Source organism: Streptomyces parvus, from assembly GCF_032121415.1.
Taxonomy (GTDB): domain Bacteria; phylum Actinomycetota; class Actinomycetes; order Streptomycetales; family Streptomycetaceae; genus Streptomyces; species Streptomyces globisporus_A.
On record NZ_CP135079.1, the window covers coordinates 6,607,016 to 7,064,146 of the forward strand.

Annotated in this window: 393 protein-coding genes, 1 tRNA gene, 17 pseudogenes and 2 riboswitches (2 of these 413 only partly in view); of the genes and pseudogenes, 196 read left to right on the forward strand and 215 right to left on the reverse strand. The window is 71.8% G+C overall.

Annotated elements, in window-relative coordinates; genetic code table 11:
* The 3 genes from RNL97_RS30630 to glgC form a co-directional block, all read left to right on the forward strand.
* Window positions 1-890: the 3' portion of a dihydrolipoyl dehydrogenase family protein gene (locus RNL97_RS30630; protein WP_030584488.1), read on the forward strand. It extends 556 nt beyond the left edge of the window; 890 of the gene's 1,446 nt are visible here — the last part of the coding sequence; its start codon lies beyond the left edge, outside the window; the stop codon is at window positions 888-890.
* A gap of 145 nt (window positions 891-1,035) precedes the next feature.
* Entirely contained in the window at window positions 1,036-2,193 is a 1,158-nt protein-coding gene (gene glgA / locus RNL97_RS30635) for a glycogen synthase (RefSeq protein ID WP_030584485.1), read from the forward strand.
* Between the two features lie 43 nt (window positions 2,194-2,236).
* Entirely contained in the window at window positions 2,237-3,454 is a 1,218-nt protein-coding gene (gene glgC / locus RNL97_RS30640) for a glucose-1-phosphate adenylyltransferase (RefSeq protein ID WP_030584482.1), read from the forward strand.
* A 13-nt stretch (window positions 3,455-3,467) separates the two neighbouring features.
* Here the strand turns inward: glgC and RNL97_RS30645 are convergent, their stop codons facing one another.
* Window positions 3,468-4,940: an MFS transporter gene (locus tag RNL97_RS30645; RefSeq protein WP_313751449.1), complete on the reverse strand. Its 1,473-nt coding sequence runs from the start codon at window positions 4,938-4,940 to the stop codon at window positions 3,468-3,470.
* A 159-nt stretch (window positions 4,941-5,099) separates the two neighbouring features.
* On the opposite strand from RNL97_RS30645, the gene RNL97_RS30650 reads away from it, so the two are divergent.
* From RNL97_RS30650 to RNL97_RS30680, 7 genes are all read left to right on the forward strand, one after another.
* Complete coding sequence (locus RNL97_RS30650; RefSeq protein ID WP_030584475.1) at window positions 5,100-5,747, forward strand: TetR/AcrR family transcriptional regulator; 648 nt, start codon at window positions 5,100-5,102, stop codon at window positions 5,745-5,747.
* Between the two features lie 155 nt (window positions 5,748-5,902).
* The gene (locus RNL97_RS30655; RefSeq protein WP_030584471.1) at window positions 5,903-6,682 is read left to right on the forward strand and encodes a S1 family peptidase; all 780 of its coding nucleotides are present in this window, start codon (window positions 5,903-5,905) and stop codon (window positions 6,680-6,682) included.
* Window positions 6,683-6,930: 248 nt separating this feature from the next.
* A complete protein-coding gene (locus RNL97_RS30660) occupies window positions 6,931-7,791 on the forward strand; it encodes a DUF4132 domain-containing protein (protein WP_030584468.1) in 861 nt (286 codons plus the stop codon).
* Window positions 7,788-12,962: a hypothetical protein gene (locus RNL97_RS30665; protein WP_313751451.1), complete on the forward strand. Its 5,175-nt coding sequence runs from the start codon at window positions 7,788-7,790 to the stop codon at window positions 12,960-12,962. Before RNL97_RS30660 ends, RNL97_RS30665 begins: the two co-directional genes overlap by 4 nt.
* On the forward strand, window positions 12,962-14,185 hold the full coding sequence (locus tag RNL97_RS30670; RefSeq protein WP_313751453.1) for an ATP-binding protein: 1,224 nt from the start codon (window positions 12,962-12,964) through the stop codon (window positions 14,183-14,185). The genes RNL97_RS30665 and RNL97_RS30670 overlap by 1 nt, the downstream gene beginning before the upstream one ends.
* Before the next feature lie 3 nt (window positions 14,186-14,188).
* On the forward strand, window positions 14,189-18,307 hold the full coding sequence (locus RNL97_RS30675) for a vWA domain-containing protein (protein WP_313751454.1): 4,119 nt from the start codon (window positions 14,189-14,191) through the stop codon (window positions 18,305-18,307).
* Window positions 18,304-20,259, forward strand: a complete 1,956-nt coding sequence (locus tag RNL97_RS30680; RefSeq protein WP_313751455.1) for a hypothetical protein — start codon at window positions 18,304-18,306, stop codon at window positions 20,257-20,259. The genes RNL97_RS30675 and RNL97_RS30680 overlap by 4 nt, the downstream gene beginning before the upstream one ends.
* Window positions 20,260-20,431: 172 nt before the next feature.
* Here the strand turns inward: RNL97_RS30680 and RNL97_RS30685 are convergent, their stop codons facing one another.
* On the reverse strand, window positions 20,432-20,602 hold the full coding sequence (locus RNL97_RS30685) for a hypothetical protein (RefSeq protein WP_243316003.1): 171 nt from the start codon (window positions 20,600-20,602) through the stop codon (window positions 20,432-20,434).
* A 53-nt stretch (window positions 20,603-20,655) separates the two neighbouring features.
* Between RNL97_RS30685 and RNL97_RS30690 the strand changes: the two genes are divergently transcribed.
* Window positions 20,656-20,886 carry a hypothetical protein gene (locus RNL97_RS30690; RefSeq protein ID WP_243316004.1) on the forward strand — a complete coding sequence of 77 codons (231 nt, stop codon included), beginning with the start codon at window positions 20,656-20,658 and terminating at the stop codon, window positions 20,884-20,886.
* A 366-nt stretch (window positions 20,887-21,252) separates the two neighbouring features.
* On the forward strand, window positions 21,253-21,897 hold the full coding sequence (locus tag RNL97_RS30695) for a ScbR family autoregulator-binding transcription factor (RefSeq protein ID WP_030584449.1): 645 nt from the start codon (window positions 21,253-21,255) through the stop codon (window positions 21,895-21,897).
* Between the two features lie 20 nt (window positions 21,898-21,917).
* Here the strand turns inward: RNL97_RS30695 and RNL97_RS30700 are convergent, their stop codons facing one another.
* The 3 genes from RNL97_RS30700 to RNL97_RS30710 all read right to left on the reverse strand — a co-directional run bounded on the left by RNL97_RS30700 (window position 21,918) and on the right by RNL97_RS30710 (window position 23,844).
* Window positions 21,918-22,745, reverse strand: coding sequence for a pentapeptide repeat-containing protein (locus RNL97_RS30700; RefSeq protein WP_243316005.1), 828 nt, complete (start codon window positions 22,743-22,745; stop codon window positions 21,918-21,920).
* Window positions 22,746-22,846: 101 nt separating this feature from the next.
* Window positions 22,847-23,017, reverse strand: coding sequence for a 50S ribosomal protein L32 (rpmF, locus tag RNL97_RS30705; RefSeq protein ID WP_030584444.1), 171 nt, complete (start codon window positions 23,015-23,017; stop codon window positions 22,847-22,849).
* A gap of 125 nt (window positions 23,018-23,142) precedes the next feature.
* Window positions 23,143-23,844: a 2-phosphosulfolactate phosphatase gene (locus RNL97_RS30710; RefSeq protein ID WP_313751456.1), complete on the reverse strand. Its 702-nt coding sequence runs from the start codon at window positions 23,842-23,844 to the stop codon at window positions 23,143-23,145.
* A 274-nt stretch (window positions 23,845-24,118) separates the two neighbouring features.
* On the opposite strand from RNL97_RS30710, the gene RNL97_RS30715 reads away from it, so the two are divergent.
* Entirely contained in the window at window positions 24,119-24,325 is a 207-nt protein-coding gene (locus tag RNL97_RS30715; RefSeq protein ID WP_234313417.1) for a hypothetical protein, read from the forward strand.
* On the opposite strand, the gene ddaH is transcribed toward RNL97_RS30715, so the two are convergent.
* Both ddaH and RNL97_RS30725 read right to left on the reverse strand, forming a co-directional pair.
* The gene (gene ddaH / locus RNL97_RS30720) at window positions 24,270-25,082 is read right to left on the reverse strand and encodes a dimethylargininase (protein ID WP_030584437.1); all 813 of its coding nucleotides are present in this window, start codon (window positions 25,080-25,082) and stop codon (window positions 24,270-24,272) included. The genes RNL97_RS30715 and ddaH overlap by 56 nt on opposite strands.
* A gap of 19 nt (window positions 25,083-25,101) precedes the next feature.
* On the reverse strand, window positions 25,102-26,046 hold the full coding sequence (locus RNL97_RS30725) for a methionyl-tRNA formyltransferase (RefSeq protein WP_030584434.1): 945 nt from the start codon (window positions 26,044-26,046) through the stop codon (window positions 25,102-25,104).
* A gap of 210 nt (window positions 26,047-26,256) precedes the next feature.
* Here RNL97_RS30725 and RNL97_RS30730 point away from each other — a divergent pair, with 210 nt between their 5' ends.
* From RNL97_RS30730 to RNL97_RS30740, 3 genes are all read left to right on the forward strand, one after another.
* Window positions 26,257-27,834, forward strand: coding sequence for an amidohydrolase (locus RNL97_RS30730; protein ID WP_313751457.1), 1,578 nt, complete (start codon window positions 26,257-26,259; stop codon window positions 27,832-27,834).
* Window positions 27,831-27,995, forward strand: coding sequence for a hypothetical protein (locus RNL97_RS30735; RefSeq protein WP_243316007.1), 165 nt, complete (start codon window positions 27,831-27,833; stop codon window positions 27,993-27,995). The genes RNL97_RS30730 and RNL97_RS30735 overlap by 4 nt, the downstream gene beginning before the upstream one ends.
* Window positions 27,996-28,247: 252 nt before the next feature.
* Entirely contained in the window at window positions 28,248-29,528 is a 1,281-nt protein-coding gene (locus RNL97_RS30740) for an MraY family glycosyltransferase (RefSeq protein WP_313751458.1), read from the forward strand.
* Between the two features lie 17 nt (window positions 29,529-29,545).
* On the opposite strand, the gene RNL97_RS30745 is transcribed toward RNL97_RS30740, so the two are convergent.
* Window positions 29,546-30,433 carry a glycosyltransferase family 2 protein gene (locus RNL97_RS30745; RefSeq protein WP_030584425.1) on the reverse strand — a complete coding sequence of 296 codons (888 nt, stop codon included), beginning with the start codon at window positions 30,431-30,433 and terminating at the stop codon, window positions 29,546-29,548.
* A 69-nt stretch (window positions 30,434-30,502) separates the two neighbouring features.
* Between RNL97_RS30745 and RNL97_RS30750 the strand changes: the two genes are divergently transcribed.
* The 3 genes from RNL97_RS30750 to RNL97_RS30760 all read left to right on the forward strand — a co-directional run bounded on the left by RNL97_RS30750 (window position 30,503) and on the right by RNL97_RS30760 (window position 34,577).
* Window positions 30,503-32,722, forward strand: coding sequence for a hypothetical protein (locus tag RNL97_RS30750; RefSeq protein WP_313751460.1), 2,220 nt, complete (start codon window positions 30,503-30,505; stop codon window positions 32,720-32,722).
* Window positions 32,723-32,880: 158 nt separating this feature from the next.
* Window positions 32,881-33,861 carry a metallophosphoesterase family protein gene (locus tag RNL97_RS30755; RefSeq protein WP_313751461.1) on the forward strand — a complete coding sequence of 327 codons (981 nt, stop codon included), beginning with the start codon at window positions 32,881-32,883 and terminating at the stop codon, window positions 33,859-33,861.
* Window positions 33,858-34,577 carry a 4'-phosphopantetheinyl transferase family protein gene (locus RNL97_RS30760; RefSeq protein WP_313751462.1) on the forward strand — a complete coding sequence of 240 codons (720 nt, stop codon included), beginning with the start codon at window positions 33,858-33,860 and terminating at the stop codon, window positions 34,575-34,577. The genes RNL97_RS30755 and RNL97_RS30760 overlap by 4 nt, the downstream gene beginning before the upstream one ends.
* A gap of 69 nt (window positions 34,578-34,646) precedes the next feature.
* Here RNL97_RS30760 and RNL97_RS30765 read toward each other — a convergent pair whose 3' ends face one another.
* On the reverse strand, window positions 34,647-35,237 hold the full coding sequence (locus RNL97_RS30765) for a histidine phosphatase family protein (RefSeq protein WP_243316011.1): 591 nt from the start codon (window positions 35,235-35,237) through the stop codon (window positions 34,647-34,649).
* 126 nt (window positions 35,238-35,363) lie between these two features.
* A riboswitch (adenosylcobalamin (AdoCbl) riboswitch) is annotated at window positions 35,364-35,457 on the forward strand.
* 44 nt (window positions 35,458-35,501) lie between these two features.
* On the opposite strand from RNL97_RS30765, the gene RNL97_RS30770 reads away from it, so the two are divergent.
* From RNL97_RS30770 to RNL97_RS30785, 4 genes are all read left to right on the forward strand, one after another.
* Window positions 35,502-35,717, forward strand: coding sequence for a CbtB domain-containing protein (locus RNL97_RS30770; protein ID WP_030584408.1), 216 nt, complete (start codon window positions 35,502-35,504; stop codon window positions 35,715-35,717).
* Window positions 35,718-35,815: 98 nt separating this feature from the next.
* Window positions 35,816-36,571, forward strand: coding sequence for a CbtA family protein (locus tag RNL97_RS30775; protein WP_308381907.1), 756 nt, complete (start codon window positions 35,816-35,818; stop codon window positions 36,569-36,571).
* 212 nt (window positions 36,572-36,783) lie between these two features.
* Window positions 36,784-37,545 (forward strand): SDR family oxidoreductase, encoded by a 762-nt coding sequence (locus tag RNL97_RS30780; protein ID WP_313751463.1) that lies wholly within the window; start codon window positions 36,784-36,786, stop codon window positions 37,543-37,545.
* Between the two features lie 32 nt (window positions 37,546-37,577).
* Window positions 37,578-38,297: a TetR/AcrR family transcriptional regulator gene (locus RNL97_RS30785; RefSeq protein WP_243316013.1), complete on the forward strand. Its 720-nt coding sequence runs from the start codon at window positions 37,578-37,580 to the stop codon at window positions 38,295-38,297.
* A 97-nt stretch (window positions 38,298-38,394) separates the two neighbouring features.
* Here the strand turns inward: RNL97_RS30785 and RNL97_RS30790 are convergent, their stop codons facing one another.
* A complete protein-coding gene (locus RNL97_RS30790) occupies window positions 38,395-39,060 on the reverse strand; it encodes a hypothetical protein (RefSeq protein WP_243316014.1) in 666 nt (221 codons plus the stop codon).
* Window positions 39,061-39,172: 112 nt separating this feature from the next.
* The gene (locus RNL97_RS30795) at window positions 39,173-39,538 is read right to left on the reverse strand and encodes a tetratricopeptide repeat protein (protein ID WP_030584394.1); all 366 of its coding nucleotides are present in this window, start codon (window positions 39,536-39,538) and stop codon (window positions 39,173-39,175) included.
* A 147-nt stretch (window positions 39,539-39,685) separates the two neighbouring features.
* Here RNL97_RS30795 and RNL97_RS30800 point away from each other — a divergent pair, with 147 nt between their 5' ends.
* Entirely contained in the window at window positions 39,686-40,651 is a 966-nt protein-coding gene (locus RNL97_RS30800; protein WP_030584391.1) for a pirin family protein, read from the forward strand.
* An 89-nt stretch (window positions 40,652-40,740) separates the two neighbouring features.
* On the opposite strand, the gene RNL97_RS30805 is transcribed toward RNL97_RS30800, so the two are convergent.
* The 4 genes from RNL97_RS30805 to manD all read right to left on the reverse strand — a co-directional run bounded on the left by RNL97_RS30805 (window position 40,741) and on the right by manD (window position 46,024).
* The gene (locus RNL97_RS30805; RefSeq protein ID WP_234313410.1) at window positions 40,741-41,817 is read right to left on the reverse strand and encodes an L-idonate 5-dehydrogenase; all 1,077 of its coding nucleotides are present in this window, start codon (window positions 41,815-41,817) and stop codon (window positions 40,741-40,743) included.
* Between the two features lie 56 nt (window positions 41,818-41,873).
* Window positions 41,874-43,268, reverse strand: coding sequence for an MFS transporter (locus RNL97_RS30810; protein ID WP_313751464.1), 1,395 nt, complete (start codon window positions 43,266-43,268; stop codon window positions 41,874-41,876).
* 96 nt (window positions 43,269-43,364) lie between these two features.
* Complete coding sequence (locus tag RNL97_RS30815) at window positions 43,365-44,819, reverse strand: mannitol dehydrogenase family protein (RefSeq protein ID WP_030584382.1); 1,455 nt, start codon at window positions 44,817-44,819, stop codon at window positions 43,365-43,367.
* Entirely contained in the window at window positions 44,816-46,024 is a 1,209-nt protein-coding gene (gene manD / locus RNL97_RS30820; protein ID WP_030584379.1) for a D-mannonate dehydratase ManD, read from the reverse strand. Before manD ends, RNL97_RS30815 begins: the two co-directional genes overlap by 4 nt.
* 89 nt (window positions 46,025-46,113) lie before the next feature.
* Here manD and RNL97_RS30825 point away from each other — a divergent pair, with 89 nt between their 5' ends.
* Window positions 46,114-46,824, forward strand: coding sequence for a GntR family transcriptional regulator (locus RNL97_RS30825; protein ID WP_313751465.1), 711 nt, complete (start codon window positions 46,114-46,116; stop codon window positions 46,822-46,824).
* 223 nt (window positions 46,825-47,047) lie between these two features.
* On the opposite strand, the gene RNL97_RS30830 is transcribed toward RNL97_RS30825, so the two are convergent.
* Window positions 47,048-47,950 carry a LysR family transcriptional regulator gene (locus tag RNL97_RS30830; RefSeq protein ID WP_313751466.1) on the reverse strand — a complete coding sequence of 301 codons (903 nt, stop codon included), beginning with the start codon at window positions 47,948-47,950 and terminating at the stop codon, window positions 47,048-47,050.
* A gap of 110 nt (window positions 47,951-48,060) precedes the next feature.
* Here RNL97_RS30830 and kdgD point away from each other — a divergent pair, with 110 nt between their 5' ends.
* The 7 genes from kdgD to RNL97_RS30865 all read left to right on the forward strand — a co-directional run bounded on the left by kdgD (window position 48,061) and on the right by RNL97_RS30865 (window position 55,794).
* On the forward strand, window positions 48,061-48,984 hold the full coding sequence (gene kdgD / locus RNL97_RS30835; RefSeq protein ID WP_243316018.1) for a 5-dehydro-4-deoxyglucarate dehydratase: 924 nt from the start codon (window positions 48,061-48,063) through the stop codon (window positions 48,982-48,984).
* A 33-nt stretch (window positions 48,985-49,017) separates the two neighbouring features.
* Window positions 49,018-50,634, forward strand: coding sequence for an aldehyde dehydrogenase (NADP(+)) (locus RNL97_RS30840; RefSeq protein ID WP_243316019.1), 1,617 nt, complete (start codon window positions 49,018-49,020; stop codon window positions 50,632-50,634).
* Window positions 50,635-50,872: 238 nt separating this feature from the next.
* Window positions 50,873-51,730: an ABC transporter permease gene (locus RNL97_RS30845; RefSeq protein WP_030584365.1), complete on the forward strand. Its 858-nt coding sequence runs from the start codon at window positions 50,873-50,875 to the stop codon at window positions 51,728-51,730.
* Between the two features lie 21 nt (window positions 51,731-51,751).
* Window positions 51,752-52,777: an ABC transporter substrate-binding protein gene (locus RNL97_RS30850; protein ID WP_313751467.1), complete on the forward strand. Its 1,026-nt coding sequence runs from the start codon at window positions 51,752-51,754 to the stop codon at window positions 52,775-52,777.
* Between the two features lie 19 nt (window positions 52,778-52,796).
* On the forward strand, window positions 52,797-53,576 hold the full coding sequence (locus RNL97_RS30855; protein ID WP_030584360.1) for an ABC transporter ATP-binding protein: 780 nt from the start codon (window positions 52,797-52,799) through the stop codon (window positions 53,574-53,576).
* Between the two features lie 48 nt (window positions 53,577-53,624).
* Window positions 53,625-55,274: a M24 family metallopeptidase gene (locus tag RNL97_RS30860; RefSeq protein ID WP_313751468.1), complete on the forward strand. Its 1,650-nt coding sequence runs from the start codon at window positions 53,625-53,627 to the stop codon at window positions 55,272-55,274.
* 61 nt (window positions 55,275-55,335) lie between these two features.
* Window positions 55,336-55,794 (forward strand): RidA family protein, encoded by a 459-nt coding sequence (locus RNL97_RS30865; protein ID WP_030584354.1) that lies wholly within the window; start codon window positions 55,336-55,338, stop codon window positions 55,792-55,794.
* Between the two features lie 349 nt (window positions 55,795-56,143).
* Here the strand turns inward: RNL97_RS30865 and RNL97_RS30870 are convergent, their stop codons facing one another.
* Together RNL97_RS30870 and RNL97_RS30875 are read right to left on the reverse strand one after the other, a co-directional pair.
* On the reverse strand, window positions 56,144-56,746 hold the full coding sequence (locus RNL97_RS30870; RefSeq protein ID WP_313751469.1) for a gamma carbonic anhydrase family protein: 603 nt from the start codon (window positions 56,744-56,746) through the stop codon (window positions 56,144-56,146).
* A 52-nt stretch (window positions 56,747-56,798) separates the two neighbouring features.
* A complete protein-coding gene (locus RNL97_RS30875; protein ID WP_313751470.1) occupies window positions 56,799-57,536 on the reverse strand; it encodes an SCO6745 family protein in 738 nt (245 codons plus the stop codon).
* 79 nt (window positions 57,537-57,615) lie between these two features.
* On the opposite strand from RNL97_RS30875, the gene RNL97_RS30880 reads away from it, so the two are divergent.
* Window positions 57,616-58,545 carry a LysR family transcriptional regulator gene (locus RNL97_RS30880; protein WP_313751471.1) on the forward strand — a complete coding sequence of 310 codons (930 nt, stop codon included), beginning with the start codon at window positions 57,616-57,618 and terminating at the stop codon, window positions 58,543-58,545.
* 265 nt (window positions 58,546-58,810) lie between these two features.
* Window positions 58,811-59,296: pseudogene (locus RNL97_RS30885) on the forward strand (IS630 family transposase); the annotation flags it as partial.
* Between the two features lie 2 nt (window positions 59,297-59,298).
* Here RNL97_RS30885 and RNL97_RS30890 read toward each other — a convergent pair.
* Window positions 59,299-59,733 carry a MarR family winged helix-turn-helix transcriptional regulator gene (locus tag RNL97_RS30890; protein WP_313751684.1) on the reverse strand — a complete coding sequence of 145 codons (435 nt, stop codon included), beginning with the start codon at window positions 59,731-59,733 and terminating at the stop codon, window positions 59,299-59,301.
* Window positions 59,734-59,760: 27 nt separating this feature from the next.
* Between RNL97_RS30890 and RNL97_RS30895 the strand changes: the two are divergent.
* Window positions 59,761-60,617, forward strand: a pseudogene (locus RNL97_RS30895) (alpha/beta hydrolase).
* A gap of 123 nt (window positions 60,618-60,740) precedes the next feature.
* On the opposite strand, the gene RNL97_RS30900 reads toward RNL97_RS30895, so the two are convergent.
* Entirely contained in the window at window positions 60,741-61,982 is a 1,242-nt protein-coding gene (locus RNL97_RS30900; protein ID WP_032765689.1) for an MFS transporter, read from the reverse strand.
* Between the two features lie 68 nt (window positions 61,983-62,050).
* Here RNL97_RS30900 and RNL97_RS30905 point away from each other — a divergent pair, with 68 nt between their 5' ends.
* Together RNL97_RS30905 and RNL97_RS30910 are read left to right on the forward strand one after the other, a co-directional pair.
* Window positions 62,051-63,061, forward strand: coding sequence for an AraC family transcriptional regulator (locus RNL97_RS30905; protein WP_243316025.1), 1,011 nt, complete (start codon window positions 62,051-62,053; stop codon window positions 63,059-63,061).
* A gap of 421 nt (window positions 63,062-63,482) precedes the next feature.
* Window positions 63,483-63,695 carry a hypothetical protein gene (locus tag RNL97_RS30910; protein WP_243316026.1) on the forward strand — a complete coding sequence of 71 codons (213 nt, stop codon included), beginning with the start codon at window positions 63,483-63,485 and terminating at the stop codon, window positions 63,693-63,695.
* A gap of 26 nt (window positions 63,696-63,721) precedes the next feature.
* Here RNL97_RS30910 and RNL97_RS30915 read toward each other — a convergent pair whose 3' ends face one another.
* A complete protein-coding gene (locus RNL97_RS30915) occupies window positions 63,722-65,008 on the reverse strand; it encodes a CynX/NimT family MFS transporter (RefSeq protein ID WP_243316027.1) in 1,287 nt (428 codons plus the stop codon).
* A gap of 55 nt (window positions 65,009-65,063) precedes the next feature.
* On the opposite strand from RNL97_RS30915, the gene RNL97_RS30920 reads away from it, so the two are divergent.
* Window positions 65,064-65,840 (forward strand): AraC family transcriptional regulator, encoded by a 777-nt coding sequence (locus RNL97_RS30920; RefSeq protein WP_313751472.1) that lies wholly within the window; start codon window positions 65,064-65,066, stop codon window positions 65,838-65,840.
* A gap of 244 nt (window positions 65,841-66,084) precedes the next feature.
* Here the strand turns inward: RNL97_RS30920 and RNL97_RS30925 are convergent.
* Window positions 66,085-66,992: pseudogene (locus RNL97_RS30925) on the reverse strand (helix-turn-helix domain-containing protein).
* 319 nt (window positions 66,993-67,311) lie between these two features.
* Here RNL97_RS30925 and RNL97_RS30930 point away from each other — a divergent pair.
* Window positions 67,312-68,466: a glycoside hydrolase family 43 protein gene (locus RNL97_RS30930; RefSeq protein ID WP_313751473.1), complete on the forward strand. Its 1,155-nt coding sequence runs from the start codon at window positions 67,312-67,314 to the stop codon at window positions 68,464-68,466.
* Between the two features lie 170 nt (window positions 68,467-68,636).
* Here RNL97_RS30930 and RNL97_RS30935 read toward each other — a convergent pair whose 3' ends face one another.
* The 21 genes from RNL97_RS30935 to RNL97_RS31035 all read right to left on the reverse strand — a co-directional run bounded on the left by RNL97_RS30935 (window position 68,637) and on the right by RNL97_RS31035 (window position 91,199).
* Window positions 68,637-69,680, reverse strand: a complete 1,044-nt coding sequence (locus RNL97_RS30935; protein ID WP_313751474.1) for an amidohydrolase family protein — start codon at window positions 69,678-69,680, stop codon at window positions 68,637-68,639.
* Between the two features lie 125 nt (window positions 69,681-69,805).
* The gene (locus tag RNL97_RS30940; protein ID WP_030584323.1) at window positions 69,806-70,333 is read right to left on the reverse strand and encodes a GbsR/MarR family transcriptional regulator; all 528 of its coding nucleotides are present in this window, start codon (window positions 70,331-70,333) and stop codon (window positions 69,806-69,808) included.
* Window positions 70,334-70,347: 14 nt separating this feature from the next.
* Window positions 70,348-71,187, reverse strand: coding sequence for an alpha/beta fold hydrolase (locus RNL97_RS30945; RefSeq protein WP_030584321.1), 840 nt, complete (start codon window positions 71,185-71,187; stop codon window positions 70,348-70,350).
* Window positions 71,184-71,315 carry a hypothetical protein gene (locus tag RNL97_RS30950; protein WP_267882058.1) on the reverse strand — a complete coding sequence of 44 codons (132 nt, stop codon included), beginning with the start codon at window positions 71,313-71,315 and terminating at the stop codon, window positions 71,184-71,186. Before RNL97_RS30950 ends, RNL97_RS30945 begins: the two co-directional genes overlap by 4 nt.
* An 89-nt stretch (window positions 71,316-71,404) precedes the next feature.
* Window positions 71,405-72,289: an enoyl-CoA hydratase/isomerase family protein gene (locus RNL97_RS30955; protein ID WP_030584319.1), complete on the reverse strand. Its 885-nt coding sequence runs from the start codon at window positions 72,287-72,289 to the stop codon at window positions 71,405-71,407.
* Window positions 72,286-73,953, reverse strand: a complete 1,668-nt coding sequence (locus RNL97_RS30960) for an ATP-dependent acyl-CoA ligase (RefSeq protein ID WP_313751477.1) — start codon at window positions 73,951-73,953, stop codon at window positions 72,286-72,288. The genes RNL97_RS30955 and RNL97_RS30960 overlap by 4 nt, the downstream gene beginning before the upstream one ends.
* The gene (locus tag RNL97_RS30965) at window positions 73,950-75,659 is read right to left on the reverse strand and encodes a CocE/NonD family hydrolase (protein WP_030584313.1); all 1,710 of its coding nucleotides are present in this window, start codon (window positions 75,657-75,659) and stop codon (window positions 73,950-73,952) included. Before RNL97_RS30965 ends, RNL97_RS30960 begins: the two co-directional genes overlap by 4 nt.
* Window positions 75,659-76,474: an SDR family oxidoreductase gene (locus RNL97_RS30970; protein ID WP_313751478.1), complete on the reverse strand. Its 816-nt coding sequence runs from the start codon at window positions 76,472-76,474 to the stop codon at window positions 75,659-75,661. Before RNL97_RS30970 ends, RNL97_RS30965 begins: the two co-directional genes overlap by 1 nt.
* The gene (locus tag RNL97_RS30975) at window positions 76,471-78,033 is read right to left on the reverse strand and encodes an SDR family NAD(P)-dependent oxidoreductase (RefSeq protein WP_313751479.1); all 1,563 of its coding nucleotides are present in this window, start codon (window positions 78,031-78,033) and stop codon (window positions 76,471-76,473) included. The genes RNL97_RS30970 and RNL97_RS30975 overlap by 4 nt, the downstream gene beginning before the upstream one ends.
* The gene (locus RNL97_RS30980) at window positions 78,030-79,310 is read right to left on the reverse strand and encodes a beta-ketoacyl synthase (RefSeq protein WP_030584305.1); all 1,281 of its coding nucleotides are present in this window, start codon (window positions 79,308-79,310) and stop codon (window positions 78,030-78,032) included. The genes RNL97_RS30975 and RNL97_RS30980 overlap by 4 nt, the downstream gene beginning before the upstream one ends.
* Window positions 79,300-80,688, reverse strand: coding sequence for a beta-ketoacyl synthase N-terminal-like domain-containing protein (locus RNL97_RS30985; RefSeq protein WP_243316037.1), 1,389 nt, complete (start codon window positions 80,686-80,688; stop codon window positions 79,300-79,302). The genes RNL97_RS30980 and RNL97_RS30985 overlap by 11 nt, the downstream gene beginning before the upstream one ends.
* The gene (locus tag RNL97_RS30990; RefSeq protein ID WP_030584299.1) at window positions 80,685-81,509 is read right to left on the reverse strand and encodes an SDR family NAD(P)-dependent oxidoreductase; all 825 of its coding nucleotides are present in this window, start codon (window positions 81,507-81,509) and stop codon (window positions 80,685-80,687) included. The genes RNL97_RS30985 and RNL97_RS30990 overlap by 4 nt, the downstream gene beginning before the upstream one ends.
* Window positions 81,506-82,411, reverse strand: coding sequence for an SDR family NAD(P)-dependent oxidoreductase (locus RNL97_RS30995; protein ID WP_243316038.1), 906 nt, complete (start codon window positions 82,409-82,411; stop codon window positions 81,506-81,508). Before RNL97_RS30995 ends, RNL97_RS30990 begins: the two co-directional genes overlap by 4 nt.
* Entirely contained in the window at window positions 82,404-83,372 is a 969-nt protein-coding gene (locus RNL97_RS31000; RefSeq protein ID WP_030584293.1) for a ketoacyl-ACP synthase III, read from the reverse strand. Before RNL97_RS31000 ends, RNL97_RS30995 begins: the two co-directional genes overlap by 8 nt.
* Before the next feature lie 65 nt (window positions 83,373-83,437).
* Window positions 83,438-84,481 (reverse strand): ketoacyl-ACP synthase III, encoded by a 1,044-nt coding sequence (locus RNL97_RS31005; RefSeq protein WP_030584290.1) that lies wholly within the window; start codon window positions 84,479-84,481, stop codon window positions 83,438-83,440.
* A complete protein-coding gene (locus RNL97_RS31010) occupies window positions 84,478-86,253 on the reverse strand; it encodes a CoA-transferase (RefSeq protein WP_313751480.1) in 1,776 nt (591 codons plus the stop codon). The genes RNL97_RS31005 and RNL97_RS31010 overlap by 4 nt, the downstream gene beginning before the upstream one ends.
* Window positions 86,250-87,542 (reverse strand): beta-ketoacyl-[acyl-carrier-protein] synthase family protein, encoded by a 1,293-nt coding sequence (locus tag RNL97_RS31015; RefSeq protein ID WP_030584284.1) that lies wholly within the window; start codon window positions 87,540-87,542, stop codon window positions 86,250-86,252. The genes RNL97_RS31010 and RNL97_RS31015 overlap by 4 nt, the downstream gene beginning before the upstream one ends.
* A 199-nt stretch (window positions 87,543-87,741) precedes the next feature.
* Window positions 87,742-88,548, reverse strand: a complete 807-nt coding sequence (locus RNL97_RS31020; RefSeq protein WP_030584281.1) for an ABC transporter permease subunit — start codon at window positions 88,546-88,548, stop codon at window positions 87,742-87,744.
* A gap of 76 nt (window positions 88,549-88,624) precedes the next feature.
* Window positions 88,625-89,581 carry an ABC transporter ATP-binding protein gene (locus tag RNL97_RS31025; RefSeq protein ID WP_030584278.1) on the reverse strand — a complete coding sequence of 319 codons (957 nt, stop codon included), beginning with the start codon at window positions 89,579-89,581 and terminating at the stop codon, window positions 88,625-88,627.
* Window positions 89,582-89,796: 215 nt separating this feature from the next.
* The gene (locus RNL97_RS31030; protein ID WP_030584275.1) at window positions 89,797-90,588 is read right to left on the reverse strand and encodes an enoyl-CoA hydratase/isomerase family protein; all 792 of its coding nucleotides are present in this window, start codon (window positions 90,586-90,588) and stop codon (window positions 89,797-89,799) included.
* Entirely contained in the window at window positions 90,585-91,199 is a 615-nt protein-coding gene (locus RNL97_RS31035) for a response regulator transcription factor (RefSeq protein WP_030584272.1), read from the reverse strand. The genes RNL97_RS31030 and RNL97_RS31035 overlap by 4 nt, the downstream gene beginning before the upstream one ends.
* A 1,035-nt stretch (window positions 91,200-92,234) precedes the next feature.
* Here RNL97_RS31035 and RNL97_RS31040 point away from each other — a divergent pair.
* On the forward strand, window positions 92,235-92,726 hold the full coding sequence (locus tag RNL97_RS31040; protein ID WP_313751482.1) for an ATP-binding protein: 492 nt from the start codon (window positions 92,235-92,237) through the stop codon (window positions 92,724-92,726).
* A gap of 69 nt (window positions 92,727-92,795) precedes the next feature.
* On the opposite strand, the gene RNL97_RS31045 is transcribed toward RNL97_RS31040, so the two are convergent.
* The 7 genes from RNL97_RS31045 to RNL97_RS31075 form a co-directional block, all read right to left on the reverse strand.
* A complete protein-coding gene (locus RNL97_RS31045) occupies window positions 92,796-93,797 on the reverse strand; it encodes an alpha/beta hydrolase (RefSeq protein WP_313751483.1) in 1,002 nt (333 codons plus the stop codon).
* Window positions 93,798-93,906: 109 nt separating this feature from the next.
* Window positions 93,907-94,944, reverse strand: coding sequence for a glycoside hydrolase family protein (locus RNL97_RS31050; RefSeq protein WP_030584263.1), 1,038 nt, complete (start codon window positions 94,942-94,944; stop codon window positions 93,907-93,909).
* 28 nt (window positions 94,945-94,972) lie between these two features.
* Entirely contained in the window at window positions 94,973-96,253 is a 1,281-nt protein-coding gene (locus RNL97_RS31055; protein WP_030584260.1) for a TRAP transporter large permease subunit, read from the reverse strand.
* A gap of 4 nt (window positions 96,254-96,257) precedes the next feature.
* Window positions 96,258-96,890, reverse strand: a complete 633-nt coding sequence (locus tag RNL97_RS31060) for a hypothetical protein (protein ID WP_030584256.1) — start codon at window positions 96,888-96,890, stop codon at window positions 96,258-96,260.
* Window positions 96,887-99,016 (reverse strand): hydantoinase/oxoprolinase family protein, encoded by a 2,130-nt coding sequence (locus tag RNL97_RS31065; protein ID WP_030584253.1) that lies wholly within the window; start codon window positions 99,014-99,016, stop codon window positions 96,887-96,889. The genes RNL97_RS31060 and RNL97_RS31065 overlap by 4 nt, the downstream gene beginning before the upstream one ends.
* Window positions 99,017-99,208: 192 nt before the next feature.
* Window positions 99,209-100,822, reverse strand: a complete 1,614-nt coding sequence (locus RNL97_RS31070) for an FAD-dependent oxidoreductase (RefSeq protein WP_030584250.1) — start codon at window positions 100,820-100,822, stop codon at window positions 99,209-99,211.
* Window positions 100,823-100,889: 67 nt separating this feature from the next.
* On the reverse strand, window positions 100,890-101,990 hold the full coding sequence (locus RNL97_RS31075; RefSeq protein ID WP_030584247.1) for a LacI family DNA-binding transcriptional regulator: 1,101 nt from the start codon (window positions 101,988-101,990) through the stop codon (window positions 100,890-100,892).
* A gap of 203 nt (window positions 101,991-102,193) precedes the next feature.
* Between RNL97_RS31075 and RNL97_RS31080 the strand changes: the two genes are divergently transcribed.
* The 3 genes from RNL97_RS31080 to RNL97_RS31090 all read left to right on the forward strand — a co-directional run bounded on the left by RNL97_RS31080 (window position 102,194) and on the right by RNL97_RS31090 (window position 104,586).
* A complete protein-coding gene (locus RNL97_RS31080) occupies window positions 102,194-102,634 on the forward strand; it encodes a nuclear transport factor 2 family protein (protein WP_243316044.1) in 441 nt (146 codons plus the stop codon).
* Window positions 102,631-103,827, forward strand: a complete 1,197-nt coding sequence (locus tag RNL97_RS31085) for an MFS transporter (protein ID WP_243316046.1) — start codon at window positions 102,631-102,633, stop codon at window positions 103,825-103,827. Before RNL97_RS31080 ends, RNL97_RS31085 begins: the two co-directional genes overlap by 4 nt.
* Before the next feature lie 93 nt (window positions 103,828-103,920).
* Window positions 103,921-104,586, forward strand: coding sequence for an ATP-dependent endonuclease (locus RNL97_RS31090; protein ID WP_243316047.1), 666 nt, complete (start codon window positions 103,921-103,923; stop codon window positions 104,584-104,586).
* On the opposite strand, the pseudogene RNL97_RS31095 reads toward RNL97_RS31090, so the two are convergent.
* A pseudogene (locus RNL97_RS31095) lies at window positions 104,573-104,728 on the reverse strand (LacI family transcriptional regulator); the annotation flags it as partial. The gene RNL97_RS31090 and the pseudogene RNL97_RS31095 sit on opposite strands and share 14 nt — an antisense overlap.
* On the opposite strand from RNL97_RS31095, the gene RNL97_RS31100 reads away from it, so the two are divergent.
* Complete coding sequence (locus tag RNL97_RS31100; protein WP_234313407.1) at window positions 104,718-104,960, forward strand: alpha-L-rhamnosidase C-terminal domain-containing protein; 243 nt, start codon at window positions 104,718-104,720, stop codon at window positions 104,958-104,960. The pseudogene RNL97_RS31095 and the gene RNL97_RS31100 overlap by 11 nt on opposite strands.
* A 167-nt stretch (window positions 104,961-105,127) precedes the next feature.
* Here the strand turns inward: RNL97_RS31100 and RNL97_RS31105 are convergent, their stop codons facing one another.
* Genes RNL97_RS31105 through RNL97_RS31115 form a run of 3 tightly spaced genes read right to left on the reverse strand, consistent with a single transcriptional unit; the run spans window position 105,128 to window position 109,064 of the window.
* A complete protein-coding gene (locus RNL97_RS31105) occupies window positions 105,128-107,278 on the reverse strand; it encodes an iron ABC transporter permease (protein WP_030584232.1) in 2,151 nt (716 codons plus the stop codon).
* 2 nt (window positions 107,279-107,280) lie between these two features.
* On the reverse strand, window positions 107,281-108,255 hold the full coding sequence (locus RNL97_RS31110) for an ABC transporter substrate-binding protein (RefSeq protein WP_243316049.1): 975 nt from the start codon (window positions 108,253-108,255) through the stop codon (window positions 107,281-107,283).
* A gap of 8 nt (window positions 108,256-108,263) precedes the next feature.
* Complete coding sequence (locus RNL97_RS31115; protein ID WP_243316492.1) at window positions 108,264-109,064, reverse strand: ABC transporter ATP-binding protein; 801 nt, start codon at window positions 109,062-109,064, stop codon at window positions 108,264-108,266.
* A gap of 524 nt (window positions 109,065-109,588) precedes the next feature.
* On the opposite strand from RNL97_RS31115, the gene RNL97_RS31120 reads away from it, so the two are divergent.
* A complete protein-coding gene (locus RNL97_RS31120; RefSeq protein WP_030584222.1) occupies window positions 109,589-110,032 on the forward strand; it encodes a subtilase-type protease inhibitor in 444 nt (147 codons plus the stop codon).
* Window positions 110,033-110,248: 216 nt separating this feature from the next.
* Here RNL97_RS31120 and RNL97_RS31125 read toward each other — a convergent pair whose 3' ends face one another.
* The 5 genes from RNL97_RS31125 to rpmG all read right to left on the reverse strand — a co-directional run bounded on the left by RNL97_RS31125 (window position 110,249) and on the right by rpmG (window position 113,915).
* On the reverse strand, window positions 110,249-111,868 hold the full coding sequence (locus tag RNL97_RS31125; RefSeq protein WP_030584218.1) for an MFS transporter: 1,620 nt from the start codon (window positions 111,866-111,868) through the stop codon (window positions 110,249-110,251).
* 82 nt (window positions 111,869-111,950) lie between these two features.
* Window positions 111,951-112,196: a 30S ribosomal protein S18 gene (gene rpsR, locus RNL97_RS31130; protein WP_030584215.1), complete on the reverse strand. Its 246-nt coding sequence runs from the start codon at window positions 112,194-112,196 to the stop codon at window positions 111,951-111,953.
* Window positions 112,197-112,285: 89 nt separating this feature from the next.
* Window positions 112,286-113,440, reverse strand: a complete 1,155-nt coding sequence (locus tag RNL97_RS31135) for a CobW family GTP-binding protein (RefSeq protein ID WP_030584212.1) — start codon at window positions 113,438-113,440, stop codon at window positions 112,286-112,288.
* Entirely contained in the window at window positions 113,437-113,691 is a 255-nt protein-coding gene (locus tag RNL97_RS31140; RefSeq protein ID WP_030584208.1) for a type B 50S ribosomal protein L31, read from the reverse strand. The genes RNL97_RS31135 and RNL97_RS31140 overlap by 4 nt, the downstream gene beginning before the upstream one ends.
* 59 nt (window positions 113,692-113,750) lie before the next feature.
* Complete coding sequence (gene rpmG, locus RNL97_RS31145; RefSeq protein ID WP_006129270.1) at window positions 113,751-113,915, reverse strand: 50S ribosomal protein L33; 165 nt, start codon at window positions 113,913-113,915, stop codon at window positions 113,751-113,753.
* A gap of 70 nt (window positions 113,916-113,985) precedes the next feature.
* Between rpmG and rpmB the strand changes: the two genes are divergently transcribed.
* Window positions 113,986-114,222, forward strand: a complete 237-nt coding sequence (gene rpmB, locus RNL97_RS31150) for a 50S ribosomal protein L28 (protein ID WP_030584204.1) — start codon at window positions 113,986-113,988, stop codon at window positions 114,220-114,222.
* Window positions 114,222-114,527, forward strand: a complete 306-nt coding sequence (gene rpsN / locus RNL97_RS31155) for a 30S ribosomal protein S14 (protein ID WP_030584201.1) — start codon at window positions 114,222-114,224, stop codon at window positions 114,525-114,527. Before rpmB ends, rpsN begins: the two co-directional genes overlap by 1 nt.
* A gap of 75 nt (window positions 114,528-114,602) precedes the next feature.
* Here the strand turns inward: rpsN and RNL97_RS31160 are convergent, their stop codons facing one another.
* Window positions 114,603-115,880, reverse strand: a complete 1,278-nt coding sequence (locus RNL97_RS31160) for a hypothetical protein (protein WP_030584199.1) — start codon at window positions 115,878-115,880, stop codon at window positions 114,603-114,605.
* 208 nt (window positions 115,881-116,088) lie between these two features.
* On the opposite strand from RNL97_RS31160, the gene RNL97_RS31165 reads away from it, so the two are divergent.
* The 11 genes from RNL97_RS31165 to RNL97_RS31215 all read left to right on the forward strand — a co-directional run bounded on the left by RNL97_RS31165 (window position 116,089) and on the right by RNL97_RS31215 (window position 129,583).
* Complete coding sequence (locus tag RNL97_RS31165; protein WP_030584196.1) at window positions 116,089-117,075, forward strand: ABC transporter substrate-binding protein; 987 nt, start codon at window positions 116,089-116,091, stop codon at window positions 117,073-117,075.
* The gene (locus RNL97_RS31170) at window positions 117,072-118,133 is read left to right on the forward strand and encodes a FecCD family ABC transporter permease (RefSeq protein ID WP_030584193.1); all 1,062 of its coding nucleotides are present in this window, start codon (window positions 117,072-117,074) and stop codon (window positions 118,131-118,133) included. The genes RNL97_RS31165 and RNL97_RS31170 overlap by 4 nt, the downstream gene beginning before the upstream one ends.
* The gene (locus tag RNL97_RS31175) at window positions 118,130-119,188 is read left to right on the forward strand and encodes a FecCD family ABC transporter permease (protein WP_243316051.1); all 1,059 of its coding nucleotides are present in this window, start codon (window positions 118,130-118,132) and stop codon (window positions 119,186-119,188) included. The genes RNL97_RS31170 and RNL97_RS31175 overlap by 4 nt, the downstream gene beginning before the upstream one ends.
* Complete coding sequence (locus RNL97_RS31180) at window positions 119,185-120,072, forward strand: ABC transporter ATP-binding protein (RefSeq protein ID WP_050500070.1); 888 nt, start codon at window positions 119,185-119,187, stop codon at window positions 120,070-120,072. The genes RNL97_RS31175 and RNL97_RS31180 overlap by 4 nt, the downstream gene beginning before the upstream one ends.
* A 68-nt stretch (window positions 120,073-120,140) precedes the next feature.
* Entirely contained in the window at window positions 120,141-120,275 is a 135-nt protein-coding gene (gene amiA, locus RNL97_RS31185) for a streptamidine family RiPP (protein WP_243316052.1), read from the forward strand.
* A gap of 136 nt (window positions 120,276-120,411) precedes the next feature.
* The gene (locus RNL97_RS31190) at window positions 120,412-121,407 is read left to right on the forward strand and encodes a hypothetical protein (RefSeq protein ID WP_243316054.1); all 996 of its coding nucleotides are present in this window, start codon (window positions 120,412-120,414) and stop codon (window positions 121,405-121,407) included.
* Complete coding sequence (locus RNL97_RS31195; protein WP_243316056.1) at window positions 121,404-122,975, forward strand: CocE/NonD family hydrolase; 1,572 nt, start codon at window positions 121,404-121,406, stop codon at window positions 122,973-122,975. The genes RNL97_RS31190 and RNL97_RS31195 overlap by 4 nt, the downstream gene beginning before the upstream one ends.
* Window positions 122,972-124,339, forward strand: a complete 1,368-nt coding sequence (locus tag RNL97_RS31200) for a YcaO-like family protein (RefSeq protein WP_030584181.1) — start codon at window positions 122,972-122,974, stop codon at window positions 124,337-124,339. Before RNL97_RS31195 ends, RNL97_RS31200 begins: the two co-directional genes overlap by 4 nt.
* A gap of 14 nt (window positions 124,340-124,353) precedes the next feature.
* A complete protein-coding gene (locus RNL97_RS31205; protein ID WP_243316058.1) occupies window positions 124,354-125,841 on the forward strand; it encodes a nitroreductase family protein in 1,488 nt (495 codons plus the stop codon).
* Window positions 125,838-127,577, forward strand: coding sequence for an ABC transporter ATP-binding protein/permease (locus RNL97_RS31210; protein ID WP_243316060.1), 1,740 nt, complete (start codon window positions 125,838-125,840; stop codon window positions 127,575-127,577). The genes RNL97_RS31205 and RNL97_RS31210 overlap by 4 nt, the downstream gene beginning before the upstream one ends.
* Before the next feature lie 122 nt (window positions 127,578-127,699).
* Window positions 127,700-129,583, forward strand: coding sequence for an ABC transporter ATP-binding protein (locus tag RNL97_RS31215; protein WP_313751685.1), 1,884 nt, complete (start codon window positions 127,700-127,702; stop codon window positions 129,581-129,583).
* A gap of 19 nt (window positions 129,584-129,602) precedes the next feature.
* Here the strand turns inward: RNL97_RS31215 and RNL97_RS31220 are convergent, their stop codons facing one another.
* The 3 genes from RNL97_RS31220 to RNL97_RS31230 all read right to left on the reverse strand — a co-directional run bounded on the left by RNL97_RS31220 (window position 129,603) and on the right by RNL97_RS31230 (window position 134,962).
* Window positions 129,603-132,068, reverse strand: coding sequence for a SpoIIE family protein phosphatase (locus tag RNL97_RS31220; protein ID WP_030586268.1), 2,466 nt, complete (start codon window positions 132,066-132,068; stop codon window positions 129,603-129,605).
* A gap of 230 nt (window positions 132,069-132,298) precedes the next feature.
* Window positions 132,299-133,549 carry a glycoside hydrolase family 26 protein gene (locus tag RNL97_RS31225; protein ID WP_313751485.1) on the reverse strand — a complete coding sequence of 417 codons (1,251 nt, stop codon included), beginning with the start codon at window positions 133,547-133,549 and terminating at the stop codon, window positions 132,299-132,301.
* A 123-nt stretch (window positions 133,550-133,672) separates the two neighbouring features.
* Window positions 133,673-134,962 (reverse strand): cytochrome P450, encoded by a 1,290-nt coding sequence (locus RNL97_RS31230; RefSeq protein ID WP_243316495.1) that lies wholly within the window; start codon window positions 134,960-134,962, stop codon window positions 133,673-133,675.
* A gap of 232 nt (window positions 134,963-135,194) precedes the next feature.
* Here RNL97_RS31230 and RNL97_RS31235 point away from each other — a divergent pair, with 232 nt between their 5' ends.
* Both RNL97_RS31235 and RNL97_RS31240 read left to right on the forward strand, forming a co-directional pair.
* On the forward strand, window positions 135,195-135,677 hold the full coding sequence (locus RNL97_RS31235) for a tyrosinase family oxidase copper chaperone (RefSeq protein ID WP_313751486.1): 483 nt from the start codon (window positions 135,195-135,197) through the stop codon (window positions 135,675-135,677).
* 19 nt (window positions 135,678-135,696) lie between these two features.
* Window positions 135,697-136,560 carry a tyrosinase family protein gene (locus RNL97_RS31240; protein WP_243316063.1) on the forward strand — a complete coding sequence of 288 codons (864 nt, stop codon included), beginning with the start codon at window positions 135,697-135,699 and terminating at the stop codon, window positions 136,558-136,560.
* Window positions 136,561-136,627: 67 nt separating this feature from the next.
* Here RNL97_RS31240 and RNL97_RS31245 read toward each other — a convergent pair whose 3' ends face one another.
* From RNL97_RS31245 to RNL97_RS31315, 15 genes are all read right to left on the reverse strand, one after another.
* Window positions 136,628-136,909 carry a chaplin gene (locus RNL97_RS31245; RefSeq protein WP_030586257.1) on the reverse strand — a complete coding sequence of 94 codons (282 nt, stop codon included), beginning with the start codon at window positions 136,907-136,909 and terminating at the stop codon, window positions 136,628-136,630.
* A gap of 140 nt (window positions 136,910-137,049) precedes the next feature.
* Window positions 137,050-138,198 (reverse strand): GNAT family N-acetyltransferase, encoded by a 1,149-nt coding sequence (locus RNL97_RS31250; protein WP_030586256.1) that lies wholly within the window; start codon window positions 138,196-138,198, stop codon window positions 137,050-137,052.
* Window positions 138,195-138,869, reverse strand: a complete 675-nt coding sequence (locus RNL97_RS31255; RefSeq protein ID WP_030586255.1) for a YveK family protein — start codon at window positions 138,867-138,869, stop codon at window positions 138,195-138,197. The genes RNL97_RS31250 and RNL97_RS31255 overlap by 4 nt, the downstream gene beginning before the upstream one ends.
* On the reverse strand, window positions 138,866-140,002 hold the full coding sequence (locus RNL97_RS31260; protein WP_243316064.1) for a glycosyltransferase: 1,137 nt from the start codon (window positions 140,000-140,002) through the stop codon (window positions 138,866-138,868). Before RNL97_RS31260 ends, RNL97_RS31255 begins: the two co-directional genes overlap by 4 nt.
* The gene (locus RNL97_RS31265) at window positions 139,999-140,811 is read right to left on the reverse strand and encodes a polysaccharide deacetylase family protein (protein ID WP_030586253.1); all 813 of its coding nucleotides are present in this window, start codon (window positions 140,809-140,811) and stop codon (window positions 139,999-140,001) included. Before RNL97_RS31265 ends, RNL97_RS31260 begins: the two co-directional genes overlap by 4 nt.
* The gene (murJ, locus tag RNL97_RS31270) at window positions 140,801-142,537 is read right to left on the reverse strand and encodes a murein biosynthesis integral membrane protein MurJ (protein WP_030586252.1); all 1,737 of its coding nucleotides are present in this window, start codon (window positions 142,535-142,537) and stop codon (window positions 140,801-140,803) included. Before murJ ends, RNL97_RS31265 begins: the two co-directional genes overlap by 11 nt.
* The gene (locus tag RNL97_RS31275; protein ID WP_030586251.1) at window positions 142,534-143,889 is read right to left on the reverse strand and encodes an O-antigen ligase family protein; all 1,356 of its coding nucleotides are present in this window, start codon (window positions 143,887-143,889) and stop codon (window positions 142,534-142,536) included. Before RNL97_RS31275 ends, murJ begins: the two co-directional genes overlap by 4 nt.
* A 2-nt stretch (window positions 143,890-143,891) precedes the next feature.
* Complete coding sequence (locus RNL97_RS31280; RefSeq protein WP_313751488.1) at window positions 143,892-145,217, reverse strand: sugar transferase; 1,326 nt, start codon at window positions 145,215-145,217, stop codon at window positions 143,892-143,894.
* 152 nt (window positions 145,218-145,369) lie between these two features.
* The gene (locus tag RNL97_RS31285) at window positions 145,370-146,545 is read right to left on the reverse strand and encodes a glycosyltransferase (RefSeq protein ID WP_078652082.1); all 1,176 of its coding nucleotides are present in this window, start codon (window positions 146,543-146,545) and stop codon (window positions 145,370-145,372) included.
* A 403-nt stretch (window positions 146,546-146,948) separates the two neighbouring features.
* Entirely contained in the window at window positions 146,949-147,998 is a 1,050-nt protein-coding gene (locus RNL97_RS31290) for a polyprenyl synthetase family protein (RefSeq protein ID WP_030586248.1), read from the reverse strand.
* Window positions 147,995-149,053 (reverse strand): tetratricopeptide repeat protein, encoded by a 1,059-nt coding sequence (locus RNL97_RS31295; RefSeq protein WP_243316066.1) that lies wholly within the window; start codon window positions 149,051-149,053, stop codon window positions 147,995-147,997. Before RNL97_RS31295 ends, RNL97_RS31290 begins: the two co-directional genes overlap by 4 nt.
* A gap of 221 nt (window positions 149,054-149,274) precedes the next feature.
* Entirely contained in the window at window positions 149,275-149,934 is a 660-nt protein-coding gene (locus RNL97_RS31300; RefSeq protein ID WP_030586244.1) for a TetR/AcrR family transcriptional regulator, read from the reverse strand.
* The gene (locus RNL97_RS31305) at window positions 149,931-150,611 is read right to left on the reverse strand and encodes a DUF4166 domain-containing protein (protein ID WP_243316067.1); all 681 of its coding nucleotides are present in this window, start codon (window positions 150,609-150,611) and stop codon (window positions 149,931-149,933) included. Before RNL97_RS31305 ends, RNL97_RS31300 begins: the two co-directional genes overlap by 4 nt.
* Window positions 150,608-151,300 carry a hypothetical protein gene (locus RNL97_RS31310; protein WP_030586240.1) on the reverse strand — a complete coding sequence of 231 codons (693 nt, stop codon included), beginning with the start codon at window positions 151,298-151,300 and terminating at the stop codon, window positions 150,608-150,610. Before RNL97_RS31310 ends, RNL97_RS31305 begins: the two co-directional genes overlap by 4 nt.
* Window positions 151,301-151,412: 112 nt before the next feature.
* Window positions 151,413-152,327, reverse strand: a complete 915-nt coding sequence (locus tag RNL97_RS31315; RefSeq protein WP_030586238.1) for a nitroreductase/quinone reductase family protein — start codon at window positions 152,325-152,327, stop codon at window positions 151,413-151,415.
* Window positions 152,328-152,686: 359 nt separating this feature from the next.
* Between RNL97_RS31315 and RNL97_RS31320 the strand changes: the two genes are divergently transcribed.
* Window positions 152,687-152,986, forward strand: coding sequence for a DUF2087 domain-containing protein (locus RNL97_RS31320; RefSeq protein ID WP_050500111.1), 300 nt, complete (start codon window positions 152,687-152,689; stop codon window positions 152,984-152,986).
* 39 nt (window positions 152,987-153,025) lie between these two features.
* Here the strand turns inward: RNL97_RS31320 and RNL97_RS31325 are convergent, their stop codons facing one another.
* The gene (locus RNL97_RS31325; RefSeq protein WP_030586234.1) at window positions 153,026-153,859 is read right to left on the reverse strand and encodes an aldo/keto reductase; all 834 of its coding nucleotides are present in this window, start codon (window positions 153,857-153,859) and stop codon (window positions 153,026-153,028) included.
* A 227-nt stretch (window positions 153,860-154,086) separates the two neighbouring features.
* Here RNL97_RS31325 and RNL97_RS31330 point away from each other — a divergent pair, with 227 nt between their 5' ends.
* The gene (locus RNL97_RS31330) at window positions 154,087-155,382 is read left to right on the forward strand and encodes an alpha/beta fold hydrolase (RefSeq protein WP_030586232.1); all 1,296 of its coding nucleotides are present in this window, start codon (window positions 154,087-154,089) and stop codon (window positions 155,380-155,382) included.
* Window positions 155,383-155,430: 48 nt separating this feature from the next.
* Here the strand turns inward: RNL97_RS31330 and RNL97_RS31335 are convergent, their stop codons facing one another.
* Window positions 155,431-156,003 carry a rhodanese-like domain-containing protein gene (locus tag RNL97_RS31335; RefSeq protein ID WP_030586230.1) on the reverse strand — a complete coding sequence of 191 codons (573 nt, stop codon included), beginning with the start codon at window positions 156,001-156,003 and terminating at the stop codon, window positions 155,431-155,433.
* Window positions 156,004-156,141: 138 nt separating this feature from the next.
* On the opposite strand from RNL97_RS31335, the pseudogene RNL97_RS31340 reads away from it, so the two are divergent.
* The 10 genes and pseudogenes from RNL97_RS31340 to RNL97_RS31385 all read left to right on the forward strand — a co-directional run.
* Window positions 156,142-156,529: pseudogene (locus RNL97_RS31340) on the forward strand (PIG-L deacetylase family protein); the annotation flags it as partial.
* A 60-nt stretch (window positions 156,530-156,589) separates the two neighbouring features.
* The gene (locus RNL97_RS31345) at window positions 156,590-157,186 is read left to right on the forward strand and encodes a helix-turn-helix domain-containing protein (protein ID WP_030586228.1); all 597 of its coding nucleotides are present in this window, start codon (window positions 156,590-156,592) and stop codon (window positions 157,184-157,186) included.
* A gap of 129 nt (window positions 157,187-157,315) precedes the next feature.
* On the forward strand, window positions 157,316-158,281 hold the full coding sequence (locus tag RNL97_RS31350) for an NADPH:quinone oxidoreductase family protein (protein ID WP_030586226.1): 966 nt from the start codon (window positions 157,316-157,318) through the stop codon (window positions 158,279-158,281).
* On the forward strand, window positions 158,278-159,471 hold the full coding sequence (locus RNL97_RS31355; RefSeq protein WP_030586224.1) for an acyl-CoA dehydrogenase family protein: 1,194 nt from the start codon (window positions 158,278-158,280) through the stop codon (window positions 159,469-159,471). The genes RNL97_RS31350 and RNL97_RS31355 overlap by 4 nt, the downstream gene beginning before the upstream one ends.
* Window positions 159,468-160,586, forward strand: a complete 1,119-nt coding sequence (locus RNL97_RS31360) for an acyl-CoA dehydrogenase family protein (RefSeq protein WP_030586222.1) — start codon at window positions 159,468-159,470, stop codon at window positions 160,584-160,586. Before RNL97_RS31355 ends, RNL97_RS31360 begins: the two co-directional genes overlap by 4 nt.
* 137 nt (window positions 160,587-160,723) lie before the next feature.
* The gene (locus RNL97_RS31365) at window positions 160,724-162,340 is read left to right on the forward strand and encodes an ABC transporter substrate-binding protein (RefSeq protein WP_030586220.1); all 1,617 of its coding nucleotides are present in this window, start codon (window positions 160,724-160,726) and stop codon (window positions 162,338-162,340) included.
* A gap of 23 nt (window positions 162,341-162,363) precedes the next feature.
* Window positions 162,364-163,329, forward strand: a complete 966-nt coding sequence (locus tag RNL97_RS31370) for an ABC transporter permease (RefSeq protein WP_030586218.1) — start codon at window positions 162,364-162,366, stop codon at window positions 163,327-163,329.
* Window positions 163,322-164,179 (forward strand): ABC transporter permease, encoded by an 858-nt coding sequence (locus tag RNL97_RS31375; protein ID WP_030586216.1) that lies wholly within the window; start codon window positions 163,322-163,324, stop codon window positions 164,177-164,179. The genes RNL97_RS31370 and RNL97_RS31375 overlap by 8 nt, the downstream gene beginning before the upstream one ends.
* The gene (locus RNL97_RS31380) at window positions 164,176-165,177 is read left to right on the forward strand and encodes an ABC transporter ATP-binding protein (protein ID WP_030586214.1); all 1,002 of its coding nucleotides are present in this window, start codon (window positions 164,176-164,178) and stop codon (window positions 165,175-165,177) included. Before RNL97_RS31375 ends, RNL97_RS31380 begins: the two co-directional genes overlap by 4 nt.
* Window positions 165,170-165,844 (forward strand): ABC transporter ATP-binding protein, encoded by a 675-nt coding sequence (locus RNL97_RS31385; protein ID WP_030586213.1) that lies wholly within the window; start codon window positions 165,170-165,172, stop codon window positions 165,842-165,844. Before RNL97_RS31380 ends, RNL97_RS31385 begins: the two co-directional genes overlap by 8 nt.
* 309 nt (window positions 165,845-166,153) lie before the next feature.
* On the opposite strand, the gene RNL97_RS31390 is transcribed toward RNL97_RS31385, so the two are convergent.
* Together RNL97_RS31390 and bla are read right to left on the reverse strand one after the other, a co-directional pair.
* Window positions 166,154-166,804, reverse strand: coding sequence for a GPR1/FUN34/YaaH family transporter (locus RNL97_RS31390; RefSeq protein WP_374115209.1), 651 nt, complete (start codon window positions 166,802-166,804; stop codon window positions 166,154-166,156).
* A 173-nt stretch (window positions 166,805-166,977) separates the two neighbouring features.
* Window positions 166,978-167,913, reverse strand: coding sequence for a class A beta-lactamase (gene bla / locus RNL97_RS31395; protein WP_030586211.1), 936 nt, complete (start codon window positions 167,911-167,913; stop codon window positions 166,978-166,980).
* 165 nt (window positions 167,914-168,078) lie between these two features.
* On the opposite strand from bla, the gene RNL97_RS31400 reads away from it, so the two are divergent.
* The 5 genes from RNL97_RS31400 to RNL97_RS31420 all read left to right on the forward strand — a co-directional run bounded on the left by RNL97_RS31400 (window position 168,079) and on the right by RNL97_RS31420 (window position 172,049).
* Complete coding sequence (locus RNL97_RS31400; protein WP_030586210.1) at window positions 168,079-168,981, forward strand: LysR family transcriptional regulator; 903 nt, start codon at window positions 168,079-168,081, stop codon at window positions 168,979-168,981.
* Window positions 168,978-169,880: a serine hydrolase gene (locus tag RNL97_RS31405; RefSeq protein WP_030586208.1), complete on the forward strand. Its 903-nt coding sequence runs from the start codon at window positions 168,978-168,980 to the stop codon at window positions 169,878-169,880. The genes RNL97_RS31400 and RNL97_RS31405 overlap by 4 nt, the downstream gene beginning before the upstream one ends.
* Window positions 169,881-170,027: 147 nt before the next feature.
* Window positions 170,028-170,906 (forward strand): phosphatidylinositol-specific phospholipase C/glycerophosphodiester phosphodiesterase family protein, encoded by an 879-nt coding sequence (locus RNL97_RS31410; RefSeq protein ID WP_313751490.1) that lies wholly within the window; start codon window positions 170,028-170,030, stop codon window positions 170,904-170,906.
* Between the two features lie 117 nt (window positions 170,907-171,023).
* Complete coding sequence (locus RNL97_RS31415) at window positions 171,024-171,218, forward strand: hypothetical protein (protein ID WP_006129323.1); 195 nt, start codon at window positions 171,024-171,026, stop codon at window positions 171,216-171,218.
* Between the two features lie 90 nt (window positions 171,219-171,308).
* The gene (locus RNL97_RS31420; RefSeq protein ID WP_030586203.1) at window positions 171,309-172,049 is read left to right on the forward strand and encodes a hypothetical protein; all 741 of its coding nucleotides are present in this window, start codon (window positions 171,309-171,311) and stop codon (window positions 172,047-172,049) included.
* 38 nt (window positions 172,050-172,087) lie between these two features.
* On the opposite strand, the gene RNL97_RS31425 is transcribed toward RNL97_RS31420, so the two are convergent.
* Window positions 172,088-172,459 carry a DUF779 domain-containing protein gene (locus RNL97_RS31425; protein ID WP_030586201.1) on the reverse strand — a complete coding sequence of 124 codons (372 nt, stop codon included), beginning with the start codon at window positions 172,457-172,459 and terminating at the stop codon, window positions 172,088-172,090.
* An 87-nt stretch (window positions 172,460-172,546) separates the two neighbouring features.
* On the opposite strand from RNL97_RS31425, the gene RNL97_RS31430 reads away from it, so the two are divergent.
* Both RNL97_RS31430 and RNL97_RS31435 read left to right on the forward strand, forming a co-directional pair.
* Window positions 172,547-172,936, forward strand: coding sequence for a hypothetical protein (locus RNL97_RS31430; protein WP_030586199.1), 390 nt, complete (start codon window positions 172,547-172,549; stop codon window positions 172,934-172,936).
* Between the two features lie 76 nt (window positions 172,937-173,012).
* A complete protein-coding gene (locus tag RNL97_RS31435; RefSeq protein ID WP_030586198.1) occupies window positions 173,013-173,192 on the forward strand; it encodes a hypothetical protein in 180 nt (59 codons plus the stop codon).
* A 64-nt stretch (window positions 173,193-173,256) separates the two neighbouring features.
* Here RNL97_RS31435 and RNL97_RS31440 read toward each other — a convergent pair.
* Both RNL97_RS31440 and RNL97_RS31445 read right to left on the reverse strand, forming a co-directional pair.
* A pseudogene (locus RNL97_RS31440) lies at window positions 173,257-173,957 on the reverse strand (endonuclease).
* The gene (locus RNL97_RS31445) at window positions 173,954-174,136 is read right to left on the reverse strand and encodes a DUF6480 family protein (protein ID WP_030586194.1); all 183 of its coding nucleotides are present in this window, start codon (window positions 174,134-174,136) and stop codon (window positions 173,954-173,956) included. The pseudogene RNL97_RS31440 and the gene RNL97_RS31445 overlap by 4 nt, the downstream one beginning before the upstream one ends.
* A gap of 130 nt (window positions 174,137-174,266) precedes the next feature.
* Between RNL97_RS31445 and RNL97_RS31450 the strand changes: the two genes are divergently transcribed.
* Together RNL97_RS31450 and RNL97_RS31455 are read left to right on the forward strand one after the other, a co-directional pair.
* Window positions 174,267-175,472 (forward strand): FUSC family protein, encoded by a 1,206-nt coding sequence (locus tag RNL97_RS31450; protein ID WP_030586192.1) that lies wholly within the window; start codon window positions 174,267-174,269, stop codon window positions 175,470-175,472.
* 125 nt (window positions 175,473-175,597) lie between these two features.
* Window positions 175,598-175,789, forward strand: coding sequence for a DUF6381 family protein (locus tag RNL97_RS31455; RefSeq protein WP_030586190.1), 192 nt, complete (start codon window positions 175,598-175,600; stop codon window positions 175,787-175,789).
* Window positions 175,790-175,908: 119 nt separating this feature from the next.
* On the opposite strand, the gene RNL97_RS31460 is transcribed toward RNL97_RS31455, so the two are convergent.
* A complete protein-coding gene (locus tag RNL97_RS31460) occupies window positions 175,909-176,916 on the reverse strand; it encodes a PHP domain-containing protein (RefSeq protein ID WP_243316071.1) in 1,008 nt (335 codons plus the stop codon).
* 111 nt (window positions 176,917-177,027) lie between these two features.
* Window positions 177,028-178,560: a transcriptional regulator gene (locus tag RNL97_RS31465; RefSeq protein WP_313751492.1), complete on the reverse strand. Its 1,533-nt coding sequence runs from the start codon at window positions 178,558-178,560 to the stop codon at window positions 177,028-177,030.
* Window positions 178,561-178,822: 262 nt separating this feature from the next.
* On the opposite strand from RNL97_RS31465, the gene RNL97_RS31470 reads away from it, so the two are divergent.
* Window positions 178,823-179,440, forward strand: coding sequence for a hypothetical protein (locus RNL97_RS31470; protein WP_030586184.1), 618 nt, complete (start codon window positions 178,823-178,825; stop codon window positions 179,438-179,440).
* Between the two features lie 205 nt (window positions 179,441-179,645).
* A complete protein-coding gene (locus RNL97_RS31475; RefSeq protein ID WP_030586183.1) occupies window positions 179,646-182,183 on the forward strand; it encodes a SpoIIE family protein phosphatase in 2,538 nt (845 codons plus the stop codon).
* Window positions 182,184-182,209: 26 nt separating this feature from the next.
* Here the strand turns inward: RNL97_RS31475 and RNL97_RS31480 are convergent, their stop codons facing one another.
* A complete protein-coding gene (locus tag RNL97_RS31480) occupies window positions 182,210-183,571 on the reverse strand; it encodes an FAD-dependent oxidoreductase (RefSeq protein ID WP_030586181.1) in 1,362 nt (453 codons plus the stop codon).
* 483 nt (window positions 183,572-184,054) lie between these two features.
* Window positions 184,055-184,213: riboswitch (cyclic di-AMP (ydaO/yuaA leader) on the forward strand.
* Between the two features lie 3 nt (window positions 184,214-184,216).
* Between RNL97_RS31480 and RNL97_RS31485 the strand changes: the two genes are divergently transcribed.
* Window positions 184,217-185,053, forward strand: coding sequence for a transglycosylase SLT domain-containing protein (locus RNL97_RS31485; protein WP_030586179.1), 837 nt, complete (start codon window positions 184,217-184,219; stop codon window positions 185,051-185,053).
* A 276-nt stretch (window positions 185,054-185,329) separates the two neighbouring features.
* Here the strand turns inward: RNL97_RS31485 and RNL97_RS31490 are convergent.
* The 3 genes and pseudogenes from RNL97_RS31490 to RNL97_RS31500 all read right to left on the reverse strand — a co-directional run.
* A pseudogene (locus RNL97_RS31490) lies at window positions 185,330-185,638 on the reverse strand (dihydrodipicolinate reductase); the annotation flags it as partial.
* A 120-nt stretch (window positions 185,639-185,758) separates the two neighbouring features.
* Window positions 185,759-188,710 carry a CARDB domain-containing protein gene (locus RNL97_RS31495; protein WP_313751494.1) on the reverse strand — a complete coding sequence of 984 codons (2,952 nt, stop codon included), beginning with the start codon at window positions 188,708-188,710 and terminating at the stop codon, window positions 185,759-185,761.
* A gap of 164 nt (window positions 188,711-188,874) precedes the next feature.
* Entirely contained in the window at window positions 188,875-189,771 is an 897-nt protein-coding gene (locus RNL97_RS31500) for a UbiA family prenyltransferase (protein WP_030586172.1), read from the reverse strand.
* Between the two features lie 118 nt (window positions 189,772-189,889).
* Between RNL97_RS31500 and RNL97_RS31505 the strand changes: the two genes are divergently transcribed.
* The 7 genes from RNL97_RS31505 (at window position 189,890) to RNL97_RS31535 (ending at window position 195,713) form a co-directional block, all read left to right on the forward strand.
* Window positions 189,890-190,942 carry a type III polyketide synthase gene (locus tag RNL97_RS31505; protein ID WP_030586170.1) on the forward strand — a complete coding sequence of 351 codons (1,053 nt, stop codon included), beginning with the start codon at window positions 189,890-189,892 and terminating at the stop codon, window positions 190,940-190,942.
* 13 nt (window positions 190,943-190,955) lie between these two features.
* A complete protein-coding gene (locus tag RNL97_RS31510) occupies window positions 190,956-191,483 on the forward strand; it encodes an isoprenylcysteine carboxyl methyltransferase family protein (protein WP_313751496.1) in 528 nt (175 codons plus the stop codon).
* Entirely contained in the window at window positions 191,480-192,496 is a 1,017-nt protein-coding gene (locus tag RNL97_RS31515) for an NAD(P)/FAD-dependent oxidoreductase (protein ID WP_243316075.1), read from the forward strand. The genes RNL97_RS31510 and RNL97_RS31515 overlap by 4 nt, the downstream gene beginning before the upstream one ends.
* A gap of 130 nt (window positions 192,497-192,626) precedes the next feature.
* A complete protein-coding gene (locus tag RNL97_RS31520) occupies window positions 192,627-194,300 on the forward strand; it encodes an MFS transporter (RefSeq protein ID WP_030586164.1) in 1,674 nt (557 codons plus the stop codon).
* 3 nt (window positions 194,301-194,303) lie between these two features.
* Window positions 194,304-194,768 (forward strand): VOC family protein, encoded by a 465-nt coding sequence (locus RNL97_RS31525; RefSeq protein WP_030586162.1) that lies wholly within the window; start codon window positions 194,304-194,306, stop codon window positions 194,766-194,768.
* Between the two features lie 95 nt (window positions 194,769-194,863).
* A complete protein-coding gene (locus RNL97_RS31530; RefSeq protein WP_010072992.1) occupies window positions 194,864-195,262 on the forward strand; it encodes a DUF6221 family protein in 399 nt (132 codons plus the stop codon).
* Between the two features lie 247 nt (window positions 195,263-195,509).
* The gene (locus RNL97_RS31535) at window positions 195,510-195,713 is read left to right on the forward strand and encodes a cold-shock protein (RefSeq protein ID WP_003964323.1); all 204 of its coding nucleotides are present in this window, start codon (window positions 195,510-195,512) and stop codon (window positions 195,711-195,713) included.
* Between the two features lie 71 nt (window positions 195,714-195,784).
* On the opposite strand, the gene RNL97_RS31540 is transcribed toward RNL97_RS31535, so the two are convergent.
* Window positions 195,785-197,260 (reverse strand): MFS transporter, encoded by a 1,476-nt coding sequence (locus RNL97_RS31540; RefSeq protein ID WP_313751500.1) that lies wholly within the window; start codon window positions 197,258-197,260, stop codon window positions 195,785-195,787.
* Window positions 197,261-197,511: 251 nt separating this feature from the next.
* Here RNL97_RS31540 and RNL97_RS31545 point away from each other — a divergent pair, with 251 nt between their 5' ends.
* Window positions 197,512-197,640, forward strand: coding sequence for an LPFR motif small protein (locus tag RNL97_RS31545; protein WP_003964321.1), 129 nt, complete (start codon window positions 197,512-197,514; stop codon window positions 197,638-197,640).
* Window positions 197,641-197,713: 73 nt separating this feature from the next.
* On the opposite strand, the gene RNL97_RS31550 is transcribed toward RNL97_RS31545, so the two are convergent.
* Window positions 197,714-197,962 carry a hypothetical protein gene (locus tag RNL97_RS31550; RefSeq protein ID WP_243316077.1) on the reverse strand — a complete coding sequence of 83 codons (249 nt, stop codon included), beginning with the start codon at window positions 197,960-197,962 and terminating at the stop codon, window positions 197,714-197,716.
* Between the two features lie 361 nt (window positions 197,963-198,323).
* Here RNL97_RS31550 and RNL97_RS31555 point away from each other — a divergent pair, with 361 nt between their 5' ends.
* The 3 genes from RNL97_RS31555 (at window position 198,324) to RNL97_RS31565 (ending at window position 200,304) form a co-directional block, all read left to right on the forward strand.
* A complete protein-coding gene (locus RNL97_RS31555) occupies window positions 198,324-198,551 on the forward strand; it encodes a DUF5133 domain-containing protein (protein WP_313751503.1) in 228 nt (75 codons plus the stop codon).
* Window positions 198,552-198,581: 30 nt separating this feature from the next.
* A complete protein-coding gene (locus RNL97_RS31560) occupies window positions 198,582-199,673 on the forward strand; it encodes a glutamate--cysteine ligase 2 (protein WP_030586152.1) in 1,092 nt (363 codons plus the stop codon).
* Between the two features lie 67 nt (window positions 199,674-199,740).
* Complete coding sequence (locus tag RNL97_RS31565; protein ID WP_030586151.1) at window positions 199,741-200,304, forward strand: type 1 glutamine amidotransferase domain-containing protein; 564 nt, start codon at window positions 199,741-199,743, stop codon at window positions 200,302-200,304.
* A 62-nt stretch (window positions 200,305-200,366) separates the two neighbouring features.
* Here the strand turns inward: RNL97_RS31565 and RNL97_RS31570 are convergent, their stop codons facing one another.
* Window positions 200,367-201,395 (reverse strand): S66 family peptidase, encoded by a 1,029-nt coding sequence (locus RNL97_RS31570; protein ID WP_243316078.1) that lies wholly within the window; start codon window positions 201,393-201,395, stop codon window positions 200,367-200,369.
* A 170-nt stretch (window positions 201,396-201,565) separates the two neighbouring features.
* Between RNL97_RS31570 and RNL97_RS31575 the strand changes: the two genes are divergently transcribed.
* The 5 genes from RNL97_RS31575 (at window position 201,566) to RNL97_RS31595 (ending at window position 204,487) form a co-directional block, all read left to right on the forward strand.
* Window positions 201,566-202,459, forward strand: coding sequence for a siderophore-interacting protein (locus RNL97_RS31575; RefSeq protein WP_243316079.1), 894 nt, complete (start codon window positions 201,566-201,568; stop codon window positions 202,457-202,459).
* A 138-nt stretch (window positions 202,460-202,597) separates the two neighbouring features.
* Complete coding sequence (locus RNL97_RS31580) at window positions 202,598-202,816, forward strand: MbtH family protein (RefSeq protein ID WP_030586148.1); 219 nt, start codon at window positions 202,598-202,600, stop codon at window positions 202,814-202,816.
* 150 nt (window positions 202,817-202,966) lie between these two features.
* Window positions 202,967-203,524 (forward strand): heme-binding beta-barrel domain-containing protein, encoded by a 558-nt coding sequence (locus RNL97_RS31585; protein WP_243316080.1) that lies wholly within the window; start codon window positions 202,967-202,969, stop codon window positions 203,522-203,524.
* Window positions 203,525-203,611: 87 nt separating this feature from the next.
* On the forward strand, window positions 203,612-204,040 hold the full coding sequence (locus RNL97_RS31590; protein WP_030586146.1) for a DUF4190 domain-containing protein: 429 nt from the start codon (window positions 203,612-203,614) through the stop codon (window positions 204,038-204,040).
* Window positions 204,041-204,100: 60 nt separating this feature from the next.
* Entirely contained in the window at window positions 204,101-204,487 is a 387-nt protein-coding gene (locus RNL97_RS31595) for a VOC family protein (RefSeq protein ID WP_030586145.1), read from the forward strand.
* Between the two features lie 363 nt (window positions 204,488-204,850).
* On the opposite strand, the gene RNL97_RS31600 is transcribed toward RNL97_RS31595, so the two are convergent.
* The 9 genes from RNL97_RS31600 to RNL97_RS31640 form a co-directional block, all read right to left on the reverse strand.
* Window positions 204,851-205,786, reverse strand: a complete 936-nt coding sequence (locus RNL97_RS31600; RefSeq protein WP_030586144.1) for a carbohydrate kinase family protein — start codon at window positions 205,784-205,786, stop codon at window positions 204,851-204,853.
* Complete coding sequence (locus RNL97_RS31605; RefSeq protein ID WP_030586143.1) at window positions 205,783-206,772, reverse strand: zinc-dependent alcohol dehydrogenase family protein; 990 nt, start codon at window positions 206,770-206,772, stop codon at window positions 205,783-205,785. Before RNL97_RS31605 ends, RNL97_RS31600 begins: the two co-directional genes overlap by 4 nt.
* Window positions 206,769-207,653: a carbohydrate ABC transporter permease gene (locus RNL97_RS31610; protein WP_030586140.1), complete on the reverse strand. Its 885-nt coding sequence runs from the start codon at window positions 207,651-207,653 to the stop codon at window positions 206,769-206,771. The genes RNL97_RS31605 and RNL97_RS31610 overlap by 4 nt, the downstream gene beginning before the upstream one ends.
* Window positions 207,650-208,615: a carbohydrate ABC transporter permease gene (locus RNL97_RS31615; protein WP_030586138.1), complete on the reverse strand. Its 966-nt coding sequence runs from the start codon at window positions 208,613-208,615 to the stop codon at window positions 207,650-207,652. Before RNL97_RS31615 ends, RNL97_RS31610 begins: the two co-directional genes overlap by 4 nt.
* Complete coding sequence (locus tag RNL97_RS31620) at window positions 208,612-209,979, reverse strand: ABC transporter substrate-binding protein (protein ID WP_243316081.1); 1,368 nt, start codon at window positions 209,977-209,979, stop codon at window positions 208,612-208,614. Before RNL97_RS31620 ends, RNL97_RS31615 begins: the two co-directional genes overlap by 4 nt.
* A gap of 123 nt (window positions 209,980-210,102) precedes the next feature.
* The gene (locus tag RNL97_RS31625) at window positions 210,103-210,864 is read right to left on the reverse strand and encodes a DeoR/GlpR family DNA-binding transcription regulator (protein ID WP_030586134.1); all 762 of its coding nucleotides are present in this window, start codon (window positions 210,862-210,864) and stop codon (window positions 210,103-210,105) included.
* A gap of 353 nt (window positions 210,865-211,217) precedes the next feature.
* On the reverse strand, window positions 211,218-212,312 hold the full coding sequence (locus RNL97_RS31630) for a Rieske 2Fe-2S domain-containing protein (RefSeq protein ID WP_243316082.1): 1,095 nt from the start codon (window positions 212,310-212,312) through the stop codon (window positions 211,218-211,220).
* A 184-nt stretch (window positions 212,313-212,496) separates the two neighbouring features.
* Complete coding sequence (locus RNL97_RS31635) at window positions 212,497-213,396, reverse strand: LLM class F420-dependent oxidoreductase (RefSeq protein WP_030586129.1); 900 nt, start codon at window positions 213,394-213,396, stop codon at window positions 212,497-212,499.
* A 99-nt stretch (window positions 213,397-213,495) separates the two neighbouring features.
* Window positions 213,496-214,695 (reverse strand): erythromycin esterase family protein, encoded by a 1,200-nt coding sequence (locus RNL97_RS31640; RefSeq protein WP_030586127.1) that lies wholly within the window; start codon window positions 214,693-214,695, stop codon window positions 213,496-213,498.
* Window positions 214,696-214,753: 58 nt separating this feature from the next.
* Here RNL97_RS31640 and RNL97_RS31645 point away from each other — a divergent pair, with 58 nt between their 5' ends.
* Window positions 214,754-215,527 (forward strand): TioE family transcriptional regulator, encoded by a 774-nt coding sequence (locus RNL97_RS31645; RefSeq protein WP_030586125.1) that lies wholly within the window; start codon window positions 214,754-214,756, stop codon window positions 215,525-215,527.
* Between the two features lie 9 nt (window positions 215,528-215,536).
* Here RNL97_RS31645 and RNL97_RS31650 read toward each other — a convergent pair whose 3' ends face one another.
* The 3 genes from RNL97_RS31650 to RNL97_RS31660 all read right to left on the reverse strand — a co-directional run bounded on the left by RNL97_RS31650 (window position 215,537) and on the right by RNL97_RS31660 (window position 219,154).
* Window positions 215,537-217,195 carry an acyl-CoA dehydrogenase family protein gene (locus tag RNL97_RS31650; RefSeq protein WP_313751506.1) on the reverse strand — a complete coding sequence of 553 codons (1,659 nt, stop codon included), beginning with the start codon at window positions 217,193-217,195 and terminating at the stop codon, window positions 215,537-215,539.
* Window positions 217,196-217,267: 72 nt separating this feature from the next.
* Window positions 217,268-217,873: a TetR/AcrR family transcriptional regulator gene (locus RNL97_RS31655; RefSeq protein WP_030586121.1), complete on the reverse strand. Its 606-nt coding sequence runs from the start codon at window positions 217,871-217,873 to the stop codon at window positions 217,268-217,270.
* A gap of 54 nt (window positions 217,874-217,927) precedes the next feature.
* Window positions 217,928-219,154: a metallophosphoesterase gene (locus RNL97_RS31660; protein WP_313751507.1), complete on the reverse strand. Its 1,227-nt coding sequence runs from the start codon at window positions 219,152-219,154 to the stop codon at window positions 217,928-217,930.
* Window positions 219,155-219,358: 204 nt separating this feature from the next.
* On the opposite strand from RNL97_RS31660, the gene RNL97_RS31665 reads away from it, so the two are divergent.
* The 4 genes from RNL97_RS31665 to RNL97_RS31680 all read left to right on the forward strand — a co-directional run bounded on the left by RNL97_RS31665 (window position 219,359) and on the right by RNL97_RS31680 (window position 226,027).
* On the forward strand, window positions 219,359-219,652 hold the full coding sequence (locus RNL97_RS31665; protein ID WP_313751509.1) for a hypothetical protein: 294 nt from the start codon (window positions 219,359-219,361) through the stop codon (window positions 219,650-219,652).
* Between the two features lie 358 nt (window positions 219,653-220,010).
* Window positions 220,011-221,624: a S8 family peptidase gene (locus RNL97_RS31670; protein WP_313751510.1), complete on the forward strand. Its 1,614-nt coding sequence runs from the start codon at window positions 220,011-220,013 to the stop codon at window positions 221,622-221,624.
* 211 nt (window positions 221,625-221,835) lie between these two features.
* Window positions 221,836-224,862, forward strand: a complete 3,027-nt coding sequence (locus RNL97_RS31675) for an ATP-binding protein (protein ID WP_313751511.1) — start codon at window positions 221,836-221,838, stop codon at window positions 224,860-224,862.
* A gap of 274 nt (window positions 224,863-225,136) precedes the next feature.
* On the forward strand, window positions 225,137-226,027 hold the full coding sequence (locus RNL97_RS31680) for a S1 family peptidase (protein WP_030586112.1): 891 nt from the start codon (window positions 225,137-225,139) through the stop codon (window positions 226,025-226,027).
* Window positions 226,028-226,138: 111 nt separating this feature from the next.
* On the opposite strand, the gene RNL97_RS31685 is transcribed toward RNL97_RS31680, so the two are convergent.
* Together RNL97_RS31685 and RNL97_RS31690 are read right to left on the reverse strand one after the other, a co-directional pair.
* Window positions 226,139-226,492, reverse strand: a complete 354-nt coding sequence (locus RNL97_RS31685; protein ID WP_032765930.1) for a hypothetical protein — start codon at window positions 226,490-226,492, stop codon at window positions 226,139-226,141.
* Window positions 226,493-226,688: 196 nt separating this feature from the next.
* Window positions 226,689-227,720 (reverse strand): LacI family DNA-binding transcriptional regulator, encoded by a 1,032-nt coding sequence (locus RNL97_RS31690; protein WP_243316088.1) that lies wholly within the window; start codon window positions 227,718-227,720, stop codon window positions 226,689-226,691.
* Between the two features lie 137 nt (window positions 227,721-227,857).
* Between RNL97_RS31690 and RNL97_RS31695 the strand changes: the two genes are divergently transcribed.
* Genes RNL97_RS31695 through RNL97_RS31710 form a run of 4 tightly spaced genes read left to right on the forward strand, consistent with a single transcriptional unit; the run spans window position 227,858 to window position 233,422 of the window.
* A complete protein-coding gene (locus RNL97_RS31695) occupies window positions 227,858-229,156 on the forward strand; it encodes an ABC transporter substrate-binding protein (protein ID WP_243316089.1) in 1,299 nt (432 codons plus the stop codon).
* A 32-nt stretch (window positions 229,157-229,188) separates the two neighbouring features.
* Complete coding sequence (locus tag RNL97_RS31700) at window positions 229,189-230,124, forward strand: carbohydrate ABC transporter permease (protein WP_243316090.1); 936 nt, start codon at window positions 229,189-229,191, stop codon at window positions 230,122-230,124.
* Window positions 230,121-230,942: a carbohydrate ABC transporter permease gene (locus RNL97_RS31705; RefSeq protein ID WP_030586100.1), complete on the forward strand. Its 822-nt coding sequence runs from the start codon at window positions 230,121-230,123 to the stop codon at window positions 230,940-230,942. The genes RNL97_RS31700 and RNL97_RS31705 overlap by 4 nt, the downstream gene beginning before the upstream one ends.
* Complete coding sequence (locus tag RNL97_RS31710; protein ID WP_398867038.1) at window positions 230,939-233,422, forward strand: beta-xylosidase/alpha-l-arabinosidase; 2,484 nt, start codon at window positions 230,939-230,941, stop codon at window positions 233,420-233,422. Before RNL97_RS31705 ends, RNL97_RS31710 begins: the two co-directional genes overlap by 4 nt.
* A 143-nt stretch (window positions 233,423-233,565) precedes the next feature.
* Here RNL97_RS31710 and RNL97_RS31715 read toward each other — a convergent pair whose 3' ends face one another.
* The 5 genes from RNL97_RS31715 to RNL97_RS31735 all read right to left on the reverse strand — a co-directional run bounded on the left by RNL97_RS31715 (window position 233,566) and on the right by RNL97_RS31735 (window position 241,441).
* On the reverse strand, window positions 233,566-234,891 hold the full coding sequence (locus tag RNL97_RS31715) for a phytase (RefSeq protein ID WP_243316091.1): 1,326 nt from the start codon (window positions 234,889-234,891) through the stop codon (window positions 233,566-233,568).
* Window positions 234,892-234,979: 88 nt separating this feature from the next.
* Window positions 234,980-235,318 carry an alpha-amylase gene (locus RNL97_RS31720; protein WP_243316092.1) on the reverse strand — a complete coding sequence of 113 codons (339 nt, stop codon included), beginning with the start codon at window positions 235,316-235,318 and terminating at the stop codon, window positions 234,980-234,982.
* Between the two features lie 547 nt (window positions 235,319-235,865).
* Complete coding sequence (locus RNL97_RS31725; RefSeq protein ID WP_243316093.1) at window positions 235,866-239,000, reverse strand: discoidin domain-containing protein; 3,135 nt, start codon at window positions 238,998-239,000, stop codon at window positions 235,866-235,868.
* A 376-nt stretch (window positions 239,001-239,376) separates the two neighbouring features.
* Window positions 239,377-240,273: a dihydrodipicolinate synthase family protein gene (locus tag RNL97_RS31730; protein WP_030586094.1), complete on the reverse strand. Its 897-nt coding sequence runs from the start codon at window positions 240,271-240,273 to the stop codon at window positions 239,377-239,379.
* A 7-nt stretch (window positions 240,274-240,280) separates the two neighbouring features.
* Window positions 240,281-241,441 (reverse strand): mandelate racemase/muconate lactonizing enzyme family protein, encoded by a 1,161-nt coding sequence (locus RNL97_RS31735; protein ID WP_030586093.1) that lies wholly within the window; start codon window positions 241,439-241,441, stop codon window positions 240,281-240,283.
* A gap of 98 nt (window positions 241,442-241,539) precedes the next feature.
* Here RNL97_RS31735 and RNL97_RS31740 point away from each other — a divergent pair, with 98 nt between their 5' ends.
* From RNL97_RS31740 to RNL97_RS31765, 6 genes are read left to right on the forward strand one after another with little or no spacing between them, the layout of a single operon-like run.
* Window positions 241,540-242,367: an IclR family transcriptional regulator gene (locus RNL97_RS31740; protein ID WP_313751516.1), complete on the forward strand. Its 828-nt coding sequence runs from the start codon at window positions 241,540-241,542 to the stop codon at window positions 242,365-242,367.
* Window positions 242,367-243,668: an ABC transporter substrate-binding protein gene (locus RNL97_RS31745; RefSeq protein ID WP_030586091.1), complete on the forward strand. Its 1,302-nt coding sequence runs from the start codon at window positions 242,367-242,369 to the stop codon at window positions 243,666-243,668. Before RNL97_RS31740 ends, RNL97_RS31745 begins: the two co-directional genes overlap by 1 nt.
* Window positions 243,665-244,642 (forward strand): carbohydrate ABC transporter permease, encoded by a 978-nt coding sequence (locus tag RNL97_RS31750; RefSeq protein ID WP_050500110.1) that lies wholly within the window; start codon window positions 243,665-243,667, stop codon window positions 244,640-244,642. Before RNL97_RS31745 ends, RNL97_RS31750 begins: the two co-directional genes overlap by 4 nt.
* A 25-nt stretch (window positions 244,643-244,667) precedes the next feature.
* Window positions 244,668-245,510: a carbohydrate ABC transporter permease gene (locus tag RNL97_RS31755; protein WP_313751518.1), complete on the forward strand. Its 843-nt coding sequence runs from the start codon at window positions 244,668-244,670 to the stop codon at window positions 245,508-245,510.
* A complete protein-coding gene (locus RNL97_RS31760) occupies window positions 245,507-246,175 on the forward strand; it encodes a bifunctional 4-hydroxy-2-oxoglutarate aldolase/2-dehydro-3-deoxy-phosphogluconate aldolase (RefSeq protein ID WP_313751519.1) in 669 nt (222 codons plus the stop codon). Before RNL97_RS31755 ends, RNL97_RS31760 begins: the two co-directional genes overlap by 4 nt.
* Window positions 246,172-247,194, forward strand: coding sequence for a sugar kinase (locus RNL97_RS31765; protein ID WP_243316105.1), 1,023 nt, complete (start codon window positions 246,172-246,174; stop codon window positions 247,192-247,194). Before RNL97_RS31760 ends, RNL97_RS31765 begins: the two co-directional genes overlap by 4 nt.
* Here RNL97_RS31765 and RNL97_RS31770 read toward each other — a convergent pair whose 3' ends face one another.
* Complete coding sequence (locus RNL97_RS31770; protein WP_243316108.1) at window positions 247,195-247,782, reverse strand: TetR/AcrR family transcriptional regulator; 588 nt, start codon at window positions 247,780-247,782, stop codon at window positions 247,195-247,197. It abuts the gene before it with no gap.
* A gap of 87 nt (window positions 247,783-247,869) precedes the next feature.
* On the opposite strand from RNL97_RS31770, the gene RNL97_RS31775 reads away from it, so the two are divergent.
* The gene (locus RNL97_RS31775) at window positions 247,870-248,763 is read left to right on the forward strand and encodes an EamA family transporter (RefSeq protein ID WP_313751520.1); all 894 of its coding nucleotides are present in this window, start codon (window positions 247,870-247,872) and stop codon (window positions 248,761-248,763) included.
* A 506-nt stretch (window positions 248,764-249,269) separates the two neighbouring features.
* Here RNL97_RS31775 and RNL97_RS31780 read toward each other — a convergent pair.
* Complete coding sequence (locus tag RNL97_RS31780; protein ID WP_313751521.1) at window positions 249,270-249,893, reverse strand: TetR/AcrR family transcriptional regulator; 624 nt, start codon at window positions 249,891-249,893, stop codon at window positions 249,270-249,272.
* 119 nt (window positions 249,894-250,012) lie between these two features.
* Here RNL97_RS31780 and RNL97_RS31785 point away from each other — a divergent pair, with 119 nt between their 5' ends.
* On the forward strand, window positions 250,013-251,005 hold the full coding sequence (locus RNL97_RS31785; RefSeq protein ID WP_030586074.1) for an aldo/keto reductase: 993 nt from the start codon (window positions 250,013-250,015) through the stop codon (window positions 251,003-251,005).
* A gap of 58 nt (window positions 251,006-251,063) precedes the next feature.
* Here RNL97_RS31785 and RNL97_RS31790 read toward each other — a convergent pair whose 3' ends face one another.
* Window positions 251,064-251,873, reverse strand: a complete 810-nt coding sequence (locus RNL97_RS31790) for an IS5 family transposase (protein ID WP_390332835.1) — start codon at window positions 251,871-251,873, stop codon at window positions 251,064-251,066.
* 158 nt (window positions 251,874-252,031) lie between these two features.
* On the opposite strand from RNL97_RS31790, the gene RNL97_RS31795 reads away from it, so the two are divergent.
* Window positions 252,032-252,412 (forward strand): hypothetical protein, encoded by a 381-nt coding sequence (locus tag RNL97_RS31795; RefSeq protein ID WP_313751524.1) that lies wholly within the window; start codon window positions 252,032-252,034, stop codon window positions 252,410-252,412.
* Between the two features lie 321 nt (window positions 252,413-252,733).
* Here RNL97_RS31795 and RNL97_RS31800 read toward each other — a convergent pair whose 3' ends face one another.
* The 5 genes from RNL97_RS31800 to RNL97_RS33200 form a co-directional block, all read right to left on the reverse strand.
* Complete coding sequence (locus RNL97_RS31800) at window positions 252,734-253,645, reverse strand: phosphatase PAP2 family protein (protein WP_030586070.1); 912 nt, start codon at window positions 253,643-253,645, stop codon at window positions 252,734-252,736.
* 92 nt (window positions 253,646-253,737) lie between these two features.
* The gene (locus RNL97_RS31805) at window positions 253,738-254,694 is read right to left on the reverse strand and encodes a hypothetical protein (protein ID WP_243316118.1); all 957 of its coding nucleotides are present in this window, start codon (window positions 254,692-254,694) and stop codon (window positions 253,738-253,740) included.
* Window positions 254,691-255,032: a PadR family transcriptional regulator gene (locus RNL97_RS31810; protein WP_313751525.1), complete on the reverse strand. Its 342-nt coding sequence runs from the start codon at window positions 255,030-255,032 to the stop codon at window positions 254,691-254,693. Before RNL97_RS31810 ends, RNL97_RS31805 begins: the two co-directional genes overlap by 4 nt.
* Before the next feature lie 156 nt (window positions 255,033-255,188).
* A complete protein-coding gene (locus RNL97_RS31815) occupies window positions 255,189-255,380 on the reverse strand; it encodes a PfkB family carbohydrate kinase (protein ID WP_050500106.1) in 192 nt (63 codons plus the stop codon).
* Between the two features lie 114 nt (window positions 255,381-255,494).
* Window positions 255,495-256,181 carry a recombinase family protein gene (locus RNL97_RS33200; protein ID WP_463674044.1) on the reverse strand — a complete coding sequence of 229 codons (687 nt, stop codon included), beginning with the start codon at window positions 256,179-256,181 and terminating at the stop codon, window positions 255,495-255,497.
* Window positions 256,182-256,616: 435 nt separating this feature from the next.
* Here RNL97_RS33200 and RNL97_RS31825 point away from each other — a divergent pair, with 435 nt between their 5' ends.
* The gene (locus RNL97_RS31825) at window positions 256,617-257,288 is read left to right on the forward strand and encodes an outer membrane protein assembly factor BamB family protein (protein WP_398867039.1); all 672 of its coding nucleotides are present in this window, start codon (window positions 256,617-256,619) and stop codon (window positions 257,286-257,288) included.
* Window positions 257,289-257,466: 178 nt separating this feature from the next.
* Here the strand turns inward: RNL97_RS31825 and RNL97_RS31830 are convergent.
* From RNL97_RS31830 to RNL97_RS31880, 12 genes and pseudogenes are all read right to left on the reverse strand, one after another.
* A pseudogene (locus RNL97_RS31830) lies at window positions 257,467-257,570 on the reverse strand (IS5/IS1182 family transposase); the annotation flags it as partial.
* Window positions 257,571-257,629: 59 nt separating this feature from the next.
* The gene (locus tag RNL97_RS31835; protein WP_313751527.1) at window positions 257,630-259,063 is read right to left on the reverse strand and encodes a hypothetical protein; all 1,434 of its coding nucleotides are present in this window, start codon (window positions 259,061-259,063) and stop codon (window positions 257,630-257,632) included.
* Window positions 259,060-259,401: a hypothetical protein gene (locus tag RNL97_RS31840; RefSeq protein WP_313751528.1), complete on the reverse strand. Its 342-nt coding sequence runs from the start codon at window positions 259,399-259,401 to the stop codon at window positions 259,060-259,062. The genes RNL97_RS31835 and RNL97_RS31840 overlap by 4 nt, the downstream gene beginning before the upstream one ends.
* A 6-nt stretch (window positions 259,402-259,407) precedes the next feature.
* A pseudogene (locus RNL97_RS33170) lies at window positions 259,408-259,662 on the reverse strand (hypothetical protein); the annotation flags it as partial.
* Window positions 259,663-260,029: 367 nt separating this feature from the next.
* Window positions 260,030-261,844: a glycoside hydrolase family 2 protein gene (locus RNL97_RS31845; protein ID WP_313751529.1), complete on the reverse strand. Its 1,815-nt coding sequence runs from the start codon at window positions 261,842-261,844 to the stop codon at window positions 260,030-260,032.
* Between the two features lie 54 nt (window positions 261,845-261,898).
* Complete coding sequence (locus RNL97_RS31850; RefSeq protein WP_030586059.1) at window positions 261,899-262,525, reverse strand: hypothetical protein; 627 nt, start codon at window positions 262,523-262,525, stop codon at window positions 261,899-261,901.
* 5 nt (window positions 262,526-262,530) lie between these two features.
* Window positions 262,531-263,367: a carbohydrate ABC transporter permease gene (locus tag RNL97_RS31855; RefSeq protein WP_030586058.1), complete on the reverse strand. Its 837-nt coding sequence runs from the start codon at window positions 263,365-263,367 to the stop codon at window positions 262,531-262,533.
* Window positions 263,364-264,338, reverse strand: a complete 975-nt coding sequence (locus RNL97_RS31860; RefSeq protein WP_243316124.1) for a carbohydrate ABC transporter permease — start codon at window positions 264,336-264,338, stop codon at window positions 263,364-263,366. The genes RNL97_RS31855 and RNL97_RS31860 overlap by 4 nt, the downstream gene beginning before the upstream one ends.
* Window positions 264,335-265,672, reverse strand: a complete 1,338-nt coding sequence (locus RNL97_RS31865) for an ABC transporter substrate-binding protein (protein ID WP_313751532.1) — start codon at window positions 265,670-265,672, stop codon at window positions 264,335-264,337. The genes RNL97_RS31860 and RNL97_RS31865 overlap by 4 nt, the downstream gene beginning before the upstream one ends.
* Window positions 265,673-265,822: 150 nt before the next feature.
* Window positions 265,823-266,551, reverse strand: coding sequence for a cupin domain-containing protein (locus RNL97_RS31870; protein ID WP_030586047.1), 729 nt, complete (start codon window positions 266,549-266,551; stop codon window positions 265,823-265,825).
* Window positions 266,545-267,468, reverse strand: coding sequence for a DUF6807 domain-containing protein (locus RNL97_RS31875; RefSeq protein ID WP_030586045.1), 924 nt, complete (start codon window positions 267,466-267,468; stop codon window positions 266,545-266,547). The genes RNL97_RS31870 and RNL97_RS31875 overlap by 7 nt, the downstream gene beginning before the upstream one ends.
* A complete protein-coding gene (locus RNL97_RS31880) occupies window positions 267,465-268,610 on the reverse strand; it encodes a Gfo/Idh/MocA family protein (protein ID WP_030586043.1) in 1,146 nt (381 codons plus the stop codon). The genes RNL97_RS31875 and RNL97_RS31880 overlap by 4 nt, the downstream gene beginning before the upstream one ends.
* Window positions 268,611-268,878: 268 nt before the next feature.
* Between RNL97_RS31880 and RNL97_RS31885 the strand changes: the two genes are divergently transcribed.
* The 3 genes from RNL97_RS31885 to RNL97_RS31895 all read left to right on the forward strand — a co-directional run bounded on the left by RNL97_RS31885 (window position 268,879) and on the right by RNL97_RS31895 (window position 272,678).
* Window positions 268,879-269,922, forward strand: coding sequence for a LacI family DNA-binding transcriptional regulator (locus RNL97_RS31885; protein ID WP_243316500.1), 1,044 nt, complete (start codon window positions 268,879-268,881; stop codon window positions 269,920-269,922).
* A gap of 894 nt (window positions 269,923-270,816) precedes the next feature.
* Window positions 270,817-271,518: a response regulator transcription factor gene (locus tag RNL97_RS31890; RefSeq protein WP_050500105.1), complete on the forward strand. Its 702-nt coding sequence runs from the start codon at window positions 270,817-270,819 to the stop codon at window positions 271,516-271,518.
* Window positions 271,515-272,678, forward strand: a complete 1,164-nt coding sequence (locus RNL97_RS31895; RefSeq protein WP_243316127.1) for a sensor histidine kinase — start codon at window positions 271,515-271,517, stop codon at window positions 272,676-272,678. The genes RNL97_RS31890 and RNL97_RS31895 overlap by 4 nt, the downstream gene beginning before the upstream one ends.
* A 509-nt stretch (window positions 272,679-273,187) precedes the next feature.
* Here the strand turns inward: RNL97_RS31895 and RNL97_RS31900 are convergent.
* The gene (locus RNL97_RS31900) at window positions 273,188-273,976 is read right to left on the reverse strand and encodes an SDR family oxidoreductase (RefSeq protein ID WP_030586033.1); all 789 of its coding nucleotides are present in this window, start codon (window positions 273,974-273,976) and stop codon (window positions 273,188-273,190) included.
* Window positions 273,977-274,014: 38 nt separating this feature from the next.
* A complete protein-coding gene (locus RNL97_RS31905; RefSeq protein ID WP_243316128.1) occupies window positions 274,015-274,377 on the reverse strand; it encodes a nuclear transport factor 2 family protein in 363 nt (120 codons plus the stop codon).
* A 78-nt stretch (window positions 274,378-274,455) separates the two neighbouring features.
* Here RNL97_RS31905 and RNL97_RS31910 point away from each other — a divergent pair, with 78 nt between their 5' ends.
* Window positions 274,456-275,250 (forward strand): MerR family transcriptional regulator, encoded by a 795-nt coding sequence (locus RNL97_RS31910; RefSeq protein WP_243316130.1) that lies wholly within the window; start codon window positions 274,456-274,458, stop codon window positions 275,248-275,250.
* A gap of 403 nt (window positions 275,251-275,653) precedes the next feature.
* Here RNL97_RS31910 and yicI read toward each other — a convergent pair whose 3' ends face one another.
* Genes yicI through RNL97_RS31940 form a run of 6 tightly spaced genes read right to left on the reverse strand, consistent with a single transcriptional unit; the run spans window position 275,654 to window position 283,577 of the window.
* Window positions 275,654-277,939, reverse strand: coding sequence for an alpha-xylosidase (gene yicI / locus RNL97_RS31915; RefSeq protein ID WP_313751534.1), 2,286 nt, complete (start codon window positions 277,937-277,939; stop codon window positions 275,654-275,656).
* Window positions 277,936-279,426 (reverse strand): GH1 family beta-glucosidase, encoded by a 1,491-nt coding sequence (locus tag RNL97_RS31920; RefSeq protein WP_078652080.1) that lies wholly within the window; start codon window positions 279,424-279,426, stop codon window positions 277,936-277,938. The genes yicI and RNL97_RS31920 overlap by 4 nt, the downstream gene beginning before the upstream one ends.
* A gap of 15 nt (window positions 279,427-279,441) precedes the next feature.
* Window positions 279,442-280,260 carry a carbohydrate ABC transporter permease gene (locus tag RNL97_RS31925; RefSeq protein WP_313751686.1) on the reverse strand — a complete coding sequence of 273 codons (819 nt, stop codon included), beginning with the start codon at window positions 280,258-280,260 and terminating at the stop codon, window positions 279,442-279,444.
* Between the two features lie 14 nt (window positions 280,261-280,274).
* Window positions 280,275-281,288, reverse strand: coding sequence for a carbohydrate ABC transporter permease (locus RNL97_RS31930; protein ID WP_313751535.1), 1,014 nt, complete (start codon window positions 281,286-281,288; stop codon window positions 280,275-280,277).
* Between the two features lie 7 nt (window positions 281,289-281,295).
* Complete coding sequence (locus RNL97_RS31935; RefSeq protein ID WP_030586019.1) at window positions 281,296-282,528, reverse strand: sugar ABC transporter substrate-binding protein; 1,233 nt, start codon at window positions 282,526-282,528, stop codon at window positions 281,296-281,298.
* A 17-nt stretch (window positions 282,529-282,545) separates the two neighbouring features.
* Window positions 282,546-283,577, reverse strand: a complete 1,032-nt coding sequence (locus RNL97_RS31940; protein WP_313751536.1) for a LacI family DNA-binding transcriptional regulator — start codon at window positions 283,575-283,577, stop codon at window positions 282,546-282,548.
* A 533-nt stretch (window positions 283,578-284,110) separates the two neighbouring features.
* Between RNL97_RS31940 and RNL97_RS31945 the strand changes: the two genes are divergently transcribed.
* The 3 genes from RNL97_RS31945 (at window position 284,111) to RNL97_RS31955 (ending at window position 286,019) form a co-directional block, all read left to right on the forward strand.
* Window positions 284,111-284,971, forward strand: a complete 861-nt coding sequence (locus tag RNL97_RS31945) for a hypothetical protein (RefSeq protein WP_078652078.1) — start codon at window positions 284,111-284,113, stop codon at window positions 284,969-284,971.
* Window positions 284,972-285,245: 274 nt separating this feature from the next.
* Window positions 285,246-285,548 carry a polysaccharide lyase gene (locus RNL97_RS31950; RefSeq protein WP_243316139.1) on the forward strand — a complete coding sequence of 101 codons (303 nt, stop codon included), beginning with the start codon at window positions 285,246-285,248 and terminating at the stop codon, window positions 285,546-285,548.
* A 78-nt stretch (window positions 285,549-285,626) separates the two neighbouring features.
* Complete coding sequence (locus tag RNL97_RS31955; protein WP_030586011.1) at window positions 285,627-286,019, forward strand: hypothetical protein; 393 nt, start codon at window positions 285,627-285,629, stop codon at window positions 286,017-286,019.
* 5 nt (window positions 286,020-286,024) lie between these two features.
* Here RNL97_RS31955 and RNL97_RS31960 read toward each other — a convergent pair whose 3' ends face one another.
* The 3 genes from RNL97_RS31960 to RNL97_RS31975 all read right to left on the reverse strand — a co-directional run bounded on the left by RNL97_RS31960 (window position 286,025) and on the right by RNL97_RS31975 (window position 289,516).
* Complete coding sequence (locus tag RNL97_RS31960) at window positions 286,025-287,215, reverse strand: alpha/beta hydrolase (protein ID WP_313751539.1); 1,191 nt, start codon at window positions 287,213-287,215, stop codon at window positions 286,025-286,027.
* Window positions 287,196-287,657, reverse strand: coding sequence for a hypothetical protein (locus RNL97_RS31965; RefSeq protein WP_313751541.1), 462 nt, complete (start codon window positions 287,655-287,657; stop codon window positions 287,196-287,198). Before RNL97_RS31965 ends, RNL97_RS31960 begins: the two co-directional genes overlap by 20 nt.
* Before the next feature lie 1,433 nt (window positions 287,658-289,090).
* Entirely contained in the window at window positions 289,091-289,516 is a 426-nt protein-coding gene (locus RNL97_RS31975; RefSeq protein ID WP_030586009.1) for a hypothetical protein, read from the reverse strand.
* A 113-nt stretch (window positions 289,517-289,629) separates the two neighbouring features.
* Here RNL97_RS31975 and RNL97_RS31980 point away from each other — a divergent pair, with 113 nt between their 5' ends.
* From RNL97_RS31980 to RNL97_RS31995, 4 genes are all read left to right on the forward strand, one after another.
* Window positions 289,630-290,991 carry a hypothetical protein gene (locus tag RNL97_RS31980; RefSeq protein ID WP_313751543.1) on the forward strand — a complete coding sequence of 454 codons (1,362 nt, stop codon included), beginning with the start codon at window positions 289,630-289,632 and terminating at the stop codon, window positions 290,989-290,991.
* Window positions 290,991-292,199, forward strand: a complete 1,209-nt coding sequence (locus RNL97_RS31985; RefSeq protein ID WP_313751544.1) for a hypothetical protein — start codon at window positions 290,991-290,993, stop codon at window positions 292,197-292,199. Before RNL97_RS31980 ends, RNL97_RS31985 begins: the two co-directional genes overlap by 1 nt.
* Window positions 292,200-292,292: 93 nt before the next feature.
* Window positions 292,293-293,882 (forward strand): hypothetical protein, encoded by a 1,590-nt coding sequence (locus RNL97_RS31990; protein ID WP_313751545.1) that lies wholly within the window; start codon window positions 292,293-292,295, stop codon window positions 293,880-293,882.
* A gap of 17 nt (window positions 293,883-293,899) precedes the next feature.
* Window positions 293,900-295,144, forward strand: coding sequence for a CHAT domain-containing protein (locus RNL97_RS31995; RefSeq protein ID WP_234313430.1), 1,245 nt, complete (start codon window positions 293,900-293,902; stop codon window positions 295,142-295,144).
* Here RNL97_RS31995 and RNL97_RS32000 read toward each other — a convergent pair.
* Together RNL97_RS32000 and RNL97_RS32005 are read right to left on the reverse strand one after the other, a co-directional pair.
* The gene (locus tag RNL97_RS32000; protein WP_313751546.1) at window positions 295,137-296,012 is read right to left on the reverse strand and encodes a DUF3592 domain-containing protein; all 876 of its coding nucleotides are present in this window, start codon (window positions 296,010-296,012) and stop codon (window positions 295,137-295,139) included. The two genes, RNL97_RS31995 and RNL97_RS32000, sit on opposite strands and share 8 nt — an antisense overlap.
* 143 nt (window positions 296,013-296,155) lie before the next feature.
* Window positions 296,156-296,545: a hypothetical protein gene (locus RNL97_RS32005; protein ID WP_374115192.1), complete on the reverse strand. Its 390-nt coding sequence runs from the start codon at window positions 296,543-296,545 to the stop codon at window positions 296,156-296,158.
* A gap of 1,585 nt (window positions 296,546-298,130) precedes the next feature.
* On the opposite strand from RNL97_RS32005, the gene RNL97_RS32015 reads away from it, so the two are divergent.
* The 3 genes from RNL97_RS32015 to RNL97_RS32025 all read left to right on the forward strand — a co-directional run bounded on the left by RNL97_RS32015 (window position 298,131) and on the right by RNL97_RS32025 (window position 302,469).
* Window positions 298,131-298,550, forward strand: coding sequence for a hypothetical protein (locus RNL97_RS32015; protein ID WP_313751547.1), 420 nt, complete (start codon window positions 298,131-298,133; stop codon window positions 298,548-298,550).
* Window positions 298,551-298,674: 124 nt separating this feature from the next.
* Window positions 298,675-299,328: a S1 RNA-binding domain-containing protein gene (locus tag RNL97_RS32020; protein ID WP_078652083.1), complete on the forward strand. Its 654-nt coding sequence runs from the start codon at window positions 298,675-298,677 to the stop codon at window positions 299,326-299,328.
* 288 nt (window positions 299,329-299,616) lie between these two features.
* Entirely contained in the window at window positions 299,617-302,469 is a 2,853-nt protein-coding gene (locus RNL97_RS32025) for an AfsR/SARP family transcriptional regulator (protein ID WP_243316144.1), read from the forward strand.
* 207 nt (window positions 302,470-302,676) lie between these two features.
* Here the strand turns inward: RNL97_RS32025 and RNL97_RS32030 are convergent, their stop codons facing one another.
* Both RNL97_RS32030 and RNL97_RS32035 read right to left on the reverse strand, forming a co-directional pair.
* Window positions 302,677-303,249, reverse strand: coding sequence for a hypothetical protein (locus RNL97_RS32030; RefSeq protein ID WP_243316145.1), 573 nt, complete (start codon window positions 303,247-303,249; stop codon window positions 302,677-302,679).
* Window positions 303,246-304,097: a hypothetical protein gene (locus RNL97_RS32035; RefSeq protein WP_030585986.1), complete on the reverse strand. Its 852-nt coding sequence runs from the start codon at window positions 304,095-304,097 to the stop codon at window positions 303,246-303,248. The genes RNL97_RS32030 and RNL97_RS32035 overlap by 4 nt, the downstream gene beginning before the upstream one ends.
* Window positions 304,098-304,453: 356 nt before the next feature.
* On the opposite strand from RNL97_RS32035, the gene RNL97_RS32040 reads away from it, so the two are divergent.
* Window positions 304,454-304,642, forward strand: coding sequence for a hypothetical protein (locus RNL97_RS32040; protein ID WP_030585983.1), 189 nt, complete (start codon window positions 304,454-304,456; stop codon window positions 304,640-304,642).
* A gap of 587 nt (window positions 304,643-305,229) precedes the next feature.
* Here the strand turns inward: RNL97_RS32040 and RNL97_RS32045 are convergent.
* The 10 genes from RNL97_RS32045 to yhfZ all read right to left on the reverse strand — a co-directional run bounded on the left by RNL97_RS32045 (window position 305,230) and on the right by yhfZ (window position 316,345).
* Window positions 305,230-305,811 carry a uridine kinase family protein gene (locus RNL97_RS32045; protein WP_313751548.1) on the reverse strand — a complete coding sequence of 194 codons (582 nt, stop codon included), beginning with the start codon at window positions 305,809-305,811 and terminating at the stop codon, window positions 305,230-305,232.
* 1,578 nt (window positions 305,812-307,389) lie between these two features.
* Window positions 307,390-307,857: a GNAT family N-acetyltransferase gene (locus tag RNL97_RS32050; RefSeq protein ID WP_030585979.1), complete on the reverse strand. Its 468-nt coding sequence runs from the start codon at window positions 307,855-307,857 to the stop codon at window positions 307,390-307,392.
* A gap of 706 nt (window positions 307,858-308,563) precedes the next feature.
* On the reverse strand, window positions 308,564-309,817 hold the full coding sequence (locus RNL97_RS32055) for a phosphopentomutase (RefSeq protein WP_030585977.1): 1,254 nt from the start codon (window positions 309,815-309,817) through the stop codon (window positions 308,564-308,566).
* A 10-nt stretch (window positions 309,818-309,827) separates the two neighbouring features.
* Entirely contained in the window at window positions 309,828-310,991 is a 1,164-nt protein-coding gene (locus RNL97_RS32060; protein ID WP_313751549.1) for an alanine racemase, read from the reverse strand.
* A gap of 2 nt (window positions 310,992-310,993) precedes the next feature.
* A complete protein-coding gene (locus RNL97_RS32065) occupies window positions 310,994-312,112 on the reverse strand; it encodes an aminotransferase class V-fold PLP-dependent enzyme (protein ID WP_313751550.1) in 1,119 nt (372 codons plus the stop codon).
* 1 nt (window position 312,113) lies between these two features.
* Window positions 312,114-313,070, reverse strand: coding sequence for a phosphotriesterase family protein (locus tag RNL97_RS32070; protein ID WP_313751551.1), 957 nt, complete (start codon window positions 313,068-313,070; stop codon window positions 312,114-312,116).
* Between the two features lie 37 nt (window positions 313,071-313,107).
* The gene (locus RNL97_RS32075; protein WP_313751552.1) at window positions 313,108-314,442 is read right to left on the reverse strand and encodes a YhfT family protein; all 1,335 of its coding nucleotides are present in this window, start codon (window positions 314,440-314,442) and stop codon (window positions 313,108-313,110) included.
* A gap of 41 nt (window positions 314,443-314,483) precedes the next feature.
* The gene (locus tag RNL97_RS32080; protein WP_030585968.1) at window positions 314,484-314,840 is read right to left on the reverse strand and encodes a DUF2620 domain-containing protein; all 357 of its coding nucleotides are present in this window, start codon (window positions 314,838-314,840) and stop codon (window positions 314,484-314,486) included.
* Window positions 314,841-314,908: 68 nt separating this feature from the next.
* The gene (locus tag RNL97_RS32085) at window positions 314,909-315,298 is read right to left on the reverse strand and encodes a PRD domain-containing protein (RefSeq protein WP_030585966.1); all 390 of its coding nucleotides are present in this window, start codon (window positions 315,296-315,298) and stop codon (window positions 314,909-314,911) included.
* A gap of 108 nt (window positions 315,299-315,406) precedes the next feature.
* Window positions 315,407-316,345 carry a GntR family transcriptional regulator YhfZ gene (gene yhfZ, locus RNL97_RS32090; protein ID WP_243316153.1) on the reverse strand — a complete coding sequence of 313 codons (939 nt, stop codon included), beginning with the start codon at window positions 316,343-316,345 and terminating at the stop codon, window positions 315,407-315,409.
* 722 nt (window positions 316,346-317,067) lie between these two features.
* Here yhfZ and RNL97_RS32095 point away from each other — a divergent pair.
* The 4 genes and pseudogenes from RNL97_RS32095 (at window position 317,068) to RNL97_RS32110 (ending at window position 323,362) form a co-directional block, all read left to right on the forward strand.
* Entirely contained in the window at window positions 317,068-319,332 is a 2,265-nt protein-coding gene (locus RNL97_RS32095; RefSeq protein WP_313751553.1) for a transglycosylase domain-containing protein, read from the forward strand.
* A 72-nt stretch (window positions 319,333-319,404) separates the two neighbouring features.
* Window positions 319,405-320,691 carry a polysaccharide deacetylase family protein gene (locus RNL97_RS32100; protein WP_030585958.1) on the forward strand — a complete coding sequence of 429 codons (1,287 nt, stop codon included), beginning with the start codon at window positions 319,405-319,407 and terminating at the stop codon, window positions 320,689-320,691.
* A gap of 36 nt (window positions 320,692-320,727) precedes the next feature.
* A pseudogene (locus tag RNL97_RS32105) lies at window positions 320,728-321,502 on the forward strand (transposase family protein); the annotation flags it as partial.
* Between the two features lie 1,305 nt (window positions 321,503-322,807).
* Window positions 322,808-323,362, forward strand: coding sequence for a M23 family metallopeptidase (locus tag RNL97_RS32110; RefSeq protein WP_030585956.1), 555 nt, complete (start codon window positions 322,808-322,810; stop codon window positions 323,360-323,362).
* Here the strand turns inward: RNL97_RS32110 and RNL97_RS32115 are convergent.
* Window positions 323,353-323,724 (reverse strand): hotdog family protein, encoded by a 372-nt coding sequence (locus tag RNL97_RS32115; protein WP_030585955.1) that lies wholly within the window; start codon window positions 323,722-323,724, stop codon window positions 323,353-323,355. The genes RNL97_RS32110 and RNL97_RS32115 overlap by 10 nt on opposite strands.
* 436 nt (window positions 323,725-324,160) lie before the next feature.
* Here RNL97_RS32115 and RNL97_RS32125 point away from each other — a divergent pair, with 436 nt between their 5' ends.
* The 6 genes and pseudogenes from RNL97_RS32125 to RNL97_RS32150 all read left to right on the forward strand — a co-directional run bounded on the left by RNL97_RS32125 (window position 324,161) and on the right by RNL97_RS32150 (window position 330,685).
* Window positions 324,161-324,826 carry an alpha/beta hydrolase gene (locus RNL97_RS32125; RefSeq protein WP_313751554.1) on the forward strand — a complete coding sequence of 222 codons (666 nt, stop codon included), beginning with the start codon at window positions 324,161-324,163 and terminating at the stop codon, window positions 324,824-324,826.
* Between the two features lie 9 nt (window positions 324,827-324,835).
* Window positions 324,836-325,420 (forward strand): annotated as a pseudogene (locus RNL97_RS32130) (SDR family NAD(P)-dependent oxidoreductase); the annotation flags it as partial.
* Window positions 325,421-325,751: 331 nt separating this feature from the next.
* Window positions 325,752-327,257: a Y4yA family PLP-dependent enzyme gene (locus RNL97_RS32135; RefSeq protein ID WP_030593046.1), complete on the forward strand. Its 1,506-nt coding sequence runs from the start codon at window positions 325,752-325,754 to the stop codon at window positions 327,255-327,257.
* A complete protein-coding gene (locus RNL97_RS32140) occupies window positions 327,247-328,584 on the forward strand; it encodes a pyridoxal-phosphate dependent enzyme (protein WP_030593049.1) in 1,338 nt (445 codons plus the stop codon). The genes RNL97_RS32135 and RNL97_RS32140 overlap by 11 nt, the downstream gene beginning before the upstream one ends.
* On the forward strand, window positions 328,581-329,804 hold the full coding sequence (locus RNL97_RS32145) for an aminotransferase class V-fold PLP-dependent enzyme (protein WP_030593050.1): 1,224 nt from the start codon (window positions 328,581-328,583) through the stop codon (window positions 329,802-329,804). Before RNL97_RS32140 ends, RNL97_RS32145 begins: the two co-directional genes overlap by 4 nt.
* Window positions 329,805-329,884: 80 nt before the next feature.
* Window positions 329,885-330,685 carry a class I SAM-dependent methyltransferase gene (locus RNL97_RS32150; RefSeq protein ID WP_050500241.1) on the forward strand — a complete coding sequence of 267 codons (801 nt, stop codon included), beginning with the start codon at window positions 329,885-329,887 and terminating at the stop codon, window positions 330,683-330,685.
* 60 nt (window positions 330,686-330,745) lie between these two features.
* On the opposite strand, the gene RNL97_RS32155 is transcribed toward RNL97_RS32150, so the two are convergent.
* Entirely contained in the window at window positions 330,746-331,306 is a 561-nt protein-coding gene (locus tag RNL97_RS32155; RefSeq protein WP_030593053.1) for a GNAT family N-acetyltransferase, read from the reverse strand.
* Window positions 331,307-331,391: 85 nt separating this feature from the next.
* Entirely contained in the window at window positions 331,392-331,853 is a 462-nt protein-coding gene (locus tag RNL97_RS32160) for a Fur family transcriptional regulator (protein WP_308381911.1), read from the reverse strand.
* A gap of 209 nt (window positions 331,854-332,062) precedes the next feature.
* Here RNL97_RS32160 and RNL97_RS32165 point away from each other — a divergent pair, with 209 nt between their 5' ends.
* The 5 genes from RNL97_RS32165 to RNL97_RS32185 all read left to right on the forward strand — a co-directional run bounded on the left by RNL97_RS32165 (window position 332,063) and on the right by RNL97_RS32185 (window position 337,393).
* Entirely contained in the window at window positions 332,063-332,284 is a 222-nt protein-coding gene (locus RNL97_RS32165) for a ferredoxin (protein ID WP_030593057.1), read from the forward strand.
* 150 nt (window positions 332,285-332,434) lie between these two features.
* Complete coding sequence (locus tag RNL97_RS32170) at window positions 332,435-334,021, forward strand: ABC transporter substrate-binding protein (protein ID WP_030593059.1); 1,587 nt, start codon at window positions 332,435-332,437, stop codon at window positions 334,019-334,021.
* Complete coding sequence (locus RNL97_RS32175; protein ID WP_030593062.1) at window positions 334,018-334,968, forward strand: ABC transporter permease; 951 nt, start codon at window positions 334,018-334,020, stop codon at window positions 334,966-334,968. Before RNL97_RS32170 ends, RNL97_RS32175 begins: the two co-directional genes overlap by 4 nt.
* Entirely contained in the window at window positions 334,965-335,825 is an 861-nt protein-coding gene (locus tag RNL97_RS32180) for an ABC transporter permease subunit (protein ID WP_030593065.1), read from the forward strand. The genes RNL97_RS32175 and RNL97_RS32180 overlap by 4 nt, the downstream gene beginning before the upstream one ends.
* Window positions 335,822-337,393 carry an ABC transporter ATP-binding protein gene (locus RNL97_RS32185; protein ID WP_374115193.1) on the forward strand — a complete coding sequence of 524 codons (1,572 nt, stop codon included), beginning with the start codon at window positions 335,822-335,824 and terminating at the stop codon, window positions 337,391-337,393. The genes RNL97_RS32180 and RNL97_RS32185 overlap by 4 nt, the downstream gene beginning before the upstream one ends.
* 72 nt (window positions 337,394-337,465) lie before the next feature.
* On the opposite strand, the gene RNL97_RS32190 is transcribed toward RNL97_RS32185, so the two are convergent.
* Window positions 337,466-339,103, reverse strand: a complete 1,638-nt coding sequence (locus RNL97_RS32190; RefSeq protein ID WP_030593068.1) for a (2,3-dihydroxybenzoyl)adenylate synthase — start codon at window positions 339,101-339,103, stop codon at window positions 337,466-337,468.
* A gap of 260 nt (window positions 339,104-339,363) precedes the next feature.
* Here RNL97_RS32190 and RNL97_RS32195 point away from each other — a divergent pair, with 260 nt between their 5' ends.
* From RNL97_RS32195 to RNL97_RS32245, 11 genes are all read left to right on the forward strand, one after another.
* On the forward strand, window positions 339,364-346,014 hold the full coding sequence (locus tag RNL97_RS32195) for a non-ribosomal peptide synthetase (RefSeq protein ID WP_050500244.1): 6,651 nt from the start codon (window positions 339,364-339,366) through the stop codon (window positions 346,012-346,014).
* On the forward strand, window positions 346,011-351,584 hold the full coding sequence (locus tag RNL97_RS32200) for a non-ribosomal peptide synthetase (RefSeq protein ID WP_313751555.1): 5,574 nt from the start codon (window positions 346,011-346,013) through the stop codon (window positions 351,582-351,584). Before RNL97_RS32195 ends, RNL97_RS32200 begins: the two co-directional genes overlap by 4 nt.
* Window positions 351,581-352,732 carry a saccharopine dehydrogenase NADP-binding domain-containing protein gene (locus tag RNL97_RS32205; RefSeq protein WP_313751556.1) on the forward strand — a complete coding sequence of 384 codons (1,152 nt, stop codon included), beginning with the start codon at window positions 351,581-351,583 and terminating at the stop codon, window positions 352,730-352,732. The genes RNL97_RS32200 and RNL97_RS32205 overlap by 4 nt, the downstream gene beginning before the upstream one ends.
* Window positions 352,729-354,774 carry a Gfo/Idh/MocA family oxidoreductase gene (locus RNL97_RS32210; RefSeq protein WP_313751557.1) on the forward strand — a complete coding sequence of 682 codons (2,046 nt, stop codon included), beginning with the start codon at window positions 352,729-352,731 and terminating at the stop codon, window positions 354,772-354,774. Before RNL97_RS32205 ends, RNL97_RS32210 begins: the two co-directional genes overlap by 4 nt.
* Before the next feature lie 8 nt (window positions 354,775-354,782).
* On the forward strand, window positions 354,783-356,048 hold the full coding sequence (locus RNL97_RS32215) for a cytochrome P450 (RefSeq protein WP_313751558.1): 1,266 nt from the start codon (window positions 354,783-354,785) through the stop codon (window positions 356,046-356,048).
* Window positions 356,045-356,914: a thioesterase II family protein gene (locus RNL97_RS32220; RefSeq protein WP_398867040.1), complete on the forward strand. Its 870-nt coding sequence runs from the start codon at window positions 356,045-356,047 to the stop codon at window positions 356,912-356,914. Before RNL97_RS32215 ends, RNL97_RS32220 begins: the two co-directional genes overlap by 4 nt.
* A 61-nt stretch (window positions 356,915-356,975) precedes the next feature.
* Entirely contained in the window at window positions 356,976-357,704 is a 729-nt protein-coding gene (locus tag RNL97_RS32225; protein ID WP_030593088.1) for a class I SAM-dependent methyltransferase, read from the forward strand.
* Complete coding sequence (locus RNL97_RS32230; protein WP_313751559.1) at window positions 357,701-359,572, forward strand: ABC transporter ATP-binding protein; 1,872 nt, start codon at window positions 357,701-357,703, stop codon at window positions 359,570-359,572. Before RNL97_RS32225 ends, RNL97_RS32230 begins: the two co-directional genes overlap by 4 nt.
* Window positions 359,569-361,326: an ABC transporter ATP-binding protein gene (locus RNL97_RS32235; protein ID WP_313751560.1), complete on the forward strand. Its 1,758-nt coding sequence runs from the start codon at window positions 359,569-359,571 to the stop codon at window positions 361,324-361,326. Before RNL97_RS32230 ends, RNL97_RS32235 begins: the two co-directional genes overlap by 4 nt.
* Before the next feature lie 62 nt (window positions 361,327-361,388).
* The gene (locus RNL97_RS32240) at window positions 361,389-362,792 is read left to right on the forward strand and encodes a salicylate synthase (protein WP_313751561.1); all 1,404 of its coding nucleotides are present in this window, start codon (window positions 361,389-361,391) and stop codon (window positions 362,790-362,792) included.
* Window positions 362,793-362,997: 205 nt separating this feature from the next.
* On the forward strand, window positions 362,998-363,309 hold the full coding sequence (locus RNL97_RS32245) for a hypothetical protein (protein WP_078652205.1): 312 nt from the start codon (window positions 362,998-363,000) through the stop codon (window positions 363,307-363,309).
* 439 nt (window positions 363,310-363,748) lie between these two features.
* Here RNL97_RS32245 and RNL97_RS32250 read toward each other — a convergent pair whose 3' ends face one another.
* Window positions 363,749-364,255 (reverse strand): metallophosphoesterase family protein, encoded by a 507-nt coding sequence (locus RNL97_RS32250; RefSeq protein ID WP_030593103.1) that lies wholly within the window; start codon window positions 364,253-364,255, stop codon window positions 363,749-363,751.
* 304 nt (window positions 364,256-364,559) lie between these two features.
* Between RNL97_RS32250 and RNL97_RS32255 the strand changes: the two genes are divergently transcribed.
* Window positions 364,560-365,123 (forward strand): DUF2243 domain-containing protein, encoded by a 564-nt coding sequence (locus RNL97_RS32255; RefSeq protein WP_243316176.1) that lies wholly within the window; start codon window positions 364,560-364,562, stop codon window positions 365,121-365,123.
* An 11-nt stretch (window positions 365,124-365,134) separates the two neighbouring features.
* Window positions 365,135-365,959 carry a cytochrome c oxidase assembly protein gene (locus RNL97_RS32260; protein WP_243316178.1) on the forward strand — a complete coding sequence of 275 codons (825 nt, stop codon included), beginning with the start codon at window positions 365,135-365,137 and terminating at the stop codon, window positions 365,957-365,959.
* Window positions 365,960-366,035: 76 nt separating this feature from the next.
* Here RNL97_RS32260 and RNL97_RS32265 read toward each other — a convergent pair.
* Window positions 366,036-366,887: pseudogene (locus RNL97_RS32265) on the reverse strand (tyrosine-type recombinase/integrase); the annotation flags it as partial.
* A gap of 1,399 nt (window positions 366,888-368,286) precedes the next feature.
* On the opposite strand from RNL97_RS32265, the gene RNL97_RS32270 reads away from it, so the two are divergent.
* The 3 genes from RNL97_RS32270 to RNL97_RS32280 all read left to right on the forward strand — a co-directional run bounded on the left by RNL97_RS32270 (window position 368,287) and on the right by RNL97_RS32280 (window position 371,830).
* Window positions 368,287-368,691, forward strand: coding sequence for a hypothetical protein (locus RNL97_RS32270; protein ID WP_243316182.1), 405 nt, complete (start codon window positions 368,287-368,289; stop codon window positions 368,689-368,691).
* A gap of 564 nt (window positions 368,692-369,255) precedes the next feature.
* Window positions 369,256-369,459 carry a hypothetical protein gene (locus tag RNL97_RS32275; protein WP_243316183.1) on the forward strand — a complete coding sequence of 68 codons (204 nt, stop codon included), beginning with the start codon at window positions 369,256-369,258 and terminating at the stop codon, window positions 369,457-369,459.
* Between the two features lie 376 nt (window positions 369,460-369,835).
* Window positions 369,836-371,830, forward strand: coding sequence for a polyprenyl synthetase family protein (locus tag RNL97_RS32280; RefSeq protein WP_313751563.1), 1,995 nt, complete (start codon window positions 369,836-369,838; stop codon window positions 371,828-371,830).
* Between the two features lie 63 nt (window positions 371,831-371,893).
* Here the strand turns inward: RNL97_RS32280 and RNL97_RS32285 are convergent, their stop codons facing one another.
* Both RNL97_RS32285 and RNL97_RS32290 read right to left on the reverse strand, forming a co-directional pair.
* Window positions 371,894-372,709 (reverse strand): ABC transporter permease, encoded by an 816-nt coding sequence (locus RNL97_RS32285; protein WP_199814251.1) that lies wholly within the window; start codon window positions 372,707-372,709, stop codon window positions 371,894-371,896.
* Between the two features lie 8 nt (window positions 372,710-372,717).
* On the reverse strand, window positions 372,718-373,323 hold the full coding sequence (locus tag RNL97_RS32290) for an ABC transporter ATP-binding protein (RefSeq protein WP_313751565.1): 606 nt from the start codon (window positions 373,321-373,323) through the stop codon (window positions 372,718-372,720).
* A 771-nt stretch (window positions 373,324-374,094) separates the two neighbouring features.
* On the opposite strand from RNL97_RS32290, the gene RNL97_RS32295 reads away from it, so the two are divergent.
* Window positions 374,095-374,994: a hypothetical protein gene (locus tag RNL97_RS32295; protein WP_158709158.1), complete on the forward strand. Its 900-nt coding sequence runs from the start codon at window positions 374,095-374,097 to the stop codon at window positions 374,992-374,994.
* Window positions 374,995-375,241: 247 nt separating this feature from the next.
* On the opposite strand, the gene RNL97_RS32300 is transcribed toward RNL97_RS32295, so the two are convergent.
* From RNL97_RS32300 to RNL97_RS32315, 3 genes are all read right to left on the reverse strand, one after another.
* Entirely contained in the window at window positions 375,242-375,946 is a 705-nt protein-coding gene (locus RNL97_RS32300; RefSeq protein ID WP_243316186.1) for a PxKF domain-containing protein, read from the reverse strand.
* 879 nt (window positions 375,947-376,825) lie between these two features.
* Window positions 376,826-379,870: a hypothetical protein gene (locus tag RNL97_RS32310; RefSeq protein ID WP_199814250.1), complete on the reverse strand. Its 3,045-nt coding sequence runs from the start codon at window positions 379,868-379,870 to the stop codon at window positions 376,826-376,828.
* A gap of 217 nt (window positions 379,871-380,087) precedes the next feature.
* Window positions 380,088-381,026 (reverse strand): LysR family transcriptional regulator, encoded by a 939-nt coding sequence (locus RNL97_RS32315; protein ID WP_030590865.1) that lies wholly within the window; start codon window positions 381,024-381,026, stop codon window positions 380,088-380,090.
* 331 nt (window positions 381,027-381,357) lie between these two features.
* Here RNL97_RS32315 and RNL97_RS32320 point away from each other — a divergent pair, with 331 nt between their 5' ends.
* The gene (locus tag RNL97_RS32320; protein ID WP_158709156.1) at window positions 381,358-381,843 is read left to right on the forward strand and encodes a hypothetical protein; all 486 of its coding nucleotides are present in this window, start codon (window positions 381,358-381,360) and stop codon (window positions 381,841-381,843) included.
* A 122-nt stretch (window positions 381,844-381,965) separates the two neighbouring features.
* Here RNL97_RS32320 and RNL97_RS32325 read toward each other — a convergent pair whose 3' ends face one another.
* From RNL97_RS32325 to RNL97_RS32345, 5 genes are all read right to left on the reverse strand, one after another.
* Window positions 381,966-382,511 (reverse strand): EF-hand domain-containing protein, encoded by a 546-nt coding sequence (locus RNL97_RS32325; protein ID WP_279344059.1) that lies wholly within the window; start codon window positions 382,509-382,511, stop codon window positions 381,966-381,968.
* Between the two features lie 70 nt (window positions 382,512-382,581).
* Window positions 382,582-384,027, reverse strand: a complete 1,446-nt coding sequence (locus RNL97_RS32330; RefSeq protein ID WP_050500165.1) for a cytochrome P450 — start codon at window positions 384,025-384,027, stop codon at window positions 382,582-382,584.
* A 20-nt stretch (window positions 384,028-384,047) separates the two neighbouring features.
* Window positions 384,048-385,466 carry a cytochrome P450 gene (locus RNL97_RS32335; RefSeq protein ID WP_243316191.1) on the reverse strand — a complete coding sequence of 473 codons (1,419 nt, stop codon included), beginning with the start codon at window positions 385,464-385,466 and terminating at the stop codon, window positions 384,048-384,050.
* Between the two features lie 16 nt (window positions 385,467-385,482).
* Entirely contained in the window at window positions 385,483-386,520 is a 1,038-nt protein-coding gene (locus RNL97_RS32340; RefSeq protein ID WP_158709155.1) for a terpene synthase family protein, read from the reverse strand.
* 486 nt (window positions 386,521-387,006) lie between these two features.
* Window positions 387,007-387,411 (reverse strand): phosphotransferase, encoded by a 405-nt coding sequence (locus RNL97_RS32345; RefSeq protein WP_050500163.1) that lies wholly within the window; start codon window positions 387,409-387,411, stop codon window positions 387,007-387,009.
* Between RNL97_RS32345 and RNL97_RS32350 the strand changes: the two are divergent.
* A pseudogene (locus RNL97_RS32350) lies at window positions 387,405-387,590 on the forward strand (transposase); the annotation flags it as partial. The gene RNL97_RS32345 and the pseudogene RNL97_RS32350 overlap by 7 nt on opposite strands.
* Before the next feature lie 53 nt (window positions 387,591-387,643).
* On the opposite strand, the gene exaC reads toward RNL97_RS32350, so the two are convergent.
* The 5 genes from exaC to RNL97_RS32375 form a co-directional block, all read right to left on the reverse strand.
* Window positions 387,644-389,167: an acetaldehyde dehydrogenase ExaC gene (gene exaC / locus RNL97_RS32355; RefSeq protein ID WP_313751566.1), complete on the reverse strand. Its 1,524-nt coding sequence runs from the start codon at window positions 389,165-389,167 to the stop codon at window positions 387,644-387,646.
* Between the two features lie 101 nt (window positions 389,168-389,268).
* Window positions 389,269-390,519: a GAF domain-containing protein gene (locus RNL97_RS32360; protein ID WP_032766467.1), complete on the reverse strand. Its 1,251-nt coding sequence runs from the start codon at window positions 390,517-390,519 to the stop codon at window positions 389,269-389,271.
* Window positions 390,520-390,626: 107 nt separating this feature from the next.
* The gene (locus tag RNL97_RS32365; RefSeq protein WP_030590839.1) at window positions 390,627-391,214 is read right to left on the reverse strand and encodes an N-acetylmuramoyl-L-alanine amidase; all 588 of its coding nucleotides are present in this window, start codon (window positions 391,212-391,214) and stop codon (window positions 390,627-390,629) included.
* A 270-nt stretch (window positions 391,215-391,484) separates the two neighbouring features.
* The gene (locus tag RNL97_RS32370) at window positions 391,485-392,882 is read right to left on the reverse strand and encodes an SWF or SNF family helicase (protein WP_030590837.1); all 1,398 of its coding nucleotides are present in this window, start codon (window positions 392,880-392,882) and stop codon (window positions 391,485-391,487) included.
* Window positions 392,879-395,854 (reverse strand): DEAD/DEAH box helicase, encoded by a 2,976-nt coding sequence (locus RNL97_RS32375; RefSeq protein ID WP_030590835.1) that lies wholly within the window; start codon window positions 395,852-395,854, stop codon window positions 392,879-392,881. Before RNL97_RS32375 ends, RNL97_RS32370 begins: the two co-directional genes overlap by 4 nt.
* A 260-nt stretch (window positions 395,855-396,114) precedes the next feature.
* Here RNL97_RS32375 and RNL97_RS32380 point away from each other — a divergent pair, with 260 nt between their 5' ends.
* Window positions 396,115-397,185 (forward strand): acyl-CoA desaturase, encoded by a 1,071-nt coding sequence (locus RNL97_RS32380; RefSeq protein WP_030590833.1) that lies wholly within the window; start codon window positions 396,115-396,117, stop codon window positions 397,183-397,185.
* An 81-nt stretch (window positions 397,186-397,266) separates the two neighbouring features.
* On the forward strand, window positions 397,267-397,449 hold the full coding sequence (locus tag RNL97_RS32385; protein ID WP_030590831.1) for a hypothetical protein: 183 nt from the start codon (window positions 397,267-397,269) through the stop codon (window positions 397,447-397,449).
* Window positions 397,450-397,473: 24 nt separating this feature from the next.
* On the opposite strand, the gene RNL97_RS32390 is transcribed toward RNL97_RS32385, so the two are convergent.
* Entirely contained in the window at window positions 397,474-398,379 is a 906-nt protein-coding gene (locus RNL97_RS32390; protein ID WP_313751568.1) for a hypothetical protein, read from the reverse strand.
* A gap of 245 nt (window positions 398,380-398,624) precedes the next feature.
* Here RNL97_RS32390 and RNL97_RS32395 point away from each other — a divergent pair, with 245 nt between their 5' ends.
* Window positions 398,625-399,530: an oxygenase MpaB family protein gene (locus RNL97_RS32395; RefSeq protein ID WP_243316202.1), complete on the forward strand. Its 906-nt coding sequence runs from the start codon at window positions 398,625-398,627 to the stop codon at window positions 399,528-399,530.
* Window positions 399,531-399,636: 106 nt separating this feature from the next.
* On the opposite strand, the gene RNL97_RS32400 is transcribed toward RNL97_RS32395, so the two are convergent.
* The 5 genes and pseudogenes from RNL97_RS32400 to RNL97_RS32420 all read right to left on the reverse strand — a co-directional run bounded on the left by RNL97_RS32400 (window position 399,637) and on the right by RNL97_RS32420 (window position 402,879).
* Window positions 399,637-400,242: a class I SAM-dependent methyltransferase gene (locus RNL97_RS32400; protein WP_030590824.1), complete on the reverse strand. Its 606-nt coding sequence runs from the start codon at window positions 400,240-400,242 to the stop codon at window positions 399,637-399,639.
* A gap of 57 nt (window positions 400,243-400,299) precedes the next feature.
* Entirely contained in the window at window positions 400,300-400,875 is a 576-nt protein-coding gene (locus RNL97_RS32405) for a TerD family protein (RefSeq protein ID WP_030590822.1), read from the reverse strand.
* A gap of 161 nt (window positions 400,876-401,036) precedes the next feature.
* Entirely contained in the window at window positions 401,037-401,201 is a 165-nt protein-coding gene (gene tatA, locus RNL97_RS32410; protein WP_313751569.1) for a Sec-independent protein translocase subunit TatA, read from the reverse strand.
* Window positions 401,202-401,273: 72 nt separating this feature from the next.
* Window positions 401,274-402,436, reverse strand: a pseudogene (locus RNL97_RS32415) (HAD-IC family P-type ATPase); the annotation flags it as partial.
* A 78-nt stretch (window positions 402,437-402,514) separates the two neighbouring features.
* Window positions 402,515-402,879, reverse strand: a pseudogene (locus RNL97_RS32420) (ArsR/SmtB family transcription factor).
* A 262-nt stretch (window positions 402,880-403,141) separates the two neighbouring features.
* Here RNL97_RS32420 and RNL97_RS32425 point away from each other — a divergent pair.
* Window positions 403,142-403,810, forward strand: a complete 669-nt coding sequence (locus RNL97_RS32425; RefSeq protein ID WP_030590800.1) for a GTP-binding protein — start codon at window positions 403,142-403,144, stop codon at window positions 403,808-403,810.
* A gap of 24 nt (window positions 403,811-403,834) precedes the next feature.
* On the opposite strand, the gene RNL97_RS32430 is transcribed toward RNL97_RS32425, so the two are convergent.
* The gene (locus RNL97_RS32430; RefSeq protein WP_030590797.1) at window positions 403,835-404,263 is read right to left on the reverse strand and encodes a PPOX class F420-dependent oxidoreductase; all 429 of its coding nucleotides are present in this window, start codon (window positions 404,261-404,263) and stop codon (window positions 403,835-403,837) included.
* Window positions 404,264-404,403: 140 nt separating this feature from the next.
* On the opposite strand from RNL97_RS32430, the gene RNL97_RS32435 reads away from it, so the two are divergent.
* The 3 genes from RNL97_RS32435 to RNL97_RS32445 all read left to right on the forward strand — a co-directional run bounded on the left by RNL97_RS32435 (window position 404,404) and on the right by RNL97_RS32445 (window position 406,492).
* Window positions 404,404-404,817 carry a roadblock/LC7 domain-containing protein gene (locus RNL97_RS32435; protein WP_030590794.1) on the forward strand — a complete coding sequence of 138 codons (414 nt, stop codon included), beginning with the start codon at window positions 404,404-404,406 and terminating at the stop codon, window positions 404,815-404,817.
* A gap of 109 nt (window positions 404,818-404,926) precedes the next feature.
* Window positions 404,927-405,964 carry a DUF6397 family protein gene (locus tag RNL97_RS32440; protein ID WP_313751571.1) on the forward strand — a complete coding sequence of 346 codons (1,038 nt, stop codon included), beginning with the start codon at window positions 404,927-404,929 and terminating at the stop codon, window positions 405,962-405,964.
* Window positions 405,965-406,003: 39 nt separating this feature from the next.
* A complete protein-coding gene (locus tag RNL97_RS32445) occupies window positions 406,004-406,492 on the forward strand; it encodes a GNAT family N-acetyltransferase (protein ID WP_313751572.1) in 489 nt (162 codons plus the stop codon).
* 82 nt (window positions 406,493-406,574) lie between these two features.
* On the opposite strand, the gene RNL97_RS32450 is transcribed toward RNL97_RS32445, so the two are convergent.
* Window positions 406,575-407,276: a histidine phosphatase family protein gene (locus RNL97_RS32450; RefSeq protein ID WP_313751688.1), complete on the reverse strand. Its 702-nt coding sequence runs from the start codon at window positions 407,274-407,276 to the stop codon at window positions 406,575-406,577.
* A gap of 247 nt (window positions 407,277-407,523) precedes the next feature.
* Here RNL97_RS32450 and RNL97_RS32455 point away from each other — a divergent pair, with 247 nt between their 5' ends.
* Window positions 407,524-408,141: an LAETG motif-containing sortase-dependent surface protein gene (locus RNL97_RS32455; protein ID WP_313751573.1), complete on the forward strand. Its 618-nt coding sequence runs from the start codon at window positions 407,524-407,526 to the stop codon at window positions 408,139-408,141.
* 126 nt (window positions 408,142-408,267) lie between these two features.
* On the opposite strand, the gene RNL97_RS32460 is transcribed toward RNL97_RS32455, so the two are convergent.
* A complete protein-coding gene (locus RNL97_RS32460) occupies window positions 408,268-410,400 on the reverse strand; it encodes a SpoIIE family protein phosphatase (RefSeq protein WP_313751574.1) in 2,133 nt (710 codons plus the stop codon).
* A 184-nt stretch (window positions 410,401-410,584) separates the two neighbouring features.
* On the opposite strand from RNL97_RS32460, the gene RNL97_RS32465 reads away from it, so the two are divergent.
* Window positions 410,585-411,688: an enoyl-CoA hydratase/isomerase family protein gene (locus RNL97_RS32465; protein ID WP_313751575.1), complete on the forward strand. Its 1,104-nt coding sequence runs from the start codon at window positions 410,585-410,587 to the stop codon at window positions 411,686-411,688.
* A 47-nt stretch (window positions 411,689-411,735) separates the two neighbouring features.
* Here RNL97_RS32465 and RNL97_RS32470 read toward each other — a convergent pair whose 3' ends face one another.
* From RNL97_RS32470 to RNL97_RS32485, 4 genes are all read right to left on the reverse strand, one after another.
* A complete protein-coding gene (locus RNL97_RS32470; RefSeq protein ID WP_006129422.1) occupies window positions 411,736-411,963 on the reverse strand; it encodes a hypothetical protein in 228 nt (75 codons plus the stop codon).
* Window positions 411,964-412,028: 65 nt separating this feature from the next.
* A complete protein-coding gene (locus RNL97_RS32475; protein WP_030590773.1) occupies window positions 412,029-412,523 on the reverse strand; it encodes a hypothetical protein in 495 nt (164 codons plus the stop codon).
* Window positions 412,524-412,654: 131 nt separating this feature from the next.
* Window positions 412,655-413,173 carry an SRPBCC family protein gene (locus RNL97_RS32480; protein WP_030590770.1) on the reverse strand — a complete coding sequence of 173 codons (519 nt, stop codon included), beginning with the start codon at window positions 413,171-413,173 and terminating at the stop codon, window positions 412,655-412,657.
* Window positions 413,174-413,407: 234 nt separating this feature from the next.
* On the reverse strand, window positions 413,408-414,067 hold the full coding sequence (locus tag RNL97_RS32485) for an NADPH-dependent F420 reductase (protein WP_243316205.1): 660 nt from the start codon (window positions 414,065-414,067) through the stop codon (window positions 413,408-413,410).
* A gap of 350 nt (window positions 414,068-414,417) precedes the next feature.
* Here RNL97_RS32485 and ctaD point away from each other — a divergent pair, with 350 nt between their 5' ends.
* Both ctaD and RNL97_RS32495 read left to right on the forward strand, forming a co-directional pair.
* On the forward strand, window positions 414,418-416,094 hold the full coding sequence (gene ctaD, locus RNL97_RS32490) for an aa3-type cytochrome oxidase subunit I (protein ID WP_243316504.1): 1,677 nt from the start codon (window positions 414,418-414,420) through the stop codon (window positions 416,092-416,094).
* 41 nt (window positions 416,095-416,135) lie between these two features.
* Window positions 416,136-416,477, forward strand: coding sequence for a hypothetical protein (locus RNL97_RS32495; protein ID WP_030590764.1), 342 nt, complete (start codon window positions 416,136-416,138; stop codon window positions 416,475-416,477).
* Between the two features lie 96 nt (window positions 416,478-416,573).
* Here RNL97_RS32495 and RNL97_RS32500 read toward each other — a convergent pair whose 3' ends face one another.
* The 6 genes from RNL97_RS32500 to RNL97_RS32525 form a co-directional block, all read right to left on the reverse strand.
* The gene (locus tag RNL97_RS32500; RefSeq protein ID WP_313751576.1) at window positions 416,574-416,951 is read right to left on the reverse strand and encodes a VOC family protein; all 378 of its coding nucleotides are present in this window, start codon (window positions 416,949-416,951) and stop codon (window positions 416,574-416,576) included.
* 47 nt (window positions 416,952-416,998) lie between these two features.
* A complete protein-coding gene (locus RNL97_RS32505; protein WP_030590759.1) occupies window positions 416,999-418,603 on the reverse strand; it encodes a sigma-70 family RNA polymerase sigma factor in 1,605 nt (534 codons plus the stop codon).
* A 277-nt stretch (window positions 418,604-418,880) separates the two neighbouring features.
* Entirely contained in the window at window positions 418,881-419,075 is a 195-nt protein-coding gene (locus RNL97_RS32510) for an antitoxin (RefSeq protein WP_030590756.1), read from the reverse strand.
* A 362-nt stretch (window positions 419,076-419,437) separates the two neighbouring features.
* Window positions 419,438-420,463, reverse strand: coding sequence for an MASE1 domain-containing protein (locus RNL97_RS32515; protein ID WP_243316209.1), 1,026 nt, complete (start codon window positions 420,461-420,463; stop codon window positions 419,438-419,440).
* 63 nt (window positions 420,464-420,526) lie between these two features.
* Window positions 420,527-421,360: a PP2C family protein-serine/threonine phosphatase gene (locus RNL97_RS32520; protein ID WP_030590750.1), complete on the reverse strand. Its 834-nt coding sequence runs from the start codon at window positions 421,358-421,360 to the stop codon at window positions 420,527-420,529.
* A gap of 111 nt (window positions 421,361-421,471) precedes the next feature.
* Entirely contained in the window at window positions 421,472-422,092 is a 621-nt protein-coding gene (locus RNL97_RS32525; protein WP_313751577.1) for a DinB family protein, read from the reverse strand.
* A 162-nt stretch (window positions 422,093-422,254) separates the two neighbouring features.
* Between RNL97_RS32525 and RNL97_RS32530 the strand changes: the two genes are divergently transcribed.
* On the forward strand, window positions 422,255-422,524 hold the full coding sequence (locus tag RNL97_RS32530) for a hypothetical protein (RefSeq protein ID WP_003964175.1): 270 nt from the start codon (window positions 422,255-422,257) through the stop codon (window positions 422,522-422,524).
* Between the two features lie 20 nt (window positions 422,525-422,544).
* Here RNL97_RS32530 and RNL97_RS32535 read toward each other — a convergent pair.
* Window positions 422,545-422,617, reverse strand: a tRNA-Trp gene (locus RNL97_RS32535).
* Between the two features lie 314 nt (window positions 422,618-422,931).
* On the opposite strand from RNL97_RS32535, the gene mptB reads away from it, so the two are divergent.
* From mptB to RNL97_RS32550, 3 genes are all read left to right on the forward strand, one after another.
* Complete coding sequence (mptB, locus tag RNL97_RS32540) at window positions 422,932-424,443, forward strand: polyprenol phosphomannose-dependent alpha 1,6 mannosyltransferase MptB (protein WP_243316211.1); 1,512 nt, start codon at window positions 422,932-422,934, stop codon at window positions 424,441-424,443.
* 310 nt (window positions 424,444-424,753) lie between these two features.
* A complete protein-coding gene (locus tag RNL97_RS32545; protein ID WP_030590740.1) occupies window positions 424,754-426,430 on the forward strand; it encodes an ABC-F family ATP-binding cassette domain-containing protein in 1,677 nt (558 codons plus the stop codon).
* A complete protein-coding gene (locus tag RNL97_RS32550) occupies window positions 426,427-426,960 on the forward strand; it encodes a P-loop nucleotide/nucleoside kinase family protein (protein WP_030590737.1) in 534 nt (177 codons plus the stop codon). Before RNL97_RS32545 ends, RNL97_RS32550 begins: the two co-directional genes overlap by 4 nt.
* 63 nt (window positions 426,961-427,023) lie before the next feature.
* Here RNL97_RS32550 and RNL97_RS32555 read toward each other — a convergent pair whose 3' ends face one another.
* From RNL97_RS32555 to RNL97_RS32575, 5 genes are all read right to left on the reverse strand, one after another.
* The gene (locus RNL97_RS32555) at window positions 427,024-427,248 is read right to left on the reverse strand and encodes a hypothetical protein (protein ID WP_030590734.1); all 225 of its coding nucleotides are present in this window, start codon (window positions 427,246-427,248) and stop codon (window positions 427,024-427,026) included.
* A 116-nt stretch (window positions 427,249-427,364) separates the two neighbouring features.
* Complete coding sequence (locus tag RNL97_RS32560; RefSeq protein WP_243316213.1) at window positions 427,365-427,997, reverse strand: hypothetical protein; 633 nt, start codon at window positions 427,995-427,997, stop codon at window positions 427,365-427,367.
* A gap of 31 nt (window positions 427,998-428,028) precedes the next feature.
* On the reverse strand, window positions 428,029-428,649 hold the full coding sequence (locus RNL97_RS32565) for an L-threonylcarbamoyladenylate synthase (protein WP_030590729.1): 621 nt from the start codon (window positions 428,647-428,649) through the stop codon (window positions 428,029-428,031).
* Window positions 428,650-428,764: 115 nt separating this feature from the next.
* Entirely contained in the window at window positions 428,765-429,781 is a 1,017-nt protein-coding gene (locus RNL97_RS32570) for a hemolysin family protein (RefSeq protein ID WP_030590726.1), read from the reverse strand.
* Complete coding sequence (locus RNL97_RS32575; protein WP_030590723.1) at window positions 429,778-431,115, reverse strand: hemolysin family protein; 1,338 nt, start codon at window positions 431,113-431,115, stop codon at window positions 429,778-429,780. Before RNL97_RS32575 ends, RNL97_RS32570 begins: the two co-directional genes overlap by 4 nt.
* A gap of 386 nt (window positions 431,116-431,501) precedes the next feature.
* Here RNL97_RS32575 and RNL97_RS32580 point away from each other — a divergent pair, with 386 nt between their 5' ends.
* The 5 genes from RNL97_RS32580 (at window position 431,502) to RNL97_RS32600 (ending at window position 434,258) form a co-directional block, all read left to right on the forward strand.
* Window positions 431,502-432,476, forward strand: a complete 975-nt coding sequence (locus tag RNL97_RS32580) for a sporulation protein (protein ID WP_243316215.1) — start codon at window positions 431,502-431,504, stop codon at window positions 432,474-432,476.
* A gap of 158 nt (window positions 432,477-432,634) precedes the next feature.
* On the forward strand, window positions 432,635-433,069 hold the full coding sequence (locus RNL97_RS32585) for a hypothetical protein (protein WP_030590717.1): 435 nt from the start codon (window positions 432,635-432,637) through the stop codon (window positions 433,067-433,069).
* Window positions 433,070-433,159: 90 nt separating this feature from the next.
* Window positions 433,160-433,339 carry a hypothetical protein gene (locus RNL97_RS32590; protein WP_030590714.1) on the forward strand — a complete coding sequence of 60 codons (180 nt, stop codon included), beginning with the start codon at window positions 433,160-433,162 and terminating at the stop codon, window positions 433,337-433,339.
* A 188-nt stretch (window positions 433,340-433,527) separates the two neighbouring features.
* Entirely contained in the window at window positions 433,528-433,695 is a 168-nt protein-coding gene (locus tag RNL97_RS32595) for a DUF6381 family protein (protein ID WP_199814248.1), read from the forward strand.
* Window positions 433,696-433,757: 62 nt separating this feature from the next.
* Window positions 433,758-434,258 (forward strand): GNAT family N-acetyltransferase, encoded by a 501-nt coding sequence (locus RNL97_RS32600; protein WP_030590712.1) that lies wholly within the window; start codon window positions 433,758-433,760, stop codon window positions 434,256-434,258.
* Window positions 434,259-434,561: 303 nt separating this feature from the next.
* On the opposite strand, the pseudogene RNL97_RS32605 reads toward RNL97_RS32600, so the two are convergent.
* Together RNL97_RS32605 and RNL97_RS32610 are read right to left on the reverse strand one after the other, a co-directional pair.
* Window positions 434,562-434,814, reverse strand: a pseudogene (locus tag RNL97_RS32605) (ABC transporter substrate-binding protein); the annotation flags it as partial.
* Between the two features lie 144 nt (window positions 434,815-434,958).
* Complete coding sequence (locus RNL97_RS32610; RefSeq protein ID WP_030590708.1) at window positions 434,959-435,471, reverse strand: DinB family protein; 513 nt, start codon at window positions 435,469-435,471, stop codon at window positions 434,959-434,961.
* A 221-nt stretch (window positions 435,472-435,692) separates the two neighbouring features.
* Between RNL97_RS32610 and RNL97_RS32620 the strand changes: the two are divergent.
* Window positions 435,693-435,869, forward strand: a pseudogene (locus RNL97_RS32620) (aminoglycoside 3-N-acetyltransferase); the annotation flags it as partial.
* A gap of 16 nt (window positions 435,870-435,885) precedes the next feature.
* Here RNL97_RS32620 and RNL97_RS32625 read toward each other — a convergent pair.
* Window positions 435,886-438,300: a polysaccharide lyase 8 family protein gene (locus tag RNL97_RS32625; RefSeq protein WP_313751578.1), complete on the reverse strand. Its 2,415-nt coding sequence runs from the start codon at window positions 438,298-438,300 to the stop codon at window positions 435,886-435,888.
* A gap of 378 nt (window positions 438,301-438,678) precedes the next feature.
* On the opposite strand from RNL97_RS32625, the gene RNL97_RS32630 reads away from it, so the two are divergent.
* The 6 genes from RNL97_RS32630 to RNL97_RS32655 all read left to right on the forward strand — a co-directional run bounded on the left by RNL97_RS32630 (window position 438,679) and on the right by RNL97_RS32655 (window position 445,909).
* Window positions 438,679-439,791 (forward strand): substrate-binding domain-containing protein, encoded by a 1,113-nt coding sequence (locus RNL97_RS32630; RefSeq protein ID WP_243316218.1) that lies wholly within the window; start codon window positions 438,679-438,681, stop codon window positions 439,789-439,791.
* A gap of 245 nt (window positions 439,792-440,036) precedes the next feature.
* Entirely contained in the window at window positions 440,037-441,341 is a 1,305-nt protein-coding gene (locus RNL97_RS32635) for an ABC transporter substrate-binding protein (RefSeq protein ID WP_243316219.1), read from the forward strand.
* Between the two features lie 74 nt (window positions 441,342-441,415).
* On the forward strand, window positions 441,416-442,408 hold the full coding sequence (locus RNL97_RS32640) for a carbohydrate ABC transporter permease (protein ID WP_243316222.1): 993 nt from the start codon (window positions 441,416-441,418) through the stop codon (window positions 442,406-442,408).
* Entirely contained in the window at window positions 442,405-443,343 is a 939-nt protein-coding gene (locus tag RNL97_RS32645) for a carbohydrate ABC transporter permease (RefSeq protein WP_243316224.1), read from the forward strand. The genes RNL97_RS32640 and RNL97_RS32645 overlap by 4 nt, the downstream gene beginning before the upstream one ends.
* Window positions 443,340-444,377: a hydroxyacid dehydrogenase gene (locus RNL97_RS32650; protein ID WP_030590694.1), complete on the forward strand. Its 1,038-nt coding sequence runs from the start codon at window positions 443,340-443,342 to the stop codon at window positions 444,375-444,377. Before RNL97_RS32645 ends, RNL97_RS32650 begins: the two co-directional genes overlap by 4 nt.
* 44 nt (window positions 444,378-444,421) lie before the next feature.
* Window positions 444,422-445,909, forward strand: coding sequence for an HAD-IA family hydrolase (locus RNL97_RS32655; RefSeq protein ID WP_313751579.1), 1,488 nt, complete (start codon window positions 444,422-444,424; stop codon window positions 445,907-445,909).
* A gap of 57 nt (window positions 445,910-445,966) precedes the next feature.
* Here RNL97_RS32655 and RNL97_RS32660 read toward each other — a convergent pair whose 3' ends face one another.
* Both RNL97_RS32660 and RNL97_RS32665 read right to left on the reverse strand, forming a co-directional pair.
* On the reverse strand, window positions 445,967-446,836 hold the full coding sequence (locus tag RNL97_RS32660; protein WP_030590689.1) for a class II fructose-bisphosphate aldolase: 870 nt from the start codon (window positions 446,834-446,836) through the stop codon (window positions 445,967-445,969).
* Window positions 446,837-446,900: 64 nt separating this feature from the next.
* Window positions 446,901-447,788, reverse strand: coding sequence for an SIS domain-containing protein (locus tag RNL97_RS32665; protein ID WP_030590678.1), 888 nt, complete (start codon window positions 447,786-447,788; stop codon window positions 446,901-446,903).
* A gap of 273 nt (window positions 447,789-448,061) precedes the next feature.
* On the opposite strand from RNL97_RS32665, the gene RNL97_RS32670 reads away from it, so the two are divergent.
* A complete protein-coding gene (locus RNL97_RS32670; RefSeq protein WP_030590675.1) occupies window positions 448,062-448,826 on the forward strand; it encodes an SDR family oxidoreductase in 765 nt (254 codons plus the stop codon).
* A gap of 112 nt (window positions 448,827-448,938) precedes the next feature.
* On the opposite strand, the gene RNL97_RS32675 is transcribed toward RNL97_RS32670, so the two are convergent.
* From RNL97_RS32675 to RNL97_RS32700, 6 genes are all read right to left on the reverse strand, one after another.
* Window positions 448,939-451,833 (reverse strand): DUF5682 family protein, encoded by a 2,895-nt coding sequence (locus tag RNL97_RS32675; RefSeq protein ID WP_313751580.1) that lies wholly within the window; start codon window positions 451,831-451,833, stop codon window positions 448,939-448,941.
* Entirely contained in the window at window positions 451,830-452,960 is a 1,131-nt protein-coding gene (locus tag RNL97_RS32680; RefSeq protein WP_313751581.1) for an ATP-binding protein, read from the reverse strand. The genes RNL97_RS32675 and RNL97_RS32680 overlap by 4 nt, the downstream gene beginning before the upstream one ends.
* A gap of 99 nt (window positions 452,961-453,059) precedes the next feature.
* Window positions 453,060-454,448 (reverse strand): VWA domain-containing protein, encoded by a 1,389-nt coding sequence (locus tag RNL97_RS32685; RefSeq protein WP_313751582.1) that lies wholly within the window; start codon window positions 454,446-454,448, stop codon window positions 453,060-453,062.
* Entirely contained in the window at window positions 454,445-455,893 is a 1,449-nt protein-coding gene (locus tag RNL97_RS32690; RefSeq protein WP_313751583.1) for a hypothetical protein, read from the reverse strand. The genes RNL97_RS32685 and RNL97_RS32690 overlap by 4 nt, the downstream gene beginning before the upstream one ends.
* Window positions 455,863-456,381: a hypothetical protein gene (locus tag RNL97_RS32695; protein WP_030590659.1), complete on the reverse strand. Its 519-nt coding sequence runs from the start codon at window positions 456,379-456,381 to the stop codon at window positions 455,863-455,865. Before RNL97_RS32695 ends, RNL97_RS32690 begins: the two co-directional genes overlap by 31 nt.
* Before the next feature lie 48 nt (window positions 456,382-456,429).
* On the reverse strand, window positions 456,430-457,131 hold the end of the coding sequence (locus tag RNL97_RS32700) for a non-ribosomal peptide synthetase/type I polyketide synthase (protein WP_313751584.1). Its footprint extends 11,544 nt past the window's final position; 702 of the gene's 12,246 nt are visible here — the last part of the coding sequence; the start codon falls outside the window, past its right edge; the stop codon is at window positions 456,430-456,432.

Here is a 457,131-nt window from a genome sequence, read left to right on the forward strand (position 1 = left end):
TGGTCGTCGGCGGGGGAGTCGTGGGCGTGGAGATGGCCACCGTCTGGCAGGCCCTGGGCTCCGAGGTGACCCTGCTGATCCGGGGCGGCGGTCTGCTCCCGAAGATGGAGCCCTTCGCGGGCGAGCTGGTCGCCGACGCGCTCACGGAGGCCGGGGCCACGATCCGTACGGGCGTCTCCGTCACAGCCGTGCACCGCCCCGCACCCGACGGACCGGTCACCGTCGAGCTGGACGCCGGCGACCGCGTCGAGGCCGACGAGATCCTCTTCGCCACCGGCAGGGCCCCGCGCACGGACGACCTGGGCCTGGAGACCGTCGGCCTCGAACCCGGCTCCTGGCTCACCGTGGACGACAGCTGCCTCGTCGAGGGCACGGACTGGCTGTACGCGGTCGGGGACGTCAACCGCCGCGCCCTGCTGACCCACCAGGGCAAGTACCAGGCCCGGATCGCGGGCGCGGCGATCGCGGCCCGCGCCGGGGGGACCGCCCTGGACACCGCCCCCTGGGGCGCCCACGCGGCCACCGCCGACCACACGGCCGTCCCCCAGGTCGTCTTCACCGACCCCGAGGCCGCCTCCGTCGGCCTGACCCTCGCCGAGGCCGAACGCGCCGGCCACCGGGTCCGCGCCGTCGACTACGACCTCGCCTCCGTCGCGGGCTCCGGCCTCTACGCCGACGGCTACCGGGGCCGCGCCCGGATGATCGTGGACCTGGACCGCGAGATCCTGCTGGGCGTCACCTTCGTCGGCCCGGGCATCGGCGAACTCCTCCACTCGGCGACGGTCGCGGTCGCGGGGGAGGTCCCCATCGCCCGCCTGTGGCACGCGGTTCCGGCGTACCCGACGATCAGCGAGGTGTGGCTGCGGCTGCTGGAGACGTTCAGGGGGTAGTGACCGCTGTCACGGGCGCTTGCGCCGTCGGCGTGCCGCCGACGGCGCAAGCCTGTCCCCGACGTGCCGCCGTGTTCTTCCCCCGCAGGGGCATGTGAGTGACCATCAGGGGCAGGAACTCATCGACGACACGAGGGGGCCGGACGTGAAGGTGGGACTGCTGAGTCGTGAGTACCCGCCGGACGTCTACGGTGGCGCGGGTGTCCATGTCGAGTTCCTGGCAAAGGAGTTACGCGCGCTCACCGATCTGCAGGTCCACTCCTGGGGTGAAGGCTCCTCGGACGGGCTGATCAGGCACCGGCCCGGCCGGGAGCTGGACGGTGCCAACGACGCGCTGCGCGCCTTCTCCGTGGACCTGTCCATCGCCGCCGCGCTCGAAGGCCGCGACCTCGTGCACTCGCACACCTGGTACGCCAACCTCGCGGGCCACCTCGCCGGACTGCTCCACGGCATCCCGCATGTGATGACCGCCCACTCGCTGGAGCCTCTGCGGCCCTGGAAGGCCGAACAGCTCGGCGGCGGCTATGCGTTGTCCAGCTGGGCCGAGCGCACCGCCGTGGAGTCCGCCGACGCGGTGATCGCCGTCTCGCACGGCATGCGTGCCGATATCCTCGGCTGCTACCCGCAGTTGGACCCCGACCGGGTCAGGGTCGTCCACAACGGCATCGACACCCGTCTGTACCGGCCCGTTCCCGGAGTCGATGTACTGCGCCGGCTGGGTGTCGACCCGGACCGCCCCTTCGTCCTGTTCGTCGGCCGCATCACGCGCCAGAAGGGCGTTCCGCACCTGCTGCGCGCCGCCCACCGGCTCGACCCCTCGGCGCAGCTGGTGCTCTGCGCGGGCGCGCCCGACACTCCGGAGATCGAAGCCGAGTTCCGTGAACTCGTCGGCGAGCTGAAGCGGTCGCGGGACGGGGTCCACTGGATCCCGGACATGCTTCCGCGGCCCGACGTCATCCAACTCCTCAGCAGAGCTGCCCTGTTCGTCTGTCCTTCCGTGTACGAGCCGCTGGGCATCGTCAATCTCGAAGCGATGGCCTGCGGCACCCCGGTGGTCGCCTCCGCGGTCGGCGGCATTCCCGAGGTCGTCTCCGACGGCGGTACGGGACTGCTCGTACCGTACGAGGCCGAGGAGCCGGGCCGGTTCGAGGCGGATCTCGCCGAAGCGATCGGCCAACTGCTCGCCGACCGGCCGGCGGCGCAACGGATGGGGGAAGCGGGCCGCGAACGCGCGGTGCGCGAGTTCGGCTGGGACAGGGTCGCCCGGCGGACTCTCGACGTGTACGAGGAGATCGTCACATAGGTGTAGCCGGAAACGGTTCGGTGTTTCAGGAGGGGGAGTGGCCATGCGCGCTGGACCTTCGGTGCTCGGGATCGTCCTTGCGGGAGGCGAGGGGAAACGGCTGATGCCGCTGACGGCCGACCGGGCGAAGCCCGCGGTGACCTTCGGCGGAACGTACCGGCTGGTCGACTTCGTCCTGTCGAACCTCGTCAACGCCGACATCCTGAGGATCTGCGTCCTCACCCAGTACAAGTCCCACTCGCTCGACCGCCATGTGACCACCACCTGGCGGATGTCGAGCCTGCTCGGCAACTACGTCACACCGGTCCCCGCCCAGCAGCGCCTCGGCCCGCGCTGGTACCTCGGCAGCGCGGACGCCATCCTGCAGTCCCTCAACCTCGTCCACGACGAACAGCCGGACTACATAGCCGTGTTCGGAGCCGACCACGTCTACCGCATGGACGCACGCCAGATGCTGGAGCGGCACATCGAGAGCGGCGCGGGCGTCACCGTCGCCGGTATCAAGGTGCCGCGTGCGGAAGCCTCCGCCTTCGGTGTCATCACCCCGGCCTCCGACGGCTCACGCGTGAAACGCTTCCTGGAGAAGCCCTCCGACCCGCCCGGCCTGCCCGACGACCCGACCAAGGTCTTCGCCTCGATGGGCAACTACCTCTTCTCCACGAAGGTCCTTGTCGACGCCCTCCACCAGGACGCCGAGGACGAGGACTCCGTCCACGACATGGGCGGCTCCATCCTGCCGATGCTCACCGGGCGCGGGGCCGCGCACGTCTACGACTTCGACGACAACCACGTACCGGGCGAGACCCAGCGCGAGCACGGGTACTGGCGGGACGTGGGTTCTCTGGACAGCTACTACGAGGCCCACATGGACCTCATCTCCGAGCAGCCGCTGTTCAGCCTCTACAACCAGCGCTGGCCCGTGTACACCCACGCGGGCCACCAGGCCCCGGCCCGCTTCGTCTCCGGAGGCATCGCCGGCGAGTCGATCGTCAGCCCGGGCTGTGTGATCCGCGGCCAGGTCACCGGGTCCGTGCTCTCGCCCGGTGTGATCGTCGAGCAGGGGGCGGTGGTCCAGGGCTCCGTGCTGCACCACGGTGTGCGCGTCGGCAGGGGAGCGGTGGTGCGCAACGCGATCCTCGACAAGAACGTCGACGTCCCGCCCGGGGCGACGATAGGCGTCAACCCCGAACGGGACCAGGAGCTTTACACCGTCTCGCGCAACGGCGTGATCGCCCTCGGCAAGGGTCGGGCGGTGTCGTAGCGTCCCTGCCCGGTCAGGCGGCCGCCGAGGGCGCAGGCTCCTCCACGCTGCGGGAGTCCGTGAGGCTCAGCGCGCCGACCGTCGCGATCAGGCCGACGGCGACGGCGAGTACGGCGTAGGCGATCCGCTCGCCGTGGAAGAAGGAGGCGACGAGGCCGCTGCTCCACACGCCGGCCGGAAGCCGGGTGGTGACCAGCGCGGCGATCAGTGTGCCGACCGCGGCGGTGCCGACGCTGGTGCCGACCTCCTGCGCGGTGTCGTTGAGCGCCGTGCCCATCGAGGTGCGGTTGGCCGGCATCGCGTCGACGAGCGCGACCGCGCAGATCGTCATGACGGTCCGCAGCCCGATCGTCATGAGCACCATGCAGAGCGCGATGACGAGGTAGCCGTGTTCGACACCCCAGGACAGTCCCGCCAGGGCGACAGCCAGGCAGCCCGCGCCCACCAGGCAGGCGACGCGGTGGCCGTAGCGGCGGGCCAGCCCTTCGGAGAGGGGCGTCGCGAGCAGCATGGTCACGATCAGGGGCAGGTTGGCGAGGCCGGCCCGGACGGGGCTCCAGCCGTACGCGTACTGGAAGTGGAGGATGAGCCCGAACATCACGCCGGCCATCGCGATGGACGTCCCGATCTGTGCCAATGCGGCTCCGCGGACCGTGCCGTTGGAGAACAGGCCCAGGTCCAGCATGGGGGCCGGGCTGCGGCGCTCGTGGAGGACGAAGACGATCGCGGCGAGGGCCGCGCTCGCGACCGAGCCGAGGGTGGAGGCGGAGAGCCAGCCGTTCTCGACGCCGCTGGTCAGCGCGTAGCAGGCGAGCCCGATGACGGCGACGCTGAGCGCGGCGCCCGGCACGTCGAGCCGGTCGCGGGTCAGGTCCTCGGGCCGGTCGGCCGAGACGCCCAGGCGGACTCCGATCCAGGCGATCACCGCGATCGGTGCGTTGACGACGAGCAGCCACTCCCAGCGCACGTGGGCCAGGGCCGTGCCGCCGATCAGCGGCCCGAGGATGAATCCGGACATGCCGACGACGATCATCACCGTCATGGCGCGCATCCGCAGCGCCTTGTCGTCGAAGAGGCGGAAGACCAGCGAGTTGGTGATCGGGGCCATCGCCGCGGCGGCGATGCCGAGCAGGGCGCGGAGAGCGATGAGCTCACCCGCGGTGGTGACCCAGACGGCGCACAGGCTCAGCGCGCCGAACACGGCAAGCCCGACGAGCAGGACCCGGCGGCGACCGAGCCGGTCGGCCATGGAGCCGGCGGTGAGCAGCAGGCCGCCGAAGGTCAGGGAGTACGCGCCGGTGACCCACTGCAGCGCGGTGGTGGTGCCGCCGAGGTCCCGCCCGATGGTGGGCAGCGCGATCGACAGCAGGGTGTTGTCGACCATCTCCACGAAGAAGGCCAGGCAGAGCGCGGCCATCGGGATCCACGCGGCGCGCAGGGAGGGATAGGCACGGGAAGTGGGGGGTTTCAGCATCGCGGTCGTCATGGCGGCGCTCCTTTCAGTCGAACGCCGCTCGGTTATCGAACGGTGTTCCATGAGGTACGATAGAACAGCGTTCGATAGAGATGCAAACGAAAGGCAGAGGTCATGCCGCGCCACCAGAACCGGGCCGCCGCGGGCGGTCGCCGCCGGGCTTCGCACTCGATGGAGTCCGTACTCACCGAGGCGGTGGCGCTCCTCGATGAGGCAGGTCCTTCGGCGCTGACCTTCCGGGCGCTCGCGCAGCGCCTCGGTGGTGGCGTGGCCAGCATCTACTGGTATGTCGCGAGCAAGGACGAACTGCTCGACCGCGCCACCGATCACGTCATCGGCGGCGTCCTCGCCGAGATCGAGGCGATCGAGCCCGGTGGCGACCCGATCGACGACCTGCGCGCGATGTCACTGGCCTTGTTCGACGCGGTCCTGGTGCGGCCCTGGCTCGGGAACTACTTCATGCGCAACACCGACGTCCAGGGCAACGCCCTGCGCCTGTACGAGAAGCTGGGGCAGCCGACTCTGCGGCTGAGTCTCACCCCGCGCCAGCGGTTCCACGCCGTCTCGGCGATCACGACGGTCGTCGTCGGCTCCGCGGTCGACCTGGGTCAGGAGCCGCCTCAGGAGGTTCTCGACGGTGCTGTCGGCCGCGACGAGTTCCTCGGCCGATTCGCCGCGACCTGGCGGGAGCTCGACGTCCGGGAATTCCCCTTCGTGCGCGAGATCGTCGACGAGTTCGACGGGCATGACGACATCGAGCAGTTCCGTGCCGCGCTGGATCTGACCCTGGCGGGGCTCCGCCTCCAGGCCGACGCCTGAACGGATCGCTTGCGTGACCCCTTGGCCGAAAACTGTGCCTTGTGGCAGAGGTGGCCCGTTCCCGACAATCGGATCGCTTTGACGGGTGCATGACCAAAGTGTCATCGCGCCCGTGTCGTGGTTCCCCCGTAGCCCCCCACGAAAGAAGGCGGTCCGTGAAGCAACTCCTGCGTGCCCTCAAGAGATGTTCCGTCGTCGTCGCCACCGTCGCCATCGCGGTCGTCGGCCTCCAGCCCGTTACGGCCTCGGCCGCCCCCAACCCCGTCGTCGGCGGAACCCGCGCCGCCCAGGGTGAGTTCCCGTTCATGGTCCGGCTCTCCATGGGCTGCGGCGGCGCCCTGTACGCGAAGGACATCGTCCTCACCGCCGCCCACTGCGTGAGCGGATCGGGCAACAACACCTCGATCACCGCCACCGGCGGCGTCGTCGACCTCCAGTCGTCCAGTGCGGTCAAGGTCCGCTCCACCAAGGTCCTCCAGGCCCCCGGCTACAACGGCACCGGCAAGGACTGGGCTCTCATCAAGCTCGCCCAGCCCATCAACCAGCCCACGCTGAAGATCGCCACCACCACCGCGTACAACCAGGGCACGTTCACCGTCGCCGGCTGGGGCGCCAACCGCGAGGGCGGCAGCCAGCAGCGCTACCTGCTCAAGGCCAATGTTCCCTTCGTCTCCGACGCCGACTGCCGCTCCGCCTACGGCAACGAGCTCGTGGCCGACGAGGAGATCTGCGCCGGGTACCCCGACACCGGTGGCGTCGACACCTGCCAGGGTGACTCCGGTGGCCCGATGTTCCGCAGGGACAACGTCGGCGAGTGGGTCCAGGTCGGCATTGTCAGCTGGGGCTACGGCTGTGCCCGGCCCGGTTACCCGGGCGTCTACGCCGAGGTCTCGACCTTCGCTTCCGCCATCGCCTCCGCGGCGCGCACGCTCTGACGCCGCGCACCACCACCGTTCGATCGCCCTCGGGTGATCACGGCTGAACCACCCCCGGGGGGTGCCCGTACGGACGGGCGCCCCCCGGACCCGTCTCCCCGGACGGCTGCGCAGATCCCAGGGCTCCGGACGCGTTGTCACTGGGGCCGCCTAGAGTCTCTCCCAACCGTCACGGTGCGTTGCCGTCGACGGGATTCATCAGCATGCCGCCATGGCGGCGGCTGCCGGCACGACGGGGAGAACAGCGCATGGGGTGGGTTCCGGCGGGCGACTACGAAGTCGCTCTGGAGGCGGGCAAGGTGGTCTGCCGCAACGGGAAGGGCCGACGGCTCAAGTCCGTTCCGGCGAAATTGAAGGACGATCCGGCGGTCATCGGTCTCCGGCAGCTGACCGAGTGGCTGGATCGGCACGAGCACCGGTGCCTGAGCGACGTCGAGCAGTGGATGGTGCGTTCGCTGCCCGTTCCCACCGCCGTGCTCGCCCGGGTCTGGCCCGACCCGGCGTGGCAGGCGGCCCTGCGGGACGTCGTGGTCACCGGCGCGGACGGCGGGGTCGCCGGGTTCCTGCGCGACGTCGATCCCGAGCGCGGCCTCGGTCTCGTCGACCTGGACGGCGACACGGTCCGCATCACCCCGGACACTGTCCATGTGCCCCACCCCGTCCTGCTGGCGGACCTCGACGAACTGCGGGAGTTCGCGGTCGAACTGGAAGTCCGCCAGAACGTGGAGCAGCTGTTCCGCGAGGTCTGGCACCGCCCGGCCGGCCTCGCCCCGGACACCACCTCCGTGGACACCTACGCCGGCGGCGTGTTCAAGGAACTGCGCTTCCTGCACGGCCGCGTCACCCAGCTCGGTTACCGGTCGCGCGGCGGATACGCCGTCTGCCCGGTCGTCGAGGACGGCGTCGGAGTCGAGGCTCGCATCTGGATCGGCGAGCACGACGGATACGACGCGTACGACACCGAGACGGGCCCCCTGGGCTGGACAGACGCCTCGGGGCGCGCGCTGACGGCGGCCGAGGTCGGCCCCGTGGCGTGGTCCGAGGGCATGCGCATGGCGGCGGCGCTCTACGCCGGACGCGACGTGGAGGACGAGGAGCGGGCGGCATGAGCATCACGACGAACACCGAAGCGAACACGGCGGCGACGGGCTCGACGGCCCTTCCCGCCCAGAACCGGGGCCGCGGGGCCGCCCTCGCCGCCGAGGCCCGCGCGGCGAGCCTGCTGGACGCGGGCGCGATCCTCCCGGCCGGGACCACCGAACGGGACGACGCCGACACGCTGACCGCCCGCACCTACACGCACACCGCCCTCGGGGACCGCCCGGTGGTCCGGCTCGTCCCGGGCACGCTCGGCGAGGCCGAGGACCTGGCCCTGGAGTTCCTGGGGCTGGCCCGGACCGCGGAGGCCCCCGTCGTCGGGCAGGTCCGCCGCGAGACGCTGGGCTTCCCCGCCTGGGCCCTGGTCAACGACCCGGCCAACGGGCACCACGCCCTGGCCCTGGTCAAGGACATCGAGCGGCTGGGCAGGCAGGCCAAGACCCGCGCCGGTGCGGCCAAGGAGGGCTTCGACGAGCTCGGTACCCGGCTCGGCCGGGCCGTGCCGCACTTCCTCCCCACCTACTACGAGCAGGTGGCCCGTCTCTTCCTCCAGGCCGAGAACGCCACCTACGCAGCCTCCTTCTTCGGCAAGGCCCGCGAGGCCGAGCGGGTCCACGGCCTCATCGTGGACGAGGACCGGCAGCGCGCCGTCTTCCTGGAGTTCGCCCTCGCCGGCGCACTGACCGTCAAGGCGCTGCGCCAGTACGTGCGCGACCTGGTGGCCCGGCTCGCCCCGGCCGACGCCTGGGCGCAGTTCCGCCGCCTTCTGGTCGAGCGCTGCGCCGCCGGCATGCCGCCGTACGCCGCGCTGCCGCAGGACGTACGCACGCTGGTCAAGGCCGCCGGGCTGGACCGCGAGAGTGCCGAACGCGAGCTGGTGGCCGATCTGATCGGCTCTCCCGGAGTCGTCCGCGCTCCCGCGTCCTTCTGGGCGGCCTACGGCTCCGCGCTCACCGCCCTCGCCCGGGCGGACGCGTCCGTACGGGCCCGGCTCCTCGGGTTCTTCCCCGAGACCTTCAGCGAGAACGGCCGCGACACGGACGGCGAATCGGGCTGGCTCGCCCTGTTGGCCGAGTCCGGCGCCGAGGAACTGCTGACCGCCCTCCCGGCCTCCTCCGACTCCGCGGACGCGGCCGTCTCCCCGGCGGACTGGCTCGCCCGCTGGGAGGCGTACCGGCGTAGCAACCGGGCCACCTCGGGCCGCAGCCCCCGCACCCTGGACCTCGCCGCCCGGATGACGGACCGGCTGCGCGCCGACGGACGCCCCGTCGAGGTGTTCCAGGGCCGCTGGCAGCGCACCGCCGACCTGGACCTTCTCGACCTCTGCCTGGCCGCCGGAGTCCCCGTGGCCGAGCCCGGCGACGAGGAGGGGGGCCGTGGTCACGGGCGGTCGAACGGCTTCGCGCTGGGCCAGTGGCTCGCCGACGACGAGCCCGGGCAGCGGGATCTCGCCGCCGTCGCCGAACACCCGGGCTTCCGTGACCTCCTGCGCCGGAACGTCGGCGGCCTCGGCGACGGGCGCGGCCAACGCCTGAGCGACACCGGGATGGCGAAGGTGGCCGCGCACCCGGTGCTCTCCGTCCTCCTGCGTGAGTGGCTGACCGGCTGCGCCGAGGAGTACACCGCCGCGCGAGGACTCCCCGGGCTGCGCATCGCCCTCAACAAACTCTCGCCGTTCCGCGCCGTCGTCGCGGACGTCGCCCCGGAGGCCGCGCGCCTTCTGGAGCAGCACGACGTCGTCCCGCTGCTCGTCTCCACCCTGCGCACGGGCGTCTTCGACGAACTGGGCTGGCCCGCGCTCGACGAGACCTACGCCGAACTGGCCGCCGAGGCCGCCACCGCATCGCGGCGGGGGAACAACCGGTCGCAGAACGTCGGCGTCACCGGCGCCTGGCCCGCGCTGATCCTGAGCACGCCGGAACGGGCCGTCGTCGTCGGCCCGGAAGGCGTTCTCCTGCGGCACACCCTGCGGCTGCCCCCCACCACCGACCAGTGGCGGACCCCTGCCTTCCGTTTCGTCGACGGCGAGTTGCTGGTGATCTGGTGGGAGGACGGCAAGCAGCACGGCTACTGGTCGCACCGCCCTGCCGAGGTCTTCACCGTCGGCGGTGAGCAGGTCCCCCGCTGGGGTCGCCCCACTCTCACGGACGAGGTCTCCGTACCGCTGCCCGGCGGCGGCAGTGCCACCGGCGGCAAGGCCCTGCACGCGGGCGACACCACCCTCCCGCCGCAGCGCGCCGTTCTCGCCGACGGCACCGGCCACTGGCGGGAGGGCCACCAGGGCACCCAGCAGGTCTGGCTGGAGTACGACCCGGTCAGCGGCGCCCACGGCCGCGCTTCCCTCCCCGCCCTCCTCCGCTCCGGCGTGCAGGACGGCACCCGGCTGCTCGCCGAGCACTGCCAGGTGCTGCCCCTCCAGCCCGGCCTGGAGACCACTCCGTTCGGCACGGACGGCGCGGTCCTCGGCCGCTGGGTCCGCCGCACCGCCACCGAGCCCGGCACGGCCGCCCCCGCCGACGGGGGGCGGATCGTCGCCGGCACCCCCGACGGCCACACGGTCGCCCTGCCGCACCCGCTGCCCGACGGCACCATCGCGGTGCCGCTCGGCGCCCTCGCCCTGCCCGGCGGGTCGCGGCCCGCCGTGGTCCTGCGCCACCGCTCCGTCGAGGCGCACCCGGCGGACACCGACGGCACCGGCGGCGGCCTGTGGTCCGTCGGCACCGACTCCTCCGGCGGGAACGACGCGGCGGGCACCCCCTATGTGCCTCCCGCCGTCTACTGGCACGCCCTGCGCCCGAGGGACGAGCAAGGCTCCGCCGCCCTGCGGACGCTGACGGACGCCCGGGCCCACGAGTTGTTCGACGAGGTCGCCGCCGCCGTCGTCCGGCACCTGAACGCGTTCCGGGCGGTCGAGGAGTACACCGGACCCTCGTCGCGGGAGATGAGCCAGGAGGCCGTCGCCAGGGTCCTGCCCGAGGTGTCCGACGTACGCCTCCTCGCGGGCGTCACCGCGATCGTGCGGAACGCCGTGGACCGGGCCGTCGCGGTCGCCCAGTACCTGGAACCGCCCGCACCCGCGCAGCCGGCCACGCCCCGGAACACCGCACGCACCCAGGGCATGTTCTTCGACCACGAGCCCGAGCACGGCGACGACACGACCCTGCGGGCCGCCACCGCCTGGGGCCCCGAGCAGATGCGCGGCACCTGGTGGGGGGCCGGACGCCGATGGACGGCGATCCGGCAGATCCTCGCCGTCAACCACGTCCTCGGCGGTGAGCCGGCGTTCGGGCCGCCCACGCCGTCGAAGGTCCCCTTCACCCCCGTGGACGGCTGGCAGCGCGACGAGTACACGGTGCCCGGCGAATCCCTCGTCTGGACCTCCCTCCTCGACAAGCTGCCCGAACTGGCCTACCGGGCCGCCTCGGAAGCCACCTCCGCCGAGCACCGCGCCGGGCTCCTCGTCCTGCTGGAAGCACTCGCCGCGGGCCCGCTGGCCGACCCGGCGGGCACGGTCCGGCGGGTGGAGCTCATCGAACCGCTCGACGCGGCGGCCCCCGGGCGGACGGGGCGCCCCGAGGCCGTGCACCGCCTCGGCCAGGTGCTGCGCAAGGGCCCCCGCACCGTCGTGATCCTGGCCAACCACGGCCGCAGCTCCCGGGACGACGCGGCCCGCTGGCTCGCCCTGGACCACGACCCTGCCGGAGACTTCGGACCCGTCCCCGGCTTCACCCTCGACCGCGAGCACGTCTACCGGCAGGGCATCGCCCGCGACCGGCTCACCCGGCTGACCGCCCTGGTACGGGACAAGGGACCGGCGCCCTGGCGTCCGGAAGCGGCCGAGGCGTTCCACACGGCCACCGGAATCGGCCCCCTCCAGGCCACCGCGCTGCTGTCGGCGGCCGTCGAGGAGCCCGGCGCCGAGGCGCTGGCCCTCCTCGGTGCGAAGACCCGCGCCTTCGAGACGGCCCAGGACCGGCTGGACGCCCTGCCCCGCGACGCACGGCACACCGTGGTCCGGGCACTGCTGCCCGCGGACCCGGCCGAGCTGTGGTCGACGGGCCCTGACGTCCGGGCCGCCGCCGAGGCGTGGGGGGAGCTCCTGGGCTCCCTCGTCCGCGTCCCCGAGGAACTGGACCTCGACCTCAGCGGTGCCACGGCCGCGTCCGTCGACCTGATCCTCAACGCGGGCACCCGCAGCTGGCTCGCCCACGGCACCCCTGTACCGGACGGCAGCGCGCGCCCGGCGCTCCACCGGGTGAGCGCACGGGGCGCGGTCGCGAACGCCCTGACCGCGCTGCGCACCCTCGCGTACACGCTGCCGTACGGGCACCCCCTGCGGGCCCATCTGCCCGTCGGCCTCGCGGCCCTGCGCAGCCGCCTCGCCGACCCCGGATTGGTGCTGGACCTCGGTCTGGACTGGACCGAGTCGGGTACCTCCCTCGGCTCCGCGATCCGCGCCGCCCACGCCCTCCCGGAGTCCGGCGGCGCCGAGGCGGACGGACTGGTCCGGGCCGGTACGGCGCTGCTCCTCGCTCCCGGGTACGGCGACAGCGAGAAGCTGCTGATCCGCCCGGCGGGCCTGGCGGGCCCCGACGATCCGGCGTTCGGCCTGGTCGAGGGCACCGTCGGCCCCCACCGCACCGGGGACCTCCTCGCCCTGCGCGCCCTGCTGGGCCCGGAGACCGACGCACTGGCCTCGGTGGGCGCCCCCGACGGCTCCACGCACCACCCGGCCCAGGACCCGACGCGTACGGTGCCGGACCTGGTGGCCGAGGCGGCCGCCGCCCTCACCCTGAGCCCGGACGCCGCCGCCCTCTACCTGATGCTGCTCGCCCTGCCCGACCCCACGGACCGCAACTGCGTCCGATGGACCGAGTGGAAGCCGGCCCGGATCAAGAAGGCCCGCGCGGAACTCGCCGCCACCGACCTCGTCGTGGAGGCGAAGCGCTCACGCGCCGGCCGCACCCTGTTCCTTCCCTGCGGCTGGCTGGAACGCGGCGCCCCCGGGCTGCCGCTGGAGACCTGGAAGGAAGGCCTCTACCCCGTGGCGGGGTCCGCCCGGACCCTGCCCCACCTCCCCTTGCCCACGCTGTACGAAGCCGCCTGGGCACGGGTCCGCGGCGGCGACGCCCCCGCCTTCGAAGAACTGAACACCCGCGCCACCCGGAAGGGCCGCCGCTGATGACGAACGACACCACGACCATCCCGGACAGCACCACCACGGGGGGCATCCCCGGCCAGCCGACGGCGGCCGGCCAGGAGCCACGGCAGATCACCCTGCCCGAGGACCGGTTCGCCACCGAGCTGGCCTTCCTCGCCGCGCACGACTCCGGCCCCCGCCCGCCCGGCTGGCTGCTCACCCCCCGTGCCGTCGTCACCTTCGTGATGGGCAGCGCGGGTGAGGCCCTGAGTCTGCCGAAGGGGGCCCGGCCCGGAGCCGGAGTGCCGCGCCGTCTGGTGATCGAGCAGAAGTTCGTCGGCGAACGCGCCCTGGTCGAACGGTGTGTGGTCACCCTCGCCGGAGAACGCGGGCTCCTCCTCGTCGGCGAACCCGGCACCGCCAAGTCCATGCTCTCCGAGCTGCTGTCGGCGGCCGTCTGCGGGACCAGCGCGCTCACCGTGCAGGGCACCGCCGGCACCACCGAGGACCAGCTCAAGTACGGCTGGAACTACGCGCTGCTGCTCGCCCAGGGACCCACCGAGCAGGCCCTGGTGCCGTCCCCGGTCCTCACCGCCATGACCCGGGGCGCCGTCGCGCGCGTCGAGGAGGTCACCCGCTGTCTGCCGGAGGTCCAGGACGCCCTCGTGTCCCTGCTCTCCGAGCGGCGGATCGCGGTGCCCGAACTGGCGGGCGGCGACGGCGCCCAGGTGCACGCGGCCCCCGGCTTCACCCTCATCGCCACCGCCAACCTCCGCGACAAGGGCGTCTCGGAGATGTCCGCCGCGCTGAAGCGGCGCTTCAACTTCGAGACCGTGGGCCCCATCGGCGACGTGGACGCCGAGACCGCGCTCGTCCGGCGCCAGTCGCGGGCCGCCGTCGAACGCGTGGGCGCCGAATACCAGGTGGACGACGCGGTCCTCGAAGCCCTCGTCACCGCCTTCCGGGACCTGCGCGAGGGCCGCTCCGTGGAGGGCTGGGAGGTCGAACGCCCCTCCACGGTGATGAGCACGGCGGAGGCCGTCTCCGTCGCGGGGTCCCTGGGCCTGGCCGCCGCCTATTTCCCCGGCGACCGGGACGTCCTCTCCCTGCTGCCCGGCCATCTGCTCGGTGTCGTCCGCAAGGACGACCCCGCCGACGCGGCACGGCTGCTGGGGTACTGGGACGGGCCGGTGCGCCGGCGCGCGGAGCAGGGTTCGGCCACCTGGCGTGCGCTGTGGGACCTGCGCTCGGTGCTGGAGAGCTGACGGATGAACGAGTCGACCATGGCCGGCGCGGGGACGGGGGCCGACGCCTCCGTCGAGGCGCCGCCCGCCGCTGCTCCCCTGTCTCCCGTGGCGTCCGGGAGGGGGCCGACGGGCGGACCGGCCCCCGCGGAAGCAGCGGTGGAGGCCCTCGCGGCGGCCGGCCCCGGGGCGCCGTTCCTGATCGGGGTGCGCCACCACGCGCCCTCGCTGGCGGCGGCCCTGCCCGCGCTGCTGGACGCGGCGGACCCCGACGTCCTCCTCGTCGAACTGCCCGCCGAGTTCCAGCCCTGGCTGGGCTGGCTCGCCCACGAGGAGACCGAGGCCCCGGTGGCGCTGGCCGCCGTGCCCGCCGCAGGGCCCGGAGCCGGCCCGGCGGATGGACGCGGCCCGGCCTTCTATCCGTTCGCGGACTTCTCGCCCGAACTGGTCGCGCTGCGCTGGGCGGCGAGGAGCGGCGTCCCGGCCGTGGCCTGCGATCTGCCCCTGGCCGACCGGGCGTGGGCGGAGGGCCACGACGGGGCCCCCGCCCCTGTTCCCGGCGCCGCGTCCGCGCCCGTGCCGGGGGAGGGGCACGGGCTGTCCGCCGCGCTCCGGTCCCGGCTCACCGGCCGGGACGGCGACGACCTGTGGGACCGCCTGGTGGAGGCCCGGGCGCCCGGTTCGACACCCGAGGCGCTCCGCCGTGCCGCTCTGCTCACCGGTTGGGCGCTGCGTTACGAGGCCGAGGCGCGGGGCGGGGTGCACGGCACGGACCTGGTACGTGAGGCGTGCATGCGCGCACATGTCGCGGAGGCCCTGGCGAACGGTAAGCGGCCCGCTGTGGTGGTGGGAGCCTTCCACACCCCGGCGCTGTCGCGATCAGCGATGGGGGCCGGCGGGACCGTTGGTACGGCAGGTACCGCCGGGCGCCCGGAGCCGGTAGCGCCGGGTCCGGTCACCGCGCCGGGACCTGAAGCATCGGACCTGGCCGCTGTGCCGGGGCGTGGAGCGCCGGGCCCCGCCGGTGCGCCGAAGCCGGTCACCCCGGGCTCGCCCGCCGCGCCGGAGCCGGGCGCGGGCGGGCACGCCGACGGCACTGCCGGGGTGGCCGCGTGCACGGTCTCCCTGATCCCGTACACGTACCCGCTGCTCGACTCCCGCTCCGGCTACCCGGCCGGCATCCGGGACCCGGAGTGGCAGCACACCGTCCTGGAGGCCGCCGGGGACCCGGCGGCGGTGCACGAGGCGCTGGTGCGCACAGCCGTACGCCTCTGCGCCGCCCTGCGCGAACAGGGCCACCCCTACGGCCCGGCCGAGGGCCGGGAGATCGTCCGCGTCGCCGGTGACCTGGCCCGGCTGCGTGATCTGCCCGCGCCGGGCCGGGGCGAACTCCTGGAAGCCGTGCAGACGGTGCTGGGGCGCGGCGAGACCTACGGCACGGGCCGTGCCGTCGCCCAGGCCCTCGAACGCGTGCTCGTCGGAGCCCGCACCGGACGGCCCGCGCCCGCCGCTCCCCGCAGCGGGCTGAGCCCCGCCGTCGAGGCCGAGACCGCGGCGCTCGCGCTCCCCGGCCCGCAGGACGCGCACGAGAAGACACCGCGCGACCTCCGGCTCGATCCGGCACGCTCCGCCCTGGACCGCCGCCGCGAACTGCTCCTGCGCAGGCTGACGGTGTGCGGCATTCCCTACGCACAGGAACAGGAGGTGACGGGCGCGGCGGGCGGTGAAGGGCTGACGACACGCTGGCGGGTGCGGTGGACCCCCGCGACGGCCGCGATGCTCACCGCGGCCGGGGCCCGTGGGGTCACCCCGGCCCAGGCAGCCGAAGGCGTGCTGCGGCAGCGCCACGCCGCCGAGCGGGCGGAGGGCGGTCCGACGGCCGCCCAGGTCGTCCGCGGCCTCGCGGAGGCCGCGGCGTGCGGGCTGCCTGCTCCGGCCGACGAACGGCTGACCGAACTGGCGGCCGTGCTCCCCGCGAGCGGCACCCTTCCCGAACTCCTCGCCGGGCTCGACCTGCTGGACCGCATCGACGCGGGCCATCTGCCGGGCCTGACCGCGCCCGACGGCCCCGACAACCGGCCCGACGGTCCCGAAGTGCCGTCCGACGCTTCCGGAGCGCCGCCAGGCGTCCCCGACAACCCCTCCCGCGATCTCGACGAGTCGTCAGACAGCCCTGCGGCGGCCCCGCACGCCGCCGACACCACCACGGCCGCCCGTACCGCGCACGCGGCGGAACTGCTGACCGCTGCCGCGGTGCGTCAGGTGGAGGGACTGACCGGCTCCGAGAAGCCGGAGGATGCCCGCGCCCTGCTCGAACTGGCGCAGCGGGCCGACCGGTTGGGCGGCATTCGGCTCGCCGACGCCCTCGCCCGGCTGGCCGCCGACGGCGCCCCGCTGATCGCCGCGGCCGCTGGAGCGGTCAGGGTGCTCACCGGCCACGAAGAGGCCGAGGCCTTCGGGGAGCGCGTCGCTTCCTGGGTGGACGGAGCCGTGGACAGCACCTCCCGGGCCACGCTCACCGCCCGCCTCTCCGGCGTCCTGACGGTCGCGGGCCCGCTCCTGACTGTCGGCGTCGGTTCCCTGGACCCGTTGCTCGACCGGGTCGTCGAGCTGGACGACTCCGCCTTCCTGGCCCGCCTGCCGGCCCTGCGCGGCGGCTTCGACACCCTGAGCCCGGCGGCCCGGGACCGCCTGCTGGGCACGGTCGAGGAGCGGCTGGGCGAACGGGTGGACGGCCTCGACGCCGACGATCCGGCCGAACTGGCCCGCCGTACGGCCGCTGACCTCGCGGCCCGGGAACTGCTGACCGGACTCGGCCTGCCCGTCCCGCCGGCGCCGCACGACGGCCGGGTCCCACCGCCGTCCGACCACCACTCCGCCGCAGCACCCGCGACAGCGCCCCTCACGGGCGCCGCCCCCGCCGGCGCACCCCATGCCGAGGCCGCCCTCGCCACCACACCCCTCACCGAGGCGGCCCCCGCTCCGGCACCGCCCACCGGGGCAATCCCCGCCCAAGCCCCCTCTCTTACCCTCGCACCCGCCGACCGGTGGCGGCTCGTCCTCGGCCGGAGCTCCGACCGGCTGCCGTCCGGCGCCGCCCGTCTGGCGACCGCGCTGGACGAGCTCTACGGCGCGGGGCACGGCGAGGGTTCCCGCGGTGGCCTCCCGGGGCGCGACGGCTCCGGGGCGGGGGGCGGCCGGGAGCCGTCTTTCCCCGGTGTCCGGGAGTGGTCCGAGGAGCTGGCCGCGCTGTTCGGCCCCGGCGTCCGCGAAGAGGTCCTCGCCGCCGCGGCCGTGACGGGGCGACAGGACGTCCTGGCCGAACTCGACCCGGCGGCCGCCACCCCGTCCGTGGAGCTGCTCCGGACGATCCTGCAGTACGCCGGCGGCCTTCCCGAAGCCCGCCTCGCGGCGCTCCGCCCTCTGGTGCGCCGCCTGGTCGAGGAACTGACCCGGCAGCTCGCCACCCGGCTGCGACCGGCGCTGACCGGCACGATGACTGCCCGGCCCACGCGTCGACCCGGCGGCCGGCTCGACCTGCCGCGCACCCTGCACGCCAATCTGGCCACCGCCCGCCGGACGGCCGACGGCACGATCCAGGTGATCCCCGAGAAGCCGGTCTTCCGCAGCCGCGCCCGCAGGTCGGCCGACTGGCGGCTGATCCTGGTCACCGACGTCTCCGGATCCATGGAGGCCTCCACGATCTGGTCCGCGCTGACCGCCTCCGTGCTCGCCGGGGTGCCGACCCTGAGCACCCATTTCCTGGCGTTCTCCACGGAGGTCGTCGACCTCACCGGCCATGTGCGCGATCCCCTCTCCCTTCTGCTGGAAGTGAGCGTGGGCGGCGGAACGCACATCGCCGCCGGGCTCCGGCACGCCCGCGGCCTGATCGAGGTGCCCTCGCGCACCCTCGTCGTCGTCATCAGCGACTTCGAGGAGGGAGGGCCGCTCGCCGGACTGCTGGCCGAGGTGCGGGCGCTGGTGAACACCGGCTGCCACGTCCTCGGCTGCGCGAGCCTCGACGACGCCGGCCGGCCCCGTTACTCGACGGGCGTCGCCGGGCAGCTCGTGGCCGCCGGGATGCCCGTGGCGGCCCTCAGCCCACTCGAACTGGCCCGCTGGATAGGGGAGAAGACCGCATGAACGCCGCTCAGCTGCCGCCCGTCGCACCTGAGGTCACGGCCACGATCGTGGAGGGCCTCTCGCCCCGGCTGCGCAAGCGGCTGGACGCGGCGGTCACCAAGCTCGCCGCCCGCCCGACGCACCGCGAGGGGGACACCACGACGATCGGGATCGACGACGAGACCGAGCTGCGCCTGTCCGCCCCGGGCGGCGTGGTGGCGAAGGTGGAGGACATCACCTGCGGCTGCCTCCTCGCCCCGGCCTGCGTCCACCGCGCGGCCGCAGCCTGCGCCGCCCCCACGGCCGACCTGGCGCCGGAGCCCGTCGAACAGTCCGCCCCCGAAGCCCCGGGAGCGGCCTCGGCGACGGACCCGGCCACGGCCCTCGGCCCCGACGCCGCCCGTGTCGCTGGCCTCGACACCACCCTCGCATCCGCCACCGACGCAGCCCCCGGCCTCGCCTCAGCCCCCACCTCGAAGGCCACCCTCAACCCCGCCCCCGACGTCGCCTCCCCACCGGAGACGGCGAGCCCGGACCAGCGTGCCGCCGCCGACGCCCTGTGGTCGGCGGCCGCCGCCGTGCTGGAGGCCGGGGTCGACGGGGCCGGGGCCGTCACCCAGTCGGCCCTCCTGCGCGCCGCCCACACCGCCCGGCTCCGACACCTGCCCCGTGCGGCCGGCGCCGCGCTCTCCGTCGTCACGCTGCTGCGCGCGGCCCGCGCCGGAGATCCCTCGTACCGCACCGCCGACCTCGTCACCGCCCTGGCCGAACTCCTGGGCACCGCCCGCCGCGTGGGGACGGCGTCCGGGGCGGAGCTGGCCGCCGTCAGAGGCCGGGTGCGCCGGCCGTACAGCCCGGACGGCTCGCTCCGCCTGTACGGCCTGTTCACCGAACCCGTGGTCACCGACTCGGGGCACGGCGGCGTCCGCACCTGGGTCGCCGGAGCCGACGGCCGCCTCTTCACCGTCGGCGATGTGGCGCCAGGCGGGGCGGGGCGCGCCATCGGCGTGGCCGACCGGGCCGTGCGCCTGGGGGACAGCGCCCTCACCCACCGGGAGCTGGGCCGCGCAGGGCTCGCCGTGTCGGGCGCGACGGTGTCGCCGGACGGCAGACTGGGTGCCGGTAAGGCCGTCAAGGCCGTCACCGCCCGGGGTGCGGCATGGACCGAGCCGCCGCTCGCCGCCCTGTGGGAGACGCCACCGGCCGAACAGGCAGTCCGCGCCCTGGGGTCCACCTCCCGTTACGCGGACCCGGACGGCACCGGCAGCGACCTGCTCTTCCTGGACGTCGAACTCCTCGGCGCGGTAAGGGAACCGGGCGGTGCCTGCCTGCTCGCGCTGTCCGAGGGAGGCGTTCCCGTCCGGCTCACCGTCGCCGACGACGACCCCGCGCTGGCCCACCGCGACAACCTGGCCCTGCTGGCCGCGGCGCCGGGGACCCGGCTGAGGATCATCGGCCGACTGATTCCGGCCACCCACCCCCGGCTCACCCTCCTCGCGTGCTCGCATCCCACCGGCGAGGGCACGGTCGACCTCGGCCTCGACCGGCTGCGTCGCGCCGACCTCCCGGACCCGTCCGCCCCCGCCCGCGTCGCCCCGCCGCAGCCAGCCGGCCCCGGCGCGTCCTCGCCCCTGTACCTCCTGGAGCGCCGGGTCGAACAGACGGTTCCGGCGGGGCGCGCCGCCCTCGGCCTGCTGGGCGACGTCACCGCCGAGACCCGCCGGATCCGCCGCGGCGGTCTCCCCACGGCCGCCGCCCTGCTCGCCGCCCTGTGCGCCTCGGCGGCCCAGCGTGATCGCGATCTCTTCGGTCGGCTGCTTCCCGCCGACACCGACGGCTTCGCCGCGTACTGGCTGGCGGCCGCCCGCTATACGGCCGCCGTCTCCGAATCGCTGTGCGCGGCAGCCTGGAACCCGACGCGGGAGGACCCGGCAGCGGTGTCGCCCGTCCCGGCCCACAACGCGGCGGGGTGAGGGGCGGACCGCCCGAGAACGGGCGGTGCACCCCGCCGATCGGCGTCGGCCGAAGCGCCGCGTGGGTCCGCATCCGGCGACATCATCGGGTCATCCTCGCGCACACAGTTGTCCTCGCGTGATGGTTCTCCACGGTGCGGTCCTCGGCGCACCCGCCCACGGGCGCACCGATTCATCTCGGTCTCAGCTCGCGACTTCGGGCCCGGTTCTTCGCGACGTTGCGCGTCTTCTTCCGGCGGCCCGACTCGGCGAGCAGGGCGAGTACCGCCGGCGACCTCGACCCCTCGGCGAGGGCGCGCTGCATCCAGTCGGTGATCTCCGCCAACTCGGCCGTTGTCGGCACGTGTCCGTCCTTGGGGGGAAAGGTGGAACAGCCAGTCGTGGATAGGGCGGCGGATGAACGCGCGGTGCCCTTCCGCCGCGAGCCCGTCGATCTCCGGCAGCAATCCGGACGCCCACACCCGGAACTCGGCAGGTCCGGCCGTCCTCATCGCGATCTCGTCCACGAAGGCGACCACCGCCGACTTGGCGACCATCTCGACGGGGTCGCGAAGGATGGTGGCCACGATCGCCACGTCCCGGTCGCGGCTCGGCGAGGAAGCGATCACCAGCACGACGCGCCGGTAGGCGGACCACCGAACGTGCTCGTCCGCGACCGCGTCGTCGACGTCCACGCCGAGGGCGCCGGCCGCCGCGAGCAGCTCGGCCACGTCGGCATGCAAGGCCATCGCTTCATCCCCTCCCGGACAGCCTGTCCAGTGTGCATCGGCACCGGCTGTCACGTCGGAGTTATGGGCGGCGACGTCCAGGACGAGCCGGACCGCGCTCGCCGGGCCCCTCTCCACGACCCCGGTCGCCGCCACGACGGAAACCGTCCGTGCCGGGGCTCGCCCGCCCCCCCGGCGGCAGCCGACCTCAGACATCCGGCCGCGTCCCGGGAGCGCGCCGCCGGGACCCCGGGTAACGTCGGACGCGGCTGAGGAAGGTGTGGCCATGACGCAGGATCGCGGGGAGCAGACGTTTCAGCGGATCGTCCAGGCCGCCGGAATCGTGATCGACCGGGACGGCTACGCCGGTGCCTCGACCCCGGCGATCCTCCGGCTGGCCAACGTCTCCCGCAGCGGCTTCTACCACCATTTCGCGTCGAAGGAGGACCTCGGCGACGAGATCCTGGCCCGCCAGCACACGTACTTCCAGCAGGTCTCCGAGCAGATGGCGGCGGGCCCGGCCCCCGAGCTCTGGCTCCAGGCCCTGGTGGACATCAGCCACCACTACACCGCCGGCCTCCTGGAGGACCCCGTCCTGCGGGCCGCCGTACGCCTCTCGATCGAACCCGGGCCCTACCAGACCGCCGAGAGCTACGCGGGTTCGCTGGGCGCCGTCACCGCCGCCCTCGAATCCGCGCGCGAAGCCGAGGAGCTCCAGGACCACGTCGAGCCCGTGGAGACCGCGCGGACACTCGTCGGGTGCTACAGCGGCGTACAGATGCTGTCCCTCGCGCTGGCCGAGCGGGACGCCCTGCACCAGCAGGTCAGCGCCATGTGGGCCCTCGTCATGCCCGGTATCGCCCGTCAGGAGATCTTCGCCCGGCTGCGCCTGGGGCCGCCGCGCTCCATGGGTACGTCCCCGCCGCGCTGAGGCGGGGCGGTCACCATGGCCTAGGCGGTCCAGTGCGAGGGGTGGCTCAGGGCGTCGGGAACCTTCGTGCGGGCGTCACCCCGCGCGGCGTTCAGCTGGAGCTGGGTGAGAAACAGCGCGCCGCGCAGATCCGCCCCGCACAGATTGGTGTCCCGCATGTCCGCGCCGATCAGGTCGGCGTCGCGCAGATCGGCGCCGGACAGGTCGGCCGCGACGAGGAGGGCCCCGCGCAGGCTGGCGCCGCGCAGCTTCGCACCGCGCAGCCGGGCGCCCATGAGGTGGGCGCCCCGGTGGTTCTTCTTGCGCCCCGGGACCGCTGCCCGGGCCAGCTCGCTGGCCCGCAGGAGCAGCGGGTTCACCTCGCCGCGCCGCGCGTCCACGTCGACGGCGAGCAGGGTCTCGGCCGTGCCCCCCGTGAGGGTGTCCAGCCGCTCGTACGCGCGGCGCAGCTCGCGGTGCACGGGCCCGGCCGCGGGCAGGTCCAAGGCCTGCGCGATGTACTTCAGAAGCTCCTGGAGCTGCCGCACGACGGGGAAGACCTCATACATCGCGCGGGCCGAATCCGGCTCCTCGCGCCAACTGACGCCCTTGAAGGTGACCTGGGAGACCTTCTGGCCCGCCCCGAAGCAGTCGAACACCGTGCAGCCGTTGTACCCCTGGTCACGCAGCCGCTGGTGGATGCCGCAGCGGAAGTCCTCCTGGAGGTTTCCGCAGGGCGTGCCGGCGGACTTGTCCTCCGGGAAGTCCGAGGAGCGCGAGAAGGGCAGCGCCACGCAGCACAGCCCGAAGCAGCTCCCGCAATCGGCCTGCAGGTCGGGCTGGGCGGTGTACGGGATGCGCTCGGACAAGACGGTGACTCCTGGTGGCGTGCGGGGCGGGCAGCGGTGTGCCGAGGGCTGTGAGCCCCCATTGTCCCGCGTGCGCGGGACGCGGCGTGCCGGGAGTCCGGTCAGCCCTCCGGACGCAGGAGCCCGCGCTCGTAGGCCTTCACCAGCCGCTGCGGCACCTGGTGGACGGTTCCGTCGATCGTGACGGCGACGAGCTGAGGTGTCGTCGCCTTCCACTGGGCGCGACGGTGACGGGTGTTGCTGCGGGACATCTTCCGCTTGGGGACTGCCATGAGGGACCACCTTCGTCGTTTGGCGTTGACCTCGAACGCTATATGAAAACGAGTGTCAACATCAACTCGCCGCCGGTCTGTCGAGCTGCCGCCGTCGAACGGGCCGAAGGCCGCCGTGCGGGGGATCAGGCCGACGTTCCGCCGGTCGGCGCGGGTGCGCCGCAGGGGCGGAGGGCCATCAGCGAGTCCTCCAGGGCCGCGACCATGGCGAAGGGGAACCGGTCGACTTCGAGGCAGAGGGCGACGTCGTCGCGGTGGGCTCCTTCGCGGACGCCTTCCGTCAGTTCCGTGGCGGCGCGCGACTCCGCGGCGCGGCGCACGAACGGGGTCGCGTCCCCCTCGGCCCGGGTGGCTCTCCCCGCGATGTACTGGGCGCATGCCAGGTCTTCCTCGGCGCGCCCGTCCTCGCCGGTGACCACGAACGTGACGTCCACGCAGTCGCGTTGGCGCAGGAACCCCGCCGTCGCCTCCGCCACCACGAAGCCGGCGCACAGGACCAGCGACGCTTCCTTGACCGCGAGGGCGCCCACCGTTCCGGCCGCGGTCTTCTGTATGACGGTCCGTCCGCCCAGGTAGGTGGAGCGCAGCAGGCCAGGTGAGTTGACGGCGTCGAAGCCGGGCGCCGGCGCACCGTCCTTGAGTGCCACCCAGTCCGGACGGTGCGCCTTGAGCGCCAGGGCGTCGTCGAGCGACTCGGCGAGGACGATCTTCTCCGCTCCTCGGGCAAAGGCCCAGGCGGCCACCGTGTAGGCGCGCGTGACGTCGATCACGACCACCACGGACGGCGTTTCGGTCAGTTCGGGAATGCCGAGGAAGCGAATGTCCATCCGGGCATGATCGAGTACGCCCGACCCGGAGTCCCGGGCTTCGTGAGCCACTTCACACCGGCAGGTGCCCGCGTCCCCGTTTCCCTGATCGGGCGCATTGGTCCAGTCCAAGCTGGTCATGAACGGGCGAGGGGGGTGCCATGTCGGATACGGCGTCGGCGACGGCGGACCTGAGGGTGGGTGAGGAAGACGAGCGCGGCACGGTCGGCCCACGGATGAGTCGTTCCGCCGGCGGGCCGGGCTGAGCCAGGAGGCGGCCGCGTCCCGGGCCGGGATCAGCACCAGAGCGCTGCGCGACATCGAGCGCGACCGCGCCCGGCGGCCCCGGGTGCACACCCTGGGAAGCCTCGCCGGGATCGGAGCGTTCGGCACCGACCAGGTGCTCCGACGGCCTCCCCCGGAATCTCCGCGGGGAGGCCGTCCGCTCAGGCGTTCCGGCGCAGCTCCAGGGTGCAGCACTTCACGCTGCCGCCCGCCTTGAGGAGCTCCGAGAGGTCCACGCCGATCGGGTTGAACCCGCGCTCACGCAACCGCGCGGCCAGCTCCGCGGCGTTCTGCGGCAGGACCACGTTGTAGCCGTCCGACGTCGCGTTCAGCCCGAACACCTCGGCGTCGGCGGGGGTGGCGAGGAGGGCATCCGGGAACAGGCGCTCCAGCACGGCCCGGCTGCCGGGGGAGAAGGCCGCCGGGTAGTAGGCGACCGTACTCTCGTCGAGCACGGTCAGGGCGGTGTCCAGGTGGTAGTAGTCGGGATCGACGAGTGTCAGCCCGATCACCGGGCGTCCGAAGTACTCCTGTGCCTCGTCGTGGGAGCGGGGGTCGCTGCGGAAGCCGGTGCCCGCCAGCAGCCAGTCGCCCGCCAGGAGGTAGTCGCCCTCTCCTTCGTTGACGAAGGCGGCCGTGCGCAGCTCCGGAAAGCCGTTGTCGCGCAGCCAGTTGTGGTAGGCGGGGCCCTCGGCGATGCGCTCGGCGTCGCGGAACCGGGCCACGAGGGCCCGCCCGTCGACGACCGTGGCGCCGTTGGCCGCGAAGACCATGTCGGGGAGGGAGGGGACGGGGTCGATCGTGTCGACGGTGTGCCCGAGGCTCAGGTAGACCTCGCGCAGCCGCTCCCACTGGGCGATGGCCAGCGGAGTGTCGACGGGCTTCGTCGGGTCCATCCACGGGTTGATGGAGTAGACCACGTCGAAGTAGGTGGGCCGGCACATGAGGTAGTGCCGGGCACGTGCGGTACGCATATGGGGTAGGTCCCGATCGTCAGGGGCGGCCGGTGAGATATCCGCCCATCGAGGTGAAGTACTCGGTCGCGGGCAGCTCGCGGCCGTCTTCGGTCCGTACGCGGGTGATCGCCAGGCCGTGGTTGCGGCCCCTGCGGGCGTCGGCTCCCGCGACGATCACGACGCCGTCGCCCTCGCGGTAGAAGACGCGGCCCGGGGTGCCGCCGTAGCGGCCCTCGGACACGACGGCCGAGACGACCTCGATCCGCCGCCCCCGGTGGTACGTGAAGGCGGCCGGGTAGGGGGCCGACTGGGCGCGGACCAGGCGCTCCAGGTCCTCGGCCGGCCAGTTCCAGTCGATGCGGATGTCCTCTTCGGCGCGCTTGTGGAAGAAGCTCGCCTTCGACCGGTCCTGAGGGGTGAACTCCTTCTGCCCGGAGGCGATCAGCCCGAGGGCCTCGACGGTGACCGGCGCGATCAGATCGACCGTGCGGTGGAAGAGGTCGGTCGCGGTGTCCGTCGGTCCCACGGGCACCGCCCGCTGGACGACGATGTCACCGGCGTCCAGCTCCTCGTCCATCATGTGCGCCGTGACGCCGACCTCCGGCTCGCCGTTGATGAGCGCCCAGATCAGCGGCGAGAAGCCCGCGTAGGCGGGCAGCAGCGAGTCATGGATGTTGAGCGTGCCGTGGACCGGCAGGGTGTAGATCTCCGGCGGCATCCACGTCCGCCAGTTGTTGGCCACGATGATGTCCGGGGCCACTTCCCGCAGCTGGTCCACGAGTTCGTCGTCCGGCCGGTTGCGGATGATCACGGGGACGCCGTGCTTCTCCGCGAGATCGGCGACCGAGTCGCTCCAGATCTTCTCGTAGGCGTGCTCGCTCCGGGGGTGTGTCACCACGGTCACCACGTCGTGCTCGGAGTCCAGCAGGGCTTGCAGGGTGCGATGGCCCCAGGTCTGGTATCCGAACATGACGACCCGCATGAAGGTGCCTCCTTGGAAAGCGATGACCGGCGCTTCAGTAAAGCAAGGCTTACCTAAGAGCACAACGGCTCATGATTCACAGGCAGGTTGACAGCCCATGACGGCTGGAAACATACCGTGACATCGACAGGGAGGGGCGAGCGGGTTAACTTGACGGCCCGCTCTCCGGCCGCGCGCCGTGGGTCCGAACGCGACCGGGAGGGATCTCCCATGCTCTGCACGAGGCTGACGAACGCGCGCTTCCTCACGATGGACCCCCGCCACCCCGTCGCCCACGACCTGGGGATCTGGCGCGGCCGTATCGCCGGCGTGGACGACGCCGTGACCTCCCTGCCCGCCCGCGAGGTCGTCGACCTGGGCGGAGCGACCGTGCTCCCCGGCTTCATCGACAGCCATGTCCATCTCGCCTGGGCCGGGTTGAAGGCCGGCACCCCGAGCGTCGCCCCGTGCGAACGGATCGAGGACATCCTCGCCGTGGTGGACGCGGATGCCCGGCGGCCCGCCCCTCCCGGTGCCTGGGTGGACGTGGCCGGATATGACCAGCGGGCCCTGGGCCGGCATCTGACCGCCGCCGAACTGGACCGGGTCAGCCACGGCCGCAAGGTCTTCCTGATGCACGACTCCGGGCACGCCTGCGTGGTCAACACCGCGGTGCTGGACCTCCTGCCGGACGGGACCCCGCACGAGGAAGGCTTTCTCGCCGAGAGCGCCATGACCACCGCCCGTCGGCTGCGGCTCCCTTACTCCCAGGAGGAGCTGGCCGACGCGATCGAGCTCGCCGCCCGCGCCTGCCTGGACGAGGGCATCACCGCCTGCGCGGAGGCGGGCATCGGCGGCGGACTCCTCGGCCACAGCCCCGTCGAGCTGGGCGCCTACCAACTGCTCCGGGACCGCGGCCGACTGCCCCTGCGGGTCCAGCTCATGGCCTCCGGCGACACCCTGCGCCCCCGAGCGGCACACACCGACGACGGGTTCACCCAGGCCCTGGACCTCGGCCTGCGCACCGGCTTCGGCGACGACTGGCTGTCGCTCGGCGCGCTCAAGATCTACACCGACGGCGGGATGATGGCCCGTACGGCGGCGCTCACCTCTCCGTACGAGGGGACGGGCGACAACGTCGGCCGCTTCCAGGACGACCCGGAACGCCTCGCCGCCCTCATCGTCGACGGCCACCTCGCCGGCTGGCAGCTCGCCGTCCACGCCATCGGCGACCGCGCCGCCGACCTCGCCCTGGACGCCCTGGAGCGGGCCCAGAAGCTCCGGCCCCGCCCGGACGCGCGCCACCGCATCGAGCACGCCGGTCTGATCCGCCCCGACCAGCTGCCCCGGTTCGCGGCGCTCGGCGTGAGCGCGGTGGTCCAGCCCAACTTCCTGCGCTACTTCGGCGACGACTACGCGAGCGTGATGGGGGAGGAGCGGGCCGGCTGGATGTACCGGGGGCGGGGCTTCCTGGACCACGGCGTCGCGCTCGTCGGCAGCTCGGACCGGCCCGTCACGGACGGCGCACCCCTGCGCGCGATCCAGTTCATGGTCGAACGCGCCTCCACCTCGGGCCGTCTCGTCGGCCCGGACGAGGCCGTCACCGTCGACGAGGCGCTGCGGGCCTATACGGTCGCCGGCGCTCACGCCTGCCGCTGGGAGGACACGGCGGGCGCCCTCGCGCCGGGGATGCGTGCCGACCTGGTGGTGCTGGGCGACGACCCGCACCGCGTGGACCCCTCCCGGATCGGGGACATAGAGATCGTCCGGACCTTCGTGGACGGCCGGGACGCCCGCGCCGCGCGGTGACGCTGCGCGCGGCCGGCGCACCCGTCCGGGTCGACGCCGGCGCCCTGCACGCCCTGGGCCTGTACTCCGGTCAGCCCACCTCGGTGGTCGCCGCGCCCTCTCCGCCGTGCTGGTGGCACGCCGCCGCCGGGCGCAACGCCGAACGACGATCCGAGGGCTGACGGCCCCTCCGCCGCAGAGGCTTCCAACTCCTGTCGTGCTGAGGCTTCTTGGGACTCATTGTCCGGTGGAGGCGGGCCGCCCGGCAAGCGGGCGGCAGAACAATACCTCGCCCTTTTCGTGTTATTTAGGGTGAATCGGGGCATTGGCCCGTAGGTTGGGGAGAAACGCCACCGGGGTGGCGTCCTGTGTCCCCCGAACCACCACCGGCAGGGGACCGGGCGGCAGGTCATGAACGAGGAAAGGCAGGGCAGGTGAACGTGCTGGGGATCATCGCCTCCGGTGTGGCCGCGCTGTTCATCACGGTCGCACTCGCCAAGAGTGCCCGCCGCGTGGCGCTCCGCCCCAACGTCCCGGACGAACCGGGCGGACGTGCGCCGCGGGCCGAGGCGCTGCGCAGGACGGGCGGCGCGACCGCCGTGCTCGGTGTGGGCACGGCGACCGGCGCGGCCCTGTGGCTCGGTGCGGCGGGCGACGCGGCGGGCTCCGTCGGAGGGCTGCTCGCCGGGGCCGGGCTCGTGGCGGTCGTCGGCCTCGTCCACGATCTGAAGCCGCTGTGGGCCGCCCTGCGCCTCGCCGTCCAGATCACCGCCGCGGTCCTCGTCGTCTGCCTGGCCGGATTCCCACCGGCGGCGGGTGTCCTGGCCGTGCTCTGGATCGTCCTCGTCACCCATGCTTTCGCCCTGCTCGACCACGCCGACGGGCTGCTCACCGCCGTCGGACTGGTCACCGCCGCCGGACTGCTCACGTGCGCCCTTCTCGGCAAGGACCCCGCTCTCGCGCTGCTGCCGACGGCTCTCGTGGCGGGACTCGCCGGTTTCCTGCTCCACACCTGGCACCCCGCACGCCTCCGGCTCGGCGCGTCCGGGGCGCAGTTCACCGGATTCGCCCTGGCCGCCTCCGGCGCGTTGATCCAGGCGGCCGCCCCGTCGGGCCGCGCCGCGTGGGCCGCGCTGCCGGCCCTGGCGACGGTGGCCCTCGCCGACAGCGCCCTGGTCCTGATCTCCCGCCGCCGCGCGGCGCGTTCCCCGCTGCGCGAGACGGACGACCACATCGCGCACCGTCTGCGCAGGGTCCGCGTCACCGTGCCGGGCGCCGCGGTCCTGACCGCTCTGTGGGCGGCGGTGCCCGTGGCCACCGGGACCCTGGTCTACGCGGAACTGCTGCATCCCGCGTTCCTCCTCCTGCCGCTCGCGGGGACGGCGGCCGCGGTGTTCGCCCTGCTGAGGATCCCGGCGTACGCCCCGCCCTGCACGGCCCCGCCCCGTAGGGGCTCCTCCCGTACAGTCCCGTCCCGTACGGTCTCGTCCGGCGTGACCCCGTCCCGTACGGCCGCCGCCCGGAGCACCGGGGCGTCGAGCGCCGCCGCCGCGATCCCCGCAGCGGCCTCCGCACCGGGCGCCAAGCGCCCGGCTACCGGCCGGGGCGCCCCCGCCGGCGCCGCCAGGACCGCCGCGGGGCGCCCCACCGTCCCACCCCCGCCCACCGGCCGGCCCACGGCCGAAGCCGCCACGGCCGCGGCCGAACGGCGCTGACACCGCCCGGCCCCTGATCACCCCCGCAGTCGCCCGACCGTCGCGCGGGCCACGGTGCGCGCGTACGGGGAGACCATCAGATACGGTGCCCACGGCCAGGTGTGCCGCATGCAGTACACCCACCACTGGCGCGGTGGCAGTTCGCGCACGGAGGTCACCCGGCGCAGCGCCTCCCGGACGCCGATCCCCGGTTCCCGGCTCCCGGGAGCCGCGGGTCCGTCCACACACTCACCGGCATGCCCCGGGGCGACGAACGCGGCCACTCCGGCCCGCCGCGCGCGCCGGCCGTGGTCGTAGTCGCCCATCCGGTGGCGGAAGACCTTGTCGGGGTCGCCGACGACGTCGTACACGGCGCGGGGCACGAGGACCACCCGGCCGTCGTACGTGTCGCAGCGCTCGGGCCGGTGCGCGCCGGGTTCGACGAGCGTGAGGGACCGGCCCCGCCGTCCGGAGTACACCGTGTCCCCGTACGCGTTGCGCACGGCGCCGACGACGACCGCGTCGGAACCGGCCGCTTCCGAGGTCCGCAACAGCGTCGCGAGGGCGCCCCGGAACAGCTCCACGCCGTCGTCGAGCCACAGCTGATGCGTCCACGCGTGGCTCGGCCCGCCCGGGGCGCCGCCGAGCGGGCCTCCGCCCCCGCCGCCGCTGCGGCTGTTCCGGCTCGCGATGCGCAGCGCCTGGTTGCGGGGGATGTCCGCGCCCACCGACATGACCTCCACCGCCGGATGGCGCAGCCGCACCGCCTCCGGCGTACCGTCGGTGCTGCCGGTGTCCACGAGATGCACACCCAGCGTCGTCCAGGCGGGGAGCCCGCGCTGCTCCTCCAGGGCGCGCAGCGCGGACAGCGTCCGCGCGCGGCGGTCGTGACTCGTCATCAGCACGGCCAGGTGGACGGGGTGCACGGCGGGCTCCTCAGCTCCTGAGTCTCATCATTCATGCATAAAAGCTGATATTCCGCATAGGCTGGGTGGGTGAGCGCCGAACCGATAGCGAACCCGCTCGGGCCCGTGGGGGGCACCACGCCCCCGCGCCGGTCCGGCCGCCTCGTGCCGGTGCTCGCCTTCCTCCTGGCCGTCCTGTGCGTAAGTACGGTCGCGCTCACCGCGACCGTCCGCTCCACGGTCGCCTCACCCGGCTTCTACCAGGCGGTGCTGGACGAGGAGTCGGCCTACGACCGCCTCTACGGCGAGGTGCTCGTGGACCCGGAGATCTCGCCCGTCACCCGTGATCTGCTCGCCCATCTGCCCGTGCCCGAGGCGCTGGTGACGTCGAACATCAAGGTCGTGCTGCCGCCCGCCACGGTCCGGGCCCTCACCGACCAGCAGATCGATGCGGTGACCGGCTATCTGCGCGGCGAGAGCGACGAGCTCCGGCTGACCGTCGACCTGGCCCCGGTGCTGGAGAACCTCGCCGATCTCGCCCGCGTCTACTTCGGCGACCTGGTGGCCAGTGTCCAGGGCCGCGACCGGCCGGACTTCGAACGGTTCACCGCCGACCTGGCCTCGGGCCTCGACGACCTCAAGGAGGGCCGGGCCCCCGAACTGCCCAGACTGCCGCTCACCGAGGACCAGGCCGACCGCGCGGCCGACGCCCTCCTCACGGCCGTACCGGAGCGGCAGCGGACGGCGCTGCGCCCCGAGATCGAAGTGGCGCTGGGCGAGGGGGACGTGTCGACCGCGCTCGCCGTCACCGCGGCCGCCGCGCTCTCCGGCGGCTCCCGCACCGCGGCCGCGGACCTCCGTACCACCCTCCAGGACGGTACGTGGGATCTCACCGGCACCCTGACCGCCGCCGGGGCGGACCTCACCGCCCTCGAAGAGGCGCGCGAGACCATCAGGCTCCTGACCGTGCTCCAGGTCCTCGCCCTCACCCTCGCGCTGTCCGCTCTCGTGACCCTATGGTTCACCGGCCCCACCACCTCGGCCCGCAGGCTGATGCGGCTCGGCCAGGCGCTCGCCTGCGCGGGCGTCCTGACCGGCGCGGTCGTGCTCCTGGCCCGGCTGATCACCGGCGGGCGCCTGTTCGCCACACCGCCCTCGTGGGCCCCGAGCGTCACCTCGCTCGTCGACGACCTCCAGCACAACGCCGTGAACCAGGCGGCGACCACCGGTCTCGGTGCCGCGCTCGCGGCCCTCGTCGGCGGCGTACTCCTCACGGGCGCGGGCTGGGTGCTGCTGGTGCGCCCCGACCGGATGCCGACCCCGACCCCGACGGCCGTGCGGACGGCGGCGGCGGGCGTGGCCTGTGCCGCACTGGTCGGCGTCCTGGTCGTGCCACCCGTGTTCGGCCCGTCCGCACCCCGCCAGTGCCTGGGCAGCAGCCGGCTGTGCGACCTGCGCTACGACGAAGCCGCCTACCTCACCTCGCACAACGCCATGTCCACCACCGCCGACCGGTTCATCGGCCCGCTGCAGGACCCCGACATCACCACCCAGCTCAACACGGGGGTCCGGGCCCTCCAGCTCGACACGTACCGCTGGGAGAGCCCCCAGGACATCGCCGCACGGCTCGACTCACCCGAGTTCACCCCCGAGCAGCGGCGCCTGATCACCGGCGCCATCGACAAGGCCAATCCGCCGCGCGAGGGCCTGTGGCTCTGCCACGGAGTCTGCCGCGCCGGGGCTATCGAACTGGTCCCGGCCCTGGAGGACATCGGCGCCTGGCTGCGCGCCCACCCCAGCGAGATCGTGACCCTCATCGTCCAGGACGACATCAGCCCCGAGGACACCGAGAAGGCGTTCGACGCGGCCGGCCTGGACGACCTCCTGCACACGCCCGACGGGGACCCGGACGCCCCGTGGCCCACTCTGGGGGAGATGATCGACAGCGGCCGCAGGCTGGTGGTGTTCGCAGAGAAGGCCGACGGCCCGGCCCCCTGGTACCGCAACTTCTACCGGTACGGAATGGAGACCCCGTTCGCCTTCCGTAGCCCTTCCGAGATGACCTGCGCCCCCTACCGGGGCGGCACGGGAAAGCAGCTCTTCCTGCTCAACCACTTCATCACCAACGCCGGCGGCAGCCGCCTGGACGCCGGTCGTGTCAATGCCCGCGACTGGGTCCTGGAGCGGATCCGGGCCTGCGAGGCGGAGCGCGGCAGCCCGGTCACCTTCATCGCCGTCGACTACACGACGATCGGCGACGCGCTCGGAGCGGTGAACGAGCTGAACTCCCGCCGCACCCAGGGCGACTGACGGCACGATGCCCGCCCGACGGCACGTCCGGCAGCCGACGCGGCCGTGCCCCGAACCCCGGGAGAGCCGGAGGGGAGCGTGAGAGGCTACTTCCCCAGGGGCTCCCCACCGTGCGGACGGAGCCGGACGACCGCCGACAGATCGGGAACCCAGCGCCCATGAGACCTCCGAGCGACCCGGCACCGCAGGGTGCACCCGCCGCCGCACCGACCCCCGGCGACGGATCCCCACAGCGGGGCCGGGGCCGTCTGCTGGCCGTGAGCGACCTGCACGCCGCGGTGAGCGACAACCGGCCGATCGTCGAGTCCCTGCATCCGGCGTCCGACGCGGACTGGCTGATCGTCGCGGGTGATGTGGCGGAGCGGCCCGAGGACATCAGGTGGGCGCTCGGGCTCCTCGCGGAACGCTTCGCCCACGTGATCTGGACCCCCGGCAACCACGAGCTGTGGACCGTCTCCAAGGACCCGGTCCAACTGCGCGGCCAGGCCCGCTACGACCACCTCGTCGAGCTGTGCCGGGAGCTCGGAGTGACGACCCCGGAGGACCCCTTCCCGCTCTGGCCGGGTCCCGACGGGCCGGTGGCGATCGCGCCGCTCTTCCTCCTGTACGACTACACCTTCCGCGCCCCGGGAACGCACACGAAGGAGGAGTCGCTCGCCGTCGCGCACCAGAGCGGCATCGTCTGCAACGACGAGTACCTCCTGCACCCCGACCCCTATCCGACCCGGGAGGACTGGTGCCGTGCCCGGGTCGCCGAGACGGGCCGCCGGCTCGCGGAGCACGACCCGCAGATACCCCTCGTCCTCGCCGGACACTGGCCGCTCGTCCGCGAACCCACGTCGGTGATGTGGTACCCGGAGTTCGCCCAGTGGTGCGGCACCGAACTGACCGCCGACTGGCACCGCCGCTTCAACGTCGCCGCCGTCGTCTACGGCCACCTCCACATCCCCCGTACGACCTGGTACGACGGCGTGCGCTTCGAGGAGGTCTCCATCGGCTACCCCAGGGAGTGGCGCGAGCGGGGCCACCCGCGCGGCCTGCTGCGGCAGATCCTCCCGTACGGGGGTGAGCCCGCCCCACCGGAACAGACCGGGGCAGGACCCTCCGCACAGCCGCGCACCCCCGGAGGCCCCTCGTGATCGAGCTGCTGCTGCCCGCCGACGTCTCCTCGGCCGCCACCCGCGCGGAGACCGTCCCGGACGGAGCCCTCTTCCCGGAGGAGGAGGCGCTGATCGCCAAGAGCGTGGCCAAACGCAGGAACGATTTCGCGACGGCCCGTGCCTGCGCCCGGCGCGCCATGGCCGGACTCGGCCTGCCACCCGTGGCCGTACTCCGCGGCCACCGTGGGAGACCTCTGTGGCCCGAAGGAATCGTCGGCACGCTCACCCACTGCGCCGGCTACCGGGCGGCCGCGCTGGCCCGTGCGACGGACGTGCTGTCGCTGGGCATCGACGCCGAGCCGCACGCCCCACTCCCCACCGGCGTAAGGGAGTTGGTGACCCTGCCCGCCGAGCGCGAGCGGATCGGTCCGCCCGCGCCGGAGGTCCCGGGCGAAATCCACTGGGACCGCATCCTGTTCAGCGCCAAGGAGAGCGTATTCAAGACCTGGTACCCGGTCACCGGTGTCGAACTCGACTTCGTCCAGGCGGATCTGACGTTCCATCGCACCAACGGTCCGGGAAGCGGCCATGGGTCCCGGGGTCCCACCGCCGCCGAGGGCACTTTCGCCGCCCGGCTGCTGCTCACCGATCCGGCCCTGCCGACGACGCTGCACGGGCGGTGGCGGGTCGAGGACGACATCGTCACCACGGCGGTGCTGGTCCGGCCCGACTGGCGGATGAACAAAGGAATGTGACGGCCGGTCGGCCGTGAGAAGCGGTGGGCTGTGGTGCCCGTCCGGCCGGTGAGCGCCGGGCCGTGGGGGTCAGCCGGCCGGGGGAGCGGTGAGCGGGCGTCCGAGCCCCACGTTCCACCGGCCGGAGCGCCCGCTGAGTTCGGTCAGCGTCAGCGGGGCGACGTCCAGCCGCCAGAACGCCTCCGTGGGCAGACGCAGGCCGTGGACGACCGCCGCCCGGACGACGGCGGTCTCGGCCACCGCCAGGAAGCTCGCGCCCGGCGCGTCCGGTCCGCCGAGGGAGTCCAGCCACGCGCCGGTCCTGGTCACCAGGGCGCCCAGCGACTCGCCGCCGTGCGGAGCCGCCGACGGGTCGCCGAGCCAGGCCGCCACCGCCGCGGGTTCGGCGGCGGCCACCTCGTCGAGGCGGCGGCCGGCCCAGTCCGCCAGGTCCCAGCCGCCCAGGGCCGGTTCGGCCCGCGCCGTCAGTCCGAGGGCCTCGGCGGTTTCGCGGCACCGGCCGGAGGGGCCGCTGAGGACGAGCCCGGTCTCCGGCACCGTACCGGCGGCGGCCCGCGCACTCTCCCGGCCGGACCGGTCCAGGGGGGAGTCGCCGTCGAAGCGCGCCTCCCGCAGCGCCGCGTTCATCGCCGGTGAGACCAACACCACCCGTACTGTCATGTCCCTGCTTCCCATTCCGTACCCGGGGCCCCACAGCCTTGTCGCCCCAAGGCGTCCGCCCTCCGTGACGCCGCACATTCGACCATGGCGGCGCCTGCGCACAGGCGGTAGGGTCGCGTCGACCATGACGAGGGTGGGACGGAAGTCCGGTGAGAATCCGGCACGGTCGCGCCACTGTGAACCCGCCTCCGGGCGGGAAGTCAGACCCGGCACCTTCGTCTGAGCGCCACGACAGGGACGCGTGTTCCCACAGGAGGTTCTGCCATGGCACACTCCGCCGTTTCCGCGACGGAGACATCCGAGATCACTCCGATCTCGGCGAAGGCCCTTGCCCCGTGGGCGGTCTTCTTCGGCATTCTCATGCTCGTCCTGCTGTACTTCGTCGGCGCCGAACAGGGCGCCACCGCACTCATCTCGGGCGAAGGCGTCCACGAGTGGGTTCACGACGGCCGCCATCTGCTGGGCTTCCCCTGCCACTGAGACACCTGAGGAACCAGGGCCCCGCCCGGGACATCACCCCCCGGGGGAGTCAGCGGACGCGGCCGGCAGCGGCAAGCAAGAGAAATCAGGAAACCATCGTGAACCCCATATCTGTCAGAGCCCTGCTCGTGCGCGGCATGCTCGCGGGTCTGATCGCGGGCGCGCTCGCGCTCGTCGTCGCCTACTTCCTCGGCGAGTCCCAGGTGGACGCGGCCATCGCCCTCGAAGAGGCCCACAGTCATGACCACGGCGGCGGCGAGGAGTTGGTCAGCCGCACCATGCAGGCCACCGGCGGACTCGCCACCGGCGTCCTGGTATTCGGCGTCGCGGTGGGCGGGATCGCCGCCCTCGTGTTCTGCTACGCCCTGGGCCGCATCGGCGACTTCGGCCCCCGGGCCACGGCGGCGCTGATCGCGGGCGCCGCCCTGCTCACGGTCTACGTCGTACCGTTCCTCAAGTACCCGGCGAACCCGCCCGCCGTCGGCAACCCGGACACGATCGGCGAGCGCACCACACTGTTCTTCCTGATGGTCGCTCTCAGCGTGCTGCTGGCCGTCGCCGCCGTCATCATCGGCAAGCGGCTCGCACCCCGCCTGGGCAACTGGAACGCGAGCATCGCGGCCGTCGCCGGTTTCGTCCTGCTGATCGGTCTCGCCCACGCCTTCCTCCCCTCCTTCGACGAGGTGGGCAAGGACTTCCCGGCGACCCTGCTGTGGGAGTTCCGGCTCGCGACGCTGGCGGTCCAGGCGACGCTGTGGAGCACCTTCGGCATCGTCTTCGGCTATCTCACCGAGCGGCTTCTCAATCCCGCCGTCCGTGCGGCGGTGCCGCGTACCGCGAGTGCGGTGAACTGAGCCGTACGGACGCGCGCACACTGACCTGGACGACAGAACCCGCCGGGAGAGTCCGGCGGGTTCTGTCGTGTGCGGGCGGGTCCGGAGGGGGGTAGCGACGCTTTTGAGCGTCGCTACGATCGCGGGGGTAGCGTTGCTATCGATCTGGTGTTAGCGTTGATAACATCGGGTTTCACGGAACCGCCGCGACCCCAGTCGCCAGGAGCATTGCCATGACCGAACAGTCCGCAGCCGCATCGGCATCCGCGCCTCGCCGGGTGGCCGTGGTCACCGGAGGGTCGCGGGGCATCGGCCGCGAGAGCGCCGAACGGCTCGCCGCCGACGGCTTCGCGGTCGTCGTGAACTACGCGGGCAACCGGACCGAGGCCGAAGCCGCCGTCGCCGCGATCACCGCCGCGGGCGGCGAGGCCGTCGCCCAGCAGGCGGACGTGGCCGACGAGGTGGCGGTCGCCGCTCTCTTCGATGCTGCCGAGGAAGCGTTCGGCGGGATCGACGTGGTGGTGCACGCGGCGGGGGTCATGGCGCTCGCCCCGCTGGCCGAGCTCGAACTCGACACGCTCGACCGGATGCACCGCACCAACATCCGGGGCACGTTCGTCGTCGACCAGCAGGCGGCGCGGCGGGTGCGCGCGGGCGGCGCGATCATCAACTTCTCCAGTTCGGTGCTGTCGCTGGCCCTCCCCGGCTACACCGCGTACGCCGCGACCAAGGGTGCCGTCGAGGCCATGACCCTGATCCTCGCCCGGGAGCTGCGCGGCCGGGACATCACGGTCAACGCCGTGGCTCCGGGGCCGACCGCCACCGCTCTCTTCCTGGACGGCAAGGACGAGGAGACCGTCGCACGGATGGCCGCCCAGCCGCCGCTGGAACGGCTGGGGACCCCGCAGGACATAGCCGAAGTGGTCTCCTTCCTCGCCGGCCCGGCCCGCTGGGTCAACGGGCAGGTGCTGCGGGCCAACGGCGGCATCGTCTGAGGGTCGCCGTGCCGCTTGATAGCGTCCGTCCGGTGAGCACGAGTACCCGGACACGCATCCTGGAAGTGGCCGCCACCCTGGTCAGGGAATCGCCCGACGGCGACATCTCCACGCGCGCCGTGTGCGAGGCCGCCAAGGTGGGCCCACCGGCCCTCTACCGCCACTTCGGCGACAAGGAAGGACTGCTGTCGGCCGTCGTCGACCACGGCTTCGAGGAATACCTGGCGACGAAGAGGGAGCGCGGCGAGACGACGGACGCCGTGGAGGACCTGCGCCGGGGATGGGACAGCCACATCGCCTTCGCCCTCGACAACCGCAATCTCTACCGGCTGATGAACTCGCCGGCGATGCGCACCCCGCCCGCCGCGGCGCTGGAGTCCCACCGGATCCTCACCGGAGACCTCGAACGGGCCGCCGCCCAGGGCCGCATACGCGTCGCGCCCGAGCTGGCCGCCCAGATGATCATGTCGGCCAACGTGGGGGTGGCCCTGATGCTGGTCTCCCGTCCGGCGACGTTCGACGACATCGGGGTGTCCCACCGGGTGCGGGACGCGCTGTACGCGACGGTGCTCACACCGGAACCACCGCGGGAACCGTCGGCGAGCGTACCGGCGGACGCCGAAGTCCCCACGGCAGCAGCCCGGTTGAGCGCTCTGCTGCGGAAGGAGCGCGGGGCGGGGCTGAGCACCGCCGAGGCGGCGCTGATGAAGGAGTGGCTCGACCGGGTGGCGAACGCCTGCCCGGAGACCTGAACCGAGGCGTCGGACATGACGCCGCCCCGGGTGCGAGAGTGCGGGGAAGCCGGGATGTCGGCGCGTCCAGGTGCCCAGGTGTCCAGGAGTCCTTGCGTCAGGGTGCGGGGGAGGGGGCGTCGTGGTCGCGTAGGCCGTCCTCGATGCGGCGGGCCGCGTTCCCGAGGATCTGCTCGAGGTCCTTCCGTACCTCGTGTTCCGTGCTGCCGTGCGGTGCGTATGCGGACACCGTCAGCACCAGGTCGCCGTTCCGTAGGAGGAGGGTGCGGCCGGGGCGGCCCCGGTCGTCGGCCGGCAGCGAGTAGGCGTCCTCGTGCACCTTCTCGGGCCCACGCCCGTGAGCGCGGTCGAGATCCTCCTTGACGCGGTACGCGTGACGGGCGGGCTCGGCGTCCTCGTACACCGAGGCCGTGGCGCTGAGCTCCCAGAACGCGCCGTCCGGGCCCTTGAGGTCCGCGAGGCAGCCGGTCCGCCGGTAGAGCGGCCGCGCGCCGTCCTCACCGACGTCCTCCAGGGCGTCGGGGGAGGCGGAGTCGGTGGTGCTGCCGAGGCTGAAGCCTTCGGCGGGCGGTGCGCCCGTGAGGAGGTCGCACGGCCTGGCGGTCCAGCTGTGAACCCCCGGCGGACGAGCGCGCAGCTCCGCCGCCTCCCTCTTCGTCCCGTCGTCGCCACCGCCGGAGCAGCCTGCCGAGGCCGCCACCGCCAGCCCGATGAGCGCGGCCGACCGCGCCCGGCGTAACGCGGCGTTCCTGGATCCCTTCATCTCCCACCCCTTCGCCCTGGAGATCCCATTGTCCGATGCCCGTACCGGCGGGTAAAGGACACCGGGCCCGCACCGAAGGGTGCGGGCCCGGCAGGAGGCACGGGGCGGCGGCTCAGGAGCGTTCGGCTCCGGGGCCGAAATCACCGGTGAGGGCAGCGGCCATCCGCAGGTGCGGCGCCGCGTCGGCGGTGCGCCCCTGGCGTTCCAGTGTCCGGCCGAGCATGAGGTGCGCGTACGTCTCCACCGGGTCCAGCTCCAGGATCCTCCGCAGTTCCTCCTCCGCCTTTCCCAGCCGGGCGGAGTGGTAGTAGGAGCGAGCCAGCAGCAGCCGCGGCGCGACCTGCTCCGGCACCTCCTCGACGAGGCCGCCCAGAATCCGCGCGGCCGTCAGGTACTCCTTCGCCTCGAAGAACATCTGCGCCCGGTCCCACCGGTCGGCGGCGGTGCCGAACTCGTAGTAGGTCTCGGTCTCGCTCACGTGTCCTCCTTCGTGTGGTGCGGGCCGTCTCCGGCCCGCCCCGCCGTACGTTCAGGCATGACAACATCGCAAACTGGTTGAACATTCCACTAAAATTCTGGCGTGGGACCCGGTGCTCCACGCCGCTACGGGAATAGGTTGAGCGCCATGAGCAATCTCGATCGCCAGGCCACGCCCTCCGTCTGCGGCGGGCGGGGTTTCGTCGTCGCCGAGCCCGTCCGTGAACTGCTGGCTCCCCGCCGCGTCCAACTGGGTGAGTCCACCGAGGTCCGCCGTCTGCTGCCCAACCTCGGCCGGCGCATGGTGGGCGCTTGGGCCTTCGTGGACCACTACGGGCCCGACGACATCGCCGACGAGCCGGGCATGCAGGTCCCGCCGCATCCGCACATGGGCCTCCAGACCGTCAGCTGGCTCCACGACGGGGAGGTGCTCCACCGGGACAGTTTGGGCAGTCTGCAGACGGTACGCCCCCGCGAACTGGGCCTGATGACCTCGGGCCGCGCCATCAGCCACTCCGAGGAGAGCCCGAGGGAACACGCCCGGCTTCTGCACGGAGCGCAGCTCTGGGTGGCCCTTCCGGACGCGCACCGCCATGTCGAGCCGCACTTCCAGCACCACGCGGACCTGCCCGTCGTCACCGCTCCCGGCCTGTCCGCCACCGTCATCCTCGGCGAACTGGACGGGGCGGCCTCGCCCGGTACGGCGTACACGCCGATCGTCGGCGCCGACCTCTCCCTGACCGGAGGCGCCGAGACCCGCCTGCCCGTGGACCCCGACTTCGAGTACGCGGTCCTGTCCATGTCGGGCGAGGCCGAGGTCGACGGCGTACCCGTGCTGCCCGGCTCGATGCTCTACCTCGGCTGCGGTCGCACCGAACTGCCGCTGCGCGCCGTCTCCGACGCCGGCCTCATGCTCCTGGGCGGCGAGCCGTTCGAGGAGGAGCTCGTGATGTTCTGGAACTGGATCGGACGGTCCCAGGAGGAAATCGCACAGGCCCGCGACGACTGGATGAACGGCACCCGCTTCGGTGAGGTGAAGGGCTACGCCGGTCCTCCGATTCCAGCCCCCGAGCTGCCTCCGGTGCCGCTGAAGGCGCGAGGAAGGGTGCGCTGAGCCGGGGTGGGAGCCCGGCCGGCTGGCTTCAGCGCGACTGCCACGATCTTGCCGACGGGGTGGAGGGCGGGCATGGCCGAGGTTCGGGATCAGTTGGAATGCGCGCCTTGGGCGTGGTGACTTCCAAGCCGCAGCATGACTTTGCTGCTCCCGCTCGCCGGATCGGCGGCAACGGCGAGTGCCTCCTCGGCCCGTTCCAGCGGGAAACGGTGGGTGATCAGCGGGGTCACGTCCAGTCCGTCCCGGAGGGCGCGCAGGGCGTCGTCGATCTCCTCGACGAAGCGGTACGAGCCGATCCAGGTGATCTCCCGGGTTACCAGGTCACCGAGTGCCACGGGTACGGCCGTGCCAGGCAGGTTGCCGACCTGGACGAGGGTTCCGCCGCGGGCTGTGGCCCGCAGTACAGGCCCCAGCGCGGCCGGGGCGCCGGACGCCTCGAAGACCACGTCCACGTCCTGGGGCAGTCCCTCGCCGGCGGAGAGGTCGCATGTCTCGTCAGCGCCCATGGCGCGGGCGACGGCGAGCGAGGACGACGCCAGGTCGGCGGCGACGACCCGGCCCGCACCACGGTGCCGGGCGGCGGCGACGACCAGGGAGCCGATGGGGCCGCAGCCGTTGACCAGGACCGTGCGGCCCCTCAGCTCCGGGACCCGGCTCACGGCGTGCAGCGCGACGGCCAACGGCTCGGCGAGTGCGCCCTGCTCGGTGGAGACGCCGTCCGGCAGAGGTCGGATCTGGGCGGCGTGGACCGCCCGGTACTCGCTGAACCCGCCGTCGGTGTGCGGATCGAAGGCCGCCGAACCGAAGTACCGGACGCGCGGATAGAGGTTCGTCCGTCCGGCGAGCCGCTCGGGAAGGACGCTGTCACCCATGGGCCGGGCCGGATGCACGGTGACCGCCTGCCCCATGTCGAGACCGGTGACCCGGTCGCCGAGTGCGGCGATCCGGCCCGCGAACTCGTGCCCGAGCACCAACGGGTGCGCGAGCGTGGCGGTGCCGGACGCCCCCTTCTTCCAGTAGGCGATGTCGGATCCGCAGATCCCGCCCCACTCCACGGCCAGCAGCACCTCGCCCGCGCCGGGCACGGGCCGGGCTCGGTCGTCGATGCGTACGTCGTCGGCGCCGTGCACCACGACCGCCCTCATCCGGCTGCCGCCGGCGGTCACGGGCCCGGAACCTTCCGCTGCGGGAGTCCGCGCGGCTCCCGCTCGGTCGATCGACTTCATACGGCGTCCTCCAGCCGGACCAGGTCCCGTCCGCGCGTCTCGGGTGCGAGGTAGGCGCTGACGAAGGTGATGAGCGAGTAGACGATGAGCATGGCGGCGATGGGCCACCAGCTGTTGGTGACGGCGGTGAGTGTGGCCGCGAGTACCGGGCCGATCGCGGTGGCGAGGATGCCGCCGATCTCCTTGGAGAGCGCGAGCTGTGTGAACCGGGTCCGCGAGCCGAAGAGTTCGGCCATGGTGACGCTTTCGAGCGAGAACAGCCCGAGGACGCCGATGTTCAGACCGAGGACCATGCCGAGCATCACGCCCGGGGTCGACCCGGAGGTGATGAGGAGCATGACCGGGAAGGCAAGGACCACGGTCAGGGCCGAGAGTACGAGGTAGACCGCGCGGCGTCCGAAGCGGTCGCCCAGCAGACCGACCAGCGGCACGGTGGCGAAGCCCAACAGCGAGCCGTACACGATCGCGTCCGTCGGCACGGACCGCTCGACCGCCAGGTTGGTGGCGAGGTAGCCCACCAGGAAGGTCTGGATCAGTCCGGAGTTGCCGGCCTGGCCGAAGCGCAGCCCCAGCGCGAGGAAGAACGCCTTGCCCTTGCGCTGGCGGATCCCCGCCGCGAGCATGCCGCCCTTCTGCTCGTCGGCCGTGGCGATGACGGACTCGACCTCGTCACGGTCCAGTGCCATGCCGTCCACCACGTCGGGGCGCTCCTCGAAGACCGGGCTCTCCTTGAGGCTGCGCCGCATCCAGACCGCGAAGATCATCAACAGGAAGCTCAGCAGGAAGGGCAGCCGCCAGCCCCAGGAGAGCAGCTGCTCCTCGCTGAGCACGGCGAGCAGGACGGCCCACAGGCCCGACGCGGCGAGCGTCCCGGAGTTCGTGCCGAGCGACACCAGCGAGGAGATCAGGCCGCGCCGCCCGACAGGTGCGTACTCGGCCAGCATGACGGTGGCCCCGGCGATCTCGGCACCGGCGCCGAAGCCCTGTACCAGCCGCAGCGCGACGAGCAGGATCGGCGCGAGGATGCCGATGGTGGCGTACGTGGGCAGCGCGCCGATCAGGGTGGTGGAGGCACCCATCAGCAGGATGGTGATGTACAAGACCTTCTTACGGCCGAGCCGGTCGCCCATCCGCCCGAAGTAGACGGCCCCGGCGAGGCGGGCGACGTATCCGACGCCGTATGTGGCCATGGCGGCGATCAGCCCGATGGCCGGGCTGACGTCTGGGAAGAAGATCTTGTTGAAGACGATCGCGGCGGCCAGCGAGTAGAGCTGGAAGTCCATGAACTCCATGGCTGTACCGAGCCAGCCCGAGACGGCGGCGCGGGTCAGGTCGCGTGTGCTGCGCTGTGCGGAGGGCGTCTGCTGGGCGGCTGTGACGCTGTCCTTCATCGTGAACTCCGTTGTTCGGAACCGAGGAAGCTCTTGGGGACGGGAACGGGGGCAGGGAGGCGGATACAGGGGGCGGGCGAAGGTCCGGGCACGGTGTCAGATTTCGACGCGTCCTGCGTCCAGGGCGGGGAGCCGGTCGGCGACGGCGGCGGTGAGCGCGTCGTCGTCCGCCAGGTCCGTCGCGCCCAGGACCCGCAGCAGTGCGCGTACCGTCTCGACGGGCCGGTCCGCGGGCCGCCAGCAGGCGGCGAGGGTCTCGGCGGCGGGATCGGCAGGGGCGTCGGGTGCGCCGGTCCGGCGGGTGCTGTGCGCCCAGGCGGCGAGGGCGAGTTCGAGCACCGGGGTGCTCGCGCCGCGGGCGCGCAGTTCACGCAGGGCGGGCAGCCAGCGCTCGGTGATCTTCAGTGATGCGTCCGAGCCGATCTGCCGCAGCAGGTGGTGCATGGCGGGATTACGGAAGCGTACGACCAGGTCGTCGGCGTACGCTGCCGGGTCCGGGCCGCCCGCGGGGAGGGTGGGTGCGACCTCCGCGCACAGCGCCCGGACGAGAGGCTCGCCCCAGTCCGCCGCCATGGTCGCGGCGATCGTGGTGAGCCCCGCCGCCGCGCCGAGATGGGCCAGTGCGGAGTGGGAGCCGTTCAGGAGCCGCAGTTTGGTGAGCTGATAGGGCGCGACGTGCGGGACGAACAAGGCGCCGTCGAGCTCCCAGGGCGGCCGGGGCGCAATGAAGGAGTCCTCCAGCACCCACTGGCGGTACGGCTCACCTGTCACGGCGAGGGCGTCCCGCACTCCCAGCGCGGTGACGGTGGCCGCCCGGTCGGCTTCGCCGGTCGCGGGCACGATCCGGTCCACGACCGTCGCGGGGAAGGCGACGGCCTCGGCCATCCGGTCCAGGATCTCCGTGCGGTCCGGCCAGGCCGACGCACGGACGAAGTCGCGGACCGTGCGGGCCAGCGCCGCGCCGTTGTCCGCCATGTTGTCGCAGGACAGGACATTCACCGGGGGCGCGCCCGCCCGCATCCGGGCGGCCAGCCCGGCGGCCACGCGCCCGACGACCGTGGTGAGCTGCCCGCCGGTGGCGGCCGTGAGGTCGGCGGCGACGGGTGCGGCCGTGGTGTCGAGACCGCCGGTCGCGGAAGAACGGTGGTAGCCCTTCTCCGTCACGGTCAGCGTCACCACCGTGACCTCGGGGTCGGCGAGGAGGGCGTCGACGGCACCGGCATCGGGGCCCATGGCCAGCGCACCGACGATGGAGCCCACGACGCGCGTGCGGTGTCCGTCCGGACGGCGTTCGGTGAGCGAGTACAGGCAGTCCTGGTTCCGCAGAGCGCGCACGGTCCCGGCCGACCGGGGCGCGACCGCGGTGATGCCCCACGGCTCGCCGGAGCGGGCCGCGGCATGCTCGGTGTACACGGCCTGGTGTGCCCGGTGGAAGGCGCCGAGGCCGAAGTGGACGATGCGGGTGCGCAGTTCGGCCGGGTCGACGGCAGGCCGCAGTGCGGGCGCGAGCCGCGGGAGGACCGCACGGCCCAGCAGGTCGTCGGCGCTCACCAGTCGTGCACCGACCCGTCGCGTCGGCGGGCGACCGGGAGGTAGCGCCGCTGGTAGGGGAAGCGCTCGGCCGCCTTCTCGTCGTACTCGACGCCGAGGCCCGGCTCCTGGGAGGGGTACAGCATGCCGTCGGCGAAGGTCACCCCCGTGCGGAAGACCTCGGCGGTCTCCTCGGCGTGGCCCATGTACTCCTGGATGCCGAAGTTCGGCACGGCGATGTCCAGGTGCACGGCGGCGGCCATGCTCACGGGCGAGAGGTCGGTCGCCCCGTGGGATCCGGTCCGCACCTGGTGGAGCGCGGCGAGGTCGAAGATCCGGCGCAGGTGGGTGATGCCGCCCGCGTGGACCACGGTGGTGCGCACGTAGTCGATGAGCTGTTCGGTGATGAGGTGTTGGACGTCCCAGATCGAGTTCATCACCTCGCCGACCGCGATGGGTGTGGTGGTGTGCTGCCGGATGAGCCGGAAGGACTCCTGGTTCTCGGCCGGGGTGGGGTCCTCCATCCAGAACAGGCGGGAGGCTTCGACGCTCTTGCCGAACCGGGCGGCCTCGTTCGGCGTGAGCCGGTGGTGCACGTCGTGCAGGAGGTGGAAGCCGAAGCCGAAGCGTTCCCGAACCGCTTCCAGGTACCTGGGCGCGAAGTCGAGGTAGGCGTCGGTGTCCCAGGGCTGCTCTTCCGGCAGCTCGGTGGCAGCCGGCTCGTAGACCTCGCCCTTGCGCACCCCGTACGTGCCCCCGACGTCGGGCACCGCGGCCTGGGCCCGCACGGCCTTGTAGCCGAGCTCCAGATAGCGCTCGACGTCGTCGAGGAGCGAGGGCACGTCGGTGCCGCTGGCGTGTGAGTAGACCAGTACGCCGTCGCGCGACCGGCCTCCGAGGAGCTGGTGGACGGGCAGGCCCGCCGTCTTGCCGAGGATGTCCCACAGGGCGGTGTCGACGGCGGCGATCGCCGTCATCGTGACGGGGCCGCGCCGCCAGTAGGCTCCCTTGTAGAGGTACTGCCACGTGTCCTCGATACGGCTCGGGTCCCTGCCGATCAGCAGCGGCACCACGTGGTCGCGCAGATAGCCGGCCACGGCCAGCTCCCGGCCGTTGAGGGTGGCGTCGCCGAGGCCGGTCACTCCGTCCGTGGTGGTGATCCGCAGCGTGACGAAGGTCCGGCCGGGGGAGGCGACGAAGACCTCGACGCTTTCGATCCTGCTCACAAGCACTCCTTGGTCGCGAAGTGCTTGTATACAAGCACTTGTATCGCAGAACGGCAATACGTGATCCCTGCTCTACGTACGATGTGTCCATGGCTCAAACGAACGGGCGGACGAACCGGCGCGCTATCTACCTGAAGCTGCGCCAGATGGTCCTGACCCTCGAACTCGCTCCAGGCGCCGCGCTCTCGGAGAATGAACTCGCCGCCTCGATGGGTGTCAGTCGCACACCGGTACGGGAGAGCCTGATCCTGCTGGCCCAGGATGGCCTGGTGCAGGTCTTCCCCAAGATCGGATCGTTCGTCTCCCGGGTCGATCCGGCCCAGGTCGCCGACGCGCAATTCCTTCGGGAAGCGGTGGAACTCGCCTCGCTGGACGACCTGCCCGCACGGCTCGACCCGGCGGTCGTAGGGGAGCTGCGGGACAACCTCGACCGGCAGCGCCGCGCGGACCTCGGCCTGGAGGAGTTCTTCGATCTGGACGAGGCGTTCCACCACGGCCTGATGCGGTTGAGCGGGCACGGGAATGTCTGGACCACCGTCGCCGCCGCCAAGGGGCACCTCGACCGGGCGCGCCGCCTCGGCCTCCACGAGAACGAGTCCCCGGCCGTGTTCGTGGCCCAGCACCGGGAGATCTTCGACGCGATCACCGGAGGGAACGCGCCGCTCGCCCGGACGGCCATGCGGACACATCTGCGCGCCGTCTTCGATGACATCGAACGCATCCGCGCGCACTCCCCCGAGCTGTTCGCCGCCGACGCCTCGTCCGTGCCTGTCAGGCGCAACATCGTGGTCTGGGAGTGACCCCGCCGCTCACCCCGGCCCCGGCCGCCCCACCCTCACCGGGCAGCCGCGGCCGCTGCCCGGGATGCCTCTGCTGCTCGTAGAAGCTGCGCCGCCTCGAACTGATCGCGCACATCGACCGGTTGGCCAAGGAGGGCGGTCAGGTCGTCTGCGCCACGCACCGGCGGGGAACTCGGCAGCGAGCTCTTCACCACCGTTCTGCAACGATCTGTCCCGCCGCTCCTCAGAGCGCCCCCCGGTCGGCGAGATCGGTCACCACATCGCGGACCGCGTGCAGGGCGGGGTTGTCGTCGCCCGCCCGCCAGGCCGCGACGAGTTCGACCGGCTCCCCCTCGACCCCGACGAGCGGGCGCAGCACGACACCGTCCAGCTTGAGCGCCTCCGCCGCCCGGGGCACCAGGGCGAGCCCCAGCTCCGCGCGCACCAGCGCGAGGATCGTGTGCACCTGGCTCAGGTAGTGAACGTAGCGCGGCACGACCTCCGCCTGGCGGAAGACCCCGACCAGCACCTCGTAGAAGTAGCGTGCCTCGGCGGGTGAGTACATGACGAACGGCTCTCCGTCGAGGTCACGGATGTGCGGCGTGCGGTCCGGTTCGGCGAGCGGATGGCCGACGGGCGTCGCGAGGAGAAGGGACTCGCGGTGCAGCGGGCGGTGCGCGATCCCGGTGCCGGGCACCGGCGGGCGAACGAGCCCCAGGTCCAGTTCTCCGGAGCGCAGTTCCTCCAGTTGCGCTCCGGACACCCGCTCGCGCAGAACCAGGCCGACGCCGGGCAGCCTGGCGTGGATGGCCCCCACGATGCCGTCGAGCACGGAGTGCGCCGCTGACCCCGTGAATCCGAGCGCTACGGTCCCGACCTCGCCCGCGAGCGTCCGCCGTACGGACAGCGCCGCCTGCTCGGTGAGCCCGAGGATACGCCGGGCGTCGCCGAGGAACGCCATCCCCGCCGCGGTGAGCCGGACGGACCGTCCGGCACGGTCGAACAACTGGACACCCAACTCCCGCTCCAGGAGCTGGATGCGCCGGGACAGGGGCGGCTGCGTCATCGACAGTCGTTCCGCCGCCCGTCCGTAGTGGAGCGTCTCCGCGACGGCCACGAAACTCTCCAGCTGACTCAAGGTGAACATCGATCCAGTATGCGCATCAGTCGATGCGTAAGAAGTGTTGGACGTGCATCAGTTTCGTTCCTATGGTCATCGAAATCGCTGTTCTGCACGTCCTGCGGAAGGAAACGTTCATGTCCACCCACACCCCGACCGAGCTCGCCGAACGCCTCGGCTCCGGGCTGCTGTCGTTTCCCGTCACCCACTTCACCCCCGAACTGGCGTTCGATGAGGCCGCCTACCGGGAGAACATCACCCGCATGAGCCAGTACGACGTCGCCGCACTGTTCGCGGCCGGCGGGACCGGGGAGTTCTTCTCCCTGACCACGCAGGAGGTCGGCACCGTACTGCGGGCCGCCGTGGAGAGCGCCCCCTCCGGCACGCCGATCCTCGCTCCGGCCGGGCACGGCACCGCGCAGGCGGTCGCCATGGCACGCGAAGCCGAGGCGGTCGGCGCCGACGGTGTCCTGCTCTTCCCGCCTTACCTGACCGAGGCATCCGCGGACGGTCTGACCGCCCACGTGCGGGCGGTCTGCGAGGCCACGTCGCTCGGGGTGGTCCTCTACAGCCGCGCCAATGCCGTCTACAGCGCCGACACGGTGGCCGCGCTCGCCGACACCTGCCCCAACCTGATCGGCCTGAAGGACGGGGTCGGCGACCTGGAGAGGATCACTCAGATCCGCTCGCGGCTCGCGGACCGCCTGGTGTACATCGGCGGCCTGCCGACTGCCGAGACGTTCGCGCTGCCTTACCTGGAACTGGGTGCCACGACCTACAGCTCCGCCATCTTCAACTTCCTCCCCGACTTCGCCCTGACCTTTTACAAGGCGGTCCTGGCGCGGGACCGGCCGCAGGTCCAGGACCTGCTCGACCGGGTCGTGCTCCCCTACACCGCGATCCGCGACCGCAAGCCGGGATACGCGGTCAGCATCGTCAAGGCCGGCATGGAACTGACCGGGCACCCCGCCGGTCCGGTACGGCCGCCGCTGACCGACCTGGACGACGCCGAGCGGGAACTGCTCGCCGGAGTCATCGAAGCCTCACGCGCCGTCGCCTGACACGTGTCGCCTCACCAAGGAAAGGAGCCCCCCGTGTCCGACCTGCCCCGGACCCGCCCCACAGGCGCGATGGTCATCGGCACCCGCCCCGTCACCGGTACAGGAGAAGAGATCCGGTCCGTCGACCCCCGTACCGGACAGCCGATCGAACCCGGCTACCCGGCCGCGTCGGCCGACCAGGCCGACCGGGCCTGCGAACTGGCCCGGGAAGCCTCGACCGCGTACCGCACGACCACCCCCCAACGGCGAGCCGCCTTCCTCGACCGCATCGCGGACCTGCTCGACACGGAGCGGGACGCACTGGTGGAACGGGCCCACACCGAGACCGCGCTGCCCCGCCCCCGGCTCACCGGCGAGGTCGGGCGCACCAGCGCCCAGCTGCGCCTGTTCGCCGCGGAGCTGCGGGCCGGCGTGTGGCAGGGAGCCCGCATCGATCCGGCGCAGCCGGACCGCCGGCCGCTGCCGCGCGCCGACATCCGCCAGCGCCGGACAGCCATCGGCCCCGTCGTCGTCTTCGGCGCCAGCAACTTCCCCCTGGCCTTCTCCACCGCCGGGGGCGACACCGCATCCGCACTGGCCGCCGGATGCCCGGTCATCGTCAAGGCCCACCAGGCCCACCTGGGCACGGCCGAGCTGGTGGCACGTGTCGTCAGCCGGGCGGCCGCCGAGACCGGCATGCCCGAAGGCGTCTTCTCCCAGCTCGTCGGCAGCGGCACGGAGCTGGGGACCAGGCTGGTCAGCGATCCTCGGGTGCGCGCCATCGGCTTCACCGGTTCCCGCTCCGGCGGACTGGCGATAGCCGCCGCGGCCGCCGCCCGGCCCGTACCGATCCCCGTCTACGCGGAGATGAGCAGCATCAACCCGGTTCTGCTCCTCCCAGGGGCGCTCAAGGCCCGGGGCGCGGAGCTGGGGGCCGCTTTCGCCGCATCGCTGACCCTGGGAGCCGGGCAGTTCTGCACCAACCCCGGGCTCGTCCTCGCCGTGGCGGGCCCCGGCCTGGACGCCTTCACCGCGGCCGCCACCGAGGCCGTCGCCGCGGACCCCGGTGCCACGATGCTCACCCCGGCCATTGCCCGCCACTACGCCGCCTCCGGCGACGCCGTGGCGGGACAGGACGGCGTCGAGGAGGCCGGCCGCGGCGGCGAGGGGGACGGCGCGGCCTGCGGCCGGGCCCGGCTGCTCACCGTGGACGGCAGGCGCTTCGCCGGTGACCCCGCGCTGCAGACCGAGGTCTTCGGCGCGACGTCGCTGATCGTCCGGTGCGCGGACCTCGACGAGCTGACAGCCGTCCTGGGCGTGCTGGAGGGACAGCTCACGGCCACCGTGCACGCCGACGACGCCGATCTGCCGCTCGCCGGGCGGCTCCTGCCGCTTCTGGAGGAGCTCGCCGGGCGTGTGCTCTTCAACGGCTGGCCCACCGGCGTCGAGGTCGGCCACGCGATGGTGCACGGCGGGCCCTTCCCGGCCACGACCGACCCGCGCGGCACGTCCGTGGGAACCCTCGCGATCGAGCGGTTCCTCCGGCCCGTCGCCTACCAGGACGTTCCCGATGCCCTGCTGCCCGACGAGCTGCGGGACGGAAATCCGCTCGGCGTATGGCGTCGGCTCGACGGTGCGCCCAGCCGGGCCCCACTCACCGACGAGCGCTGATCCCCGGGCCCCGGCCGGGACGTCGCGCCTCCCGGCCGGGCCCCGAACCGCCTTCGAACGTATTCCTTCCAGAGTCGTGAGGACGAAATGACTGCACGAACGCTTTCGCCGCTCCCCGGCGGCCACGACGCCCGGATCACGCGGCCGCCGCACGCACTTTCCCATCCCCGTCCCGCTTCCTCGCTGACAGCCCCCGCGGCGCTGCTCCCGCGCGACGCGCTCTGTGGGAGGTACTTCCATGGCGACTTCTGATCTGCGCAGCCCCGACCGCGACGCCCCCGAGCGGCCTCTCCCGGCGCCGGAGCCCGCCGAGGCAAGGAAACCGAGTGCCGCCTTCCACCGTGAGTCGTGGGTGGCCGCCGCCAAAGCAGCCGTGGGGATCATCGGCCTCTTCGTGGTCTGGGAGCTGCTGGTCCTGGTCATCGACCCGCCGGACTATCTTTTCGTCGGCCCTCTCTCGGCCTTCGCCGAGCTGATCGAGCGCCCCGGCTACTTCGCGGACAACACCTTCGTCACGCTCCAGGAAGCGCTCGCCGGCTTCGCGCTCGGCACGGCCCTCGGCGTGCTGTGCGGTGCGACTCTGCACTACTCGAGCACCGCGCGCAGTTTCCTCTATCCGGCGCTCATCGCGATCGACACCATTCCCAAGGTCGCGCTCGCCCCGCTGTTCATCGTGTGGTTCGGATTCGGCTTCGAGTCGAAGGCGTTCGTCGCCATGGCCATCGCCTTCTTCCCGCTGGTGATCAACACCTTCGACGGCCTCAGTTCGGTCCCGCACGAACTTCAGGAACTGGCCCGTATCAACCGGGCCTCCGCCTGGAAGAAGATGGTGAAGATCGACTTCGTCTACGCGATCCCCTCCATCTTCTCCGGGGCGAAGATCTCCATCTCCCTCGCGGTGGGCGGAGCGGTCGTCGGGGAGTTCATCGCCGGCTCGAAGGGGCTCGGGTACGTCATCCTCCTCGCCAACAGCCAGGTGGACCTCCCGTCGATGTTCGCGGCCTTCATCGTCCTCGCCGCCATCGCCTTGGCCCTGTTCTTCGTCGTCGACTACGCGGGCCGGAAGCTGGCCCCGTGGAAGAACCACGCGAAGTGACCACGGGATCGGAGGCTGAAAATGCGTAGAACACTTCGCGGGGCCGTCGCACTGGCCGGCGCGGCGATGATGGTGGGCCTGTCCGGATGCGCGAACGGTGGCGGGAAGGACTCCATGACCCTGATGCTCGACGTGGGGTACCTGCCCAAGCACGCGCCGTTCATCTCGGCCGTCAAGCGCGGCTTCTTCAAGGCGGAGGGCATCGACCTCACGGTCATGCCGGGGTCCGGTTCGACCAACACGGTCACCTCGGTGGTCACCGGCAGGATCGACGCGGGCTGGGCCGACTTCGGCGCCACCGTCACCAGCCAGGGCAGGGGCGCGAAAGTCAAGCAGGTCAATCTGCTCCAGGCCAGGTCCGCCTACGCGGTCGTCGCCCTCGCGAACTCCCGGATAAAGGACTGGGAGGATCTGCGGGGCAAGACCGTCGCCACCGAGGGCGGCGGCGCGATGACGGCGATGTGGCCGCTCGCCCTGAGCAGACTGGGCTTCGACAAGAGCGCCGTGGACGTCATTCCCGCGTCCAGCGCCTCGAAGATCCCCGGCCTGCTGGCCGGCCAGTGGGATGCCAACCTCGCGCTGCACGTCTCTGACGAACCGGCCATCGACGCCCTCGGCCGGAAGGCCACCGTCCTGAAATGGTCCGACCTCGGCATCGACCTGTACGGCAACGGCATCGTCGTCTCCGACGAGAAGCTCAAGAACGACCCCGAGCAGGTCCGGAAGTTCAACCGGGCGATGCAGAAAGGATTCCTCTGGGCCTGCCAGAACCCGCGGAAGGCGGCCGAGGACTTCAAGACGGAGGTCGCCGGATACGAAACGCGCACGATCACCCTCGCCATCGACGGACAGTGCGGCCTCAACTGGGGCGAGGGCGAGACCGCAGACCGGTACGGCGTCATGGACGACGCAGGAGTTCTCCAGGCCATCGACACCGCCCGGAAGTTCCTTGGTCTCCCCAAGGAGAGCGACCTCTCGCCCAAGGACGTGTACAGCAACTCCTACCTGGAGCCGCTGGGCTCCAACGAGACTATCCAGGCCCCGTAACGGCCGGATGGGGAGTCACATGAACAACGAATACGCCATCTCGGTCAAGAACGTGGGAAAGACCTACCGGTCGCGGAGGGGCCAGGAGAACACCGTCCTCAAAGGGCTCGACTTCCACGTCGAACCCGGACGGTTCGTATCGATCGTCGGGCAGTCGGGCAGCGGCAAGACCACTCTGCTCAAGACGATCTCCGGCCTCCAGGAGCCCACCGAGGGCGAGATCCTCGTCCAGGGCCGCCCCATCCAGGAGGGGATCGAGGACATCGCGATGGTGTTCCAGAGCCCCGTGCTCCTGCCCTGGCGCAACAACCTCGACAACGTGCTCCTCCCTCTGGAGTTCCGCGGCACCCGGACCGACGAGGCCCGCGCATACGCCATGGAACTGCTGGAGATGGTGGGGCTGGGCGGAAAGGCCAAGAACTACTCCTACGAGCTCAGCGGCGGGATGCAGCAGCGCGTGGCCATCTGCCGTGCGCTCGTCTCCCACCCCAAGCTGCTGCTCATGGACGAGCCCTTCGGGGCGCTCGACGCCATGACCCGGGACTCGATGAACTTCGAGATCCAGCGCATCTGGCAGAACACCGGGTGCAGCGTCCTCTTCGTGACCCACAGCATCCCCGAGGCGGTCTGGCTCGGGGACCGGGTGGTCGTCGTCGGCGACCGCCCCGGCCGGATCATCGCCGACATCCCCATCGACCTGCCGCGCCCTCGGGGCAAGGAGCACCGGTATTCCTCGGACTTCTCCGACTACACCGCCGAGATCGAATCGCACATCGGCGTCGTGGCCGGCATCAGCTGACCAACCCGTCGCACACCCCCGACCGTGAACCACCGTCGAAGGAGCACCATGCTGAACATCACCGCTGACGCCACGCAGGTGGAGAAGGAATTCGGGCTCGACGCACGCAAGAGCTTCCTGTTCTCCGCGATCCGCCTCGACTCCCACCCGTTCGTGGCTCCGCTGATCGCCCAGACCGAGACGGAGCGGCTCCTGCTCGTGCGGCAGCAGGAACAGGGCAACGCCCTGTCCGCCGGCGTCCCGAAGGACCGGATGCGCTTCTACGCCCCCTGGGTCACGATCGACCCGCGTATCGTCGCGGACACCCCCGCCGCCGAGTCCCTGACCAGCCTGGTGCGCGAACTCGCCGACGGCGGCCCGGTGGCCCTCTCCGCCGACGTCGTCTTCGCCCACCAGCTCGCGCTGTCCGGAGCCGTCGAACTCGTCGTCGCCGACCAGGACCCGACCCCGGTCGCCGCCTACGAGATCGACCCGGCCGACGTCCTCGCCACCTTCGCGGCCTGGCGCGAGACCGGTGTGCGCACCGCGCGCAGGCTCATCGCGGACGTCCCGCATCTCTCCGGGCTGGCCGAGGAGTTCACCTCCGGCGAGGACAGCCGCTTCCCGGCACTGAAGAAGCTCGCCGCGGACCGGTCCCTGGACACGGTGCTGCTCGCGGCGACCCCGAACTTCACCGAGGTGACCGGGCGCGCCCAGCCGGACGGGGCGGTGGCCCTCTGGCTCAGCGGTCCGGAACGTCTGGTGGTGCTGTTCCCCGAGGGCACCGACGGCCTGCCGGGCGCACCCGTCGGCAGGTTCTCCTCCGTGGGCGAGGCCGTCCGGGAACTGGCGTCCGGCACCCGGACGGGGGTCGAGGAGGAGTGGATCAGCGTCGGTCTGGCCCGCGAACTCACGCGTGAGGGGGCGGAGCTCGTCCCGGTCTCGGCCGCCCTCGGCCACTGGCGGGACGTTCGCGACCACGAGGACCTGGCCTTCCAGGTGGTGGCCGCCAGGGCCAGTGTCTTCGCCATCGAGGAGGCACTCTCCTGGGCGGAGAAGGGTCTCGACGCCGGGCGTTCCTTCAGCGAGCTGGACATCAACGCGGTCTACCTCGACAAGATCGCCGAGTTCCGCACGGCCAACGAGATCCCCTTCGGCATCGAGCCGTACTTCACCAACCTGCACTCCTCCAACCGCATGCTCTTCCCCGGCCCTCCCGTGGACCACCCGGTCGACCACGAGACGGTCTGTGTGCAGTTGGACGCCGGCGTACGCATCGTCTTCGACGGGGTCAACGTCGCCACCTCCGACATGGCCCGCTCGCTGCCGCGCACCGAGGCCGCGAAGGAGGCATACCGCTTCTTCTTCGACGTGGTGCGCGAGGGGATCATCGGGCAGCTGCGTCCCGGCGCGGTGTGCGAGGACGTGCACGAAGGAACCCTGCGCTACCTCGCCCCGCATCTGGAGCGCATGGTCGCCATCGGCATGCTCGGCACAGATGTCGACTTCAACACCGAGTACCGCAAGCGCAACGTGGGCCACCTCATGGGCAAGCAGGAGTCCTTCGCCAACGAACTGCGGCCCGGGTACAAGCATGTGCTCCAGATCGGTTCGTACGGTGCCGCAGAGATCCCGTGGCGTTACGAGAACGCGGCGATCGGCACCGAGGACCTCTGGTACATCGGCCGCGACCGCACCTACGTCCTGAGCAAGCGATGAGGGACGTCAGGCCCGCACGGTGCTCTCACCGTGCGGGCAGTTCACCGAGCAAGGAGACACCATGACCGCCGTGCGGGAGCGCCTGAGGGCGCTGTCGATCGAACTGCCCACCCTCGGCCCTCCCCGATACGCGTACGAGGCGACCTCGCACTGGGGCGGCCTCCTGTACGTCTCCGGCCAGATCTCCCGGTCCGCGTCCGGCGAGGTGCTCCGAGGCCGGCTGGGAGAGGACGCGACCGTGGGCGACGGAGTGGTCGCCGCGCGCGCCGCCGCGCTGAATCTCCTGGCGCGTGTCGAGGAAGCGATCGGCCTCGACCGGGCTCGCGTCCTCAAGCTCAACGCCTGGGCAGCGAGCGCACCGTCTTTCGTGGACCAGCCGACCGTGATCGACGGTGCCTCACAATTGCTGATCGACGTTCTGGGCGACCACGGCCGGCACGCCCGTACCGCCCTTCCGACCCAGGTCCTGCCCCAAGGTGCGCTCGTGGAACTCGACGCCACGATCGCCATCCGCGGCTGAGAGCCACCCACGCGCCCCTGCTTCTGGCCGCCGCCGGTGATGCGCACGGCAGAGGGGCGCACCCGATGCCCCCTGACCCGGCAGGAGCCCGTCCGGGCCCGGAGCCGGGCGGGGGGGCGAGTGGACCTGAGTCGCCCTGGGACTCCTCTCCGCTCCCTGAACGCGTGCCTGCACCCGCCCCCGCCGACGCAGGCGGGGGCGTGGCGGTTGCCGGGACCGGTATGGGGAAGCTGTCGGCGTACGTCGGCGGAGGCGCGGCGGGGATCATGCGGATCTCCGGCACGGAACCGGAGCCAGCCTGGTGCCGGCGGGTGTTCTTCAATGCTGGACCCCCGCCCCCAAGCGGGGCTCAGATCTGGTGATCATCGTTGTGGCGGCCGAGCCTGCGGCCGAAGCGTTCGGAGATGGCCGGCATCAGGCTCCGGCCTTCGCCGGGCCGGTCCAGGCCGAAGACGTAGCCGGGGAAGTCGAGTTCTTTCTGCACTTCCCAAATCCCCTCGTGGTCCTCCGGCGGGAGGATGCGCGCTGGGTCGCCGACGGCGACCCAGCCGATCGGCACCGTCGAGTCGGCGGTCAGGACCGTGCGCAGGTGCACGATGCCGTTGAGCCGTACCTCGGAGCGGGTCCCGATCCGTGCTCCGTTGAAGACGCGGCTGCCGGTGGCCAGGAAGACCTCGTCCTCGACCCGGCAGCCGGTCAGGTAGGAGGTGGGCCCCACCAGGACCTGCCGCCCCAGGACCAGCGGATCCCGTCGGGTGCCGCGCAGGACCGCGTTCTCCATCACGATGCTGCCTTCACCAAGCTCCACCGGCCCGCCCTCGGCGGTGAGCACCGCACCGAACAGCACCCGGCAATCGGCCGCCACGCGCACGTCCCCGCACAACGTGGCGTTCGGAGCGACGTAGGCCGTGGGGTGGACGGACGGCGAACGGCCCTCATGAGTGATGAGCATGGCCACGATCAGGCCGTCCTTTCGTGTACCTGTGGGTGTCCCCGGCGTCCGGTCACGCGGTCGGGGAGCCGGTCAACGCGTCGACCAACTGGGCGAATTCGCTCCGTTGCCGCTCGGTCAGAGTGGCGTAGAGCGGCGCCTGAAGTTCGTCGGTGAGCTGCTCGGCACGCTGCCACCGGGGGATCAGGGGCGCGGCGACGGAACGCGGCTCCTGCCAGCCGTAGCGGGTCGCCTGCTCGACGCCGAGGTTGACGACCATCGCCTCCCGGGCGCTCAGCCCGCTCAGGCGCACCGCCGCCAGATGGCAGGCGCCACGGTGTTCCCGCAGGACGTGGATGCGCTGCATGGCCGCGCCGACCGGGTCATCGGCGGGTACGGGCTGCGCGCGCCAGCCGGCGAACAGGGGCAGGCCGTCAGCATCGGCTGCGTCGATCAGCCGCTGGGCCAGGCGGTTGAAGTGCTCCACGTCGACATCGGCGGGGATGCGGGCGCGTCCCCACGTCCGGACGGCCCGTGCGTAGCAGGCGGCGGCTTCCTCCGCCGGCATCACGGGCCGGCCGGCCTGCCAGCCGGTGGCGACGAGATCGGGGCCGAGGAAGCCCTGTACCGCCTGGACCACGGCGGCCGGTACCTCGCCGAGCACCCCGAACCGGCCGCGGCAGTAGAAGCCGCGTCCCGGGGCGAAACCGGCGCGCAGGCCGATGGTGGCGGTCGCGTCGTCGGACATGAACTCGTCGCCGAATTCGTGGACCGGCCTGGCCACGGTGGCGATGCAGTCGAAGATCTCCATGCGCAGAAGGTCGCTCACCCCGACTCGACAGGTCAAGAAGATGTTTTCTGATGGAATCCTTTAGCTAACCTATCGAGTTATGCTCGACATCCGCCGTCTGCACATGCTCAAGACCGTCGCCGCCCGCGGCACCATCACCGCGGCCGCCCAGTCCCTGGCGCTGTCCGCGGGCGCCGTGTCCCAGCAGCTCGCCGCGCTGAGACACGACGTCGGGGTTGATCTCCTGCGCCCCGACGGGCGGACCGTCGCGCTCACGGAGGCGGGCCGCGTCCTCCTCGAACACGCCGACCGGATCCTCGCCGCAGTGCAGGAGGCCGAGTGCGCCGTCGCGGCGGTCAAGGGAGCGGTGGGCTCCACCGCCACGCTCGCCGCGCTGCCGTCGACCGTCGCCAGGATCGTGGCCCCTGCGCTCACTGCGCTGGGCGCGGACCAGCCGCAGCTCGCCGTGACCTGTCTCGTCACCGACCAGGCACAACTGCGGGAACTCACCCTCGGCACCGTCGACGTGGTGCTGGGGCAGCACTACCGTCACCTGCCGGAGGCGACGCCCAAGGGGCTCGCGGTCTCGCCGCTGCTCGACGACCCACTGCTCGTCGCCACCGCCGACGACGGAGCCGTCGGCAGATCCGACGAACGGCCCGTCGGCCTGAGGGAACTGGCCACGCACCACCTGGTGGTGCCACCGGTGACCACGGACTGCGGACAGGCCATCCTGCACGCCTGCCAGCAGGCCGGCTTCACACCCACGCCCCGCTACGTCACCGCCGACATCGCCGCCCAGCTCGCCCTCGCCCGGTCCGGCCTGGCCACCGCGCTCGTCCCCCGGACGGCCATCGACCCGGCCACTCCCGGAATCCGTACGGCCCCCATCGAGGACCACCCGATCCAGCGCCTGCTGTTCGCCGCGACCCGCCACACCGAAACGACCAACCTGACGACCGCGGCCGTCATCGCGGCCCTCCGCACAGCAGCGTGGCAGGACCGCGCCACGCACCTCCCACTGGCCTGAAAACAGGCCCGGGAGCAGCGGGCGAACAGGGCCGGGACCCCCTCCCATCGCGTCCCTGGGAGGGGCGGGACGAGCACGCGCAGCTCGGCCATCTGCCACCCAAGGGTCGCCATCGCCCCGACGCGGCAGGGCCCCGTCCAGGCGCCCCGGCGCTGGCCCCGCCGCCGCGCCGGCAGCAACCAGGGCTGTGACCGCAAAGGTTCGCCGGGTTGGTGGTTCGAGCGATCGGATGGTCGTGACGTCTGTTCCGACCGCTGGAGGTGTGGTGGCTGAGCCTGTCCCGGGGCGCGGATGGTCCGATCAGGAGGGGCAGCGGATCGTGCACCGGGGCAGCACGAGTTCGGTGCTGTACCGGCGGGCTCGTTGAACCGGTGGATCACGTCGCGGACAGATCGGCCTGGCCTGGCTGAACCCTCGGTGGGCGGGAGGCCGCCCCCGCCTTCTCAGTCCTGACGACGAGGACTTCGGCTTCCAGACGGCCGCCACCCGCCCGACCGGGCTCGGACAGCCCTTCACTCGCTGGTCGATCCGCAAACTCCCCGCCCACCTGCGGAAGGTGCACCGCCGTGTGATCCGGATCGGCCGCGAGGCGTTACGGTGCCCGCCCCCCCCGGTTGCGGCGTCACCTTCCAGCGCACCAGGACCTGGAAGGAGTCGCCCCCACGGGGTGCGGTACTTCCACGGCTGCTACTCCGTCGGCGACGACCGGCTGTGGGGCGTCGACCGCCGCAAGAAGAGCACCGGACAGACGAATCACTCGTGCATGCGGCCTGACGCGGGCGAGGCGAGCATTGCTTTGAGGATGCGTTGCAGCTCAACGCGGTCCTGGGGGGTGACCCTCGCCAGCCTGCGGTCGTACTCCGCCGCGAGGGCTGCAAGTGCCCGATCGCGTGCTCGCGTGCCCTCAGCGGTCAGTACGAGCCGGTGACGCCGCAAGTCCGCCTCGTCGATCTCGCGGCGGATAAAGCCCTTGGCGACGAGGTTGCGAACGTAGACCGTCACGCTCGCCTTGGGCAGCAGCAGCGCAGTCGCGATCTCGGCAGGGTAAGTCGATGCCTCTACCTCGGCCAGGACGAAAAACTCCTTCGTCTCCAACCCGAGCTCCGCCAGCTCGCCCGTGCAGGCATCCATCACGACGCCCAGCAGTCGCTGGTTCAGCGTCCACAGCTGCGCCCCGTCGACTGACATGCGGGCCTCCCACGAAGGAAGCCAGTCATGCTCCAGCACCTCACGATCCCGCGCGGTCCCATCAACCTCGCCGCGGACCTCCACCTGCCCGACAACGCCGACAGCAGCGCACCGCTGCGCGCCGTGGTGCTCTCCACTCCGGGCAGCAGCGTGAAGGAGCAGATCGGCGCCAACTACGCCTCCCGTCTCGCCGCCCGCGGCATCGCGGCGCTCGTCTTCGACCCCGCCCATCAGGGCCAGAGCGAAGGCGAGCCCCGCGACCTCGAAGACCCCTATCGCCGTGGTGAGGACATCTCCTACGCCATCGACGTGCTCACCACGACCCCCGGCATCGACCCGCAGCGCATCGGTGTCCTCGGTATCTGCGCCGGTGGAGGCTACGCCGTTCACACCGCCCGCACGGACCACCGCATCAAAGCGGTCGGCACGGTCGTCCCGGTCGACTCGCGGACTCACGTACTGAAGAGGCCCGCTCCGGCGAGATGATCCGCGTGAACTGGCTGCCCGACACCCTTGAGGACGCCGAGGCAGCGGGCCTGACCGACATCGACACCAGTCAGGCCGTCACCTACTACCGCACCGACCGCGGCGGCAACGAACACTCCACGAACCGGCGCCTCTTGCGCAGCGACCCCCTCCTGCTCGGCTATGACGCGTTCCACCTGGCCGATCAGCTCGTGACCCAACCGCTGCAGGTCATCCTCGCCGGACGCATCGGCAACACAGGCTCCTACGACACCGGCACGCAGCTGTGGAAGCTGGCCCCCAACCCCGTCGACCTCATGGTGATCGACGGCGCCGGCCACTACGAGATGTACGACGAACCCGAATACGTCGACGCCGCCATCGAACGACTCACCAGCTTCTATGTGAACAACCTGTAAGGCATCCGAACCGGCGAACCTGTGCGGTCAGCACGAGAGGTCGAGGACCGCTCGGAGTGCCTGGCTCACTCGATCCAAGGTCGCCGGATCGACGGAGCCAGGCAGTCTCGCCTCCTCGAAGCATCAGTTCGTTGCGAGCTGTCGGGGCGCTTTGACCCACAGCACGATCAGCAACGCGGAGGCGAGCAAGACGACGCCAGAGATGGTGAATACGGTGACGGCGCCGCCGATACCGAACATCACACCGCCCGCGGCGGCCCCGCCGGCGATAGCGGACTGCACGCCCACCACCACGAGCCCGCCCGCACTCTCTGCCTGGTCCGGCACCATGCGAGTCGCCCAGTTCGACCACGCCACCGATACGCCACCAAAGGCCAGACCCCAGAGGACCACCAGGGCTACGTACCCAATTTTCCCAGCGGGAAGCAGCGCCAAGCCCAGTGCCGCAACACCCATCAGCGCCGGCGTCACTGCCAATGTCAGGCGCAGGCTGATCTCCAAAAGCCATCCGGACACCAGCGTGCCCACGAAGTTCGCCAGTCCGAAGACGAACAACAGCAGCGCCAACTCATCGACGTCCACTTTCACCACGTTTTCCAGAGCGGGCCGGATGTAGGTGAACAGCGCGTAGTGCCCAATGTGAACCAGCAGCATTCCTGCAATGCCCACCCCGAAGCCCGGACGTTGCAGCACCTTCCACAACGTGCCCAACCGTGCCGTGCCATGGGGCGCCATCCGGGGCAGCGTGAACAGCTGGAACACCAACGTCACCACCCCGAGTGCGGCCGCCGCGAGGAAGGTGCTGCGCCAACCGGACAGCTCGCCGAGGTAGCTGCCGAGCGGCACCGCCACGATGGTCGCCACCGCAATGCCACTGAAGATGATCGCTATCGCGCGCGGAACCAAAGCCGCAGGCACCAGGCGCATTGCCACTGCCGCCGCCATGCTCCAGAAGCCGCCGAGTGCGACACCCAGCAGGAGCCGCATCAGCAACAGCACCTCCATGTTGGGGGCTACGGCGACCAGCAGATTGGATACGATCATCAGGACGGTGAAGCCCAGCAACACGACCCTCCGGTCGATCTTCCGGGTCAGGCTCGCAGTCAACAACCCGGAAACCATCGCCGCGACCGCCGTGACAGTCACCGCCTGCCCCGCCACCGCCTCCGATATCCCCAGGTCGGCGGCCATCGGAGTCAACAGGCTGGTCGGCAGATACTCCGCCGTCAGCAACCCGAACACACCCATCGCCAGCGAGAACACCGCCGCCCAGGACGATGAGGTCGGTGCGGGCGGTACCCGTTCCGCATCGGCCGCTTCGTCAGGGTGGGAATCGGGCAAGGTGCTGCGTACATCGCTGCTCAACTTTTTTACTTCCCTGAAGTCTCGTGAGAGGTTTAAGTCAAGCCTGCACCCGAACTTCAGGATGAGCTATGACAGAAAGTCTGCAATATTTGACCGAGACTCCGGGTGGGGGCGTTCCCGGGCAGTTCGCCCTGTCGTCTGACCTCATCAGTGAACTGTTGACCAGCATGCGGCTGCGCGGTGTTCGGTACCGTCGTGTCCAGGTCGGCCCGCAGTTCGGCCTCAATTTCGATGCCGAGCCCGGACGTGCCTACTTCCACTTCCTCGCCGTCGGCTCGGCCGTCCTGCGCACCGAGGACGGAACTGTCCACGAGTTGTCGGCCGGCAACGCCGTATTCATGCCCCATGGCAAGTCCCACCAGTTGGTTTCCGGTCCGGACGTACCGGTCCAGGGCATAGACAGTTTCGACGCGGTCACCCTCGGCAACGCGGTGTGTGACGTGGATGCCTGCCCGGGCGCTGACCCGACTCCCAGCGCGATCTTCTTCACCGGCTTCATGGAGTTCGACCTCGGGGGAATGGAGGGCCTCAGCCAGCTGATGCCCGATGTCATGCTGGTCGATGCCGAGGGGCAGCGTTACCCCGGGCTCATGCCGATCCTCACGTCCATGAGGCGCGAAGTCTGCTCCGGACGCGTGGGCTTCGCCGGCATCCTTGCCCGGCTGGCCGAAGTTGCGGCGGCCATGATCGTGCGGGGCTGGATCGAATGCGGCTGCGACAGTACCTCTGGCCTGGTGGCCGCATTGCGCGATCCTCGCCTGGCTTGCGCCCTCCTGGCCCTGCACCGGCAGCCTGGGCATCACTGGACCGTGGCCGAGCTGGCAGCGGAATCCCATGTCTCCCGGTCCGTCTTCGCAGACCGATTCCAGACCACGATCGGCATGCCGCCCCTCCGCTATGCCACAGAGCTGCGGATGCTCCTTGCCGGCCAGTGGCTGGCCCAGGACACGATGCCGATCCACTCCGTGGCCCAACGTCTCGGCTACAGCTCTCAGGCTGCTTTCAGCCGCGCCTTCAAACGCGTCACCGGCCGGCCGCCCGGCGCCAGCAGAGACATCACACGTTCAAAGGCGGTCTGACCTCTCGGGCCGGTCTGGCGCCTCGGGCTGGGGGGCAGGCCCCCCGGCACAGGCATGCTCGCCGCGGGGCTCGCACCGAGGATGGCGTCGTGTCGGAAAGCACCGACAACGCGGAACCGCCCGCCGGTACAGCACCGAACTCGTGCTGCCCCGGCTGACGATCCGCTGCAGCTGCTGCCCCTCCTGACCGGACAGGCTTGGCCACCGCACGTCCAGCGGCCGGATCGGACATCACCGCACATCCAACCGCCACGACGGCCAGCCTGGCGAACGTCCCCCCTCAGAGGACTATTTGTCGCGCATGGCTTCGATCTCGGTAGCCAGCGGCCACGTCGCGGGCCGACTGTCTGGGGAAGTGTCAGTCATCCCCCTGGAGGACTCACTGCACCGGCAAGCGCACGGACCCCAACCCGGTGGACCTGTGAGGTCAGAGCACTGGCTGCGTATCGAGCCCTGGGAGGTGCGCCTCTACCCCGCATTCCCGCTGGACTCGTCCACCTCGCGCGGCGGCCGGCCCGTGTTCTGGGTCGGTCCCCGGCACCGGCCCGCACCTCAGCCCCGTGACGTGCCCGGCGAGGCGGTGGTCCAGCTCCTCGTGGCGCTCGACACGAGCGACCAGCCCAAGGTGCGTTGATCACGAGTGTTGTTGACACTGGTCCTTCAGGAAGGCGCCAGGACATGGCGGTCGCGGCTCGCGCCGAAGGCCGCGACGGTCTGCGCGACGAGCACGGCGAGCAGCATGGCGACCGGCAGCGACCATCCCCCGCTCGCGGAGTGCAGCAGGCCGAGACCGAGCGGGCCGAGGCAGGCGATCAGGTAGCCGGTCCCCTGGGCCATCGTCGAGAGCCGGCCGGTGTGGTGTGCGTCGGGTGAGCGGGCGACGATGTAGCCGAGGGCGAGACCCATGGCGAGGCCCTGGCCCAGGCCGAGGGCGGTCATCCAGAGGTAGGCGCCCGACACGGGGGACGTGAGCAGGCCGATGAAGCCGGTCGCGCACAGCAGGGCGGCCGCCAGGGGCGTGACGAAGGCCGGGCTCAGACGCTGTTGCAGCCAGGGTGCCGCGAAGGAGGCGGCCATGCCGGGGAGGCTGGAGAAAGAGAGCATCCATCCGGCCTGACTGCCGCTCATACCGTGGTCCTGCAGAAGCGTCGGGAGCCAGGAGAGGATCGCGTAGTAGCCGAGGGACTGCAGACCCATGTACAGGGTCACCGCCCAGGCGGTCCGGTCGCGCCACAGTGCCCTGAGCGGGGGTGCGGCGGTGTCGGGACCCCCTTGCTTCTCCAGCTCTTGTCGCTGGCGCTCCGGCGGACGCCGGTCCGGCACGAGGAGTTCGGGAAGCCAGGCGAGGGCGGCGACGAAGGACGGGATCGCCCACAGCGCGAGCACGTGCCGCCAGCCCCAGCCGGTGGCCGACTCCAGCGGGACGACCACGCCCGCGGCGAGCGCGGCTCCGCCGGACAGAGCCAGGGAGTAGCAGGCGAGCATCAGTCCGGGGCGGCCGGCGAAGTCGTGCTTGATGAGCTGCGGCATGAGGACGTTGCCGACCGCGATCGCCGCACCGGCGATCAGGGTGCCGCCGAACAGGGCGAGCACTCCCGGGACCGAGCGCAGCACAATGCCGCCGGTCAGTGCGAGCAGCGCGTACCACAACAAGTGGTGGGGTCCGAAGCGGCGGGTGAGCCGGGGCGCGAGGAACGCGAACGCCCCGAAGCAGACGACCGGCACCGTCGAGAGGGCCCCGCCGCCGAACGATGAGAGGTGCTCGTCGTGCTCGACCTCCGTGAGTACGGGGGAGAGGGACGCGACGGCGATGCGCAGGTTCAGCGCGGCCAGACCGAACGCGAAAGCGGCTTGTACGGTGCGCGCCCCGGACGGTCCGGGGAGGGACGGCTGCCGGGACGCCGGCAGGCGGGCTGCTGGGGCCTGATGGGCCACTGGGCTGTTCATGCCCTCCACTCTCGGGCGGAGCCAGGGCGGCGGGCTACCGATAGGATGCCAATCTATGAGGGAAACCCGCCATCTTGATCTCGGGGAACGCGGCCGCATCGTCCTGGCGCACGGACAGCGGTTGCCCACCCACGCCCACGAGCGCGGTCACCTGGTCTATTCGGCCACCGGTGTGCTGTCCGTGACCACCGGCAGGGGTACGTGGATCGCCCCGCCGACCCGGGTGGCGTGGACTCCCGCGACCTTCGAGCACCACCACACCGCGCACGGCAGCGCGGACATGCGGATTCTGTTCCTCTCCGACGCACTGGCCGCCAGGCTGCCGGCGCATCCCGCCGTGCTCACCGTCTCCGGGCTCGCCCGCGAAGCTCTGCTCGCCCTCACGGCCGAGGACGCCGACACCGGTGGACGGGCGCCGGAGGCGGCCGCCCGCTTGCACGCGGTCGTCGTCGACGAGCTCACAGCGGCGCCCGAGCAGCCGCTGCATCTGCCCGAGCCGGCCGACGACCGGCTCCGGGCGCTGACCGGCATCCTCTACGCCGACCCTGCCAATCAGCAGACTCTCGCCCAGCTCGGCGCGCGCGTCGGGGCGAGCGAGCGTACGCTGAGCCGGCTCTTCGGGCAGGAACTCCGGATGAGCTTTCATCAGTGGCGCACTCAGCTACGCGTCCACCACGCGCTCACCCGTCTCGCCGCAGGCGCGGCCGTCACCGACACGGCTCTCGCCTGCGGCTGGGTCAATCCGACGAGCTTCATCGAGGCTTTCGCCGCTCTCGTCGGCGAGACCCCCGGCCGCTACCGCAACCGTCAACTCCCCACCGCGCGCGGCTAGGAGTTCTCCTGCGGGAGCCAGGACGTGGTCGGGCCGCACCCGGGGCCGGCCGGAGCCGATGCGGGACATCCGATACGCGCGTTCGTCCCGGCCGGTGTCAGCGTCGAGCGAGTCGGCGCAGGGCGCCGAGGGCGGGTACCGGTTGCCGCCGGTCCGGCCAGCGGGGAACCCCCCCGTGGTGCGCCGGAGCGTGCGGCGCCACCGTCGCAGCAGCACGTCCCGCTTGACGCCGATCCGAGTCGGCTCAAGTCTGGTCCGCGTTACGCAGGGCCCGCGCCAGCCATTCCAGCTCCTCGGTCGCGTCGGGCGACGCATCCTGCCCGCGCACACGGGCGACGAGCCTTCGGTAGTGCTCCGCTCCTGCCTCGATCCCGGCCTCCAGACTGCGCAGGACGGCGGCCCGATCGGCGTCACCGAACAGCTCGGACAGCACCTCGGCCGCTGCCGGCCCCTCGGGACTGACCCCGCCTCTTCTGACCTCCGCGACGGTCTGCACGATCTGCCTGGCCCACCAGATGGACGCGCCGGGGGGCGGCCCTGCCCCGGCAGCGGCGTGTTGAACTCCATCCATGTGCGCAACCGGGCGCGGAAACCGGGGTCCCGCACCAACTCGGCCAGTTCGATCCAGGCATCGACCTGCTCAGGTGTGGGCTCGTCGGGCAATTCGACGCTGAAGGTACGCAGGCGATCGCGCAGACGTCGGTCGTCGAGACCGCCGAACACCTCCTCCTTGAACTCGTCGATGATCTGTTTGCGCTCGGCGGCGGAAAGCCGCGCCAACCGGTTCATCAGTGCTGTCTCCTCAACGGTCGAACCGCGTTTCGCCACGGTGGACAGGACGGCCCGGCTCACCTTGAGTGAGCGGATCTGCGCGTCGAGCGCGACCACATGCGCGTCAGCGACCTCGGCGACCGTGGTGCGGCCGCTCAGAACCCGGCACACGTCGTCGAGCCCGATGCCCAGCTCGCGCAGGGTGCGGACCAGCTCGACGCGAGCCACGGACTCGGCGTCGTACAGCCGGTAGCCGCCTGCGGAGCGGGCTACCGGCGGCACCGCCCCCTCGTCCGACCAGAAGCGCAGGGTGCGCACCGACAGTCCTGTGCGGTGCGCGAGCCGGCCGATGGTGAGCACGTCGGGGTGTTTGTCGTCCATGAGGAAGATCCTGAACCCTCCGGCGACCGGAGACTCAAGCGCCTCGGTGCGACCGCCCGTGAGTCCTCCACAGCTCCGCCGACTTCCCTGACCACCGTCAGCGCCGACAGCATGCGCCTCCGCGCCTTCGGCAGGACTGCTCACCGAGCACCCGGCCACCGTCCGGTCCGGCGCCGTGCCGGGCGGCTCGCGGGCGGCAGGCCTGCATAACGTGGATGCGCGCGTACATCACCAACGCCGCTCTGTCTCTTGACAGCGCCGTCCCCCGACGGAACCGTTGAGAGCGCTCTCATCCACATCGTGTACACGAGGAGAACTGATGCGCTCTTCCCGTTGGCTCGCCGGTGCCGTTCCGCTGGGGCTCGTGGGCCTCCTCGCTCTGGGGGAGGCCGCCGGCGCCGCCCAGCCGGACGACCGGCCCACCGCCTGGCGCGCCCAGGAGGCGGACAGGGGCGTGGCGGAACCGACGGCAGCGACCCCGGCGGATCAGCCTTCCGCGCTGGGCCGCTCCCTGGTGGGCGGGGCCGACCCGACCGTGATCAAGGTGGGCGACCTGTATGTCTCGGCCAAGGCCGTGGACGGCGGGATCGCGGTGCGAACCGCCACCACCCCGGAGGCCGTGGCCACCGCTCCCAAGCACCAGGTGTGGCGCGACAGCGCCGGTCTGGGCGAGGTGTGGGCGCCGGAGATCGTGCACCACGACGGCCAGTACCGCATCTACTTCGCCGCGGGCCGCGGCGCGGCCCACCGTATGTACCACATCGGCTCCGCCAACCCGACCTCCGGCTACTCCGCGGCCGTCAAGGTGTCCCTGCCCGGCGACAAGTGGGCCATCGACGGGGCGCCGTTCACCTACAAGGGGCAGCGCTGGTTCGTATGGTCGGGCTGGTCCGGCGACACCAACGTCGAGCAGAACCTCTACATCGCCCGGATGAGCAGCCCCACCGCGGCCACCGGCGGCCGGTACGTCATCTCGCAGCCGCGCGAGCCGTGGGAGCGGGTCGTGGGCAACCCGTACATCAACGAGGCGCCCCAGCCGGTCGTCGACCCTTCCGGGCGGCTGCACGTCGTCTACTCCGCGAACGGCAGTTGGAGCGACAAGTACTGCATCGCCGACCTGCGGCTGCGGGCCGACGGCAACCCCACCCACGTGTGGGACTGGTACAAGAGCAACGGCTGCCTCTTCGGCTCGCACGCGCCGTCCATGATGTCCGGCTGGACCCCGACCGTGAACGTCAACGGCCCCGGCCACCACTCGTTCATCCTGCCCCGCGGCGACGTCAACGCCGCTCCGCCGTCCGGCAACCGCTTCCCCACCTTCTACCACGCGGTCGCCAAGGGCACCCCGTACTCCTGGTCCAACCGCCACTGGTACTCCGGCACGGCGGTCTGGTGGAACAACACCACCTACCGGCGCGCCAACGTTCCCGGGAGCACGACCGACGTGGGCTACAGCCTGAAGTTCTTCGAGTAGGGAGAACCTCCCCGAGGGCCACAGTGCGGCGTAAAACGCGTCCTCGGTATACGACGGGTCCTTCACAGCGACTACCGCGTGCGTCCGACGGGGCGGCGGCGATCGGCCGTTCGGCGGGTCGCCCGCCGCGGGCGGCCGCTTTGAACCCTTCGGACGATCCCCGGCGCGGCTCAGCCCCCGTGAACCCCGGCCGAGCGGGCGACCAGTGCCTCCGCGTTGCCGGAGAGCCAGGCGGTGACGACGTCGTCGGGCAGCGGCAGCTCGGCCAGCTCGTTCGCCAGCGGCCCGGTCGGCCCCGGATTGACCCAGGTGGAGGTGCCGAACATGACCCGGTCGCGGGCCAGGCCCCGGGCGTGGTGCAGCAGCGGCTCCCAGCCCGAGCCGGGTTTGTCCATGTGGCGGGGCCGGTGCGAGGAGAACTCCAGGCGGACCCCCGGGTGCCGGGCGGCCGTCAACAGCATCTCCCGTACATCGGGCCACCCCGCGTGCCCGGCCACCAGCAGCAGCTCGCGGTGGCGTGCCGCCAGCGTCTCGACCGTACGCCAGCTGCCCAGGCCGCTGGGCCGGCTCCGGGCGAAGTGGTGGCCGGTGTGGAGCCAGACCGGCAACCGGGCGGAGGCCGCCGCGTCCCAGACCGGGGCGAACCGCGGGTCCGCCGGGTCGGTGCCGTCCAGGAAGGGGATCACGCACAGGCCGGACGCCCCCGCCGCCAGCGAACCCTCCACCTCGCGCAGTGCGGCGGCCGGGTCGCGGAGGGAGATCCCGGCCCAGACGTGGATGCGGTCCCGGGCCTCCCGGGCGGTCTCCAGCAGCCACCCGTTGACGGTGCGGCCGTCCGGCAGCCGCTCCGCCGAGCCCATGGCGAACTCCGCCGTCACACCCTGGCGCCGCCGGTCCGCGAGATGCGCGGCCAGGTCGAACGCCGGCCGGCCGGGCGGCAGCAGCACGTCCACCGCGTCCTGCCACCGGACGGCCAGCGCCTCGCGGTACGCGGCGTGCGAGGCCCCGAAGTACCGGCAGAAGGAGGCCGCGAAGACGTCCAGGTACTCGGGGGCGTTCTCGCCCAGCCGGTTCAGGTACGCCCGCCAGCCCGCGTCGTCGTACACCAGCGAGCAGGCGTCCACGACCTTGCGGCGGGCCGGGGCCGCAGGGTCCGCCACGGCGGTGGCCGCCGCTGTTCCGTTGTGCGGCGCCAGGCCGTACGACACGTTCACGATCACTCCGTCGGGGTCGGAAGCCGGAAGTCGGGATTCGAAAGGCCGGGATGGGGAGAACCGGATTCGGCAGCAGGGAGCCGAAGGGGGAGTCGGAGGAAGGGTGCGGCGGACCGGGGAGAGAGTCAGGAGGCGGCGTCCCGGCGGGCCTCCCAGTCGGCCACCAGCTTCTCGGTCTGCTCCACGTACCCGTTGAACAGCCCGGCCAGCGACGCCAGCCGGCCCCGCGCCTCGCCACGCGCCACCGGGATGCCCGAGTTGAGCGTCTCGGTGAACTTGCGCATATGGGCGTTGTTCACCAGCAGCAAGTGCTGGAGGTCGCCCACGGCCTCGTAGTCGATCCGTCTGCTGCCGGGGCGGGTGGAGCGCCGCACCAGCGTCCATGCCTCCAACTGGCGGGCGGCGACGCTCAGTCCGCTCTTCGCCTGGCCGAGTTCGCGGGTCATGGTGTCGAGGTCCACCGGCTTGTTGCGCAGCAGGAGGTAGCCGAAGAGGCGGCCGGTGGCCTGCGGCAGGCCCCACCGCTCCAGCAGCGAACCCATCTCGCTGATGAAGGACGCCTCTGCGGCGCTGAACTCCCCGGAACCGGTGGAGGGGAGGGGGCCCGGGCCGGGCGTGGAGTCGTCGTCGTTCATGGTCTCGTCGGCAGTCATGGTCTCGTCGGGTCTCAGGCCTTCAGGAAGGCGACGGTCAGCCGGTTGACCTCGTCGGGTCGGTCCAGATTGGCGACGTGTCCGGCACCGGGGATCACATGGAACTCGCTGTGGGGATCACGTTCGCTCCACCGCTCCATCGCCGAGCGGATGTTACCCGTGCCGTCGTGTTCGCCGCAGATCAGGAGCTCGGGCTTCTCCACACGGTAGGCGGGCGACGGGTCGATCGCCCGGGTCATGCCGTCCCAGGTGGTGAGGAAGGCGCGCCGTCCGTTGGCCGCGAAGGTCTCGCGCAGGTACTCGCGGGCCCCGGTGTCCTCGGCCGACGCCAGGGCCATCGACCGGATGAGCCGACGGTAGGGGACCAGCCGCATGAGGGCGCGCGAGAGGGCCAGGCTGCGCCGTTCGCGCCGGGTGATGGGCAGGGTGCTGGACGTGGAGCCGATCACCACGAGCGCGGTGACCTCGTCGGGCCGGCGGCGCAGGTACTCCTGGGAGATGTTGCCGCCCATCGACTGGCCCAGCAGCACCAGCGGCCGGGCCATTCCGGCCGCGTCCAGCAGCGCCGCCAGGTCGTCCGCCGCGTAGAACGTACGGAATCGGCCGGTGCCGGAGGCGGACGCGCCGTGGTAGCGCACGTCCCAGCGCAGGGTGCGGAAGCCGGCCTCGACCAGGGCCGGGATCTGCGGATCGAACATGCGATGGTCGGCGCCCGCGCCATGGGTGAGCGCGATGCCCGGACGGTCCGGCGCGCCGGCCGTCCAGTAGTGCAGCCGGGCGCCGGAGACCTCGGTGCTGTGCGCCGTCTCCACCACCCGGGACCCGGCGACGGTACGGCTGCGGGGGCCGGTCATCCTACGGGCTCCTCGTCGCGGCCGGTGGCGTACGGGGAGGGGGACGGCGAGGCGTACGAGGATGAGGGCAGAGGCGGGGGAGGGGGCGGCGAGGCCGCCGGGCGGGGGTGCGGCAGTGCTGCGTTCATCAGAATCAGAATACTCTCTCCGTCGCGGCCGCAAAGGCGGACGGCTCCGCCGGGTCGGCCGACGGCCGGGCGGAGCCGTCCGCCGTCCCTCAGTCGCCGGTGAAACGCGGCGGGCGCTTTCCCGCGAACGCGGCCATTCCCTCACGGGCGTCGGCCACCGTGGCGTGCGTCTTCAGGTGGTACGCGTCCTGGAGCCGTAGCCCGTACTCGGCCGGCTGCCCCCAGCTCCGCTCCCGCAGCTCCTTGAACAGGCCCACCGAGGCGGTCGGCAGCGCGGCGAACCGACTTGCCAGCTCCGCCAGTTCGCGGTCGAAATCCTCCGGTGCGCAGAGCCGGTCGAACAGGCCCAGCCGCACCGCCTCGTCCCCCGACACCATCCGCCCGGTGAGATAGATCTCCGTCGCCCGCGCCGGACCGGTCAGCCGGGACATCAGCACCACGTTCCCCACGTGGCCGACCCCCGCCAGGCAACTGCCGATCGAGGCACGGGTGTCCGCCAGCCGGAAGTCGGCGGCGCACGCGATCTCCGCCCCGGCGCCCGCCGCCGCTCCGGTCAGCCCCGCGATCACCGGCTTCGGCAGGTGCAGGATCGCCTCGCAGACCCGGAGGTAGTGCGCGTCCGACGTGATCGGGTCGAAGGGGGTGTCCACCCGGTCGCCCAGCCGCCACCGCCGTACGCTCTCGACATCGTCGCCCGCGCAGAACGCCCCGCCGCTCCCGGTGATCACGACCGTACGCACGCGGCGGTCCTCGCCCGCGCACATCAGGCCGAGCAGCAGATGGCGGGAGAGGGCCAGATCGAGGCTGTTGCGGCGGCGCGGCCGGTCCAGCGTCAGCGTGGCGACCCCGGCCTCCAGGGAGGCCCGCAGCGGTACGTCCTCCTTGCTGTCCACGCGGTCCGCGAAGTCCGTGAACGACTCGGTCGCCGCCCCCGTCCACTCGCCCGCGAACTCCTGGTCCGCTTCCTGGCTCATACGATCCTCTCCCTGCGTACGCGGATGCCCGCCGCCTCGCGGTCCCAGGTCCCCGCCGCCACACCATCGGCGCGCAGCGTGTGCTTGGTCGGCTTGCCGGTCGGGGTCTTGGGCAGTTCGGGCAGCACCCGGATGTACCGCGGCAGCATGAAGTGGGCCAGCCGCTCCCGGAGGAACTCCAGCAGCGCCGCCGGGTCGACCGGGTCGGCCGGGTCGCGGCCCGCCACCACCAGCAGCACCTCGTCCTCGCCCTCGTCGCCGGGGACCGCGACCGCCGCCGCCTCCAGTACGCCCGGGTGGGCCACGGCCTGGGCCTCCACCTCGAAGGACGAGATGTTCTCGCCGCGCCGGCGGATGGCGTCCTTCTTGCGGTCGACGAAGACCAGCCCGCCGTCCGGAGCGCGCCGGAACGCGTCCCCGGTGTGGAACCAGCCGTTGCGCCAGGCGGCGGCCGTCTCGGCGGGACGGCCGAGATAGCCGGTGAGGAAGGACCACGGCCGGTCGGCCCGCAGCACCAGTTCGCCCGCCTCGCCCACCGGAACCTCCCGGTCGTGGTCGTCGACGACGCGGGCCGTGATGCCGGGCCGGGGCTGCCCGCAGTGCATCGCAACGCCCGGATGGTGGTCCGGTGCGGAGAGCACCGGGCACGCGACCTCGGTCATGTTGAACAGCGCGCGGACCTGGACGCCGAACCGCTTGGAGAACTCCGTCGCCCCTTCGGTGAACGGGATGACGTAGGCCGCGCGCAACGGATGCCCGGTGTCCTGCGGGAGCGGTGGCTGCTTGAGGAGATAGGTCGCCATCACACCGAGCAGCGTGCACAGCGTCGTCCCCGTACGGCGGATCAGCGGCCAGAACTCGCTGGTGGTGAAGGCGGGGACGACCGTCACCGATCCGCCGTGCACCAGCATTCCGTACGCGCCGATCGTGCCGCCCGCGTGGAACAAGGGCAGTTGGAGCAGATACCGGTCGTCCGGACCGGCCATGCCGTGGAAGGCGGCGGTGCAACTGGAGTACAGGTGCGCGTAGGAGGAGACCACCCCCTTCGACGGGCCGGTCGTGCCAGAGGTGTAGATCACCGTCTGCGGGTCCCACGGTTGCGGTGCGGGCACCGGCTCGGCGAACTCCGCCCGGTCCGAACGCAGTCCGGTCTCCACCCGGTAGCGTCCGGCGAGCCGGCCGGCGAGGGCCGCCACCTCCTCCGGCGCGTCCTCGGGACCCGGCAGCAGCACCACCGTGCGCACCGCCCCGACCCGCTCGCCCCCCTCCTCCAGCCGGACCGCCAGCGACGGCCGGCAGACCAGCACCTCGGCCCCGCTGTCGGCGATCACCTGGCGCAGGATCGCGCCCCGGTAGGCGATGTTCAGCGGTACCAGCACCGCGCCCGCCAGGTTGACCCCGTACCAGACGCGCAGCGCGTCCGGTCCGTTGGGCAGCCAGCTCAGCACCAGCTCGCCAGGGGTGACGCCCAGCGCCTGGAGGGCGGCGGCCGACTCCTCGGTCTCCCGGAGCATCCGGGCGTAACTCCAGGTGTCGCCGTCCGGCATCAGCGCGTACGGAGCGGACGGCGTGGCACCGGCACGGCGGCGCAGCAGCGGACCCAGGACGCACTGCTCGGCGGTGGGCACGGCGGCGGAGGCCGGGTGGAGTATGTCCTCGCTCACGCGGTCCCCCCGGCCCTCGGCGCGGGCAGTACGCACAGCCGCAGCACGCTCTGGTACGGGCCGCCGTACCAGACGGTCTGCCGCGCGGGCCGGCAGTGCTCCGCCTCGCCCACCGGGCCCGGGACGTTCGGATGCCGGTCCAGGTGGGGGAAGTTGCTGCTGGTCACGTGGACGCGCAGCCGGTGTCCGGGGGCGAAGCGCCACGCGGTGTCCCCGAGCAGCAGATCTGCGTCGTACGGCTCGTCCGGCGGTACGCCGTCCTCGGTTGCGAGCCGGAGGCTTGCCTCGGCCACCAGCAGCGAACGCCCGTCCGGGTGGACGTCGGTGAGCTTGGCGACGACCGCGGTGGCGGGTGCGTCCGAGCCGAAGCGGAGACGCAGCCGCTGTCGGCCGACGACGTCCAGCGGTTCGGCGAGCGGCTCGGAGGTGTAGAGGAGCACGTCCGGCCTGGCCTCCAGGTGGGCCTGGTTGAGCGGGCCCGCCGCGAGCCGGCCGAGCTGGAGCACCCGCCCGCCGTGCGAAGGAACCGGGTTCTCCGGGTCGTAGGTGAACGCGTCCTGTCCGAAACCCTCCTGCGGAGGTTCCGGCAGCAGCCTGCCGTCCTCCTCACCGCCCTCCGGACCCGCCAGGTACCAGGGGCTGTCCACGGCCCCGGGCGGCGGCCAGCTCTCGGCGCGGTGCCAGGCGTCGTCGCCGAAGAGGAAGTACCGGACGTCACCGCCCTCCGCCGCCCCGGCTCCTTCCCCGGACGGACGCAGATGGCGGTCGAAGAAGTCCAGGTGCAGATCGGCCAGCCGCGCGCCCTGCGCCGAGCCGTACAGTCCCGTGTTCACCTCGCCCTGCACCTGCGGCAGTTGGCCGGAGTGGACCCAGGGGCCGACGACCAGCTCGTGCCGTCCGGCCACCGGATCCTGGGCGCGCATCGCCCGGTGCAGCTCGATCGTGCCGTGGGAGAACACGTCGTACCAGCCGCCCACCGAGAACGTGGGGACACCGACCTCGGCGAGGCGGTAGTCGGCCACCGTCGCCACCTTCCCCGCGAAGATGTCCCGCAGCCGGCCGGGAAAACCCTCGAAGTCGAGGATCGCCGACAACGGCCAGCGGCGCAGCGGCACATCGGGTCTGGTGAGCAACTGCACGACCTCGGCGACGACCGCGCTGTCCACCGGATCGCCCGCCGCCGCCCTGCGCTGCACCCACTCCAGCGCCGTCAGACCGAGCCAGCTCGTGAGGTGGTCCAGCCGCAGCGAGCCGCCCAACTGCTCGGCGTCGAAAGGCGCGGAGGTGGACATCGTCGGCGCGATGGCCCGCAGGTGCGGCGGCTTCTCCATCGCGGCCAGCCACTGCACGATCGCCTGGTACGAGGTGCCCGCCATGGCCACGTTCCCGTCGCACCACGGCTGTCCGGCGGTCCACTCGACGGTGTCGTATCCGTCCGGGCCCTCCTGCGACCAGTCCAGCGGGGCCCACTCGCCCTCCGAGCCGAACCGGCCACGGGTGTCCTGCACGACCGCCGCGTACCCCCGGTCCACGCACTGCGCCGGGGTCAACGTGGCGAGGCCCAGCGGGGACTTGCCGTACGGCGTGCGGAACAGGACGGCGGGCGAGGGCGGCCCGTCGGCGGGCCGCCACACATCGGCGCGCAGCACCGTTCCGTCGCGCATCTCCACCGGCACGTCGTGCTCGACGAGAGTGGTCCTGCCCATCAGCGGTTCTCCTCAGCAGCCCGTCCGGCGCCCTCGGCGCGGGAGCGGTTCAGATGGCGGGTCATGGCGTCCCCGGCGGCCGCCCGGCTCGCCGAGGGCTCGACGCGGATCAGGGGGCCGACGCTCATCCGGGCCGGCCGGTCCAGCAGCCAGGCGACGGTGTCCGCGATGTCCTCCGCGTCCAGCACCTCCTCCTCGGGGACCCCGAGGTCGGCGGGGCGGGCCGCGAGCCGCGTGGAAACCCAGCCCGGGGCGACGGTGACCGCGCGGATGCCCCAGTCGCGGTTCTCCTCGTGGATCAGCTCGGTGAGCCGGTGCACCGCGTGCTTGCTGACGCCGTAACCGCCGCTGCCCGGCACCACCTCCGAGCCCACGCCTGAGCCGATGTTCACGACCCAGCCGCCGCCGCGCTCGCGCATCCCGGGCAGCACCTCGCGGGCCAGCAGGAACGGCACCGTGAGATTCACCCGCAGCTGCCGCTCCCAGTGCTTCTCCTCCGTCTCGTGGACGGCGGCCAGCCGGATCGCGCCCGCGCTGCACACCAGCAGCCCCACCTGCCCCAGCGCGGCGGCGGTCAGGGCGACCGCGTCGGCGGGGGCACCCGGCTCGGCCAGGTCCAGGGCGAGCGGCAGGGCGGTGCCCCCGGCCGCGCGGATCGACTCCGCGACGTCCTCCAGCTCGGCCTCACGCCGCCCGACCAGCGCCACGGCGCTCCCGCGCGCGGCCAGCCGGCGGGCGACGGCTGCTCCGATACCGGAGGACGCCCCGGCGACCAGGGCGACCGGAGGCGCACCCGTCCCTCCTGCGGCGCTCACCGGCCCTCCACCCGAGCCGTCTCCGGTCCCGCAGGCTCCGGCTCGGGATAGCCGGGCCGCAGCGGGGCCACGTCCCCGAGGCCGAAGCCGCCGTCCGCGCGCAGCACCGCACCGGTCACCCGGGCGGCAGACCCGCTCAGCAGATGGCCGAGGACGGCGGCCACCTCGCGCGGTTCGCCGACCCGCCCGGCCGGAATCCGGCTGATCCAGCCGCGCCGGTGCTCGGGCCCCGCCGCGCCACCCATCGGCGTCTCGATGATGCCGGGAGCCACGCAGTTGGCGCGGATGCCGTGGCGGGCCACGGTGACCGCGAGACAGCGGATGTACTGCGCCATCGCCGCCTTGCTCGCCCCGTAGTATTCCAGCCCGGCGACGGGACTGAGCGTGGAGCTGACCGAGGAGACCCCGACCACCGCCCCGGGCACGTTCTCGTCCCGCCAGCGGGCCGCCAGGTACTCGGTGACCGCGACGAAGCTGTGCAGGTTCACCGCGAACGTCCGGGCGGCGGAGGCGGGGTCGCCGCCGACCGCGCTGAAGCCGAGGTGCCCGGCCGCGTACAGCAGCGAGGTCACCCCGCCCGCCGTCTTCCAGGCGCGTTCGCCGAGCGACGCCGCGTCCTCGGGGTCGGAGAGGTCGCAGCGCAGGGTCCACGCCCGTTGGCCCGCCGCCTCGATCTCGGCGGCCACCTCCTCCAGCGCCCCGGTCCGGCGCGCGGCCAGCACCACGTCCGCGCCGCGCCCCGCCAGATGCAGGGCGGCGGCCCTCCCGATACCGCTACTGGCGCCCGCCACCAGAACCGTGTGGCCCACCAGGTCCGGGCCGGTGACCGGTTCCGGGGCCGGCTGCTCTGCCGGGGCGCTCCGGGGCGCCGGGACGGCGGCCGGCGGCCCCGCGGGCAGCGAGGGGATCTGGCCGAGACCCGCGCCCCCGTCGACCGGCAGGGTCTCCCCGACCAGGTACGAGCAACCCTCGGAGACCAGGAAGCCCACGGTGGCCGCCACATCCGCCGCCGTGGTGGCCCGGCGCTGCACGAGATAGCGCAGCAGCCCTGCCTCGGCCACGGGCGACAGGAGATGGCCCAGGCCGGGGGAGTAGCCGGTGACCACGGTGTTGCCGACGACCCCGCGCCCGGCGACCTCGGTGACCAGGTGCTGCCACCAGGCCCGGTCGGCGGCGAGCCGGGCGTGCCGCTCGGGGTCGGTCCCGGCGTGCGTCTCGCCCGTCGCGTCGGTCACCAGGACCAGACGGCCCCGGCCCGCCGCCGCCATCGCCAGGGCGGCGGCCCGGACGCGCTCGCGGTCCAGGCCCGGCGAGCGCTCCGCGCCGTACGCCTCCTCGCCCAACAGCAGCGCGCAGTAGGCGGCGGCGTCGCCGGCACATGGGGCCTCGGCTGTTTCCGGCGCCAGGCCGAGGGCGGTGAGCGCGTCGGCGAGGGCCTCGGCCGATGCGCCCGGGGCCCCGGCCGCGTCGACGACCACCCGGGTGCCGACCGGCGACCGCAGCGGGTCCCCCGCCACGGCAGCCACGGGCCGTGCAGCCGTGTTGTGTACATGGGTCATGGCAAGTCGCCGCCTTCGTATTCGATGACCATGCTGGTGGCGTCGCCGCCGGCCCCGGAGGCGAGCACCAGCGCGCTGTCGCCCCCGGTCGCCAGGCCGCCCGCGAGCACCGGTTCGCCCGGCAGACCCGCGTACGGCTTCAGGGTGTTGGCGCTCGGAGCGATCCGGCCGTGGCGCAGCATCAGGAGACTGCCGAGGAGCTTGACCAGACCGCCCGTCCCGGCGACATGCCCGAAGACCGCCTCCTGGTTGGTCAGCAGCAGCTCGCCGCCGTACCCGGCCGCCTCGCGCACCCCGGCCAGCGCCTGGCACAAGTGGTCCTCGACGAACCGGTTGCCGTCCGCGTAATCGTTGACGAACGCGAGATCGCCCGGCCCGCGCCCGGCCGACGCCAGCGTCGCCAGCACATCCCCCACCACGTTGGCGGGCGGCCCGGTCGCGACGGTGGAGGGGCCGTTGGAGCGGGAGGTGCGCAGATGGGCCCGGTGCAACAGCCCCGGACGGTCCCCGGTGGTCGCCGGGTTCTCCAGGACGACGGCGAGCGCGCCCTCCCCGGTGGCGTTGCCGGTCTGGACCTCGTCGTGCGGCCGGACGTCGGAAGGGTCGTCGGAGAGTGAGGAGGCGCGGTAGCCACTGCGCCCGGTGTGGCTGGTGCCGGCGACGAACACCGGGTCCACGGTGGTGTCCACGCCGACGACGACCGCCCGGTCGATGTCCCCGCACCGGAACATCTGCTGGACCAGGTGGAGCGTCCGCAGCGCCACGTTGCAGGAGCCCGCCACGCTCAGGGTCTGGCACGGCAGCCGGAGCCCGGAGGCGACGGTGCCGATCACGCTGGGCGGGGTTCCGTTGAGCCAGTACTCCATGCCGAGCGCGGCGACGCCCTCGGCATGGGCCAGCCGGTAGTAGCGCTCGGTCTCCGGGAAGGCGAACTGGAGCGAGCAGGCGACCAGCGCGGTGCGCTCGGGATCCAGATCGGCGGCGGTGAGCCCGGCCTGTTCCAGGGCGCGGTGCACCGCCCCCGTCGCCAGCAGCCCGGCGCGTGAGGAGCGGCGGATCTGCCGCTCCGACAGCGGGAGCTCCCGCTCAGGGTCCCAGCCCTCGACCGTTCCGGCGATCCGCAGGGGGAGTTCGGGATGGCTGTACGGGGAGAGGCAGCTCACCCCGTCGCGCACCACGCGCCAGAAGGTGTCCAGGTCGGTGCAGGCGCGGCCGTCCGGCCCCGGAAGCACGAACCCGGCGCCGGAGAGCCGCAGCAGCGGCAGCTCAGCAGGCATCGCCACCTCCCAGCAGCAGCGCGCTGTTGACCCCGCCCACCTGGTAGTTGAAGCTCAGCGCCCGGTCGAACCCGAGGGCGCGCGTCTCCGTCCCGGGCACCGGGTCGAACGAGCAGACCGGCGACGGCGTCGTGCAGTTGGCGGTGGGGCAGACCTCGCCCTCGCGCATCATCATCAGCGTCAGCGCCGTACCCAGGTTGCCGAGCGGCGCGCCGCTGTGCCCGAAACACGCCTCCTGTGAACTGACCATCAGCTGGCCGGACTTCTCGCCCCACAGCGAGCGCACGGCGTTGGACTCGATGCGGGTGAACAGTGCGTCGCCCTCGCCGCCCCCGTTGACGTAGGGGATGCGTTCCAGCGAGGTGTGGTCGCCCAGCGCGCGGCGGGCCGCCTCGGCCAGCCCCGTACCGCCGGTGTCGATGGCGACCGCGCTGCTCAGCCCGGAGCGGGTGGTGGCCTGGCCGAGGACCGCACCGTGGGCGCGGGCGCCGCGCGCGGCGGCGTGCTCACGGCTCTCCAGGACCAGGGTCACCGAGCCGTCGCCGTAGTTCATGCAGTCGCCCGCCGCGTCGTACGGGCGCATCGGCCGGTCGTGGCGGGGCGCGGCCGGCGGGTCGTCGTTGTGCCGCACGGTGACGGTCTCCCGCTCGACGACCTCCCGCAACCGGTGGCCGTGCAGCACCCGTTCGGTGTCGAAGCGGTCAACCCCGGTGACGACCACGAGGTCGCTCTGGCCGGAGGCGATCATCATCCGGGCGATGCCGAGCAGTACCGAGGAGGAGGCGCAACCGCAGCTCACCGTGTAGTTGGCGCCGGTCGACCCGAGCAACGCCGCCTGGACCGGGCCGACATCGCTCGACGTGCCGGCCACCAGCAGCCGCACGAAGAGGGACTTGGCGTCCTTCGGGCTGATCGTCGCCGGATCCGCGTCGTGCCAGGCGCGGTAGCTGTCGTAGTTGCTGTCCACCCCCGCACGGGCGGTCAGCACGTCCGCGCTCCGCAACGCGCCCGCCGCGTGGTCGAGTCCGGCGTCCCGGCACGCCTCGACCAGGGAGACCAGGCCGTAGAGGTGGACGTCGGCATAGCTGCGCAGATAGCGGGACGGGATGTCGGGCAGCAGTTCCGCGAACGCCTCCCGGGCCCCGCGCACGGTGCCGTGGTGGAAACCCTCGCGTTCGACATGGCTGGTGCCGGTGGACGCGGTCGCCCAGACCTGCGCGGCCGTGCGGACCGGCTCGTCGCCCGCGCCGGGCAGGCAGAAGCCCATCCCGGTGACGAGCGCGTCCCGGGGCCCGGGGGCCCAGGGGCGGGCCGCCGGGGCGAGCAGCCGCTCGGGGGCCGGCGCCCCCTGCCGCTCCTGGCCGTACTCCTCGCTCACAGAGCCCCCGCGTCCACGTTGACGGCCTGGCCGGTCATCCCGCCGGAGAGATCGGAGAGCAGGAACAGCACCTGGGCCGCGATCTCCTCGGGGCGCACCAGACGGCGCAGGATGGTGCTGTTCACCGCCCGCTTGAGGTACCGATCCCAGGTCAGGTCCGGCGGGCCGTGGTGCTTGGCGATGGCCGCCATGAACGGGTCGCCGTAGCGTTCACCGTCGGTGGCGGCCGGGCTGTCGGTCAGCCCGGGGCAGACCGCGTTGACCCGTACGCCGAAGGCGCCCAGCTCGGAGGCGAGCGCCTGTGTCATGCCGTTGAGACCGAACTTCGAGGCGCAGTAGGAGGTGTTGGCGGGCAGGCCGCGCTTCCCGGCGATGGAGGAGACCATCACGATGTTGCCCTCGCGGCGCTCCATCATCCCCGGCACGATCGCCCGCGCGACGCGGAAGGCGCCGAGCAGGTTGATGTCGAGGGTGGCCATCCACTGGTCCTCGTCCTGGTCGCACAGGAACGCCTGGTCGCGCGCCGCGCCCGCGCAGTGCACCAGCCGGTCGATCGGGCCGAGACGCTCCTCGGCCTCCCGGACGGCGGCACGCACGCTGGCGGCGTCGGTGAGGTCTCCGGGGACCGCCACCGCCCGCCCTCCGTCGGCCTCGATCCGCTCGGCGAGCAGCCGCAGCTCCTTCTCGCTGCGGGCCATGAGCGCCACGCGGGAGCCGTGAGCGGCGAGCATCGTCGCCAGGACGGCGCCGATGCCGCTGCTGGCACCGGTCAGGAAAGTGGTCCTGCCTTCGAGCAGGGTGGGTGCGAAGCCGCTGGTCATGCTGTGTTCTCCGCTTTCTCGGGGAGGTCCGCCGTCGCGGCCGTCGTACGTTTCTCGGGGGCGCGGCCGACCGGGGGCAGGATGCGGGCGGGCAGCCCGCCCCCGTCCACCTCCAGCACCGTGCCGGTCACCGAGGGGTTGTCGGCGGCGAAGGCGACCGCCTCCGCCACGTCCCTCTCGTCGCACCAGCGCCGCAGCGGCACATGGCGCCGCAGGTCGGCCATGTAGGCGGCGTGCCGCTCGCTCGCCGCCGAACGGCGGCGCAGCGCCTCGCCGTCGACGACGCCCGGGGCCACCGCGCTGACCCGGATGCCGTACTCGCCCAGTTCGGTCGCCCAGGTGCGGGTCAGCGCCTCGACCCCGGACTTGGCCGCGCAGTACGCGGACTGCCCGTACGCGCCCCTGCGGACGGTGGAGGAGATGTTGACGATCGCGCCGGGAGTGCCGGCGGCCAGCATCGCCTGCGCGGCGTGCCGGCCGACCAGGAAGGTGCCGGTGAGCAGCGAGGTCACCACCCGTTCGAAGTCCTCCAGCGGGTGCGGGGAGAGCTCCGGCGGCCCGTCGGCCCGCTCCCTGACGCTCACCAGACGGCGGGAGAAGTTGTTGCCCGCGTTGTTGACGCAGAGGCCGAGCGGCCGGTCCTCCTCGGCCAGCCGTTCGAAGAGTCCGGCCACCGACCCCTCGTCGGTGACGTCCGCCCGTACGGCGTGCAGGGCGATCCCGTCGTCCGCCGCCGCCTTCACGGCGGCGTCCAGACGATCCGGGTCGCGTCCACAGATCACGGTGTGCCAGCCCACGGAGGCGAGATGGCGGGCGATGGCCGAACCGAGGCCCCTGCTGCCCCCGGTGACCAGGGCCGTACCCCGAACACGGTCGGCGCGTATGAGAGACCGATCAGACACGGAAGAGCAGCCCTCCGTAGTACCAGCCGGAGCCCACCGTGGGCGTGTAGCAGAGGTCGCCCGGCTTCAGCCGGCCGTCGAGCGCCATTTCGGAGAGCACGATGGGCACCGAGGCGCTGCCGGTGTTCGCCCGCGTCTCGTAGTTGGTGACGAAGCGCGCCTCCGGGATGGAGAGGCGTTCCCGTACGGCGGTGTGCAGTTGGCCCGTGCCCGGGTGGGGCACCACCCAGTCGATCTCGTCCATCTTGGTGCCCGAACGGGCCAGCATCCGGGTAGCCAGGTCGGCGTGCGAGTCGGCCGCGATGGAGACCAGCTCCCGGCTGCTTTTGATCCACCCGTTGGGCGGGTACACCGTCACCGTCTCCCGGCCGGAACCGTCGCTGATCAGCAGCGAGTCCCACAGCCCCGCGTCCGGCTCCGCGCCACGCGAGAGCACGGCCGCCCCGGCCGCGTCGCCCACGATCAGCTCGCCCTTGCTGCCGGGCCGTACCCGGCGTGAGAATCGCTCGCTGGAGACCACGAGCGCGTGCCGCCAGTCGGCGTGCGTGCCGAAGTACGCCGCAGCCGTCTGGACCCCGTGCACGAACCCCGTACAGGCGCCGCACACGTCGAAGGCCAACGCCCGCTCCGCGCCCAGCAGATGGGCGGTGTGCGGACCCCACTCGGGGACGAAGTGACGGTCGGTCCAGTTGCTGAAGACCACCAGGTCGATCTCGCCTGGCGTGACGCCCGCCTGCTCCAGTGCCGCGTGGGCGGCGCGCACTCCCATGTACGCGGGGGTCTCCTCCTCGTCCGCGACATGGCGGCTGCGGACGTCCAGCCGTCCGATGACCGCCTCGTCCACCGCGTTGCCGGCGGGGTCCCCGGCGCTCTCGTTCTCGACCAGGAGGCGTGGGTAGTAGTGCCCGAACCCGGACAGGCGAAGTCCGCTCTCGCGCCACAGGGAGGTCTCGTTGTGCATCTCTCGTCTTCCCGTACTGTGCGGTGGGGCCGGGGGACCCCCGGCGGAGGAGAAAGCGTCCGGGCTCACGGGATGCGCAGGAGCATCGCGCCCCAGCTGAAGCCGCGCCCGATGCCGATCGTCGCGACGAGATCGCCGGAGCGGATCTTCCCCGCGCGCAGGTTCTCCGAGAGGCAGCTCGGGATGGAGACGCTGGAGGTGTTGCCGCGCTCCTGGATGTTGGTCAGCAGCTTCTCGCGCGGGATCTCCAGCGTCCGGCACACCTGGTTGATCATGTTCAGGTTGCCCTGGTGGGGCACGAACCAGTCGATGTCGTCCACCGTCAGGCTGTTGCGCTCCAGGATCTCCCGGCCCACGTGGGAGAGCAGCTTCGGGCCGACCGCGCCGACCTCCCGCCCGCGCATCAGCATCTTGTCGTTCTCGTCGATGTCGAAGGCGTCGAAGTACGAACCGTCCGCGTGCAGCGCCACGTCCAGCAGACCGCGCTCCGCGGTGTCCGCCGACCAGACCGCCGCGGCGGCCCCCGCTCCGAACAGCGCCGAGTAGCGGTAGTCGAAGTTCAGGATCGGGCGCGGGTTCTCCGCGCAGACGACCAGCGCGTTGCGCATGCCGAGCGCCGGGAGCATGGCGGCGGCCGTCGCGGTGCCGTACATGAAACCCGCGCAGGCCACGGAGGTCACATCGAAGCAGGTGGCGTGACGCAGCCCCACCTGCTTCTGCAGCGGCAGCGAGATGTCCATGTAGTTGTTGGTGGCGCTGGAGGGGTTGGTACGCGGCCGGGTCGTGGACGTCGTGCCGATGACCAGGTCGATGTCGTCCGGGCCCAGACCGGCGGCGCTCAACGCGTCGTCCACCGCCCTGGCGGCCATCTCCACCGCGCGCTCCTTCTCGTCGGCCGGCCAGTGGCGGCTGACGATCCCCGTGTTCTCGCGGATCCAGGCGTCGTCGATGCCCAGCGCGTCGAGCTGCTCGAAGTGGGCGTTGGTGATCGGCTCACCGGGGAAGTAGTGGCCGATCCCGGCGAGCCGCACCGGGGCGATCGCGGTCGGGGGCAGGGGCCTGAGGTGGGCCGTCGTCGGGTCCGGGACGGTCTCGGCGGTCGTGGTCATCGGTAGAAGCCTTCCGGGTCCATGGTGCGCAGGAGCGAGAGTTCTTCGCTGGTGACGGCCTTCTCGTCGGTCAGGAACGCGCCGACCCCCGTGGAGCCGTCGGGGAAGTCCCAGCCGGTGAGGTCGCGGACCGCCGCCTCGGGCCCGTCGGGGAGGTCCGCCTCGGTGCGGCCCCGTCCGGGTACCGGCGGCAGCCAGCTCGTCAGTTCGAAGGCGGTGCCGGCTCCCGTCCGGGTGAAGCGCCCGAACTGGCTGACCACGTCGCGAACCCGCAGGCCCGGACTGGTCAGGTGGGTCAGCCGGGAGACGTAGCGGCGGGCCGAGGCGACCGCGATCACCACGCAGTCCACCGACGAGGCGATGTCGTTGGCCCCGCCGGAGCCGGTGATCCACCGGCCGTCGGGCAGCAAGGTCGTGTTGATGTTGGCGTCCGGGTCGATCTCCGCCGCCGACAGGACGCCCAGGCAGCGCGGGTTGGCGGCGACCGCGCCGCCCAGCGTCTCCGCGACCCCGGCCAGCATCTGCGAACGCTCCGCGTGCCGCTGGCTGAAGAGGAAGACGTCACCGGGCTCGGGGTCCATCGACTGGAGGCCCAGCTCGGCGGCCACCTGCACCTGGACGCCGTCGTCGGCCAGCAGCCGGGCCGCCAGCCACGCCGACATGTGCGAGGTGCCGATCCCGGCGAGCAGCGTGTCGTAGCCGCGCTCCCGCACCAGGTCCGCGACCGCGCGGGCGCCCAGCACGATCAGCTGCTCCTGCTCGGTGGGCGCGGCGTCGGCGTCCACCGGGGCGGGGGTCTTCCCCGCGGCGGCGCTTCCGCCCGGGGGAGCGGGGAAGACCAGCTCGGTACGGCGCGCCCCGCCCAGCTTCTCCAGGTACGCGGCGTGGTCCGGCACCCCGCCGACCCACTCCTCGTACCAGGCGGCGGCGGTCTCCGGGGTCTTGCAGGCGGCCACGATGCCGGTGAGGAAGGCGTAGTCGTCCAGGTAGCCGTCGACCCCGGCGAGCCCGCCGGTGCGCAGCGACTGCGGGTGCGCGCCGAGCGGGGCCTCGCACAGGCCGAGAACGCGGGCGGCGGGGATCACGACCCGGTCGGGCATCGCCGCGATCGCCTCGTCGTCGACGATCGCCTCCACGGAGGCGAGGACACCGTCGGTCGCGGCGTACGCGGCCCAGGCGCCTTCGCCCAGCGGGGGACAGGCCACGACATTGCCCCGGCGGTCCGCGACGACCCCGTGGAAGAGGGTGAAGCGCGGGCGCAGCGGGCTGAGCAGGGTGACCGTGCGGTCCGGGTCCTCGGGGTGCGGCACCAGGTGGAGGCTGCCCTCCTTGCCGTGCCGCAGGTCGGTCTCGGCGAGCATCGAACCGGTGGTCGCGAAGGGCTGGCCGAGCGCCCCTGCCATCAGTCGCTGGGTGTAGCTCAGCAGCGACCACATCTCCATCTCGAACGGCCTGCCCTCGGCCAGTTCACGGTAGAGGCGGTTGGGGCGCGGCGAGGGGTAGGTGTCGCCGACGAAGCCGGTGATCACCTTGCGCACGGCCCCGGAGAGGGCCAGCGCGTGGGCGCTGGAGTGCACGGCGGTGGTGCTCACGGTCAGGCTGCGGGTCCCGGTGAAGGTCCGGCAGACCGCGTTCAACAGGGCGTTGGGCCGTGACATCGTTGCCGCCGCGTGGACGTGGTCGCCCGCGCGGACGAAGCGGCTGATCAGGTCGTCGGGACCGCTCGCCAGATAGGGGGCGCCGGCAAAGGGGCGCTCGGGCGCTGTGGTCATGCGTGCTCCAGGGCCATGACGGAGGTTTGCGAGCCGAAGGCGAAGGACAGCGAGACCGCGAGGTCGAACTCGGTGTCGCGCGGCCCCTCAGCGACGTGGTCGTGGTCGCACTCGGGGTCCGGGGTGCGGTGGTTGGCGGTCGGGGCCAGCCGCTGGTGGTGGAGCATCAGCGAGGTGGCGGCGACGTTGATGATCCCGGCCATGCCGAAGGTGTGGCCGTAGATCGGCTTGTTGGAGCCGTGGGGCGGCAGGTCCGCGTCGTCGTGGTGCGGCAGCAGCCTGCGCAGGGCACGGCTCTCGGCGAGGTCGTTGTACCGGGTGGCGGTGCCGTGGCCGCAGACGTAGCCGATCTCCTCCGGCTTGCGCCCGGCATCGTCGAGCACCCCGGAGACGACCGAGGCGGTGACGTCTCCGACCAGGTCCATGCTCGTGGCGTGGTGGGCCTCGTTGAGGGCGCGGTGGCCCAGGACCCGGGCGTAGATCCGGGCGCCGCGCGCCCGGGCGGACGATTCGCGCTCCAGGCAGAGCGTCATCGCGCCCTCGCCCAGGGCGAATCCGCGCCGGTCCCGGTCGTAGGGACGGACGGCGCCGGCGGGGTCCTCGCGCTCCGGCGAGAGAACCCCGTCCCCGAGCCCCAGGTAGCAGCGGGCGACCTCGGGGGTGATCGGGAACTCGTGGCCCCCGGCGAGCACCACGTCGGCGCTGCCCGACCGCAGTTCGCGCAGGGCGAGGCCGATCGCGTGATGGCCGCCGACGCAGGCGCTGCTGACCGTGGTGACCAGGCCCTTCGCCCCCACGGCGATGGCGGCCAGGGTGGCCGGGCAGCCGGCCAGCCCGCGGAACATGGCCGTCGCCTTGCCGGCGTACGGATCCTGCTCCGGACCCGACGTGATGGTCTCGGCCCACCAGGACAGCGGGCCGCGGGAGGAGGACTGGACGATGCTCAGCCGTTCCGGGGCGATCTGGCCGCGGGCGATCCCGGCGTCCGCGAGCGCGTCGCCGACGGCGGCCATCGTGGCCAGGATGTCACGGTTGTACTTCGCGGCATGGGCCGGAGCGAGGTCCGGCAGCCGGGCCGCGGTGTCGAACGCGCCGAGCTGCGCGGCCGCGTGCACCGGCAGGCCGGCGGCGGCGAACGCCGGCTTCTCCAGGCGGGTCACCTGTGACGTTCCGGTGGAGACATGGCTCCAGAAGGCATGGACATCGGGGGTGCCGGGCAGTACGCACCCGATGCCGGTCAGCACGACGGGATCGGAGGGGTCCGGGGAAGGGTCTCGGCTGCTGTCCATGGACCGAAGCTAACTGCCGGTACATGAGCCTCGATATGGCCGTCAAGTACTCATGCGTGCCAACTTTGATGACCGTCAGTACTCTCTTTTTGACCGTTTTTCTTGTTCTCGTACGGTAGGCGCGTCGGTACACACAGCAGCGGCCCGGCGTCTCCGTGGGAGGAGAGGCCGGGCCGCTGCGGCGAGGCGGGAGGGCGGGTCAGGCGTTCTTGACGTCCCGTCGGTCCACCGCGTACGTGCCGACGGCGACGACCACGGCGGTCAGGCCCACCAGCAGGGCGACCCCGCCCCACGGCACCCCGTTGACCAGCGGGTCGTTGCCCAGCGCCCACTCCCAGGGGGAGACGCTCGACAGCGGCTCCAGGGTGTCGGACATGGGTGCGATGGCATGCAGCAGATAGCCGACGACGAGCACGCCCGCGGCTACGCCGAGCGCCGGCCCGCGGCCGAAACCGAAGCCGACGACGGCGTATGCGACCCCCGCGTGCAGCACGGCGAGCAGTCCGACCGTCAGCGTCACGGCCGCGACCCCGCCGCCGGAGACGTCCATGTCGAAGGAGACGACCGAGCCGTACACCGACAGCCACACCAGCGCGCTGGTGACGGCCAGTCCGAAGGCGACGCAGAGGAACCGCACCAGGAAGACGGTGCGGCGGGCGACCGGCAGCGCGAGCAGCAGTTCCAGCCGCCCGGCCTCCTCGTCGCCGCCGGTCAGGGCGGCGGTCGCGGTCACGGCCATCAGGCCGAGGAGCAGCGGGAGCAGCACCGCGTACAGGTTCCCCTTGAGGTAGCCGCTGGCGCTGCTGATCTGGTCGATCCCGAACGCGGCGGCCATCTCCGGCGAGACGCCGGAGGCGAAGTCCTCCAGAGCGCCGGACTTCTCCATCGACGGCCAGGCGCCGACGACGGAGAGTGCGAGCAGGACCAGCGCGGCCGACCAGGCGATCAGGGTGCGCTTCTGGATCTGTACTCCGCGCCGGAAGATCTCCGAGCTGGGCGATGACATGGTGTGTTTCCCTTCCGGCCGGCCCGGGGGAGCGGCGGCCTTGGTGACGTGAGACCCGTGGCGGTGGGGTACGCGGCTATCGCACCGGGTCGGCTGCCGCGGACGGCTCCGCGGCCGCGGAGCCCCGGCTGCCGGGGAGGTCGCTCTGGTAGTACTCCAGGAACGCCTCCTCCAGGTCCGGCTCGGGCGCGGTGAGCGTGGTGATCCGGCGGCCCGCCAGGAACGCCAGCAGGGTGTCGGGCGATCCGGCCCAGGCCAGCGAGACCTCCTGGCCTTCGGGGGTGCGGCGCTCCACGGCCGACGCCCCGTCCAGGGCGGCCAGCCCGGTGAGCGGGACCTCCTCGCCCTCGGCGAAGGTGATGTGGAAGCGCTGCGCGGCGCGGCGGCGCAACTCCCGCGTCGGGCCGGAGGCGGCGAGCCTGCCGCCCTGGAGCACCGCGACCAGGTCGGCGACGCGCTCGACCTCGGAGAGGATGTGCGAGGAGAGCAGCACGCTCTGTCCGTTGTCCCGGGCCTCCTCGACGGTGCTGAGGAACACCTGCTGCATCAACGGGTCGAGTCCGTTGGTCGGTTCGTCCAGGATCAGCAGCTCCGGCCTGGCCATGAAGGCGCCGACCAGGCCGACCTTGCGGCGGTTGCCGGTGGAGAGCCCGCGCACCTTGCGCGAGGGGTCGACCCCGAACCGCTGGACCAGATCGTCCCGGTGGGCGGTGTCCGTCAGCCCCCGCAGCCGCCCCCAGGACGCCAGTGTCTGCCCGATCGTCAGCCGGTCGTCCAGCCGCAGTTCGCCCGGGAGGTAGCCGATGCGCCCGCGGACCTCGGGGTCGGTCGGGTCCTGGCCGAGCACCCGGACCTGGCCGGAGGTGGGCCGGGACAGGCCCATGAGCATCCGGATCGTGGTGCTCTTGCCCGCCCCGTTGGGTCCCAGGTATCCGTAGACCACGCCTTGGGGGACCGTCAGGTTCAGACGGCTCAACGCGGTGAAGTCACCGAACTTCTTGGTGACGTCCGTACATTCGATGAGAGGGGTCACGTCTCTTCTGCTCTCCTCTTGCGCCCACGGCTCGTGCGTCCAGGGTCGGCCGGGGTCGTCCGGCGGGCATCGGGGGTGGGGGGCAGTGACAGGTGTACGGTACGTACAGCACATTCACTGATTACTGAATCTGATCAACAGACTAACGGGGTGGTTCACCTGCTGCAACGAAGCGCCCACCGGCGGTGGCGCGAAAGGCTCCTGTCGCGGGGTGTTCAGGACGGGGTGGGCCCGGGGGGAGCCGGTTCGCGGTTCGCGGCCGAGGCGGCCTGCCACCAGTAGCCGTTCTCCACCCCGAGCGCGCTCGTGCGGTCCAGATGCCCGGAGTCCCGCAACAGCCGGACCCCCGCAGCCAGGAGCGCCGGATCTCCGGCGGCCACCGACGCCGCCAGCTCCCGCGCCGCTGCGAGCGCCTCGCCGTCGGGAACCGTGCGCTCCACCGCGCCGAGCCGGGCGAGTTCGTCCGCCCGTACGCGCTCACCGGGTATCAGCAGCATCCGGGCCGCCACCCCGCGCCCGGCCCGGCGCAGCAGCGAGTGGACCGCCCCGCCGCCCGGCACCGCACCCACACCGAGCTCCGGGAGCCCGAACAGGGCGCCCTCCCCGGCCACCACCAGATCGCAGGCCAGGGCCAGTTCGAGCCCGCCCCCGAGCGCGTACCCCTCCACGGCCGCGACCACGGGGAAGGGGGCCGCGTGCAACGCCTCGAAGACCGTGCGGAAGTGGGCCCGCCGTACCGCGCGGCGGGACAGATCGCGCCAGTCGGGTTCCCGGGTGTCCGCGCCGCTGGAGAAGGTCCCACCGGCCCCGGTGAGCACCAACGCACCCGGAGACCCGCTCTTCGCCTTTGTCAACTGTATTAATTCAGCCGCGAGTTGCTCCAGCATTGCGGTGGACATCGCATTGCGGCGGTGCGGGCGGCACAGCGTGAGAGTGACCACCCGCCCGTTGTGCTCGACCAGGAGCGGGCTCGCCGCTGGTTCGGGTGCGGTCGGTGAAGGGGTCATCCGCAGGGCCTCAGCATTCTGAACAGCTCCTTGCGCCCGGATACGCCCACCTTGTGGAAGACCCGGCTCGCGTAGTTCTTGACGGTCTGCTGGGTGAGGCAGAGCTCCTGGGCGATCTCTTCGTTGGAGCGCCGACGGAGTAAGAGGCCGAGGATCTCCTCCTCACGCCCGCTCAGCTTCCACGCGCCTGACGACCCGGTCTTCCGGGTCTCCGGTGGTGGCTCGTCCGCGCCCAGATGCCAGAAGCCGCGTCCACTCAGCACCTCGTGCAGTCCCTTGACGATGGACTCGGGCGGGCACGACTCGTGGACGAACCCGGCGGCCCCGCCCCTGATGCTGTCCACCACGCTGCGGGGGGCGTTGTCCCTGCTGTAGAGGATGACGCGGGTGCCGCTCCAGTACGCAAGGTTGCCGAGGACCTCCTGCCACTGCTCGTACTCCACGAGTGCCACGTCGGGCCGGCCGCCGGGGAGGCTGCCGACCGCGGTCGGGTGGGGGCAGCCCCCCAGTACGGTGACGCTCGGATCACCCCGGAACAGATCGAGGATCGCCTTGCGTATCAAAGGTGACGAGTGCAGGACCACCAGTCCGCGTCCGCCCGTCTCGGCCATACCAGAACCCCTCGTACTTCCAGCGCGGCGGGTGACGCCGCGTGTCGTTCGGCATGTTGTGAATGTGTTGAACCGCACTCGCGAGATGACGCCCGTGCCGCGGACGGGAAGTCCGCTCCGGTGTGGCGGAGGGCGGAACTGCGGAGCGCGCGGGCACGCGACCGTATTGATGCCGGGATACCGCCGAGTATTCAGGCGGAAATCCCATTCCGGGTCGGCGCTTATTACCGACGCGTAGAAAACCTGCGTGGACAGATAATTCCCAGTGAAGGACGCACCCGGCCGGCTTCCGGTTCCACTTTCGCGGGCCTTTGATTCCTCGTCTGGCTGTGCACGTTAAGGCTCTGTGACATCCTCGGGAACAGCGGGCCGGGGGTGTGTCCCCGGCGCCGCGGCAGGCGGGACCGGTCCGGATCGCGGTGGTTCGGTGCGGTCATCCACCTGGTCCCGCAGGTGTCGCGTAACCGTGAGAGGTTAGCTGGCTGAGGCACGGCTTCCTCCCCCTGGTGGTGCGTTCCAGCCGGTGGCCGATCAAGGCCGCACGGGGTGAACCAAAACGAGAGTTCGGGCCCCGAATCCGTGCCAACACTAACCGCAGAGCCTCCACTTGTCACGCAGCGGATTTTTACCCGGCGGTCAAGAATATCCGCCGGTAATTGACGCATCCTTTGTTCCTGGATGCGCTTTGCGAGCACTGTCCGGCATCCGGCCCTGCGCCGGGGATGTCCGCATTCACCCGGGCGAGGAGGCCCCGTAGCGGCGTGATGGGCTGTCGACGGCCCCAGGGCGCGTCGAGGGCGGTCGCTCGTGCGGTGCTCCTGAGCCTCCGATGCCGACGGTCCGCCGGCCGTGAGCGACCACACGGCGCACAGGCCCGCGAAGGCGGGACGCCTCGCCGTCGGGGCCCGCCGAGCTGGGGAGACCCGGCGCAACCTCGCCCGAGCGGGCAGGCTCGAAGCGGGTGGCTTGAAATGTTCAGGGGCGGGTATGCGGTTTCCGCGGCTGCGGGGCGCAGCTGACGAGAACGGGGTACTCATGCAACGGCTGACAGCTCACGAGGGCACGGACCGGCGACGGCTGGAGGTCACCACGGCCACCGTGCGAAGCAGCGCTGCGTACGAGATGACCTCGGGTGATATCGGTCGGGCGCGCAGCTTCGTACGGGAGTTCCTCTCCACGGGCCAGTCGCAGCACGGGTGGGCGGTGTCCGGGCGGGCGATGGACGTCGCTCAGCTGGTGGTCAGCGAGCTCGCCACGAACGTGTGCAAGTACGCCCCGGGTCCCTGCCTGCTCGACGTCGAGTCCGCCGGGACCATGCTGAGCATCATGATGTGGGACTCCGGCGCCGTCCTGCCTGCTCCTTCGCCTGCTGATCCGGCCAGGATCGGCCGGCACGGGCTGGAGCTCGTTCTCGGGGTCTGTCAGAGCTTCGAGCTCCGCCGGGAAGCTGTCGGCAAGCGTGTGTGCGTACAGATCGCCCTGCAGGACAGCGCCGACGAAAGCCCTTCGGGCCGGACTGCCTGGTAAGCCGGTGCCCACCGAGCCGAGGGGCGCCCTTCGGCTCGGCCCACGCGGTCGTCGGCCGCCGGTTGGCGCTCAAGCCCCGGGGGCGGGTGCGCCCGACCCGGGTTCGGGCCGCCGGGAAGCCCCGCCCAGCGCCCGGCGCAGCACCGCGATCTGTTCGCGGGCCGCCCGGCGCGGCAGCGCGAGGTGGGGGAGCGTGCCGTCGAACCCGTGGAACGCGCCCGGCCACAGATGGAACTCGGTCGACACCCCCGCCTCGATCAGGCGCAGCGCGTACCGCGCGCACTCGTCGCGGAAGACCTCCAGCTCCCCCACGTCGACGTACGCCGGAGGGAGCCCCGACAGATCGGTCGCGCGGGCGGGCGCGGCATACGGGGGTACCTCGTCGCCTCCCGCGCGTGGGCCGAGCAGGGCCGCCCAGCCGTAGAGGTTGTTGGCGCGGGGCCAGGTGACCGCCTCGGTGAACTCCCGGCTGGAATGAGTGGTGTTGCGGTCGTCCAGCATCGGGCAGAGCAGCAACTGGAAAGCCAGCTCGGGGCCGCCGCTGTCCCGGGCCAGCAGGGCGGTGGCGGCCGCCAGCCCGCCGCCCGCGCTGATCCCCCCGATCGCCAGGCGCCCGGGGTCGATCCGCAGAGGCTCTGCCTGGTCCGCCGCCCACCGCAGGGCGCGGTAGCAGTCCTCCACGGCTCCGGGATAGGGGTGTTCGGGCGCCAGCCGGTAGTCCACCGAGACCACGACGCAGTCCGCCCCCAGGGCGTACGCGGAGACCCGGGCGTCGTCCATCTCGGGAGAGCCCAGCACCATGCCCCCGCCGTGCACCCACAGCAGACAGGGCAGCAGGCGGGAGCCCACCGCCCGTGACCGGTAGGTCCGGACCCGGAGCGGAGTGGGGCCCGGCAGCTGATGGTCGGTCACCACCACGCCCTCGGCGGGCGGGGCCACGGGCCGCGCGGCGCGTTCGGCCCGCAGCGCGGGCAGTTCCTCGTACGGCAGGCCGTGGAGAACCGTGGCCGGCGGCGGGTCGGCCGCGAGCGCTGCCGCCATCTCGGGGTCCAGGTTGGGGTGGTGGGGCATGGGTGGGGCAAGCCTCCCTCGGTGCGACGCGGTCCGGGGCCCCGGGGTGCGGGGGACGCGCGCAGGGGTGCGCCGGACACGCGTCCGGCGCACCCCTGCCCTACCCACGTCAGCCGCGGGCCACGCAGATCGAGCCCTTGAGGCGCTCGCCCGCCTCGTAGACCATGTACGGCACACCCCGGTCCGTACCGAAGCTGGGTGCGGCGGCCCGGCCGTTCTCCGGTGCGGCGTTGCCCGAATCGTAGAAGAGGCCGAGGTGGTTGCGGCGGGAGAAGTCGTTGCCGACCTCGGTGATCAGCATGTTTCCGCCGGTGTCCTTGCCGGTGTGGTAGACGACGTACGCCGTGTTGTTACGGGTCAGCAGGTGCGCGCCGCTGATGTTGTTCGCGCCGACGTCCGAGTGCCGGATCAACGGCTGCTGGGCGAACGTCCAGGTGCGGCCGTCCTTCGACCAGCCCCAGCCGATATCACGGCGGTTCGACTGGTTGTTGACCATGAAGAGCATCACGTACCGGGCGTCGCGCGCGGGCAGGTCGTGCCGGAACACCCGTGCGTAGGAGGTCTCGCTGGTGCCGGCCGGAAGCATGTCCCTGGTGAGCACGGTCTTGTCGTACGTGAAGTTGATGCCGTCCTTGGAACGGGCGAGGCGGGTGGTGTGGTTCTCGCCGTGGAAGTACAGCCACAGCTCCTTGACGTCCTCGTTCCACAGGACGTGCGGCGAGGAGACGTGGCTGACCTTGTAGTGCGGCTGCCAGTTGTTGGAGACGATCGGGTTCGCCGGGTACTCCGTGAACGGGCCCTCCAGCGAGTTCCCGTAGGCCAGGCAGATACCGCCGGGGGCGTCGTGCGGGGCGTAGTAGAGGTAGTAGCGGCCCAGCGGGTCGGCCAGCCGGTCGTAGACGCCTCGGATGCACGGGAAGATGATCTCGCCCGTCGGGTTGTACGTGAGCTGGGAGGGCGTCAGCAGCGGCTTCAGGTGCTTGTAGTCCGGGAAGCCGCCCGGCGCCGCCGCCGCGGGGCTCGCCGTCGCTCCGGCGGCGGCCAGTCCGGCGGTCGCCGCGATCCCGGCGACCGTCCCGCGCAGGAAGATCCGCCGGCTCGGCCGGCCCGCGTCGGGTGTGAGGGGTGAGTCCTGGTGCTGTGTCATGTCGTTCTCCGTCCCGAGAAGTGATGGATCACAGATAGGTGGCGGCGGTGACGCAGAAGCCGCCGAGCGCCACGGCCCAGACGTACGGCAGGGTGCGCAGCATCACCTGCTGCGGGGTCACCCCGGCGTACTGCGCGCTCCACACGGTCTGGGTGCTGGTGGGGTCCGACACCCCGAAGACCTGGTTGTACGAGGTGGCGAGCCCCAGCACCGCGACGGCCGGGTAGATGCCCGCGGCGATGAGGACCCCGGCGATCCCCGCGCCGAGACCGAAGACGTTCAGCGGACCCCGGTACAGGCAGAGCGGTACGAGCAGCGTGAACACCAGCACGAACAGCACCGGGTTCTGCGGGCTGACCGCCTTGACCAGCGGCTCCAACGACTCCACCGCGCCCGGCAGTTTGACCGCCGCGAGCAGGATGCCGATCGCGATGAACAGGACCATCGGGGCCGCCGCCACCTCGAACGCCCCGTACAGGGTGCGCAGCAGCCGCTTGTTCATCTCACGCGGCCGGGTGGTGGTCAGCAGCGCGTACAGCACGCCGGCCAGCATCGACGGCAGGATCGCCACCTCGAAGCCGAGAGCCAGCACCAGCGGCACGACCGGGGTGAGCAGGGCGTACCACGGGGCGTCGCCCAGCTGCTCACGGCGCGAAACAGGCTTCGCCGAGGCCGACTTGAGCGACCAGGCGTGTTCCACACCCCGGCGCCGCGTCTCGATCAGGACGAACAGCACGGCGGCGGCCAGTGCGAACGGGAACAGCTTCAGCATGAAGCCGCGCACCGTGGGGATGGGCAGTTCCAGCGCGGTGGAGAAGAACTGCCAGATCGGCAGCTCGAAGGGCATGCCCGCGGCGATGCCCATCAGGATGGTCCCGGCGGCGGTGACCTTGGGGATGCCGACGGCGATCATGGCCGGGATGCCGATGATCCCGGCGAGCATCGCCGCGGGGGCCGAACCGGTGACCGTACCGACCAGTGTGGAGACCGCGAGGACGCCGAGGGCGACCACCACCGGGCGGTCCCCGCCGAACTCGACGATCTTGCGGACCAGGGTGCCCGCGATACCCGTCTCGTCCAGCAGCTTGCCCAGCCAGGAGCCGAGCAGGATGGCGACCATCGTCGCCGCGAGCGCCGGGGCGCCCTCCTGGAGGACTGTGTCCAGAACGCTGTTCTCGCCGGTCAGCGGCGCGCCCGCGATGAAGGCGATGGCGACGGCCAGCAGGACGAGCGCGAAACCGGTGGGGAGCTTGCGGGTGAGCATCGCGGCGACACCGGCCGCCATGACAAGAAGGATGACGACGCCCATGGCGTTACTTCTCTCTTCCGTGCGGGGATCCGTGCGGGGACCCGTGCCGCGGCTCGGCCGCGGTGGCCAGCGCCGCCGTCAGCAGGAGGGGGCTGCGGCCGAGGCCGCAGACCGTGCGGGCGTGGGCATGGGCGGCGATCTCGTCGGCGCCCGCGACATGGCCGTACAGGGTGTGCCGTCCGGCGCGCAGCACGACGTGGTCCAGAGCGCGCTTGAGGCCCTTCTTCCGCGGCCCGTGGTGCAGTTGCTCGTGCACCGCCTCGTGGGCGATGGCGGCGGCCCGTACCGAACCGGCCGGGTACCAGTGCCGCCAGCCGAGCAGGTCGATCAGCTCGTCGGCGAGCGCCAGCGTGTCGGTGAACAGCTCGACGGTCGGGACCGGGCGCGAGGTGTAGCGGGCCAGCAGCCCCTTCGCCAGCCCCCCGTCGCTCTCCACGATCCGGGCCGTGGCGGCGACGGGCGGCAGCCCCGCCCCGAACGCGTCCGCCACGGCGGCCCAGTGGCGCAGCAGCTGAGGATCGCGCCGCTCGTGCGTGGGCGTGTTCCGCAGCAGCCGTACGCCGAACTCGATGTCGTCCTCGGCCTCCAGCTCCGCGATGGCCGCGCGCGCCGCCCGGTCCAGCAGGGCGGCCGTCACGACCGCACCTCCACCACGGCCACGACCGGCTCGTCGGCGGCCCGGGACCGCAGCTCGCTGCGGGCCAGCGCCAGCAGCGGGTCCGGATCGAGGACCCCCGACAGATCGGCGATGCGGGAGCCGAGCAGCAGCCGCAGCGCCGGAGCCCGGACCCCGCCGTCCCCGTACGACGTGGCCTCCTTCACCAGGCCCGCCAGCACCTCGGGGGCCCGGCCCACCGTCGTCGTCTCGACCCGGGCGTCCGGGGCGTGCAGCCGTACGACGCCGTCCGCGTCCACCACCCGCACCGGGTGCCGGTCCGCGCGGAAGCGGCGGCGCACCTCGGTGCCGTACACCGTGTGGGCGGGGGTGCCCGCCAGGACCCGCACGGACGCCGGGTCGGTGCGCAGGCTGTCGGCTGCGGCCCGCAGCCGGTCCGCCTCGTCCGCCCGGTGGGCACGGTCCTGGGTGCGCAGCTCGGTGGCGCCCGTCGCGACCGCCCGCACGGTGCTGGTCTGCGGGTCGACGGTCACCTCCACCTCCACCCCGTCGGCGGCGGCCCCCTGGGCGATGACGGCGGCCTCGGCCTCCGCCCGTACGGCGAGGATCTGCTCCTGGCGGGCGCCCGGGATGATCCGCTCGACCTGCTCCCGGATGAGGGCGAGGGCCACCCCGATGGGGCTGATCACCTCGTTGTGCCGGGCGATCCGCCCCTCCTGGCCGGTGACGGCCGCCAGATGCGGGGTGACCGAAGCAGCCCCTCCGCCGCCCCCGACGAGCACCGCGGTGTCCTTCTCCAGGCGGTAGTCGCGCATCATCGTCTCCACCACGGACTTCACCTGGTCGGTGCCCGCGTCCAGCAGCTTCGTCGCCGCCGTGGCGACATCCGTGCCGAGCGCGGCGGCCAGGGGGGCGAGCGCGGCCCGCGCCACGTCCTGGTCGCAGCGGGCGAAGTCGCCCTCCGGAACCCGCCCGAGCGCGTTCGCCGCACAGGTCATGGTGATCGCGAACCGTCCTCCCGCCGCGTCCAGCACCGCGTAGTCCGCCGGGTCGTCGGCCATCGGCCGGATGGTGGTCACCTTCGCGTCCCGCAGGTCCTCCGCGCTCGCGAAACAGGCGTACGGCAGACCCGCGATGTGTGCGCTGCGCGGCCCCACGCCGACGACCTTGCCGCCGTCGACCCGGACCATCGAACCGCCGCCCACGCCGACCGTCCGCACGTCGAGCGCCGAGAGGTACGACGTCCTGCCCAGCATCGTGGCGTGCCGCACGGCGACCTTGCCGCGCCGCACCACGCTGATGTCCGTGGACGTGCCGCCGGTCTCCAGGAACAGGCCCTCGCTGATGCGCTCCTGCATCAGCGCCCCGGCGACGCCCGCCGCCGGACCCGACAGCACCGTCAGCAGCGGTCTGCGCCGCATCTCGTCCAGCGACATCACCCCGCCGTCGCAGCGCATCACCATCAGCGGCGCGCTCACCCCCGCCTTGGTGATCGAGGCGTCGACCAGGTCGGCGGTGGCGAGCATCCGCGGCAGGATCGCCGCGTTCACCACGGCCGTCCGGGTCCGCTTGTGGAGCCCGTACAGCGAGGTGATGTCGTGGGCGGCCGTCGTCGGCAGCCCTCGGTCCCGGGCGGCCGCCGCGACCGCCTCCTCGCCCTCGGGACGGTCGACGCTGAACGGCTGGCTCGCGACGACGACTTCGGCTCCCTCCCGGACGACCTCGTCGAGCGCGGCGCGTACGGCGGGGGCGTCGTCCGCGTCGCCGACATGGGCGTAGACGAGCGGCAGCCGCTTGCCCGGGGTCAGCTCCAGTTTCCTGAAGGCGGCCAGCCGGCGGGTCAGCGCAGCACCCGGGCCGGTGCCGATGCCGATCAGGCCGACGGTGGCCACATCGCCCTCCAGCAGGGCGTTGGTAGCCTGAGTTGTCCCGTGGGCGAGGAACGTCACGTCCTCGGGCGTGTGGCCGGTCTGCTCCAGCAGCCGGTCGAGAGCCTCGACGATGCCGTGGGCGACACCGTCCTCGTGGTGGTGGCTGGTGGGTACCTTCACCTGCCCCAGCAGATGCAGGGTCGTGGCGTCTACGGCCACGGCGTCGGTGAAGGTCCCGCCCACGTCGATGCCGACGCGGATGCGGTGGGTGTTCATGGCTGGGCACCTCCTTGTGCGGGTGGGCAGGGCGAGGGCGGCAGGACCGGGCGTCGGCAGACGCCGTGGGTCCTGGGCCGGGCGGGTGCAGGTGGAGCTGCGCCCGCCCGGCGCTCCGCGGCCGCCCCTGGGGGCCGTGCGGTGAAACAGGTCGTACGGGGGCCGGACAGATGGAGCGGTGGTGCGCCCCCGTCAGTAGCCGCGTACGTCCGGCCAGTGGCGCTGGATTCCGTCGCGCTCCAGCAGCCGGGCGAACACCTCGAACCGCTTGTCCTCGGCCTGCACCCGGTGCGGCTCGACGTTCTCGGCGACACAGTGGGCGGCCAGGGCGCCGGCGACCTCGCCGATGTTCCACTCCACCGGGTGGAGCCGGTAGCAGCCGTTGGTGATGTGCGTGGTGCCGATGTTCTTGCCCGCGGGCAGCAGGTTGCGGACCCGGCGGGGGATGAGCGCGCCGAGCGGGATCTCGAACGGCACCGAACCGATGTCGATGTAGTTGTCGCCGCCGGTCGACGGGTGCAGATCGATGCGGTAGTTGCCGACGCCGACCGAGTCCCGGTGGCGGGTGCCGCCGTACGGGCCGACGATGTCGATCGACACGTCGTGCTCGGTGACCGTGGTGACGGCCTTGATCCGCCGCGACTCCCGGACGTACGGGGCCTTCGCCAGGCCGTCCGCCGTGCCGGTGACGTCCGGGCGCAGCCGCAGCCCCGGGAACCCCTGGCCGCCGTCCGCCCGGGGGGCCTCGGTCTGCAGCCAGTACAGGACCGACAGCGACAGCTGGCGCGCCCCGTGCAGCGCGGCGGCCGCCGTCTCCTCGCCGTCGCCGATCAGCGGCTTCAACCAGTAGTCGTTGAGCGGCCAGTTGACCAGCGTGATGTCCGAGTCGAACGCGCCAGGACGGTGCAGCTTGCGGGCCAGGATCCGGCGGAAGCCGAACAGCTCCTTGTCGCCCGCGTCGGCGGACTGGTCGGCGCTGACGTCCAGCGGGTCCAGCTCCGGGTTGGGCACGAAGGTGCGCGGGACGGCCTCCAGGCTGCGCGGGTCCGGGGCGAGGAAGCCCAGCAGCGGACCGGGCCAGAACTCCGGCTGGTAGGTGCGCCAGAAGTCGTAGTCGGCCGGGCGCTCGATGGTGTGGTCCTCGCCCTCGTGGTGCGAGAGTGCGAAACACACCGTGATGCCCTGCTGGTTGAGGGGCTGCGCCTCCTCGGGGGCGTGCGGCTCGTCGTACTCGCTCCGCGCCTCCGCGCCGATCACATGCTCCACCCCGGCGAGTTCGAGGAGTTCGCCGGTCTCGGTGGCGTCGATGATGTAACGGGCGCTGATCGTACGGCGGTCGCCGCTGCGTGTGTCGGCCAGCGTGACGGACCGTACGGTGTCGTCGTCGCCCGCCTCGGCGGCCACCGGGCGGTGCTCGGTGAGCAGCGTGAGCCGTCCGGCGGAGCGGTGGGGGGCGATCATCGCCTCCATGACCGCGAGCGCGACGCGCGGCTCGTGGCACAGCTTGCTGACGCGGCCCGCCCCGGGATTGAGGGTGCGCTGGGCCAGCGCCTCGGAACGCAGCGGGTACCACTGGCGGTAGTAGTCCCGGATGGACTCGCGCAGGGTGCGGTACGAGGCGGTGGTACCGAACTCCTCGACCCACGGGTGTTCGTCCGGCGGGACCGCCTGCGAGGTGAGCTGGCCGCCGATCCAGTCCGTCTCCTCGGTGAGGACGACGCTGCGTCCCGCCCGGCAGGCGGCGATGGCGGCGGCGACCCCGCCGAGTCCGGCGCCCACGATGAGGATGTCGGGTTCGGGTATCACGGTTCTCCTTGAAGTGCTGGACGTGCGTGGTGCGTTGCGGTGCGGTGACGGCCCCCGGGGGCCGCGGTCAGAACCGGGCGGGGGCCGGGCCCGCCGTGGAGCCGGGCCGGAAGGTACAGGCGACCAGGGGTTCGGCCGCCTCCTCCCCGGAGACCAGCGCGGCGAGCATCCGGACGGCCGCCGCCCCCAACTGCGGTCGGGGGATGTCGAATCCGGTGGGAACGGGTTCCTCGGCCAGGTCCGGCGGCGGGCTGCCGAGCAGCGCCAGCGAGGCGTCGCGCGGGCAGTCGATCCCGACGAAGTGCGCGGCGCCGTGCAGGGCGCGCCAGGCGTCGCCGGTGTCGGTCTCCTCCGCGACGAACGCGGTGACGCCCTCGTCGAGCCAGCCGCGCAGCCGCTCCGCGGTCAGTTCCCGCTCGGGGTCGGCGGAGCGGAAGACGGCGGCGGGACCGCCGGGCAGCCCCGCCTCCTCCAGGCCCTTGAGGAAGCCGTGTTCACGGTCGGTGGAGGCGGGCGCCTCGTCGTCCTCCCGCACCAGCACGATGCGCCGGTGGCCGAGCGCCGCGAGATGGGCGACGACCTCCCGGCTGGCGCTGATGTAGTCCGCGCCGACCCAGGCGAGCCCCTCCAGCTCGTCCCGGCGGCCCAGGTGGACGACGGGGAAGCCGTCGGCGACCAGCCGCCGCAGTTCCTCGGCCGGCGCGTGCCGCCCGAGGAACAGGCAACCGTCGGCGAGCCGGACCCGGGCCAGGGCGTTCGGCCCGGCCGCCCCCGCGCCGCCCGTGCTGGAGCCGGTGAAGAGCACCAGGTCGTAGCCGCGCGCCGCGGCCTCCTGCTCGACGCCGACCAGGAACGGGTAGTACGAGTGCTGCACCTCGGTCGGGAACGTGGACGTGAAGCTGAAGACCCCCAGCAGGTTGTTCCGCGCGGCGGCCAGCCGGCTGGCCGCCGGATCGGGGACATAACCGAGCGCCCGCACCGCGTCGAGCACCTTGCGGCGGGTCTCCTCCGAGATCGTCGCGCCCTGCTTCCGGGCCCCGAGCACCAGCGAGACAGTGGCCTGCGAGACCCCGGCGAGCCGGGCGACCTCGGCCTGGCGCGGCCGGGACGTACGGCCCGCGGGGGCGGGCGCGCGGCCCGGCCTGGCCCGCTTCCTGGGTTCTTCCACGGTGTTCCTCCGGATCACTAATGCGTATTAGTAATGCGCATTAGTGAGTCACTGTGGACCCTCGTCCCACACCGGTCAAGGGATCGCGCAAGACTTCTTTCGGCCCTTCTGCCGTCAGGCGGCCGCAGCCTCGGGCCGCGTACGGGTCCCGCCCGCCCCCCCCAGGACGCGCGGCCCGCCCGGCCCGCGGCTACGCTCGCGGCATGGGAGAGAGCGGAGAGGACGAGACCGCCGAGCCGCCCCCGGACCGGGGAACGCCCGAGGCCGAGCCCGCCCGGCTCGCCGCGATCGTCGACGCCTGGGCCGCCGCGATCGTCGCGAACGACGCGGAACGGATCGCCGGCTTCATGGCCGACGAGTGGGTCATCGTCTCCGAGTCCGGCATCACGGACCGGGAGGCGTTCCTCGGCTACGTCCGGTCCGGCGACCTGACCCATGCGGCGATGGAAGCCGTCACCCCGCCGAGGGTCCGGGTCTACGGGGACACCGCGACGGTCACCGCCCGGATCACCAGCACGGCCCACTACGGAGGCCGCCGCTTCGACGCCGACGAGTGGACCACGGACGTCCTCGTACGGCGGGACGAGCACTGGCGGTGCGTGCTGAGCCACATCACCCCCGCGGCCCCGCCCGCCGGTTCATGACCCCTCAGCCACGGAGCGGGAAGCGCCTCGGCTACCCGGCCGCCGCGGCCGTCTTCGCCATCGGCATGGCGGGCACCACGCTGCCCACCCCGCTCTACGGCCTCTACCGGGAACAGCTCGGCTTCTCCGAGCTGATGGTGACGGTGGTCTTCGCCGTCTACGCCCTCGGAGTGATCGCCACCCTGCTGCTCGCGGGGAACGTGTCCGACGAGGCGGGGCGACGGCCGGTCCTCCTGGCCGCGCTGGGCTTCTCGGCGGCCAGCGCGCTCTGCTTCCTGTTCGAGGGAGGGCTCCCCGCCCTGTTCGCCGGCCGGCTCCTCTCCGGGTTCGCCGCCGGACTGCTCAGCGGCGCCGCGACGGTCACGGTGATGGAGCTGGCCCCGCCGAGGCGCGCCGCACGCGCCGGGCTGGCCGCGACCGCCGCCAACATGGGCGGCCTGGGGTGCGGGCCGCTTCTGTCGGGGCTGCTCGCCGAGTACGCCCCCTGGCCCCTGCGGCTCCCCTTCCTCGCGCATCTGGCACTGATCGCCGTGGCCGCGGTGCTGACCTGGTTCCTCCCCGAGACGGTCGCCTCCGCCCGGGTGAGGGGACTGCGGCTGCGGCCCCAGGGTCTGGCCGTTCCGCCCTCGATGCGCGGCGTGTTCACCACATCGGCGGTGGCCGCCTTCGCCGGGTTCTCCCTGCTGGGCCTCTTCACGGCGGTCGCCCCCGCGTTCGTCGCCGAGACGCTCGACGTGCACAACCTGGCCCTCACCGGTCTCGTCGTCTTCTCCGTCTTCCTCGCCTCGACGGCCGGACAGGCGCTCATGGGGAGGGTCGGCGAGCGCCGCGCGCTGCCGGGCGGCTGCTTCGTGCTCGTCGCGGGACTCCTCCTGGTCGGCGCCTCGCTGCTGTTCACCTCGCTGCCCCTGCTGGTCGCCGGAGCCCTGTGCGGCGGCCTGGGCCAGGGGCTGGCGTTCCGCGGTGCGGTGGCGGCGATCAGCGCGGCGGCCCCGCCCGAGCACCGGGCCGCGACCGTGTCCGCGTTCTTCGTCATCGCCTACCTGGGCATCTCCCTGCCGGTCGTCGGCGTCGGCGCCCTCGCCCTCGCCATCGGACTCCGGAACGCCGGACTGACCTTCTCCGCCTGCGTCCTGGCCCTCGCCCTGGGCGTCGGCCTGTACCTGGCCCGCAGGCCTCCCGCGCCCCGGTGACGTAGCGCCGCCCGGGTGGACGGGCCCCGTGGCCCCGCCCGCGTACGCGAAAACCCTTGTCGCACCCGCCGATCATGGTGCGAGACTGGCCGGGTGGACACAGCGACGCGCTTGAGGCAGACGGTCATCTCCTGGGCCGCGGACGACAGCGACACGCCGGCGCCCGCCGAGGCCGGGGCCGCCCGTGACCTGGCGGCCGGGCTGGGCCTGCGCACGGTGGTCCTCGTCGAGGGCGTCAGCGACCGTGCGGCGGTCGAGGCGCTCGCCGAACGCCAGGGCCGCGTCCTGAGCGCCGAAGGCGTCGTGGTCGTGCCGCTCGGGGGTGCCACCAGCATCACCCGATTCCTGCGCCTGCTCGGCCCGGACGGCCTCGGTGTCCGGCCCGCCGGTCTCTGCGACGCGGCGGAGCAGGGCTTCTTCCTCCAGGGCCTGGAGCGCACCGGATTCGGCACCGCTCTCGCCCCCGACGACCTGGAGACGCTGGGCTTCTTCACCTGCCACGCCGACCTGGAGGACGAGCTGATCCGGGCGCTCGGCACCGACGGCGTCCAGCAGGTCATCGACGACCAGGGCGACCTGTGTACCTTCCGGCTCTTCCAGCGGCAGCCCGCCCAGCGGCAGCGGCCGGTCGAGGCGCAGCTGCGGCGCTTCATGGGAACCATCGGCGGCCGCAAGGAGCACTACGCCCGAGCGCTGACCGAAGCCCTGGACCCCAGCCGCCTGCCCCGGCCGCTGGAGGGGCTCCTCACCCACCTCTGACCCCCGGCCCGCGCCCCGGTCCACCGGCCCCCGCCCCCGTCTCCTCCAGGAGCAGACCGGCCGCCGGCGCCCCCGTCGTCGCCGCAGGCCGCCTCACCGATGTGAGCGGCACCGCGGCCGCCGCGAACTCGATGTCGTCGTACCGCGCCCGGGGCCGCTTCGCCTCGCTCCACGGGCCCGTCACCACCGACCGGAAGACGGAGAAGAGCCGTTTCCACCTGGCCGTGGGCCTGCCGCTGAACACCACCGCCGAGGTCTGGATCCCGTCCGCCCGCGCAGAGGACGTCACCCGCCCCGGCGCCCGCTTCCCGCGCAGGGACGACGGCTGCGCGGTCTTCGTGATCGGTTCGGGGCAGTACCGCTTCACGGCCTGAGCCCGCCGGGACCAGGGGCGTGCGCCGTACCGGAGGTCATGCACCGCCGGTACGGCGCACGCGCGCTCCCGGGGCGGGGCTCCTTGCTCGGAGGGCGTCCGGGGGAGCCCCTCGCAGGGAAGCTCGTCATCGCTCCCCGAGGTCTCGGGACTCCCCGCGCCGGCCCGTCAGCCCTCGCGCCTCGACCGCCAGAGCAGCCAGATGAAGTACGGGGCGCCGATCACGGCCGTGAGCAGGCCGACCGGGATCTGCGCCGGGGCGATGACCGTCCGGCCGACCGTGTCGGACACGACCACCAGCAGCGCGCCGAGCAGCGCGCTGACCGGAAGGACCCGCGCGTGGCGGCGCCCCACCAGAGCGCGTGCCGCGTGCGGGGCGACGAGGCCGACGAACCCGATCACGCCGACCGCCGCCACGGCTCCCGCCGTCAGGAGGACGGCGAGGCTCAGCAGGCCCAGCCGGGTGGTGCCGAGCCGCACGCCGAGCAGGGCGGGAGTCTCGTTGTCCAGCCCGATCAGGTCCAGTTCACGGCGCATCACCGCCAGGACCGGCAGCGCGACGACCAGCGCCACCAGCACCGGTACCAGCTCGGGGAACGTCCGCCCGTACGTCGAACCGCCGAGCCAGGCCAGCGCCTTCGTCTCGTTGTACGGGTCGGTGAGCACGATCAGCAGGCTCACGAACGCGCCCGCACCCGCTTGGACCCCGATACCGATCAGCACCAGGCGGTTCTGCTCCAGACCGCGCCGTGCGGCGAGCCCGAACACCAGCGCCGCGGCCGCCGCCGCACCGGCCAGCGCGGAGCCGCCGATCAGCCAGAAGCTCGCCATGGGTACGACGGTGAGCACGGCGACCGCGCCCACCCCGGCCCCGCTGACGACGCCGAGGACGCCCGGCTCCGCGAGCGGGTTGCGCGACACCGCCTGGACGACGGTTCCCGCGACCGCCAGTGCCGCACCGGCCAGCAGGGCGGCGGCGACCCGGGGGACCCGGGTGTCGAGGACGTACGTGACGAACTGCCCCGACCGGCCCGCGAGCCAGTTGCCCACATCGCCCAGCAGCAGCGTCGCGTCGCCGAAGAGCGTCGCCGCCACGATCGCGCCGAGCAGCCCGGCGGCCGTCGCCACCAGGGTGACGACGAACGCGCGTCGGCTGCGCAGCCGGGCGAACGCCGTGGAGCCGCTGTCCGTGCCCATGTCGCGCGACCGGTGGGCCAGGAAGACCAGGACGAGCGCACCGAAGCAGGTCGTGACGATGCCGGTCGGCACCTCGGCACCCGCTTGGGCGCCGAACACCGCACGCAGCAGCACATCCGCGCCGACCACCACGAGCACGCCCGCGAGCGCCGACGCGGGGATGAACGCGCGGTGCCGGACCAGGCCCGGGATCCAGGTGCTGAGCAGCCGGACCACCGCGGGCGCGCACAGGCCGACGAAGCCGACCGGCCCCGCGACCGCCACCGACACCGCCGCCAGCAGCACCGCGAGGATCACCGCGATGCTGCGCGTCAGCCGGGGGCTCACCCCCACGACCGCCGCCCCGTCGTCGCCGAGGGCGAGGATGTCCAGCCGTCGGCCCATCAGCATGAGCCCGGCGAACGCCACGAGCGCGACCGGGGCGAGCCGGTCGATGGACTGCATGCCGATCTGGGCCAGCGAGCCATTGCCCCAGGCGAACAGCCCGGTCGTCTGCTGGGAGCGCAGGAGAAGGAGCATCCCGCTCAGCCCGGACAGCGCGAGGGTGAGCGCGGATCCCGCCAGCACCAGCCGGATGGGTCCGGCCCCGGCCCGGGACAGGCCGAGCACGACGGCCGCCGCGAGGAGCCCGCCGAGGAACGCCGTGGCCCCGGCGGGCAGTGCGGGCAGGGAGATGCCGAACGCGGCGACGGTGACCACCGCGAGATACGCGCCCGCGTTCACGGCGAGCGTGTCGGGGGACGCCAGCATGTTGCGCGACACCGACTGGAGGGCCGCGCCCGCCGCGCCGAGCGCGCACCCGACGAGGAGTCCCGCGGCGAGCCGGGGCAGCCGGGAGTCCAGGACCACGGCGGCCGTCTGCTCGTGCGCGGTCCGGTCGGACGAGGAGCCGGTCGCCAGCTGCCAGAGCGTGTGCAGATCGACGGCGGCGGTGCCCTGGCTCACGTGCGTCAGCGCGAGGGCGCCCAGGGCGAGGAGCCCCGCGAGCGCGAGGAGGAACATCCGGCCGCGACGGGCCGGCGGGGCGGCCGCCGCCGGGGACACGGCCCCGGCCGGACCGGCCGCGCCCGCCACCGTCTTCACGGCGGCGGGCGGGGCGGCGGTTGCGGTGCGGGTGCTCATCGTCAGGCGGTCAGCGCGCCGACGAGGGCGTCGATGTACTCGCGCATCGACGCGGTGCCGCCGAACATCCAGATGCCGTCGGGCAGCCGGTGGACCTCGTCGTTCTTCACGAACGGGAGGGACTTCCACACCGCGTTGTCCTTGAGGCCGTCGGCGAACGGGTCACCGCCGTCGGAGTCGTTGGCGATGTAGGCGAACTGTGCGTCGCCGATCTTCGTGAGGCCCTCGACGTCGGTCGCGGCCAGGCCGTAGGCCTTGTCGCCCTTCAGCTTCCAGGGGTCGACCAGGCCGAGTTCGGTGTTCACGTCGGAGAGCAGCGAGCCCTTGACGTACGGACGCACCGAGACCTGGTTGCCCTCCTGCCAGCCGTCGGCGAAGGCGACCTTCTCGCCGTCCAGTCCGGCGTCCGCGAGCTTCTTCCTGCCGTCGGCGACCGCCTTGCGGAAGGAGTCGACCTCGGACGCGGCCTTGTCCTCCTTGCCGGTGGCCTTGCCGATGAGTTCGACGGTGTCGACCATCTGGTCGATCTGCCGGCTCGCGTCGGCCGAGCGGACCACGGCGACCGGGGCGGCCTTCGACAGCTGCGCGATGGCCGAGTCGGACAGGTCGGTGGTTGCGACGATGAGGTCGGGCTTCAGGCCGGCCACGGTGGCGACGCTGGGCTCGCCCCGGGTGCCTATGTCCTTGACGCCCTTGGTGAGCGGGGCGGCCGTGTCGTAGGCGGTGTAGCCCTTGACGTCGGCGACGCCGACCGGCTGCACGCCGAGGGTCACCAGGGTCTCGACGACGTTCCACTCGGTGCCGACGACGCGCTTGGCCGGTCCGTCGAGCGTGATCTTCTTGCCGCGGGAGTCGGTGACCGTCACCGCGCTGTCCCCGGCGGACTCCTTCTTCGGCGCCTCGGTGGTGCCGCACGCCGTCAGGGCGAGGGCGGCCGCGGCGGCGAGGACGGGCCACGTCAGGTGCTGGTTCTTCATGAGGGTGTTCAGGGCCTTTCGGTACGAAGGTGGTGGCGGCCGACCGCGCGCGTGCGCGGGATGCCGGTGGGGGAGTCGAGTTCGACGTCGATACGGATGCCGTAGGCGTCGGTGAGCCGCTCTGGGGCGTACACCTCGGCGGGCGTTCCCGCGGCGACGATCCGACCGGACGAGAGGAGGACGACCTGGTCGGCCACGGCGGCGGCCTGGTCCAGGTCGTGGAGCACGACCCCGACGGTGACGCCGTGGGTGTCGGCCAGATCGCGGACGAGGTCGAGGATCTCCACCTGGTAGCGCAGGTCGAGATAGGTGGTGGGCTCGTCGAGCAGGAGCACGTCGGTGTCCTGGGCCAGGCAGCAGGCGAACCAGACGCGCTGCAACTGCCCGCCGGAGAGGCTCTCCACCCCGCGGTCGGCGAACTCGGTGAGGTTCGTGACGGTCAGCGCGTGCTCGACCATCCGGGCGCCGTCCGGGTCCGCTCCCCGGATCCGGCCCCGGTAGGGGTGCCGGCCGAATCCGACCACGTCGCGCACGCTGAGCCCGGCCGGTGCGGTGCGGCTCTGCGCCAGCAGGGTGACGCGGCGGGCGAAGTCGGAGCGCGACAGGGCGAGGGCGTCGACGGGCGCACCGTCCCCGGCCCCGGCGGCCACGGTCACGCTGCCGGTGCGGGCCTTGTGCAGCCGGGCCACGGCCCGCAACAGGGTGGACTTCCCACTGCCGTTCGGCCCGATGAGCGCGGTGACGCGACCGCGCGGCAGCCGGAGGTCGGCGCCGTGCACGACGTCGGTGCGGTCGTACGCGACCGTCATGTCGCGGGCGTCGAGGCCCGCGTCGTCGGCGGTGAGGTCAGTGGCACCGGCGGCGGGCGCGGAGCGCCCTGGCGGTGGGTCTTCTCGGTCGAGGGCAGGAGCGATCACGAGCGTGAGGTTAGCCTAACCTAAATTGCCCTGGTCAAGAGGGGTTCGGAATCGTGTCCTCCGCGTGACCCTCGGGGGGCGGCCCGCGCATCGGCCGACGGTCGCCGCCAGATGCGACAGTGGGGGTGTCGGGCCGGGCCGAGGTCCCGGATGGCGGTACTTTCCGGCCGAAGCGGTGGTTTGGCGCACCGGGCCGCTTCGGCGTTTCCGCAGTTCAGGCGGTCGTTTCGAATTGAACCGCCGAAGTCTGTCCATATGCTGGACGATTCACCCGGGGCCTCTGAGCTGCCCGAATGACCATTCGGTCGGTTCGGACGCCCATCTGCGGCTGGAAGCTGGCCGTCGATGTGCGCCTACTTTCCGCATGCGTAAGACTCCTGACCGCAATCAGGCACCCGACCAAGGAGTTTTCACCAATGCGACGCAACCCTCACGTCATCTTCGCGACCATCACGGCGAGCACTCTTCTGCTCGGTGGTCTTGTGACGGCCACCGCGCAGGCCGCACCGGCGAAGGCGGAGAGTCTCTACGCCCCCTCGGCTCTCGTTCTCACCGTCGCCCGGGGCGAGGACCCGATGACCGCCACCGCCGAGCGGGCCGTGACGCTCTCCTGCGCCCCCACCGCCGAGGGAACGCACCCCGACCCCGCCGGGGCCTGCAAGGAACTGGAGGCGGTGCAGGGCAAGTTCGCCGAACTCGCCGCCGGCCCGTCGAACCGGACCTGCACCCGCCAGTGGGACCCGGTCGTGGTGACCGCGCACGGCGTCTGGCAGGGCAAGCCGGTCCAGTTCAGCACCACGTACGGCAACGCCTGCGAGATGGCGGGCAGCATGAACGACAACGCCGTCTTCGCCTTCTGACCCACCGGGGCCTGCCGACGCCGGGCTGACGGAGCGCCACACCGTCCCGCCCACCGCGTCCGGCTCCGGGCCCCGTCCGGCGTGCCCCGCACACGCCCCCGTGCACGATGACCGGGAGCCCGCGGTCGCCCCAGCCGTCTCCGCCGCGGCAGGCAGCGATCCGCCCCGGTCGGCCGGCATCGCCCGACCGCGTCCGTCCGGCTCAGGGCGTCCCGCTCACGGGTCGGAAGGCTCCTCCCTCGTCACCCGGGTCCCCGGATGGCACAGCGAGATGAGGAACGCGATCCCCAGGGCGATGGCCATCCCGTAGAAGACCCACTGGTTCGCCTCGGCGAAGTCCATCCGGATCGCCGACATCGAGTCCCGTACGGTCTCGGCCACCGGTCCCGAACCGGACGGCCCCCGGGAGTCCCCCTGACCGGTCACCGACTGGGCGATGGACTCGGCGATGTCGTGCGACTCACCGTTCGGCACGCCCTTGTCCCGCAGCGTCTCGTCCACCTTGGTGATCGTCGTATGGGTCAGCAGGGTGCCGTAGACGGCCAGTCCGATGCTGGCCGCGAAGTTCCGCACGGTCTGGGTGATGCCGGTGACCTCGCCGTAACTGGCGTCGATGGCCCGGTTCACCGCGTCCGTCGAGGCCGGCGCCAGCAGCAGTCCGATCCCCGCGCCCGCCATGGCCGCGTACAGCCACTGGTCGTGCATCGAGAGCGTCGTCAACTTCCCCGCCCACAGGGCGAACCCGACCGCGCCGAGCGCCGTGCCGAGCTTCATCGCGGGACGCGCGCCCCGCTTGTCGAGGATCCGGCCGCCCCACTGGGAGGCCAGCCCGAAGCCGATGAAGAAGTACAGGAGATACAGCGCGGCCTGGTTCGGCGACGCGCTGAGGGAGACCTGCGCGTACACGGAGGCGAAGAAGAACACCGGGACGAACGCCATCATGGCGAAGAACAGCACGGCGTTGTCGACGCTGAACGCCAGGTCGCGGAAGACCCGCAGTTTGATCAGCGGGAAGCGGGTGCGCAGCTCGAACCGGCAGAAGACCGCCAGCACCACCAGGCCGCCCGCGATACAGGCCCAGGTGGCGACGGAGTCCCAGCCCCAGGTGGACGACTGCTGCAGCCCCAGCACCGTCAGCCCCATGCCGACGGCGACCAGCGCCGCTCCGGCCAGGTCCAGCGGCTCACGGCGGGCCCGGTCCGGGATGCGGGCCAGCAGGGCCAGGACGATCGCGACGACGGCTACGGGGACGTTGACCCAGAAGATCGCCCGCCAGGTCCACGCGGTGAGCCAGCCGCCGAGCAGCGGCCCGATCGCGGTGAGCGCACCGGAGACACCGAAGAAGAGCGCGAGCGCCCGCCCGCGCCGCTCCACCGGGAACACGGCGATGACGACGGCGAGCGCGGCGGGGAACATCAGGGCCGCCCCGATGCCCTGCACGGCCCGGAAGCCGATCAGCCAGGCCTGCGCGGCATCGCCGGAGGGCACCGCGCCGCACAGCGCGGAGGCGATGACGAAGACGAGTGTGCCGATGAGCATCACGCGGCGGTGCCCGAAGATGTCGGACAACCGACCGCCCAGAGCGAAGAAGGCGGCCAGCGTGAGCAGATAGGCGTTGACGACCCACTGCATCTGCGAGGAGGTGAGACCGAGTTCGTCGATGATGTCGGGGGCGGCGATCGCGACGATGGTCTGGTCGATGAACGTCATCGACACCGCGAACAGCATGGCGGCGAGCGCGAGGCCCTGGTTCGGCGGGCCGCCCCTGCGGCCCGCTGTTCCCGGATCCGACGGCCTCGGACCGGAGGCGCCCTTCTCCGGGATGTCTCTGCCCATGCGTCCATGGTCCCCGTGCTGCCGCCGTGCTGCATCCCGAGCCCCAGAACGCGCCCCCGCCGCAGGCCGAGGGCGTCGCGCGCTACTTGCCCGCGGTCCCGGAGTACGGCAGGAGCGCCATTTCGCGGGCGTTCTTGATGGCCGCGGCCATCTGGCGCTGCTGCTGGGCGCTGATCCGGGTGACGCGGCGGCTGCGGATCTTCCCCCGGTCGGAGATGAACCGCCGCAGCAGATCGGTGTCCTTGTAATCGATGTACGTGATCCCGGCGGCATCCAGGGGGTTCGGGCGGTTCTTGAGCGGCTTGCGGGGGTCCTGCTGACGTGCCATGAGGCTTCCTCGTGCTCGGTGGGCTGGGTGGGCGGTCGGTGGATGCGGGCGGACTGGGGGGTGGAGTTACGGGCGTGGGCCCGCCGGTCTCAGTGCACGGGGTCGAGGAGCGCGTCGAACGCGGCGGGCAGGCTCTTCCACGCCTCCCGGCCCGACCCGTACTCCTCGTCGGTGAGGAGGCAGGAGTCCAGCAGGCCGGTCAGCCCCTCGCGGTCGAGGCCGGGGGAGACGAAGACCAGGTGCTGGCAGCAGTCGCCGTGCTCGGGGTGCCAGTCCAGCGCGGCGGCCGCCTGCCGGTAGGGCGGCACCATGGACCAGGCCGCGTCCGGGAGCGAGGCGAGCCAGGGGCCGGTGTTCTCCACGCAGAGCGCGCCGCCCGCCGCGTCCCAGGAGAGCAGGGTGTCGGGCCGGTCCGCGAGCCAGAACCGGCCCCGGCTGCGGGCCGCGGCGCAACTCAGGTCCTCCAGCGCGTCGAACAGGCGCTCGGGGTGGAAGGGCCGGTGCCGCCGCCAGACGAGCGTGCCCACCCCGGCCTCCTCCGCCTCCTGCGGCAGGAGCGCGCAGGCCGGGTGCTGGCCGGCTGCCGCCGCCTCCACGTCGAACCCGGCGAACGCCAGCCGGGCCAGCTCCGCCGATCCCGCCGTCGCCTGACGGGCCATCGGGTTCAACTGCCGGATCAGGGCGCGGTCCTCGTCGTCGGCCGCCGGGTTCGGCGCCACGGCCAGGACGGGGGCGTACTCCACCTGCCGGGCCCAGGTGTCGCCGATGGTCCGCCGGTCGGCTGGCGCCGCCGCGAGACCGGCCTCGGCCAGATCGTCGCCGTTGGAGAGGCAGGGCAGAGCGAGCGTGGGGTCGATCGCCGTGAAGACGTTGGTGACATCGGCGGCGTCGGTGTGCGCGGCGATCACCTCGGCCATGGACTTCGGCTCGACGGAGTCCCAGAGCTCCAGGACGGCGAGCCGGGTCACCCCGTCCCCCGCGAGCCGTTCGAGTTCCGGGACGAGGTCCTCGCGCAGCGCGCAGCAGGCGCATTCGTTCACCAGCGGCGTTTCGCCGGAGGCCAGCTCACCGTCGGCGTCCCGCAGGGAGCGACGGACCGTCCCGCCGGTGGCCGTCGACAGGTCGTGGTGCAGCGCGACGCTGTGCGGTACCTCCCGCAGCAGCCCCTCCACGACGTCGCCGCGCGCCTCGGAGTGCAGGCCGCAGACGATGACGACGGGCAGTTTCGCGCGGTGCCCGCTCACCGGGCCTCACCGCGTCCGTAGCGGCGCTCGAAGCGCTCGACGCGTCCGGCGGTGTCCAGCACGCGCGCGGTGCCGGTGTAGAAGGGGTGGCTCGCGGAGGAGATCTCCACGTCGACCACCGGGTAGGTGTTGCCGTCCTCCCAGGTGACGGTGCGATCGCTGGTCATGGTCGAGCGGGTCAGGAACGCGAAGTCGGCGGCCTTGTCGCGGAAGACGACGGGGCCGTAGGCGGGATGGATTCCGGGCTTCATGACGGTGTCCTCGGGTGGGGCTTCAGGGGTGTGCGGGATGCGCGGGTGCGGGGCGGGCCTCAGCGGTCCTCGCGGAAGTCGACATGGCGGCGGGCCACCGGGTCGTACTTGCGCAGCACCATCCGGTCGGGGTCGTTCCGCCGGTTCTTACGGGTGACGTAGGTGTAGCCGGTCCCCGCGGTGGAGCGGAGCTTGATGACCGGGCGTACTTCGTTGCGAGCCATGGACGCTACTATATGGCAATGGTTTCCATTTTCAATAATGGATGCGTCGAAGGAGAGGCAGGTAACTTTCATGTCCGCCCACTGCCAACTGACCGGCTCCAAGCCGGGATTCGGCAACAAGATCTCCCACTCGCACCACCGGACGTCCCGGCGGTTCGACCCGAATGTCCAGCGCAAGCGGTACTGGCTGCCCGGTGAGGGGCGCTATGTGCGCCTCACGCTGAGCGCCCGGGCGATCAAGACCGTCGACAGCATCGGCGTCGAAGCAGCGGTCGCGCGCATCCGCGCGCGGGGGGAGAAGGTCTGATGGCGAAGAAGAGCAAGATCGCGCGGAACGACAGCCGCCGGGCGACCGTGGAGCGTTACGCGGCTCGCAGGGCCGAGCTGAAGGAGATCATCCGCCGGCCCGGCACCCCGGAGCGTGAGCGTCTCGCCGCGGTGGAGGAGTTGCGGCGGCAGCCGCGCGACGCCAGTGCCACCCGGGTTCGCAACCGTGACAGCGTCGACGGCAGGCCGAGGGGGTATGTGGGCAAGTTCGGCCTCTCCCGGGTCCGGATGCGGGAGCAGGCCCACGCGGGATTCCTGCCCGGAGTGACCAAGTCCTCCTGGTGACACCGGGCTGAACGGGCCGCGTGGGGCGGGCGGTGGTGCGGCAGGTCCCGCCGCGCCACCGCCCCCGACGCCGCTCTAGCGGCCGACCGGGTCCGCGTGTGCCCCGTCCCCGGCCGTCACGAGCGCGAGGTGGCCCCCGTCGTCCAGAGGTGTCGGGACGGTCAGGGTCGACAGCAGGGCCGCCTTGTCCGCGTCGAAGACGTGGACCTCGCCATGGCCGCCCCGGCTGACCGCCACCAGGCCCCCACCGGGGGAGGCGGCGACCGCCCGCCGCTGCACGCCGTCCCAGGGGGTCCCGCCGCGCCGCGGCGCACCGGACATGGCGGGCAGGGGCAGTCGCGCGCCCACCTCCGGGCGGGATCCGGCCGTCGGGGGAGCGGTGAGCAGGATCAGCTCGTCGCCGTCCGGGTGGACGCGGGTGAACGCGATGTGGCGGGCGGTCACCGCGAGCCGGAAGACCAGCCCGGGCCCCAGGCCGAGCCGCCCCGTCTCGCCGGTGTCCAGGTGGTGCCACCAGGCGTCGTTGGACCAGTCCGGCCACTGCCCCGGATCGCCCGGCCCGCCGCGCACGCACGACCAGAGCAGCCGCCGCACGGGATCGAGTCGCAGGTAGTAGCCGCGCCCGCCGGAACGCCCGTCGGCGGACCAGGGCAAGGGGGCCTCGGAGGCCAGGTCCTCCCCTTCCCGTCGTGCGCGATGCACGCCCGAGCCCGCCGCGGCGAACAGCCGCCCGGTGAGCGGGTCGTGGGCGTCGCCGTGCCCGTCGTCGTCCGGCAGGGCCATCCGTCGCACCGGGACCGCCGGCGGGCAGGAGGGGGCCGACCGCATCAGCTCGCGGTGCCGGTGGACCAGCAGTTCGCCCGGCTCCCGGTGGCGGACGACCACGAGTGGGGACGCTCCGCCGAGGACCGTGACCCCCGGCTCGCCGGTCCGCCCTCGCACGCGTACGGCGACGGCGCCGTCCGGTGCGTCGAGGTCGACGGCCGTCAGCAGACCGGTCCACGCCTCCTCGTTGCGGCCGAGGCCGGTGGTCACCGCGAGGCGCCGCCCCTCCGGGTCCGCCGCCAGATGCTCGGCGGGGACCGCGACCGGTATCCGCCGCCGGACCAGGGGCCGCCCGGCGCCCGGTCCGTACGGATCGAGGACCAGCAACTCGCCCGCCCGGTCGTCGACGCAGGCGACGAGCCCGCGCGGCAGCGCGAGAAAGCCCGCGTGCTCGGCGAGGTGCCGGTGGTTCAGCTCCGCCCGCTCCGTGCCGTCCGGGAGGTCGAGGAGGCTGAGCCGCCCCGCGACGTGGTCGGAGACCAGCAGGCGCGGCGGCGCGGGAGGAGCGGGGGGCGAGGTGTGCGGCATGGCGAACTCCCGGGGCAGGTCGGGTCGGTGAGGGCGGCGGGGGTGATGGGGCGTTGCGGAGGCCGGCTGATCCCGGCGGAAACCCCGCTCACTTTATTGGAAATGATAATCATGTGTAAGGTTTCGGCTTGTGGCGGGGATCGTCCCCGGGGCTCCGCCGCCGGCTGCCGCAACCCCGGGACCGCACAGGAACGTTGAGGAACCGTCGATGCCACGAACCGCGCTGAGAGTCCGCCGCTGGGCCGCGATCGCCGTACTGGGAGGCCTGCTCGCCGGATGCGGCACCGAGAACGCCGACCCCGGCCCCGGGGCACCGGCCGCGGCGGCCGGTTCCGGAGCCCGTACGAGCACGGAGGTGCGGCCCATCGAGGCCGCCCCCCGGATCACCGACGCCAAGGGCGTCACGGTCTCCCTGCCGAAGCCGCCGGAGAAGATCGTCTGCCTGGTCGCCCTCTGCGACGACATCCTCGTCGAGCTGGGCATGACCCCCACCGCCACCAACTCCCAGGTGCTGGCGCACCCGGAGTTCCTCGGCAAGGAGGAGGCGGCGAAGATTCCGGTCGTGCCCGGCGGCTTCCTCAGCCCCGAGGTCGAGGCGATCCTCGCCCACGAGCCCGACCTGGTCATCGGCCTGGAGGACACGCACGGCAAGCTGGCCCCCGCGCTGAAGGGCGCCACGACGTTCTGGCCCCTCCAGCCCGGATCCTGGCAGGACAGCGTCGGCTACCTGCGCGATCTCGCCGCACTCACCGGCCGCACCGCACAGGGAGAGAAGGCGGAGAAGGCCTTCCGCACCCGCCTGGCGGAGGCGGAGCAGCGCAAGAGCGACAAGACCGCGCTGATCATCTACGGCAGCGACGAGAACTTCGGCGTGGCCACCCCCGAGACCGATGTGGCGGCCGGGCTGTTCCCGAAGATCTCCCAGTACCCCTGGAAGAGCCGGGGCGTCGACGGCAGTTACAGCCTGGAGGAGATCCTCGCCCGGGACGTCGATGTCCTGTTCGTGGAGACCCTGTCCTTCGGCGCGCCCGACGGGAAGCTCTCCGAGAAGCTGGCGAAGAACCCGCTCTGGTCCCGCATCCCGGCCGTGAAGAACGGCAAGGTCATCGAGGTCGACTCCGAGGTGTGGGCCAAGGGGCGCGGCACCCGGTCCCTGGGCGTCGTCCTCGACGAGGCGACGGCCGCACTGCGGTGAGGCGTCCGCCCGTGGCGCTGCTCTGCCTGGGGGCGGCCGCCCTGGTGAGCGCGGTCTGTGCGCTCAGCCTCGGCACGCCGTACGTCCCGCCCGCCCGGCTCCCGGCCACGCTGGGATCGGACGGGCTCGCGGGGCTCGTCGTCACCGAACTGCGGCTGCCCCGCATGGTGCTGGCGCTGATCGCGGGCGCCTGTCTGGGCGCCGCGGGCCTCGTGCTCCAGGAGGCCCTGCGCAACCCGCTGGCCGTGCCCGAGATGCTGGGGGTCTCCTCCGGGGCGGCTCTCGGTGTCGCCGCACCGCTGGTCCTGTCCCTGGCCGTCCCGCTCGGGCTGCAGCCCTTCCTCGCCCTGGCCGGGGCGGCGCTCGGCGGGCTGCTCACCCTGGTCGCCGCCGGATTCGGGCGGAGCCCCTCGGCGGTCCTGCTGACCGGGGCCGCCGTCGCCGCCGCGCTCCAGGCCGCCCTGCTGGTGCTCATGGTCATGGCCGACCAGCTCGACCTCCAGCTCATCTACCGCTATCTGCTGGGCAGTCTGTCCGCCCGCACCTGGGACGACGTCACCGGTCTGCTGCCCTGGCTCGCCGTGGCCGTCCCCGCGCTGGTGCTGTGCGTGCCGGTGCTCGGTGTGCTGCGGCTCGGCGACGACGACGCCCGCGCGCTGGGCGTACGGGTGGAGAGGGCGCGGGTGGCCGCCCTGGGCATCGCTGTCGTCCTCATCGCCCCCGTCGTCGCGGTCTGCGGACCGGTGGCCTGGGTCGGGTTCCTCGCCCCGCACCTCGCCCGCCGCCTCCGCCCGGACGGCGGCGCGGCCGGGTGGCTCGTCCGGTCCGCCATGTGCGGTGCGACCGTCGTGCTCTGCGCCGACCAGCCGGCCCGGCTCGCGCTCGCCCCGGTCGAGACGCCCGTCGGCGCCTGGACCGCCCTGGTCGGCGTGCCGGTCGGGGTCCTCCTGCTGAAACGGGGGAGACGGCCCGCCCGGGTCCGGGGGTCCGTGTCCCCGCCCGCACCGGTGAGTCCGCATCACGCCCCCGCTCCCGTACTGCGGAAGGCGGAACGATGACCTTCCTCGACACCGCCCCCGGACCCGCCCGCCGGGCCCTGCGCGCACCGGGTGTCCGGATCGGCGGCCTGGCGCTGCTCGTCGCGGTGATCGCCTGCGCCGGACTCTTCGCCGGCCGGGGCGTCACCCCCGAAGGTGTGCGGGCCGTGCTGCTCGGGGGCGGTGACGACCCCACCGCCGAGCACATCGTGCTCCAGCTCCGGCTGCCCCGCATGCTGGTGGCCCTGGTCGCCGGGGCCTGCCTCGGGGTGGCCGGGCTCGTGCTCCAGTCCGCCCTGCGCAACCCGCTGGCCGGACCCGAGGTCACCGGCGTGACTCCCGGCGCGGTGCTCGGCGCGGTGACCGCGACCGGCCTCGGCCTGGCCGGCTGGGAATCCCCCACGGCCGTCGTCGTGGCGGCCTGCGTCGGCGGCTTCGCCGGGGCGGGCCTGCTGTGGCTGCTCGCCGGGCGGGACCGCGGCGACCCGGAGCAGACCGCCGTCTACGGGGTCCTCGTATCGGCCGTGCTCGCCGGACTCACCGCGGTCGTCCTCCTGGTGGCCCCCGGCGAACTCGGCAGCGTCGTCCAGTGGTTGATCGGCTCCACCGAGGGCCGGGTCTGGCAGCACTGGAATCTGCTCTGGCCGTGGGCCGCCTTCTGGGGCGCGGCGGCCTGGCTGCTCGCCGGGCCGCTGACCCTGCTGCGCTGCGGCGACGAACAGGCCGCCGCCACGGGTCTGGCCACCGGGCCGGGCCGGGGAGCGGCACTCGTGTGCGCGGTGGCGCTGACGGCCGGCGCCGTGTCAGCGGTGGGCGCCCTCGGATTCGTCGGGCTGCTGGTGCCCCATCTGGCGCTGGCCGTCTTCGGCGCCGATCTGCGCGTCACGCTTCCGGGCGCCGCGCTGCTCGGTGCCGCGGTGGTGTGCGGGGCGGACGCCGCCGCCCAACTGCTGTCCCCGCCGCTGGCCGCGGCTTTCGACGCGGACCGGCTGACCCTCCCGGTCGGCGCCCTGACGACCTGCGTGGGGGCGGGGCTGCTGATGGTCGTGGCACGGCGGCGGGCGGACGAGAGATGAGGGAGAGAGCAAGGGAGAGAGCAGTGGAGAAGAGCGTGACGACGAGCGCCACACCGAAAGCCCCGGACGTCGTCCGGGCGGAGGGGCTGGCCTTCGGCTACCCCGGACGCCCGGTGCTGCGCGGGGTGGACCTGAGCATCCGGGCCGGTGAACTGGTCGCCCTGATCGGGCTGAACGGATGCGGCAAGAGCACCTTCCTCAAGCTCGCCGCCGGACTGCTCACCCCGAGCGGCGGGCGTGTGTTGCTCGACGGCGACGACGTGGCGCGGCTGTCCCGCCGCACCGCCGCCCGGCGCGTGGCGCTGCTCCACCAGTCGGCGCCCTCGGTACCGGGACTGACCGTACGCCAACTCGTACGGCAGGGGCGTTATGCCGCCCGGGGGCCGCTCGGGATGCTGCGCGAGGGCGACGACGAGGTCACGTCCCGGGCGCTGGCAGACGTCGGTGTCACCGCCTGGGCCGACCGGCCCGTGGACGCGCTGTCCGGAGGTGAACGCCAGCGTGTCCGGCTGGCCATGGCGCTGGCCCAGGACGCCCGCGTGCTGTTCCTCGACGAGCCGACCACCTATCTCGATCTGCGCCACCAACTGGAGGTGCTGCAGACGGTCGTACGGCTGCGCGCCGAGCGCCGGCTGACGGTGGTGATGGTGCTGCACGACCTCAACCACGCCGCCCGGTTCGCCGATCGGATCGTCGCGCTCCGCGAAGGCCGCATCGCCGCCGACGGGCCTCCGGCCGAGGTGGTCACCCGGCGACTGCTGGCCGAAGTCCTCGGCGTGGAGGGCCGGGTGGGGACCGACGACGAGGGCGGCTGGCCCGTCTGTTACCCAGATCACCCTCTCGACCCACTCCAGCTATTGCGGAATGAAAATCATATTCATTAGTGTCTGTGCTGCGGCACGCACCAACGCCGCGACCCACACCCATCCGATCTGAATGGAGGCTTCAACTCATGGAGCAGAACAAGGTGTTCAGCCCGATCGCCGACCAGGGCCAGCTCGCCCACCTCTCCGCCACCCACTCGAACGCCCTCGTCGAGAACCCCTTCGACGACTCCGTCGAGGCCGACACCGCGGCCGAGAAGTAAGCGACTCCTGCCGCTGAAGGCAGGTCTCCCGCCTGGCGCGGGGGCGGGCCCGCCCGGTGACAGCCCGGGCGGGCCCGCCCCGTTCGGCCCCGGACGTCCCGTCCCCGTCTTCCCCCTCTCCGACCCGGAGGATTCCGTGACCCGCAGTCGACTCGCTCCCGGCACCGGGATCGTCACCGTTCCCGGAGCTGCCCCCGTGCTCCGGACCTCCGGAGGGGAGTTCCTGCGCATCGACACCGGCGGCGTCACCGGGGAAGCCCTGGTGCGCCGGCTGACGGGGGAGGAGACCCCGGGCGGACAGACGCCGAGTGAAGACCTGCAGAGCACCGGACTCGCCCGGCTCGTCGAGGCGTTCGAGACCGCTGGGCACGCGGTGTCCGTTCCGCCCCGGGCTCCGCTCACCGACCGCACCGTCCACGTCCTCGGCGACCCCGTACTCACCGGCCCCGTGGCCCGCTGCGCCGGGGCGGAAGGGGCCGAGGTTCACCGGATCACCCCCGACCACGTGGCGGAACTCGCCCGGGCAGCCCCGGGCCACCGCCCCGTAGGGCGTGTCGCCGTGGTGTGGTGCCTGGACTCGCCGGTCCCCGAAGGGCTCTGGGACGCGGCGGACGGGCTGCCGGGCCGGCGCGTCGCCTGGCTGCGCTGCCACCGCGAGGGCTCCCACAGCTGGATCGAGCCCCTCGCCACGGAGCCGGGAGACGTCACCTCCCGGCATGTCCGTCTCCGCAGACTCGCGGCCACCCCCGCCCATCGCGAACTCGCCGCGTACTGGGCCGGACACCGCACCCCCGACACCGGCCCCCATCCCACCGAAGCGTCCGCCGCCCTGATCGCCGCGCTGCTCACCGCCGACCTGATCGCCTGGGCCGAAGCCGAAGCCGAAGCCGAAGCCGAAGCCGAAGCCGAAGCCGAAGCCGAAGCCGAAGCCGAAGCCGCGGGTGCGGGTGGGGGTGGGGCGGGTCGGCAGTCGGTCGGCCTCCCGGCCCGCCGGCGGCTGCGACGGATCGATCTGCGCGACCTCACCTTCACCGAGCACCCCGTGCTCCCCGTCCCGGACGTCGCGCCGCTGCCCGCGCCGGGCCCGGTGGGGAGGCGCGCCGGGACGAGCACCGCCGCGGCCCGCCGATGAACACCCGTACCGTGTCCGTCCGCACGCCGGACGGCACCCCGCTCGCCACCGACGTGTGCCTCCCGGACGGGAACCGCCCCCGTCCCGCCGTCCTGATCCGCACCCCGTACGGGCGCGAGGCCCACCGCGCCGAGCTGCGCGGCTGGGCGGCACACGGATTCGCCGCCCTCGCCCAGGACGTGCGCGGCCGCCACGGCTCGCCGGGGGAGTGGCACCCGTACCGGGACCACGAGAAGACCGACGGCGCGGCCACGGTCGCCTGGGTGCGGGCACAGGCGTGGAGCAGCGGAGAGGTCGTCGCCGTCGGTGCCTCCTACGCCGCGTACTGCGCCCTCGTCACCACGCTCGACGTCCCCGACGCAGCCCCTGGTGCGGTGGACCGCAGGGGAGTCCCGGACGCCGTCATCGCCGCCGTTCCCGCCCTCGGGCTCACCGAGACCGCGCGCGAGCCCGGGGGGCCGGAGCGGTTGTGGGCCCGGGCCGGCTGGTGGGCGGCCCACGGCGACCGGCGCGACTCCGACCCGGACGCACTGGAGCGGGCTCTCGCCGACGACCCCCGGCTGCTCGAACACCTCCCGGTCGCCCGCCTGGCGGAGCGGCTGGCCACGGGCCTCGGGCGCGAACTGCCGTCCTGGCCCCGGCTCTGGACCGACCAGGGGCGAGGGCGGCTCGTCGCGCTCGGCTCCACCGTCCGCCTTCCCCTGCTCGCCGTCGGCGGCACCCGCGACCCCTTCGCCGAGGACACCGTGGCCCTCTGGCGCGGGTGGGGCGGACCGGCGCGTCTCCTGCTCGGCCCCTGGGGTCACCGCCTCACCGCCGAACGCGCCCTGCCGGCCCGCGCCCGCCTCAACCTCGGTTCGCTGTATGTACGGTGGGCCCACGCCGCGCTCGCCGGCCGCCTGGAGCCGACACGGCACGGGGTCATCGCCCTCGGCGACAGCGGCCGTTGGCACACCACCCGGGGGTGCGGCGCCCATCGGCCCGAGACCGTTCCCGAGGCGGAGTGCCGCTGGTCCTTCGGCTCGCCCACCGGTCTACGGCTCCTCCAAGGAGCCGAGTTCAGCGCCGACCCGGAGCGCCCCGTACGCTCCGACGACCTCGCCGTCCCGGTCGACGGCTACCCCGCAGACCGCTGTCTGCTGCTCTCGCCGCCGCTGCCCCGCCCGCTCGATCTGGCAGGGGCCGCCGTGGCCCGGATCACGGCCACGGCCGACACCCCCTCGGCCGACTGGGCCGTACGCCTGACCGCGCTCGACCCGTCCGGCCGGGCCGATCCGCTCGCCTTCGGCATCGTCCGGCGCGCCGGCCCGCCCGGCGAAGCCGCGGACATCACCGTGCCGCTCGGCACCCTCGGGCGCAGGCTGCCCGCCGGGACCCGGTTGCGGGCCGAGATCGCCGGACACCACTTCCCCGCCCACGCCCGCAACCCGCACACCGGCGACGACCCGGTCACGGCCACCCGGCTCCTCCCGTCCCGCCGCACCGTGAACCCCCGGGGCAGCGCCCTCCACCTGCCCGTCGTCGCCCGACGCCGCTATGTCGAGCCCGTACCGGAGATATGCCGTTGACCAGCGCCCTGCCCCTCGAAGCCCTCGTCGACCCGGTCAGCGGGATCGTCCGCGCCGTCGCCCCCGTCGAGCACCCCGCCGGTGCGCCGCCCCGCTACACCGCGATGACCGCCGACGTCGCCGACGCCCGCCGCCTCGGTGCCTGGCCAGCCGACCGCGTCTCGCTCGGCACCACGTTCGGCGACCCCCGGGGCGCCTGGATCGCCGCGGTGGCCGAGGCCGTGGAGCGCTACTGCGGCAACCGCCTCCCGCCGCCCGGCCACCCCCAGGAGCCCCGGCGGGCCACCGCGGCCGAGCTGACCGCCGAGGGGGGCCGCCTGTACGGCCCCGACGCCCTGCCGGCGTACGCACCGTGGCAGTACGGCCGCCCGGGCTTCCCGTACGCCGAACTCACCCCCGACACGCCGGCGCTGTGGACCCGGGCCGCCGAGAACGGGGAACCCTGCTGGGCCCCCGTCGCGCTCACCCATCTCAACTGGCGTCAGGGAGAGCTGCGTTCCCTGCCCCGCACCCACCACCTCAACTACGCGGGCATCGCCACCGGGCAGGGCTTCGACGACGCCGTCGAGCGCGGGCTCCTCGAAGTCGTCGAGCGCGACGCGCTGGAGCTGTGGTGGCACCTGGACGGACCGACGCGTGGCATCGACCCGGGGAGCGTTCCCGGGCTCACCGAGGACCTGGCCGGCTGCGGGCTGGACGTGCACATCGTGGAGATGCCCTCCGAGTTCGCGCCCTGCGTCGCGGCCCTCGTGCACGATCCCGGACGCGGTATGTACGCGGCGGGGTTCGCCTGCCGGTACGACCCGGCGGAAGCGGCCCGCAAGGCCGTCCTGGAGGCCGTGCACACCTGGGTGTTCACCCAAGGCACGGTGGATGCCGACGGGTGGGTGTACCGGGCGGTCGAGGCCGGGATGCTCGCCCGCGGCCTCTACCTCGACCACCGGGCCGACCGGCGCTATCTCGACGACTGCGGGCCCGAGTTCGCCGCCGTACGCGACCTCGGCGCCCATGTCCAGGTCTGGCTGGACGACCGGATGGCGCCGCTCGCCCGACGCTTCACCGAACCCGCCCTGGGCCTCGTGCCGGTCACCGCGATCACTCCCGGCAGCCGCGCCGCGCTCGACGCGGCGCTCGCCGCCGGGAGCCACCGGGTCATCACCGCGGACCTCACCACGGAGGACGTCGCCGAGACCACGCTGCGCGTCGCCCGGGTCCTGGTCTCCGGACTGATCCCCAACGCCCCGGCCGCCTTCGGATACTTCGGCTGTCCGCGTTTCGCCGAAGCGGCGCTCGCCCGGGGCTGGCGCACCCAACCCCCGACAGCAGCTGAGGACTTCACCCTCGCCCCGCCGCCGCACATGTGATGGAGCGCGCCACCATGCCCGACACACCCCACCGAGCCGCCGCGCCCGCTCGCGGAGTGGGCGCCGTCCTGCCCGCCGCACCGGGTCTCCTGCGCGCGGCGCTCGCGGACGCCAGGTCGCCGCGCGTTCCGGAGCTCTCCCCGCACGTTCCGGAGCGCCCGTTCCCGTGGAACGGCCCCGCGACCACGTACGTCAGCGACCCCGGGACCGCGATCGACCTGGGCCGTGTGCTGCGACTCTCCCTGGCCGCACCCGACGGCACACCGGGCCGGCTGCGCCCCGCCCCCTCGGCGGGTGCTCTGCACCCGGTGCGCGCCCACCTGCTGCTCGGGCAGGGATGCTCGCTGCCGCCCGGGCGTTACGCCTACGACCCGCGCACCCACCGCGCCCATTCGCGCGGCCCCGCCCCCGACGGCGTACCCCCGGGCGCTTTCGTCGTCCTCACCGTGGCCGCGTCCCGCACCGTCGCGCACTACGGCCACCGGGCCTGGCCGCTGCTGCTTCTCGACGCGGGGCATGCCGCCGCCGCCCTGGCGCTGGCGGGGGCCACGACCGCCGACGTGCTGGTCTCTCTCGACGCGGACGGCCTTTTCCTGTCCGGCGCGGCCGGACTGCCGGACGCCCCGGACTGGCCGGACGCCTGGCCCGGCACCGAGCCGGAACTTCCGCTCGCGGCCGTACGCTTGACGCCCCCGGGCAGCCCCGTCGACGCCGGACCGCGGCTGGGCCCCTGGGCCGCTCTGCCCCGCGCCTCGGCTCCGACGCCGCAACCAGGAGCCGACACCGCCCCGCCCCGTGAACTCGCGGCGGCACGGCACCTGCTGCACCACATCGCCGGAGCACCCGGGCGGCCCGACGGCACCTGGCACCCGGCCCCGCGCCCCGGACGGGTGAGCGAGGAGACTCTGGAGCAGCGCCGGAGTGCCCCGCCCGAGGAGCTGAACCGCCCGCCCGGCAAGGAGCCGCTGTCCCGGATCCTGGCCACCGCCGAGCGCGTGCTGCCGGAAGGGCCCGCCTGGACGGTGGCCGTGGGCGGTGCCACCCCGGCCCTGTACGCGGCGGCTCCCGGCAGGCCGGGACTCGACGTCCGCGCCGTGGGCGACGCGCGTCCCACGCTCGCCCGCTGGGCCGCGGGCCAGCAGTGGATCGCCGCCGCGGGCGCGGTGCTCCTCGCCCACGGCTGCCCCGAGGACGCCCGGGGGGCCACCGTCCGCAGCAGCCACATCGTCGCGGGATACGCGGCCGGCACGGCCCAGGCGCACGCAACCGCACTGGGCCTGCGCTCACGCCCCATCGGCTCCTGGCAACGGGCCGACCTGGGTGCGGCCCTCGGCGACACCCCCGGACGCGACTGGATCGTGCACGGCCTCGCACTCGGCGCACGCCCGACGACAGCGGCCACCCCGGCCACGACCGCGGTCACCTCAGCCCCCATGCCAGCCACCCCATCCACGGCATCCGCCGCCCCGGCGGCCCCGCCCGGCGAGGAAGAACGCCCATGATGCTCCACCCCGAACTCCTGCGCGCAGCGCGCACCGCCAGGCGCCCGCTCGGCCTCGCCACCGCGCTGCTCGCGGCGGTCACCGCCACCCACCTCGCCCAGGCCGTCCTCCTCGCCCTCGTGCTCTCCCGGATCGCACAGGGGGAGACGGCCGCCCTCGCCCCGCTGCTCACGGCCGTGATCGCCGTCGTCCTGGTCCGCGCCGCCCTCGGTCGCGCCCAGCGCCTGACCGCCGTCACGGCCGGTGCCACCGTACGGGTGAGGCTGCGCGACACCCTGCTGGAGCGGCTCGGCGCGCTCGGCCCCACCGCGATCACCGGTGCGCGGGCCGGAGCCGTACGGGCCACGCTGGTGGACGGGGTCGAGGGCGTCGACGCGTACATCTCGCGCTACCTGCCCCAACTCCTCATCACCGCCGCCGTACCGCCGCTGCTGCTCCTCGCCGTCGCTCTCGCCCAGCCGTACGCGGCCCTCGCCCTCGGGCCCGCGCTCCTGCTCGCCCTCTTCGGGCCGCGCTGGTGGGACCGGCTGCTGGCGCGGCGCGGCAAGGAGCACTGGGACACCTACGAAGCCCTGGCCGCCGACTACCTGGAGGCCCTCCAGGGGATGCCGACGCTGCGCAACGCCGGTGCCGTGGGCCGCGTACGGGAACGGCTGGAGCGGCGGTCGGCCGCCCTGCACCGGAGCACCGTCGCCAAACTGCGGGTCTCGCTCGTCGACACCGGCCTCACCGACCTGGCCGTCCAGGGCGGCACGGTCGCCGCCGTCCTCGTGGCGTGCTCCTCGGCCGCCACCGGCCGCACCGCCGCCACCGGCACCTACCTCCTGCTCCTGCTCGCCTCCGAGTGCTTCCGCCCCGTCCGCGACCTCTCCCGCGAGTGGCACGCGGGCTACCTCGGGGTGTCGGCGGCCGACGGAATCGCCGCCCTGCGCACCGCCGAGGCCGCCGTGCAGGACCGGGGCACCGTGACCGCCGACTGGGAGGCCGCGCCCGAGATCCGTTTCGAGGACGTGCACTTCACCCACCCGCGGAGCGCCCGGCCCGCCCTCGACGGCGTGTCCTTCACCGCCGCCGCCGGGCGTACCACCGCCGTCGTCGGCCCGTCCGGCGCGGGGAAGTCGACCGTGCTGAGCCTCCTGCTACGGCAACGGGACCCGGACGCCGGGCGCGTCACCGTATCCGGGACGGACACCGCCGCGTACACCCTCGCCTCGCTGCGCCGGGGCATCGCCGTGGTCTCGCAGGAGACCTACCTCTTCCACGCCACGATCGCGGAGAACCTGCGCATCGCCCGCCCGGCCGCCACGGACGGACAACTGCGCAGCGCCGCCCGCACCGCCGGGATCGACGAGGAGATCGCCCGGCTCCCGGACGGTTACGCCACCCTGGTCGGCGAACGCGGCGCCACGCTCTCCGGCGGACAGCGCCAACGGCTCGCCCTGGCAAGGGCGTTGCTGGCCGACGCCCCGGTCCTGATCCTGGACGAGGCCACCAGCGCGGTCGACGAACGCGGCCAGGCGCGCATCGTCCGGGAACTGGCGGCGGCCGGTCGCGGCCGCACCTGCATCGTCGTCGCCCACCGGCTCGACGCCGTCCGCCACGCCGACCACATCGTCGTCCTCGACGCGGGCCGTGTGGCCGCGGCGGGCGACCACACCACCCTGCTCGCGGGCGGCGGCGTGTACGCCTCGCTGGTCGCGGCCGGACGCACCACCCAGGAGGAGCGCGCCGCATGACCCAGCCCCCGGACTCCGCCCCGGCCCCGACCCCGCGCATGACCCGGTCCCCGGACTCCGCCCCGGCCCCGACCCCGCGCATGACCCGGTCCCCGGACTCCGCCCCGGCCCCGACCCCGCGCATGACCCGGTCCCCGGACTCCGCCCCGGCCCCGACCCCGCGCACGACCCGGTCCCCGGACTCGGCCCCGACCCCGTGCACGACCCGGTCCCCGGACTCGGCCCCGACCCCGTGCACGACCCGGTCCCCGGACTCGGCCCCGGCCGGCGCCCTGCGCTCGCTCCTCCCGGTCCTCGGTGCGCACCGCGCCACCGTGGCGCGCACCTGCGTGGCCGCCCTCGTCGACCAGGCCGCCCTGGTGGCCCTGGTCACCCTCGCCGCCCACACGGTGGGCACAGCCGTCACCGAGCACCGGCCGCCCGCCGCCGGGACCGTCGCCGTCCTGATCGGGCTCGTGCTGCTGCGGGCGCTGGCCACCTGGCGCGAGATGGACCTCTCGCACGACCTCGCCTACCGGGTCCTGGCCGAACTGCGCGTCCGGGTCTTCGACGGGCTGGCCCGCAGTGCCCCCGCCCGGATCGCGGGCCGGCGCAGCGGTGACCTCGCGGCCACCGCGCTCGGGGACGTCGAGGCGCTGGAGTTCTTCTACGCCCACGCCATCGCCCAACTCCTCGCCTCCGGCGTGGTCTTCGCGGTGTCGGCCGCCGTGCTGGCCGCTCTCGGTCCCTGGCTGCTGCTCGCCGTCGTACCGGCCGCGCTGCTGCTGGTCTGGTCGCCGCTGGTCGAAGCGCGCGGGCGGGCCGAACGCGGGCACCACACCCGGGGCGCGCTCGCCGAGCTGTCTTCGGAGACCGTGGAGAGCGTCGACGGACTGCGCGAGCTGCTGATGACGGGATCGCTGAACCGCAGGCGCGCCCGGCTCCGGGCCGCCGGCCGGCGGCTCGCCCGCGCCCAACGCGCCGAACAGTCATGGGAGACCGGTGCGGGTGCGGCCCGCGACCTGCTGGTCGTCGCCGCCGTCATCGGGGTCGTGTCGGCCGCCGCCCACGCCGCGTCCGCCGGACGGCTCGACGGGGCGTGGGCCCCGGCCGCGATGGCGCTCGCCCTGGGTGCCCTGGCCCCGGTCGCGGAATCGGCGGCCGCGCTCGGCCGGGCAGGTGGTCTGCGCGCCGCCGCGTCCCGGGTCCGGGCCGCCGTGCACGCCGCCGCAGGGGCTCCCGCCCCCGCCTGCCCCCGCCCCGTCCCCCCGGGCCCGCTCGGCCTGCGGCTGCGCGGCGTACGGTTCGGCTACGGGGGAGAGGCCGTGCTGGACGGCGTAGACCTCACCGTCCGGCCGGGTGAGACCGTGGCCCTCGTCGGAGCGTCCGGGGCCGGCAAGTCGACCTGCGCCCACCTCCTGGCCCGCTACTGGGACCCGGCCGAAGGCGCCGTGGAACTCGTGCCCCCCGCCCCGGCCCACCCCGTCGACCTGCGGGACCTCGCCGAGGACGACCTGCGTGCCGCCGTGTCCGTGGTGGGGCAGGAGGCCCCGCTCTTCCACGGCACGCTCGCCGAGAACCTCCGTCTGGGCGCCCCCGAGGCGACAGCGGACGAAGTGGACGCGGTGTCCCGGATCTGCGGCGTCGACACCGTCGCCGACGCCCTGCCCGACGGGCTGGACACCGCCGTCGGCGAGCGCGGCGCGACCCTCTCCGGCGGCCAGCGCGCCCGGGTGGCCCTGGCCCGGGGGCTGCTGAGCGGTCCACGCGTCCTCGTCCTGGACGAGACGACCGCCCATCTGGACCACCGGGGCGACGCGGAACTGGCCCGGGCGCTCGCGGCCGACTCCGCCACCCGGGCGACCCTGCTGATCGCCCACCGTCCGGCCACCGTCCGCAGGGCCGACCGGATCGCGGTCCTTGAAGGCGGTCGCATCGTCGAGGAGGGCACCTGGGACGAGCTGATCCGGGCCGGAGGCCCGCTGACCCGCCTCTTCGCGCGCGAGCAGCCGGAGCCCGCCCCCTGAGCCGCACCGGAAGCGGTGCTCAGGGAATCGGCTGCTCCGCCCAGATGATCTTCCCTTGGGGCGTGTAGCGCGTGCCCCACCGATGGGCGAGCTGCGCGACGAGGAACAGGCCGCGCCCTCCCTCGTCCGTCGTCCTGGCGTGCCGCAGTCGCGGCGAGGTGTTGCTGGCGTCGGACACCTCGCAGGTCAGCGCCGACTGGAAGAGCAGCCGCAGCCGCACCGGCCCGGTGGCGTACCGGATCGCGTTCGTCACCAGCTCGCTGACGATCAGCTCCGTCGTCATCGACAGCTCCTCCAGCCCCCACGCCTCCAACTGGCGGGAGACCTTCGTCCGGGTCTCCCCGACCGCCGCGGGGTCCACGGGGACGTCCCACGAGACCAGGTGCTCCGGGCTCAGGACATGCGTCCGGGCGAGGAGCAGCGCGATGTCGTCCGGCTGCGGCACCGGCAGCAGTTCCTTGACCACCGCCGGACACAGATCCTCCAGCGGCAGTCCGCCCCGGGACACCTCCCGGCCCAGCCGGTGCATGCCGCTCTCGACGTCCCGGTCGGTCCCCTCGATGAGCCCGTCGGTGTAGAGACCGAGGAGGCTCCCTTCGGGCAGGACCATCTCCAGCGACTCGAAGGGCAGCCCGCCGAGTCCGAGCGGCGGTCCGGAGGGAAGGTCCGGGAAGGTGACCGCCCCGTCCGGGGTGACGACCACCGGCGGCGGGTGGCCGGCCCGCGCCATCGTGCAGCAGCCGCTCGTGGGGTCGTAGACGGCGTACAGGCAGGTCGCCCCCACCACCGTCGAGCCGCCCCGCTCCGCCGGGCCCCCCGCACGCTCCTCCTCGCTGAGCCGCAGGACGAGATCGTCCAGGCGGGCCAGCAGCTCGTCCGGCGGCAGATCCATGTCGGCCAGCGTCTGTACGGCGGTCCGCAGCCGGCCCATGGTCGCGGCGGCTCCGATGCCGTGCCCGACGACATCGCCGATGACCAGCCCGACCCGGGCGCCGGACAGCGGGATCACGTCGAACCAGTCCCCGCCGACCCCGTCCTTCGCGTCCGCCGGGAGGTACGACCACGCCACGTCCAGCGCCGTCCCGCCCCGCAGCGTCTGCGGCAGCAGGCTCCGCTGGAGCACCAGCGCCGCGGTGTGCTCCCGGGTGTAGCGGCGGGCGTTGTCCACGCACACGGCGGCCCGCGCCACCAGCTCCCGGGCGGGCGCCACATCGTCCTCGTCGAACGGCACCGGGTTGCGCGACCGCATGAAGGTGGTCAGCCCCAGCACGGTGTCGCGGGCCCGCATCGGTACGGAGATCAACGAGTGCAGCCCGAACTCCCGGATCCGGGCGGCCCGCGCCGGGTGCTCCACCATCCACCCCTGGCTGTCCGGGTCGAGCACCGGCAGCAGAACCGGAGCGCCCGCCAGCAGGAAGTGCGCGTCGTGCGGCGGCGGCACGAAGTCCACCGCCTCGCCGACCTGGACGACCGCCTCCGGGCAGCCCTCGCGCACCGAGCTCATGCCTGCCCGGCGCATGGCGGGCCGCTCGCCCTCGGCGGGCGTGGCCGACCCGGGCCGCTCCCCGCCGAACGGGGTCTCCAGCAGGTCGACGAGGACGAAGTCCGCGAACCGGGGCACCGCGAAGTCGGCGAGTTCCTGCGCCGTACGCTGTACGTCCAGGGTGGAGCCGATACTCGCCCCGGCCTCGTTGACCAGCGCGAGCAGCCGACGCGCGTTCCACCGGTCGGTGACGTCGCGGACCATGTAGCCGATGCCGATTGGGCGGTCCTGGGCGTCGGCCAGCGGGAAGAACGAGCTCGCGTACGCCCGTCGCCGGTGCGGATCGGCCCAGCTCCAGCCCAGGTACTCGTAGTCCGTGACCGCTTCGCCCGTCGACAGGACCTGCCGCATCAGCCGCTCGATGGGCGCCGCCAGTGCCGTGGGCAGCACATCGGCGGGCCGGTGCCCCAGACGCTGCTCCCGGGGTACGCCGCCGAACCGCTCCAGGGTGTCGTTGAGCCAGAGATAGCGCAGGCCGGGGTCGAGCACGGCCATCCCGACGGGGGACCGGGCCATGAAGTCGTCCAGCACGGATCCGCTCATCGTCCAGTGCGGGGTGAGTTCACGCCCGGACACCAGGAAGACCTCCTGCCCGGCGATCTGGAACGCGGCGGTGACCCGCAGGTCGATGTCCAGGGACCGGCCGTCCCGGCCCCGCAGCGGGACCAGCCCGCTCCACGCCGACCCGGTCCGGCAGCGCGCGGCCACCGCGGCCGTCCGGCGGGGGTCCGGCGGGCCGGTCAGGAGAAGGGCGGCGGGCCGGCCGACCACCTCGGCCGCCGGATACCCGAGCAGGGCCTCGGCCCCGCGGGTCCAGCCGATGACCGTGCCGTCCCCGGCGATCACCGCGGCCGCGTCGTCGGCCATCCGCGCCGGTCCCCGCCCGTCCCCGGAGGGCAGCGGGCCGGGCTCCGCCGGGAAGCCCTCATCGGCGGATGCCATTGCACCTCACCACCCTCTGTAGGTTTCCATGGTCGCGCGTCGCCCCCGAGCGCGCCCGGTGCGTCGTGCGCGGTACGCGCGCGAGGTGTCCCCCGTTCGGCGGCGTGACGTGCCCGCGTTGGCGGGGTGACAAGCGGTTGCTCGTCCCCGCCCGCCCCCGCGCTGGACCCGTGCGGGTGGACGGCTCCGGGCCCCCGGCAGGAGGGCCGGAGCCGTTTCCCTGCCCGGGGTCAGAGGCGGAAGCAGATCTCGCGCTCGCGCAGCCACTCGCCCAGCCAGTCGGCGTACGGCACGGTGACGCACCATCGGCGGGCGGGCGCCGCCTCGGCTCCGGGTGCCGGGGACGTGGGCCCCACCGGCGGCGACGGCTCCGCCGGGAGCGTGACGGTGGGGGACGGGACCGGATTCGTGGGGGTCGGCGTCGGCGACGGCGGGGGAGTCGGCATCGGGCTCGGGGAGGACTCGGCGGGCGCGGCCATCTCGGTCATCATCGTCCGGAACACCTCCGAGGACCGCGGGTTGCTCCGGCACTGCCAGACGCCGTGCGGGCAGTAGTCCGTGACCGTCTGGTAGAGCGGCTGGTGCCGGTCGATCCACTCCAGCATCCGCCGCATGTACTCGGGGTTGTCGCCGTTGCGGAAGAGGCCCCACTCCGGGAACGAGATGGGCTTGCCGCGCTCCGCGGCGAAGTCGACGTGCTTCTGGAGCCCGTACGGGTCGGTGATCTGGTCGTCGAAGGTTTCACCGGGAGGCTGGTCGTAGGAGTCCATCCCGATGATGTCGACGACGTCGTCGCCCGGGTAGCACTCGGTCCACGGCACCGCGTCCCGTCCCCGGCTCGGGGTGAAGTCGAAGCGGAACTCCTGGCCGGGCACCGCGCGCATCGCCGTGACGATCCGCTTCCAGTACGCCTTCCAGGACGCGGGGTCGGGACCGCACCGGTGCGTGTACGTCGTGCCGTTCATCTCCCAGCCGAGCACGATCACGGTGTCCGGGACGCCCAGCTCCACCAGGCGTTCCGCGAGCCGGATGAAGTGCTGGTCGTAGTCGCCCGCCGCACCCGCCCGGAGCTGGGCGCGGACCTCGTGGTCCGGGACCCGCTCCTCGTTGCGCTCCAGCATCGGTACGTTCAGGACGAACATCCGCTCCGGGTCCGCCCGCCTCCAGTCCGCCCAGGCGTCGAGGAAATCGGGGGCCCCTTCGATGTTCACCCACAGATCGCCCGGCAGATACGTGTGCCCCACCCGCAGCTCGGCCCCGCCCAGCCAGCGCGAGAACTCGGCCATCCTGGTGACCCCGGCGGGCCCGTAGTCCAGATACGCCCCGTGCGCCGTACCGCCCCCCGCCCTCGGCCCGCCGGGGGCCGCGCCGTCGACGGAATCGGCGCCCGGAGGCGACTGGCCCGCGATGCCGCCACCCGCCAGAAGGCTGAGAGCAAGCGCCGCGATGCAGGAAACGAAGAGTCGGCGCTTTGCCGGCATTGCTCCTCCTGGCTGTGATGAATTCCGGTCGATTCGGCCCGGTGGGGAGAGCGTTTCATCATCATGCCCCGGAGGCATGCGGAGGGAGTCCATTTATCGTATTCGGCGTTGCGGGCGTGCCGTTCAGGTGAATGTGGGGCCGAACGTGAATGGCAGCGAGTCGACGCGGTTGTCGAAATTCGAATCGACCAGTCCCGGGTCGCCCAGATTCCGCATGACGGGACGCCGGTCGACCAGTTCGCGGAACAGGGCCGTCATTTCGAGCCGGGCCAGATGCGCGCCCAGGCAGTGGTGCGGGCCCCCGCCCCCGTATCCCAGATGGGGATTGGGCGAGCGGGTGATGTCGAAGCGGTCCGGATGGGTGAAAACCGCCTCGTCTCGATTGGCGGACGCGTAAAGGAGTGCGACTTTCTCGCCCGGGAGGAATGTGCGACCGCCCAGTGCGAATTCGGCGGTGACGGTTCTGCGGAACTGGATGATCGGAGTCGAATGCCGCACGATCTCGTCGACCGCCCCGCCGATGTACCGGTCGAAGTCGGACCGCAGCAGCTCCCGCTGCTCCGGATGCCGGTCGAGCAGGAACAGCCCGTGCGCGATGGCGTTGCGGGTGGTCTCCACCCCGGCCACCAGCAGCAGCGAGAAGAAGGCCCCCAACTGCCGTCCCGACAGAGCCTCGCCGTCGATGTCCGCACGCACGAGCGCCGAGACGAGGTCGTCCCCGGGACGACGGCGGCGCTCCGCGGCGAGCCGCCCCATGACCCACTGCATCCGGGCCAGGGACGCCAGCCCCCGCCCCGGGATCCGGATCCGGGCCCGGCCCCGCCGCTCGACGCCGACATGCTCCGACGCGTGGTCGATCTGCTCGGCGATCCGCGCCCGGTACGCCTTCGGGATGCCCATCAGGTCGCAGATCACCTCCAGCGGCAGCCGCGAGGCCGCCGACGGCACGAAGTCCCGGGGCCGCTCGGAGATCAGCTCGTCCACCAGCCGCCCGGCGAGCCGCCCGACGTTCTCCTCGACGCCCGCCAGCAGCCGCGGGGTGAACCGCCGCGAGATGATCCGGCGCAGCGCCGCGTGCTCGGCCCCGTCCATGTTGACCATCGAGTTCCCGAACAGCGCCTTCGCCCAGCCCGCCGGCTCCGGAGTGGTGACCCCGGGAGCGCTGGCGAACACCCCGGGCGTACGGCTCGCGGTCCGCACATCGGCATGGCGCACCAGGGCGTAGAACGGCTTTCCGGCGGTACGCGCGGTACCGGGCCGGGGCGTGAACAGCACCGGCGCGTCCAGCTCCCGCAGCAGCTCGAAGGCCTTGAGCCGTTCGGGGCGCGGCAACCGCCAGAACGCCGGGTCGGCCAGATCGACGTCCGCCGCGCGCAGCACACGGTCCCCGGACGGCTGATACGGAACGGTCATGCCCACCACCTCCACGGTTCGCCAGGCCATGTTCCGGTCCGCCGGCCCCGGGAGCCCCCGCGACGCGGCCCGCCGCCGCCGATCGCCCCGCACCCTCACGCGTTTGCCGGAACGCGACCGCCGCGTGTGGGCCGTACGCCGCACGCACGAGAACTGTTTCGCCCCCGCCTCGTTGTCAACATCGCCATCAGAAGCACCTCGGACGAGTTAACGAGAGGCAGGTAGTCATCTCATGAGCCCCACCCCCGCGAAGCCGGGCGGCACCCGCATTCCCTCCCGCCGGACCGTCCTGCGCGGAGCCTTCACCGCCGCCGTGGTCACGGGCACCGCCGGCGCCCTGTCCCCGCTGCTCGACCGCGACCCGGCCGTCGCGGCCCGGTCCGCACCGGCGCCCGGGCCCGGCTCCGAATCCGGCTCCCGGGCCACGACGGAGGAGTTCGCCGAGATGTACCGGGGCCGGGAGATCCGGGGGACGGCGACCGTCGTCGTCCCCGCGGGCGCCCCGGCCGACGACCGGGTCGCGGTCGCCGCCGAACCGGTCACCGAGATCCGTATCGACGGCAGGCCGCTGCACGTCATGAGGCGGGCGGACGGCACCTATCTGAGCGACGTCCGGCACTACGAGTCGTATCCGACGCTGCTGGAGACGGCCCGTGCCGCCGTCGACGAACTCGGCACCGCCCGACTCGCACCGCCCCCCGCGCACCACATGTGAACCAGGAGGACCAGCACCGGTGTACACCCGCAAGAACCAGCGCGACCTCACCCGCACCGAGAAGCGCCGGCTCATCGACGCGATCCTGAAACTGAAGCGCTCGGGCCGCTACGACGACTTCGTCGTCATGCACCGGGAGTACTACGTCATGGACACCGAACGCCGCCCGCGCCCCGCGCACATGACGTCCTCGTTCTTCCCCTGGCACCGCCAGTACCTGCTGGAGTTCGAGAAGGCTCTCCAGCGCGTCGACGCGGGGGTCAGCGTCCCCTACTGGGACTGGACCCAGGACAACAGGCCGACCTCCTCGCTCTGGGCGGAGGACTTCCTCGGCGGCAACGGCAGGCCCGGCGACCGCCGGGTCACCACCGGCCCGTTCGCCTACGCGGCGGGCAACTGGAGCGTCGGCCGGGGCGTCACCGACGAGCACTACCTCACCCGCAACTTCGGCAGGCCGGGCAGCGACCCGGTCTCCCTGCCCACCAAGAACGACCTGGCGCGGGCCCTGAAGGACCCCGTCTACGACACCGCGCCCTGGAACAGCGTCAGCACCGAGGGCTTCCGCAACCGCGTCGAGGGATGGGGCATCCGCGGCGTGCGCAGCGTGGGCCTGCACAACCGGGTCCACCAGTGGGTCGGCGGGCCCATGGCGGGCGCGGCCTCACCCGAGGACCCGGTGTTCTGGCTCCACCACTCCTTCATCGACCTGCTCTGGGACCGCTGGCGCAAGGCCCACCCCAAGTCCGCCTACCGGCCGGGCCGCAAACCCGCCTCACCCGGCCCGGACCGCGACTTCGTCTTCGGCCTCGACGAGGCGATGCCCCCCTGGAGGGTGACCCCGAGGAAACTCCTCGACCACAGCAAGATCTACCGCTACGCCTGAGGCCGGACGGGGGAACGGCCGGCCCCCTCGCACGGAGGGAGCCGGCCGTTCCGATAACTGCGGGAGATCAGCGGCCGTAGCCGTAGTCCCCGCCGTTGTCGTGGTGGCCGTCGACGTTGGCGCAGGTGTTCCCGAAGGTCGGGTTCAGCAGGCCGACCACGTTGATCGTGTTGCCGCAGAGGTTCACCGGGACGTGCACGGGAACCTGGACGGCGTTGCCCGAAGCGACTCCGGGGGAGCCGGCGGCGAGACCCTGCGCACCGGCGTCCGCGGACGCCAGGCCGGCGCCGCCGGCGATCAGGGCGCCGGTACCGGCCATGACAGCGGCGACCTTCGTCATACGAGACATGGAGAACTCCTTGTAAAGAAGGGGGTTGTGCTGCGGTCACGAGGACCGCACCCCCTGACAACGCGAAAGACGCCGGACGGTAACGGATCTCCTCATAGGTGATATCTCCGACGCCGCCCGTACGGAGTACGTCCCGCGTGTCAGCGCCCGATCATCGGCAGCCCCGACAGCCGCTCGTGCCAGTCCCGCGCCGCCGGGAACCGGGCCTTCACGGTCTCCACCGCCCGCTCCCGAACCGCCACCTGCGACTCGCGCAGCCGCAGCAGCGGCTCCAGGCCCGGCCGGGCCAGCAGCAGCCTCTGATTGACCACCGGCACCGGCCCCCAGTGGTTCTTGTAACTCTCCGCGCCGCGCAGCAGGCTCAGCACCGAGCGCCCGCCGTCGGAGGCCTGCTGGGCGACCTCGCGCAGCAGCATCGTCGACACATCGACCTTCCGTTCGCGCAGCGCCGGATCCGCGCCGTACAGGTAGCCGCCCGTCAACCGCCCGGACTGCAACGACAGGTTGGACGCGACCACCTCACCGTTCAGCCGGAACTCGGTCATGGCCGCCGTACCGTCCCCCACCATCCGACCCACCGAGCGGATCAGATGGTCCGAGAACCGTGCCCGGAGATGCTCGGGGTTGACCGTCCGGCCCTCCCACTGCCGCTCGTGCAGCCGCAGCAGCGTGCCGATCGCGGCGGCCACCCCGTCCTGCGTAATCCGGTGCGCCTCGATGCCCAGGGCGTCGACCTTGCGCAGCTTCGAGCGCAGCCGCTGGCCCCGCGAGCCCGTCAGCCGCGCCACGCGGTCGTCCAGCGGCTCGGCCGGCAGCTCCATGCAGGTCGAGTCCGTGAGCCGGCTCCGGGCCCCCGGCCACCGCCCGAACAGCAACTGCGCCGACGCGTCCGGCCGGACCTCCCGCAGGTCCACCACGGAGTGCCGGGCGGCCCGGTCCAGACCGCGCCCCAGCGCCCCCACCGCGTACCCGGCCTCCTCCTGGTCGAGGAGGATGTCGAAGAAGTCGGAGACGGCCCCGCCCATCGGGACGAGCAGCGGCATCGGACGGTGCACCAGCATCAGCGGCGCCGCCCCGATCAGCCGCCCCGCCCGGCGGACCAGCAGCACCCGCAGCCGGCCCTCCTGGCCGTAGGAGATCCACCACGAGTGCAGCCAGGCGTGGCTCTGGAACGGGGTGGGGGTGGCGCAGCGGCGGTGCAGCGCGTCCCACTCGGCGGCGAGTGCGCCGAACTCCCGGAAGTCCCGGCACAAGGTCACGGCCAGGCCGCCCGCCCGGTGCGCCGTCATCGGACGAGCTCCCGCTCGTCCTGGGCGACGCCTGCGCCCCCGGCCGCCGGTCCGGGCACCTGGGCCGAGACGCTCCAGCCCTCCCGGCGCGGTCGCACCAGCAGGACGAGACCTCCCAGCAGGCCGCCCGCCGCCGCCCCCACGGCGGCGCCCAGCGGCACCGACGGCGAGACCGGCTGGTCCGGCGTCATCGCATGGGTGAACTTGATCAGCTTGACCCCGGTGTCCTTGGAGACGTGGCCGCTGCTCACGATGACGGCCTCGATGACCGCGTTGGCGATGTCGGCCGCCCTGTGACGGTCCGAGGAGGTGCCCGTCACGGCGATCATCGGCGAGTCGGGGGAGGTCTCCGACGTCACGTGGGACCGCAGTTCGCGCACCGGCTCGCCCGCCGCGCCCTGCGCGTACGAGAGGGTCGCGTCGCTCGTCGTCAGCCGCCCGTACGACTGGGCGTACCCCAGCGCCGCCGCGGGGTCCGTCTCACCTTCCGCGACCGCCATGGCATAGCTGGTCGCCTCGTACTGCGGGGTGGCGAGCGCGCCGTACGAGAGCCCGGACGCGGTGCCGATCAGCACGCTGACGGGCAGCGGCCACCAGTGCGGCAGCCGGGTGAGGGCGGTGCGCAGCCGACGGACGACGACGGGTCGCTGCTGCTCGGGTGAGTCGGTCATGAGAGGGCTCTCCGGTTCGGTGGGGCGGTGTCGAGGGCGTACGCGTACACGTCCATCAGGCGCTCGCTGCTGCGCCGGATGTCGTAGTGGCCGACGGCCCGGGGCGGCGGCCGGCGGTCCGGGCGGGCCTGTATGCGCTGCCGCAGACGGGCCGTCAGCTCCTCGGGGCTCCCGGCGATCCGGGTCGCCCCCGGGGCGTGGGCGGCCGGCAGGTCGTCGATGGCGGGGCAGGCGTCGTGGAGCACGGGGAGTCCGGCGGCGAGCGCCTCCACGGCGGCCAGCCCGAAGGACTCCTCGCGGGACGTGGAGACGAAGACGTCCAGGGCGCTCAGCAGCGCCGGAACGCCCGGGACCGGCCCTTCCCCGTCGTCGTCGCACTCCCCGAGGAACCGGATCCGGTCCACCGCCCCGAGGCGTAGCGCCAGCGTCCGCAGCGCCCCGGCCTCCGGCCCGTCCCCGGCCAGCAGCAACCGGGCGTCCGGCAGGGCGGCGACCGCGCGGATCAGCACGTCGAACCGCTTGCCCGGCACCAGCCGGCCGACCCCGCCGACCACGAACGCGTCCTCGGGGATCCCCAGCGCGCCCCGGACCTCCGCCCGCCGCCGTGAGTCGAAGCGGAACCGGTCCGCGTCGATGCCGTTGGGCACCAGTCTGATCCGGTCGGCGGGAACCCCCCAGTCCCGCAGCCGCCCGGCCACGGTGGAGGAGACGGCGACGGTCGCCGCGCCCAGCCGTTCGGTGGAGAGGTAGAGGGCGCGGATGGACCGGGTGAGCGGGCGGCCCTCGATCTCGGCCCGTCCCAGGGAGTGTTCGGTCGCCACGGTGGCCCGCGTCCCCGCGAGGCGCGCCGCGATCCTGCCGTACACACAGGCCCGGTAGAGATGCGTGTGGACCAGGTCGTAGCGGCCGTCCCGGATCAGCCGGGCGAGGCGCCCGACGGCCGACAGGTCCCGGTTGCCGCGCATCCCCAGGTGCGTGACCCGGATCCCGTCGGACCGCAGCTCCTCGGCCACCGCCCCCGGGTTGGTGAGCGTCACCACATCGCACTCCACCGGCAGATGGCGCAGCAGCAGCCGCAACTGCCGCTCGGCTCCGCCGACCCCGAGCCCGGTGATGATGTGCAGCGCTCTCACCGGGGGCCGCCCGCCCGCGCCGGCGCCGCGGTCCGCGGACCCGCACCGGGCGCCGCCACCTGCCGCAGCCCGTGCCGCAGGTCCTTCGCCCACAGCCGCACCCCCCGGTCCGCCTGGCTGATGTGGGTACGGGGCAGGGCGAACCGGCTGAGCAGCGGACCGGGGGTCAGCGCACAGGCGTAGCCGTAGCCCGCCTGGCGCGCGGCTCGCGTGACCCGGAGGTCCAGGAAGCCGTACGGATAGCAGAAGCCCTCAGGAAGCGAGCCCGTGAGATCGCCGATCAGCTCCCGGCTCTCCGCGGTCTCGCGCCGCAGCTCCTCGTCACAGAGCCCCGTCAGGTCCTGGTGGTACAGCCCGTGCGAGCCGACCTCCATGCCCGCGGCGGCGACCCGCCGGACGTCGTCGTGCGTGAGCAGCGGTTTGCGCGGGCCCAGCGGGTCCCACTCGTTGACCCCGCCCGGCCGGCCCGGCAGGACGAAGACCGTCGCCCGGCAGCCGTGCTTGCGCAGTACGGGCAGCGCCTCGTCGAGGAAGTCCGCGTACCCGTCGTCGAAGGTCAGCCCGACCAGCCCGCGCCGCCCCGATGCCCCCGCGCGCAGCAGCTCCGACACGCCCACCCCCGTCAGCCGCCGGCTGCGCAGCCAGGACAATTGCTCGTCGAGCCGCTCGGGGGAGACCGTGATGCCGTACGGGTCGTCGCTCGGGTCCGTCACCGAGTGGTACGTGAGGATCCACGGCTGACGGCGGGTGTGCGGGCGGAGCCGGGACGAGCGAGCGTCGGCGCGATGTGCCGAGGATTCAGCGGCCATCGAGGAACCTCCGTCGGGTGAGTGCCAGCAGGGAAACGACCTCGGGCGAGCGCAGGGCGAGGCCGGTCAGGAAGAACACGGCGGGGGCGAGGAGACACCCGGCGGCCAGACTCAGCACGGGATCGGGGACGAGCGGGGCGCACGCCCAGCCCGCCGCGCCCGCCGCCAACGACGCCCCGGCGAGCCGGCCCAGTGAGAGCGCCACGTCCCGGGTCCTGATCGGCACCACCCGGGTGCCGAGACCCATCAGGAGCAGCAGGGCGGCGGCGCTGATCCCGATCGCGTTGGCGGTAGCGATGCCGTCCACACCGAAGCGGTACGTCAGCGCGTACCCGGCCCCCATCGTGACCAGCAGCCCGGTCCCCATCGCGAAGGCCGGGAACCAGGTGGGCCGCCCGGACGAGAAGAACGGCCGGCTCAGCGCGCCGACCAGGCAGTGCCCCAGCAGGCCCAGCGCGTAGACCCGCATGACCTGGGCGGTCGATGCGGTGTCGGCCGGGTCGAACGCGCCGCGCTGGAAGAGTACTTCGACGATCTGGGGCGCGTAACCGAGGACGACCGCCGTGCCGAGCAGCACCACCATCCCGGCAAGACCCAGGTCCCGTTCGACCCGCCGCCGGGCCTTCTCGTGCTCCCCGGCGGCCATGGCCTGCGCGACGACCGGGAAGGTCACCGTGCAGATCATCAGCGACAGCACCATCGGCATCTGCGCGACCTTCTGCGCGTAGTTCAGATGCGAGATCGCCCCGGCGGGCAGGGTGGAGGCCAGGAACCGCTCCACCAGCACCTGGGACTGACGGCTCACCACGAAGACGATCACCGGGGCCAGCACCGCGAACCCCAGCAGCGGAGCACTCCGCACAGCCCGCCGCCCCGGCCGCCGGAACCGGGGCAGCCGCGGCCGGGCGGGTGGCACCAGCCGCAGGAACACGGGCAGTTGGGTCAGGATCATCAGCGCGCTGCCCACCGCGACCCCCGCCGCGGCCGCCCGCACCCCCCAGAGAGCGTGCAGGGCCAGTGTCATCCCGATGATGCCGAGGTTGTACGCGACATAGACCCCGGCGGGCGGGAGGAAGCTGCCGTGCGCGCGCAGCGCGGCGCTGAAGTAACCGGTGATCCCGAAGGTGAGCACGGTGACCGCGGTCAGCCGGGTGCAGTCCACCGCCAGACGGGGATCGGCGAGCCCCGGCGCGAGCACGCCCACCACCCACGGGGCGCCCGCGACGAGCAGCGCCGCGCCGCCGGAGAGCAGCAGGAACAGCCGGGGGAGCGTGGCCGCCACCAGTTCCCGCACGGGGTCGGCGCCTCCCTCTGTCCCGCCGGAGGCGCGACGGGTGAGGGCGAGGCTGAACGCCGGGACGAGGAGGAGCGCCATCCCGTCCTCGATCAGCAGCGTCGCCGCCATCTCGGGCACCGTCCAGGCGATCAGGAACGCGTCGCTGGCGTCGCTCGCCCCGAAGTACCGGGCGATGGCCTGGTCCCGCACCAGCCCGAGGACGGCCGCCAGCACGGTCAGCGCAGCCGTGCCCGCCGCCGCCCGGGCGAGGAAGGCCCCGAGCCGGGGCGCCTCGCCGCTCGCCGTCTCCGGTGAGCCCGTCCCTTCCGGGGCTGCCCCCGGGGCCGGGAGGAGCGGCGGGGTCGGGCCGGAAGCCGGGAGCGGCGAAGGGCCCGCTGCCGCGACCGTCGGCCGCGCTTCGGCTTCCGTGCCCGTACCGGACTCGCTCATGCGGCGCTCACCCGGTCCGGCTCGGCCAGCGCCCACCAGGCGGCCAGCCCCAGCACGACACCGCTGAGCACCGTGGTGGGCCCGCCGATGTCCGCGTACAGGAAGTTGACGCAACTCCAGGTCATCAGCGCGACCGCCACCAGACCGCAGTCCAGGGCCGCGTGCCCGCGCGAGCGGGCGAGCCACAGCCGCCGGATCGCGCCGACCAGGATCGCCGCCCAGCTCCCGACGAGCGCGGTCAGTCCGATGAGGCCCTGCTCGCCGAGGACGAGGAGATACATGTTGTGCGGGGACAGGAGGGCCTGCCGGCGGAACTCCTGGCCCGCCCCGGCCGTGTCGCTGCCCGAGGAGAGCCCGATCGAGGCGTGCCCGTCGCGGTGGCCGGGGAAGCCCTTGAGGCCGACCCCGGCGGCCGGCTGCTCGCGCCACATCGCGCCCGCCGCGCTCCACATCGCGTACCGGTCACTGACCGACCGGTCCGGGGTGCTGGTCACCCGGGTCACGCTGGCGGCCCGGTCCGCGATCATCTCCGAGCCGATGCCGAACCCGCCGACCAGCACCACGCCCGCCGCGCCCAGCACGGCCAGCGAGGTGAGCGCCTGCCGCCGCCCGCTCAGTGCCAGGGCGACGAGCACCGCGGCGGCCGTGGCGATCCACACGCCCCGGCTGAACGACAGCGTCAGAGGCACGATCAGGACGATGGCGAGAACGGCGGCGCACGGCCGCAGCCAGGCCGGGGCGCTCCGGGGCGTGCGCAGCGCGCAGGCCGCCGCGGCGAGCAGCCCGTAGGCGACGACGGTCGCCATCCCCATGACGTCGCTGGGCCCGAAGGTGCCGACCGCCCTGAGGTCCTCGCCCATGTACGAGGCACCGGTCCCGGTGACGTACTGATGGACGCCCGTGACGCCCTGGACGACCGCCAGGAGGACCAGCGAACCGGCGACGATCCGGAATCCGTACGCGTCCCTGAGCAGCAGGAACACCGCCGCCGGCACCAGGACGAAGACCTGGAGGTAGCGCACGAGCCCCGGCAGGGCCGCCGCCGGGTCCGCCGCCGTGACCGTGGCCACCGCGAAGCCCACCGCGGGCAGCCCCAGGACCAGCGCGGCGCCGGCGCTCAGCGGCCGCTGCCGCAGATGGAGCAGCCGCCCCACGCACACCAGCACCGCGATCCCCGAGGCCACGTCGGCCGGGCCGCCGCCGGAGGTCCCGTAGGGGAGGGCGGGCAGCAGGACGGTCGCGACCAGGGGCAGGAGCGGCCAACGGCCGCGTCGGCCGGACCACAAGGAGCGGGCGGCGGCGCGCGGTTCGGCCGCCGGTGACGGCACGGGCGGGGTCAGGACAGCGGTCATGATCAGCTGCCTCCGAGCCGGAACACGGAGCCCGCGGTCCGCGCCAGCACGCACGCGTCCTGCCACAGCGACCAGGTCTCGATGTAGTGGTTGTCGAAGCGGGCCCGCTCCTCGATCGAGGTGTCGCCGCGCAACCCGTTCACCTGGGCCAGCCCCGTGATGCCCACAGGCATCCGGTGGCGGGCCTGGTAGCCGGGGTGGGCGCGGCTGAACTGCGCCACGAAGAAGGGGCGTTCGGGGCGCGGGCCGACCATGCTCATATCGCCGCGCAGGACGTTCCACAGTTGCGGCAGTTCGTCGAGGGACGTCCGGCGCAGCATGCGGCCGACCCGGCTCAGCCGCCCGTCGGACGCGACATTCCAGCGGGTGGCCGACTCCTGGACGTCGGCGGGGCGCAGCGTGCGGAACTTCAGCAGGACGAAGGGTCGTCCGTGCCGGCCGACGCGCTCCTGCCGGAAGATCACGCCCGGCCCGTCGGAGAGCCGCACCGCCAGGGCGCAGACCGCCATCACCGGGGCCGCCAGCACCAGCCCGACCGCGGCCAGGACGGCGTCCATCGCCCGCTTCACCCCGTGTCCCAGAGGGCGGTCCGCCCCGTCGCGCAACGGCTGGGCGGTGAAACCCCACAGATGGTCGGGCCGTCCGCCCGCCGGGGTCCCCGCGACGGTGCCGGGCCCGGTGATCAGCCACACCCGGCAGCCGTGCCCGGTGAGGAGGGCGAAGAGCGCGGCGCCGTCCGGGGTGGCCTCGGGCGGCGCCGTGAACACCGCGTGCCGCACACTGTTCTGCACCACGGCCCGTCCCACCTCCTGGGGCGAGGCCAGGACCGGCAGCGGCACGGCGTCGGATTCCGTCACCTGCTGCTCGTCCCCGGCCGCCGGAGCGGCGACCAGGCCGACCGGCCGCAGCCCGTACGCGGGGTGGTCGTACAGTGCGGCCGTCACCTGACGGGCCGTCGGCCCCTGGCCCACGACCAGCGTGGACTGCGGGCGGCGCACGGCGGCCCGCCGCCGCGCCCGGTGGACCGCCGCGCGCCCGGCACAGGTCAGCGCGGTCTGCGTGGTGGCCCCGTACGCCAGCACCGTCCAGCCGAACCCCTGCTCCGGGGCCCAGGCGTCCAGCACCTCCATCGTCACGTACCACTGGAGGAGGGTGAGACCGAGAAGCGCGGGCAGGTCGGAGAGGACCGAGGGGGACAACCGCATCCGGTACAGGCCGCGCCGGGCGAAGAGCAGCACCTGCGCCACCGCCTGGACGGCCATCAGCAGCCAGGGCCACGCGACCGGGACCACCAGGGCGAACGTCACGGCCGGGGCCAGGGCGTCCACGCACAGGAGCGGGACGGGACGGCCGTACCGGACGGCCCGGCGCCCACCCGGCCGCGCCTGCGCACCTCCACCGCTTCTTCGCGGCGGATGAACCGTGTGAGCCTGCACGGCTGTTGCCTGGCCGGCTCCGGGAACCGGTGCACTCTCCATCGTCATCGCTCGGTGCGCTTCCTCGTCGTGGGGCCGGACATGCCGACAAGTTCCTGATAGAGACCGGCAACCGCCCCCGCGGTCCGTCGGACGTCGAAGGCCGCCCGGGTGTGGCGCAGGGCCCGGCGGGACACCACCTCGCGCAGATCCGGGTCGGTGAGCAGGGTGGTCAGGGCCGCGGCCAGGGCCGCCGGGTCCTCCGGTGGTACGAGGCAGTGGTCCTCGTGGCCGGGCGGCAGGCTCTCGCGCGCGCCGTTCACATCGGTGAGGACGACGGCGCGTCCGCAGGCCATCGCCTCCAGCGGGGCCAGGGCCATGCCTTCCCAGCGGGAGGGCAGGACGAGGACGTCCGCCGCGTGGATCCACGGGCGCACGTCCTCGCAGGCCCCGGTGAACAGCACGCCCGGCGGGGCCGACGCCTCGAGATCCTCCCGGTCGGGCCCGTCGCCCACCAGGGCCAGCCGTGCCCCCGGCACCGCCATCCGGCCCCAGGCCCGGAGCAGGACGTCCTGACCCTTCTGCCGGGTCAGGCGGCCGACGCAGACGACCAGCGGGGCGTCCGCGGCGACCCCCTCCAGTAAGGGCAGAGAGGCGCGGGCCTCCGCCCGGACCGTGGGGTCGCCGGGGCGGAAACGGTCGAGGTCGATGCCGTTGTGGATGACCGACCAGCGGGCAGCGATGCCCGCCTCCTGTCCGGTGCGGCGCTCCGACTCGCTGACGCACAGGATGTGATCGGCCCAGCGCGCGCCGAACCGCTCCCAGCCGAGCGCGAGATCCGCGGTGCGTCCGCCGACGGCCTCGAACGACCAGGCGTGCGGCTGGAACACCGTGGGGACCCGGCCGCGTACCGCGATCCGGCCCGCCAGTCCCGCCTTGGCGCTGTGGGCGTGCACCACGTGCGGGCGGCTCGCGCGGACGATCCGCCGCGCGGCCGCGACCTCCCCGGCCAGCCGGGGCCCGGGGGAACGGGTCGCGGCCCAGCCGTGGACCTCGGCACCCGCTGCCGCCGCCCCGAGGGCCAGCGGGCTCCCGGGGGGACAGGCCACCACGGGACGCAGTCCGGCACCGGCCTGGGCCCTGACGAGATCGGTGACGACCCGGGCCACTCCGCCGTCCACGGGCTGAACGACGTGAAGGACTGTCAATTGTCTTTCCGGAGTACGACGCATGTGCAGCACGCACGGCTCTCTTCGCTCAATACGGTGAGTAAAGCCGAGGTGCACTTTGGCAGATATGTGGCGATATCGTGCTCGTGACTCGCTCATACGACCACATGGGGATTGCGCGTCCGGGTAGGCCGTCCGGGTGGTCGCGCGGCAGACCAGGGCAGGCCGGGGTGCCCTGGGAGGGCCGGTGGCGAAAGGGCGGTCGGGGGCCTGGCGCGGGGAGCGGATCGGGTGTTCCGTGCGATATCCGCCGGTTATACCGTCATCCTTTTCCGGGAAAGTCCACTCCGCCGAACGCCGCACCGGATGGCGGCACCATCCATCGGTGCCGTCGCCGAAACGCCGGAGCGCCCCGGACGGGGTCCGGGGCGCTCCGGGCAACGGGTCGGCCGGTGCGGTCAATGAGGCACGGGCCTCAGCCGGTGCGGTCCACGAGATACGGGATCAGCGTGAGCAGATCCCCTCGGGCTCCCTCGGTGAGCGGCACCCGGTCCAGACAGGCGCGGGCCGCGGCCAGGTGCTCGTGCGCCTCGGTGATCGTGGCCTCTCGCCCGCCTGCCTCGTCGATCAGCTCCGCCGCACGCCGCGCCGCCGCGTCGTCGAGCGGCCCGGCGGGGGTGAGCAGCGCATCGAGACGCCCGGCCGCCGGGTGGTCGGCGGACAGTGCCGCGAGCACCGGGTACGTCTTCTTGAGCCGCCGCAGATCGCTGTGCACGGGCTTTCCCGTCACCTGCGGATCGCCCCAGATCCCGAGCAGGTCGTCCACCGCCTGGAACGCCACCCCCACATGCCGCCCCGCCAGGTCCAGCGCCTCGGCGGTGGACGCCGGAGCGCCCGCCAGCACCGCTCCCAGGGCGGCCGCGCAACCGAGCAGGGACCCCGTCTTGTGGGTGGCCATCGCCCGGTACTCGTGCGGCAGGACGGCCCCGGGGCCGGACCACGGACGGGACTCGAAGAGCAGGTCCTGCGCCTGACCGCGCACCAGATCGCCCAGTGCGGCCGCCAGCTGCCGCACCGCCGCCGGGCCGCCCGGACCCGGGGCCTCCGCCAGCGTGGAAACGGCCAGGGCGAACAGCGCGTCCCCCGCGAGGACCGCCGGGCCGGTGCCGTACGCCTTCCACACCGTCGGCCTACGGCGGCGGGTCTCGTCGCCGTCCATGATGTCGTCGTGGATCAGCGAGAAGGTGTGGATCAGCTCGACGGCGACCGCGCCGAGCACCCCGTCCTCCCCGCTGCCGCCCGCGGCCTCCGCTCCGAGCACCGCGAGCGCCTGGCGGACGCCCTTGCCCTGCGATCCGGGGGACGGTTCGCCGTCAGCCCCGCCCCAGCCCAGCGAGAAGGCCGCCGTCTCCGCGTGCCAGGGGTGCAGCCGGCCCACCGACTCCACCAGGGCCGGGCGCACCAGCTCGCGGCACCGGTCCAGTATCTGCGGCGCGCTGGCCCGGCGGGTCGTGGAGAGCGTCATCGTCGGCCGCCCCCGGCACCGGACGACGCGGGTTCCACGTCCAGTTCGGCGTACGCCTTCTCGACCATCTCGCGGGCGTTGAGCAGTCCGATCCGGTCGAGCCTGCCCCGCAGTTCGTCCAGGTCGGCGGCGGTGGCGTCGCGGTCGCGGCCGAGCCGGGCCCGGGCCTTGACCAGGCCGAGCGAGGCCAGTGCCTCACCCCGGGGCTCGTCCATCGCGCGGAACTCGCCGAGCGCCTGCTCGTACACCGCGCGTGCCTCCTCGTACCGTCCGGCGCGGAACAGCACGTTGGCCCGCATCTTGTGGTTGTAGGCCAGGGCGCTGGAGAGGTTCATCTCGCGGCAGGTGACCTCGGCCTCGGCGAGCAGACCGAGCGCCCGCCCGGTCGCCCCGTCCCGGAGGGAAACGATGTCGGCGATGCCGCGCAGCGCCCAGGCCCGGCCCCGCCGGTCGTCCGCGTCGGCCGCCAGGGCCGCCGCCTCCTCGAACATCTCCAGCGCCGTGTCCAGCGAACCGGTGTTGCGGTGGATCTGCGCGATGCCCTCCAGCGCCCAGACGGTGTGCCGGGCCTCGCCCCGGGCGCGGGCCTCGGCCAGCAGCTGTTCGTGCAGTGTCGCGACGGTCGCGTAGTCGCCCTGGATCCGCCCGGTCTCGGCGAGTCCGGCCAGCGAGTAGCCGCGGGCGACCACGTCGCCGCCCCGTTTGCCCAGCTCCGCGGCGAGGCCGAGCAGCCGGAACGCGAGGCGCAGTGCCCCGCGTTGCCGCGCCAGCGTGCCCCCGCTCCACAGCGCCCAGGCCATCGCCCCGGTGTTCCCGGCCGTCCGCGCCGCCCGGTAGCTGGCCTTCCAGGCCCGGTCGGCCTCTGCCACCTGGCCGAGCCTGCGGTGCGCCTCGGCCACGGCGAGGCCGGAGCGCGCCACGTCCTCCTGGGATCCGGAGAGCTCGGCCTGCCTCAAGTGGCGTACTCCCTCGGCCAGTACGTCGGTGAGGGAGGCGTTCACCGACATCTTGGTGAGAGCTCCCTGGTACTCGGGCGCCAGTGCCTTGGTCTGCATGGGTGCCTTCCGCGCGGTGCCGGGCCCGGAACCGGTCGACTATACCCTCTGTGTATACCTGGGGGGTATAGTCGGCCGGTCGGGCAGGCCCGGATCATGTGGGGGTGGGGCGCCGCTCGTCATGCGCGGCGAACCGTCCTGTCGTCGATCAAGACGGCAGGTGGGGGCGGAGGGTTGCTCGGGCGGCCCAGGTCGTTCCGGGCCGCCTCGCCCGTGTCCCGTTACGCCCCGCCCTGCACCTTCTCCGTACGTCGCAGCCGGTGACGTACCGCGCGCCGGGCCACCGGGCCGAGCTCGTCCAGTGCCCCGGCCAGCGCGGCGAGCTGCTCCAGCGCCTCGAAGGCTCGCTCCGCCCCCTCCGGATCGACGCCCTCGTACATCTCCAGGCCCACGAACGCCCCGGTCACGGCGCGCGCCAGGCCCTCCGGACCGGTGAACTCGCCCAGCGGCGAGTCCGCCAGGATCCGGACGAGGACCTTCTCGATCTCGGCGGTCCACAGGTCGAGCCCGGCCGCGGTCGCGGGCGCCAGCCGGGGCTGGGTCTGGGCGCCCGCGAGCACCTGCGCGAGGAAGGCGACATGGCCGCCGGCCCGCTCCTCCTCGTGCAGCTCGCGCCCGCACCGCAGGAGTTCGGCGAGGGTGGTGACGGCGGCGAGCCGGTCGCGGTGGCGGGCCACCCGCTGCTCGGCGCCGTACCGGCAGGCCGCCGCCAGCAGCTCGTCGACCGAACCGAAGTGGTAGAAGACCAGCGCCTGGTTGACCCCGGCCGAGGCCGCCACCGAACGGGCCGAGGTCTTGGCGATCCCCTGAGCCGCGAGGGTGCGCAGCGCCCCCTCCAGCAGCTTCGTCCGGGTGTCCGTCCCGGCGGCGCCCCCCGTCACACCCGCGCCTCTTCGCGGACCGGGCGCAGACCGGCCCGTACGCCGTGGCGCAGGGCGTCGACATAGCGGGCGCGGAACGTTCCCTCGTACCCGAACAGCGGGCCGAAGCGGCGGTTGGTCACGGAGACCCGGATACGGAAGCGGCCCGTGGCGTCGTCGAAGGACTCGCGGACCTCGGCCTCGCCGCCGATCAGGTCCGGGACCCGCAGGTCGAAGGGCCCCTCGCGGAAACGGTGCTCGCCGGAGCGGATCAGCAGCGAGCCGTCGGGCTCCGCGGTCAGCCGCAGGTCGGTGGCCAGGTGCTGGTGCGTACCGAGGTAGTCCAGCACGCAGGACCGCTCGGGGCTGTGCACCATCGTGGCGTCGAAGCGGCGCGGCCCGCCCGGCAGGGCGAAGGTCCGGACGAAGGTCACGGTCTCCCGGCCGAAGGCGTCGGTGTACGGGACGTTCTCGATGGTGAACGGCACATCGCGGCCGGTCCTCGGCACCAGGATGTTGCGCGTGGCACCGAGGGCGAGGAACGGCTTCACGAACGCCCGGCCGTGCCAGATCCGGTCCATGGACCCGCGCCCCACGCACGCCTCGCCGCTCTCCAGCCCGACCGAGAAGCGACGCCGCAACTGGGGGTGGAGCCGGGCGAAGTCGTTTCCCATCGCACGGGCGAATATCGAGGTCACGGGCGCTCCAGACGGGTGAGGAGGGACGGGGCGGCGGCGGGGCGCCCGGGCGGTCTGCGCAGGCAGCGCCGGGCGGCGGGCGTGAGCGGTGACGGGGGGACCAGCAGCGCGGCGAGGGCGGCAGGCACCACCGCCGCCGGGCCGAAGGGGAGGGCCGCCGCCACGAGAAGGAGCCGCGCCGGCACCTCCGCCAGGGCGTGCGCCAGCGACCGGGCCGGGCTGATGTCGCGCTCGCACCACAGCCGCAGCCGGTCGAAGGACCAGGCGGTCGCCCAGCCCATCAGCGGCCGGAACACCAGCCGGTCCGCTACCGCGCCGAAGCGGCCCCAGCGGGTCCGGTAGTCGTACCCCGTCAGAAAACGGATGCCGCCGGCGGTGGGGACGTAACGCCAGTAGCCGCTGCCCTCGGCCAGCAGCGACAGCCGCTCCGGCGAGGCGAACCGCAGGGCCGAGACCCGTTCGCCGTCCGCACGTTCCCGCTCGCCCGCGCTCGTCCCGGTCCCCGCCACGGTCAGGAAGGGCAGCACGCGGGTCGCGTACCGGAACCGCTGGGCGGAGCCCGCCGGACCGGGCAGGGGGCTGATCTCGGTGAACCGCAGATCCCACCGCCGGTGCTGGGCGGGGTCCTGGGTCCGCTCCCACAGGCGCTCCGGATCGGTACGGATCAGCGCCTCGATGTACAGCCCCATGCCTGCCCCCGGGTCTTCACGCGTGTTTGAGCGAGTGCTCAAGTCCCGCCGCGTTCCAGGACGCTATCAGAGGGGGTTGAGCACTCGCTCAACCCCCTCGGACAGGTCGTGCTCAGGCTGTGCTCGCGGCGGGGGCCGCCGGAGGCCAGGGCACCTCGGCCAGCAGCGGCAGGATGTGCTCCTCCTCGTAGTCGAGGTGGGCGGTCAGCTCCGCGGTCATCCTGGCCAGTTCGGCACGGAAGCGGTCCGGTTCCGCGATGGCCGCATCGGCCAGCAGGTCCGCGAGCGCCGACTGCACGGCCCCGATGGAGCGGTGCTCCTCCCGCAGTCGGTCGAAGACATCCCGCAGGTGGGGGTGGTAGCCCTCCATCGCGGGGAACATGTGCCCGTCCTCGGCCGTGTGGTGGAACTCCAGCGCCTGGCAGAACGCCAGGCAGCGCTGCCGGATCTGCAGCCCGAGACCGGGGGCGGGCGGTTCGCCGCCGTCCCCGTGCCCGGCCCGCGCGGCGAAGTGCGCCTCGGTCTCGTCGTGCACATGGCGCAGTTGGCCGCGCAACCAGGTGTGCACCTCCAGCAGCTTGTCGGCGAGCGAGGCGATCGGGGGAGCCGCCGCGCCGGGGTCGGGGAGTTCCAGCACCACGACCGGCAGCACCCGGTCGGTGGCGTCCTGGTACTCCGCGTACCCGGGCGCCTCGGCGACCATCCGGGCGAAGAGCGCGTCGCGCCGGGCCCCTTCGGCGGGTACGGCGATGGAGTCGAATTCTCCGTGCCCCAACTCGACCCGCACGGCGGGGTGGGCGAGGAGGTTGCGGTACCAGTCGGGATGGAGCGGTGCGCCGAGGTTGGAGGCGACGACGAGGAGTCGGCGGCCGTCGCGGACGTAGCCGAGCGGTGTGGTGTGCGGCTTCCCGGAGCGGGCGCCGGTGGTGGTGAGCAGGAGGAGGTCGGAGCCCTCGAAGGGGCCGCCGACCTTCCCCGCGTTGGCACGGAATTCGGTGATGACGGACTGCTGGAAGGTCTGGGGCATGGAGGTTCTGGGTCTCCCGGAAGGAATGCGGGCAGGCGAAGGCCCGGCGTTGCGGAGTGCCGGCCGCGAGGCGCCCAAGGCAGGAGCGCCCAGAGGCGGGAACGCTCAAGGGCAGGGGCGCTCAAGGGCGGAGATGCTCAGGGGCAGGGGGCGGTGAATGGACTCATGGCGTCATCCCTGGAAGAAGGTGCTGGCTTGACCGCCGGCCGGCCCAGATCTCATTGACCGACGTCACGCTGCACGGACGGTATGAGAACCCGATCCGCTCGTCGCTGTCAACGCGGGGGCGGACAACGGCAGGGCGGACAACGCCGGAAATCGCGTTGCCCGCCCTGCGGAAGCCTGCGACGCTTCCGGCCATGCCCTTGGAACGACAGCCCCTTGCGCCACTGCCCCGGACCCCTCGTACGCACCCGGTGGAGGCGCTCTTCTCGCACGGCCGCCTGGTCGCGATCCCGCGCAAGGAGGCCCGCCGGGAGCAGCTGCTCGTGCACCTCGCCGACACGCTGTTCGAGCCGGATCGCCCGTACACCGAGCGCGAGGTGAACGAGGCGCTCCTCACCGTCCACGAGGACTGCTCCGCGCTGCGCCGCTATCTCGTCGTCGCCGGGCTGCTGGTCCGGCCCCGGGACGGCAGCAGCTACCGCCGCGGACGCTGACCGGCAGAGACTGCCGGCGCGACATCCCACCGCACCAGGTCAGTTGAAGATGTCGGGGTCCAGGCCGGTGCGCATGCCCCGGTCCAGGGCGGCGACGGCGTCCATCTCCGCGGCCGACAGCTCGAAGTCGAAGACGTCGATGTTCTGCCGGATCCGCTCGGGCGTGACCGACTTCGGGATCACGATGTTGCCGAGCTGGAGGTGCCAGCGCAGGACCACCTGGGCCGGGGACCTGCCGTGCCGCTCCGCGATGGAGACGAGGGCCTCCTCCTTGAGCAGGGCGCCCTGGGCCAGCGGGCTCCAGGCCTCGGTGGCGATGCCGTGCTCGGCGTGGAAGGCGCGCACGTCGGTCTGCTGAAGGCCCGGGTGCAGCTCGATCTGGTTGACGGCGGGGACGAGCGTGCCCGTCTCCAGCACCCTCCTCAGGTGGGCGGGCTGGAAGTTGGAGACCCCGGCCGCCCGGATCCGGCCGTCGGCGGCCAGCTTCTCCAGGGCGCGCCAGCTCTCCGGGTACAGGTCGTGGGCGGGCGTCGGCCAGTGGATCAGGTAGAGGTCCACGTGATCGAGGCCGAGCTTGGCCAGGCTCGCGTCGAACGCGGCGAGCGTGGCCTCGTAGCCCTGGTCGGCGTTCCACAGCTTGGTCGTGACGAACAGCTCCTCGCGGGGGATCCCGGAGGCGGCCAGCGCCCGGCCGACGCCGGCCTCGTTGCCGTAGATCGCCGCGGTGTCGATGGACCGGTAGCCGGCCTCCAGCGCGGCGGAGACGGCGGCGGTGGTCTCGTCGTCGGGCACCTGGAAGACGCCGAAGCCGAGTTGGGGGATGGTCACGCCGTTGTTGAGCGTGACGGTGGGAACGGTGGGGGCGGTGGGCATGAAGGGCCTTCCGTGGCGCGGTGCGCGCCGATATGAGCGGCGCACGACGTTTACTGGCGTCAACAACAATTGCGCACGCGGGTTATATGCAAACGCGGGCTAAGGGGTGAGGCGTCGCAGGTCGCCGCCCCGCCCGCGGGCACGCCCCCTGCGCCGGACCGGGGCGGTCATGTGCTGGACTGGCGCTTTCGCCCGGATCGGCCAGCACCCCGGATTCAGGAGTTCTTGTGAGCAGTTACCGGCAGCCCGGCGTCGTCCTCACCGACCGCCGCTTCACCGTGCCCCTCGACCACAGCGACCCCGGCGGCGAGCAGATCGAGGTCTACGGCCGGGAAGCGGTCGCCGCCTCCCGGGCTGGCGAAGAACTGCCCTGGCTGGTCTACCTGGAGGGCGGCCCCGGCTTCGGCGCACGCCGCTTCGTCGGTACGGAGGCCTGGCTCGGCCGGGCCCTGCGCGAGTTCCGGGTGCTGCTCCTCGACCAGCGGGGGACCGGTCTCTCCACCCCGGCCAACCGGCAGACCCTGCCGCTGCGCGGCGGCCCGCGCGAGCAGGCCGACTACCTCGCCCACTTCCGCTCCGACTCCATCGTCCGCGACTGCGAGCTGATCCGGCCGCAGCTCACCGGCGGAGCGCCCTGGACCGTCCTCGGCCAGTCCTTCGGCGGCTTCTGCGCCGTCCGCTATCTCTCCGCCGCCCCGGAAGGGCTGAAGGAGGTCCTGATCACCGGCGGTCTGCCTTCGCTGGACGCGCACGCGGACGACGTCTACCGGGCCGCGTACCCCCGCATCGAGCGGAAGGTCGCCGCCCATTACGCCCGCTACCCGCAGGATGTCGAGCGCGCCCGCGCGATCGCCGCGTACCTCGCCGAACACCGGCCCGAGAGTGCCGGACACCGGCTCACCCCCGAGGGCTTCCAGTCGCTCGGCATCATGCTCGGCTCCGGCAGCGGCAGCCACCAGCTCCACTACCTGCTGGAGAACGCGTTCGTCCGCACCCCGCACGGCACCGAACTCTCCGACGCCTTCCAGGAAGCGATGCGCACCGCCTCCTCCTTCGCCGGGCACCCGCTCTACGCCCTGCTGCACGAGGCCATCTACGGGCAGGGCGAGCGCGCCACGGGATGGGCGGCGACACGCGTACGGGCAGAGTTCCCGCAGTTCGACGCGGCGACCGCGCTGAAGGGCGGCGGCCCGGTCCTCTTCACCGGCGAGACCATCCACCCCTGGCACTTCGACGTCGACCCGGCGCTGCGCCCGCTGCGCGAGACCGCCGAACTCCTCGCGCAGCGCACCGACTGGCCGGTGCTGTACGACCCCGAGCGGCTCGCCGCCAACGAGGTTCCGGTCGCCGCGGCCGTCTACCACGACGACATGTACGTCGAGACGGCTGACTCGCTGCGCACGGCGGCGGCGATCCGGGGGCTGCGGACCTGGGTGACGAACGAGTACGAGCACGACGGGGTCCGGGCGGGCGGGCCCCGGGTCCTGGACCGGCTGCTCTCCCTGGTGCGCGACGAGGCCTGATCCGGACGGGTCCCCGGGGCCGGTCGCGGACCGGCCGGCCCCGTGGGATCAGCGCTGGAGCTCCTCCAGCGTGGCGTCCAGGTCGCCGGCGGAACGCGGGGCCCGGTTGTGCGGCAGCTTCGAGAGGACCGCCGCCATTCCGCAGGTGTTGCTGAGCGCCGAGTAGACCAGGCCCGTGCCGACGCCCGCTGAGAGCCAGCGCGCGGCCGGGAAGCGGATGCCCGCCACCAGCCCCGCCACCACCAGCGAGCCCGCCGCGAGCCGCACCTGGCGCTCCATGGCCCACGTGGTGCGCGCGCCCTCGGGGCGGTCCAGGCCGCGGCCGTCGCCCTCCCAGGCGGACGTGCCGCCGGTCAGCGTCACGGCCTCGATGTCCGCGCCCGCGAGGATCTCGCAGGCCCGCGTGGACCGGACCCCGGAGGCGCACACCACCAGCAGCGAACCGCGTGCGGAGGCCGACTTCAGCGCGGGCAGCGCGTCCGGCAGCTTGTCGAGCGGGATGTTCAGGGCGCCGGGTACATGCCCGGCGGCGTACTCGCCCGGAGCCCGCACGTCGATCACGGTGAACTCCTCCAGACGGGCTGCGGCCTGGGCGGGGGAGAGGGAAGCGGGGCTGGGCACGAGGCAGGTCCTTTCGTTCGCCGGACTCCAGCGTCGCACGCCCGCCGCCGGAGCCGGCGGTAGCCTGCCCGTATGACGCCGCGGCGACTCGAACCGGTGCCCGGCGACTGGCAGCGCGCCCCGGCCGTGGTCGCCCACGTCACGCTCAACCACCGGGACATCTGGGGCGGGGTCGCCTGGAACACCCCCGACCACCGCGCGGTCGGGTGCGCCACCCTGGACGCCGTCGTCGACGCGGGCAACCGCTGGATCCTCCCGGAACTCGGCGAGCAGGGACTCCAGCCGTGGGACGGGGTGTGCTGGACCGCCGTGGCGGGCAGCGGCCGGCCCACCCGCGCGGTCGACGCGACGGCCGGCCTCGAACGCGCGGTCCGGTCCCTGCTGGAGCACCGTACGTACATCGAGGCGCTGACCCAGGAGGGCCCCGAGCGGTACTGCCGGACCTTCCTCACCGGCATGGCCGAGGCCGCAGCCGAGCGGTTCGGGCGGCCGGCCCGCGGTCACCTTCGAGGTCTTCGCCCGGTAAGCGGGTCGCCGCGCGAGTTGTCCGGTTGACAAAACGGGTTGCCGATTCTGCAATGGCCCGATGAAGGAACACGACCGGGACGATCCGGAACTGGAGTCCGTCCTCTCCGGCGTCGGCCCCCGACTGCGCCGGCTGCGCAAGGACCGCGGGGTGACCCTCGCCGCCCTTTCGGCCGCCACCGGCATCTCCGTCTCCACCCTCTCCCGGCTGGAGTCCGGCGGCCGCCGCCCCAGCCTCGAACTGATGCTGCCGATCGCCCGCGCCCACGAGGTGCCGCTCGACGACCTCGTGGGCGCCGCACCGGTCGGCGACCCCCGGGTGCGGGCCAAGCCGATCGTGCAGCACGGCCGGACCATGCTGCCGCTGACCGCCCGGCCGGGCGGCCTCCAGGCGTACAAGCTGATCCAGGAGCCGGGCGGCGGCCCGCCGGAGCAGCGCACGCACGAGGGGTACGAGTGGCTGTTCGTGCTCTCCGGGAAGCTGCGGCTGCTGCTGGCCGAACACGACCTGGTGCTGGAGCCGGGGGAGGCGGCCGAGTTCGACACCCGCCTGCCGCACTGGTTCGGCCCGGCCGAGGACGAGCGGGTGGAGTTCCTCAGCCTCTTCGGCCCGCAGGGCGAGCGCATGCACGTACGGGCGAAGCCCAAGCGCGGCTGAGGCCCGGAGCCTCCCGGGGTCGGGGGCGGGGTGTTCCCAGATCGGCAAGCGACCGCTTAGTATGCGGCGCAGCAGTGGTAATGCCGACCGCCCCGGCGGTTGATGCCGACAGTGTTGTGGAGGCCCCTCATGCAGGCATGGCGAGTGCACCGGAACGGTGAGCCGGGCGAGGTGATGCGGCTGGAGGAGACGGACCGGCCCACGCCCGGCGACGGGCAGGTGCTCGTCGAGGTCCGCGCGGCGAACGTCAACTTCCCCGACGCCCTGCTCTGCCGGGGCCAGTACCAGGTGAGGCCGCCGCTGCCGTTCACCCCTGGCGTCGAGGTGTGCGGCACCACCGAGGACGGGCGGCGGGTCCTCGCCACCCCCGCCCTGCCCCACGGCGGCTTCGCCGACCACGTGGTCGCGGACGAGGCGGCCCTGCTGCCCGCACCCGACGCCCTGGACGACGCCGAAGCGGCCGCCCTGCACATCGGCTACCAGACCGGATGGTTCGGCCTGCACCGCCGCGCCCGCCTCCAGCCCGGCGAGACCCTCCTCGTCCACGCGGCGGCCGGCGGCGTCGGCAGCGCCGCCGTCCAGCTCGGCAAGGCCGCGGGCGCGAAGGTCATCGGCGTCGTCGGCGGCCCCGAGAAGGCGGCCGTCGCCCGCGCGCTCGGCTGCGACCTGGTCATCGACCGGCGCAGCGAGGACATCGTCGCCGCCGTGAAGGAAGCCACCGGCGGGCGCGGCGCGGACGTCGTCTACGACCCGGTCGGCGGCGACGCGTACGCCAAGTCCACCAAGTGCGTCGCCTTCGAGGGCCGCATCCTCGTCGTCGGCTTCGCCAGCGGCGTCATCCCCGCCCCGGCCCTCGGCCACGCCCTGGTGAAGAACTACTCGGTCGTCGGACTGCACTGGGGCCTCTACAACACCAAGGACCCGGCCGCCGTCCGCGCCTGCCATCAGGAGCTGACCGAACTCGCGGAGCAGGGCATCGTCAAACCCCTGATCAGCGAGCGTGTCGCCATGGACGGCGCCGCCGACGCCGTCCAGCGCGTCGCCGACGGCACCAGCACCGGCCGCATCGTCGTCCTGCCCGGAGGCGGCCGATGAGCCCCGCAGCCGACGCCGCCGAGGTCCGCCGCCGCACCCGCGAGCTGCTCGCCGCGCACCCGCCCGCCACCACCGACCGCACCGACTTCCTGAAGGCCCGCTTCGACGCGGGCCTCGCCTGGGTCCACTACCCGGTGGGCCTCGGCGGGCTCGACGCGCCCCGCTCCCTCCAGCAGGTCGCCGACGCCGAACTCGCCGCCGCCGACGCGCCGGACAACGACCCGCGCCGCATCGGCATCGGCCTCGGCATGGCCGCGCCCACCATCCTCGGCTTCGGCACCGACGAGCAGAAGCGCCGCTTCCTGCGCCCGCTGTGGGTGGGGGAGGAGGTCTGGTGCCAGCTGTTCAGCGAGCCGGGCGCCGGATCCGACCTCGCCGCCCTGGCCACCCGGGCCGTCCAGGACGAGGCCGGCGACTGGATCGTCGACGGCCAGAAGGTCTGGACGTCCAGCGCCCACCTGGCCCGCTGGGCCATCCTCATCGCCCGCACCGACCCGGACCTGCCCAAGCACCGGGGCATCAGCTACTTCATCTGCGACATGGCCGACCCCGGCGTCGAGGTCCGGCCGCTGCGCCAGATCACCGGCGAGGCCGAGTTCAACGAGGTCTTCCTCACCGGCGTACGCATCCCCGACAGCCACCGGCTCGGGCCCGTTGGCGAGGGGTGGAAGGTCGCCCAGACCACCCTGATGAACGAGCGCGTCTCCATCGGCGGCTCCCGCATCCCCCGCGAGGGCGGCATGATCGGCCCGGTCGCGAGGACCTGGCGCGAACGCCCCGAGCTGCGCACCGCCGACACCCACCAGCGCCTGCTGACCCTCTGGGTGGAGGCCGAGGTCGCCCGGCTCACCGGCGAGCGGCTGCGCCAGCAGCTCGTCGCCGGACAGCCCGGGCCCGAGGGCTCGGGCATGAAGCTCGCCTTCGCCCGCCTCAACCAGGAGATCAGCGGCCTGGAGGTCGAACTCCTCGGCGACGAGGGCCTGTTGTACAGCGACTGGACCATGGTCCGCCCGGAGTCGGTCGACTTCACCGGACGGGACGCCGGCTACCGCTATCTGCGCTCCAAGGGCAACTCCATCGAGGGCGGCACCAGCGAGGTCCTGCTGAACATCGTGGCCGAACGCGTCCTCGGGCTGCCCCCCGAGCCCCGCAACGACAAGGACGTCGCCTGGAAGGACCTGAGCCGATGACCGCGCCCGCCCAGCCCCCCGCCACGCCCGACCTGCTCTACTCGCAGGACGAGGAGGACCTCCGCTCCGCCGTGCGCGCCCTCCTCGCCGACCGGGCCGACGCGCCGACGGTGATCGCCGCCACCGAGGCCGACACGCCGTACGACCCGCGGCTGTGGTCCTCGCTGGCCGGTGACATCGGCGCGGCCGGACTCCTCGTCCCCGAGAAGTTCGGCGGCCAGGGCGCGTCCCACCGCGAGGCCGCCGTGGTCCTGGAGGAGCTGGGGCGCAGCGTCGCCCCCGCCCCCTATCTGACCAGCTCCGTCGTCGCCACCGAGACCCTGCTCGCACTGGTCGGCGCGGACGGGCCGGCCGCAGCCCTTCTCGGCGAACTGGCCTCCGGCGCCCGTACGGCCGTGCTCGCCGTGCCCTTCGCGACCCCGCCCGCGGGGGCGGGGCCGGTCCTCGCCGCCCTCGACGGAACGGTCCCGGGCGTCGCCGACGCGGCGGCCGCCGATGTCCTCCTGGTGCCGACCGCCGAGGGGCTGTACGCGGTCGAGACCTCGGGCCCCGGCGTCACCGTCGAGGCGCTCGTCCCGCTCGACCTGACCCGCCCGCTCGCCGCCGTCAGCCTGAGCGGGGCGGCCGGGACCCTACTGGCCGACGCGGAGGCCGGGGCCACCGCCGTACGGCGCGGGCTGCTCGCCGGGGCCGGGCTGCTCGCCTCCGAACAGCTCGGGATCGCCGAGTGGTGTCTGACCGAGACCGTCCGCCACACCCGCGAACGCCACCAGTTCAACCGGCCGGTCGGATCGTTCCAGGCGCTCAAGCACCGGATGGCACAGCTCTGGCTGGAGGTCGTCTCGGCCCGCGCCGCCGCCCGTAACGCCGCCGACGCGCTGGCCACCGGCAGCCCCGACGCCCCGCTCGCCGTCGCGGTGGCCCAGGCGTACTGCTCGGGTGCCGCCGTGCACGCCGCCGAGGAGTGCGTCCAACTGCACGGCGGGATCGGCATGACCTGGGAGCACCCCGCGCACCTGTACCTCAAGCGCGCCAAGGCGGACTCGATCGCGTTCGGCACGGCGGGCAGTCACCGCCGGTCCGTCGCGGAGCTGGCGGAGCTTCCGGCGCCCTGAGAAGCGTCCTTCGGCGCATCGGCCCTGGTACATCCCGTCCCGCCTGTCGAGGCGGGGTGTACCGGGGCCTTTTACGTGCTGTTTAATTGCATGCTGTTCGCAATAGCAGCCGATCTTCAACAGGGATGTGCAGAGATATGACGGTCCGATCGATACGGGTGGCGGTCGCCGCCGCACTGGCGACCGCCCTGTCCCTGACCGCGGCGGCCTGCTCGAACCCGGAGAGCGCCAAGAGCGGGTCCGGTTCGGGCTCCACCTCGGCCGTCGTCGGCATCGCCTACGAGCCCGACAGCCTGAGCCCGCTGCTCGGCTACGGAAAGGACGGCAACTCCAAGATCTTCGACGGACTGCTCGCCCTGGACGCGGACATGAAGCTCCGCCCCGCCCTCGCCGCCGCACTCCCCGAGGTCAGCGCCGACGGCCTGACGTACACGTACAAGCTGCGCCAGGGCGTGAAGTTCAGCGACGGCGAGGCGTTCGGCGCCAAGGACGTCGTCTTCACCTACCGCACCATCTTCGACGAGAAGACCAACAACCCCTCCCGCACCGAGTTGGACGCCGTCGAGGACGTCACGGCGAAGGGCGAGGACACGGTCGTCTTCACGCTCAAGTACCCCTACGCGCCGTTCGCCCAGCGCACCGTCCTGCCCATCGCCCCCGAGCACATCGCCGGCAAGCAGGACGTCAACACCGGGACCTTCACCACCAAGCCGATCGGCACCGGGCCCTACGTCCTGACCAAGTGGTCCAAGGGCGAGAAGCTCAGCTTCACCGCCAACCCCCACTACTGGGGCGGCGCACCCGAGGTGAAGAAGTTCACCATGGCGATCATCAAGGACGACGACGTGCGCGCCACCCGGCTGCGCTCCGGCGACCTCGACGGCGCGATCCTGCCGCCCAACCTCGCCAAGGGCTTCGCCGACGACCGGACCAAGAAGACCTACGCGGCGAACAGCTACGACTACCGCACGGTGACGCTCCCCACCAACAACAAGGTCGCCGGCGACAGGGCCGTGCGCCGCGCCCTCGATGTGGCGGTCGACCGGCAGACGATGGTCGACGCCATCCTCAACGGCAGCGGCAAGCCCGCCTACGGCCCCGTCCCCACCGACAGCGAGTGGTTCACCCAGGGCACCGAGCGCCCCCACGACCTCGCCGCCGCCAAGAAGATCCTGGACGAGGCCGGATGGAAGCCCGGCAAGGACGGCGTCCGCGTCAAGGACGGGGTGCGCGCCACCTTCCCCCTCTGGTACCTCAGCGGTGACAAGCTCCGCCAGGAGCACGCCCTCGCCTACGCCTCCGACGCCAAGAAGGCGGGCATCGACATCCGCACCGAGGCCGGGACCTGGGAGGTCATCGAGCCCCGCATGAAGCACGACGCCGTGCTCGCGGGCGGCGGCTCCCCGGCCGACCCCGACTTCGACCAGTACACCCTGCTCAAGTCCTCCCTCGCGGGCGACGGCTTCAACAACATGGCCTGGTACGACAACAAGGCCGTCGACGCCGCGATCGAGGCGGGGCGCAGGAGCGGGGACAAGGCCGAGCGGAAGAAGGCGTACGACACCGTCCAGCGCGAGCTGGTGAAGAACCCGGGGTACACCTTCCTCACCCACATCGACCACCTCTACGTCGTCGACGACCGCTTCGGCCCCCTCACCACCCAGGTCGAGCCGCACGACCACGGGCTGGCTTCCGGCCCCTGGTGGAACGTCGAGAAGTGGTCCACCAAGAGCGCCGGGGGCTCGGAGAAGTGAGCCGCCGCCTTCCCTGGGGGCCGATGGCGAGGATGGCGGGACGGCGGGCCCTGTTCGCCGTCCCCGTCCTCGGCATCGTCACCTTCGGCGTCTTCGCCGTCGCCGCCGCGTCCCCCTTCGACCCGGTCAAGGCCTACGCGGGCACTGCCGGGCTCACCGCGTCACAGGAGAACCTCGACCAGCTGCGGGCCAACCTCGGCGTCGACCAGCCGCTCGTCGCCCGCTGGTGGGACTGGCTGACCTCCGCCCTCCAGGGCGACTTCGGCGACTCCAGCGTGATGCGCCAGCCGGTCGCCGACGTCATCGCCGAGCGCATGGGGTGGTCCGTCCTGCTCGCCGCCACCGCCTTCCTCATCGCGATTCTGCTCGGCACCGGCCTCGGCGTCCTCGCCGCCCGCCGGCCCGGCGGCTGGCTCGACCGGTGCGTCAGCTCCGTCGCGTACACCCTGGAGGCCGCCCCCGCCTTCTGGCTCGGCCTGCTCGCCATCTGGTTCTTCGCCCTGAAACTCGACGTCCTCCCGGCCGGGGGGCTCACCGACGCCGCCAGCGACGTCGTCACCTTCGGCCAGGTCGCCTCCCACCTGGTGCTGCCCGCCGCCGTCCTCGGCGTCTCCCAGCTGCCGTGGTTCTTCCTGTACGTACGCCAAGGGGTCGCCGACGCGCTGGCCGAGGACCCGGTCCGCGGCGCCCGCGCCCGGGGACTGAGCGAACGCACCGTGCTCCTCGGCCACGCCCTGCGCTCCGGGATGCTGCCGATGCTCACCCTGATCGGCTCCCGCGTCCCCGAACTCATCACCGGCGCCCTGCTCGTCGAGACGGTCTTCAGCTGGCCCGGCATCGCCGCCGCCACCGTCCAGGCCGCCACCTCGGTGGACTTCTCCCTGCTCGCCGCGCTCACGGTGCTCGCCACCGCCGCCGTCCTGCTCGGCAACCTGCTCTCCGACCTCCTCTACGGACTCGCCGACCCCCGGGTGGCCTTCGATGGCTGAGACCGCACTCGCCCGGCCGGGCCGCGCCACCCGCCGCGTCCGGGTCGTCACCTCGGCGGTGATCGTCACCGCCGTCGCGCTCGCCGTCCTCGTCGTCCCGCCGCTGGCCCAGCTCGACCAGCAGGCCGTCGACCTGGCCCACAAGCTCGACCCGCCGTCCCTCGCCCACCCGTTCGGCACCGACGACGTCGGCCGCGACCTCCTGCTGCGCTGCGTCTACGGGCTGCGCGTGTCCCTGCTCGTCGGTCTGGTCGCCGCTCTCACCGCCACCGTCATCGGCACTGCCGTCGGCGCGCTCGCCGGGGCGTTCGGCGGCTGGACCGACCGGGTCGTGATGCGCGTCGTGGACGCCCTGTCCTCCATCCCGCACCTGCTGCTCGGCATCTTCATCGTCGCGATGTTCCGGCCCGGTGTCTGGCCGGTGATCGTCTCGGTCGCCCTGACGCACTGGATCTCCACGGCCCGGATCGTCCGCTCCGAAGTGCTCTCGCTGCGCTCGCGCCCCTTCATCGACGCGGCCATCTCCGGCGGCGCCTCCCGCACCCGGGTCATCGTCCGCCACCTGCTGCCCGGCGTGCTGCCGCAGGCGGGCCTGGCGGCGGTGCTGATGGTGCCGCACGCCATGTGGCACGAGTCCGCGCTGTCCTTCCTCGGGCTCGGGCTCCCGGCCCACCAGGCCAGCCTCGGCAACCTCGTCCAGTCCGCACGCGGTTCGCTGCTCGCGGGCGACTGGTGGCCCACCCTTTTCCCCGGCCTCTTCCTGATCATCCCGACCCTCGCGCTCGCGGGCCTCGCCGGAGCCTGGCGCGACCGGATCAACCCGCGCCGGAAATCGGAGCTGATGCTGTGACCGCCGACCGAGCGACAACCCAGGCTCCCGTCCTCGACGTCCGGGACCTCTCCGTCCGCTTCCGGATGCGCGGCGGCCGGGACATCGCCGCCGTCACCGACGCCCGCTTCTCCGTCGCGCCGGGGGAGTGCCTCGCCCTGGTCGGCGAGAGCGGCTGCGGCAAGTCCGTCCTGGCCTCCGCCCTGCTGGGCCTGCTGCCCGCCAACGCCCGGACCACCGGCAGCGCGCTGCTCGGCGGGGACACGGACCTGCTCACCGCGGGCGAACTCACCCTCGCCCGCACCGTACGGGGGCGGCGCATCGGCCTCGTACCGCAGAGCCCCGCCGCCCACCTCACGCCCGTGCGCACCGTCCGGGCCCAGCTGGAGGAGAGCCTGCGCGAGCTGACCGGGGCGCGCGGCAGCGAGCTGCCGAAGGCCGCCGTGGCGGCCGCCGCCCGCGCCTCGTTCCCCGAGGGGCACCTCGACCGTTACCCGCACGAACTCTCCGGCGGCCTCGCCCAGCGTGCCGCGACCGCCCTCGCCCTGATCGGCGACGCTCCGCTGCTGCTCGCCGACGAACCGACCACCGGACTCGACCGGGACCTCGTCGAGCGGACCGTGGACGAACTGCGCCGCCACACCGACGAGGGCCGGGCGCTGCTGATCATCACCCACGACCTGGCCGCCGCCGAACGCATCGCCGACCGGGTCGCCGTCATGTACGCGGGCCGGATCGTCGAGATCGCGGACGCGGAGGCCTTCTTCGGCGCACCCGGCCCCCGCCACCCGTACGCCAAGGGCCTGCTGGACGCCCTGCCCGAGCGGGAGTTCACCCCGATCCCCGGGATGCCGCCGGAGCTCGGGGCGCTCCCCGAGGGCTGCGCCTTCGCCGACCGCTGTGCGTTCGCCGATGCCCGCTGCACCGGCGAACGCCCGGCCTTCACGGCGGGCCTGGCCTGCCACCACGGGGCGGCCGTCCGGGCACACTCCCCGACGAAGGAGTCCGCCGATGCTTGAGCTGACCCGCATCACCGCCGGCTACGACCGCCGCGACCCCGTCGTCCGGGACGTGTCCCTGCACGTCGGTGCGGGCCAGGCGGTCGGGCTGCTGGGTCCCAGCGGCTGCGGCAAGTCCACCCTGGCCAAGGTCGCCGCCCTCCTGCACCGCCCGGACGCCGGAACCATGACCCTCGACGGCACGGTGATACGCGGCTGGCGGCACCGCGCCCCGCGGGAGCAGCGCACCGCCGTCGGCGTGGTCTTCCAGCAGCCCCGGCTCTCCGCCGACCCCCGCCTCAGCCTGCGCGAACTGATCGCCCAGCCGTTGCGGTCCACCGGCCGCCGCCGGGACGTTTCCGAGCGGGTGGCGGAACTGGCCCCGCTGGTCGGCCTCTCCGAGGAGCTGCTGGAGCGTCGGCCCCACGCGGTGAGCGACGGCCAGCTCCAGCGGGCCTGCCTCGCCCGGGCCCTGGTGCTGCGGCCCCGGCTGCTGATCTGCGACGAGATGACCGCGATGCTCGACGCGTCCACCACCGCCGCCCTGGTCGCCGTCGTCGAGCGCTACCGCGCCGAGTCCGGGGCGGCCCTGCTGGCCGTCGGCCACGACCGGGTGCTGCTGGAGCGCTGGTGCGACCGTACGGTCCGCTGGGACGAGCGCGACACCGAGCCGGCGACGGCCGGGTGAGCGTCCCCGGGCGGCGCCCCGGTCGGCCTACGCCTCGCCGAAGGCGATCAGGCGCCTTCGGCGGAGGGGACGAAGAGGCGGGACGCGGACGTGGCGATGCCGGGAACGACGAAGCCGCGCGCGTCGTCCTCGGCGAGAATGACCGACTGGGGATGCGGTTCCGGGCAACGGCGGCAAACCCAGGTCGCCTTGCCGGTCTGCCGAGTCGGGGTCCACAGCTTCCTGCAACGGCGGGGCGGCGGTGGCGCCCGCGACGAGGCTGGCCGCCCGGCCGTAGGCACGGCAACCGGGCGTATGCGTGCGGCCCCGTCAGAGCTGGTGGCGCACTCCGGCCTCCTGTTGGGCCTCGGTGAGCTGCTCGCGCAGGTCGCCCTCGATGGACTCGCGGGCCTTGCCGCGGCGGAAGAGGGGGAGCACGGTGCGCTGTTTCCCGTCTTCGACCAGCAGGGCGAGCCCCCCGTAGAGCGCGAAGACGCCGATGCCCAGGCCGGCCCAGCCCGCTGCCGTCTGGAAGGTGGTGCCCAGACCCGCCTCGTACAGGCCCGTGAGGGCGAAGCGCACGGCGGTGAGCGTGAGGAGGACGGCGAACAGGGGCTTGGACTGCGCGGCCGCACCGGCGAGGGCGAGGACGAAGGGGACGAGCGCCAGGAGGAAGACGGCCTGGGCCACCACCGGCTTGCCGGGCGGGGAGTCCAGGGACGTCACACTCGTGCCCGCCCAGGCGGCGCCGAGCAGCAGCAGCGCCGTGCCGGCCCCGGCGTCGCGGGCCAGGAAGGCGAAGACTCCGCCGATCAGTTGGAGCGGGACGACGAAGATGAGGACGAGAAGGAGAAGGATGCTGCTCTGCGCAGCCGGCACCCAGCCGAGTTGGAGGGAGGACAGAACCGTGCTGCCCAGGCCCAGGGCGAAGAAGCCCAGCGGCAGCGGGCTGGCGATCGGGCGCAGCACGATCCGGGTCACGGCGTCGGTCGTCAGCGGCTCCGAAGAGCCGTTCGGACGGGATTCCTGAGTCACCGCGCAAGCGTACGAGTTCCGGACGGGCAGGTGGCCACCGGGCGGGGGCACGGCCGATCCGAAGCGTGCGCGCGGACCGGGGCCCTCGGTCCGCGCGGGACTGTCCGCTCCCCGAACCGCTAGGAGAGCGAGTCGACGACCACGGAGGCCGCTTCGGCGATCAGCCGGTCGTCCGGCTCGGCGTCCTTCGTACCGCGGTGCGACAGGATGGCGATCACGATGGGCGCGGCGTCCGGGGGCCACACCACGGCGATGTCGTTGCGGGCCCCGTAGTAGCTGCCGGTCCCGGTCTTGTCGCCGACGACCCAGTTCTTCGGCACACCCGCCCTGATCACCGCGTCCCCGGTGGTGTTGGTCCGCAGCCACGTCGTCAGCTGCGCCCGCTCGGGTGCGCGCAGGGCCTTGCCCAGGACGAACGCGCGCAGATCCTCGGCCAGCGCCCGGGGCGTGGAGGTGTCCCTCTTCTCGCCGGGGACCCAGCGGCTCAGCTCCGGCTCCTCCCGGTCCATCCGCGTGACGTCGTCGCCCAGCTTCTCCAGCGAGGCGTCCAGGCCCTTGGGCCCGCCGACGTGGTCGAAGAGGAGATTGGCGGCGGTGTTGTCGCTGTAGCGCACGGAGGCGTCGCACAGCTCCTTGAGCGTCATGCCGCCGTCCACGTGCTTCTCGGTCACCGGGGAGTTGGCGACCAGGTCCTCACGGGTGTAGGTCACCCGCTTGTCGAGGCCGTCCAGGGAGTAGGTGCTGAGCACGACCGCGGCCTGGAGCGCCTTGAAGGTGGAGTTGTAGGCGAAGCGCCCCCGGTCGTTGTGGATCACCTCGTGTCCGGTGCCGGTATCGATCGCGTAGACGCCAAGCCGCGCGTCGAACTTCCGCTCCAGCTCCTTGAAGTCGCCGGTGTACGGCTGCGCGGCGGCAGCGGAGGCCGTCGTGCTCGCGGCGGGCTTGGCGGAGGAGGGCGGCGCGGTGGAGTCGCTCTGCCCGCAGGCCGCCAGCGGTACGAGGGACAGCGTGGCGACCAGCCCGGCGACGGCGGTCCTGACGCGGGGGTGATGCATGGGCGAAACCTCCTGGCGCTCCGGACCGGAGCGCATCGGGGACGGGGCCGCACGGACCCGTCCCGGTACGTGATCATGCCTGCCGAAGCCACCTTCGTCGCCTCCGGTCATGCGGTCCAATACGCTCATGCGCGTTTCCATGCCGAAACCGCATAGGCTCGGGGTGTGGATCTGGTCGGAGCGTGTCGGGCGTTCGTCAGCGTCAGCGAGTACGGCGGCTTCACCGACGGGGCGGCAGCCGCGGGGATGTCCCAGTCGGTGGCGAGCCGACGGGTCGCCGCCCTGGAGGAGCGCTTCGGCGAGCAGTTGTTCGAGCGCACGTCGCGGCGGGCGGTGCTCACCCCTTTCGGGCGCGACATGCTGGCCGCCGCCAGGCAGCTCGTCCACTCCGCCGACGTGCTGCTGGAGGAGGCCGAAGCCGTCAAGGACAAGCCCTGGCGACTGGCCGTCCCCGCCGTCTGCTCCGCGTCCGCCCTGGCCCGCCTGGTCGCCGAGGCGCGGGGGCACGGGGTCCGTCTCGACCTCCGGACCGCCGGACCGGTGCGCCGCAGGGAACTCGTCCAGGCCCAGCAGGTGCGCGCCGCTCTGCTCGCCGTACCCGCGAAAGGGGCGCCCTGGTCGGTGCCGCTGGGGCTCGCCGGGGCGCGGGACGGCGGGGTGCGGCGGATCTACGTCGAGACACTGCGGCTCGGACGGGGTGCGCCGGGTCCGGCCCGCCGCGTCTGGATCCAGCCGGAGGACGACGTACCGCACATCCGCGACCCCCTGACGCGGCTGCGGGACGCGGTGGGCCTGCGGCCCGCGCAGGTTCTCGCCGCACCGGACCTGACGGCCGCCGCGGCCGAAGTCCTCTGTTCCGAGGACCTGCTGCTGTGCTCCCGGACCCAGGCGGAGGAACTCGCCCTGGCCTGGCACCCCATCGGGGAGATGACCCCGCGCCGGGGCTACGCCCTCACGGTCGTGGCGGACGGCAACCCCCTGCCCATGGAGGCGCGGCTGGGCGAGGCCATCGCCCGCTGCCTGGGCGCGGACGACCCGGCCTTCGCCGGGGGAGGGAAGGCGGCATGAACACCGAGGCGCTGTTGCGGGACGTGCGCGCCCGGCTGTCCGAAGGCGGCCTGCGCGCCTGCCTGCTGGTGCGGGACCTGGCCACGGGGGAGGAGCTGGGCATCGAGCCGGACACGGATCTGCCGTCGGCCTCCCTGGTCAAGGTTCCGCTCGCGCTCGCCACGCTCGAACGCATCCGGCGCGGTGAGCTGGACGGCGCGGCCCTGCTGGACGTGGCGCCCGGGCGCGTCACCACGCCCGGCCCGACCGGCCTCAGCCGCTTCCGGCACCCCGCCCGGATCGCGATCGACGACCTGCTCTACCTCAGCACCTGCCTGAGCGACGGGACGGCCGCCGACGCGCTGTTCGACCTCACTCCGCCCGCCCGGGTCGCCGACCTCCTCCGGGAGGCCGGCCTGCGCGGGATCACGGTCCGGCACCGCACGGAGGAGCTGTTCGACACACCCGTGGAGCGTTTCGACGCCGACCAGGTGCACCTCGCCCACGCGCTGGCCATCGACGCGGGCACCAGCGGCCGCGGCCACCGGGTGCCCCAACTCGACACGACCCGCGCCAACACCGGCAGCGCGCGCTCCTTCGTCGACCTCCTCCAGGCCGTGTGGACCCCGTCGAAGATCCATCCGGAAGTGGCCGAACGGCTCCGCGACCTCCTGGCCCACAACGTGCTGCGCCATCGGCTGACCCCGGACTTCAGTTCCGACGCGAGCCGGTGGTCCTCCAAGACGGGCACCCTGCTGAATGTGAGACATGAGATCGGCGTCGTGGAGCACGCCGACGGACAGACCTTCGCCGTCGCCGTCCTGACCGAGTCGTCGGTCCCGGCGGGCGCACAGCCGGGCGTCGACGGGCTGATGGCCGAAGCCGCCCGGCGGCTGCGCGACCACCTCAGACAGCTGTAGGTCTTCCGCCGAACGGGTCCGGCCGGCGATCCGCCCCCGAGGTGGCCACGGCGTGAAGCGTCGTCGAACACCTGTCAGGTACCTGACGGAAGAGCCGGTCGCGCCCGCATACTCGACGCGACCCCGTCCGCCGCTCAGGGAGTCCCCATGGTCCAGCTCACCCGCCGCCGCGCGCTCACCGTCGCCCTCGCCACCGCCGCCGCGGGCGTTGCCGTCCCCACCGCGACAGCGGCCGCCGCACCCGTCCGCCCACGCGGCCCGCGTCCGTTACGCCACGCCCACGGGCACAACGACTACCTCCACCCGCGCCCGTTGCACGACGCGCTCGCCCATGGGTTCACCAGCGTCGAGGCGGACATCTTCCTGGTCGACGGCGAACTGCTCGTCGCCCATGAACCCGCCACCCTCGACCCCACCCGTACCCTCGCCTCGCTCTACCTCGACCCGCTCGCCGCCCTCGTCCGCGCCGGGCACGGCAGCGTTCACCCGTACCACCGGGCCCCGCTGCAACTCCTCGTCGACATCAAGGCCGACGGCGTCGCCGCCTACCGCGAGCTGGACCGGCAACTGCGCCGCCACCAGCGCATGTTCACCCGTTACCAGCACGGCCGCGTCGTCCCCGGTGCCGTCACCGCCGTCATCTCCGGCGACCGCGCCGCCCGGGCCCCCATGGAGGCCCAGCGCACCCGCCTCGCCTTCTACGACGGCCGCCTCGACGACCTCGGCGCCCCGGCCCCCGCCTCCTTCGCCCCGCTCGTCAGCGCCAACTGGACGCAGAGCTTCAGCTGGCTCGGCGCGGGCCCCTTCCCCCGGGCCGAGCGCGACCGGCTCCGCTCCCTCGTCGCCACCGCCCACCGCGAAGGCCGCCGCGTCCGCTTCTGGGCGACCCCGGACGTGGCGGGACCCGAACGCGAGGCCGTCTGGTCCGAACTGCTCGCCGCGGGGGTCGACCACCTGAACACCGACGACCTGGCAGGGCTGGAGAGCTTCCTGCGGGCTCGGCAGGACGCCTCCCCGACCCCGTAACGCGCGACCTCCCGGAAGTACCCGTTCGGCGGACACGCCAGTGCGCCGAACGGCCCCTCCGCTGCGCCACACTGGCGGCCGAAAGCCGCAAATCAGGCGCGGCGGAGGAGGTTGGTCATGGCCATTTCGATCTCACTGGTACTGCTCCTGGTGATCCTCGCGGTGATCTTTCTGCGCAACGGCGGACTGAAGGTCTCGCACGCCCTGGTCTGCCTCCTGCTGGGCTTCTTCCTGGCGGGTACGAGCATGGCGCCGACCATCCACGACGGCGTCGGGGCCACCGCCGACCTGGTCAGCAGCCTGCACCCCTGACGACCCGGCGCCGCGTTGCGCACGGCGCCGCCACCCGTGCCGTACGGGGGACCGTCCGCGTCCGCACCGGGCATCCCGCACAATGGGCCCATGTCTTTTCCGCCCTCCGGCCGGCACTCGGGCGCCGCCCACCACGAGTACTGCAACACCGCCCTGTGCTGCCGGTGCCAGATGCGGAGCTGGACGACCAAGGCGGGCAACGAGCGGCTCTGCGGGCCGTGCGCGGCGTGCTGCCATGAGTGCGGCCGGGCACCCGCGCCCCATCTGGACGGCCTCGACGGCGGGCTGTGCGCCGAGTGCCGCGGACTGTGCGGCCGCTGCCACGCACCCAGGCGCCCCGACGGATCCTGCTCCTGCGACCGCTGGCGGGAGAACGCCCGGGGCAATCCCCGCGGCTATGTCCTCCAGGCCCTGCCGCACCAGCTCCTCCAGGCCCTCGGGGGCAGGGTGCCGAGCACCGTCCACGACCTCATCCACCAGGAGATCGCCGTCCGCAGCGCCGCCCAGCTCCGCGAGCGCATCGAACGACGCTGGAACCTGCGCTGGGCCCACGCGCTGGGTGAGCTCGACGAGGACGGCCGCCGTCGGTGGAGCGCCCAGGACATCGCCGAACAGCTCCTGCGGCCCGGCTCGTGCACCGACCCCCTGTGCGAGGACGGCTACCACCTCACGACCGACGCCCCGTGCGCCCACTGCCGGCAGCCGCTGCACCGCTTCGTCACCTCGGTCGCCGATCACACGGCGACCACGGAGCACGCACGCTCCACCGCCGCGGAAATCCGCCGGGCCATGCAGGAGAACCGCTCCCGCCCGCAGCGCCCGCAGCGCTGAGGACACCGACGAGAGTTACGCCGCGAAAGCACGCTTCCTCATCCGTTCCCGTCCACCAGGCGGGAACGGATGAGGAAGCGCACCCCTTCCGGGGCCTCCAGCGAGAATCCGCTGCCGCGGCCCTCCACCACGTCCACGATCAGCCGGGTGTGGGCCCACACCGCGTGCTGGCTCCGCGACATCCAGAAAGGCACCCTTTCGGCCATGCCTTCGACGGCGAGTTCCGCCAGGAGCACATCGGCGTCCCCGGTGCGGAACTCACCCGCCGGGTAGCACATCGGCGCGCTGCCGTCGCAGCAGCCGCCGGACTGATGGAACATCAACGGACCGTGGTCCGCCCGCAGCCGCCGCAGCACACCGGCCGCGGCGGCGGTCAGCTCGACGGCGGGTGATTTCGGGTCACACTCCATGGACCTGCCCCTTTCCGGCCGCGGCAGCGCTGCGACAACCGGACGCAAGTCAACTCGACCGGACGTTGCGACGGGGTTGCACACCCTATGCTCGCGGCCATGGAGCAACGGGAAGTCGTGAAGCGTGTGATCGGCATCCTCACAGAGGCGCGCGAAATGCAGCGTCTGCTGGAGGCGGACCTCGAACGGGAAGATCTGGACGCGGGAGCGGGCGCCGTCACCGCCCTGCTGAACGAGACGATGCCCCACATCGCCATCCCCGACGACTTCTCCGTCGAGGAGGTGGTCGCCGTCGTCGGGCGCGAGGTCGGCGGTGCGGTCGAACAGCTCGTGAGCGCCTTCACCCTCGCGTTCACGATGCTGGCCCAGGTCCATGACTCCGGGCAGACCGACGTGTCGTCGGCCGACGTCCTCCAGGACCTCGCGCTGCGGGTCGAGGGCGGCGGACCGGACGACGACGACAATCCGCTGCTGTAGCCCCCTGCGTTTCACCGCGCGCGTATGCATAGTGGAGGGAGGAAGCGCGTATCTCCCTCGCGGCATGGAGGCAGCTGTGGGAAAGAGCACCGAGATAGCCCGCGCCAAGGCGCGGAGGCTCAGAGGCATGATCAAGGAATCGGACGGCATCGCCCTCGAGAACGAGCGGCTGAAGGCCGAGGGCAGGAGGGAACAGGCCGAGGCCCGCCGCGAGGAGGCCCTGGCACGCGCGTCGCGGGCTGCTTCCGACCGCTGAGAGTGAGCTGGGCGCCCGTGCCGTCACCGTACGGCCCGGGCGCCTTCGCGAGGCGGCGCGGCGGTCACTTCCGGGCGAGGGCCGCCTCCCGGACCGCCTCGGCGGTCTCCCGGTCGAGGGCCGCCCTGACCAGTGCCGCGGCGAACGCGGCCGGGTCCCGGTCACGCGCCAGGCCGAGGAGGCGATCGCTGGAGGCGCCAGGCCGAGGAGGCGATCGCTGGAGGTCGGCAGACCGAGCCGCTCGGCCCCCTGAAGCCCCTTGGCACCGACCCAGAACCCGGTCTCCGGCCACACGGCCTGTACCTCGCGTACGAAGATGTCGGCGCCCGCCGGGCCGATCCCCGGAACGCGCTGGAGCCCCGCCCGCAACGCCTCCGTGTCGCCGTCCGCCTCCGCGCGCAGCCGCCGCAGGTCGCCCTTCCAGAGGTCGAGGACGAGGTGGGCGCCCTCCCCGAGCTGGGTGGAGGTCCGCTCGTCGTAGCGGCGGTATCCGCCCTCGCCCAACGCGTCCACGCGCTGCTGCCAGGTCGCGTCCGCCATCCGGCGCGGGGTACGCATCTCGTGCGCGAACAACGCCCGCGCGGCGGCCACGGCGACCGAACCACGGATCCGGGCGCTCAGCAGATGGCTCAGGACCAGAAGCTGGTAGAGCGGCTGCGGAGTGTCGCGCAGCCGGATCCCCGCCTCCGCCGCATACGTCCGCCCGCACTCCTCCAGCAGCGCGTCGGTGATCCGGCGCGCCGACGCGGAAGCCTTGCCGGTCATCCGTAACCGAAGATCCGGGCGAGGAAGAATCCGGCGACCACGAGCGCTCCCACCACGATCAGGGCGGTCCAGACGCCCGGGTGCTCCCACATCCCTCCGTCCGCGCGCTCCTCGTGGGCCTCGCCGATGGAACCCTCGGCCGGCGGTGTCTCTCCTGGGGGATTCAGTAGTACAGCCATGCCTCCAGGGTCTCTCCGAACGCGGCCCCGCGCACGCCGTCCGGGTTTCCGCACCCGGATGCGGGGCCCGTACGGCGGAGCCCGGCCGAGGGGGGCGCTGCGGCGGGGCGAATCGGGGCACCTTCAAGGAATGCCCCGAGTCTCCGCCCCCGTCGTCAAGCTCGTGCAGCGCACCACCGAACCCGCCGGGGTGCAGACGCTGCGCTCGACGGCAGCCGCCGTCATCGCCTACTCCGTGGCCGTCTGGCTCCTGCCCGAACCGGCCCCGCTCACCGCACCCCTCACCGCGCTCCTGGTCGTCCAGGTGACCCTCTACGCGACCCTCACGACCGGCATCCGCAGGGTGAACTCCGTCATCGTCGGCGTCCTCATCGCCATCGGCTTCAGCTCCCTGGTGGGGCTGAGCTGGTGGAGCCTCGGTCTCACCATCTTCACCGCGCTGCTGGTCGGACGGCTGGTCCGGGTCAACGAGTTCGTGCCCGAGGTGGCGATCAGCGCGATGCTCGTCCTCGGCGTCTCCCAGGTCGCCGACACCGCCTGGGACCGGGTGTGGGAGACGCTGATCGGGGCTGTGGTCGGGCTCCTGTTCAACCTGCTCCTCGCCCCGCCCGTCTGGGTCGGCTCGGCCGGCTCCTCCATCGAGTCGCTGGCCGCCCGGATGGGCACGATGCTGCGCAGCATGGGCGAGGAGGTGGTGGGGAACAACCCCGTCTCCCGGGCCGCCGCCCGGCTGCACGAGGCCCGCAGGCTCGACCACGACATCGTGGAGGTCGACGCCTCCCTGCGCCAGGCGGAGGAAAGTCTCACCCTCAACCCAAGGGTTAGACAAGGACTGCTCCACCGGGTCGTCCTGCGCACCGGGCTCGACACCTTGGAGATCTGCGCCGTCGTCCTGCGCGTCCTCTCCCGCACCCTCACCGACCTGGCGAAGGCCCGTACCGAGGAGTCACTCTTCCCGGCCGATGTGACGGAACTGCTCCAGGAACTCTTCGGCCACCTCGCCGAGGCGATCGAGAGCTTCGCCGTCCTGGTCACCACCCAGCTCGCCGCCGACGCGGAGGCGGCCGAGGAACGGCTCGCCGAGGCGCTCGTCCGCAGCCGCGCCGCCCGCGACCGGGTGGCCGACCTGCTGCTGGAGGACGTCCAGGAGCATCCGCGCCAGTGGCAGCTGCACGGCGCTCTGCTCGCCGAGATCGACCGGGTGCTGGCCGAACTCGACATCGAGGAGCGCACCAAACGGCTCGGCGAGGAGCTGGACCGCCGCTCGGAGGAGGCGCACGCGCGCCACCCCCGGCTGCGAGCGCTCCTGCGGCGCCTCGGCCGGCAGCCCGCCTGACCGCCCGCGCCCGCCGCGGCAGCGCCGGTTCCGGCGACCGGGCCCCGGCCGCGCGGGATGCGCAGGCGGCCGGTCGCTGGTTCGCTGGGGACACAGGTCCCGTACCCGGCGTCCAAGGAGTGGTGATGAGCGGTTCGGACGAACCCGCCGACCTGGCTCGGCAGATGCGTGAGAAGTCCCGGCAGCTCCACGAGGCGGCAGAGCGCGCGAGCGATCCGCAGGAGCGTGAGCGGCTGGAGAAGAAGTCCCGGACGATCCGGGACCGGAGCGAGCAGCAGAGCGCCATGGAGGCCGGGGACATCTACCCCGAGAAGTAGCCCCGCCGGTGCCTCCCCCCCCGCCCGCCCCCGGAGGACGTACACACCTCCGGGGGCGGGTGCGTGCGGTGCTGAGGGGGCCGGCCCGTGCGGTGCCACGGAAGCAGCCGGGCGCGGGGTCAGCCGGCCCACTCCAGGAGCCGTTCCGCGCTCCAGGTCGTCACCACGCGGTCCGCCGGCACCCCGCACTCCTCGGCACGGGCGCACCCCGACCGCTGCCAGTCGAGCTGCCCCGGGGCATGCGCGTCCGTGTCGATCGCGAACAGCGTCCCCGCCGCGACGGCGGCGCGCAGCAGCCGCAGGGGCGGGTCCTGCCGCTCCGGGCGGCAGTTGATCTCCACCGCCGTCCCGGCCTCGGCGCAGGCCGCGAAGACCCGGTCCGCGTCGAACCGCGACTCGGGGCGGCCACGTCCCTCCAGCAGGCGTCCCGTGCAGTGGCCGAGCACATTCGCCCGCGGATGGCTCACGGCCGCTTCCAGCCGCTGTGTCATCGGGGCCGGGTCCATCCGCAGCTTGGAGTGGACGGAGACCACCACCACGTCGAGCCGCTCCAGCAGCTCGTCCTCCTGGTCGAGCGAGCCGTCCGGCAGGATGTCGCACTCGATCCCCGTCAGCAGCCGGAACGGGGCCCACTCCTCGTTGAGCCGCGCCACCACCTCCAGCTGCTCCCGCAGCCGTTCCGGCGACAGGCCCTTGGCCACCGTCAGCCGGGGCGAGTGGTCGGTGAGAACGGTCCACGCGTGGCCCAGCTCCGCGGCGGTCCGGCCCATCTCCTCGATCGGGCTGCCCCCGTCCGACCAGTCCGAGTGCATATGGCAGTCGCCCGTCAGCCGCGCGAAGAGGTCCTGGCCGGCCTCGACGGGCGGCTCGTCCGCGGCCTCCTTCTCCAAACGGTCCAGATACCCGGGTGTCCTGCCCGCCAGGGCCTCACGGATCACCTCGGCCGTACGCGGGCCGATGCCGGGCACCCGCTCCAGGGACTTCGCGGCCACCCGCTCGGCCGCCTCCCCTGCGGCCATGGCGTCCACGGCGGCGGCGGCCGTACGGAAGGCCTTCACCCGGTAGGTGGCGGCCTGTGAGCGTTCCAGCAGGAACGCGATCCGCCGCAGGGCGGTGACGGGATCCATCGGCACCTCCATCAGAAGCGTCTGCGGCCGGCCCCGGTCCGGCGGGCACGCCGCCCGCCCCACCAGCATGAGCGCCCCCGACCCCGCCCGCCTCCGCGCCCCGGCCACGTCTCAGGACGCGGCCTCGCTGTCGTCCGCCACGGGCACCCAGCGGCCGGCGGTCGTGTCGTAGTCGAGTACGGAGTGCCCCCGTACCCCGTTCGTACGGAACGGCCGCCCGCCGTCGTCGATGCGCACCGTGCCGGACCTGCCGCCGCTGCTCCATGTCAGCTCCCCGACCCAGGAGCAGTCGCAGCCGACCGTACGGCCGGTGATCAGGAAGACCTCGGGATCGGTCACCGAGACGCGGTACGGGAAGGCGGCCGCCTCGATGGGCTCGCCCGAGTCGTTGCCCGCGACCGGGCGGGCCACGGGGCGGGAGGCGTCGAGATCCACGTCGAACATCCTGGGAGTGAGGGATCCGCCGCAGCCGGAACTCATCCGGTAGACCCGGCCCTCGGCCGGTGAGCCGCGCTCGACCACCCGGATCCGCAGGGATTCCAGCACCACGGCCCGGTCGTCCCGGCCCTGCAAGGTGATCCGGACACCGGTCTCGCCCGCGTGCACCGCGCCGAGCGCCCCCGCCCAGGACGCCGCGTCGGCCTCCACCGGGGGCGGCGGAACGGCGGCGGGCTCCCGGTCGAGCAGGTAGGCGTGGTCGCAGCCGTTCTTCCAGACGTGGTCGTCACCGGTCCAGGTGAACGGCGCCCGCCCGGCTTCCGGTCCGGACGAGGGCCCGGAGGACCGGGGGACGCTCTCGTTGCGGGGCCCGATCCCGGCCGGTGTGGTCGGCGCGGGGCTGCCCGACGGGGATTTCCGCGGTGACCCGCTTGCCGTGCCCTGCGGTTTCCCGGGCGTCGGGGAGTCGGATGAGGGGGACTCCGGGGCGCCCGCCGGAGGCCCGCCCGGGACGTGGGCGACTGACGGGCGCCCGTCGGAACCCGAGGGCCACGGCCGTCCGAAGGCCGCGACCAGGGCGAGGACGAGGGCCGCCGCGGCGAGGACGCCCAGCCCCTGCCCGTACCGGCGTGCGCGGCGTGACCGGGGGGTCGGCATCCGGGAAGCGCGACGGCCGGTGGCGCTGGACTGCCCGGGGCCGGGGACGGGGCCGGAACGGGATTCGGAGGCGGGTGCAGATCCGGGGGACGGCACCGCCTCCGGCTTGTCCTCGTCGGGCAGCCCGGGCGGGGCCCCGGAAGCGGGCGGCCCCGCCACAGCGCCTTCCGTCGGCGGCCCGGCCGGAGCCCCGGGCGCAGGCGTCCCGGCCCCCATCCCCGCCGCCGGCGGCCCGGCCACCACCCTCTCCCCGTTCTCCCGCACCGCCCCCGAGGCCTCCTGCCGGTCGAGGCGCTCGCCGTCCGCCAGGAGCCACAGGCGGTGCAGCGCCTGCCGTTCCCCGGCCGGTACGCCGCACAGCCGGGCCAGCCGCTCCACCGGGGCGAACTCCGCGGGCACCGTCCGCCCCGTGCAGTACCGGTGCAGCGTCGAACCGCTGACCCCGATGCGGCGGGCCAGCGACGCGTACGTCCGGCCCGACCCCTCCCGCAGCGCGCTCAGCCGCTCCGCCAGCGCCGCCCGTGCGGCCCCCTCGGCGTCACCCGACACGCTCGACCTCCCCTCCCGCCGTTCCAGGGCGTTCCAGCCCCCCGAGAACACCCACGTCACCAGGGGTGGGACGGTTCCAGCCCGGCCGGAAGCCGTATCGCGCTTGTCCGGATCCGGGGCTCCGGCCCAGGCTGGTGCCCGTTCCACCCCGCCGCCGTACGGCCCCCGACGGGCTCCGTACGCCGCGGCGCGACGCCGTACGTACGAACGGCCGAACGGTACGCACCACCTGACCGCACCATCCGAAACGGGGAACCTCACCATGCGCAACCTCCGCACCGCCCTCCTCACCGTCATGGCCACGGGCCTGGCCGTCACCGCCCTGGCCCAGGTGCCGGCCGCCGCGGCCCCGGCACCCGCTCCCGTCCAGCCGAAGTTCCTGAGCGCGAGCCGGCTGCCCGCCTCCCACACCCCCTGGACGGCCGGTCCGGTACGCCAGGGCGTGCCGGCGGAGGGCTCCGTGTGCACCACCGGGATCGCCCCGGCGGCGGGCACCCGCCACCGGGACTTCCGCACCGAGCTGGACACCAACGCCCGCCAGACCATCACGGTCGCCGCCACCACCGCCCAGGCCAAGAAGCTCGCCGCCGACCTGCGGAGCGCCCTGGAGACCTGCCTCGACCGGCTGAAGGAGCAGGAGTCCGGCCTGGAGGGAGAGGCGTTCTACCACGGCAGAATCGACGTCGAGGAGGGCGCGCACCTCTACAGCATCGACACGTCCTACCCGGAGGTCGGCTCCACCGACATCGGGCTGTTCTCCGTGGGCCGTGACGGCCGGGCCGTCACCGTCGTCGAGTGGGGGCAGATGGGCGAGCTGGACGGCGCTCCGCTGGAGGGGTTCCGGAAGACCACCCGTACCGCCGTCGCCAAGCTGTACTGATCCCGCGAGAGGCGACCGGCCGTCGGGGGGCGGCCGGTCGCCGGAGGTGCGGGGTGCCCAGGACCGGGAGCATGCTGGCTGTGTGACCCGGCACGATACGCCCCGGTCTTCCCCGCCCGGCGGACACGGGACCGTCGCCGGGGCGGCAGACGTCGGCCGTGTGCCGGACGAGTTCTCCCGCGCCGGGGCGGCAGACGTCGGCCGTGTGCCGGACGAGCTCTCCCTCGTCCTCGCCCAGGCCCTCGTCAGCGCCGTCGAGTCGAGCGACGGCTACGCGGGCGGCGTCTACCTGCGCAGCCGGACGCCCGGACTTCTCCGGCTCGCGGTGCTCGCCGGACTGCCGGGCCCGCTGTTCCGGCCCTGGTGGCGGATGCATGTGAACCGCCCCTTCCCGGTCTCCGAGGCCTACCGCTCGGGGCGGCCCGTACTGCTCTCCGACGCGGAGGAGGCCATGCGCCGCTTCCCGCAGCTGATGGCCGGGCTGCCGTTCCCGTTCGGTTCGCTGTGGGTGCCGATCACCGGGCCCCGGGGAAGCATGGGCGTACTGGCCGTCCTGCGGGCCTCCACGCCGGGGCAGCCCGTCGCCCCCGCCGACGGCGAACGGCTCCTCCGCCTGGGCCGCCGGCTCGGCGCCGCGCTCACCGATCTGGAGGGACGGGGCGTCGACTGCCTGTGGGAGACCGAGCCGGTCCCCGTGCAACTGCCCGCCGCCACCACGCCCCCGGTGCGCGTCGGCCGCTTCGACTGGGACCTGCACTCCGGGCAGGTCGCCGCCGACGACGAACTCTGCGCGATCCTCGGCTTCGAGCCCGCCGCCTTCCCGGGCACCGTCGACGCGCTCGCCGAACGGCTGGTCCCCGAGGACGTGTACGGGCTGTGGGCCCTGGCCCGGCAGACGGTGGAGTCCGCCGAACCGGTCGTCCGCCGGATGCGGCTGCGCGGCCCCGACGGCCGGTCCCATCTGCTGGAGCTGTCCGGCCGCTGGACGCACCCGGACGGCGATGTGTCCGCCAGCCATCTGACCGGCTTCCTGGTCGACCTGGGCGCCGGCCCCGTCGTACCGGAGGCCGCCGACCGGCTGCCGCGGGGGATCCTCTCCCTGGACCGGCTGGGCCGGATCACGTACGCCAACGGCCTCGCCGAGGAACTGCTCGGCCACGCCCGTACGGAGCTGGTGGGCCATCCGGTGTGGCAGGCCCTGCCGTGGTTCGGGCACGAGGCCTACGAGGACCACTACCGGGCGGCTCTGATCGCCGACGAGCCCGTCCACTTCCTCGCGCGGCGCCCGCCCGCACTCTGGCTGTCGGTGTCCCTGTACCCCGGGCACGACGGGGTGAGCGTCGTCCTCCAGGCGACCGACCAGCCGGCCTACGCCCCCGGCTCCGTCACCGCGCCGGGGCTGGGCATCGGCTCGACCGCCGACCGTTCCTCCGCGCTGTACCGGCCGGTGGCGCTCGCCATCGCGCTGACCGAGGCGGTCACGGCCCGCCAGGTCTCCTCGGTGGTCACGGACGAGCTGCTGCCCGCGTTCGGCGGCCGTCAGCTCGCGATCTACCTGCTGAACGAACGCCACCTCCACCTGGCCTGGGAGACGGGGTTCCCCAAGGGGTTCCTCGACCGCTTCGACGGGGTCGGGCTCGACGTCAGCATCCCCGGGGTGGAGACCCTCACCACGGGCCGCCCGATCTTCTTCGAGTCCATGCAGCGCCTGGCCGAGGCCTATCCGGGCATCCCGATCGACACGGACGTCGGGGCGCGGGCGTTCCTGCCGCTCATCGCCTCGGGACGGCCCGTCGGCTCCTGCATCCTCGGCTTCGACCGGCCGCGCGGCTTCAGCCCGGAGGAGCGTACGGTCCTGACGGCCCTGGCCGGGCTGATCGCGCAGGCCCTGCAGCGCGCCCAGCGCTACGACAGCGAGTCGGCGCTCGCCCGCGGGCTCCAGGACGCCCTGCTGCCGCACCGGCTGCCCGAGGTGGACGGGGTGGACACGCTGGGACGCTATCTCTCCGGTACCCAGGGCATGGACGTGGGCGGCGACTGGTACGACGTCATCGAGACCGGCCACGAACTCGCCCTGGTCATCGGGGATGTGCAGGGCCACGGCGTTTCCGCCGCCGCGACGATGGGACAACTGCGCAGTGCGGTGCGGGCGTTCGCGCTGAGCAAGCACGATCCGCAGGAGGTGATGAGCGGCACGAACCGGCTGCTCATCGACCTCGACCCGGGCCAGTTCGCGAGCTGCTGCTACATCGCCCTCGACCCGGCGACCGGCGTGGCCCGTGCCGTACGGGCGGGCCATCCGCAGCCCGTGCTGCGGCGGCCCGACGGCCGGACGGAGGTGCTGGACCTGCCCGGTGGCATCGTGCTCGGGATCGACGGGGACGCGGCCTACCCGGTCACGGAGATGCGGCTCGAACCGGGAGCGATGCTGGCCCTGTTCACGGACGGGCTGATCGAGCGTCCGGGGACGGACATCGACGAGGGCGTCGAGCGGTTGCGCGCCACCGTCGAACGCATCGGCGCCGTCCCCCTGGCCGAGACGGCCGACCAGGTCATCGGCGAGGCGAGGGCGGCCACCGACCGCCCCGACGACATCGCCCTCCTGCTCGCCGCCCGGTGGGCCGAGGCCCCTCGGGCCGCCCGGCGCCCCCGGACGGCGCAGGAACCCGGGCCCGATCTGTGGCGCACGTTCAGGAGGCCGGACCCGGGGCGTACGACGGGTGCCCCGGATCCGGCCTCCTAGAAGGTGCCTGAAAGACGTCCTGCCGATCAGGCGCCGGAGGCGTCCAGCATGCCCTCGCGCTCCACGACCTTGATCCGCTCACGGCCCTGGGCCGCACCCAGCGCCTGCTCGTGGGCGTCCAGCTTGTGCCAGCCCTCCCAGGTCGTGTAGCGGACGCCCCGGTCCTCCAGGAACGCCTCGACGGCCTCCGGGGCGGGCGTCGCCGGCTCGGGCAGACGGCCGGCGGCACGGTCCTCCAGGACGCAGGCGACCGTCTCGTTGGCGTCGCCCTTGGTGTGTCCGATCAGACCGATCGGGCCGCGCTTGATCCAGCCGGTGACGTAGACCGAGGCCATGTGCTCGTCCCCGGCGATGACCCGGCCCGCCTCGTGCGGGACGGTGCCGGAGGTGACGTCGAAGGGGAGCTTGGGCAGCTCCTCGGAGTAGTAGCCGACGGCACGGTAGACGCTCTGCACGTCCCAGTCGGTGAACCGGCCGGTACCCCGGACGTTTCCGGTGCCGTCCAGCTCGGTGCGCTCGGTGCGCAGCGCGGTGACCTTGCCGTCCTCGCCGAGGATCTCGACCGGGGACTCGAAGAAGTGCAGGAACAGCTTGTGCGGGCGGTCGCCGACGTCGCGGATCGCCCAGTTCTCCAGGGTCTGCGCGACCATGTTGGCCTGCTTGTTCTCGCGGCGGGTCGCGATGGAGCCCTCGTCGTACTCGATGTCCTCGGGGTTGACGATGACCTCGATGTGGGGGGAGTGGTCCAGCTCCCGCAGCTCCATCGGGCTGAACTTGGCCTGCGCCGGCCCACGCCGCCCGAACACATGCACCTCCAGCGCCTTGTTCTGCTTGAGACCCTGGTAGACGTTGTCCGGGATCTCGGTGGGCAGCAGTTCGTCGGCCGTCTTGGCCAGGACCCGGGCCACGTCCAGGGCCACGTTCCCGACGCCGAGCACGGCGACCTTCTCCGCGGTGAGCGGCCAGGTGCGCGGGACCTCGGGGTGCCCGTCGTACCAGGAGACGAACTCGGCCGCGCCGTAGGAGCCGTCCAGTTCGATGCCGGGGATGTCGAGCGCGCGGTCGGCCTCGGCGCCGGTCGAGAAGATCACCGCGTCGTAGAACGACCGCAGGTCGTCCAGGCCGATGTCGTGCGGGTAGCCGACGTTCCCGAAGAGCCGTATCTGGGGCTTGTCCAGCACCTGGTGCAGGGCTTTCACGATGCCCTTGATCCGCGGGTGGTCGGGGGCCACCCCGTAGCGGATGAGACCGAAGGGGGCGGGCATGCGCTCGAAGAGGTCGATGGAGACCCCCGGGTCCTGGCAGACCTCGGATTTGAGCAGCGCGTCCGCAGCGTAGATACCGGCGGGGCCGGCTCCGACAATGGCGACGCGGACGGGGCGTGTCATGGCGTGGTGATCCTTCGGGGCGGGCGAACGCGGGCAGGTACAGCGTACGTCGGAGGTAAGGGTTGGCTTACTAGTCTCCACCTCACACCGTAAGCGATCGCCGGGCGGGCCCTTCGGCCGACCCCGCCTGGAGTGCCCGATCGGCCCGTTTTGTTCTACCGATATGGTCGATTTGGCCCCTATGGGGCTCATGGTCAATAAAGGGCTTATTAGGGTTACCGGGGCATTTGCTTAGGCGCAATTTCGCCATCGCCGCGAGGGAGTGGTGAGCGTCACGTCCAAGAGGGCGGACGCCGAAGCGGACGTATCGGTTCCCTTCTGCGCGAGGAAAGTTGACGCCGTGACGGCGCGGCCCGATCCGGCAATTCCGCTATTCGATCATGCGCGGAAAGGGAAATCGGGAATGCAGGGCTTGTTCCGTCCGATGTTTCTCGCCTACGGTCACCGTCAATCCGGATGGAACGCCGAATCCTGCCGCCGTCCGGGAATCCGAAACCCACTCACGTACGGCAGGAGCGGGGGACCCAGGTAAGCCGCCGATCCGTAACCGGAACGGCTTGGGGTGAAGTCGCACGACCGTGCGGCCAGACATCTCCCGTCTGAACCCGACAGCTCACCTCGCAGGCGCCGGAGAGGAAATCCCCCATGCCCGCACTGGGTAAGCACCGTCGTCCCAAGTCCATCTCGCTCGGCCGCGGCCTCGCCGCCGTGACCACCGGTGGAGCCGTTCTCGCCCTCCCGGTGATCGGTGCCACCAGCGCCTTCGCCGCTCCTGCCCCCGCCGCCGCGGCGCAGGCCGTGGCGCCCGCCGCGGTGGTCGCCCAGGCGAATCCCGCCGCGAAGGCCGCCCCCGCCAAGCATTCCGTGATGGCCGGCGAAACGCTTTCCAAGATCGCTCGCGAGCATTCCGTCAGCGGCGGCTGGAAGAAGCTGTACGAAGGAAACCGGAAGATCATCGGATCGAATCCCGATCTCATTCACCCGGGTATCAAGCTGGACATCGGAGTCACGTCCGATGCCTCGTCGGACGGTAAGACCTCCAAGGCTTCTCCGTCCGCCGCGCGCGGCGCTTCGGCGGACCGCGCCGACCGTTCGGAGCGCATCAACGCCGCCCCCGTGGCAAAGGCCGCTCCGGCCGCCGAGAAGAAGGTCGTCACCTACACGAACGACCTCGACGGCTGGATCCGGGAATCGCTGGCGATCATGGCGGAGCAGGGCATCCCCGGCACCTACGAGGGCATCCACCGCAACATCATGCGCGAGTCCTCCGGCAACCCGGCCGCCATCAACAACTGGGACTCCAACGCGGTCAAGGGCACCCCGTCCAAGGGGCTGCTCCAGGTCATCGACCCGACGTTCCAGGCCTACCACGTGCCCGGCACCTCGACCGACAGCTACGACCCGGTCGCCAACATCACGGCCGCGTGCAACTACGCGGCGGACCGCTACGGCTCGATCGACAACGTCTTCGGCGCCTACTGATCCCTGCGCGACCGCACAGCACGAAGGGGCCCCGGACCGCACGGTCCGGGGCCCCTTCGTGGTCCCGGGGTGTCGCCGGGAAGTTACCCCCGAGTTTCTCGTGTACTTACCTCGCGAACCGCAGGAGAACCTGTTGCACTCTGCGGAGAGTGAGGGACGTCACATGAACGACAATGACATGCAGGACAGCGGGGCCAAGGGTGTTTCGCGTCGAAGATTCATCACTGGAACAGGTTCTTTTCTGGGAGCCGCGGCGATCGTCGGGCACGTCCCCCGGGAGGGCGTGACGACCACCGCACCGGCCCGGATCGCCCGGCCGATGTCGGCCAGGGCGTCATCGGGACGGATGTCGCCGGACGCCGTGTAGACCACCGCCCGGGGGCGGGAGGCCAGGACGGCGCCGATGCCGTCGGTGGCCGCGACCCCGAGCGGGTGCCCGAGACCGCCGAGTTCGCCCGCGTCGCGGCCGACCTTGGCGGGACCGTGCACGAGGACGGCGGCGAGCGTCAGTGCCGGAGGGGCCTCGACGGCGCGGACCGCCGCGCGGCCGACGTTGCCGGTACCCCAGACAACCGTGGGAATCATGCGCGGAGGGTAGCTCCGGGGCCTTGCACTTCCCAGAGTTGTGACCCCACCGAATCCCCGGGGCAAAGGGTGTTCCCGGGCCGGCGGGGGATCCGCCGGCCCGGGAGCCGGTCAGGTCGTTCAGCGCTTCGCGCGGGCGCCGTTCGGGGTGCCGGAGATCGTGAACTGCGAACCCGGCTCGATCAGCACATGGTCGTCGCGCGAGTCGGTGATCGTCACGTCGGTGAGCGTCGCATTGCCGCGTGCGCCGCCCATCGCGAGGATGCCGGAGCCGTTGTTGGACGAGTCGATCCGCACGTTCTGGATCTTGACGTCCGGCATCAGGCCGCCACCCGTCTTGAACTGGATGCCGTCGTAGGTGGAGTCGACGATGTCCGTGTCGCGGATCGTGACTCCGGGGATCGGCAGATTCTGCGGGAAGAGGGTGATCGCACCGAACTCCTGGTCCTCGTTCCAGAAGGCTCCGCCGGTGCGGTACAGGCCGTTGTTGGCGATCAGCGTCTGCCCGGAGAAGGGCAGCGGATCGTGGTCGGTCGCCAGCATGATGGCCGGGTAGTTCATGGTGTCGGAGATCAGGTTGTTCTCGATCTTGTTGCCGTGACCGCCGTAGATCGCGATGCCGTTGGCGCGCCACGGGAGCTGGATGGTGTTGTTGCGGAAGCTGTTGTCGTGGCCGATGTCGACGGTCTGGTCCTTGACGTACTTGCTGGACCAGACGGCGAGCGCGTCGTCGCCGGTGTTGCGGAACGATGAGTTGTAGACCGTGGAGTTCCGGGTGCCGTTGGCGAAGTTGATGCCGTCCGCGTACGTGTTGCGGATCCGCATGCCGGTGAACTCGACGCCGTCGCCCGGGTTCCACAGCTCCTGGATGTTGTCGAAGTCGCGGCCGGCCCAGACACCCACGTTGGCGTGCTCGATCCAGACATTGCTGATCTTCGTGTCCTTGCCGAACCGGCCGTTGAGCGCGACGCCGCCCTCGTGGTTGCCGTCACCGCCGCGGATCGTGCCCGAACCGAATATGGCGATGTCGGAGATTTGCGTGTTCTCGTCGATGTCGAAACCGAAGTTGCCCTCGTGCGGGTGGTTGATACCGCCCGCTTCATGCGGCGGGGTCAGCGTGTAGAGCTGGGAGTGCCACATGCCCGCGCCCCGGATCGTCACGTCCCGGATGCCGACCTGGTTCCACTGGCCCCGGTCGAGCGGGTCGTCGGTGAGGATCTTCTGCTCCTGGCGCCACTGGCCCGCCGGGATCCAGACGCAGTCGATCCGGCCGTTCTGGTTGGCCGTCACCGCGCGCTGGATGGCGGCCGTGTCGTCGAGCCCGTCGTTCGCCACCGCGCCGTACGTCGTGATGGAGACACAGCCGGACGGCTGCGAGGAGGGCGCCGCCACCTGCTCCAGGTCTATCAGGTCGATGATGTGGAAGGCGGCGTTGTCGCTCGCGTCGCGCTGGAGGCGGAACTCCGTTCCCGCCGGGTAGGTCTCGGTGAGCAGGGCGTGGGACTCGTCGAACAGCCGCCGCGCGTCGCCGCCCGGAGTGTTGGTGAGCCCCTCGGGGCTGTCGGTGTTCCCGTACAGCCAGCTGTGCTTCGAGGAGAGGCCGAGTTTGCGGACGAACTCGCCGTCGGCGTACAGGCTGATGGTCGCATCGCGGCCGCCGCCGCCCGGCGCGTCCGGGATGGAGTTGCGGACGACGAGCGAGTTCGCCGGGGCGGTCGAGGTGAACTCCACGTAGTCACCGGTGGAGTTGAGCCGCACCGACTCGCGGCCGGAGGACTCGGTGGCGAAGTTGGTGTGCCCGAAGGTGCGTTCGGCGTCGGACTGGAGCAGTGTGCCCTTGTAGTCGGCCTTCTCCGCCTCCAGTTCGGTGTACGGGACGGCGGCGCCGCGTCCGACGACGATGGACCGGGCGAAGGTGTTGTTGGTCTCACTGGTCTCGGCGACCAGGTTCGTGGCGTCGGCGGTGGCGGTCAGGGTCGCGCCGCCGCTCGCCGCCGTCCAGCTGCCGCCGACCGTGACGTTCGCGGTCGCGCCCGCGGCGATGGCCGGGGTGGTGCCGTTGAGCGTGGTGGAACCGACGGTCAGCCGGGTGACCGTGCCCGCGTTCACCGCACTGGTGCCGCGGTTGTGCACCGCAACGGTGAAGGTGACCGCCGCGCCGACGGCCGGGTTGGCCGGGCTGGAGGTGATGGAGCGGGCCTCCAGGTCGGGGCCGGGGCTCTGACCGACCACGAGCGGGGAGGCGGTGGTGCGGCTGTTGTTGGTGTTGTCCGACTCGGCGACCGTGTCGGTCGGGTCCACCAGTGCCGAGACGGTGTACGCCCCCCGCGGCCGCTTGCCGACTTCGACCGAGATCGGGGCCGAGGCCCCGGCCGCGAGGGGGCCGACCGGCGCGCTGCCCACGACCACGCCGCCCAGGCTCACATGGACGGCGGTCGCGGGGGAGGCGGCCGAGCCGGCGTTGCGGACGGTGCCCTCGACGGTGATGTCGTCCGTCTCGGACGGTGACGAGGGGCTCCAGGACAGCGCGCTGACGGTCAGGTCCGGGTTGGGAGCGGCCGTCCCGAAGACCTGGATCTCGGCGATCTGGGCGCCGGGAGCCTCGGTGTTGGAGAAGAACTTCAGCTGGAGGTCGGCGACCCGGCCGTCCACCGGGATGGTCACCGTGTTCCGGTTGGAGCCGGGGTTGAACACATAGCCGGCGCGGGTGCGCAGCGAGGTGAACGCAGTGCCGCCCTGCGCCCGGCCGAGCACTTGGATGTCCTGCGTGCGGGTGGCCCAGATCGGGTCCGGGTTGAGCTTGAGGACCACGGAGTCGAGGTCCGCGTCCGCGCCGAGCTTCACCGTCAGGTCGGCGGGGTGGCCGTTCGATTCCCAGTAGCTGTCGAGCCTGCCGTCGTTGGCGTTCGATGCCGGGTATCCGCCGTGCGATCCGCTGGCGGTGACGGTCTTGCCCCGCGCGAGGTCCGTGGCCTCAGCCGCGTTCGCGGTGACGGGCAGGAGCCCGGCGGAGATCAGTCCGGCTGCCAGCAGCCCGGCGACCGTCCGTCCGGTGAGTCGCTTCCATCTCATGATGACCTCTGCTTCCACAATATTTGAGCCCACAAGTCAATCTTTTGCGGTCAGAGATTCACAGATTTCTGCGCCGTTTCGGATTTGTCAACGGTCTTCGCATGGCCATGTCATCCGGGCGCGTGACATGACGCGTTGTCAGGCAGCCGCCGACGAGAACCTGTTCAGCCCGCCGCCACGCCCCGGGCCAGCAGCAACGCCAGATCCACCGCCGCCGCGGCCACCGCTCCGGCCAGTGCCGCCTTGCGCCACCGGCGGCCGAGCGCCGGACCGGCGAGCGCCGCCGCCCCGGCCAGGGCGAGCGCCGCGGCACCCCCGGCGCCCACCGGTCCGGGCGGCCCGAGCGCCAGCACCGCCGTAGCGCCGAGGAGCGGCAGCGGCAGCAGCAGCCGGGTCCCCGTGTCGCCCAGCCGGTGCGGAAGGCCCCGGATCCCGGCCGCCCGGTCCGCCGCGATGTCCGGGAGCGTGTCGGCCAGATGCGCCGCGAACCCGAGCAGGGCCCCGGCCGCCACCGTCCACCACCGGGGTGCCGGCCCGCCGGGCAGGGAGAGGGTGACGGCGGCGGGCAGGGCGCCGAACCCGGCCGCGTACGGCAGCCAGGACAGGGCGGTCGCCTTGAGCCGCAGGTTGTAGAGCCAGGCGGCCGCGACCGCGGCAAGGTGCACCGTACCGGCGAGGAGCCCGCAGGCCAGCGAGAGCGGTACGCACAGGGCGAGCGCGGCCGTCGCCGCCGCCCACACCGCGCCCGCCCCGACCGTGCCGTCGGACGCGGGCTTCCCCCGGCGGCCCGCCCGGGCGTCACGCCGCGCGTCGTACGCGTCGTTGCACCAGCCCACCGAGAGCTGGCCGGTCAGCACGGCCGCCGTGACCAGCGTGGAACGGGGACCGCCGAGGCCGGAGCCGAGGGCGAGGGCGCAGGCGAGCGCGGTCACCGCGAGCGCGGGCCCGGGGTGACACGCGAGCGCGAGCCCCATGACCCGGCCACCCCGCTGCCCGGCACCGGCCGGAGCGACGTCGACCGGAACGGAACCCGCCGGGTCCACCCTCTCCATGGCGTCCATCGGGCGATCGTAGGGGGCTGTCGCCCCGTCAATGCCACGACCGGGCGGGTCTTTTGCGCCGTTTCGCACCACCTTGTGGGCAGGATGGGGGCATGACGCCACCGAAGCAGGAGGCAGGATGACCCGCATCGCCGCGGTGCACGGGGCTCTGCCGTCGCACCGCCACACCCAGCGCGAGGTCACCGACATGGTGGCCCGGACCTGCCTGCCGCCCGGTGCCGACCGCCGCGTCCTCGACCGGCTCCACGAGAACGCCCGGGTCCGCAGCCGGCACACCGTGCTGCCGCTGGACGGCTACGGCGACCTCGACGGCTTCGGTCCGTCCAACGACGTGTTCATCCGGTCCGCCGTCGACCTCGGCGCCCAGGCCGTACGCGGCGCGCTGCGGGCGGCGGGACTGCGCCCCTCCGACGTCGACCTGCTGATGTTCACCTCCGTCACGGGCATCGCGACCCCCTCGATCGATGCCCGGCTCGTCACCCGGCTCGGGATGCGGTCCGACGTCAAACGGCTGCCCGTCTTCGGCCTCGGCTGCGTCGCCGGAGCCGCCGGAACGGCGCGGCTGCACGACTACCTCCTCGGCCGTCCCGACGACGTGGCCGTGCTCCTGTCGGTCGAACTCTGCTCCCTCACCTTCCAGCGCCACGACGTCTCGCCCGCCAACCTCGTGGCGACCGCGCTGTTCGGGGACGGAGCGGCCGCCGTCGTCGCCCTCGGCGCGCGCCGGGCCGTCGCCGGGCCCGAGATCGTGGCCACCCGCAGCCGGATGTACCCGGACACCGAGCACGTCATGGGCTGGGACATCGGCTCCACCGGCTTCCGCGTCGTCCTCGATCCGGGCGTGCCCGACGTCGTACGCCACTATCTCGCCGACGACGTACGGGAGTTCCTCGGCGAACACGGCCTCAAACCGAAGGACATCGCCCACTGGGTCTGCCACCCGGGCGGCCCCAAGGTCCTGGAGGCGGTGACCGAGGTCCTCGACCTGCGCGACGGGGCGCTCGACGTCACCTGGCGCTCGCTGGCCGACATCGGCAACCTGTCCTCGTCCTCGGTCCTGCACGTCCTGCGGGACACCATCGAACAGCGCCGGCCGGAGCCGGGCACCCCCGGACTGCTGCTCGCCATGGGCCCGGGGTTCTGCTGCGAACTGGTGCTGCTGCGCTGGTAGGAAGGAACGGTCCATGACCTGGTACACCGCCCTCGTGCTCGCCGTCGCCGCCGAGCGCCTCGCCGAGCTCGTGGTGGCCCGCCGCAACGCCCGCTGGAGCCTCGCCCGCGGCGGCACCGAATCGGGCCGGGGACACTATCCGGCGATGGTCGCGCTGCACACCGTGCTCCTGGCCGGCTGCGTGGCGGAAGCCCGGTTCGCCGAACGTCCCTTCCCGCCCGTCCTCGGCTGGGTCATGGTCGCCGTCGTCGTGGCCGCGCAAGCGCTGCGCTGGTGGTGCATCCGTACGCTCGGCCCCCGTTGGAACACCCGCGTCATCGTGGTCCCCGGCCTGCCCCGGGTCACCGGCGGCCCCTACCGGTGGCTGAGCCACCCCAACTACGTCGCCGTCGCCGCCGAAGGCCTCGCGCTGCCCCTGGTCCACGGGGCGTGGGTGACCGCCCTGGTGTTCACCGCCCTCAACGCCGCGCTCATGGTCGTACGGATCCGCTGCGAGGACGGGGCACTGGCCCGCCTCCCGTCCGTGGAGGCGCGGGCGTGATCGACGTCCTGGTCGCGGGCGGCGGACCGGCCGGAATGGCCGCCGCGATCCGGGCCGCCTCCGCGGGCCTGGAAGCGGTGGTGGTCGAGCCGCGCACCACCCCCGTCGACAAGGCGTGCGGCGAGGGCATCATGCCCGGCGGCGTCGCGGCCCTGCGCGACCTCGGCGTCCGCGTCACGGGCCACGAGCTGCGCGGCATCCGCTACACCGACGGCCGACGCAGCGCGGAAGCGGCTTTCCGGGGCGGCCCGGGCGCGGGCGTCCGCCGCACCGAACTCCACGCTGCCCTGCACGGACGCGCCGCCGCCCTCGGCGTCCGCGTCCTCGCCGGCAAGGTGGGGGAGATCCGGCAGGACGAGCACACCGTCACCGCCGCCGGACTCACCGCACGCTGGCTCATCGCCGCCGACGGGCTCCACTCGCCGCTGCGCCGCGCCCTGGGCCTCGACCACCCGGTCCCCGGCCCCGGACGCTACGGGCTGCGCCGCCACTACCCGCTCGCCCCCTGGACGGACCACGTCGAGGTGCACTGGTCCCGGCACGGCGAGGCATATGTGACCCCGGTCGGCGAGCGCCTGGTGGGCGTGGCCGTCCTGAGCCGCGACCGCCGCCCCTACGACCAGCACCTGGCCGCCTTCCCCGCCCTCGCGGCCCGGCTCGCGGACGGCCCGGGGGCCACGCCCGTACGCGGGGCAGGTCCGCTGCGTCAGCGGGCGCTGGGCCGACGGGCCGGGCGCGTCCTGCTGGTCGGCGACGCCGCGGGGTACGTGGACGCCCTCACCGGGGAGGGCATCGCCCTCGCGGTCGCCACGGCGACGACCGCGGTCGACTGCCTGAGCGCCGGGCGGCCCGAGGACTACCCCCGCCAGTGGGCCCGGGCCACCCGGCGCTACCGCATGCTCACCGCGGCCCTGCTCAGCGCAGCGGGCCACCCGTCCTCGGGCCGGCTGATCGTCGCCGCGGCCCACCGGGCGCCCGCCGTCTTCCGCACCGCGGTCCGCGCGCTCCAGTGAGTCCCCGGCGGCGTGTACGGCAGGACGTCCGCCTCGAATGGCAAGGTCCCCGGTTCCGGCCTAACGTCGGTCGGGTGAACACCCGCGCTCACGCGGGGCACTGCCCTCGGCACGAGAGACGAACTCCACCATGACGGGCTCCCGCGCGACACCCACGGCCACGGCCCACGACCGGCACCGGAGCGGACTGGCGCTGCTGGTCATCGCCTCGTGCCAGCTGATGGTGGTGCTCGACGTCACCATCGTCAACATCGCGCTGCCGCACATGCAGAAGGACCTGGGGTTCTCCACCGAGAACCTCTCCTGGGTCGTCAACGCGTACACGTTGACTTTCGGCGGACTGCTGTTGCTCGGCGGACGCCTCGGCGACATCCTCGGCCGCCGCAGAGTCTTCGTCTTCGGCGTGCTCCTCTTCGTCTTCGCCTCGCTGCTCGGCGGACTGTCCCAGGAGGGCTGGCAGTTGCTGGCAGCCCGCTCCCTCCAGGGCGTCGGCGGCGCTGTCGCCTCGCCGACCGCCCTGTCGCTGATCACCACGACCTTCCGCGAAGGCCCCGAACGCAACCGCGCGTTCGGGGTCTTCGCCGCCGTCTCGGCGGGCGGCAGCGCGATCGGGCTGCTGGCAGGCGGGGTGCTGGTGGAGTGGCTGGACTGGCGCTGGGTCCTGTTCGTCAACGTCCCGATCGGCCTGCTGATCGCCTTCGCGACCCCTCGCTACATCCCCGAGTCCGAACGCCGTCCGGGCCACTTCGACGTCCTCGGCGCGCTCACCTCGACGGTCGGCATGGTGCTGCTCGTCTACGGCTTCATCCGGGCCTCCGAGGACGGCTGGACCGACGGGCTCACCCTCGGCTCGTTCGCGGCCGCCGTGGTGCTCCTCGCGGTCTTCATCCTGATCGAACGCGGCTCGAAGCAGCCCATCACGCCGCTGTGGATGTTCCGCGACCGCAACCGCGCCGGGTCGTACGCGATGATGCTCAGCCTCGCCGCGGCGATGTTCGGGATGTTCTTCTTCCTCACCCTGTTCGTGCAGAACGTGCTCGACTTCAGCCCGCTGCGGGCCGGGCTCGCCTTCCTGCCGGTCAGCGCCGTCATCGCGGTCAGCGCGGGCCTGGCCTCCCAACTGCTGCCCCGCTGGGGACCCAAACCCTTCATGGTGGTCGGTGCGCTCCTGGCGGCCGCCGGCCTCGGCTGGCTGACGCTGACCGACGTCCACAGCTCCTACCTCGGCTCGATCCTCGGCCCGATGCTCGTGTTCGGCTTCGGCATGGGCATGCAGTTCGTCTCGCTGACCCTGATGGCCGTCTCGGGCGTCGCCCCGAAGGAGGCGGGCGCCGCCTCCGGCATCCTCAACGCCACCCAGCAGGTGGGTGGCTCGCTGGGGCTGTCGATCCTGGTCACGACGTTCGGCACGGCCAGCCGCAACGAGGCGAGAGTCCAGGAGCCGAGGTTCCGTGAGGAGGCCACGCGCGCCCAGCTGGAAGAGGCGGGCAGGACCGGCCAGCTGCCACCGCCCTGGGGCGACGAGGTGCTCACCTCGGGCGTCTCCAGCGCCTTCGTCGTCGCGGCCTGCTTCGCCGTGGTCGCCGCCCTGGTCGCCCTGTTCGTCATCCAGGTCCGGCCCGCCGACCTGGCCCGCCTCCAGGGCGGCGCGACACCGCTCGGCGCGGAGGGGGCGCTCGACGGCGAGGCGGACGAGCCGACGCCCGGCGCGGACGCGACCCGGCCCGATCCGGACGCACCACCGCCCGACCCGGACGATCCACGGCCGGACCCGGACAACGACCGACCCACGAAAGGGCTGTGAACCATGGACTGGACCCTCGAAGTGATCGTGCTTCCCGTGACCGACGTCGACCGGGCCCGGGACTTCTACCGGGACAAGCTCGGCTTCCACGTCGACATCGACGACGAGGTGATGCCGGGCGCCCGCGTGGTCCAGCTGACGCCTCCGGGATCCGGCTGTTCGATCGCCCTCACCGACGGCCTGCCCAACCCGACGGGAACCCCGCAGCCGGGCACGTACCACGGCCTCCAGCTCTGCGTCACCGACATCGCCGCCGCGCACGCCGAACTCGTCGGCCGAGGCGTCGAGGTCTCCGCGCCGCAGCGCTACACCCCCGACGACGGGGCGACCTTCATGCACTTCACCGACCCGGACGGCAACGGCTGGGCGGTGCAGGAGTACCGCCGCCGGGAGACCGAACCCCTCCACAAGGTCCTCGCGGACCAGGCCGCCGGGAACGGGGGAGACACGGGGGACACGGTGGGGTGAACCGGATGCGAAGGTGGATCGCGTTGCGTCCGGTCCACCAGAATGCTCCCCGTATCGAGTGCAGAGATCCATCAGCGCAAGGGAGCGGCATCCACATGGGCGGCAACGCAGACATGGTGGCCTTCGTCCGGGCGCGGCTCGCCGACGAGGAACACGTCGCACTGGCCGCCGGCGGGGACCGATGGCGGTGCCCGGCCGATGTTCCGGGCGAGGTCCACGACCGCACCGGCGGGGTGGCGTTCACGGTGCGGGGCCGGGGCTTCGACCAGCACATCGCTCTCCAGAACCCCGCGCGGACCCTGGAGCGCATCGAGACGAACCGCGTCATGCTCGGCGAGTACGTCGAAGTGGCCGACCTGGACACGGACCGCCCGGCCGAGGACTTCCGCTCCGGCCGCGCGGTGGGGCTGGGCTTCGCCGTACGGCAGCTCGCCGCCGAGTACGCAGGTCACCCCGACTACCAGGCGCGTTGGCTGCCCCGGTTCATCCAGTAGCCGATGGCACCCGAACGGACGGCGATCGGTGTGGTACGACCCGGTGACCATGGAGGTGATCCACGCCAAAATGGCGTTGCTCTCTGGTGAGGAGTGATCCCGCCGTGTAGCGTCGCCGACAGATGTCGTGGTTCGCAGTACCTGCCCGCGCCTGGCGCGGGCGTTTTGCTGTGCAGTGCCTGAGAACCAGGGCGATCACCTCCGGGTCCGCGCGGTGCGGATCCGTTTACTGCTGAGAGGTACAGGCATGGCCAGCGGAACCGTCAAGTGGTTCAACTCGGAAAAGGGCTTCGGCTTCATCGCGCAGGACGGCGGCGGCCCCGACGTCTTCGCGCACTACTCCAACATCAACTCCACCGGCTTCCGTGAGCTTCAGGAAGGCCAGGCGGTGACCTTCGACATCACCCAGGGCCAGAAGGGCCCGCAGGCGGAGAACATCACCACCGCCTGATCCGGGTTGACCGACCCGGGAGCCCCGGAGCGCGACGCGCTCCGGGGCTCCCGGGCGTTCCGGGCCGCGGGTCAGCGGGGTTGACGGCCGCCCTCGGCCTCCACGGCCGACAGGGGGGTGGCGATGTCCTCCAACGAGCGCTGCTCGGCGGGCACCGCGAAGAAGAGCGCGACCACGCCCGCCGCCACCATCAGGGTGGCTCCCACGCAGAAGGCGATGACCGCGTCGGCCACCACACCGCTCTCGGTGAGGCTCGCGAACAGCAGCGGCCCTGAGATACCGCCGGCCGCGGTGCCGATGGCGTAGAAGAACGCGATCGACATCGCGCGCGTCTCCATCGGGAAGATCTCGCTGACCGTCAGGTAGGCGGAGCTCGCCCCGGCCGAGGCGAAGAAGAGGACCACGCACCAGCACAGCGTCATGGTCGTGGCGGTGAGCAGCCCCGCTCCGAACAGCCAGGCCGTTCCGAACAGCAGCACGCCCGACAGGATGTACGTGCCCGAGATCATCGGACGCCGGCCCCAGACGTCGAACAGGCGCCCGAGCAGAAGGGGGCCGAGGAAATTGCCGAAAGCGATGACGGCGAAGAAGTACCCGGTCGTTCCGCTGGAGACGTCGAAGAACTTCACCAGGATGGACCCGAACCCGAAGGTGATGGCGTTGTAGAGGAACGCCTGCCCGACGAAGAGGGAGAAACCGAGCGTGGCCCGCCGGGGGTGGTCCCGGAAGACGCTCCAGGCGATCTCCAGGAAACCGACGCTCCTGCGCTGGCGGACGGTGATCTCCGTCGTCGCCTCCGGGAGCGGTTTCCCCTTCTCCTCCTCGACCGTGCGCTCCACGTCGTCGACGAGACGCTCCGCCGCTTCCCCGTGGCCATGGATGAACATCCACCGGGGGCTCTCCGGAACATGGCGGCGTACCAGCAGGATGACCAGACCGAGCACGACACCGAGGGCGAACGTGAGCCGCCAGCCGATGTCCTTCGGGAAGATGTCGGTGTTCAGGGCGACGACCGACAGCAGGGCGCCGCCCATCGCTCCGAACCAGTAACTGCCGTTGATGATGAGGTCGACCCGGCCGCGGTACTTGCTCGGGATCAGTTCGTCGATGGCGGAGTTGATGGCCGCGTACTCCCCGCCGATACCGAAACCCGTGAGGAAGCGACAGAGGAAGAACCACCAGGGCGAGAAGGAGACCGCGGTCAGCGCGGTGGCCCCGAGGTAGACGGCCAGAGTGATCAGGAAGAGTTTCTTGCGGCCGTAGAGGTCGGTGAGGCGGCCGAAGAAGAGGGCCCCGGCGCAGGCCCCCGCCACGTACAGTGCCGCCGCGACACCGGTGACCTGGGCGTCCGTGATGGCCAGGCCGCTGCCGTCCTCGGACAGGCGGCTCGCGATGTTGCCGACCACGGTCACTTCCAGGCCGTCGAGGATCCACACGGTCCCGAGGCCGACCACGATCATCCAGTGCCATCGCGACCACGGAAGCCGGTCCAGCCGGGCGGGAACCCGGGTCGAGACCGTTCCCAGGACCGGTTCGTCTCTGCTCATGTGTCTGACTCCTCGGCTGCGGCGTCCCGGCCTCGTGGTCCGGGCCGGAGCGCGGGTACCCGGCGATGAAACCGGACAAACAGCGGTCGGGGCGGCGGGCCGCGCAGAAGGGGGGCGGTTCCTGTGTCCGCCGGCCGGCGTTCGACCGGGTGGCCGTGATCCGGGGATTGGGCTGCCGCGCTGCGGGTACGCGGTGGCTCGCGAACCCAACGCCCCTGGAACTCCTGGGAGCGAGAACGGAGGGCAGATTCATGCTGAAGGCCATCGCGGACGTGCTCCGCTCCATCGGTGGAGCCATCGCCACCGTGGTCACGTTGCCCTTCCGGGCACTGGCCCGGCTGTTCGGGGGCGCGTCGAGCAGCGCGCGTGGACACCACTGAACCACCACATGGCGGTGCCCCGGCCCTTCGAAGGGCCGGGGCACCGCCATGTGGTGGGGGCGGAGGCGGCGGATCAGCCCGTCGCCTCGTCCGGGGCAGGGTGCTCCTCGGGGTGCGCGCCCGCGTTGCGCGGCTTCTTCCGGCCGGCGCCCGCCTCGTCCAGCTCGGGCCCGTCGGTCTGGCGGGCCACCCGGTCCGGCACCGGTATGTCGAGAGCGTCCTCGCCCTCCTGGTTCTGCTGGTCCGGCATGTCCGCCGGTACGGGGGGCGGGCTGCCGGAAGCCCCGGTGTAGGCGGTGCCTTCCGGCCTGCGGTCGGTCATGAGAGCTTCCTTCCGTACGGCCCCGGTGCGCCCGGGGAGGAGTGATGCGCCCAGGTGGGTACCCGCTGCCGGGCGAAGCAGTCACCCGCTCCGATGAGGCGGGGGACACAGGGACCGGGCCGCCCGCACCCCGGCCGGCCCGGGGGAGGCCGGGAGAAGATGCGGGGCCCGTCGCGTCCGGCCATATTGGGAGCCCCGGGCCACCACCCCGGAGCGTCTCGGGCGGCAGGAGGCGGCGGAAGCGTCGCCGGGGAGTGTGGCTCGCCCCAGCGCGGGTACCCGGGGCGATGCCCCACCAGGGCACGCGGTGCCCCACTCGGGCGCGAGACCACCTGATGAACCCGGCGGAAGGATCCCCCGCATGCTGATGGCCCACCCCACGGTGCTGCGCAATCTGATCGAGCAGTACGAGGTGCTGCGTGTGATGCACGCGGAGAACGGCGGCCAGGAGGCCCGGCAGCGCATGGACGACGTGGCGTACACGCTGTGCGTGTCGACCGGCACGAGTGACGTGGACAGCGCGCTCGTGGCCGCCCGCCACCAACTGCCCGGCGCCCGCCCCGAGGACGACTCCGTCCTCTCCGTCTGACCGGCCGTCAAGCATCGAAGGGGAGGCCCCGTGGTCCGCACGGTGGGAGTCGAAGAAGAACTGCTGCTGGTCGACGAGGACAGCGGCGAAGCCCGCGCTCTGTCATCTGCGGTGCTGGCGATCGCCGAGAAGGACGCGCCTGGGGAGTCGCCTTTCGAGTCGGAGCTGCACCGCCAGCAGCTGGAGTTCTCCACGCACCCCTGCGCGGACATGGGCGAGCTCGCCGACTCGGTCCGCCGGTGGCGTGCCGAGGCGGTCCGGCACGCCGCCGACGCGGGGGCCTCGGTCGCGGCCCTGGCGACCTCTCCGCTCCCGGTCAGCCCGAAGATCGGCACGGGGGAGCGGTACCGGTGGATGGCGGAGCGCTTCGGGCTGACCGCCCAGGAGCAGCTGACCTGCGGCTGCCACGTCCATGTCTCGGTGGCCTCGGACGAGGAGGGCGTCGCCGTGCTCGACCGGGTGCGCTGCTGGCTGCCCGTCCTGCTCGCCCTGAGCGCCAATTCGCCGTTCTGGCAGGGGCAGGACAGCCAGTACAGCAGCTATCGCAGCCAGGTGTGGGGGCGGTGGCCCTCGGCCGGCCCGGTGGACGTCCACGGCTCCGCCGAGGCGTACCACGCCGACGTGCGGTCCCTGGTCGCCACCGGAGTGCTCCGGGACGAGGGGATGGTCTACTTCGACGCGCGCCTCTCGCACCGCTACCCCACGGTGGAGGTCAGGATCGCGGACGTCTGTCTGGACCCGGCCGACACCGTGCTGCTGGCCACCCTGGTGCGGGGACTGGTGGAGACGGCCGCCCGGGAGTGGCGGGCCGGTGAGCCGCCCTCGGGGGCCGGTACGTCCCTGCTGCGCGCGGCCTCCTGGCAGGCGGGCCGCTCGGGCCTGCAGGGCCATCTGGTCCACCCCCGGACCTGGCAACCGGAGCCGGCGCCCGATGTCCTCGCGGCCCTGCTGGACCATGTGCGGGACGCCCTGGAGGACAGCGGCGACCTGGAAGCCGCGGAGAAGGCCGTGGCCACCGTGGTCCGGCGCGGGAACGGGGCGCGGATCCAGCGCGAGACCCTGGCGCGGACCGGCAGCCTGCGCGACACCGTGGCCGAATGCGTCCGCATCACGGCCGGATGAGCCCCCGCCGCGGCGGGACGACCGCATGAACAGCCGAACACCCGACATCGCAGGAACGGAGCAGCCCATGTCCACCACCGCTCTCGACGACCGCCGGATCCTGGCCGTCGTCACCAACTACGGCGTCGAGCAGGACGAACTCGTCGTCCCCGTGAAGCACCTGCGCGGACACGGAGCGCAGGTCACCGTGGCGGCGGTCTCCACCGACGAGATCCGCACCCTCGTCGGCGACCGCGATCCGGGCGAGACCGTGCGGCCCGACCTCACACTCGACGACGTCGACCCCGCCTCGTACGACCTCCTCCTGGTCCCGGGCGGCACGCTCAACGCCGACTCGCTGCGCCTGGAGGACGCCACCACCCGGATCGTCAGCTCGTTCGCCGCCTCCGGCCGGCCGGTCGCCGCCATCTGCCACGGGCCGTGGGCCCTGATCGAGGGCGGCTACGTCCGGGGCAAGACGCTGACCTCGTACGCCTCGCTGCGGACCGACATCACCAACGCGGGCGGCACCTGGGTCGACAAGCCGGTGGTCCGCGACGACGCCGAGGGCTGGCCGCTGATCACCTCCCGGAACCCCGGAGACCTGGACGACTTCCTGGGCGAGATCGACGCCGTGCTGGCCGAGGACTGAGCCGGCCACGCCACTCGGTGCGGGGCGGCTCCGGGCCGCCCCGCGCTCTTCTCCGTCGGCCGTCAGTCCAGCGTCTGGTTCACCTCGCTGTGCGTGGGGGTGTGCACGACCCTGCACCGTGCCCCGTTGACGAGCGGCAGGTACGGCGGCACATGGCCGCACTCGACGTCGGCGATGACCGGCACGTTCAGCGGTCCCAGCGCCTCCAGCACCGCCTGGTGCTGGGTGAGCGAGGCGGTGTCCGGGGCCGACGTGCGGCCCACGAGTACGGCTTCGGCCGCGTCGAAGAAGCCGGCCAGCCGCATGCCGTGCAGATAGCGGCAGGTGGCGAACGCGTCGTCGCCGGCGGCCTCCACGTACACGAGAAGCCCCTCCGGGGCGTGGGCCCGGGCGAACGCCGAGGTGTCGAGGTACGGCGATCCGGTGAGGTTGCACAGCATCTCGATGCAGCCTCCGATCAGCCGTCCCTCGACCTCCACGTCGCCGCTGCCGTCCAGTCGGCTCCAGCGGCCGGGGATGTCGAGCGTGAACGTCCGGGCGTCGGGATGCTCCGCCCAGTCGTCCCAGCCCGAAGCCCGGTGACGCTCCGGCGGGATCTGGGTGAAACGGCGGCCCGGTGGGGCGGCGACGATGTCGAACCAGGACAGCAGCCCGTCCGGCACCCGGTACGGGGTGTCCATGAGGTTGTTCCCGTGCACGGTCGCCACCCCGGTGAGCAGGGTGAGCGGTGTCATCACGGTCGACATGTCCGAGTAGCCCACCACCCAGGTCGGCTCAGCCGCCCGCACCGCCTCCCAGCCGATCAGCGGCAGCAGGTCGATGGCGGTCTCCCCGCCCCACGGCGGCACCACGGCCCGGATGTCGGGATCCATCAGCATCGCCGTCAACTCGGCCGCCCGCTCGGCCGCGGGCGCGCTGACGTGCCCGGAGCCGTCCATGCACCGGCCGGTCACGACCTCGTACCCCCGCGCCTCCACATCGCGCACCGCCACGGCGAGCCGCTCACTCAGCTCCTCGGGCACTCCGCTCGAAGGAGAGGTGACGCCGACGCGGTCACCGGGACGCAGGGGGCGCGGGTATCGAACTGGCATGCGTGAGATCTTGGCACAGCACGCCCGTGCCGGGGCAGCGCATTTCGAGTGCGGTGCTGGCCGTCTCGAACCGCTGCGCGTGGAAGGTTAGGCTGGCCTAAGTCAATTCGGTTCTCTCGTCCCTGCGGCGAGGCGCTCAGGCCGACCACGCGTACGAAGGGGCAGTGTCCATGACGATCCATCGAGCCGTCGTCGCCCGAGTGCAGCCGCTCACCCCGAGCATGACCCGCATCACCCTCCACGGAGAGGGCCTTGCCGGCTTCCGGACCACCGGGGTCGGCGACGAGTACGTGCGGATCTTCCTCCCGCACGGCCCGGACCGCACCGACGTCTCCCTGCCCCGGACCACCGAGCGGGGCGGTTGGGAGACCCCCGAGGGCCACCCCGTCGCGCCGATGCGCACGTACACGATCCGCGCCGTGCGCCCGGAGGCGGGCGAGGTCGACATCGACTTCGTACTGCACGAGGGCGGTGTGGCATCCGGCTGGGCCGCCGGGGCGCGCCCCGGCGACGTGGTGGGTGTCAACGACCCCACCGGGCTCTACAGCCCTCCGGACGATCTCTCCTGGCAGGTGCTGGTCGCCGACCAGACCGGTCTGCCCGCCGCCGCCCGGCTGCTGGAGAACACCCCGGAGCATGTCCGGACCCGGGTGGTCCTGGAGGCGCCCGCCCCTTCGGCCGTGCTGCCGCTGCGCGAGCCGGCCGACTCCAAGGTGACCTGGACCTACGGTGGAAACGGCCACGGCCCGAGCCGTCTGGCCGACCTGGTCGCCGCCGCCGTGCCGCCCGGCGCGGACCTCGCGGGCGGGTACGTCTGGGTGGCCGGGGAGACCAACGCCCTGCGCGCCGTGCGCCGCTACCTCCGGCGCGAACTGGGGCTCCCGGCCGAGCGCTTCAAGGTCGTCGGCTACTGGATCCCGAACTCCGACACCTGGTCCGAGCGGTACGAAGCGCTGCCCGACACCGTGCGCTCCGAGCTGGAGGCCCTCTGGGACAACCCGGTCGGCGATTCCGAGGACCGGACCATCCGCTACGAGGCCCGCCTCAGCGACCTCGGCCTCTGACCTCCCCCCCTCGATACGGTCGGCATATCCCCAGGGAAGCGCGTGAGTTGGGGAATCCGGTGAGTCGACCGCGAGTGGGTGGGTAAGGTCGTTACCGATCAAGTAAAGGTAGCCTTGCCTAAAACTGTGGAGGATGCGGTGAGCAATCCGTTCGAGGACGAGGACGGCGTCTACCTGGTGCTCGTCAACGACGAGGGGCAGCATTCGTTGTGGCCGGCGTTCGCCGACGTGCCCTCCGGATGGACCGTGGCGCACCCGGAGGACACCCGTCAGGCCTGCCTGGACTATGTCGAGCAGAACTGGACCGACCTGCGGCCCAAGAGCCTGATCGAGAGCATGGCGGCCGACCCCGCCTGAGACCCGACACAGGACTGGCCCCGCCTGCCCGATGATCCCGCACCCCGTGTGCGGGATCACCGGCGTGCTCGCGTCACCGGTACGGGACAGGCCCTAGGCTGCGACCCGGCACCGGCACCGGCCCCGACGGATTCAGGAGCACACCCCCGCATGAACCACCCCGTCCGCGCTTTCCCCTTCCCCGACGCGCTGAGCGCCGACGCTTCCCCCGCGCCGCACCCCCTGCTGGCCCCGGTGACCGGATTCCTCGGCACCTGGCGGGGCACGGGGAGCGGCGGGTATCCGACGCTGGAGGCGGACTTCACGTACGCGCAGGAAGTCACGTTCAGCCACGACGGGCGGCCCTTCCTCGCGTACGAGGCCCGGGCCTGGCTGCTCGACGCGGACGGGAAGCCGCTGCGTCCGTCCGCCCGGGAGACCGGCTGGTGGCGGCTGCAACCGGACGGCCGCGTGGAAGCCCTGATCACCCAGCCCACCGGCATCGCGGAGATCCTGTCCGGCCACGCCCGCGACGGCGCCGTCGACCTCGCCACCGAACAGGTCTCCCTCGCCCCCACCGCCAAGGAGGTCGACGCCACCCGCCGCCGCTACGCCCTGGCGGATCCGGACACGCTCGCCTTCGTCCACGACCTCGCCGCCGTCGGCCGCCCGCTCCAGCACCACCTGTCGGCCGACCTCCGCCGAACAGCGCCCGGACAGGGCGGGTAGTTGCCGGAGCGTGACCGAAACGGCGGCATGGCGGAGGGGCCACGGGGCAGGTGGACGGGAAGCCAGGAGAACAGGAGCACCTTCCCGATGTCCCTTCCCTCGTACCCGGATTCCCCGTACTCGGCACCGCCCGCGGCCGGTCACGACTCCTACGGCGGTCAGCCGCCCGCCCGGACGAACGGCTTCGCCGTCGCCGCCCTGGTGCTCGGTCTCCTCGCCTGCCTGTTCTTCTGGACCGTCGTCGGTGGACTGCTCCTCGGCCTGCTCGCCGTCGTCTTCGGCATCATCGCCGCCCTCCGCACCCGCCAGGGCCGCGCACCACGCCGCGTGATGGCCATCGTCGGCGCGGCCTTCGGCGCTCTGGGGCTCATCGGCTCGGCGATCGTCCTCGTGGTGGCCGTCTCCGTGTTCGACTCCCAGGAGTTCAAGGACTTCGAGACCTGTATGGACCGGGCCAACGGGCAGGCCGCCGAGGACCGGTGCACGGAGGACTTCATCGACGAACTGAGCAACTGACCGGTCCCGAAGGAGCCGTACGCCGCCGCCCCCGCGAGGGCGGCGGCGTACGCTCGGCCCATGGTGCATGTACTGGGCAGCAGGATCCTCCTCCACCCCACCGACCCCGACCGTTCCCGCGCCTTCTACGGCGACGCCCTGGGCCTCGCCGTCTACCGGGAGTTCGGTACAGGCCCCGAGCGCGGCACGGTCTACTTCCTCGGCGGCGGATTCCTGGAGGTCTCCGGCCGGGGTGAGGAGCCGCCCTCGTCGGCCGTACAATTCTGGCTCCAGGTCGACGACGCCGAGGCCGCCCACGAGGAACTGCGGGGGAGGGGCGTCACCGTCCTGCGACCCCCGAAACGCGAGCCCTGGGGACTGGTCGAGATGTGGATCGAGGACCCCGACGGCGTGCGGATCGCCGTCGTCGAGGTGCCCGACGACCACCCCCTGCGCCACCGGCCCTGACCGGCGATCTCCGCACATCAGTCCACTCCCGCCCGGCACCGCACCGCCGGTTGCACGCGCACCGGGTGTTTGCCACGGTGTGGGTGGGTAGGCGGCCCGGTAATCACCGGGTGGCCTCGCCCGTTGGACCGTCCGCAATGGAGCACCGAGCAGATAGGGAGGGTTCGATGTCCTCGAAGCGACGTCGTAAGAAGAAGGCCCGCCGCAAGAACGCCGCGAACCACGGCAGGCGGCCGCAGAGCTGAGACGACGCCGCGGCCCCGCCGGACTTCTGAGTCCGGCGGGGCCGCGGCGGTTTCCGTGGGCCGGGGGAGGGCCGTGCGGAACTCGGGTCCACCTCCTGATGCCCGGTGGGCGCCCGGTTCACACCCCAAGCGGGGCCGTGGGTTCCGTTCCCGCCCTGGCGCAGACCGAGGCGGCCGTCGCGGCCGCGTATTCCAGCATCGCACGCGCCTCCGTGCGGGACAGCTCGGTCCGCCACCCGGTCTCCGACCCGAGCCAGGCCAGCATCCCCGCCATGAACGCGTCACCCGCGCCGATGGTGTTCACCACCCGTACCGCAAGGGCGGGGACGGAGACGGCCGGGGCGTCCTGGACGTACGCGGTGGCGCCCCGCGCACCCCGGGTCAGCACCACCAGCCGCCCCTGCCCGGCGAGCCTCCGGCAGCTCGCCTCAGGCTCCGCGTCCGGCCACAACCGCACCAGATCCTCGTCGCTCGCCTTCACGACCCGCGCGAGCGCGCACAGCTCGCGCAGCCGCTCCAGGCTCCGTACGGGGTCCAGGGTGCGGTCCTCGCGCACGTTGGGGTCCACAGCGAGCACACCGCCGTGCGCCGCCCGCGCGGTGGCGGCCACGACCTCCGCCGCCGGCTCGACGACCGCGGCGAGCCCGCCCACGTACACCGCGCCGAAACGCGTCGCCTCCGCCGTGCGGTCGGGCAGCGCGAAGGTCGCCGTGTCCCCGAGATGAAAGCGGTACGTGTTCCCGTGGTCACCCGGGTCGGCCACCGCGAGCGCGGTGGGCAGCGGCGGGCGGGCGCTCAGCGAGAGATCGACGCCCGCCCCGGTCAGCCACGCCTCGATGCGGCTCCCGAAGGCGTCGTCGCCGAGCCCGCCCACGAAGGACGGCCGCCCGCCGAGACGGGCCAGACCCACCGCGACGTTCGCCGGAGCACCGCCCGGCTGGGCCACCCGGACCGCGATGTCCTCGTCGGCCGGCACCAGATCCACCAGCGCCTCGCCGAGCACGAGGACCGAGCCCGGGTCCCGGCCGGGACCCGGGGGCGAGGTGTCCGTCACGGCTCCACCACGATCTTGCGGCCGATCCCCGCCTGGAAGCGCTCGATCGCCTGCGGGTACTGCTCCAGCGGCAGCCGGTCGCTGATGAACACCGACGCGTCCAGCACCCCGCTCGCGAAGAGCGCCGCGGCCCGCTCGTAACTGTGCAGGACCGCCATCGACCCGGTGATGGTGATCTCCTGGTTGTAGATCCTGTACGGCTCGATCACCGCGGTCGTCGCATAGTCCGAGACGCCGAACTGGAGGAACGTCCCGCCCTTGGCGACCCTTCCCAGCCCGTCCTGGATCGCGGCGGCGTTGCCGGTGGCGTCGATGACGACGTCCCAGCCGCCCGGGCGGTCCAGCTCCTCGGCGCGGGCCGCCGAGCCGGTGCAGCCGAGCGTCGTCGCGGTGGCCAGGCGCTGGGGATTGACGTCCAGCATGTCCACCGACGCCGCGCCGGTGCGCTTGGCCAGCTCCAGCATCATCAGCCCCATGGTCCCGGACCCGTAGATCAGCACCTGGGCCCCGAGGTTGCCGTTCAGGACGTCGTAGCCGCGCACCGCGCAGGACAGCGGCTCGATCAGGGCCGCGTCCCGGACGTCGATGTGCTCCGGCAGGCGTACGCAGTTGGCGACGGGCGCCACCGCGTACTCGGCCGCGCCCCCGGGCACGGTGACGCCGATCGCCGCCCAGTTGTCGCAGAGGTTGCCCCGGCCGGAGCGGCAGTAGCGGCACTCGTGACAGTGCAGCGAGGGGTCCACGGCCACCTTGTCGCCGACGGACAGCTCGGTGACGTCCGCACCCAGGCCCACGACCTCCCCGGCGAACTCATGACCCGGCACGATCGGCAGCGTCGGCGCGAACTCGCCCTGGAGGATGTGGAGATCGGTCCCGCACAGCCCGCACGACGCCACCTTGACGACCACGTCACGCGGGCCGGGCGTGGGGTCCGGGACGGTGGTCACGGAGACCTTGCCGACGGCTTCGACGATGGCTGCCCTCATTTGACTGCTCCCAGCGAGAGGCCCTGGACGAGTTTGTCCTGGGCGGCGTAGCCGGCGACGAGCACCGGCAGGGACACGACCACGGACGCCGCGCACAGCTGGGCGAGGAAGAGACCCTGGCTGGTGACGAAGGTGGTCAGATGGACGGGGGCGGTCCCGGCGACCACGCCGGTCAGCACCCGTGCGAACAACAGCTCGTTCCAGCTGAAGATGAAGCAGATCAGGGCGGTCGCGGCGATCCCGGGACCGGCGACCGGGGCGACGACCCGGCGCAGCACCGTCGGCAGCCGGGCCCCGTCGACCTGCGCAGCCTCGATGATGGAGACGGGCACGTCCGCGAGGAAGGACTGCATCATCCACACCGCGATCGGCAGGTTCATCGAGGTGTAGAGCAGGACCAGCAGCCAGATGTTGTCCAGCAGCCCCGTGTTCTTCGCGAACAGGTACACCGGCAGCAGCCCGGCGACCACCGGGAGCATCTTGGTGGACAGGAAGAAGAACATCACGTCCGTCCACTTGCGCACCCGCCGGATGGACAGCGCGTACGCGGCGGGCAGCGCGAGCAGCAGCACCAGCACGGTCGAGAAGAACGAGGCCGCCAGCGAGTTGACCAGCGGGGGCCACGGGGTCGGGCCGCCCCCGCCGCCGAAGAACGTGCGGTAGCCGTCCAGGGTCAGGGCGGCGGCGAGCGACGGCGGGTTGGTCGCCGCGTCGGCCTCCGCGTGGAAGGACGTCAGTACCATCCACAGGGCCGGCAGGCAGAAGCCGATGCCCACGACCCAGGCGACCACGCCCAGGGCCGCGGAACGCCGACGGGCTTTGCGCTCGGGCCCGTTGGCGGACGACATGGCGGACGGGGAAGTCGCGGTCGAGGCGCTCATGCGCGGCTCGCCTCCTCACGGAAGAGGGAGGAGACCACCCGGAGCGCGAAGGTGGCGATGATGATCGTGCCGATCACCACGACCACGCCCGCCGCCGACGCCAGCCCGTACTCATGGGCCCGGTAGAAGGTCTCGTAGACGGTGTACGGGAGGTTGGCGGTGCCCAGACCGCCGGAGGTGATCGTGAACACCGCGTCGAAGTTCTGCACGATGTACACCGACCCGAGCAGGATGCCGAGTTCGAGGTAGCGGCGCAGATGCGGCAGGGTCAGATGGCGGAATATCTGCCAGGGGCCGGCCCCGTCGAGCCGCGCGGCCTCGATGATCTCGGCGGGCCGGCTCTGCAGCCCGGCCAGCAGGATCAGCATCATGAACGGCGTCCACTGCCACACGAGCGACGCTTCGATGGCGATCAGCGGCATCTCGGACGTCCACTCCGGCTGCGCGATCGACTCGATGCCGAACAGCTCGCCGAACCAGGTGAGTACGCCGTTGAACAGCCCGTACTCGGGGTTGTAGAGCGCGTGCTTCCACAGCAGCGCGGCGGAGACCGGCACCAGCAGGAACGGGGTGATCAGCAGGGTGCGCACGAACCCCCGGCCGAAGAAGGTGCGGTCCAGGAGCAGCGCGAAGACGAGCCCCAGCACGACGCTGACGATCACGACCGTCGCGGTCAGGACGACGGTCGTCACGACCGATTCGCGCAACGCCTCGTCGGTGAAGACGGACGCGTAGTTGGACAGGCCGGTGAAGTGGCGCTTCTCCGGCTTGAGGGAGTTCCAGTCGAAGAGCGAGATCACCAGGGTTGCCACGAAAGGCAGTTGGGTGACGGCGATCAGGAAGATCAGCGCGGGCAGCAGGGGCGCGCGGGTCGCCCACGCGCGCCGTCGGTCACCGCCGCCCGGCTTCTTCACCGGAGCCTGCGGGGAGGCCGTGGTCTCTCTCGTTGCGGTGACGGTCATCGGTACTCCTCCGCGACCTTCTCGGCCAGCTTCTGGGAGGCCGCGAGCGCGGCGTCCACCGACTGGCGGCCGGCGATGGCGGCGCTGATCTCCTGTGCCACCCGGGTGCCCAGATCGGTGAATTCCGGTACGCCGACGAACTGGATGCCCGCCGTCGGGCGGGGCTGGGTGCCCGGGTTCTTCGGGTCGGCCTCGGAGATCGCCCGCTCGGTGACATCGGCGAACGCCCCCGCCTCCGCCCGGTAGTCGGGGTTGGCATAGGTGGAAGCCCGTTTGCCCGCGGGGACGTTGGACCAGCCGCTGGTGGCGCCGACGAGCTCCTCGTACTCCTTGCTGGAGGCCCAGGAGACGAACTTCCAGGCGTCGTCGGACTTCTTGGACGCCTTCTGCAGGCCCCAGGCCCAGGTGTAGAGCCAGCCGGAGCTCTTGGTCCGCTCCACCGGGGCGGGGACGTACCCGATCTTCCCCTTCACCGGGGAGTCCTTCGCCTCCAGGGACCCGGCGCCCGCCGTGGCGTCGTACCACATGGCGGTCTTTCCCTGCGTCATGTTGTTCAGGCACTCCGCGTACCCGGACTGCGGGGCGCCCAGCTCTCCGTGCTCACGCACGAGATCGACGTAGAACTTCGTCGCCTTCTTGAACTCCGGTGCGGTCAGCTGCGGTTCCCAGTCCTCGGTGAACCAGGTCCCGCCCATCGTGTTGACGACGGTGGTCAGCGGGGCGATGACCTCGCCCCAGCCCGGCAGGCCGCGCAGACAGATGCCCTTCATCCCGCGCTCCGCGCCGTCCGTCCGCTCCGCGAGCTTCGCCACCTCCTCCCAGGTCGGCTTCTCGGGCATGGTCAGGCCCTGTTTCTCGAAGACGTCCTTGCGGTACATCAGGAAGGACGACTCGCCGTAGAAGGGCTGGGCGTAGAGCTTGCCGTCCTCGGCGGTCAACGAGTCCCGCAGCGGCCCCAGGATGTCCTCCTGGTCGAACGCGGTGTCGGCCTTCGCATAGTCGTCGAGCGGGTGCAGCCACCCGTTCTTCGCGAAGAACGGCAGCTCGAAGTTGCTGATGGTGGCGACGTCGTACTGACCGGCCTGGTTGGAGAAGTCCTGGCTGATCTTGTCCCGTACGTCGTTCTCGGGCAGCACCGTGAAGTGGACCTTGATGCCGGTCTCCTCCGTGAAGTGCTTCGCGGTGAGTTTCTGCAGCTCGACCATCTGCGGGTTGTTCACCATCAGTACGTTCAGCGCGTCACCGCCCCCGAAGGAGGTCCCGCCCGCTCCGGCGCAGCCGGTGGCTAGGAGGGCCAGTGCGGCGGTCACGGCACACGTCCGTCCCCGCATACGTGGTCGGCGGCGGCGTCCTGGGTGAGGCATAGGGGCTCCTGATCAGTCGTAGCGGCTCGGTGATCGGGTGGGGGCGGGCATGGCGGACCACGCCCCGGCGGGTGGGGGAGTGGAGGGGGGTACGGGCGCCCTGCGGGCGGAGAGCGGGGGCGGTCAGACGCGGATGACCTGAGGGCCGAGCAGGGAGTAGCGCTGGGCCTCGGCCGAGGGGAGCCCGGCGTCGGTGACGATCGCCTCGAAGTCGCCGACCCCGGCGAACCGGCAGAAGCTCACCGCACCGAACTTGCTGTGGATCCCGGCGAAGACCCTCCGCCGCGAGCTGCGCAGCGCCTGTGCCTTGACCTCGGCGACGGCGGGGTCCGGGGTGGTGAGACCGTACTCGCGGGAGATGCCGTTGGCCCCGACGTACGCCAGGTCGATCACGAATTCCGAGAGCATCCGGGAGGCCCAGTGGTCGACCGTCGCCATCGTCGAACCGCGGACCCGGCCGCCCAGCAGCAGCACCGAGGTCTTCTCGACCGCGGCGAGGGAGGTGGCGACGGCCAGGGACGCGGTGACCACGGTCAGCGGCCGGTCCTGGGGAAGCGCCTCGGCGACGAGCTGGGGGGTGAAGCCCTCGTCGACGAAGACGGTCTCGGCGTCACCGAGGAGATCGGCCGCGGCGGCCGCGATACGCGACTTCTGCGGAACGTTACGGGTGGTGCGGACGGCGAGCGTCGTCTCGAACCCGGCCGACTCCACCGGGTAGGCGCCACCGTGGGTCCGGCGGACGAGCCCGTGCTCCTCCAGCACGTGCAGGTCGCGGCGGACGGTCTCCTTGGCCACCTTGAACAGGTCCGCGAGGGCGTTCACCCCGACCGACCCCTCCCGCCGGGCCGTGTCCAGAATTCCCCGACGGCGTTCCTCGGTGTCCACGGCGCACTTCCCTGGTCGCTGCTGCGCCCGTTTCGGGCGGAGCCCGCATGTCCGTTCGGGCTCATGTGTCGTTTGTACAAGCAGTCCAGGGGCCACGACCAGCTGCTTCACCGAATCCCCTCGGCCCGTTCGTGCCCGCTTTCCGAGGGTGACTGTGCTGGTCAGGCCCGGACCGCCGCCGTGGCGGCCGTCCAGGGTGCCCGCTTTCCCGGGTTGGCTGCCCGAATGGTGCCCGAAGTGCGGAGCCCCGGCGTCCGCAGTGCCCAAGAACGAGGGCACGCGACGACCGGGGCGGCGCGGCCCGGAGCCGGACCGCTCGGGTCACCCGGGCGGCTCGGCTCCCTCGGGCCGTGTCAGGAGAGAACGGGCCTGCCCTCGCCCTCGCCGCGGTGGGGGCGGGCCACCGCGCCCCTCCCGGGCGACTCCGGATAGAACCGCCCGGCCCAGCGCCGGAACGGGCCGATCGGTCCGTCACCGGAAGCCAGCCGGGGCGGCTGCTGATACTGCTTGTGGTGCCAGATCGGGAAGTCCGCGGCGGTGAACTCGCAACTGGACCGGAAGATGGGGCGGTCCAGGAGCCGGGCCGCGGTTCGGCTGACGATCCGGGCGACCCCGGGCGGCAGCCGCCCCGGCTCGTCGAACGCGATGCGGTTGAGCTGCCGGAACTGCATCCGGTTGGGCCCGATGGCCGTCGGCATCACCAACGTGCACCTCCGCAGCCCGAAGCGGGGCGTGCGGACGTCGGCGTGCAGGCAGCCGAGTCCATAGCCGTCCACCGTCACCTCGACGGTGAAGTCGCCCACGAGCGGCGCCGACTCGCGGGCCCGCACGGCGACATGGAACGTCGCGTCGTCGTACGCCACAGGACCGTCGATCTCGGCCTTCGCCCAGCCGTGCAGGGTGGCGAAGTGCCCGAGGTCGGCCGCATTCTCGATGACTTCCTGGACGTTGCCGGCCAGCTCCCAGGCGGCCGTGCGCGCGGGCCTGTACCCGATCCGGTGCCACTGCGGCACGGACCAGTCCGGATCCCGTCCGTCGTGGTGCCGCCAGACGAAGACGCCTCCGTTCACCTCCTGGACGGGCAACTGCGCCAGCGGGGACCGCGGGGGAGGAGTGCCGTACCCCGTGCGGACACAGGTGCCGTCGGGGGCGAACGCGAAGAAGTGGAAGGGGCACGTGAGATCCTCCCCCTCCACCTTGGCCAGGCCGAGATGGGCCCCCAGGTGCGGGCAGTACGGCCGGACGGCGCGGAGCACTCCCGTGCCGGTGCGGTACAGGACGACGTCGCGCCCCGCGAGCGGTCGCGTCAGCACGGTGCCCGGCCGCAGCTCGTGCGAGAAGGCCAGGGCGGACCAGCCGCTCGGACAGGGCAGTGCGGGCGCTCCTGCCGCGTCGGCCGGCGTCGGACCCTCGCTGATGGTGTGCACGTACTCACGTGCCACTCCCACGACTCCTCCTCCGCGGTCGGTCGCACGGAGGCTGCGCAGAACCGCCCCGGGGGCCTCCTGGCACGCCGCACACCACCCGAACGGGACGGCGCCTGCGACGTGTTGACGGGAGGGGCGCGGCGGGAGAGGGAAGAAGAGAGGGGCGACGGGGCGCGGGCGCCGTCCGGAGCGCGCCCGCCTCCCGTCAGAGGTCGGAGCCGAACGCCTCGGCCAGCCGGCGCCATTCGGCGCGCGGCAGGCCGGCGCCGCCCTCGTCGGCGGTGAGGACCTGCAACGCGACATGGTCCGCGCCCGCGTCGAGGTACTCGCGCGTCCGGCGCACCACCTGCTCCGCGTCGCCCAGCGCGAAGAGGGCATCGAGGAGGCGGACGCTGCCGCCGCCCTCGAAGTCGCCTTCCGTGAACCCGAGGCGCAGCAGATTGGACGTGTAGTTGGGCAGTTGGAGATACATCCCCAGCATGGTCCGCGCGGTGGTGCGGGCCCGGTCGAGGTCGGTGTCCAGCACCGCGGTCAGCTCAGGGGCGAGCAGCGCGTCGGGCCCGAGCGCCGCACGGGCCTCCGCGGTGTGCTCGGTGGTGACGAGATAGGGGTGTGCGCCCAGCGACCGGTCCGCCGCGAGCTTCAGCATCTTCGGCCCGAGAGCCGCCAGCACCCGATGACCGGAGCCCACGGACGGTTCGGCGCCGTCGAGCGCGTCGAGATAGGCCACCATCGCGCTGTACGGCTTCGCGTACTGGGGCGCCATCGGGCCGTGGCTGACACCCAGCCCGAGGACGAAGCGGCGGCGCGCGTCCGGATCGATCGCCGAGACCGCGGCCGCCACCTCCTCCGCCGTGTGGTTCCAGATGCTCAGGATGCCGGTGGCCACGGTGATCGAGCGGGTGGCGGCCACGACGGCGGCGGCGTCCCCGGGCGTCGGACTGCCCCCGATCCAGACGGTGCCGTACCCCAGTTCCTCCAGTTCTGCGAGCGCGTCGGCGATCGCCTCCCCGCCCGCTTCGTCCACGCGCGACGCGTGCAGGGCGCCGCTCCAGATCCCCACGCGTCCGAAGGCGCTGCCTGTTCCGGTCGTCTCAGAAGTCATGGTGTGATCAACAATGATCCGGCCCGGCTATTCCTGGCCGGAGGGCCATTCACCCGTCCGGATGTGCACGCCCCATGCCGTCGGCCACGACGAGCGGTCTCACTCCTCGGGGACGTCCTTCATGAACACGATCCCGTCGATGCGGTCCAGGTGCGCCGGGTCGAGCGGGGCATAGCCGAAGTACGGGGACGTGCGCCGAACGGGGTCGGTGGCGGCGAGGGCGGCGGCCGACTCGGAGGCGACGAGACAGGTCCCGGCCGGGATCGCGTACAGGGCTCCTTCAAGGGTCTCCGGCGGCGGGGTACCGACCCCCTGGTGCCGCAGCGTGCCGAACGCGGTGGCCAGGAAGCCGTACTCCTCGCCCAGGCGGGTGTGCACGATGGCGCCCGCGCTCCACCACTCCAGCCGCTGCCCGCCCATCCGCATCGAGCTGATGTCGCGCTGGAGATGGCTGTTGTGCGCGTGGACCAGAACCGGCCCCCGCTCCGCGAGCGCGAGGAGATTGTCGGCCATCATCTGGTCCCGCAGCCCCGTCAGCCGCGCCAGCCGGCTCGGCGAGGCGTCCGCCATCCAGTGGTGGTAGCGCAGCAGCCCCGAGGCGGCCCGCGCCCGGAGCCGCGCCCGGTAGAACGCGTCCCGTGAGGTCGCCGCGATCAGGTGCGGTGCCCAGGCGTGGAGCAGCGCCCCCAGATCGTCGGCGAGCAGCCGCAGTTCCCCGGCCTCGGCCGACCGCCCGAAGGAGGCGGACGGATCCAGCATCGCCGCGGGGTCGGTCCACCGTTCGTCGGGGCCGAGCAGGTGGTCGAGCGTCTCGGCCGTGCACGGAATCAGCCCCGGGTCCACGTGGTCGGTGAGGGTGCGGTGGAGCGCGGTGAGGGTCTCCCGGGGGCTCGCGGCCCCGGCCATCTCCAGCGGACCGTCGAAGCCGGCGAAGCGGACCCGGTCGGACGCGGGCCGGCCGTCGTTGAACGCGCGCATCCAGCACACCAGTTCACGACTGGCGGCGGACGCCCCGAGACCGTGGCTGAAGCCCTGCTCCAGTACGTCGTCCAGCGCGCCCGCACCCGACGTCACGTGGTCGTCCACCAGAAGCCCTGCCACGCAGTCGCTCTCGACGGCGATGGTCCGGTACCCCTCCTGCTCGACCAGCTGCCGGAAGAGGGCGTTGCGCAGGCGGAGCGGGGCGTCCACCCCGTGGGTGGGCTCGCCCAGGGCCAGTATCCGGGGCGGGGAGGCGAACAGCCCCATGACGGAGGCCGCCTCGACGGCGTGGGCGATGTCCTTGATGTCGTCTGCCATGGCTTCAACAGTATCGTTGAACCTTCGGTGGAGACTTCTGAGCGATATCCTCGGGAACATGGCGAAGAACCCTCAAACAGCAGATCGCCTGCGCCCCGTCGACCTGGCCCGTCGGCACGGTCTGTCGACCCAGGCGGTGAGGAACTACGAAGCGGCGGGCATCCTCCCGGCCGCCGGGCGCACCGCCCACGGCTACCGCGCCTACACACCGCTGCACGCGGCCGCCCTCGGGGCATTTCTCGCCCTGATCCCCGGCCATGGGCACGCGGCCGCGACGGAGATCATGCGGGCGGTGAACCGCGACGAGCCGGCGGAGGCGTTCCGCCTTGTCGACGGTGGCCACGCCCAGCTCCTGGAGGACCGCAGGACGCTGGACGCCGTCGAAAGGGCCCTTCGCGACCTGGGGCCCGGGCCCGTGCCCGCGCCGGACGGCGGGGCGGGCCCCGGCGCGATGTTCGTCGGGCCGCTGGCGGGAAAGCTCGGCATCAGGCCCGCCACGCTGCGCAAGTGGGAGCGGGCCGGGCTCGTGACCCCGCGCCGCGACCCGCGGACCGGATACCGGGTGTACGACGCGGCCGATGTACGGGACGCCGCCCTGGCCCACCAGCTCCGGCGGGGCGGCTACCGCCTGGAGCAGATCGCACCGCTCATCGCCCAGGTGCGGGCGGCCGGCGGTCCGGAGCCGCTCGCCGCCGCCCTGGACGACTGGCACGCCCGGCTGACCGCCCGTGGGCGCGCGATGCTGGCCGGGGCCGCCGAGCTGGACGCCTACCTCCGTGAACGTGAGAGGCCGGCGCGGGCGCCGGGCCCGCACGGGGCGCACGGCACGTGAGCGGTTCGGTCAGGCGGGCAGCCGCTCCAGCAGGGCCGCGAAGTCCGTGCCCGCCGGAAGGGTGCCGAACGCCAGTCCCTGGTCCCCGGCGAGGCGGGACGCGCAGAACGCGTCGGCCACCGCCGCCGGAGCATGGCGTACCAGTAGCGAGCCCTGCAGGACGAGAGCGGCCCGTTCGACGACCCGGCGGGCCCGGAGCTGCGCGTCCTCCGGGCGGGCCAGCTCGGCCCGCAGCTCCCGCCAGGCCGCGTCGAGGCGCGTGTCCGCCCCGGCGGCCGCTCCGATCTCCGCGCTCAGGGCCTCCAGGGACTCGGGCTCCCGCGTCAACGCCCGCAGCATGTCGAGGGCGTTGACATTGCCGGAACCCTCCCAGATGCCGTTGAGCGGGGCCTCGCGGTACAGCCGGGGCATCCCCGACGCCTCGTCGTAGCCGTTGCCGCCGAGGCACTCCAACGCCTCGGCGACCGCGACGGGCTGCCGCTTGCACACCCAGTACTTGCCGATGGCGGTGGTCAGCCGGAGGAAGGCGCGTTCCCCTGCGTCGCCCCGGTGGGCGCGGTCGGCGGCCCCCGCCAGGCGCAGGGCCAGGGTCGTGGCGGCCTCGGACTCCAGGGACAGATCCGCCAGAACGTTGCGCATCAGGGGCTGGCCGATCAGCTCGACGCCGAACACCGCGCGGTGGCGCGCGTGATGGGCCGCCTGCGCGAGCGCCGCACGGGTGCCGGCGGCGGACCCGAGCACGCAGTCGAGCCGGGTCATCGTCACCATGTCGATGATCGTGCGCACGCCCTTGCCCTCGTCACCGACGAGCCAGGCCACGGTGTCGTCGAACTCCGGCTCGCTGGACGCGTTGGACCGGTTGCCGAGCTTGTCCTTGAGCCGCTGGATGCGGAAGGTGTTCCGGCTCCCGTCCGGCAGCACGCGCGGAACCAGGAAGCACGACAGACCGCCGGGCGACTGGGCGAGCACCAGGAAGAGGTCGTTCATCGGCGCACTGGTGAACCACTTGTGCCCGCGCAGCCGCCAGGTGCCGTCGGCCTGCTCGACGGCCACCGTGGTGTTGGCACGGACGTCGGTGCCGCCCTGCTTCTCCGTCATCCCCATACCGGCGAGCAGACCGCGCTTGGCCGTGGGGGTGTTCAGCCCGGGCTCGTACACCCGGCTGGTCAGCAGCGGCTCGTACGTCTTCGCGAGAGCGGGGGAGCGGCGCAGTGCCGGTACGACCGCGTACGTCATCGAGATGGGGCACAGATGCCCCTGCTCCAGCATCGTGGCCAGCATGAAGCCGCCGGCCCGGGCGACATGGGCCCCGGGGCGCTCGTCGGCCCAGGCGGCACCCGCCAGCCCAGCCCGTACCGAGGCGTCCATCAACGCGTGATACGCCGGGTGGAACTCGACCTCGTCGATCCGGTGGCCGAAACGGTCGTGGGTGCGCAGCTCCGGCTCGTGCCGGTTGGCCTGGTCGGCCCAGTGCTGAGCCTCCTCGCCGCCGACGTACCGCCCGAAGCGGTGCAGCTCCTCCAGATGCCAGGCGGCGCCCTCGCGGCGCACCCCTTCGAGCAGCACCGCGTCGTCGGCGGGGTCATGACCGGTGAGCGGCGGCGCCTGATTGGTCACCTCGTGCGTCACGGCGGTCGGGTTGCTGCGTGGTGCGGTGGGCGTGGACATCGGATCTCCTCCGGGCGGCGGGGCGGCGGGTCGGGCACCCCGGGGGCGGGGACGGGCGAGGCGCGGACCCGGTCAGGGGGCCGCGCCCGCGCAGCGCAGGGCCACGGCGGTCAGCCCGGCGACGAGCAGGTCCGCGTCGTGCGCGGCCGGGGTGCTCAGCGGATGGACGAGGACCTCGCCGACGGCGCCGGTGAGCGCGGCGGCGGTGATCTCCGCGTCCTGGCCGGGGAACCGGTCCGCGGCGACCCCCTCGTCGATCACCGAGGCGAACAGCGCCCGATAGCGGCGGCGGAACGCCAGGCGTTCCGCGCCGACCGCAGGCTCGGCGGGCGCCGCGAGCAGCGCGTACGCCAGACCGTGGTTCTCCAGGGCGCGGCGGGCGAACACCTCCACTCCCCGGCGCAACCGGTCGGCCGGGTCACCGTCGCCCTCCAACACCTCGCCCAGCACGTCCACCTCACGTTGCGCGGCGCGCCGGAAGACCTCCACGGCCAGCGCGGACTTGGACGAGAAGTGCTGGTAGACGGAGCCGGCGGCGATGCCGGCCGCGTCGGCGACCGCGGTCACGGACGCCTGCGCCCAGCCGACCTCGGCCACGACCTCGGTGGCGCGGACGACGAGATGCTCCCGGGCGGCTTCCAGTCGGCGCATTTCGGCTGGGGTCTTGCGGTAGGCCATGAAAGAAGTGAACCATCATTCAGAGTTTCCCGCCATGGCCCCCCGCCCGGCTCGTCAGGAGCCTCCCCGCGGGGACCGGAGGACGAGCAGGGTGATCTCACTGGGGGCGAAGACGCGGAAGGGCGGGCCCCAGAAGCCGGTGCCACGGCTGGTGTAGAGGAGGGTGCGCGCGCCGTGGCGGCTGAGGCCCGCGACGGCCGGCTGGTCGAGGCGGACCAGGTAGTGGAACGGCCAGATCTGGCCGCCGTGGGTGTGACCGGAGAGCTGGAGGTCGATGCCGTGGGCCGCCGCGCGGTCGACGAACTTGGGCTGATGGGCGAGGAGCAGGACGGGGAGACCGGGATCGGCGCCGTCGAGGGCTCCCGCGAGATGGGCGCGGTGGCCGGCCAGCCCGGAGGACTCGGCGGTGACGTCGTCGACGCCGGCCACCACGAGGCTGTCACCGCCGCGTTCGAGCAGCAGATGGCGGTTGCGCAGCGGCTCCCACCCCAGCTCGTCCATCAGGTCGACCCAGCCCTGGGCCTCGCTGTAGTACTCGTGGTTGCCGGTGACATAGACCCGGGCCCGGGTGGCTTGCACCGTACCCAGGGGAGCGGCCTGGGCCCGACGGCGTTCGGCCGTGCCGTCCGCGATGTCGCCGGTGTGGCAGACCAGATCGGCCTCCAGGGTGTTCACCCTCTCGCAGACGCGTGCGGACCACCGGGCGCGGTCGAGCGGGCCGTAGTGGGTGTCGGTGATCAGGACGACCCGGGTTCCGTCCAACCCGGCTCCCAGGCGCGGGAGCTCCACATCGAGCCGACGGACGCGTGGCACACGTCGGGCCTCGGCATACCCCCAGGCGAGCAGCGCGGCGGTGACACCGAGGACGGCCCAGGTGACGGTGCGCGCCCGGTCCTGCCCGTCGCCGACGCCGGCCACGGTCAGGGCGAGCCGCAACAGGACGCCGAGCAGAACGGACCAGGTGAACAGGGTCCATATGCCGCCGAGCAGCGTGTCCCCGACGATCGCCACCCGGTCCTGCTGACGCCGGCCGTGGCCGCGCGCCATCGCGACCGGCATACCGACCAGACCCAGGACGAACAGTCCGGTTCCGGCCGTCGCGACGGGCAACGGCCAGCGCTGACCTGCGTGCAGGAGAACCCAGCACGGCACGGCCCACAGCAGGACGGGAGCGGCCAGGGGGATGTAGCGCATCAGACGCTGCAGCCGACTCCGCGGCGCTTCTCGCGCCGCGCCGCCTGCCGCACCGTCCGCGGATCGGGTATCGCTGGTCTCGGTCACGCTTGCCCTCCTGAGGTCCTGCCCGGTCGATCCCCGCCGCCGGGCCTTGCTCCTGCTCCGGTCTCCCTGCCGGATTCTCTCGCGGGACCGGGATCCGCTTCACGGGGTCGGCTTCCGGCCCCGGTTCATCGCGCCGCGACGATCTTCACTCGCGCAGTCCGCGATTCGGACCCCAGCCCCCCGCGGCGCTCGTAGGATGCCTGGATGTCCAAGCCGATACGGATGGGGCGCCGCACCTGGGTCGCCGCGTGGGCGGTGCTCTGCGCGGCGGGCCTCGCCGCCACTGCCGCACTGCAGGACTCCTCGGCGTCGCAGCCGCGGCCCGCCGAGTCCGTCAGCGCTGAGTGCGCCGAGGTCGTCGCGGAGGCCAAGAGGCAACTGGCCGCGTCCGGGCAGCAGGGCGAGGACGGCGGAGTAGTGGCCTTCTCGCGAGGATCGTCAAGCACCTTCGAAGACTGCGACGACGAGCTTCGCGGCTATCTTCTCGGCAATCAGTGACACTCCCGCTCCGCCTCTGACGTACGGCCGCGTGAAGAGAGGGCGGGCGGACGAATGTCCTCATGCGGCCGGAGCGCGCGGACCGTTCGCCGACACGCGTCCACCGGTCGTGACGCGGCCCGCACGTCGGCGCGCCTGTCGCCGCAGCCGTCGCACCGCCGTTCCTTTAGGTAGGGCTACGTATTGATAGACGCCGTCCGAGCGCCGCAAACTCTGGGCGGCAAAGCCCATCACAGGTCATCCCCGCGGCCGCCCGGCCCGATCTCCCGTCGCCACGGCTCTTTTGTGGTGCCCGCATGCCGGGCGGTCCACCCCCACCAGGCCCGACAGGGCCTGTGACGCATCAAGAGGAGAAGCTGTGGATCGTCCAGTTCGCGCCCTGCGGAGACTGCTCGCCGTCGGAGCCGGTGCCGCCCTGCTCGTCGGCGCCGCCTCGACCGCCGAGGCCACGGCCGCACCCGCACCGCCGGGTGCTGGCGAAGGCCGCATCGTCGGTGCGGACCGCCCCGACGCGGTCGAAGGCTCCTACATCGTCACGCTCAAGGACTCCGTGGCCCGTACGGAGATACCCTCCGTCGCGCGGTCCCTGTCCCAGCGTCACGCGGGCCAGGTGAGGAGCACCTACACCACCGCCCTGCGCGGCTTCTCGGTGAAGATGAGCGAGGAGAAGGCCGAGCGCCTGGCCGCCGACCCGTCGGTGGCCCGCGTGGAAGCCGACGGCGCGGCGTACGCCACCGGCACCCAGCCCCATCCGCCCAGTTACGGCCTGGACCGCATCGACCAGCGCAGCCTCCCGCTGGACAAGAGCTTCACCTACCCCAGCGACGCGTCCGACGTCACGGTCTACGTCGTCGACTCCGGTGTCCGTATGAGCCACGGCGACTTCGCCGGGCGGGCCACCAGCGGCTACGACTTCATCGACAACGGCACCAACGCATCGGACTGTCATGGGCATGGCACTCACGTCGCCGGGACCGCCGCGGGCAGTTCCTACGGGGTCGCCAAGGCTGCCAAGATCGTCAGCGTCCGTGTGCTGAACTGCCAGGGCACCTCCGGCACCACCTGGGACCCGGTCCTCCGCGGCATCGACTGGGTCACCAAGAACGCCAAGAAGCCCGCCGTGGTCAACATGAGTGTCGGCGGCGGCAAGACCCAGTCCATCAACGACGCGATCAACAACTCCATCGCCTCCGGCATCACCTGGGTCGTCGCGGCGGGGAACAACAACGCCGACTCCTGCCAGTACTCGCCCTCGTCCACCCCGGCGGCGATCACGGTCGGCGCCACGAACAGCTCGGACGCCCGCGCCACCGGCTGGAACAACGGCCAGGCCTCCAACTTCGGCACCTGCCTCGACATCTTCGCGCCCGGCGACAAGATCATCTCCACGTCCAACGCGGGTGACAGCGCGAACCAGTCCATGAGCGGAACTTCCATGGCATCCCCGCACACGGCCGGCGCGGCCGCCCTGCTCCTGGCCGCCACCCCGTCGCTCAGCCCCGCCCAGGTCCGCGACGAACTGGTCGCCGACGCCACCCCGGACAAGATCAGCGACGCCCGCCCCGGCTCGCCCAACCGCCTGCTCTTCACCGGCACCGGCGGCGGCGAGGACCCCACCGATCCCCCCGGCAAGAAGTTCGAGAGCACCGGGCAGGTCCAGATCCGCGACAACGCCGCCGTCGAGTCCCCCATCACCGTGACCGGCATCGACGGCAACGCCCCCGCCAACCTGTCGGTCACCCTCGACATCCGCCACACCTTCCGCGGTGACCTCAAGGTCGAACTGCTTCCCCCGGGCGGAGGCGCGGCCGTCCTGAAGGACTTCAACTCCAACGACAGCGCCGACAACGTCCAGGGCACGTTCACGGTCGATACCTCCGGCAAGCCCGCCAACGGCGTCTGGAAGCTCCGCGTCACCGACAACTGGGTCAACGACACCGGCTACATCAGCTCCTGGTCCCTCCAGTTCTGAGCCGTCCTGCGCCTCCCGGGCCGGTGAGCCTCTCCGCGAACTCACCGGCCCGGGACGGGGGCGTCTGCGGCGCCCGCACACGCGTCGCAGACGCCGCACCTCTTTCCAGTGCCGCCGGGACGGGCCATCATGAGGCCGTTCCGACGGCCGGTCGCATCGCCCGCCCGCACATCCGTCCTGCCGATGCCGCTCAGGAGCGCGGAAGGAAGCCGTGAACGCCGAGCCGTCGCCGCCCTCCGTCCCCGGTCTCCTGATCGGACGCTCCGCCCTCCTGGACGACGTGTGCCCGAAGCTCGACCGCAGACCCGCCGTCGCGGTGATCACCGGGGAGGCGGGGGCGGGCAAGAGCCGATTCGTACACGAACTCCTGCGACGGACCACCTCACCGGATGTCGTCACCCTGGTCGCCCGCTGCCAGGAGGCGGACACGTCCTTCCCCTTCGCGCCGCTCGTCGAGGCGCTGAACCGCTTCCGCTCCGGGCCACTCCCGGCGGACCTGCCGCCGGTGACCGGGGCCCTGCACGCTCTGCTGCCCGACCTCGCGGACCGCCTCCCGCCCGCGCCGCCTCCCCTGGGGGACCCGCGCGCCGAACGCCACCGCGTCCTCCGAGCCCTGCACGCCTACACGGCATCGCTGGGGGAGGCCGTCCTGGTCGTCGAGGATCTTCAGTGGGCCGACGCATCCACCTGCGCCCTTCTCCGTACGGTCGCCGCCGACCCGCCGCCGCGTCTGGGACTCGTACTCACCGCGCGCTGCCATACCGCTCCCCACACCGATTCCGAAGGGAGCGACGGACTTCGGTTCCCGTTGCGCACACCGGCCCATGTGACGGTGGTCGAGCGGCACCTCGCACCCCTGTCGGAGGCGGAGACGGGCGCGCTGGCCGCCGGGCTGCTCGGCGTGCGGGCGGTACCGGACGAGTTCGCCGCCCGACTGCACCGGTGGACGGGCGGCCTGCCCTACGCGGTCGAGGAGATGCTGCGCGGATGGCCCGGCTCCGCGGACTTCCCTACCGACGCGGCGGGGGAGCCGCCCCTGCCCCCGTCCGTGCGGCGGGTGGTGGTGGAGCGGCTGCGCGGCCTTCCTCCGGCGGCCCGGCGGGTGGTCGCCGCGGCGGCGGTCCTGGGCGAGCCCGCGTCCGTGGAACTGCTGCGCTCCGTAGCGGGGTTGGACGAGCCGGAGACGCGTCGAGCACTCGCGGCGGCGCTGAGGGAAGGGGTCCTCCGGCGGACGGGCGGAGGCTGTGCTTCGCCGTACGACGGCGCTCGCGCCTTCCCCCGCGAGGGTGGCTTCCCCCGCAAAGGGAGCTACGCCTTCCCCCGAGACGGCGCCAACGCCTCTTTCCATGACGGCGCTCACGTTTCCCTCCGCGATGGTGCTTATGCCTCCCCCTGCGACGGTGCCTACGCCTTCCCCTACGACCTGGCGCGCCGGGCCGCGTACGAGGCGGTCGCCGAACCGGAACTGCCTGTTCTGCACCTGCGCGCGGCCCGCGCCCTCTCCCGGCACACCACCCCCTTCCCGCTGGCGGGGATGGCCGAGCACTACCGGCACGCCGGCCGTCCCGTACAGGCCGCGCGCTGCTTGGAGGCGGCGGCGGACCGGGCGGCGGGGGGCGGGGACGCGGGCACGGCCGCGGCTCACTACCTCGGCGCCCTGCGTAACGGCCCCTCGCCCGTGGCCCGCGACCGGGTCGCGCTGAAGCTGGCCCGCGTCGCGCTGAACGCCCGGCCCGGCCCGCAGGTGCCCGCCGCGCTGCGGCAGGTCCTCGACCAGCACTCCCTGGGCCCCGGGCCGAGCGGTGAGATCCGGCTGCTCCTGGGCCTGTTGCTGCGCAACCAGTCGGGTTCCGGGCTGGAGGCGCTGGAGGAGATAGCTCGGGCGGTCCCCGACCTCCTCGTCGTCTCCACCGGCCAGGCCGCACGTGCGCAGGCGATCACGTCCATCCCCTCCCTCAAGGGCTGGCCGGTCGGCGAGCACCGCCGTCTGCTGGCCGAGGCGGAGCGGCTGCTGCCCGGGGTCGAGGAGGAGGACCTGCGCTCCGCCGTACTGGCCAACCGCGCCACCGCCCTCGCCCTGATGGGCGACCCGTCGGCGTGGGAGGCGGTGACCGATCTGCCCGACTCCCTCACCGGAGAGGCGGCGGCAAGGGTGTACGCCAATCTGGCGGGCGCCGCGAACTGCCTGGGCCACCCGGAGCGCGCCCGTGCCTTCCAGGCCCGGGCGTGGCAGGAGGTGCGGACGAACCACGCCCCCTATCTGGAGGCCTTCGTCGAGACGACGGACGTGGTCGCGGCCTTCACGAGCGGCCGGTGGAAGGGGCTCCTGGGACGTGCCGAGCGTGCCGAAGCGCAGTATCAGGACGTGCCCGACTTCCACGCGGAGGCCCTGCTGGTCTGCGGACTGCTGCGCCTGCATACCAAGGGACAGACGGATGTGGCGCGGCGTCTCCTGGAGCGGGCCGTTCGTACGACCGCCCTGGACACCGGCGTGGTGCTGACCGCTGCCGCGGCTGCCGTGGCGCGGGTCCATCTGGCGGCCCGCCGCCCACCGCAGGCTGTCCAGGCGGTGGAGGGGGTGCTGCATCGCGTCCGCCGCACGGGGGCGTGGGTGTGGGCGACCGCCCTCGTACCGCCGGCGGTCGAGGCCCTCATCCGGGACGGCCGGCCCGGCGAGGCGCACCGCCTGGTGGCGGAGCTGGCCGCGGGCATCGCCGACCGGGACGCACCGGCCGCCCGGACCGCCCTGCTGACCTGCCGGGCCCTGCTCACCGCCACGGACGCCCCGCAGCCCGGCCGCGCACCGTCCGATGCGCTGTACGCGTCCGCGGCGGACGCCTGGACGCGGCTGGAGCGACCGTACGAAGCCGCGTACGTGAAGGAGGCCCGGGGGCTCCACCTGCTGGCCTCGGGTGTGCCGGGCGGGCGCGCGGTGCTCCACGAGGCGATCGCGGCCTACCAGGACATCGACGCCGTATGGGATGTGCTGCGGTGTCAGCGCGAACTGCGGGAGCACGGCCAGACCACCGTCCGCAGGCCCGGCGCGCTGGGGTACGGCGACCACCTCTCGCCCAGGGAGCGAGCGGTGGCCCGGCTCGCCTCGCTCGGCCTGTCGAACCGTGAGATCGCCCGCGAGCTGGTCCTCTCGCACCGGACGGTCGAGCACCACGTGGCCCGCGCCCTCCGGAAGCTGGGGGTCTCCTCCCGCACCGAGATCGGCCCGCACCTCGGACCGTGACCGAGGACGTGACGGAGTGCGGCGCACTCCACGGTCTCTTTCCGCCATCTCCTTCTCTTCCGAGGTCGGCAATCCTCCCATTTGTTGAGGTGAGGGCTCGTCATAAGAACTACTTTTCGGCCAGCCCCGTTCCGGGGGTCTTGTGTGGGTCCACCGGTCTCTCCAGCATGAATAACGTTGTCAGGGACACGCCGGATTGATCGTGTTCCCGGTGACGAGTCATGGGCGTCCACCCAAACGCCCCGAGTTTCCCCCCACGATCTGGAGGAACACAGTGCGACTCTCTCGCCCCCACAGCCTCACGAGACGAGCACGATTCATCGCCGGGGCCACCGGCCTTGCCGCCGCGGCGGCGCTCGCGGTCCCCGCCACCGCCGCGTCCGCCCAGCCGGCCCCGAAGACGTTCAGCGCCACCGAGCTCAACCGGACCGCGGCCTCTGTCCGTACCGCCGACGTCGGTGGCACGGCTTGGTACGTCGACGGCGCGTCGGGCAAGGTCGTCGTCACTGCCGACAGCACGGTCAGCAAGGCCGAGATCGCCAAGCTGAGGAGCGAGGCCGGCGCCAATGCCGACGCTCTCGTGGTCAAGCGCACCCCCGGGAAGTTCTCCAAGCTCATCGCGGGTGGCGAAGCGATCACCACAGGCGGAGCCCGCTGCTCCCTGGGCTTCAACGTGCAGGACGGCGCGGGCGCCAAGTTCGCCCTGACCGCCGGCCACTGCACCAACATCGGCAGCTCGTGGTCCATCGGCACCACCACCGGATCGAGCTTCCCCGGCGACGACTACGGCATCATCCGGCACTCCGACCCGGGCGCGGCCGACGGCCGTGTCTCCCTCTACAACGGCGGCTACCAGGAGATCGACGGCGCAGCCGACGCCACCGTCGGCCAGTCCGTCCAGCGCAGCGGCAGCACCACCGGCCTGCACGGCGGCTCCGTCACCGGTCTCAACGCCACCGTCAACTACGGCGCCGACGGCATCGTCTCCGGTCTGATCCAGACCAACGTCTGCGCCGAGCCCGGCGACAGCGGCGGCGCGCTCTTCTCCGGGAGCACCGCGCTCGGCCTCACCTCCGGCGGCAGCGGCAACTGCTCCTCCGGCGGCACCACGTTCTACCAGCCCGTCACCGAGGCGCTCAGCGTCTATGGAGTGAGCATCATCTGATCCCGCACGCACCAGGGTGTCGCCATCGGCCCTGAGCGCTGTCCCCGCCGGATCGTTCGGCGGGGACAGCGCCCGTCCACCCGGGCGCGCCCTGCCCCCGCGATGGCCGGCTCAGCGGAACTCGTGGACCACCCGGATCTCACCGACGATGTGGGCGTTGAAGCCGTCCAGCTCCTCGGCCGGAACCCAGAGCTCCAGAACGGTCCGCCCGCCGGCCTGCTGGACGGGGTACCGGCTAAGGAACTCCGACTCGACCTCGAAACGCGTGACGAACCCGGCACCGTCATGCTTCACGTTCCAGTCCCGCGCGATCCTGACCGCGTAGTCCTCGTTGAGAACCGGGTAGAAGATCGGCTGCTCCGGCAGCCGGGGCGGCCAGGCACGCCAGTTCAGCTCCTGAACCAGCTCGAGCTCCTTGGGGCCGGTGGGGCGCCACAGGGTCGTCGTCGCTTGCCGGCTGGTCATCTGCATCGCTCTCCGTGCGAGGCCCGCCGTCGCGACAGGCCGGAAGGCCGGACGATACCGGCGCCACGCGCTCAGCCGCGAGGCGATTTCCGCCCGGCCCCGCACTTGTCCTTCCGGCAGCCCACCCCATGGCCCGAGCCGGGTTGGGCCATGGGCCGCTGACCCACCCCTCCACGGAACGCGGACCTCTGCGCACTCAGTTCGCGGGCGGCGGTGCCGTGCTCTTGCGTACGACCAGGCTCGTGGCCAGCTCCAGCCGTGTGGAGACCGGTTCCTGGGCACGCAGCCGCATCAGCATCTGCGCGGCTTCCTCGGCCATGCGGCGCAGCGGCTGGTGGACCGTGGTGAGTGCCGGGCTGGCCCAGCGGGCGATGGAGACGTCGTCGTAGCCCACCACCGAGAGGTCGTGGGGGACGCGCAGGCCGTGGACCCGGGCGGCCTCCAGTACTCCCAGTGCCTGGAGGTCGCTGCCCGCGAAGATGGCGGTGGGCCGCTGGGGCCGGGAGAGCATCTCGACAGCGCGGTCGTACCCCCCCTCCACGTGGAAATCGCCGAACAGGATGAGCTCGGGGTCAACCTCCAGGCCCGCCATGGTCATTGCCGACCGGTAGCCGTCGAGCCGGGCGCGTGAGCAGAGCATGTCCTCGGGGCCCGTGATGACCCCGATGCGCCGGTGCCCGTACTCGATGAGATGGCGGGTGGCCGCCAGTCCGCCGTTCCAGTTGGCGGAGCCCACGGAGGGCACGTCCGGGTCGGGGTCGCCCGCCGGGTCGATGATGACGAAGGGGATCGAACGCGCCCTGAGCTGCTGTTTCACTTCACCGGGCAGGGCGGAGAAGACCAGGACGACCCCGAGCGGCCGACGCTGGAGCATCGCCTCCATCCAGTCGGGGCCGGGTGAGTGGCGCGTTCCGCTCTCGGTGAGGACGACTCCGGCGCGGTGGGCTTTGGCGACGTTCTCCACCCCCCGGATCAGCTCCATGGCCCAGATGCTCTCCAGCTCGTGGAACACGATCTCGATGAGTGGCGCCTCGCGGGTCGACCGTGAGGTCCGCCGGTACGCGTGGGCTTCCAACAAGCGCTCCACCTTGACCCTCGTCGGGGGTGCCACGTCCTGCCGCCCGTTGAGGACCTTCGAAACTGTCGAAATGGAGACGCCTGCCCGCTGGGCCACCTCCGCCAGAGTGATGCGGCCCATTTTTTCGTCATCGCGCATGGCGAGGAGCATAAAGCACGAAGCCGCCGCCCCTGAGAGTAACGCTTCGGTAACGCGGCGACCAAGGGTTGACCCTCCTTGTCCGGAGTTCTAGCGTCCCGACTCGTGAAGTTTCGACCGTCATATCGAAAGTTTCGAAAGGTGAGTCGATGAAGCAGCGCACACGGTTCTCGCGGACCGTCGTCGGTGGTGCCGCCCTGTCCCTGATCCTGTCCCTGTCCGGGTGCGGAGAAGGCTCGGACGCCGCCGACGGTGACACCATCCACGTCCTGGTCTACGGGGACGCGGCCAACAAGGTGGAGAAGGAACTCGTCGACACCTTCAACGAGACGTCGAAGGTGAAAGCGGTCCTGGACACGATCCCGGGCGCCGACTACCAGGCCAAGCTGCAGACGATCATCAACAGCAAGCAGGCGCCGGACGTCTTCTTCAACTGGGGCGGTGGCAGCATCGAACCGTTCGTCGACGCCGGTCTGCTGCTCCCGCTGGACCCCTTCATCGCCAAGGACCCCGGACTCAAGGCCAAGTTCCTGCCGTCCGTGTTCAACAGCGCGGTGGTCGACGGCACGTCCTACGGAATCCCCATGCGCGGTACGCAGCCCGTGCTGCTGTTCAACAACGGCAAGGTCCTCAAGAAGGCGGGTGTCGAACCCCCCGAGACCTGGGACGACCTGCTGGCGGCGGTCGAGGCACTGAAGGCCGACGGCGTCACCCCGATCGCGCTGGGCGGCGGCGACCGGTGGCCGACACTGATGTGGTTCGAGTACCTGTATGACCGCATCGCCGGACCGGAGCTCTTCCAGAAGGCCCTGGACGGCGACCGGGAAGTCTGGGCGAGCCCGGACAGCCGGAAGGCCTTGGGCAAGATCAAGGAACTGGTGGACGCCGGCGCCTTCGGTACCAACTACGACTCGGTGAAGTTCACCGACCAGGGATCCCCCACGCTCCTGGCGACCGGCAAGGCGGCCTTCGAGCTGATGGGTTCCTGGGAGTACTCGACGCAGCAGGGCGCACACCCCGGATTCGCGGAGAGCGACCTCGGATACAGCCCCTTCCCCTCGGTCCAAGGCGGCAAGGGCGACCGGGCGAACGTCGTGGGCAACACCAACAACTTCTACTCCGTGCTGAAGAAGACGAAGCACCCGCAGGCCGTCGCGGAGTTCCTGAAGCTCATGTACTCGGACCAGTTCGTCAAGGCGCAGCTCGGCATCGGCAACCTGCCGACGACGACGAACACCGAGAAATTCCTGGACACCGCTGCCAGCCCCGAGTTCGCGAAATTCCAGTACGACATGGTCAAGGCGGCCCCCGCGTTCCAGCTCTCCTGGGACCAGGCGTATCCCCAGTCGGCCGCCACGCCGATGTACCAGGCCCTCCAGCAGTTCTTCAACGGCTCGATGGATGAGGACGCCTTCATCCAGGCCATGCAGGCCCTGCCGACCTCGTGACCTCACGGAGATCCGGACCCGGAACGCATGACATGACCCGAACCGCCACCTTCTCCGCAGCAGACGGGACGTTCGACAAGGCCGACTCGTCCGGCATCGGAGCGGGCCGCCCGGGATTTCTCTGGGCCGCCCCCGCCACGCTCTTCTTCGCCCTCTTCGCCATCGTCCCGCTCATCATGGTCGCCGTGCTCTCCTTCGCCCGTTGGGACGGTCTGAGCAACCCGGAGTTCGCCGGTCTCGACAACTGGAAGCTGCTCTTCGACGACCCCGTCATGATCAAGAGCCTCTGGCTGAGCGTCCTGCTCACCGTGCTCGGGGTCCTGGTACAGACGCCGCTGAGCATCCTTCTCGGAGTCTGGGCGGCTGGACACCAGCGCAACCGGGCCGTCCTGTCCGCCATCTACTTCGTCCCGATGCTGCTGTCCGTCGCGGCCGTCTCGGTGCTGTGGCGTGCCGTTCTCGACCCCAACTTCGGCGTCCCCGCGCAGGCCACCTGGCTGTTCGGCGACGGCAACCTGTTCGGGACGCAGGCCGGTGCGATCGGTGTCCTGGTCTTCGTCAGCACCTGGCAGTTCACCCCCCTGCACACGCTGATCTACCAGGGGGCGGCGCGCGCCGTGCCGCGGGTCCTCTACCAGGCGGCGCAGATCGACGGCGCGGGCACCGTGCGGCAGTTCTTCCACATCACGCTGCCGCAACTGCGCAACTCGATCATCACCTCCATGATCCTGATGGTGGTCGGCGGACTCACGACCTTCGACACCGTGCTCATCCTGACCCAGGGCGGGCCGGGGAGCGACACCACCATCAGCGCCTACTACATGTACCAGAAGGCGTTCAAGAGCTTCGACTACGGATCGGCGTCCGCCATCGCCCTTCTCCTGGTCCTCGTCTCCACGCTCATCTCGCTGGTCGTGGTACGGCTGTCGGGCTACGACAAGATGCGCAGCACCATGGAGGGACTGTGAGGAAGCGCCGTCCCAACTACTTCGCCGGTTTCGGCTCGCTGGTCTGGCTCCTCGTCGTCGGGCTGCCGCTGTACGTGATGCTCATCGCCACGTTCCAGTCGCGGCCCGACTACGCGGCGAACGGCCCGCTGGCCTTCCCCGGGCACTTCACCCTCGACAACTACATCAAGGACCTCGACAGCGGCTTCGCGCAGTACTTCTTCAACACGGTCGTCGTCACCGTGTGTGTGGTGGGCATCGTCGTCCTTCTCGTACCACCGCTGGCGTACACCATCGTCCGGAGCCGGGGGCGTGTCACCACCACGGTCTTCCGGCTCTTCCTCCTGGGCCTGGCGATCCCCTCGCAGGCCGTCATCGTCCCGATGTTCTTCGTCATCAGCGAGGCCGGCCTCTACGACAACCTCATCGGCGTCATTCTGCCGACGGCGGCCTTCGCCATGCCGGTGTGCGCCCTGATCCTCACGGGGGTGATGCGTGACATCACCCCCGATCTGTACGAGGCGATGACGATGGACGGGGCCTCGCCCCGGCGGGTCTTCTTCCAACTGGTACTGCCGCTGTCCCGCAGCGGGATCTCGACGATCGTCGTCTTCTCCGCGCTCCAGGCGTGGAACGGCTTCCTCTTCCCCCTGGTCCTGACCCAGTCGGCGGAGACCAAGGTGATCACCCTGGGTCTCTACGACTTCCAGACAGAGCACGGAGTCGACACCCCCGGTCTGCTCGCCGCGGTCGTCCTGTCCATGCTTCCCGTCCTGATCGTCTACCTGTTCGCCCGTCGTGCCCTGGTGCAGGGGCTCATGGGCGTAGGAGGAAAGTGACTGCCAACAGCGACAACGCCACTGCTCGGACACCCGCGGGGGCCGCCGGCGGCCCGGCACCGCTATCCGGTGCCACGGACCACCGCGACGGGCCCTGGCGCGATCCCGCCCTTGCTCCAGGGGCCAGGGCCGACGCCCTGATCGCGGTCATGACCCTTCAGGAGAAGATCTCCCAGCTCTTCGGCGTCTGGGTCGGCGCGTCGGACGAAGGCGCCGAAGTCGCGCCCTTCCAACACGACATGGAGGAGGCCGTCGACCTCGACGACCTCCTTCCGCACGGCCTCGGCCAGCTGACCCGCCCCTTCGGCACGGCCCCGGTCGACCCGGCCGTGGGCGCTCTCTCCCTGGCGCGCACCCAGGCGCGGATCGCCGGGGCGAACCGATTCGGCATACCTGCGCTCGCCCACGAGGAATGCCTCGCGGGCTTCGCCACCTGGGGTGCGACCGCCTACCCGGTGCCGCTCTCCTGGGGCGCCACCTTTCATCCGGAGCTGATCGGTGAGATGGCCGCTTCGATCGGCCGCGACATGCGCTCTGTCGGTGTGCATCAAGGGCTCGCCCCGGTCCTCGACGTCGTACGCGACGCCCGCTGGGGCCGAGTCGAGGAAACGATCGGCGAGGATCCGTACCTGGTGGGAACAGTGGCCACCGCCTACGTGCGGGGATTGGAGGCGGCCGGGATCGTCGCCACGCTCAAGCACTTCGCCGGGTACTCCGCCTCACGGGCGGGCCGCAATTTCGCCCCCGTAGGTATGGGGGCGCGCGAGCGGGCCGACATCATCCTCACCCCGTTCGAGATGGCCGTACGCGACAGCGGCGTGCGGTCCGTCATGCACGCCTACACCGACACCGACGGAATCCCCTCCGCGGCCGACGGACCGCTGCTGACCGGCCTGCTCCGCGACACCTGGGGCTTCGACGGGACGGTCGTGGCCGACTACTTCGGCATCGCGTTCCTCAAGACGCTGCACGGGGTGGCAGGGACCTTCGGGGAAGCGGCGGGCGCAGCACTCGGCGCGGGGGTGGACGTGGAACTGCCAACCGTCAAGGCGTTCGGCCGACCGTTGACCGACGCGATCGCCGAGGGCCTCGTGCCCGAGACGCTCGTGGACCGCGCGGTGCGCCGAGTGCTGGTCCAGAAAGCCCAGTTGGGACTGCTGGACGCGGACTGGGGGCCGGTTCCGGCGGCTCTCGCCGGGGTGGCGGGGGCGGACGGCGGCGTCGGCGGGGACTCTCAAGCGCTGCGCGGGACCGTCCATCTCGACTCCGACGAGAACCGCGCACTCGCCCGTCGCGTCGCCGAACAGGCCGTCGTGCTCCTGCGCAACGACGGCACCCTGCCCCTGGCGGCGGGTGCCGGAGCCCCGGCCCGTATCGCGCTCATCGGGCCCAACGCCGACGCTCCGACCGCCGTCCTCGGCTGCTACGCCTTCCCCGTCCACGTCGGGGGCCAGCACCCCGATACGCCGCTCGGCGTCGAACTGCCCACCCTGCGTGAGGCATGCGTGGCGGAGTTCCCCGACTGCGAGATCGTCACCGTGCGGGGTTCGGACATCGACGGTCCGGCCACCGACGGGTTCGATGAGGCCGTCGAACTGGCCAGGAGCGCCGACCTCGTGATCCTCGCTCTCGGAGACCGGGCGGGCCTTTTCGGGCGTGGCACGAGCGGGGAGGGCTGCGACGCGGAGAACCTGGCACTGCCGGGGGTCCAGCAGCAGTTGCTCGACACCCTCCTCGACGCGGGCACCCCCGTCGTCGTCGTCCTGCTCGCCGGACGGCCCTACGCCCTCGGTCGTGCGGTGGAGGAGGCCGCCGCGGTCGTGCAGTCGTTCTTCCCCGGTGAGGAAGGAACGAGGGCCATCGCCTCGCTGCTGAGCGGCCGTACCGGTCCGTCGGGCCGGCTGCCCGTCAGCGTACCGCGCCACCCTGGCTCCCAGCCCGCCACCTACCTGACGGCGCGGCTGGGCCATTCCAGCGATGTGTCCAGCGTCGATCCGACCCCGGCGTTCGGGTTCGGCCACGGTCTGACGTACACCGCCTTCGAGTGGAGCGACCTCGTGGTGGAGCGCGGACGGGCCTCGACGGAGGGAGAGTTCACGCTCTCCTGCACCATCCGCAACACCGGTGCGCGGGCGGGGACCGAAGTGGTCCAGCTGTATCTGCACGACCCGGTGGCCTCCGTGGTCCAGCCGGTCCAGCGCCTCATCGGGTACGTACGCCTCGACCTTGATGCCGGACGAGCGGCCAGGGTGCGGATGACGGTCCCCGCCGACCTCTCGTCCTTCACCGGCCGCGAGGGCCGCCGGATCGTGGAACCGGGCGATCTGGAACTGCGGCTGAGCGCCTCGAGCACCGACCCGCGTCTGACGGCCCGGGTCACGCTGACCGGACCGGTCCGAACGGTCGATCACACCCGCCGACTGCACATGAGCGTCCGGACGGAGGTCCTCACGGACGCGCCCGAGTCCGGCGCACCCTGACCGGATGGCCTTCGCGGGCGGGACGACCACCCGCGAAGGCCATCCCCGGAGGTGGTGGAAGACGCGGCTCCCGGTCGCGTTCCGGTTCCGTGGCTCTGGAATTCACAGGCTCCGGGGTCCGGGCCTCCACGGCACAGGCCGGCTCAGTCGGCCTTGCGCGGGTCGAACGAATCGGTGTCGACGACCAGAGGCCGGGGGAACGCGCCCGCCACGGCGTCCCAGCGCGTGAACTTGAAGTTGGTGCTCTCCCCACGGCCCGGATCGGCCGGCGTGGCCTCACCGTCGTGGGTGATCAGCAGGCCCTTCGGGAAGGCATCGCCCAGGGGGACGTTGACCACCGTGGAGCCGTCGGAGTGCTGCACCCCGTCGATGGCCGGGCCGTCCTTGACGGCGAAATTGCCGAGGTGGGCGTTGTCGCCCTCCCGCTCGTACACCGCGAAGGTGTTGTCGCCCTGGCTGGAGGCGAGGACGTAGCCCGTGCCGTCCTCCGCGTGATAGACCGTGACGCCCTCGGCGTCGGCGCCGAGGTGCTCGCCCCCGAAGCCGGGGTCGTTGTCGGTGTCGAGGACGCACTCCTCGTCGGTCGCGTCGTACGTCCACGGCGTCCCGTACTCACGTACGCGGTCGAAGAGTTCGGGGGACTCGAACTCCTCGTCATCGAGCTCGACGCGCCACAGGCCCACCGCTTCCTGGGCCGCGTAGAGCACGCCCTCCTCCTTGTCCACGGCCATCCCCTCGACCTGCGGGAACTCACCGGGGTCGGCGCACGGCGCCCAGGACGCGCCGTTGGGCAGCTGGAAGGTGCCGGGCAGGTCGAGAGTGTCCTCCCGCTGGTAGCCGACCTTGCCGCCCCGGTCCTTCAACTCCAGCAGCCGCAGGCGGGATTCGTTGCGCTGGGAGACCACGACGAAGGCGTCGTCGTCATCGCTGAACGCGGCCAGCCCGTAGGAGGTTCGCTGCTCGTCCACCTCGGACTCGCTGGACGCGAAGACCGGGCTGACGTTCGGCGCGGTGACGTCCTTGAGCGGCGGCTTGCCCGCGGCGACGGCGGCGGGGTCGATCGCGAAGGCGCGGATACGATCGCGCCCCCGGTCGCTCACGAGGGCCAGGTCGGTCTTCTTCCCGGCGAGTTCGAAGCCGTAGATCACGTCCACGTTGTTGAACCGGCCGCCGGAGGCGTCCTCGCGGGGCGCTTCCGGCGCCGCGAGATGCTGCAGCCGCTTGCCGTCGAGTCCGTAGACGTCGAGCCCGGCCTCCTTGAGGGTGCCGATGACGATGCTGCGACCGGAGTCCTCGGGGTCGACCCAGACCGCGGGGTCGTCGGCGTCGGCGTTGCCGCCGGCCTCGTCATCGTGGACGGCGGGCGTCTCCACGTCGGCGTTGACGGACACCGGGATCCGGCTGTGCGCGGGGGCTCCGGTCACCACGATGAAGCTGGTGGCCAGGGCGATGAGAGCGGAAGCGCTCACGATGCTCCTCAGTAGACATGTCGGACCGTCGAGACGGTACGAGGGCTGTCTGGAGCCGCCGCAACGGGCACGTGAACAGCGGATGTCCTCAGGTGCCGCTGATGACGGGGGAGGGGGCGCATGTTCGCAGCGCCGTGACGTAGTTGCCGTTCGTCCCGTACCCGGCGAAGGTGCCCCACTCGCCGGGCCCGAGCACCCGGCACGGGGCTTCCTGACCGTTCGTGTACTCGACCGTGACGGCGACGCTGACGGCGCAGCCGTTCACGACGTCGGTGTATCGCCAGCCCTGGTTGTACTCCACGCACTCCGGAGCCGGGGCCTCGGAAGCCGAGGCGGACGGGGCGGTGGCCAGAGCCGTCAGGAGGCCCGTCGCGGTGGCGAGGGCGAGAGCGGTGGGACGCGGCATGCGCTGCAGTCGGCTTGTCATGCCCTGAATCTTCACGGCATGAAGCCAGAACTGCAAGTTGCTGCAAAGCTTTTCAGACACTGAGGTGCAGGTCGCGCTGACGGGCAGGTCAACGGTTATTTATCGCGTTGAAAGACTTTGCAGGGATCTCCCGTCCGCAGTCGTGAAGTCGTATGACGGGCCGCCGCGGACCCCGTCGACGGCATCGACCGTGGACACGGTCCACGCGCGGCCGGGCGCCGGAGTTCGACAGCGGTCCGGGCGGCGGACCTGACGTCGGCGCTCGTGTAGCAGTTGGCCCGCGCAGGCCGCGAGCCCGGCCGCCGGAAATCCGGAGGCCGGGCTCGAAGGGCGAAGAGTGCGGGGACGGGCTACGGGAGTTCGTGGATGTGCGGCGCCAGGCTGTTGACCCAGTTGTCGCCGTTCGCCCCCAGTCGGTGGACCAGGTCACTGCGCCGCGCAGCCCCGGGTAGGTCTCCTCGGGCTTGAACTCGCCGCAGTTCCCACCCGTGGTCAGGCAGTTGAAGGCGTCGTTCACGATCGCGCGGTCGGCGTACGGGCCCGTCCGTCAGCGGACCGACAGCCGCACGAGACCACTGCGTCCCTCCGGGGTGCCCGACACCCGCAGCGCCACATAGCGCGGGGAGCCCGTGGCCCGCAGACTCCGCACCCGGCCATGACCGGTGAGCGCCCCCGCCCGGCGGTAGCGGATCCCGTCGTCGCTGAATTCCACCGACAGGCCCGGTGTCCGCCCGGCCGACCACTCCGCCTCCACCCGGCCCACCGCGCGCCGCGCCCCGAGGTCCACGACCAGGCGGCCGTCGCGTCCCGGCCGCCATACCGTGTCCGGGTCGCCGTCGACGGCCGCCGACGGATCCGACATCCCCGTCGGCAGCGGCGCGTTCGGGAAGACGGCCCGGCCCAGGGCGAGGTCCGTCGTCGGATACGCCTGTGCCCCGCGCACGGTGACCTCCGTACCCCCGCCCGGCCGCACCGCCGCGACCGTGCTGTGCTCCTGCGCCTCGACCCGCACCCGGCAGACCGGCCCGGTCAGGCGCACCGTGGCGGCGTCCACGACCTCCACCCGCAGCCCGGTCGGCAGCGACGGGCCCGACAGCGGGACCAGCGTGAACCGGGGCGGCAGCAGCAGCGCCGAAGCCGCCTCCAGCCGCGCCTCGTACCGCAGCCCGTCCCGGGTCACCACCTGCTCGCCCTCGTAGACCTCCCGGTGGCGGCCCTCCTGCACCAGGGCGACCGGGGTGCGCACCGCCCGGTCCGACAGGTTGAACAGGCTCAGGTGACCGTCCGTCACCGCCGCCCGCACCTTCTCGTCCCCGGCCGTGGGCACCGGCCGGCGGGCGAGTTCGCGCAGGCCAGCGACGGACACCCCGCAGTGGCCCTCCACGAGCAGCGGGCCCGTCCCGCCGCCCTCCGCCAGGACGATCGTGTCCCCGTACACCGCCAGCGGACCGTGTCCGCCGCGTACCAGCAGGCCCGCACGGCCGTCCACGTCCAGCCAACCACCGGTGCTGCGCAGCGCCGGGACGGGGCCGCTCGCCAGGTCCGTCCACCGCTCGCCGTCGTCCGAGCCCTGCACCAGGTAGCTCCGGCCCGCCGCGCTCTCCCAGCGCAGGGTGACCCGGTCCAGGGCGCGGGACTCCCCGAGGTCCACGGCGAGCCAGCTGTCGGGGCGCGGCCGGTCGGCGGTGGACACCGCCCAGCGGGTCGTGCCGTTTCCGTCCACGGCCAGCTCCGGCCCCCTGCCCGGCGCGGACGAGGACGCGGTGGCCCGGCCGCCGCGCGCGAGGTCGGGCCCGTCGGCCCCGTCCCGCGCCTCCACGGCGAAAAGCGAGTAGCCGTAGGCCGGATCGGGCGTCACGCCCTGGACCCGCAGGTGACGGACCGCCGTACGGTCGAACGACAGCTCGTCGACGCGGCCCGTCGAGCCACCGGAGGAGTCCCGGGACGCGACCGTGGCCGACCCCTCGGCGAAGCGGTACGTCCGCTTGCCCTCCAGGCCCGCCACGCCGGGCATGGTGAGGTTGTGCACCTCCAGCCGGCCGCCCACGGTGGCCGGGCCGTCGGCGGCGTGGACCACCGCGCCGGTGGGCAGCGTGGTGAAGCCCGCGAAGCCGTCCTTCAGCCGCAGCAGCGTCGCGCTCCCGTCGAAGCCGTCGCGCAGCCGGGTGTGCGTGCGCACCGAGCGACCGGTGACCTCCACGGCCGTAGAAGGCAGGAACATCGGCGTAGCGCCGCTGATCCGGAACAACCAGTCGTCGTGGCCCGGCTGCCACGCGAACTTCACGAGCTTGGGCTTGGACACCGCACCGGCCCAGGCGGCGGGGGACTGGTGCGATACCAGGCCGGGCCCCTCCCCGAAGTCCGTCACTCCGGAGGCGTACGCGAACAGCTCCCCCTGCGACAGCGGCACGGCGGGCCGGCCCGCCCCGGGCCACACGTGCAGCAGGTAGCTGATGGCCAGCTCGGCGCGGGCCTCCGGCTCGTACTTCGGCTCGCCGGAGAACTTCGCCAGCCGGTGCTCCGGCGGATACGCCTGGTACGCCTCCAGCCGTGCCGCCAGTTCCACTTCCGCGCGGGCAGCCGCGCGGTCGCCCATCACCCGGGACAGGAACGCCAGCGGGATGACATCCCGGCCGTAGAGGTGCTCGCGGTCGTTGACCATCGGCATCAGCGGCTCACCCGCGTCCGACATCACGCCGAGCAGGGTCCGCCACAGCGGCCCGGCGTTCGGCTGCCGGGTCAGCACCTCGGGCAGGGGCTCCCCGGCGGCCAGGAAGTGCGCCGCGTTGCGTCCCGAGGTCCGCCACAGCTCCGCCTGGTAGTGCGGGCCGAAGGAGCCGTGGTTCTCGACGATGAACGTGTCGTAGACGTTCCGGGCGGTGTTACGGGCCACCGGCACGCCGTCCACGCGGGCCGGGTTGGCGAGGTCGGCCTCCGGCAGCCCGGCTTCGTTGCGCGACCAGGCGCCGTAGTCGGCCGCCCACTCGGGCCGGCGGCGGTCGTCCGGGGCCCAGGCCAGTGCGGGCGCCAGTGCCTGGGCGTAGATGCCCATCTCCTCCAGCTTGGTGTCGCCGACGTGCCCGCCCGTGAGCCCGTTCGGCGTCCAGGACCCGGAGGCCGGGTCGTCGCCGGTGCCCAGGGCGTGGGTGTACGCCGCCTGCTCCCGGACGATGGTGTCCACCAGGGAGCGGGTCCGCTCGTCCAGCTCGTCCCAGAGCAGCCGGGCGGCGAGCACGAAGTACGACTGGAACGTGGTGTCGAAGAAGAGGGTGCGGCCCCACTGCGTGCCGCCGGTCAGCCGGTTGGAGGCGGCGAAGTGCCGCAGCGTCGCCAGAGTCCGCCGCTTGAGCGTGTCCCGGTCCACCCCCGCGAGATCGGCGTCGTAGCTGCCCCGTGTCAGCAGCACGGCGTGGCCGAGGACCACCGCGAAGCCGAAGAACTTGTCGGTGTAGATGCCCCGGGCCTCGTCCCACTGCGTCTCGGACCAGCGGGTGTGTCGCAACAGGACCCGGTAGTACGTGGCGGCGACGTCGTCCTCGGCGCCGCTCGCGCCCGCCCCTGGGAGCGGAGACGCGGCCGCCGAGGGCGAGCCCGCGCTCAGCGGCAGCGCGGCCACGGCTCCGGACGCGCCGAGGATCTGGAGCATTCGGCGGCGGCCGAGGGGAAAGGAGGTCGGGCCCACGGTGGTTCTCCTCTGGGGTGCTCGCGGCGGTTGTCGGACGGCTGAGGGAAGCAGCCGTCCGGTGAAGCCGCGACGGACAACGTTGTCAAAGGCGTTGAGGGCCACCCTTGGCCGCCTCGGTATGTTCCGTCAAGGGAAAACGCACGATTGAACGGGACGGCTTGGCTCCGGTCAGGGGCGGCGGCGTGCGCGGCCGGCCGGCCGGAGGGCGGGGCACGGACCCCGGGGCCTGTGCCCCGAGGCCCGGGCCGACGTCCCGGAGCCCTCCGCTCACGGCCGTTCTCCGACTCCACCTCACGGGAGGGGGGGACGGCGCACAGGCCCGGCCGTTGGTGATGACCTTGCGTGCCCGGCCCTTTCCCTCTCCGCGCCGGTCCTACGGGGCCGTGATGCCGAGCGGGGCGAGGACTTCGTACAGGGCGTCGCGCGTCGGGGTGTCGAGGGAGCGGGCGGGGGAGCGGACAGCGGTGTCGGTGATCAGGCCGCGGGCCCACAGCACTTCCTTGTGGACGGCCCACGCCCAGCCCTGCTGCAAGCCGTGGGTCACCAGGGGGAGGAGGTGGGCGAAGCCTTCCCTTGCCTCCCGCCTGCGGCCAGCCGACCATGCGTCGAGAACGGGTCGCAGCAGATCGGGGAACTCGCAGGCGGGCATGGTGCCGCGGGCGCCGCGGGCGTACTCGTCGAGGCAGAACTGTGCGTTCAGTCCCCCGAGGATCGTGAAGTCTCCGTCGCCCAGCGCCTCGTGCACGGCAGTGGTCTTGGCGGGGGTCGGGGGAGCCTCGACCTTCACGGACGTCACTCCGGGGATCCGGCTGAGTTCGACGATGGTGGCAGGGGTCAGGGGTACGCCGGTGACGCCCGGGGCGTCCTGGACCATGACTTCGCAGTCCGTGGCGGCCGCGACCTCGCCGTAGAAGTCGATGACCTGCGCGGGGGTGGGCTTCACCATGTACGGCGGGAGGACCATGAGGGCGGCGGCGCCTTCGGCGGCCGCGGCGCGCGCCTGTTCCACGGCGGTGACGGTGGAGGTGGCATTGACGCCGGCTACGACCGGAACCGCGCCGGCCACGACGTCGACGACCTCGCGCAGGACGCGCGCGCGTTCGTCGGCGGTCAGCGCGAACGTCTCGCTGGCCATGCCGGAGACGGCCAGCCCGTCGACGCCGCTGACGAGGTTGAACTCGACCACGCGACGCAGGGAGGGGAGGTCGAGGGAGCCGTCGGAGTGGAAGGGGGTCGCCAGGATCGGCGCGAGCCCGTGGACGAGGGGCATGGGGTGATCAGTCCTTTTCTGCCAGGTGGCGTACGGCCTCTTCGTCGACGTCGATACCGAGTCCGGGGCCTTCGGGAAGGGGGAAGTGGTCGGGCAGGACAGTCAGCGGAGAGCGCAGGATCCGGCTGCCGACGTCGGTCGAGGTGGGTTGGTACTCGAAGACGAGCAGGTCCTCCACGGCGGCGCTGACATGCAGCCCGGCGGCGAGCGCGACCCCGAGGCCGACGGAGTGGTGCGGTGCCACCGGGACGTGGTGGGCGGAGCTGAGCTCGGCGATCGCCATGGCCTCGGTGATGCCGGTGCGCGCCACGTCGGGCTGCGCGATCTCCAGGGCGTTCCCGCGCAGCCACCGCGCGAACTCGTAGCGGTTGCGGAGGGTTTCGCCCACGGCGAGGGGCAGGGCGGAGCGCTCGGCGAGCCGACGGTGGCCGTCCTCGTCCTCGGGGGCGAGCGGAGCCTCCAGGAACCAGCAGTCCCGGTCGGCCAGGCCCGCGGCGAGCCCGCGCGCCTCGGCGGGTGCGTAGGCCCAGTGCGCGTCGACGGCGATCCTGAGGGAGGGGGCGGCGGCGCGGACGGCGTCCACGGTGGCCAGGTCGGCTGCCACCCCGTGCCCGAGGTGCAGCTTCACCGCGCGTGCGCCCCTGGCCTGCCAGTCGGCGGCCAGTTCGGCGCGTTCGGGGTCAGTGGGACGCGGGAGCCCGGAGACGTAGGTGGGGAGCCGGTCCCGGAACGCTCCGCCGAGCAGGGCGGCCACGGGCGCACCGCGCAGACGTCCGGCCAGGTCCCACAGTGCGGTGTCCACGGCGGCCAGCGCATCCGCCTGGTGGCCGACGAGGTGACCGCGCTCACGCATCAGGTTGCGGAGCCGGGACCAGGCGGGGCGCGGCGCGAGAGCGTCCTGCCCCGTGAGCGCCGGAGCCAGGAGCAGGTCGACGATGCGTGCGGGCACCTCCGGCGCGACCGGTGCGAGCGCTTCGCCCCACCCCGCGGTGCCGTCCTCCGCCACGACCTTGACGAGCAGCGTCTCGAACCGGGGGGAGTACAGGCTGCGCCAGGGCGCGCGGACCTGGTATCCCGCCGGGACATCGCTGCCGTCGGGCAGGACGCCGAGGTAGGCGTCGGTGTGGCGGATCTTGAGGGTGAACGTCTCGACCGAGGCAATCTGCATGATCAGATCCATTCTGCGGTTGCAGCCTTGCGTTAGCTGGATATGTTAATGCAGTATCCGTCATGTAAAGCAAGTGCGATGGATGCGAGGAAGCAGATATGGGCGCTGAGCAGGGCGCAGGCATCAATCAGAGCGTTGAGCGGGCGGCCGCCGTTCTCGCGGCCTTCCACGACGGGCAGTTGCTCCGCGTCGCCGACGTCGCAGCACGGTCGGGGCTCGGCCAGTCGACGACGTCCCGCATGCTGGCGACGCTCGAAGCGCTCGAGTTCGTGGAGCGGGAGGATTCCGGTCTCTACCGTCTGGGCACCGGGCTGATCACCATCGCCGGGTCCGCGCTCAACCAGCACCCCGTCTACCGGGCGTCCCGCCCGCACGCTCAGGAGGCGGCGGCGGTGCTGGGACTCGGTGTGAACGTGTCGATCCTCCATCGGGGCACCGTGTTCTACCTCGCCAACTACGAGGGAGCGATCGCGCCGAAGTCGATGACGCTGGCCGGGCAGCGCAACGCGCTGCACGCCACCGGCATGGGCAAGTGCCTTCTCGTGGGCACCACCCCCGAGGAACGGCGCGAACTCCTGCCCGAACTCCCGGCCTTCACCGCACACACCATCGATTCGCACGACGCTCTGGACACCGAGGTCGACCGCACGGCCGGACGCGGATACGCGACAGAAGTCGAGGAACTGGCCCTGGGACGCGCCTGCGTCGCGGCGCCCGTCCGGGACGCGGGCGGGCAGGTCGTCGCAGCCATCTCCATCTCCGGCTCGCTCTCGGCGATCGACCTGCGCACCCGGGAGAACGAACTCGCCGGACGGGTCATCGAGACGGCCGACGAGATCAGCACGGCGCTCGGCTACACCGGCCCCGCCGTGCACCCCCACCGGTCGGCTCCGGCGACACCCCGTTCGACCACCGGGACCGTCTGATGGGGCCCCGGTACGAGAACACGCCGCAACCACGACCAACACGTGTCACCCGGCGGCAGGCGCTGTCGCTGGGCCTGGCCGTCGCGGCAGGCTCGGCTCTCGTCGGCTGCGGCCAGGAAGAGAGGACGGCGAACGGCCGGACGGTACTGGAGTTCCCCTCCTGGCAGGCGGGGGACAGCACCTTCTCGCTCTGGTGGAAGGAGCTCATCGCCGCGTTCCGCAAGCAGAGGCCCGACATCGACGTGGACTTCTACGGGCTGCCCTTCGACAGTTACGTCGACCAGATCACGATCCGGTTCGCCGCCAACGACCGCCCCGACATCCTGCACCTCCCCGCCCGCAACGCCGCCGAGTTCGCCGGCCGTGGCTGGCTGACCCCGTTGGAATCCCGACTGCGGGGCACCGACGTCGCGGGCACCTGGACACCGCTCCAGGAGGAGATGGCGCTCGACGGCAAGGACTACGGCGTCCTGCTGCTCGGCTACGGCTACTGCCTCTACTACAACGAGGCCCTTCTGCGGTCCGTCGGCGCCCGCGTGCCGACCACGGTGGAAGAGATGATCACGACCGCCGAAGCGATCACCGGAAAAGGGGTCTACGGCTTCGGCGCGACGACCGCCCCGAGCCCCGACAACTACACGGAGCTGGCAGCCTTCGTGGTCGGCGGCGGGGGAGCGCTGTCGAGGGACGACGGCACGTTCAGCGCCGACAGCGACGCCGCGGTCGCCGGTCTCGACCAGTACCGGCGCGCCCTGGCCCAGGCACCGCGGGGCATTCAGCCCCAGCAGCGCAACGAGCTCTTCCTCACCGGGAAGATCGCCATGCTCCTGGACGGCCCCTTCTTCCTCAACGAGCTCGCCGGCGCCTCCACCCGTGTCCGGCCCGCCCTCTCCGTCGCCCGGGCGCCTTTCCGGCGTGTCCCCGGCGGCGTATCCAACAGCATCCACATTCCCGCCGGCCTCGACGCCCGCAGGACCCAGGCCGTGTGGGACTTCATCGAGCTCGCCACCACACCAACCTGGCAGCGCCGCTACGTCGAGCTGACCGTCAACCCGGCCCCCCGGCGGGGTTCGCTGACCGCCCGCGCCGTCGCGCGCACCCCCGAACTGGAGCTCTTCCAGAATCTCGCGGACGAGGCCGTGTCGATCTTCCCCGGGGACCAGACGCACCGTGAACGGTTCGGCCGCATCAGCGACATCGTGTCCGCAGCAGCCACCTCCCTGATCACGACGGGCGAGTCGACCGCCGGCATTGCCGCGCATCTGCAGCGCCAACTCGACCAGGCCCTGGAGTCCTCATGAGCATCCATCAGCCGAAAGCCCGGGAGAGGCACCCGGCCGCACCCTCTTCCGCGTCCCCCGACCCCGCCCGGCCTCCGGCCGGACTCGTGAGGGAGCACCGCCGCCGCAGCCTCTTCGCCTACCTGACCCTCTCCCCGACCCTCGCGGTGGTCGGCCTGCTGATGGCCTACCCCCTCTATGTGGCGATCGACCTCAGCCTGCGCGGCGGCCAGATCGCCGACCTGCTCAACCTGGAACGCAACCCCCTCACGCTCGACAACTACCGCGACGTCCTGACCGCACCGGGACTCCTCAGCGACGTGCTGCGCTCGGTGGTCTACACCGTCGGCGTCGTGGTGCCCGCCTTCGCCCTCGGCCTGGGCCTGGCCATCCTGCTGAACAAGGCGTTCCCCGGCCGCCGGATCATCCGTCCGCTCGTCCTGCTGCCCTGGGCGGTGCCTGGCGTGGTGGTGAGCGCGGCGTTCAGCTGGATGCTCGACGCGTCCTACGGTGTCGTGAACCATCTGCTGCGCACGGTCGGGCTGATCGAGGACAACGTCGCCTGGCTGGCCGATCCCGACACCGCCCTGATCGCGGTGATCCTCCCCACGGTCTGGAAGTACTACCCCTTCTTCACCCTCGTCCTGCTGGCGCAGCTCCAGTCCGTGCCGGGTGAGCTCTACGAAGCCGCCCGGATGGACGGGGCCTCTCCTCTCCAGCAGTTCCTCCACGTCACCTGGCCCGCCGTCAGGGCCGCGTCCTCGCTGGCCATCGTGATCACCGGGATCGGGGTCTTCAGGGAGTTCGACTTCATCTACCCGCTCACCGGCGGCGGGCCCAACGAAGCGACCCAGACCCTCGCCATCCGGATCTACAACGAAGCTTTCCAGTACTTCGAGATGGGCACCGCGGCCGCGCTCGGCATCGTGACCATGGCCATCTGCGGCCTGCTGCTGAAATTCGCGGGACGATCCGTGCGCCGCGAGTTCAGCTGAGCCGGTCCTCACCACAGGAGCACCCATGTCCACCACTCTCAGCCGCCCCCGCCGTTGGTCGCTGCTGGCCCTGGCGATCGCGGTCACCTCGGTCCTGATGTTCCCTGTCTACTGGATGATCATGACGTCGATCGTCCCGTCGGAACGGCTGCTGGTCACCGAACCACCGCTGATCCCGCCCTCCGACGCCACCTCGATCAGCGCCTACACCTCCGCCCTGCGCGACCTGCCCGTCCTCGACTGGCTCTGGAACTCCACCCTCACCACCGTCGGCGCGGCGGTCCTGTCCACCGTGGTCAGCACCCTCGGCGGCTACAGCCTCTCCCGCTTCCGCACCCGCGGGCAGCAGGCCATGGGCTTCACCCTGCTGTTCAGCCGGATGCTGCCAGGCACCCTCTTGATCATCCCGGTCTTCGTCCTCTTCGCCACCTTCGGCATGGTGAACAACCTGTGGTCGGTCACCCTGGTCAACACCGCGGCCACCGTGCCGTTCACCACCTGGCTGATGAAAGGCTTCGTCGACGCCGTCCCCGTGGAGATCGAACAGGCAGCCATGATCGACGGATGCGGACGGGCCGGCGCGCTGTGGCGCGTCATCGTGCCGCTGCTCAAGCCCGGCATCGCCGCGACGTTCACCTACGCGTCCATCCTCACCTGGGGCGACTTCCTCTTCGCCCGCACCCTCATGGGCAACCCGGACGGCTGGACCGTCACCGTCGGCATCGCCTCGTTCATCGGAGAGTTCAGCGTCGACTGGTCCGGCTTGATGGCGGTCGGCCTGATCTCCATGGTGCCGATGATCCTGCTCTTCCTCCTCCTGGAGCCCTTCCTCGCCAAGGGCATGACCACCGGATCGGTGAAGGGATGACCATCGTGCGCGACCACCTCCACCCGACCCCGCACGGCATCGTCGCGATCGTGCGCCTCAGCACACCGCCGCCCGACGACCTCCTCGCCGCCCTGCTGGAGGCCCGCACATCCGCACTGGAAGTCACCCTCACCACCCCCGGAGCCGAAGCGGCCATCACCCGCTGGCGGGACCTCGGCCCCTCCGCACTGATCGGCGCCGGCACCGTACGCACCCCCGACGACGCCCGCCGCGCGGTGGCCGCCGGTGCACAGTTCCTCGTCACGCCCACCACCTCCCCGGCTGTCCTCGGTGTGGCCGCAGAGGCCCGCGTGCCCGTCCTCTGCGGGGCCCTCACACCCACCGAGATCGACACCGCCTGGCAGCACGGCGCGGCAGCGGTCAAGGTGTTCCCCGTCGACGCCCTCGGCGGACCGGCGTACGTGAAGGCCGTCCAGGCCCCCCTTCCCGACGTCCCGCTGGTACCCACCGGGGGGATCGACGCCGCCTCCGCCCTCGCCTATGCCGCCCTCGGCTGCCACGCCGTGGGCGTGGGCTCCTCGCTGGTCTCCGACACCGCGGTCAGAGACCGCGACTGGGAAGCCCTGCGCACCAGGGCGGCCGACCTGGTGGGCGCCTGGCACAGCGGCACCGCCCGTGACCGAAGCGGAAAGGAACCCCGATGAACTGGCCGCCCCCCGCCGCGCCGCCGGGAGAGCACCTGGACGTCGTGGGCGTCGGCGAGGCCATGCTCCTGCTCCAGGCACCGCCCCCTGCCCCCCTGGAAACAGCCCGCACCCTGTCCGTCGCCGTCGCCGGCGCCGAACTCAACGTCTGCGCCACCGTAGCCAGGTTCGGCGGCAGCGCCGCGTTCCTCTCCGCCGTGGGGGACGACGCCCCAGGACGGCGCGTACTGCGCGCCGTCCGCGACCTCGGCGTGGCCGAGAACCTCATCCATGTCGATCCCGGGCGACCGACCGGCCTGTTCCTCCGGGAAACACCGCAGAGCGGAGAGCGGCGGGTGATGTACTACCGCGCCGGATCAGCCGCCTCGGCTCTGGACGAGGACCGCGCAGACCTCCTCGCCGCGCCCCACGCACCGCGCGCCCTGGTGGTGTCCGGACTGACGGCGTCACTCGGCGACGGACCGCGCCGGCTGCTGCACCGCCTGGTAAGGCAAGCGGGCGCAGCGGGCACGTCCGTCGTGCTCGACGCCAACCTGCGCCCTTCGCTCGGCACCGAGGACGCCGTGGAGACGATGACACTCCTCCTGCCGCACGTGGATCTCCTGGTCCTCGGTGACGACGAGTCCGGTCCTCTCCTCGGTGCCACCGACCCCGAGGCCGTGCTCGCCGCAGCTCGTGACGCCGGGGTGGCCGAGACCGTGCTCAAGGGAGGCGAACGCGGCTGCTGGCTCTGGGACGACGGCCTCCGGCACATCCCCGCCCACCCCACGCGTGTCGTCGACACCGTGGGGGCCGGCGACGCCTTCCTCGGCGCCTACCTGACGGCTCGGCTGTCCGGAACCTCTGCCCCTGCGGCAGCGCTTCTCGGCGCGCGCATCGCCGCCGGAGTGGTGGCCCGGGCCGGCGACACCGAAGGGCTGCCGGACAGAGCCACCGCACAAGCGCTCCTGCGTGGAGAAGACCGGGGCGGCGAGAGCTCTTCGGGCGGCCTCGGAGCCGGGGCCCAGGGCGGGGGTTGATCAGATGGTGTTCCGGATCAGGCGTCTCGCCAGCTTCTTGCCGTGGCCGAGGGGGTCGGGTGTCCGCCCTCGTTGGAGGCCGGCCATGGCTCCGTCGTACACGAGCAGTACGTTGCCCGCCAAGGCGGCGGGGGCTTCGGGGGTGACGGTTTCCGCCAGCCGGTTCAGGCGCGTGAGGAGGAGCGTGGACTCCGCCTCGATCACGCTGCGGGCGGGGTGGTCGAGGTCGGGCAGTTCCGTGCTGGTCGCGAGGAAGGCGCACCCGCGGCCCGGGGTGTACCGGTCCCGGTAGGCGGAGACGGCGTCGAACAGGGCCAGGAGCTTCTCGGCGGGTGTGGGCGCGGCGTCCACCGCTTCCTGCCATATCTGTTCCCAGCGGTCCAGGCGCCGTTGCAGCGCGGCCGCGATCAGGCCGTCCTTTCCCCCGAAGTGCGCGTAGAGCGTGCCGGGAGCGACGTGGGCGTGGTGCAGTACCTGGTCGACGCTGGTGCGGGCGATGCCGTCCCGGGAGAAGAGCTCGTCGGCTGCGTCCAGCAGTCGGTCCCTGGCAGACGGTCTGGCCGTGGCTTCGACGGTGTCCTGGTCCATGCGCCCAGCATAACGAGCGTTACAATGAAACGATCGTTTCAGTGAGGTGGTGAGGGTCGGGTGCCTCCTGCCCAACCGGAGGTGCACGTGAACGACCTGACCGGGGTGGGACCTGCCCGCACCCGAGCGCTCCTCGGGGCGGGCCTGGTCCTCGTCAGTTGCCTGAGCGTGCAAGCCTCCGCAGCACTCGCCTCGACACTCTTCGATCGGCTGGGCGCTCCCGCCGTCGCCGGACTGCGGCAGCTCTGCGCTGCCGTCGTCCTGGTGGTGCTGGTACGTCCGAGAGTCCGTGGCCACACGCGGCAGGAATGGGCCGGCATGGTCGTCTACGGCGCGGCGATGGCCGTGATGAACGTGGCCTTCTACGGCGCGGTGGGCCGTCTCCCGCTGGGCGTGGCGGCGACGCTGCTGTTCCTCGGGCCGTTCGTCGTGGCGGTCGCCTCGGCGCGCACGTGGCGTGAAGCGCTCCTGCCGGCAGTCGGCCTGGCGGGCGTAGTCCTGGTCACGCAGCCCGGCGGGGCAGTCGAGTGGGCAGGAATCGCCCTGGGACTGCTCTCCGCGGTGGCCCTTGCCTTCTACACCGTCTTCGCACAGCGCGTGGGCAGGGCGTCTTCGGGGTTGGACGGACTGGCCGTGCCGGTCTGTATCGCGGCGGTGCTCCTCCTCCCCTTCTCCTTGCCCGCCGCTCCGGGCGTCACCGGATCCGACTGGGGCCTGGTCGCTGTCTCCGGCGTCGTCGGGGTGGCCCTGGCCTTCACCCTGGATTTCCGGGCCGTGAAGATGGCCGGCGCCAAAGTGGTCGCGACGCTGTTCTCCTTCGACCCGCTGATGGGCGCACTGATCGGTGCCCTCGCCCTCGCCGAAGCTCTCTCCGCACCGGTGCTCGTCGGCATGGGACTGATCGTGTCAGCCGGTGCCCTGGCAACCTGGCGTGCCGAAAGCCCGGGTTCGCCGGTGCCGACCAGCACGGACCACCAGTGACACGGCGACGGGAGTGGGCATCGGTCCCGTGTGGTGCGTAGCTGCCGAGCGCGGTTCGAGGGGGGCTCGCGCCGATCCAGGTCTACGACTCGCGTGGCTGCTGACCAGCGGAAACGGTCACGATTCGATCAAGCGGCAGGCGGCTGGCCCGCGCATCCCCCAGGGTCAGTGGCTTCCGAGTGGAGGCGGTGCGGACCTCGGCGTGCTCGACCGCGCTGAGGTGTCCGTGCAGGCGCAGGCCATCACGGTCTTGCTGGTGCCCGGAGGGCGCTACGAGCGCGCCGGCCATGAGCGGCCGGGCGATCAGGTTGCCGAACTGCCGTTGCCGGCCGGCCAGGGGCACCCGCCCATGGCGTCACATTGCAGTGCGGGGGCAGAGTCGGTCGGCGAGGTCGGCGGGCACACGGGCGATGATTCGTCAGCAGGATGCCGCCCCATGGCGAGGGGCAAGGGAGTTCGGCGTCGTTCGCGAACGTCGACCAGGCATGCCGTCGCCCCGGGGGACCTCAGCGCGCTCGGGGGAAGAGCCGCTCGACAGCGGTCACCACTGCTGCGCGGCGGGCGGCGGTGGTGGGGTCCACGGCGTGCGCGGAAGCGGCCCTGCTGAGTTCGGGTTGTGCCGCCCAGGTCATGGCGATCTGATTGACCAGGGCGAGGACGTCGGTCGGGTCCCAGGTGGGGGCGATATGTCCAAGCTGCTGCACCTCGCGTAGCTGGCCGACCTTCCGGGCGATCACTGCCTGGGTGGGATCGTCGGCAACGGCTGCGGTGCCCGGCAGTTCGAGGCGGCCCCAGGTGATCAGGCGGTGGTGGTCCGGACGCGCGACGAAGTAGTCGAACAGTCGGCCCGCGTAGCCGGGGAGGTCGTACGGGTCCATCTGGGTGGCCTCGGCGATGACGACGTACTCCCGTGCAGCCACGGCGGCGTAGAGCGCTTCCTTGCCGCGGAAGTAGGCGTAGACGCGTTCTTTGCTGGTCCTGGCGAGCTTGGCGATGCGGTCCACGCGAGCGCCGGCGATGCCGTGGCGGGCGAATTCCTCCATGGCGGCGGTAAGGATGCGCTCGCGGGTGTCGCCACCAGCGGCGGTTGCGGGCGCTGCGGTCGGGCCGGAGGCGCGGGACTGAGGCATAGCCCCAGAATAAGGCACCGAACCGTTCAGTTTGGCATGGCGACCGGTCGACCCGTAGAGTCAAACAGAACGGTTCGGTTTGACCTCTCCGACCGGCGAAGCACTGAAGGAGTGAACTCATGCAGCACCGCAATCTGGGCTCTCAGGGTCTGCGCGTCTCGGCGCTCGGCCTGGGGATCATGGGCATGTCCATGGCCTACGGCGCCTCGAACAAGGACGAGAGCATCGCGACCATCCGCCGCGCCCACGAACTCGGGATCGACTTCTTCGACACCGCCGAGCTGTACGGCGCCGGCACCGGCAGCAACGAGATCCTCCTCGGCGAGGCGGTCAAGGACTTCCGCGACGAGGTGGTCCTGGCCACCAAGTTCGGCTTCGACATGACCGCGCAGCCGCTGGGTTCCGGCTTCGACAGCCGCCCGGAGAACATCCGCAAGGCCGCCGAGAGCAGCCTGCGCTACCTGCAGAGCGACCACATCGACCTCTTCTACCAGCACATCTCCGACCCCGCCGTTCCGGTTGAGGAGGTCGCCGGGGTGGTCGGCGAACTGATCTCCGAGGGCAAGGTGAAGTACTTCGGCCTGAGCAACGTCGGCCCCCAGTACATCCGCCGTGCCCACGCCGTCACCCCGGTCTCCGCGCTCCAGTACGAGTACTCGCTGTTCGAGCGGGAGGTGGAGGAAAGGATCCTTCCCGTCCTGCGGGAACTCGGCATCGGACTGGTGCCCTACTCCCCACTCGGCCGCGGCTTTCTCACCGGCCAGGTCAAGCCCGCGAGCGAGTACGCCGCGGACGACATGCGCAGCTGGGACGAGCGCTGGCAGGGCGAGAACTACACCTACAACCTGCACGCCACCGAACAACTCAAGAATGTGGCGGACACCAAGAACATCACTACCGCCCAACTCTCGCTGGCCTGGCTGCTCGCCCAGGGCGAGGACGTCGCACCCATTCCCGGCACCCGCAGCACCGAGCGCCTTGAGGAGAACACCCACGCCCTCGACGTCCAGCTCTCCGCCGCTGATCTGGCCCGCATCACTGAGATACTTCCCCACGGCTCGGCAGGGAGCCGCTACCCCGCTGCGGCACTGCACAGCTTCACCACAGACTGACCCGCGCCCTCACCCGCGCACGGGAGGCCGGGCCGGCGACACCGTCTTACTGATCGTTTCAGAATGCCGCCCGGAGGTTCCGAAGACAGATGATGCCGCAGGCGAGTTGTAGTAGTCCGAGGTGAAGATCAGCACGCATCTCGTAGCGGATCCGGAGTCTCTTGAACTGGTGGAGCCAGGCGAAGGTGCGCTCGACAACCCAGCGGGTCTTGCCCAAGCCGGAGCCGTGAGGGGCACCGCGGCGGGCGATTTTGGGCGCTATGCCTCGGCGCCGGAGAAGTCTCCGGTACTTGTCGAAGTCGTAGCCGCGGTCGGCGTACAACCGTTGCGGGCGATGGCGCGGCCGTCCGCGTAGTCCACGAATGCGTGGGATGGCATCGATGAGCGGGATGAGCTGACTGACATCGTGTCGGTTGCCACCGGTGAGCGACACTGCGAGAGGTGTGCCCCTCCGGTCGACGACGATGTGGTGTTTGCTTCCTGGGCGGCCCCTGTCGACCGGCGGTGGTCCGGTGTGAGCTCCCCCTTTCAGACTGCGGACGTGTGAGCCGTCGATGGCACAGTCGTCCATCTCCAGCAGTCCGGCCTTTCGCAGCTCGGCGAGGATCGCAGCATGCAGGCGTGGCCAGACGCCGGCCTCGGTCCAGTCCCGTAGACGACGCCAGGCTGTGCCCCCCGAGCAACCTATCTCCTGACGAGGTACATCACGCCAGGCTGCACCCGTGCGCAGGACGAAGAGGATGCCTGCCAGGGCGGGCGGTGCGGTCGTCTGTCCGGCGTCGTCCCGGATGTTGATTCCGCCGCTGCGGAGGGGTGGCAGAATCGGAGCGATGCGGGCCCACAAATCGTCGGGCACGAGATCTCTGATCACGTCGAGATCGTGGCGGAAGAAGCCCGACCGGCGGGTCTGTTCACCAGCGAACTCGCTTGATGAGTGTGAGCGGACAGCAGGGATTCTGCAGTGCCCCGTGATCTGAAGCCCGACTTCTTGCTACTTGCTCGTTTCTGAGACTGGGGTGGGCGAACGTGCTCGTGGTTCTTGTTCTGGCAGCCGGGGCTGTCGTGTGGGCGGTAGCGCTGTCGGTGTCTGACGTGCGGAGCCGGCAGCGGCGGATCTCTCTGGAGGTCCCGTGTTCCGGGTACGGGCCGGGCCGGTTCTCCTCGGATGAGACGCGTTATCACTTGGGACCGGTCGTGCACGAAGGGCGCGTGATAAAAGGCTCGCTCTACGGGAAGCAATTGCGGATCTCAGTCGGCCAGGCCGTGAAGGTGGAGCTCGACCCGCGAGAGCCGACCCGCATGTATCTGCCGGACACCATGCCCCTGTTCGCACACAAGGTGGCAGCCCTTTTGTACGGGGGGCTGGGAATCGCCCTGATTGGGGTTGCGTTGGCGATCGGCATGTGAGCGCATCAGCATGACGGTCGGGGGTGGACCGCGGCGGTGCTCTGGCCACCACCTCCACGACGCGCTCGCTCCTGGCCGACTCTTCAGAGACGGCAGGCTCGGACATATTTCCACCGAGCGACGGAGACCACGTCCGAGCCTGCAGCCAACGTCTGACTACGACGCTTCATTGTGAAACGGTCAGTTATTGACCGGACTGCGGGAGGATGCGCCGGGCGGGAGCGCAACCCCGCTCGGGCGCGGACGGCTTCCACGACCGAGCGGTGGGCGTTGGACCGTCGGTAGCCGGGATGCGCCGGTGTCCCGGGGTCTGCCGGGTGGTCAGTCCGATGCGGGGCGTGCGCGGCGTGCGGGCCGCCCGACTGCGGCGTACCAGATCAGGACCGCACATATGAAGGCTGTCGCCGCGGAGACCAGCGACCTTGTGAGGGTGTCGTTCCGTGCGCCGGAGACGAGGGCGACGGCCAGTGCCAGCGTCAGGGTGATGACGGGCAGCGCACGAGGGCTCCGCGCGGCGCCCGGCGCGGCGGCCGACGGCAGCAGCCAGGTCGCGAGGCCATAACAGGCGCAGGCCAACAGCGTGGCTCCCAGCACTTCGCTGGGCCGGTGACCGCCCATGGTGGCGGTGGCGGCGGCGATGCAGGCGAGCCACAGCACACCGGCCGTGGCGACGTAGGGGCGGATGCGGGGGGAAACCACGAGGACGACGGCGAGCGTCAGCGCGGCGGGGATGGCCGTGTGCCCACTGGGGAAACCCTGGTCAAGGAGATTCTCGGGTGCGCCCACCAGATCGGGTCGGGGCATGGTCGATTTGAACCCCTCCTTGCCCCCGATCGTGAGAATGACGACCCCCAGCGCCGCGCACCCGGATCGCCAGCACCGCCGCACCAGGGTGAGGACCACGATGACGGCCAAGCCCGCCATCACGGTGGGCTCGGCGCTCAGTTCCATCGGTGGGATGGGTGTCGACCCGTAGGGCGATCCTGACAGGGGGTAGATCCATGCTTCTTCGCCCCCCTGCACACCGAGTCGGAACAGGGCGTTCTCAGCTCGTTGCCCCCACGGGGTGCAGACGGCGAGCAGGTAGACCGTCAGGAACCCCAGGGTGTACAGCAGAGCCGGCATCCACGGCCGTGCCGTTCGCGACGGGCTGGTGTCGTCGGGGGCTTCGGACGCCTGCTTCGAGGCCCCCGGACGGTACGCGGGCAGGGGCGGAGAATCGTGCTGGGTCATTTCTCTGTTTCTTCCGTTGGAAGGGGGCGGTCACGCGCGTCTTGCGGCACTTCGGGGGCCCACGGGTTCGGTCGGCCGCACCGGGGGCGCTCCTATTCGGTGTGCGCCAGTCCCTGCCGCCGCTGGGCCGTGAACGCCAGGGCGGGGAGGGGCGCGGTCAGCAGGATGAGGACGGCCAGGTCCGGGAAGGACTGCATGAAGGCGTCCGGCCGGACGACGATCGCCTGCGTGCGGACGGTCGCGACCGCTGCGACGGGGATCAGCCACCGGTGGTCGCCGGTGGCGTCCGTCGCCACCCACGCGGCGATCAGTGCGATGACTTCGAGGGCGAACAGGCCGCGCTGGAAGGTCGGACTGACGGAGATGATGTGCAGGCTCCCGGCAATGAACATGGCGAGCACGAGCGGGGCCAGCCAGCGGTACGAGCGGCGTCGCAGACGGCTGGGTCGGCAGAGCGCCAGCACGGCGCACGCGGCGCACAGGGCCCCCGAGAGTGCCAGGTCACGGGCCGTTATCGGGGTGCCGAGACCGTAGTAGCCCAGGCCCGCCTTGCCTTCGTCGCCGAAAAGGGTGCGGCCGTGGGACGTGGCGCCGGCCCAGATCATGGCTGCCGCGGCGGGCAGCGCGATCCAGGATCTGCCCCGAAGCAGAGCGATCAGGCAGACCAGCGGGAGCAGCCCGTAGGGCAGCAGCCGTATTCGCGTGGGTCCTTCGGCCCACGGGTACCAGCCGGAGAAGCGGAAGGCCATGGCGTGCTGTCCGGGGTCGATGTGCAGTGCCCAGTGCCACACGTCCTGCAAGTACGGAACCAGAGCCAGCGCGGCGAGGACGAGGGCGGCCATGTGTATGCCGTCCAGCCACCACGGCCGAGTGGTGTCGTCAACGGTGGCACGGGCGCGGGCCTGCACCCCGGCGCGCACCAAGGCGGCAACTTCCCGCGGCGGCGGCCAGGAGCGGCCGGGATAGGCCTCGGCCAGGCAGGCCAGCACCTCCCCTCCCTGCCGGGAACGGTAGGACTCGGGATAGGCCGCAAGCAGCAGACGATTCATGCCGTGGCCGCTCCGGCACTCCGCGAGTGTCCGATGACGACGGCCGCCGCCTGCTGCATCCGCAGCGCCTCCCGGCCGAGCGCCTCGGTGCCGTCCTCGGTGAGCCGGTAGTAGCGCCGAGCCCGCCCATCCACGATCTCCTCGTCGCCGGGGGCCACCAGCCCGGCCCGCTCCAACCGTTCCAGCGCGCCGTAAAGAGTGCCGACAGCGATCCGGAGTCGCCCGGCGGTGGCCTGCTCGGCAGCCTTGATGATTCCGTAACCGTGCAACGGGCCGTCCAGGAGCGCAGCGAGGATGAAGTACTGCGGTTCCGTCAAGGGCGGTTTCTGTCTGGTCATGAGCCGAGCATATATCGAGCTACGTAATATATCTGCCAGCCCTGGGTTGCCCGGCGGCGTCTCCACGCCTGCGGCGAGCGTCACCCTCTCCCGGCCGGCACGCGCGACGGCGCTCTCCTCGGGGGGCGGCGGATCACCTCACTGTCGGACGGTTGGCTAGGCGTCTGCGCGCGGGGTGGACAGAGCTGCGGCGGCACTGGCCCAGCGTGCCGCGTACAGCGGGTCCTTGCCCTCTGCCAGGGCGACGGCAAGGGCGCGGCAGAAGGTGTCGCTCGCCGCTGTGGTGCCGATCGAGTCGACGGAGAACGAGGGCACATGACGGTGGCTCGTGCGGTCGACGAGCAGCACGCCGTCCCCGTCGAGGGCACGATCAGGTCGCCGTGGCGTGTGAGTGTCCGGGCGGCCGGTGCGCCCTCGCCGCCGAGACCAAACGCCGTCCCGTCATCGATACCGTCTTCCCGCTCACACGATGCCGGGACAGTGAGCAACGCGATCGCCGGTTGTTTCTGATGCCGCACGGCGCCCCACGGGAGGAGGGCCATGGCAAGACCGCGGCGGGGGCGCCTCTACGCCACGCCTGCGCATCCGGTACGAGATGCGTGCCGACCTTCGCCTCGGCCTACTCCAACTCGCCTTCGGCATCATCTGCTTGAGACGCCTGCGAACCTCATCCGAAACGAACAGTCGGTCAGCGGTGAGCTTCGGTCGGTGACCGCCGACCCGGCCGCGGGCCCGAGCGGAGGCGAGCCCGCAGTTGGTGCGGGCCACGGTCAGTTCGGCCTGCAGCTCGGCGAGCACTGACAGCATCCCGAACATGGCTCGGCCCTCCATGGTGGACGTGTCGATGCCCTGCTCGATGACGTGTTCCTGCCGGCCCGATCGCCCGCACACGCTGACACGTCGCGCCTTCCTCACCACCTCCGGCGCCGGTCTCACAGGGCTGGCTGTCTGGGCCGTGGCCCGTGCACCGAAAGCACCAGGCACCGGCGCCGAGCAGGACGGTCCCGTACTGGAGGCAGGGTCAACACACCCCGGCCGGGAGCGCTGGAGGCTGACCGGCCGGGACGACAGAGCGGGTGACGTCACGTCCGCCCTGCTCGCCGGGGGCACGGTGCTGGTGCACGGGGCGAGACCAGGTCCGGCCGCCACACAGGGACTGGTGCGCGCCGTGGGTGCCGAGGGCGGGGCGAGCCTGTGGCAGGACGACAAGGCGCCGGCGCGCGCCGCTCACGACTCGCTCTGGGGTGTCGCGAGCGGCCTGCTCATCGCCCCGGAGCTCCTGGACAGAGTCCACGACGTACGGACAGGAGACCCACGGCTGCCGCAACAGCCATGGCGGGGGACCGTGAAGTGGTTCGCCGTCGCGGACGGGAGGCTCGTCACGCTGGGCGACGACGGTGGATCGACGGACGACCGGGTGCTCCGCTCGCTCGCTCTGCCCTCGGGTGGCTCGCGCGCCACTGGCGGACCCCGCACCCACGAAAGGGAGAGACACGTGACTGGCGAGCGCCCGCGGTCTCCGGCACCAGACTCCTCCTCGTCCCGGACACCGGGGCGCTGGATCCTCGGGTCTTCTGCCTCGACGTGGCCACAGGCCGGGAATGGTGGTCCTACCCCGGGCTCGGCAAGACCGGGCAGTCCCAGGCCGCGCCGGTCACTCCGCCCGCGCCGGACGGCCGTGGCGGCGAGCGCTTCGCCCTGCTCAGCGACGCCGAAGAACTGCACCTCATCGACGTACGCACCGGCGACCGCCTGCGCAATGGACCGCTGAGCCTCACCGCCGGGAACGGTGCCACGGCCCTCGGGCATGCCGCCGGTACCGGTCTGTTGGTCGCCGCCGGGGAGGACCTGATTGGTTTCAGCCCCGACAGCGGAAAGCGGCTGTGGAGCCACCCCACCGCCGGGCTCGACACCGGTTGGCCGTCGCTGCCCGGGGGTGGCAGACGAGGCCCCGTCGCGCGGGACGGGGTCCTGCTCAGCTGGCTGGACGCCAGAACCCTGCAGGCACTCGACCTCGCGGACGGCGGACGGCAGCTGTGGCGGACGTCGTTCGACGCCATCGCACGCTGCCCGCCCGCCATCGGAGGCGACATGGCTTACGTCACGGCCGGGCAGGTGTGCCGGGCACTGGGGCTGCGCACGGGGAGAGTGCTCAAGGAATGGCCGGTGGACGAGGCAGTCACATGGCTCGCTGCCGACGTCAGGTGGTACGCCGTGGTCGGCGCCTCGTCCCTGCGGGCGGTCAACGCGCCCTGACAACCTGGCCCGCACGGCGTTCCGGTCGGGCCCCGCTGACGAGCGCCGTCCGACGTGGGATGGGAGGCGTCTTGGCAGGGCCGACTTGCCGCAGAACCCGCATTCCGCCGTGACCGCCTCGAAGGCCCGCGCGTCACCGGCCTGCCCTGCGGTGACATGGACGGATGGACAGAGGCCAGGTGCGGTACTTCCACGTGGTGGCTTCCAGCGTGCGGCGGTGACCAGCCCACCGTCGTCCAGGACCGGATCGGCCGGCATCAGCGGCTCGATCCGGTCCCGCATCGCATCAGTGATCACCAATCGGACAGACGCATCCGATCAACCCGGCAAGGAGCCACGCTTCAGGTGAAACGCAGCCTGTTCTTAGTGGTGTTGCGCGCCACGAAGAGCGTGAGGAAGGCCTGTCCTGCCATGGCGCCGACGCGGTGCTCGCGGCCGTAGTAGGTGTTCTCACCCGACGCCCCGTAGGTGCGCCCGTCGGTGAAGCGGGCCATCAGGCGCAGCTGTTCCTCGTTGTGCAGCCGCTCCCAGGTGGCCGCGGCCGGATCGATACCGGTGTCCTGGGCGGTCAGGGTGACCAGCAGGTCGAAGTTGCCGAAGTAGAACGGGAAGTGCGTGCCCCAGTCGTTGCCCTCCGGGTAGTGGATCTGACCGGAGCCCGGCTGGTAGATGGTCTTCACCGTGCCGTCCGGGGCGGTGAAGGGTTTGTCGACCAGGGCGGAGTAGACGCGGGTGATGTTGTGCAGCGCGGCGCGGGGCGCGCTGCGGTCGGCGAGGCCGTACACGAAGCCTTCGTAGAGGCTCTGGTCGAAGGCGACCATGTAGAGCGGATGCAGGATGTTGTGGTTGTCGAGGGTGCCGTCGTCGGCGATGTTGGTGCCGCGCAGCCAGCTGGAGAGCCTGATGCCGTTGATCGTCGTGGTGCCGGTGAGGTCCGCGGGGCAGGCGGCGGCCGCGAGCAGCAGTTCGGTGTTGCGGCGCTTCCACGCGGTGGCGCGCGGGTGGCGGGGCATCATCACCTCCGCGAGTGAGAGGACGGCGGCGCTCCAGTTGTCCTCCTCGGCCTTGCTGTCGCCCGGGGTGACCACCGTTCCGTCTCGTCGCTTCTCATAGAGCTGGTGGCCGCTGGCGCCGACCAGGAACAGATCGTTCCCGGTGGTGAGCCGGTCCGCCTCCCAGGCGGTCATCGCGGCGATATCGCGCCGTGCCTTGTCGTCCAGCTCGTCCCAGAAGATCCAGCCGGCGAGCGCCGTGTAGTACGCCCAGAGCGCGGTCTGCCAGCCGTTGCCCCAGCGGGTGGCCGGTGTGGTGTTGTTGGCCAGGTGCCGGGCGGCGAGTGTGCGGATGAGGTTGCGGGTGCGGATGGTGGCGTTGGCGGCGGAGAGCGCGGCCGGGTCGTAGACGCCGGTGACGAGGGCGGTAGCGGCGGCGACGGCGGCCATCGCGGGCAGCCGGATCGCGCGCTCGTCGGTGCCCTTGAGGTCGATGTAGCCGTCCGGGAGGTACGTCCGGTAGGTGGACGCGTACCACGGGCCTATGAGGTAGCGGGAGCTGCCGGCCAGGATCTTCCTCACGCGTCGCCCCGCCGCGTCCTGGGCGGGGTAGGAGCCCAGCCGCTTCCAGTCGACCGGTACGACGCCCCCCTCCGCGGCTTCGCGCGGGACGGCCGCGTCCTGGGCGCGCGCGGTGGCGGGCAGGCCCAGCGCGGCGGATGCGCCGAAAGCCAGCGAGGTGGTGAGGAGCCGACGGCGGGTCGGGCGGTGCGGAGATGTCATGCGGCGCTCCCGTGGGGCGAGATGCGGATGATGTTCCGTACGGTCTTGATTTCGTACCGGGTCCGTCCGGCTCCCGGTTCGCTGTCCAGCTGTGAGGCGCCGGCGCCGGTGGCGAGGCGCGGTTCTCCCCGGGCGTCGCCCCGCATCTCCTCGATGAGGGCGATGAGGACGGTGAGGCCCCGTCCGGAGGCCTCCCGGGCCGCATGGTGCGCCGGCTCCGCGAAGTGGGGCGTCGTGAGGTCCGGGACGGCGAACGCGATCAGGCCGCTGTGTCCAGTGCGCAGTCGGCGGGCCGACGCGTTGGGGCGGTAGCCGAGCCCGCCGACGGCCTCCATCACTCGAACGCGGGTCGCATCGGAGACCCGAGGCGCATGGCGTGCAACGTTGGACACGGTTTGCTGGAGACCCCGGCCCGCTTCGCCGCATCCTTGAACGTGACCGCCCCCATTCACCAGCCTTCCAGCCTCGCTTTCCTCGATTATGCACGGTGGAAGGCGCGTTGTCCGCCCCCCGGAGGGCGACGAAAACCCTGCCGAACAAGGGTTCAGCTCGGGGACACACATCGTGTTGCAACGTTGGAATAGCGGCATGGCGACCATGCCGGATCACTGGCGGGCCGCAGGTTCACACCACCGCTGCAAGGTCTTCGACCGTCTCCCGTCGCACGAGAGGCTCTCGATGGCTCCGCACCGCCCGAACTCCCCGCTGCGCAAGCTCCGCGGCTTCCTGAGATCCGCCGGCGCCGTACTGGTGCACAAAGGCGGACCGTTCGTCTTCCACGATGCTGTCCACCAGTACGGCAGGCCGTGCGGCTCGTCCCCGCCGCATTCGGCACAGCGGCCTCTACGAGGTCGGCACGCTCGGCACGCGGGGAACATCATGGGCTACCCGCTACCCGCTACCCGCTACCCGCTACCCGCTACCCGCTACCCGCTGTCGCCGGGGGCCGCAGCGCCGACGCCCCGCTCAGCCCCGCCGCGGCCGGGTGAGGATCGTCCGAAGATCGGGCAGCGGGATCTTCGGCCGCCGGTCCGCGGTGAACAGGCCGTTGGTCTCCTGCTCGGTGTCGGTGAGCTGGGTGAAGCAGAAGCCCGCGAGAGGCGAGTCGACGGCGGCGGCCACCAGGCAGTCCAGCCGCTCGGCGTAGTCCTCGGGGCTCGCCACGGTGTCGTACCCGAACCACTCCTCCCCTTCGGCCGGTTCGAACGTCGTCCCGCCGAACTCGCTGAGCACCACGGGCTGACCCTGGTGCCGCACCCCGGGGAGCAGGAGCCGCTTCGCGCCCGGCCAGGGATCGGTGAACTCGCCGCTCCGCAGGGAGGCGTGACCGTACCGCTCGCGCAGGATGTCGGCCCGCTGGGTGTAGTCGTGCACCCCCCAGATATCGGCGGCAGAGATCTCCCACCCGTCGTTGGACACCGTCGGGCGTGACGGGTCGAGTGCCTTGGTGAGGTGGTACAGCGCATCCATGAAGTGGCGCTGCTCCGGCACGTGCGCCGGGTTGGGCGTGCCCCAGGACTCGTTGACCGGCACCCAGGCGACGATCGAGGGATGGCTGAGGTCGCGCGAGACCGCCTCGGTCCACTCGCTCAGCACCCGCTCCACGGTGGTCGTCCCGAAGGCGAACGCGGACGGCATCTCGGCCCACAGCATCAGACCCAGGCGGTCGGCCCAGTAGAGGAAGCGGGGGTCCTCCAGCTTCTGGTGGACGCGCAGCCCGTTGAGCCCCGCCTCCTTGGCCAGTTCGGCGTCCCGCCGCAGTTCGTCGGCGGTCGCCGCGAGATGGGAGTCGGGCCAGTAGCCCTGCTGGAGCGCGAATCGGAGGAAGCACGGTTTGTGGTTGAGCTGAAAGCCGCCCTCCTCCCAGCCGATGTCCCGTAGACCGAGGTAGGACGTCAGACGGTCGAGGGTCGCGCCCCCGTCTCCCTCCGCGGCCCCCGCGTCCGTCAGCGTCACCGTCGCGTCCACCAGGTGCGGGTGGTCCGGGCTCCACAGCAGGGCGTCGAGGTCCTGGGCGTGGCGCAGCGCGGGAACCGCTATCTCGAACACCGTCTCCCGCTCGTCCGCCAGCACCCGCTGTTCCGCCAGCAGCCGTTCGCCCAGCCTCAGCGCTACGTCCACGCGCACCGCGCACCCGGGCCAGCGGCTCAGCCGCAGCGCGCAGCGCACCCGGGCGTGCGCAACGTCCGGCGTCCAGTGCAGGGTCGTCACGTGCAGGTCCGGCACCTCCTCCAGCCACACCGGCTGCCAGATCCCGGACGTGCGGTGGTACCAGATGACGTGCGGGGCATCGCGCCAGTCCTGTTTGCCGCGCGGCTGCGTGACGTCCAGCGGCTGGTCCTCGGCGCGCACGACGAGGACCTGCTCCCCGCCCGGCTCGACGGCGTCGGTCAGATCGCACGTGAAAGGCGTGTGCCCGCCCTCGTGGTACCCGACGGGGCGGCCGTTCAGCCACACCTCGGCCCGGTGGTCGACCGCTCCGAAGTGCACCAACAGCCGGCGCCCGGCCGGGGGAGCGGTCACCTCGACGCTGCGCCGGTACCAGAGCACCGGGTGGTGCGAACTGTCGCCGATGCCCGAGGCTTTCGACTCCGGCGGGTAGGGCACGGTGACGGTCGCCGTGTACGGGGAGGTGGTGTCCGGTTCCATCCAACGCTCGGCGCGCCCGCGGTCGGTGTCGTCGTACGCGAACTGCCACGGGCCGCCGAGGTCGCGCCAGTCCGGGTCACGGACGAGCTGCGGGCGCGGGTGGCCCGCGAGGTCCAGGTGGGTCAGGGGCATGCGAAGAACTCCGGTGGTGGGGAACGAGGGTGAACGGGGGAGGGGAGACGACCGTCAGGCCGCCTTCGCGCCCCCGGCGGAGCGGATCTCCACCGCGGCCGCGGCGAAGGCCAGCGGCCCCGGCAGCAGGGGCACCAGCAGCGGCACCGACCAGGCCAGCAGCGCGGCCAGTACCACGGCGGCGGCCAGCAGCGCGCTGCCGCGCGGGTCGCCGAGCGAGCGGGCCAGGCTCTCGCGGGCGGACAGCTGGTGCGGTGCGTCCAGCGCGGTGGCCCGCAGTGCCACGAGGGCGGTGGCGAGTACGGTCAGCGCCAGCGCGGGCGCCACCACCGCAGCTCCCGGCAGGGCACTGCGCACCAAGGCGGCGTCGATCAGCACGACCGCCACGAGCAGCGGCGGGAGCAGCCCGGCAGCCAGCGAACCGACGGTGACCCGGGCGCGCAGGCGGCGCAGATACCCGGCCGCCGTCACCGGGGCCCTGCCGCTCGCGCCGTCCCGCAGCGTCGCGGCCCCGGCGGCGAAGGCTGCCGGAGCGGTCACGATGGGCAGGCAGGCGAGTGCCGTCACGAGGCCGACGAGCAGCATGTCCGCGAAGAGGGTGAACCCACTGCCGAAGAGTTCTCCGGGCTCACGGCGGTCGGCCGGGCGGAGCGGGGCGAGGCGGGCGGGTGCGTGGGTCATGGTGCTCAGCCCTTCAGACCGGTGGTCGCCATGCCCTGCACCAGATAGCGCTGGAAGACGAAGAAGAACAGCACGATCGGCAGCACGGAGATCACCGACATCGCGAACATCGGCCCGTAGGCGGAGGTGCTGGACTGGTCGACGAAGGAGCGCAGGGCGAGGGTGATGGTGAACTTCTCCGGGGCGAACAGATAGATCATCTGCGTGAAGAAGTCGTTCCACGTCCAGATGAACGTGAAGATCGCCGTGGTGATCAGCGCGGGCCGGGTCAACGGCAGCGTGATCGACAGATACGTACGGAACGGGCCGCAGCCGTCGATCCGCGCGGACTCCTCCAGCTCGCGCGGCAGCCCGCGCATGAACTGCACGATGAGGAAGACGAAGAACGCCTCGGTCGCCAGGAACTTCGGCAGGATCAGAGGCCAGTAGGAGTCCACCATGCCGAGCTGGTTGAAGATGATGTACTGCGGGATCAGCACCACGTGATGCGGCAGCATCAGCGTCGCCACCATGAAGGCGAACATCACCCGGCTCATCCGGAACCGCAGCCGGGCGAAGGCGTAGGCGGCCAGCGAGCACGACAGCACATTGCCGAGAACGGCCCCCGTGGCGATCAGCAGCGTGTTGCCGAGGAGACGGCTCACCGCGACCCCGGAGACCCCCTCCAGCGCCGTCGTGTAGTTCGACCACTCCAGGCTGCTCGGCCACAGGTCCAGGCTGGTGACCACCTCCTCGGCCGGCTTGAGCGAGGTCGCCAGCAGCCAGGCCAGCGGATACAACAGGACGAGCAGCCCCAACAGAGCGAGCGTGTGCGGCGCCCAGCGCCTGACGGCGAGATTCATCGCCCCTCCTCGTCCGCGTAGAAGACCCAGGACCGGGACGTCCTGAAGAGCACCAGCGTGACCACGCCGATGGCGATCAGCAGCAGCCAGGCCATGGCCGCCGCGTAGCCCATGTGCGAGGCGGTGAACCCGCGTTCGTACAGATACAGCGTGTAGAACATCGTCGAGTCGGCGGGGCCGCCGGTGCCGCCGCTGATGGCGAAGGCCGGGGTGAACACCTGGAACGACTGGATCATCTCCAGCACCAGGTTGAAGAAGACCACCGGCGAGAGCATCGGCACCGTGATGGAGACGAACTGCCGCCAGCGGCCCGCCCCGTCCAGCGCCGCCGCCTCGTACAGGTCCGGCGAGATCTGCTGGAGACCGGCCAGGAAGATGACCATCGGCGCACCGAACTGCCACACGGTCAGCAGCACCACGACGAACACCGTCAGATCGGGATCGCCGACCCAGCCGCCGCTGTCGACGCCGATCGCCCCGAGCAGGTCGGGGACCGTACCGCCGTCGTTGAAGAGCGCCCGCCACACCAGGGCGACGGTCATGCTCGCACCGAGCAGGGAGGGTGCGTAGAAGGCGGAGCGGTAGAAGGAACGGCCGCGGCCGAGATTCTTGAGCAGCATCGCCGCGCCGAGCGCGAGGACCAGCTTCAGCGGCACGGCGACCACCACGTACAGCAGGGTCGTGCCGACCGAGCGCCAGTAGCGCGGGTCCTCGGTGAGCATCTCCGTGTAGTTGCGCAGCCCGACCCAGCGCGGCGCCTCGAAGAGGTTGTAGTCGGTGAACGAGAGATAGAGGGACACCGCCATGGGGACGAGCGTCAGGACCGCCGCCCCGAGCATCCACGGGGTGAGGAAGACGTAGGCGGGCCACTGCTTCTCCCGCCGGACGCGGCGGCGCTTGGGGCCTCCGGGCCGGGGCGGTCCTGGCGCCCGGTCGGCGCCCGCGGGCGCCTTGGCCGACACCGTGCTCATGACCGCAGCTCCCGCTTCGCCTCGTCGATCAGTTCGCGCGCCGCCTGCCGGGGGGTGGCCAGGCCGTACATGACGCGTTGGTACGTGCGGTTGAAGGCGGTCTGGATCGCCACGTCGCCTCGCGGTGGCGCGGTCGGCGGCGCGTCCAGGCCGTACTCCTCCATCCGCAGCGCGTACCGGTAGATGTCCAGCTCCGCCCCCTTGAGCGTCTTGGCGACGCGGGCGGCGATGGTCCGGTTCGGGGGAGTGGACCGGGAGAAGCCGAGGATGTCCCCGGCTCTCGGGTCGTTGAGGAGAAAGTCCACCAGCGCGGTCGCCTCCTTCGGATGCTCGGTGTGCGCCCCGACGCCGAGGAGCATCGACGGCTTGAAGTACGCGCCCTGGCGGCCGCCTGTCGTCGGTACGGGCGCGAACCGCACCTGCTCGCCGAGCAGCGCCGGATAGCCGGGGAACGGCGCGTCCCAGGTGAAATCGGCGGCGGCCAGCCGACGGCCCATCGGGGATGTCTCGGTACTGGTCGCCTGGGAGGTGTCCTCGGCCCGCGCGACGACCCCGTCGTCGCGCAGGTCGTCGCAGAAGGTCCAGAACTCCGTGAGGTCGTCCTCCGTGAAGCCCAGCCGGGTCTGGCTCGCGTAGAGCCGGCCGCCCCGGCTGCGCAGCCACACCTCGAAGACGTCCTCGTTGACGCCACCGTCGTTGGCGCCGCCCACCGTGCGCCCGTCCGGCGCCCGCTCGCCCAGCGCGGTGATGCGCCGGTTGGCCGCCGCCCACTCCCGCCAGGTCCAGCCGGGGTGCGGGGTGGCCACCCCCGCCTTCCTGTACAGCCGGGTGTCGTACGCGAATCCCGTGATGCCACGGCCCATCGGCAGGGCGTACTGCTCGTCCTCGTATGTCCCGGTGCGCACGAACTCCGCGTCCATCTCGTCGCTGCGGATCGCCCCCTCGGACAGGGCAGCGGAGAGCGACAGGAGCGCGCCGCCGCCCGCGTACTGCGACACCTGCCGGTAGTCCAGCTGCGCCACGTCCGGGATGCCGCCGCCCGCCGCCTGGGTGGCGAGCTTCTGCATGTACGAGCCGAAGTCGGCGTTGGAGGTGGCGACCCTGACCCTCGGGTTCTCCTTCTCGAAGAGACGGACGGCTCGTTCGGTGCGTTCGGCACGGTCGTCGTTGCCCCACCAGGAAAAGGTGAGCGTGACGCCTTTGGACGAGCCGCCGCCGGTGGCGGAGCAGGCGGACAGCGACCCCGCCAGGGCGGTGCCGACACCGGCCCCGGCGGCGGCCAGGAAGGCGCGCCGGCCCGGGAGATGGCGTCGGCACTCGGGGGGCTCGGACATGGTTCCCTCCAGGGGAGGAGAGTCGGATGGGGAGGGGCCCCGACGAGGGGCGATGGGCCCGATGAAGGGCATGAGGCCGGGGGCCGGCGGACGATCGGCGGGCCGGATGCGCCGGCGGGCGGCCGGCGCGTCCGAGGGCTCGACGGGCGGTCAGATGCCCTGGTACACGGCCAGCCGGCCGCACATGCCGAACCGGCCCGTGGCCGTCGGTCCGGTCGAGGCGACCCGGGCCCCGTCGAGATGGTGTACGTCCTGCTCGCGCAGCGCGTCGAGATGACCGCCGGTCGCCCGGGCGGCGGCCTCGGCGCCCTCGCGCCACCGCCGCTCCCAGTCGTCCAGCCGGGGCCGCACCAACGCGGCGGCCGCCCGCTGGAAGTCGGCCAGCGGACCCGGGGCACCGGCCTCCGTGGCCGCGCGCAGCTCCAGGAACTGCCGGGTCGCCAGGTCGCGTCGGGCCCGGGCGACCCGCGCCTGTTCCGCCTCGGGGAGATCGGCGGGGATGCGGACGGCGTCCGCGTACGTCGCCTCGTCGACGAGCCGGTCCGGCGGCAGGGTGAGGACCGCGTCACCGGCCTCCGGCAGCCCGCTGTTCTGCATCACCACGGTGATCTCCAGACCGCCGTCGTTCACCAGCCGGTGGATCGTGCCCGGGGTGAACCAGGCCACCACGCCGGGCTCCAGTGGCGTCTCCCGGTAGCCCGAGGTGGTCAGCGTCTGGACCGTCCCGCGCCCGGCGGTCACCACGTACCCCTCGGTGCAGGCCAGATGGAGATGCGGGGTGCCGCCGCCGGGCAGGCCCTCCACGGTCGGCCAGTCGTAGACGCTGAGCCGGGACACCCCGACCGCGCCGGGGAAGCCGTCGTACGCCGAGGTCACCACGGGTGCGCCTCCAGGTGGGCGGCGACCCGCTCCCGGTCCCAGGCCCCGTCGGCCACATGGACGCGGTAGCCGCGGGTGAGCGCGTCGCCGGGGGCGAGGACCAGCTCCTCGGAGAAGGCCCAGGAGGGGGCGACTGCGGCGAAGGGACCGTTGCGGACGAACCAGTGCGCCGGGTGTGTTCCCTTCTCTCCGAGGTGGTCGTTGGAGCGCGCGTGTTCGAAGACGACGGTGGCGTGGCCGTCGCGCCCGTCGTGCTCGCCGCTGTAGGCCAGCCACGCGGCCTGACTGCCCATCAACTCCGTTGCTCGACCGTCGTTCTCGGCGGTGAAGACGTGGCCGTCGCGGAAGGCGCGCGGTCCGCGCCAGAAGAGCCCGGTGTACCCGGCGGCGGGGCGGCCGTGCGTGGTCGGGCTTCCGAAGCGCAGCGGCACCTCGCGCCGGTTGGTGATCGAAGACCTCCAGGTCAGCGACCAGATGCCCGTGTCCTCGTCGACGTCACGGACCTCGACGCGGCGCTCCTCCTCGGCCCACAGCGCGCCGTCGTGCGGGTGCCAGGTGAGGTGCTCGGCGATGACGGCGCGGTCGGGCGCGACGGCCACCTCCTCGAAGGCGACGTGGCTCATCGAACCGATCCGGTCCGGCAGGGCGAGGTATCCCTCGCCGTGCACGTAGGTGTTGCCGCCCCACAGGTTCTGCCCCGACAGGTGTGAGGCCGTGAGCTGGAGCCCTTTGTGCCAACGGTGGTCGTTGGGGCGGTAGCCGGTGACCGTCGCACCGGACAGTGTGCGGATCGGGTGCAGATACGGCTTGGGGGCCTCCCAGTCCGCTTCGGGCCGGTAGACGTAGGAGAGCAGGTCCGTCGTCCCGTGCGAGACGGTGATCCGGTCCCCGTGGACGTGGATCAGCGAGAGAGTCATGCGCGGTCCTCCTCAGGGACGCCCGCCGGGGCCCAGCCCGGGGCGCCGCCGTGCAGTGCGGTGTAGTAGGGGTCGCCCGGGCCGATCTCCCCCGCCCGGACGGTGGTACCGGTGAACGCGGATTTGTACAGCGCGGTGATCAGCTCCAGCGTCCGACGGCCGCCCCCGCCGCTGGTCCGGTGGCGGCGGCCCTGGGCGATGTCCTGGACGAGAACGCGGAGCTGGGCGAGGTGGGAGCTCGGTTCGTCGGCGCCGAAGTCCCGCCACTCGCGTGCCGTCTCCACCGGCACGCCGGGCGCGGGGGTGATGCGCCAGTCCGCGTTGCCGTAGCCGTACAGATGCGTCAGCTCGACCGTGGCCAGCTCGCAGTCGATACGGATGCGGCTCACCTCGTCCGGGCTGAGCACGCTGTTGACCAGGGTGGCGACGGCGCCCGAGGCGAAGCGGATCTGCGCGGTGGAGACGTCCTCGGTCTCCACGTCGTGGACCAGGCGCGCGACCATTCCGTGCACCTCGGACCATGGGCCCAGCAGGTCCAGCAGCAGATCGGTCTGGTGGATGCCGTGGCCCATCGCCGGTCCGCCGCCCTCGGTGGCCCACCGCCCGCGCCACGGCACCGCGTAGTAGGCGGTGTCGCGGTACCAGGTGGTCTGGCAGTGGGCGACCAGAGGCCTGCCCAGCGCCCCACGTTCCAGCAATGCCCGGACATGCCGCGCCCCCGAACCGAATCGGTGCTGGAAGACGATGGCCGCGTAAGGATCGCCCGGGCCACCGGTCCCGGCCGCCTCGATCGCGTCGTAGTCGGCGAGCGACGGGCACGGCGGCTTCTCGCACCACACCCAGGCGCCCGCCTTCAGCGCGGCCACGGACTGCTCGCGGTGCACGGCGGGCGGGGTGCACAGCACGACCAGGTCCGGCCGCACCTCCGCGAGCATCGCCTCCACGTCTGTGCCGTGGTACGGGATCGACTCCTCGACGGCGAGGAGACGAGCCGCCGCCTCGACGACGTCCACTGCCGCCACTACCTCCACCCGCCCTTCGGCGGCGAGCGTCCGCAGCGCGGGCAGGTGGCTGGTGCGGGCGATTCCTCCCGCGCCGACCACGGCGGTGCGCAGCGGGGAGGGCGAGCGGTGCGCAGACATGAAGCCCCTCTCGTGAGGCGGTCGGGACGGGGTGGCGAACGGCGGGCGCGTGTGCACGTGACGGTCCACGCGCCCGGGGCAGCCCGGCGGGGTGAAGCCGTTCGGAGGCCGGGAACGGCCTGGCCGAACTCCTCTGTTCCAACGTTGTAACCGCCGTGTGTCTCCGAGGTCAACCCTCCGTCGACAAGGAATCCGCGGACCGTCCTACCGGGGACAGGAGGCCCTGAACGGTGCATAATCAAGAAAGGCGAAGATGGGGGGACGGTTCATGGCGGCGGTCACGCTGAAGGACGTGGCGGAGCGCGCAGGCGTATCGATCAAGACGGTGTCCAACGTTGTACGCAACGCGCCACGGGTCTCCGAGGCGACCCGGAGCCGGGTGCTGGCGGCGGTGGGGGAGCTGGGCTACCGGCCCAACCCCTCGGCCCGACGACTGCGCACGGGCCGCAGCGGCCTGATCGCGCTCGCCGTCCCGGATCTCGGTACTCCGTACTTCGCCGAACTGGCGCACCACGTCGGACGTGAGGCGTCGTCGCGCGGCTTCACCGTGCTGATCGAGGAGACCCGGGGCGACGCCCGCGAGGAACTGCGTCTGGCGACCGGGGTCGGTGCCTCGCTGCTGGACGGGGTGATCCTCTCGCCGCTGCGGGTGTCGCCGGGTGATCTCGCGCCGGTGGCCGACGAGTTCCCGCTGGTGCTGCTCGGTGAGCGCGACTACGGCAGCGGCCAGGTCGTGGCCGACCACGTGCTGATCGACAACGTGGCCGCCGCCCGGGAGGCAACCGCGCACCTCGCGTCGCTCGGTCACACCAGGATCGGGGCGATCGGCGCGGACGAACAGCGGTCGGCCACCAGCAGACAGCGTCTCGAAGGCTTTCAACAGGCGCTGCACGAGGCGGGGTTGACCTATGACCCGAGACTCGCAGCGCGCGTAGGCGAGTTCGACCGGACCAACGGGCTCGCGGCCATGCGCAGGCTGCTCGAACTGCCCGCAGCCGCCCGGCCCGACGCCGTCTTCTGTTTCAGCGACCTGCTCGCCGTGGGCGCCCGCAGAGCGCTGTACGAAGCGGGCCTCGACGTTCCCGCAGACGTGGCGCTGGCGGGCGTGGACGGTTCGGGGGAGGCACTCTACGCGACGCCTTCGCTGACCTCCGTGGTTCCCGACAAGGCGGTCATCGCCGCACTGGCCGTGGACTGTCTGGCAGCCCGGATCGGTGCCGAGGGTCCCCTGCCGTACGAGGTCCGCATCGCACCGCACCGGCTGGAGGTACGGGAGTCCACGGACGGGGTGCGACGGCCTCTGCCCGGGTAGCGGCAGCTCCTCCCGCGACGGAACGCGGAGGGCTCACAGACGTCGCCACCCGGACGGGACCGGCCACCGGCCGCGACCGGTTCTCCGGCAGCCGGGCGAGCACCGTCGTCACGGGCGGCGCGTCCGTCTCGGGGTGGTGCTGGAGCAGTCCAGCCGCCGGGTCCGGCTCACCGATGCGGGAGCGGTGCTGCTGACAGAGGTGCGTGCGCTCCGCGCGGCGGAGTCCGCCGAGCGCCGTACCCGGGAAGCAGCCGAGCGGCGGGCGCGTATCGCCCTGGCGGTCGAAACCACGGCCGAGTGGCCTCGGGGAGAGGCCCCACCCCGTCCTCCCCGCCCTCTGAGCGGAGGCGTTCTGCCGGTCCGTACCGGCTACTGCCGCCGCATCTCCGCTCACCGCCGCAATGACGTGCAGCGTGCGCTGGAAGCTGCGGAGGGCCGTATCTCTTTAAGCTCTCGCAACGTCCCTGCGATTTGACTGCGGGGGCTGGCCCACCTGGGGTCCGCAGAGAGGATTCATCATGCAACTCAGGCGAACCTGGGGACTCGGTCTGGTTACCGCCGCAGTGCTGATCGGCGGCGGGGCGACGATTGCCCATGCTGCGTCCGGCGCCTCCCACCGTGGCGGGGACCGCCCCGCGGTGGTTCTGCCCGAGAGGGAGGGCGCGGGCAGCTCGGCGGGGGACTCACAGGCGTACCCCCTGCCCGAAGAGGACCGTCCCGGTACGCCTGCCGGTGATGAGACCTACCGCCCCTGATCCGGCACTGCTTTAAGGTAGCCCGGTGCCGGGACGGCCACCCCGGCACCGGGCGCGACAGTCTGCGAAGCTACCGCCGGGCCACCCGTCATGGATGGGAGGGCCCGGAAGGACTGCGGGGGACGGGAGGAGCAGGGACGTGAAAGTCCTTGTGGTGGAGGACGAGCCTCTGCTCGCGAAGGCGCTGCGAATCTGTCTGCAGCGAGACTCGATGACGGTCGACGCGACCGGTGACGGGGGAACAGCTCTGGAATTGCTGGAGTGCAACGACTACGACGCCATGGTGCTCGACCGTGACATTCCGGTCGTGCACGGTGATGAGGTATGCCGGCGCACTGTCCACGCGTATCCGCAGGTAGGGGTGTTGATGCTGACCGCCGCTGGTCGGCTGGATGACCGCGTGGCGGGTCTGCGACTCGGCGCGGACGACTACCTGGCCAAGCCTTTCGAGTTTCCTGAGCTCATTGCCCGGCTCCGGGCGATCTCGCGACGTACGGGACCCCGGCTCCCCACGCTGCTCCAGGCCGGTGACCTGGTCCTTGACCCCTTCACTCGCCAGGTCTCCCGCTCCGGCTTCCCACTGAGCCTGACCAATAAGGAATTCGCCGTCCTCGAACAGCTTTTACGTGCAGGCGGCGGAGTGCTGAGCGCCGAGGACATTCTTGCCAAGGCATGGGACCGAAACGCCGATCCCTTCACCAACTCCCCCCGGGTCGTCATTTCCACCTTGCGTCGCAAGCTCGGCCACCCCTGGCCCATCGAGACCGTTGCCGGCGCCGGGTACCGCATCATCCCCGAGCAGGCATCGCGTCCTCAGAAGGATCAGGACTTCCCCCGATGACCTCTCGGCGATTTTCGGTGAAGGCCCGGGTCACCATCGTGTTCGGGGCGATGCTCACCATCAGCGCCGCCCTGCTCATCGTGCTGGTAGTGGTTCTTATGGCGTACGTGCCGCAATACACCCTCACTCCGGTCGACGTGACGCTCGTCCCCGGTCAGGTACCGAGTTCGACCAGGTCATCCAGTGACCCCATCACCGTGTCGAGCCCCGGTGACCTCCTGCGCCTCCTGGCCGTTTTCTCCTCTCTCGCCTTTCTCATCGTCATCGTGATCGGCGCATTGCTCATGCGTGTAGTGGTCAGCCGCGCTCTGGCGCCCCTCGCCGACATCGACGCCGCGGCACGCAGCGCGGTCGCCGGCGACCTCAGTTCCCGCGTGGACGCTGGGGGTCCGTCCGATGAGGTCACCAGCCTCGCCCGCTCGTTCAACGCGATGCTGGCCCGACTTGAGAGATCTTTCGACGCCCAGCGCCAGTTCGCTGCCAACGCCTCGCACGAGCTCCAGACGCCGCTCGCGGCCGGTCAGGCAGTTATCGACGTGGCCCTGGGCGACCCGGATCTGGGCCATCTGCGCGATGTGCTTACTGATCTCCGCCAGCTCAGCACCCGCAGCACACAGACAGTGAGAGCGCTCCTCGATCTTGCAGCAACGGAGGACGGCGAACTCAACCGGCAGAGCGTCGCGCTGGACGCCGCAATCCACCAGGTGCTGAGTGAACACCGACCCCGAGCAGCCGACGCGGACGTCGAGCTACGAATCTCCTCAACCCCCCCAGCCCAGGTCAAGGCCGATCCGGTACTGCTGCGGCTGATGTTGGACAACATCGTCAGCAACGCCATCCAGCACAACACGAGGCCCGGAACGGTAGACGTCAGTCTCACGGTCGACGCTGAGCAGGCTCTCTTCAGCATCAGCAACTCCGGACCCGTCCTCTCCGCCGAACAGGCTGCCCAGGTCACCCAGCCGTTCTACCGGGCTCAGGGCCGGACGGTCAGCGTCACCGGGAGAACTGGACGCGGTCTGGGCGCCGCGCTGGTCGCCCGTATTGCGGAGCGACACAGCTGGCCGTTGGGCGTGACCGCGCGACCAAACGGCGGTCTTCTTGTCAGTGTCCGGATGCCTTGTGGCCCATGCCGGAGGACAGTCCTGAAAGGCCGTTGAGCTCGCGCCGGCACACGGTCCTCCAGTAGCCCTTGCCTCCAGACGGTTTGGCTCACAAGACGTCTTCCCCCGGGCACCGGGGGACGTCAGTAGACGAGGTGCTCATCGGGCTGAGTACCCGCGCGCCACGAACCGAGGGCATTCCCGGCATGATGGACACCTCCTGGGTCAGTCCGGGGCCCCACGGACCTTCCGGGTGCATCGGCGACCGGTTGGGCGGATGGCCCGTCTGACGTGCGTGGTCGTGTGTTCTCCCCGCGGTAGTCAACAGGGCGCTGCCTGCCGGGCCACCCTGAGTGCGCGCACACGTAAACCGGTGACGGGCAGCCGGTCTGAAGCCGCGTGGTGCGATCTCGACGACCAGGCCGAGCGCCGGAAGCGCGACGACGGTGCCGTCGACGCGCTTCTCGGTGTTGCCGGGCAGCGTCTGGGAGTCCTCCTTGTGAAGATGGGGGTTCCGCCGTCGAGTCGAGTTGTTGGCGAGTGGCTGCTCGGAGCCGGCGCCTGGTTCAGACGGTCGGGACGGTGCCGCCGTCGATCACGTACTCGGCGCCTACGATTGCCGATGCGCGGTCCGAGACCAGGAACCCGACCAGGTCCGCGATTTCCTCGGTGTTCGCGAATCGTCCCAGGGGTACTCCGCCGAGGGAGTCGTAGATGGTCTGCTTGGCCGCTTCACGCGTGAGTCCGTTGCCCTCGGCGATCCGGTCCACGAACCTCTCGTAGGCTTCGGTCTCGATTCCGCCGGGGCTGATTGCGTTGACCCGTACGCCGCGCGGCGCGAGCTCATTGGCCAGTCCCTTGCTGTATGTGCGCAGCGCGGCCTTCGCTGCTGCGTAGGCCAAGGACGCGTCGTACTGGGGCAGCTCGCGCTGGATCGAGGTGAAGTGCAGCACCACGCCTGACCCGGACCCGATCATTGCCGGGAGAAGAGCTCGATCCAGGCGCACCGCTCCCAGGAGATTGAGGTTCAACTCGGTGAGCCACTGGTCATCGGTGATGACAGCGAATCCACCGGACGGCGTCGACGCCCCGCCGACGACGTGCACCAGGATGTCGAGTGTGCCGCCGGTCTCTGCGATGCGAGCGGCTACGGCGCTGGTTCCTTCTATCGTCAAAATGTCCGCTTCGATGAAGCGGTCAGGGTGCTCGTACCCGTCGGGCATCGTTCGCGCCGTCACGTAGACGTCGGCACCCATCTCGCGCAGTCGATCCGCGACGGCCTTGCCCGAACCCTTCGAACCGCCTGTGACCAGCGCCCGGCGGCCGTCGAGACGATCGCGATCTGAACCAGACATTCTTCTCTCCACTGAGGATCGAGGTAGCGCGGGTTCGGTCAGGCGGGGTGGTTGGCGATGACGAGTTCGGCGATGAGGTCGTCGCGCAGCGTGAACCGGTAGTCGAGCTCGGCGATGCCACCCGGGAAGGTGCCTTCGAGCCGCACGGTTACCACCCAGTGGGCGTCATCGACGCGGTGAGCGCCGATCTGCTCGGTCGTGTATGCGAACTCGGATCCGGCGTCCCGCAGGAACGCGTGGGCCTCCTCCCGGCCGCGGAAGGTCTCGCCCTGGTCGACGACCACCGCGTCCTCGGCGAGGAACGACGAGGCGGTGTCGGCGTCGCGGACGACGTGGGCGGCGAAGAACTGGCGCACGGTGGTCGGGAGCAGATCGGACGGGAGATCGGTGTGCTGTGTCATGAGCCCACCGTGTGACCTCACGGCGCGGGAGGGTCAAGCCGTGGACTCTCCCCCAGGGGGAGCGTTCAGAATGAGGGGATGCTGACCATCGGCGAGTTCTCGCGGCTGACCCACTTGAGCGTGCGGACCCTGCGCCGCTATCACGAGGCGGCCTTGCTGGAACCCGCCGTGGTGGACGAGACCACCGGTTACCGCTACTACGGCGTCGACCAAATCCCGACCGCGCAGGTCATCCACCGGCTTCGCGAGCTCGATGTCCCCCTGATCGATGTGCAGCGGATCCTGCGGACCCCCGACCCCGGCGTCCGGGCGGCCCTGGTCGCGGACCACCTGCAACGCCTTGAGGACGTGCTCGACCGCACCCGGGCCGCGGTCGTGTCGCTGCGCCGCCTGCTCCGGCCCGACCCGGCGCCCATCGACGTCCAGCTGCGTGCGGAGCCCGCCCGGACGGTCGCGGCGGTGGAGGCCGTGGTCGGGCATCGCGACATCGAGACCTGGTACGCAGGCGCGATGGCCGAATTGGAGGCGGCCGTCGGCGCCGACATGACCGGACCGCCGGGCGGCAACTACGACAACGCCCTTTTCGAGCAGGAGCGCGGCCACGCGGTCGTGTACCTGCCGACCGCCACCCCACCTCGCACCGGGCGCGTGCACCCCATGATCCTGCCGGCCGTGGAACTGGCCGTCACCACCCATGTCGGCGAGCACGACGGCATCGAGGTCACGTACGGCGAGCTCGGGGCCTGGGTGGTGGGGAACGCGATGTCGGTGGCCGGGCCGGTGCGGGAGGTCTACGTGGTCGGCCCCCGTGACACAAGCGATCCCGCCGCCTGGCGCACCGAGATCGGCTGGCCGGTCTTTCGTGTCACCTGAAGCGGTCAGTGCGGGGCGGAGGCTTGGAACGACGGGGCGCACGCCTTGAGCCTCGCGCCTTCCCGAGCGGGGGCGTCCGGCACGGAAAGAAGTCCTCTCCAGGCGAAGAAGCGTATCGGGTCGTACGCGCGTTTCCGCATCGAGGGCGGCGGCCGGATGGTGGTCTCGCAAGCCGTGGGCGTGCTGCTGGCCCCCCTCACGTGAGGAGGGCCAGATCAGCCCACTGAGCGATCGGCGTCTCTATCCGGAGATAGGACCGGGCCCGCCGGCGTCCCCCCCCGCGCTGACCCCGGCGGCGAGTCGCGAGGCCCGCCGCCGTACCCCTTCCCGCGGGAGCCGGTGGACCGCTCAGCACCGTCGCCCCCGGACCGATGGTGCGAACTACCCGGCGGCCAGGTTCTGTTCAGCCGAGTCGCGCCGTCAGTGACTCTGTTCCGGAGTGCGCTGTCAGCAGCGTGCCCTCCGCGGATGGCCCGGGGAGCCGTACGTGCCAGGGGCCCGCCGCGCGTTCGGCCCGTACGTTCAGGACGTCGCCGTCGCGCCGGGTGTGGAAGACCGCCGCGGTCGATCCGTCGGCGGCGGGGATCCGCGTGGTCACCTGATCTCCGTCCGCCGGTTCGTGGACCCGCAGGGTGACTCCGTCGGCCCAGTCGTAGACCGCGCCGTCGGCGCTCCCCCCGAAGGGGACGACGGAGCCTGGCCGGGCGAACAGGGGCAGGCTGTCGAAGCCGTACGTCTCGCGCCGCCAGACCGGGCCGCGCACCCGCTCACCGGTGAGGACATGGGTCCAGACGCCTTCGGGCAGGTAGTACTCCACGGTGCCGCTCTCGCTGAACACCGGCGCCACCAGCAGATCGCCGCCGAGCATGTACTGCCGGTCCAGGGTGTGACAGGACGGGTCGTCGGGGAATTCCAGCACCATCGCGCGCATCACCGGCGTGCCGTGCCCGGCCGCCTGCCGGGCCGCCTCGTAGAGGTAGGGCATGAGCCGGTGCTTGAGCCGGGTGAAGTCGCGGGTGACCTCGACGGCTTCCTCGTCGTAGTCCCAGGGCACCCGGTAGGACTTGCTGCCGTGCAGTCTGCTGTGCGAGGAGAGCAGGCCGAACTGTGCCCAGCGCTTGAACACCGCCGGTGTCGGTGTCCCCTCGAAGCCCCCGATGTCGTGGCTCCAGAAGCCGAAACCGGACAGCCCCAATGAGAGCCCGCCGCGCAGCGACTCGGCCATCGCGCCGAACGTGGACTCGCAGTCGCCGCCCCAGTGGACGGGGAACTGCTGTCCGCCCGCCGTGGCGGAGCGGGCGAAGAGGACGGCTTCGCCCTCACCGCGTTCCTCGGTGAGCACCTGGAAGACGGTCTCGTTGTAGAGCTGCGTGTAGTAGTTGTGCATCAGCTCCGGGTCCGAGCCGTCGTGCCAGACCACATCGGTGGGAATGCGCTCGCCGAAGTCCGTCTTGAAGCAGTCCACGCCCTGTCGGGTGAGAGCGCGCAGTTTCTCGGCGTACCAGTCTCTGGCGCCGGGGTGGGTGAAGTCCACCAGCCCCATGCCGGCCTGCCACAGGTCCCACTGCCAGACAGCGCCGTCTGCCTTGCGCAGCAGGTATCCCTGCTCGCGGGCCTCCTCGAACAGCGGGGACTTCTGCGCGATGTACGGGTTGATCCACACCGAGACCCGCAGGTCCCGCTCCTTCAGCCGGCGCAGCATCCCCTCCGGGTCGGGGAACACCTCGGGGTCCCAGGTGAAGTCGCACCACTGGTACTGGCGCATCCAGAAGCAGTCGAAGTGGAACACCCCGAGAGGGATGTCGCGTTCGGCCATGCCGCTCACGAACCGGTTCACCGTCTCCTCGTCGTAGGAGGTGGTGAAGGACGTCGACAGCCAGAGCCCCAGGGACCAGGCGGGGGGCAGCGCGGGGCGGCCGGTGAGCGCGGTGTAGCGGTCGATGATCTCTTTGGGCGTCGGCCCGTGGATGACGAAGTACTCGACCGACTGGCCGGGGACGCTGAACTGCACCTGGCCGACGGACTCGGAGCCGATCTCGTAACTGACCCGGCCGGGGTGGTTGACGAAGACGCCGTAGCCGCGGTTGGTCAGATGGAACGGGACGTTCTTGTACGCCTGCTCGCTGGCGGTGCCGCCGTCGGCCTGCCAGATGTCGACCGTCTGGCCGTTCTTGACGAACGGAGTGAAGCGTTCTCCGAGCCCGTAGACCAGTTCACCTACGTCCAGAGCGAGTTGGCCCACCGAGTGGTGCTCTCCGCCGGCGGTGGTGGCGAAGCCCGTACCGCGCCTGCCCGCCGAGGTAAGAGGCCGACCGTCGGCGCGGAAGTCGAGTCGCCACGGCGCTTCGGTGTCCACTCGCAGGGACAGCGCGCCGCTGGTCAGTTCCACCGTCGAGCCGTCACGGGTGATTTTGGGGGTGTGGTCCGGGGCCGAGTTCAGTGTGAAGTGGGGGCCGCGGTCGACACAGCCCGTGTGGTGGCTGGAGCGGACGCCGATCACGCCTTCAGCGGGTGACCAGCATTCGACTGTCAGCAGGGGGCTGTTGAGGGTGTGGCCCCTGTTCTCGACTTGCCGGACGGGGGCGTAGAGGGTGAGGCGGTCGTCCTCCACGCGGGTCTCGGCGACCTCGGTGGCGTACGAGGCGCTGATGCCGTCGCGCATGAGCCAGTAGCCGTCGGTGAACTTCATCGGTGGTGCATCTCCTGACCGGTGGATCGGGTGCTGGAGTGGGTGTGGTCATGGCCGCCCTTGGGGCCCCGGTGGGCGGCGATCAGGTCCCGGTACCAGCGGTAGCTGTCCTTCGGGACGCGTTCCAGGGTGTCGTAGTCGACCCGGACGATGCCGAAGCGCTTGCTGTAGCCGCGGGCCCACTCGAAGTTGTCCAGCAGCGACCAGACGTAGTAGCCGCGTACGTCAACGCCCTGGTCCATGGCATCGGCGAGCGCCGCGAGATGGTCGCGCAGGTAGGCCACCCGGTCGGTGTCGTGGATCGCGCCGTCTGCGTCGACCTGGTCGTCCTCGGACGAGCCGTTCTCGGTGATCAGCAGCGGTGGCAGAGCCGGGTAGCGCCGCCGCAGTCCGATCAGCAGGTCGGTGAAGGCGTGCGGGACCACGGGCCAGCCCATCGTGGTGTGGCGCACGTCCTGCCGCCACGATTCCTCGGCGCGGATATCCACGGCGCTACGGGTGGCCGGGTCCGGGTCCCGGTGAGGGACGGCGGAGATGGTGATCGGCCGGTAGTAGTTGATGCCGATGAAGTCCAACGGTGCGCCGATGAGGGACAGGTCGCCGTCGAGCCGGTACGTCCCGTCCGCCAGTTCGCCCCACGTCTGCGTCTCGTGCGCGGCGTAACGTCCTGCCAGGAGCGGCTCCAGCCAGACGTCGTTGTGCATCGTCTCCGCGCGCCGCACCGCCGCCAGGTCGGCCTCGCTGTCCGTGGCGGGCAGCAGGACGTCGGGGTTGAGCGTGATCCCGACGTCCGTGGCGCCGCTCTCGCGCAGGGCGCGGACGGCGAGCCCGTGGCCCACCAGCAGATGGTGGGCGGCGGCGAGAGCGCCGCGGCCCTCCCGGGCGCCGGGGGCGTGAGCGCCTGCGCCGTAACCGACGAAGGCGCTGCAATAGGGCTCGTTGAGGGTGATCCACCGCTCCACCCGGTCGCCGAGCCGCTCGGCGGCGATCCGGGTGTAGTCGGCGAAGCGTTCGGCGGTGTTCCGGACCCGCCAGCCGCCCCGGTCCTCCAGAGCCTGCGGCAGATCCCAGTGGTAGAGGGTCGCGGCGGGTGAGATACCGGCAGCGAGCAGTTCGTCGACCAGCCGGTCGTAGAAGTCGAGCCCTGCGGGGTTGCCGGGGCCGGCTCCGTCCGGCTGGACTCGGGGCCAGGAGATCGAGAACCGGTAGCTGTCGACGCCCAGACCGCTGAGCAGGGCGACGTCCTCGCGGTAGCGGTGGTAGTGGTCGCAGGCCACGTCGCCGGTGGCGCCGTCGGCGACCCGGCCGGGCTCACGGCTGTAGGTGTCCCAGATGGACGGGGTACGTCCGCCCACGTCGTGGGCGCCCTCGATCTGGTAGCTCGCCGTGGCGGCTCCGAAGAGGAAACCGTTCGGGAAGCGGGTGGGTACGGGAGTGCCGGGGCCGGCCGGGGCGCTGCGCACCCCGCGGTCGTCGGTGGAACTCATCAGGGGGAGGTGCCTTCACTTGATGGAGCCGCCGGAGACCCCGGCGGCGATGTACTTCTGGGCGAGGACGAGAAGGATCGCCGCGGGTACGGCCGACAGCACGGCGGTGGCCATCACGGCGCCCCAGTCGCTGACATGGGCCCCGACGAACTGGTAGATGCCGAGGGTGATCGGCCTGACGTCGTCGGTGGTGTTGAGAGTCAGGGCGAACATGAAGTCCGACCAGGCGAACAGGAACGTGAACAGGCCCGCGGTGATCAGCGCGTTGCGGCTCATCGGGAGCACGATGCGTACGAAGGCCGTGAACCGGTTCGCGCCGTCGACCAGCGCGGCCTCGACGACCTCACCCGGTATGGACACCATGAACGCGCGCAGCAGCACGATCGAGAACGGCAGGCCCAGCGACGCATCGGCGAAGATCAGCCCCAGATAGGAGTTGACGAGGCCCAGTTCCGCGTAGGCGCTGTACAGCGCGTTGGCGATCACGATGCCCGGCACCATCTGGGTGATGAGCGTGGTGAAGACGATGCTCCGGCCGCCGCGCAGGCCGAACTGCGCGAGCCCGTACGCCGCGGGGGCGGCCAGCGCCAGACAGACCGCGACGGCGCCGAGTGCCACGATGAGGCTGGTCAGGAGGGACTTGCCCTGGCTGCTGATGGCCGCTTCGAAGTTGGACAGGCTGAGGGAGGTGGGGAACCACTCGGTCGCCGCGATGCTCGTGTCCGGCTGAAGCGCGGTGTTGAGCATCCAGTAGACCGGGAAGAGCAGCAAGCCGAGGATGAGCAGCGCGGCGGTGGTGTTCCAGGGGCCGCGCAGGGTCGAGGGCCGCTTCATCGGTTTCACTTGGATCACTTCCCCGTTCCGAAGTCGGCCCGGTTGGCCCGTAGGTAGAGCACGGCGAAGACCGCGCTGATGACGATGAGGACGTTGCCGACGACGGCACCTTGTCCGAAGTCGAGTTGGAGGAAGGAGAGTTGATAGGTGACGGTGCCCAGAGTCTGTGTGGAGTCGGCCGGGCCGCCCGAGGTCAGTGCCAGGATCAGGTCGAGGATCTTCACCGTGGACATGAAGCCGAGCACCAGTACGACGGTGATCACCGGTCGTAGCAGCGGCAATGTGACACTGCGGAACGTGCGCCACGGGCTGGCGCCGTCCAGGGACGCCGCCTCGTAGAGCTCTCGTGGGATCTCCTGGAGCCCGCCGTAGAGGATCACCATGTTGAACGGGATGCCGATCCAGATGTTGACCATGATGGCCGAGAGCAGTGCCACGCTGGGACTGCTCAACCACGGCACGCCGCCGTCGGCCAGGCCGACGGCCTGGAGGGCCGTGTTGAGGATGCCGTGGTCCTGGTCGAGCATGCGTCGCCAGACGACGGCGGATACCACCATGGGGACCAGCCAGGGCAGCAGCAGGACGGCCCGGATGGCGCCGGAGAGCCGGAAGCGGCGGGAGAAGAAGACGGCGAGCGCGAGGCCGATGGTGAACTGGCCGGTGAGCGAGCCGACAGTGAAGACCGCGGTGTGCCACAGCGAGTCGGCGAACAGTTCGTTGGAGAACACCGCGCGCCAGTTGTCCAGCCCGGTGAAGGGGGCCTCGCCGGTGAAGTAGGTCGTCGGCGTGTACCGCTGGAAGCTCATGACGACGTTGCGCACCAGCGGGTAGCCGAAGAACAGCGCCATGTAGAGGAGCGCGGGCAGGACGAACAACCAGCGCAGCAGCGAATGCCCGTCGCGGCGTGGCTTCTTGAGAGTGGGGCGGGCGTTCTTCCCGGGCACGCCGGTGGAGGAGCTGGAGGAAGAGCCGGAGGGGGAGGGCGGCGCGGGGTCCAAGGACCCGGCCGGGGGGACGGCGGTGGTCATGGTGTCCTCACTTCTCCCCGGCCGATGCCTGTCGTTGCGCGTTCTTCAGAGCCGCTTCCGGCCCCGCCCTGCCGGTCAGCACCGACTGGAAGGCTCCGGCGAGCGCGTCGTTGACCACCGGCCAGCGGGTGCCGACCTTGGCGGTACGGGAGCGTGCCGTGGCCACCAGATCGACGAACGGGGCCAGTTCGGGGTGCTTCTCGGCGTACGAGGCCGCCGCGGACGCCCTGGTGGGCACGTTGTTCACCGACTCGCCCCAGGCGAGTTGGTTCCGCTCGCTGTTCAGGCAGGTGAGGATCTTCCCCGCGTTCTTCTCGCGTCCGCTGTCGTCGCTCTTCGGAACGGCCATCACCGTGCCGCCGATCGGCGCGACCGCGTCCTGGCCGGCCCGGGGGACGGGGATGGTGGCGACGGCCCAGTCGACCTTGTCCTGCGCGCTGAGCACCGGCACCTGCCACGGCCCGTTGATCATCATGGCCGCGCGGCCCGCGACGAACTGGTCGTTCACATCCTGCTGGTTCCAGTTGACGACCGACTTCGACACGGATCCGTCACCCATCAGCTCCTTCCACAGCGTCAGGGCGGCTTCTCCCTTACCGTTGTCCAGCCGCACCTCGTCGCCGCCGCCTGACCAGAAGAACGGCAGGAACTGGTAGACGCCGTCGGCGTTCGGGCTGGCGCTGAAGGCCATGCCGTACGTGTTGCCCGACGTCAGCTTCTTCGCTGCCGCCCTCAACTCGGCCCAGGTAGTGGGCGGTTCGACGTCCGCTGCGCGCAACAGGTCTTTGTTGTAGAGCAGCGCGAGGGAGTTCACCGAACGGGCCACGGCGTACTGCGTCCCCTCGAAGCTTCCCAGCGAGGTGGCGCTGTCGGAGAATCCGGCGGTGTCCAGGCCCACTTCCTCCAGGGGGCGCAGCCCTCCGGTCTCCGCGAACTGGGGAAGTTCCGAGCCGTCCAGTTCCAGGATGTCGGTGAGTGAGTCGGAGGACGCCATCCGCAGAGCCTTCGAGGCGACGGTGTCCGCAGGCACGCTGATCTGTTCGACCTTCAGGCCCAGCGGCCTCGCGCAGCGGTCGAGGAACTTCTGGTTCGCGTCGTGCTCGGCCGCGTCGGTGGCCGAGTTGAGCACCGTGACGGTGCCCGGGTCGGGGGTGGCGGCGCACCCCGTCAGACCCAGTGTCACAGGGACGAGCGCGGCTGTGGCGGCCGCGATCACCCGTATGCCTCTTGGGCGTCGCATGGTGGTTGGCTCTCCGTTCACGAAGTCGGCTCCGAAGGAGGGCAGATCACGCTTCCCGTCGCCATCAGGGGGGTGATCAGCCGGTGCGGGGGTTGTTCTCCCGGCGGGACGGAACCGTCTGTGCCCACGGCATCGAGCGCGAGCCGGACCACGGCGGTGGACATCTCCGTCACGGGAAGTTCGATACGGGGCAGTGGCCGCCCGCCCGGGTCATCGGGGGAACTGCCGACGAGGACGACGGCCAGATCTTCCGGCACGCGCAGTCCGGCGGCGGAGACCTCGCGCAGCAGGTGGGGCAACAGGATCAGGTGCTGGACGACGAGCGCGGTGGGAGCGGGCCGGAAGGCCAGCGCCTCACACAGCGCGCGAGCCAGCTTCTCGGGCTCGCCGCTGGAGGGAACGACCCGGATGTCGGCGGTGTTCTCGCGGGCGGCGAGCCGGGCGCCGGCCAGACCCCGCAGGGCGTAGCCGCGCCGGGAGTCGATCTCGTGCTGGGCGGACGACAGGAAGACGATGTGCCGGTGACCGGCCGCCGCGGTCTCCCGCAGGGCGAGGGCCACGGCGGCCTCCCAGTCGAGATCGACCCAGGGCAGACCGGGCTCGTCCTCGCTGCGGCCGAGCAGCACGACGGGGAACTCCTTCTCGCGCAAGACGGCGGCGCGCTGGTCCCGCTCCTCCACGGCCATGAGCACGGCCGCGTCGGCCATTCCGCTGCCGACGACACGGCGCATGGCCGCGACACCGTTCAGATCGGTGATCAGCACGACGTCGTAACCGTGGTCGCGTGCCGCGTCGCTGATGTCTATGGCGAACGTGCCGTCCGTGCCCCGGTACTTGCCGGGCTGCCGGGGCACGGCAAGTGCCAGGACGTTGCTGCGGGCGCTGCGCAGCGTACGCGCGCTGGCCCGCGGGTGGTAGCCGAGTTCCTCGACGGCGGCGCGGACCGCGGTCCGGGTCTCCTGGGAGATCTTGCGGGAGCCGCTCAGTACGTACGAAACGGTGCTGGGGGCCACTCCGGCCCGCCGCGCTACGTCCTTGATCGTGGCCACACCACTCCCCACGCCGGTGTCGAATCGATTCGACAGTATTTACGTGGGGGTCACGTTAGGGCGGTCCGGCACAGCCGAACAAGAGTCCGGCCAAGATTTGTTTTCTGTCATGCCAAATTCGGCGGGCAGCACCCGGGAACCACGCGTCGCACACTCGCTGATGCCCTTGCGACCATCACCCCGGCCTTCGTCGAGCCCGAGCCGATGTCCCGCGCTCTCGCGAACTGCGGCGGGCACTGCACTCGTGGGCGTCCGACGAGAACGCCTGGAAGCGGGCCCTCCCGAGGAGTAGCCGGTCGCGCTCGACTGGCTGCAGCGTCACTCGCTGCCGGGTCAGCGCGAGTCCCCGTGCCGCCTGCCAGCCGTAGTCGCTTCCCCCGGAATGTCTGCTCGTTGGCCCGGTTGTGTCGCTGACTGACGCGCAGTGGCCCGGGGGCGGCCGGGCTCCCGCCCCCGGGCACGTGACCCCGCGTCGGCATGACCGCTTCCGGAACGGGGCACACAGCCCTTGGCTGAGGGCGGGGGGAGTGACTATGGGGTGGATACCCGAAGAATGGAACATAGTGGCCGGCTGGCTGCTGGGCTTCGTGGTGGCGAACTGCGCGCTGGGGGCCCTGTTCCGGAGACGCGGCCGGGCCGACCGCGCGACCATCCGCCGGTACCTGACCGAAGGCATCGGCCCCGTGGCCGCGGCGGAGCAGGTGGACGACCAGCAGTACACCGCACGGGTCGCCGTGTGCGCCCTCGTTGCCGACGGGGTTTTGGAGGTGTCGGAGGAGGGGATTCTGACCGCGGTCCCGGGCGCTCCGGAACCCGCCGGTCCCGCACTGCGCGCGCTCGCCCACTGCATCGGGGACCGCGGTCCCCAAGGAGCACAGCTGTACGAGCTGCGACGGGGCCCCCACTTCGAGCCCTACCGGACCGCACTGACCCAGGAGAGAACCGGTCTGCGCCGGTTCGCAGAGCCCGGCCGGGTCCTCTCCCTGAGCGCCGCGCTGCTGGCGAGCGTCGGCATGACCTTCCAGTCCATCCCAACCGGGGCGCCGGTGCCGTTCCTCCCCACGGGCGACGTGGCCGCGTGGATCTTCGCACAGCTGATCGTCTGGGCCCTTCTCTCGCTGCTCTCCGCCGCGTGGCCGGGCTGGTTGACCCGGCGCTGGCGACGTTTCAACCAGCACTGCCGGCAACAGGCCGACGCCGAACTGGCAAGGGTCCCACCCGTGACACTCGCCGCAGTGCGCAAGAGGGAGTTCGAGCCGAGCCTTCCGCGGGCACCACGCGGGAGCCGGCCCCCGGGCCGGACGGACGGTGAGGGTCCCGGCGACGGGGGCAGCTGGGCCGACGAGGGCGACACCCACTCCTGCGGCAGTGGATGCGGCGGGGGCGGCGACTGAGACCGCCGTTGGCGTCGCACCAGTCGAGGAAGTCCGGAACGCCCCCGCGTCGGCGGGGTGGACCCCTCCGACCGCCATCGGGTGTACGGCGTGACCGGAACACCCCGCGTCGGCGGGAGGACGGCCTGCCCGGGCGCGGTCGGCTCGGGGCCGCTCTTGCCGCACTCGCTCAGCCCGCACTCGCTCAGCCCACCGAAGAAAATGCCTTCGCTCACCGCGCAGTTCCCGGTTAGAGATCGCCTCATTTGGGTGACTCGGTATGTCGGGAGTCCTGGTGGGGATCGTTGAGCGGCTGGTGCCGGACGAGTTGTGGGAGGAGCCTGCTCTGCCATCGGACCCCAACGCCAACCCCGACGGCGAGATCGAGGTCTTCTACAACGGCGAGTCCGCCGCCACGGTGCCCAACCTGCGCTTCGTCACCAACAACGACCAGGTCGACCGCGCCTACTTCTCCAGCTTCGCCGGCGGCGCGACCCCCTCCTTCGCGCCCAACAACGACAACAGCTTCATCTGGTGCGACGACATCAAGGTCTCCACCGACCGCAACGACATCTGCGAACTCAGCTCCTGCGCCTGACCCGCACCCCGCCGGGGGCGCGGACTCCGGCCCGCGCCCCCGGCACACCTCCTGCCCCCCGCACCCCGGAGGCCCACCGTGCCCGTCACTCCCTTCCCCGCCCCGCGCACCCTCACGACGACCCCGGGCGGCGCGGCCCTCGACGCCCCGGTCCGCGTGCGCACCGATCCGGCCCTCCCACCCCAGGGATACCGCCTGCGCACCGGCCCGGGAGGCGTCACCGTCGACCACCGCGACGCCCTCGGCCTGCGCTACGCCCTGGGCGCCCTGGACCAGCTCCGCGCGGGGCACGACTACACCGCCACCGGCTACGACATCAGCGACCACCCCGACTTCCCGGTCCGGGGCTTCCTCCTCGACATCAGCCGCGACCGCGTCCCCACCCGCCGCACCCTGGCTCGCTGGATCGAGAACAGAACGTGGCGGTCCTCCCGAACGCAGGCGTTGCGTACGGGAGGACGAGGATCGTGAGGGGGTCAGTTCGAGGGGCAGTTGATGTCCTTGTCGGGGCGATCGCCCGTGACGAGGAAGGTGGTGACGGTGTCGTGGGCGCACTTGTTGTCGAGGAACAGGTACGCCAGGTGACCGCCTTGATCGGCTGTCACCAGCCGTGCCCGGCTCCCGAGCGCCGCACGCGTCTCGCGGGCGCCGTTCAGCGGCGTCGCGGGGTCACGGCGGTTCTGGAGGAGCAGGATGTTCGACGGCCCGCGGTCGGTGAGCTTCACCGGCTTCTCTGCAGGCTCCGAGGGCCAGAACGCGCAAGGAGTGATGTTGGCGCCCGCGGCCCCGAACTTGGGGTGGGCCTTCCGGTCCTGTTCGACGTTTCGGGCATAGACCGAGACGTTCGCAGGCCAGTTGGAGTCGTTGCAGATGACGTGCATCTGGCTGGCCACGTAGTTGTCCGACGGAACCCCGGACGAGCCGGTGGTCGGTGTCTCGCCCGTGCCGGACTTGGACTGGGGCACCGGCTTGCCGGTGTCCAGTGCCTTCCAGATCTCGGCCAGTTCCGGCAGCTTGCTGTCGTAGTAGAAGTTGGCGAACGTCACGTGCCGGAACGCGGCGCCTGTGAACCCGTCCGCGCTCGGCTTCCTGTCGAGTTTCGCGGCGATGTCGAAGTAGGTATCCTCAACCGCGGCGGGCGTCTTTCCCAGGCCGTACTTCTTGTTCTGGGCTGCGGCGAACTTCGTGAAGTCGGGGAAGCGGTCCTCGAAACCCCGGCTGAGATTTCGCGCGAACGAGGCGTCCCAGCCGCCGGGGCCGGTCACGCTGTCGAGGAAGACCCGTTCGGTGTTCCTGGGGAACATCGTGGCGTAGACGGAGCCGAGATAGGTGCCGTAGGAGATGCCGAAGTAGGAAGCCTTGGACTCGCCGAGGGCCTCGCGGACCCGGTCCAGATCGCGGGCGGTGTTCGCCGTGGTGATGTGGGGGAGCACGTCGGCGGTCTCGGATGCCGCGCATTTCTTCGCGACCGACTCGACACGCCTCGCTTCGGCCGCCACGTCCGCCGCGTTCCGTGCGTAGGTGGGGACGTTGGTCGAATGGTCAGCCAGCTTCAGCCCGCAGGTGACCGGCGTGCTTCGCCCAACCCCCCGGGGATCCATCCCGATGATGTCGTAACTGTCCAGGACGCTCTTGGGGAGTCCGATTTTACGCAAGGTGGCAGGCATGGTGAGGGTTTCCCCGCCGGGCCCCACTGTTGGTGAGGAGGACTCCACGGCGCTTGTCGGGATTCTTGCTCGCCAGTCGGGAGACGGCGATCTCGATCGTCTTTCCGTCCGGTTTCTTGTAGTCGAGGGGAACATCGAGCGTGGTGCACTCCACTCCGGCTGCGGCGACCCCTTCTGGGCACTTCTTCCAGGAGAGTTTCTCTTCGTTGGCCTCGGCCGTCGAACAGGCGGTGGACAGCGTTGTCAGCAGGCCTATGGCGAGCGCTGTTGCTACGGACTTCCTCACGAGCGGGCCTTTCGTGGGGGGATAAAGTGTCGTTCGGTGATGGTCGACCCGAGAAGAAGTGCTGAAAATCAGCTGTCGCATCGATTTCGCCGAATCGATGTTTTCCTCCGTGCCACTGTCACCTGCAGCACCAATACCTCTTGTTTCCGTAGTCAAACGTGTGACGTTACGGCATGCTTTGTCGCGCGACTATTCGCTCTGCGGAAGAGCGAGGCCAGGCCGGCATCGGCTTACGCGGCAGCCCCGTGCTCCAGCTGTAGGTCGTGATCTTGCTGCTTGTCGGTGCGTCAGGAGCGTGGCAGGCGTCAGGGTGCTCGCGGGCGCGTCGATGCCCTGGGCCGCGAAGACCTCTCGCGCGGCCTTCAGGACGCGTCCGCGGTTGCGTCGGGTTGCCGCGCCGGCCCGCGGAAGGCGTGCCCATGACCGTTTCGAGGGGCGCTGCTGAGGCGGCGGGAGGGCCGCCAGGCCGTGGACCTGAACAAGGGACGTGAGGCTATCCGCTTTGCCCGACTCGCGCAGACACACGCGGTTATGTGGAGCGCGCCAACGCGTGTCACGGCACTCTTGGCGATCCGTGAGGCCCTGAGGCTCGCCCGGGTCGGCGACGCCTCCAGCTGCGAGTCCGCGAGACTGCTCGTTTCAGAATGACGCACCCGGCAGCCCGGCTGTGAGTCAAGCGCGGTCGTGCACCTGGACCAGACGTCGCCGCCACAGGCCCACGTCCACAGCCAGTGCCGCAGTGACGGGCTCGCGCTTCGAAGGCCATCGCGGGGATCTTCGCCCCAGCTGGGCTGCCACCCGTCCACGTCGAAGAGCAGCACTGGGTTGTCCACCGCAAGCAGCGGAACGTGCCACTCCATCGTGCAACCACCTGGCGGGAGATACAGCCACGAGGAAGGCAGCCCCTCGGTGCGGTCGCGTTCGTGCATGCGGAGCGAGGAGTGCCAGTCAGCCAGGTGACCCGGTACGCGCTGGCCCGCCGTCAACGAAGCAATACCCGCATCGGGCCCGAATCCGCCGTTGCCGACCTCGGTGTGGATCCGGCGGAGCATTCGGCAGAGGGCGTCCGATGATCCGGTCGGCAGCGTCGACTTCCTGCGGTGCAATCGGTGCGAACAAGGGCGCCCGGGCAGCGTCCGCGAGGCAACTCGTGATCTCCTCTGCCAGGGCGTCGAGCGTGACCTTCCCCGGGCTGCTGCGGGAAATGACCCTGCCCTGGATCCGCTCAAGCCCGCCCTGACCGTAGTGCTCCTCAAATCACGCGAGCGGAATCTCGGCTCTGTCGAACCGCAGGCCCGGATCCCGACCGTGTCGGCCGGGACGTCGCGCCGGGCGACACCGGTCCGCAGCACGTACAGAACGCCGGCCAGAGCCACCCGGTCCGAAACCCGCGCTCCGGGTTGTAGGGGAAGCAGTGGCGGGGCACTTCCGGCTGCCCGATGGTGACCGCCATCGTGGGCTTGCGGCCGGTGCCGAACTCCGACCGGGGTTCCTGCCAGATATGCAGGCGGTGCGCGTCGGCGAAGCCGAACAACTCCAGCACCCGGCCGTGGTGGTGTCGTTCGCCAGCACTTCGTTCGCTGGTGTCTTCACGGTGTCGCCCCGTCTCCCGCGTAGAGGTAACCGCCGGGGTTGGCCGGGTCCGCGATCAGTAGTACCTGATCACCGGCGCGGGGGATGCGCAGTTTCGAAACGATGGTCTGGAGCGTGACCGGGTCGGCGGTGACCCCGGTCAGCTGGAGGGCCAGGTCGACGACCGGGTCGAAGTTGACCAGCCTGCCGGTGTCGCTGATCGACACGACGACGGCGGGGACCGTCGGGACGCCCATGGCGAGCAACTGTTGCACCGTGGCACCGGAGTTGTACGCGCCGAGCGACTGCTGGAGCTTGGCGTAGTCCTCGCCGCCGAGTGTCGCGCGCGTCATACGGCCGTAGAAACCCTTGCCGTCGGCCACCTGCTCCACGATCTTGGCGGTCTTCTCCTCGCGACTCCTGCCCCTGCCGAAGATTCCCATGCTGTGCCTGCCCTTCCGGTCCGTTCTGCCTGGTGATGTGGACGTTAGGAGGCGGGTGGCGCCTACCGATCCCAGGTTCGACCACTGGTTCCCCCAGGACGTACGCTCTGCCCATGCCGTCCCCGAGCCAGCCGTCGACCGGCGAGCGCCGTCCGCGCGCCATGGTCATCGACAGGGCTTGGCGCGGCCTCGGGCCGGGTCCCCAGGCGCTGAGTGGGCCCGGTGGCGCGCCGCTGACCCGGACGGTCAAGCTGATCGTGCTGCCGCTGGTCGTCCGGCCCGCGCTGCGTCCGGAGCTCGCCGCCGACTTCCTCGACGCGCGGGGGGCGGAGCGGCTCGACGCGCTGATACGGGAGTCCGGTGCGGTTCTGGAAGCGACGGCACAGTGGTTCACCCTGCTGAAGAGGACCCGCCGGGCACTGGGGATCGTGGCCGGCAACCCCCAGGACCTGTATTTCCAGCGGTGCTTCGAGCTGGCGACCGAGCACGGGCCGCCGGGGCCCGGCTCGGACGCGGTGGCGAGGGCGGTACTCGAGGACGTCGTGGAGGCTTCCGGAGGACGGACGGTGGAGGCGCTCAAGGAGCATCTGGCGGACGCCGCCCGGCGCGCGCGGCTCGACGCCGAGCTGGCGGCGGCGTGGGACGGCCGCGAAGCGGTGCCGGGCGCCGCCGATACGGGCCTGGCGGCCGAGGTCCTCGAGGCCTGCGGTGCGGCGGGAGCCGACTCGCCGGCCTTCGCCGCCATGGTCCGGGCCGAGCACGGCAGCCTGCTCGGGCGAGCCCTGTGGGCCGCGCACCCGGCCGACGTCTGGGACCGCCCCGACGTACCCCCGCACCTCGGACTGACCGTGCACCGCGTGCCCCCACGCCCCGAGGTCGGCCGGAGCGCCTCGACCGCCACACTCCCCGCGCCGTTCGACCGCACGCTCTTCGAACGGCTCTTCACCGTGCTCCAAACGTCGGCCCACCGCGAGCAACTGCCGACCGTGCCGGAGCTCGTCCGGCGGGAGGTCGACCGCAGTTGCGCCCCGCTGGGCCTGTACGACGAGAGCCTGCGCGTCACCGTCGTGCTCGGTGGCCGACTCGCGGTGGGCCTCGATCCGCTGGGCGCCGGGACCTTCATGGCGGGGTCGACGGCGGCACACCGCATCATAAACAGCCGCTGGCAGCGGGAGGCTTCGGTCCTCCGAGCCCGCAGGATGACCGTCTCCCTCCGCCCCGATCCGGACGGCGGTGTGCTGAACGCCCTGGCCCAGGACCTGCGCACCCCGTGGGCCGCGTACATGCGGCGCCTCTGGGTGCGGCTGCACGGGCGCGACGTCCGCGACGCGGCACTGCCCGACGCGGCATCGGCCTGGAGCGTGCTCGACGGGGTCGCCCGCTCGGTGATGATGGACCACCGCGCACGAGTCCGCACCGCACTGCGCACCCTGTCGGCGACCGCCCTGACCGCCGCCGAGCCGAGGAGCGCGTGATGCCGGAACGGCGCTGTGCCGTCACGCGGGTCGAGGACGGCACCGTACGCATCGCGGGACCCCCCGTCGGCCCCGCCTTCACCCGAGCCGTTCTCGAAGTCGCGGGTGCTGTCCTGACCTGGCCCGTGCTTGGCCCGACAGGCCTGTCGGCGACGGAGATCCACGATGTGGGGCAGGCTCAGCAGTGGCTGTGGGCGGTCTACGGCGAGCGTGTGGCCGCCGCTGTCGACGCCGTCGCGTCGGGAACCCCGGCTGTCGAGCTGACGCTGCCCGAGCGGCCGACCGCCCTCGCCGAGGGTGCCGCCCGCCTCGCCCTCGGGCATTGGGCGGCCCGCTGGTGGCCGACGTCGTATCTGGACGGGATTCCCGCGCTCGAACCGGACGTGCTGGGGCTGGAGTTGGCCGCACTGACCCACGAGTGCCAGCAACTCATCGACGATTCAGCGGAGTTGGAGGGATTAGACCTGCTGGAGGAGCACCTGGCCGCCCTCGACCCGCTGATCCGCTGGCGGCGGTCGGCGGACCCCCCTCGCCAGCTGGACCGTGTCCTGCGGCTGACCGGCGACGCGGCCGACAATGCCGGGCTGGACGGGGAGGCGCTACGGCACCTCCGGTCAGCCCTGGACCAGGACCACAGGCCGACCGCCACGCCGCTCGACCTCGCCGAACTCTTCCTGCGGCATCAGGAGTTCACCCTCGCGGCAGGCGCTCTCGGCACCGCGAGCGGCCGCGTGATCGCCCGGGGGTCGGGGACCAACGACTGGTGCCGCTATCCGCCCGGCTTCGTAGACGCGGCCGAGAACGCCGTGTCCTGGACCGCGTACGCGCTCGGTGCCGATCGGCGGATGGAGGTCGAGGTCGTCGCTGGCATCGCGGCCCCCGTGGGCGGGGTGCACCTCGCGGCGGAGGTCCACGTGGACGGCAGCCCGCCGAACCGCGTTCCGCTGGCCAGGCGGGACGACGTGTGGGCCGGCCGGGTGGACCTGGACATCCCGGCCTCGACGACACCCAGCATGGAAGTCGGCATCCTGCTGCCGGGCTTCGACCCGGGGCCGGGCGCCGATGACCGTGCGGCACGTGAGGCAGTACGAGCCCTGGCCCGGCACCGGCTCGATGTCGCGTCGGCACCGCACGACAGCGAGGCCGCACACCCGGAGCCGTTCCTCGCCGAGATCGCGGCTGCCGCTGCCGTGGAGGAGGACTTCTAGCCCATGCCGGAAGACTCGGAAGGCCTGGGAAGCACGGAAGACGCGGAAAGCACGGAAGACGCGGAAGGCTCGGCGGAACAGGGAGAGCAGGCGGTGGGGCTCAGCTACGGCGAGCCCTTCGACAGCGGCTTCGCGCTCGCCGAACAGCATCAACTCACCCCGGATCTCCCGGCGGCGTTGGCCGTCTACGGCGAACTCCTCGCTGTGGCCGAGTCGTTCGAGGACTCACCCGACGCACGACTTCTACGCGGGCACCTGTTGTCCGACATCGGGGCGGTTCGGCTCGCGGCCACGGATCTGCCCGGCGCAGCCCTGTCCATCGGACGGTCCCTCGATCTGGTGCGGGGCATCGCGTCCGTGCCGATGGGGCCGAACGGCCGACGGCTGTGGCTGGAGATCCTGCTGAAGACACTGCTGGCCAGGGGCGAACTTCTGCGCAGAACCGGGCAGTTCGACGAGGCGCAGGAGGCGATTGGCGAGGCGACGGCCCTGTTGTCGGAGTTCGACGACATCGAAGGGCTGCGCACCGCCGAGATCGGCCTGAGCCGGGTGCATCTGCTGATGGACCGCAGCGCGTGGGGCGCCGCCGAGGAACTGGCCTCCGCGCTGCTGGCCGACGCGCCCCTGGCCGAGCCGTATCTGCTGGACTGCCTGGGGGTCGTCTGCGCCTCGACCGTGCGTTTCGAGCAGGCCGAGGACTACTTCGCCCGGGCGGAGCAGGCCTATCTGACGCTGGGCCACCACGCGGGGCGCCAACAGGTGCTTTCCCACCGGGCGTACGCGGCGCTACAGGCCGGCAACCTGGGCCGCGCGGAGGAGTTGTATGCGCAGGCCGCCGAGATCTTCGAACGGCAGGGCCAGGCCGAGGACCTGGCGGTCTGCGAACAGGCCCGTGCCGTCATCGCCGCACACCGCGGGGACGCGGCCGGCGCCGCCGCTCTGACGGCGTCCAGCCTGGCTCGCTTCCAGCGGGTCGGTGCCGCGGTCGCCGCCGCCGACACCATGCTGGTGGGCGCCCGGCACGCGTACGAGCGGGGCGACATCGACGAGATGAAGCGGCTCGCCCAGGGCGCGCGGGACGTGTACCAGGAGCGCGGGGTGTACGAGCGGTGCGCCCAGGTGGACCTGATGCTCGCGCGAACCCTTGAGGACGACCTGAACCGGACCGACCACGGCCTCCATGAACGCGCCTCGCTCGCGAACGCGCTCTCCCTCGCCCTGCCCGCGGCCCTGACGCTGGAAGCGGCCCGCTACGACTTCGCCACCGCCCACGCCCGCAGTCAGTGGCTTCAACTGGCCGACGAAGCAATGCAGTTGGTGTTCCGCCTGGCCCTCCGCAGCAACGACCAGGGGCTGATCTTCGAGCTGGTGGAACACCGGTGCGCGGGCGCCTCCCTGGCGCTGAGCCGTACGCCCACCGTCGCCAGGGCTGCGGCGGTCTGCCCGGACGCCGCCATGAAGACGTACGCCCCCGATGACGGTGCCCCCCTGACGCTGGGCGGCATCGCGGCCGAGGCCGCCGCTTCCGTCGGCCTGCGGGTCGCACCGCCACCGAAGATCGTGATGTCGGCGGAGGCGGGTGGCCGTACCGCGCTCCAGGAGTACGTGCAGGCAGCCGAGTTCCGCTATCACCGGCGGATCGTGAGCGAGGAGGAGGTGCCGTTCTGTCCGCCGACGCTCTGACCGATCCGAACCGTCCGGTGGTCCAGGTCCGCCTGGCCGACGCCGGTGACCTGCACATGACCTGGACGTGGGCCCGTGGTGCCCAGGGCTTCGGCACCGGGTACACGCCGGGGCCGGACGTGGAGGAGGCCGTCCGCGCGCTGGCCGCGGTACTGCCGGGCGGCGGCGCGGAAGGCATGCGGCGCGCGTTCGAGTCCGGCGCGCTGGCCTCGTCCGAGGAAGAGCGCTGCCTTTCCCGCATGCTGGCCGAGGCGCTGTGGCCGCCGGGCCTGACCGACCAGATCCGTCAGGTCTCGGCGCAGCTGGGCCGTCCGCTGATGCGGCTCCAGCCGTCGCCCCGGGTCGCCCAGGTCCCGTGGGAACTGCTCGCAGTGGACGGTGGCGACAGCGACGTACGGCTGATCGACCTGGTGGACATCGCCACCACGGCCCCGGCGTCGCTACGACGGGCAGGCGCCACCCCGACCGGTGAAAACCCGGAATCGGACACCGTGGTTCTCGTCCTGGATCCCCGCGTGCCCGGCTTCCGCGCCGACTCCCCGCTCGGCTCGGTCCTGGGGCAGCCCGGCTCGGACCCGGAGCTGCTGTCTCTCGTACAGCGCAGGCTCGACGCGGGCACCGTCGTACCGTCCGTCGCCTCCCCCGCCGAGGCCTTCCGCCGTACCGACCTCGACCGCGACCGGCTGGGCGAGGCGCTGCGTAAGGGTGCCCGCCGTTTGATGTACGTCGGTCACGTCAGCGGCGCTCCCGTCGAGGGCGGGCAGAGCGAGGACGTCACCCTCCATCTGTGCTGCGGCCCCCAGACCACGGGGATGGCCGAACCGGTGCGCACCCACCGTCCTTTGTCCGCCAAGGACCTTCTCCTGGGCACACTCCCGCTGCGCGCGGACGGCTTGCCGGGCGCCCAGCTCTGGCCCGCGCCGCCGCGCGTCGCGCTGATCGCCTGCGAGAGCGGCGGCGATCTCCGCTTCGCCGAATCCTTCGGCCTGGCGACGGCGATGATCCACAACGGCGCCCAGCTGGTCACCGCCACCCGCTGGGTGCTCCCCACCAGCTTCGCCTACCACCGGCTGGCCGGTCTGCCGGAGTCTGTACGGCCGCTCACGGAAGCCGTGGTCGCCGTGGACGCGGCCCACGAGGACCACGACCCCGTCCGCCATCTCGGCGCCTGGCAGCGACAGCAGCTCGACCGGTGGCGCACCGACGGCCAGATCGAGCACTCGCCCCTCCTCTGGGCCGCTCTGACCTGCATCGTCAGGTGAGGGGCCAGGGGTGGTGGAGGCAGTACGCGCCCACCCCGATCGCGGCGATCCCCGTGACCAGCAATGAGACGACGAACCGGATCTGCGACGTGCGCTCATGGCGTTCGTGGTCGGGGTCGGTGGTGAGCAGGGACGGGTCGGCGGGCGCGTAACGCAAGGGAATGTCACGGCCGAGGGACCTGGCGATGTTGCGGATGCCCTGCGTGCACAGCGCGGTGACCTCGACGCCCTCGTGGGTGGTGAAAGCGACGACGGAGGCGTGGCTGACGCTCTCGCCGCCTTCGGCGTCGGAGTGGACGTCCCTGGTGACAGCGACCACACGGCCCTGGACGGTGACGCCCTCGGCCAGTTGAGCGGCGCGGGCGCGGACGTACTCGCCGTCCCGGCACAGCGCGACGACGAGAAGCAGGAGTCCTCCGACGCAGATCAGCCCCCACTGCCAGCCCCACGCGAAGAACGAATGGACGATCAGACCCAACACCAGCAGAAACACCATGCAGTTCGGCCCGCCGACCCCGGAGGTCCGCCCCTCGCTGTCCAGCATGAGATAGAAGCGCTCCGGCCGCCGCCGCGGAAACCGGACCGGGAACTCCTGCCCCGCCCAGGCCACCAGCACCCGATCACCACGCTTGTTCTCGTGCCGCAGTCTGAACTCCCGCCCGGTGCCCGGGTCCTGGTAGACGATCGTCACCGGTATCCCGTGGGTCCCCGACTCTCCGTGTCCTGGCGGATGCACCTCCACGACCCGAGCCGTCACCCACACCGCCCGCTGCGGCCGGGTCAGCCCGGCCAGCGAACACGCATAGCCCACCAACGCCAGCCCAGCGGGCACCGTCCACCACAGCCCGAACAACTTCTGCATGTCCATGCGGCGAGGCTCTCGCCGCCGGGACTCCTACCGATCCCGGGTTCGGGCCGGGCCGGCCATCCTTTTCGGCCCGGCCGACCGACGCGAGGCAACAGCTCATCACAGCATCGGCCTCTCTGGGCCCGGTCATGCGAACCGGCGCGTCAATCGCGAACCGCGTAGGTCTCGCGCCGTTCGGGCGTCCAGTTGTGGGCGCCGCTGTCCCAGGCCTCGGCGAGCGGGACCATGTGGTCGATGTCGAGTTTCTTCGCGGCGGTGACCTCGGCCTCGTCGTAGTACGACATCCAGCTGCCGCTGCCCAGCATGCACCGGGCGCTCTGTTCCGGGGTGGTGACCGCTTCGGCGGGGAGGACTCCCTGGCGGGTCGGGCAGCCGACGCCGTCCTCGTCGACCCAGTGCTTGAAGGAGTCGCGCTCGTACCCGGTGCGCTTCTCCTCGGCGACGGGGATCTCCTTGATGGCGTCCGGGAACCTTGCGGTTCTGTTGTTCCCGGCGGTGGCCCATGCGGTGGTGTTGCCTGTAGACGTGAACACGGCAGCGGCATCTGTTCGAGTTCCTCGTCGGTCACCGGGACCCTCTGGCCCTTCGCGATCCCGTAGCCCTTGCCGATCTCGTCCTGGTCGTCCAGCTCACAACGGTCGCGGCATCTCTTCCACCTCCAGGGCCCCTGCGCCGCTGCTCGGCGAGGGAACGCCCGGCCCGAGAGCCCGGGCTGCTGCGTCCTACTCCTGCTGATCCTCACGTGACGCAGGGGAGCCCGCATCTCCCACTAGGGCCGCCGGGGGGAAGGTGCGTGACGTCAGTCGGCTGCACAGCGGTGCCTCTTAGCAGTGCGAGTGCACCGTGCCGATCAACGGAGTCCCGACGCGTTCCTCTGCGTGATCGGCATTGGCCTGGGTACCGGAGGCGTATGTTCAAGCATCGGCGGACCAGGGTGACGTGTGCATTGTTGGGTGCCTGGGCCGTGTTGACGGCCACGGAGCGGTGGCACGGGGAGACCTCGTGGCTGACGGCTCTGACGAACGCTCTGCTATGGGCCTGTGTACTGGCAGGCACTTGGTGGTTCGTCGAGATGACGCAAGGGCGATCGGCACAAACGGGCGGCGGCTCGGCAGAACACAGTCCGGCCTCTGAACTGCCCGCGCGAAGCGATAGCCCCGGAGAAGGGAACCGTGCTGCCCGAGAGTGAAGCTCTCTCCCACCTCTGACTTGCAGGACGAGCCACCGGCTTCTTTCGCGAGGCTCGGGCAGGGCGACCGCGCCCCAAAAACGCCGCGGTGCCCGCATCGGCCGGGCACCAAGTCGGGCACCGGTACCGACAGCGCTTCGTGGAGTTGTCCCAGGGCCGGTTCCTGGCACGACCCCACCACCCCTGTGACCGTCGGCGGCGCTTTGTTCTCCGCGATGCGCCGCAGTACGGCGACGCCCAGGACGAGCGCGGCCACCGTGTACCGCCAGGCGACCAGGGCCGCCTGCCGCTCGTACTCGCTCGCACCGCTGGCGAGTAGGCCGACGGCTTTCTCATGGAAGGAGAAAGATGCCGGCACCCTGCGCAGTTCGGCCGTTTCGCCGCCGGTGTGCAGGTGGCGGAAACCGCACCGCCACTCCCCGCCCCGGATCCAGACCTCTGTCCGGGACGCTCCTAACCAGTACAGGGCTCGGGACCGCTCTGAACCGTGGGCAGTCAGCGGTAACTCGCCCAGTGTGAGATGGCGTGGGAGCGAGCGGGCGAGGTGGACTCTCGCCCGACATCATCGCGGGCCAGGGCCCTCACCGTTAGGCCCCGCCGTGCGGGCCGGACAGCTCCCTACTGGCCACGCCCCGGGCCAGCACAGCCCCTGCGGCCCAGGCGCGTGCATCCGCCTCAGTAGCCCCCGGCCCTCACCGCCCGGCAGGGACGACACCCCCGGTCTGCGTCGGCCACTGCCCGTGGTGATGCGGTGATGACGTCATGGGGACGGCATTCGAGACGGTGAGCGAAGTCGCCAAACGACCCCGCGACCCGGGGCCAGGGCGCACAGTCCCTGTCCCTCACGGCCAGCGCCAACCGTCGAGCGCAGTCGGACTAGGAGCAGGGCGATCACTGGCGAGCACCATCAACGCAGAGGACGAAGACCAATGACGAAGCTCAGGACCCCGACTCACCTCGACCAGGACCAGGCCATGTCGGCCAAGGCCACGCGGTGGCGCTTCGCGACGACTGCGGCGGTACTGGCCGCGGCCAGTACCGTAGGGCTGGTGACCGCAGCGCCGGCGAGCGCCGCGGTGAAGCAGACGTGCGGAACCTACATCTGCGTGGCCACTGCCTACCAGGGCAGCCGCTACGTTCAGGACATCACCGTCTTCACCAGGGACGGACTGCCGGGGACGCTGCGGGCCTTCGCGGGCGACTATCGGAATTCCAAGGCCAACGACGACCGCCACGTGTTCAGCGTCAACCGGGAGCTCGGCCAGCCCGGAAGCGGCCAGCTGGCCGTCTGCGGGGGCCTGGACCGTAGCAGCAGGGTCATCGAGAACCACTGCGTCCTGATCCCCTGATTCACAAGGAGCCGACAGTTCTTGAGTTCGCTCAGGAAGAGTTCACGAGGTCCCGTCCGATCTGATGGATCGGCGGGATCTCGGCGTTTCCCGGGTCTGTTCGAGGGGCGTCCGAACGTGGCCGATGCTGCGGGCGGGGGCCTGGCGGTCGTCGGCCTGGAGTTTCGGGGTGATTACTCTGCGTCTGGCGTTCTGCGGCCGTCGGTGGGCGTGCGTGATCCCTGCTTGTGCTGCTGAGGTCTCAGGGGCACTCGGTCGGGCGGGGCGGATCTCCGGCCCCTTGGGTGGAGGCTCTCTGCGAGCGTTTCTTCTCGGCCTTCGGCGCGGCGCAACACACCAAGGCCAGGTGCAGAGCGTCCACAACTTCGGTGTGTTCGTGAACCTCGACGGCGAGCCCGATCCGTGCACCGGGTTCATCCGGATCCCCGAACTGAGCTGGCGGTGGATCGACCATCCCACCGACGCCGTCACAGCAGGTCAGCGGGTCGTGGGCGAGATCATCGGCATACACACCCGGCGCGGACAGGTTCAGCTGTCATTGAAGGCTCTCCAAGAGGACCCGCTCCTTCCCTTCGCGGACCAAGCAGGCCTTGTCGCCGACGGAATTGCGGGGCTCGTGCACAACACCGAGTTCCGAGACGAGCCCGTCGAGCACCCCAGCCAGATCGTGAGCGAGGGCGACGAGATCACCGTACGGATCGTCGAGGTCGACCTCGTGCGCCGCCGCCTCACCTTGTCCGCCAGAAACCTGCCGCAGAGCGGGAAACGACCTATCTGAGAATGGGAAGCGATCTCCAGGTGCCCTGTACCGCACCAGGTCACCCCTGCTCGTGAACACCCCCGGAGCGGCTGAGTGGCCGTGGGCGACCCCCCACGGCCACTCGTTCACAGTCACGCGCGCCCCTCTTGTTTCCGTCACCCGCGTTCCCCTCATGCGAAGCGATCCCGCCGCGCGAACGCTGCGTGATCGCTATGCTGCAATTGGGTGACCGTTAGCGAGGAAGAGGCTGCGAGGGTGGAGTTCCAGGTGCTCGGCCCGCTTCAGGTTCGGGCCCACGGCAGCCGAGTGCCGTTACCCGGAGCGCGACGTCAGCGGCTGCTGGCGGGCCTGCTCACGGCCGCCAACTCCCTGGTGCCGATGGGCCGACTGATCGAGGCGGTCTTCGAGGACGAGCCGCCCGGTACCGCGGTGAAGCAGGTACAGAACTCCGTGTCGGTACTTCGGGAGCGCCTGAACGACAGCGAACGGCGGCTGATCGTCACCGAGGAGTCCGGCTACCGGATCTGCGTCCGTGAGAACGAACTCGACTCGCTCCAGTTCACCACGAGGCTCGCCGACAGCCGCCGCCACGCAGCCGAAGGCGGCCTCGAACGGGCCATCAGCGTGATCCGGTCTGCCCTGGACCTGTGGCGTGGGCCCGCCCTCGACGGGCTGGGAAGCGCGGCGCTGAGCGGACCGGCCGCTCGACTGGAGGAGCAACGGCTCGGCGCGCTGGAACTCTGCGCCAGATGGCGGCTGGAACTCGGGCAGCACCAGGAAGTCGTCGACGAGCTGAGCGACCTCGTACCCTCGCACCCTCTGCGCGAGGGCCTGCACGCGCAACTCATCACCGCACTCGACCGGTGCGGCCGCCGCGCCGAGGCCCTGCACGCCTTCCACCGCCTGAGTACGTCCCTCGTCCAGGAACTCGGAGTCGGCCCCGGAGCTGGACTCCAGCGACTGCACGAACAGATCCTGACCGGACACCCCCACCCCAGCCGACCGCCTCACCCCCGCCAGCATGACGACACCAGGCCCGGCACAACGCTGCCCGCTCCCCAGCTCCGCTCCGCCACCACCGCGCCGGCCGCCCCCAGACAACTCCCGCATGCCATTCGGGACTTTACGGGCCGCACCGACCACCTGACCGCGCTTGACGCTCTTCTCCCGCCGGGTGGTGATGAGCTGGGCAGCGGACAGGCCGTGGTGATCTCCGCGCTCGACGGCTCGGGCGGCGTGGGAAAGACGACCCTCGCCGTGCACTGGGCCCACCGGGTCCAGCACCGGTTCCCCGACGGAACACTCCACACAGACCTGCGCGGGTACGGGCCCGGCAGGCCCGCCACCCCCGCCGAGGTCCTCGACGACTTCCTCGTCGCGCTCGGCGTCCCGCCGGCGGCCGTACCCGCCGGGACCGGCGCCCGCTCCGGGCTTTACCGCACTTTGGTCACCGGACGGCGCATGCTCATCGTCCTGGACAACGCCAACAGCGCCGAGCAGGTGAGACCGCTGCTGCCGGGAGCCCCCGGGTGCATGGTCCTGGTGACCAGCCGCGACAGCCTGAGCGGCTTGGTCGTCACCGAAGCCGCGCACCGGCTCACCGTTGATGTCCTGAGCCGCTCCGAGGCGACGGCCCTGGTCGTCGGCATCATCGGCCCACACCGCGCCGCGGCGGACTCCGCCGCGGTCGACGACCTCGTCCGCCTGTGCGCCCGGCTTCCGCTGGCACTGCGGATCGCCGCCGGGCGCTCAGCCGCCCACCCCGGAATCACCGTCGCCGACATCGTCGCCGAACTCACCAACGAGGACTTCGCCCTCGACGCGCTGAGCCGGAACCAGGACCCCCGGGCGGCGGTCCGCACCGTGTTCGCCTGGTCCTACGACCAACTGACCTCACCCCAGGCCCACCTGTTCCGGCACCTGGGCCTCCACCCCGGCCCAGACATCTCCACACCTGCAGCCGCAGCCCTGGCCCACCTAGCACCCCGCGAAGCCCGAAGCCTGCTCAGCGCGCTGGCCGACGCCCACCTCATCGAACCCGTCGCCCACGACCGCTACCGCTTCCACGACCTCCTGCGAGCCTACGCAGCCGAGCTCACCCACCGCCGCGATACCGAACAGGACCACCAACGCGCCCGCGAAGCGGTCCTCACCTGGTACACCCACACCGCCCACACCGCCGACCGCCAGGTCTACCCCACCTGCACCCGCCTGACCACCAACCCCGCCACGCCCCCTCACCCCCACCCCCACGCTGACCGGGCACGCGCATGGGACTGGCTGAGCACCGAGCGGACCAACCTCGTCGTTGCGCTCCACCACGCCGTCGACCACCGGCTCGACCACCACGCCGTGCAGCTCGTCGACGCTCTTGGCTTCCTCGTGCTCGCAGGCGCTTGGGAGGACCGCATCACCACCGCCACAGCAGCCCTCGAAGCGGCACGGCGGACCGGCGCACCCGACCATGAGGCCAACGTCCTCCTTGCCCGCGGTGAAGCACTGGCTCACCTGCGACGCCCCGAAGCCGAACCGGACCTCACCCGCGCAGCCGAACTCGCCCAGGACACCGGCAACATCCACCTCCAGATCGCGGCACGCACCGAACTCGGCCAGGTCACGCGCCGCCAGAACCGTCTCCTCGAAGCACTGCGGCACTTCGAGGACGCACTGACACTCGGCCGCGGATTCGGCCCCGGACGATGGGAAGCGGTCGCAGAAGGCAACCTCGCCGACCTCCACGCCGACCTCGGCAACCACCACCAGGCCATCGAGCACGGCACCCGCAGCGCGGAGCTGCGCCACGCCATCGGCGACACGGACGGGGAGGCATGCGCCCTCGCCACCGTGGCCAGAGGCTGGCAAGGCACCGGCGACCACCGCACAGCCCTCACCCACGCCCGGCGCGCGGTCCAACTCGGCCGCACATCAATCGGATCCCATGACGAAACACTCGCCCCGCCGCTGACCGTCCTTGCCACCTCGCTTCATCGTCTCGGACACGTGACCGAAGCAGTCGCCAGCTGGCGGGAGGCCGCCCAGATCTACACCGAGAGGGGACTGGACGCCGACGCCGACGCGATTCACCAGCACATCCGGACGGCGACCCCGACCCAACAGCAGCCTGCCAACGCCAAGGCGGGCGCCGGGCCCGCCCCATGAGGTTGACCGGACGCGCCTCCCATTGACGCGGCAGGCCAGCACACTCTGGCTCGGCCTCGGAAGCCCGCATTCCCGTACGGACACGATCAGCTGCCGCGTCTGCCGCGCCCGGCATCGCGTCACCGCGGCTGAGCGCGGGAATCCGGTGCCGGAGGAGGCGCCTGCCCACGAGGCGATCCAAGGGTGGACAACAGTTGAACGACAAGCTCAGGGGGCGTCCGAGGCGTACGTCACACAGTCGGGCTCCAGATCACACCGAGGGTAGAAGCTGGTCCACTGACCAGGGGTCCCGTAGGTTCCCCGGGCGAACCACGCCACCGCGTTCCCCCGCCGGAACATCAGCCCGCCCTGGGCCTGGACCGGGCTGGACTCCAGTAGCCGTGCGAGATCGGTGCCCCGGAACCCGAACTCGTCGCGCCACATGGCGACGATCTCCAGGGACGTGCAGCCCGAGCAGGCCGTGGTGCCGAAGTACTCGGGCGACCCCTCGAACTCCAGCAGCCGAGCGAGGCGAGGGTAGTCCTCGGCGCAGGCCGCCCGGTAGGTGGGGCCGATGATGCCCTGCCAGAACTGCGCCAACTCCTTGTCATCCGCGCCGGGCACCATCGGCGTGAGGCCGTCCAGGCCGGCCTCCGTGCAACGTGCGGACGCCGATGGGCGAGATGCGGATGAGCGGGGCGCTGTCGCACCGGTGTCTTCCTCATACGACAGCATCAGGGCGACCACGCCTACGACCGCCAGAATCAGGGCCAGCGGCCACTGCAGTCGGCGGGCGGTCATGACCCCTGGTACTCGCAGGCCGAAGTGGTGACAGGAACGATCTGGCAGAGCGAGAAGTTGCCCTCCAGCGCGAAGACACGGCGGTACTTCACGTCCTCCAGCCGGTCCGACCTGCCACTGGTGGCGGTGACCTGGAAGGGCTTTCCGTGGTCGTCGATGGTGACGCTCCTCGTCCTGTTGCCCAGCATGTAGGTCGCCTTGAGCCGGAAGGCCACATAGTGGCGGGCGGTCACGGCTCGCACCATGACCACTTGCTGCCCGGTGTCCTTGAGAGTGATCGTCCGTTCGCCGAAGAAGGGGCCGCCCGGCGTGATCCGGCCCTCCTCCTCGTCGAACCTCGCCTTCCTGGCGACCGGGCGAGGGCGGTCCAGGTCGAACATCATGTTCATGGTGGGACTGCCGGCCTGAGACGGGACGCTGAAGAGCGTTCCCGACCACGGTGCACCGCGCTCCACGATCTCCGGTTCGATGTTGACGATATTGACCGTCTGATTCCGGTGGCCGGTGAAGACGACCCGAAGCGTGAGACGCTCCAGATTCACTGCCCCGACCGACTGGAGTCGCTGATCGAACTCCGGCGAGGACGCCGCTCCCTGCCGGGAGAGGAACTGCCGCAACGACGTGCTCGGCCGGTAGTCCTTCCGGGTGACCCTGCTCATGCCCTCGTCCTCGAGCTGAACCTTCACCACGGCCACGGAGACGTCAGGGCCCGAGCGGATGTCGTCCTTGAGCGAGGGGACGTTGAAGAGCTGGCCCGGGAGTGCCATGATCCCGCCGGTGATCATCAGCGTCAGCGCTCCGCCGAGGAGCGCCGCGAGCCACCCCCGCGCCTGGAGCAGGCGCTCCACGAAACCGGTCGGGCCCGTGTTGGTCTCGTTCCGTGTCCTTCGGAGCCGTGCGGCCCGCGTGGTCGACCGGCCCCGCCGTCGTGAGAGGGCCAGACGCCAACCGGGACCTGATTTCCGAGGCATCGGGCTCTCCTCTCCGCAGGTCCGCCGGCATCCCTGTTGGCTACCAACTCGCCCTGAAACAAACGACATTGTAGGTCCACAGACCCAGGCCGGGCAAAGCTTGAGGCAGGGCCTCACGGACAGCAGATCGTCGACCCCGCCCCACGGCGACCCACCGCACGCACAGTCCGAGCGGAGAGCCCCCTCCCGTAATTCTCAGACTCCTGTCATATCCGGCCAGTACGCTGCACCGTATGACCTCCCCGTCCGCCGCCGGCCTCCCGATACAGCCGCTCTCCAGGGCCGCCGTGGTGAACGCGAGGATCCGCCAGCTCATGGACCAGGATCTCGACGACACCGATCGCGCGCAGCAGTATGCGGCCCTCCTGGAGGAATGGGCCCGGGCAACGTGCCCCTGCTCCACCCCTGTTCGCGCCGCCTGATTGCCGAAGCTCTGAAGACTTAGGGCCCTCAGGGCCCGGCTCCACGCTGCAGGGGTGCCCCACGTAGGGGGACGCCCCTGCCTTGCTTTGCGCGAGGGGCCGAGTTTACCGGGAGATCCTCACGCGCTGGAGAACCGCCGACACGAAGCGAGCCTCACGGCTCAGGGATGAGCGGAGGTGCGCTGAGGCCCGGTCCTTTCAGGGTTCCGCGATGAGATTTCTGCGCCGATGAGACGTCAAAGGCCTGGATCGGAAGTTGGCTGCTACGCCGCCCCGGCCTCTTTCAACAGGTCACAACGCCGCACCTGGGGGAAGGCCATGGTGGGCCAGGTACCTGGACGCTGGAGCTGTGCCACCTCACCACCAGCCCGTTCGGAGGCCGAACTCTCACCCAGGAACCGCCGCCCCGAGCTGGGCCTGCCGTGCACCCCGACTGTTAGGACCTGCTCGCGCGTACTGCCCGAAGGCACCCAGCGCGCCGCGACGACGGGGGCACTGCCACATCTGCCACGCTGAGCGCGAACCGGACAGGCCGGGAGCGCGTGGTTGACCGGCCGCGGAGGGGGCGCTTCGCCGCATGTCCGACGCTACCGGGTATCGGCACGGGCTGGTGTGGGGGTGGCGGGAGCCAAGACGTCGTTCAGCTGAGCGGTAAGTTCTTCGACAGCCAGAGTGCCGTCGAGGACAAAGTCTGCGCTGTACCGTATGGGGGCGACGTGTTCGCCGTGGCTGGCGCGGCCGCGTGCGAGGTAGCCGAGAAGGCCGATCCGGGGGTCGGCGCCCTCGTCGATCTTTCGGAGGGTCTTTCGGGCGAGGCGCAGGTCGTCCGGGGTGTCCAGATAGACGGTCCAGTGAGCAAGTCGACGGATCTGCTTCCCCAGGGCGAAGGTCCCCTCGATCAGTAGCAGTTGGTCAGTCGGCGTTGCCTCGATGACCTGGTGGACGCGGTCCCAGTCGATAGAGCGGGGGTCGCTGAAGTCGATGACGTGCCCTGTGCCGGAGAGGTCGGGCACCGTCGGCGCCCGGTCGGTTTCCGTGTGGAAGAACCGGTCGAGGTGCAGGAGAGCGGTGTTCGCCCGCGTTCCGGCGAAGGACGCGGCGAGCGTGGTTTTGCCGGAACCTGCGCCGCCGGCGAGGGCGAGGAGCTTCCGGGGCGGGCCATCGGGCAAGTTGTGCCCTCCCAGTCGGTGGTCGGGGGAGGGCACATCGTAGGCGTCGGAACGGACGTCTCAGGTCCACGACGCGGCCGGTTGACGGCCGCGAGACGGCCGTGCAGCTGGTGGGGCGCAGTGCCGGGAATCGGTCCCGCCCCGGCGGCGTGGACTCTGGGCTGCGGACGCGGCGGGTCCTCCCGCCGGGGGTTCGGGCCCGTCGCTGCGGGCGGGACGGTGGACTGCTGCGGTGATCGACCAGATCAGGCAGCTGCGCCACGGTGTTCTCGGTCGCCGCCAGGTACGACTTCTCCCGGCCGCGGGACCCCATGACGACCAGGTGCTCCTGTGCCTCGGCAGCGACTTCGACCATCGGCTCCCGGAGCTCCGTGTAACGCGTGAGCACCCGCACGTCAACACCGGCACCGGCAGCCTTCAACACAGAGGGGGCCTGCCTGTCCTGGTGGCCGAGAAGGCTCCCTTCTGCTCCTGTCCTGAAAGAGCTTGCTCAGCCCCTCGCCGGTTCTTCGCCCCGTGCGTTTGCGACCGGACTCCCACGCGCTGAGCTGACTCGCGTCCGTCCCACCTCTGTTGATGCTGTTCAGCCGGGCGGCAGTCTCCTTCGGCGTCAGGCGGGAGCCCACCCGTCTGCTGTGCATCAGCCGTCTTACGACATGGTCCGCGATCGAGGCCCCGACATGCTGGCTTGGCGGGTTGGCCGGTGAGCGGAGCGGCCCCGTTCGGTACCAGCGAGGCGATCGGGGGACGGGTTTCGGCGTAGCCCTCGCGTCGGGTGGTGTAGCGCTGGAGCGGGTGCCGCTTCCGCAGCTCGGCGTTGGTGTGCTCGACGCAGCTCTGGGCCGAGGAATGCTGGCGGCGCATGTCTAGCCATGCGTAATGCTCGCCGGGCGGCGCGTCGTCTTCCGGCTTCTTCGGCCAGACCCCGATAGTCTTCGTCGACTTCGGCTTTCGCAACCGGGTGGAACTGGAACATCTCCGCGATGCCCTCGGTGCGCGCGGCGGTCTGGTCGTGCATGCGGCCGGGCCGCTTCGCCCGCCACAGCAGGCGGCCCTCATCACTGACGGTGGCGGTCTTGATTGTGTTCTGTTTCTGACCGGTCTTGGGGCGGCGAACCTGGGGCCCGGCGCCGTAGATTCGGAGACGGATCCCCTCGGCCTCGGCGTAGGCGAATACATCCGCCAGGGTGCGCAGCCTGACGCCGGGGCGGTCGGGAACGGCGAAGCCACATGAGGCCAGTAGCGGCGGATCTCGCATGCCGGGGAGATCGTGGAGAGGGCTGTGCCGTGCAGCTCGGCCGGCGCGGCGTGCGGGAGCCAGGTGCAGATGCACCAGCGTGACCAGCACACGGTCGGTGAAGGCCAGGCCATGCTTCGGTCCGGCACCAGCGTCCTGCTGCCTCTCGGCACCACGTCGCTTCCGTAGTGCAGACTCACACTGGGCGAGTTACGGGCCTGCCAACTCCCCAGCGAAATTCCCGAGGCGCACGGGAGACGCCGCTGAAGGCAGGATGAGACGAGGCGGCACGAACCCGAAGGAGACGGCACATCCGCTGACCTCGTGCGGTTCATTTCAGGTCACGGGTGCATCCGCCCGGTCTGTGGTCGGCGGAGGTAGAACAGCTCGGGATCATCCTCATCGAGACCGTGGAGAAGGCCGGCCGGGCTCCATCCGGCTCTTTGGAGCAGTCGCTGCATGGGCTGGTTGGAGACGTTGGTCGAGGTGAAGAGCTTCGGCGTCGTGCACGACGCGCCCACTGCATCCAACAACCGATGACCAACGCCCCTGCCGCGGGCCGATGGGGCCACCATGAGCATCGTGACGAAGCCCTGTTCGAAGAACGTGTACTCAACCACGCAATAGCCAAGCAGGCCAGACGCGTCCTCTGCTACGACCGCCAGGCCCTGCCGGCACCACCTTCGGATGCTCGCCTGTCTCCCGGCATCGCCTTCGACCGCGACCGAGTCGATCCCGACCAGCGCGTCCGACTCCGACTCACTCGCGTTGCGCACAACGAACTCGCCACGGTCTACTGCATCGTCCATGAGCCCATGCTCTCAGTTCGCCCCGGAAACCCGTCCTGCCCCCGGGCCTCTATCACGGGCCAGGTCGTATGTGCCCTACCAGGTTGCCCGGCGTGAAGAGGGGTGGGCGCGTTCGCGCGCCTATCGGTGTCCGACGTTGCGGCGGTGTGCAGGCAAGGCGACGTCCGGTGTACTGCGTCTCGTTCCTCCAGTTCGGTTCACCGGGTTTCGCCGCGCCCGCCCGGACCACCCGCCACAGGTCTCCAGCGCTGGAGAAGAACCGGACGTGGACGTCGCGCGGCGCGGTCGTGCCGGTGTAGCAGGCGGAGAAGCGGCCGTCGGTGGCGCTGGTGAGTCCGCTGCTCAGCCGTTCCACCTGGCCCGCCGTTGTCTCGCGGCCCCACAGCTCCCAGTCGGAGTTCCTCGCCTGCCGCGTGACCTGGGGCTTGCTGGTGCCGGCCTCGGCGTCGTCGTGCTCGTAGGCCAGAGCACCGTTGAGACAGGTGGAGGACGCGGCGACGGCCGTCCCCGCCGAGAGGGGGGGTGGCGAGGGCGAGGCCGGCCCCCAGGGCCGGAGCGGCCGCCAGGGTGCGGCGCCTGGTGAGCGTACCGGCCGGGGAACCGGCGGGTCTGGTCGCCGGGGCGAGCGGGGTCAGGGGATGTATGCGCATGAACTCCTGTTGTCGAAGGTGGTGACAGCGGGCGTGGCTCTGCGTCGCAGCCGCTGCTACGGACGCAGGACGGGTGTCCGCCTGCCCGTGTGCAGCGGCGTGCCGGTCGCGAGCTGCTCGGGGGCCAGGCCCAGCGACCGGGCGGCGGTGGCGCCCACATCGGCGAGAGTGTCCGCGTCCGGCAGCAGTTCGATGCCGTCCTCGCCGGGCCGGTGGATGAGCACCGGCACGTACTCCCGGGTGTGGTGGGCGTGGCCGATCGTCGGGTCGTTGCCGTGGTCCCCGGTGACGATCAGCCGGTCGCCGGGGGACGCCAGCAGTGCCACGAGCCCCGCGAGCCCCGAGTCGACCTGTTCCAGGAGCCGCGCGTACCGGGTGGCGTCCTGCTGGTGGCCCGCCAGATCGGTCTCCTGCACGTTCGCGACGACCAGGACGTCGCCGTCGGCGCGTACGGCCTCCAGCGTGTGGTCCAGGACGTCGGAGGTGGCGACGGCCGGGCGGCGGGCCGCCGCCTCGCACACGAGGATGTCGGCCGCCTTCCCGACCAGGGTGACCGGGATCCCGGCCCCCGCCGCCAGTTCGGGCAGTTGACGGGTGTGGTCCAGCGGGGCGCCCAGGTGCTGGACGCGCAGCCCGCCGTTGCGGTAGAAGCCGGTGGCCGGAGTGTCCAGGCCGACCGTCCCGCCCTCGCCGGGCCGTACGAAGCCGGGGAGCGGCCCGTCCGAGTGTCCGCCGACCGCGATCACCCGGGCGACAGGCGCGACCGCGCGTACGGTGCGGGCGATGGCGAGGATCCCGGTGTCCCCCTCGAAGGGGAGGTCCTCCAGCGAGCCGGAGGCGTTCCAGTTGATCCCGGGATCGGCCTCCAGGTTGTCGTGCACGAGGACCGTCCCGTCGACCAGCAGCAGGGGCCGGCCCTCCAGCCGCTCCGCCCGGTGCCCGGCCGCCGCGAGCGCATCGGCGACCTCGTCGAGGTGGTCGGCCAGGCGGGCGACGGAGACCCGGCTGAAGTCGGCCCCCATCATGGTCTGGTGCCCGGCGAAGGTGTCCGCGCCCGGGTAGCCGAGTGCGGCGCGGCCCGCCGCCACCGGGAGGCGGGTGCGGCGGTCCAGGTCCGGGTGGGGGTGGACCAGGCCCAGGCCCAGCGCCCCCAGCACCGGCAGGCGCAGCGGACGGCCCAGGGCGGTGCGTGCGTGGTCGAGGACGTGCCCGCAGGTGTCGGCGGCGAGGTCGCCGGGGCGCTGCACGCCCGCGTCGGGCATGGCGCCGATGCCGAATCCGTCGATGACGACGATGACGGTCCTGGCCATGAGGTGCTCCTTACAGGGCTCGGCCCTGGGCGTCGTAGAGGCCGTTCAGGCGGGGGGTGCCGGAGGAGAGGCCGGAGACGACGGCGACGGTCGAGCGGGTGACGAAGATCTGGGTGCGGAAGGCGAGCAGCGCGGTGTCGCCGGCACGGACGTCGGTGCCGTCGGCAGGCGCGTCGAGCAGCCGGTAGTAGTCGATGTTCCGGGCGGGCGCGTCCTGTACACCGAGGCGGGCGCCGGTCCGGGGGAGGAGGGCGGTGCGGATGTGGGAACGGGCGTAGAAGCCGCCGCCGAACAGGGCAGGGCGGCCGTCGTCGAGGGTGTGGGCGACCTCCGTGACGTAGACGTAGGCGGGCTTCTCGGGCTGGGTCGGGTCGAGGGCGTGCAGCGGGGTGGTGCCGGTGAGGGCGTGGCCCGGTTCGCCATGGGTGGCGCCCCGTTCGGCCAGCAGCGGGAGGGAGGCGGCCGCTGTGGCGCTGGGGGCGCTCAGCACCAGGTCGCGGTGGCCTCGGGCGGCCAGCACCTCGCGGGCCTTTACCAGCAGGTCGAACGTGGGGGTGGCCGTGGGCAGGCCCGTGGACGGATCGCACAGGACGCACGGGAAGGCGGTGACACCCGCGATCCGGACGGAGTCCAGGGCCTCGGCGGCATCGGCGAAGGCGTCCAGGTGCTCCAGCGGTACGCCGCCCTCCTGGCCGGGGTAGACGGTGCCCTCGGCGCCCTCGATCCGGATCAGGACGTCCTGGGTCCGGTCCGCCGCGCGGGCCGCGTCCGCCACGGCACGCGCGTTGGCCAGGTCGAAGACCGTGATGTGGTCGGGGCGGTGGGCCAGTAGCCCGGGCAGCGCGCGCCGCGGGACCTGGCTGAGGTGGCCGACGTTGCCGAGGAGCGCCCCTGCGCTGTGCAGGGTCCGGGCCTCGCCGACGTCGATGGCGGCGGCGCGGGGGATGTGGCGGGCGACGGACCGGATGAGTTCGGGGTTGCGGCCCAGCTGCTTGACGACGAACCAGAGCCCCACACCGACGCGTTCGGCCTCCCCGGCGAGCAGGGCCGCGTTCTCCTCGACGGCGTCGAGGTCCATGACGTAGGTGTCCGGCGGGATGTCCCCCCGGTCGTGCAGGCCGGCGGCGGCGTCGACGAGCCCGGGGTTGCGGTGGAGCACGGTGTCCAGAAACACGGTCAGCGGTCCTTCGGTTCGTTCAGGGCGGCGAGCGAGCGGCGCAGGATGTCGATCACGAGATCCGCGCCGGCCCGCATCGGATTGACGCGTACGGTCCAGGCGGCCAGCTCCGGGGCGTCGTCCAGGGTGGAGCTGGACATCCGGTAGAAGAGCGGAGCGATTTCGTAGCGGGAGTTGGAGCCGACCGGGTAGGGCGCGGCGCCGAATCGCGCGGCCACGGCCGGGAGCCGCGTGGCGACGGGCCGGTCCAGCCGGACCAGCAGGCACCGGTCCTGCGCGTTGGCGATCCGCACCTCCGCGACGCCCGCCACCTCCCCGGTCGCCAGCCGTTCGGCGACCTCGGCGCCCACCCGGGACTGGACGGCCCACACCACGGGGACGTGGGTGAGCGCCCGGAGGGCGTCCAGCGCCTGGTGGCCCTGCACCTGCCCGCCACCGGAGTAGTTGTCGCCGCGGACCCGGGCGACCAGGTCACGGGCGCCGGTGACGAGGCCGACCCCTTCGGGTCCGTGCAGCTTGAACAGGGAGAAGCACGAGGCGTCGGCGCCCATCTCGACACCGGCCGCCGGGGTGCGCAGCACGGCGTAGTTGTCGTCGACCACCGTGCGGACACCGGCTGCGCGGCAGGCGGCGATCACCTCGGCCGGTTCGTAGGAGTCCGCCAGCCGCTGCCGGGTGTGCTGGACGTAGGCCCACCGGAACCGGCCCGAGGCCAGTGCCTCCCGCAGCGCATCCAGGTCGTTGAAGTCGGCTTCCACCATCCGTACGCCGAGACCGCGCAGCGTGACCTCCGTACTGCGGTACACCGGGGCCCGGTGGATCAGCAGCTCCTCGCCCGGCCGCAGCGCCCCCGTGAGCGCGGCCCGGATCGCGCCGGTCCCCGCGCCCTGGACGAAGGCGGCGTCCTCGGCACCGAAGAATTCCGCAAGAACAGCCTCTACCCGGGCCGTGGTGCGCGGTCTGCCGAGGCCGGGGACGACCCCCGCGTCGGCCGAGAAGAGCTGATCGCCCTCGAAGTGCGCGGCGGTGGCCTCCAGCAGCCGGAACTGCCGGGCGACCGCGTCCTCCAGGCCGACCGTCGCCAGCGGGAAGGTCTCGGGCAGTACAGGGGGTTTCACGTCAGTTCTCCTCCACGTCGGCGCCGGTCAGGAAGCGCAGTGGGTTGCGGCGGGTCAGCAGGTCGATGAGCTCCTCGTCTGCGCCCGCCGCCCGGAACCTCGGCAGGAAGTCCTCGAAGAGGTGCCCGTATCCCTGGCCGCCCTCTCCGCGCAGATAGCCGTGGCGCGAGATGTCGCAGCTGAGCAGGGCCCGGTCGCCGTGGCCCGCTTCTACCAGGGCCGACAGCAGCCGCAACCGGGTCTGGTCGCTCTGGTAGGACTCCTTGCCGACCGTGTCGAAGGCGACGTGCGCGCCCCGCTCGGCCAGCTCCCGGTGCACCCCGGGATCGTCCAGCAGGTCCTGGTGGCCGATGCAGATCCGCTCGGCGGGCAGGCCCTCCGCCATGAGGAGATCCAGCTGGGCGAGGCCGCCCCGGCCCAGCTGGGCGTGGGTGGCCAACGGCAGCCCGGTGGCCAGCGCGGCCCGCCCGGCGGCCCGCAGCACCTTCGCCTCGGCAGGCGACGGTAGGTCGCCGTGGCTGCCGATCTCGCCGAGGACACCGGGGCGGATGCCGGTGGCGGCTATGCCGTCCTCGATCTCCCTTACGAGGACGCCGGTGAGCTGTGCCACGTCGGCCGTGTCTACCTCCGGGGTGTGGAACGGCTCGTAGTACCAGCCGGTCGCGGCGACGACGGGCACGCCCGCCTCCCGGGAGATCCTGGCCAGCGCACGGACATCGCGGCCCATGCCCCGGCAGGTCAGCTCGACGACCAGGGAGAGCCCGAACCGCTGCCGCAGGCCGCCCAGTTCGCCGGTCACGGCCGCCGCGTGGCGTTCTGCGTCCAGGACGGCCGCCCCGTCCCCCTGCCGGTCGAGGTCCAGGACGAGGTGCTCGTGGGGGAGGACGGGGCCGCGTACCGCGTCGGCGGCGAGCTCTCCGGTGACGGTGCGCAGGATGCGGGGTGGAGGGTGGTCCATGGCGGGTTCCTTCTCCGGTACGTGCCGGTGCCGGGGGTCAGCCCTTGACCGGGGTGAACAGGTCGAGCCAGTACAGGAGGTTGAGGAGGACACCGCCGATGATGACCGCGGCCGGGGCGGCGGCCATCTTCACGACGGGCCGTCCCATCGCCTCGTTGAACAGGTACAGCCCGCCGACGATGAGGATGCCGAGCCCGCCGCCCATGGCGTTCGCCGCCATAAGCGAACCGAAGAGGATCGCCAGCTGGAGGGTGTCGCCGATGGCGCTGCGCAGATGCTCCGACGAGTCCCGCACACTGGGCAGCTTGCCCAGCACCTTGCCGATCCAGGACAGGGCGAGCACCTCGACGGCGAAGACGAGCGCGCCCACGACGGCGGCCAGGAACGGGTTCGGCATCAGGTAGCCGATCGGGTATACCAGCGTGAAACCGGCGATGCCGTACGCACCCGAGGCCAGCGCGGTCGTCGCGATCAGCGGGACGAAGCCGAACACCCGGTAGAAGTCGACCTGGGCGGCTTCGGCGTACTGCCCCTTGGCGATCAGGAAGCTCGTCGCCTCACCGCCGCCGAACACATGCATCTGGGCGAGGACGCAGACCCCGGCGCCGAGGACCATGAACAGCGGCAGGTAGCGCCGCAGTCGGGCCGCGCTGGCGCTGAAGAGCGACGCCATCGGATCGTCCGCCGGCACCTCCTCGACCACCCCGGCCGCCCGGTCCGCCCGGCGCTGCCGGAGGTCCTTGGCGACCGCGAGGCCGATGAGCATCAGCACGCCGACGGCCATGGCCAGCGCCCCGGCGAACATGTTCGGCCAGAGCTTCATCGTCAGGACGACGAGGGCCACCTCGATCACGCCCGCCACGGCGCCCCGCAGCCGGCCGAACTGCTTGGTGATGGCGAGGACCGGGAACAGCGTGAAGAGGAAGAGGATCGGCGTGGACATCTGCTGCATCGCGGTCAGGAAGTCGACCGGCAGGTCGTGCGCGATGTCGTTGGCGCCGTTCAGACCGAAGACGACCACCGATCCCCAGGCCCCGCCGAGGATCGGCGCGAGCCACTTCTTCGGGGACAGCAGGCCGAGGATGTCGGTGGGGAGGAAGAGCAGCCAGGGGTTGAGGACCCCGGTGGACAGGGCCATCGGGGCACCGAGGCCGAAGATGAACCCGGCGGAGAGACCGAAGGACACGGCGGTGGTCGCGCTACGGGTGGTGCGTCCCTGGATGAAGTCCAGCAGGAAGGGGCGGACCCCGTCGTTGAAGACGGCCAGGGCCATGTGCGCGATGAAGGCGGTCAGCGCACAGAGGGCTATGACGGTCAGCTGCTGGGCGAGCGTGAAGTCGAAGCCGCTGCCTGCGGCGAGGATGGTGCTCACGAGTCACTCCTTGGTGCCCGGTACGGCGATCCGGCGCCGGGTCAGCCGCGGTCCGCGATGGCGCGGGCCATGAGGGGGGCGATGGTGTCGATCTGGTCCATCGAGAAGCCGAAGACCTTCTTGCCGTCGGCGAGCAGGGCGTCGATCTCCGCGGCGTCCGGGACACCGCGGCCGAAGGTGTGGCAGACGGCGCTGCCCATGAGGCCGACGAGGACCCCCAGAGAGGCGCCGGCACCGGTGTGGCAGGTGCCGAGGTAGTAGTCGGCCTGGCCCGCACGGAACTTCATCGCGGCATCGATGTCGCTGGAGGCGGCGACGTCGAGCGAGTCGATCCCGAGGGCGTCGATGGCCCGGGTGACCTCGACCTTGCCGACTCCGCCGGTGAGGATCTTCGTCATTGCTGTCCTTCTCTCTGTGCTGTGCGGTGCGGTGAGTTGCTGGGCCCGGGGGCGCGGGGGCCGTGGGGTCAGGTGCCGGGTGCGGCTGACGACGACTGCTGGATCAGGACGGCCAGATGCATGCCGAGGAAGTTGATCTCCGACTCGGGAAGTACCGGTCCGAGCGTCCGTTCGGCCCGCTCGGAGATCGCCCGCGCCCGTGCTACGGCCTCGGGGTGGGCGGCCAGCTCGGCTGCGACCTGCTCGTCGGTGGAGAACTCCTGGATCGGCTCCCCGCGGAGGAGACGGCCGAGCGCCATCGTGAGATGGCTGGTGAGCATGCCCGCCGTGGCCTCGGTGACGGTGTTGCCCTCGTCCTCCAGCGCGGTCAGCTCGGCGGCCACGAAGTCGATGACCTCAGGTGTGGCCTGGCCGCCCTCACGGAAGAGCCGAAGCCGTAGAGCGAGCTGTTCGTCCATGGTGATCCTCCTAATAAACAATAACCAGGATTTTGTATTTTCAGGCCGTGCGACGCTCCCGCCGGTGCGGGCCGCTTGCCGGGCGTGGATCCCGTATCGGCCCTCCGGTCAGTACGAGGGCGTGCGTTCGCCCCGCAGCACCTCGCTCTGCATCCGCGTCACCACCGAAAGGTCGAGCGCCTCGCGCACCGCGTCGAGAGCCTTCGCGCCGTCCTTCCGGCCGATCACCGCCGCGCTGGAGTTCCGCAGGGCCAGCTCGCGGGTGACCTCGTCCCCCAGCGGGAGGACGTCGACCCCGATGCCCAGCCGCTCGCGCGCCTCGTCCAGGTTCCATACGGTCGCGTCCACCTCGTGACGGGCGAAGAGGTCGTGCAACTGCATGTACGAGACCTCCCGCCACTCGATGTCGCGCCGCCCGGCGAACACGCGCTCCACCAGCATGCGCAGGTCTTCCGACGTGTGGTCGACCGCCACCCGCAGCCCCGCTGCCTCCAGGTCGACGCCGTGCCGCACCAGCATCCCGTGCGCGCCGACGTAGGTGGCGGGACCGAGGTCGGCCACCAGCTCCACCGGATGCTCGGCGATCAGCTGGTCCGCGGCGAACCGCGACAGCACCACCAGATCCACCTTCCCTTCCAGCAGTGCCGCTGTCCGGGCTCCGGCGCCGCGCATGAAGGTGACGGCGAACGGTGCCCCGGCCTGCTCGAACGCTCCGCGCAGGCCGGTGGCCAGCCCCTCGTAGCGGCGGGAGTACGGCAGCGGCATCGCCGCGAGCAGCGTGCCGAGTCCGGACAGCCGCCACAGGACCGCCCGGTCCGAGCGCACGAGGAACGTGCCCAGGTGGCCCCGGGCGGTGGTGGTGATCGCTCCCGACTCCTCCAGCAGCTGGAGCGCGGCCTGGACGGTGCCGTTGCCGCATCCCAGCTCCTCCGCGAAGTCCCGTACGCGGGGCAGGCGGGTGTCCGGCTCGCGGTTGAGCAGAAGGACGGCCAGCTGCCGGGCGGCCAGGCCGTTGCGGGTGAGGAAGCGGGAGTCGAAGTCGTCCACGCCTCGAACAGTAAACAGGATTCTGGATACTGACAAGGGTCCTGCGGAACCGGGAGCCCGGCGTCCTTGCGTACGGCGTGGCGCCCGCCCCCTTTCGGGCCGGGCGCCCTCGTTTACGGACTCATCGGCGGGTCCGACGACGGCTGCTCGCCCGGCACCCTTGTCTCCTATGCTGTCGCCGCGCTCGCCCCCCGTTTCGCGCCGCGGGGGACAACCCGGCCGGAGTCGACCAGCAGCCCGCTGGTCGACTCCGACGCCTTCGGCCAGCCCGGCGCTCTTCGCCCGTGCGCCGAGCCGCAGGAGCCGAAGAATGGATACGAGCAGCAGCGGCTTTGTCTGCGACGGCCGTCCGTGACACCTCTCATCGCGAACATCTACGTGCAATCCCCGGTGGGGCAGCGGGTCCTTCGGCACCGGCCGGCCATGGCGTGATCGGATTAGCCCGACCATCATGTGGAGATCCTGCAAAGTCCGCTGGTAACTTGAGAGCCGCGATCCGTGAGGTCGGGGAAGTCAGGGTTTGCGACCGCCATACGGTAGTTGGGTCAAGCCCTCATACGTCTGTACTGCCTGCCTGCGTGCATAGGAGTACGGGGAGAGGGCCGATCGTGAGCCAGGCAGGGCAGGGAGCGCACGCTCAGGGAGGCGAGGGAGAGCCCTCCGAAGCGAGTCCCTCGGCACACAGACCGGCACCCGGACAGCGGCTCATGCTCGACGAGACGATGCAACTCCGCGTAACCGGAGGTGGCATACCCACCACCCCCCCTGAAGAGCCGTCCATATCCGGCTGGGGGCGGCGTGAGATACCCGGCGATATAGCCGACACACCTTCCGCTCCGGGGAAAATCGCACGGACCGCACCGACCGGCGACTCCCCAGCGTCCACCTCCGGATCCCGCGTGTCTCGCCGCGCCGACGCCAAGCCCGCCGTGTTCGGCCAGCCGGTTACCCGGCACCGGCGCAAGCCGCCCAAGCCGCCGCCCGCCGCCCGCCTCGCTGCCACGGTCGCCTCCACCACCGGTGCCCTCGTGGCCGTACTCGGCCCGCGGCTTCGCCGAGTGCGGCCGCAGTATCCCCGGCCCGGACTCACTGGCTGGAAGCGCTGGGTGCCCACCTGGCGGCAAACCGGGGGCTCGGTCCTCGCCTCGTTCGGGCTGAGCGTCCTGACCTTGACGGTCGCCTACGCCGTCACCGACATTCCGGACGACCTCAACTCCTTCGCCACCCAGCAGGACACCGTCTACTTCTGGGCCGACGGCACTCCCATGGCCCGCGCTGGCTGGGTGCAACGGCAGGAGATGGAGCTAGACAACGTGCCCGAGGACGTGCGTTGGGCAGTGCTCGCCGCCGAGAACGAGAGCTTCTACAGTGACCCCGGCATCTCGGCCAAGGGTCTCACCCGCGCTCTCCTGCGAACTGTCGGACAGGGCAGCACCGAGGGCGGCTCGACTATCACCCAGCAGTACGTCAAGAACGCCTACCTGAGCCAGGAAAGGACCTACAGCCGAAAGTTCACCGAGGGCATCATGGCTCTCAAGCTCGACAACAAGATGAGCAAGGACGAGATCCTGGAGGGATACCTCAACACCAGTTGGTTCGGCCGCGGCACCTATGGCATCCAGCGTGCAGCCCAGGCGTACTACGGCAAGGACGTAAGCGAACTCAACGCCAGCGAGGGCGCCTTCCTCGCCACCCTCCTCAAGGGCGCCGGACTGTACGATCCGACGCTCGGCCCGGCCAACCGTGCCCGCGCGGAAGAGCGGTGGCGGTGGACGCTCGACCGGATGGTGAAGATCGGCAGGATGTCGCCGGAGGAGCGCGCCGGCTACCGGACCTTCCCGAAGGTGTTGGAAAGCAACCCGCTCTACAGCACCGGCGAGCAGAGCGACTACCTGGTGGAACTCGCTACCCGGTACGCCAAGAAGAGGGCCCGCATCTCCGACAAGGACTTCGACCGCGGGGGCTACCAGATCTACACGACGTTCGACAAGCAGCGCGTGGACCAGCTCACCCGGGCCGTCAGCAGCGCCCGCAAAAAGGCCCGTGAGGACAACCCGAAGGCGGCGAAACACGTCCACTACGGCGCCGCCTCCATCGCTGTCGACGGGCGGATCCTGGCCATCCACGGCGGCCCCGACCACCGCAAGCAGGGCTACAACGAGTCCAACGCGACCACCGTGCCCGCTGGCTCGGCGTTCCAGCCGTTCGTCTACGCTGCCGCTCTGGAGCACGGCGTGCGCAAGCGCAGGGACAGCGCCCCCGAGCCGGTGACGGGCGCGACGGTGTACGACGGCGAGGACGAGGTGCCGGTCACCACGCCGGAAGGGCCCTACTGGGACCGCAGCGGTCGCAAGGTCGCCGCGAAGAACGATGGCGGGCGATCCTACGGGCGGATCACTCTGCACCGGGCCCTCGCGTCATCCGTCAACACCACCTTCATGCAGCTCGGTATGGACACCGGACTGGACAAGGTCCGCGACACCGCCCGGGCCGCCGGACTGCTGACCTCCAGCCTCGGCGCCCAGGTGCCCGCACTGGCCGCCGGAAGCTCTAGACCCAGCGCCATCCGTATGGCAAGCGGCTACACCACCTTCGCCGCCGAGGGCCGGCACACCGAGCCGTACGCCATCCTCAAGGTCACCCGCAACGGCCACGAGGTCCCCACGGACGTCCCGGTCGCGCGCGCGGCCGTGGACGCCGACACCGCCGCTGAGGTGCAGTCCGCCCTGACGGACGCCTTCCGCACCGCCTACCCGGAGACCGCCGCAAAGGCGGACGGCGAGGTCGCGGGAAAGAGGGGCACCACCGAGGACGACACCGCCGCCTGGTATGTCGGCACGGAGAAGAAGGTGTCCACCGCAGTCGTCGTCTACCGCATCGACCTGGCCAAGAGCTTGGAGCCCCTACCGTTGGAGGGACTGGGCGGCACGATCAGCGACAGCGTTCCTTACGGCATCTGGTCGGAAGCCCTGAGCCCGCTCGGCTGACCACCGGCACGACCGACACCGTCCACTTCCGCGCCTCCCACAGGCTGAGGCCGCCAAGAGATTGAGCCGTTCATGAACAAGCCGTCGGGCCGACGCCGCAAGGACCCCGCGCCCCGCCGCCCCCCCGCCCGCCCTCGGATGCTCGCCCTGGCGGTACTCGTCGTCGTCGCCTCAACCCTCGGCGGCTACCTGGTCCTGTCCGGCACCGACGACACGGCCCCGACCGCGTCCGCGACGAACCGCTCGCCGCGCCAACCGCTGTCCGGGGATTCGGGGAAACCGGCTTGGGACGGCAAGGTCAAAGTGATCGGCGACGGCTCGACCTCCTACACAGGCCCGCAGAAGGGGCAGCTCAAGCCCCGGCCCCTCAAACCCGGCGAGAAACCACCGCAGTTCGTAGTGTTCTCCTGGGACGGCGCCCTTCAAGGCGATGACGGACTGTTCGCGCACTACCGGGAGATGGCCAACCGGCACAACGCCCGCATGACCTTCTTCCTCACCGGCATCTACCTACTGCCGAAGGGCAAGAGGGACCTGTATGACCCGCCGCAGCACCCCCGGGGCAGCGCGGCCATTAGCTTCCCCACCGACGAGCACGTCTACACCACACTGGAGCAGCTGAGCGGGGCCTGGAAGGACGGCAACGAGATCGGCACCCACTTCAACGGGCACTTCTGCGGCCCGAAGGGCGGCGGCGACTGGACCGTGCCCGAATGGAAAAGTGAGATCGACCAGTTCTACGACTTCGTCGAGAAGTGGAAGACGAACACCGGAAGGACCGATCTTGAACCGCTGCCGTTCGACATACGCCGCGAGGTCGTCGGCGGCCGCGCGCCCTGCCTCGAAGGCCAGGCGAACCTCCTCAAGGCCGCCAAGACCTACGACTGGCGCTACGACGCCAGCTCCGCCGGTGACTTCCAAATATGGCCTCAGAAGAAGAACGGCATATGGGACTTTCCGCTCCAGATGCTTCCGTATGAGGGAGGCAAGTATCAAGGCTTGTCCATGGACTTCAACTTCCTCTACAACCAGTCCGAGGGCAAAACCGACGGCGATCCGGCCATGCACCCGAAGTGGCAGCAGGAGACCCTGAACACCTACATAGCCGGGTTCAACCGCGTCTACTACGGCAGTCGCGCACCTCTGTTCATCGGCAACCACTTTGAGGAGTGGAACGGCGGCATCTACATGAAGGCCGTCGACCAGATGATAGAGAAGGTGTGCACTAAGAAGGACGTCCATTGCGTTTCCTTCAAGGAACTTGCCGACTGGATGGACGTCCAGAAGCCCGCCACACTGGAGCGGCTCCGCAGCCTCGACCCCGCCCAATCTCCGGACTGGTCCACCGTCGTGAAGTGACAGCCCAACGGCCTTTGCTCCCGGGCCGGTCATGGCATGAACGGCACCGGGCCAAGCTGGTGTGCCGGGGTGGCCCTGATGATTCCGTATCCTGCCATGCTCGACGTCTTGCACGAGCTGGTTGAGCATGTTTCCTGGCTGCTTCACGAGCACCGCCGAGCTCGCAACACCCGCTGGCGCAAGCTCGGCTGCTTCAAGCAGGCACTCCTCACGCTGGGCCATCTGCGGAAGAACGAGACGTTCTCGCAGCTCGGAACCGGTTTCGGAATATCCCAGGCCATCGCCTGGCGGTACGTCGACGAAACGCTGGACGTCCTGGCCTACTGGGCGCCCGGCCTGCGTGAAGCCCTCACCGGCCTCGGTGAAGGCGACCACGTCATCGTTGACGGCACCTTGACCCCCATCGACCGGATCGCCGCGGACGAGCCGTACTGCTCGACGAAGCACCGCAAGCACGGAATGAACGTGCAGGTCATCGCCCGGTCCGAGGTCACACCTCTGTGGTTCTCCCGCGACACCGGACCGCACCCATGATCTGACTCCGGCCAGGGCTCACGGCATCGTGCAGGCGCCTTACCAGAGAGATCCTCATCCTTGCGGACCGTGCCCAGGGCGCCGGCGCAACGGTCCGCACTCGGTACCAGAACCACCGCGAACAGCCCGAGCACTACCCGCAGTTCAACCGAGACCACGCGCGCCTGAGAGCACCGGGAGAACGGGCCGTCGCACAGTTGAAGTCCTGGCGAATCCTCCGACGAGCCCGATGCTCCACCGCCGCATCGGCACCATCGTCCAAGCCGTCCACACCCTCTACTGGCGCATCGAGCTCGACCCCGCCGCGCCCCGGAACTCTCCTCCGGGGCGCGGCGGCATGAGCGGCCGCGCTGCTGGAAGGCCATGCGAAATCGGCCTGACGCAGCAGTTTCAGCCGTCTTTCCTTCATGAGGCAGTCGCGGTCGCGGCGCTGCTCAAGGATGACGTGGTGAGTCTGTCGAAGCTCTTTCGCTCGCTGCGTACCGTCTTGGCTGTCGCCGCTGTCGCCGCTGTCGCCGCTGTCGCCTGCCTCGCACTGGCGGGCTGCACCCAGTCCCCGGCGAAGCATGACGAACGGCTCACCAAGGCCGCAGGTGTCGCCCGGGTCACGATCGTGTGCTCGAAGGACTTGTGGAACGAGACGAAGCCGGACGGCGTGAACGTCAGCAACGGCCCCGAGAACACGGCGAAGGCGACGGTGTCCGCGGTCTCCACCGGCCCGTGCGCCAACCGAGGCTCGTGGAGGTGACGATGACCGGCACGAACCTCGTGGCCTACCTCAAGGAGCTGGACGCCAACGCTCACCCGTCCTCATGGAACGGCATCCCGGACAACGCGATCGACTCGAACTGAGCGTCGTCGGAGGCTTCGGCCGTCACTTTGGGCGGAAAGAACGATCACGGACAGAGGGAACACGTCCCCGTACGCCTCGCTGAACACCGCGCTCTGGTTGCCGTAGTACTGAAGCCGACCGCGAGAACGTGCAGAGGCATGCCTCTCAGGGCTGTCCCGCGGGCTCTGCTGCCCAGCTGAGACAGCGCGGCAGGGCCCTGGAACGTCGCCTGTGGCAGCAGGTCCATCAGGAGCTGGCGAGGTGCGCAACCAGGAGCTGAGGGGGCAACCAGTTCGCCTGGGCGGAGGCCGGCGAGGATTACCTGATCCAGTCGGTCAACACCGCGAAAGACGGCGGGGCCCAGCTGTTCACCCACAACTACGCCAAGCCCGGCGACCGGGTCGGTCCGCACGCCTCGTACCACTTCGCTTAGCTGGTGCTGGCCAGCGACTCTGGAGAACGAGACAGCCTCCCGAACCGGGATCCCGGCGGGCTCGACGCTGATCTTCGTCGAGGACCCGCTCACCGTCGTGGGTGGGCCCACCGTGGCTGGGTCCGGCCCGACGCTCGGCCTAAACGCGATGTTCCCGGGGTACCTCGTCCCGTTCTGCGACAGCCGCTGGGCTGGTGGCTGGGACCGGGCATAGGCCCTGAGGCCCTTGTCCGCCCGGCGGCCGACAGCTGATCCTTGCACTCCTGCCCCGACGGGGCGCGGAGGCCGGGTACCCGGGAACGTGGACGGAGTCGTACATGAGCGGGATGAAGAGAGTTCTGCGCCGCACGGCGGTAGGGGCGAGCGCGCTGCTCACGGCGGTGGGTATCACCATGACGGGGGCGTCCCCGGCCGCGGCGGTGGACTACTACTACGAGCTGCCGTACCCGGCGGGGGAGGCCTACACGGTGACCCAGGGGCCGGAGGGCACGTACTCCCACACCGGTCCCTACAACGAGTACGCGTGGGACTTCGGGCTCCCCGCCAACTACGAGGTGTCCGCCGCCCAGGCAGGCACCATCGTCTTCTCGAACTGGTCGCCGTACTGGCAGAACGGCATCGAGGTGCTCATCCGGCACTCGAACGGCCAGTGCACCCACTACGCGCACCTGAACCGGTCGTTCTACGAGCCGGGCGACTGGGTTCCGCAGGGCCGGATCGTCGGCTGGTCGGGCAGCACGGGCGCCTCCACGGGCCCGCATCTGCACTTCCAGGTCATCGACTGCAACAGCCGCGTGGGCCTGCCCGCCACCATCCAGGGCTGGACGCCCTACACCGGGACGCGCCCCGTCAGCGTGAACCACTACGCCTGACTGGACCGGACCCGCACGGGTGGTGCCCCCGGCACCACCCGCATGCCCGGTCCCCGGACCCGGTAGATGCACCTGTCGTCGCCCCACAATGACGCGTCCGCCACGGTGTAGGGACCCCGTGCGTCCGTGCCGCTCTCCACGATGTCCATGTCCACTCGGATCAGCCGGTTGGCCGGGATGATCTGGCCGCGGCACGTCCAGGTCGCCTCGCGGCCCGGCAGCACCGGTTGGAACCCGGGGTCGACGAGCCCGTCGGCCGCGCCCTGCTCCAGCAGGTGGTACTGGAGCAGTTGGCACATGGCCTCGATCCCCAACGAGCCCGGCTGCACGGGGTCCTGGAAGAAGTGGGCCCGGAAGAACAAGGCGTCCGGACGGACGTCCTTCGGGCGCGGGCAAGGGACTGGCCTACCTGCACGTCGCCCTCGCCAACCCAAAGCAGCCGCTCTTCGCCCGCCTGCGTGAACTCTGGACCGGCACTCTGATCGCCAACCCGGTCCTGCCCGCCGACCAGATCCCCGCCGACGGTGGACGCGAAGCAGCCGAACGCCTCCTGGGCGCAGGCGTCGACCTCATCGCACTGGGCCGCCCGTTCCTCGCCAACCCCGACCTCGTCCAGCGCATCCGCACCGGAGCCCCGATCAACACCGTCCACGCCAAGTACGCGATGTACACCGGCGGACCCACCGGCTACACCGACTACCGCACCATGCACACCCACGACTGACTTGGGTCTGGTCGGCGAACGCCAAGGACGAAGAACCGCTCCAGCCCCGGGCGTGCGGGCACCCCGGTGGAGCCATGCGAACCGATGTGTCCTACCTCAGCAGCCGACCGGAGATCGGCTCCGACCGGATCGGCGCCCTGGGCATCTGCGCCTCCGGCGGCTACGTCATTCCCGCCGCGGTCACCGACCACCGCATCCGCGCGGTCGCGACGGCCGGCGCCGTCGACCTCGGACTGTACTTCCGGGTCGGCCCCGACGGCACCCAGGACCCCGCCGCCCTCCAGGCGCTGCTCGACGCGGCGGCCGCGGCACGCACCACCGAGGCGGCCGGCGAGCCGCTCCCGACGATGTCCGTGCGCCCGACTGAGGAAGAGGCACGCGCCGGCGGCCGCTACTCCTACGAAGCCTGGGAGTACTACAGCACCGACCGCGGCCGGCACCCGCGCCAGGCCGACGAGTTCACCTTCTCCAGCGTCGACAAGATCATGAACTTCGACGCCTTCCACCTCATCGGTCTGCTCGCCCCGCGACCGCTCCTGATGGTCGCCGGCAACGAAGCGGCCACCGCCTGGATGTCCGAGGAAGCGGTCAAGAAGGCCAACGAGCCCAAGCGGCAGCACTGGATCGAAGGAGCCAGTCACGTCGACCTCTACGACCGCTACGTACCCCAGGTCACCACCGAACTCCTCCCGTTCTTCACCCAGAACCTCGCGGCGCAGACCGCGCACGCGACGGTCTGAACACCGCTCGAGTTGCAGTTCGGGACCAACCACCTGGGCCACTTCGCCCTGACGAACCTGCTCCTCCCGCGCATCAGGGAGCGGGTGGTCACGGTGGCCTCACTCGGGCACCGGATCGGCTCAATGGACTTCTCCGACCTTCAGTGGGAGCGCAGGCCGTACCGGCCCAACGCCGCCTATACGCAGTCCAAGCTGGCCAACCTCCTGTTCGCCGCCGAACTCCAGCGCAGACTCACCCGCGCGGGACCACCCGTCATCTCGACGGCCGCGCACCCCGGCATCTCCTCGACGAACCTGATGCGACCGGAGAAGAAGCCCTCCCTCGGATGCCGCGTCGAGAAGGTCCTCGTCGGGCTCGTCGCCCACAGCGCCGAGGAGGGGGCCCTGCCCACGCTGTACGCCGCCACCGCGAACCTTCCCGGCGACAGCTACGTCGGCCCCGACCGGCTGTGGGGCATGCGCGGCGCGCCGACGCTGGTCGGACGGGCCCGCCGAGCACGTGACGGCACGGCGGCACGGCGGCTGTGGGAGGTGTCGGAGGAACTGACCGGCACGCGCTTCCCCCTCGATGCGCCCGCGCCCTCTGCCTCGTGAAGCTGGGCGAGGAAGTCCTCGGAATCCCTGTGGGACCAGCGCCGCAGGTCGTCGAGTGTGGTCACGCCGACGCGCGCGGCGGCGACCTGTTCGGGTGTCCTGTCGATGTACGCCGCCCGCCATCGACCCGGGTATGCGCGGCAGGATCGGGAACCGGCCGCGACAGCGAGCGCGGCAGCACGCTCTACCGCAGCCTCAGAGCCTTCTCCCGCAACACAGGACTGTGCTTCGGGAACCGGATCAGTGAGGCTTAGGAGCGGTTGTACCTGGAAACGACTACTCCCGAGCGATCGCCGCTTCGGTGGTCGGCCGACGCAGGGAGAGACCTTACGTGGACGCGCCCTTATATCTGAGACCCAGGGTGGAGCCGCCGCTCGCCGGACTACTGACGGACCGGCACTTCCTGCACTCGCTCGTCGACGCGCTGGGTTCGCCGCTCAACGTGCTGCTCCCCGAGGCCGTGGCCGAGAACGCCGCCCGCTTCCGCACCGTCTACGACCGCCACCATCTCACCGGACGCGTGTACTTCGCACACAAGGCGAATCGTTCCAGCGCCCTACTGCGGCGACTGGCGGCGGAGGACCCGGCCGCCGTCGGCGTCGACGTCGCATCCGTGGCGGAGCTGAGGCACGCACTGGGTTGCGGGTTCACCGGCGACCGCATCATGGCCACCGGTCCCAAGGACGCCGCGTTCCTCTGGCTGGCCGCCCGAGTCGGAGCGACCGTCAATCTGGACTCGCCCGGCGAACTGGAACGGCTCTCCGGCCTGGTGCGCGCGCACGGGTTCGGCCGGGTCGCCGTGCTGGTACGCCTGTCGGGGTTCGAGCACGCCTCCGGCCGCGAGGGAGCGGGCACCCGACTGCTCTCCCGGCGCAGCCGGTTCGGCACTCCGGTACAGGGCGCGGAGGCGCTGCTGTCGGCGCTCGAACGCAACGCGGAGACGGTGGAGTTCGTCGGCGCCGCCTATCACCTCGACACCACCGGCTTGGAGGAGAAGGCGCGGGCGTTGGAGCAGTGCGTGCTGTTCATGGACGAATGCCGGGCGCGGGGGCTCTCACCGCGCGCTCTGGACATCGGGGGTGGATTCGGCGTCGGCTACGTCGCCGAGGCGGAGGAGTGGGAGCGGTGGACCACCGCGCTGACCGAAGCGGTGCTCGGTGTCCGCCCGCCGTTGACCTGGCGCGGTCACGGATACGGGCTGCGCAACGAGGGCGGTACGGTGCGCGGCGCCGCCGCGCTGTACCCCGCGCACCGCCCCACCGCGGGCCCCGGCTACCTCGACGAGCTGCTCTCCCTGCCCGCGCCGGTGCTGGGCCGCCATACCGCCACCCTCCTGCTGGAGCACCTTCACGACCTGCACATCGAACCGGGGCGCTCTCTCGTCGACCAGTGCGGACTGTCGCTCGCCCGCGTGCTGGACGTACGCCCCGCGGACCCGGACTCCGGGCAGTACCTGGTGCACCTCGCCATGAACGCGGGTGACATGAGCCTGGAGGAGCACGGCGTCCTGGTGGACCCCGTCCTGCTGCCGCGGGGTGGGACCACCGCGGCCGTTGACGGGGAGGCTGTCGGTGTCTACCTCACGGGCAACCTCTGCCTGGAAGGTGATCTCCTCACGCGCCGTCTGGTCCACCTGCCGCGGCTGCCGGTGGCGGGGGACCTGCTGGCTTTCGTCAACACCGCCGGGTACGCCATGGACTTCCACGCCCACCGTGCGCAGCGGCAGCCGGTCGCGCGGACGGTCGCGGTGGAGCGGCGGGGCGAATCCTGGAACTGGTGCCCGGACGAGGACTACTGGCCGATCACACCCGTGGGGGAGCAGCCGGATGAGGTATGACAGCATCACCGAGGCCATAGGCAACACGCCTCTGGTGCGCATAGATCCCGCCGTGCACGGACTGCGCAACATCGACCTCTACGCCAAGCTGGAGATGCTCAACCCGTTCGGTTCCGTCAAGGACCGGCCCGCGTGGCACATGGCCCGGCCCCACCTGGAGGCTGCCACCGACGCCGAAGGAACGGTGGTGGAGCTTTCCAGCGGCAACACCGCCAAGGCGCTGGCCCTGCTGGCGGGTATGCACGGTGTGAGGTTCAAGAGCGTCACCAACCGCATGCGCGTACCCGAGATCAAGGAACTCCTGCTGCTCATCGGCGCCGAGATCGAGGAACTTCCCGGGCGCAGCGAGTGCCTCGATCCGACCGACACGGACGACCCGCTGACGCACTTCCACCGGGCGCTCTCCGATCCGGGGAGCACGTATCTGCACACCGACCAGTACTTCAACCCCCGCAACGTCGAGGCCCACGCGGAGGGTACCGGTCCCGAGATCGTGAAGGATCTGGACGGCCGGGCGCCGGACTGGTTCATCGCCTGTGTGGGTACGGCCGGTTCGTCGACCGGTGTGGCCAGGGTCCTGCGCGAACACGACCCGCGCGTGCGGGTCCTCGGCCTGGTAGCCCACAAATCGGACTTCATACCAGGCATCCGCACCATCGACGAGGTCCACCAGGTCGGTCTGTTCGACCCGGCGACGTACGACACCATCGAGTCGGTCACCTCTGACGAGGCCATCGACGGAATGATCACCCTGATCCGCCGCTGCGGACTGCTGAGCGGACCGACCGGCGGCGCCGCCTACCAAGGGGCGGTTCGTCAACTGCGCTACGCAGACGAGGAGCTGGACGGGACGGGGCAGCGTCGTACAGCGGTGTTCATCGTGTGCGACCGGGCCGAGAGCTATCTCAGCTATGTGCGTCAGCGGCGCCCGGAACTCCTGGGCCGAACGGGCCGCGGGCGGTCCGCGGTGGCCGTCACCGGCGCCGAGGCCCGTGCGGAGGCTCGCGTCATCGGGGTGGACGACGCCCGGCGCTGGTCTGCCGAGGGCGATCCTCGTCCCCTCGTCGTCGACCTGCGCAGCCCGCACGCCTACGCCGCCCTGCACATCGAGGGCTCGGTCAACATCGTCGACGAGGTGTTCGAGGACCTGCTCCGTGGCGGGCTTCCCTTCAGCAAGCGCACTCCCGTACTGCTTGCCTGTCCCGTCGGCGAGAAGTCACTGCGTTACGCTGCCGCACTGTCCCGGATGGGCCACCCGGACGTCCGCAGTCTGGCCGGCGGGATCGTCGCCTGGCGGGACGCGGGCGCACCGCTGGTGCGCGAATGAGCCCGGCGGACCCGCTACCTTCCCCAGAGCCTGAGAACCCGCTCTGGCAGCAGGAAGCGAGGGAACAGTTCCCCATCATCACGGCACACCCGGAGCTGGCATACCTCGACAGTGCTGCCACGTCCCAGAAGCCACGTGCCGTGCTGGAGGCCGTTCAGACCTACCTCACGACGTCGAACGCCAACGCGGGCCGCGGCACCTACCCCTGGGCCAACCGGACGACGGAACTGGTGGAGTCGACCCGCGAGCGGGTCAAGGAGTTCCTCCATGACCCCGAACCGGGCCGCACCGGTGTCCACTTCACCAATGGCACCAGCGAGGGCCTGCGTACCGTCGCCCGGGACTGGCTCGTGCCGTACCTCAGCGACGGGGACGAGATCCTCGTGCCGTACGCCGACCACCGGGCCAATCTGGACCCCTGGCTCGAGGCCCGGCGGCTGCTGGCCGAGCGCGGCGTCCAGGTCCGCGTGCAGGCGCTGCCGTACCAAGCGGGCTCCGGAGACTACGACCAGCTGGCCCTGCACCGGGCCGTGGGCCCGCGAACCCGCTTCGTGGCCGCCACCCACGTCCACCACGTCTACGGCGGCGACATGAACGTGCACCGTATCCGTGAAGCGGTCGGCCCGGACGTGGCCATCTGCCTGGACGCGGCGCAGAGCGTCGGCCACCTGCCCGTCCACCTCGACGACCCGTCCCTCGACGTGGACTTCGTGGTCTTCTCCGGGCACAAGGCGATGGCGCTGCCCGGCTCAGGGGCGGTCTGGGCGCGCAATACGCGAGGGCCGGCGTTCCGGCCGGAGGGCTGGCAGGGCACGCCCAACACGACCGGCATCGTCTCGCTGCGGGCCGCCCTGGACTGGCTCGACACGATCGGACCGGAGCGCGTCGCGCACTGGACGACGACGCTCACCACCCGGTTGACGGACCGGCTCGCGCGTCTGGGGCCGTACGAGATCGTCGGCTGCCAGGCGAGCCTGTCCACCGACTCCGCCTTGCCCGCCGAGCAGCGCCGACGCGGCATCGTCACCTTCCGGCACCGCGACATCCCCTCGGATGATCTCGGGTTCATTCTCTTCAGCCACGGCTTCATGGTGCGGGCCGACAACCTGTGCCAGGCCGGCTCCGACGCTCGGGACGCTTCGGTGCGCGTGAGTCTGCACGTGTACAACACGGTGGAGGAGATCGACCGGCTGCTGGCCGTCCTTGCGTCGTTGGCGTGAATGGCAATTGATAATCGTTACCATCTGTAGATTCGTCGGTGCTCCCGCACGGACGAGCGACAGACGAGGTGACGCAAGCTATGGGTGTGAGCATGGCGACGGCCAGGACCTGGGTCGAGCGCTGGGAACGTCAGCAGGAGCGGTACGCGGTGGACCGCGAGGAGCGATTCACCGTGATCGCCGATATCGTCGAGCACGTCGTCGTCGGCCGCGCCGACCCCCTGCTGCTGGACCTCGGGTGCGGCCCCGGCTCCCTGGCCGCCAGGCTCGCCGTCCGCTTCCCGCAGGCCGAGATCGTGGCCGCCGACATGGACCCCGTGCTGCTGGAACTGGGGCGCACCCACCATGCCGACGCCGCCCGTTACGTCGACACCGTCGTCGGAGCGGACGGCTGGACCGACGCGCTCCAGCTGGACCGCCCCTTGGACGCGGCCGTCTCGACGACCGCCCTGCACTACCTGGCCGAGCCGGTGCTGCTGCGCACCTACCGTGCCCTCGCGTCCCTGCTGCGCCCCGGCGGCGTCCTGGTCAACGGGGACCACTTCCCGCCGGCTGCGGCGGCCTGCTCGGAGCTCACCGCCCATGTGGGTCGTCGCAGGGCCGAGCGCTTGGGCGGCCACGCGTCCGAGGACTGGTGGTCCTGGTGGGACGCCGCGGCCCGGGACCCCGAACTGACCGACCTCCTCGATGAACGCCTGCGGCGCCATGCCCTCCATGGCGGCAGCGGCGGCGACGAGCAGGTCACGGTGGGCCGACACGCCGCACTGCTGCGTCGGGCCGGCTTCGCCCACGTCGCGCCGGTCTGGCAGTTCGGAGACAGCACCGTACTGGTGGCGGTCATGGGGACCACGGGCGGACTTTCCGCCCCTCTCGGAACCTGAGGTCCGCGGCGGAAGCGGATCGAGCGAGGCCGTTGCGGAGGGCGGAAGTTGCCGCGGCTCTCACAGGACCAGACTCATCAGGATCTCGTCGCGGTCGTCGCCGGGGGACACGCGCAGTGCGCCCGGCCATCTGCCGACCTCTGTCCAGCCCGCCTTGCGGTAGAACTCCTCCAGCCCCAGACCGGACCGTACAGCGAGCTGCAGTCGCTCCAGCCCCATCTCGTCGCGCGCGACACCCTGGGCGTGCCGCATCATCGCGGCGCCGACGCCCCTGCCACGGAAGCGCACGTGTGTCTGGACGTGGTTCAACACGCCGCAGTGCGCCGCGAGGGGATGCGCCTCGCGGCGCAGCAGCAGCCAGCCCGCGAGTGCACCGCCCACGGTCGCCACGAGGATTCTGCTGTGGTCGGGGGACAGTTCACGAGTGATTCTCTCGACCGCCGGGCGGAGCGCGGCCCGGGCCACCGGCGGAAGCGGGCAGCCCATCGGGACGACGGCCCCTCCTGCGTTGACGACCGCCGTCCAGCATGCGGCGAGGTTCCGCCGGACGGCTTCGGTGGCGTCATGGGGCCGACTGAGTTGTGTGATCACGGTGCTGGGTGCCGTCTCGGACGCTGTCACACCCGTCAGATTGCCAGCACCTTGCGGATCTCCGCCATGAGCTGCTGAGCCGGAGCGCGCACTGCCGGCCGGGCGCGAACCCCGCTCAGGCGTGCTGTTCCGCCGGAGTGTGCGCGGTTACGTCGACGCGGCAGCGGTCGCAGACGCCGGAGAGTTCCACGGTGTGTTCCACCTCGGTGAATCTCATGGTCTCAGCGACGCCGTCCGCCCACCGTTCCACGGGGTCGGCGTCGACCGCCGCGCTGAAGCCGCAGTTGCGGCAGACGAGGTAGTGGCGGTGCCCGTCGGTGGGCCGGGGACGGTAGAGACGTTCTCCGGTCCTGTCCCGCACCACGTCGACCTGTCCGGCGCGCTCCAGGACGTGCAGGGTCCGGTAGACCGTGGTCAGGCCGACGGTGATGCCCTCGGCTTCGAGAGTCTCGTGCAGCTCCTGTGCGGAGGTGAAGTCGGCTCGGTCGTACAGGGTGCTCAGGACAGCCATCCGCTGCCTCGTCGGTCGCCATGACGCCGGTGACTGCTTTGCCGGTGCGTCGCGCAGGACGCCCACCTCCCAGTAAGCGGGGCCAGTTGGCTGTGTGCCATGTCGGCCGGGTTTGCCTCGACGGCGGAACGACCTTGCGCGGAGCTGACGGTCCTGGGTGTGAGTGCACCCGTCGGCCGACTCGCTGAGCTTATTGAATATGGAAGTCATTATCTACTACTGTCTGCCTGTGTCGCATCGGCGGTCGCGGACGCGACTGCAGAGGAGGGGCTCTCATGACGTTGTCGGACCAGGCGCCAGGAGCCGGGAGGGTCGGCGCGGAGCGGGGTCGGTGCGTCGGCGCCGGGCAATGCGTGCTCGCCGCACCGGCCGTCTTCGACCAGGACGGGCACGACGGGCTGGTGGTCGTCCTCGCCGAGGTGCCGGCGGCGTCCCAGTCGGACGCTGTGCACGACGCCGTGTGGTCCTGCCCGTCCGGGGCTCTCACCTTCCGGTAGCGGGAAGCCGGGCCGCGCCGAGGGCGTGGCAGTCCGGCTGTGCATGCGTCCGTTCATATCTGGCCATCCGCCCGTGCGGGGGGTGGCACTTCACGTGCCGTGGATGTCTTCCCGGTGCTCGGTTCAGTCAGCAGAACGTCAAGGAGAAGCATGTCCAGACAGATCGATCGCCGCGCCTTCCTCCGCCGCGGTGCGGCGGCCGCCGCGGCTCTCGCGGTGGGACCCGGCCTGCTGACTGCGTGCTCCACCGACGAGCCCGGCGCCAACCCGAAGTCGGGATCGGGCTCTTCGGCTCGCTCGGGCGGCACCTTCCGGGCGGCTTTCGTCGGAGGCGGTGCCTCCGAGACGCTCGACTTCTTCAACGGCCCGTCAGCACTGGACCTGGTGCGCGCCCGCGCCTGGCATGGCACCCTGGGCAATCTGGATCCCAGGGGGCCCGACGGGGTGCGCTACGGAGTGCTCAAGGGCATCGACATCTCCGACGACCTGTCGACGTACACGCTGCACGTGCGACCCGGCGTCCGCTTCACGGACGGCTCCGAGCTCACCTCCGCCGACATCCTGCACTCGCTGAGCGCCCTCGCCGCCAAGAGCAAACTGCCTGTGTACCGGCTCGCCGCCGCCAACTTCGACCTCGCCCGCGCCAAGGCCGACGGGGGCCTGAAGGTCGTTCTGCCCACCCTGCGGCCCATCGCCGACGGCCGCATGATCCTGTGCCAGGGCAATTTCCTCGTCGTCAAGGACGGAACGAGGAAATTCGCCCAGGGCATGCCCAGTTGCGGTCCCTTCCGACTGACGGAGTTCACGGCCGGTCAGGGGTCGGCGTTCGAGCGCTACGACGACCACTACGGCCACGTTCCCCTTCTGGACGGTCTGGAACTGCGGTCGATCGCGGACTCGACCGCCAGGGCGGGCGCGCTCACCAGTGGTGAGATCGACTTCGCCCACGACCTCTCACCCGTCACCGCGCGCACGCTCGCGGACAACGCGAAGGTAGAGCCGGCCCCCACGAAGAGCCCTTACCTGGTCGGTCTGTCCTTCCAGATGAACATGAGCGCAAAGCCCTTCGACGACCCCCGGGTCAGGGAAGCGTTCAAGCTCGCGGTCGACCGGAAGACCATGGTCAGGACGGTCTTCTACGGCAACGCCGAGGTCGGAAACGACCTGCCCTCCATCGGATTCCCCGACTACGCCCAAGGCGTACCCCAGCGCGCCCACGACCCCGAGCGGGCCCGTGAACTGCTCAAGAAGGCCCGCGCCGACGGGATGAAGGTGACGCTGACCACCGGTCCCGAGACGCCGGGTATGGTGGAAATGGCCGCCCTCTTCGTCGAGGACCTGAAAAAGGTCGGCGTTCAGGCATCGGTCCGCGAACTGCCCGCGGGACAGCTCTACGCCGACTTCCCCGCCTACGCGGCACTGCCGCTGGCAGCTTCGTACCAGATGCCCGTTCCGGCGCTGTCGACCTACCAGATGAGCACGGCGGGCGGATCACCGTCGGCGTTCGGCTGGAAGGATTCGGAGACCGACGCCCTCGTGGCGAAGGCCCGCGCCGAGCGCGACCCGGCCCGGGCGAAGGAGCTGAGCACGCGGGCGCAGCGTACGCGCTGGACACAGGGCAACCAGGTGCTGCCGGTCTTCAAGCCGAACCTCAACGCCCAGGCCAAGGGCGTCGACGGAGTACGGGACGACCTCTTCGAACAGTTCCCCGGATTCTCCCGGGCGTCACTGGCGTGAGGCTGCTCGCCTTCGCCTTCCGTCGCCTGGCGGGGGCCGCCGTCCTCCTGGTGCTGCTGTCGGCCGTGGTCTTCGCGGCCACGACGGTCCTGCCGGGAGACGCCGTCAGCGCGGTCGCCGGCGTGGACGCCTCCGCGGCGCAACGCGCCGAAGTGCGTGCCGAACTCGGCCTGGACCGGCCCGTCACCGAGAGATACACGGACTGGGCGGCCGGTGCGGTCCGGGGCGACCTCGGGCGCGGCTTCGTCGGGGAGCGGTCGGTCACCGAGGTCATCGCCACCCGCCTGCCCAACAGTCTCCTCCTCGCCGCACTGACGCTCGCGGTCACCGCGCCGCTCGCCGTGCTGCTCGGCCTGTGGACCGGGTTGCGCGGCGGCGTCGCCGACCGTGTGGTTTCCACGTCCGCCCAGATCCTGGCCGCCGTACCCGAGTTCGTCATCGCCGCGCTGCTCGTCGCCGTACTGGCGGTATGGCTGGAGGCCCTCCCACGCGTCTCGGTCATCCCCCTGGGAGGTACGCCGCTCGACGTCCCGCACGCGCTGGTCCTGCCCGTGCTGACGCTCAGCGCGGTCGGCCTCGCGGTGGCCACCAGGCTGTTGCGGGTCTCCGTGGCGGACACCGCGGCCACGCCGCACTGCGAGGCGGCCCGACTCAACGGTGTTCGCGGCGTGCGGCTGGCGGTGCGCCACATCCTGCCCAACGCCGCGGGACCGGCCGTACAGGCGCTCACCCTCACCACGGGTGCGCTGGTCGGCTCGGCGGTGGTGGTGGAGAACGTCTTCGACTACCCGGGCATCGGCCGAGAGTTGCAACTGGCCGTCGCGGCGCGGGACGTACCGATGGTGCAGGGCATCGCCACCGCGCTGATCGCGGTCATGCTCGCGGTGCTCCTGCTGGGCGACCTGTGCACGCGTCTGCTGGGAGCAGGGGAGGGACACAGGCGATGACGACGGTCCTGACACCGCCGAGGAGGCGGATCCGCCCGGCGCGTCCGGGCACGCCGCAGTACCGGCGACCGCCGCTGCTCACCTGTGCCGGCACGCTGCTCCTGCTCCTGCTCGCCCTGCTGGGACCGCTGGCCGCGCCGTACAGCCCCACCGCCCAGCTCGCCGCGCCCTTCCAGCCGCCGGACGGCCAGTTCCTCCTCGGCACCGACGTGCTGGGCCGGGACGTGGCGAGCCGCGTGCTCGGCGGAGGCCGGTCCATCGTGCTGACCGCGCTGGCCGGGACGGCTGCGGCCGGAGCCATCGGGGTGGCCGTCGGCGTCCTGGCGGCCATGGTCTCCCGCAGGCTCGGCGACCTGCTGGTCCGCTGCGTGGACGCCCTCGCCGTCGTCCCCGCCCTCCTGGTCGTCCTGGTCCTGGCCGCCGGGTTCCCCGGCAGCGACGCGGCCCTCGTGGCGGCCGTTACCCTGGCCACCGCCCCCTTCTCCACCAGGATCCTGCGCGCTGCGGGGGACACGGTGCTCAGCAGCGGGTACGTCGAGGCGGCCCTGGCCCGCGGCGACACCCGGCGGGCCGTGCTCCGCCACGACGTGCTGCCCAACATCGCCGGACCGGCCCTCATGGACACCGCGCTGCGCCTGGTCGCGTCCCTGCACCTCACCGCCACCGCGGGCTTCCTCGGCCTCGGTCAGGGGGGAGCGGCGCCCGACTGGGGGCGCATGGTGAGCGAGAACGTCCCCGGGGCGACGCTGGCCGCCACGCCGTTCCTCGCACCGGCCCTGCTGCTCGTAGGGCTGTCCGTGTGTGTCGGGCTGCTGGCCGGACGGCTGGCGGAAGCGGTCGGACGGGGGATCGCGTGAAAGGGAACGGGACATTCGCGCGCCGGGTGCAGGAGGGTCTGCTCGCCGAGATCAGCGGGCTGACGGTCGGTCCGGTGTCCGGGGGCCCGCCTGTCCTGCACGACGCCTCCCTGTCGGTTGCGCCAGGGCAGGTGCTGGGGATCGTGGGCAGGTCGGGTTCCGGCAAGAGCAGCTTGGCCTACAGCCTGCTCGGACACGTCCGACCCGGCCTGGAGGTGCGGTCAGGAACTGCCCAGGTGGCCGGACTCGACCCTTTTACCCCTGCGGACGCCGGTCGGCTGCGGGGACGCGTGGTGTCGTTCCTGGGACAGGACCCGGCATCATCGCTCAACCCCGCGCTACAGATCGGCACGCAGATCGCGGAGGCGGTACGCCTGCGCTCGGCCGTGAAGCGTGCGAACGACGTTCGTGCGCGGGCTGAGGAACTGCTGCTTTCCGTGCGGCTGCCGGCCGACCGGGCGTTTCGGCGACGGATGCCGCGGCAGCTGTCGGGAGGGCAGGCCCAACGCGTCGGCCTCGCACTGGCCCTGGCTGGTACACCCCGCCTGCTGGTCCTCGACGAGCCCACCAGCGGTTTGGACACGGTCCTGGCCGACGCGATGCGCGGCCTGCTGGCCGAGGTCCTCTCCGAGGGTGACCGCGCCGCGTTGCTGGTCAGCCACGACCCGGCGTGGATCGCGTCCGTGGCGGACGAGGTGATCCGCCTGGAGGGAGGGCGGATCGTCACGGCAGGGCCGGTGAAGAGACCGGTGCCTGTTCTGACACAGACGAAAGCCCGCACCGGCTGGTCCGGTCCGCCGCGGCCGCAGGAAGTCACCACCGAGGGAGGGCTGCACGTGCGCGGGCTGAGTGCCGCCCACGGCCGCGTTGCCGTGCTGCACGACGTCTCCCTCACCGTCCCGGCAGGCTCCTGCACCGCCGTGGTGGGCCCCTCGGGTTCGGGGAAGACCACCCTCGCCCGCTGTCTCGCAGGGCTCCACCGGCCCGTACGAGGCAGTGCCGAGTGGCGGGAGGCCGGTGCGGAGCGAGGACGCGGCGCCGCGGTGCAACTCGTCGCACAGGACGCCCGCGGCGCCCTCAACCCCCGGGAATCCGTGAGGTCCGCGCTCCTACGCCCTCTCAGGGGAGTCGGGCGTCGACCCACCGAGGACGCGCTCGAAGAGGCCGTACGGCTGCTCGGCCTGGTCGGTCTGGATGAGGGTGTACTGACGCGCAGACCGGGGGAGTTGTCGGGCGGCCAGCGCCAGCGCGTCGCCCTGGCGCGGACGCTGGCGGCTCAGCCGCGCGCTCTCGTCTGCGACGAGATCACCTCGGCGCTGGACTCGGACACGGCGAGCGGAATCCTTGACCTGCTGGACTCGCTGCGGTCGACGATGGGGCTGACCGTCGTGATGGTGACGCACGACCTGACGGCCGTCGCCCGCCGTGCGGAGAGGGTCGTCGTCCTGGACGCGGGAAGGGTGGTCGAGGACGGCCCCGCCGAACAAGTGCTCCAGGCGCCGGAACACCCCCGTACGAGGCAACTGCTCTCCTACGCCGGCGATGCCGTCCTCGCCGTACCGGAGTAGCAAGGCATGGGGGGCCTCTCACGAGCGGCAGGAGGAGCGCCTCGCCCACCGGGCGCTCCTCCCGGCCGCGCCTTACGACTGGAGCAGACGTTCTGCCAACGCCGCCTTGTCCACCTTTCCGACCGCGGTGAGCGGGAGCGCGGGAACCTGCACGACCTCGTCCGGCGCTTTGTGCCCGGCCAGCCCGCGCTCCTTGAGATGGGCGGCGACCTCCCGCGCGCCGGGAGCCGAACCCTCGCAGACGACGAAGGCGACGGACCGCTCACCCCACCGCACGTCCGGCACACCGACCAGGGCCGCGGCGGTGATCGTCAAATGTGTCAGCAACTCCTCCTCCACCTCCACCGCGGCGATCTTCTCGCCGCCCCGGTTGATCTGGTCCTTGATCCGCCCCACCACCACGAGATGTCCGGTGGGCAAGCGCCGCACCACGTCCCCGGTCCGGTAGTACCCGTCCGGCGTGAACGCCGTGCGGTTGTACTCCTCGGCGCGGTAGTAGCCACGCAGCGTGTACGGGCCCCTGGTGAGGAGTTCGCCCGCCGTCCCGTCCGGCACGGGCGTGCCGTCGGTGTCCGCCACGAGAACCTCGTCGTCCGGCGAGACGGGTCGGCCCTGGGTGGCACAGACCAGGTCCTCGGAGTCGTCGAGGCGCGTCAGGTTGATCAGACCCTCCGCCATGCCGAAGACCTGTTGCACGGTCGCCCCGAGCGCCGGTCCCAGCTTGCGGGCCTGGTCCTCCGGCAGCCGGGCCCCGCCGACCTGCACCACCGTGAGGCTGCCGAGGTCCCAGGATCCGGACGCGGCCTCGGCCATCCAGTGGGGGACGAGCGGCGGGGTCAGCGAGGTCAGGGTCACGCCCTCCTGCTCGACGAGGGCGAATGCCGTCTGCGGGCTGGGGTCGGGCGCGACGACGACGGTCCCGCCGGCCATCAGGGTGCCCAGCACACCGGGGCAGGCGAAGGTGAAGTTGAAGCCGATCGGCAGCACCGCCAGGTAGACGGTCCGTGCGTCGAGCGCACAGACATCGGCGCAGGCGCGGGCGTTGTAGGCGTAGTCGTCGTGCGTGCGCGGGATGAGTTTGGGGAGCCCTGTGGTGCCGCCGGACAGCAACAGGAGGGCGATGTCGGAGGGGGCGGCTCCACCGGCGTCGAGGCCGTGACCCGAGGTGGTTGGCGGTGCTGTGCGAAGCGCCTCGAAGGAGACGAAGTCCTCGCCCGGTCCCGGATCGCCGACCACGATGACATGCCGCAGCGAGCCGTCCGGTCCCTGCTCCGCCCGCACCTCGCGCATCAGTTCACGGTGGTCGAATCTGGCGTGCCGGTCGGGCACCACACAGGCCACGGCCCCCGACACGCGCACCAGATGGCCGATCTCCCGGCGCCGATGGCCGGGCATGGCGTGCACCGGTACCGCACCGAGCCGCTGCAAGGCGAACCAGAGGAGTACGAACTCGGCGCGGTTCGGGAGCTGGACCACCACGCGGTCGCCCCGTCCGATGCCCAGTCCGCGCAGTCCGCGGGCGATGAGGTCAGCCTCGGCGTCCAACTGGGCGTAGGTCCAGCGGCGGTCGCCATCGACGAGCGCGACGCGCCCTCCGCGCCCGGCCCCCCACTGGCGCAACCGGGCTCCGAAGGTGACGCCCTCCCAGTGGCCGACGGCCCTGTACCGCGCCTTCTCGGCCTCGGGCCAGGTCCGATGTGTCTCGCTCATGGGGCTCTGCCTCTCATCGCCGAACCTCGTGGCTCTGGCGCCAGGTCTCGTTATGTGATTACGATGTGAACTATAGAAATGATAATCATTTCAATCTAGGGCTCGGCCCCCTGCGTGACGAACCTCCCGCCGCCTGCCGCCCTCGACCCGACCCGCACCCATCCGATCGGAAGGCCCCATCAGTGAGCGACGAAGCGCTCGTCCAGGCGCGGACAGCGGAAGGCGACCCCGCCGGCAGCGACCCGCACGAACCGGCCGCGGTGCGCGCGGCGGTCGCACGCGCGCTGGAGCTGACGCCACAGCAACTGGCCGACGACCGGGACCTCTTCGAACTCGGCCTCGACTCGCTGATGCTGATGTCCCTCGTCGGCACCTGGCGACGGGCGGGCAGCACCGTCACCTTCCAGGACCTCACGCGCGAGCCGACCCTGCGGGCCTGGACGGTCCTGCTCGGGCAAGCGCGGCCCGACGACCACGCACCCGCCCCCACCCCGTCGGACGTGACGGCCGCCGAGGAGCAGTCCGGCTCCTTCCCGCTGGCCACCATGCAGCACGCCTACTGGGTCGGACGGCAGGACGGACAGCCCCTCGGCGGCGTCGCCGCCCACTTCTACGTCGAGCTCGACGGCCACGACGTCGATCCGGACCGGCTCGATGCCGCCCTGCGCGCCCTCGTGCGGCGGCACGGCATGCTCAGGGCCGTCTTCGACGAGGAGGGCCGCCAGCGCTTCGGTGCCGCGGGTGCGACCCTCACCGTCCACGATCTGCGTGCAGGCACCGCCGGCGAGGCCGAATCCCGGCTGCAGCTGCTGCGCGAGAACAACACCCACGCCCGCCCGGACATCACCACGGGCGAGGTCTTCCATGCCTCTCTGTGCCTGCTCCCCGGCGGGAGCACCCGGCTGCAGATCGACCTGGACATGATGGCCGGGGACGCCCTGAGCCTGCGGGTCCTCCTGTCCGACCTGCGCCACTTCTACGAGTGTCCTGACGAACCGCCGCGCGAGATGAGCCTGGACTACCGCCGGTACCTCGCGGAGCACGACGTCCGGCGAAGGGCCGAACGCGAACAGCACGCCGCCTGGTGGCGAGAGCGTCTGCCGGACCTGCCCCGCGCCCCCCGGCTGCCGACGACCGTCGACCCGCTCACCCCGGTCAGCGCGGGCGACACCACGCTCACTCACTCCCGCCGCCTGCACCACTGGCTCGGCCCCGCCGACAAGGCCGCGCTCATCGCCGCGGCCCGCCGACACGGCATCACCCCCGCCGCCGCCCTCGCCACCGCCTTCGCCGAGGTCATCGCGGCCTGGAGCGACAGCCGGCGCTTCCTGCTCAACCTCCCGCTGTTCGACCGGGAGATGTTCACCCCCGAAGTGGCCCACCTGGTCGGCGACTTTAGCAGCTCGGTCCTGCTCGACGCGGACCTGAGCGCGCCGCACCCGTTCTCCCGGCAGGCCCGCGGCCTTCAGGAACGCCTGCAGGAGGGCATCGCCCACGGGGCGTACGGCGGCGTCGAGGTGCTGCGCGACCTCGCACGCGTCGAGGGCGCCCCGGTGCTGGCACCCGTCGTGTACACCAGCGCCATCGGCCTGGGCGAGATATTCGAGCAGGACGTCCAGAAGTCCTTCGGCCACCCTTCCTGGATCATTTCGCAGGGACCGCAGGTCTACCTGGACGCGCAGGTCACCGAACTCGACGGGGGTCTCCTCCTCAACTGGGACGTGCGTGACGGGGTGTTCGAGACCGGAGTCCCCGACGCCGCGTTCGATGCCTACCGCCGCCTCATCAGCCGTCTCGTGACCGACCCCGAAGCGTGGGACCGGCCGGTGGACGGCCTGCTCGCGACCGACGTCCTGCCCCGCCGCGCGGTGGCGGCCCTGCCCGCCACGCCGGTCCCTGCCCGCGCCCTGCACACCCGCTTCTTCCGGCTGGCGGAGACCGAGCCGGCCCGCGCCGCGGTCATCAGCACGACGGGCGACACGCTCACCTACGGCGAACTCGGCCGCACGGCACGGCAGATCGCCGCGCTGCTGCGCGACCACGGGGTGCGGGAGGGAGACACCGTCGCGGTGACCCTGCCCAAGGGCGCCGACCAGGTCGCCGCGGTGCTCGGCACCCTGGCCGCCGGCGCGGCCTACGCCCCCGTCGGAGTGGAGCAGCCCGCCGCACGACGAGCCCGCATCCACGCCGTGGCCGAAGCGTCCGCCGTACTCACCGACCGGGACCACGCCCACCTGTGCGCGGACGCCTCCTCGGCTCCGGTGCTGCTCCTGGAGGACGCGGCGAAAAAGGAACCCTCGCAGGCCGTCCAGCCGGACCCCGCCCTGGCCGCCTACGTGCTGTTCACCTCCGGCTCGACAGGACTGCCCAAGGGCGTCGAAGTCTCCCACCGAGCGGTCGTCAACACCATCGAAGCGATGGAGCAACAGTTCGGACTCGGCTCCTCCGACCGCACGCTCGCGATCTCCGCACTGGACTTCGACCTCGCCACCTGGGACATCTTCACCCCGCTGTCCGTCGGCGGCCAGATGGTCGCCGTGGAACAGGAGCACCGCCGCGACGCTCACCTCTGGGCACGGCTGGTGCGCACATACGGGGTGACGCTGGTGCAGTGCGTGCCCGCTCTGCTGGACCTGCTGATGGCCGCCGGCGAGGACGACGGCCTCGGCGATTCCCTGCGCATGGTGTTGCTCGGCGGGGACTGGATCGGACTCGACCAGCCCCGCAGACTGCGGGCCCTCCTACCCGACTGCCGTTTCGTGGCACTCGGCGGCATGACGGAGGCCGCGATCCACTCCACGGTCTATGAGGTGGAGGAGACCGACCCGGCCTGGAAGTCGGTCCCGTACGGTGTTCCGCTGCGCAACATGCGGGCGCGTGTCGTGGACGGGCACGGCCGCGACTGCCCCGATCTCGTCCCCGGCGAGCTGTGGATCGGCGGCCCCGGGGTGGCGAACGGCTACCGGGGCGACCCCGAGCGGACCGCCGAACGGTTCATCGAGCACGACGGCGAACGCTGGTACCGCAGCGGCGACCTGGCCCGCTACCGGCCCGACGGAGTGCTGGAGTTCCTCGGCCGTGCCGACCACCAGGTGAAGATCGGCGGCCACCGCATCGAACTCGGCGAGGTCGAGTCCGCGCTGGAGGACGACCCCGCCGTCCTGCACGCCGTCGCCACCGTCCTCGACGCACCGGTACGGCACCTCGCCGCGGCCGTCTCCGCCCACGGTGAGGCACCCGACCCGGAGAGGGTCCGGCTCAGGGCGGCGGACCGACTGCCCGCCTACATGGTCCCCGAGCGCGTCCTCGTCCTGCGCGACCTGCCGCTGACCGCCAACGGCAAACTCGACCGGGCGGCCGTCCGCCTAGCGCTCACCGAGGCCGCCGGCCAGGACGGACCGCGCACCTCCGCACCGGTCGGTCCCGTGGAGACGGCCGTGGCGGACGAGTGGGCCGATCTGCTCGAGGTGGCCGACGTGGGACGCGAGAGCAGCTTCTTCCTGCTGGGCGGCGACTCGCTCGTCGCGACCCGCATGATCGGCCGGCTGCGCGCCGCCGGATTCCCCGGCGCCCGTGTGGCCGACCTCTTCGCCCGCCCCGTGCTCCAGCACTTCTGCGAGACGCTGCACCCGGCGACGACCGCCCCTGAGCAGGCAGCCGTCCTCGTGCCCGACCCGGACCACGCCCACGAGCCCTTCCCGCTGACAGACGTCCAGGCCGCCTACCACACCGGCCGGGACCCTCGCTTCACCCTCGGCGGCGTCGGCACCTGGCACTACACGGAGTTCGACGGCACGGACGTCGACCTGCCCCGGCTGGAGCGCGCCTGGAACGCCCTCGTCGCCCGCCACGGCATGCTCCGTGCCGTCGTCGCGGACGGATGTCAGCGAGTCCTTCCCGAGGTGCCACCCGTGCGCATCCCCGTGGGGGACACGTACGGCGGCGACGCGACCGAGGCGCTCGCGGACCTGCGCGCCCGCCTGTCCCGCCAGGTCCGTGACCCCGCCCGGTGGCCGCTCTTCGCGATCGAGGCGGTGCGCTACCGCGAGGACGGGGACGCCGGGAAGGGGGACGGTGAGGTACGCACCCGCATCGGCATCGGCCTGGACTACCTGGTGCTCGACGCGCTCTCCATCACCACGCTCTACGCCGAACTGAACGCGCTCTACGCCGACCCGGACCAGGAACTGCCGCCCGTCGACGTGACGTTCCGCGACTATCTGACCCGCCTCCCGGAGGACCAGGAGGCGGCAGCGCGAGCCCGTGCCCACTGGCAGTCCCGCCTGTCCGAACTGCCGCCACCCCCCGCCCTGCCCTTCGACCTAGACCCCGCCACTCTCGACACGCCCGTCTTCACCCGGCGCCGGCTGACCGTACCCGCCGAGGACTGGCAGGCGGTCAAGCGGGACGCGGCCCGCCACGGCCTCACCCCCTCCACCGTCCTGCTCGCCCTGTACGCGGAAACCCTGGCGACCTGGAGCGGCAGTGACGCCCTGACTCTCACGCTCACCCTCTTCAACCGGCGTGACGTCCACCCCCACATCCATCGGGTGCTGGGCGACTTCACCTCGCTGTCCCTCGCCGGATACCGGCGCGAGGGCACATCCTGGCCGGCGGTGGCCAGGGTCCTGCAACGCCGTCAGGCAGAGGACCTCGACCACGCCGACGTGCCGATCGACTGGCTGCTGCGGGAGTTCGGCCGACGTACGGGCACGGTGGACGCGGCCGCGCCCGTCGTGTTCACCAGCGCCATCGGCGTCGGTGACGCGACGCTGGCCGCACCGGGCACCGGATTCCCCGCCAAGGTCTGGGGCATCTCCCAGTCACCGCAGGTCTGCCTGGACAACCAGGTCACCGAGGAGTCCGGGAACCTGGTCGTCACCTGGGACGCAGTCGAGGAGTTGTTCGCCGACGGCGTGCTGGACGCCATGTTCGCCGCCTACGAACGGCTGCTGCGGCACATCGTCGCCGACGACTGGGAAGCGCCGCTCCCCGACCTGCTGCCCGCCTCCCAGTACGAACGCCGGGCTGCCGAGGCACGGGAGTCCGCCCTCGAACCGGTGGCTCCTCGCCTGCTGCACGATGCGTTCTTCAGCCACGCGACCACCACCCCCGGCCGCACCGCCCTCGTCACGACGGCAGGGCAGGAGGTGACCTACGGAGCCCTCGCCGGGCAGGCTCTGCGCATCGCCGCGGTACTCGTCGACGAGGGCGTACGGCCGGGGAACCTGGTCGCGGTCACCCTGCCCAAGGGCCCGGAACAGATAGCGGCCGTCCTGGGAGTCCTCGCGGCCGGAGCCGCCTACGTGCCCCTCAGCCTCGAACAGCCCACCGCACGGCTGGAACGCGTGCACGCCACCGCCGGGTTCGAGGTGGTTCTCGGAACCTGGCCCGCCCCGGAGGCGACCGGCCCCCGTAGCCTGTCCTTCGCGGACACGCAGCACCATGAGCCGCTGCCCACCCCCTGTACGGAGTCTCCGCAGGCGCTCGCCTACGTGATCTTCACATCAGGCTCCACGGGCGAGCCCAAGGGTGTCGAGATCACCCACGCCGCCGCCTGGAACACGATCGCCGACATCAACGCCCGCCACGACATCAGCGGGGACGACCGCGTCCTCGCCCTCTCCGCGCTGGACTTCGACCTGTCCGTGTACGACGTCTTCGGCCTGCTCGCGGCAGGAGGCTCCCTCCTGCTGCCCACCGAGGACCAGCGCCGTGAACCTGCTCGCTGGCCGAGCTTGCTGAAGCAGCACCGCGTGACCGTCTGGAACACCGTGCCCGCCCTGCTCGACCTCCTGCTCGACGCCGACGAACAGGACGGCGCGGAAGGCAGCCGGATCGCGGGGCTGCGGACCGCACTGGTCTCCGGCGACTGGATCGGCCTCGACCTGCCCGCCCGGCTTCGGGCCCGGACCGAGCGGCCCTGCTCCTTCGTCGCCATGGGCGGCGCCACCGAAGCCGCCATCTGGTCCAACACCCTCACCGTCACCGATCCGGACGCCCGGTGGGTCTCCATCCCGTACGGACGCCCCTTGACCGGGCAGCACTACCGGGTGGTCGACCGGGCCTGCCGGGACTGCCCCGACTGGACGCCCGGCGAACTGCTGATCGGGGGTGCCGGACTGGCTCGCGGCTACCTGGCCGACCCGGCCCGCACCGCCGAGAAATTCGTCGAGCAGGACGGGCGGCGCTGGTACCGGACGGGTGACCTGGGCCGGTTCCGGGGTGACGGTCTGCTGGAATTCCTCGGCCGGCTTGACAGCCAGCTGAAGATCTCAGGCCACCGCATCGAGGCGGGCGAGATCGAGGCCGCACTGGAAGCACACCCGGCCGTCGCACGGGCCGCTGTCGTGGCCGTGGGGGAGCGTACCGCCAAGCGTCTGGTGGCCTTCGCCGTACCGCAGGACCCCACCACGGTGGCCAGGCCCGCAACCGAGTCCGCTCCTTCTGGTCCGGGCACGCCCGCCGAGGATCCGGAACTCGCCGAGAGGCTCTTCGCCCTGCTGGCGGAACGCGTGCCGATTTACGCCGTCCCGTCCCGCATCCTCCTGCTCCCCACGCTGCCCCTCACCGCGAACGGCAAGGTCGACCGGGGAGCCCTGGCCGGTCTGGCGGGCCCGCAGACCGGGTCCGCCGGCGCCGAACCGCCTCGGGGCGAAACCGAAGAAGCCCTTGCCGCGCTCTGGCACGAACACCTGCCGCCATGGGTGCCGGACCGCGACGCCAACTTCTTCACCGCAGGCGGCGACAGCCTCACCGCACTGCGCCTGCTGACCGCGATCGAGCGCCGCCTCGGGGCCACCGTGCCCGCCCGCCGCTTCTTCGCCGCACCGACCATCGCCGCGCTCGCCGCGGACGTCACCCGAACGCTCGCGGCCCACGCGACCACCTATGAGACCGGAGAGCTGTGAACATCGCTGAACTGCTGGCCCGATACGCCGACGAGGGCGTGGTGCTCTGGGCCCAGGACGGACAACTGCGGTTCCGGGCCCCCCAGGGCCGGCTCACCGACACGCACCGCGCCGAACTGCGCACGCACAAGGCCGCCGTCCTGCGCCACCTGGAGGCAGGGGAGCCCACGCTGCGGAGCGACCCCGACAACCGCCACGAACCGTTCCCGCTGACGGACATCCAGGCCGCCTACCTCATCGGCCGCACCGACGCCTACGCCTACGGCGGCATCGGCTGCCACGCCTACGTCGAGCTGCGCTACCCCGACCTCGACGTGGACCGAGTGACCGCCGCGTGGAGCGAGTTGGTCCAGCGCCACGACATGCTCCGTGCCGTGGTCCATCGCGACGGCCACCAGCGGGTCCTGCCCGAAGTGCCCGCCCTCGTGGTCGGGACCGACGACCTGACCGCGCTCCCGTCCGACACCGCCGAGGCAGAGCTGGAACGCACGCGAGCACGCCTGTCCACCCGCGAGGCCCCCACCGACCGGTGGCCGCTCTTCGCCGTGCACGTCACCCGGACCGCCGGCCAGGCTGTGCTCCACCTCTCCTTCGACATGCTCGTCGTCGACCACGCCAGTCTGCGCATCCTGCTCGCCGAGTTCCAGCGGAGCTACGGCGGTGCCGCCCTCTCCGACTCACCGCGGATCACCTTCCGCGACTACGTCCTGGCCCGCCGCGCCCTCGCCGACAGCGACGCACACACCCGCGACCGCGCCTACTGGACCGGACGCCTCGACACCCTGCCGCCCGCCCCTGAACTCCCCCTTGCCGAACACTGGGAAGCTGGTGTGGGCGATCACGGGGGGACAGGACGTACGCCGACTGCCGACGGCACGGTGACGTTCCGCCGGCTGGAGACCCTGCTGTCCGCGGCCGACCGGGACCGCCTCACCGGGCGGGCCGCGCGGCGAGGACTGACCGTGTCGACCGCCCTGCTCACCGCATACGCCGAGACGGTCGGGGCCTGGTCCCGCACCAGCCGTTTCACGCTCAACGTGCCCACCGTCGACCGACCCGCTCTCCACGAGGACATCGACCGCCTCATCGGCGACTTCACCTCGCTCGAACTCCTCGCCGTCGACCTCGACGCCCCGGCCACCTTCACCGACCGGACCAGGGCGGTGGGGGAGCAGCTCCTCGAAGACCTGGCACACGCGTCGTTCACCGGCTCGGACGTGCTGGCCGAACTCTCCCGCCGCGCCGGCTCCCCGGTGCTGATGCCGGTCGTCTTCACCAGCGCCCTGGGCACCGGGGCCACCTCCGAGGGAGTACCTCCCGAGGTGACGTACGCCGTGACCCGGACGCCGCAGGTGTGGCTCGACTGCCAGGTCATGCAGCGCGGTGACGCGCTGATCCTGTCCTGGGACATCCGGGAGGCCGCACTCGCCCAGGGGGTGGCCGACGCCATGTTCGAGGCGTACTCGGCACTCGTACGGTCGCTGTCGGCCGAGGGCGAAGCCGGAGAGGCCGCCTGGGACGCCCCGGCCCGCATCCCTCTGCCCGAGGCCCAGGCGGCACGCCGACGCGCGGTCAACGCGACCGAGGGGCCCCTGCCCAACGCCCTGCTCCACGAACCCGTAATCGCCCAGGCGCAGGCCGCACCGGACGCGATCGCCGTCCGGACCCCCGACCTCGCCCTCACCTACCGACAGCTCGTGGCCCGCGCGAGCGCTCTGGCCCAGGCGCTGACGGACTCCGGGCTTCGCCCGGGGGAACCCGTGGCCATCTGGGCCGACAAGGGCTGGGAGCAGGTCGTCGCGGTCTTCGGCACTCTCATGGCGGGCGGTGCCTATCTGCCCGTCGACACCGCTCAGCCACCGGCCCGCCGGGACACGATCATCGCGGACGCGGGCGTTCGCACGGTCCTCACCCAATCCTGGCTCGCCGAGATCGACGACCTGCCGGAAAGCACCACGGCCGTCGCCGTCGACCTCGTCGTACCCGAGTCCACCCCTGCCACGCCGGACGTGCGAGGACCCCGACGCGACCCGGACGACCTCGCCTACATCATCTACACCTCGGGCTCCACCGGCACGCCCAAGGGCGTGATGATCAGTCACCGAGCCGCTCTCAACACCGTCGAGGACATCAACCGGCGGTACGCCGTCACCGGAAGCGACCGCGTCCTCGGCATCGCGGGGCTGGGCTTCGACCTGTCCGTCTACGACCTGTTCGGGCCGCTCGCGGTGGGCGCCACCCTCGTCCTGCCCGCGGCCGACCGGCGAGGGGACCCCTCCCACTGGGCCGAACTCGTCCGCGATCACGAAGTGACCGTGTGGAACTCGGTCCCCGGTCAGCTCCACATGCTGTGCGACTGGCTCCGCTCCGAGCCCCCCGCCGGCGACGCCTCGCTGCGGCTCGCGCTGATATCCGGCGACTGGATACCCGTCTCGCTGCCCGACCAGGCCCGTGAACTCCTCCCGGGGCTGGACGTCATCTCGCTCGGCGGAGCCACCGAGGGCTCCATCTGGTCCATCGCCCACCCGATCGGCGAGGTGGACACCGCCCGCCCGAGCATCCCGTACGGCAAGCCCCTGACCAACCAGACCTTCGCCGTACTCGACCGGCACCTGCGGCCCCGCCCCGAATGGGTGCCGGGCGAGCTGTACATCGGCGGCGCCGGCGTCGCCCTGGGCTACTTCGGCGACGAGGAGCGCACGGCACAGCGGTTCCTCACCGATCCCGCCACTGGAGGGCGCTTGTACCGCACGGGCGACCTCGGGCGGTACCTCCCCGACGGAACCATCGAGTTCCTGGGCCGCGAGGACGCCCAGATCAAGATCCGCGGATACCGCGTCGAACTGGCCGAGGTGGAGGCCGCCGTACAGGCCCACCCGGCGGTCGCGGCGGGCGCCGTGATCGTCGACGACTCCGCGGCGGGCGGACGGCGCCTCGCCGCGTTCGTGGAGACGGCCCGCAAGGACGGGGATGCCGGCCTTCCCGCAGCACCCTCCGGGGACGGCTACGATCCCGCCGCGGCGACCAGAGCACAGGCGCGTACGGTGGCCGCCGACGCCGTACGCCAAGCCTCGGCCGCCGTCGACACCGCGCGGCTCACAGACTTCCTCAGCGCCCTCGACGAGGTGGCCGTCGCCGAGATGACCCGCGTCCTCGCCGCCTCCGGAACATTCGCCGACGGTGCGTCGCGCACCGCGGACGAAGTGGGTACGGCCCTGCGCGCCACGCCCCGTCACCGGCACATCGTGCGCCGCTGGCTGCGCGCCCTGGCCGTACGCGACCGGCTCACCCACCAGAGCCCGGACGACACCTACACCGGCCTGGTGCCCGTGTCCGAGACCGAGAAGGAGCGCCGTTGGCAGCGGGCCGCGGCACTGGAGCACGAGATCGGCTGGAGCACGGAGCTGCTCACCGTCATGCGTACGTGTGCCGAGCGACTGCCCGAGCTGATCTCCGGCGAGACGGCCATCCAGGAACTGCTCTTCCCCGGAGCGGCCACCGAGGCCGCGGATGCCGCCTACCGTGACAACCTCGCCATCCGGCACCTCAACCGCGCGGTGGTCGCCGCACTGCGCGAGATCGCCGCCGGCCACACCGGCGAGGAGCGGATGCGCGTCCTCGAAGTGGGCGGCGGCGTGGGCGGCACCACCGGCGAACTCGTGCCCGTCCTCGCCGAGTACGGCGTGGACTACCTGTTCACCGATGCCTCCGCCTTCTTCCTGAACGAAGCCCGCGAGCGTTTCGCCGACCATGCCTGGGTCCGCTACCAGCGCTTCGACGTCGACGAGGCCCCCCGCGCCCAGCACCTGCTGCCCAACACCTTCGACGTCGTGATCTGCGCCAACACGCTCCACGCCACCGCCGACGCGGACGCCGCCGTGGGCCGCCTGCGGGAACTGCTCGTGCCGGGCGGCCAGCTGGTGTTCGTGGAGAACACCCGCGACGAGAACCTCCCCCTGCTGGTCTCCATGGAGTTCCTGGAGGTCGCCGGCCGGACCTGGACCGATGTGCGCGAGCACACCGGGCAGTCCTTCCTCACCCACGCGCAGTGGCGCGAACTCCTGGACGCACAGGGGGCGTCGGAGGTCACCTCACTGCCCGACGCCCGGGACCCCCTGGCCCTCACCGGGCAGGAGGTCTTCTTCGCCACACTGAAGGACGACCGCTGTCACGTTCCCGCGGGTGAGCTTGCCCGCACGGCGGCCACCCGGCTCCCTGAGTACATGCTTCCGTCGGTGTGGCAGGTCGTCGACGCCCTGCCCCGTACGGCCAACGGCAAGACCGACCGTGCTCGCCTGCGGAGCTGGCTGCCCCGCGAAAGCGCACCGGTCGTCGTGGACGAGCAGCCGAAGGACGAGCTGGAGAACAGCCTCGCCGACCTATGGGCGGAGCTCCTCGCTGTCGAACGCGTCACCCGCAACGACGACTTCTTCGACCTCGGCGGCGACTCCCTCCTGGTCGCACGCATGGTGGGCCGCTTGCGCGAACGCGTACCGCAGGCGGCTGACCTGGAATGGGAGGTCGTCCTGCGCCACATGCTGCGCCGCCCCACGGTCGCAGGTCTCGCCGGGTTCCTGCGCGGTCTGGCCGGTTCCGAGGACTCGCCCTCGGCGGACGCCGTGCGCGCCGACCCGGTGATCCGCCTGCACGGCGCCCGCTCCGAGGACGAGCCGACGACCGTCCTGGTGCATGCGGGAACCGCGACGATCATGCCGTACCGGGCGCTGGTCACCGAGATCAGACGCCGCTCACCAGGTCTCGCCGAGGTCGTCGGCGTCGAGGTCCCGGACCTGAACGGATTCCTCGCCGCGCCCCCTGAGGGACTCATCGAGCAGATGGCGGCCGACTACGCCCGCGCCCTGACGGCGGACGGCCGCAGCCGCTTCCACGTCGTCGGCTACTGCCTGGGCGGTCTGATCGCGACCGAGGTGGCCCGCAACCTGGCCGAGTCCGGGGCCGAGGTGGAGAGCCTCACCGTCATCAGCAGCCACAGCCCCCGCTTCCGGCTCGACGACGAACTCCTCGCCGAGTACTCCTTCGCCGTCATGATGGGCATCGACCCGGCCGAACTCGGCTTCCCCGACGACCAGTACCGGGTCGCAGCGGCCGCCGACGCCGTCCTCGCCGCCAGTCCCGGTGTGCTGCCGGACGGCGGACTGGCCGGACTGCCCGAGGAGTTCGCCGACGTCGCGGCGCGTTTCCGGGAACTCGCGGAGGTTCCCCGCGCGATCCGCATCGAGCGGATGTGCGCGGCGGTCCCCGCCTCGGCGGGTACCTACGAACCCGACCACATGACGCGGCTCTTCCTCGCGTTCCGGCAGAGCGTCTTCGCCATCACCCGCTACGACGCCGAGCCCTACGCGGGCGACATCACCTTCCTGCGCCACGACGGCGCCTACCCCTTCCCCGGCAGCAAGGACGCCGTCACCACCTACTGGGAGGAACTGACGCTGGGAGACCTGGAGATCGTCGACATCGGCGGCGACCACTACAGCTGCCTGTCCGTCGAGCACGCGCCCGGCATCCTCAAGACCCTCGACGAACTTACCCAGGGGGCGATCACCCGATGAACAAGCCAGTGATCGGGGTCCTCGGGGCATCCGGTGCGGTCGGCCGGGCCGCCGTACGGGAGCTGCGCACGCTCGGCCACACCGGGCTCCGCCTGGGAGGACGGACCGTGTCCGCCCTGAGCGCCGTCGCCGAGGAGCACCCCACCGGCCACGACGAGACGGTCCGGGCCGACGCCGCCGCTGAAGACGGCCTGCGCGCCTTCGCCGAGGGCTGCGACATCGTCCTCAACTGCGTCGGCCCCACCTACCGGCTCCGGGCCACAGTGGCCTCCGCGGCACTCGCCGCCGGTGCGCACTGCGTCGACGTGGCCGGGGACGACCCAGCCGCCGAAGACCTCCTGGAGGCCGGTGATCCAACCCTCGACGGCCGCACCGTCGTGCTTTCCGCGGGAGCCCTGCCCGGCTTGTCGAGCCTCCTGCCGCGCTGGCTGGCGGCGCAGGGACCGGGCGGGGCCGCGGCGCTGACCGCGTACTGCGGTGGTCTGGAGACCTGTTCGCCGACCGTGGCGCACGATCTCATGCTCTCCCTGACCTCCGGTGGCGCGGACGGTGCGGCATACGGCGAGGCGCTGGCGGCCGTCCGCGGCGGGAGGCGCGTGTCACGTGTCCTGCGCGCGGCAGAGGACACCGAGCACGAGGCGTTCCCCGGCCGGGTCGCCGTGCAGCCCTACCTCAGCGGCGAGAGCGAACGCCTCGCCACCGTCCTGGGCCTGGACCGGCTCGACTGGTACAACGTCCACCCCGGCCCGGCCGTACGCGCGCTGCTCAACGTCCTGCCGGGACGTCTCGCCGCCGGAGAAGACCCCGACCGGCTCGCGGAGCGGCTGATCCTGGCCGCCGACCTCGACCTGGCCGGACGCAAGCCCTACTACGTCATGGACTTCGCGCTGTCGGGAACGGCGTCCGCACGTCCGGCCACCGCGGGGCTGACCCTGCGCGCCGCCAGTAGCTACCGCCTGACCGCGGCCGTCGGCGCCCTCGCGGTGGAAGCGGTACTGCGGGGCGAGGTTCCGGCGGGCGTCCACTTCGCCTGCGACGTCCTGGACCCGGACACCGTGATCACGCACCTGCGATCCCGCGGGGCCGCCGACCTCCGGCTCACCGGCTCGGCGGCCGAAGCCGAACAAGTGGAAGAAGGCGTGCTGTGAGCGAAGCGCCGCCCCTGCGTGTACTGGTCTGCGGTACCAACTTCGGGCGCTTCTACGCCGAGGCGGTTGGCCGGCGCCCCGGCTACCTCCTGGCCGGTGTCCTGAGCCGGGGGTCAGCAGCGTCCCGGGCGTACGCCCAGAGCCTGGGCGTCCCGTTCTACACGGACGTGGACGACCTTCCGGAGGACATCGACGCGGCCTGCGTCGCGGTGAGTTCCTCCATATCGGGTGGCCCGGGCACCGAGCTGGCCAGAGCGCTCATGGACCGGGGCGTCCACGTCCTCCAGGAACACCCCGTCCACCTCACCGAGCTGACGGACAACCTCAAACACGCCCGCAGGCGCGGGGTGCAGTACCGCCTCAACACCCACTACCCGCATGTGGCTCCCGTCCGCGCCTTCATCGAGGCAGCCCGCCGGCTCGTCCAACGGCAGCGACCACTCTTCGTGGACGCCGCCACCCCGGTCCACCTGATGCATCCCCTGGTGGACATCCTCGGTCAGGCGATGGGCACGCTCCGGCCCTGGCGGTTCGCGGACCCGGCGCCACTGCCGACCGGGCTCGGACCGCAGCCGTTCCGTTCCCTGCACGGCGTGTTCGCCGGTGTACCCCTCACCCTGCGGGTGCACCACCAGCTCGACCCGTCCGACCGGGACAACCACGCCCTGCACTGGCACCGGATCTCCGTCGGAACCGAAGGCGGAGTGCTCACCCTGGCCGACACCCACGGCCCGGTGCTGTGGAGCCCCCGGCTGCACATCGGCCGGGACACGGACCGGCGGTTCGTCCTGGACGGTCCGGGAACCGGGCGACTGGGGCTCGGCACCACGGCCGTGGTCGGCGCCACGGGAAGCTTCCGCATGGTCTTCTCCGACCTGTGGCCCGAAGCGATCGGCACGGCTCTCGACGGTCTCCGCGAGGCTGTCGCCCAGGGTGGGGACGCATTGCGCGCCGGCCAGTACGACCTGGCGGTGTGCCGCATCTGGACCGACCTCGCGACACGGCTGGGTCCACCCGAGATCGTCCGGCCGGCCGCGCCCCGGCCCCTGGCGGTCAGCGACGTCTTCCCGGTGCCGGAGGGCTTCGCAGGCGACACCACGTCCCGCCCGGAACCGCCCTCGCACATCGCCCGTCCGGCCCCCGCCGGGGAGCCGACCGGCTTCTCGCCCGAGACGGTGCCGGTCCGTCCCGCGGACTCCGTGCCGTACTCCCCGTCCGCCGAGTTCTTCGACCTCTTCGCCGCCGAGCACACCGCGACCTCCAGCGTCCCTGCGGTCGCCGCCCTCCTCGCCGAAGCGGATCTGAGCGCGGGGCCGGTCGTCGACATCGGTGCGGGCACCGGTCTGGTGACCGAGGCCGTCGCCCGGGCCCGGACGGACGCGCAGATCATCGCCTGTGAACCGTCGGTCGGCATGCGGGCCGTGCTCACCAGCCGTGTCTTCAGTGACGAAGACCTGCGCACCCGGGTGACCGTCACCGCGGACTCCGCTCCCGACCTGGAGCTTCCCGACCGGATCAGCGCCGTCCTGCTGTGCGGAGTTCTCGGCCACCTCGACGCCGAAGAGCGGGCCAGGCTGTGGCGGAGGCTGGACCGACGGCTGGCCCCCGGCGGGCTCGTCATCGTCGAACTCATGCAGTTCGAACGTCCCTTGTCCCTGCCCGAGACCCGGCTCGCCACCGCCAGAGCCGGACGCCACCGCTATGAGTGGTCGTTCGCCGGGGCACCGGATGAGGCCGAGGACGGAGCGATGCGTCTGCACTCCACCTGGCGGGTCTACCGGGACGGCGCCGCCCACGCGGAACGCGAAGTGCGCGACTCCTACCGCTGGGCGCCCTTCGGACTGCAGGACGTGGCGGCCGAGTCCGGCATGACGGCACGCGCCCTGCCCACCCGCCCCGGAGCACCCCCACTGGCCGTACTCACCCGGACGCCCGGCGGCTCCGACACAACCCCCCGGCTGCCGCACGCGCGGACCCCGTCCGACGGCCCGGACGCCCCGCGCACCGCCATTCCGCTCGTCTCCTCTCCCACCGACGGCTAGGACCCACCATGAGCACCCCCGAGACCTCGACGGCGTCTCACGCCTCCGACCCGCTCCGCACGGACACCGTTGCGTACACCATGGCCCCACCCCGGGACTTCCCCATCCAGCGCGGCTGCCCCTTCGCCGCGCCCGCGGAGTACGACGCGCTGCGGGCCGACGAACCGGTCGCCCGCGTCACCCTGCCGACCAAGAAGGAAGCTTGGGTCGTCACCCGCTACGACGACGTCCGCGAACTTCTCTCCGACCCCCGTGTCAGCGCCGACATCAGCCGCCCGGGCTTCCCGGCCCTCGGCGAGGGCGAACAGGAGGCCGGGGCACGGTTCCGTCCCTTCATCCGCACCGACGCCCCCGAGCACACCAAGTACCGGCGCATGCTCCTGCCGGTGTTCACGGTGCGCCGGGTCCGGGTGATGCGCCCCGCCGTACAGGCACGGGTGGACGAGATCCTGGACGGCATGCTCGCCGCAGGCGGCCCCGTGGACTTCGTCTCCGTGTACGCCAACGCCGTCTCCACCTCGGTGATCTGCGAACTCCTCGGCATCCCGCGCGAGAACCTGGAGTTCTTCCGGGACGTCACCCGGATCTCCGGCTCCCGCAACAGCACCGCCGAACAGGTCGCCGAAGCCCTCGGTGGCCTCTTCGGCCTGCTCGCCGAACTCATCGCCCAACGGCGGGAAGAACCCCGGGACGACCTGATCTCCAAGCTCGTCACCGACCATCTCGCCGACGGCCACGTGACCATGGACCAGCTGCTGTCCACCCTCGGCATCACCATCAACGCCGGCCGTGAGACCACCACGAGCATGATCGCCCTGAGCACTCTGCTCCTCCTGGACCGGCCGGAGCTGAAGGAGGAACTGCGCCGCGACCCCTCCCTCATGCCCGCCGCCGTCGACGAACTCCTGCGCGTCCTGTCCGTCGCCGACTCCATCCCCCTGCGCGTGGCCGCCGAGGACATCGACCTCTCCGGCCGGACGATCCCCGCCGACGACGGCGTCATCGCCCTCCTCGCCGGGGCCAACCACGATCCCGAGCAGTTCGACGAGCCGGAGCGGGTCGACTTCCACCGCACCGACAACCACCACGTCGCGTTCGGCTACGGCGTCCACCAGTGCGTCGGACAGCACCTGGCCCGGCTGGAAATGGAGGTCGCCCTGGAGACACTCATCCGCCGGGTCCCCACCCTCCGCCTCGCCGGTGACCGGGACGACATCGCCGTCAAGCACGACTCGGCCACCTTCGGCCTCGAAGAACTGAGGGTGACCTGGTGACCGCGTCCTCCTCGCCGAACGTGTCGTTCCAGCAACCCGCCCAGCACTTCCCCCGGCCCTCCGGACGCGCCGTCCGAGCGGACAGCCCCTGGATCAGGCGGTTGAGCGGCGGGCCTGCTCCCCGCTTCACGCTCGTATGCCTGCCGCACGCGGGCGGAAGCGCGGGCTTCTACCGGCCCTGGGCGCCACTGATGCCCCCCGAGGTCGAACTCCTCGCCATCCAGTACCCCGGCCGCGAGGACCGTTTCGAGGATCCAGGGGCGGCCGACATGGGGGAGCTGGTCAGCGCGGTGGCCGACGCCCTCGAACCTCTGCTCGACCGGCCGTACGCCCTCTTCGGACACAGCATGGGCTCCGCCGTGGCCTGGGAGCTTGCCCACGAGCTCACCGGCAGCCGAAACCTCGCCCCGCACCGGCTGTTCGCGTCGGGCCGGGCGGCTCCCAACACCGCCGTGACCGGGCAGCTGCACCGCCAGAACGACGACACCCTGAGCGCCGAACTGGCACGCCTCGGCGGAACCAGCCGAGAGGTCCTCGACGACCCCGGGCTGCGGTCCCTGATCCTGACGGCCGTACGCCACGACTACCGGATCATCGAGACGTACCGGCCGGCGGAGCGGCCGCCCCTGGCCTGCCCCCTGCACGTCCTGACCGGTAGCAAGGACCCCGAACTCGGGGAGGAACGCAGCCGCGACGGGGCAGGTGGCTGGGCGGACCTCACCACCGCCCGCACCGAAGTCCGCGTCTTCCCCGGCAACCACTTCTACCTCACCCCCCGACGCCGCGAGGTCGTCGCCACCGTGCTGCGCCGACTGGACCCCTCGCTGACCATCGGCGGCGCACACACCTGGCCGAGCACCCCGTGAACCGAGACCGCAACGCCACCCGCACACGACCCGCCACACCCGCCCCCACCCGGAGAACGCCGTGATCGACTACTACTCGACCTCGGCCGAGTTCTACGAACTGGTCGCCACCCGGCACACCGCCAGCAGCGGCCCGCCGCTGACCCGCGTCCTCACGGGTCTGGACACATCCCACGGACCCGTCCTGGAGATCGGGGCGGGCACCGGACGCGTGACGGAGGTCATCGCCTCCGCCCTGCCCGAGGCGGAGATCCTCGCGGCCGAGCCCTCGGCCACCATGCGCGCCATGCTCACCTCCCGGGTCGCCCGCGACCCGGACCTGCGCAAGCGCGTGACCGTCGTGGACGGCGCCGCCCAGGACCTCCTCCTGCCCGAACGGCTCTCCGCCGTCGTGATCTTCGGCGTAGCCGGTCACCTCACCGTCCCCGAACGCGTCGCGCTGTGGAAACGGCTCGCGGACCGCCTTCCGGACGGCGCGCCCATCATCGTCGAACTCATGGGAGTGACCGCGCCCCGCGTCATCCCACCCGTCATGTCCCTCAGGGAGACCATCGGACGCCAGACGTACGAGTGGTGGATCGGCGGCGAACCCACCGACGGCGACGCCATGCGGTTCACCACCACCTGGAAGGTTCTGCGCGACGGCCGCACCGTGCGCGAGGTCTCCGACACCTACGACTGGCACACCTTCGACGTCGCCCGGCTGGCCCGCGAGGCCGGCATGACCAGCCGCCGCATCACCGAGGCCGGCGGCAGGCCCGTCCCTGAAATCGGAGTACTCGTCAAGTGAAGTCACAGCCACCCGAGGCCGGCCCGGCCCCGGCAGCCGCCGGCACGAGCACGCACCCCGCCCCACCTCCGCTCCGCGCGCTCGCCGAGCCGGTCCGCGGACGACTGGCCCTCGCCACGGGCCTCCAGGCCGTCGCCGCCCTTGCCGGCGTGGTCCCCTTCATCGCCGTCTCCCGCATCGCCGAACGCCTCACCGCTGGGCCCCCGGCCGACGGCGACGCCCTCTGGCCGCTGGTGGTACTGGCCTGCTCCTCGGGCTTCGTCGCCCTGGTGTGCGGCACGGCGGCCGGAGCCCTCGCCCACATCGCCGACAACGACCTCCAGCTCACCCTCCGCCGCCGGCTCGCCCGGCACATCGGACGGCTACCGCTCGGCCGGCTCACCGACCGAGGCACCGGTGAGGTGAAGCAGGCCGTGCAGGACGACGTGAGCGCGCTGCACACGCTGTTCGCCCACACCCTGCTCGATGTCGTCGCGGTCCTCACCGCCCCGGTGCTGGCCCTGGCCTACCTGTTCACGGTCGACTGGCGTCTGGCCCTCGTCAGCGTGGTGCCCCTGCTGCTGGGCGTGTTCCTGTTCAGCCGGGCCATGTCGGGCGCGGCGGGACAGATGGCCGAGTTCGGTGCCGCCCTGGGACGGATATCCGCAGCCGCGGTGGAGTTCGCCTCCGGCATCGCCGTGTTCAAGAGCTTCGGGCGCGGGAGCAAGGCCCACGAGCGTTTCGTGCGCGCGACCGAGGGCTTCGCCGACTTCTTCTCCGGCTGGGTCCGGTCCACCCTGGTGACCTCCACCGCCGCGATCCTGGTGGTGGCACCGGCCGTGGTCCTGCTCCTCCTGTCCGTCCTGGGCGCGGTGTTCATCACCCAGGACTGGATGACCGGAGCCGATCTCGTCCCCTTCCTCCTGCTCGGCCCCGCCGTCGCCGCCCCCATGGGCGTGGTGGGCCCCCGCATCCAGCAGATCCGTGCCGGCCAGGCCGCCGCCGTACGCATCACGACACTGCTGCACGCCCCCACGCTCGCCGAGCCCGCAGACCCGGCCCTGCCCGACGGCCACCATGTTTCCCTGCGTGGGGTGTCGTTCTCCTACGACGGGCGGGCCGACGTCCTCAGCGGTGTCGATCTCGACCTCGCGCCCGGCACGGTCACCGCCCTGGTCGGTCCCTCCGGCTCCGGCAAGTCCACCCTGGCGTCGCTGCTGCCCCGCTTCCACGACGTCACCGCCGGTACGGTCACCCTCGGCGCCGTCGACCTCCGGGACATCCCCGCGGCCGAGCTGTACCGCCGCGTCGGCTTCGTCCTCCAGGACGTACGGCTGCTGCGCGCCGGCGTCGCCGACAACATCCGGCTGGGCCGCCCCGAGGCCACCGACGAGGAGGTCGAGCGGTGCGCCCGCGCCGCCCGCATCCACGACCGCATCACGGCCCTGCCTGACGGATACGCCACCGAACTCGGCACGACCGTCACCCTCTCCGGTGGCGAGGCCCAACGCCTCTCCATCGCGAGGGCACTGCTCGCCGACGCCCCTGTCCTTGTCCTCGACGAGGCGACCGCGTACGCCGACCCTCACTCCGAGGCGCTGATCCAGGACGCGCTGTCCGAGCTCGCGGCCGGCCGCACCCTCCTCGTCATCGCCCACCGGCTGTCGACCATCCGCTCCGCCGACCGCATCGTGGTGCTGGAAGACGGACGCATCACCGAGCAGGGCCGCCACGACGACCTCCTGGCCGCTCAGGGCCGCTACGCCGCGCTGTGGGAGGCCCAGCGGACCGCGGGCCCGGAAGAGAGCGACGGCACACCGCACCACCGGTCCGCACCCGTGGGGGCCGGCCGCAGGGCGGACGACATCCGAGAAGGAAGTGCACGATGATCCGTCAGCTCTACCGCGTCCTGGGACCGGAAGGCTCCCGCCCTCTGAACCGGCTGCTGGTCCTCCAGTCCGGTGCGGCCGTCCTGCAAGGCGTCGCCTTCGCCCTCCTCGTGCCCGTCCTTCAGGCCCTGCTCGGCGCGGACCCCGACGACGTCTGGCCCTGGCTGACGGCGTTCACCGGCTGCGTACTCGGTTACGCGGCGCTGCAGGGCGCCGCTCTGAGCGGTGGGTTCACCGTCGGCTCCCAGCTTTCCCGGGTGCTGCACCGCCGACTGGCCGACCAGGCCCTGCGCCTGCCGCTGGGCTGGTTCACCCCCGGCCGCACGGCCGAGTTCAGCAGACTGGCCGGACAGAACGTCATCCAGGTGATGAGCACACCGGCCCACCTGCTGCGCCCGTTCCTCACCTCCCTTCTCACCCCGGTGACGCTGGTCATCGCCACCTTCTTCTTCGACGTCCGCACCGCCTTGGTGCTCCTGGTCTGCGCGCCCGTGCTGTTCGCCGTCCAATGGGCCAGTGCTGCGATGCTGCGACGACTCGACCTCGGCCGCGACGCCGCCGCCGGCGAATCCGCGGACCGCGTGCTGGAGTACACGCGCAACCAGCCGGTCCTGCGGGCTTTCGGCCGGACCGCCGAGGGTTACGGAGCGCTGGACGACGCGCTGGTGGCCGAGGCACGCGCCGATCGGCGGCTCATCGCGCGCGGCCTCCCCGGCCTGGTCTCGTTCACTTTCGCCACCCGACTCGTGTTCGCCCTGCTGCTCGCACTCGGGGTCTCCTGGCAGCTCGACGGGTCGCTCACCATCCCCACCCTGCTGGCCCTCCTGGTCCTGCTGGTGCGGCTCATCGACAGCGTGTCGTCCGCAGCCGAGGCCGGTGCGGGCATGCGCATCGCCCGCAACACTCTCGAACGGCTCGGCGCCGTCCTGGACGAACCGCCGTTCCCCCAGCCCGTGGAGCCGCGGACACCCCGTGGCGCGAGTGTGGAGTTCACCGGGGTCGGCTTCCGTTACACCGACGGGACGGCCGACGCAGCTTCCGCACGCCCGGTCCTGAACGATGTGACGTTCCGCCTGCCCGAGCGCAGCATGACCGCACTGGTCGGGCCCTCCGGCGCCGGCAAGACCACGGTCGCCGCGCTGATCGCCCGCTTCCGTGACACCACGGACGGCACGGTCCGCATCGGTGGAGTCGACGTCCGCGAGATCGCCGCCGACGACCTGGCCGCCCATGTCTCCCTCGTCTTCCAGGACGTCTACCTCTTCGACGGAACCATCGAGGAGAACGTCAGGATCGCGTCCCCGGAAGCCGCCCCGGAGGAACTGGCCACTGCCGCCGCCCTGTCCGGGCTCGACCGGGTGATCGCGGAGCTACCCGACGGGTGGGACACCAAGGTGGGGGAGGGCGGGGCGAGGCTGTCGGGTGGGCAGCGCCAGCGCGTGTCCATCGCCCGCGCACTGCTGAAGGACGCTCCCGTCCTCATCCTCGACGAGGCCACGGCCGCGCTCGACCAGGAGAACGAGGCGTTGTTCGCCGATGCCGTGCGCGCCCTGGCCGACCGTAAGACTCTGCTGGTCATCGCGCACCGGCTCAGCACCGTCGTCCACGCGGACCAGATCCTGGTCCTGGAGGACGGTGGGATCACCGAACGAGGCACGCACGACGACCTGGTGACGGCGGGCGGCACCTACGCGGCCTTCTGGCAGCGCCGGGCGCGGGCCAACGGCTGGCGGCTGGAGGCGGCACGGCCATGACCTCCCACCACGCACCAGCGATCCGCCGGACGCAGCTGGAGTACGAGAGAGGGCACGACACGATGAGCACCGACTTGAGGAAGACCTGGGACGAGTGGGCGGGTGCGGTCCCGCGACTGGCGTGCTCAAGCACCCTGGAGCCCTGCGACGACCCCGCGGCCACGGCCACCCGCCTCGCCCAAGCCGCCCTCGCCGACCAGTACATGGTCTACGAGGCAGCAGCCGGCGTCTGGCACTTCGCTGCGGGCTCCGCCGAGAGCCTCACCGCGCACGCGGCCGGCATCACCGCGCGAGCGGTGGGGCGCACCTGGACGGCTCCCACCGACGGCAATCCGCTGACGATGTTCGCCGACACGCTGAGCGCCCTCTCTGCGGCGCACGGCGCGCACGACAGCGAACGTCACTTCTACGGCTGGGCCGCCTTCGAGCTGGCCCACCTCCTCCACGCGGACCCCGCGGCCACCGGTGACGGACCTCTGCTGCACGCGCTGATCCCGTCCGTCGAGGTGACCCTCACCGGGGACCGGACCGTGATCCGCGCGGTGGACGAGGCGTGGCTCCGCAAGGTCTCCGACCTGCTGGCGGAGCCGACGACGCGACATCTCGCTCCGGAGGGGACGACCCCGGAGGTGTCCGAGCGGATCATCGCGGCCGGCTCGGACGCCTATGGCAGGGCGGTGTCCCGAACGGTCGAGGACATCCGCGCCGGGCTCCTGGAGAAGGCCGTCGTCTCCCGGAAGGTTCCGTTGCCCGCCGCTCCGTCCGTGGACTTCCCCGCGACCTATCTCATGGGCCGCCGGGCCAACACCCCGGCCCGCTCCTACCTGCTGGATCTCGGGGGCTACCGGGCGGCCGGGTTCAGCCCGGAGACCGTCCTGGAGGTCGGCGAGGACGACCGCGTCAGCACCCAGCCCCTCGCAGGCACCCGCGCACTTGGAACGGACCCGACGGAGAACGAGCGCCTGCGCGCGGAACTGCTCACCGATCCCAAAGAGGTGCACGAGCACGCCGTGTCCGTACGCCTGGCCTGGGACGAGATGGCGGCGGTGTGCCGGCCCGGGTCCGTCACCGTCGAGGAGTTCATGGCGGTCCGGCCGCGCGGTTCGGTCCAGCACCTCGCCTCACGCGTGACAGGCCGACTGCGGCCCGACGCCGGACCGTGGGACGCCTTCGCCTCGATCTTTCCGGCCATCACCGCCACCGGAGTCTCCAAACGCTCCGCCCTCCAGGCGCTGGCCCGCCACGAGGAGGGGCCACGCGGCCTGTACGGCGGCGCGGTCTTCCGGGGAAGCACCGGTGGCGCCCTCGACGCCGCCCTCGTTCTGCGCACCCTCATCGGCGCGGGCGACGAGACGTGGCTGCGCGCGGGTGCGGGAGTCACCGCTCAATCCAGCCCCGAACGCGAGATCGAGGAGACCTGCGAAAAGCTCCGCAGCGTCGCCCCGCACCTGAGGTTCGCCATTTAAGGAGAAGCCGGAGTCGACAGGGCACACCGAAGCCGGTGAAGTGCATGCTCAGATATCGCACCGATAATCGTTATCGATAGCACGCTCGTTAATTAGCCTGCTTGCCGATGCGTGGTCTCTGTGACAGCCTCGGCCGGGAGAGTGCACAACAGGAGGACGCTGAAAGCTGCCGCCGCAAAAAGGGCGGTGGTCTGAATTCATGGAGATGAGTGAAGTGGCGACGTCCCTGCAACATCGGCCGCACCCCGGTCATGACCATGCGCACGCTGCGGGCTGCGGACATGTCGCAGTCCCTCACGGCGATCATGTCGACTACGTGCACGACGGGCATCTGCACCGTGAACACGACGGCCACGCGGACGAGTGCGAGGCTGGCGAGCACCGGGAGCATTCCGAACATGCCCACGCGCACGGCGAGGGCTGCGGGCATGTGGCGGTTCCGCATGGTGACCACATGGACTACGTGCATGACGGCCACCGGCACGCGGCTCACAACGGCCACTGGGACGACCACTGACTGTTTCGCGTGCACCATCCGAGTGCGCAGAATGCACCCCTATTCTCCGGGGGTGCATTCTGTGTTCTTCCGTATTCGCGCAGAGAAATTCTGCGCGGGGTTGAGTGGCGGAGTCGCGAGATCCGACAGCGTGGCGAAGACCGTCATTTCCACGTCGCTCATGAGTCCTCGATCGCCGCCCCTCCACGGGGGCGGAAGTGTCTGTGCCCGCCGGGCGTACGTTCTCTGCCCAGCCCTCGGCCGGTCGGTGCCGACGAGGCCCGTGCCGCTGCCCTCATGAGGGCAGCGGTGATCATTGTTCCCCCGTCGCCGCGCGTGCTAACTCCCGGCCGTTCGCACGACGCTCAGGGCACCGCCCCCGGAGAGCCGGCGCGCCGGGCGAGCGCTGGCGCCGAGGGCGGGTTCCCAGCGGAGCGCACTCCGCCGTGCGCCGGGTACCTCATCGGGAGCGGGGCGGCAGACGGTGCAGGCGGAGGTCGAGAAGCCGTGCGTCCCTCACCTCGGCTGTCATGTACGTGCAGTAGGGCTGTCGCCGCCTGTCGGTCGGCGATCCCGGGTTCAGCAGACGCAGCCCGCCGGGTGTGGTGGTGTCCCACGGAATGTGGCTGTGGCCGAACACCAGGGCGTCGAGGTCGGTGAAGCGCTCCTGGCACCGCTGCTCGCGGCCCCGCGCCGGTCCCGTCTCGTGGACGACCCCGAAGCGGATCCCACCGCACTCCACCCGTGCCACTTCGCCGAGCCGGGCCCTCAGCTCCGGCCCGTCGTTGTTGCCGTGAACGGCGACCAGGCGCCTCGCACGGGCCTCGAACAGGTCCAGAGTGGCCGTGTCCGTCCAGTCGCCCGCGTGGAAGACCACGTCGGCCTCGTCCACCGCCGCGAGGAGGGGCGGGGGCAGCACCCTGGCCCGTTTGGGTACGTGCGTGTCCGAAGTCAGCAAGAGGCGCACAGCCCGCTCCCGTTCCGCCGGTTCAGACATTGCGGTCTGCCGGAACCGCACCTTCCACTGGACAACGTAGAGGATGCCCGTGGCGCTGCGCATCGTGGCGGCGAGGACGCCACCCATCTTTGGGCCCAGCGGGAGCCGGCCGGCGTGTGGAGCAAGGGGCCGGGGTCGAGCACTCGCGGGACTGCTCCGCTCACCGTGCTGAGTGAGCCGGGTGGCGGAGTGCGCGCGTGAGATTCCTCGCGCGGGGAACCCACGGCTGAGGGATCCACGAGCGGAGCCAGGACCGGGAAACGGAGACGAACCCATGGCCAACACGATCGGCACGTCACGGACGGGCATGGCATGGCCGGCGAGTATCCGGTTGCCGGGAATCCTGCTCGGGGTGGGGATGGGCGGCTTCGTCGACGGCATCCTGTTGCACCAGGTCCTTCGCTGGCATCACATGCTCTCCAGCACCGACGAGGACCACATCGGGGTGAAGTACTACAACCCCCAGACGGTCTCGGGCCTGGAGATGAACACCCTTTGGGACGGCATTTTCCACACGGTGTGCTGGCTCGCGATCCTCACCGGCCTCGCCCTCCTGTACGCGCGGGTCACGCGCAACCGGCGGCGGGTGTGGACTTCACGGGTGCTGTGGGGCTGGATGCTCGTCGGCTGGGGCCTGTTCAACCTCGTCGAAGGCGTCCTGGACCATCACATCTTGGGGATCCACCACGTCTACGCCGGAGACAGCCAGGTCTGGTGGGACATCGGCTTCCTCGTCCTGGGTGCCCTGCTGGTGGCCGGGGGCTGTCTGCTCCAGCGCAGCGGGCAGCCCTTCGACCCGCGACCCGTCGCCGAACGGGGCGAAGGCCGAGCCGCCTGATGGACCACGACATGCCTGCGCAGGGGCACACCGCGGGCAGCAGCCTCCTGGGGTGGCTGCTGCCCGCCGTCGTCCTCCTGGCGGTCGCCGGCGCCTACCTGCTGCTCGCCCGCCGGGCCGAGCGCCGCAACCCGGTCCAAGGCTGGAGCCGGTGGCGGACCAGCGGCTTTCTGAGCGGCATCGTGCTGCTCGGCGTGGCCGTGCTGCCGCCCATGGCCTCGATCGCGCACGAGGACTTCCGCGGTCACATGGCCCAGCACATGCTCATCGGCATGTACGCGCCCCTCGGGCTCGTCCTAGGAGCCCCCGTCACCCTGCTCCTGCGCACTCTTCCCGCATCACAAGGGCGGCGGTTGACCGCCGTACTCCACAGCCTGCCCGCCCGGGTGCTCGCCCACCCGGCGGTTGCGCTGTGCCTGTCGGCCGGGAGTCTCGCGGTTCTCTACTTCACCCCTCTGTACAACGCGACCGCGAGCAGTTCGGCGGGGCATTGGGTGTTGCACGGGCACTTCCTGCTGTCCGGCAGCCTTTTCGCCTACGCCATCGCCGGACCCGACCCGGCACCGTCCCGCCCCGGCGTGCGCGCCCGGCTGGTCTACCTGGGCATCGCCATCGCGGTCCACGCCATCATTTCCCAGCTCATGTACGGCGGCTTCCTGGTCCACGTCCACGCTCCCGTCCACCAGGTCCAGGGCGGCGCGGAGATCATGTACTACGGGGGTGACATCGCCGAACTCCTGCTGGCCGCTGCCTTGGTGGCCACCTGGCGCCCCGGCCCCCGGCGCGCGGTCCGCCGTGCACCCGTCGCGCACCTCACGGCAGCGGAACGCACCTGACACCGAGTGGTGGACAGTCCCGGGTGGGACGGGAAGGCAGGCATGCCCCGCCTGTCATGGGGGCGGCCGGTACCTGCGCCGCCCCGGCGGCCGTGATCTTGTGGACGTCCGGGTGCAGGTGGCGCTGGGTGGTGGTTGGTGAACCGTGGCCGGCGATCCTGCGGAGGACGTGTACTTGGACCCCGGCGTCGGCGAACCAGGTGAGTGCGGTGTGCCGGAGGTCGTGGTGGCGCAGATGCTCGTAGCCGAGCTTGGTGGCCACGTTGTCCCAGTGGGTGGCGTCGCGCAGGACGGCGGTGGAGGTACGTTCGCCGGGCGGGCCTGTGAACAGGTGGGCGTCCGGCTGGGGGTCGGCGGACAGGATGCGCTGGGCGACGAGAGGGCGGATCTCCTCGACGATGGGAACTCTGCGGGCTCGCGTGCCCTTGGTGCCCTTGTCGGTCAGCCCGCCGGGGGCGGGTGTGGTCTGACGGCGCACGGTCCAGATCCACTGGGTGGTGTCGATGTCTCCGATGCGGCAGCCGGAGATCTCGCCGATCCGTGCGGCGGTGCACGCGGCGAAGGCGACCACGTCTCCCCAGCCGCGGTACTGGTCGTGGGAGGCGGCCACGAGTGGGTCGGCCAGTGCGATGAGTGTTTCCCAGTCGGGCAGGGTGAGTGCGCGGGGGTCGAGGAGTTCGTCCTCGGCCTGCTTGTAGAGCTTCTGCCAGCCGGTCACCCGGGCGGGGTTCACTTTGATGATGCCGTCGCGGACTGCCTGCTCCATGACGCGGACCAGGACGGCGATGGTGTTCTTGACCGTTGAGCGGCTGAGCTCGTCGGCGATCCAGTTCTGCACGGTGCGGTCGACAGCACCGCTGGTGATCATCCGGACCGCGAGGTGGCCCAGGGCGGGCACGACGCGCATCCGCCAGCCGACGAGATAGGGTCACCGAGCTGCTTCGCGAAGTCTCGCTCCACGCAACCGGCCGCCCGGCATCCACACCGATCGCCCCGCCGAGCAACGCTCCTGCGAGCCCGGCCTGACGGGCACCCCGTGGTGCCCCGCCGCCACAGCACCACGGCGGTCGACCAGCTCTCCGAGGCAGGACAGACCAGATGCCGTACCACCCCCCCCATCCGGTGCCTCTGCGGTGACACCTCCCCGGCCGCATCCGCCTCGAACTCGGCCGTGCCAGCGCCGACGAGATCCTGACCGACGTCTTCGCGCACGTCCCGGACACCGTCGAGCGCATCTACATCACCGCCGGCGCACCCTGGCACCTGGGCACCGACCGGTACGCCTACCTCAAGGACGCCGTCCTGGCCTGGCTCGCCGCCCCCATGCGCGGCGGCTGGAAAGTCGAATCCGGCCGCGGACGCGACCGCCTGGCCGGTCACTTCCTTCACGAGAGGAACCCGGTCGGCCGGTGGGAACGCGGTGAACAGCACGTCCAAGTCCGCAGCATCAACGAATGGTTCGACCCGGAGGGCGCGGACGTCGCCATCGTCCGCGAGACCTTCACCCTGATGTGGAGGACTCTCAACGCGAGAAGGACGGCTGGCCGGACGTCGTACTGATGGGCTCGCCGAGCCAGACCGGACGCGACCTGTGGACCCGGACCATCCCCACGCGCGAGGACGCCGAGTGGAGGGGCGTTTACCCCGTCATGTCGGAGGAAATCCGCCAACTCCTCCGCGCCACCTCCGGGCAGGGCCGCACCGAACTGATCACCCCTCCCCGCCTCCCGCAGCAGCTGCCCGGCTTCTACGAGTTCGACCGCACACTGGCGTACGGCAAGCACACCTGGAGCGGGGGAGTGGGCGCTCCCCGACGGGTCACCGCCCGCACCTTCGCCTCCTCGACCGAGAAAGAGCAGACAAGCCGCGCTGTTCGCGCCGAGCCACTGGCAGATCAGGGTGACCATCCCCGACACCTGGAACCACGTCGGAATCCTGCCCTTCGCCGTCGAAGGCGACCGCTCATGGATCTACCCGCACCAGGCCGACCGCTCCTTCGTCACCTGGGCGCGGTGCCGAGGTGAACATCGCCCTGCGCAACCCCATCGCCCCGTGGAAGATCGAGATCCTGGACGGGCTGCTCTGGAAGGACGGCTCCCCCCTCAGGGACTGGGGCCGACAAACTGAAGTCGGCGTGGTCCGCCCTCGCAGCCGCGCCGACCTCAGCGGAACCCCCGAGCTCCGCCAGGCCAAAAAGCTCGCCTCCCGGGGCGTACGCAGCATCCTCCTCTACGGAATCGGCGGCTTCGCCCAGCGCCCGACCGACCGGCACCACCGGCAGCGTCCCGATCGGCAGCGAGTCCCAGATTCCGCCCGACGCCCGCGTGATGACCATCACCGACGGCACCGTCACCTGGGAGCGCAGCCGGATGACCCGCAACCCCAACGGTCACCCCGAGTGGTCGGCCGGGATCTGGTCGGCCGCTCGCGCCGCCCTGCTGTCCACCCGGGTCAAGCCGCGAGCCCGCTCCCGCCGCCGGCAAGGGCAACAACCCCATGGCCCACGTCGGCGTTCTCCACGAGCCGCCCGGCAGCACCGTCGCCTTCAACACCGACTCCTGCACGGTCACAATCCCCGCCGACTGGCGCCCTGCAACGGCGAACCCGGCGACTACAAGCTCAAGGGCATGAGCCCCGGCATCGGCACCGCCCCGAGCACCTGGGAGGAGTACCGCGCGGTCAGGGCGCTCAGCCGGTCACACCTCAAGGAGCAGCAGAGCGGACTCACCTGACATCCGCTCCACTCCCGAACGAAGAGGAAGACCCCCAGCCATGCCTCCCCGCCGCCGCAACGGCCAGACCGCCCCTGCTCCCAGCGAAGCAGCCCGGCTGTCGAACGTCCTGATCGACGAAGGTTTCACGAAGCGCGAAATCGCCGCGATTCGGGCGCAACAGCGGCGTCATCAGCCACTTCTACGCCCGCGGTCCGCGCTCGGGGCACTCGTACACCGCCGCCTTGCTCACCGTCGTCCAGGGAGATCCAGTCCGGCGGTCCACGGGATCATGAATACCTCAAGGCACTCGCCAGCCAGTACGTCACCAGGCGGTGTAGGAAGTCCGGGCAACTCGCTCGTGTCCGGGGGAGGGACACCGTCAAGCACGCGCCCAACGACCAATAGTCCTCCGGCCTCGCGCGCGCCGGCCGACAGCACATCTCATCCGGTGCTTCCCGCCTGAAGCCCGTCATCGACGCTGCCGCTGACGAGTTCGTCGCCATCACCGTCCGCGCGTCGAAGAGGCGCTTCCTCTTGGCCCCCGATGACGAATACCCCGACCGGCCGGGCGGAGCGCGGGTCGTGCAACGCCTCGACGGAACCGAGGAGCGCAGCTACGGAGGCGAGCGCGCCGGGCTCCACGCCCGGGAGTGGCAGCAGCGCATCACCGTCAACCCAGGAGATGTGACGGCCGCCATCACCAGCTGGATGGTAGAGACGGGGCGCGCCGCCGAGGGGACCAAGATCACCCACCTTGAGGTTCGTGGCTGGAAGCCCCGGAACTGATCAGGTCCGTTCCCGCGACCCGGCCAGGACCCTCAGCATGCCGTCGGCGCTCGTCGAAACGTGCGGTAACGGAGCACGGGATGGGTGTAAAGGAACGCGTATAGGCGCAGATTTGTGAGCTGTTCATGCGATTAGGCGGTTTAGCGCAGAACGGGACGTGTATTGCGACAGGCTCCTGTTTCCTGGCGGCGTGGCGTGGAGGTGGCCGCAATGGGGAGCGGGACTGCGACGTCCTGCTGCTACCTGTCAGCTGTCCTCCCGCCCGGTGAACCCCGACCAGTGTCAGGAGCGCAATATGCCACCTTCAGGGATTGATCGTGCCGTTTTTCCGTGTCTGGAGGCGGACCTGGACAGGGTCCGTGACGCTCTTGGACCGGTGCGTATCCAGGGCAGGCCCGAACTCGACGCGCTCACGCTGGACGGGCCCGGTTCGTCCCGCAGCCTGGTCCGTCCCACCCTTGCCCTGCTCTCGTACTACGTTCTTACCGATCCTTCGGCGCCGGCCGATGACCGGGCTGTGCTCGCAGCCGCAGCCGTCGAGATGCTGCACCTTGGCGCGCTCTACCACGACGACGTCGTGGACCACGCTCACGAGCGTCGGGGCCGCCCGAGCGCCAACGCGGTGTGGGGTGATCACCTCGCCATCCTCGCCGGGGACTGCGTGATGCTGACCGGGCTGAACATGCTGGCGCAGCTGGGGCAGCGCGAAGTCATCGAGGGAACGATGGCGAACGAGCGGATGTGCGCCGGCATGGTGATGGAGGCGGCCGACCTGCATACGGCCTCGCGCAGCGAGCAGGCCTACTTCGACGCGATCGATGGCAAGACGGCGCAGTTGTTCGCCCTGGCCTGCCGGCTGGGGGCGATGCAGGCGCACAAGGCCGGCGGTCGGCAGGACGGCCGGGAGGAGAGCCGGGAGGAGGCACTGGCCGGATTCGGCTGGCAGTTCGGGCACGCCTACCAGCTACGCGATGACATCCTCGACCTGACGTCCACCGTCGAGGAGCTGGGCAAGCCCGTCAACACCGATCTGTCCGAGGGCGTCTACACCCTGCCGGTCATCCGCGCGGCATCCCGCGACCGCGACCTTGCCCGCCTCTTGGGCAAGGAGCTGACGCAGGAGGAGGCCGCGCGTGCACGGGACCTCGTTCTCGCCTCCGGGGCCGTGCAGGAGGCACAGGCGGTTGCCGACGCGCACATGACCACAGCCGCTGATCAGCTCGCCGATCTCGCCGATCGCCCCCGCGCGCTCGACGGGCTGGCGGCCTACGCCCGGGCGATGCTCGACCGGCCCACCGCGTCCCCGCCCGCGGCAATTCCCCAGCAGGTCAAACAGGCCCCTCAGGCCCAGGGCAGCGCGCACGCTCAGCAGGTCACCCAGTGGATGAAGAACTGGTTCGTGGAGACCGGTATCGCCGCCACCCCGGCGGAGGCCGACCACCACCGGCTGACGGGCACCCTGTGGATCGTTGAGCAGGTCCTCCCTCGGGTGGCGGACACGGCTGGCAACGCCGATGGCTGCGACGCCGGCCTTTCCGAAAGGAGGCAGGCCTCCGCAGCCCTGGGCACGGTGTTCGGTGTGTGGGACGACATGTTCGAGGATCCGCAGCTGACGGACCCGCAGGCCATTACCGCACTGAGGGAAGGCCTGGTGGCGACCCTGCGCCAGGACCCGGCTGCACCGTCGCACGGCGCGATCTCGACGGCCTGGGCGCAGTTGTGGCCGCGCCTGTGCAAAGGCAGGACAGTGCGATGGCAGGAGGCGTTGCTCGACAACATCGAGGAATGGCTCCACGCCTGCGAGCGTGAGGCATGTCACCGCATCAGCGGCTACATCCCCTCAACAGCGGACTGGCTGCCGCTGCGGAGGTCGACCGGTGGATTCGAGATCGGCCTGGCGTGCTCGGAGGTCCTCCTGGACCGGGAGGTCCCGCCGGCGGTGCGCAGCCACCACATGGTCCGGCGTCTTGAGGACCTCGGCTTCTTCGCCCTCTTCGCTGAGAACGACCTGGTGGGACTGGACCAGGACGAGGCAGACCAGGTCCCCTACAACCTGGTCAGGGCGATCCGCCACGAAACGGGGTGCAGCCGCGCGGAGGCCATCGAGCGGGTGGAGCGCCAGGTGGCGGAAAAGCGCGCCCAGTTCACCACGGTGTTCAAGTACTTGCCCGTACTCTTCCGCACGTTGCCCGGCCTGTCCGGCCAGGGCAACCGGTACGCGGCAATCTATGACATGTTGAAACTGTTCCTTGATGTGCGGCAGGCCAAGTCCGAAAGGTACCGGCCTCAGACCGCAGCTGGGGGACCGGACCTGGAACGCCTGCGCCGTGAGGTCAGCCGGCCTGGCGTCCCAGAGCGTTCCGCACGCTAAGTCCGGAAGTAACAGAGGTCACGGTGTTCCCCGCGGGGGCTGCTCGCGCGGGGAACACCGCCCTCATCGATCCGCCGCCTTCCCGGCCGGGACCGGGTCCCCATCCGCCTGTCGGCCGATCCGCACGGTGGCTGTCAGAGCGGACCTGGTGCGCCGGTGGAAGGCCAGCAGGCCGATGAGGCCGACGGCGGTGAACCAGGCCAGCTGGAGGGCGAAATCCGCCGCCGGCACGGTGGTCGAGAAGCCCGCCGCCGTCGCGGCCTGCATGGCACCGTAGGAGGGCAGCCAGCGCACCATGTCGCTGTTCGCTCCGCCGCTGGCGAGGGGATTCTGCAAGCCCAGGTCCACGACACTGATCATCACAATGGCGAACATGCCCTCCACCTCGCGGCGCAGGAGCGTGCCGAGGGCCACGCCCAGCGCGCCGTAGGTCATCGCCGTGCAAAACAGCGCCGCGCCGAGCAGCACAGGCTGCCTGGGCGACCAGAAGCAGCAGATGACCGCGGTGGCGTAGGAACAGACCCCCACTGACGCGATGACCAGACAGGCGACCTTCGCCAGCCCCAGCGGAACCCGGGGAAACCCAGCCATGGACAGACGCCGGTCGAAGGCCTCATGGCTGAAAGTCGCCGCGAACATCATGAACCCGATGATCAGCGTGACCCCGTTCAGAGCCCCGGTGATCTGGGTGATCTTGTCACCTCCGGCGGTCAACACGTGACCGGTGCCGTGCAGCCGGAACTGCACCGGCTTCTTGGCGATGGCCCAACCCGTCATCATGACCCACACCGGCAAAAACACCGCCACGAGCAGCATGGCGAACCGGTTCCTGGCGTGCTCCACCAGCCCATAACGCGTAGCGAGCTTGAACAGCCGCACCCCGCGCCTCACCGCGCATCCTCCTGCCGTCCATGCAGCACACCGTCCCGCAACCGCCACACCTGATCGAGCCGGTCGGTGTCGTAGGCCAGATGCGAGACGACGAGGACCGATCGGCCGACCGCACGCAGGTCTCCGACCAGATCCCAGAACCGCAGATACGTCTCCCAGTCGAAGCCCTGGTACGGCTCGTCCAGCAGCAGCACCTGCGGGTCGTGCATCACCGCGAGTGTCAGGTTCAGCTTCTGCCGCGTGCCGCCACTGAGCGTCCCCACCAGGGCTCCGACGTACTGGGCGAAACCCAGGATCGCCATGACCTCCTCGGCCCGCCGCAGATCCGCAACGTCATAGGCCGCCGCGAAGAACTCCAGGTGCTGACGCACCGTGAACGCGTCGTTGAGCACCACGTGCTGAGGGCAGTACCCGAACCGTCCACCGTGCCGGACCGTGCCCCGGTCCGGTCGCAGCTCCCCCGAAAGGATCTTCAACAGCGTTGACTTGCCCGCCCCGTTCTCGCCGACGATACCCACCACCGACCCCGCAGGCAGCGCGACATCAACACCGCGCAATACCCGCCGAACGCCGTAGGAATGGTGGACTCCCTCTGCCTCCATCAACGCCCCCTTCCTCAGCCCTGACGTAGGCCGAATGGATGTCCCACAACTGCCAACGAACCGACGGCCGCAAGGAAACGAGGCAAGAGCGGACGAGCGGCGCGAAGCGCCTTGCGCGCCGACGATCAGGGTGCGCTCACCGGTATTGCGCGCCGGGCGGGGATCAACGCACAGGATCACCAGCTCCCACGGCAGCGCGCAGCAGATGATCCCAACTGATCGCTCCGGAGAGTGACCGCAGAGCAACATCGGTGGCGTTTGCCAACAAGCATGCTGATTTGCCAAGTGTGCTGCGTTGTCACAGCGTCGACGGCAACGCCCCGGCGCGAGGAAGCAGTTGCTCCCGTCGGTCCGGCAGTTCAGCGGCGCAGGGCGACGGGGGCGCAGATCGTTGGCCCCGTCACGAGCGTGTTCTGGCACCTGAGTGAGTACGGCACGGGCGAGGAGTGGTAGCTGCTGCGCAAGACCACCGCGGAGCTGGATGCGCCAAGCCTGGAGGCCCACCCGTGGGACGATCCGGCTCGAGTGCCGGGCTCGGGCGAGCGGGGGTTCCGGATTCCCTCGGCGGCTCGGATCCGGTTTCACACACTCGATTCGGCTCGGGGTGCTGTCCCCCCGCGAACTGGAGAGCGGGTGTTTGCGCTGCCGGGACCATGCCGCTAGCGATTGTCACTCCGAGCCGCAGGCGCACCGCCACAACGACAGCTAGACACGCTAAGTGATGAGACAATCACCGAACGATATCTACGCGAGTTCGTCGAGAGAGGTCTCATGCGCATTTTGAAGAGGGTCCGGGTCGCTGCAGTCGCCCTGGGGGTAGCGGCCGGGGCGCTGATGGCTTCGGCCGGCCCGGGGACATCGGTCTCGCAAGCAGCGGCGCCCGCGGACGGTGCCGCCGCTGCAGCGTCGCGCATCTACGGCGTTGAGATCGTCAAGGAGGGCGGCGGGGTCAACGACCTGCAGCCCCAGAGTGTCCGCTGCCCGCAGCGGAAGGTCCCGATCGGCGGAGGTGGCGAAGCCAGCTTCGGTCATACTCCCTGGGGCCACGACATCCAGCTCGTCAGCAGCGTCCCGCTGATCGAGGGCGGCCAGCCCGTCGGCTGGCGGACGTCCGCTTACAAGACTGTTCCCCCCGGCATGACCCTGACGACCTACGCTGTCTGTGCCTACCCGCCCAACGGCTACGAGGTCATTCAGAGCGCCACCATGCCGGCCCCCAATGACAAGCGGACCACATTGTCGTGTCCCGCCGGGAAGGTGGCGCTGGGCGGAGGTGGCGAGGTCTGGGATACGGACGCCTGGCTGAGCAAGTCGCATCCCACTCCGGTCAGTGGCACGGCCCAGCCCACCCAGTGGGCACTCGGCACCGCCGGGTGGGAGACGGCCACCGCCGTGGTCCACGCGGTCTGCACCGACCCCGTCCACGCCCTGACCGTCACCCATTACAACGCCGCCTCCGAAAGCCCCTACGGCGGTCTGCTCAAATGCCCCGCCGGGACCGTCGTCGCCGGGGGAGGCGCGTCGGCCAACGGGCCTGCGGCCAGCCTCATCTCCAGCCGCCCCGCCAAGGCGGCCGAGACCGGCTCGCGCGACGGCTGGTGGGCCCAGGGCAGCGACAACCTGAAGAGCTCCAACATTGACCTCTACGTCATGTGCACCGAGCCCGTCTAGGTACCGCTCTTCGCTGAACGCAAGCGGTCGCCCGCCTGAGCCTTTGCGTAGGCGGGCGACCACTTGACCGGCAGTGGGGGACGACGTCGCTGACGTCAGCGGGTGGCGGCCCTGCCCGCGTGCGGCAGGTGCGACTCCAGTTGCGCTTGGATGCTGTCCCACGCCCCAGCAGCCGTCCAGCACGGCCAGGGAGCGGCTGTCAGGATCTCCCGGACGGTTCGACGACGCCAAGACCTCCCGCCGAGCCTTACGTGGCTGATCCCGCTGACGGTCCCTTCCCAAGGGCCTCGTTCGGCTGGACTCGGGATGCCCGCAGGGGTGGTGGTGGGGCAGGTCGGGGGCGGTGTCGGCGGAACTGGAAGTGGGCGACGTGATCGCTGCCGTCGCTCAGCTCCAGGTGGAAGGTCCGGCAGGTGCCGGCCCATGCCCGGTCGGTCTTCCAGACGTGGGTGTAGGTATCGGTGGCCGCGTCGTAGGTGAGACCGGAGGGGCTGACGGCGCCGGAGTCGACCGGGTCGGCGGCGGTGCCGTCGCAGGCGGTCTGCTGGGACGACGGGGAGCCGTCGGTGAGGACGTCCAGACCCTTGTCGCCGCCGAGGGAGAATGTGATGGGGATGCTGCGGTCGGCGTTGACGGAGTTGACGGCCGGAGCGTTGTGCACGGGCGTGTGGAAGCCGGTGAAGGGGAAGGCTGGGGTCGGGTTCTCGACCTCGGTGCTCACCTGGTCGCGCCCGATCGCCTCCTCGCGGAAGTTGATGGCCTCGGCGTCGACCGTGACTGTTCCGCCCGCGGTGGGGACAACCGTCAGGGTGATCGACACGGGGTCGGTGAAGGAAGCCAGGTGCCAGCACCGGCCGGTCGTCCCGTTCGGGAACCCGCAGTGCCAACCGCTGTCCCCCGCCTGGAAGGAGGTCACCGTGGCGGCGGCACCGGACAACGCGACATTGACCATGCTGGACCTGCCCAGGAAATCGGGGCTGGAGTTGGGGACGTCGAGGGTGACGGTGTAGGGGCGTCCACCTGGACGGGCCCGGCCGGCGCGGCGAGGTCGACGACGGAATCCGCTTGGGCGGGTGCGGCCAGGGCGAGCATGCCGCACGTAGTGGCCGCCGCGGTGAGGAGGACCACAAGACCGCGCCGACGGGCCGGAGCCGCGGTAAGGGTGGAACGGGGCATGGTGCGCCCTCCGAAGGGATCGAGTCGTACCGCGGCGGCCCTCAGTGGCAGGTCACGACGCGTCACGGCGATGGACGTACCTACCCGCACGGCGGCAGGGATCGGTGACACAAAGGAGTTGTTGGCGCGCGCCGTGTCACTGGCAGTGATCCTTCCACGAGACCTTCACATCGGTGCTGGCTTCCCCTGATCTGTCTGGATAGCGACCGGCTGGCGTGAAATTGGGAAGAGAAGACGGCTCCGCAGCGGGAGAGCCGGATGCAGCGTCCGGAGCGGGCTGTCCGCCATTACCCGGGCAGCGGGGCGGGCAGCACGGCCGTCGGCTACTACCGAGCGGAGCCTGTGGTCGGCACCGAGATAAAGCGGATCACCGCCGGCCCGCCCCGGGTCCGCGGGGAAGGCGGTGGCGCCGCACGGGGCGGATGGCAGAAAGCGGAGCCACCCGCTGCCACAGGTCGCCCGAAACAAGAGCAGCACGCACCTGGCCATCGTGCCGGTCAACATCATCGGGGCACGGGCCCGCAGCTCAACTTATTCGGAAGGGGACGGCCTGGAAGAAGGGATGCGGGAAGTTCCTCCGGACGGCCCCCGTGACGGCTGCCCTGGGGGCGCCGTGCGGGTCCGGGCAGCGGCCTGGACCCGCACGGCGCGGTGGTCAGGGCTTCGCGTCGGAATCCCCACCGGGGGTGGGCTTGGGCGTGTCGGTCTGGCCGCCCTGGTTGAGCATCCCGCCGAGGGCGCTGAGGTTTCCGCCTCCGCCGGTCAGGGCCGGTGCCGCCTTGCCGGCCGCATCAACCGCGATCTGGGCCATCTTCTGGAGGTGTTCGGTGGCGGTCTTCAGGGCTTCCTGGGCGCGTACTCCGGCTTCCTTGTCGTTGGTGGCGGCGGATTCGATGCCCTTGCTGAGTACCTGGCTCATGGTGTCGAGGCCGCTCATGTCGCGGAACAGGTTCGCGGTGGCGAGGGCCTGCACCGTCTGGAGGCCGACCGGGTCGGGCATCACCACCGGCGGTGCGAACTTCACCTGGGAGGCGCCCATACCGGCCGCCGTGGTGTCGAGGTTCTGCGCGCGTGAGGCGGTGGACACGGGGGCGATGTCGGCCGGTGTGATCTGGATGGGCGAGTCCTTCCAGTTCCAGAAGCGAGTGAGGTCGATCTTCTCAGCCGAATTGGACCGGCCGAGGACGGCCTCGGCGAAGACGCCGTTGGTGGCGATGGCGATCGTGTTGGTCACCGGTGCCCCGAACGTGTTGTCGCTCGCCTTGCGGGAGTCGGTCCACTCCTCCCGTTCCTCCTCGCTGGCGAAGTTCCAGCGGAAGCCGAGGTAGTTCCCGGTGGCCGCGATCGGCTTCGGGTCCAGCAGGGTACCGAGCGGGAACGGCGCGGCGGTCGAACCCGCCGGAGCGTACGAGTAGTTGGCGAGGATGCGGCTGAGCGTCAGCTCGTCGGCGTTGGCCCACACGGCCTGGCTGTAGTGCCGACGGTTGTCGTTCAGGTGGTCCAGGACCGCCTGGGGCACGTTTCCGCCCCGCACGTGAAAGCCGAGCGACGCGACGTAGGTGCGGCTGCCGGACTTCACCGTCGAGCCGAACAGCCCGCAGATGGCCGAGGCGCCCCCGGCGTCCTCGGACAGGTCGGGTGCGACGGTGGTGGTCGCGGCGACGCCGAAGTTGGCTACGCCCGACGTCATCTTCAGGCGCAGCCCGGAGAGGCTGCCGCGGGCGGTTTTGCCGGACCAGGCGTCGTAGGAGATCAGCTTGTCGGCGCCGCGGAAGGTGTAGGACGCCTGCTGCGCGCCGGAGCCGCCGATGTCGCCGCAGCCGAAGGTGTGACTCGGGAAGACCACCTGGATGCCGCGGATTCCGGTGTCGTCGGACCAGACGTCGATCCTGGACGCGTAGGAGGAGTCCTCCTTCGGCTCGTCGTCGAAGGCTAACGTTGCCTCTCGTTGCAGAATCCGGCGCACTGCCCCGTTGCTCATCAGCACCCAGTTGTCTCCGCCGGCGGCCGAGGCGATCTGCGCCAGCCCGGTGACGCTCTGAAGGCCGCCGGCCGTGGGACGGACCATGGTCGTCGCACCGGACTCCACCAGGAAGGGCATGGTTTCGGTGCTGGACTGGGACTGGACGACGGCCCAGAGCGCACCGTCGGGCGTGGCGGACAGACGCTGCACGCCCGGCCCGCTCCGCTGCACCCAGCCGGTGCCACTGCGCTCGTACACGACCCCTTGCCGGGAGTACCACAGCTTGTCCTTGCCGGAGACGGCGATGTCGTCGGCCGTGACGCCCAGGCTCGACCATGTGTTCTGGCCACGTTGATGGATTATGTTGTTGGTGCCGATCATGTAGACCGAGTCGTCCGCGCCGCAGGCGATGCGCAGCCCCCACCCGGTCGCCGGGTCAGTTCGCCAGGTCGTCCCGTCGAACTGGACGATCACGTTGTCGGTGGCTCTGAGTGCCCAGACGGTGTTCTTGCCCGGTGCGATGCGGGACAGGCCCCCGCCCAGCCCCGTGGTGGGCAGCGCATTCCACCGCTGCGTCGCCGGGTCGAACCGGACCGGGCTGCCGTCGGCCTTGCGCACCCCGTACACGCCCATCGTCGAAGCGGCGATGTCGGCCAGCTCCACCCCGTCGAACTCCTGCGTGCTCGGCACCTCCGGTGCCGAGCACGCGTCGAGCCTGCGCACGGCGGTGTCGAACGGATTCGCCGCGCGGATCTTCGCCGCCCAGTCCACCGGCGCCACCGACGCGAGCACCTCCTTGTACCGCTGGAGGCTGGTGTGGGTGAAGGTGAGTTCCTGCAGCGGGATGAACAGGCAGCGTTCCAGCTTGGTCGGCTTGGTCGTCACGTTGTAGACCTGGACGACCTCGTAGTACTGCACCGACATCGCGTGCATGTGGTTGTAGTTGGTGACCACCCGGGTGATGACCTGGTCCTTCTCCGTCTGCATCGTCTCGCGTACGACCGTCATGTTCCGGGTGCGGGCCGCGGTCGCCAGCTGCTGGGTCCGCGCGCTGATCCGCTGCGTCGCCTCCTGCGCGACCGTTTTCACGCCTGTGGAGCGCGACACCGACGTCGCGATGCCCGTGTTCGACGACTTGCTCCAGTTGCCGCCGCCGCCGATGCCGAAGAGTGCGACGCCGACGCTGCCGCCTGAGCTGGACGACTGGCTGGACTGGAACCCTAGGGAGCTGCCGTCCTGCTCCTCGCGGGCGATCGCGTTCGCGACCTCGCTGATCGACCGGTTCTGCTCGGTGGTTCCGGACAGCGCCTCGTCCTCGGACGCCGTCTCGGTGCCGGTGGCCCTGGTGGTGCGCTGCCAGTCGACGACCGCGACCCTGGTGCTCTCGCCGGGCGCGAGCGCGAGGCTATGCAGCAGGCGGCCGAGCGTGACGCCCTGGGCCGACCAGCTTTGCTCCGTGGTGATGACCATGCCCTCGGCCGGGCGGTCGTAGAACGGCAGGTTCTCCTCGCCGAGGTCGATGGCGCCGGTCAGTTTGCGCGCCGGATTCGCCCCGGGGATGTCGGTGAGCACCACCGAGCGGTACCGGACGATCTCCGTCGGGTAGTTGCCGGTGGTGGGGAGCAGGTCCTTCGGCGTCGGGCCGTCGAGCATCGTCTTGTCCGCTTCGGACGGGGCAGGCGTACTCGCCGAGGTCGTCGGGGCGGTCGCGGGTGTTCCGGCGCTCGGAGTGCTCATCACGTGTCCCGTCTGAGGAGGAAGGAAGGGCAGTCGCCATGACTGCCAGGCACCAACGACGTCTGGCGCAAAGGCAACGACGCCTTCCGTACCGCTCGAAAGCTACACAGCTTGTTCGGAACAGCAGCAAACTCTGCCGGGAATGGCCAGAAACGGTGTCTGGAAGGTCAACAACCCTGTCGCAGCACGTGTTTGAGGACGTTGCCCGCCCGCGTGCTCACGGCGGATCGGGCCAGCCCGGTTCGGCGGCGTCTGCGATGCGCAGGATCTGTTGTGCTTCTCGCAGGAAGTCGCGCCCGCGGGGTGTCGGGGCGAGGGGGCGGGTGTCGCGGTCGATGATGCGGAAGCCGGCCCTGTGCTCGATCGCGCGGATGCGGGCGGCGAGGGCGGTGTGCCTGCCTCCGTAGAAGCTCTCGGCGGCCACCGGAATGCTGTCGTAGCCAGCGAGCTGGACGATGGTGCGCAGCCGATCCAGGGCTTCGCGGCCGTCGGTGACCGCTTGCATCGCCAGTGAGAGCTGCGGGGGCAGGTCGAGGTGGCCGAGGCCGTTGTAGCCGCCCGGGGAGTGGATGGCGATGCGGCACCGGCGTGCCTTCCCCGACAGACTCCCGGTGCTTATGCCGGCTTCGTGTGCCAGTTCCCTCATAGGCCGGCGCTTTTCGACGTGCTCGCGTCGAAACCAGGCGCGAAAGGACTCGGGCGGGGCGGCCGTACGCAGGGGGATGTTGTCGAGGGCGAGGAGGTCGCGGACGGTGGTGGCCGCGCACTTGGCCATGGCGGCGGTCTCCACTGTGGGTTTCCGGTCGGTGACGTACAGCTCACGCAGCCGGCGGGGCGCGAGTACCGCGGCTCGGGTGGCGGGGTCTGGCGCGCGGATCTTACCCAGAAGCTGGTCCGGCGGGCCGGTGACGGTGTCGTCGATCTCGAAGCAGAGGCGGAGATGCTCTGCGGTCATCCCGGTGGCCTCGGTGACCGGGGCGATCGTGTCATTGCAGTCGAGGGCGGCACGGAGCGCCGTGGTGTCGACCTGTTCGGGTGCGATGCCCGGCCAGTTGACGTCGCGGACCCATTGGGCTGGTGGCTCCCAGGTCACCGGCTCGTCGATGCCGCGGGCCGCCAGGTTCTGCTCTGCCTGTTCGTGTAGGAAGGCACGCAAGGGGCAGTGGTGCGCGGTAACGAAATTCGGTGCAGCTCCAGGCGAAGCGGGCGGCGGCTCCCTGTGGCGTGGGCGGGCTGTGCCCGGTCAGCAGCAGCAGGTGCCAGCGCATGACCTGCTGGCGGTGCTCGCCGCCAGCAAGCTTCGGACGTGCCGCCCGGGACGAGGAGGAGGCTGGAGCAGCCATGGCGGAACGCGTCGACACGGAAGACGCGGCCTGGTGATCGCAGGCGGTCGACAGGCAGCAGGCGGCTCACCAGACCCGCACGCTGATCGAACAACACGAGGCGACGCGACCCGCAGCTGCGCACACGAAAGGCGCCCAGGCCGCATGGCCCGCAAGAACAGAGACCGCACTGCGGAACGCGAGGCGATACGAGCCGCCGCGATGCACCTCCTGACCGGCACCCACTTCCGCTCCACGGCCGGCAAACGCACGGGAACCGAGCTGATCACCGAGTGCGGACTGCGGCGCGACATCGTCTGTGGCGACCACAAGGACCTCATGGACGAGTTCAAAGCACAGGCCACTGCACAGAACTTCACGCCGCAGGACGCTCAGCGCCTCGCCGAGGAGAACACCACCATGAGACATGTCCTGGCGAAGGCCAAGGGTGAACTTGCCGTAGAGCGTGAGCGGGTGCGAGCCCTTCTTCGTGCCACGGCTGAGCTGTCACTTGAGCTCGAACAGACGCGTGAAGAGCCCGCAAGCGCAGCAGGTGACGCGGCTGGCCGGCTCCCGCACGTGACGGGTCATGACCGACGCACAGTCTTCTACCGAGGGGGCGGAACCGCATCTTCGGGAAGCCGGACTTGAGGCTACGGCTGAGCATGCGTGAGGGGTGGATCCCTGGTTTCGCATCCCAGGGATCCATTGCTGAAGCTTGGCCGTGACGAGTTTCCCCTTTGTGAGGGCGTCAGGTCAGTGGCGGCTGAGTGTTAGGCGACGGGGCCGAACATGACGACTCCGGGGGCGGTGGGGTCGTTGCTGAGGTAGACCTCGCGCGCGGCCTGGACGAACTCGTCGACGCTGATGCGGCCATCACTGTCGCGGTCGAGGCGGGCAACGGTCTCCTTGCTGTGCTGTGCGTCCACGCCGTACGCCTCGTAGATGCGCGTGACCTGCTGCGGCGTGAGGTAGCCGTCGCCCTCGGCGTCGGCGGCGCGGAAGGTGACCTGGGAGACCTTGACCATGCGGTCGGCGTAGGCGGGGTCGTTCTGCAGGCCGTGGTCGACGGCGGAGATGAACTCCTCGCGGCTGATGCGGCCGTCTCCGTCGGTGTCGGCGGCCTTGCGGAAGTGCTCCCACCAGGAGGTGAAGGCGTCGTCGATCTCAGCAGCGAGCTCGGCGTCCATGTTGGGGCGCAGGTTGCGCATGCGCTGGGCGAGGGCCTGGAAGTCGTCGGCGCTGAGGTGGCCGTCGCTGGTGACATCGAGCGTGTCGAAGACGCGGTCCATGTTGGTCTTCTGCAGCTGTCCGAGCATGTTCGTACTCTTTCCTGATTCGCGTGCGAATCGTGGTGGTGTTTCCCGCTGTGGCGTGGGCGCTTGTTGCTCAGGTGACCCGGTGGTTCGCCGAGCGGTCTTCCGGTGGAAGTTGATGAGGCAGGCCCTGGGGAAGGGCCTGCCCAGCACCGTGCGTCGCTGCATGGTCGGTGTCGACCGGCTGGTCCGAGGGCGTCTGCCGGGGGCCGCGTGGGTGCGCGGTCATGACCAGGCGGTCGGGGGACAGCGCGGCGCCGGCGATTTCGCGAGGGGCACGGGCCGAGATGGAGGTGAGCCGGCAACGGGCCCCGATCGTCGCGACGGTGACCGCGAGCTCTGTCAGGGCAAAGTGATCGCCGAGGCACTTGTAGGGGCCTGCGCTGAAGGGGAGGAAAGCGGGCCCGGCGGTGTCGGCGGTCAGCCAGCGGTCGGGCAGGAACTGTGTCGCCTGGTCGTAGAGGCCGGGATCACGGTGGAGGGTGGCTGGGCTGCACAGAAGTTCGGTACCGGCGGGGATCTGCACACCGCCCAGGACGGTGGGCGCCGTGGGCCGGCGCATCAGCATCCATGCGGGGCTGTGGAGCCTGAGCGTCTCGCGCACCACGCTCTGTGTGAACGGCAGGCGGGGCAGATCATCGAAGGTCACCGGCCGAGAGCCGAGGACCTCGTCCAGCTCCGCTTCCAGGCGGTCCTGTGCCCCTGGGGTGCGCGCGATTTCGTAGTAGAGCCAGGTGAGGGTGGTCGCGACGGTTTCGATACCGGCGGTGAGGAAGGTCATGGCTTCGTCGCGGACCTGGCCGGGGTCCATGGCCCGTCCGCTTTCGGCGTCGCGTGCCGCGATCAGCATGGACAGCAGATCGCCACCGTCGACCGCATCCTGGCCGTGGGCGCGCACCAGGCCGTCGACCAGAGAGCGCAGTTCGTGCCGCGACTGCTCAAAACGCCGGTTGGCAGGAGTGGGCAGACGGTCCAGCCAGCCGAAGGGGGAGACGACTTTGCGCCCCATGCCCTGGATGAACACCGGCAACCAGTGACGGATGCGCTCTACATCGCCTTCGTCGAGCTCGCTGCCGAAGAGCACCTTCGCCACGACCTCGCTCGTCAGCGCGTACATCTCAGCGCGGACGTCGATCTCGCCGCCCGGGGCCCAGTGGGCCGTGCGTGCTTGCGCGACACGGCGCATGACATCGGTGTAGCCCTTGAGCCGCTCGCGGCTGAATGCTGGTGCCACCAGTCGGCGCTGGCGCTGGTGGAAGTCGCCGTCCACGGTGAACAGGCCGTCGCCCTGGTAGGGGCGGAACTTCTCGTAGAAGCGGCCCTTGCGGAAACTGTTGGCATCCGAGGCCAGCATCTGCCGTACCAGTTCCGGCGAGTTGAGGACGTAAACATCCAGCGGGCCGATCCTGATCCGCGCCATGTCACCGGCGCCGCGGACCGACTGCAGCAGCTGCACGGGATCGCGCAGCAACCCCAGGGCGTGCCCGAGCAGCGGAAGGCTGCCCGGGGCGGTCTTCACTGCAGAAAGCGGGGCCACTGTCATCGGGGGGTCACCGCCTCGCCCTGCCGGGGCAGCGGGAACTGCCGGCGCTGCAGCCGCAGAGCCAAGCCGCGCGGCTCGATGATGCTGCGTCCCTGGAGGGTCACCGAGGCGGTGGTGGCCGGGGTGAGTTTCCAGGTCTTGAGGATGGACGCCAGAGTCAGGGTGATGTTCATGACCGAGAAGTCGCGGCCGATGCATTTCCGGAAGCCTGTGCCGAACGGAATCATCATCGCCGCCCTTTCGGCTCTCGCCCAGTCGGCACTGACGTCGTCCCAGCGCTGCGGATCGAACCGGTCCGGGTCGGTGAACAGGTCCGGGCGGTGGTGGAGGATGTAGGGGCTGATCAGCACGTCCGACCCCGCAGGGATGCGGTAGCCGCCCAGAACCGTCTCGGTCACCGTCACACGGCTGAACATCCAGGCCGCGGGCCGGATGCGGAACGTCTCCGCTACGGCCTTGTCCAGGGTCGGCAGACGCGTCAGGTCGTCGTGAAGCGCGACCGGGCCACTGCTCGCGGCCTTCGCCTCCCGCGCGACCTCCGCATCCAGGTCGCCGTCCAGAGACAGATAGTGCAGGGACCAGGCCAGCATGGCGGCCGTCGTACCGATCCCGGCGATGAACATCGTCATCACCTGGTCACGGATCTCGGTGTCGGACAACGTGTCCTTGCTGCCTTCGTCATGGGCCATCAGCCTCGACAGCAGGTCACCACGATCTTGGCCACCACGACGATAGGCAGCGACGGTCTCCTCGATCTTGCCGTACAGAGCGCCGCGGGCCTGCTCGTAGCGGCGGTTGGACGGCAGCGGCAACCGGGCCGCACCCGGCGCGACCATGCGCACAAACGCCCCGGAGACCAAAGTGTCCACATGCCCCAGCGTCTCCCGCACCGCGCCGCTGCCGGCCTGGGAGCCGGAGAACCAGGACGCGAACATCGTGGAGACGGTGATGCGCATGGCCAGCTCCTGCATCACCTGGTAGACATCCAGCACCTGCCCTTCACGCCACGACCCGGTCACGGCCTCGATCTCCCGGCCGACGAGATCGCTGTACCCGGCGAGCTGCTCCCTGCGGAAGACCGGCTGAGTCAACCGCCGCAGCCTGGTGTGGACCGCGTCGGGACAGGTGGCCAGGCCGTTCCCGAAGAACTCGGCGACGTTCTCGAAGAACGGCCCGCCCTTGTCGAACGGGCGATGATCCTTCACCAGAACCTGAGAGACCAGTTCCGGACCACACACCACCAGCGTCCTGCGGGTCCCCAGCCGGATCTCCACCAGATCGCCGTAGGAGGGCAACGACATCAAGAAGCCCGTCGGGTCCGCGAGCAGCTGCCTGAGATGCCCCAGCAGGGGAACACCTCCCCGCGCACAGGGGACCTGCGGTGTTGTGCCGGCCCTTTGGGTCTGATCGGCCACGTGCGTCACTTGGTCCTCAACTCCCCGCCGCCACGAGCAGCTCAGAGGCCCACTCCGGCATCGGACGGTGAGACGCATGACGCGCGGAAATCTGCTCCCACTCGTAATCCCCGCAGATCCAGTCGTGAATGGTGTCGGCGTACCCGAGAACCGCACGCTGTTGTGCGCCGTCGAGGTGACTCAGCAGCTGCGGAAGCTGTTCCTCCTCGATCGCCACCAGTTGGGACACCTTTTCCTGCCCGAGCGCAGAGGCTCGCTCCACCGCTTCTTCCCGGGTGCACGATTGAGTGCGCTCAATGATGTGGATCGCGTTGTGCAGACCATCGACGTCCTCGTGCGACGTGGACATGGAATCGTTCCTGATAGCGACCAGGTCCGCTCCCAACTGGCGCATCCGTTTCAGCACCGGGTGGTGCCACACGACCGCTGGCACCTCACTGCCGCCCCATTTTTCCGCAAGGTCGTTCTGCCCGAACGCACACGTGGTGGCCGCCCGGAAATCGAAATAGGTTTCAAGGTCGAGGTAGGTATATCCGTTGCTACGGTCCATTGCCTCAGTCAGCTGAGACGAAAAATACGATGACCAGTGAAATGCGACGCGACTACGCAGTGACGGCGACATGCCCCTCACCATCCGCCCCCACAGATCAGCGAAAGCCCGTACAGTGGGAGCATCATGGGACCGTGCGTCCGTAGTGCCGTGCACAATCGCGATGAGAGCAGTGCACACCTGGGACACGCGGTGCGGGTCACGACCGAGATCACCGTCCAGTTGGTCGTCAAACGGCAGGAAGTACCAACCCATCATCTGCGCCGCCGTACAGCAGTCCTCGGCGCTGGCTCTGGGATAGAAGAAAGCGGCAACCTCGGCGAGCCGCCAATCCACAAATTCACGCACCGCCCGCTCACCCCGCAGGAGACCGAACTCCAGCATCCACGCGATGGCGCTATCCCTAGCCTGGTCGACATGCGGATTGACGCGCAGCGGCCACGGCCTGGAAAACTCCGCCCCCATTCGCATGCCTGACGCTTCCTGCTCCCTCAAAATACTCACCCCGTGATGATCTTGCACAAGGCGGCTACATGCAAATTACTGCGACTATTGCGCCCGAAAGAGTGAAGTATATTTCGGAAATCCATATTATAGGAGCGGTTGACTATCGCGAGTGCTGGAGGGTGCTGGCGTTGTTCACGGCATCTTCCCGTGAGCAGAGTCAGGGGTGCCGCTCGGGCAGATAGTCCGGGACCCGGCTCGCAGGTGCGGAGACCGATCGTCAAACCTCGGCCGGTTTCCCTGGCAGATACGGGCGGTATCGCTCCTCTCATGCTGTAACCGCCCTTACACCATGTCCCGCCCCGTACCCGCATCGCCAACACGGGATATCTGCCGCTCCCCGGCCTGCCGACCAGCCAGAGGCTCGCGAAACTGCGTGAGAAGCCAATCGGCTGGAGGTAGCGGCGACAGCCCCCGCCCCAAGACCACCCTGCGGGGCCACCAGCGCGAAGTAGCCGACGCCGCACTACCCGACACTGGACTTGGCTAATGAAGGAGCTGGAAGTCGCCGTGGGTCTCCACCCACTCCAGTGCGGGCAGCGCCTCCGCCCGGCGGACGAGATCGCGGACGAACGCCTCGTCCCCGGGGGCCAGCAGCGAGCGTGCTGCGGTCAGGCGCCGGTCGGCGATGCCGAGGGCGGGGCCCGCGCCATCGGGAGAAGGGCGCGGGGGAGCGGAGTCGTGGATCCGGCGGGCCAGCTCCCCGATCCGGCGGAAGATCTGCCGCTCCTGCAGGTCGGGGAGCATGGCCCCGTGCAGCGACCGGCCGGCGACCTCACTGAGAGCGACCGCCCGCAGCCCGGGGTCGGCGGCCACGAGTCGGGGCGCGGCCGCGCCGAGCGTCGGTACCCAGGTGCGCAGGGCCCGCACCCCCCGGCTGTGGAACCGCACTACCGGCCTGGAAGGAGGAGCACAACGCCTCCCACCGCAAGGTGCGAGCCCGCGTCGAGCACACCTTCGCCCGCATGAAGAGCTGGAAGATCCTCCGCGACTGCCGCCTCAAGGACGACGGCGTCCACCACGCCATGCTCGGCATCACCCGCCTGCACAACCTCACCCTCACCGGATGACAGGCAAACAAGCAGGTCAGCCTGCATGCCTCAGATCATTTACGGGACAACCTCTAGAAGAAGCCGAGCTTCTGCGCCGAGTACGAGACGAGAAGATTCTTCGTCTGCTGGTAGTGCTCCAGCATCATCTTGTGGTTCTCCCTGCCGATGCCCGACTGCTTGTAGCCGCCGAACGCCGCGTGCGCCGGGTAGGCGTGGTAGCAGTTCGTCCAGACCCTGCCGGCCTTGATCCCGCGCCCCGCCCGGTAGGCCGTGTTGACGTCGCGGGTCCAGACTCCGGCGCCCAGCCCGTACAGGGTGTCGTTCGCCGTGCTGATGGCATCGTCGAAGTCGGTGAAGGACGTCACGGCCACGACCGGGCCGAAGATCTCCTCCTGGAAGACCCGCATCCGGTTGTCGCCCTCGAAGACGGTCGGCTGGACGTAGTAGCCGCCCTCCAGCTCGCCGCCGTGTTCGACGCGCTGACCGCCGGTCAGGATCTTCGCGCCCTCCTGCTGGCCGATGTCCAGGTACGAAAGGATCTTCTGCAGCTGGTCGTTGGAGGCCTGGGCGCCGATCATCGTGGCGGTGTCCAGCGGGTGGCCCGGCACGATCTGTTCCGTGCGGGCGATGGCCGCCTCCAGGAACGCTCCGTAGTGGCCGCGCTGGATGAGAGCGCGCGACGGACACGTACACACCTCGCCTTGGTTGAGGGCGAACATCGTGAACCCTTCGAGGGCCTTGTCGAGGAAGTCGTCGTCGGCGCGCGAGACGTCGTCGAAGAAGAGGTTCGGTGACTTGCCGCCCAGCTCCAACGTCACCGGCTTGATGTTCTCGGAGGCGTACTGCATGATCAGCCGCCCCGTCGTGGTCTCACCCGTGAAGGCGATCTTCGCGACGCGCGGACTGGAGGCGAGCGGCTTGCCGGCCTCCGCTCCGAAACCGTTGACGATGTTGACGACGCCCGGCGGCAGCAGATCCGCCACCAGGCTCAGCCAGTAGTGGATCGAGGCGGGCGTCTGCTCGGCCGGCTTGAGGACCACCGCATTGCCCGCGGCGAGCGCCGGGGCGAGCTTCCAGGTGGCCATCAGGATGGGGAAGTTCCATGGGATGATCTGCCCGACCACGCCCAGCGGTTCGTGGAAGTGGTACGCGACGGTGTCGTCGTCGATCTCGCTGAGCGAACCCTCCTGGGCGCGCAGCGCACCCGCGAAATAGCGGAAGTGGTCGATGGCGAGCGGGATGTCGGCCGCCAGGGTCTCCCGCACGGGTTTGCCGTTCTCCCAGCTCTCGGCGACCGCCAGCTCCTCCAGGTGGGCCTCCATCCGGTCGGCGATCCTGTTCAGCACAGACGCCCGGTCCCCGGCGGACGTGGCGCCCCAGCCCGGAGCCGCCGCATGGGCCGCGTCCAGGGCCCGTTCGACGTCCTCGGACGTGCCGCGCGCGATCTCGGTGAACGGGCGGCCGTTGACGGGGCTCGGGTTCTCGAAGTACTGACCCCGGGCCGGCGGCACGTACTCCCCGCCGATCCAGTGGTCGTAGCGGGGCGCGTACGTGACGATCGCGCCCTCGGCGCCCGGCGCAGCGTAACGGGTCATCTCTGTGGCCTCCCGGATCCGGTGCCGCCCGCCGTTGGACGGCCCTCGGCGCGAGGCTAGGTACGGGGACGTTGCAAGCGCGTTGCACTGTCGGGCGGCTGTCAGCCGCGCTGCTCGGCGTCGAGCCCCCGGACCCGGGCCTGCAACGCCGGCCGCTGGTCCGCCGGGACCGCCCCGGCCAGCGCGCGCCACACCGGCAGGTCCTCCTCGCCCCACGGGCTGTACGCCCAGTCGGCGAGCAGCCCCGGATCACCCCGGGCGATCAGCGCGGCCCGCAACTGCTCCTCGATCCGCCGCCGCAGGCGTACGACCGCGGGGGCCCCGGAACCCGGCAGCAGCGGGCCCGCGTACGCGTCCAGCGCCGCCGCCACCGCGCCCGAGCCCAGTCGGCGCGTCACCGTGTCGAAATCGGCGTCCACCGGGACGGCCAGCCGGTACGGGCGTGAGTCCAGCAGATCGGGGCCCAGCAGCCGCCGGAGCCGGGAGAGCTCCGCCCGCAGCGTCACCGGGGTCACCGACTCCTCCTCGTACAGCTCGACCAACAGCTCGTCCCCGCTCAGGCCCTCCGGCCGGCGGGCCAGGGCGACCAGGATCTCGCTGTGCCGCCGACTGAGCCGCAACCGCCGCCCGCGCGCCACCAGCAGCGCCTCGTCCCGGCCCAGCGCACTCAGCCGCACCGCATCGACGTCGGGCGGTGTCAGCAGCGCGAGGTGCGACTCGGCGGCCCGGGCCACCGCCTGGACGAAGGCCAGACTGTGCGGATGGGCGAGCCGGTCCCCGCCCGTGATGTCCACGGCACCCAGCACCCGGCCCGTACGGGGATCGTGCAACGGTGCCGCCGCGCACGTCCACTGCTGGACCGGTCGCAGGAAGTGCTCGGCCGCGAAGACCTGGACCGGACGGTCCACCGCGATGGCCGTCCCCGGCGCGTTCGTCCCCGCCACGGACTCGGCCCACCGGGCGCCCTCCACGAAGTTCATCAGCCCGGCCGCCCGCCGCGCCACCGTGTGGCCCTCCACCCACAGGAGGCGGCCGTGGGCGTCGCAGACGGCCAGGAGATGTTCCCCGTCCGTGGCGTACGCCCCCATCAGTTCACGGATCACAGGCATCGCGCGGGCCAACGGGTGCGCCGCCCGGTAAGGACCCAGCTCGTCCGGGCCGAGCTCGACGACGGGGGCCTCGTCCGGGCTGACCCTCGCGCGCGCCGAGCGCCGCCACGACGCGCCGACGACCGCGCGCACCGGCCGCTCCAGCCGACCCGCCGAGGTGAACACATCGTGGGCGCGGCGCAGCGCGCCGCTCCGTTCACCGGGATCGGTATCCGCCGCCAGGGCCACCCAGGGATCCGTCAACTCACCCTCCCGTCCAGGGCCGTCGTGCTCTCCCATCGTCGTCCCCGTCGGCCTCCGCGACAACCTCGGTGCGGAGAGTCATCACCACCGGTGGCGGGGGAGAGGGCTCAGGCGGCGTCGCGGACGAGCCGGAGGTAGCGCTCCCAGTCCCAGTGGACGCCCGGGTCGGTGTGGTCGCTACCCGGTACCTCGTGGTGGCCGACGATGTGCTCCCGGTCCTGGGGGATGCCGTGACGTTCGCAGATGTCGGCGGTGAGCCCGGCGGACCGCAGGTACATGACGTCCGTGAAGAACTCAGGGCGGTCCACCCACCCTTCGTGCTCGATACCGATGCTCCGGGTGTTCCAGCTCCAGTTGCCCGCGTGCCAGGCGATGTCCTTCTCCCGTACGCACTGGGCGACATGGCCGTCGCCGGAGCGCACCACGTAGTGGGCCGACACCTGCTTGGAGGGGGTGCGGAAGATACCGGCGGTCGGCGTGAACAACTGCTGGGCGACATGGATGACGACACGGTCGATGCGGCGCTCGGAAGGGCGGGAGGGGACGGTGTAGTTGGCGGGGGCGGCCGGAACCCAGAGGGCCGTCGCGTAGTCGGTGGGGCCCTTGGGCGCGGCGACGGCCCGGACCGACGAGGGCAGGACGGCCGCCGCACCCATCGTGGCGGCGGCGTACTGGATGATCCTTCTGCGGTTCAACAGCGCTCCTGGGCTGGGCCGGCCCCCCCGGGTGCGGCTGAGGGGCAGGGGCGTACGGCGGGTGGGGCGGCGAGGGCCGCGGTTCGTCGATCACCCCTGCCGCAGCAGATGACGAGCGCATCGGATGTCCGGTTCCCGAAGCCGCTGTCCGGACGCGCGGGTGGCTCCCACGCGTCCGGACCACACCGAAGCGTTCCCGATTCCCCGGTGGGGACCAGCCCCCCTGCCCAGGCCGTGTCAGTCCGCCGCACCCACCCCGCTCATACCGTCCTACGCTCCGTCCTCGGCGCCCGCCAGCGCCCCCGCCGGATCGTCGTCCGCCGGTCCGGCGGGCACCCACCGTCCGCGCTCCTTGCGGTAGGGCCACCACCGCCCGTCCCGGTCGAGCCGGAGCTGGAGGTCGGCGCCCGCCACGGTCCAGCGGGCCTGCCCGCTCGCCCGCAGTGCCGGGCGCTCACCCGCCTCCCACGCCTCGCCCAGCCGGGCGCGGGCCCGCCCCAGATCCTCCGGGTCCGGCGCCCACCCCTCGTCGAGCACGGCGAGTGCCGCGACCCCGCCGTACCGCCAGGCGCGTACCGCCGCATCCAGGTCCGCGGGCGGGCGGCCGGACCCCGCGGCCAGCCGCGCCCCGATCCGCGCGTCCGGCCGGGCATCCGCGGCGAGCCGCACCGCGTCCTGCTGCGGCGTCAGCTCCGCCGGGAGCGGCTGCTCCTCGTGCCCCGGAGCCAGGGCGTCCAGCAGCATCCGGTGGGCCCGCACCGCGCTGTCGGCCGCCAGCACCTCCAGCGCCGCCGGGTCGATGCCGGGCGCGGGCGGGGTCTCCGTGTCCAGCGACGGCCCGAGCCCGGGGGCGTCGGGGGCCGACGGGGGAGCGGGGAGCGGCGGAAGGATTCCGGCCGCCGCGAACGCGTCCCCGGCCGGGACCCCGGCAACCTCCCGCTCCGCATCGTCGGTGGCCCCGCTCTCCCCTCCGTCCCCCAGCCGGACCGCACGGGCGGCGCTGCGCACCTGGAGCTCGTCCAGCAGCCGCCGCTCCTCGCGCCCCCGCATCAGCAGCAGGACGAACGGGTCCTCGTCCAGCAACCGCGCCACCTGGTAGCAGAGGGCGCCCGAGTGCGGGCAGTGGTCCCAGGCCCCGCAGGTGCACTCCGGCTCCAGGTCCCCGATGCCCGGCAGGAGCTCGACCCCGGCGCTCGCCGCGTCCTCCACCAGATGCGGCGGCATCTCCCGGTCCAGCAGCGCCGCGATGTGCCCGGCCCGGTCCACGGCCATGTCCAGGAACCGGTCCCAGGCCTCCGCACCGAGCTGCTGGAGCAGGACGTCGCTGCGGTAGGCCGTGCCGTCGCGGTCCCGCACCATCGCCGTGATCCGCCCCGGCCGTACGGAGACCGCCCCGACCCCGCCCTTCCGGGCCAGTTGGCGGCCCTGCTTCAGCTGCTGCCCGTCCAGCGCCGTCTCCTCCAGCGCCTGGAGCCATGCCCGGCCCCACCAGGACGTGGCGAAACCCCGGCCCTGCGCAGGGGGAAGCGCCGCGAACGTACGCTCCGGACCGCGCCCGCCGTGTCGCGACGCACCGGCCCCGTCGTCCCCGCCCGGGGCCTCCGCGTCGCCCGCCCCGTACTCCGTCCCGTACGGGGATTCGTCCTCGTACCCGTACTCGTCGCTCATCGCGCGCCCCCTCGCAGCTGGACCAGGTCGGCCAGTTCCGCATCGGTCAGTTCGGTCAGCGCCGCCTCGCCGGAGCCGAGCACCGCGTCCGCGAGGCCCTGTTTGCGGGCGAGCATGTCGGCGATCCGGTCCTCGATCGTGCCCTCGGCGATCAGTCGGTGGACCTGAACCGGCTGCGTCTGGCCGATCCGGTACGCCCGGTCCGTGGCCTGTGCCTCGACCGCCGGATTCCACCAGCGGTCGAAGTGCACGACATGACCGGCACGGGTGAGGTTGAGCCCGGTCCCCGCCGCCTTGAGGGACAGCAGGAACACCGGTGCCTCGCCCGTCTGGAAGCGGGCCACCATCTCCTCGCGCCGGGCCACCGGCGTACCACCGTGCAGGAACTGCGTGTCCACCCCGCGCGCGGCCAGGTGCTCCTCCAGCAGCCGCGCCATCTGCACGTACTGCGTGAAGACCAGCACCGAGCCTTCCTCGGCCAGGATGGTGTCCAGGAGTTCGTCCAGCAGTTCGACCTTCCCCGACCGGTCCGCGATCCGCGGCTGCTCCTCCTTGAGGAACTGCGCCGGGTGGTTGCAGATCTGCTTGAGCGAGGTCAGCAGCTTCATCACGAGCCCCCGCCGTTCGAAGCCGTCGGCGGCGGAGATCTCCGCCAGGGTCTCGCGGACCACCGCCTCGTACAGACCGGTCTGTTCCGGCGTCAGCGACACGGCCCGGTCGGTCTCGGTCTTCGGCGGCAACTCGGGCGCGATGCCCGGGTCGGACTTCCGGCGGCGCAGCAGGAACGGCCGTACCAGCGCGGCGAGTCGTTCCGCGGCGGCCGGATCGTTGCCGTCCTCGACCGCGGCGGCGTAGCGCGTACGGAAGGTGCCGAGTCGGCCGAGCAGACCGGGCGTCGTCCAGTCCAGGATCGCCCACAGCTCGGAGAGGTTGTTCTCCACGGGGGTGCCGGTGAGCGCGACCCGGGCCCGGGCGCCGATCGTCCGCAGTTGCTTGGCCGTCGCCGAGTGGGGGTTCTTGACGTGCTGGGCCTCGTCGATGACGACCATGCCCCAGGGCACAGTGGCGAGCCGGGGTGCGTCGAGGCGCATCGTGCCGTACGTCGTCAGCACGAACTCGCCGTCCACCAGATCCTCCAGGGAACGGGACGCCCCGTGGAAGCGGCGGACGGGGGTGCCCGGGGCGAACTTCTCGATCTCCCGCTGCCAGTTGCCCATCAGCGACGTCGGACACACCACCAGCGTCGGCCCGGCGGCGTCCCGATCGTTCTGCCGGTGCAGATGCAGGGCGATGAGCGTGATCGTCTTGCCGAGGCCCATGTCGTCGGCGAGACAGCCGCCGAGACCGAGCGAGGTCATGGTGTTCAGCCAGTTCAGCCCGCGCAACTGGTAGTCGCGCAAGGTCGCGGTGAGTGCCTCGGGCTGCCCGACCGACTGCTGAGCGGCGGATTCCGGATCGGCCAGCCGGTCCCGCAACTGCTGGAGCCAGCCGGTCGCCGCCACCTCGACACGCCGGCCGTCCACCTCCGTCGAGCCGGTCAGCACCGCGCCCAGTGCGTCGATCGGAGTGACCTTGCGGTCCTGGGTCTCCCGCGCCCGACGTGCCTCCTCGGGGTCGATGAGCACCCACTGGTCACGCAGCCGCACGATGGGCCTGGACGACTCGGCGAGCCGGTCCACTTCCTCGCGGGTCAGCTTCTGGTCGCCCAGGGCGAACCGCCAGTCGAACGACAGCAGCGCGTCGGCGGAGAGGAACGAGGGCGCGTCCGCGGCCGTACGCCCCCGGGGCCCGTCGCCCTGCCGGTCCGAGACGTCCTGGTCCGGCGCGTCGCGGTCGTCCGGGCCGATCACGGCGCGCGCGGTGAGCTTCCTGGCCAGCTCCTTGGGCCAGTGCACCTGCACCCCGGCGGCGGCCAGAGCGCGCGAGGCGGACCCCAGCAACTCGGCGATCTCCTCGTCGGCCGGTTCCACCGAGTCCGGCACCGCGGCGGAGAGCAGCGGTGCCAGCGGGGGCCAGGCGCGGGCGGCCCGCCGCAGCGTGAGCAGAGCGTCCATCCGGGCCCGCGGGCCGAACGCGGCAGCGGTCCGCGAGCCGCCCGCCCACAGCTCTGCCGCATCGGCGACCAGGGAGGGATCGCTGACGCTGTGGATCTGCAGCACGGCACGGAACGACGGCGCGCCCCCGTCCGTTCCTGATCCGGAGCCCTCCACGCCCCGGGCTGTCTCAAGGCCCGTTTCCGCGCCGCTCCGCCGCGACGCAAGGCCCGACACCTCGATACGCAACGAGAGCCGTACGCCCGCGTCGTGACCGGCCGCCACATCGGCCGCCCAGGCCCGTCCCTCGGGCAGCTGCTGGGGCTGCTGGGCGGTGAACGCGGGACCGGCGGCGGCGAACCCCGCGGCCGGGGTCCGGGGCATCGCGTCCGCCACCGCATCGAGGAACGCGCGCAGCAGGCGCTCCGGTTCGGGCAGCAGCGGTTCGGCGCCGGCGTCGCTGTCGTTCGCCGTCGCGTCCGGAACCGGGGTCGCGTGCGCGGTCGGCGGCATCGACGCCGCCAGCTCCCGGACCCGTTCGAGGTCCTCGGCGCTCAACGGCCCGATCCGCCAGGCGTCGTGGTCGGCGGGGCTCAGCCCCGGCAGCAGCAGGCCGCGGGCGACGAACTGCAGGGCGAGGAGCGCACCCGCGCCCCAGAAAGCGGTGGCGGGGGAGGCCTGCGCGGCGGCGCGTGCCCGGGTCAGTACCGGAAGGGCGTCCCGCACGGGGAGGAACAGCGCCGAAACCGTACGGGGCCGCAGGTCGGCGTCGACCACGGTCAGCTCCGACACGGTCCCGGGAGTGTCGCAGGGGGTGCTCCCGTCCGGGTCCCAGAAAACGATCATGCTGTTACGCGCCGGATCGGCGGGGACGAAGATTGCGGAGCAGCGGGACAGGTCGGCGATCTCGGACGGCTTTGGCGCAGGGTGCCTGTGCACAGGAATGGCTGATTCCTCAAACTTGACTAGTGGGCGGAGTCGCCGAGGGTACTCCACTTTGCTCGATGGCGGGCCGCATGGTCGTGTGGCGTGCGTCACGCTTTCTGGTGGCGGTATCTCCATGGTGCAGCCAGCCCCACCACCGGGCACGGGGTCTGCCCCAGGGGCGATCAGGGTGGTGGCGCCATGGCTCCCATCGGCCCTCGGTCACTACGTTCGATGAGGTCAGCGCCTTAGAGGTTCCAGAGACCGGAGACGTCATGCCCCAGGCGACAGCCACTGTTGCGGATCCCGCCGACGAAAGCAGCCCGGAGCGCCGGGCCGACGCACGCGCCGCGGCGGCCGGGAGCGATTTCGCACCGCTGCTGCGTGCCGCGAGGGACCAGGGTCTGCTGGAGCGCCGCACCGACCGGTATGTGCTCGGCATCGCCGCCAATCTCGCGGCCCTGGGCGCGTTGCTCACCGGCTTCGTCCTGTTGGGCGACACGTGGTGGAGCCTGCTCCTCGCCCTGCCCCTGGCGGTCCTGTGGACCCGTACGGCCTTCGTCGCCCACGACGCGGGGCATGCGCAGATATCCGCGGACCGCAGGACGAGCAGGCTGATCGCTCTCGTCCACGCCAATCTGCTCCTGGGCATGAACGAGGCGTGGTGGAACGACAAGCACGTACGCCACCACGCCAACCCCAACCACATCGACAAGGACCCCGATGTGGGCGTCGGTGCCCTGGTCTGGACCCAGAAGCAGGCGGAGCAGCGGGAGGGTTCCGCCCGTTGGCTGACCAGGAACCAGGCCCGGCTGTTCTTCCCCATGCTGCTGCTCGAAGGCATCGCCCTGAAGATCTACGGATTCCAGTTCCTGAGCCGACAGCCCCTGCGGGAGCGGGCCGTCTCGGCGCTGCTGCTGACCGCGCACTTCGCCCTCTACGCGACGCTGCTGTTCAGCACGCTGTCCCCGGCAAAGGCCGTCGTCTTCGCCCTGGTGCTGCACGCACTGTTCGGCCTCCACCTGGGCCTGGCCTTCGCCCCCAACCACAAGGGGATGGAGATGCCCGACCCCGACGGCGAGCGCTGGGGCCACCTCCAGCGGCAGGTACTGACCTCGCGCAACGTACGGGGCGGCGTCCTGACCGACTGGTTCCTCGGCGGGCTGAACTACCAGATAGAGCACCACCTCTTCCCGAGCATGCCCCGCCCCAACCTGCGGCTGGCCCAGCCCCTGGTCAGGGCGCACTGCGCCGGCATCGGCATGCCGTACACGGAGACCGGACTGATCGAGTCCTACCGCCAGGCGCTGGCGCACATGCACGACGTCGGTGAGCCGCTGCGGTAGCGCGGGGTGCCGGGGAACGTAAGAGAGCGCGGAGGCGTTCCCACAACAGGAGCGGCGCCGGCCGCGAAGGAGGCGTGGACCATGTCGAATGGTGCGAAGGTCGCTATCGGGGGTGTCCTCGCGGCAGCCGTCCTGTGGCCCCTGATCGGATTCTGGTGGGCGCTGCTGGTCGTGATCGGTGTCCCCGTGGCGGGCTATCTGCTGCTGGACCCGTCCCAGCGGCGCAGGCTCCGCAGGATCAACCGCAAGGAAATCGGCCGCTGAATGAGGACGCAGAGGGCCAGGACGTCACACGCCTTGGGCGGCCAGCCCGTCCAGAGCCGTGAGCAGGCCGGGCAGTGAGGCCCCACGGCCGACGGGAATGACCGTGCCGGGCTCCTCGTCCAGCAGGAACAGAGCGATGTCGTCGGTCCGCGCCACCATCGACCACCCCGGGCCGTCGACGCGCAGCGTACGTGCGTCGGCCGAGACGTACGAGGAACGGATCCGCCCGGGAGGCGGCGGAGTCCTCGTATAGGCGGTGGCCTCCGACAGGGCTCTGCGGACACCGGGGTGCCGGGGGGACCCGGAGGGGGCGTTCTCCTGGTCCTCTCCGGTGTCGCTCCCCGCATCCGCCTCGGCGTCGGTTGCGACCTCACCCCGGGCCTCGCGGCCCGTCTCACCGGTGGTGCCGGGCAGCGGGAACTGCGTGTCGTCGATCTGCTCGCGCCATGCCGACCACTGCGCGGCGATCTCGTCGGCGCCGAGCCGTCGCTGCGCCGGTCCCCAGGCCTCCGCGTCGGGCGGGGTGAGGGGTGCCGGCCCCTCCCCGTCCGTCTCCGGATCGTGCGGGTCCGGCACGCCGGGCGCGGAGACGGCCAGGTCCATCGGCCAGCCGGGCAGGGCGCACACCATGGAGCGCTCGTCGGGGGAGAGGTCGTGCTCCATGCCGCAGTCCCAGGCGGCGATGGCGACGGCCACCTGGGAGGCGTCGTCGACGACCACCGTCCACCGCGCGCCCTCACCGTCCTGCCCGAGGATGAGCCCGTAGCCCTCCTCGTACGGTTCGAGCGCCAGCGCACCGCACGCGGCGACGTAATCGTCCCCCAGCACACTGGGGAACCGCGAGGGCGTCAGCAGCATCGCGGTCAGCACCAGCAGCGCGTCGTCGGCCGCCTCGTCCACACCGGCCACGGTGTCCTCCCCATCGCTCATCGCCCTGCCCGCCCGTCACCAGTCCCGCGCTTCTCGGTCCGTCGTGCCCGGGCTGTCCTTCCTGGGCCCGTCGTTCCCTGTCCGTCGGCGCACCCTAACCAGTCGGTAACCTCTTCGTCGAGGGTCTGACGAGCAAGGGCGAAGGGGAGTGGACCCGCCTCGTCCGGGTGCGGAGGGCCGAAGAGCAGGGGTGCGCGGGAGGCCTCCGCGTAAGGTTGGACATCCGGCCGAACGAGGGGGACAGCATGGTGACGCGGTACGACCGGCTGAAAGAGATTCAGCGACTGGACCCCGAGAGGGACTTCCTGGAGATCTACCGCCTCACTGTCACGTACGAGTTCCCCTGGGACGTCACCCGCGCCCTCGAACTGGCCCTCTACCGCACCTATGCGGTGCCCAGCATCGGCCGACTCCTCGACGAGACGGCGGAGTTGACGGAGCGCTCCCAGAAGCGCTATGACGACACCGCCCTGCTGCTCGACACGGTGGTGGAGCACGGCTTCGACACCGACGAAGGCCGCACGGCCGTCCGCCGGATCAACCAGATGCACCGCAGCTACGACATCGGCAACGACGACATGCGCTACGTCCTGTGCACGTTCGTCGTCACACCGAAGCGATGGCTGGACGATTTCGGCTGGCGACGCCTCTGCTGCCACGAGCTGGCCGCCTTCGCCGCCTACTACCGCACGCTCGGCGCGCGGATGGGGATCAAGGACATTCCGGAGACCTACGAGGACTTCGAGCGCACCCTCGACACCTACGAGGACAAGCATTTCGGGTGGGACGAAGGGGCCCGACGGGTCTCCGACGCCACCTTGGCCCTGATGGCTTCCTGGTATCCGGCGCCCCTCGCCCCGGTGGTGCGCGGCGCCAGCCTCGCGCTCCTGGACGACTCGTTGCTCAAGGCGTTCCGCTATCGCCGCCCGGGGCCGGTGGCCCGCGGACTGACCCGGGGCGCGCTGCGCATGCGGGCCCGTGCCGTCCGGCTGCTGCCGCCCCGGCGGAAACCCCACTACGCACGGCAGAATCCCGAGATCAAGGGATATCCGGGCGGGTACGAGATCGCAGGGCTCGGCACGTACCCCACCCCGGGGGTCCGCGGCTGCCCCGTCCCCGGCCACCGCCCGGCGCGGACGCCCGCCGACTGACGGCGACCGCCCGGCCGGTACGCCGTCGAGCCGGTGACGTGACGTGATTGCCCCGCCGGTACGCCGTCGAGCCGGGGCGAGGGCCGCAGGACTCGGGCCGTCGGCCTCAGCCCTGCCTGACGGCGAGCGCGAGGAAGCGCGCGTCCTCGTCCAGGTAGGACTCCAGCCGCCACCCCGCACCGGCCAGCAGCTCACGCAGCCTGGGCTCGGCCCGCAGGTCGTCGTCGGTGACGGCGCGCCCCTGGCGCGCGGCGAGGGCAGTCCGGCCGATCGGGTGGAACAGGGCGAGGACCCCGCCCGGCCGGACCACGCGTGCGAGCTCCGCCATATCGGCCTCGGGCCGGGCCAGATGTGAGATCAGCCCGGCCCCGAACACCGCGTCCAGGGCACTGTCACGCAGGGGCAGCCGCGCGACATCGGCACGCACGAGTGTCCCGCTGGTTCCGCGCCCCGCCCGCGCCGCCGCCTCCAACATGGCCGGTGTCAGGTCGGCGCCCAGCACCGTGCCCTCGGGCCCGACCACCGCTCGCAACGCGGGCAGCGCACGCCCCGTCCCGCAGCCCGCGTCGAGCACGGCATCGCCCCGGCGCAGCCCGAGCAGGCCGGCCGCCGCCGTGTAGGCGGGGCCGTCGTCGGGGAACCGGCTGTCCCAGTCGGCCGCACGCGGGGTGAAGAAGTCCAGGACACGGGTGTGGGTGTGGTCGTCGGTCATGAGGACATGCTCGCGCAACCGGTGGGGGCGTGCGAGCGCCGCAACCGACCCGTCCCCTCAGACGTCGACCCCGTAGTCCGAGGCGATGCCGGCCAGGCCGGAGGCGTAACCCTGGCCGACGGCCCGGAACTTCCACTCGGCGCCGTGCCGGTACAGCTCGCCGAAGACCATCGCCGTCTCGGTGGAGGCGTCCTCGCTCAGGTCGTAACGGGCGAGCTCGACGCCGTTCGCCCGGTTCACCACGCGGATGAACGCGTTGCGGACCTGACCGAAGCTCTGGCCACGGCTCTGGGCGTCATGGATCGAGACGGGGAACACGATCTTCGCGACCTCGGCGGGCACCGACGACAGATCGACCTCGACCGACTCATCGTCGCCCTCGCCCTCACCCGTCAGGTTGTCACCGGTGTGGCGGACGGAACCGTCGGGGCTGGTGAGGTTGTTGTAGAAGACGAAGTGACTGTCGGAGAGAACCTTGCCCGCCGCGGAGCACAGCAGCGCACTCGCATCCAGGTCGTGATCGGCCCCGGTCGTGGTCCGTACGTCCCAGCCGAGTCCGACCGTCACCGCGGTGAGGCCGGGGGCCTCCTTCGACAGGGAGACATTGCCACCCTTGGCCAGGGTCACACCCATGATTTCCTCCAGTCTTCGGTCGGTCAGCACCGGTGGTCCGGAAATCCGCGGCTGCACCGCATCCGAGTCCGGTGACCGGAGCCGTTCTGCTGTCACTTGTCACTTTTGTTAGCCGCTACCCGTTACAAACGCTCGGCGCGACGCTCCCGGTTCCCGGATCGTCAGGGCATGCTCTCGTCCTTCATCGCCCTGGCCTCACTCTTGAGGATGCGCATGGACTTGCCCAGGGCACGGGCCGTGTCCGGCAGCCTCTTCAAGCCGAAGACGGCGATCACGACGACCGCCAGGATCAGCAGGTGCCAGGGTTCCAGGCCGTTGCGCAGCATTCCGGCCCCGCCTTTCTGTCCGTACGGGTCTGTCCGCGGCAACAACACTTGCCGCGTTGCGCAACTGTGCAACTAGCGTGCGCGGTCGGAACGGGCGCCCCTCGACGCCCCCAGACGCTCCCCCGGGGCGTCAAGCACGTCGGCCGGGTGACGGCGCTCGTAGCGGCGTCGGGTCGCCATGAGCCCGACCGCGTACAGCCCGAGGACCGAGCCGAGCAACAGGTAGGAGAGGTGCGGCAGGGCGCTCCTGCCCAGCAACGGCCCGAGCGGGGTGAGCGGGAGGGCGACCCCGACCGCGGCGAGACCTGCCGCGGCGGCCCGCAGAGGCCCGCCCGCCCGGCGTTCGGCGGCACTGCGGCCGGTCCGCAGGACCATCACCAGGGCCTGGGTGAGCAGGTTCTCCGGGAACCAACCGGCGTGGAACGCCGCCTCCCCGCCGTCCCCGGGCGCGTGGTGGAGGGCGAGGGCGAGCACCCCGCACGTGGCGAGGTCGGTGGCCGCGTTGAGCAGGCCGAAACCCGTGATGAAGCGCAGGAAGTGACGCCGGCGCAGCGCGGTGGGGCGGCGCAGGACCGACGCCGGCGGGCGGTCGAACGCGAACGCCAACTGCGCCGCCTCGAAGCAGAGGTTCTGCACCAGAACCTGCGACGGGAGCATCGGGAGGAAGGGCGGCATCAGTCCGGCCGTCAGCATCCCGATGACGTTGCCGAGGTTCGACGAGAGAGTGATCCGCAGATAGGCGGCGATGTTCCCGCTGCTGCCCCGCCCCGCCAGCACCGCACGGTCGATCGCGGTGAGATCCTTCTCCGCCAGGACGACATCGGCCGCCTCCCGGGCCACGTCCACGGCGTTGCGGGGGCAGATGCCGACATCGGCGGCGTGCAGGGCGGGCAGGTCGTTGACGCCGTCACCGAGGAAGCCGGTCGTGCGACCGCCGGCGCCTAGGGCCGAGACGATCCGGGCCTTGGGCTCGGGGGTGCAGCGCGCGAAGACGACGGCCCGGTCCGCCACCCCGACCAGCTCCGCGTCCGACAGGGTGTCCACCAACTCGGCCGTCACCACGTCGTCGGGCCCGGACCGGCCGCGGGGCGCAGACCGAGGTCCGCGCACACCCGTGCCGCTGTGCCCGGGTGGTCGCCGGTGAGCAGCTTGACGCGCACACCCCGCCGCGCGAGCACTCCGGCAGCAGCCCGCGCGGCCCGCTGTCGAGGGCCCGCAGCGTCTGGAGAGGGTTGGGTACGGCGGCGGGGAACGGTGCGACGGGTGCCGGAGCGCCGATGGTGAGGTGTCCGGGGCCCGCGGCTGGACTGCTCTCAGGCACCGAGTTCACGCAGGCGGACGGGCGCGGGGGAGGGGTGCCCGGCGCGGGCGGCCACCTGGCCGACCATCAGCCTGACGACCGTCACCACATCGGGATCGTCGACCGGATAGACCTGCCGTCGGCCTTCCCGGCGCGAGCGGACGAGACCCGCCAGCTTCAGCTTCGTCAGATACTGGCTGACCGAGGGAAGCGTCCCGCCCACCCGTTCGGCGAGCCCCGTCACATCGCTCTCGCCCTGGGCCAGTGCCCAACGATGTGCAACCGTGCGGGTGTCGCCAGGAGCCCGAACGCCGCAGCGGCCTCCGCCAGCACCTCCGCGGGTGGATCCTGGAAACCGCCGCCGGAACCGGTCGACACGCTCGCATCTTTTCGTCCCCGGGCCGTCGCCGGCATGGACCCGACACCGCTGCCCGTTCAGGACGGCCGAAGAGACCAACCGCGAGAGACGCAATGAGGTCGGGAGAGGGCAACGAGGGACAGACACGAAGGCTCATCGGTCAAGACCGATCAACCCGCTCGAACGAAGCCGAACGATTGGCATGCTTTCCGCCCGACCGGATTCCTGAAGTTCGGAGCGACCCGTGAAGCCCGCCGCGAGTCCTGAAGAGAGAAGGGACGCATGCCCTCCGAGTCCATCGACAGCGACGAGAACCCTCGTGCCGCCCACCGCGCCCCCGCGAACGTCGGCAGGACCATGATCGGAGAAGACATCGCCCTCACGCTGAAGATCGTCGTGGCGGGCGGCTTCGGAGCAGGGAAATCGACTCTGATCGGCTCGGTCAGCGAGATCCGCCCGCTGCACTCGGAGGAGAAGCTGAGCCAGAGGGGCACCGAGAGCGGGCCGGACCGGGGCGGTGCCGGCGGGGTGGAGCGGAAGACCAGCACGACCGTGGCGATGGATTTCGGCCGTATCACCGTCCACTCCGGCCTGTCGCTCCATCTGTTCGGCACGCCGGGCCAGGACCGCTTCCGGTTCCTCTGGGAAGAGCTGTGCGAAGGTACCCTCGCCGCCGTCGTGATCGCCGACACCCGGCGCCTGGAGGACTGCTTCGCCGCCGTCGACTACTTCGAACGCAGGCGGATTCCGTTCGTCGTCGCCGTCAACCGCTTCCCCGGCGCTCCCGACCATTCGGAGCAGGATGTCGCGCAGGCACTCGACCTCGACGGGGGCACGCCGGTCGTGCTGTGCGACGCCCGCGACCGGGCCTCGGGAAAAGAAGTCCTGATCCGTACGGTCGAGTATGCCGGGCGCATGCACACCGCCCGGCTCCTCGCCTCCGTCGGCTGACGGCCCGGCGCGCGGGCCCTTCCGTCAGTCGGCCATGTCGGCCATCGCGACCACCTTGTCGATCCGCACCCGCACGACCAGTTCGCCGGGCACCCCGTTGCGCCGGCCGAACTCCTCGGCGGCGTCGGCCTCCACGTAACGGCCGGCGATCCGTGTCGCCCACCGCAGGAGTTCCTCGGGGTCCTCGCTCAGCTCGGCATGCCCCTGCACCACCGCGAACGCGTACGGGGGCCGGTCGTCGTCGACGCACAGGGCGACCCGCCCGTCACGTGCGAGGTTGCGCCCCTTCACACTCTCCTTGCCGGTGTTGAAGACCACCGAGTCGCCGTCGAGAAGGAACCAGACGGGTGCGATGTGCGGACTGCCGTCGGCCCGCACCGTCGAAACCTTCGCCGTGCGGGTTCCCTCCGAGAGGAAGGCCCGCCATTCTTCATCGGTCATGTGGTGTGCCATGGGCCCATCCTGAGCCCGAACCCCGCATGGCGCGAAGCGGCACCCCGGGCGACGAGGGGCGCTTGCCCCCACGGGACCGTTGCGCGAGGCTTACGCGCGTAGCGGGGAACGGGGAACGAAGGTACGGGGAGGACGAGCACATGCCGCTTGACCGGGGACTCGACTGGCTGCTTGACGATCTCACCAACAGGGTGCAGTACATACGGCACGCGTTGGTGCTGTCGAACGACGGACTGGTCACCGGGGCCAGCACCGGCCTCGCACGTGAGGACGCGGAGCACCTGGCGGCCGTCTCGTCCGGCCTGCAGAGTCTGGCGCGCGGATCGGGACGCCACTTCCGGGCGGGCCGGGCCCGCCAGACGATGGTCGAGTTCGACGAGGCGCTGCTCTTCGTGACGGCTGCCGGCGACGGCAGCTGCCTGTGTGTGCTGACAGCGGCCGAAGCCGACGTCGGCCAGGTCGCCTACGAGATGACCCTGCTCGTCAACCGGGTCGGTGAACACCTCGGAGTCTCCGTCCGGCAGGGCGGACCCGAAGGTGTCGAACCCTTCTGACCTGCATTTTTCTTCGCCACTGAAGAGTTATCCACAGGGCTGACGGGCGATGGCTCCCTCGGGCTACCGTGATCACGGAGAGTATTCGGGCCGACGGGGGAGAACAGCCATGACAGTCAAGGAATTGCTCCGGGCGCACACCGTGAACCACGGGAACGCGAGCGCGGAGACGAAGTGCGAGGGCGGGCACGCTTCGTCCGCCGCCCCGGCGGCGACGGTCGCGGCCGGGCGGGCGTCCCAGGAACTGGGTATCCGGCGTGCGGAGTTCGAGCTGGCGGCGCACCTGGGGCTGATCGCCGTCGTCGGTGCACCGGGCGGCGGGCGACCACGGGTGCATGAGGGCGAGATCGCGCGCCTGCGGGAACAGCCGGGTTTCCCCGATGCGCTGGTGGAACGGGTCCGCACCGTAGGTACGGCGCAAGGGGCGGCCCTCCTGGATATCGCACCGGCCCGGTTCACCCGGCTGGCACGGGCAGGCTGCGTCTCACCGGTCACGTTCTATCTGAACCGGTATCGCGCGGTGGTCTGGCTCTATCTCGCGGACGAGCTTGCCGCGTTCGCGGCGCGGGAGCCCGGCCTGCTCGCCGGACGGACACCCCCGGGAATGCGCACGATGCTGGAGTCGGGCGCCGACTGGCGGGCGCGCAACTGGCGTTCGCAGCGAATCGACCGGCTGCTGGACCGCACGACGGACCCCTGGGCGCGGACGGCGGTCCAGGCGTCGGCGCTGGACCCGGTGCAGTTGGCGGAAGTGGTGGACGACCCCTACGAACGCGCCTATCTCGTACGTGTCCGGCCGGAGCCGGTCTTCGGACGCCCGGGCTCGATGGCGGCGAGGGAGGCCATGGCGGAGTTGACGCTCGCCGACGACCCCGACGAAATCCTCTGGCGGCGGGTCAACCTGACGCTGGAACTGGACAGGGCCCGCGAGGACCGGCCCGCCCCGCGCCCCGGGGACGACGGACGAGCCCGGGCGACACCGCCCGACGGGACCGGAGCCCGGCCGCGGGCCGTGTGTCCGGCCCCTGCCGCCGAGCTGGCCGCACCCCCTGCCTGTACCGGGGCGCCACGTTCCGCTGTCTTGGGCCGAACGGCGAGGCAGGGGCTGCTGGCCAGGCTGGGGTGGCGTGGTCGGGGTGCCGGATAAGGTTTCGCGCCGGTCGCTCGGATGGGCCATCCTGTCCGCATGTTGATCAAGGAAGCAACCTCCGAGGACTGGCCCGCCATCTGGCCGTTCTTCCATGCGATCGTCTCCGCGGGTGAGACGCTCACCTATCCGCTCGACCTCGGTAAGGAGGACGCCGAGGGATGGTGGTTCGTCCCGGCGCCGAGCCGGGTGGTCGTCGCCGTCGACGAAGCCGGCACGGTGCTCGGCACGGCGAAGATGAACCGCAACCACATGGGCAACGGGTCCCACATCGCCAGCGCCACCTACATGGTCGACCCCGCTCACTCCGGCCGGGGTGTCGGGCGCGCACTGTGCCAGTACTCGGTCGACTGGGCCCGCGCGGAAGGGTATCGAGCCATGCAGTTCAACGCGGTGGTCGAGACCAACACACACGCCGTCAAGCTGTACGAATCGCTCGGCTTCGACGTGATCGGCACCCTTCCCGAGGGCTTCAACCACCCGACCGAGGGCTATGTAGGGATTCACATCATGCACAAGGCCCTGTGACGACGCACCGCCGTCACAGGCGCTAGACCCGCCCATGCCCCAGGAACAGGACCAGAAGCAGAAGGAGGGGCAGGAACGGCGATCAGGTGGTGGGGTGGTCCGTCGCCGGTCCCAACTCCGGGCCCGGCAACGTGCGGCCTGCCGGGCCGCCGTCCCCCGCACCGCTCACGGTGACCGCCGGGACGACCGTCCCGGCCCAGGAGAGGGCCGTCCATCCCGAGTCCGGCGAGCCCTCGACCACCACCACACCCGTGTTGTCCAGGCTGTGCCGGGCGGCGAAATCGACGGTGACGTTCCGTGCGCGGGCGGCTGCCCACACGCGGATGGCGGCGCCATGACTGACGAGCGCCACCGTCCCGTGCTCCTCGGCCTCCGCCGCTTCGGCCACCACCGCGTCGAAGCGGGCCAGGGCCTCCGTCCCGTCCTCGCCCCCGGGCAGTCGGCGTGCGACATCCCCGGCGGGCCAGGCGAAGACGGTCGTGAGGTACTGCCGGACCGCTTCCTCGTCGGCCCGCATCTCCAGGTCACCCGCGGACAGTTCACGGATCCCGTCACGGATCCGGACCTCGATGCCCCGCTCCGCGGCCAGGGGTGCGGCCGTGAGTTGCGTACGGGTCAGCGTGGAGGCGTACAGCGCTGTGATGTCCTCCCCGGCGAGCGCCCGGGGCAGGGCCGCCGCCTGCCGCAGCCCGAGGTCGGTGAGCCCGGGGCCGGGCCGTGCGGTGTCCAGGAATTGGCCGAGGTTGGACGGTGTCTGGCCGTGACGGATCAGCAGCAATCGCATAGAACGGGTCATGCTCCAGGCTCGGGCGCGCGGGCGGCGGCAAATAGATGCACATCCCACCCTCTCATTCGGCCACCGCCGGAGGACAGCCCGACGGAGGTCTGCCCGCCTTGCCGGAAGTAGCCCGGATATGCCCGGAGTTGATACGGCGGATATCGCACAGGGCGACTGCGCCGCTCCCGGGCGATGGCAGTACTGTGCGCCTCACCGCCATTCGGGCGATGAGAAATATCTGGAGGAAGAATCCATGACCATACCCAGGAGATCGTGGCGTGGCGCGGGAGCACTCGTGGCCGCTGCGGTCGTCGGTCTGACCGGAGGCGTCATCTCCGCCGGTCCGGCCGTTGCTCACACCCCCACCTGGGCCGTGACCTGCTCCGAGGTGACCGTCGACCTCACCAACTACACGAGCGACGTTCCCAACACGGTGACCGTCTCGGTGGACGGCAAGGACCTGCTCCCCACCGAGACGTTCGGCCGTGAGTTCCACAAGAAGCTGGCGCTTCCCGACCACGACAAGCCGGTGACCGTCCGGCTGGTCGTCAAGGACGCCGACGGCGACGGCAAGCACTCGATCGACCAGACGAAGACGGCGGAGGTGTGCGAGGAAGAGCCCACCCCGCCGACCGAGCCGGCCCCGTCGAAGACGCCGCCCACGCAGACGCCCGAGCCGAGCGCCACGCCGAGCGGCGAGCCCTCGGAGTCCGCGCCCGCCGTGCCCGCCCCGAGCCCGAGCTCGCCGGACCTGGCCGAGACCGGTTCGTCGTCGTCGACGCCGGTCATCGGTGGCGCCGCCGTCGCGGTGCTGCTGGCCGGTGGCGGCATCCTGTGGGCCGTTCGCAAGCGGCGTACCGCCCAGGGCTGACGCCCCGCGCGAGCCGCGGTCGAGGCCGTACGAGCCGTGGCCGGGGGGTGTCTCGCAGCACCGCCGGTGATGCGAGACACCCCCTTCGCACATCACCCTCTCCTCCTCCGTCAGCTCTCCTCGCCGTCACTCCTCCGCGAGCGTCGGCGGCGGCGTGATGGCCGACGGGGGAGTGGGACCGATCTCGCACCACACGGCCTTCCCCTCGCCGCGGGGCTCGATCCCCCACCGCGTGGCGACCGCGTCGAGCAGGAGCAGCCCCCGGCCGGAGGTGGAGGTCTCGCCCGGTGTACGCCGACGGGGCCAGGCACTGGACCGGTCCTGGACGGACAACCGGATCCTCCGCACCGGTTCCGGCAGCACTTCCAGGGTCAGGACCGCCCCGCCCTCGGTGTGCAGGAGGACGTTCACCAGCAACTCGCCCGTGACGAGCTCAGCATCGTCGGCGAAATCGGCCATGTCCCAGTCGGCCAACGCCTGGCGGACGATCGCGCGGGCGTCCGAAAGCCCTTCCGGGTCCGCCTGGTGGACGTACTGGTGGAGCCGCGGCGCGTGCGACGACCCCACGTCCGGGCTGCGGCGCAGCACCAGGAGTGCCACATCGTCCCCCGACCCCCACCGTTCCCACAGCCGTTCCGACAGGTGATCGGCCAGCGCCTCGGCCCCCGCGGGCCCGGCGCTCACCTCGTTGCGCAGCGCGTCGATCCCGGCGTCGAGGTCGGCTCCGGGCTCCTCCACCAGCCCGTCCGTGTACAGCACGAACGTCTCACCGGGCACCAGATCGAGCCGGGTCTCCGGATACTCCTCGTCCAGGAGGTCCGTGGAGGTGCCCAGCGGCAGCCCGCCGCGTACCTGCGGGCTGCCGACCCGACCGTCGACGTGGCGGATCAACGGTCCGAGATGCCCGGCCCGCACGACCTTCACCGTTCCGGACGTCAGGTCGACCTGGGCGTAGGTGCAGGTGGCGAAGCGTTCGGTGTCCAGCTCGGAGAGAAAACGGGAGGCCCGTGCCAGCACGGTGGCCGGAGGGTGGCCTTCGGAGGCGTAAGCGCGCAGGGCGATGCGCAACTGGCCCATGATCGCGGCCGCGTGGGTGTCGTGGCCCTGGACGTCCCCCACGACCAGCCCGTACCGCTTCTTCGGCAGGGTGATCACGTCGTACCAGTCGCCGCCGACCTGCCGTCCGCTCCACGCCGCGTGGTAGCGGACCGCGATCTCGCCGCCCTCGACGTCCTGTATCCGGGGCGGGAGCATCGCGGACTGGAGCTGGGTGGCGAACTCCCGCTCCTCGTCGAAGAGCATCGCCCGCTGCAGGGACTGGGCCACGATCGCGGCGAGCCCCAGGCACAGAATGCGTTCGTCCGCGTTGAAGACCGTGCGCTCGCGGTAGAAGAGGGCCAGACCGCCGAGCGACCGGGCCTGGGCCACCAGCGGGAGGTACGCCGCCGCCCGGAACCTGAGCCTGCCCAGATGCGGCTCCAGTTCCGGGTAGCGACGGGCCAGGGCGGCGAGCGAGGTGATGAACCGGGGGCGTCCGCTGCGGATGGTGTCGGCGAGGGGAAGGTTCCGGTCGAGGTCACCGGAGCCGAGCCCGTCGAGCACTTCCAGCGACTCCCCGCTCAGCGCGACGATGTTCAGCGCGGAGTTCTCCACGAGCCCCAGGGCGAGGCCGTCCGCCCCGAGGCGGGCCAGCCCGCCGGGCCCGGTGAGGGCGGCCGTCACATCGTCCACGGTCACCGCCCGGGACATGGCACTCGTTGTCCGTTCAACGATATTGGTCTGGCGCTGCCGCCGCTTTTCCAGATCGAGCACGAAGGCCGAATGGGTGACCTCCGCCGTAGCGTCCCGGACGACCCCCACGATCCGGTGGGCCATGCCGTCCTTCGAGCGCAGGATGCGGGCCTGGACATGGGTCCACTGCGTGGTCCCGTCGTCCAGTGGCACGCGGAAGTGGACGCTGAAGGAATTGCCCCCGCCCGTGATGGCCTCGTCGATCGTGACGTCGAGCCGGGCCCGTTCCGCCGGTTCCAGGTGCTCCAGCAGAGCGCCGGGGCGTGCGTCGAACGTCGCCGGATCCACGCCGAACACCATGAGCCCGGCCTCGTCGATGTCCAGGGTCCGGGTGTCCAGGTCCCAGTCGAAGCTGCCGGTCCGGTTCATGGCGAGGCGTTCCGTCGGCCGGATCTCACCGTTGGTCTTCCGGTCGGTCCGGCGGAGCGGAGAGGCTTCGGCGTCCTGCCGCCGTTCGTCGTCGGTCATTCCTGCTCCGGAGGTCGTCCGGCGGGGCCGGGGCGTCGGCGCGTCCCGTAGGCCTCAATTGTCGAGCCGCATCCGGCGGAGTGCCACAGCGGCCGATCCGGGGGCCGCGGAACGGCGGCCGAGAGCCGTCCGCGACCATGGAGGCGTCCTACGTGTCCATGAGCCCAGCGAGCGGAGCGCACGCATGAACGACGACCGGCCCGTCCTGCTGGAGACGAAGGGCACATGCATGCACCTCACACTGAACCGCCCCAGGGCCCTCAACGCCCTCAGCCACACCATGGTGCGGCTGCTCGACCAGGCCCTGGCCCGAGCCGAACAGGACGATGCGATCCACTCGGTGCTGCTGTCCGGGGCGGGCGACCGGGGCCTGTGCGCCGGGGGCGACATCCGCGCCCTGCACGACGATGCCCGGGCCTCGGGACGCGCGTCCCTGGAGTTCTGGCGTGACGAGTACCGCCTCAACGCCCGCATCGCCCGATTCCCCAAGCCGTACGTCGCACTGATGGACGGCATCGTGATGGGCGGCGGGGTCGGAGTGTCGGCCCATGCCGGAATCCGTGTGGTCACCGAACGCTCACGCGTCGCCATGCCCGAGACCGCCATCGGCTTCGTACCGGACGTCGGGGGCACCCGCCTGCTGGCCGCCGCCCCCGGTGAACTGGGCACCCATCTGGCCCTCACGGGCCGCTCCGTCGGGGCTGCCGACGCCATCCTCTGCGGCCTCGCCGATCACCACGTACCTGCCCACCTCCTCCCGCCCCTGACGGAAGCTCTGGGGGAGCCGGCCTGCCCGGGCGCGTCCGTCGCGGACATCGTCCAGCGGTTCGCGACCCAGCCGCCCGCCGGCGAGCTCGCCGCGCAGCGCGACTGGATCGATGCCTGCTACGCGGCAGACACCGTCGAGGACATCATCCGGAAACTGCGCGAGAGCGGTGTCCCCGCGGCGCGGACGGCTGCGGACGAGCTGCTGACCAAGTCGCCCCTCGCCCTGAAGGTCACGCTGGCCGCGGTCCGCCGCGCCGCCCGGCTCGACAGCCTGGAAGCCGTACTCGACCAGGAGTTCCGGGTCTCCAGCCGGGCGTTCGAGCACCCGGATTTCGTGGAAGGCGTGCGCGCCCGGATCATCGACAAGGACAACGCCCCGCACTGGAAGCCGGGCTCCCTCGCCGAGGTCGACGACCAGGAGGTCGACCGGTTCTTCGCGCCGCTCGGCCCCGGCGAACAAGAACTCGGCCTCGCTCCGGAGCCGGCAGACCCCTCGGCACGGGAGGGGCTGGCACGGTAGGACGGACGCCGCCCGTGGCGCCCGGCACAAGCCCGCCCCGCCGGGCGCTATCTGTCGCTGCCGGAAAGGCTCGGCTGCAGGGCCCGTACGAGAGCGAACAGCCGGTCCTCGTTGCCGGTCAGCCCCGCGCTGCGCAGGGCCTGGTCCGCCTCGCGCATCGGAGAGGTGAGCAGCGGCAGGTAGACCGGGGCGTCGTCGGGGTCCGCGAGCGCTGCCCGGGTGGCCTCCAACAGGCGGACGTACGCCTGCGCCGCGGCGAGTTCGTCGCTGTCCATCTCAGCATCTCCTCCTCAGAGCTGTCGGACCGTCAAGCATCTCTCATGGGTCTGACAACACAGCCTCACGACCGGGCGCGCCCGCCGGACAACCCGCTCGGCGGCTCCACCTCCAGGTAGCGCCGTCTGCGCGGCCCCCGATAGAGCAGCACCGTCCAGCCCACCTCCCGCAGGGCCGAAGCGCAGCCGGCCAGCGCCTCCTCCTCGTCGTGAGCGGCGCCGCTGCCGGGCGGCCCGGTCCACTCGACCCGGACCGAACCCGCCGACTCCCCGTCGCTCACCCGGTATCCGGCCGACACGCGGCGGCCCGACGGGTCGACGGCCGAAGGCGTGGCACCCGACCTCTCCAGCGCCAAGGCGACCGCCCTCACCGGACGGTTCAGCTCCCACGGAGCCGGCGCCGCCTCGGGGTCGGGCCGCCCTGTTCCGGTGAGGCGACGGATCTGCAGCAGTCCCTCGAACGCGGTCCGCACCGAAGCGGCCCGTGCCGCCGCGGGCTCGGGAATCGGCGGTCCGTCGCCGGTCGCCGGCTCGAATCCGGTGCTCTCCTCGATGCCCATACCTCCGCCCCCCTCGTGCTCCGTAGCGTACCGATGCCACGCCCGCACCAGCAGCGACGCGGGGATGCCGACTGGGCGGCGGTACAGCACGGCGATACCGCCACCGCCATGCCGGCCGGTCGCCTGGCCGGTCAGTCTCCGGTTCCCCGCATATCCGCCTCCAGCGCCGCCTTGAGGCGCTTCAGCGTCGTACGGATGTTGCCGGCCTGGAACTGCGCGAAGGTCTTGCCGCCCGTCGCCACGCGGTCGAAGGCGTTGGCGAGAAAGTCCGGCCAGCGGCGGCGGTCGTCGGTCCAGGTCTCCGTGACCCGCGTTGCCCCGTCCACCGCCTCGAACCGGTACTCCCACGTGGCGATGGGCCCCGGAAGCAGCGGACGCCGCAGCCCGATCGCGTGCACCCGGAAGGCGAAGCGCTCGCCGGGGTCGGCCGCCGTCACCGTGCACCGGGTCGTCCAGCGTGCCGCGCCGCGCTTGTTGCGCCCCTCGAAGACCATGCCGACGTACGCGTCACGCCGCTCGCCCCGCACGGTCGCGCCCCGGTTCTCGGGGCTCCAACGCCCCATCGCCGTGGGGTCGCTGAGCTGTGCGTAGACGAGTGCCGGCGAGGTGTCGATCATGATGCTGTCGGCTACGGACATGGTGCGGGGCATGACGCGACTCCTTGTCCACGGCCGTCGACGGACTACGCCCGGGTGCGGGACGGACCGTGGAGCCGACATCCCGGAGCCCACACCCTACTCGTGGGTAGATCCTCGCCGTGAGGACGTGGTCGGAGGGCGGCCGACGATCCGGCCGGGCAGGTACCCCCTTTCCCGCCCGGCCGGAGTCTTCGCCCGGCCCCGCCGACCGCCGCGAGGTGTGGGACGGCAGCGCGCGCGCCGGTATCAGGCGCGGAATTCCGCTGTGCGCTCCGGGGAAGCCTCCGAGAGCGCCTTCGCGATGGCGTCGGCGGCGCCCCGGTTGCCGTACACCGGGGTGCCGGGCTGCTGGCGCCATGAGTCGTCCAGGCCGCCGCCGTCCACCGTGTCGAAGCCCAACTCGTCGATGAGGTCGCGCACCGCCTGCTTGGCCGCCGGGTCGTCGCCGGCCACCGGGAGCACCAGCCGGTCCGCAGCACCCCGCGGGCGGGCCCGGTCCAGGATGTCCTGGGCGAAGGTGCCGTTGAACGCCTTGATCACGGGGTGGCCGATCTGCTGCTCCGTCCACCGGCTCTCGGGCAGCCCGTCCTCGATGGCGGCGATGCGGCCGTCCCGCTGCTGCGGGTAGTAGTTGCCGGTGTCGATGACCGCGGCACCCTCCGCCGCACCGTCGAGAAAGCCGGCGGGCAGATCGGGTACGGCCTTCAGCGGCACGGCGACGACGACCACCTGGGCGCCCTTCGCGGCCTCCGAGACGGTCACCGGCTTCGCCCCGGTCTCTTCGGCGAGGGCGGTGAGCGTCTGCGGGCCGCGGGAGTTGGCGACCGAGACGTCGTGCCCGAGGGCGGTCAGACGCCGTGTCAGGTTGCCGCCGATGTTGCCCGCGCCGATGATGCCGATCTTCATGGATCAGACCTTCCGTAGCTTTCCGAGTGGAGAGGAGTGGGTTCTGTCGCTTCACCAACTCCGGCTCCCGAGGGGCTATTCCGACCCCGGTGAAGGAATACCAGATCGGCCTCTGGTTGTTGACAGGCGCTTCGCGTTGCGCTCATCGAGGTCGGAGTGTGCGTCTGTAGGCCATTTGAGTGTCCTTGTCGGCAGCTCGGGCCGGACGGGGAAGGATGTCCCACCGCACCGATCGCCGGGGGTCCATTCTGGTCGCCGAGTCCACACGGGCCGTCGACCGAAGGAGCGTCGTAGTGACGACGAGGGGCATCTCGCAACCGGTGGAGAGCGATACCGCCGACGAGGACGAAATGCCGGTACGGAGCGGAGAGCCCGGCAACGTGGTCATCAAGTGGATGACCACGACGGATCACAAGACGATCGGTACGCTCTACCTCGTCACCTCCTTCGCGTTCTTCTGCGGGGGAGGAATCCTGGCTCTGGTGATGCGGGCCGAGCTGGCCCGGCCCGGTATCCAGCTGATTTCGAACGAGCAGTTCAACCAGGCGTTCACGATGCACGGCACGATCATGCTGCTGATGTTCGCGACGCCGCTGTTCGCCGGATTCGCCAACTGGATCATGCCGCTGCAGATCGGCGCGCCCGACGTGGCGTTCCCGCGGCTGAACATGTTCGCGTACTGGCTCTATCTCTTCGGCTCCCTCATCGCGGTGGCGGGCTTCCTCACGCCGCAGGGGGCGGCGGACTTCGGCTGGTTCGCCTATGCCCCGCTCAACGACGCGGTCCGTACGCCGGGTATCGGCGCCGATATGTGGATCATGGGTCTGGCCTTCTCCGGCTTCGGCACGATCCTCGGCTCGGTCAACTTCATCACCACGATCATCTGCATGCGCGCCCCGGGCATGACGATGTTCCGCATGCCGATCTTCACCTGGAACGTCCTGCTGACCGGCGTATTGGTCCTGCTGGCCTTCCCGGTTCTGGCCGCGGCCCTCTTGGTGCTGGAGGCCGACCGTAAATTCGGTGCCCATGTCTTCGACGCGGCCAACGGCGGCACGCTGCTGTGGCAGCACCTGTTCTGGTTCTTCGGCCATCCCGAGGTCTACATCATCGCTCTGCCGTTCTTCGGCATCGTCACCGAGATCTTCCCGGTCTTCAGCCGCAAACCGGTCTTCGGCTATATCGGACTGATCGCGGCCACGATCGCCATCGCCGGGCTGTCCGCGACCGTATGGGCGCACCACATGTTCGTCACGGGCGCGGTACTGCTGCCGTTCTTCTCCTTCATGACGTTCCTCATCGCCGTGCCGACAGGCGTGAAGTTCTTCAACTGGATCGGCACGATGTGGAAAGGGTCGCTGTCCCTGGAGACCCCGATGCTGTGGGCCGTCGGGTTCCTCGTCACCTTCCTGTTCGGCGGTCTGACCGGAATCATCCTCGCCTCACCGCCGCTGGACTTCCACGTCTCCGACTCGTACTTCGTCGTCGCCCACTTCCATTACGTGGTCTTCGGCACCGTGGTGTTCGCGATGTTCGCCGGATTCCATTTCTGGTGGCCGAAGTTCACCGGGAAGATGCTGGACGAACGGCTCGGCAAGATGACGTTCTGGACGCTGTTCGTCGGATTCCACGGCACGTTCCTCGTTCAGCACTGGCTGGGCGCCGAGGGCATGCCGCGCCGTTACGCGGACTATCTCGATGCCGACGGATTCACCGCGCTGAACACCGTCTCCACCATTTCCTCGTTCCTGCTCGGCCTGTCGATCCTGCCGTTCTTCTACAACGTCTGGAAGACCGCGCGGTACGGCAAGAAGGTCGGGGTCGACGACCCGTGGGGCTATGGCCGCTCGCTGGAGTGGGCGACCTCCTGCCCGCCGCCGCGGCACAACTTCGTCACGCTGCCGCGGATCCGTTCCGAATCCCCGGCGTTCGACCTGCACCATCCGGCGATCCGCTCCCTGCAGGAGGCCACCAACCGCCCCGACAACTCCAGGATCGTCGCCCCGGGGGACCGGCACGAGCAGTGACGTCGGCCCCGGACCTGACGGTGTGACGGAGAGGAGGACAGATGGAACCCGACAAGGACAGCGCCAGGGGGCTGGCGCAACTGGAGGGCTTTCTGCTGTGGAACGCCGAGGTCGAACGGGCACGACGGCAGGCACGCCGCTTCACCGACCAGTTGCCCTGGCTGACCACGGCGCAGCGTGAGGACGTCGAGCGGGTGTTCGTCACCGAACGCGTCGCCGTTTCACGGGAGTCACTCACCCGCGTCCGCGACCGCGCGGAAGAACTGCGCGAGGAGTACAGCGGGCGCTACGCGCGGCTCCGGGCCCGCTGCGTCGCCGTCTCGGTCGGTGCGGTGAGCGCGGCGACCTGCCTCGGTACGGCGGTGGCCCTGGCCATCCGCTGATCTCGCGGCAGCCCCTCCGCGCCGGAACTCCCCGGTGCGGCCGGGTGACCGGCCGCACCGGGCGGGGCCGGGGCGCGGGAGGCGAGCCGGATACGGTCAGTGGCCTACCAGGCAGAAGGGATGCCCGGCGGGATCGGCGTACACACGCCAGCCACGTTCTTCGTCCCCGGCGCCGAGCAGGGAGGCCCCGGCCGCCAGGACCTCCTCGTGCGACCGTTCCCGGTCGGTGACGCCGAAGTCCAGGTGGAACTGCTGGGGCGCCTCCTGGCCGGGCCAGCGGGGCGGCCGGTAGCCCGCCACCCGCTGAAAGGCGAGGACGAGCCCACAGGGCGTGTGCAGCGTGGACCACTCCGCGTCGCACTCCCACCGCCGGTCGGGACGGTCGACCTCTCCTCCCAGCAACGATGCGTAGAAATCGGCCAGTTCACTCGGGTCCGGGCAGTCGAGGACCACGCACTCCAGTTCAGCGATCATGACCGCATCGTAGGCATTTCCCGTCCACGCCGCGTGCGCCGCGGGGCTCAGCGCGCTCCGAACACCTGCGTCCACACCGGGCCGCCGCCGGAATCCTGCTTCCCCATGCCGATCTCCTTGAACGAGCAGTTGAGGATGTTCGCACGGTGTCCCGGGCTGTCCATCCAGGACTGCATCACGTCGGCCGGCGTCCGCTGCCCCTTGGCGATGTTCTCGCCGTACGTCGACCACCGGTATCCGGCGGCGGTGATCCGGTCGCCCGGGTCCCTGCCGTCCTGCGAGGTGTGGGAGAAGTAGTCCTGGGCCGCCATGTCGGCGGAGTGCCGCTGCGCGGCCGTGTTGAGCAGGCTGTTGACGGAGACCGGACCGCAGCCCTCCTTGGAGCGCTCGGCGTTGACCAGCTCGGTGACCTGCTCGGCCATCCCCGCCGGGGCGGGCGGTGCGGGAGCGGGCGGGTCCGGCTTCGGAGCCGGGGCGGCGGAGCTGGGCGCGGGCGGCGTCGTCGTCTTCTTCTTCGGCTTGGACTTGGGCTTCGGCTTGCGTGAGGGGCTCGGAGACTCCGAGGCGCTGGGCGACGTGGACGCCGAAGGGGAGGGGGACGACGTCGGGGCGGCCGACGTGGACACCTCCGTACGGGGGGCCGGAGCATCGGCCGTGACGGTCGTCGCGTCCCGGTCGTCGCCGTCGGTGTAGAGGTGCACCGCCGCGCCGCCCGTGCCCAGCGCCGCGACCGCGACGACGGCGGCGACAGCCGAGTTGCGACGACGCCGCCGGGCCTGCACCCGTCTGCGCTCGGCCCGGCCCGCCCCGGCACTGTCCGCGCCCGCAGCCGGTGCCTGGAGGTGCGCCGCCGTGGCGAGCAGCTCGGGAGCGGCCCCCGCCCCCGCCGCCGCGGCCACCGGAACGAGCGCGAGACCCACCAGCAGCCCCTCGGCGGGCACCAGGCCCGAGCCATGGCCCGAGCACACCGTGCACTCGCGGGCATGGCGGGCGAGCCTCTTGCGCCACAGGGCGGAGGGGACGCCGTCCCAGCCGGCGGTGATGTCCTCCAGCAGCACGCACGGCGGCTCCGCCGCCAGCGCGCCCACGACGACCCGCGCCGCCTCCAACTGGGCCTTCATCCGCTGCACCCGTACGGCGGTGTGCTGCGGGGTGAGTTCGAGAGCACCGGCGACCTCGGCCCGGGACAGATGCCCGGCGGTCTCCAGCCACCACAGCGACAACAGGGCGCGGTCGTCCTCGTCCAGCCAGCGCGTCGCCTCCGCCACCTGCCGCCGCTGGCCGGTCAGGCCGAGCTCCAGGATCGTCACCTCGACGAAATCCGCGCGGGGATCCGGCAGGTCGTACGCGGCCTCCAGCCGGTCCGCGGGTATCGCGCCCGCCTGCTTCTCGCGCCAGTGCGTGCGTATCTCGTTCATGGCTATCGCAACCAGCCAGGAACGGAAGCGCTCCGGGTCGCGAAGTTCGTGCAGGCCCCGGAGCATGCGCAGCACCGTCTCCTGCACCACGTCGTCCACGTCCGCATGGCCGTCCAGCGCACGTCCGACGACGTTGTACAGCAGCGGTAGATACGCCGAGACGAGCTGGTCCTTGGCCTGCTGGTCGCCGCCCTGCGCGGCCGCGATCAAGGCCGTCGGGTGATCCTTGCCCATGCTGTGCTCACTCTTCCGGGGTCCGGTGCTGTCACTTCCCACACTCGGGAGATGGGGTGAGGGCGGGACGATAACAAGAATCCGGCGAGCAACCCCGGAATCCTCTGCCGCGGACCTCCGCCGCCCGGCCCCGGTGGGCCCGTCGCGGGCCTGTGCGCAGCGGCCGCGGCACGCTCCGCGCACCGGGTCTGCGTCACGGAAGGAGATCCGTGACGCAGACCCGGTGCGCGGAAGGGAGGCGGCCGGACGCCGGCCGCCCGGTCACCGCTGGACCGGCTCAGGCGCGGGGCGGCCCGCCCTGGTCGCGGTCCGTGCCCAGCTGCTGCCTGAGCTTGTCCTGGGCGGTGTCGACGTGGCCCTTGTGCTTCCCCTGTGTACGGTCGTCGACCATGTCACCTGCCTTGTCGACGCCCTTGCCGGCCTGGTCCTCGTGGCCCTTGAGCATCTTCTTGATCTTGTCCATCGCGGACATACGTCCTCCTCGTCGACTCTTCGCCCCCCGCACATCAAGGTTCACCGCACCGGGCCCTGTCCGCATCCGCGCCGGGACATGGCGAGGACCCGGCCGACGGACCCGGGGAGCGTGGGAAGTGTGAAGCCGCGCCGACTGGGCACATACCGGTTGACCAGGAGGAGGTGGTGGCAATGGGCCGCATCCGAGTTGTCGTCCGTCGTCCCCCGCCCCCCTCGGGGCCGCCGCCGCTCGATCTGCGCACCCCGTCAGGCCGCCCCCTGCCGTACTGACCGCACCCGCCCCCGGCCCCTCCGGGCGCGCGCCGACGCGTCCGTACGGGTTACGGGACGTGCGTCCGCGTCATGGGTCGTCCATCCGCGTTACGGGTCCTCCGGGCGAGGGCCGTCGTCCAGCGGGCCGTGTCGCCGCGGTCTGCCCTCGTACCGCCCCGGGCCCGGTGCCGACAGCGGCGCGAGCTGCTCCACCAGGGCCTCCAGCTCCTCGACGGCGTACTCCGTCTCCCGGCGGATGTTCTTGTGCTCCGCGACGATGGCCCCGAGCAGCAGCGCGGTGAGCGCGACACAGCCGTTGAGCAGCGACAGATTGGCCATGATCTCCATCAGGCTGTGTCCGGCGAACGGTCCCAGCGCGTCCGTACCGGCGAGAATGGCGAGCACCGAGACGACCAGGGCGCACGGTGCGCTGCCGGGGAGCTGGAAGCGCAGGGCCGACCAGATGATCACCGGGAACACCACGTAGATCATCGACAGCGCGCTGCGCGTGGCGATCAGCGACACCACGACCACGACGACCGCGAGAACCGACGCCTCCAGCCAGCGGTCGCTCGGGCGGGGCCACCGCGCCCTGCGCAGGACCAGCAGGACGGGGGTGACCACCAGGACGCCCATCGCGTCCCCCGCCCACCAGGACGACCAGACCAGCCAGAACCGTCCCGGCGGAACCTTGTCGTCGAGCAGCAGCGTGAAGCTGCCGATGGTGGCGCTGATCAGCATCCCCGCGAACGCACCGAGGAAGACCAGGCAGACCCCGTCCCGCAGCCGGACCAGCTCATTGCGGAAGCCGACCCTCCGCAGCAGGGCGTACGCGGCCAGCGGGGCGGCCGTGTTGCCGAACATGATGGCCAGACGGCTCACGGTGAACGCGTCGCCGATCTCGGAGACCGTCACCAGCGTGCCCAGCGCGATGCCCGGCCAGACGCGGACGCCCAGGCACAGCAGCGCGGCCAGGGCGATACCGGTGGGCGGCCACAGCGGAGTGACGACCGCGCCGTCGACGACGACCTGGCGCATCAGCCCGACCCGCCCCGCCAGGTAGTAGGCGCCGGCCACGCCAAGGATCTGCGCCACGTACACGGCCCGACGTCTGGCTTCCTTGCTGCGGATCACACCACTCATCAGACACCGACCGCGGTAGCAGTCGGCAGGTGACACGCGCGGTACGGTCCGGCGTCACCGCGGGCCGCGGAGGGCGGCGGCATGCCGCAGGACCAGGACGGCGGCATCGTCCTCGTGCCCTGTCACCTCCGCCGCGCTCAGGACCTCGTCGGCCAGCTGTGCCGCGCTCGCCCCGGCGCGCGCGGCGACCAGCTGCCTGACCCGCTCCAGTCCCTCCTCGATCAGCAGCGACGGCCCCTCGACGACCCCGTCGGTGAGCAGCACGATCGCCCCGTCGCAGTCGAGGGTGCGCCGGGTGACGGGATAGCCCTCGCCGGGTTCGATGCCCAGCGGCATGCCGCCAGGGTCCTCCGTGAGGCCCGACCGGCCCCCCGTGGTGGCCCACACGGACGCCACATGCCCGGCCCGTGCGCTGTGCAGTTCCCAGGTCGTCGGGTCCAGCCGCAGGAACGTGCAGGTAGCGAAGAGCCCCGAGTCCACGGACAGCAGCAGGTCGTTCGTCCGGCCCAGGATCTCGCCCGGATCGGACGCCGTGCCCGCGATGGCCCGCATCGCGATCCGGACCTGCCCCATGAAGGCGGCCGCCTCGACGTCATGGCCCTGTACGTCGCCGATGGCGAAGCCGAGTGTCCCGTCCGCGAGGGGAAAACCGTCGTACCAGTCGCCGCCGATGTCCAGGCCGTGGCGGGCCGGTGCGTAACCGGCCGCGGACTGCAGACCGGGGAGCGTGGGCAGGGCCGCCGGAAGCATCTCGCGCTGGAGGGCCTGCGCGAGCTCCACCCTGGCCTGATGGAACTCCACCTCGCGCCGAGCACGCGCCGTGAGGTCCTGCAAGGTGTTGAGCAGGTCCTCGGCGCTGGCTGAGCGGGGAGTCCGACGCCGGTTCATGTGCCGCTCCGCGGTGCGTTATGTCCTTGAATCATAGGGCGGGCCACCCGGAGCGGCGACTGCGGCGACCGAGGCGACGTCCGCGTACCGGCGGCCCAGGTGGCGCGCCGCTCAGAACGGACGGGCGCGGTACAGATCGCGGAGCAGGGCGATCTCGGCACCGTGGTGCAGCACCTCCTGGTTGACCCACCAGACGACGTCGACAAAGAGGTCCTCGGCGTCGCTGCCGTTCGGATACGTGCTGTACCCGACGGTGTCCAGGGCCGTGTCGTCCGCGGTGAGCAGGGCCTCGCGCCAGGCGGCGGACGAGGTCTCGAAGGCGGCCACCGCACCGGCGGCGTCCCCCGGAGTGCGGTAGTCCTCGTGGGTGAGCGTCCTGCCGCCATGGGTGTGGTCGGCGCGGAGGGCGAGCATCTCGGAGAGATGGCTCAGACGCCACGCGACGGTGGTGAACGGCGGGGGAAACGGATGCGGGGAGTCCGCCGCGTCCCGCCCCCAGTCACCGGCCCCGGCCAGAGCCGTCGCCCGCGCCCCGGGCCCGTCGTCGCGACGGCGTACGGACCAGCAGTCGGGCACGGGTTCCCAGAGGTACTCATCGTCGCCGAGCGGCGTGACGCCGATGTCGACGCCGTTGCCGCTGTCCATGACGGGACCGGCCAGGCGGGCGAGGAGCCGTTCGCAGGCGAAGTCGAACTGCTCCAGCAGGGGGATCAGGCGCGGTGGGATGGTCACCGGTGGAGCGTGCCACAGCCGACGGGCGGACGCGCACCGATTTCCCCGCTGCCGCCCGCGGGCTCGGCCGGACGGGCCGGCACCGTACGGTCCGCCGCCGGACGGTGGCCGGATGGACGCTCGTACCGAGCCGTTGTCAGTGCCCGGTGGGATGCTGCCCGCATGGACGAGCTGATGAGGCAGCGACGGGTGTACGGCACCGACCACGACGACCCCCGCCCGGGACCGAGGCCTGGGCACGACTACCGCGAGCTGGTCGGCGGCCCGCTCGACGGGCTGCTGCTCGACGTCACCGGGTGGGGCGAGGCGGACCTGCGCGACGGCGTCGGGCTGGTCACCGAGATCGGCGCCTACGGGCCCGGCGGCCGCGCCGAGTACGGGCCGCGGTCGCCGGACAGCCACCAGTGGGACTGGCGCGGCGACGTGCGGTGACGAAGACCGGGTGGTGAGGGCAGGGGCGGCAGGAATCGAACCTGCGGCATACGGTTTTGGAGACCGCCGCTCTGGCCGCTGAGCTACGCCCCTTGGGTACGGGCTGAAGCCTGGCACCCCCCACCCAGCCGGCGCCAACCGGTTTACGCGGGGGCGGTGTTCCAGCACCGTGGCGCGGAACGCTCCCACCAGGGGCCGCAGATCGAGGCGACGAAGTCGTCGCGCCGCGGGATCGGCGACGGCGAGGCCGCCGCCCTCTTCCACGGGCAGCTACGCCGACGGCCTCGCCGCGCTCACGCAGCCGCTCGCCGGCTGACCGCCACGGGCGCCCGGGCCCCCACCTTGCGCCCGGCAAGCCGGGGGAGGGGCTGTGGGCCGGTCCGGGCCGTCCGATAGGTTGGCCGGTCATGTGGGCTTTGAGCGCGGTCGGATGCCGGCGGCTGGGTGCGGTGGGATCCCTGGCGATCGTCGGAGGCGGCTGGTTCGCCGGAAAACTGCCGTTCCACGACCCCTGGGGCCTGTGGACCGACCACGGGTCCGCCACGAAGGCCGTGGCCGCCGCCGTCGCCTACGTCGGACTGACCGTTCTCGTCGTGGCCTGGTGGCAGTACGGCAAGACCGCCTCCACCGCCCGCGACACCCTTGTCACCCTCGCCTGGTGGACGGCTCCGTTCCTGCTCGCGCCCCCGCTCTACAGCGCCGACGTCTACAGCTACATCGCCCAGGGCTCGATGGTCGTCGAAGGGCACGACGTCTACACCCTCGGCCCCTCCGCCCTGGACCCCGGCGGAATCGGCGGCGACGCCGCCGCGAGCGTCGGCAACCACTGGCGCGACACCCCCGCCCCCTACGGTCCGCTCTTCCTGCTGATCTCCGCCGCCGTCGCCTGGGCCACCGGTGGCACGATCGTCCCCGCCGTCCTGGCGATGCGGCTCGTCGCACTCGCCTCGCTCGCCCTGATCGCTTTGTCCCTGCGCCGCCTGGCGCGTGAACACGGCCGCAGCGAGAGCCGTGCCCTGTGGCTGGGTGCCCTCAACCCGCTGCTGCTGATCCACGTGGTCGGCGGCGTGCACAACGACGGGCTGATGATCGGCCTGATGCTCTCCGGTTTCGTCCTCGCGCTGCGCGGAAAGTGGATCGCGGGCAGCGCACTGGTCGGGCTCGCCATGATGGTGAAGTCGCCGGCGGCCGTGTCGCTGCTTTTCATCGGGGTCCTCGTACACTCCGCCGCGACGGGCCCCCAGTGGCGCCGCTGGGCCAAGGGGCTCCTCGCGCCCGGCCTGATCGCCTGTGCGGTCGCCGGAGGGGCGACCCTGGTCAGCGGCACCGGATTCGGCTGGCTCACCACCCAGGGCGTCGCCGCGAACATCCACACCGCGCTCTCCGCCACCAGCGACCTCGGCCTCGGCCTGGGAGAGCTGGCCCACCTGCTGCTGGGCGTCGACGCGGAGCCGGTCAAGTCCGCCGTCCAGACGCTGGGCCTGGCGGTCGCGCTCGTCCTGATCCTCGTCCTGGGCCGCCGCGCGATGCGCGGCACCGTCACGCCCGCCCACGCGCTCGGCCTCTCCCTGCTCGCGCTGGTCGCCCTCTCGCCCATGGTCCAGCCCTGGTACCTGCTCTGGGGCGTGGCCGTCGTCGCCGCGACCGCACCCTACGGCCGCCTCCTTGCCGTCCTGATCGTGCTCTCGGCGGCCCTGGTGTACGAGACGCACCCCATGGGGGCCACCCCGCCCTACGGATTCGCCCTCGCCGCACTCGCCGTCGTCCTCGGCACCCTCGCGATCCGCCGGGCCCCCCTCGCCCCGCCCGGCGTCCGGCTGCCCCGCCGGCGCAGCCCCGAGGACGCGGCGGACCGCCGGGGCACCCCCGCGTCCGCCGATTCCCCGGCTCCCGCCCCGGCCCCGCAGAACGCTCCGTGAGGAAAACCCCTCGACGCTCCCCAAGATCCTCCGCTACGCTGAGCGGGTCCTGTTGTCTCCGATAGAGGTGGACGTTGCGCATCTGAGGTCCGCGATCATCGCGCGGTACGGCCCTGGCCCGTACACGGTCACGACGCTGTCGGCATGTCTGCCGCCCGTGACTTCCGCGTGGATGCGACCTCGGTGCTGAGCCGTCCCTCACCTTCGCAGGACTGTTCTCCCCACCACTCTCCGGCCCCCGGCCGGGTCGCCGCGTGCTGTTCGCATACGAAGCCCCCTTGTACCTCCGCTTCCGACTGCGAGAACTCCCATGAGCCATCCCACCGCGCCCGGCGCCTCCGTCGCCGCCTCCAACCTCACCTTCCAGTGGCCCGACGGCACGAACCTCTTCGACGGGCTCTCCCTCACCGTCCCCCGGGGCCGCACCGGACTCGCCGGGGCCAACGGTGCCGGTAAGTCGACCCTCCTGCGCCTGTTCGCGGGACTCCTGCGTCCCGCGTCGGGGTCCGTCACCATCGGCGGAAACCTCGCCTACCTGCCGCAGAACATCACCCTGGACACCGGCCTCCACGTCGACGCCGCCCTCGGTATCGCCGAGCGGCGGGCCGCCCTGCGCGCCATCGAGTCCGGCGACGTACGGGAGGAGCACTTCGAAACCGTCGGCGACGACTGGGACGTCGAGGAACGCGCCCTGGCCACCCTCGGCTCCCTCGGGCTCGGCGCCGTCGAACTCGACCGCACCGTCGGCCAGCTGTCGGGTGGGGAGACCGTCCTGCTGCGCCTGGCCGCGCTGCTCCTGGAACGCCCGGACGTCCTCCTCCTCGACGAACCGACCAACAACCTGGACCTGTCCGCCCGCCGCAGGCTCTACGACGCCGTCGACTCCTGGCGCACCGGCATCCTGATCGTCGTCAGCCACGACCGGGACCTGCTGGAGCGCGTCGACCGCATCGCCGAACTCCGGGCGGGCTCGGTGAGCTGGTACGGGGGCGGCTGGTCCGCCTACCAGGAAGCTCTCGCCACCCAGCAGGAGGCCGCAGGGCGGATGCTGCGCGCCGCCGACGCCGACGTACGCCGTCAGCAGCGCGAGCTGGAGGAGACCCGGATCAAGGTGGCCCGCCGCCAGCGCCACGACAAGAAGCTGGACGGCCAGCGGAAGGCCCCGCGCATCGTCGCGGGGGAGCGCAAGCGCTCGGCCCAGGAGTCCGGGGACCGGCTGCGCGGACTGCACGAGGACCGCCTCGACGAGGCCCGCGAGCGCAGGGAGGAAGCCGCCGAGGCCATCCGCCGCGATGCCGAGATCAAGGTGAGCCTGCCCCACACCGCGGTGCCCGCGGGCCGCACCGTCCTGACCGTACGGGACCTGAGCCTCCCCTACGGGCGGCTGCGCGAGGGCAGCCTCCATGTACAGGGACCCGAGCGCATCGCCCTGGTCGGCCGCAACGGGGCCGGCAAGACCACCTTCCTGCGCACGCTCACCGGGGAGCTGGCGCCGAGCACCGGAGAGGCCACGGCGTCGGTGCCGTTGAAATTCCTCCCGCAGCGGCTCGACGTCCTCGACGACGCGTTGAGCGTCGCCGACAACGTCGCCCGCACCGCCCCCGGCACCACCGACAACCAGATCCGCTCCCAGCTCGCCCGGTTTCTCTTCAAGGGCGCCCGCGCGGAGCAGCCGGCAGGCACGCTCTCGGGCGGTGAACGCTTCCGGGCCGCGCTCGCGGCGACGATGCTCGCCGCCCCGGCACCCCAGCTGCTCCTGCTGGACGAGCCGACGAACAACCTCGACGTGGCCAGCGTGCGCCAGCTGACGAGCGCCCTGGAGTCCTACGAGGGCGCGCTGCTCATCGCCAGCCACGACCTGCCGTTCCTGGAATCCGTGGGTATCACCCGGTGGATCCTCTTGGACGACGAGCTGCGGGAGACCGACGCCGACGAGATCCGAGCACTGTTCGGGAGCGCGGAATCCACGCGGGCGGGCACGGTATGACGGGCGCCGACCTGGGCCCCTGCGTCGTCCTGATCACCGGGGTGATGGCCGCGGGCAAGTCCACCGTGGCCCAGCTCCTGGCCGAGAGCCTGCCGCGAGCGGTCCACGTGCGCGGCGACGTCTTCCGCCGCATGATCGTCTCCGGCCGCGCGGAGATGACACCCGACGAGGCCGAGGAGGCGCGGCGCCAGCTCGACCTGCGCCAGCGGCTCTCCGCGCAGGTGGCCGACGCCTACGCGGACGAGGGGTGGACGGCCGTCGTCCAGGACATCGTGCTCGGCGAGGATCTGCCGCGTTACGTCGACAGGGTCCGCACCCGCCCGCTGCACGTCGTCATGCTCGCGCCCTCGCCGGGAACCGTGCGCGAGCGGGAGGAGGGGCGGGGCAAGACCGGGTACGGGTCGTGGACGGTCGAGGCGTTCGACGCGTATCTGCGGAGCGGGACTCCGCGTACCGGGCTGTGGCTGGACACGTCCGGCCAGACGCCCGAGGAGACGGTTTCGGCCATCCTCGACGGACTGCGCGGGTGAGCCGCGCGCGAGCCGCGGCGGGGTGACACGGAGGGGCAGGACGGTGCGGGGGCGGCGGGGCTCTCAGGCCGCCTCGTAACTGTGGGCCCGTCCGCCCCGCCACTCCACCCAGAGCGGGTTGTCGAGGAGCCGGTCCGCTTCTTCGAGGCCGGCCCCGCTCAGGAACACGATCACGTCGTGGTCGCTGTGGGCCAGCCCGAGTATCTCGTCCCGGCCTTCGTAGTGCACGGTCACCCGGCGGCCGCCCGAGGGGGTCGGACGGTGGATGACGATCGGGGGATTTGCCATGGGTCCACCCTGCGACGCGCCCCGCACCCGCGCATCCCCGGCCGGGCCTCTTCGCGAGCGGTCCGATGGCGGCCCGGAAAAGGCCCCCGCACCGCCCCCGAGGGCCGCGGGGGCCCTCAACGCCCGGCGGGCGCGAGTTCCACCGTTGTGGTGACACGGACCAGGGAAGGGCGGCGCGGGGCGGAGCCGAATCCGAAGGCGACCGGCGGATCGAGCGGGGCGAGCGCGCCCAGGCTCACCCCGCCCAGCACGGCGTCTGCGGCCACGACCGGCCGCAGCCCCCGCGCCCCGTACCACTCGCGCCGCCCCGGGCCCGCGCGGCCCAGGGTGCGTACGCCGGGCATCAGCAACCGGGCCGGTACGTCGCACACCGCGGCCCAGACCGGGCTGCGGGCGAACGGGGCCGGCACGGCGGACAGCAGCAGGCCGAGGGCCGACCGGCGTCCGGTCCGCAGCCGCAGGCGCAGCGGCCCCGCCTCGACGAGCCAGGCGGAGTCCCCGGCCGGGGCGGCGGGGGTGACGGACACGGGCACCACCTCGATCCGGTCGAAGCGGTATGTGGCGGCGACGAAGTCCGCGATCCGCCGGGACGGGGCCAGCAGGACCCGTTCGCCGTCCGGATGCTCGACCATGACGTCGCTGAACGCCCCGAACGGCGAACGGGGCCAGTGCCCGACCACCAGCCGCGTGCCCGAGGAGGTCCCCACACCGGCGATCCAGCCGTCGAACCGCAGTCGTTCACCCGTCACGCTCCTCAGTCTGCCCCGCCACCGCCCCGGATCACTCGAAGCGGGACGTGTCCCCGGCTCCGCGCCGTACGATCTCGGGCTCGTCGCCGGAGAAGTCGATGACCGTGGTCGGCTCGGTGCCGCAGTCGCCCGAGTCGATGACGGCGTCCACCTCGTGGTCGAGACGCTCCTTGATCTCCCAGCCCTGCGTCAGCGGCTCCTCCTCGTCCGGCAGCAGCAGGGTGCTGGAGAGCAGCGGCTCGCCGAGCTCGGAGACCAGCGCCTGGGTGACGACGTGGTCGGGGATGCGGACGCCGACCGTCTTCTTCTTCGGGTGCAGCAACTGGCGGGGGACCTCCTTCGTCGCGGGGAGGATGAAGGTGTAGCTGCCGGGCGTCGCCGCCTTGACCGCACGGAACACGTCGTTGTCCACGCGGACGAACTGCGCCAGCTGCGCGAAGTCGTGGCACACCAGCGTGAAGTGGTGCCGGTCGTCGAGATTCCGGATCGTCCTGATCCGGTCGATGGCGTCGCGGTTGCCCAACTGGCAGCCCAGGGCGTAGCACGAGTCGGTGGGGTACGCGACGAGCGCACCGGACCGGATGCTGTCGACCACCGTGCCGATGGTGCGGGGCTGGGGATTTGCGGGGTGCACGTCGAAGTACTTGGCCATTCGCCGAGCTTACGCGTTCGGGCAGGACCGGGGAGAGCCCTGTGCACGGAAGCGCGGGAGGCGGCCCGTCGCACGACGGGCCGCCTCTTCTTCCGCTTCGTACGCCGGTGGCCGGTCAGACCGCGGCGGCCCCCACCAGCTCGTCCAGGACGTCCTCCATGGTCACGAAGCCGATGACCGTGCCCTTGCCTCCGGTGACCGCCGCGAGATGCGTACCGGCGGCACGCATCGCGGTGAGGGTGTCGTCGAGAGGGGTGTCGATCTCGACCCGGATGACGGGGTGGAGGGCGCTCTTCGGCAGGGCCTTGGTGCGCTCCGCGACACCGAGGGCGTCCTTGATGTGGAAGTAGCCCAGCAGCCCGTCGTCCGGGCCGGTGACCGGCAGCCGGGAGAAGCCCGAGGCGACCGCGGCCCGCTCCAGGCCCCGCGGGGTGATGCCCAGGTCGACGGTGACGGTCCGGTTCAGCGGGACCATCACCTCGCCGACCGGCCGGGTCCCGAGCTCCAGGGCGTCCCGCAGCCGCTCGCCGTCGGCCGGGGCCAGCAGCCCGGCGTCGCTGGAGTCCTTCACCAGACGCACGAGCTCGTCGTCGGTGAACACCGAGGCGACCTCGTCCTTGGGCTCCACCTTGAGCAGCCGCAGCAGCATGTTGGCGAAGGCGTTGATGCCGAAGATGACCGGGCGCAGCGCCCGGGTCAGCGCCACCAGGGACGGCCCCAGCGCCAGGGCCGTGGCGACGGGGGCGGCCAGCGCGATGTTCTTCGGGATCATCTCGCCGATGAGCATGTGCAGATACGTCGCCAGCGTCAGCGCGATCACGAACGCGATCGGGTGGACCAGCGCGTCGGGCACGCCCACCGCGTCGAAGGGCGGCTCCAGCAGATGGGCGATGGCCGGTTCCGCGACGGCGCCCAGCACCAGCGAGGAGATGGTGATGCCGAGCTGCGCGGTGGCCATGGCGGCCGACAGGTGTTCGAGGCCCCACAGGGTGCTCTTGGCACGGCGGCCGCCCCGGACGGCCTGCGGCTCGATCTGGCTGCGGCGGACCGAGATGAGCGCGAACTCCGCGCCGACGAAGAAGGCGTTGGTGAGGAGAGTGAGCGCGCCGATGGCGAGCTGGATCGTGGTCATCGGGCGTCCTCCTTCACGAGGGCCGGCGCCGGCGCCGGCGCGGTGATCCGGACCCGGTCGGCCCGGTGGTGCTCGATGTCGAGCACGTCGAACTGCCAGCCGTCGACCTCCACCCGGTCCGCACGGACGGGGATGCGGGCCAGCTGGTTGGCGAGGAGGCCGGCGAGCGTCTCGTACGGGCCTTCCGGCGCGGTGAACCCGATCCGGTCGAGCTGGTCCAGCCGGATGCTGCCCTCGGCCGCCCAGACCTCGCGGCCGTCGCCGAGCGGCTCGGCCGGTGCGATGTCGGGGCGCTCATGGGGGTCGTGCTCGTCGCGGACCTCGCCGACGACCTCCTCCACGATGTCCTCGACGGTGGCCACCCCCGCCGTACCGCCGTACTCGTCGATCACCACAGCCATCGTCCGGTGCTTGCGCAGCTGAGCCAGCAGCCGGTCGACGGGCAGCGAGTCGGGGACGAGGAGCGGCTCGGTGGCGAGCGCCGTGACCGGGGTCCGGGACCGCTCCGACTCGTCCAGGGCGAGGACGTCGCGGATGTGGACCGTGCCGATGACCTCGTCCAGGCTGTCCCGGTAGACCGGGAAGCGGGACAGGCCCGTGGCCAGCGTGAGGTTGGCGGCGTCGGCAGCCGTGGCGTGCGCTTCCAGTGCCCGGACGTCGATGCGCGGCGTCATGACGTTCTCGGCGGACAGCTCGGCCAGGTGCAGCGTCCGGACGAACAGCTCGGCCGAGTCCTGCTCGATGGCGCCCTCACGGGCGGAGTGCTGGGCGAGCGCGATCAGCTCCTGCGGCGTACGGGCGGAGGCCAGCTCCTCGGCCGGCTCCAGGCCCAGTCGCCGCACGAAGCGGTTCGCGGTGTTGTTGAGGTGCCGGATCAGCGGGCCGAAAGCCGCCGTGAACGCCCGCTGCGGGGTCGAGACGACCTTGGCGACCGTGAGCGGGCTGGAGATCGCCCAGTTCTTCGGGACCAGCTCACCGACGACCATGAGGACCACCGTGGACACCGCCACGCCGAGGAGCGTGGCGACCGTGGACACGGCCCCCGACGGCAGCCCGACGGCCTCCAGCGGGCCGCGCAGCAGCACCGCGAGGGACGGCTCGGCCAGCATGCCGATGACCAGGGAGGTCACGGTGATGCCGAGCTGGGCGCCGGAGAGCTGGAAGGTGAGCCGCTTGGCTGCCTTGAGTGCGCTCTCGGCGCCGCGCTCACCGGCCTTCGCGGCGCGTTCGAGCTCGCTCCGCTCGATGGTCGTGAGCGAGAACTCCGCCGCGACGAACACCGCACAGGCCAGTGTCAGCGCGAGGGCGAGGAGAAGAAGGACCACTTCGCTCACCGTGTCACCTCCGTCCCCTGGTGCGCGGGGTCGGGGATGACACGGTTCGTACTGGGAGGCTCACCCATTGCGGTGCCGCAGCTCCTTCTCTGTTCGGATCGTCCGGATCGACGGTGGGGGACGGGTGTGAAACCCGCCTGATAGATAGTAAAGGGAACGCAAAGCAATGGGGGAGTGGCGGGTGTCACACGGAGTGCCGTCCGGGGGGAAGAGCCTCGCGGTGGGCGGCGGGGCGCGGGGGCCGGGCGGGCGCTCGCGATCTTGATGGCCGGAACTGTGCGCAGCGGTCGCGGCTTGGGAAATCCTTTACCTCCCGGGAGCTTCTGCCCGGCGAGGCGGCTCACGCCCCCTCGATCGCCCATCCACAGAAGGAGCGGACGCCGCACATGGTGTTCAAGAAGTTGCTCGGAGCCCTCGGCGTCGGCGGCCCCTCGGTCGACACCGTTCTGCAGCCCGGCCCGGCCCTGCCCGGTGGTGTCGTCTCAGGAGAGGTCCGCCTGCGGGGCGGCGGGACGGACGTGACGGTCGACCGGATCTCCCTTCTCCTCGTCGCCCGGGTCGAGAGGGAGGGCCAGGAGGAAGAGGACGAGGGCACGGTCGTCCTCGAACGGTTCACCGTCGGCGGCGGGTTCCGGCTGGCGGAGGAGGCCGACCACACGGTGCCCTTCACCCTCACCCTGCCGTGGGAGACGCCGATCACCGAACTCCACGGCCAGCACCTCGGCCCCGTGCTCGGCATCCGGACGGAGCTGGAGATCGCGGGGGCACGCGACAAGGGCGACCTCGACGCGCTCGCGGTGGGACCGCTGCCCGCGCAGGAAGCGATCCTGGAGGCCTTCGGCCAGCTCGGCTACGCCTTCAGGTCCGCGGACCTGGAGCTCGGCCACATCCGCGGAACCGGCCAGCGACTGCCCTGCTACCAGGAGATCGAGATCCTCCCGCCGGCCGGTCACGCCCACGCCGTGAACGAGATCGAGGTGACCTTCATCGCCGCACCGGGCGGCCTGGAGGTGGTCATCGAGGCGGACAAACGCGCCGGGTTCTTCTCGGAGGGCCACGACACGGTGCACCGCTTCACCGCATCCCACCACGCGGCCCCGCAGACCGACTGGAACGCCCGGGTCGACGCCTGGCTGAAGGAGGTCGTCGCCGGCCACGGGGCCCATGGAGCGCCGGCCCCCTACGGTGACGACCACGGCGACCGGCACCGCTCGGGCCCGGGTGCGGGCGCGGTGGCGGCCGGGGCCGCGGCGGGCGTGGCCGTGGGTGTCGTCGGCGGCATGGTCGCGGCGGAGGTGGTCGACGAGATCGGTGACGCCTTCGAGGGCGAGGAGGACGAGGGGAGCGAGGAGGAGGGCTGATCGGGGGAACCGCGGGCCGGGAGGGAGCAGCCCGCCCTTCCGGCCCGTCCCACGCCGGGCCGGACGCTCGGCCACCTCGCCGATCGGACCCGGCGGGAGCGGCGGATTGCGGGTAGGAAGGGGGGAGCGAACGGCCGCCCATGTGGACAAGGAGCCCCATGAATCCCGGAACCCCTCCGCCCGATCCGCGGCACCGGCGTCCCGACGGCGTCAGCGACGCGACTGTCGAGGCCCTGGGGGCCCTGTCGAAGGCGCTGGAAACCGCCGAGCGGGCCCGCGGCGCCCTCTACGATTTCCACCAGCTCACCGGGAGCGCCGACCTGGTCCTCGACGATGCCGTACGACTGCTCCGTGCGGCGGGACACGGGCGCCGGGCCGATCAGGTGGAACGGGAGATCCTCGGCCGCAACGTCATTCCAGGGCACTGGACGTTCCAGATCGTCGAGGAGTACAACTCCACCTACTACGACGTGTTCCGGGCGATCGAACGGGAGATCAGACAGGAACTCGCCGAGGGTCGCGACCACCTCTACGAAGCCGAGATGAAGGCGGCCCGGCGGACCGAGGGGCATCCGGACCACACTGCCGACTGACGTGCTGTGCCCAGGAGTCGAGGTCGGCCACCCCTGCGTACGTCCCGCGATCCCGGGCACACGGAGGTCACCGCTCGGAAGGAGCTCCCCATGCTCGGTATAGCTGCCGCAGTGCTGTTCTTCATCGCGTTCCTGATCAACGCGGCCGACATCTCCACCAACGACGTGTTCGCGTCGACCAACGTGATGCTGCTCGGCCTCATGCTCCTCGCCCTCCATGTCGCGGGCGTGGGCGGGGGCACCCGGCTCGGCGGTTCGCGCCGACGCTGAACCTTTCCTCCCGGCCCCACCGTCGTACGACCGGCGGTGGGGCCGATGCCTGTCGTCGGGTCGCCCCCTGGGCCGTCACCGAACGTAGCCGCACGAGATGCGGAGCGCACCGACTGCGGTGACGCTGGGGCTCCGGTCGCGCACGCAACGCCGGTCGCCGACGGAGGACCCACGACGGAGGACACCCCATGAACCTGTACGACAGCCCGGCGGAGCGAGCCCGCCGCACCCGTGAACGCGCCGAGGAACTGGGACGCGCCGCCGACCGGGCCACCGACCCCGAGCACCGTCGACGGCTGCGGGCGAAGGCGCTGCGACTGCTCCGCGAGGAGCCCGCACCCGACCCGGGCTGCTAGCAGCGGTCGTACGGGAAAAGCCGATTGCCCGGGCGCCCGCCGCCCGGGTAGCGTCACGCGCCGTGACCCCCACTCTGCGCACCGAGAGGCTTCTGCTGGAGCCGTACGTCCCCGAGGACGAAGAGGACTTCGTCGCTCTGTTCCAGGACACCAGGGTGTCCCGGTGGATGGGGGACGGCCCTTCCTCCGAGGCGGAGGACCGGGCGCTGTTCGGGCGGGTCTTCACCATGGTCTACGCCCAGGACCTCTTCGCCGTCTGGGCCGTCCGCCGCGACGGCCGGCTGGTCGGGCACGCCGAGATCAAGCGGACCGACACCGTCGACGGCCACGAGATCATCTACGCCCTCGCGCCCACGGCGTGGGGCTCCGGCCTGGGGACCGAACTGGCCCGGGCCGTCGTCGCCCACGGCTTCGACACCCTCGGACTGGACGAGGTCCACGCCACCGTCGCCGCCGCGAACGAGGCGTCGCTGACCCTGCTGGACAGGATGGGCTTCGCGTACGTGAGGGACATCGAGGAGGACGACGGCAGCACCACCCGCGTGCTGACCCTCCGCCGCTGACCCCGGTTGGTCGCCCGGTCACCCAGATCGCCCGGTCGGACAAGGCCGGCGCCGACGCCTTGCGCCGCCTCCCGCCGCCCCGGATCCGGACGCCCCCCTCACGCTCGCTCCCGACGACGCGGCGGCGACTTCCCCGCCCGACGGGGACGACCACCGCACCCGCTCGCCCACCACCGCCGACTCCGGGAGCAGCGGGGGCTCGCCCAACCGGCTTCCACCGGGATCTCCTGGGCGGGGGCCACCGACGCACCCCCGATGCCATGACGCTTGAGGGCGTCCGCGACGAAACCGCCCGCCTTCATCGAGGAACCCGATGTCCGCCCGCCCGGCCCGTACCGTCGACCGACAGCGCGGCCCGCTCGAAGGCCACCAGCTCCACGGGCACCCCGAGCCGCCGCCCGAACTCCCGGGCCAGGTCGACGGAGACCTCTGCCGGCTCCCCGCTCGCCGGATCCCGGTGGGCCAGGATCGGGTTGCCGAGGTTGATCGAGGCACGCAGGGTTCCGCCGGGCGCGAACGTGGAGACCAGGGCGTCGGGCGTCGGCAGCTGAGTCATGGAGCCGAGTCCACGAGGGAGCCCACGGCGGTCGGCGGGCGTACGAGACCGCCGCAGCCTGCGGTGGAAGGGCGGGCGGGACCCGCCGGTCTCCGGCGTGCCAGGCCCTTCACGTGGGGGGGGCAGGCGCCCCACCCGGCGTGCTCAGGCCCCCACCGTGCCGTCCACCCCTTCCCGCAGCAGGTCCGCGTGACCGTTGTGGCGGCCGTACTCCAGCAGGACGTGCACCATGACCATCCGCAGCGAGACGTCCTTCTCCCAGCGCGGCTGACGCCCCACCAGGTCCAGCGAGGCCGCCTCCCGCTCGATCCGGCGCGAGGTCTCCACCTCCGCCTCCCAGGCGGCGAACGCCTCGGCCCCGGTCGAGGCGCTCGCGTCGTACGCCGCCTGGAAGTCGAACGGCTTCTGCGACCACACCATCGGAGCCGCCTCGTCGTCGAACACCCTCCGGAACCAGGCGCGTTCCACCTCCGCCAGATGCCGGAGCAGAGCCAGCAGCGACAAGGTGGACGGCGCCATCGACCGCTCGCGCAACTCCTCGTCGCTCAGCCCCGCGCACTTCATGGCCAGGGTCTCCCGGTGGTAGTCGAGAAAGGCCCGCAGCGTCTCGCGCTCGCTGCCCAGGAGCGGAGGCCCGACCCGGTCGTCACTCTTCATGATCATCATCCTCGGTTCCGTGGTGCCGGCCGACAGTATGTCCGTTGGGGCGTTCCCCGGGCAGCCGGGTTTCCGCAGAGCCGCATCCAGGGTGTGGGCCATGGACGTACGAGAACTGCTGCGGCGCTCCGGAGGACCGGTGGCACGCGACCGGATCGGGGACGACCTGGCCGCGCTCGGCCTCGGGCCGGGCGACACCGTGACGTTCCATACGCGCCTGTTCCCGTGTCGTGCCCGGGGGACAGGACCCGTTCGCGGTCATCGTCCGGGCGATGCCCGACGCGGGCATCGGCCGGACCCGCACCGTCGGGGCAGCCGACAGCTGCCTGTTCGATGCCGGTCCCGCCGTCGACTTCGGTGTCCGCTGGATCGAGGAGCACCTGAACGCCCCCGCGTGACGGCCGGCCAGGCTGCTCAGGCCAGCCGCACCCTGACCGTCTGTGTCGCCCCGCGCGCACCGGACAGATCGCCGAAGACGAGGCGCAGCGACGCGCCCGCGGTCGCCGACGTCACCGTACCCGGCTTCGATACGACCGAGGCGACCGCCCGGTTCCACGTGAGGGTCAGGCTGGTGCGCATCCGCATGGGGTCGCTCACGCACACCGTCGCCGTCCCGTCGGCGTGCTCGGTCACCATCACCGAGCACGGGGCGTCCGCCACCAGCGGCCCGACGCTTGCGCCGAACCAGAAGTTGACCGCCGTCAGCCCGAGCGAGGGGACCGCCACCCCCTGCTGTTCGTCCGTATTGGCGAGCACGCGCAGCCAGCCGCTGTCGGCAGCCCGTGCCGCCGTGCGCTGTTCGGACGCGCCGGGCAGGAGCTGGTAGGCGTACGTGGCGTCCGACGGGTCCGTGCCGTGGTCGAACCAGAGGGTGAGGTACTTCCGGGAGACCGGATCCGTGGAACCCGCCCTGTTGATGTCGCGCCAGCGCCCCGTCCGGTTCTCCCGCAGCGCCTTCACCGTCGCCCCGCCCGGGAACACGTAACCGCCGTGCCCGGCCAGGTGCGCCCAGGACGCGCCGGACAGCGTCGCCGACCAGGGGGCGGTGACCGGTTTCGCCGAGCCGTCGACGGTGAACGGGGCGTTGCCCGTCGGCCCCAGGTTCCGGTTGTCGACCGTGGTCTCCACGGCCGCGCCGTCGCGGCCGTGGATGCCCGCGCCCAGACACACCACCGTGTCGTCGAGGAAGAACCACGACTTATTCGCCATCAGCGTGCTGGACAGGCCCTTGAGATACTGCCCCACGGCGGCGCGCTTGGTGTCGGTGACCCCGCCGACCCAGTTCACATCCGGGAGCGCGACGCCCCAGTCACCGCCCGCCCCGTCGGCGAGCACCTTGCGCGAGACCGTGGTGCCGGGCAGCCGGTACGGGTCGACGGTGGGCCAGAACGCGTCGCTGTACTGGCCGTTGGCGAAGGTGTCGCCCCACCAGTAGAGCATCCCGTTCCCGGTGTGCCAGCCGCGCAGGTTCTCGCCGTTGCCGGTCTCGTAATAGGTGGTCCGCCGGTCGGCCATGCTCAGCGACGCCGCCCAGCCGGGACGGCGGTGGGTGGCCCGGGCCATGTCGGGGAAGAGCCGGTGGCCCGCCGGCTCGGCGATCGGGGCGAGAGCGGTGTCGTCCAGGACGCTCTTGATCCGGGCCAGTGCGGTGAGCCCGAGCGAGGGGTTGTTCAACGGCGGGCTGTAGTAGTCGCGTTGCGCCCAGCCCTTGACGAGCGCCCGCCACCGGGCGTTCTCGGCGGCCGACGCGCCCCGCCCCAGCAGCACGATGGAGGCCAGGACGGGGTGCCCGCGCCGGTGGTCGTCGACCTCGCCCCGGCTGATCGCGCGCCCCGCGACGGAGTCCATGACCAGGCCGTTGTAGAGGAACGGGGCCCACGCGTTCTCCACCGCGTCGAACACCACCTGCCGCTTCGGGTCGGTGACCTCCCACGTGGTCCCCTTCAGCAGCGCGAACAGCAGCCCGAGCCCGCCGAGCATCACCGATCCGTAGCTGCCGGTGTAGGGCACGGTGGTGTGCTGGATGAACGAGCCGTCCGCGTACAGCCCGTCGCCCTTCGTCACCAGCGGGAAGACGGGCGAGAGGGCGTCCCGGGCCAGTGCGATCTTCGCCGCGCTCTTGCCGACGACCCCGCGCAGGGCCAGCACCCGGCACAGGTCGACCCGGTTCGCCCCGGTGCTGGTCCCGGTGTACGAGGCGACGGCGGAGTCCGGTACGAAATGGTCGACGGCGGCGCAGTAGCGGGCGAGCCGCTCCGGGACGATGGAGTCGTACATCAGCACGCACACGTCCAGCAGGGCCTGCGGCGCGCCGATCTGCCAGCTGTACCAGTTGCCGTACCGGGTCTGCCCGTCGTTGTACACCTGGGTGTTGAGGTGCTCAAGACCGGTGAGCACGGCGTCGCGCAGTCCGGTGTTCCCGGTCAGCCCGGTGCCCTGCTGACGGTAGGCCTGGGCCATGGTGTTCAGACGGACGAAGCTGTCGGCCATCCGCCCCGATAGGACGTACGACTCGGCGTCCGTGTCCGGGTCCGGATCCGCGAAGACGGCGTCGGGCCAGAGCGAGCCCTCCGCCGGGGCCATCGCCTCCAGCCACTGCGACGCCTTCGCGCCGAGATCGGCCAGTCGGCTCTTGAAGGGCTCGGCGGTCGGGCTGAACCCCTCGCCGAGGAGCAGGGCGCTCCATGTGGTGCGGAGCGCGGCGTACGGATCGTCCTCGGGGCCGGCGGAGGCGGCGCCGGGCGTGGCGAGCATGAGTGCTCCGCCGCTTGCGGCGGTGAGCACCGCGGAGGTGGCGAGGAAGGTGCGGCGGGACCAGGCAGAAGTCATGGGAGAGCTCCGGGTCGGTGACGTGTCTCCGGCGGGAACCCGGCGCGCGGTGAGCGGTGGGCGGGCGCTGAACGACCCCGGGATCCGACTGTTCTGAGCGGGCGGGCACTTTCTAGCAGCCGCCTGGCGACTCGCTCAATAACTTTGGCCGAATTGATCGTATCGATCGATTTTCTGGATGCACAGGGCGCTGTCGAGCGCGAACCGGCGTGCGCCCGTCGCGCGGGGGTAAAACTCCGCACGGATCGTTTCGAGCGGATGTGATCGATATGGTTGAGCCAGGCCGGACGGCGGCCGCCCGGGGCCGGAATCCCCGCGCTTCCGCCGCCGGAACACCGTCCGCCCCGAGCCCAGCCGTCTCCGAATCCAGGGGGATCCATGCGACTGCACGTCGACCAGCGCCACGAGCGAGTGCTCGAACTCGTCCGCGAGCGCGGCAGCCTGCGCGTCGCCGAACTCGCCGAGGAGCTCGGCATGTCCGCCGTGACCCTGCGCCGGGACGTCGAGGCGCTGGCGGCCCAGGGCCTGGTGGAGCGGCTGCACGGCGCGGTGGTGTGGCCCTCCGGGCAGTCCCGGCCCGCCCCGGCCCCCGCGCCGACCGCCGAAGGCCTGGTGGTGGGCATGGTGGTGCCGACCACCGAGTACTACTACGCGGACGTGGTGCGCGGTGCCCGGCAGACCGTCGAGGCCGCGGGCGCCCGGCTCACCATCGGTCTCTCCCGTTACCTCCCCGACGAGGACGCCGCCCAGGCCCGGCGGCTGCTGTCCACCGGCGCCGACGGGCTGTTGCTCACCCCGAGCTGGGAGCGCGGCTGCCCGGAGCAGGGCGAGGGCCTGTGGACGGTGGAGCAGGAGACCCCGGTCGTCCTGGTGGAACGCTCGGCGCCCCTCGGCCACCCGGCGGCGCGCCTGGACCGGGTCCGCTCGGACCATGCCCACGGGGCCGCCGAAGCGGTGGCGCACCTGGCCCGGCTCGGGCACCGGGCGATCGCCCTCGCCGTGCAGGACAGCCCGACCGCTCCCCGGCTCCGGGTCGGCTACCGGGCAGCCGTGGAGGCGCTGGGGCTGACCCCGGTCTCGCCCTCACCTCTGGGCGAGGCCCCGTCGCAGTCGGAGGCCGATCGTTTCGAGCGAACCCTGGAGTATCTGTGCCAGGGCGTGGCGAGCGGCAACGTGACCGCGGCGATCGTGCACAGCGACGCCGACGCGATCGTCCTCATCCCCCGGCTCCAGGCCAGGGGGGTACGGGTGCCCGAGGACCTCGCGGTGATCGCGTACGACGACGAGGTCGCATCGCTCGCCGACCTGCCGCTCACCGCGGTGGCCCCGGACAAGCACGCCGTGGGAGCCGCCGCCGCCCGGCTCCTGCTCTCCCGCCTCGGCGTCGACGACCCCGGCGCGGCGGGCCCGGGTGCCGGCGCCCGCCGGCACCTGGACATCCTGCCCACCTTGCGGGTCCGGGTCTCCTGCGGGGCGGCCGCCGCTCTCTGACACGAGAAGCGGCGCAAGGACCCACGCAGAGAACCGCACCACGAGCCGTGCCCGGGTCAACAGGCCCCGAGGGCGTGGCTCTTGGCGTTTCCGGGCTCAACGGTCCTCGCGGGGAGCAGCCCGACCCGCAGGTGATCGATTCGATTGAATTGGTCATTTGCTCTTGACGGCGATCGGTTCTGCGCAAAATGATGTGTGGCGTTCGCCTCATCTCCCGCAGTTCGAGGTCTCGTAGGAGCCGGCCCATGCCCTGTACCGCCCGCACGTCCCGCCTCGCCCTGGCGGCGTCCGCCGCCTCACTCGCCCTGCTCGCCACCGCCTGCGGCGGCTCGGGCTCGGACGCCTCGGGCCCCGTCGACGGCAAGCCCGTCACCCTCACCTTCTGGTCGGCAACCGCGGGCGCCAAGGAGACCGCCGACGCCTTCAACAAGACGCACACCGGCATCAAGGTGAAGTTCTCCATGGTCCCCGCGGGTCCCGAGGGCGTCACCAAACTGTCCAACGCGGTCAAGGGCGGCAACGCCCCCGACGTGGCCACCATGGACTACTCCGCCCTGCCCGAGTACGCCAGCGAGGGCAACCTGGAAGACCTGACCCCCAGCTCCGGCGACCTGGTGAAGAAGGAGTTCCCCGAAGCCGTCCAGTCCCTGGTCAACCTCGGCGGGTCCACCTGGGCGGTCCCTTTCGACGTCACACCGATCCAGCTCTTCTACCGCAAGGACCTCTTCGAGAAGCACGGCGTCGACGTGCCGACGACCTGGGCCGAATACCGTACGGCCGCCGAGAAGATCCACACCGGCGACCCCGGGGTCACCATCACCAACTTCGGCGGTGGCGATCCCGCCCTGCTCTCCGGCCTCGCCTGGCAGGCCGGCGCCCGGTGGTACGGCACCAGCGGCGACGCCTGGAAGGTGAACATCGACGACGCGGCCTCCCGCAAGGTCGCCGCCTACTGGGACGACCTCCTCGCCGACGGACTCGCCTCCAAGACCCCCCTCTGGGGCGAGGGCGAGACCAAGGAACGCGCCACCGGCAAGGTCGCCACCATCATCGGTGCCGCCTGGAGTGCGGGGAACTTCCCCGTCAGCTACCCCGACTCCAAGGGCAAGTGGGGCATAGCGCCCCTGCCCACCTGGGACGGCAAGGCGAGCACCGGCATGTATGGCGGAACCTCCTACATCGTGCCCAAGGGCAGCGAACACACCGAGGCCGCCGCCGAGTTCATCGAATGGGTCACCACCGACCCGGAGGCCATGACCGCCCGCCTCAGCTCCCTCAAGACCCCCAGCAGCGCCCTGCCCGCCAACGAGGGTATGCGCGCCGCGGCGGCGAAGGAGTTCGACAACTCCTACTTCGGGGACCAGGACGTCTACGCCCTGGCCGGTCGGGCGGCCGGCACCATCGTGCCCGGCTGGACCTGGGGCCCGGTCCAGCAGCAGGTCACCTCGGTGCAGATGGCCGCGGGCGGCGACCACACGAAGATGCTGAGCTCCGGTCAGGCGAAGGGCGAGAGCGCGGTCACCGACCGCGGTCTGAAGCTCGACAAGTAGCCCCGCGGCTGCCCGGCACCCGCCGTGCCGGGCAGCCCCCCTCGACCATCCCCACCCCGCCGAAGGAGCACCAGGTGGCAGCCCCACTCGCCCGGCCGGCCAAGACCCCGGCACCCCCGGCCGTGCCGCCGCCCGCCGGATCCGCCGGACCGGCCGGACCAGGGAAGCCGGGCGGCCCCGGCACTCGACGGGGACAGCGCCGGGCCGTGGCCCTGTTCACCGTCCCGTTCTTCGCACTCTTCGCCGCCGTCACCGTCCTGCCGATGATCTACGCGGTCTGGATGAGCCTCTACCGGGAGGAATCCTCCGGCCTGGGATTCGGCGGAACCGAGCGCGTCTTCGCCGGGTTCGGCAACTTCACCGAAGCCCTTGGCAACGAGGCGTTCCTCCGCTCCTTCGGGAACATCGCCCTCTACTGCGCCCTCTACATCCCCGCGATGGTCGGCGGCGCGCTCATCCTGGCCCTGCTCGTCGACTCGACCATGGCCCGGGCCAGGCGCTTCTTCCAGATCGCCTACTTCCTGCCGCACGCGGTGCCCGGCCTGATCGCCTCCCTGATCTGGCTCTACCTCTACACACCCGGCCTCAGCCCGGTCACCGACGCCCTCGACGCGCTCGGCGCCGACTGGAACTTCTTCGGCGAGGACGAGGCGATCCTCTCCGTCGTCAACATCTCCGCCTGGCAGTGGACCGGTTACAACATGATCATCTTCTATGCGGGTCTCCAGGCCGTTCCCCGCGAGGTCCTGGAAGCCGCGACCGTCGACGGAGCCGGCGCCCTGCGCACCGCCTTCCAGGTCAAGATCCCCATGATCCGGCCGACCGTCGTGCTGACCCTGCTGTTCACCTGCGTCGGCGCCATCCAGCTCTTCGACGCCCCCAAACTCGTCCAACTGCGCGCCAACACCATGGGCGAGGACTGGTCGCCGACCATGTTCATCTACACCGCGGCCTTCAAGGGCCACGATTACGGCCTGGCCGCCGCGAGCTCCCTCCTGCTCGCCCTCGTCGCCGGCCTGCTGTCCTTCGTCGTCACCAAGCTCGGCAACCGGTGGAAGGCATCATGAGCACCCAGACAGCCCACCGCGAGGCACCGACCGCCGCCACCCGGCGCGAGGGGACCGAACGCCGCGCCGCGCCACGGCCGCCCGCCCGCAGGAAGCCCACCGGCGGCCTCACCTCCCGGGTGGCGGTGAACGCCGTGCTCGCCGTCGTCGCCGTCTACACCCTGATGCCGCTGACCTGGCTCCTCATCGCCTCCACCAAGAGCTACCGGGACCTGTTCGCCACCAACCCGTTCAGCGTCGGCGACTTCCACCTCCCGGCCAACCTCAACGCCCTCCTCGCGTACAACGACGGCGTCTTCGTCCGCTGGATGCTCAACAGCCTCCTCTACACCGTCGTCGCGTCCCTCCTCTCCACCCTCATCTCCGTCGCCTGCGGCTACGCCTTCGACAAGTACGCCTTCCGCGGCCGGGAGAAGTGGTTCGGCGTCGTCCTCGTCGGCGTCCTCATCCCCTCGACCGTCGTCCAGCTCCCGCTCTACCTCATGGCCTCCGAACTGGGCCTCGTCAACACCTACTGGGCCGTCCTGATCCCCAGCCTCGTCAACCCCTTCGGCGTCTACCTGGCCCGCGTCTTCTCCGAGGGGTACGTGCCGGGCGAGGTCCTCGAAGCCGCCCGCGTCGACGGAGCCGGCGAGGTGCAGACCTTCGTCAAGGTCGCCCTGCCGATGCTCGCGCCCGGCTTCGTGACCATCTTCCTGTTCTCCTTCACCGCCAGCTGGAACAACTTCTACGGCGCGCTCATGATGCTCAACGACGACCGGCTCTACCCGGTCAACCTCGGCCTGTTCATGTGGAACCAGAACGTCTACCAGCAGCCGGAGCTCTACCCGCTGGTCATCATCGGCTCCCTCGTCGCCGTCGTCCCCCTGATCGTCGCCTTCCTCTGCCTCCAGCGCTTCTGGCGCTCGGGCCTCACCGCAGGAGCCGTCAAGTGAGCCACTCCGCCACGCCCCGGGTGACCCGCCCCCGCACCGTCCTGGCGATGAGCGGCGAGACCCGGGCCGCGATCCTCGCCCCGGAAGCGCTGGACCGGCTCGCCCGCGTCGCCGACCTCGACCCCCGCCTCCTCGTCACCGACTTCGGCGCCGACGACCCGGCCCAGCGCACCGGACTCCACGAGGCCGAGGTCCTGTTCACCGGCTGGGGCTGCCCCCCGCTGGTCCCGGCCGCCCTGAACGCCATGCCCCGGCTGCGCGCCGTCGTCCACGCCGCCGGCTCCGTCAAGCACCACATCACCCAGGACGTCTGGGACCGGGGCATCGCCGTGAGCACCGCCGCGACGGCCAACGCCTTCCCGGTCGCCGAGTACACGGTCGCCGCGATCCTCTTCGCCAACAAGCACATCCTGGAGAGCGCCCGCGTCTACCGCGAAGCGCGCTCCCGGGTGAACCTCCTCGAACGGTTCCCCGGCGTCGGCAACTACCGCCGTACCGTCGGCATCGTGGGCGCCTCCCGCATCGGCCGCCGCGTCGTCGAGCTGCTGCGCCCCTACGACCTGCGCGTCCTGGTCCACGACCCGTACCTCGACGAGGCGGAGGCCCGGGCCCTCGGCGTGGAGCGCACCGAACTCGACACCCTGGCGGCCGAGAGCGACGTCGTCACCATCCATGCCCCCGAACTCCCCGGCACCCGCCACCTGTTCGACGCCCCGCGCCTCGCGCTGATGCGGGACGGGGCGACCCTCGTCAACACCGCCCGCGGCTCCCTGGTGGACACCGGAGCGCTGGTGAAGGAAGTGGCCACCGGACGCCTGAACGCCGTCCTCGACCACACGGAACCAGAAGTCCTGCCCGCCGACTCGCCCCTCTACGACCTGCCGAACGTCCTGCTCACCCCGCACATCGCCGGCTCCCAGGGCGGCGAACTCCACCGGCTCGCCGACGCCGCCGTCGACGAACTCGAACGGTACGCGCACGGCCTGCCGTTCGCCCACGCGGTGGACCCCCGCACCCTGCACCAGCAGGCCTGAACCCGTCCCCGTACCCACCTCCGCACCTCCCCGGGAGACCGCCCATGTCCCGTGCCCGCCGCGTGCTCGTCGTCGGCATCGACGGAGTGCGCCTCGACACCCTGCACCGGGTGCCCACCCCGCACCTCGACGCGGTGGCCGACGCCGGCTTCCTGGCCCCGGTGACCGTGGGGGAGGGCACCCCCACCATGTCGGGCCCGTGCTGGGCCACCGCCGTCACCGGCGTGCGCGTCACCAAGCACGCCGTGTGGAGCAACGACTTCAGCGGCCACCGCCTCGGCGTCTTCCCGGACTTCGCCACCCGCCTGGCCCGCCAGGACGGCCGCCGCACCTATGTCGCGGCCGCCTGGGAACCGCTGGTCACCGTCGCCGGCGGCGGTCCGATGTTCCGCCGCCCCACCCGGCTCACCCATCACGCACCGGCCGCCGACACCCCCGCCGCCTGGGAGGAGGCCGACGCCTCGACCGTGCGCGACGCGGTGGCGGTCCTCACCCACGAGGATCCCGAGGCGTCCTTCGTCTACCTCGGCGCCCCCGACGAGACCGCCCACCATCTCGGCTGCCGCGACGCGTACGAGGCGTCGGTCGAGGCGGCCGACCGCCGCCTGGGCGATCTCCTCGCCGCCCTGCGCTCCCGCCCCTCGTACGACGACGAGTCCTGGACCGTTCTCGTCGTCACCGACCACGGGCACCGGGACGAGGGCGGCCACGGCGGCGACAGCCTGGCCGAACGCACCGCCTGGCTCGCCTGCGCGAGCCCGGACATCACCGCCGGGGCCCGCCCCGCCCGTCCCGTCCGGCACGAGGACGTCGCCGCACAGGTGTACGCGGCCCTGGACCGTACGCCCGACTCGCACTGGACGCTCGACGGCCGTGAGGTGGCCACCGTGCCGCGCGGTGTGCTCCTCGACATGGACGGCACGCTCGTCGACACCGAACCGCTCTGGCTGGAGGCGTCCCGTGCCGTCGCGTCGGCCCACGGCCACCAGCTCACCGAGGAGGAGGGCGCCGCGGTCCTCGGCCGCACCTGCGCCGACACGGCCGTCGGCCTCGTACGGCTGTGCCCGGAGCCCACCACGGTCGCCGGGCTGGAGACCGAGCTGGCGGACACGTTCCTCGCCGCGGTCGAAGCGGGTGTGGAACTGCGGCCCGGGGCGCGCGCCCTGCTGGACCGGCTGGAGAGGGAGGGCCTGCCCGCGGCTCTGGTGTCGGCCTCGCCGCGCCGGGTGGTGGACTCGGTCCTGCGTACGTTGGGCGGCGAGGTCTTCCGTACGACGGTGGCGGACGGCGAGAGCGACCGCCCGAAACCCTCTCCGGACCCCTACCTCAAGGCGGCCGCGCGTCTGGGGCTTCCGCCCCAGGCCTGCTTGGCGGTCGAGGACAGCCCCACCGGGGTGGCCGCGGCGGAGGCGGCGGGCTGCCGGGTGCTGGCCGTGCCCTCGGCGGCGCCGATCGCACCGGCCCCGGGACGGCGGGTACGGACGGACCTCACGGCCCTGCTGCGGGAATGGGGACCGGAGGGGTCGGCGTGATGTGACGTCATGAAGACGCCGGGGCGCGCTGCCCGCCTGCCCCCGGCGTCCTGGCCGTCACGCGGCGTGTGCCCGCCCCGGCGCCAGCACCGCCATCAGCCGGGCCACCGTCCGGGCCATCGCGTCCCGGCCGTCCGCCAGATACCGGCGCGGGTCCACGCCCCGCTCGTCCTGGGCCAGCCGCTCCCGTATCGCCCCGGTCATCGCGATGTTCAGCGCCGTCCCGATGTTCACCTTGCGGATCCCGCCCGCCACGGCGCGGGCCAGCTCCTCGTCGGAGGCCCCGGACGAACCGTGCAGCACCAGCGGCACCGGCACCGCCGCACGCAGCCCGCCCAGCAGCTCGTGGTCGATGACGGCGTCCCGCGAGGTCATGGCGTGCGAGGTGCCGACCGCCACGGCCAGTGCGTCGACCCCGGTGGCCGCGACGAACGACCGAGCCTCCCGGGGATCCGTACGCGCCCCGGGCGCATGGGCGTTCAGCGGGGGCTCCCCGTTCTTCCCGCCGACCTGCCCGAGCTCGGCCTCCAGCCACAGACCCCGCTCGTGCGCCCAGACGACGGCGGCGCGGGTGGCCGCCAGGTTCTCCGTGTACGGCAGCCGCGCGGCGTCGAACATCGCCGAACTGAAACCGCAGTCCGCCGCCCGGTGCAGCAGCTCCGTCGACTGCACATGGTCGAGATGCAGGGAGACGGGGACGGCGGCCTGGTCCGCGACCTCCGCGGCCGCGCGGGCGATCGGCCGCGGCCGGCCCCGGTGATAGGCGACGGCGTTCTCACTGATCTGCAGGATCACCGGCGACCCCGCCGCCTCCGCGCCCTCGGCGATGGCTTCCGCGTGTTCCAGGGTGATGACGTTGAACGCGGCGACCGCACGGTGCTGTGCGGCGGCCTCGGCGATCAGATCGCCGGTGGCGGCGAGGGGCATGGCGACTCCGGGACAGGGCTGAGGGACTGGGGGACCGGTGGACGGTCAGGGCGCGGCCGGGCCGTCAGGCCGTGCTGCTGAGGATGACCGAGCGGGTGAGGTGGCGCGGCCGGTCCGGGTCGAGGCCGCGCGCGCCGGCGATGGCCAGCGCCAGTCGCTGCACCCGGACCAGCTCCGCGAGCGGGTCGAGGCCGCCGGCCACCCATCGGGCGCCGGTCGCGTGCACCTCGTCCATCAGCCCGGACGGGGCCTCACCGAGCATCCAGGTCGCGGTGGAGCGGGTGGAGATGCTGATCGGTCCGTGCCGGTACTCCATCGCCGGGTACGCCTCGGTCCAGGCGAGCGCGGCCTCGCGCATCTTCAGCGCCGCCTCGTTGGCGAGCCCCACGCTCCACCCCTGCCCGAGGAAGGTGAACTGGCTGCACTCCACAAGACCGGCGGGCAGCGGCTCGGCGAGCGCGACCTGGGCATCCTCGACGACCGCGTCGCTGTGCAGACCCAGATGGGCACGGAGCAGGGTCAGCGCCGACGTCGCGAAGCGGGTCTGCACGACGGACTTCTCGTCGGCGAACTCGAGCACGATCGTGTCGTCGGCCATGGCGGCCATCGGGGTGTCGGGGTCGCCGATGACCACCGTGCGGCGGGTGGTGTCACCGATCCGGCCGAGGAGTCCGAGTACTTCGGTCGTGGTGCCGGAACGGCTCAGGGCCACGACCCGGTCGTAGGGGCGCCCGGCCGGGAACTCCGAGGCGGCGAAGGCGTCCGTCTCGCCCTGGCCGCTGCCTTCCCGGAGGGCCGCGTAGGCCTGGGCCATGAAGTACGAGGTCCCGCAGCCGACCACGGCGATGCGCTCGCCCGCCGCCGGAAGCCGGTGGGCCAGCCCCTCCGCCATGCCGGCGGCCACCTGCCAGCAGTCGGGCTGGCTGGCCAGCTCCTGAGCCACGTGCGTCATCTGCGCTCCTTGTTCGCGGCGATCGATGCTCGAAGCTGCATTTTATGCCAGCGTTTCAAGCAATATCAAGCAGACGGGCGTCAGGCTTCGTACGTCCGGCGCGGCCCGTCCCGCCCCCGCCGACGGGGCCCGACGGGGATCGGCCGCCACCGGGCGGCACCGCCGGTGGTGGGGTGGGTGCCACTTCGCGGTCGCGCATTCCGTCGTGGCCGATGGGTAGGGTGATGGCGCTTCGCGGTATCTGCGGAAGGGCCGAGCTAGGGGGAACGATTCATGGGTTCGCTGACGGGAAAGGTCGCGTTGGTCACGGGTGCCAGCCGCGGCATCGGTCGGGCGATTGCCCTGCGGCTTGCGCGCGACGGGGCCCTGGTCGCCGTTCACTACGGTGTGCGGGGAGAGGTGGCGCAGGAAGTGGTCGAGGAGATCGCGAATACGGGCGGACAGGCTTTCGCGGTGGGGTCTCTGCTGGGGGTGGCGGGAGACGTCGAAGCCCTGTACGAGGCGTTCGGCGCGGGAATGGCGGACCGGGGAGAAGATCCGGTGCTGGATATTCTGGTCAACAATGCCGGTGTGAGCGGATCGGGGCGCATAAGTGACGCCTCACCGGAGGTTTTCGACCGCCTGTTCGCGGTGAACGTGAAAGCGCCGCTCTTCCTCATCCAGCAGGGGCTGACCCTGATGAGGGACCGGGGCCGGATCATCAACATTTCGTCGGCCGCCGCCCACCGGTCCTTTCCGGAGTCCGTGACCTACGCCATGACCAAGGGGGCGTTGGAGACGCTGACGCTTGCGGTGGCAAAGGAAGTGGCCGAGCGCGACATCACGGCGAACACCGTGGTGCCCGGTTTCGTGGAGACCGACATGAACGCCCGGCGACGCGAGACGCCCGAGGCCGCGGCGGTTCTGGCCGCCCACTCCGTGTTCGGCCGCATGGGCCAGCCGGCCGACATCGCCGACGTCGTGGCCTTCCTCGCCTCGGAGGACTCCCGCTGGGTCACCGGCCAGAGCATCGACGCCACGGGCGGCATCGGGCTCTGAACCGCCCGCGCCGGTGCCGGGCTCAGAGGGGCCGAGGGCGCGGCTCCGGGATCCGGGCGGCGGACGCGCGGTGCCGGGGCGGCTCGGACCGCCCTGGCACCACGCGCCACCCTCACGCGCCCGAGAGCAGCGACTCCCACGCGATCGCGGTATCCGGGTGACGGGCCGTCAGTGCAGCGCCGGCCGGGCCCGCCGGACCCTCGTCGGAGGCGACCCACGCGCCCTCGCAGCCCAGCAGCTCCGCGACCGCGTCGAGCGTCCCCGGGTGGGCGAAGAGCAGCGCGGTGCCACGGCTCCCGCCACCGGCCGCCCGCACCCGGCCGCCGTCCGGCGCACCGCCCTCCGGCACCTCCCGCCACGGCGGCACCCACGCGTCCAGTGCCGGGAGGCGGGCCGGGAAGATCTGCCCCGCCTCCCGGATCAACACCGGGGCCAGGTCCGCGGCTCCGGCGCGCAGGGTCGTGATCAGGCTCGGCAGCCATGGCAGCAGAACCGGGTCCGGCAGCCGCCCGAACGCGTTGGACACCGCCTCCACCACCACGTCCGCCAGTCCCGGCACCGGCACCAACGCGTGCACGAAGCCGCTCAGATAGCGCGGATAGGCGGGCACCACCATCGGGTTGGCCAGGAGCTCACCGCAGCGCTCCCGCAACTCGGCCCGCGACAGGGCGCCGAGCTGCACCTGCGCCGCCCACAGGAGCGCCGTCCGCTCCGGGTCCGTGGGGCGGGACTGGGCGACGGCCAGCTCCAGCTGGGCCCGGTCGCAGCCCAGGGACAGCGCGAGGCTCTCCATGCTGAACAGGAAGCCCAGCATCGCCGCCACCTGCCCCACGGTCGCGTCCTCGTCCGTGAACGCCGTCGGCAGCAAGGTGCAGTAGTGCGCGTAACCGGCCTTGACGAACGACTCCACCCACGGCGGCAGCACCGGCTCGGCCGTCCGGTAGTACGCCAGCAGCCCCCGCACCCGGCGCAGCACCTCCGGGGCCCCGTCCACCGTGCGCTCGGCGGCGAGGACCTCCAGGGCGCGAGCGCCCAGCTCGTCGGCGAGCCGACGGCTGCCGAGGTGCAGCGTGGCGTCCTCGACGGCGGCGAGGACCCCGGCCGTCGTCGCCCGCGGCCCGTACGCATCGCGGCGCAGCCGCTGTTCGAGGACCTGTTCGATGCTCACGCCCTCGTACCCGAGCTCGATGAGCGCCCGCTGATGCGTGCCCAGCGCCAGGTCCCACGACTCCTGGATCGACCGCTCGCCGAGCTTCCGTTCACCCATGATCGGCCGGGCCGCGCCGTGCGGCATCAGCCGGCGCAGCATCCACAGCACGTCCGAGCACGCCCTCAGCTCCGGGCGGGAGTTCATGTCCAGCAGGGCACGCTGCACCCCCCGCTGCTGGAGCTTCAACTCCAACGGGGCGAGCCGGTCGTGCACATCGCGGGCCAGTGGCGGCAGCGCGTCGTAACCCACCCGGCCGATCCGGTCGCCGCCCATCATGATCTCGACGAGACGCCGCACGTCGCGCCGGCCCGGCACCGCGTCCTTCTCGATGCAGGTGATCGCCGCGTCCTGGAAGTCGTACGGGGTGGGCTTGGCCCGGTCCCGCATCCCGGCGAGCAGGATCGACGTCTCGAACACCGCGATGGCGTCGGCGGTGGACGCCAGATAGCCACTGCGTCGTGCGGCGCGCACGATCTCCACCGACCAGCCCAGCAGCTCGGCCTCGTCCAGCGTGTCGAGGACCGGCGGCCGCCGCAGGAACCCGGAGAGCCGGTCCCCGGCCGCCTCCCGTGGGGGAGCGGCGACGGCCGGGGCCGCCTTCTTCGTCGCGCGGGGCTTCTTCGCGCCGTCCTGCCCGGCCAGCCGGTAGGGCTGCACCCGGGTGCGCTTGAGGTTCTTCGCCCACTGCGTCGCGGCGATCGACACCGACCCCGGAGCCAGCCCGAACTGCGCCTCGATCGCCGCGTGGCTGGACGGGATCAGCCCGTGCTGCCAGGTGGTGGCGGACCGGGGGGAGATGGTGAACGGTCCGCCGCCCGCCACCCCGAACTCCTCGACCCGGCTGGCCGCGTGGAAGGCACCGCACACATACAGGCAGTCCTCCGGGTCCGCCCCGCCGGCCGCCAGGTGCTCGCGGATCCGGGTCCACATGTACCGCTCACGGTCCTCGTCCACCCGGACCCGGTCCCCGTCACCGGGAGCGAGCCGCCGGAACAGGCTGCCGACGAGGAACATCACCTGGCGGTAGGCGTCGTGATCGCTGTCGCCGAGCGGCACCTCGACGTACTGGTGCCACCACTCCGACCAGTGCCGCACCTTGCCGTGGCGCAGCAGATGCTCCTCCAGCTCGGCGAAGCGGGGCCGCAGGTCGCCGATCTCCACACCGACCGCCTCACCGTGCAGCGCGGCCTCGGGATCGGGCACCCCGTCCGCCGGAGCGGACGGCTCCTGCGGGGCGCGCTCGCCGTGGCGGCTGTCCCACTGGAAGACATGGTCCGAGGACCGGTCGACGAGGACCAGCTCGACACCCGGGGTGTCCAGTGCGTACGCGATGGCCTGGTACTCGGCGGACGCCTCGGTGATCGGGGCGACGACCGAGAGCGGCGCCCATGCGGCGGGGAACCCGTCGACGTCGCTCGCGAAGGCCTGGACCGCCACCGGCAGCCGGCAGTTGCGCAGCTCGCTCAGGAGCGGCGCCATGTCCTCGCACAGCTCCAGATACACGACCTTGGGCTGCTTCTCGCGCAGCCGGCGGGCCATGGCGAGCGCGGAGGCGGGCGAATGGTGGCAGACCGGGAAGATCTCCAGCGGTTCGCGCACCGCCCGGTCGACGTCGTCGACCATGCCCAGGAGGATGCCCTCCAGGGCGCCGGGTCTGTCGGCGAAGGCGGTCGCGGCCTCGTGCAGCTGCTCGCGCAGCGCCGCGAAGGACGCCTGCCCAGGGCTGTTCGCGGAGGTCGGGGCGGATCCGTTCGCGGAGGGTGTCCGGCCGGGACCGTTGGCGGGGGAGCCGGTCATGACAGCGTGGCGATCGTGTCGCGGCCGCCGTCCAGGAACTCCGGCCAGGAGCCGCCCTCCTGCTTGCTGCGCGGCTCGACGACACCGTGCAGGTACTTGTTGAAGATGGCCAGGTCCTCGGGGTCGCGCCGGGCGAGGGAGCCGACGAGCGAGGAGGCCAGCGTCCGGGCGGTCAGCGTGCGCTCGCCGAAGAAGTTGCTGTGCAGGACGGCGTCCTCCAGCACACCGATCTGCTCCGCCGTCGACAGCGAGGACTCCAGCTTCTCGTCGTCGCTGCCCGCGGCCGCGGCCGAGGCCCGCAGATCGGCGAAGCTCTGGAGCAGGACGTCGAGGAGCGTCGGCGGCACGTCCAGGTCGATCGCGTGACGGCGCAGCAGTTCCTCGGTGCGGAAGCGGACGATCTCCGCCTCGCTCTTCCTGTTCGTCACGACCGGGATACGCACGAAGTTGAAGCGGCGCTTCAGCGCGGACGACAGGTCGTTCACACCCCGGTCGCGGCTGTTGGCGGTCGCGATGATCGAGAAACCCGGCTTCGCGAAGACGATGTTGTCGCCCGCGTCCGTGCCGTCGCTCTGCAACTCGGGGACGGAGATGTACTTCTCCGAGAGGATCGAGATCAGCGCGTCCTGGACATCGCTGGTGGAGCGGGTCAGTTCCTCGAAGCGGCCGATGGTGCCCGTCTCCATCGCGGTCATGATCGGCGACGGGATCATCGACTCACGCGACTGCCCCTTGGCGATGACCATGGACACGTTCCACGCGTACTTGATGTGGTCCTCGGTCGTCCCGGCCGTACCCTGCACCACCAGCGTGGAGTTGCGGGAGATCGCGGCGGACAGCAGCTCGGCCAGCCAGCTCTTTCCGGTGCCTGGGTCTCCTATCAGCAGCAGACCCCGGTCGGAGGCGAGGGTGACGATCGAGCGCTCGACGAAGCTCCGGTCGCCGAACCACTTCTGCGAGATCTCGCGGTCCAGGCCGTCGGCGCGCTCGGACCCCAGGATGAACAGCCGGACCATCTTCGGCGAGAGCCGCCAGGAGAACGGCTTGGGGCTGTCGTCGATCGACTCCAGCCAGTCGAGCTCCTCGGCGTACTTGGTCTCGGCGGGGGCACGCAACACGTCGGACATCAAAGAAGCCTTTCTGAACAGGCGAGAGAGTGAGGGAAGAAGAGGGGGACACGGCGGGGAGTGCGCGCGTTGACAGGCGGCGGCCACACCCCGCAGGGCTCAGGTGAGGAACGTCTTGAGTTCGTGCACGAGCTTGTTGATGTGCCCGGAGACCACGGGTGTGCCCAGGGCCTTGAACCGCTCCCGGAACCACGGGTTGACCTCCTGCCGGCCGGAGCTGGTCACCGAGCCGACGGGGATGAACTTCACCCTGGAGCGGTGGACGGCCTCGATGCCTTCGAACAGCGGCTGAGAGCGGTCGAACTCGTAGAAGTCGGAGATCCACACCATGACGGTGTTCTTCGGCTCGGCTATCTTCGGGCGCGCCATCGCCATCGCGACGGGGCCGTCGTTGCCCCCGCCGAGATTCGTGCGCAGCAGCACGTCGAACGGGTCGTGCACCCACGGCGTCAGATCGATCGAGCGGGTGTCGTAGGCGATGAGATGGACGTCGACCTTCGGCAGCCCGGCGAAGATCGAGGCGAGAATGGTGCAGTTCACCATCGAGTCGACCATCGAACCGGACTGGTCCACCACGACGATCAACCGCTGCGGTGTCGTCCTGCGCACCGTGTGCCGGTAGTAGAGGCGGTCCACGTACAGCCGCTCCTCCTCCGGACTCCAGTTGGTGAGGTTCTTCCAGATCGTGCGGTCCAGGTCGAGGTTGCGGAAGACGCGCTTGGGCGGCACCGAACGGTCCAGCTCGCCGACGGTGGCCTTCTCCACCTGCGTACGCAGCACATCGGCCACCTCGTCGACGTAACGGCGGATGAGGGACTTCGCGTTGGCCAGGGCAACACCCGACAGATTGCCCTTGTCCCGCAGCAACTGCTCGATCAGCGACATGCTGGGCGTCAGCCGCGCGGCCAGCGCCGGATCGGCCAGCACCTCCCGCAACCGCATGCGCCCCACGAGGTCCGCCTCGATCGCCGCCAACTCCGGCCGGAGACCGCCGGCGTCCAGGCCCACGCCTCCGGCGCGCCCGCCGCGAAGCCCGCCCGGCGGACAGCCCAGCGCACGCTCCAGCCATCCCGCGTCCGACTGCCAGCGCGCCAACTGCTCGGCGGTCACCGCGCTCGACCCGGTCGCGAAGACATTGAGCAGCACCTTCGACACCAGCGCGGCACGCCGCACTTCCGCCGCCCGGTCACGGGAGCCGTCCGCAGCGTCCGGCGGCACCATCAGCCCGTCGAACTCGGCGGCCAGCTCCGGATGGCGCTGCACGACCGAGTCGAGCGACGCCCCGGGATCCAGCAGCGCGGACGGCAGGCCGATGTCCTCGACCACCCCAAGGCTCGCCGACTCCAGGGCGGGCTGCTCCTCGCCGTCGAGGAGACGGGCCAGGAGCCGCCAGTACAGCACCTGACGGCGGTTCTCGTACGGGTCGGGCCCGGCCGGGGACAGTCCAACGGTAGGGCCGGGCGACTGCCCGGTGAGGTCCTCGGTCATTTCCGCAACAGCCTTCCGGCGCGCTCGCGCAGCACGGCGACGGCATCGGTGGCGGCCTTCTCCGCCCGGACACCGGCCTTGTCGGTGGTGCCGCCCGCCCACGCCCCGGCGTGCACGGCGATGGTCTTCTTCCGGACGGTCGCCTCGACCGCGAGGGGCTGGAGAAGGAACTCCCCGGCGTCCCAGCGCAGCAGCCCGACACAGGCGTGGGAGGCGGCGACCGCCTCGGGCGTCAGCGGACCGGCGGCGGGCATCCGGTCGGTGTCCACGGCCAGCCGCCGCCCGGCGAGATCGAACGCGAGCCGGCCCTCCTCACTGTGCGCGGCATACCCCTCGACCAGCACCGGCACGGCGATCCGCACGGGATGCCGGTCCAGCGGGGCGACCCGGGCGGACGTCGCGGCGGACAGCCTCACCCGCGCCGTGGCGAAGGGATCGGCCGGCTCACCCGCACGGGCCCGCTCGTCGTCCCAGACCAGATCCCCCTCGGCGGTCACCGGCATGGCGTCCAGCTCCATCGAGCGGCCCTCGCTCACGGCACCGAGCAACGACATCCGGGGACGCAGCAGCTGCCACAGCCCGGCCCCGACGACCGTGTCGGGCTTCGGCGCCGACACCCCGGCGCGCACCAGCCGGGGCGCGCCCCCGTCCGCCGGTTCGAACACGGCATGGACCTGGGCCTGGACGGCCGTCGCATGTTCCTGCACATCGATGCCGAGAGGCAGCAGCCGACCGGTCACCGGGCCCCCGGGCCGCTCCCCGGCGGAGCCCGGCACCGTCAACAGCAGGCCGCGCGCCCACAGGTCGGCCCAGCGGCGCACCGGAACGCGCTCCAGGGTCGTCCCCGGGCAGGACGCGGCGAGCTCGGCGGCGAACCCGTCGAGCAGCGTCGCCCGGCGGCGCAGCGCCGGATCGGGCAGCATCGCGGAGACCACCGGGGCGGCCCCGGCGACCAGCTCGCGGTCGATGCCCCGCCAGCCGCTGCGCGCGAGGTCGCACAGCCAACTGCGGGCCGCCGCGAGGAGATTCGGCGCATGCTCCGGCCCGGCGGGCGGAGACGACTCCCCCTCGGCGACGTCCGGGGAGGACCCCTCCTCAGGGACGGGCCTGCCGACAGCCTCGCCGATACGCAGTGCCAACGCGTCGTGCACGGAACCGAGCAGGGCGCTGCGCGCGGCGGCCAGCGCCACGAAGTGGTCCTCCACGGCGGCCCCGGCCGCCGCCCGCTCGGCCGCCTCCGCGACCCGCGCGGCCAACGGCGTCCCGGCCACGGCCTCGGCGAGCCCGGCAACCGCGGCCGCCTGCGCGGCCCCCGGCCGCAGCAGACCGGCCACCAGCGCCCCGTCGAACGCGTCCACGGCGGCGAGCGCCTCGTCGAGCCCCTCGACCGGATCGGCCAGCAGATCGCCGCGCATCAGGCCACCGCCCGCGTCGGCGGGAACCACTGCATCTCGGGCAACGGCGAAGTGACCGGGGCCAGTTCGAGATAGGCGAGGTGCCGCAGGAACCGGCTGAACACCTGGGCGGCCGCCGAGGAGTCGTCCTTCACCGGCCGCGTCGCGGTCATGGCGGCGGTGAGGGACTGGGCGTCCGGTTCCCCGTCCGGGGGCTCCACCGCGAGATAGCGGGCGACGCGCTCGGCGCCGTACTGCAGCACCGCCTCGGCGACGAGCGCCTGGATGTGCTTGCAGAACATGCCGCGCGCACCGCCGCAGGGCCGGTTGTTGTTGGTGCTGCACGCGAACGCGTACGTCCGCGCCGCCACCGACGACACATACACCCGCCCGATGTCCGACCCGCTGGAGACGACCCCCTGCAACCGCCCGTCGGCCAGTTCGACGAACGGCACCTTGGCCAGCTTCCGCGGGCGCGCGGGCGCCATCACCCGCGCGGTACTCGACTGCTCCCAGAGCGACAACGCGCCAACTCCCATGCATGCGAAAGGGGATGTCCACGCCCTCGCGGCGGGACATCGACGAACTTAACCCCGACCACTGACAACGCCGTCGATCATCCCCGGCCCGATGGTGCGGGTGAGCAGATGCAGGGGCGCCGCCCGGATGCCGGCCGCCTCCGCCGCCTCCCAGTAGGCCAGCCCGGTGGCCGCGTCGACCGGACCGCGGACGAGCGGCACCGCGGCGCCCGAGGCGTGGAGCAAGGACTCCAGCCGGCAGGACGCGATGGCGTCCGCCACCATCGGCTGCGCCAGATAGCCGGCCACCGCGGCAGGCGGCAGCCCCCCGGCCACCTGCCGCTCGGCGGGCCCGGTGCTCAGCAGCCCGCCCCCGACGACCAGGACGTCCCTCGCCCGTTCCATCCGCCCGAAGGCGCGCGACGTGTCGAAGCAGTGCGGGAACGAGTCGTCGACCACCGTCGCCCCCGGGGCGAGACGGTCGATGTCCAGGAGCGTGCCGCCCCCGCTGACCGCCGCGACGATCAGACGGGCCCCGTACACGGCGTCGGGCAGCCCGTGAGCCGACTCGACCACCTCCACTACCCCGGCGAGGCCGCGTTCCAGAAGGCTGTCGGCCAGTTCCTTGAGACGTCGCCCGCTGCCCGGTACGTCACAGAGCAGCAGCCGGGCGGGCGGTTCCTCGGCCAGCGTGAGCAGCAGCTCCAGCGACGAGGAGCCGATCGAGCCGAGCCCCACGACCGCGACCGTCAGGGAGCCCAGCCGCTGCCT

Bases quoted from the DNA above. Each gene is read 5' to 3' on its own strand.
- RNL97_RS32320 (WP_158709156.1), top strand. From the start codon at position 381,358: ATGGCCCGCAAGAACAGAGACCGCACTGCGGAACGCGAGGCGATACGA.
- RNL97_RS30940 (WP_030584323.1), bottom strand. From the start codon at position 70,333: ATGACTGCCGACGAGACCATGAACGACGACGACTCCACGCCCGGCCCG.
- RNL97_RS31510 (WP_313751496.1), top strand. From the start codon at position 190,956: ATGACCTGGTACACCGCCCTCGTGCTCGCCGTCGCCGCCGAGCGCCTC.
- RNL97_RS32555 (WP_030590734.1), bottom strand. From the start codon at position 427,248: ATGGCAAATCCCCCGATCGTCATCCACCGTCCGACCCCCTCGGGCGGC.
- RNL97_RS31055 (WP_030584260.1), bottom strand. From the start codon at position 96,253: ATGGGCGTCGTCATCCTTCTTGTCATGGCGGCCGGTGTCGCCGCGATG.
- RNL97_RS32495 (WP_030590764.1), top strand. From the start codon at position 416,136: ATGGAACCCGACAAGGACAGCGCCAGGGGGCTGGCGCAACTGGAGGGC.
- RNL97_RS32435 (WP_030590794.1), top strand. From the start codon at position 404,404: ATGCCGCTTGACCGGGGACTCGACTGGCTGCTTGACGATCTCACCAAC.
- RNL97_RS31530 (WP_010072992.1), top strand. From the start codon at position 194,864: ATGGGCGGCAACGCAGACATGGTGGCCTTCGTCCGGGCGCGGCTCGCC.
- RNL97_RS31015 (WP_030584284.1), bottom strand. From the start codon at position 87,542: ATGGACAGCAGCCGAGACCCTTCCCCGGACCCCTCCGATCCCGTCGTG.
- RNL97_RS32245 (WP_078652205.1), top strand. From the start codon at position 362,998: ATGAGTGAAGTGGCGACGTCCCTGCAACATCGGCCGCACCCCGGTCAT.
- RNL97_RS31455 (WP_030586190.1), top strand. From the start codon at position 175,598: ATGAGCGGTTCGGACGAACCCGCCGACCTGGCTCGGCAGATGCGTGAG.
- RNL97_RS31885 (WP_243316500.1), top strand. From the start codon at position 268,879: ATGGCGGCGGTCACGCTGAAGGACGTGGCGGAGCGCGCAGGCGTATCG.
- RNL97_RS32470 (WP_006129422.1), bottom strand. From the start codon at position 411,963: ATGGACAGCGACGAACTCGCCGCGGCGCAGGCGTACGTCCGCCTGTTG.
- RNL97_RS32050 (WP_030585979.1), bottom strand. From the start codon at position 307,857: ATGGACGATGCAGTAGACCGTGGCGAGTTCGTTGTGCGCAACGCGAGT.
- RNL97_RS31035 (WP_030584272.1), bottom strand. From the start codon at position 91,199: ATGGCCGAGACGGGCGGACGCGGACTGGTGGTCCTGCACTCGTCACCT.
- RNL97_RS31220 (WP_030586268.1), bottom strand. From the start codon at position 132,068: ATGGCATCCGCCGATGAGGGCTTCCCGGCGGAGCCCGGCCCGCTGCCC.
- RNL97_RS31100 (WP_234313407.1), top strand. From the start codon at position 104,718: ATGTCGTCGTACCGCGCCCGGGGCCGCTTCGCCTCGCTCCACGGGCCC.
- RNL97_RS32465 (WP_313751575.1), top strand. From the start codon at position 410,585: ATGAACGACGACCGGCCCGTCCTGCTGGAGACGAAGGGCACATGCATG.
- RNL97_RS32040 (WP_030585983.1), top strand. From the start codon at position 304,454: ATGACCTCCCCGTCCGCCGCCGGCCTCCCGATACAGCCGCTCTCCAGG.
- RNL97_RS30770 (WP_030584408.1), top strand. From the start codon at position 35,502: ATGGCACACTCCGCCGTTTCCGCGACGGAGACATCCGAGATCACTCCG.
- kdgD (WP_243316018.1), top strand. From the start codon at position 48,061: ATGTCCACCCACACCCCGACCGAGCTCGCCGAACGCCTCGGCTCCGGG.
- RNL97_RS31665 (WP_313751509.1), top strand. From the start codon at position 219,359: ATGTCCAAGCCGATACGGATGGGGCGCCGCACCTGGGTCGCCGCGTGG.
- RNL97_RS31320 (WP_050500111.1), top strand. From the start codon at position 152,687: ATGCCCTTGGAACGACAGCCCCTTGCGCCACTGCCCCGGACCCCTCGT.
- rpsN (WP_030584201.1), top strand. From the start codon at position 114,222: ATGGCGAAGAAGAGCAAGATCGCGCGGAACGACAGCCGCCGGGCGACC.
- RNL97_RS32670 (WP_030590675.1), top strand. From the start codon at position 448,062: ATGGGTTCGCTGACGGGAAAGGTCGCGTTGGTCACGGGTGCCAGCCGC.
- RNL97_RS31875 (WP_030586045.1), bottom strand. From the start codon at position 267,468: ATGACTCTCTCGCTGATCCACGTCCACGGGGACCGGATCACCGTCTCG.
- murJ (WP_030586252.1), bottom strand. From the start codon at position 142,537: ATGAGCGAGTCCGGTACGGGCACGGAAGCCGAAGCGCGGCCGACGGTC.
- RNL97_RS30915 (WP_243316027.1), bottom strand. From the start codon at position 65,008: ATGAACAGCCCAGTGGCCCATCAGGCCCCAGCAGCCCGCCTGCCGGCG.
- RNL97_RS31655 (WP_030586121.1), bottom strand. From the start codon at position 217,873: ATGGCCTACCGCAAGACCCCAGCCGAAATGCGCCGACTGGAAGCCGCC.
- RNL97_RS31960 (WP_313751539.1), bottom strand. From the start codon at position 287,215: ATGCCTGCCACCTTGCGTAAAATCGGACTCCCCAAGAGCGTCCTGGAC.
- RNL97_RS32385 (WP_030590831.1), top strand. From the start codon at position 397,267: ATGTCGAATGGTGCGAAGGTCGCTATCGGGGGTGTCCTCGCGGCAGCC.
- RNL97_RS31590 (WP_030586146.1), top strand. From the start codon at position 203,612: ATGTCCCTTCCCTCGTACCCGGATTCCCCGTACTCGGCACCGCCCGCG.
- RNL97_RS31635 (WP_030586129.1), bottom strand. From the start codon at position 213,396: ATGACTTCTGAGACGACCGGAACAGGCAGCGCCTTCGGACGCGTGGGG.
- RNL97_RS32405 (WP_030590822.1), bottom strand. From the start codon at position 400,875: ATGGGTGTGACCCTGGCCAAGGGTGGCAATGTCTCCCTGTCGAAGGAG.
- RNL97_RS31175 (WP_243316051.1), top strand. From the start codon at position 118,130: ATGACCTTCCTCGACACCGCCCCCGGACCCGCCCGCCGGGCCCTGCGC.
- RNL97_RS32140 (WP_030593049.1), top strand. From the start codon at position 327,247: ATGAGGTATGACAGCATCACCGAGGCCATAGGCAACACGCCTCTGGTG.
- RNL97_RS31770 (WP_243316108.1), bottom strand. From the start codon at position 247,782: ATGGACCAGGACACCGTCGAAGCCACGGCCAGACCGTCTGCCAGGGAC.
- RNL97_RS31345 (WP_030586228.1), top strand. From the start codon at position 156,590: ATGAAGGAACACGACCGGGACGATCCGGAACTGGAGTCCGTCCTCTCC.
- RNL97_RS31110 (WP_243316049.1), bottom strand. From the start codon at position 108,255: ATGAAGAACCAGCACCTGACGTGGCCCGTCCTCGCCGCCGCGGCCGCC.
- RNL97_RS31195 (WP_243316056.1), top strand. From the start codon at position 121,404: ATGAACACCCGTACCGTGTCCGTCCGCACGCCGGACGGCACCCCGCTC.
- RNL97_RS32565 (WP_030590729.1), bottom strand. From the start codon at position 428,649: ATGGCCAAGTACTTCGACGTGCACCCCGCAAATCCCCAGCCCCGCACC.
- RNL97_RS31020 (WP_030584281.1), bottom strand. From the start codon at position 88,548: ATGTCATCGCCCAGCTCGGAGATCTTCCGGCGCGGAGTACAGATCCAG.
- RNL97_RS30920 (WP_313751472.1), top strand. From the start codon at position 65,064: ATGAGGGAAACCCGCCATCTTGATCTCGGGGAACGCGGCCGCATCGTC.
- RNL97_RS30725 (WP_030584434.1), bottom strand. From the start codon at position 26,046: ATGCGGGTCGTCATGTTCGGATACCAGACCTGGGGCCATCGCACCCTG.
- rpsR (WP_030584215.1), bottom strand. From the start codon at position 112,196: ATGGCACGTCAGCAGGACCCCCGCAAGCCGCTCAAGAACCGCCCGAAC.
- RNL97_RS31565 (WP_030586151.1), top strand. From the start codon at position 199,741: ATGTCCACCACCGCTCTCGACGACCGCCGGATCCTGGCCGTCGTCACC.
- RNL97_RS31460 (WP_243316071.1), bottom strand. From the start codon at position 176,916: ATGGATCCCGTCACCGCCCTGCGGCGGATCGCGTTCCTGCTGGAACGC.
- RNL97_RS31685 (WP_032765930.1), bottom strand. From the start codon at position 226,492: ATGACCAGCCGGCAAGCGACGACGACCCTGTGGCGCCCCACCGGCCCC.
- RNL97_RS31720 (WP_243316092.1), bottom strand. From the start codon at position 235,318: ATGACAAGCCGACTGCAGCGCATGCCGCGTCCCACCGCTCTCGCCCTC.
- RNL97_RS32630 (WP_243316218.1), top strand. From the start codon at position 438,679: ATGCGACTGCACGTCGACCAGCGCCACGAGCGAGTGCTCGAACTCGTC.
- RNL97_RS31325 (WP_030586234.1), bottom strand. From the start codon at position 153,859: ATGCCCACCGCCCCCACCGTTCCCACCGTCACGCTCAACAACGGCGTG.
- RNL97_RS31160 (WP_030584199.1), bottom strand. From the start codon at position 115,880: ATGCCGCACACCTCGCCCCCCGCTCCTCCCGCGCCGCCGCGCCTGCTG.
- RNL97_RS30780 (WP_313751463.1), top strand. From the start codon at position 36,784: ATGACCGAACAGTCCGCAGCCGCATCGGCATCCGCGCCTCGCCGGGTG.
- RNL97_RS32270 (WP_243316182.1), top strand. From the start codon at position 368,287: ATGACCATCACCGACGGCACCGTCACCTGGGAGCGCAGCCGGATGACC.
- RNL97_RS31360 (WP_030586222.1), top strand. From the start codon at position 159,468: ATGACCGCGCCCGCCCAGCCCCCCGCCACGCCCGACCTGCTCTACTCG.
- RNL97_RS31975 (WP_030586009.1), bottom strand. From the start codon at position 289,516: ATGGGAATCTTCGGCAGGGGCAGGAGTCGCGAGGAGAAGACCGCCAAG.
- RNL97_RS31535 (WP_003964323.1), top strand. From the start codon at position 195,510: ATGGCCAGCGGAACCGTCAAGTGGTTCAACTCGGAAAAGGGCTTCGGC.
- RNL97_RS30880 (WP_313751471.1), top strand. From the start codon at position 57,616: ATGCTCGACATCCGCCGTCTGCACATGCTCAAGACCGTCGCCGCCCGC.
- RNL97_RS31375 (WP_030586216.1), top strand. From the start codon at position 163,322: ATGGCTGAGACCGCACTCGCCCGGCCGGGCCGCGCCACCCGCCGCGTC.
- RNL97_RS31895 (WP_243316127.1), top strand. From the start codon at position 271,515: ATGACCTCTCGGCGATTTTCGGTGAAGGCCCGGGTCACCATCGTGTTC.
- RNL97_RS31225 (WP_313751485.1), bottom strand. From the start codon at position 133,549: ATGCCGGCAAAGCGCCGACTCTTCGTTTCCTGCATCGCGGCGCTTGCT.
- RNL97_RS32460 (WP_313751574.1), bottom strand. From the start codon at position 410,400: ATGACCGACGACGAACGGCGGCAGGACGCCGAAGCCTCTCCGCTCCGC.
- RNL97_RS31750 (WP_050500110.1), top strand. From the start codon at position 243,665: ATGAGCATCCATCAGCCGAAAGCCCGGGAGAGGCACCCGGCCGCACCC.
- rpmG (WP_006129270.1), bottom strand. From the start codon at position 113,915: ATGGCTCGCAACGAAGTACGCCCGGTCATCAAGCTCCGCTCCACCGCG.
- RNL97_RS32440 (WP_313751571.1), top strand. From the start codon at position 404,927: ATGACAGTCAAGGAATTGCTCCGGGCGCACACCGTGAACCACGGGAAC.
- RNL97_RS32100 (WP_030585958.1), top strand. From the start codon at position 319,405: ATGAACAAGCCGTCGGGCCGACGCCGCAAGGACCCCGCGCCCCGCCGC.
- RNL97_RS30860 (WP_313751468.1), top strand. From the start codon at position 53,625: ATGCTGAACATCACCGCTGACGCCACGCAGGTGGAGAAGGAATTCGGG.
- yicI (WP_313751534.1), bottom strand. From the start codon at position 277,939: ATGAAGTTCACCGACGGCTACTGGCTCATGCGCGACGGCATCAGCGCC.
- RNL97_RS32550 (WP_030590737.1), top strand. From the start codon at position 426,427: ATGACGGGCGCCGACCTGGGCCCCTGCGTCGTCCTGATCACCGGGGTG.
- RNL97_RS31295 (WP_243316066.1), bottom strand. From the start codon at position 149,053: ATGCAGACCAAGGCACTGGCGCCCGAGTACCAGGGAGCTCTCACCAAG.
- RNL97_RS32295 (WP_158709158.1), top strand. From the start codon at position 374,095: ATGCGCATTTTGAAGAGGGTCCGGGTCGCTGCAGTCGCCCTGGGGGTA.
- RNL97_RS30870 (WP_313751469.1), bottom strand. From the start codon at position 56,746: ATGCTCATCACTCATGAGGGCCGTTCGCCGTCCGTCCACCCCACGGCC.
- RNL97_RS31985 (WP_313751544.1), top strand. From the start codon at position 290,991: ATGCCGGAACGGCGCTGTGCCGTCACGCGGGTCGAGGACGGCACCGTA.
- RNL97_RS31310 (WP_030586240.1), bottom strand. From the start codon at position 151,300: ATGGGGCTGTACATCGAGGCGCTGATCCGTACCGATCCGGAGCGCCTG.
- RNL97_RS32380 (WP_030590833.1), top strand. From the start codon at position 396,115: ATGCCCCAGGCGACAGCCACTGTTGCGGATCCCGCCGACGAAAGCAGC.
- RNL97_RS31425 (WP_030586201.1), bottom strand. From the start codon at position 172,459: ATGGAGTGTGACCCGAAATCACCCGCCGTCGAGCTGACCGCCGCCGCG.
- RNL97_RS32695 (WP_030590659.1), bottom strand. From the start codon at position 456,381: ATGGGAGTTGGCGCGTTGTCGCTCTGGGAGCAGTCGAGTACCGCGCGG.
- RNL97_RS32645 (WP_243316224.1), top strand. From the start codon at position 442,405: ATGAGCACCCAGACAGCCCACCGCGAGGCACCGACCGCCGCCACCCGG.
- bla (WP_030586211.1), bottom strand. From the start codon at position 167,913: ATGCATCACCCCCGCGTCAGGACCGCCGTCGCCGGGCTGGTCGCCACG.
- RNL97_RS31860 (WP_243316124.1), bottom strand. From the start codon at position 264,338: ATGAGCACGGTGTCGGCCAAGGCGCCCGCGGGCGCCGACCGGGCGCCA.
- RNL97_RS32215 (WP_313751558.1), top strand. From the start codon at position 354,783: ATGAGCACCCCCGAGACCTCGACGGCGTCTCACGCCTCCGACCCGCTC.
- RNL97_RS32125 (WP_313751554.1), top strand. From the start codon at position 324,161: ATGCGAACCGATGTGTCCTACCTCAGCAGCCGACCGGAGATCGGCTCC.
- RNL97_RS32260 (WP_243316178.1), top strand. From the start codon at position 365,135: ATGCCTGCGCAGGGGCACACCGCGGGCAGCAGCCTCCTGGGGTGGCTG.
- RNL97_RS31615 (WP_030586138.1), bottom strand. From the start codon at position 208,615: ATGACCGTCACCGCAACGAGAGAGACCACGGCCTCCCCGCAGGCTCCG.
- RNL97_RS30800 (WP_030584391.1), top strand. From the start codon at position 39,686: ATGAGCAATCTCGATCGCCAGGCCACGCCCTCCGTCTGCGGCGGGCGG.
- RNL97_RS32310 (WP_199814250.1), bottom strand. From the start codon at position 379,870: ATGAGCACTCCGAGCGCCGGAACACCCGCGACCGCCCCGACGACCTCG.
- RNL97_RS31115 (WP_243316492.1), bottom strand. From the start codon at position 109,064: ATGACGGTCGCGTACGACCGCACCGACGTCGTGCACGGCGCCGACCTC.
- RNL97_RS32190 (WP_030593068.1), bottom strand. From the start codon at position 339,103: ATGAGCGAGACACATCGGACCTGGCCCGAGGCCGAGAAGGCGCGGTAC.
- RNL97_RS32585 (WP_030590717.1), top strand. From the start codon at position 432,635: ATGAATCCCGGAACCCCTCCGCCCGATCCGCGGCACCGGCGTCCCGAC.
- RNL97_RS30930 (WP_313751473.1), top strand. From the start codon at position 67,312: ATGCGCTCTTCCCGTTGGCTCGCCGGTGCCGTTCCGCTGGGGCTCGTG.
- RNL97_RS32610 (WP_030590708.1), bottom strand. From the start codon at position 435,471: ATGAAGAGTGACGACCGGGTCGGGCCTCCGCTCCTGGGCAGCGAGCGC.
- RNL97_RS30650 (WP_030584475.1), top strand. From the start codon at position 5,100: ATGGAGTCCGTACTCACCGAGGCGGTGGCGCTCCTCGATGAGGCAGGT.
- RNL97_RS32400 (WP_030590824.1), bottom strand. From the start codon at position 400,242: ATGACCGACGACCACACCCACACCCGTGTCCTGGACTTCTTCACCCCG.
- RNL97_RS32015 (WP_313751547.1), top strand. From the start codon at position 298,131: ATGACGAAGCTCAGGACCCCGACTCACCTCGACCAGGACCAGGCCATG.
- RNL97_RS31040 (WP_313751482.1), top strand. From the start codon at position 92,235: ATGCAACGGCTGACAGCTCACGAGGGCACGGACCGGCGACGGCTGGAG.
- RNL97_RS30905 (WP_243316025.1), top strand. From the start codon at position 62,051: ATGACAGAAAGTCTGCAATATTTGACCGAGACTCCGGGTGGGGGCGTT.
- RNL97_RS31730 (WP_030586094.1), bottom strand. From the start codon at position 240,273: ATGCCCCTCGTCCACGGGCTCGCGCCGATCCTGGCGACCCCCTTCCAC.
- RNL97_RS31920 (WP_078652080.1), bottom strand. From the start codon at position 279,426: ATGAGTTCCACCGACGACCGCGGGGTGCGCAGCGCCCCGGCCGGCCCC.
- RNL97_RS30955 (WP_030584319.1), bottom strand. From the start codon at position 72,289: ATGAGCCAGGAAGCGGACCAGGAGTTCGCGGGCGAGTGGACGGGGGCG.
- RNL97_RS30810 (WP_313751464.1), bottom strand. From the start codon at position 43,268: ATGAAGGACAGCGTCACAGCCGCCCAGCAGACGCCCTCCGCACAGCGC.
- RNL97_RS31180 (WP_050500070.1), top strand. From the start codon at position 119,185: ATGAGGGAGAGAGCAAGGGAGAGAGCAGTGGAGAAGAGCGTGACGACG.
- RNL97_RS32085 (WP_030585966.1), bottom strand. From the start codon at position 315,298: ATGGACGAACAGCTCGCTCTACGGCTTCGGCTCTTCCGTGAGGGCGGC.
- tatA (WP_313751569.1), bottom strand. From the start codon at position 401,201: ATGCTGCGCAACGGCCTGGAACCCTGGCACCTGCTGATCCTGGCGGTC.
- RNL97_RS31690 (WP_243316088.1), bottom strand. From the start codon at position 227,720: ATGCTCCTCGCCATGCGCGATGACGAAAAAATGGGCCGCATCACTCTG.
- RNL97_RS30675 (WP_313751454.1), top strand. From the start codon at position 14,189: ATGAACGAGTCGACCATGGCCGGCGCGGGGACGGGGGCCGACGCCTCC.
- RNL97_RS32430 (WP_030590797.1), bottom strand. From the start codon at position 404,263: ATGGCACACCACATGACCGATGAAGAATGGCGGGCCTTCCTCTCGGAG.
- RNL97_RS31640 (WP_030586127.1), bottom strand. From the start codon at position 214,695: ATGGCAGACGACATCAAGGACATCGCCCACGCCGTCGAGGCGGCCTCC.
- RNL97_RS31405 (WP_030586208.1), top strand. From the start codon at position 168,978: ATGAACACCGAGGCGCTGTTGCGGGACGTGCGCGCCCGGCTGTCCGAA.
- RNL97_RS31485 (WP_030586179.1), top strand. From the start codon at position 184,217: ATGCCCGCACTGGGTAAGCACCGTCGTCCCAAGTCCATCTCGCTCGGC.
- RNL97_RS31555 (WP_313751503.1), top strand. From the start codon at position 198,324: ATGCTGATGGCCCACCCCACGGTGCTGCGCAATCTGATCGAGCAGTAC.
- RNL97_RS31030 (WP_030584275.1), bottom strand. From the start codon at position 90,588: ATGACCCCTTCACCGACCGCACCCGAACCAGCGGCGAGCCCGCTCCTG.
- RNL97_RS31355 (WP_030586224.1), top strand. From the start codon at position 158,278: ATGAGCCCCGCAGCCGACGCCGCCGAGGTCCGCCGCCGCACCCGCGAG.
- RNL97_RS31585 (WP_243316080.1), top strand. From the start codon at position 202,967: ATGAACCACCCCGTCCGCGCTTTCCCCTTCCCCGACGCGCTGAGCGCC.
- RNL97_RS31010 (WP_313751480.1), bottom strand. From the start codon at position 86,253: ATGACCACAGCGCCCGAGCGCCCCTTTGCCGGCGCCCCCTATCTGGCG.
- RNL97_RS31430 (WP_030586199.1), top strand. From the start codon at position 172,547: ATGCTCGCGGCCATGGAGCAACGGGAAGTCGTGAAGCGTGTGATCGGC.
- RNL97_RS31385 (WP_030586213.1), top strand. From the start codon at position 165,170: ATGCTTGAGCTGACCCGCATCACCGCCGGCTACGACCGCCGCGACCCC.
- RNL97_RS31470 (WP_030586184.1), top strand. From the start codon at position 178,823: ATGCGCAACCTCCGCACCGCCCTCCTCACCGTCATGGCCACGGGCCTG.
- RNL97_RS30660 (WP_030584468.1), top strand. From the start codon at position 6,931: ATGGGGTGGGTTCCGGCGGGCGACTACGAAGTCGCTCTGGAGGCGGGC.
- RNL97_RS32685 (WP_313751582.1), bottom strand. From the start codon at position 454,448: ATGACCGAGGACCTCACCGGGCAGTCGCCCGGCCCTACCGTTGGACTG.
- RNL97_RS32480 (WP_030590770.1), bottom strand. From the start codon at position 413,173: ATGCCCCGCACCATGTCCGTAGCCGACAGCATCATGATCGACACCTCG.
- RNL97_RS31315 (WP_030586238.1), bottom strand. From the start codon at position 152,327: ATGCCCCAGACCTTCCAGCAGTCCGTCATCACCGAATTCCGTGCCAAC.
- RNL97_RS30980 (WP_030584305.1), bottom strand. From the start codon at position 79,310: ATGCCTGCTGAGCTGCCGCTGCTGCGGCTCTCCGGCGCCGGGTTCGTG.
- RNL97_RS32570 (WP_030590726.1), bottom strand. From the start codon at position 429,781: ATGACCACGATCCAGCTCGCCATCGGCGCGCTCACTCTCCTCACCAAC.
- RNL97_RS31415 (WP_006129323.1), top strand. From the start codon at position 171,024: ATGGCCATTTCGATCTCACTGGTACTGCTCCTGGTGATCCTCGCGGTG.
- RNL97_RS31265 (WP_030586253.1), bottom strand. From the start codon at position 140,811: ATGGCCGCTGAATCCTCGGCACATCGCGCCGACGCTCGCTCGTCCCGG.
- RNL97_RS32450 (WP_313751688.1), bottom strand. From the start codon at position 407,276: ATGCGATTGCTGCTGATCCGTCACGGCCAGACACCGTCCAACCTCGGC.
- RNL97_RS31255 (WP_030586255.1), bottom strand. From the start codon at position 138,869: ATGACCGACTCACCCGAGCAGCAGCGACCCGTCGTCGTCCGTCGGCTG.
- RNL97_RS31865 (WP_313751532.1), bottom strand. From the start codon at position 265,672: ATGTCCGAGCCCCCCGAGTGCCGACGCCATCTCCCGGGCCGGCGCGCC.
- RNL97_RS30945 (WP_030584321.1), bottom strand. From the start codon at position 71,187: ATGACCGGCCCCCGCAGCCGTACCGTCGCCGGGTCCCGGGTGGTGGAG.
- RNL97_RS31140 (WP_030584208.1), bottom strand. From the start codon at position 113,691: ATGAAGCCCGGAATCCATCCCGCCTACGGCCCCGTCGTCTTCCGCGAC.
- RNL97_RS31235 (WP_313751486.1), top strand. From the start codon at position 135,195: ATGAGCCCCACCCCCGCGAAGCCGGGCGGCACCCGCATTCCCTCCCGC.
- RNL97_RS32000 (WP_313751546.1), bottom strand. From the start codon at position 296,012: ATGGACATGCAGAAGTTGTTCGGGCTGTGGTGGACGGTGCCCGCTGGG.
- RNL97_RS31645 (WP_030586125.1), top strand. From the start codon at position 214,754: ATGGCGAAGAACCCTCAAACAGCAGATCGCCTGCGCCCCGTCGACCTG.
- RNL97_RS31780 (WP_313751521.1), bottom strand. From the start codon at position 249,893: ATGCCTCAGTCCCGCGCCTCCGGCCCGACCGCAGCGCCCGCAACCGCC.
- RNL97_RS31610 (WP_030586140.1), bottom strand. From the start codon at position 207,653: ATGAGCGCCTCGACCGCGACTTCCCCGTCCGCCATGTCGTCCGCCAAC.
- RNL97_RS31980 (WP_313751543.1), top strand. From the start codon at position 289,630: ATGCCGTCCCCGAGCCAGCCGTCGACCGGCGAGCGCCGTCCGCGCGCC.
- RNL97_RS31500 (WP_030586172.1), bottom strand. From the start codon at position 189,771: ATGGACGCCATGGAGAGGGTGGACCCGGCGGGTTCCGTTCCGGTCGAC.
- RNL97_RS31740 (WP_313751516.1), top strand. From the start codon at position 241,540: ATGGGCGCTGAGCAGGGCGCAGGCATCAATCAGAGCGTTGAGCGGGCG.
- RNL97_RS32475 (WP_030590773.1), bottom strand. From the start codon at position 412,523: ATGGGCATCGAGGAGAGCACCGGATTCGAGCCGGCGACCGGCGACGGA.
- RNL97_RS31755 (WP_313751518.1), top strand. From the start codon at position 244,668: ATGTCCACCACTCTCAGCCGCCCCCGCCGTTGGTCGCTGCTGGCCCTG.
- RNL97_RS32395 (WP_243316202.1), top strand. From the start codon at position 398,625: ATGGTGACGCGGTACGACCGGCTGAAAGAGATTCAGCGACTGGACCCC.
- RNL97_RS31420 (WP_030586203.1), top strand. From the start codon at position 171,309: ATGTCTTTTCCGCCCTCCGGCCGGCACTCGGGCGCCGCCCACCACGAG.
- RNL97_RS32680 (WP_313751581.1), bottom strand. From the start codon at position 452,960: ATGTCCGACGTGTTGCGTGCCCCCGCCGAGACCAAGTACGCCGAGGAG.
- RNL97_RS32505 (WP_030590759.1), bottom strand. From the start codon at position 418,603: ATGGGCAAGGATCACCCGACGGCCTTGATCGCGGCCGCGCAGGGCGGC.
- RNL97_RS30825 (WP_313751465.1), top strand. From the start codon at position 46,114: ATGGCTCAAACGAACGGGCGGACGAACCGGCGCGCTATCTACCTGAAG.
- RNL97_RS31880 (WP_030586043.1), bottom strand. From the start codon at position 268,610: ATGTCTGCGCACCGCTCGCCCTCCCCGCTGCGCACCGCCGTGGTCGGC.
- RNL97_RS31905 (WP_243316128.1), bottom strand. From the start codon at position 274,377: ATGACACAGCACACCGATCTCCCGTCCGATCTGCTCCCGACCACCGTG.
- RNL97_RS32580 (WP_243316215.1), top strand. From the start codon at position 431,502: ATGGTGTTCAAGAAGTTGCTCGGAGCCCTCGGCGTCGGCGGCCCCTCG.
- RNL97_RS30950 (WP_267882058.1), bottom strand. From the start codon at position 71,315: ATGAACGCAGCACTGCCGCACCCCCGCCCGGCGGCCTCGCCGCCCCCT.
- rpmF (WP_030584444.1), bottom strand. From the start codon at position 23,017: ATGGCAGTCCCCAAGCGGAAGATGTCCCGCAGCAACACCCGTCACCGT.
- RNL97_RS32660 (WP_030590689.1), bottom strand. From the start codon at position 446,836: ATGCCCCTCGCCGCCACCGGCGATCTGATCGCCGAGGCCGCCGCACAG.
- RNL97_RS32240 (WP_313751561.1), top strand. From the start codon at position 361,389: ATGAGCACCGACTTGAGGAAGACCTGGGACGAGTGGGCGGGTGCGGTC.
- RNL97_RS32635 (WP_243316219.1), top strand. From the start codon at position 440,037: ATGCCCTGTACCGCCCGCACGTCCCGCCTCGCCCTGGCGGCGTCCGCC.
- RNL97_RS32080 (WP_030585968.1), bottom strand. From the start codon at position 314,840: ATGACGAAGATCCTCACCGGCGGAGTCGGCAAGGTCGAGGTCACCCGG.
- RNL97_RS32655 (WP_313751579.1), top strand. From the start codon at position 444,422: ATGTCCCGTGCCCGCCGCGTGCTCGTCGTCGGCATCGACGGAGTGCGC.
- RNL97_RS32370 (WP_030590837.1), bottom strand. From the start codon at position 392,882: ATGAGCGACGAGTACGGGTACGAGGACGAATCCCCGTACGGGACGGAG.
- RNL97_RS32165 (WP_030593057.1), top strand. From the start codon at position 332,063: ATGACGTTGTCGGACCAGGCGCCAGGAGCCGGGAGGGTCGGCGCGGAG.
- RNL97_RS30790 (WP_243316014.1), bottom strand. From the start codon at position 39,060: ATGAAGGGATCCAGGAACGCCGCGTTACGCCGGGCGCGGTCGGCCGCG.
- RNL97_RS32390 (WP_313751568.1), bottom strand. From the start codon at position 398,379: ATGAGCGATGGGGAGGACACCGTGGCCGGTGTGGACGAGGCGGCCGAC.
- RNL97_RS32180 (WP_030593065.1), top strand. From the start codon at position 334,965: ATGACGACGGTCCTGACACCGCCGAGGAGGCGGATCCGCCCGGCGCGT.
- RNL97_RS32325 (WP_279344059.1), bottom strand. From the start codon at position 382,511: ATGCTCGGACAGCTGCAGAAGACCAACATGGACCGCGTCTTCGACACG.
- RNL97_RS32510 (WP_030590756.1), bottom strand. From the start codon at position 419,075: ATGTCCGCGATGGACAAGATCAAGAAGATGCTCAAGGGCCACGAGGAC.
- RNL97_RS31085 (WP_243316046.1), top strand. From the start codon at position 102,631: ATGACCCCTCAGCCACGGAGCGGGAAGCGCCTCGGCTACCCGGCCGCC.
- RNL97_RS30890 (WP_313751684.1), bottom strand. From the start codon at position 59,733: ATGTCAGTCGACGGGGCGCAGCTGTGGACGCTGAACCAGCGACTGCTG.
- RNL97_RS30665 (WP_313751451.1), top strand. From the start codon at position 7,788: ATGAGCATCACGACGAACACCGAAGCGAACACGGCGGCGACGGGCTCG.
- RNL97_RS31370 (WP_030586218.1), top strand. From the start codon at position 162,364: ATGGCGAGGATGGCGGGACGGCGGGCCCTGTTCGCCGTCCCCGTCCTC.
- RNL97_RS31365 (WP_030586220.1), top strand. From the start codon at position 160,724: ATGACGGTCCGATCGATACGGGTGGCGGTCGCCGCCGCACTGGCGACC.
- RNL97_RS31835 (WP_313751527.1), bottom strand. From the start codon at position 259,063: ATGACATCTCCGCACCGCCCGACCCGCCGTCGGCTCCTCACCACCTCG.
- RNL97_RS31245 (WP_030586257.1), bottom strand. From the start codon at position 136,909: ATGTCTCGTATGACGAAGGTCGCCGCTGTCATGGCCGGTACCGGCGCC.
- RNL97_RS31605 (WP_030586143.1), bottom strand. From the start codon at position 206,772: ATGAGGGCAGCCATCGTCGAAGCCGTCGGCAAGGTCTCCGTGACCACC.
- glgC (WP_030584482.1), top strand. From the start codon at position 2,237: ATGCGCGCTGGACCTTCGGTGCTCGGGATCGTCCTTGCGGGAGGCGAG.
- RNL97_RS31165 (WP_030584196.1), top strand. From the start codon at position 116,089: ATGCCACGAACCGCGCTGAGAGTCCGCCGCTGGGCCGCGATCGCCGTA.
- RNL97_RS31525 (WP_030586162.1), top strand. From the start codon at position 194,304: ATGGACTGGACCCTCGAAGTGATCGTGCTTCCCGTGACCGACGTCGAC.
- RNL97_RS31760 (WP_313751519.1), top strand. From the start codon at position 245,507: ATGACCATCGTGCGCGACCACCTCCACCCGACCCCGCACGGCATCGTC.
- RNL97_RS30975 (WP_313751479.1), bottom strand. From the start codon at position 78,033: ATGACCCATGTACACAACACGGCTGCACGGCCCGTGGCTGCCGTGGCG.
- RNL97_RS31700 (WP_243316090.1), top strand. From the start codon at position 229,189: ATGACCCGAACCGCCACCTTCTCCGCAGCAGACGGGACGTTCGACAAG.
- RNL97_RS31120 (WP_030584222.1), top strand. From the start codon at position 109,589: ATGCGACGCAACCCTCACGTCATCTTCGCGACCATCACGGCGAGCACT.
- RNL97_RS31520 (WP_030586164.1), top strand. From the start codon at position 192,627: ATGACGGGCTCCCGCGCGACACCCACGGCCACGGCCCACGACCGGCAC.
- RNL97_RS31230 (WP_243316495.1), bottom strand. From the start codon at position 134,962: ATGACCGTTCCGTATCAGCCGTCCGGGGACCGTGTGCTGCGCGCGGCG.
- RNL97_RS30830 (WP_313751466.1), bottom strand. From the start codon at position 47,950: ATGTTCACCTTGAGTCAGCTGGAGAGTTTCGTGGCCGTCGCGGAGACG.
- RNL97_RS32205 (WP_313751556.1), top strand. From the start codon at position 351,581: ATGAACAAGCCAGTGATCGGGGTCCTCGGGGCATCCGGTGCGGTCGGC.
- RNL97_RS31065 (WP_030584253.1), bottom strand. From the start codon at position 99,016: ATGAACACCCACCGCATCCGCGTCGGCATCGACGTGGGCGGGACCTTC.
- RNL97_RS32235 (WP_313751560.1), top strand. From the start codon at position 359,569: ATGATCCGTCAGCTCTACCGCGTCCTGGGACCGGAAGGCTCCCGCCCT.
- RNL97_RS31505 (WP_030586170.1), top strand. From the start codon at position 189,890: ATGACCCGCATCGCCGCGGTGCACGGGGCTCTGCCGTCGCACCGCCAC.
- RNL97_RS31480 (WP_030586181.1), bottom strand. From the start codon at position 183,571: ATGACACGCCCCGTCCGCGTCGCCATTGTCGGAGCCGGCCCCGCCGGT.
- RNL97_RS32545 (WP_030590740.1), top strand. From the start codon at position 424,754: ATGAGCCATCCCACCGCGCCCGGCGCCTCCGTCGCCGCCTCCAACCTC.
- RNL97_RS30845 (WP_030584365.1), top strand. From the start codon at position 50,873: ATGGCGACTTCTGATCTGCGCAGCCCCGACCGCGACGCCCCCGAGCGG.
- RNL97_RS31735 (WP_030586093.1), bottom strand. From the start codon at position 241,441: ATGCAGATTGCCTCGGTCGAGACGTTCACCCTCAAGATCCGCCACACC.
- RNL97_RS31800 (WP_030586070.1), bottom strand. From the start codon at position 253,645: ATGACCCAGCACGATTCTCCGCCCCTGCCCGCGTACCGTCCGGGGGCC.
- RNL97_RS31410 (WP_313751490.1), top strand. From the start codon at position 170,028: ATGGTCCAGCTCACCCGCCGCCGCGCGCTCACCGTCGCCCTCGCCACC.
- RNL97_RS30990 (WP_030584299.1), bottom strand. From the start codon at position 81,509: ATGACCAGCGGCTTCGCACCCACCCTGCTCGAAGGCAGGACCACTTTC.
- RNL97_RS31910 (WP_243316130.1), top strand. From the start codon at position 274,456: ATGCTGACCATCGGCGAGTTCTCGCGGCTGACCCACTTGAGCGTGCGG.
- RNL97_RS32445 (WP_313751572.1), top strand. From the start codon at position 406,004: ATGTTGATCAAGGAAGCAACCTCCGAGGACTGGCCCGCCATCTGGCCG.
- RNL97_RS31550 (WP_243316077.1), bottom strand. From the start codon at position 197,962: ATGACCGACCGCAGGCCGGAAGGCACCGCCTACACCGGGGCTTCCGGC.
- RNL97_RS31925 (WP_313751686.1), bottom strand. From the start codon at position 280,260: ATGAAGCGGCCCTCGACCCTGCGCGGCCCCTGGAACACCACCGCCGCG.
- RNL97_RS30765 (WP_243316011.1), bottom strand. From the start codon at position 35,237: ATGACAGTACGGGTGGTGTTGGTCTCACCGGCGATGAACGCGGCGCTG.
- RNL97_RS30855 (WP_030584360.1), top strand. From the start codon at position 52,797: ATGAACAACGAATACGCCATCTCGGTCAAGAACGTGGGAAAGACCTAC.
- RNL97_RS31000 (WP_030584293.1), bottom strand. From the start codon at position 83,372: ATGCACAACGAGACCTCCCTGTGGCGCGAGAGCGGACTTCGCCTGTCC.
- RNL97_RS31785 (WP_030586074.1), top strand. From the start codon at position 250,013: ATGCAGCACCGCAATCTGGGCTCTCAGGGTCTGCGCGTCTCGGCGCTC.
- RNL97_RS32590 (WP_030590714.1), top strand. From the start codon at position 433,160: ATGCTCGGTATAGCTGCCGCAGTGCTGTTCTTCATCGCGTTCCTGATC.
- mptB (WP_243316211.1), top strand. From the start codon at position 422,932: ATGTGGGCTTTGAGCGCGGTCGGATGCCGGCGGCTGGGTGCGGTGGGA.
- RNL97_RS32455 (WP_313751573.1), top strand. From the start codon at position 407,524: ATGACCATACCCAGGAGATCGTGGCGTGGCGCGGGAGCACTCGTGGCC.
- RNL97_RS30690 (WP_243316004.1), top strand. From the start codon at position 20,656: ATGAACGCGCGGTGCCCTTCCGCCGCGAGCCCGTCGATCTCCGGCAGC.
- RNL97_RS31765 (WP_243316105.1), top strand. From the start codon at position 246,172: ATGAACTGGCCGCCCCCCGCCGCGCCGCCGGGAGAGCACCTGGACGTC.
- RNL97_RS32055 (WP_030585977.1), bottom strand. From the start codon at position 309,817: ATGGCCAGGACCGTCATCGTCGTCATCGACGGATTCGGCATCGGCGCC.
- RNL97_RS32170 (WP_030593059.1), top strand. From the start codon at position 332,435: ATGTCCAGACAGATCGATCGCCGCGCCTTCCTCCGCCGCGGTGCGGCG.
- RNL97_RS32595 (WP_199814248.1), top strand. From the start codon at position 433,528: ATGAACCTGTACGACAGCCCGGCGGAGCGAGCCCGCCGCACCCGTGAA.
- RNL97_RS31290 (WP_030586248.1), bottom strand. From the start codon at position 147,998: ATGACGCTCTCCACGACCCGCCGGGCCAGCGCGCCGCAGATACTGGAC.
- RNL97_RS31845 (WP_313751529.1), bottom strand. From the start codon at position 261,844: ATGCCCCTGACCCACCTGGACCTCGCGGGCCACCCGCGCCCGCAGCTC.
- RNL97_RS32500 (WP_313751576.1), bottom strand. From the start codon at position 416,951: ATGATCGCTGAACTGGAGTGCGTGGTCCTCGACTGCCCGGACCCGAGT.
- RNL97_RS30680 (WP_313751455.1), top strand. From the start codon at position 18,304: ATGAACGCCGCTCAGCTGCCGCCCGTCGCACCTGAGGTCACGGCCACG.
- RNL97_RS31215 (WP_313751685.1), top strand. From the start codon at position 127,700: ATGACCCGGTCCCCGGACTCCGCCCCGGCCCCGACCCCGCGCACGACC.
- RNL97_RS31650 (WP_313751506.1), bottom strand. From the start codon at position 217,195: ATGTCCACGCCCACCGCACCACGCAGCAACCCGACCGCCGTGACGCAC.
- RNL97_RS32070 (WP_313751551.1), bottom strand. From the start codon at position 313,070: ATGGACCACCCTCCACCCCGCATCCTGCGCACCGTCACCGGAGAGCTC.
- RNL97_RS30695 (WP_030584449.1), top strand. From the start codon at position 21,253: ATGACGCAGGATCGCGGGGAGCAGACGTTTCAGCGGATCGTCCAGGCC.
- RNL97_RS31695 (WP_243316089.1), top strand. From the start codon at position 227,858: ATGAAGCAGCGCACACGGTTCTCGCGGACCGTCGTCGGTGGTGCCGCC.
- RNL97_RS30645 (WP_313751449.1), bottom strand. From the start codon at position 4,940: ATGACGACCGCGATGCTGAAACCCCCCACTTCCCGTGCCTATCCCTCC.
- RNL97_RS31930 (WP_313751535.1), bottom strand. From the start codon at position 281,288: ATGACCACCGCCGTCCCCCCGGCCGGGTCCTTGGACCCCGCGCCGCCC.
- RNL97_RS30710 (WP_313751456.1), bottom strand. From the start codon at position 23,844: ATGGACATTCGCTTCCTCGGCATTCCCGAACTGACCGAAACGCCGTCC.
- RNL97_RS32665 (WP_030590678.1), bottom strand. From the start codon at position 447,788: ATGACGCACGTGGCTCAGGAGCTGGCCAGCCAGCCCGACTGCTGGCAG.
- RNL97_RS32020 (WP_078652083.1), top strand. From the start codon at position 298,675: ATGCTGCGGGCGGGGGCCTGGCGGTCGTCGGCCTGGAGTTTCGGGGTG.
- RNL97_RS31575 (WP_243316079.1), top strand. From the start codon at position 201,566: ATGACGATCCATCGAGCCGTCGTCGCCCGAGTGCAGCCGCTCACCCCG.
- RNL97_RS31450 (WP_030586192.1), top strand. From the start codon at position 174,267: ATGCCCCGAGTCTCCGCCCCCGTCGTCAAGCTCGTGCAGCGCACCACC.
- RNL97_RS31935 (WP_030586019.1), bottom strand. From the start codon at position 282,528: ATGCGACGCCCAAGAGGCATACGGGTGATCGCGGCCGCCACAGCCGCG.
- RNL97_RS30965 (WP_030584313.1), bottom strand. From the start codon at position 75,659: ATGGGCAGGACCACTCTCGTCGAGCACGACGTGCCGGTGGAGATGCGC.
- RNL97_RS32675 (WP_313751580.1), bottom strand. From the start codon at position 451,833: ATGACCGGCTCCCCCGCCAACGGTCCCGGCCGGACACCCTCCGCGAAC.
- RNL97_RS31005 (WP_030584290.1), bottom strand. From the start codon at position 84,481: ATGACCACGACCGCCGAGACCGTCCCGGACCCGACGACGGCCCACCTC.
- RNL97_RS31620 (WP_243316081.1), bottom strand. From the start codon at position 209,979: ATGCCTCACCCAGGACGCCGCCGCCGACCACGTATGCGGGGACGGACG.
- RNL97_RS31545 (WP_003964321.1), top strand. From the start codon at position 197,512: ATGCTGAAGGCCATCGCGGACGTGCTCCGCTCCATCGGTGGAGCCATC.
- RNL97_RS31350 (WP_030586226.1), top strand. From the start codon at position 157,316: ATGCAGGCATGGCGAGTGCACCGGAACGGTGAGCCGGGCGAGGTGATG.
- RNL97_RS30730 (WP_313751457.1), top strand. From the start codon at position 26,257: ATGCTCTGCACGAGGCTGACGAACGCGCGCTTCCTCACGATGGACCCC.
- RNL97_RS31045 (WP_313751483.1), bottom strand. From the start codon at position 93,797: ATGCCCCACCACCCCAACCTGGACCCCGAGATGGCGGCAGCGCTCGCG.
- RNL97_RS30850 (WP_313751467.1), top strand. From the start codon at position 51,752: ATGCGTAGAACACTTCGCGGGGCCGTCGCACTGGCCGGCGCGGCGATG.
- rpmB (WP_030584204.1), top strand. From the start codon at position 113,986: ATGTCCGCCCACTGCCAACTGACCGGCTCCAAGCCGGGATTCGGCAAC.
- RNL97_RS32110 (WP_030585956.1), top strand. From the start codon at position 322,808: ATGAGCGGGATGAAGAGAGTTCTGCGCCGCACGGCGGTAGGGGCGAGC.
- RNL97_RS31275 (WP_030586251.1), bottom strand. From the start codon at position 143,889: ATGACCGCTGTCCTGACCCCGCCCGTGCCGTCACCGGCGGCCGAACCG.
- RNL97_RS31850 (WP_030586059.1), bottom strand. From the start codon at position 262,525: ATGACCCACGCACCCGCCCGCCTCGCCCCGCTCCGCCCGGCCGACCGC.
- RNL97_RS31250 (WP_030586256.1), bottom strand. From the start codon at position 138,198: ATGACGGCGCACCGGGCGGGCGGCCTGGCCGTGACCTTGTGCCGGGAC.
- RNL97_RS31805 (WP_243316118.1), bottom strand. From the start codon at position 254,694: ATGAATCGTCTGCTGCTTGCGGCCTATCCCGAGTCCTACCGTTCCCGG.
- RNL97_RS32030 (WP_243316145.1), bottom strand. From the start codon at position 303,249: ATGACCGCCCGCCGACTGCAGTGGCCGCTGGCCCTGATTCTGGCGGTC.
- RNL97_RS31540 (WP_313751500.1), bottom strand. From the start codon at position 197,260: ATGAGCAGAGACGAACCGGTCCTGGGAACGGTCTCGACCCGGGTTCCC.
- RNL97_RS31125 (WP_030584218.1), bottom strand. From the start codon at position 111,868: ATGGGCAGAGACATCCCGGAGAAGGGCGCCTCCGGTCCGAGGCCGTCG.
- RNL97_RS31445 (WP_030586194.1), bottom strand. From the start codon at position 174,136: ATGGCTGTACTACTGAATCCCCCAGGAGAGACACCGCCGGCCGAGGGT.
- RNL97_RS30865 (WP_030584354.1), top strand. From the start codon at position 55,336: ATGACCGCCGTGCGGGAGCGCCTGAGGGCGCTGTCGATCGAACTGCCC.
- RNL97_RS32520 (WP_030590750.1), bottom strand. From the start codon at position 421,360: ATGAACCGGCGTCGGACTCCCCGCTCAGCCAGCGCCGAGGACCTGCTC.
- RNL97_RS31595 (WP_030586145.1), top strand. From the start codon at position 204,101: ATGGTGCATGTACTGGGCAGCAGGATCCTCCTCCACCCCACCGACCCC.
- RNL97_RS31105 (WP_030584232.1), bottom strand. From the start codon at position 107,278: ATGAGCACCCGCACCGCAACCGCCGCCCCGCCCGCCGCCGTGAAGACG.
- RNL97_RS30875 (WP_313751470.1), bottom strand. From the start codon at position 57,536: ATGGAGATCTTCGACTGCATCGCCACCGTGGCCAGGCCGGTCCACGAA.
- RNL97_RS31945 (WP_078652078.1), top strand. From the start codon at position 284,111: ATGGGGTGGATACCCGAAGAATGGAACATAGTGGCCGGCTGGCTGCTG.
- RNL97_RS31855 (WP_030586058.1), bottom strand. From the start codon at position 263,367: ATGAATCTCGCCGTCAGGCGCTGGGCGCCGCACACGCTCGCTCTGTTG.
- ddaH (WP_030584437.1), bottom strand. From the start codon at position 25,082: ATGCGTACCGCACGTGCCCGGCACTACCTCATGTGCCGGCCCACCTAC.
- RNL97_RS31210 (WP_243316060.1), top strand. From the start codon at position 125,838: ATGATGCTCCACCCCGAACTCCTGCGCGCAGCGCGCACCGCCAGGCGC.
- RNL97_RS31745 (WP_030586091.1), top strand. From the start codon at position 242,367: ATGGGGCCCCGGTACGAGAACACGCCGCAACCACGACCAACACGTGTC.
- RNL97_RS31495 (WP_313751494.1), bottom strand. From the start codon at position 188,710: ATGAGATGGAAGCGACTCACCGGACGGACGGTCGCCGGGCTGCTGGCA.
- RNL97_RS32150 (WP_050500241.1), top strand. From the start codon at position 329,885: ATGGGTGTGAGCATGGCGACGGCCAGGACCTGGGTCGAGCGCTGGGAA.
- RNL97_RS31050 (WP_030584263.1), bottom strand. From the start codon at position 94,944: ATGACACAGCACCAGGACTCACCCCTCACACCCGACGCGGGCCGGCCG.
- RNL97_RS31810 (WP_313751525.1), bottom strand. From the start codon at position 255,032: ATGACCAGACAGAAACCGCCCTTGACGGAACCGCAGTACTTCATCCTC.
- RNL97_RS32425 (WP_030590800.1), top strand. From the start codon at position 403,142: ATGCCCTCCGAGTCCATCGACAGCGACGAGAACCCTCGTGCCGCCCAC.
- ctaD (WP_243316504.1), top strand. From the start codon at position 414,418: ATGCCGGTACGGAGCGGAGAGCCCGGCAACGTGGTCATCAAGTGGATG.
- RNL97_RS32145 (WP_030593050.1), top strand. From the start codon at position 328,581: ATGAGCCCGGCGGACCCGCTACCTTCCCCAGAGCCTGAGAACCCGCTC.
- RNL97_RS32255 (WP_243316176.1), top strand. From the start codon at position 364,560: ATGGCCAACACGATCGGCACGTCACGGACGGGCATGGCATGGCCGGCG.
- RNL97_RS31205 (WP_243316058.1), top strand. From the start codon at position 124,354: ATGCCCGACACACCCCACCGAGCCGCCGCGCCCGCTCGCGGAGTGGGC.
- RNL97_RS31570 (WP_243316078.1), bottom strand. From the start codon at position 201,395: ATGCCAGTTCGATACCCGCGCCCCCTGCGTCCCGGTGACCGCGTCGGC.
- RNL97_RS31080 (WP_243316044.1), top strand. From the start codon at position 102,194: ATGGGAGAGAGCGGAGAGGACGAGACCGCCGAGCCGCCCCCGGACCGG.
- RNL97_RS32625 (WP_313751578.1), bottom strand. From the start codon at position 438,300: ATGACTTCTGCCTGGTCCCGCCGCACCTTCCTCGCCACCTCCGCGGTG.
- RNL97_RS32485 (WP_243316205.1), bottom strand. From the start codon at position 414,067: ATGAAGATCGGCATCATCGGCGCGGGCAACATCGGCGGCAACCTGACA.
- exaC (WP_313751566.1), bottom strand. From the start codon at position 389,167: ATGACCCGTTACGCTGCGCCGGGCGCCGAGGGCGCGATCGTCACGTAC.
- RNL97_RS31900 (WP_030586033.1), bottom strand. From the start codon at position 273,976: ATGTCTGGTTCAGATCGCGATCGTCTCGACGGCCGCCGGGCGCTGGTC.
- RNL97_RS32530 (WP_003964175.1), top strand. From the start codon at position 422,255: ATGGACGAGCTGATGAGGCAGCGACGGGTGTACGGCACCGACCACGAC.
- RNL97_RS32300 (WP_243316186.1), bottom strand. From the start codon at position 375,946: ATGGTCAATGTCGCGTTGTCCGGTGCCGCCGCCACGGTGACCTCCTTC.
- amiA (WP_243316052.1), top strand. From the start codon at position 120,141: ATGGAGCAGAACAAGGTGTTCAGCCCGATCGCCGACCAGGGCCAGCTC.
- RNL97_RS30755 (WP_313751461.1), top strand. From the start codon at position 32,881: ATGAGACCTCCGAGCGACCCGGCACCGCAGGGTGCACCCGCCGCCGCA.
- RNL97_RS32290 (WP_313751565.1), bottom strand. From the start codon at position 373,323: ATGGAGGCAGAGGGAGTCCACCATTCCTACGGCGTTCGGCGGGTATTG.
- RNL97_RS30670 (WP_313751453.1), top strand. From the start codon at position 12,962: ATGACGAACGACACCACGACCATCCCGGACAGCACCACCACGGGGGGC.
- RNL97_RS32095 (WP_313751553.1), top strand. From the start codon at position 317,068: ATGCAACTCCGCGTAACCGGAGGTGGCATACCCACCACCCCCCCTGAA.